At 33.4% G+C, this 461,373-nt stretch carries 385 protein-coding genes, 3 tRNA genes and 1 riboswitch; of the genes, 205 read left to right on the top strand and 183 right to left on the bottom strand.

Annotation, left to right across the window (positions count from 1 at the left end; all coding sequences use genetic code 11):
• Positions 1-171: 171 nt before the first annotated feature.
• Complete coding sequence (locus tag Q1A73_RS09530; RefSeq protein WP_299604694.1) at positions 172-1,017, bottom strand: NmrA family NAD(P)-binding protein; 846 nt, start codon at positions 1,015-1,017, stop codon at positions 172-174.
• Between the two features lie 124 nt (positions 1,018-1,141).
• On the opposite strand from Q1A73_RS09530, the gene Q1A73_RS09535 reads away from it, so the two are divergent.
• The 3 genes from Q1A73_RS09535 to Q1A73_RS09545 all read left to right on the top strand — a co-directional run bounded on the left by Q1A73_RS09535 (position 1,142) and on the right by Q1A73_RS09545 (position 2,830).
• Complete coding sequence (locus Q1A73_RS09535) at positions 1,142-1,492, top strand: helix-turn-helix domain-containing protein (protein WP_299604697.1); 351 nt, start codon at positions 1,142-1,144, stop codon at positions 1,490-1,492.
• 71 nt (positions 1,493-1,563) lie between these two features.
• Positions 1,564-2,019, top strand: coding sequence for a 6-carboxytetrahydropterin synthase (locus Q1A73_RS09540; RefSeq protein WP_299604700.1), 456 nt, complete (start codon positions 1,564-1,566; stop codon positions 2,017-2,019).
• A gap of 46 nt (positions 2,020-2,065) precedes the next feature.
• Complete coding sequence (locus Q1A73_RS09545; protein WP_299606329.1) at positions 2,066-2,830, top strand: UDP-2,3-diacylglucosamine diphosphatase; 765 nt, start codon at positions 2,066-2,068, stop codon at positions 2,828-2,830.
• An 81-nt stretch (positions 2,831-2,911) separates the two neighbouring features.
• Here the strand turns inward: Q1A73_RS09545 and Q1A73_RS09550 are convergent, their stop codons facing one another.
• The 4 genes from Q1A73_RS09550 to Q1A73_RS09565 all read right to left on the bottom strand — a co-directional run bounded on the left by Q1A73_RS09550 (position 2,912) and on the right by Q1A73_RS09565 (position 8,564).
• A complete protein-coding gene (locus Q1A73_RS09550; protein ID WP_299604702.1) occupies positions 2,912-4,429 on the bottom strand; it encodes an Ig-like domain-containing protein in 1,518 nt (505 codons plus the stop codon).
• Positions 4,430-4,599: 170 nt separating this feature from the next.
• Positions 4,600-5,574 (bottom strand): ABC transporter ATP-binding protein, encoded by a 975-nt coding sequence (locus Q1A73_RS09555; RefSeq protein WP_299604705.1) that lies wholly within the window; start codon positions 5,572-5,574, stop codon positions 4,600-4,602.
• A 180-nt stretch (positions 5,575-5,754) separates the two neighbouring features.
• On the bottom strand, positions 5,755-7,923 hold the full coding sequence (locus tag Q1A73_RS09560; protein WP_299604708.1) for a prolyl oligopeptidase family serine peptidase: 2,169 nt from the start codon (positions 7,921-7,923) through the stop codon (positions 5,755-5,757).
• Positions 7,924-8,192: 269 nt separating this feature from the next.
• Complete coding sequence (locus tag Q1A73_RS09565) at positions 8,193-8,564, bottom strand: DoxX family protein (protein ID WP_299604710.1); 372 nt, start codon at positions 8,562-8,564, stop codon at positions 8,193-8,195.
• Between the two features lie 143 nt (positions 8,565-8,707).
• Here Q1A73_RS09565 and Q1A73_RS09570 point away from each other — a divergent pair, with 143 nt between their 5' ends.
• Complete coding sequence (locus Q1A73_RS09570; RefSeq protein ID WP_299604713.1) at positions 8,708-11,254, top strand: M14 metallopeptidase family protein; 2,547 nt, start codon at positions 8,708-8,710, stop codon at positions 11,252-11,254.
• A 77-nt stretch (positions 11,255-11,331) separates the two neighbouring features.
• On the opposite strand, the gene Q1A73_RS09575 is transcribed toward Q1A73_RS09570, so the two are convergent.
• The 4 genes from Q1A73_RS09575 to Q1A73_RS09590 form a co-directional block, all read right to left on the bottom strand.
• Entirely contained in the window at positions 11,332-12,324 is a 993-nt protein-coding gene (locus Q1A73_RS09575) for an aspartate-semialdehyde dehydrogenase (RefSeq protein ID WP_299604716.1), read from the bottom strand.
• A gap of 230 nt (positions 12,325-12,554) precedes the next feature.
• The gene (gene mscL, locus Q1A73_RS09580) at positions 12,555-12,971 is read right to left on the bottom strand and encodes a large conductance mechanosensitive channel protein MscL (RefSeq protein WP_299604719.1); all 417 of its coding nucleotides are present in this window, start codon (positions 12,969-12,971) and stop codon (positions 12,555-12,557) included.
• 100 nt (positions 12,972-13,071) lie between these two features.
• Positions 13,072-14,184 (bottom strand): alanine racemase, encoded by a 1,113-nt coding sequence (gene alr / locus Q1A73_RS09585; protein WP_299604722.1) that lies wholly within the window; start codon positions 14,182-14,184, stop codon positions 13,072-13,074.
• On the bottom strand, positions 14,177-14,824 hold the full coding sequence (locus Q1A73_RS09590) for a thymidine kinase (protein ID WP_299604725.1): 648 nt from the start codon (positions 14,822-14,824) through the stop codon (positions 14,177-14,179). Before Q1A73_RS09590 ends, alr begins: the two co-directional genes overlap by 8 nt.
• A 172-nt stretch (positions 14,825-14,996) precedes the next feature.
• Between Q1A73_RS09590 and Q1A73_RS09595 the strand changes: the two genes are divergently transcribed.
• The 4 genes from Q1A73_RS09595 to Q1A73_RS09610 are packed head-to-tail and all read left to right on the top strand — an operon-like array spanning position 14,997 to position 17,226.
• On the top strand, positions 14,997-15,797 hold the full coding sequence (locus Q1A73_RS09595; protein ID WP_299604727.1) for a hypothetical protein: 801 nt from the start codon (positions 14,997-14,999) through the stop codon (positions 15,795-15,797).
• Positions 15,798-15,851: 54 nt separating this feature from the next.
• A complete protein-coding gene (locus Q1A73_RS09600; protein ID WP_299604730.1) occupies positions 15,852-16,199 on the top strand; it encodes a DoxX family protein in 348 nt (115 codons plus the stop codon).
• A gap of 7 nt (positions 16,200-16,206) precedes the next feature.
• Entirely contained in the window at positions 16,207-16,878 is a 672-nt protein-coding gene (gene rsmI / locus Q1A73_RS09605) for a 16S rRNA (cytidine(1402)-2'-O)-methyltransferase (RefSeq protein ID WP_299604732.1), read from the top strand.
• Positions 16,879-16,881: 3 nt separating this feature from the next.
• Positions 16,882-17,226, top strand: a complete 345-nt coding sequence (locus Q1A73_RS09610; RefSeq protein ID WP_299604734.1) for a HopJ type III effector protein — start codon at positions 16,882-16,884, stop codon at positions 17,224-17,226.
• A gap of 9 nt (positions 17,227-17,235) precedes the next feature.
• Here the strand turns inward: Q1A73_RS09610 and Q1A73_RS09615 are convergent, their stop codons facing one another.
• Complete coding sequence (locus tag Q1A73_RS09615; RefSeq protein ID WP_299604736.1) at positions 17,236-17,562, bottom strand: hypothetical protein; 327 nt, start codon at positions 17,560-17,562, stop codon at positions 17,236-17,238.
• Between the two features lie 149 nt (positions 17,563-17,711).
• Here Q1A73_RS09615 and Q1A73_RS09620 point away from each other — a divergent pair, with 149 nt between their 5' ends.
• The gene (locus Q1A73_RS09620) at positions 17,712-18,371 is read left to right on the top strand and encodes a M50 family metallopeptidase (RefSeq protein ID WP_299606331.1); all 660 of its coding nucleotides are present in this window, start codon (positions 17,712-17,714) and stop codon (positions 18,369-18,371) included.
• Between the two features lie 89 nt (positions 18,372-18,460).
• On the opposite strand, the gene Q1A73_RS09625 is transcribed toward Q1A73_RS09620, so the two are convergent.
• Complete coding sequence (locus Q1A73_RS09625) at positions 18,461-19,051, bottom strand: carboxymuconolactone decarboxylase family protein (protein WP_219011594.1); 591 nt, start codon at positions 19,049-19,051, stop codon at positions 18,461-18,463.
• Between the two features lie 127 nt (positions 19,052-19,178).
• Between Q1A73_RS09625 and recJ the strand changes: the two genes are divergently transcribed.
• Together recJ and Q1A73_RS09635 are read left to right on the top strand one after the other, a co-directional pair.
• Positions 19,179-20,864 (top strand): single-stranded-DNA-specific exonuclease RecJ, encoded by a 1,686-nt coding sequence (gene recJ, locus Q1A73_RS09630; protein ID WP_299604743.1) that lies wholly within the window; start codon positions 19,179-19,181, stop codon positions 20,862-20,864.
• 60 nt (positions 20,865-20,924) lie between these two features.
• Complete coding sequence (locus Q1A73_RS09635) at positions 20,925-21,278, top strand: hypothetical protein (protein ID WP_299604746.1); 354 nt, start codon at positions 20,925-20,927, stop codon at positions 21,276-21,278.
• Here Q1A73_RS09635 and Q1A73_RS09640 read toward each other — a convergent pair whose 3' ends face one another.
• The 12 genes from Q1A73_RS09640 to pdxA all read right to left on the bottom strand — a co-directional run bounded on the left by Q1A73_RS09640 (position 21,279) and on the right by pdxA (position 31,188).
• Positions 21,279-22,211: an alpha/beta hydrolase gene (locus tag Q1A73_RS09640; protein WP_299604748.1), complete on the bottom strand. Its 933-nt coding sequence runs from the start codon at positions 22,209-22,211 to the stop codon at positions 21,279-21,281.
• 123 nt (positions 22,212-22,334) lie between these two features.
• Complete coding sequence (locus Q1A73_RS09645; RefSeq protein WP_299604750.1) at positions 22,335-22,787, bottom strand: 3-oxoacyl-ACP synthase; 453 nt, start codon at positions 22,785-22,787, stop codon at positions 22,335-22,337.
• A gap of 86 nt (positions 22,788-22,873) precedes the next feature.
• Positions 22,874-23,431: a hypothetical protein gene (locus Q1A73_RS09650; protein WP_299604753.1), complete on the bottom strand. Its 558-nt coding sequence runs from the start codon at positions 23,429-23,431 to the stop codon at positions 22,874-22,876.
• Between the two features lie 180 nt (positions 23,432-23,611).
• Positions 23,612-23,992, bottom strand: a complete 381-nt coding sequence (locus Q1A73_RS09655) for a hypothetical protein (protein WP_299604756.1) — start codon at positions 23,990-23,992, stop codon at positions 23,612-23,614.
• Between the two features lie 107 nt (positions 23,993-24,099).
• Positions 24,100-24,777 carry a monofunctional biosynthetic peptidoglycan transglycosylase gene (mtgA, locus tag Q1A73_RS09660; RefSeq protein WP_299604759.1) on the bottom strand — a complete coding sequence of 226 codons (678 nt, stop codon included), beginning with the start codon at positions 24,775-24,777 and terminating at the stop codon, positions 24,100-24,102.
• A 14-nt stretch (positions 24,778-24,791) separates the two neighbouring features.
• Positions 24,792-25,904 carry an FAD-dependent oxidoreductase gene (locus Q1A73_RS09665; RefSeq protein ID WP_299604761.1) on the bottom strand — a complete coding sequence of 371 codons (1,113 nt, stop codon included), beginning with the start codon at positions 25,902-25,904 and terminating at the stop codon, positions 24,792-24,794.
• A 43-nt stretch (positions 25,905-25,947) separates the two neighbouring features.
• A complete protein-coding gene (gene accC / locus Q1A73_RS09670) occupies positions 25,948-27,300 on the bottom strand; it encodes an acetyl-CoA carboxylase biotin carboxylase subunit (protein ID WP_299604763.1) in 1,353 nt (450 codons plus the stop codon).
• 89 nt (positions 27,301-27,389) lie between these two features.
• Entirely contained in the window at positions 27,390-27,884 is a 495-nt protein-coding gene (gene accB / locus Q1A73_RS09675) for an acetyl-CoA carboxylase biotin carboxyl carrier protein (RefSeq protein ID WP_299604765.1), read from the bottom strand.
• Positions 27,885-27,912: 28 nt separating this feature from the next.
• Positions 27,913-28,908 (bottom strand): beta-ketoacyl-ACP synthase III, encoded by a 996-nt coding sequence (locus Q1A73_RS09680; RefSeq protein WP_299604768.1) that lies wholly within the window; start codon positions 28,906-28,908, stop codon positions 27,913-27,915.
• Positions 28,909-29,180: 272 nt separating this feature from the next.
• Positions 29,181-29,378 (bottom strand): 50S ribosomal protein L32, encoded by a 198-nt coding sequence (rpmF, locus tag Q1A73_RS09685; protein WP_027394691.1) that lies wholly within the window; start codon positions 29,376-29,378, stop codon positions 29,181-29,183.
• Between the two features lie 10 nt (positions 29,379-29,388).
• Positions 29,389-29,928 (bottom strand): DUF177 domain-containing protein, encoded by a 540-nt coding sequence (locus tag Q1A73_RS09690; protein ID WP_299604772.1) that lies wholly within the window; start codon positions 29,926-29,928, stop codon positions 29,389-29,391.
• Positions 29,929-30,126: 198 nt separating this feature from the next.
• The gene (gene pdxA / locus Q1A73_RS09695; RefSeq protein ID WP_299604774.1) at positions 30,127-31,188 is read right to left on the bottom strand and encodes a 4-hydroxythreonine-4-phosphate dehydrogenase PdxA; all 1,062 of its coding nucleotides are present in this window, start codon (positions 31,186-31,188) and stop codon (positions 30,127-30,129) included.
• 85 nt (positions 31,189-31,273) lie between these two features.
• Between pdxA and Q1A73_RS09700 the strand changes: the two genes are divergently transcribed.
• The gene (locus Q1A73_RS09700; RefSeq protein ID WP_299604776.1) at positions 31,274-31,861 is read left to right on the top strand and encodes a riboflavin synthase; all 588 of its coding nucleotides are present in this window, start codon (positions 31,274-31,276) and stop codon (positions 31,859-31,861) included.
• A gap of 17 nt (positions 31,862-31,878) precedes the next feature.
• On the opposite strand, the gene Q1A73_RS09705 is transcribed toward Q1A73_RS09700, so the two are convergent.
• Entirely contained in the window at positions 31,879-32,052 is a 174-nt protein-coding gene (locus Q1A73_RS09705; protein ID WP_299604778.1) for a hypothetical protein, read from the bottom strand.
• A gap of 378 nt (positions 32,053-32,430) precedes the next feature.
• Between Q1A73_RS09705 and Q1A73_RS09710 the strand changes: the two genes are divergently transcribed.
• Positions 32,431-35,418 carry a carboxypeptidase-like regulatory domain-containing protein gene (locus tag Q1A73_RS09710; RefSeq protein WP_299604780.1) on the top strand — a complete coding sequence of 996 codons (2,988 nt, stop codon included), beginning with the start codon at positions 32,431-32,433 and terminating at the stop codon, positions 35,416-35,418.
• Between the two features lie 785 nt (positions 35,419-36,203).
• Here the strand turns inward: Q1A73_RS09710 and Q1A73_RS09715 are convergent.
• Together Q1A73_RS09715 and mce are read right to left on the bottom strand one after the other, a co-directional pair.
• Positions 36,204-36,277, bottom strand: a tRNA-Ile gene (locus tag Q1A73_RS09715).
• 57 nt (positions 36,278-36,334) lie between these two features.
• On the bottom strand, positions 36,335-36,736 hold the full coding sequence (gene mce, locus Q1A73_RS09720) for a methylmalonyl-CoA epimerase (protein WP_299606334.1): 402 nt from the start codon (positions 36,734-36,736) through the stop codon (positions 36,335-36,337).
• 125 nt (positions 36,737-36,861) lie between these two features.
• On the opposite strand from mce, the gene rbfA reads away from it, so the two are divergent.
• Both rbfA and Q1A73_RS09730 read left to right on the top strand, forming a co-directional pair.
• Positions 36,862-37,254, top strand: a complete 393-nt coding sequence (rbfA, locus tag Q1A73_RS09725) for a 30S ribosome-binding factor RbfA (RefSeq protein ID WP_299604782.1) — start codon at positions 36,862-36,864, stop codon at positions 37,252-37,254.
• Positions 37,255-37,345: 91 nt separating this feature from the next.
• Positions 37,346-38,551, top strand: coding sequence for an FtsX-like permease family protein (locus Q1A73_RS09730; RefSeq protein WP_299604784.1), 1,206 nt, complete (start codon positions 37,346-37,348; stop codon positions 38,549-38,551).
• A 12-nt stretch (positions 38,552-38,563) separates the two neighbouring features.
• Here the strand turns inward: Q1A73_RS09730 and dusB are convergent, their stop codons facing one another.
• A complete protein-coding gene (dusB, locus tag Q1A73_RS09735; RefSeq protein WP_299604786.1) occupies positions 38,564-39,556 on the bottom strand; it encodes a tRNA dihydrouridine synthase DusB in 993 nt (330 codons plus the stop codon).
• A gap of 336 nt (positions 39,557-39,892) precedes the next feature.
• Here dusB and lepA point away from each other — a divergent pair, with 336 nt between their 5' ends.
• Positions 39,893-41,689 (top strand): translation elongation factor 4, encoded by a 1,797-nt coding sequence (gene lepA / locus Q1A73_RS09740; RefSeq protein ID WP_299604788.1) that lies wholly within the window; start codon positions 39,893-39,895, stop codon positions 41,687-41,689.
• A gap of 299 nt (positions 41,690-41,988) precedes the next feature.
• On the opposite strand, the gene Q1A73_RS09745 is transcribed toward lepA, so the two are convergent.
• The gene (locus tag Q1A73_RS09745; protein WP_299604791.1) at positions 41,989-42,795 is read right to left on the bottom strand and encodes an HAD family hydrolase; all 807 of its coding nucleotides are present in this window, start codon (positions 42,793-42,795) and stop codon (positions 41,989-41,991) included.
• A 99-nt stretch (positions 42,796-42,894) separates the two neighbouring features.
• Between Q1A73_RS09745 and Q1A73_RS09750 the strand changes: the two genes are divergently transcribed.
• Positions 42,895-43,317, top strand: a complete 423-nt coding sequence (locus Q1A73_RS09750; RefSeq protein WP_299604794.1) for a secondary thiamine-phosphate synthase enzyme YjbQ — start codon at positions 42,895-42,897, stop codon at positions 43,315-43,317.
• On the opposite strand, the gene Q1A73_RS09755 is transcribed toward Q1A73_RS09750, so the two are convergent.
• The 10 genes from Q1A73_RS09755 to uvrC all read right to left on the bottom strand — a co-directional run bounded on the left by Q1A73_RS09755 (position 43,314) and on the right by uvrC (position 59,014).
• Complete coding sequence (locus Q1A73_RS09755; protein WP_299604796.1) at positions 43,314-43,751, bottom strand: hypothetical protein; 438 nt, start codon at positions 43,749-43,751, stop codon at positions 43,314-43,316. The genes Q1A73_RS09750 and Q1A73_RS09755 overlap by 4 nt on opposite strands.
• A gap of 90 nt (positions 43,752-43,841) precedes the next feature.
• Positions 43,842-47,069: a TonB-dependent receptor gene (locus Q1A73_RS09760; RefSeq protein WP_299604798.1), complete on the bottom strand. Its 3,228-nt coding sequence runs from the start codon at positions 47,067-47,069 to the stop codon at positions 43,842-43,844.
• Positions 47,070-47,243: 174 nt separating this feature from the next.
• The gene (pgi, locus tag Q1A73_RS09765) at positions 47,244-48,881 is read right to left on the bottom strand and encodes a glucose-6-phosphate isomerase (RefSeq protein WP_299604801.1); all 1,638 of its coding nucleotides are present in this window, start codon (positions 48,879-48,881) and stop codon (positions 47,244-47,246) included.
• Positions 48,882-48,885: 4 nt separating this feature from the next.
• Entirely contained in the window at positions 48,886-50,142 is a 1,257-nt protein-coding gene (locus Q1A73_RS09770) for a peptidoglycan DD-metalloendopeptidase family protein (protein ID WP_299604803.1), read from the bottom strand.
• Between the two features lie 8 nt (positions 50,143-50,150).
• Positions 50,151-51,116, bottom strand: coding sequence for a tryptophan 2,3-dioxygenase family protein (locus Q1A73_RS09775; RefSeq protein ID WP_299604805.1), 966 nt, complete (start codon positions 51,114-51,116; stop codon positions 50,151-50,153).
• Positions 51,116-51,892 carry a DUF3108 domain-containing protein gene (locus Q1A73_RS09780; protein ID WP_299604807.1) on the bottom strand — a complete coding sequence of 259 codons (777 nt, stop codon included), beginning with the start codon at positions 51,890-51,892 and terminating at the stop codon, positions 51,116-51,118. Before Q1A73_RS09780 ends, Q1A73_RS09775 begins: the two co-directional genes overlap by 1 nt.
• 403 nt (positions 51,893-52,295) lie before the next feature.
• Positions 52,296-53,435: a 4-hydroxyphenylpyruvate dioxygenase gene (gene hppD / locus Q1A73_RS09785; RefSeq protein ID WP_299604809.1), complete on the bottom strand. Its 1,140-nt coding sequence runs from the start codon at positions 53,433-53,435 to the stop codon at positions 52,296-52,298.
• Positions 53,436-53,585: 150 nt separating this feature from the next.
• The gene (locus tag Q1A73_RS09790; RefSeq protein ID WP_299604811.1) at positions 53,586-54,743 is read right to left on the bottom strand and encodes a homogentisate 1,2-dioxygenase; all 1,158 of its coding nucleotides are present in this window, start codon (positions 54,741-54,743) and stop codon (positions 53,586-53,588) included.
• 178 nt (positions 54,744-54,921) lie between these two features.
• Complete coding sequence (locus Q1A73_RS09795) at positions 54,922-57,171, bottom strand: patatin-like phospholipase family protein (protein WP_299604814.1); 2,250 nt, start codon at positions 57,169-57,171, stop codon at positions 54,922-54,924.
• A gap of 43 nt (positions 57,172-57,214) precedes the next feature.
• Positions 57,215-59,014, bottom strand: coding sequence for an excinuclease ABC subunit UvrC (uvrC, locus tag Q1A73_RS09800; RefSeq protein WP_299604817.1), 1,800 nt, complete (start codon positions 59,012-59,014; stop codon positions 57,215-57,217).
• Positions 59,015-59,176: 162 nt separating this feature from the next.
• On the opposite strand from uvrC, the gene Q1A73_RS09805 reads away from it, so the two are divergent.
• From Q1A73_RS09805 to Q1A73_RS09820, 4 genes are read left to right on the top strand one after another with little or no spacing between them, the layout of a single operon-like run.
• Complete coding sequence (locus Q1A73_RS09805) at positions 59,177-59,608, top strand: RimK/LysX family protein (protein ID WP_299604819.1); 432 nt, start codon at positions 59,177-59,179, stop codon at positions 59,606-59,608.
• Positions 59,605-60,477, top strand: a complete 873-nt coding sequence (rimK, locus tag Q1A73_RS09810) for a 30S ribosomal protein S6--L-glutamate ligase (protein WP_299604822.1) — start codon at positions 59,605-59,607, stop codon at positions 60,475-60,477. The genes Q1A73_RS09805 and rimK overlap by 4 nt, the downstream gene beginning before the upstream one ends.
• Positions 60,478-60,483: 6 nt before the next feature.
• Positions 60,484-61,464 carry a succinylglutamate desuccinylase/aspartoacylase family protein gene (locus Q1A73_RS09815; RefSeq protein ID WP_299604825.1) on the top strand — a complete coding sequence of 327 codons (981 nt, stop codon included), beginning with the start codon at positions 60,484-60,486 and terminating at the stop codon, positions 61,462-61,464.
• Positions 61,465-61,469: 5 nt separating this feature from the next.
• Positions 61,470-62,042, top strand: a complete 573-nt coding sequence (locus tag Q1A73_RS09820; protein ID WP_299604827.1) for a 5-formyltetrahydrofolate cyclo-ligase — start codon at positions 61,470-61,472, stop codon at positions 62,040-62,042.
• A 42-nt stretch (positions 62,043-62,084) separates the two neighbouring features.
• Here the strand turns inward: Q1A73_RS09820 and Q1A73_RS09825 are convergent, their stop codons facing one another.
• The 8 genes from Q1A73_RS09825 to ileS form a co-directional block, all read right to left on the bottom strand.
• Positions 62,085-62,696 (bottom strand): lipoprotein signal peptidase, encoded by a 612-nt coding sequence (locus Q1A73_RS09825; RefSeq protein WP_299604829.1) that lies wholly within the window; start codon positions 62,694-62,696, stop codon positions 62,085-62,087.
• 43 nt (positions 62,697-62,739) lie between these two features.
• Positions 62,740-63,360 carry a hypothetical protein gene (locus Q1A73_RS09830; RefSeq protein ID WP_299604832.1) on the bottom strand — a complete coding sequence of 207 codons (621 nt, stop codon included), beginning with the start codon at positions 63,358-63,360 and terminating at the stop codon, positions 62,740-62,742.
• A 118-nt stretch (positions 63,361-63,478) separates the two neighbouring features.
• On the bottom strand, positions 63,479-64,180 hold the full coding sequence (locus Q1A73_RS09835) for a DUF4097 family beta strand repeat-containing protein (RefSeq protein ID WP_299604835.1): 702 nt from the start codon (positions 64,178-64,180) through the stop codon (positions 63,479-63,481).
• A gap of 33 nt (positions 64,181-64,213) precedes the next feature.
• Positions 64,214-64,972 carry a DUF4097 family beta strand repeat-containing protein gene (locus Q1A73_RS09840; protein WP_299604837.1) on the bottom strand — a complete coding sequence of 253 codons (759 nt, stop codon included), beginning with the start codon at positions 64,970-64,972 and terminating at the stop codon, positions 64,214-64,216.
• A 32-nt stretch (positions 64,973-65,004) separates the two neighbouring features.
• A complete protein-coding gene (locus Q1A73_RS09845; RefSeq protein ID WP_299604839.1) occupies positions 65,005-65,796 on the bottom strand; it encodes a HEAT repeat domain-containing protein in 792 nt (263 codons plus the stop codon).
• A 10-nt stretch (positions 65,797-65,806) separates the two neighbouring features.
• Entirely contained in the window at positions 65,807-66,340 is a 534-nt protein-coding gene (locus tag Q1A73_RS09850; protein ID WP_299604841.1) for an RNA polymerase sigma factor, read from the bottom strand.
• A 123-nt stretch (positions 66,341-66,463) separates the two neighbouring features.
• Complete coding sequence (locus Q1A73_RS09855) at positions 66,464-66,847, bottom strand: TraR/DksA C4-type zinc finger protein (protein ID WP_299604843.1); 384 nt, start codon at positions 66,845-66,847, stop codon at positions 66,464-66,466.
• A gap of 4 nt (positions 66,848-66,851) precedes the next feature.
• Positions 66,852-70,256 carry an isoleucine--tRNA ligase gene (ileS, locus tag Q1A73_RS09860; protein WP_299604845.1) on the bottom strand — a complete coding sequence of 1,135 codons (3,405 nt, stop codon included), beginning with the start codon at positions 70,254-70,256 and terminating at the stop codon, positions 66,852-66,854.
• A gap of 220 nt (positions 70,257-70,476) precedes the next feature.
• Here ileS and Q1A73_RS09865 point away from each other — a divergent pair, with 220 nt between their 5' ends.
• Positions 70,477-70,944, top strand: coding sequence for a hypothetical protein (locus Q1A73_RS09865; protein WP_299604847.1), 468 nt, complete (start codon positions 70,477-70,479; stop codon positions 70,942-70,944).
• Positions 70,945-70,988: 44 nt separating this feature from the next.
• Entirely contained in the window at positions 70,989-71,777 is a 789-nt protein-coding gene (locus Q1A73_RS09870) for an amidohydrolase (RefSeq protein WP_299604849.1), read from the top strand.
• On the opposite strand, the gene Q1A73_RS09875 is transcribed toward Q1A73_RS09870, so the two are convergent.
• Together Q1A73_RS09875 and Q1A73_RS09880 are read right to left on the bottom strand one after the other, a co-directional pair.
• A complete protein-coding gene (locus Q1A73_RS09875; protein WP_299604851.1) occupies positions 71,764-73,377 on the bottom strand; it encodes an Ig-like domain-containing protein in 1,614 nt (537 codons plus the stop codon). The genes Q1A73_RS09870 and Q1A73_RS09875 overlap by 14 nt on opposite strands.
• Before the next feature lie 58 nt (positions 73,378-73,435).
• The gene (locus tag Q1A73_RS09880) at positions 73,436-74,116 is read right to left on the bottom strand and encodes a phosphoribosyltransferase family protein (RefSeq protein ID WP_299604853.1); all 681 of its coding nucleotides are present in this window, start codon (positions 74,114-74,116) and stop codon (positions 73,436-73,438) included.
• 78 nt (positions 74,117-74,194) lie between these two features.
• Between Q1A73_RS09880 and Q1A73_RS09885 the strand changes: the two genes are divergently transcribed.
• The gene (locus Q1A73_RS09885) at positions 74,195-75,076 is read left to right on the top strand and encodes a hypothetical protein (RefSeq protein ID WP_299604856.1); all 882 of its coding nucleotides are present in this window, start codon (positions 74,195-74,197) and stop codon (positions 75,074-75,076) included.
• Between the two features lie 139 nt (positions 75,077-75,215).
• A complete protein-coding gene (locus tag Q1A73_RS09890) occupies positions 75,216-76,751 on the top strand; it encodes a glycine--tRNA ligase (RefSeq protein ID WP_299604858.1) in 1,536 nt (511 codons plus the stop codon).
• A gap of 112 nt (positions 76,752-76,863) precedes the next feature.
• On the opposite strand, the gene Q1A73_RS09895 is transcribed toward Q1A73_RS09890, so the two are convergent.
• On the bottom strand, positions 76,864-79,827 hold the full coding sequence (locus Q1A73_RS09895; RefSeq protein WP_299604860.1) for a proprotein convertase P-domain-containing protein: 2,964 nt from the start codon (positions 79,825-79,827) through the stop codon (positions 76,864-76,866).
• Between the two features lie 440 nt (positions 79,828-80,267).
• Here Q1A73_RS09895 and Q1A73_RS09900 point away from each other — a divergent pair, with 440 nt between their 5' ends.
• Positions 80,268-83,252, top strand: a complete 2,985-nt coding sequence (locus tag Q1A73_RS09900; RefSeq protein WP_299604862.1) for a GEVED domain-containing protein — start codon at positions 80,268-80,270, stop codon at positions 83,250-83,252.
• Here the strand turns inward: Q1A73_RS09900 and Q1A73_RS09905 are convergent.
• Both Q1A73_RS09905 and Q1A73_RS09910 read right to left on the bottom strand, forming a co-directional pair.
• The gene (locus tag Q1A73_RS09905) at positions 83,249-83,617 is read right to left on the bottom strand and encodes a hypothetical protein (RefSeq protein WP_299604865.1); all 369 of its coding nucleotides are present in this window, start codon (positions 83,615-83,617) and stop codon (positions 83,249-83,251) included. The two genes, Q1A73_RS09900 and Q1A73_RS09905, sit on opposite strands and share 4 nt — an antisense overlap.
• A 48-nt stretch (positions 83,618-83,665) precedes the next feature.
• The gene (locus Q1A73_RS09910) at positions 83,666-87,082 is read right to left on the bottom strand and encodes a hypothetical protein (protein WP_299604867.1); all 3,417 of its coding nucleotides are present in this window, start codon (positions 87,080-87,082) and stop codon (positions 83,666-83,668) included.
• A gap of 158 nt (positions 87,083-87,240) precedes the next feature.
• Here Q1A73_RS09910 and Q1A73_RS09915 point away from each other — a divergent pair, with 158 nt between their 5' ends.
• The 4 genes from Q1A73_RS09915 to Q1A73_RS09930 all read left to right on the top strand — a co-directional run bounded on the left by Q1A73_RS09915 (position 87,241) and on the right by Q1A73_RS09930 (position 92,989).
• Positions 87,241-87,669: a cytochrome c oxidase assembly factor Coa1 family protein gene (locus tag Q1A73_RS09915; protein ID WP_299604868.1), complete on the top strand. Its 429-nt coding sequence runs from the start codon at positions 87,241-87,243 to the stop codon at positions 87,667-87,669.
• 81 nt (positions 87,670-87,750) lie between these two features.
• The gene (locus Q1A73_RS09920; protein WP_299604870.1) at positions 87,751-91,128 is read left to right on the top strand and encodes a CHAT domain-containing protein; all 3,378 of its coding nucleotides are present in this window, start codon (positions 87,751-87,753) and stop codon (positions 91,126-91,128) included.
• Between the two features lie 22 nt (positions 91,129-91,150).
• On the top strand, positions 91,151-91,915 hold the full coding sequence (locus tag Q1A73_RS09925) for an exodeoxyribonuclease III (protein WP_299604871.1): 765 nt from the start codon (positions 91,151-91,153) through the stop codon (positions 91,913-91,915).
• A 114-nt stretch (positions 91,916-92,029) separates the two neighbouring features.
• Positions 92,030-92,989, top strand: a complete 960-nt coding sequence (locus tag Q1A73_RS09930) for an OmpA family protein (protein ID WP_299604873.1) — start codon at positions 92,030-92,032, stop codon at positions 92,987-92,989.
• A gap of 66 nt (positions 92,990-93,055) precedes the next feature.
• On the opposite strand, the gene Q1A73_RS09935 is transcribed toward Q1A73_RS09930, so the two are convergent.
• A complete protein-coding gene (locus tag Q1A73_RS09935) occupies positions 93,056-93,463 on the bottom strand; it encodes a hypothetical protein (RefSeq protein ID WP_299604875.1) in 408 nt (135 codons plus the stop codon).
• A gap of 331 nt (positions 93,464-93,794) precedes the next feature.
• On the opposite strand from Q1A73_RS09935, the gene Q1A73_RS09940 reads away from it, so the two are divergent.
• Complete coding sequence (locus tag Q1A73_RS09940) at positions 93,795-94,415, top strand: hypothetical protein (protein WP_299604877.1); 621 nt, start codon at positions 93,795-93,797, stop codon at positions 94,413-94,415.
• 135 nt (positions 94,416-94,550) lie between these two features.
• Entirely contained in the window at positions 94,551-94,847 is a 297-nt protein-coding gene (locus Q1A73_RS09945; protein WP_299604878.1) for a hypothetical protein, read from the top strand.
• 309 nt (positions 94,848-95,156) lie between these two features.
• Here Q1A73_RS09945 and Q1A73_RS09950 read toward each other — a convergent pair whose 3' ends face one another.
• Entirely contained in the window at positions 95,157-95,375 is a 219-nt protein-coding gene (locus Q1A73_RS09950) for a hypothetical protein (protein WP_299604879.1), read from the bottom strand.
• Positions 95,376-95,850: 475 nt separating this feature from the next.
• Here Q1A73_RS09950 and Q1A73_RS09955 point away from each other — a divergent pair, with 475 nt between their 5' ends.
• On the top strand, positions 95,851-96,882 hold the full coding sequence (locus Q1A73_RS09955) for an aldo/keto reductase (RefSeq protein WP_299604880.1): 1,032 nt from the start codon (positions 95,851-95,853) through the stop codon (positions 96,880-96,882).
• Positions 96,883-97,000: 118 nt separating this feature from the next.
• Positions 97,001-98,434 carry a hypothetical protein gene (locus Q1A73_RS09960; RefSeq protein ID WP_299604881.1) on the top strand — a complete coding sequence of 478 codons (1,434 nt, stop codon included), beginning with the start codon at positions 97,001-97,003 and terminating at the stop codon, positions 98,432-98,434.
• Here the strand turns inward: Q1A73_RS09960 and radA are convergent, their stop codons facing one another.
• The 5 genes from radA to panC all read right to left on the bottom strand — a co-directional run bounded on the left by radA (position 98,435) and on the right by panC (position 103,383).
• Positions 98,435-99,802 (bottom strand): DNA repair protein RadA, encoded by a 1,368-nt coding sequence (gene radA, locus Q1A73_RS09965; RefSeq protein WP_299604882.1) that lies wholly within the window; start codon positions 99,800-99,802, stop codon positions 98,435-98,437.
• A 120-nt stretch (positions 99,803-99,922) separates the two neighbouring features.
• Complete coding sequence (locus Q1A73_RS09970; protein WP_299604883.1) at positions 99,923-101,071, bottom strand: alpha/beta hydrolase-fold protein; 1,149 nt, start codon at positions 101,069-101,071, stop codon at positions 99,923-99,925.
• 108 nt (positions 101,072-101,179) lie between these two features.
• Entirely contained in the window at positions 101,180-102,157 is a 978-nt protein-coding gene (locus Q1A73_RS09975; RefSeq protein ID WP_299604884.1) for a lysylphosphatidylglycerol synthase transmembrane domain-containing protein, read from the bottom strand.
• A 4-nt stretch (positions 102,158-102,161) separates the two neighbouring features.
• Positions 102,162-102,512, bottom strand: a complete 351-nt coding sequence (gene panD / locus Q1A73_RS09980) for an aspartate 1-decarboxylase (RefSeq protein WP_299604885.1) — start codon at positions 102,510-102,512, stop codon at positions 102,162-102,164.
• A 19-nt stretch (positions 102,513-102,531) separates the two neighbouring features.
• Positions 102,532-103,383, bottom strand: a complete 852-nt coding sequence (panC, locus tag Q1A73_RS09985) for a pantoate--beta-alanine ligase (RefSeq protein ID WP_299604886.1) — start codon at positions 103,381-103,383, stop codon at positions 102,532-102,534.
• 108 nt (positions 103,384-103,491) lie between these two features.
• Between panC and Q1A73_RS09990 the strand changes: the two genes are divergently transcribed.
• The 10 genes from Q1A73_RS09990 to Q1A73_RS10035 all read left to right on the top strand — a co-directional run bounded on the left by Q1A73_RS09990 (position 103,492) and on the right by Q1A73_RS10035 (position 120,287).
• On the top strand, positions 103,492-104,301 hold the full coding sequence (locus Q1A73_RS09990; RefSeq protein WP_299606336.1) for a glycogen/starch synthase: 810 nt from the start codon (positions 103,492-103,494) through the stop codon (positions 104,299-104,301).
• 13 nt (positions 104,302-104,314) lie between these two features.
• Positions 104,315-106,024, top strand: a complete 1,710-nt coding sequence (locus Q1A73_RS09995) for a DUF4270 domain-containing protein (protein ID WP_299604887.1) — start codon at positions 104,315-104,317, stop codon at positions 106,022-106,024.
• 18 nt (positions 106,025-106,042) lie between these two features.
• The gene (gene glmS, locus Q1A73_RS10000; protein WP_299604888.1) at positions 106,043-107,890 is read left to right on the top strand and encodes a glutamine--fructose-6-phosphate transaminase (isomerizing); all 1,848 of its coding nucleotides are present in this window, start codon (positions 106,043-106,045) and stop codon (positions 107,888-107,890) included.
• Between the two features lie 199 nt (positions 107,891-108,089).
• Positions 108,090-110,765: a TonB-dependent receptor gene (locus Q1A73_RS10005; protein WP_299604889.1), complete on the top strand. Its 2,676-nt coding sequence runs from the start codon at positions 108,090-108,092 to the stop codon at positions 110,763-110,765.
• A 294-nt stretch (positions 110,766-111,059) separates the two neighbouring features.
• Positions 111,060-113,825: a TonB-dependent receptor gene (locus Q1A73_RS10010; protein WP_299604890.1), complete on the top strand. Its 2,766-nt coding sequence runs from the start codon at positions 111,060-111,062 to the stop codon at positions 113,823-113,825.
• Positions 113,826-113,847: 22 nt separating this feature from the next.
• On the top strand, positions 113,848-115,320 hold the full coding sequence (locus Q1A73_RS10015; RefSeq protein WP_299604891.1) for a G-D-S-L family lipolytic protein: 1,473 nt from the start codon (positions 113,848-113,850) through the stop codon (positions 115,318-115,320).
• Positions 115,321-115,676: 356 nt separating this feature from the next.
• Complete coding sequence (gene atpD / locus Q1A73_RS10020; protein ID WP_299604892.1) at positions 115,677-117,185, top strand: F0F1 ATP synthase subunit beta; 1,509 nt, start codon at positions 115,677-115,679, stop codon at positions 117,183-117,185.
• An 83-nt stretch (positions 117,186-117,268) separates the two neighbouring features.
• On the top strand, positions 117,269-117,544 hold the full coding sequence (locus Q1A73_RS10025; protein WP_219010889.1) for a F0F1 ATP synthase subunit epsilon: 276 nt from the start codon (positions 117,269-117,271) through the stop codon (positions 117,542-117,544).
• Between the two features lie 426 nt (positions 117,545-117,970).
• A complete protein-coding gene (locus Q1A73_RS10030; protein ID WP_299604897.1) occupies positions 117,971-118,690 on the top strand; it encodes a phosphatase PAP2 family protein in 720 nt (239 codons plus the stop codon).
• An 82-nt stretch (positions 118,691-118,772) separates the two neighbouring features.
• On the top strand, positions 118,773-120,287 hold the full coding sequence (locus Q1A73_RS10035; RefSeq protein WP_299604899.1) for a glycosyltransferase family 39 protein: 1,515 nt from the start codon (positions 118,773-118,775) through the stop codon (positions 120,285-120,287).
• Positions 120,288-120,297: 10 nt separating this feature from the next.
• Here Q1A73_RS10035 and Q1A73_RS10040 read toward each other — a convergent pair whose 3' ends face one another.
• The 3 genes from Q1A73_RS10040 to Q1A73_RS10050 are packed head-to-tail and all read right to left on the bottom strand — an operon-like array spanning position 120,298 to position 123,635.
• Positions 120,298-121,770: a glycosyltransferase family 39 protein gene (locus Q1A73_RS10040; protein WP_299604900.1), complete on the bottom strand. Its 1,473-nt coding sequence runs from the start codon at positions 121,768-121,770 to the stop codon at positions 120,298-120,300.
• A gap of 49 nt (positions 121,771-121,819) precedes the next feature.
• Positions 121,820-122,701 carry a lysylphosphatidylglycerol synthase transmembrane domain-containing protein gene (locus Q1A73_RS10045; RefSeq protein WP_299604903.1) on the bottom strand — a complete coding sequence of 294 codons (882 nt, stop codon included), beginning with the start codon at positions 122,699-122,701 and terminating at the stop codon, positions 121,820-121,822.
• On the bottom strand, positions 122,661-123,635 hold the full coding sequence (locus Q1A73_RS10050) for a glycosyltransferase family 2 protein (protein ID WP_299604905.1): 975 nt from the start codon (positions 123,633-123,635) through the stop codon (positions 122,661-122,663). The genes Q1A73_RS10045 and Q1A73_RS10050 overlap by 41 nt, the downstream gene beginning before the upstream one ends.
• A gap of 195 nt (positions 123,636-123,830) precedes the next feature.
• Here Q1A73_RS10050 and Q1A73_RS10055 point away from each other — a divergent pair, with 195 nt between their 5' ends.
• Entirely contained in the window at positions 123,831-125,504 is a 1,674-nt protein-coding gene (locus Q1A73_RS10055) for a glycosyltransferase family 39 protein (protein WP_299604906.1), read from the top strand.
• Positions 125,505-125,526: 22 nt separating this feature from the next.
• Here the strand turns inward: Q1A73_RS10055 and Q1A73_RS10060 are convergent, their stop codons facing one another.
• Both Q1A73_RS10060 and Q1A73_RS10065 read right to left on the bottom strand, forming a co-directional pair.
• Complete coding sequence (locus Q1A73_RS10060) at positions 125,527-126,579, bottom strand: NAD-dependent epimerase (RefSeq protein WP_299604908.1); 1,053 nt, start codon at positions 126,577-126,579, stop codon at positions 125,527-125,529.
• A gap of 31 nt (positions 126,580-126,610) precedes the next feature.
• Positions 126,611-127,225 (bottom strand): dual specificity protein phosphatase family protein, encoded by a 615-nt coding sequence (locus Q1A73_RS10065; protein WP_299604910.1) that lies wholly within the window; start codon positions 127,223-127,225, stop codon positions 126,611-126,613.
• A 311-nt stretch (positions 127,226-127,536) separates the two neighbouring features.
• Between Q1A73_RS10065 and Q1A73_RS10070 the strand changes: the two genes are divergently transcribed.
• A complete protein-coding gene (locus tag Q1A73_RS10070; RefSeq protein ID WP_299604912.1) occupies positions 127,537-128,538 on the top strand; it encodes a hypothetical protein in 1,002 nt (333 codons plus the stop codon).
• Positions 128,539-128,651: 113 nt separating this feature from the next.
• Here the strand turns inward: Q1A73_RS10070 and Q1A73_RS10075 are convergent, their stop codons facing one another.
• From Q1A73_RS10075 to Q1A73_RS10095, 5 genes are all read right to left on the bottom strand, one after another.
• Positions 128,652-129,194: a GNAT family N-acetyltransferase gene (locus Q1A73_RS10075; protein ID WP_299604914.1), complete on the bottom strand. Its 543-nt coding sequence runs from the start codon at positions 129,192-129,194 to the stop codon at positions 128,652-128,654.
• 48 nt (positions 129,195-129,242) lie between these two features.
• Positions 129,243-130,556 (bottom strand): metallophosphoesterase, encoded by a 1,314-nt coding sequence (locus Q1A73_RS10080; RefSeq protein WP_299604916.1) that lies wholly within the window; start codon positions 130,554-130,556, stop codon positions 129,243-129,245.
• A 124-nt stretch (positions 130,557-130,680) separates the two neighbouring features.
• Positions 130,681-130,887: a helix-turn-helix transcriptional regulator gene (locus tag Q1A73_RS10085; protein WP_219010780.1), complete on the bottom strand. Its 207-nt coding sequence runs from the start codon at positions 130,885-130,887 to the stop codon at positions 130,681-130,683.
• 2 nt (positions 130,888-130,889) lie between these two features.
• Positions 130,890-131,408 (bottom strand): DUF2975 domain-containing protein, encoded by a 519-nt coding sequence (locus Q1A73_RS10090; protein WP_299604920.1) that lies wholly within the window; start codon positions 131,406-131,408, stop codon positions 130,890-130,892.
• 2 nt (positions 131,409-131,410) lie between these two features.
• The gene (locus tag Q1A73_RS10095) at positions 131,411-131,932 is read right to left on the bottom strand and encodes a DUF2975 domain-containing protein (RefSeq protein WP_299604922.1); all 522 of its coding nucleotides are present in this window, start codon (positions 131,930-131,932) and stop codon (positions 131,411-131,413) included.
• 149 nt (positions 131,933-132,081) lie between these two features.
• Between Q1A73_RS10095 and Q1A73_RS10100 the strand changes: the two genes are divergently transcribed.
• From Q1A73_RS10100 to bioA, 3 genes are read left to right on the top strand one after another with little or no spacing between them, the layout of a single operon-like run.
• Complete coding sequence (locus Q1A73_RS10100) at positions 132,082-133,236, top strand: 8-amino-7-oxononanoate synthase (protein ID WP_299604924.1); 1,155 nt, start codon at positions 132,082-132,084, stop codon at positions 133,234-133,236.
• A 24-nt stretch (positions 133,237-133,260) separates the two neighbouring features.
• Positions 133,261-133,893, top strand: a complete 633-nt coding sequence (gene bioD, locus Q1A73_RS10105; protein ID WP_299604926.1) for a dethiobiotin synthase — start codon at positions 133,261-133,263, stop codon at positions 133,891-133,893.
• A complete protein-coding gene (gene bioA, locus Q1A73_RS10110; RefSeq protein WP_299604928.1) occupies positions 133,890-135,155 on the top strand; it encodes an adenosylmethionine--8-amino-7-oxononanoate transaminase in 1,266 nt (421 codons plus the stop codon). The genes bioD and bioA overlap by 4 nt, the downstream gene beginning before the upstream one ends.
• Here the strand turns inward: bioA and Q1A73_RS10115 are convergent.
• The 3 genes from Q1A73_RS10115 to Q1A73_RS10125 all read right to left on the bottom strand — a co-directional run bounded on the left by Q1A73_RS10115 (position 135,148) and on the right by Q1A73_RS10125 (position 137,646).
• Positions 135,148-136,170 carry a hypothetical protein gene (locus Q1A73_RS10115; protein ID WP_299604930.1) on the bottom strand — a complete coding sequence of 341 codons (1,023 nt, stop codon included), beginning with the start codon at positions 136,168-136,170 and terminating at the stop codon, positions 135,148-135,150. The genes bioA and Q1A73_RS10115 overlap by 8 nt on opposite strands.
• 16 nt (positions 136,171-136,186) lie before the next feature.
• Positions 136,187-136,624, bottom strand: a complete 438-nt coding sequence (locus tag Q1A73_RS10120; RefSeq protein ID WP_299604932.1) for a cytochrome c oxidase assembly factor Coa1 family protein — start codon at positions 136,622-136,624, stop codon at positions 136,187-136,189.
• 62 nt (positions 136,625-136,686) lie between these two features.
• Positions 136,687-137,646, bottom strand: coding sequence for a hypothetical protein (locus Q1A73_RS10125; RefSeq protein WP_299604934.1), 960 nt, complete (start codon positions 137,644-137,646; stop codon positions 136,687-136,689).
• A 207-nt stretch (positions 137,647-137,853) separates the two neighbouring features.
• Here Q1A73_RS10125 and Q1A73_RS10130 point away from each other — a divergent pair, with 207 nt between their 5' ends.
• The 8 genes from Q1A73_RS10130 to Q1A73_RS10165 all read left to right on the top strand — a co-directional run bounded on the left by Q1A73_RS10130 (position 137,854) and on the right by Q1A73_RS10165 (position 145,062).
• Entirely contained in the window at positions 137,854-138,933 is a 1,080-nt protein-coding gene (locus Q1A73_RS10130; protein ID WP_299604936.1) for a histidine kinase, read from the top strand.
• Positions 138,930-139,643: a LytTR family DNA-binding domain-containing protein gene (locus Q1A73_RS10135; RefSeq protein ID WP_299604938.1), complete on the top strand. Its 714-nt coding sequence runs from the start codon at positions 138,930-138,932 to the stop codon at positions 139,641-139,643. The genes Q1A73_RS10130 and Q1A73_RS10135 overlap by 4 nt, the downstream gene beginning before the upstream one ends.
• Positions 139,644-139,725: 82 nt before the next feature.
• Positions 139,726-140,889 carry a beta-ketoacyl synthase N-terminal-like domain-containing protein gene (locus tag Q1A73_RS10140; protein WP_299606338.1) on the top strand — a complete coding sequence of 388 codons (1,164 nt, stop codon included), beginning with the start codon at positions 139,726-139,728 and terminating at the stop codon, positions 140,887-140,889.
• 111 nt (positions 140,890-141,000) lie between these two features.
• Positions 141,001-142,104, top strand: coding sequence for a biotin synthase BioB (bioB, locus tag Q1A73_RS10145; RefSeq protein WP_299604940.1), 1,104 nt, complete (start codon positions 141,001-141,003; stop codon positions 142,102-142,104).
• Positions 142,105-142,158: 54 nt separating this feature from the next.
• Positions 142,159-143,022: a cupin-like domain-containing protein gene (locus tag Q1A73_RS10150; RefSeq protein ID WP_299604942.1), complete on the top strand. Its 864-nt coding sequence runs from the start codon at positions 142,159-142,161 to the stop codon at positions 143,020-143,022.
• Positions 143,023-143,209: 187 nt separating this feature from the next.
• Complete coding sequence (locus Q1A73_RS10155; protein WP_299604944.1) at positions 143,210-143,878, top strand: hypothetical protein; 669 nt, start codon at positions 143,210-143,212, stop codon at positions 143,876-143,878.
• 161 nt (positions 143,879-144,039) lie between these two features.
• Entirely contained in the window at positions 144,040-144,222 is a 183-nt protein-coding gene (locus Q1A73_RS10160) for a hypothetical protein (protein ID WP_299604959.1), read from the top strand.
• Between the two features lie 129 nt (positions 144,223-144,351).
• A complete protein-coding gene (locus tag Q1A73_RS10165) occupies positions 144,352-145,062 on the top strand; it encodes a GLPGLI family protein (protein ID WP_299604961.1) in 711 nt (236 codons plus the stop codon).
• A 27-nt stretch (positions 145,063-145,089) separates the two neighbouring features.
• Here Q1A73_RS10165 and Q1A73_RS10170 read toward each other — a convergent pair whose 3' ends face one another.
• From Q1A73_RS10170 to Q1A73_RS10240, 15 genes are all read right to left on the bottom strand, one after another.
• The gene (locus Q1A73_RS10170) at positions 145,090-145,521 is read right to left on the bottom strand and encodes a regulatory protein RecX (RefSeq protein WP_299604963.1); all 432 of its coding nucleotides are present in this window, start codon (positions 145,519-145,521) and stop codon (positions 145,090-145,092) included.
• 76 nt (positions 145,522-145,597) lie between these two features.
• A complete protein-coding gene (locus Q1A73_RS10175) occupies positions 145,598-146,053 on the bottom strand; it encodes a hypothetical protein (RefSeq protein ID WP_299604965.1) in 456 nt (151 codons plus the stop codon).
• Between the two features lie 122 nt (positions 146,054-146,175).
• On the bottom strand, positions 146,176-146,379 hold the full coding sequence (locus Q1A73_RS10180; protein WP_299604967.1) for a hypothetical protein: 204 nt from the start codon (positions 146,377-146,379) through the stop codon (positions 146,176-146,178).
• Positions 146,380-146,413: 34 nt separating this feature from the next.
• A complete protein-coding gene (locus Q1A73_RS10185) occupies positions 146,414-146,623 on the bottom strand; it encodes a hypothetical protein (protein WP_299604968.1) in 210 nt (69 codons plus the stop codon).
• Positions 146,624-146,911: 288 nt separating this feature from the next.
• The gene (locus tag Q1A73_RS10190) at positions 146,912-147,130 is read right to left on the bottom strand and encodes a hypothetical protein (protein WP_299604969.1); all 219 of its coding nucleotides are present in this window, start codon (positions 147,128-147,130) and stop codon (positions 146,912-146,914) included.
• A gap of 160 nt (positions 147,131-147,290) precedes the next feature.
• Positions 147,291-147,515 (bottom strand): hypothetical protein, encoded by a 225-nt coding sequence (locus Q1A73_RS10195; protein WP_299604970.1) that lies wholly within the window; start codon positions 147,513-147,515, stop codon positions 147,291-147,293.
• Between the two features lie 71 nt (positions 147,516-147,586).
• Positions 147,587-147,763 (bottom strand): hypothetical protein, encoded by a 177-nt coding sequence (locus tag Q1A73_RS10200; RefSeq protein WP_299604971.1) that lies wholly within the window; start codon positions 147,761-147,763, stop codon positions 147,587-147,589.
• Positions 147,764-147,923: 160 nt separating this feature from the next.
• A complete protein-coding gene (locus Q1A73_RS24585; protein ID WP_366141449.1) occupies positions 147,924-148,229 on the bottom strand; it encodes a CPBP family glutamic-type intramembrane protease in 306 nt (101 codons plus the stop codon).
• A 357-nt stretch (positions 148,230-148,586) separates the two neighbouring features.
• Complete coding sequence (locus Q1A73_RS10210; protein WP_299604972.1) at positions 148,587-148,754, bottom strand: hypothetical protein; 168 nt, start codon at positions 148,752-148,754, stop codon at positions 148,587-148,589.
• A 77-nt stretch (positions 148,755-148,831) separates the two neighbouring features.
• Positions 148,832-149,017, bottom strand: a complete 186-nt coding sequence (locus Q1A73_RS10215) for a bacteriocin (protein WP_299604973.1) — start codon at positions 149,015-149,017, stop codon at positions 148,832-148,834.
• 44 nt (positions 149,018-149,061) lie between these two features.
• On the bottom strand, positions 149,062-149,253 hold the full coding sequence (locus Q1A73_RS10220; protein WP_299604974.1) for a hypothetical protein: 192 nt from the start codon (positions 149,251-149,253) through the stop codon (positions 149,062-149,064).
• 882 nt (positions 149,254-150,135) lie between these two features.
• Entirely contained in the window at positions 150,136-150,288 is a 153-nt protein-coding gene (locus tag Q1A73_RS10225) for a hypothetical protein (protein WP_299604975.1), read from the bottom strand.
• 16 nt (positions 150,289-150,304) lie between these two features.
• On the bottom strand, positions 150,305-150,637 hold the full coding sequence (locus tag Q1A73_RS10230) for a hypothetical protein (RefSeq protein ID WP_299604976.1): 333 nt from the start codon (positions 150,635-150,637) through the stop codon (positions 150,305-150,307).
• A 45-nt stretch (positions 150,638-150,682) separates the two neighbouring features.
• Complete coding sequence (locus Q1A73_RS10235; RefSeq protein WP_299604977.1) at positions 150,683-152,866, bottom strand: peptidase domain-containing ABC transporter; 2,184 nt, start codon at positions 152,864-152,866, stop codon at positions 150,683-150,685.
• Positions 152,867-152,877: 11 nt separating this feature from the next.
• Complete coding sequence (locus tag Q1A73_RS10240; RefSeq protein WP_299604978.1) at positions 152,878-154,047, bottom strand: HlyD family efflux transporter periplasmic adaptor subunit; 1,170 nt, start codon at positions 154,045-154,047, stop codon at positions 152,878-152,880.
• 470 nt (positions 154,048-154,517) lie between these two features.
• Between Q1A73_RS10240 and Q1A73_RS10245 the strand changes: the two genes are divergently transcribed.
• The 3 genes from Q1A73_RS10245 (at position 154,518) to Q1A73_RS10255 (ending at position 158,354) form a co-directional block, all read left to right on the top strand.
• Positions 154,518-156,290 carry a helix-turn-helix domain-containing protein gene (locus Q1A73_RS10245; protein WP_299604980.1) on the top strand — a complete coding sequence of 591 codons (1,773 nt, stop codon included), beginning with the start codon at positions 154,518-154,520 and terminating at the stop codon, positions 156,288-156,290.
• A 149-nt stretch (positions 156,291-156,439) separates the two neighbouring features.
• Positions 156,440-156,652, top strand: a complete 213-nt coding sequence (locus tag Q1A73_RS10250) for a class I lanthipeptide (RefSeq protein WP_299604982.1) — start codon at positions 156,440-156,442, stop codon at positions 156,650-156,652.
• A 124-nt stretch (positions 156,653-156,776) separates the two neighbouring features.
• The gene (locus Q1A73_RS10255) at positions 156,777-158,354 is read left to right on the top strand and encodes a S8 family serine peptidase (RefSeq protein WP_299604984.1); all 1,578 of its coding nucleotides are present in this window, start codon (positions 156,777-156,779) and stop codon (positions 158,352-158,354) included.
• Between the two features lie 204 nt (positions 158,355-158,558).
• Here Q1A73_RS10255 and Q1A73_RS10260 read toward each other — a convergent pair whose 3' ends face one another.
• The 3 genes from Q1A73_RS10260 to Q1A73_RS10270 form a co-directional block, all read right to left on the bottom strand.
• Positions 158,559-158,966: a hypothetical protein gene (locus tag Q1A73_RS10260; protein ID WP_299604986.1), complete on the bottom strand. Its 408-nt coding sequence runs from the start codon at positions 158,964-158,966 to the stop codon at positions 158,559-158,561.
• A gap of 171 nt (positions 158,967-159,137) precedes the next feature.
• A complete protein-coding gene (locus Q1A73_RS10265) occupies positions 159,138-160,676 on the bottom strand; it encodes an Rne/Rng family ribonuclease (protein WP_299604988.1) in 1,539 nt (512 codons plus the stop codon).
• Positions 160,677-160,962: 286 nt separating this feature from the next.
• Positions 160,963-161,253, bottom strand: a complete 291-nt coding sequence (locus Q1A73_RS10270) for an HU family DNA-binding protein (protein ID WP_024768281.1) — start codon at positions 161,251-161,253, stop codon at positions 160,963-160,965.
• A 131-nt stretch (positions 161,254-161,384) separates the two neighbouring features.
• Between Q1A73_RS10270 and mutY the strand changes: the two genes are divergently transcribed.
• The 5 genes from mutY to Q1A73_RS10295 all read left to right on the top strand — a co-directional run bounded on the left by mutY (position 161,385) and on the right by Q1A73_RS10295 (position 165,828).
• Positions 161,385-162,443, top strand: coding sequence for an A/G-specific adenine glycosylase (mutY, locus tag Q1A73_RS10275; protein ID WP_299604990.1), 1,059 nt, complete (start codon positions 161,385-161,387; stop codon positions 162,441-162,443).
• Between the two features lie 40 nt (positions 162,444-162,483).
• The gene (ssb, locus tag Q1A73_RS10280; protein ID WP_299604992.1) at positions 162,484-162,948 is read left to right on the top strand and encodes a single-stranded DNA-binding protein; all 465 of its coding nucleotides are present in this window, start codon (positions 162,484-162,486) and stop codon (positions 162,946-162,948) included.
• A 24-nt stretch (positions 162,949-162,972) separates the two neighbouring features.
• A complete protein-coding gene (gldE, locus tag Q1A73_RS10285) occupies positions 162,973-164,310 on the top strand; it encodes a gliding motility-associated protein GldE (protein WP_299604994.1) in 1,338 nt (445 codons plus the stop codon).
• Positions 164,297-164,872, top strand: a complete 576-nt coding sequence (gene gldD, locus Q1A73_RS10290) for a gliding motility lipoprotein GldD (RefSeq protein ID WP_299604996.1) — start codon at positions 164,297-164,299, stop codon at positions 164,870-164,872. The genes gldE and gldD overlap by 14 nt, the downstream gene beginning before the upstream one ends.
• 80 nt (positions 164,873-164,952) lie before the next feature.
• The gene (locus Q1A73_RS10295; RefSeq protein ID WP_299604998.1) at positions 164,953-165,828 is read left to right on the top strand and encodes an EamA family transporter; all 876 of its coding nucleotides are present in this window, start codon (positions 164,953-164,955) and stop codon (positions 165,826-165,828) included.
• 49 nt (positions 165,829-165,877) lie between these two features.
• Here Q1A73_RS10295 and Q1A73_RS10300 read toward each other — a convergent pair whose 3' ends face one another.
• Together Q1A73_RS10300 and Q1A73_RS10305 are read right to left on the bottom strand one after the other, a co-directional pair.
• Entirely contained in the window at positions 165,878-167,944 is a 2,067-nt protein-coding gene (locus Q1A73_RS10300) for a pitrilysin family protein (protein ID WP_299604999.1), read from the bottom strand.
• 17 nt (positions 167,945-167,961) lie between these two features.
• A complete protein-coding gene (locus tag Q1A73_RS10305; protein ID WP_299605001.1) occupies positions 167,962-169,287 on the bottom strand; it encodes a pitrilysin family protein in 1,326 nt (441 codons plus the stop codon).
• Positions 169,288-169,458: 171 nt separating this feature from the next.
• Here Q1A73_RS10305 and Q1A73_RS10310 point away from each other — a divergent pair, with 171 nt between their 5' ends.
• From Q1A73_RS10310 to Q1A73_RS10325, 4 genes are all read left to right on the top strand, one after another.
• Positions 169,459-169,932: a DUF4199 domain-containing protein gene (locus Q1A73_RS10310; protein WP_299605003.1), complete on the top strand. Its 474-nt coding sequence runs from the start codon at positions 169,459-169,461 to the stop codon at positions 169,930-169,932.
• A 96-nt stretch (positions 169,933-170,028) separates the two neighbouring features.
• Positions 170,029-170,694, top strand: coding sequence for a 50S ribosomal protein L21 (rplU, locus tag Q1A73_RS10315; protein WP_299605005.1), 666 nt, complete (start codon positions 170,029-170,031; stop codon positions 170,692-170,694).
• A 45-nt stretch (positions 170,695-170,739) separates the two neighbouring features.
• Positions 170,740-171,000 carry a 50S ribosomal protein L27 gene (rpmA, locus tag Q1A73_RS10320; RefSeq protein WP_211073876.1) on the top strand — a complete coding sequence of 87 codons (261 nt, stop codon included), beginning with the start codon at positions 170,740-170,742 and terminating at the stop codon, positions 170,998-171,000.
• Between the two features lie 94 nt (positions 171,001-171,094).
• Positions 171,095-171,433, top strand: a complete 339-nt coding sequence (locus Q1A73_RS10325) for a hypothetical protein (protein WP_299605009.1) — start codon at positions 171,095-171,097, stop codon at positions 171,431-171,433.
• Between the two features lie 129 nt (positions 171,434-171,562).
• Here Q1A73_RS10325 and ahcY read toward each other — a convergent pair whose 3' ends face one another.
• A complete protein-coding gene (gene ahcY, locus Q1A73_RS10330) occupies positions 171,563-172,879 on the bottom strand; it encodes an adenosylhomocysteinase (RefSeq protein ID WP_299605012.1) in 1,317 nt (438 codons plus the stop codon).
• Between the two features lie 137 nt (positions 172,880-173,016).
• Here ahcY and Q1A73_RS10335 point away from each other — a divergent pair, with 137 nt between their 5' ends.
• The 5 genes from Q1A73_RS10335 (at position 173,017) to Q1A73_RS10355 (ending at position 177,838) form a co-directional block, all read left to right on the top strand.
• A complete protein-coding gene (locus Q1A73_RS10335; protein WP_299605013.1) occupies positions 173,017-173,646 on the top strand; it encodes a 4'-phosphopantetheinyl transferase superfamily protein in 630 nt (209 codons plus the stop codon).
• Between the two features lie 167 nt (positions 173,647-173,813).
• Positions 173,814-175,379 carry a DUF4301 family protein gene (locus tag Q1A73_RS10340; RefSeq protein WP_299605015.1) on the top strand — a complete coding sequence of 522 codons (1,566 nt, stop codon included), beginning with the start codon at positions 173,814-173,816 and terminating at the stop codon, positions 175,377-175,379.
• Complete coding sequence (gene arfB / locus Q1A73_RS10345) at positions 175,376-175,777, top strand: alternative ribosome rescue aminoacyl-tRNA hydrolase ArfB (RefSeq protein ID WP_299605017.1); 402 nt, start codon at positions 175,376-175,378, stop codon at positions 175,775-175,777. The genes Q1A73_RS10340 and arfB overlap by 4 nt, the downstream gene beginning before the upstream one ends.
• A 199-nt stretch (positions 175,778-175,976) precedes the next feature.
• The gene (locus Q1A73_RS10350) at positions 175,977-176,306 is read left to right on the top strand and encodes a hypothetical protein (RefSeq protein WP_299605019.1); all 330 of its coding nucleotides are present in this window, start codon (positions 175,977-175,979) and stop codon (positions 176,304-176,306) included.
• 182 nt (positions 176,307-176,488) lie between these two features.
• A complete protein-coding gene (locus Q1A73_RS10355; protein WP_299605021.1) occupies positions 176,489-177,838 on the top strand; it encodes a sigma-54 dependent transcriptional regulator in 1,350 nt (449 codons plus the stop codon).
• Here the strand turns inward: Q1A73_RS10355 and Q1A73_RS10360 are convergent.
• Positions 177,835-180,279: an ATP-binding protein gene (locus Q1A73_RS10360; protein ID WP_299605023.1), complete on the bottom strand. Its 2,445-nt coding sequence runs from the start codon at positions 180,277-180,279 to the stop codon at positions 177,835-177,837. The two genes, Q1A73_RS10355 and Q1A73_RS10360, sit on opposite strands and share 4 nt — an antisense overlap.
• A 319-nt stretch (positions 180,280-180,598) precedes the next feature.
• Positions 180,599-180,695, top strand: a riboswitch (TPP riboswitch).
• Positions 180,696-180,763: 68 nt separating this feature from the next.
• Here Q1A73_RS10360 and thiS point away from each other — a divergent pair.
• The 8 genes from thiS to moeB are packed head-to-tail and all read left to right on the top strand — an operon-like array spanning position 180,764 to position 188,003.
• On the top strand, positions 180,764-180,964 hold the full coding sequence (gene thiS / locus Q1A73_RS10365; protein WP_299605025.1) for a sulfur carrier protein ThiS: 201 nt from the start codon (positions 180,764-180,766) through the stop codon (positions 180,962-180,964).
• Positions 180,965-181,009: 45 nt separating this feature from the next.
• The gene (gene thiC, locus Q1A73_RS10370; RefSeq protein ID WP_299605027.1) at positions 181,010-182,869 is read left to right on the top strand and encodes a phosphomethylpyrimidine synthase ThiC; all 1,860 of its coding nucleotides are present in this window, start codon (positions 181,010-181,012) and stop codon (positions 182,867-182,869) included.
• A 53-nt stretch (positions 182,870-182,922) separates the two neighbouring features.
• Complete coding sequence (locus Q1A73_RS10375) at positions 182,923-183,558, top strand: thiamine phosphate synthase (RefSeq protein ID WP_299605029.1); 636 nt, start codon at positions 182,923-182,925, stop codon at positions 183,556-183,558.
• 6 nt (positions 183,559-183,564) lie between these two features.
• On the top strand, positions 183,565-184,347 hold the full coding sequence (locus tag Q1A73_RS10380; RefSeq protein WP_299605031.1) for a hydroxymethylpyrimidine/phosphomethylpyrimidine kinase: 783 nt from the start codon (positions 183,565-183,567) through the stop codon (positions 184,345-184,347).
• Positions 184,348-184,383: 36 nt separating this feature from the next.
• Positions 184,384-185,013: a thiamine phosphate synthase gene (locus Q1A73_RS10385; RefSeq protein ID WP_299605033.1), complete on the top strand. Its 630-nt coding sequence runs from the start codon at positions 184,384-184,386 to the stop codon at positions 185,011-185,013.
• 26 nt (positions 185,014-185,039) lie between these two features.
• Complete coding sequence (locus Q1A73_RS10390) at positions 185,040-185,810, top strand: thiazole synthase (protein WP_299605035.1); 771 nt, start codon at positions 185,040-185,042, stop codon at positions 185,808-185,810.
• Positions 185,803-186,915: a 2-iminoacetate synthase ThiH gene (gene thiH, locus Q1A73_RS10395; RefSeq protein WP_299605037.1), complete on the top strand. Its 1,113-nt coding sequence runs from the start codon at positions 185,803-185,805 to the stop codon at positions 186,913-186,915. The genes Q1A73_RS10390 and thiH overlap by 8 nt, the downstream gene beginning before the upstream one ends.
• Before the next feature lie 26 nt (positions 186,916-186,941).
• A complete protein-coding gene (gene moeB / locus Q1A73_RS10400; protein WP_299605039.1) occupies positions 186,942-188,003 on the top strand; it encodes a molybdopterin-synthase adenylyltransferase MoeB in 1,062 nt (353 codons plus the stop codon).
• Here moeB and Q1A73_RS10405 read toward each other — a convergent pair.
• The gene (locus tag Q1A73_RS10405; protein ID WP_299605041.1) at positions 188,000-188,434 is read right to left on the bottom strand and encodes a hypothetical protein; all 435 of its coding nucleotides are present in this window, start codon (positions 188,432-188,434) and stop codon (positions 188,000-188,002) included. The genes moeB and Q1A73_RS10405 overlap by 4 nt on opposite strands.
• A gap of 166 nt (positions 188,435-188,600) precedes the next feature.
• Between Q1A73_RS10405 and greA the strand changes: the two genes are divergently transcribed.
• From greA to Q1A73_RS10420, 3 genes are all read left to right on the top strand, one after another.
• A complete protein-coding gene (gene greA / locus Q1A73_RS10410; protein WP_299605043.1) occupies positions 188,601-189,077 on the top strand; it encodes a transcription elongation factor GreA in 477 nt (158 codons plus the stop codon).
• Positions 189,078-189,198: 121 nt separating this feature from the next.
• Positions 189,199-189,588 carry an HIT domain-containing protein gene (locus Q1A73_RS10415; RefSeq protein ID WP_299605044.1) on the top strand — a complete coding sequence of 130 codons (390 nt, stop codon included), beginning with the start codon at positions 189,199-189,201 and terminating at the stop codon, positions 189,586-189,588.
• Complete coding sequence (locus Q1A73_RS10420) at positions 189,589-190,005, top strand: acyl-CoA thioesterase (RefSeq protein WP_299605045.1); 417 nt, start codon at positions 189,589-189,591, stop codon at positions 190,003-190,005. It abuts the gene before it with no gap.
• Here the strand turns inward: Q1A73_RS10420 and Q1A73_RS10425 are convergent.
• Together Q1A73_RS10425 and Q1A73_RS10430 are read right to left on the bottom strand one after the other, a co-directional pair.
• Positions 190,002-190,370, bottom strand: a complete 369-nt coding sequence (locus Q1A73_RS10425; protein WP_299605047.1) for a hypothetical protein — start codon at positions 190,368-190,370, stop codon at positions 190,002-190,004. The genes Q1A73_RS10420 and Q1A73_RS10425 overlap by 4 nt on opposite strands.
• 37 nt (positions 190,371-190,407) lie before the next feature.
• Entirely contained in the window at positions 190,408-191,622 is a 1,215-nt protein-coding gene (locus tag Q1A73_RS10430; protein ID WP_299605049.1) for a HAMP domain-containing sensor histidine kinase, read from the bottom strand.
• Positions 191,623-191,756: 134 nt separating this feature from the next.
• On the opposite strand from Q1A73_RS10430, the gene Q1A73_RS10435 reads away from it, so the two are divergent.
• The 4 genes from Q1A73_RS10435 (at position 191,757) to upp (ending at position 194,567) form a co-directional block, all read left to right on the top strand.
• Complete coding sequence (locus tag Q1A73_RS10435) at positions 191,757-192,632, top strand: flavin reductase family protein (RefSeq protein ID WP_299605051.1); 876 nt, start codon at positions 191,757-191,759, stop codon at positions 192,630-192,632.
• Positions 192,633-192,640: 8 nt separating this feature from the next.
• A complete protein-coding gene (locus Q1A73_RS10440) occupies positions 192,641-193,015 on the top strand; it encodes a DUF3127 domain-containing protein (protein ID WP_299605052.1) in 375 nt (124 codons plus the stop codon).
• A 234-nt stretch (positions 193,016-193,249) separates the two neighbouring features.
• Positions 193,250-193,888, top strand: coding sequence for a leucyl/phenylalanyl-tRNA--protein transferase (aat, locus tag Q1A73_RS10445; RefSeq protein WP_299606342.1), 639 nt, complete (start codon positions 193,250-193,252; stop codon positions 193,886-193,888).
• A 25-nt stretch (positions 193,889-193,913) separates the two neighbouring features.
• Positions 193,914-194,567: a uracil phosphoribosyltransferase gene (gene upp, locus Q1A73_RS10450; RefSeq protein WP_299605054.1), complete on the top strand. Its 654-nt coding sequence runs from the start codon at positions 193,914-193,916 to the stop codon at positions 194,565-194,567.
• Position 194,568: 1 nt separating this feature from the next.
• Here upp and Q1A73_RS10455 read toward each other — a convergent pair whose 3' ends face one another.
• The gene (locus Q1A73_RS10455) at positions 194,569-195,132 is read right to left on the bottom strand and encodes a DNA-3-methyladenine glycosylase I (protein ID WP_299605056.1); all 564 of its coding nucleotides are present in this window, start codon (positions 195,130-195,132) and stop codon (positions 194,569-194,571) included.
• A 171-nt stretch (positions 195,133-195,303) separates the two neighbouring features.
• Between Q1A73_RS10455 and Q1A73_RS10460 the strand changes: the two genes are divergently transcribed.
• Entirely contained in the window at positions 195,304-195,912 is a 609-nt protein-coding gene (locus Q1A73_RS10460; protein ID WP_299605059.1) for a thioredoxin family protein, read from the top strand.
• Between the two features lies 1 nt (position 195,913).
• Here Q1A73_RS10460 and Q1A73_RS10465 read toward each other — a convergent pair whose 3' ends face one another.
• From Q1A73_RS10465 to Q1A73_RS10490, 6 genes are all read right to left on the bottom strand, one after another.
• Complete coding sequence (locus Q1A73_RS10465; RefSeq protein ID WP_299605060.1) at positions 195,914-196,624, bottom strand: hypothetical protein; 711 nt, start codon at positions 196,622-196,624, stop codon at positions 195,914-195,916.
• A 33-nt stretch (positions 196,625-196,657) separates the two neighbouring features.
• The gene (gene truB / locus Q1A73_RS10470) at positions 196,658-197,365 is read right to left on the bottom strand and encodes a tRNA pseudouridine(55) synthase TruB (protein WP_299605062.1); all 708 of its coding nucleotides are present in this window, start codon (positions 197,363-197,365) and stop codon (positions 196,658-196,660) included.
• Between the two features lie 9 nt (positions 197,366-197,374).
• Positions 197,375-198,169: an undecaprenyl-diphosphate phosphatase gene (locus tag Q1A73_RS10475; protein ID WP_299605064.1), complete on the bottom strand. Its 795-nt coding sequence runs from the start codon at positions 198,167-198,169 to the stop codon at positions 197,375-197,377.
• A gap of 59 nt (positions 198,170-198,228) precedes the next feature.
• The gene (locus tag Q1A73_RS10480; protein WP_299605067.1) at positions 198,229-198,495 is read right to left on the bottom strand and encodes a DUF3098 domain-containing protein; all 267 of its coding nucleotides are present in this window, start codon (positions 198,493-198,495) and stop codon (positions 198,229-198,231) included.
• A gap of 75 nt (positions 198,496-198,570) precedes the next feature.
• The gene (locus Q1A73_RS10485) at positions 198,571-198,960 is read right to left on the bottom strand and encodes a hypothetical protein (RefSeq protein ID WP_299605069.1); all 390 of its coding nucleotides are present in this window, start codon (positions 198,958-198,960) and stop codon (positions 198,571-198,573) included.
• Between the two features lie 15 nt (positions 198,961-198,975).
• The gene (locus Q1A73_RS10490) at positions 198,976-199,854 is read right to left on the bottom strand and encodes a permease-like cell division protein FtsX (protein WP_299605071.1); all 879 of its coding nucleotides are present in this window, start codon (positions 199,852-199,854) and stop codon (positions 198,976-198,978) included.
• Between the two features lie 184 nt (positions 199,855-200,038).
• Here Q1A73_RS10490 and Q1A73_RS10495 point away from each other — a divergent pair, with 184 nt between their 5' ends.
• The 6 genes from Q1A73_RS10495 to Q1A73_RS10520 all read left to right on the top strand — a co-directional run bounded on the left by Q1A73_RS10495 (position 200,039) and on the right by Q1A73_RS10520 (position 207,998).
• Complete coding sequence (locus tag Q1A73_RS10495) at positions 200,039-200,968, top strand: 2-dehydropantoate 2-reductase (protein ID WP_299605073.1); 930 nt, start codon at positions 200,039-200,041, stop codon at positions 200,966-200,968.
• Between the two features lie 285 nt (positions 200,969-201,253).
• Positions 201,254-204,073 (top strand): leucine--tRNA ligase, encoded by a 2,820-nt coding sequence (gene leuS, locus Q1A73_RS10500; protein ID WP_299605075.1) that lies wholly within the window; start codon positions 201,254-201,256, stop codon positions 204,071-204,073.
• Positions 204,074-204,191: 118 nt separating this feature from the next.
• Positions 204,192-204,452, top strand: a complete 261-nt coding sequence (locus Q1A73_RS10505; protein ID WP_299605078.1) for a SemiSWEET transporter — start codon at positions 204,192-204,194, stop codon at positions 204,450-204,452.
• A 132-nt stretch (positions 204,453-204,584) separates the two neighbouring features.
• Entirely contained in the window at positions 204,585-205,700 is a 1,116-nt protein-coding gene (gene ald / locus Q1A73_RS10510) for an alanine dehydrogenase (RefSeq protein WP_299605080.1), read from the top strand.
• A gap of 104 nt (positions 205,701-205,804) precedes the next feature.
• On the top strand, positions 205,805-206,497 hold the full coding sequence (locus tag Q1A73_RS10515) for a zinc metallopeptidase (RefSeq protein WP_299605083.1): 693 nt from the start codon (positions 205,805-205,807) through the stop codon (positions 206,495-206,497).
• A gap of 79 nt (positions 206,498-206,576) precedes the next feature.
• Positions 206,577-207,998: an FAD-dependent oxidoreductase gene (locus Q1A73_RS10520; RefSeq protein ID WP_299605085.1), complete on the top strand. Its 1,422-nt coding sequence runs from the start codon at positions 206,577-206,579 to the stop codon at positions 207,996-207,998.
• Here Q1A73_RS10520 and Q1A73_RS10525 read toward each other — a convergent pair.
• The 3 genes from Q1A73_RS10525 to Q1A73_RS10535 all read right to left on the bottom strand — a co-directional run bounded on the left by Q1A73_RS10525 (position 207,976) and on the right by Q1A73_RS10535 (position 211,246).
• Positions 207,976-209,220 carry a hypothetical protein gene (locus tag Q1A73_RS10525; RefSeq protein WP_299605087.1) on the bottom strand — a complete coding sequence of 415 codons (1,245 nt, stop codon included), beginning with the start codon at positions 209,218-209,220 and terminating at the stop codon, positions 207,976-207,978. The genes Q1A73_RS10520 and Q1A73_RS10525 overlap by 23 nt on opposite strands.
• A 117-nt stretch (positions 209,221-209,337) precedes the next feature.
• Entirely contained in the window at positions 209,338-209,808 is a 471-nt protein-coding gene (locus Q1A73_RS10530) for an Lrp/AsnC ligand binding domain-containing protein (protein WP_299605089.1), read from the bottom strand.
• A 67-nt stretch (positions 209,809-209,875) separates the two neighbouring features.
• On the bottom strand, positions 209,876-211,246 hold the full coding sequence (locus tag Q1A73_RS10535; RefSeq protein WP_299605091.1) for a saccharopine dehydrogenase C-terminal domain-containing protein: 1,371 nt from the start codon (positions 211,244-211,246) through the stop codon (positions 209,876-209,878).
• Positions 211,247-211,399: 153 nt separating this feature from the next.
• Between Q1A73_RS10535 and Q1A73_RS10540 the strand changes: the two genes are divergently transcribed.
• Together Q1A73_RS10540 and pckA are read left to right on the top strand one after the other, a co-directional pair.
• Complete coding sequence (locus tag Q1A73_RS10540) at positions 211,400-211,783, top strand: DUF423 domain-containing protein (protein WP_299605094.1); 384 nt, start codon at positions 211,400-211,402, stop codon at positions 211,781-211,783.
• A 67-nt stretch (positions 211,784-211,850) separates the two neighbouring features.
• Positions 211,851-213,467: a phosphoenolpyruvate carboxykinase (ATP) gene (gene pckA, locus Q1A73_RS10545; protein WP_299605097.1), complete on the top strand. Its 1,617-nt coding sequence runs from the start codon at positions 211,851-211,853 to the stop codon at positions 213,465-213,467.
• Positions 213,468-213,550: 83 nt separating this feature from the next.
• Here the strand turns inward: pckA and Q1A73_RS10550 are convergent, their stop codons facing one another.
• Entirely contained in the window at positions 213,551-214,297 is a 747-nt protein-coding gene (locus Q1A73_RS10550; RefSeq protein WP_299605100.1) for a uroporphyrinogen-III synthase, read from the bottom strand.
• 32 nt (positions 214,298-214,329) lie between these two features.
• Complete coding sequence (locus Q1A73_RS24590; protein ID WP_366141450.1) at positions 214,330-214,983, bottom strand: DUF4271 domain-containing protein; 654 nt, start codon at positions 214,981-214,983, stop codon at positions 214,330-214,332.
• A gap of 172 nt (positions 214,984-215,155) precedes the next feature.
• Between Q1A73_RS24590 and Q1A73_RS10555 the strand changes: the two genes are divergently transcribed.
• From Q1A73_RS10555 to Q1A73_RS10565, 3 genes are all read left to right on the top strand, one after another.
• The gene (locus Q1A73_RS10555) at positions 215,156-215,887 is read left to right on the top strand and encodes a polyprenol monophosphomannose synthase (protein WP_299605103.1); all 732 of its coding nucleotides are present in this window, start codon (positions 215,156-215,158) and stop codon (positions 215,885-215,887) included.
• Between the two features lie 2 nt (positions 215,888-215,889).
• The gene (locus Q1A73_RS10560) at positions 215,890-217,230 is read left to right on the top strand and encodes a dihydroorotase (protein ID WP_299605105.1); all 1,341 of its coding nucleotides are present in this window, start codon (positions 215,890-215,892) and stop codon (positions 217,228-217,230) included.
• Positions 217,231-217,339: 109 nt separating this feature from the next.
• Positions 217,340-217,882 carry a DUF4296 domain-containing protein gene (locus Q1A73_RS10565; protein WP_299605107.1) on the top strand — a complete coding sequence of 181 codons (543 nt, stop codon included), beginning with the start codon at positions 217,340-217,342 and terminating at the stop codon, positions 217,880-217,882.
• Here the strand turns inward: Q1A73_RS10565 and Q1A73_RS10570 are convergent.
• Positions 217,845-218,861: an NAD-dependent epimerase/dehydratase family protein gene (locus Q1A73_RS10570; RefSeq protein WP_299605109.1), complete on the bottom strand. Its 1,017-nt coding sequence runs from the start codon at positions 218,859-218,861 to the stop codon at positions 217,845-217,847. The two genes, Q1A73_RS10565 and Q1A73_RS10570, sit on opposite strands and share 38 nt — an antisense overlap.
• A gap of 31 nt (positions 218,862-218,892) precedes the next feature.
• Entirely contained in the window at positions 218,893-221,826 is a 2,934-nt protein-coding gene (locus tag Q1A73_RS10575; RefSeq protein WP_299605111.1) for a CHAT domain-containing tetratricopeptide repeat protein, read from the bottom strand.
• Between the two features lie 250 nt (positions 221,827-222,076).
• Here Q1A73_RS10575 and Q1A73_RS10580 point away from each other — a divergent pair, with 250 nt between their 5' ends.
• The 3 genes from Q1A73_RS10580 (at position 222,077) to tyrS (ending at position 224,798) form a co-directional block, all read left to right on the top strand.
• Positions 222,077-222,664: a sigma-70 family RNA polymerase sigma factor gene (locus tag Q1A73_RS10580; RefSeq protein WP_299605113.1), complete on the top strand. Its 588-nt coding sequence runs from the start codon at positions 222,077-222,079 to the stop codon at positions 222,662-222,664.
• 4 nt (positions 222,665-222,668) lie between these two features.
• A complete protein-coding gene (locus Q1A73_RS10585) occupies positions 222,669-223,409 on the top strand; it encodes a hypothetical protein (protein WP_299605115.1) in 741 nt (246 codons plus the stop codon).
• 93 nt (positions 223,410-223,502) lie between these two features.
• Positions 223,503-224,798 (top strand): tyrosine--tRNA ligase, encoded by a 1,296-nt coding sequence (gene tyrS, locus Q1A73_RS10590; protein WP_299605116.1) that lies wholly within the window; start codon positions 223,503-223,505, stop codon positions 224,796-224,798.
• Between the two features lie 125 nt (positions 224,799-224,923).
• Here the strand turns inward: tyrS and Q1A73_RS10595 are convergent, their stop codons facing one another.
• From Q1A73_RS10595 to Q1A73_RS10605, 3 genes are all read right to left on the bottom strand, one after another.
• Entirely contained in the window at positions 224,924-225,373 is a 450-nt protein-coding gene (locus tag Q1A73_RS10595) for a YHS domain-containing (seleno)protein (RefSeq protein WP_299605119.1), read from the bottom strand.
• A 223-nt stretch (positions 225,374-225,596) separates the two neighbouring features.
• A complete protein-coding gene (locus tag Q1A73_RS10600) occupies positions 225,597-226,577 on the bottom strand; it encodes an acyl transferase (protein WP_299605121.1) in 981 nt (326 codons plus the stop codon).
• A 132-nt stretch (positions 226,578-226,709) separates the two neighbouring features.
• Positions 226,710-227,039, bottom strand: a complete 330-nt coding sequence (locus tag Q1A73_RS10605; RefSeq protein ID WP_299605123.1) for a T9SS type A sorting domain-containing protein — start codon at positions 227,037-227,039, stop codon at positions 226,710-226,712.
• A 305-nt stretch (positions 227,040-227,344) separates the two neighbouring features.
• Here Q1A73_RS10605 and Q1A73_RS10610 point away from each other — a divergent pair, with 305 nt between their 5' ends.
• On the top strand, positions 227,345-228,751 hold the full coding sequence (locus tag Q1A73_RS10610; RefSeq protein ID WP_299605125.1) for an MATE family efflux transporter: 1,407 nt from the start codon (positions 227,345-227,347) through the stop codon (positions 228,749-228,751).
• Between the two features lie 162 nt (positions 228,752-228,913).
• On the opposite strand, the gene Q1A73_RS10615 is transcribed toward Q1A73_RS10610, so the two are convergent.
• On the bottom strand, positions 228,914-231,787 hold the full coding sequence (locus tag Q1A73_RS10615) for a CHAT domain-containing tetratricopeptide repeat protein (RefSeq protein WP_299605127.1): 2,874 nt from the start codon (positions 231,785-231,787) through the stop codon (positions 228,914-228,916).
• A gap of 126 nt (positions 231,788-231,913) precedes the next feature.
• Here Q1A73_RS10615 and Q1A73_RS10620 point away from each other — a divergent pair, with 126 nt between their 5' ends.
• Positions 231,914-232,489 (top strand): sigma-70 family RNA polymerase sigma factor, encoded by a 576-nt coding sequence (locus tag Q1A73_RS10620; RefSeq protein ID WP_299605129.1) that lies wholly within the window; start codon positions 231,914-231,916, stop codon positions 232,487-232,489.
• Positions 232,486-233,232: a hypothetical protein gene (locus Q1A73_RS10625; protein ID WP_299605132.1), complete on the top strand. Its 747-nt coding sequence runs from the start codon at positions 232,486-232,488 to the stop codon at positions 233,230-233,232. The genes Q1A73_RS10620 and Q1A73_RS10625 overlap by 4 nt, the downstream gene beginning before the upstream one ends.
• Before the next feature lie 74 nt (positions 233,233-233,306).
• Here the strand turns inward: Q1A73_RS10625 and Q1A73_RS10630 are convergent, their stop codons facing one another.
• The 7 genes from Q1A73_RS10630 to Q1A73_RS10660 all read right to left on the bottom strand — a co-directional run bounded on the left by Q1A73_RS10630 (position 233,307) and on the right by Q1A73_RS10660 (position 245,795).
• Entirely contained in the window at positions 233,307-233,930 is a 624-nt protein-coding gene (locus Q1A73_RS10630) for a T9SS type A sorting domain-containing protein (RefSeq protein ID WP_299606344.1), read from the bottom strand.
• A gap of 628 nt (positions 233,931-234,558) precedes the next feature.
• Complete coding sequence (locus Q1A73_RS10635; RefSeq protein WP_299605134.1) at positions 234,559-235,740, bottom strand: T9SS type A sorting domain-containing protein; 1,182 nt, start codon at positions 235,738-235,740, stop codon at positions 234,559-234,561.
• Between the two features lie 311 nt (positions 235,741-236,051).
• On the bottom strand, positions 236,052-237,254 hold the full coding sequence (locus tag Q1A73_RS10640) for a hypothetical protein (protein WP_299605136.1): 1,203 nt from the start codon (positions 237,252-237,254) through the stop codon (positions 236,052-236,054).
• Between the two features lie 123 nt (positions 237,255-237,377).
• A complete protein-coding gene (locus tag Q1A73_RS10645; RefSeq protein WP_299605138.1) occupies positions 237,378-240,134 on the bottom strand; it encodes a TonB-dependent receptor in 2,757 nt (918 codons plus the stop codon).
• Between the two features lie 854 nt (positions 240,135-240,988).
• A complete protein-coding gene (locus Q1A73_RS10650; protein ID WP_299605141.1) occupies positions 240,989-242,152 on the bottom strand; it encodes a multidrug transporter in 1,164 nt (387 codons plus the stop codon).
• A 44-nt stretch (positions 242,153-242,196) separates the two neighbouring features.
• Positions 242,197-245,052, bottom strand: a complete 2,856-nt coding sequence (locus Q1A73_RS10655) for a TonB-dependent receptor (RefSeq protein ID WP_299605144.1) — start codon at positions 245,050-245,052, stop codon at positions 242,197-242,199.
• A 383-nt stretch (positions 245,053-245,435) separates the two neighbouring features.
• Positions 245,436-245,795: a nicotinic acid mononucleotide adenyltransferase gene (locus Q1A73_RS10660; RefSeq protein WP_299605147.1), complete on the bottom strand. Its 360-nt coding sequence runs from the start codon at positions 245,793-245,795 to the stop codon at positions 245,436-245,438.
• A gap of 539 nt (positions 245,796-246,334) precedes the next feature.
• Here Q1A73_RS10660 and Q1A73_RS10665 point away from each other — a divergent pair.
• The 3 genes from Q1A73_RS10665 to Q1A73_RS10675 all read left to right on the top strand — a co-directional run bounded on the left by Q1A73_RS10665 (position 246,335) and on the right by Q1A73_RS10675 (position 250,630).
• The gene (locus Q1A73_RS10665; protein ID WP_299605150.1) at positions 246,335-248,722 is read left to right on the top strand and encodes an inorganic phosphate transporter; all 2,388 of its coding nucleotides are present in this window, start codon (positions 246,335-246,337) and stop codon (positions 248,720-248,722) included.
• Positions 248,723-248,867: 145 nt separating this feature from the next.
• Positions 248,868-249,551, top strand: coding sequence for a response regulator transcription factor (locus tag Q1A73_RS10670; RefSeq protein ID WP_299605152.1), 684 nt, complete (start codon positions 248,868-248,870; stop codon positions 249,549-249,551).
• Positions 249,551-250,630 carry an ATP-binding protein gene (locus Q1A73_RS10675; protein ID WP_299605155.1) on the top strand — a complete coding sequence of 360 codons (1,080 nt, stop codon included), beginning with the start codon at positions 249,551-249,553 and terminating at the stop codon, positions 250,628-250,630. The genes Q1A73_RS10670 and Q1A73_RS10675 overlap by 1 nt, the downstream gene beginning before the upstream one ends.
• Here the strand turns inward: Q1A73_RS10675 and Q1A73_RS10680 are convergent.
• Complete coding sequence (locus Q1A73_RS10680) at positions 250,568-251,623, bottom strand: glycosyltransferase (protein ID WP_299605157.1); 1,056 nt, start codon at positions 251,621-251,623, stop codon at positions 250,568-250,570. The two genes, Q1A73_RS10675 and Q1A73_RS10680, sit on opposite strands and share 63 nt — an antisense overlap.
• Positions 251,624-252,042: 419 nt before the next feature.
• Between Q1A73_RS10680 and trmB the strand changes: the two genes are divergently transcribed.
• From trmB to Q1A73_RS10695, 3 genes are read left to right on the top strand one after another with little or no spacing between them, the layout of a single operon-like run.
• The gene (trmB, locus tag Q1A73_RS10685; RefSeq protein WP_299605158.1) at positions 252,043-252,717 is read left to right on the top strand and encodes a tRNA (guanosine(46)-N7)-methyltransferase TrmB; all 675 of its coding nucleotides are present in this window, start codon (positions 252,043-252,045) and stop codon (positions 252,715-252,717) included.
• A 14-nt stretch (positions 252,718-252,731) separates the two neighbouring features.
• Positions 252,732-253,367, top strand: coding sequence for a LysE family transporter (locus Q1A73_RS10690; RefSeq protein ID WP_299605159.1), 636 nt, complete (start codon positions 252,732-252,734; stop codon positions 253,365-253,367).
• A gap of 10 nt (positions 253,368-253,377) precedes the next feature.
• Positions 253,378-253,713: an MGMT family protein gene (locus Q1A73_RS10695; RefSeq protein WP_299605161.1), complete on the top strand. Its 336-nt coding sequence runs from the start codon at positions 253,378-253,380 to the stop codon at positions 253,711-253,713.
• A gap of 26 nt (positions 253,714-253,739) precedes the next feature.
• Here the strand turns inward: Q1A73_RS10695 and Q1A73_RS10700 are convergent, their stop codons facing one another.
• Positions 253,740-254,570 (bottom strand): hypothetical protein, encoded by an 831-nt coding sequence (locus Q1A73_RS10700; protein ID WP_299605164.1) that lies wholly within the window; start codon positions 254,568-254,570, stop codon positions 253,740-253,742.
• A gap of 176 nt (positions 254,571-254,746) precedes the next feature.
• Between Q1A73_RS10700 and Q1A73_RS10705 the strand changes: the two genes are divergently transcribed.
• Both Q1A73_RS10705 and Q1A73_RS10710 read left to right on the top strand, forming a co-directional pair.
• Positions 254,747-255,889 carry an Mrp/NBP35 family ATP-binding protein gene (locus tag Q1A73_RS10705; RefSeq protein ID WP_299606346.1) on the top strand — a complete coding sequence of 381 codons (1,143 nt, stop codon included), beginning with the start codon at positions 254,747-254,749 and terminating at the stop codon, positions 255,887-255,889.
• 3 nt (positions 255,890-255,892) lie between these two features.
• Complete coding sequence (locus Q1A73_RS10710) at positions 255,893-256,132, top strand: NifU family protein (protein WP_027394883.1); 240 nt, start codon at positions 255,893-255,895, stop codon at positions 256,130-256,132.
• A 43-nt stretch (positions 256,133-256,175) separates the two neighbouring features.
• Here the strand turns inward: Q1A73_RS10710 and Q1A73_RS10715 are convergent, their stop codons facing one another.
• The 10 genes from Q1A73_RS10715 to Q1A73_RS10760 all read right to left on the bottom strand — a co-directional run bounded on the left by Q1A73_RS10715 (position 256,176) and on the right by Q1A73_RS10760 (position 269,014).
• Positions 256,176-257,312: an acyltransferase family protein gene (locus Q1A73_RS10715; RefSeq protein WP_299605167.1), complete on the bottom strand. Its 1,137-nt coding sequence runs from the start codon at positions 257,310-257,312 to the stop codon at positions 256,176-256,178.
• 109 nt (positions 257,313-257,421) lie between these two features.
• Entirely contained in the window at positions 257,422-258,600 is a 1,179-nt protein-coding gene (locus Q1A73_RS10720) for a helix-turn-helix domain-containing protein (protein WP_299605170.1), read from the bottom strand.
• A 12-nt stretch (positions 258,601-258,612) separates the two neighbouring features.
• A complete protein-coding gene (locus Q1A73_RS10725) occupies positions 258,613-259,509 on the bottom strand; it encodes a metallophosphoesterase (RefSeq protein ID WP_299605173.1) in 897 nt (298 codons plus the stop codon).
• 66 nt (positions 259,510-259,575) lie between these two features.
• On the bottom strand, positions 259,576-260,010 hold the full coding sequence (locus tag Q1A73_RS10730; protein WP_299605175.1) for a hypothetical protein: 435 nt from the start codon (positions 260,008-260,010) through the stop codon (positions 259,576-259,578).
• A 95-nt stretch (positions 260,011-260,105) separates the two neighbouring features.
• Positions 260,106-261,728, bottom strand: a complete 1,623-nt coding sequence (locus tag Q1A73_RS10735; RefSeq protein WP_299605177.1) for a hypothetical protein — start codon at positions 261,726-261,728, stop codon at positions 260,106-260,108.
• Positions 261,729-261,744: 16 nt separating this feature from the next.
• A complete protein-coding gene (locus tag Q1A73_RS10740; RefSeq protein ID WP_299605179.1) occupies positions 261,745-262,890 on the bottom strand; it encodes an NAD(P)/FAD-dependent oxidoreductase in 1,146 nt (381 codons plus the stop codon).
• Complete coding sequence (locus Q1A73_RS10745) at positions 262,887-263,333, bottom strand: hypothetical protein (protein WP_299605181.1); 447 nt, start codon at positions 263,331-263,333, stop codon at positions 262,887-262,889. The genes Q1A73_RS10740 and Q1A73_RS10745 overlap by 4 nt, the downstream gene beginning before the upstream one ends.
• 6 nt (positions 263,334-263,339) lie before the next feature.
• Positions 263,340-265,550 (bottom strand): LodA/GoxA family CTQ-dependent oxidase, encoded by a 2,211-nt coding sequence (locus Q1A73_RS10750; RefSeq protein WP_299605183.1) that lies wholly within the window; start codon positions 265,548-265,550, stop codon positions 263,340-263,342.
• A gap of 15 nt (positions 265,551-265,565) precedes the next feature.
• The gene (locus tag Q1A73_RS10755) at positions 265,566-267,821 is read right to left on the bottom strand and encodes a tyrosinase family protein (protein ID WP_299605185.1); all 2,256 of its coding nucleotides are present in this window, start codon (positions 267,819-267,821) and stop codon (positions 265,566-265,568) included.
• A gap of 275 nt (positions 267,822-268,096) precedes the next feature.
• Positions 268,097-269,014: a LysR family transcriptional regulator gene (locus Q1A73_RS10760; protein ID WP_299605188.1), complete on the bottom strand. Its 918-nt coding sequence runs from the start codon at positions 269,012-269,014 to the stop codon at positions 268,097-268,099.
• A 160-nt stretch (positions 269,015-269,174) separates the two neighbouring features.
• Between Q1A73_RS10760 and Q1A73_RS10765 the strand changes: the two genes are divergently transcribed.
• The 31 genes from Q1A73_RS10765 (at position 269,175) to corA (ending at position 311,963) form a co-directional block, all read left to right on the top strand.
• Positions 269,175-269,396 carry a hypothetical protein gene (locus tag Q1A73_RS10765; protein ID WP_299605190.1) on the top strand — a complete coding sequence of 74 codons (222 nt, stop codon included), beginning with the start codon at positions 269,175-269,177 and terminating at the stop codon, positions 269,394-269,396.
• 483 nt (positions 269,397-269,879) lie between these two features.
• A complete protein-coding gene (locus Q1A73_RS10770; RefSeq protein ID WP_299605193.1) occupies positions 269,880-270,461 on the top strand; it encodes a DUF4255 domain-containing protein in 582 nt (193 codons plus the stop codon).
• A 56-nt stretch (positions 270,462-270,517) separates the two neighbouring features.
• Complete coding sequence (locus tag Q1A73_RS10775) at positions 270,518-271,291, top strand: hypothetical protein (RefSeq protein WP_299605196.1); 774 nt, start codon at positions 270,518-270,520, stop codon at positions 271,289-271,291.
• 70 nt (positions 271,292-271,361) lie between these two features.
• Positions 271,362-272,993 carry a phage tail sheath C-terminal domain-containing protein gene (locus Q1A73_RS10780; protein ID WP_299605199.1) on the top strand — a complete coding sequence of 544 codons (1,632 nt, stop codon included), beginning with the start codon at positions 271,362-271,364 and terminating at the stop codon, positions 272,991-272,993.
• Positions 272,994-273,033: 40 nt separating this feature from the next.
• Complete coding sequence (locus Q1A73_RS10785; protein WP_108805100.1) at positions 273,034-273,507, top strand: phage tail protein; 474 nt, start codon at positions 273,034-273,036, stop codon at positions 273,505-273,507.
• 83 nt (positions 273,508-273,590) lie between these two features.
• Positions 273,591-274,034: a phage tail protein gene (locus tag Q1A73_RS10790; protein ID WP_027395214.1), complete on the top strand. Its 444-nt coding sequence runs from the start codon at positions 273,591-273,593 to the stop codon at positions 274,032-274,034.
• Positions 274,035-274,045: 11 nt separating this feature from the next.
• Positions 274,046-274,579: a phage tail protein gene (locus Q1A73_RS10795; protein WP_299605205.1), complete on the top strand. Its 534-nt coding sequence runs from the start codon at positions 274,046-274,048 to the stop codon at positions 274,577-274,579.
• 2 nt (positions 274,580-274,581) lie between these two features.
• Positions 274,582-274,746 carry a DUF5908 family protein gene (locus Q1A73_RS10800; protein WP_299605208.1) on the top strand — a complete coding sequence of 55 codons (165 nt, stop codon included), beginning with the start codon at positions 274,582-274,584 and terminating at the stop codon, positions 274,744-274,746.
• Positions 274,747-274,749: 3 nt separating this feature from the next.
• Positions 274,750-275,466, top strand: a complete 717-nt coding sequence (locus tag Q1A73_RS10805) for a hypothetical protein (protein ID WP_299605211.1) — start codon at positions 274,750-274,752, stop codon at positions 275,464-275,466.
• Between the two features lie 3 nt (positions 275,467-275,469).
• A complete protein-coding gene (locus Q1A73_RS10810) occupies positions 275,470-277,152 on the top strand; it encodes a phage baseplate assembly protein V (protein ID WP_299605214.1) in 1,683 nt (560 codons plus the stop codon).
• A gap of 5 nt (positions 277,153-277,157) precedes the next feature.
• On the top strand, positions 277,158-277,574 hold the full coding sequence (locus Q1A73_RS10815; protein ID WP_299605217.1) for a GPW/gp25 family protein: 417 nt from the start codon (positions 277,158-277,160) through the stop codon (positions 277,572-277,574).
• Between the two features lie 32 nt (positions 277,575-277,606).
• Positions 277,607-278,029: a hypothetical protein gene (locus tag Q1A73_RS10820; protein WP_299605219.1), complete on the top strand. Its 423-nt coding sequence runs from the start codon at positions 277,607-277,609 to the stop codon at positions 278,027-278,029.
• A gap of 31 nt (positions 278,030-278,060) precedes the next feature.
• Complete coding sequence (locus tag Q1A73_RS10825; RefSeq protein WP_299605221.1) at positions 278,061-282,260, top strand: baseplate J/gp47 family protein; 4,200 nt, start codon at positions 278,061-278,063, stop codon at positions 282,258-282,260.
• A gap of 33 nt (positions 282,261-282,293) precedes the next feature.
• Positions 282,294-283,478, top strand: a complete 1,185-nt coding sequence (locus tag Q1A73_RS10830) for a hypothetical protein (RefSeq protein ID WP_299605224.1) — start codon at positions 282,294-282,296, stop codon at positions 283,476-283,478.
• Positions 283,479-283,539: 61 nt separating this feature from the next.
• Complete coding sequence (locus Q1A73_RS10835; protein ID WP_299605227.1) at positions 283,540-284,646, top strand: hypothetical protein; 1,107 nt, start codon at positions 283,540-283,542, stop codon at positions 284,644-284,646.
• 69 nt (positions 284,647-284,715) lie between these two features.
• Complete coding sequence (locus Q1A73_RS10840; RefSeq protein WP_299605230.1) at positions 284,716-287,160, top strand: hypothetical protein; 2,445 nt, start codon at positions 284,716-284,718, stop codon at positions 287,158-287,160.
• A gap of 11 nt (positions 287,161-287,171) precedes the next feature.
• On the top strand, positions 287,172-288,773 hold the full coding sequence (locus Q1A73_RS10845) for a contractile injection system tape measure protein (RefSeq protein ID WP_299605233.1): 1,602 nt from the start codon (positions 287,172-287,174) through the stop codon (positions 288,771-288,773).
• 230 nt (positions 288,774-289,003) lie between these two features.
• Positions 289,004-290,401, top strand: coding sequence for an ATP-binding protein (locus Q1A73_RS10850; RefSeq protein WP_299605235.1), 1,398 nt, complete (start codon positions 289,004-289,006; stop codon positions 290,399-290,401).
• Positions 290,402-290,691: 290 nt separating this feature from the next.
• Positions 290,692-292,068 (top strand): hypothetical protein, encoded by a 1,377-nt coding sequence (locus tag Q1A73_RS10855; RefSeq protein ID WP_299605237.1) that lies wholly within the window; start codon positions 290,692-290,694, stop codon positions 292,066-292,068.
• Positions 292,069-292,158: 90 nt separating this feature from the next.
• Complete coding sequence (locus tag Q1A73_RS10860; protein ID WP_299605240.1) at positions 292,159-293,553, top strand: DUF4157 domain-containing protein; 1,395 nt, start codon at positions 292,159-292,161, stop codon at positions 293,551-293,553.
• 628 nt (positions 293,554-294,181) lie between these two features.
• Positions 294,182-294,886 carry a hypothetical protein gene (locus tag Q1A73_RS10865; protein WP_299605242.1) on the top strand — a complete coding sequence of 235 codons (705 nt, stop codon included), beginning with the start codon at positions 294,182-294,184 and terminating at the stop codon, positions 294,884-294,886.
• 250 nt (positions 294,887-295,136) lie between these two features.
• Complete coding sequence (locus tag Q1A73_RS10870) at positions 295,137-295,904, top strand: N-acetylmuramoyl-L-alanine amidase (RefSeq protein WP_299605244.1); 768 nt, start codon at positions 295,137-295,139, stop codon at positions 295,902-295,904.
• A gap of 120 nt (positions 295,905-296,024) precedes the next feature.
• Positions 296,025-296,696, top strand: a complete 672-nt coding sequence (locus tag Q1A73_RS10875) for a hypothetical protein (protein WP_299605247.1) — start codon at positions 296,025-296,027, stop codon at positions 296,694-296,696.
• A 6-nt stretch (positions 296,697-296,702) separates the two neighbouring features.
• Positions 296,703-297,317: a hypothetical protein gene (locus tag Q1A73_RS10880; RefSeq protein WP_299605250.1), complete on the top strand. Its 615-nt coding sequence runs from the start codon at positions 296,703-296,705 to the stop codon at positions 297,315-297,317.
• A 327-nt stretch (positions 297,318-297,644) separates the two neighbouring features.
• Positions 297,645-301,943 (top strand): HYR domain-containing protein, encoded by a 4,299-nt coding sequence (locus Q1A73_RS10885; RefSeq protein WP_299605254.1) that lies wholly within the window; start codon positions 297,645-297,647, stop codon positions 301,941-301,943.
• 707 nt (positions 301,944-302,650) lie between these two features.
• Positions 302,651-303,037: a hypothetical protein gene (locus Q1A73_RS10890; RefSeq protein WP_299605257.1), complete on the top strand. Its 387-nt coding sequence runs from the start codon at positions 302,651-302,653 to the stop codon at positions 303,035-303,037.
• 28 nt (positions 303,038-303,065) lie between these two features.
• A complete protein-coding gene (locus Q1A73_RS10895; protein WP_299605260.1) occupies positions 303,066-303,611 on the top strand; it encodes a hypothetical protein in 546 nt (181 codons plus the stop codon).
• 183 nt (positions 303,612-303,794) lie between these two features.
• Positions 303,795-305,528 carry a tetratricopeptide repeat protein gene (locus tag Q1A73_RS10900; RefSeq protein ID WP_299605263.1) on the top strand — a complete coding sequence of 578 codons (1,734 nt, stop codon included), beginning with the start codon at positions 303,795-303,797 and terminating at the stop codon, positions 305,526-305,528.
• 221 nt (positions 305,529-305,749) lie between these two features.
• Complete coding sequence (locus Q1A73_RS10905; protein WP_299605265.1) at positions 305,750-307,414, top strand: alpha/beta fold hydrolase; 1,665 nt, start codon at positions 305,750-305,752, stop codon at positions 307,412-307,414.
• 232 nt (positions 307,415-307,646) lie between these two features.
• The gene (locus Q1A73_RS10910) at positions 307,647-310,742 is read left to right on the top strand and encodes an FG-GAP-like repeat-containing protein (protein ID WP_299605267.1); all 3,096 of its coding nucleotides are present in this window, start codon (positions 307,647-307,649) and stop codon (positions 310,740-310,742) included.
• Between the two features lie 153 nt (positions 310,743-310,895).
• Complete coding sequence (gene corA, locus Q1A73_RS10915; RefSeq protein ID WP_299605270.1) at positions 310,896-311,963, top strand: magnesium/cobalt transporter CorA; 1,068 nt, start codon at positions 310,896-310,898, stop codon at positions 311,961-311,963.
• 14 nt (positions 311,964-311,977) lie between these two features.
• Here corA and Q1A73_RS10920 read toward each other — a convergent pair whose 3' ends face one another.
• Positions 311,978-313,147, bottom strand: a complete 1,170-nt coding sequence (locus Q1A73_RS10920) for a cation:proton antiporter (protein ID WP_299605272.1) — start codon at positions 313,145-313,147, stop codon at positions 311,978-311,980.
• Between the two features lie 208 nt (positions 313,148-313,355).
• On the opposite strand from Q1A73_RS10920, the gene Q1A73_RS10925 reads away from it, so the two are divergent.
• Positions 313,356-313,865, top strand: a complete 510-nt coding sequence (locus Q1A73_RS10925; RefSeq protein ID WP_299605274.1) for a mechanosensitive ion channel domain-containing protein — start codon at positions 313,356-313,358, stop codon at positions 313,863-313,865.
• Positions 313,866-313,929: 64 nt separating this feature from the next.
• Here Q1A73_RS10925 and Q1A73_RS10930 read toward each other — a convergent pair whose 3' ends face one another.
• Positions 313,930-314,451 (bottom strand): DUF3124 domain-containing protein, encoded by a 522-nt coding sequence (locus Q1A73_RS10930; RefSeq protein ID WP_299605277.1) that lies wholly within the window; start codon positions 314,449-314,451, stop codon positions 313,930-313,932.
• A gap of 558 nt (positions 314,452-315,009) precedes the next feature.
• Here Q1A73_RS10930 and Q1A73_RS10935 point away from each other — a divergent pair.
• The 6 genes from Q1A73_RS10935 to Q1A73_RS10960 all read left to right on the top strand — a co-directional run bounded on the left by Q1A73_RS10935 (position 315,010) and on the right by Q1A73_RS10960 (position 319,067).
• Positions 315,010-315,492, top strand: coding sequence for a ferritin-like domain-containing protein (locus Q1A73_RS10935; protein WP_299605279.1), 483 nt, complete (start codon positions 315,010-315,012; stop codon positions 315,490-315,492).
• Positions 315,493-315,497: 5 nt separating this feature from the next.
• A complete protein-coding gene (locus Q1A73_RS10940) occupies positions 315,498-316,409 on the top strand; it encodes a mechanosensitive ion channel family protein (protein WP_299605281.1) in 912 nt (303 codons plus the stop codon).
• Between the two features lie 44 nt (positions 316,410-316,453).
• Positions 316,454-317,008: a hypothetical protein gene (locus tag Q1A73_RS10945; protein ID WP_299605283.1), complete on the top strand. Its 555-nt coding sequence runs from the start codon at positions 316,454-316,456 to the stop codon at positions 317,006-317,008.
• Positions 317,009-317,372: 364 nt separating this feature from the next.
• Complete coding sequence (locus Q1A73_RS10950; RefSeq protein ID WP_299605285.1) at positions 317,373-317,729, top strand: hypothetical protein; 357 nt, start codon at positions 317,373-317,375, stop codon at positions 317,727-317,729.
• Between the two features lie 31 nt (positions 317,730-317,760).
• Entirely contained in the window at positions 317,761-317,895 is a 135-nt protein-coding gene (locus Q1A73_RS10955) for a hypothetical protein (RefSeq protein WP_299605287.1), read from the top strand.
• A 158-nt stretch (positions 317,896-318,053) separates the two neighbouring features.
• Complete coding sequence (locus tag Q1A73_RS10960) at positions 318,054-319,067, top strand: DUF6588 family protein (protein ID WP_299605289.1); 1,014 nt, start codon at positions 318,054-318,056, stop codon at positions 319,065-319,067.
• A 47-nt stretch (positions 319,068-319,114) separates the two neighbouring features.
• On the opposite strand, the gene Q1A73_RS10965 is transcribed toward Q1A73_RS10960, so the two are convergent.
• The 9 genes from Q1A73_RS10965 to Q1A73_RS11005 form a co-directional block, all read right to left on the bottom strand.
• The gene (locus tag Q1A73_RS10965; protein ID WP_299605291.1) at positions 319,115-319,780 is read right to left on the bottom strand and encodes a bifunctional 4-hydroxy-2-oxoglutarate aldolase/2-dehydro-3-deoxy-phosphogluconate aldolase; all 666 of its coding nucleotides are present in this window, start codon (positions 319,778-319,780) and stop codon (positions 319,115-319,117) included.
• 2 nt (positions 319,781-319,782) lie between these two features.
• Positions 319,783-320,787, bottom strand: coding sequence for a sugar kinase (locus Q1A73_RS10970; protein WP_299605293.1), 1,005 nt, complete (start codon positions 320,785-320,787; stop codon positions 319,783-319,785).
• A gap of 210 nt (positions 320,788-320,997) precedes the next feature.
• Positions 320,998-323,592: a carbohydrate-binding protein gene (locus Q1A73_RS10975; RefSeq protein ID WP_299605295.1), complete on the bottom strand. Its 2,595-nt coding sequence runs from the start codon at positions 323,590-323,592 to the stop codon at positions 320,998-321,000.
• Between the two features lie 493 nt (positions 323,593-324,085).
• Positions 324,086-327,958 carry a carbohydrate-binding protein gene (locus Q1A73_RS10980; protein ID WP_299605297.1) on the bottom strand — a complete coding sequence of 1,291 codons (3,873 nt, stop codon included), beginning with the start codon at positions 327,956-327,958 and terminating at the stop codon, positions 324,086-324,088.
• A 1,167-nt stretch (positions 327,959-329,125) separates the two neighbouring features.
• Positions 329,126-330,997, bottom strand: a complete 1,872-nt coding sequence (locus tag Q1A73_RS10985; RefSeq protein WP_299605299.1) for an alkaline phosphatase D family protein — start codon at positions 330,995-330,997, stop codon at positions 329,126-329,128.
• A gap of 36 nt (positions 330,998-331,033) precedes the next feature.
• Positions 331,034-332,179, bottom strand: coding sequence for a family 16 glycosylhydrolase (locus Q1A73_RS10990; protein WP_299605302.1), 1,146 nt, complete (start codon positions 332,177-332,179; stop codon positions 331,034-331,036).
• 180 nt (positions 332,180-332,359) lie between these two features.
• Positions 332,360-333,907, bottom strand: a complete 1,548-nt coding sequence (locus tag Q1A73_RS10995; protein ID WP_299605306.1) for a hypothetical protein — start codon at positions 333,905-333,907, stop codon at positions 332,360-332,362.
• A 12-nt stretch (positions 333,908-333,919) separates the two neighbouring features.
• On the bottom strand, positions 333,920-335,638 hold the full coding sequence (locus tag Q1A73_RS11000) for a RagB/SusD family nutrient uptake outer membrane protein (protein WP_299605309.1): 1,719 nt from the start codon (positions 335,636-335,638) through the stop codon (positions 333,920-333,922).
• 19 nt (positions 335,639-335,657) lie between these two features.
• The gene (locus tag Q1A73_RS11005) at positions 335,658-338,798 is read right to left on the bottom strand and encodes a TonB-dependent receptor (RefSeq protein ID WP_299605311.1); all 3,141 of its coding nucleotides are present in this window, start codon (positions 338,796-338,798) and stop codon (positions 335,658-335,660) included.
• A gap of 566 nt (positions 338,799-339,364) precedes the next feature.
• Between Q1A73_RS11005 and Q1A73_RS11010 the strand changes: the two genes are divergently transcribed.
• The 4 genes from Q1A73_RS11010 (at position 339,365) to Q1A73_RS11025 (ending at position 344,317) form a co-directional block, all read left to right on the top strand.
• Positions 339,365-340,012 (top strand): T9SS type A sorting domain-containing protein, encoded by a 648-nt coding sequence (locus Q1A73_RS11010; RefSeq protein ID WP_299605313.1) that lies wholly within the window; start codon positions 339,365-339,367, stop codon positions 340,010-340,012.
• A 223-nt stretch (positions 340,013-340,235) separates the two neighbouring features.
• Positions 340,236-341,513 (top strand): Ig-like domain-containing protein, encoded by a 1,278-nt coding sequence (locus Q1A73_RS11015; RefSeq protein ID WP_299605316.1) that lies wholly within the window; start codon positions 340,236-340,238, stop codon positions 341,511-341,513.
• Positions 341,514-341,593: 80 nt separating this feature from the next.
• Positions 341,594-342,778 carry a family 16 glycosylhydrolase gene (locus Q1A73_RS11020; RefSeq protein ID WP_299605319.1) on the top strand — a complete coding sequence of 395 codons (1,185 nt, stop codon included), beginning with the start codon at positions 341,594-341,596 and terminating at the stop codon, positions 342,776-342,778.
• A 138-nt stretch (positions 342,779-342,916) separates the two neighbouring features.
• The gene (locus Q1A73_RS11025; RefSeq protein ID WP_299605322.1) at positions 342,917-344,317 is read left to right on the top strand and encodes a sulfatase; all 1,401 of its coding nucleotides are present in this window, start codon (positions 342,917-342,919) and stop codon (positions 344,315-344,317) included.
• 38 nt (positions 344,318-344,355) lie between these two features.
• On the opposite strand, the gene Q1A73_RS11030 is transcribed toward Q1A73_RS11025, so the two are convergent.
• Complete coding sequence (locus tag Q1A73_RS11030; RefSeq protein WP_299605325.1) at positions 344,356-345,057, bottom strand: NUDIX domain-containing protein; 702 nt, start codon at positions 345,055-345,057, stop codon at positions 344,356-344,358.
• Positions 345,058-345,129: 72 nt separating this feature from the next.
• On the opposite strand from Q1A73_RS11030, the gene galK reads away from it, so the two are divergent.
• Genes galK through Q1A73_RS11045 form a run of 3 tightly spaced genes read left to right on the top strand, consistent with a single transcriptional unit; the run spans position 345,130 to position 348,390 of the window.
• Positions 345,130-346,278 (top strand): galactokinase, encoded by a 1,149-nt coding sequence (gene galK, locus Q1A73_RS11035; RefSeq protein WP_299605328.1) that lies wholly within the window; start codon positions 345,130-345,132, stop codon positions 346,276-346,278.
• 20 nt (positions 346,279-346,298) lie between these two features.
• A complete protein-coding gene (locus Q1A73_RS11040; protein WP_299605330.1) occupies positions 346,299-347,330 on the top strand; it encodes a UDP-glucose--hexose-1-phosphate uridylyltransferase in 1,032 nt (343 codons plus the stop codon).
• Between the two features lie 31 nt (positions 347,331-347,361).
• A complete protein-coding gene (locus Q1A73_RS11045; RefSeq protein ID WP_299605333.1) occupies positions 347,362-348,390 on the top strand; it encodes a LacI family DNA-binding transcriptional regulator in 1,029 nt (342 codons plus the stop codon).
• A 9-nt stretch (positions 348,391-348,399) separates the two neighbouring features.
• Here Q1A73_RS11045 and Q1A73_RS11050 read toward each other — a convergent pair whose 3' ends face one another.
• Positions 348,400-350,025: an alkaline phosphatase D family protein gene (locus Q1A73_RS11050; RefSeq protein WP_299605336.1), complete on the bottom strand. Its 1,626-nt coding sequence runs from the start codon at positions 350,023-350,025 to the stop codon at positions 348,400-348,402.
• Positions 350,026-350,467: 442 nt separating this feature from the next.
• Here Q1A73_RS11050 and Q1A73_RS11055 point away from each other — a divergent pair, with 442 nt between their 5' ends.
• The 4 genes from Q1A73_RS11055 to Q1A73_RS11070 all read left to right on the top strand — a co-directional run bounded on the left by Q1A73_RS11055 (position 350,468) and on the right by Q1A73_RS11070 (position 357,756).
• Positions 350,468-353,671: a DUF1553 domain-containing protein gene (locus Q1A73_RS11055; RefSeq protein ID WP_299605339.1), complete on the top strand. Its 3,204-nt coding sequence runs from the start codon at positions 350,468-350,470 to the stop codon at positions 353,669-353,671.
• Between the two features lie 7 nt (positions 353,672-353,678).
• Positions 353,679-355,184: a DUF1501 domain-containing protein gene (locus tag Q1A73_RS11060; protein WP_299605341.1), complete on the top strand. Its 1,506-nt coding sequence runs from the start codon at positions 353,679-353,681 to the stop codon at positions 355,182-355,184.
• An 11-nt stretch (positions 355,185-355,195) separates the two neighbouring features.
• The gene (locus Q1A73_RS11065) at positions 355,196-356,314 is read left to right on the top strand and encodes a 6-bladed beta-propeller (RefSeq protein WP_299605343.1); all 1,119 of its coding nucleotides are present in this window, start codon (positions 355,196-355,198) and stop codon (positions 356,312-356,314) included.
• A gap of 77 nt (positions 356,315-356,391) precedes the next feature.
• The gene (locus Q1A73_RS11070) at positions 356,392-357,756 is read left to right on the top strand and encodes a c-type cytochrome domain-containing protein (protein WP_299605346.1); all 1,365 of its coding nucleotides are present in this window, start codon (positions 356,392-356,394) and stop codon (positions 357,754-357,756) included.
• Between the two features lie 44 nt (positions 357,757-357,800).
• Here the strand turns inward: Q1A73_RS11070 and Q1A73_RS11075 are convergent, their stop codons facing one another.
• Positions 357,801-360,098 (bottom strand): FdhF/YdeP family oxidoreductase, encoded by a 2,298-nt coding sequence (locus tag Q1A73_RS11075; protein WP_299605348.1) that lies wholly within the window; start codon positions 360,096-360,098, stop codon positions 357,801-357,803.
• A 166-nt stretch (positions 360,099-360,264) separates the two neighbouring features.
• Here Q1A73_RS11075 and Q1A73_RS11080 point away from each other — a divergent pair, with 166 nt between their 5' ends.
• Positions 360,265-361,155, top strand: coding sequence for an AraC family transcriptional regulator (locus Q1A73_RS11080; RefSeq protein ID WP_299605350.1), 891 nt, complete (start codon positions 360,265-360,267; stop codon positions 361,153-361,155).
• A gap of 10 nt (positions 361,156-361,165) precedes the next feature.
• Here the strand turns inward: Q1A73_RS11080 and Q1A73_RS11085 are convergent, their stop codons facing one another.
• From Q1A73_RS11085 to Q1A73_RS11110, 6 genes are all read right to left on the bottom strand, one after another.
• Positions 361,166-362,425 carry an FAD/NAD(P)-binding oxidoreductase gene (locus Q1A73_RS11085; protein ID WP_299605352.1) on the bottom strand — a complete coding sequence of 420 codons (1,260 nt, stop codon included), beginning with the start codon at positions 362,423-362,425 and terminating at the stop codon, positions 361,166-361,168.
• A 42-nt stretch (positions 362,426-362,467) separates the two neighbouring features.
• The gene (locus tag Q1A73_RS11090; RefSeq protein WP_299605355.1) at positions 362,468-362,776 is read right to left on the bottom strand and encodes a 2Fe-2S iron-sulfur cluster-binding protein; all 309 of its coding nucleotides are present in this window, start codon (positions 362,774-362,776) and stop codon (positions 362,468-362,470) included.
• 36 nt (positions 362,777-362,812) lie between these two features.
• The gene (locus tag Q1A73_RS11095; RefSeq protein WP_299605358.1) at positions 362,813-363,970 is read right to left on the bottom strand and encodes a cytochrome P450; all 1,158 of its coding nucleotides are present in this window, start codon (positions 363,968-363,970) and stop codon (positions 362,813-362,815) included.
• A gap of 81 nt (positions 363,971-364,051) precedes the next feature.
• Positions 364,052-364,873: an alpha/beta hydrolase-fold protein gene (locus Q1A73_RS11100; protein WP_299605360.1), complete on the bottom strand. Its 822-nt coding sequence runs from the start codon at positions 364,871-364,873 to the stop codon at positions 364,052-364,054.
• 32 nt (positions 364,874-364,905) lie between these two features.
• Positions 364,906-366,030, bottom strand: a complete 1,125-nt coding sequence (locus Q1A73_RS11105) for a Zn-dependent alcohol dehydrogenase (protein ID WP_299605363.1) — start codon at positions 366,028-366,030, stop codon at positions 364,906-364,908.
• Between the two features lie 92 nt (positions 366,031-366,122).
• A complete protein-coding gene (locus Q1A73_RS11110; RefSeq protein WP_299605365.1) occupies positions 366,123-367,733 on the bottom strand; it encodes a hypothetical protein in 1,611 nt (536 codons plus the stop codon).
• Between the two features lie 295 nt (positions 367,734-368,028).
• On the opposite strand from Q1A73_RS11110, the gene Q1A73_RS11115 reads away from it, so the two are divergent.
• From Q1A73_RS11115 to Q1A73_RS11245, 28 genes are all read left to right on the top strand, one after another.
• The gene (locus tag Q1A73_RS11115) at positions 368,029-370,569 is read left to right on the top strand and encodes a glycoside hydrolase family 2 TIM barrel-domain containing protein (RefSeq protein WP_299605367.1); all 2,541 of its coding nucleotides are present in this window, start codon (positions 368,029-368,031) and stop codon (positions 370,567-370,569) included.
• 40 nt (positions 370,570-370,609) lie between these two features.
• Entirely contained in the window at positions 370,610-371,890 is a 1,281-nt protein-coding gene (locus tag Q1A73_RS11120; RefSeq protein WP_299605369.1) for a glycosyl hydrolase, read from the top strand.
• Positions 371,891-371,903: 13 nt separating this feature from the next.
• Positions 371,904-372,920, top strand: a complete 1,017-nt coding sequence (locus Q1A73_RS11125; protein ID WP_299605371.1) for a zinc-binding dehydrogenase — start codon at positions 371,904-371,906, stop codon at positions 372,918-372,920.
• A gap of 25 nt (positions 372,921-372,945) precedes the next feature.
• Positions 372,946-373,710: an SDR family oxidoreductase gene (locus Q1A73_RS11130; protein WP_299606349.1), complete on the top strand. Its 765-nt coding sequence runs from the start codon at positions 372,946-372,948 to the stop codon at positions 373,708-373,710.
• 31 nt (positions 373,711-373,741) lie between these two features.
• On the top strand, positions 373,742-375,193 hold the full coding sequence (aldA, locus tag Q1A73_RS11135; protein ID WP_299605374.1) for an aldehyde dehydrogenase: 1,452 nt from the start codon (positions 373,742-373,744) through the stop codon (positions 375,191-375,193).
• 43 nt (positions 375,194-375,236) lie between these two features.
• Entirely contained in the window at positions 375,237-377,426 is a 2,190-nt protein-coding gene (locus Q1A73_RS11140; RefSeq protein WP_299605376.1) for a glycoside hydrolase family 3 C-terminal domain-containing protein, read from the top strand.
• 23 nt (positions 377,427-377,449) lie between these two features.
• A complete protein-coding gene (locus Q1A73_RS11145; RefSeq protein WP_299605378.1) occupies positions 377,450-378,544 on the top strand; it encodes a mandelate racemase/muconate lactonizing enzyme family protein in 1,095 nt (364 codons plus the stop codon).
• A gap of 47 nt (positions 378,545-378,591) precedes the next feature.
• A complete protein-coding gene (locus tag Q1A73_RS11150; RefSeq protein WP_299605380.1) occupies positions 378,592-379,644 on the top strand; it encodes an aldose epimerase family protein in 1,053 nt (350 codons plus the stop codon).
• A gap of 55 nt (positions 379,645-379,699) precedes the next feature.
• Entirely contained in the window at positions 379,700-380,719 is a 1,020-nt protein-coding gene (locus Q1A73_RS11155; protein ID WP_299605382.1) for an L-rhamnose/proton symporter RhaT, read from the top strand.
• Between the two features lie 59 nt (positions 380,720-380,778).
• Complete coding sequence (locus tag Q1A73_RS11160) at positions 380,779-382,359, top strand: solute:sodium symporter family transporter (RefSeq protein ID WP_299605384.1); 1,581 nt, start codon at positions 380,779-380,781, stop codon at positions 382,357-382,359.
• Between the two features lie 449 nt (positions 382,360-382,808).
• A complete protein-coding gene (locus Q1A73_RS11165; protein ID WP_299605387.1) occupies positions 382,809-384,422 on the top strand; it encodes a glycosyl hydrolase family 18 protein in 1,614 nt (537 codons plus the stop codon).
• Positions 384,419-384,748 carry a hypothetical protein gene (locus tag Q1A73_RS11170; protein WP_299605389.1) on the top strand — a complete coding sequence of 110 codons (330 nt, stop codon included), beginning with the start codon at positions 384,419-384,421 and terminating at the stop codon, positions 384,746-384,748. The genes Q1A73_RS11165 and Q1A73_RS11170 overlap by 4 nt, the downstream gene beginning before the upstream one ends.
• Positions 384,749-385,327 (top strand): DUF4255 domain-containing protein, encoded by a 579-nt coding sequence (locus tag Q1A73_RS11175; RefSeq protein WP_299605392.1) that lies wholly within the window; start codon positions 384,749-384,751, stop codon positions 385,325-385,327.
• A gap of 10 nt (positions 385,328-385,337) precedes the next feature.
• Positions 385,338-386,366, top strand: coding sequence for a hypothetical protein (locus Q1A73_RS11180; RefSeq protein ID WP_299605395.1), 1,029 nt, complete (start codon positions 385,338-385,340; stop codon positions 386,364-386,366).
• A gap of 18 nt (positions 386,367-386,384) precedes the next feature.
• Positions 386,385-388,055 carry a phage tail sheath C-terminal domain-containing protein gene (locus Q1A73_RS11185; protein WP_299605398.1) on the top strand — a complete coding sequence of 557 codons (1,671 nt, stop codon included), beginning with the start codon at positions 386,385-386,387 and terminating at the stop codon, positions 388,053-388,055.
• 74 nt (positions 388,056-388,129) lie between these two features.
• Positions 388,130-388,591: a phage tail protein gene (locus tag Q1A73_RS11190; protein ID WP_299605401.1), complete on the top strand. Its 462-nt coding sequence runs from the start codon at positions 388,130-388,132 to the stop codon at positions 388,589-388,591.
• 2 nt (positions 388,592-388,593) lie between these two features.
• On the top strand, positions 388,594-389,040 hold the full coding sequence (locus tag Q1A73_RS11195; protein ID WP_299605403.1) for a phage tail protein: 447 nt from the start codon (positions 388,594-388,596) through the stop codon (positions 389,038-389,040).
• A gap of 1 nt (position 389,041) precedes the next feature.
• Positions 389,042-389,200, top strand: a complete 159-nt coding sequence (locus Q1A73_RS24595; RefSeq protein ID WP_366141451.1) for a DUF5908 family protein — start codon at positions 389,042-389,044, stop codon at positions 389,198-389,200.
• Positions 389,201-389,872: a LysM peptidoglycan-binding domain-containing protein gene (locus tag Q1A73_RS11200; protein ID WP_299605405.1), complete on the top strand. Its 672-nt coding sequence runs from the start codon at positions 389,201-389,203 to the stop codon at positions 389,870-389,872.
• 8 nt (positions 389,873-389,880) lie between these two features.
• On the top strand, positions 389,881-391,662 hold the full coding sequence (gene vgrG, locus Q1A73_RS11205; RefSeq protein WP_299605408.1) for a type VI secretion system tip protein VgrG: 1,782 nt from the start codon (positions 389,881-389,883) through the stop codon (positions 391,660-391,662).
• A gap of 18 nt (positions 391,663-391,680) precedes the next feature.
• Entirely contained in the window at positions 391,681-392,160 is a 480-nt protein-coding gene (locus Q1A73_RS11210; protein WP_299605411.1) for a GPW/gp25 family protein, read from the top strand.
• A gap of 32 nt (positions 392,161-392,192) precedes the next feature.
• Entirely contained in the window at positions 392,193-395,849 is a 3,657-nt protein-coding gene (locus tag Q1A73_RS11215; protein ID WP_299605414.1) for a hypothetical protein, read from the top strand.
• A 140-nt stretch (positions 395,850-395,989) separates the two neighbouring features.
• Positions 395,990-396,742 (top strand): hypothetical protein, encoded by a 753-nt coding sequence (locus tag Q1A73_RS11220; protein ID WP_299605417.1) that lies wholly within the window; start codon positions 395,990-395,992, stop codon positions 396,740-396,742.
• Positions 396,743-396,761: 19 nt separating this feature from the next.
• Entirely contained in the window at positions 396,762-399,629 is a 2,868-nt protein-coding gene (locus Q1A73_RS11225) for a hypothetical protein (protein WP_299605420.1), read from the top strand.
• Positions 399,626-403,423 (top strand): contractile injection system tape measure protein, encoded by a 3,798-nt coding sequence (locus Q1A73_RS11230; protein ID WP_299605423.1) that lies wholly within the window; start codon positions 399,626-399,628, stop codon positions 403,421-403,423. The genes Q1A73_RS11225 and Q1A73_RS11230 overlap by 4 nt, the downstream gene beginning before the upstream one ends.
• Positions 403,408-404,760: an ATP-binding protein gene (locus tag Q1A73_RS11235; protein WP_299605426.1), complete on the top strand. Its 1,353-nt coding sequence runs from the start codon at positions 403,408-403,410 to the stop codon at positions 404,758-404,760. Before Q1A73_RS11230 ends, Q1A73_RS11235 begins: the two co-directional genes overlap by 16 nt.
• 10 nt (positions 404,761-404,770) lie before the next feature.
• A complete protein-coding gene (locus Q1A73_RS11240) occupies positions 404,771-405,160 on the top strand; it encodes a DUF4280 domain-containing protein (protein ID WP_299605428.1) in 390 nt (129 codons plus the stop codon).
• Positions 405,157-405,408 (top strand): hypothetical protein, encoded by a 252-nt coding sequence (locus tag Q1A73_RS11245; RefSeq protein ID WP_299605430.1) that lies wholly within the window; start codon positions 405,157-405,159, stop codon positions 405,406-405,408. The genes Q1A73_RS11240 and Q1A73_RS11245 overlap by 4 nt, the downstream gene beginning before the upstream one ends.
• 1 nt (position 405,409) lies before the next feature.
• Here Q1A73_RS11245 and Q1A73_RS11250 read toward each other — a convergent pair whose 3' ends face one another.
• The 4 genes from Q1A73_RS11250 to Q1A73_RS11265 all read right to left on the bottom strand — a co-directional run bounded on the left by Q1A73_RS11250 (position 405,410) and on the right by Q1A73_RS11265 (position 419,290).
• Positions 405,410-406,666 (bottom strand): DUF4157 domain-containing protein, encoded by a 1,257-nt coding sequence (locus Q1A73_RS11250; RefSeq protein ID WP_299605432.1) that lies wholly within the window; start codon positions 406,664-406,666, stop codon positions 405,410-405,412.
• 465 nt (positions 406,667-407,131) lie between these two features.
• Complete coding sequence (locus Q1A73_RS11255; RefSeq protein WP_299605434.1) at positions 407,132-410,368, bottom strand: immunoglobulin-like domain-containing protein; 3,237 nt, start codon at positions 410,366-410,368, stop codon at positions 407,132-407,134.
• Between the two features lie 145 nt (positions 410,369-410,513).
• Entirely contained in the window at positions 410,514-411,401 is an 888-nt protein-coding gene (locus Q1A73_RS11260; RefSeq protein WP_299605436.1) for a T9SS type A sorting domain-containing protein, read from the bottom strand.
• 197 nt (positions 411,402-411,598) lie between these two features.
• A complete protein-coding gene (locus Q1A73_RS11265; protein WP_299605439.1) occupies positions 411,599-419,290 on the bottom strand; it encodes a hypothetical protein in 7,692 nt (2,563 codons plus the stop codon).
• Between the two features lie 591 nt (positions 419,291-419,881).
• On the opposite strand from Q1A73_RS11265, the gene Q1A73_RS11270 reads away from it, so the two are divergent.
• The 6 genes from Q1A73_RS11270 (at position 419,882) to Q1A73_RS11295 (ending at position 430,782) form a co-directional block, all read left to right on the top strand.
• Positions 419,882-421,558 carry a hypothetical protein gene (locus Q1A73_RS11270; RefSeq protein ID WP_299605442.1) on the top strand — a complete coding sequence of 559 codons (1,677 nt, stop codon included), beginning with the start codon at positions 419,882-419,884 and terminating at the stop codon, positions 421,556-421,558.
• Positions 421,559-421,604: 46 nt separating this feature from the next.
• A complete protein-coding gene (locus tag Q1A73_RS11275) occupies positions 421,605-423,260 on the top strand; it encodes a 7TM diverse intracellular signaling domain-containing protein (RefSeq protein WP_299605444.1) in 1,656 nt (551 codons plus the stop codon).
• A gap of 322 nt (positions 423,261-423,582) precedes the next feature.
• Positions 423,583-425,946 (top strand): hypothetical protein, encoded by a 2,364-nt coding sequence (locus Q1A73_RS11280; RefSeq protein WP_299605447.1) that lies wholly within the window; start codon positions 423,583-423,585, stop codon positions 425,944-425,946.
• A 12-nt stretch (positions 425,947-425,958) separates the two neighbouring features.
• Positions 425,959-426,825, top strand: coding sequence for a hypothetical protein (locus Q1A73_RS11285; protein ID WP_299605450.1), 867 nt, complete (start codon positions 425,959-425,961; stop codon positions 426,823-426,825).
• A 443-nt stretch (positions 426,826-427,268) separates the two neighbouring features.
• Positions 427,269-428,873 carry a phosphatase gene (locus Q1A73_RS11290; RefSeq protein ID WP_299605453.1) on the top strand — a complete coding sequence of 535 codons (1,605 nt, stop codon included), beginning with the start codon at positions 427,269-427,271 and terminating at the stop codon, positions 428,871-428,873.
• Positions 428,874-428,952: 79 nt separating this feature from the next.
• Positions 428,953-430,782 carry a cytochrome c peroxidase gene (locus Q1A73_RS11295; RefSeq protein ID WP_299605456.1) on the top strand — a complete coding sequence of 610 codons (1,830 nt, stop codon included), beginning with the start codon at positions 428,953-428,955 and terminating at the stop codon, positions 430,780-430,782.
• Between the two features lie 70 nt (positions 430,783-430,852).
• On the opposite strand, the gene Q1A73_RS11300 is transcribed toward Q1A73_RS11295, so the two are convergent.
• Positions 430,853-430,934, bottom strand: a tRNA-Leu gene (locus tag Q1A73_RS11300).
• 153 nt (positions 430,935-431,087) lie between these two features.
• Here Q1A73_RS11300 and Q1A73_RS11305 point away from each other — a divergent pair.
• The 4 genes from Q1A73_RS11305 (at position 431,088) to Q1A73_RS11320 (ending at position 436,559) form a co-directional block, all read left to right on the top strand.
• Positions 431,088-432,476, top strand: coding sequence for a dipeptidase (locus Q1A73_RS11305; protein ID WP_299605458.1), 1,389 nt, complete (start codon positions 431,088-431,090; stop codon positions 432,474-432,476).
• A gap of 127 nt (positions 432,477-432,603) precedes the next feature.
• Positions 432,604-432,975 carry a BlaI/MecI/CopY family transcriptional regulator gene (locus Q1A73_RS11310; RefSeq protein WP_299605460.1) on the top strand — a complete coding sequence of 124 codons (372 nt, stop codon included), beginning with the start codon at positions 432,604-432,606 and terminating at the stop codon, positions 432,973-432,975.
• The gene (locus Q1A73_RS11315) at positions 432,972-435,332 is read left to right on the top strand and encodes a M56 family metallopeptidase (RefSeq protein WP_299605462.1); all 2,361 of its coding nucleotides are present in this window, start codon (positions 432,972-432,974) and stop codon (positions 435,330-435,332) included. The genes Q1A73_RS11310 and Q1A73_RS11315 overlap by 4 nt, the downstream gene beginning before the upstream one ends.
• Before the next feature lie 126 nt (positions 435,333-435,458).
• Entirely contained in the window at positions 435,459-436,559 is a 1,101-nt protein-coding gene (locus Q1A73_RS11320) for a DUF4407 domain-containing protein (RefSeq protein ID WP_299605464.1), read from the top strand.
• A 76-nt stretch (positions 436,560-436,635) separates the two neighbouring features.
• Here the strand turns inward: Q1A73_RS11320 and Q1A73_RS11325 are convergent, their stop codons facing one another.
• From Q1A73_RS11325 to Q1A73_RS11355, 7 genes are all read right to left on the bottom strand, one after another.
• Complete coding sequence (locus Q1A73_RS11325; RefSeq protein ID WP_299605466.1) at positions 436,636-437,034, bottom strand: hypothetical protein; 399 nt, start codon at positions 437,032-437,034, stop codon at positions 436,636-436,638.
• Positions 437,035-437,072: 38 nt separating this feature from the next.
• Positions 437,073-438,248: a T9SS type A sorting domain-containing protein gene (locus Q1A73_RS11330; RefSeq protein WP_299605468.1), complete on the bottom strand. Its 1,176-nt coding sequence runs from the start codon at positions 438,246-438,248 to the stop codon at positions 437,073-437,075.
• 36 nt (positions 438,249-438,284) lie between these two features.
• Positions 438,285-439,529, bottom strand: coding sequence for an FAD-dependent oxidoreductase (locus Q1A73_RS11335; protein WP_299605470.1), 1,245 nt, complete (start codon positions 439,527-439,529; stop codon positions 438,285-438,287).
• A gap of 49 nt (positions 439,530-439,578) precedes the next feature.
• On the bottom strand, positions 439,579-439,941 hold the full coding sequence (locus Q1A73_RS11340) for a four helix bundle protein (protein ID WP_299605472.1): 363 nt from the start codon (positions 439,939-439,941) through the stop codon (positions 439,579-439,581).
• An 88-nt stretch (positions 439,942-440,029) separates the two neighbouring features.
• Positions 440,030-441,040: a 4-hydroxyproline epimerase gene (locus tag Q1A73_RS11345; RefSeq protein WP_299605475.1), complete on the bottom strand. Its 1,011-nt coding sequence runs from the start codon at positions 441,038-441,040 to the stop codon at positions 440,030-440,032.
• A gap of 2 nt (positions 441,041-441,042) precedes the next feature.
• The gene (locus tag Q1A73_RS11350; RefSeq protein WP_299605477.1) at positions 441,043-442,626 is read right to left on the bottom strand and encodes an aldehyde dehydrogenase (NADP(+)); all 1,584 of its coding nucleotides are present in this window, start codon (positions 442,624-442,626) and stop codon (positions 441,043-441,045) included.
• Positions 442,627-442,683: 57 nt separating this feature from the next.
• Positions 442,684-443,607, bottom strand: a complete 924-nt coding sequence (locus tag Q1A73_RS11355) for a dihydrodipicolinate synthase family protein (RefSeq protein WP_299605479.1) — start codon at positions 443,605-443,607, stop codon at positions 442,684-442,686.
• Between the two features lie 136 nt (positions 443,608-443,743).
• On the opposite strand from Q1A73_RS11355, the gene Q1A73_RS11360 reads away from it, so the two are divergent.
• A complete protein-coding gene (locus Q1A73_RS11360) occupies positions 443,744-444,607 on the top strand; it encodes a helix-turn-helix transcriptional regulator (protein WP_299605480.1) in 864 nt (287 codons plus the stop codon).
• On the opposite strand, the gene Q1A73_RS11365 is transcribed toward Q1A73_RS11360, so the two are convergent.
• From Q1A73_RS11365 to Q1A73_RS11435, 15 genes are all read right to left on the bottom strand, one after another.
• Complete coding sequence (locus Q1A73_RS11365; protein WP_299605481.1) at positions 444,581-446,350, bottom strand: DNA mismatch repair protein MutS; 1,770 nt, start codon at positions 446,348-446,350, stop codon at positions 444,581-444,583. The genes Q1A73_RS11360 and Q1A73_RS11365 overlap by 27 nt on opposite strands.
• Before the next feature lie 64 nt (positions 446,351-446,414).
• On the bottom strand, positions 446,415-446,771 hold the full coding sequence (locus tag Q1A73_RS11370; RefSeq protein WP_299605483.1) for an MmcQ/YjbR family DNA-binding protein: 357 nt from the start codon (positions 446,769-446,771) through the stop codon (positions 446,415-446,417).
• Complete coding sequence (locus Q1A73_RS11375; protein ID WP_299605484.1) at positions 446,762-447,163, bottom strand: GNAT family N-acetyltransferase; 402 nt, start codon at positions 447,161-447,163, stop codon at positions 446,762-446,764. The genes Q1A73_RS11370 and Q1A73_RS11375 overlap by 10 nt, the downstream gene beginning before the upstream one ends.
• A gap of 6 nt (positions 447,164-447,169) precedes the next feature.
• Entirely contained in the window at positions 447,170-447,784 is a 615-nt protein-coding gene (locus tag Q1A73_RS11380; protein ID WP_299605486.1) for a DUF4230 domain-containing protein, read from the bottom strand.
• 1 nt (position 447,785) lies between these two features.
• Positions 447,786-448,142, bottom strand: coding sequence for a DUF4260 domain-containing protein (locus Q1A73_RS11385; protein WP_299606352.1), 357 nt, complete (start codon positions 448,140-448,142; stop codon positions 447,786-447,788).
• Positions 448,142-448,891 carry a cyclase family protein gene (locus Q1A73_RS11390; RefSeq protein ID WP_299605488.1) on the bottom strand — a complete coding sequence of 250 codons (750 nt, stop codon included), beginning with the start codon at positions 448,889-448,891 and terminating at the stop codon, positions 448,142-448,144. The genes Q1A73_RS11385 and Q1A73_RS11390 overlap by 1 nt, the downstream gene beginning before the upstream one ends.
• Positions 448,892-448,917: 26 nt before the next feature.
• Entirely contained in the window at positions 448,918-450,054 is a 1,137-nt protein-coding gene (gene hemW / locus Q1A73_RS11395; protein ID WP_299605490.1) for a radical SAM family heme chaperone HemW, read from the bottom strand.
• A 5-nt stretch (positions 450,055-450,059) separates the two neighbouring features.
• Complete coding sequence (locus tag Q1A73_RS11400; protein ID WP_299605493.1) at positions 450,060-450,947, bottom strand: hypothetical protein; 888 nt, start codon at positions 450,945-450,947, stop codon at positions 450,060-450,062.
• An 80-nt stretch (positions 450,948-451,027) separates the two neighbouring features.
• Positions 451,028-451,585 (bottom strand): crossover junction endodeoxyribonuclease RuvC, encoded by a 558-nt coding sequence (gene ruvC / locus Q1A73_RS11405; RefSeq protein WP_299605495.1) that lies wholly within the window; start codon positions 451,583-451,585, stop codon positions 451,028-451,030.
• A 36-nt stretch (positions 451,586-451,621) separates the two neighbouring features.
• On the bottom strand, positions 451,622-452,098 hold the full coding sequence (locus tag Q1A73_RS11410; RefSeq protein ID WP_299605498.1) for a hypothetical protein: 477 nt from the start codon (positions 452,096-452,098) through the stop codon (positions 451,622-451,624).
• A 125-nt stretch (positions 452,099-452,223) separates the two neighbouring features.
• Positions 452,224-453,408: a tetratricopeptide repeat protein gene (locus Q1A73_RS11415; protein ID WP_299605501.1), complete on the bottom strand. Its 1,185-nt coding sequence runs from the start codon at positions 453,406-453,408 to the stop codon at positions 452,224-452,226.
• Positions 453,395-453,766 carry a BlaI/MecI/CopY family transcriptional regulator gene (locus Q1A73_RS11420; RefSeq protein WP_299605503.1) on the bottom strand — a complete coding sequence of 124 codons (372 nt, stop codon included), beginning with the start codon at positions 453,764-453,766 and terminating at the stop codon, positions 453,395-453,397. The genes Q1A73_RS11415 and Q1A73_RS11420 overlap by 14 nt, the downstream gene beginning before the upstream one ends.
• Positions 453,767-453,802: 36 nt before the next feature.
• The gene (locus Q1A73_RS11425) at positions 453,803-455,929 is read right to left on the bottom strand and encodes a peptidylprolyl isomerase (protein ID WP_299605505.1); all 2,127 of its coding nucleotides are present in this window, start codon (positions 455,927-455,929) and stop codon (positions 453,803-453,805) included.
• Between the two features lie 39 nt (positions 455,930-455,968).
• Positions 455,969-457,849: a M56 family metallopeptidase gene (locus Q1A73_RS11430; RefSeq protein ID WP_299605509.1), complete on the bottom strand. Its 1,881-nt coding sequence runs from the start codon at positions 457,847-457,849 to the stop codon at positions 455,969-455,971.
• Positions 457,850-458,137: 288 nt separating this feature from the next.
• A complete protein-coding gene (locus Q1A73_RS11435; RefSeq protein ID WP_299605511.1) occupies positions 458,138-458,413 on the bottom strand; it encodes a hypothetical protein in 276 nt (91 codons plus the stop codon).
• 297 nt (positions 458,414-458,710) lie between these two features.
• Here Q1A73_RS11435 and Q1A73_RS11440 point away from each other — a divergent pair, with 297 nt between their 5' ends.
• A complete protein-coding gene (locus tag Q1A73_RS11440; protein ID WP_299605513.1) occupies positions 458,711-459,211 on the top strand; it encodes a DUF456 domain-containing protein in 501 nt (166 codons plus the stop codon).
• 527 nt (positions 459,212-459,738) lie between these two features.
• Here the strand turns inward: Q1A73_RS11440 and Q1A73_RS11445 are convergent.
• From Q1A73_RS11445 to trxA, 3 genes are all read right to left on the bottom strand, one after another.
• Positions 459,739-459,812, bottom strand: a tRNA-Asp gene (locus Q1A73_RS11445).
• 86 nt (positions 459,813-459,898) lie between these two features.
• A complete protein-coding gene (locus Q1A73_RS11450; protein WP_299605515.1) occupies positions 459,899-460,828 on the bottom strand; it encodes a DUF58 domain-containing protein in 930 nt (309 codons plus the stop codon).
• Positions 460,829-460,950: 122 nt separating this feature from the next.
• A complete protein-coding gene (gene trxA, locus Q1A73_RS11455; RefSeq protein WP_299605517.1) occupies positions 460,951-461,268 on the bottom strand; it encodes a thioredoxin in 318 nt (105 codons plus the stop codon).
• Positions 461,269-461,373: the final 105 nt, after the last annotated feature.

Below are 461,373 nucleotides of genomic sequence, written 5' to 3' on the forward strand. Positions count from 1 at the left end.
CCTTGTCATAGGTTACTTTTGTTTCCTTTCTCTTTCATAAATATCTAAAAAACAAATCTAAAGGAGCTTGTCGAAGTTTTTAATCAGTTGATTTTCAATTTGTCTTCGACAGGCTCAGACTGACAATACGTGTTTTCAATACTTTTTAGACAGCCTGATATATCCGGTTATTTATAAGAAATCTCTTTTTAAAACTTCTTCTAAACTTTCCGGTTCTTGCCCTGTGAGATCCTTTATAGCTGTTGTTACTTCGCTTACTTTTCCCTGTTTAATCATTCCATAAACAGGAATCATATAATCTGCAATAAAATCTGGAGCACCAGATTCTTTTAATACCTGTTTATAGGTGTTTTCATCTGGATTAGGATAGGTAATTTCTCTTCCCAGTAGATTACTTAGCATAGAGGCCACATCAAAATGAGAGTATGCTTTTGCTCCAGTAAGGACATGAGTTTCTTTAACCCTATTCTGATCTGTTAGTAATTCGGCAATAGCATTTCCTACATCTTTCGAAGAAACAAAGGATGATTTTCCTTCTCCAGCAGGAGAAAAGATAATGTTACGATCTTGTATATTCTCTCGCTCATAATTACCGAAATTCTGCATAAAAAATCCAGGACGTACGATATTCCACTGTAAAGAAGAGTTTCTTAATTTTTCTTCCATTTTTTTGTGAAAAGGTAATTCTTCAAGATTTTCCATACCGTTTCCCGATAAGTATATGAGTCTTCCTTTATAATTTTCTTGTAAATAATCCACAAAAGGTTCTAGTAATTCATAAAGCCCAGGATTTAATGGAGGACCTAATAAGAAGATTCCATCTGACTGTAAAACTTCTTGATAGGATGTTTTATCCTCGTAATCAAAGTATACTCCGGTAACCGAATTTTCAAAAACGTCTTGGACTTTTTGAGTATTTCGTGTACCTGCAATTACCTGTTCCTTTTTAGTAAGTAGGTTGTTTACTACTTCTCTTCCTATAGTACCTGTAGCACCGGTAATAAAATAAGTTGACATAATGATGATCTTTTTTGTAACAAGGTAAATACATTAGTATCTTAGTGCAAGTAGGTACATAAAAGTGCAGTAGTTTCTTTTTATATACTAATATTGATTATCAGTATTTTCAAAATAAAATTTTATGAGTTTTTTATCAGAAAAAGAATGCGAAGGTCCAATTAAATGTCCGGTAATGACAACACTTAGCGTTATTGGAGGTAAATGGAAGCCTGGTATTTTATGGGAATTACAAAACAACGAAATATTGCGTTTTGGTCAATTAAAGAAAAGATTGGGAACGATTACTCAGAAAATGTTGACCCAGCAATTACGAGAGTTGGAAACGGATGGTATAATTATACGGAAAATATATCCCGAAGTTCCTCCACGTGTAGAGTATCGTTTATCTGATTATGGTAAAAGTTTATCTCCTGTACTCAATGAAATGGCAAATTGGGGTACAGGACATTTACAAACAATAACCAATGAATAAGCGTTATTTACTTTTTAAAATAAAATAGAAGATAATCTTCACTAACTTTGCAAAAAGTTAGATCACCGCAAATGAGTAAAATTAGAATCACAAAACAATTTTCTTTTGAAACAGGTCATGCACTTTATGGATATGACGGTAAGTGCAAAAACGTTCACGGGCATAGCTACAAGCTCAGTGTAACCGTTATAGGAGAACCTATTACAGATACATCTCATGTGAAACTAGGGATGGTAATAGATTTTGGAGACTTAAAAAAAATTGTAAAAGAAGATATCGAAGATGTGTTTGATCATGCCACAGTTTTTAATAAAAACACACCTCATGTAGAATTAGCAAAAGAGTTGGAAAAACGAGGGCATAATGTCATTTTGGTAGATTACCAGCCTACCAGTGAGAACATGGTGATTGATTTCGCGAAAAAAATAAGAGCTAAACTTCCTGAAAATATTGAGTTACACTCCTTAAAACTTCAAGAAACTGAAACTTCTTTTGCAGAATGGTTTGCCTCAGATAATGATCAATAGTAATTGTTTTTTCACTTTATAGTATCCCACAGATCCAATGAAAAACATATATTTAGCGGAAGGTAAGAAAATATATTTTGCATCAGATAACCATTTGGGAGCTCCTACAAAGGAGAAAAGCTTTCCAAGAGAGCAGAATTTTGTAAAATGGTTAGATGAGGTAAAGCAAGATGCCGCTGCTATATTTTTATTAGGGGATCTTTTCGATTTTTGGTTCGAATATAAAACAGTAATACCTAAAGGATTTACCAGAACTTTAGGTAAGCTCGCCGAGATTACCGATGCAGGAATTCCGATGTACTATTTTGTAGGTAATCATGATCTATGGATGAATGGATATTTCGAAGAAGAACTAAATATTCCCGTATATCATCAGCCACAAGAATTTAGCTTTAACGACACTACTTTTTTAATCGGTCATGGCGATGGACTTGGTCCTGGCGATAAAGGATACAAGCGAATGAAAAAAGTGTTTACAAATCCTGTCGCCAAGTGGTTCTTTAGATGGTTGCATCCTGATTTGGGGGTGCGATTAGCACAATATCTTTCGGTAAAAAATAAATTAATTTCTGGAGATGATGACGTTACTTTTCTAGGAGAAGACAATGAATGGTTAGTACAGTATTGTAAGCGAAAGTTGGAAACAAAACATACAGATCATTTTGTTTTTGGTCATAGACATCTTCCTATGGAGATTGATCTTAAAGACAATTCCAGATATACCAATTTAGGGGATTGGATTATACATTATACCTATGCTGTTTTTGATGGTAATGAAATGAAGTTGGAAAAGTATCCCTTACCCGAGTAGTCTGCAAAACTTAGAGGCAATAAAAAAGCGAATAATCATAAAGTGACTATCCGCTTTATAGGGTAGAAGTTCAAGGAAATACTATTGCCTTGCTATTTTTTTAGTAATTACAGTATTATCTAGTCGTACTTTTAATATATACAATCCTGTTGATAATTTGGATGTATTAAGGTCGTTCATCTGTATCGATTTTGTTCCAGAAGCTATACTTCCCAGATTTTTTGAAGCAATGCGATTTCCTTTAAGGTCTATAATTTCTGCGCTAGCATTACTTACTTTTTTAGATAACGAGATGTTAAGTGTTATATTATCAGATTGTATAGGAAGTGGATAAATATCCACCGAATAACTAGCTTCACTATTTTTGGTGATTTCTCGTATTCTAGAAGCACTTACTCCTTCTATAACAAATCGTTCCCAGGGACCTACGGCATTTCTATTGCAATTCATAGCTTTATTACCATTTTCATGGCTTACATATTTTCCATTATTTCCTTTAATGGCATATACATTTCCTCCCAAGGATTCCAAAGTAAATCGTTCCCAAGATCCCACGGCATTTCTATTACAGTTCATGGGTTTACCACCATTTTCAGAACTAACATATTTTCCATTATTTCCTTTAAAACTTACAGTTCCATTTGCTGCTGGTTCCATAATGAATTGCTCTAAAGTTCCTACAGAGTTTCTATTACAATTCATGGAAGCACTACCATTCTCTGAACTTACATATTTATTAATGGTTTGCCCTAAAATGGAAACAACGTCATCATTAGATCCACCACCATTGTCATCACCAACGGTAAAGGTTAGCGTTTCGGTAGTTTTTGCACCTTTAGCATCTGTTGCCTCTGCTTTTAATGTATACGTTCCTGCCGATAAATTCTTAAGCGCATTATCTTGGTTGTTATTATTCCAAGTATAAGGACTTACGTTTTCTTGTCTTATAAAAGAGTTATTTAAGTACAGGCGTACATTACTTACTCCATCACTATCTGTAGCTACTACAATTACTTGTAAGGTAGCTGGAGCTGTAAAAGAAGCATTGCTTGCAGGAGTACTAAAAGAAACACTTGGACCAGTATTGTCTCCGTCTCCACCACCACCAAATCTAGGTCTGGAACTTAACCATTCCATATCAAATTTTGGGCCTTTACATTGGCAACCTTGGCTCCCTTGATCTACACGACCAGGACATACTTTTTCATCTTTAATTCTCTTACCTTGTATAGTAATGGCATCATCATGCCCTGGTTCATTACCACATTGTATGGTATTATATCTAGGATCTCCATTGGCTAGATCTCTATAAAAAGGATGTTTCTTAAGCTCATCACAGATATCTTTGATATTTCTACCTTGTCCATTAATAGTAATTTTAAAATTACCTACGCCATGATCAAAGGAAGATTTACAGAAGCAAAAGCCATTTGCCTGATAACTATCCTTCCATGAATTTGCATTAGGAACTATTCTTACTCCTTGATCATAGGTGTCCTGACCAGTACAACCGGTATCTGGTACATTTTGCTGAGCATTGGTAATATTAGCAACAAATAGGAATGCTAATATTTTTAAAATTAATAGTTTACGTTTCATAGTTATTGGTTTTAAAAGTATAGGTTGTTATAAGGTAACAATAATTATTCGGAAGAAATATAAATTCGACCAATTCTAAAGATACTGTAACCTTGTGAATCTAAGATGCGAAAAATAGAATCCGTAAAGGATGAATTAGTGGGTGTTGCTTATAGGAGTTTATAGGCTATTTACTTTTGAAGTCTGGCATCCACAATTTCTGCTGAAATTTGTATCCCAATTTGTTTAGAGTTTTCTATAAAGTTAGGATGTTCAATAAAAATGATGCTGTTGTTAAAAACAGCTTCGATTAGATAATGGTTTCCGTTAAAATATGACTTTTTTACTTTTGCTGTTAAAGTAGCGTTATCTACAATCTGTAATTCATGAGGATAGAAAAGTAAGGTACCTGAGTCTTGTTTTTCTGGAAGTACACTTTGGATAGGTAATTCATTTACCTCGCCAAAAAGTGATGCGATATAGTAGTTTTTAGGATTGTTATAGATATTTAGTGTATTTCCTTTTTCAATGATTTCACCATTATGAATTACGATGGTTTCTTCTGCAAAGGAAAGGATATCGGTTTTGTCATGGGTAGCAGTGATACTAGTAATTTTATTTCTTTTTAGATAGGCAAAAAGATTTCTTCTTAGCGAACTACGTCTAAAATTATCAATATTTCCAAAAGGTTCATCTAGTAATAATACTTCCGGTCTATTGGCAAGCGCCTTAGCTAGTGCGACTCTTTGTTTTTGACCACCACTTAGGTTTTCTACTTTTGTATTGGCAAAAGAAGTCATCTCTACAATTTCTAACAGTTCATTTACTCGTCCTCGTTTTAATTCAGGTTCGAAATTAGATAAATATTGACCGATATTTTCTTCAACGGTTCTAAAGGCTTGTAATTCGAAACCTTGAGAAAGAAATTTCATATTTTCTTGTCCTGGAACTAAATTATAAGCTGGACCTAAAATTTGCTGATCATCCCAAAAAAGAGTACCCTCATCCACATCCATAAGACCATAGATAATTTTTAATAAAGTACTTTTTCCACAACCACTAGCACCGATAAGAGCAATATGCTGTCCTTTTTGGATAGTAAAACTTATATTTTTTAGCACTGGAATGGTATCGTAAGCAAAGGATAGGTTTTCAACTGTTAGCATATTTCATCTGTTTTATATGTGTTGTTTTTTGGTTGTCAGATGGAATCACCAAAAAATCGCTCAAGGTATGTTTTGCCATAATTTTTACGGCTTATTTCAAATATAAATAACTTCAATAAAAAAATCCGTTTCTTTTTAGAAAACGGATTCTTTATTTTTATAGAGAATAATTAATAGGTTTTATCCTTTTACTTCTTCATTTACTTGTTCTGGTAAAACTTCATATCCCATATTAAAAAGCGTAAAGCTAAAAATATCAGCATATTGTTCTATGGTCTTTTTTACAGGTGTTCCTGCTCCATGACCTGCATTGGTTTCAATTCTGATCAAGGTAGGATTCGAACCCTTTTGTTTAGCCTGTAGTTCTGCAGCAAACTTAAAAGAATGTGCAGGTACTACACGGTCATCATGATCTCCAGTGGTAACCATTGTTGCTGGATAGGATACACCTTCTTTTACATTGTGTACAGGAGAGTATCCTTTTAGGTATTCAAACATTTGTTTGTCGTCTTCTGCGGTTCCATAATCATACGCCCAACCAGCACCAGCAGTAAAGGTATGATAGCGTAACATGTCTAGAACTCCCACAGCAGGTAAAGCTACTTTCATTAAATCTGGGCGTTGTGTCATTGTTGCTCCTACTAATAATCCACCATTAGAACCTCCTCGTATCGCTAGATAATCACTAGAAGTATATTTGTTTTCGATTAAATATTCTGCAGCCGCAATAAAGTCATCAAATACATTTTGTTTCTGCATTTTAGTTCCAGCTACATGCCATTTTTTACCGTATTCACCACCACCTCTTAGATTTGCTACCGCATAGATACCGCCTTGCTCCATCCATACTGCATTAGCGATGCTAAAGGAAGGAGTAAGAGAGATATTAAAACCACCATATCCATATAAAATGGTTGGATTTTTTCCTGTAAGTTCTGTTCCTTTTTTATAGGTAATAATCATAGGAACTTTAGTACCATCTTTAGAATTATAAAATACTTGTTTACTTTCGTAATCGTCTGGATTAAAATCTATTTTAGGTTTACGGTATAACTCAGAAGTACCTTCAGCAATATTATATTTATAGATGCTTCCTGGAGTTTTATAATTCGTAAAAGAATAATATAGTTCTTTTTCTTCTTTTTTAGCTCCGAAACCTCCAACGCTTCCTACACCTGGTAGCTCAACATCGCGAACTAATTTGCCTTCATAATCATATTGTAAAACTTTGGATACTGCATCTACCATATATTCTGCAAAGAAATATCCACCACCTTTACTAGGGCTCAATACATTTTCTGTCTCAGGAATAAAGTCTTTCCAGTTTTCTGGAGTAGGATTAGCAGCGTCAACAGTTACGATTCTTCTATTCGGTGCATTTAAATTGGTTACTAAGAAAAGTTTAGATCCAACATTTTCTATGATATAGGTATCACTTTCTGTATTATCTAAAATAGTAACTAATTTACTATTAGGTTTCGTAAGGTCTTTTATAAAAAGCTTGTTTCCAGACGTAGATGTACTTGCAGAAATAATCAGGTAACGATTATCTTTAGTAACATTTCCGCCAATATAGCGGTGTTTTTCTTCTGGTGTTCCACCAAATATGAGTTGATCTTCTTTTTGTGGAGTTCCTAGTTTGTGATAGTAAACTTTATGTTGATCTGTTTTAGCTGATAACTCACTTCCCTCAGGCTTATCATAGCTAGAATAATAAAAACCTTCATTTCCTTTCCATGACATTCCGGAGAATTTGACATCTACAAGAGTGTCTTCTACAATTTCTTTGGTTTCTACATCTTTAACAATGACTTTTCTCCAGTCACTACCACCTTCAGAAATAGAATAGGCCAGTAATTTCCCGTTTTCAGAAAAACTAATACCTCCTAAAGAAGTAGTTCCATCTTTGCTAAAAGTATTTGGATCTAAAAAAACTTCAGGTGTATCACCTTCTTCTTTAAATCTATAAATTACATATTGATTTTGTAAACCATCGTTTTTATAAAAATAACTATAATCACCTTCCTTAAATGGAGCTCCTACTTTTTCGTAATTCCATAAACTAGAAAGACGTTTTTTTAGTTGATCTCTGAAAGGAATATTATCTAAATATCCAAAAGTAACCTTGTTTTGTGCACTAACCCAATCTTCGGTTTCTTTACTTCTATCATCTTCTAACCATCGGTAAGGGTCTTTAACTTCTGTTTCGAAATAGGTGTTTACTGTATCGACTTTTTTAGTTTCTGGATAATTCAATGCAATCGTGGTTTTGGTAGTTTCTTCTTTTGTTTCGTTTTTGCATCCAATTAAAGATACAATCGAACAAACTAATAAGAAAGTTTTTTTCATGATGAGCTAATTTATAAATTCATACTATAATAGTACTTAAACAAAAGGGTAGGCAGGTCACAAAACTATTAAAACTTATTCCCGAAAAGTGCTAAATAAAATATAAAAAAACTGCTCTAACGACGATCATATAGTGATTACACATTTAAAGCGTTGCTTTGGGGTTTAGCAACTCGGTTGATCATTGTAGTAGAGCAGTCGGAAAATTCCGTCCTCTAAGAAACGAAAAAAATTACTTTTATACTAGTAAAAAGTTTATAAGTAGTTGATTAGAACATACTTTTGTAAGCATTCCAATTCTTATATATTAAAAAAGCATTCGCAAGAAAAACAAATGCTCCAGGGCCTATATTTGCTGGATCCAAAGTAGCATGAAATAATATAATATTTACAGAGATTGGAGCCATTAGTACCAAAGCAAATGGCACTGCTTTTTTGCTTACTAATAAAAGACCAACTAGGATTTCTATGAGTCCAACAGTTTTAAGAATATAACTATTGGCTAATGCTCCAAAAAGAACACCAGCTTCTGGATTTGCAAATTCAAAATCTGGTAAAAAGCCTATAAATTTATTACTTCCAAAAATGATCAATAAGGCTCCTAATAATATTCTTAAGGCTAAAATTATTTTAGTATTCATTGTTGTATTTATTTATGATTAAGTTGAGGTATTAGAAGGAGAAATGTTAAAAACCTTACAAATGTTGTTGTAAACCGGAGCTAAAAAAATATCTTACACTTTCTGAAAAAGAACTAATTAACTTAATTTTTAATATTACTATAATGAAGCTCACACAACTTCTAGTACTCACTTCTTTGATCTATTTTTTAATGTTATTTCCCACATTTGGGCAAGACTATTTTTTGAAAGATAAAGCGCCTTTTTTATCTGAAATTCCTACACCCGAAGAGTTTTTGGGATACCCAGTAGGAGATCAGCATACCAGACATGATCAAATTGTAGCCTATTTTACCAAATTGGCAGAATTATCGGATCGGGCATCTATACAAACCTATGGGAAAACTTATGAGAATAGAAAATTGATCATACTCACTATTTCTAAACCAAAAAACTTAAATAACCTAGAGGATCTTAAAAAAAAGCATTTAGCTTTTACAAAACCTGCAAACAATCCTACTAATTATGATGAGGTGCCAGTTTTTATACAATTGGGATATAATGTTCATGGTAATGAGCCCTCTGGAGGCGAAGCAGCATTATTAACAGCATATACATTAGTGGCATCTAATAGCCCAGAAGTACAAACGTATTTAGAGAATGCAGTTGTATTTATTGATCCGACTATAAATCCGGATGGACGTGATCGACATACGCAATGGGCAAACCAGTTTAAAGGGTCACCGCTGGTAAGTGATCCTTTTGATGCAGAGCATAATGAAACTTGGCCTCGTGGAAGAACTAATCATTATTGGTTTGATCTTAATAGAGATTGGTTATTAGGAATTCATCCAGAAAGTCGTGGAAAATTAACTTGGTATCACGAATGGTATCCTAATGTAGTAACTGATTTCCATGAGATGGGAACAAATAGCACCTATTTTTTCGAACCCATGAAGCCAATTGGTTCTTTGGATCCCATAATGCCTAAAGAAAATTATGAAGATTTAAATAATCTATTTGCACCTTATTTTTCGAGTGCTTTGGATCGAATAGGATCTTTTTATTTTACCAAAGAAGCATTCGATGGAACATATCCTGGTTATGGATCTTCATATCCGGATTTGCAAGGTGCTTTAGCTTTGCTATTTGAACAGGCAAGTTCCAGAGGTCATTTGCAGAAAACCCAATATGGCACCATTTCCTTTCCTTTCACGATTCGTAATCAGTACGTTTCTAGCATGGCAACAATAAAAGCTGCGGTAGAGAATAAAGCAACCTTGCGTAAATATCAGCAAGATTTTTTTATATCTTCGGAAGCAGGTACTTCTAAAAATGGTTTTGCAGGATATGAATTTGGAGACCTTTATGATCAAAATAGAAACAAAGCTTTTATAGATAAATTATTACTTCATAAAATCAAGGTATATAAGAGCGGTGATCGATATGTTGTTCCTGTAAAACAACCTCAAAAGAGAATGGTGCAAACTGTTTTTGAAACTTATAATAAATATAGAGATAGTGTTTTTTATGATGCCTCTGCTTGGAGTTTGGCTAATTTTTACAATATGAAATACAAAGGAGTAAAGTCCTTACGTACCGGAGCTGAAGTAACGAGTACCGATGGAATTGTAAAAACTTCGAATTTTTCAAAATCCAACTATGCCTATATTTTAGATTGGGACGATTATAATGCCTCAGCAGCTTTATATTATATGCAGTCTAAAGGATTGCTTGTGGCATCAGCTTTTAAACCTTTTACCATCAAAACTTCTGAAGGAAATAGGAGTTTTAATTATGGAAGTATTCTTATTCCTGTAAGCAAACAGAAAAAGAATAAAGATGAAGTGTTTCGTATTTTAAAAAATGCTCAGGAAAAATTTAATGTACCAATCTATAGTACGGAAACCGGATTTAGTACTTCAGGAATTGATTTAGGAAGTGGTAATTTTAGAAAATTGGATACACCAAAGGCCTTATTGCTAATAGGAGATGGTGTATACTCTTATGAAGCAGGTGAAGTATGGCATCTATTGGACACAAGAGTTCATATGCCTATTACTAAGCTAAAATTAAATATGTTTAATTCAGTGCCATTAAAGGACTATAATACATTAGTAATGGTCTCTGGAAGATATCATCAATTAGATTCTCTTCAGCAGAAAAGGATAAAAGAGTGGGTTTCTTATGGAAACACCTTGGTTACTATTGGTAATGCTTCTAAATGGGCTATTGATAAGAAAGTGGTGAATGAAGTGCTTACTACAAAAGCAAAAGATAGTACTAAACAAAAAATCACAAAACGATTACCATATGTAGACGCAGGTGAAAATATTGGTAGAGAGCGTGTAGGAGGAGCTATTTTTGAAGTTGATTTGGATATAACGCATCCATTAGGTTTTGGTTATAGGAATAAATCAGTTCCTGTTTATAAGAATAATTCGGTTTTTATTACTCCTAGTAAGAACCCTTATGCTACAGTAGCCAAATACACGGAAAATGCACATATCGATGGGTATATCTCTAGCAATAATTATGAGAATTATTTAAAACCTTCTGCCTCTATTGTGGTAAGTAGTATAGGAAGTGGTAGAGTAATTTTATTCGCGGATAATCCTAACTTCAGAGGTTCATGGTATGGAACAGATCGTTTATTCCTGAATGCTTTATTTTTTGGGAAACATATTTATGTTCCGAATGTAAGAGAATAAGAGATTTATATTATTATAAGGAGAAAACCCTTGTTATAGAATCATAACAAGGGTTTTTTATAAAAATAGTTGGTTACTTAACCTATTAATTTATTTTCTACCAGATATTCTCCAATTTGAACAGCATTAGTAGCAGCTCCTTTTCGAAGGTTATCAGCTACAATCCACATGTTTAAAGCATTTTCTCTGGAGTGATCTCTTCTAATTCTTCCAACAAAAACATCATTTTTTCCTTCTGCATAAATCGGCATTGGGTACGTATTCGTATCTGGATTATCTTGTACTGTTACGCCAGAAGTATCACTTAAAATTTTACGAATATCACTTTCTTGAAATTCATTTTCAAACTCAAGGTTTACACTTTCGCTATGTCCTCCAACCACTGGGATACGAATAGCAGTTGCGGTTACAGCAATGGTTCTGTCATCAAGAATTTTTTGAGTCTCATTCACGAGCTTCATCTCTTCTTTAGTATATCCATTTTCCTGGAACACATCACAATGTGGAATTGCGTTTCGATGTATTGGATAGGGATACGCCATTTCTCCTTTTTCGCCAGCATATTCATTTTCTAATTGTTGCACAGCTTTTACTCCAGTACCAGTGATAGACTGATACGTAGATATAATAGCACGCTTGATTCCATATTTTGAGTGTAATGGACCAAGTGCCATTACTAATTGTATGGTAGAACAATTAGGATTAGCAATAATCTTATCGTCTTTAGTTAAATCTTTTGCATTAATTTCTGGTACCACTAATTTTTTAGTAGGATCCATTCTCCAAGCAGAAGAATTATCGATTACAGTAATTCCTGCTTCAGCAAATTTAGGAGCCCATTCTAAAGAAGTACTTCCTCCAGCAGAAAATAAAGCCACATCAGGTTTCATTTCTACAGCAGTGGCAAGACCAACAACCGTATATTCTTGATCTTTATAAGATATTTTTTTTCCTACAGATCTTTCTGAGGCAACAGGAATTAATTCTGATACAGGAAAATTACGTTCTTCTAATACTTTTAACATTACGGTACCTACTAAACCTGTGGCACCTACAACAGCTACTTTCATCAGCTTTATTTATTAATGACTTTTAGAGACACAAAAATCGGTCTTTTTTTAATTCCAGCAAAGGTGTAGATTATTTATAATAGAATTATAGTTTTTACTGAAATAATATTGATTTAAACAATTTGTTATATAATATACAAACTGTAAAAAGAACCGCTCCTTTAGAGAGCGGTTTAGTTAGAATATGTAGTATAGCGGTAGCTATAGATAATTCAAATTTAGAGTATGATTTATTTTTTAAGTAAATCTCTGATTTCAGCAAGTAATTCTTCCTGAGTAGGACCTGCTGGTGCCGGTGCTGCTTCTTCCTCTTTTTTCTTGCTTTTTTCGTAAGCTTTAAGAACGATAAAGATAAAAAGACCCACTATAATGAAATTTATAATCGCTTGGATTAAATTCCCATAGGTCATTACAGCTGCTCCAGCTTCTTTAGCTGCTGCTAGATTAGCATACTCTCCGCCATCTAACGCGATGAATTTTTGTGTAAAATCAGTTCCTCCTGTTATAATACCAACAATTGGCATAATGATATCGGCAACGGCAGAACCTACAATTTTATTAAATGCTCCTCCAATTACTACAGCAGTAGCTAATGATACGATATCTCCTTTTAGTAAGAAAGATTTAAAATCCTTAAAAAATCCCATTTTATTTAGTTTAGATAATTAGTATGCTACTAATTTAACAAAAATTAAGAAACAAATTTGGTATTAATTATAGTCTGTAAAGGCTTTTTTTCGACGAAGATCAATTATTGTCGATAACAACACGTTTTACTCTTGGAGAGATAGCTGTAAGTAACTCATAAGAGATGGTTCCAGCATTTTCGGCAATAGATGCTGCTGTATCTGTATGATCAAAGATGATCACTTCATCTCCTTCTTTGCAATCTATACCCGTAACGTCTATCATAATCATATCCATACATACATTACCCACTATATATGCTTTTTGCCCATTTACGGTGAAAAACCCATTTTTGTTTCCATAATGTCTGCCAATACCATCTGCATGTCCTAAGGGAATGGTAGCAGTTTTAGTATATCCTTCAGACGTATAGGCTCTGTTATATCCTAGTGTTTCTCCTGGTTCTAACGTATGAATTTGTGAAATAACAGATTTTAAGGAAGCTACTGGTTTGAGATGGCGATCATAAATATCTTCATTTCCGTAGCCGTATAAACCAATTCCTGTACGAACCATAGTAAAATGAGCTTCGGGATAGTTTAATATTCCCGAAGTATTACATTGGTGTACTATGGGTTTATAGCCAAGTCTTTTAATAATTTCCGAAGATGTTTTCTTAAAAGAATTAATTTGAGTGATGGTAAACTCTTTTTCGTTATGATCTTCACTAGCAGCAAGGTGGGATAATATTGATTGTATTTTAATAGATTCTGTTGCTTCTAGCGTATCCATAATATAGTCTACATCATTTTCCCAAAAGCCTAATCTATTTAATCCAGTATTAAATTTTAGGTGTACTGGATATCCTTTTTGATTTTCTGATTCAGCTACTATAATAAATTCTTTTAAAATTCGAGGGCTATATATATTTGGTTCAAGATTGTATTTTATTGCTGAAGCGAAATTTACGGGTTGAGGATGTAATACCAAAATTGGTGTTTTTATTCCAGCTTCGCGCAAAGCAATACCTTCCGAAACATAGGCAACAGCGAAATAATCAACTCCAATTTTTTCGAGATGTCGCGCTATTATCACAGCATCACTTCCGTAACCAGCAGCTTTTACAACAGCTAATAATTTAACCTCTGGCTGTAGCTTACTTTTTAGATAGTTGTAATTATGAGTAAGATGAACCAGATTAATTTCAAGAACGGTTTCTTTTACCTTACTCATCTGGTTTTTCTGAGTTTTTATTTAATTCTTTCGGGTCTGTTACCTCTATCCCTTTCACTTTTTCTTTTAGAGAAGCTTTATAATATGCTGCACGACTTAAAGGTTCATACTCATCTGTTTCTCCTAGCAGTACAAGATCATCCTTTTTGGATTTTCTGTAACTGTACTGTGCTAGATTTCCCGTACGTGTGCAAACGGCGTGTACTTTTGTTACATACTCTGCAGTTGCCATAAGAGCAGGCATTGGTCCGAAAGGATTTCCTTTAAAATCCATATCTAATCCAGCTACAATTACTCGAATACCTTTATTAGCAAGATCATTACAAACGCTTACTATTTCATCATCAAAAAATTGAGCTTCGTCTATACCAACCACATCACAGGTGTCTGCTAGAATTCTGATGTTCGCCGCAGCGGGAACAGGAGTAGATCGAATTTCATTAGCATCATGAGATACTACCATTTCGTCATCATAACGCACATCTATTGCAGGTTTAAAAATTTCTACTTTTTGTTTTGCAAATTGTGCGCGTTTTAGTCTACGGATCAATTCTTCGGTCTTACCCGAAAACATCGAACCACAGATCACCTCTATCCAACCAAATTGCTCTTTATGATTTACTGTATTTTCGAGAAACATTTTGTATTTTTCACCATCGTTTAAAAGAAACCCTACTCCTTAACAAAACCTAATTAATTCGGAAATGAATCTAATTTTTATATTCATTTTTGATTTTAATGAAGGTATTGTTCTTAAGATGAGGTAAATTTATTAAAAAACAACTAGTATAGCCCAAACGAATAAGAAAGTTATGAAGAAGAAGTTGGAAGCAGAACTCATAAGTATTGCTCATAGGATATTACAGCTTAAAGATAGATCAACCTTGCCGCAATTGCAGGAAGAGGCTAGACAGTTATATGAAAAATTGAGTATTTTAAATTTTGCAGAATCTCATTTTGCTGGGACACAACCGACCATAGGTCAGATAACAAGCGCTTTAGAGGACGAAAAAGTGTCAGAGCCTAAAGAAGAAATTGTAGAGGAAGTTAAACCCAAACCTATTATAAGTTTGGACGATAATAAGGAAGTGGAAGAACCTTCTGAGACGATGTTTAATCTGGGTAATCAAACGTTCGAAGCTCCTAAGGAGGAAGTAGAAGAGCAAAAACCGGAGATTATTATCGAGAAGATTAATGAAAAAGTAACTGAAGACCTTTTTGTTCCGGCGCCTAAGTTTACAGAAGAGAATGTTTCTTTATCAGAACCGGTTTATGAAAAAAATGATAAAGAAGATATAGGATCAGTGCCGCAAAGTATGCCAATTTTGGATAACTTGAATACTAAAGATGACAAACCTAAATCATTAAATGACCAACTTAAAAGAGGAATTCATATCGGATTAAATGATCGCTTAGCTTTTATAAAACATTTGTTTGATGGAAGTTCTACAGATTATAATCGTGTTCTTTCTCAATTAAATACATTAAATAGTAAAAGTGGGGCAACTCAGTTTATAAAGAATATGGTGAAACCAGATTATAACAATTGGGAAGGAAAAAGCGAATACGAAGAACGATTTATGGAAATTGTTACGAATAAATATGAATTTTAAGTAAGGCATATCGTTTTTTTGTAACTAAGCTTCTTCATCGTTAAAAGAGTTTATATGAAAATCATTTATTGGATAGCTACTGTGGCCATGTGTGGAATTATGTTATTTTCTGCACAGATGTATTTTAGGGAAACAGAGATGGTGAGAGGTTTTTTCGAAAATTTGGATTATCCAACATATTTAGTAATTCCATTAGCAATTGCCAAAATAGGCGGGATTGTCGTTATTCTTACTAATAAAATTAAGTGGTTAAAAGAATGGGCGTATGCTGGATTCTTTTTCGATATGACTTTAGCGTTTACTGCTCATTATATGAAAGATGATGGTCAGGGCCTGTTTGCTACTTTAGGATTAATTTTTCTGGTAATATCATATGCTACCGGTAAAAAAGTAAGACCATAACATTCATATGTCTAAATTATTTATAGTTCCCACACCCATTGGTAATCTCGAGGATATGACTTTTAGAGCTATCAAAGTGCTCAAAGAAGTTGATCTCATTCTTGCCGAAGATACGCGTACCAGTGGTAAACTACTGAAGCATTATGAGATAGTGACACCTATGCAAAGTCACCATATGCATAATGAACATAAAACGGTAGACAGTATTGTAAGAAGATTGCAAAGTGGGGATTCCATTGCTTTAATCAGTGATGCAGGAACACCTGCGATTAGTGATCCTGGATTTTTGCTCACAAGAGCTTGTGTAGAAAATGCAATTCCAGTAGAATGTTTGCCAGGAGCGACAGCATTTGTGCCTGCTTTGGTAAATAGTGGATTACCTAATGATAAGTTTGTGTTTGAAGGATTTCTTCCAGTTAAGAAAGGAAGACAAACTCGATTACAGCTGCTTGCAGAAGAGAGTAGAACTATGATATTTTATGAATCACCTCATAAGCTCATAAAAACTTTAGGAAACTTTGTAACCTATTTTGGCGAGGACCGCATGGTTTCGGTATCCAGAGAACTAAGTAAACTTCATGAAGAAACAGTAAGAGGAACGGCAAAGGAAGTATTGTCGCATTTCGAGATAAAACCACCTAAAGGAGAAATTGTTATTGTAATTGCTGGAAAAAAATAAAACATGACCACTACAGAATTTATAGATAAACTACGTGAAACCCCAGAATCGATTGTATTCGAAAAAACGATGAATGTTATCGATACCAATTATAACTTCACACCTGTTTCATTTACTAATGGTGAAATAGTTAATGAAGCAGGACAAAATTCTGGATCCTGTAAATTGTTTTCATTCGCAAAATTGCAAAAACTCACTCAACAAGAAACCTTGTACTGTTTTGGGGAACATTATAAAAATGTACTTGATCATCCAGATGGTGATAACCATCAAAATATTCGTAATTTTATGAAAACTGGATGGGAGCAACTATCATTTAACGATCAGGCATTAACCGAAAAAATATAGTAGCACACTCTATTTTCCTTTTTTTAAATGCTGCTTGATTTCTTCCACAGTCTTCATGTCAGCAAAGGAAAATTTTGATTCTGATTTAAAATCTAAAGAAAGATAAGGTTTAAAAATTGGCATTACCTTAGGTGTATCGTCTATCAAAGAATGTTTTATCTGATCATCTAATTCATAATTAGGATTATGCATAGGCATTTTTGAATATTTGTCAGCTTTTTTAGCTGTAAATTCAGGAAAATCTGGAGTCTCTGTAACTTTTTCTTGTCCATAGATACCAATAGATAGCATGCAAGCTAAGATGAAAATCGAATATTTGTGTAAAGAAGAATTCATTAGTAGTATTGTTTTAAGAAATATAAAAGTACATATTTTGGTTTGTAATACCAGTTCTTATAAGAAATGGTATAATCTAAAGACTTTAAAATAATTTAAAAATTACAACTATCTCTAAACGTTTTGATTATACTATAATTATTGTTGCCATAGTAGTTATCGTACTGTGGAAATTGCCATATTTTGGATGGTTTCAATATCCCTTTATATTATTAGGAACATGGTTTCATGAGATGGGTCATGGTTTAACAGCTGTAATTTTGGGTGGTAGTTTTCAGCATTTGGAAATCTATGAAAACGGAGGAGGTGTTGCTTATTATCATTTAGGAGGAAGTTATTTATCTCCATCTCTAGGAAATGCCTTAGTAGCTGCGGGAGGATTATTAGGTCCGGCAGTAGTAGGAGCACTATTAATTGCCTCTGCAAAATCGCATAAAAGTTCCATGATTGCGCTAAGGATTCTGATAGGATTGATCATACTCTCTTTATTGTTGTGGATCAGATCTGTTTGGGGTATTGCGGTGATGAGCGGATTTGCAGTATTTTTTTTCATTATCACACTATTCAAAAACAGAAAATTAGAAGTAATAACAATATTATTTTTGGGGTTGCAATCTGTATTAGGAACATATTTGCAATTGGATTATCTGTTTACCAAACAGTTCGAGAGAAATGGTGCTATTCAGATATCCGACACTCAAGCCATAGCAGAAAATACAGTTGGTACGTATTGGATATGGGCAATCTTAATTATTGTCATAAGCATATATCTTCTTTGGAAAAGTTTCCAGTATTATTTTAAGAAATAAGCTCAATTCTAGTTTAAGGAACAAATAAAAAGACCTGTCACCTTTTTAAAAGCTAACAAGTCTTCATATGTTATAGATTGGATAAAAGCCTATAAGTGCTTTCCTTTTTCCCAACCGTGTTTACCCAAATATTTTTCTCCAGATTCGATTGCTCCTTCTTCTACAGTAGTACCCATAGAGTCATTCCAGCGATTTAGATAACCGAATAGAGAAATAACCCCAAGCATTTCTACAATTTCTCCTTCGTCCCAATATTTGTATAATTCTTCTTTAATACTTTCATCTACATTATTTGGAACCAATGAAGCAGCTAACGAAAAATCAAGGGCTGCACGCTCAGCATCACTAAAAGCAGGATGAGTTTTATACTCCCAGATATTATCTAATTGTTCTTGTTCTGCACCATATCGTTCTGCAGCTCTTATGGCATGTGCCTGACAATATCTGCAACCAGTAGCATTGCTGCTTACCCAAGCGATCATACGTTTTAGAGCTGAAGTTACTCTACCCTCATTTGCCATAACAGCTTTATTAAGGTTTATAAAAGCTTTGGAGATGGCTGGTCTTCTTTGCATAGTTAATACAGAATTAGGACAAAACCCTAAGGTTTCATTGAAGAATTCTGCAAGTTCTTTTGTTTCTAAATCATGATCTGCAGATAGAGGTGTTACTAATGGCATGGGTATATATATTTTTTGAATTAATTGAAATTTAGCAAAGCAAAATACAAAACTCAAGTCAAACAAGAAGGAGTAAAGATGTTTTTTGTACTTTGGATTTTTAAATTATTTAGGAAGGATATTGCCAATGAGATGGACCCTAAGACCAAAATCTTCGAGTACAGTTACCACTAACTTAGCCAAAGCTCTAAATGTTGATGAAATTATTGCTTCTTTATTAGTTCAACGAGGGATTGAAACTTTTGAAGATGCTAAGCGTTTTTTCAGACCTTCTTTAGAGGATTTACATGATCCTTTTTTAATGAAGGATATGGATAAAGCAGTTGCTAGAATTGAAAAAGCAGTTGTGCATCAGGAAAATATTTTGGTGTATGGAGATTATGATGTAGATGGGACCACATCTGTGGCATTAATGTCTTCTTATTTGGAAACGATTACTCCCCAAGTGACAACGTATATCCCTGATCGATATGCCGAAGGTTATGGAGTGTCTTTTCAAGGGATTGACTATGCTTCTGATAATGATATTTCGCTGATTATAGCATTGGACTGTGGTATCAAAGCAATTGAAAAAGTCGTATATGCTAAATCCAAAGGTATTGACTTTATTATATGTGATCATCATAGACCTGGTGATGCTATTCCTGAAGCTGTAGCGGTTTTAGATCCTAAAAGAGTGGACTGCGCTTATCCTTATAAAGAATTATGTGGTTGCGGTGTAGGATTTAAGTTGATTCAGGCAATCGCTAGTAAGAAGGGGCAAACTGCCTATGATCTAACGTCTTATTTAGATCTTGTAGCAACTGCAATAGGAGCAGATATTGTTCCGATTACTGGAGAAAATAGAGTACTAGCATATTATGGATTAAGAACAATTAATCAAAATCCAAGAGTTGGTTTTAAGGCTATGTTAGCACAGGTAAAAAAGGAAACTTTTACCATAACCGATGTAGTATTTATTCTTGCGCCTAGAATTAATGCTGCCGGCAGAATGAAACACGGATTGCATGCTGTAAACTTATTAAAAGAAGATAATATTGAACTCGCTCTAGCATATGCGGCTGAGATAGAAAGTTATAATAGTGAGCGGAAAGATACGGATAAGAGTATTACCAAAGCGGCTTTAGAACAGATTGTTGATAATGATGAAGAACATAGGTTTACTACTGTGGTTTATAATGAAAGTTGGCATAAAGGAGTTATAGGAATTGTAGCTTCTAGATTGACAGAAACCTATTATCGACCCACATTAGTTTTTACCAAAAGCGGTGAAAAGTTAGCAGCATCTGCTAGATCTGTAAAAGGATTTGATGTGTATAATGCATTGGATAACTGTTCGGAACATATAGAACAATTTGGAGGACATAAATATGCAGCAGGCTTAACATTAAAAGAAGAACAATATGAGCTTTTTAAACAAAAATTTGAAGAAGTAGTAGCCAATTCAATTGATAAAAAGCTTTTGACTCCAGAAATTACCATAGATACTGAGCTAGAGTTCCATGAAATAACACCGAAGTTCTTTAGAATTCTAAAACAGTTTGCTCCTTTTGGCCCTGGAAATATGACACCTGTTTTTATGACAGAAGGTGTTAAGGATACGGGATATGCAAGGTGTGTTGGTACAGATGAAAAGCATTTGAAATGTAAAGTGCAAAAAAATGGATTGGCTATAGATGCCATAGGTTTTAATTTGGGTCCAAAAAAGGAATTAATCACAAGTAGTCATCATGCGAAGATTGCCTATACGGTTGATGAAAATGAATGGAATGGTACCGTGTCATTACAATTAAAACTAAAAGATATAATTTAACTTGTTTTTATTTAGATTAATTATAAATAATTAATATTTTTGAATCAAATATGATTCGAAATGAGTGCTATAGATAAAATTTACAGTAATAAAGTTGGGATATCTTTTTTTTGGAAAAAACAACAACCTAAAGAGAAACCAAAAATACAATTGGTATTTAGAGATATTGGGTTTTTGCTTACGCTCAATGAATTAAAAGATTTTTCAGATGCATGTAGTATTACAGAACAATCGCAATGTTGTAGTCAATGTGCGAGTCACCATAATTGTAGATCTCTTCTTCTAAGAACACCTTCTGATAAGATTGATTTGGCAGTTAGTAAAGAGGAACTGGAGCAAATTCAGGAATTGATAAATGGAACTATTTTTAGAATAGAATTACAACAATGGGTAACTACTACTGGGCTGAATTAATTATTTAAGAAAATCCAGGATTTTATAAGCTACTTCTTCTGCTTTAGTTTCCTGAATAAAGTGTTTTTCATCAATAAAATGAATGTCTGCTTCATCAACTTTAAGCGCATTGGTTACTTTGGTTTGTTGAGGCGTCCATTGAAGCATTGTATCATGAATTCCCCAAATCACTGCTACAGGAATATCGATGCTTTCAAAAACCAAGGAGTAATCAGGAAAATAGTTACAGGTTCTAGTAAAGAAATAATACATCCCATTGGTTTTTCCTTCTAGTAGTGGGGTTTTATATCCCTCTACATCGAGTTCATTTAGGTTGTTCTCTTTTAAACCTTCTTTAAAAAGTGATTTAAGTAACGTATTCGTAGTAACACCATTGCGATAAGACCACATTGCTGCTTTGGCAGCTGGACCAGGACTAAACCGTATCGGAGGATAAAAACCTTCTTCGTATAATAGTGTATTGAGAACAATAAGTTCTTCGATTCTATTAGGTGCTTGGTTAAATAGTTCCCATGTCCATACACCTCCAACATCATGCATAACATGAGACCAGTATTCGATTCCTAAACCATCCATAAGATCTAACAATCTTTTTGCGTGTTCTTTTTCGCTATAAATTTTATATCCTTCAGGGGAATCGCTAGAGCCATATCCTAGCATATCTGGAACAATTACTCTATACCCACCAGCTACAAGAGGATCGATCATTTTACGATATAGCCAACCCGAAGTTGGTACTCCATGAAGTAGCACAATTACAGGGCCATTTCCTCTATCAATATACTTTATGATACCATTCTTAGTTGGAAAAGATCGTTGTTCAGCTCTGAACTCCGAATATGTCATTTGACCTTTTCTAATTTTGGTGTTTTGATAAGGTTTACACCCAAAAGCAATGATAACAATAAGAAGTAATAGAGAAAGTTTTTTCATCCAGACTGATAATTTGTGAAGTAGCAATTTACTTAAAATGATTTTTTTAAACCATTACATTTAACAAATTTATTGTAGGTTTTAAGGTTTTTATAAGAATTGAGAATTGTTTTAATGTATTGATTAATCGATATGTTCTATCACTACATTTTTTCCATTAAAAAGAAAACGAGCTCCTACTGTTTTTCCTAGCAGCATTTTACCTATTGGTGTATTGATGCCAATGGCAAAATATGCTACTTTATCAATAATAATTTCGCCAACGGAAATACTTAAGAAATAATTTCCAGTACTAGTTGTTACCAGACTTCCCAAATGAGCAACACTAGAGTTGGAAGAGATATCAACTTTGGATAAAATTTCGTTTAATTTTTTGGCTTCTGATAATTGTACTCCGGTTTTTTCTCTTTCTAGCTGAAGCATAGCTCTTCCAGTTTCGTGCTTATCACCAGCAGTACTTTTTGTTTCTGATGTTAATGATTCTTGAAGACTATTCATCCTATCATGAATACGACTAAGTCGTTCTTCTACAAACTGCCGACAATGATCGTATAATATCTCTTTAATACTTTTCAAAAAAATAGAATTTAGGAAATTCAAGATAGAATAACCTTAGGTATTGAACAAATATTATTACTTCATTAAACGAGAAAAAGGGTTTTTTAAATCTTTGGTAAAAAGATATCTACTGTTCCTTCTAAAATTCCTGTTTGGTCAAATGAAAAATCTATGATTCTACAATGCTCAGCGATCATGGCCGTTTCATCAATTAAAATTCTAGGATCATCTTTAAAGTAAATTTGAGTTTGTAAGGTGCGATAGCCTTTTGCCGAGATTTTATAATGAAAATGTCTTGCTCTATATCCATGTACTCCAGGACGAATCGTTTTTACCGAATAGATTCCATTTTTATTAGTTCTTAGAGAACCTGATAATGTTCTTGGAGAAGCGAAGTGAAAATTATTTTCATTTTGAAAAGCATTGGTATCAGTACTATGCCAAATTTCAATTTTCGCGTTCGACACTGCTTCTTGGTTTTTAGAATATATTCTTCCTGAAATTACCAAAGGAATTCCAGGAAGACTAGTTGGATTAAGATCGATTACCTTAGAATATTCTGAATAATTCGATAATCGATTTTTATAATTATTATTTAAATAAAAAGGAATGATCAAGTTATTTTTTTCAAATACAGGAGTATGTCTGTGGGTGTTTTCCATAGTACTAGGGCTTTAACGGGTTTTATTTTCTAATATATCTATCCTTACAGGACAAAGTAATCCTATGCTTTTCCACTTGTTCCTGTATTATTTATCTACTAGTAAGTTTTTATTGAGTTCTAACTTTTTCATTCCTTGATCTAACGATGTGATTTAGGTAGTATTCACATAATGTTGTAATTACAGGGTTTTGGAAATCTCAAGTTCAAAATCCACATCAACATTTGCAGTCGAAGATTTGCTATCGTCAAAAGAAATCCCTTCTCCTTCTGCAGATGCTGTAATCTCAACACTTCCATTGATAGTTCCTGTGGTTTTTAGAAATAAATTATATCCACTAGTTACATTGAGTGACTTTTCCCAGGTGCCTACAGTTAGGGTTTCAGATTTTAAATCCCCAGAAGCATCTCTATATTGGATTACTGGTGAGTTATTAAGAGCTCCGCTTACAACAGCTTTTAATGTTACGGTAACAGGTATAGCTTCAGGAGTAGCATCATCATCATTACTACAAGAAGTCAGTACTGCTAAAGAAATTAAGATTAGTGCAAGTTTTTTCATTTTTTAGTTTGTTTTAATTGTTAATTTATGTGGTTTTAAAGTTTTACTACTCTAAAACAGAAGACTTGCGATTTACCCTACCTGATTTGAATTATTTTTTAAATTTTTTATTCGGAGATCGAAAAGGGACCAAAATTGCGCATCTGTAGAAGAATCCACTTTTTTCTATGTTGTATGTATGAGGAAGGAGGATACGCAAGGTATTTTCTTGGGTTTGGAAGAATTGCTGCTATGGCAGCTGCTTCATCGGTATTTAGATTTTGAGAAGTTTTGTTAAACCAAAATTCGGCTGCAGCTTCAGCACCATAAATGTGATCACCCATTTCGATACTATTCAGATAGATTTCCAGAATACGTTCTTTGCTCCAAAGGAGTTCTATTAAAAATGTAAAATAACTTTCTAACCCTTTACGAATCCAGCTACGTTGTGGCCATAGAAATACATTTTTTGCTGTTTGCTGCGAGATGGTGCTTGCTCCTCTGAGTTTTTTGCCGTTTTTATGATCGTCAATTGCTTTTTGTATGGCTACGGTATCAAATCCACTATGTTCTAAAAAATGTTGATCCTCACTACAGATAACGGCAAGTTGAAGGTTCTTAGAAATCTTGGAAATAGGAACCCATTGATGTCTAGTTGTAACTTGTTCTGTAGATTGTAACTTTCGGATGATCATTAAAGGAGTTGCAGGAACGTTTATCCACTTATACGCAAGTACCCATAATACACTAATAAGCACGAAAGCTAAGATGCTTTTATATATAAAACGAAATACTTTTTTAAACATTATAATATAGGTTCTTATAAAAGATCAGCTAATTCTTTACCAACCAAACTGCCTATAGCTACTCCCATGCCGCCTAATCTTACACCACAAAAGATGTTATTGGATATAGCTTTTACAATAGACTTTTTTTGATTTCCAACTCCCATAATTCCACTCCAACGATGATCGATTTCAAAATTAGTATTGGGTAAAATAGTCTCCTGTAAAATTTGTTCTAATGTTTTTTGTACCAATTCCGTTTGTCCGAATACAAAAGTTTCTTCAGTTTTAAAATCTAGATTTCTACCACCTCCAAATAATATTCTATCATTGATATTTCTAAAATAATAATATCCTTTATCTAGATGAAAGGTTCCTTTGATATGTAAATTTTTGATTGGTTTGGTAATGAGGACTTGTGCACGAGCTGGTTGTACTTCTTCAATTCCTAATTGAGATGCAAAACCATTGGTGGCAATCAATACTTTATTAGTAGTAAACGAAAATTGTTCTGTTTTTATTTCAACATGGGCATTTAGATCTTCTATAGCATTTACGGTGCAATTATTTAATATTAGAATTCCAGATTTTCGGGCTTTATGTAATAATGCTTGCATCATATTTCCTGTATCAATTTGCCCTTCAAATTGATTTACGATGTAAGCAGGCTGTATTTTTTCGAAATCAAAAATGTTTGTTTCGGTTGCGAAAACATTGTCTTTAAAAATGGGTTTCAAGAGATGGTTGATATCGTCAATTTTTGAAAGACAGATTTCAAATAAGTCGTGATCCTCATTTGTAAAAAGTTCGTATCCTCCATTGGGTTGATAGTCGATTACAGTATCTCCTAGATTTTCTCGTAATAATTGGAGTCCGTTATATCTTTTTTGAATTAACTCTAAAACTTCTTCTTCAGAATGGGAATGCAAATCGTCAAGAATTTCAGACAGACTTCCAAAACAAGCAAATCCAGCATTTTTAGTACTTGCGCCATTAGGTAACATTCCCTTTTCGAGTATAAGAACTCTAGCTTTCGGAAATTTTTTGTGAAGCTCAATCGCACAATTAAGCCCTACAATTCCACTACCGATAATGGTAAAATCTACATTAGACAACCAAGTCTTATATTCCCAATAGCTAAAGCTCATATTTTTATATAAAAAAAGCCTCATTTCTGAGGCCCTAAGTTAGTTAGTTATCTGTTGGTTCTTTCATTTCAAAATCCTCCATAAACTTGGTAGTATAATTTCCAGCTACATAATCTGGATGATCCATTAACTGTCTATGGAATGGAACCGTAGTTTTTATTCCTTCTACTACAAATTCATCAAGTGCTCTTTTCATTTTATTGATCGCTTCTTCACGAGTTTGAGCGGTGGTAATTAACTTCGCAATCATAGAATCATAATTCGGTGGAATGATATAACCACTATATACATGTGTATCTATACGTACTCCATGACCACCAGGAAGGTGTAAGTTTGTAATCTTTCCAGGTGATGGGCGGAAGTCTTTATAAGGGTCTTCTGCATTAATTCTACATTCTATAGAGTGTAATTGCGGGTAATAATTCTTACCAGAAATTGGCACTCCTTCAGCTACTAATATTTGTTCTCTAATAAGATCGTAATCTACTACTTGCTCTGTAATAGGATGCTCTACCTGGATACGAGTATTCATTTCCATAAAGTAGAAATTACGATGCTTGTCTACTAAGAACTCAACTGTTCCTGCACCTTCATATTTGATATATTCTGCAGCTTTGATTGCTGCCAGACCCATTTCATCTCTCAATTCATCAGTCATGAATGGAGAAGGTGTTTCTTCGGTTAGTTTTTGGTGTCTTCTTTGTACAGAGCAGTCTCTTTCTGATAAGTGACAAGCTCTACCATTGCTATCACCAACTACCTGAATTTCGATATGTCTCGGCTCTTCAATAAGCTTTTCCATATACATATCATCATTACCAAAGGCAGCTTTACTTTCTTGTCTAGCAGATTCCCAAGCAGGTAATAAATCTTCTTCTTTCCATACAGCACGCATTCCTTTACCACCACCACCAGCACTAGCTTTTAGCATAACTGGGTATCCGGTTTCTTTGGCAACTTTTAGGCAAGTATCAAAATCAGGAATTACACCTTCACTTCCAGGAACACATGGCACACCAGCTTCAATCATCGTTGATTTTGCAGTGGCTTTATCTCCCATTTTCTCAATCATTTCTGCACTAGCTCCGATAAATTTAATATCGTGCTCTTCGCAAATTTTTGAGAATTTAGCATTTTCTGATAAAAATCCATATCCCGGATGTATCGCATCTGCATTTGTTATTTCTGCAGCAGCGATGATATTGGACATTTTAAGATACGATTCTGTACTTGGAGCAGGTCCTATACATACAGCTTCATCGGCAAAGCGAACGTGCAAACTATCTGCATCTGCAGTAGAATAGACCGCTACAGTCTTAATACCCATTTCTTTACAGGTTCTGATTACACGCATTGCAATCTCACCTCTATTGGCAATTAGAATTTTTTTAAACATAACGTTCTAAATTTAAAAACCTCAAATTCCTAATCCCAGCTTCGATAAATGAATCTAGAGATTTGTTTTATTGGAATTTTAAAATTGGGTTATGATGGGTCTACTAAGAATAAAGGCTGATCAAATTCTACAGGAGAATTATCATCCACTAATACTTTTACAACTTTACCAGAAACTTCACTTTCAATCTCATTGAAAAGCTTCATTGCTTCGATAATACAAAGTACATCTCCTTCTTTTACACTGTCACCAACTTCAACAAAGGTAGGTTTGTCTGGTGATGGCTTTCTATAAAAAGTTCCAATGATTGGTGACTTTATTGTAACGTATTTAGAATCGTCATCTTCTTTGCTACTTGCAGCAGGAGTTTCTGTTACTGCTGGAGCAGTAGCTTGTACTTGAGTAACTGGTTGAGCAGCAGGGACTGCACTACCCATTGGTATCTGTTGTACAATTGTTGTTTCTTTACTGTCGTCTGAAGTTGTTCTGATCGTAATCTTCACATCTTCCATTTCTAATTTTACTTCGCTAGCCCCAGATTTGGCCACGAATTTAATTAAATTCTGAATTTCTTTTAAATCCATAATGTTGGGTATTGTGTGTTTTAGTTGTTTAGGAATTATAGGCCCATTTTAAGTAAATAGAACCCCAAGTAAATCCTCCTCCGAAAGAGGCAAATACTATATTATCTCCTTTTTTGAGTTGTTTTTCGTAATCGCTTAATAATAATGGTAAAGTTGCTGAGGTAGTATTACCATATCTATGTATATTCATCAGAACTTTACTCTCATCTAGATTCATTCGATTGGCAGTAGCATCAATAATACGCTTATTGGCTTGGTGTGCAACTAACCAATCTACGTCATCACCAGTAATGTTGTTACGTTCCATAATCTTGGTACTTGCATCAGCCATATTGGATACTGCATATTTAAATACAGATTTCCCATCTTGTTGAACGAAATGTTGTCTTTTTGCAACTGTTTCTTCTGAAGGAGGTAAAATAGAACCACCTGCTTCAATCTTTAAAAACTGACGTCCCACACCATCGGTTCTTAGGTACTCATCTTGTAAGCCTAAACCTTCGTCATTTGGCTCAAAAAGTGCTGCACCACCACCATCTCCAAAAATGATACAAGTAGTACGATCTGTATAATCAATAATAGAAGACATCTTATCAGCTCCTATTAATAACACTTTTTTATACCTTCCAGATTCTATATAACTAGCTGCAGTCGACATTCCATATAAAAAACTAGAACATGCAGCTTGTAGGTCATATGAAAAAGCATTGATTGCTCCTATTTCTGTAGCAACATATGCTGCGGTTGCAGCTACGGGAAGATCTGGAGTAGCAGTCGCAAAAATTACCATATCAATCTCTTTGGGATCGAGATTTTTTTTAGCAATTAAATCTTCTGCTGCTTTGATACCTAAGAAAGAACTTCCTTTACCTTCTTCCTTTAGTATTCTGCGTTCTTTAATACCAGTACGAGTGGTGATCCATTCATCGTTTGTTTCGACCATGGTTGCTAACATCTCATTAGATAACACATGATCCGGCACATAAGCGCCTACAGCTGTTATAGCGGCTGTGGTTTTACTCATATCTTTATTTTAGTCATCTGCTGTTTTATAATGATAAAACTTCAGATAGAATTTGCTAATCTCCTTTAGGCATGCTTGCTTTAAAAAAATTAGCATCAATAAATTGATTAGATCATTTTCTTACTTCTCACACAACACGTGCAAAAAAGTGGTTGAAAATACTAAATTACTTGCAAATATGGCGCAAAATAACTGGATTTTGACAGATTTTCAACTAAAAACAAAAAAACTCTCACTTTTGTGAGAGTTCTTCTATAATTTTAACAGTATGCTTATGCTACTTCTTCTTCAGTATTGTCAATAATTACCTGACCACGGTAATATAATTTACCTTCGAACCAATGAGCTCTGTGATATAAATGTGCTTCTCCTGTTGTAGGATCTGTAGCTATTTGTGGTACAGTAGCTTTATAATGTGTTCTTCTCTTATCTCTTCTAGTTTTGGAGATTTTTCTCTTAGGATGTGCCATTGCTTAGCTATTATTTATCGTTTAATAAGTTTTTTAATTTATCCCAACGAGGATCAATCTCCTCGTTATCATTCTCTAATGTTTTTTCTTTTGGACTTAATTCTTCCAGTTTATCAAGTATGTCCGATTTTAACGTTCCATCTTCGACACCAGGGTGCACTCTTTTCGAAGGTACCCCAAGTACAATAAGCTCATATATATATTGCTGCACATTGATTTCATATTCTCCATGCGGGATAATGAGAATTTCTTCGTTCTCATTATTATACTCTTCACCAAACTTAACTACCAGAAAAAACTCGTTTTCCATTGGTAGATCAAAAGGTTCATTAGTAACATCACAATTTACATTTACTGTACCCTTAGCAGTAAACCGAAGTTCTAACATTGTTGTTTTCTTGTTAAACTCCAGATCTACTTTTATAGCAGATGTATTAAATTCATCATACTCAAAATGTTCGAAGAACGTATCGCCAATCTCATACTCAAAACTATGTAATCCTAGCTTCAATCCAACAAAAGGAATAGTATACTCTTTTAGTGGTTTCATTTCATCATCAGTTTCAAGTCTTTACCAATTTGGTAAAAGGCGGGTGCAAAGATAACAAAAAATCGTTATGATTGCATTTTTGTAAATAAAATTATATCAGAAAGTTAGAATTTGCTTCGTTAGGTTTTAGTATTTGAACAAATAAGTATCGTTTTTTTCAATTTAGTTATCTCCAATACTTTACCAAACTATGAATTCTTAATTCCCTTTGAACTGAGGTTTTCTTGGTTGTTTTTTTAATGGGTTTTTAGTCAGTTCTTTATATTCTTCTCTGTGTTTATAAATCTTTAAAGCAGCGAATACTGCTTCTTTAAAGGATCCATTATCTGCCTTGTTTTTTCCTGCTATTTCAAATGCAGTTCCATGATCTGGCGAGGTTCGTACTTTGTTTAATCCAGCGGTATAATTTACACCTTTTCCAAAAGATAACGTCTTAAAAGGAATTAGTCCTTGATCATGATAAGAGGCTACAATGGCATCAAATGATTTATAACTATTAGATCCAAAAAAGCTATCAGCAGCATAAGGTCCATAAACAAGTTTGCCAGATTCGTTGATTTTTTTAATCGTTGGTTTTAGTACTTCGTCATCCTCTTTTCCTATGACACCATTATCTCCGCTATGTGGGTTGATACCTAACACTGCAATTTTAGGTTTACTAATTCCAAAATCTTGTTGCAAAGCGTTATGAATAGTGTCTACTTTTTGTTCAATAAGTTCCGGAGTAATTGTATTAGCAATGTCTTTAACGGCTACATGGTCTGTGAGTAATCCAACTTTTAAAGTATCAGTAATCATGAACATAAGACTATTTCCCTGAAGCTCTTGGTCTAAATAATCGGTATGTCCGGGAAAATTAAAATCTTCGGATTGGATGCTATGTTTGTTAATGGGTGCAGTTACAAGTACATCGATCTCGTCATTTTTTAGAGCTTGCGTTGATGCTTTCAATGATTTTATGGCGTAAGCACCAACCTTTTCGTCTTCTTTACCGAAATTTATATCAACTCCTTCTTTCCATACATTAAGCACATTGATTTTTCCATCTAAAATTTGAGAAGTTTTGTCAATACCATGGAGGTTTGTATTGATTTTATATTGCTTTTTAAGAAAAGAAAGAATTTTAACCGAAGCAAAAATTACGGGAGTGCAAAAGTCTAACATTCGATTATCCTCGAAAGTTTTTAGAATAACCTCGCTTCCAATACCGTTTAAATCGCCAATAGAAATTCCTAATCTTATTTTTTGTTCTTTCTTCATTATATAAACTACTTTATAAGTATTTTTGAAGTGTCAAAAGGACTTCAAATTTTAGGACACAAATTTAATTAAATAATTCGCATTTATGTTTACAGGAATCATCGAAGAATTAGGAACGGTTGCTAATCTTAAAACTGATCAGGAAAATTTAGATATTACTATTCGTGCGAATTTTACATCTGAGTTAAAAATTGACCAAAGTGTTGCTCATAATGGGGTTTGTCTTACAGTTGTGTCTATAGAGAACGATCAGTATACGGTTACAGCGATTAAAGAAACTTTGGATAAAACGAATTTAAATGATCTTAAAGTTGGAAGTATTGTGAACCTAGAAAGAGGTATGAAACTAGGAGCACGGTTGGATGGTCACATTGTTCAAGGACATGTGGATCAGATTGCAACGTGTACACAAATTAAGGAAGCGGACGGGAGTTGGTATTTCACTTTTGAATACGATCCTGCTCTTAGTAATATTACCATAGAAAAAGGTTCTGTTACCGTAAATGGTGTGAGTTTAACGGTTGTAAACTCTCAAAAAAATGCGTTTAGCGTAGCGATTATACCTTTTACATATGAACATACTAATTTCAATACCTTTAAAGTGGGTACTGTCGTAAACTTAGAATTTGATGTTATCGGTAAATATGTAAAAAGAATAACAGAGCTATCATAGATTTCTACAAATCTTCGCTAGCTTGCTAGAATAGTATCAATTTTTTCTACTTCACTAAAACGAAATAAAGAGAAAGAATTTTCATCTATTTTTAAAATTACTCCTCCCAAATCTTTGGAATTTGCGCAAGATTCGAAATCTAATACTTTTCCAAAATGCTGGCTTTTAGTATCAATTACTTTATACTGCATAATCACAAGTTTTCATTTGTATTCCCTAAATCATTATGATTGTTCTTTCCCCAAAAAACATACCATAACGCAGTGATCTTTGGATGTAAATTTAGAGTAGACATTCGAATTGAAAAAATTATTTTATCAGGTTTTATTAACAATAATCGTTCAATGAGTTGATTTTCAGTATAAATATGCTCAAAATGATGCAACAATAGTTAGGGTTTGGTTAATTTTTTAAATCTAAGCCTTCTTTGTTTTATCTTGGTATTAAAGTTGTGGGATAAAATACGATCTATAAGAATTTGAATGTTACTGTAGATTGAAAAACGAAAGGCTAACATTGAATCTTCAATGTGATTTTACTTAAAAAACTGCTTTATTAATCTTGGAAATATGAATACGCGCAAATTATTTTTTATTGTTTTTGGGTTTCTTCCTATACTGGTATTTTCGCAATATAATATTAGGATAGAGGCTTATGTAATTGATCAGCAAACAAATCAACCAATTCCGTATGTAAATATTGGATTTGTAGATAGTGGAATAGGAACGGTGAGTAGAGAAGATGGTTGGTTTCAGTTATTATATGACGAAGCCAGAATTCCTAAAACAGCAACCATACAGATTTCCAGTATTGGATACAAAACATTGAGTTTCTCGGCAAATAGATTTTATAATTTATTAACTAAAGACAATAAAATTTATTTAAAACCAGATGTACAAGCTCTTGAGGAAGCAGTAGTGGTCGCTGATAAAAGTATCAAAGATTCTTTAGGGTATTACTCATACAACTCCAATTTAATGGCTTACTGGAAGGACAAACAAGCACTTGGTGGAGAAATAGGTTCGTTTATCAAACTTGGGAAAAAGAGAAGTACAAAAATCCATAAATTAAAATTCAATATCTTAGAGAATACTGCTGATAGTTTATTGGTGCGGGTAAATGTTTATGATGAAAAAAGAGGGAAACCAAACAACAATTTACTTCGCAATAATATTTATCATACAATTTCTAAGAAAAATGGAGAAGAAATCATCGATTTGTCAGCTTACAACATCAGAGTAGATGATGATTTCGTAATGTCATTAGAGCTTATAAAAGTATATGGTGATGATATTCAATTTGCAATAACAGCCAGTGAATATGGTAAAGCGTATTTACGATACGTAAGTCAAGATGCGTGGAAAAAATTGTATAAGAAAGGAATCGCGTTTAAGGTAGAAACCTCTTATTTAGAATCACAAAAAGAAACAAAAGAAAGACAGAAACCACAGCATATTACGATGTATTGGGATGCTTCGTTATCTATGAGGAATAGAGATTTAGAAGCCGAAAAGAAAATCTTGGAAAAATATTTAGCTAATTTAGAAGAGGTAAGAGTAGACTTAATTCCGTTTACAAATCGTCTTCATGGTAAACAGACTTTTGATATTAGAAAGGGTAAGAGCAAAGACTTAATTAGGGCTATTGGAAATATCACGTATAATGGGGCTAGTAATTTTTCGGAATTATTTCCTGAAAATTTAGATACAGATCAATATCTGGTTTTTACTGATGGATTGGCAACTTATGGAGAACATCAAACTAAATATGAAGTTCCCATTTTTTATATCAATAGTAAAGATAAAGGGAATCATATAGCACTTCAGGAAGCAAGTCAATATAGTGAAGGTTATTATTTACATCTTCCTAAAATGAGCACGACTCAGGTTCTTACGTACCTATTAAAAGACAGTATTGATGTTTCTGTCTATAACAAACAAAGCACAGAAGATTTTGTTTCTGGAGAGGTGTTTTCTGATCAAAGTCCTGTTCAGGGTTGTACCGTTAGAGTAAGAGGTTCTCTAATAGAAGCTGAAACCGATGCTGATGGAAAGTTTTTAATTGATGCTAAGAGTGGAGATGTTTTGGTTTTTGAACATTTTGGTATGGTTAAAAAAGACATAACACTTTCTGAAGCGAAAGATGTAAAAGTAGATTTAGTCTCTAAATATGATAGATTGGATGAAGTAAACTTACAATCTAAGAAGTCAAGTGGTGGAGAAGAAATTGTAAATAGAGGAGACCAAAAAGTAAATAAAAGGAGATTAGGAAGTGCTAATTATGTTTTAGAACAAGAAGATTTTCCGAAGTCGGCGATTTTTTTATCTGATATTATTAGAGGTAGATTTCCAGGTGTTCAGGTGATTGGAGATGGAGACCGAGTGGTATATCGAATACGTGGTAGAAGATCTATTAATTTAGAAATTCCGCCATTATTTGTGGTAGATGGGGTTCAGTATACAAGACCTCCAGAGTTTTTACAACCTTTTATTATTAAAAGTATCTCTGTGATTAGTGGTATATCCGGTACAGTAAGGTATGGTGCTCTGGGAGCTGGAGGTGTTTTTATCGTAGAAACCAAACTAAATTCTCCTGATTTTGGTCCTGATAATGAAGCAAATTCTTTATTAGTAAAAGGAAATGATTACGATGAATCGGTGCTTTTGTTGGATGAGAATAAGAATAAGCCGGCATATCTGAACGATTTATGGAATAGTGCTACGTACAACGAAGCGCTAGATTCTTATTATGAATTAAGAGATACTTATTTCACGGATATTTCATTTTATCTTCAGGCGGCAGAATACTTCACTATGTGGGATGAAGACTTTTCTAAAGAAGTGTTGTCTAATATAGCTGAGATAGGTGGCCATAATTATAAAGCAATGCGTGCATTAGCGTTTAAGTTAGAAGAAACAAAACAGATAGATAAAGCGCTGTTAGTATATGAAAAATTGCGTGAACTAAAGCCCAATTCTGCGCAATCATATTTAGATCTGGCAAGGATTTATACAGAAAATGCAAAGTATGTAGAGGCTTTTGATCTATATAAAGAGATGTTGGCGAATAAGAATGATAATGTAAAGTTTGATGGTGTTTGGAAGCAATTAACTTCGCAGCTGCAGAGTTTTATGAATAATCATAGAGCTCAAGTATCTTACACCGATATTCCTGAAGCGTATCTGAGAGTTAAAAGTTCTCCAGCTCGAATTGTTTTTGATTGGAATGATCCTAATGCGGCTTTCGAACTTCAGTTTGTAAATCCTGAAAACAAATATTTTAAATGGTCTCATTATTATGAAAACCAACCAGAAGAATTATTAAAGGAACTGGAACAAGGAATTACCTCTAAAGAGTTTGTGCTAGATAAAAAATTTCAAGGAGAGTGGATAGTAAATATTAAATATTTAGGAGAAGTCACGTCATCTTTAAATCCTGTGGTAATGAAGTATACAATATATCATAATTATGGGCTACCAGATGAACGCAAAGAAGTGAAGTTTATCAAATTATATGATCAAAAAGAGAAAGTTAGTTTGGATAAGTTTGAAATTTAATCAAAGTATACATTAACATTTAGAATAATTTTAAAAAGCCCTGGCATACGTTAGGGCTTTTTTAGTTGGATTTTTATTGTTTAGTAAATACGTTTATTTTTATTACTAAGGACCTGTAAGTATTATTATGATGGTATTTACAAGAAAAGGGTTGTCAAAAAAATGACAACCCCCTAGTTTGTGCTAATTTTTAGAAGGCACGGATTATATTCCCGGGAATATAATATCGACTTGCCATATTGGTTAAATTGTATTTTGTTTAACTAATTAGGTCATTCTCCTGGTAAAACACCTATTAAAGATAAACAAAACTGACTAAAAAAGCACTTTAAAATGTTGTTTTAAGAACATATTAAATTCTACTAATACTTGTTGTCAAGAAAATGATATTTGCAAGGCTAATAATCTATCGTAAAACTTACTTTAAGAAGGTAATATTTTCCCTATTTATAATACTTCCCTATACCAATCATTTATTATAAAACACAAATCGCAAAACCATGCAAAAACTCACTGGTTATTCAGTAATAATAATGGTTATATTTATACAAACTATATTTGCCCAACAACAAACCGAAACTTATATCAATGTATTGATAGGATTGGCATTAGGACGGAATAATAATTTTGATGTGGGTTTATCTTATTACTTCTATCCTTTTTTTAGAACAGTTTAATGGTGCTTTTACGTTGAGCGTTTCATTTCCGTTAAATAAATAATTACTCATTACGTAAGTCTAAATATAAAAACTAAAAAAGCCCTAGTTTTCACTAAGGCTTTTGGGTGGTCCCACTTGGGCTCGAACCAAGGACCCCCTGATTATGAGTCAGGTGCTCTAACCAGCTGAGCTATGGGACCTAAAACGGAGGGCAAATTTAAGTAATTGATATAAACACGCCAAACATTTTTTGTAATTTAATTAATCTCTTGACAAAGCTCTACCAAAACACCATTTGTTGTTTTAGGATGTATAAAGGCAACTAGCTTGTTGTCAGCACCTTTTTTAGGGGTTTTATTGATCAATTGAAATCCTTCTTTTTCGAGTCTTTCTAATTCTTTTTCAATATCATCTACATCAAAAGCAATATGATGAATGCCTTCGCCTTTTTTGGTAATAAATTTTCCAATAGGGCCATCTTCACTGGTGCTTGCCAAAAGCTCGATCTTGTTTTCGCCAACTTTAAAGAAAGAAGTAATCACCGCTTCACTTTCTACTGTTTCTTCTTTATATGGAGCAACTCCTAGTAATTGTTCGTAAAGTGTATTGGCTTTATCAATATCTTTTACAGCAATACCGATATGTTCAATTTTGTTGATATGATTCACAAGTGTAAATTTTATTAATTATTAGATAATGAGGATAAAAGTACAAAATAGCTATGCGAAAAGGATTTTCTATTAAAAGAAAATCAACACATCACATAAATAGCTATTTTTGTACCATGGAAACAAACAGACAGAAAAAAATAGGAGGCGTATTGCAACGTGATGTGGCAGATGTAATACAGCTTGCTTTGCGTGAAGCTGGAGTACAAGGGATTTTGGTTTCTGTTACTAAGGTAAGTGTTACTACAGATCTATCCATTGCTAAAGTATATATGAGTGTATTCCCTCATAATGAAGGAGAAAAAGTATTACAAGAAGTAAATGCGGTAAAATCTCAAATTAAACATCAGGTGGCGCAGCGTACAAAAAATCAATTACGTCGTATGCCCGAGTTATCCTATTTTATTGATGATTCATTGGAGTATATAGATAATATCGAGAAAGCAATTAAGGGAGAAGACAATCCTTTAGAGAATCCTGATTTATTGCCAAAACGCAAGAAAAAGTAATTATTTAAGTTAATTTAAATAAAATCGGTCATAACAACATATTCTATTATCTTTATTAAAAAATAGTTGATTAAGATTTTGTACTAAAAATTTGAAGTTTCCTTTTTACATAGCAAAACGTTATTTGTTTTCTCCTGGTAGTAGTAATGCAATTAATATTATTACTGGGATTGCAGCAGCGGGTGTGGTTATAGGAGCTATGTCGTTGTTTCTGGTATTGTGCGGCTTTGCTGGGCTTAAGGATTTTAGCTTGCAATTTTCTTCTTATTTTGATCCAGATTTGAAGTTGTTTCCTTCTAATGGAAAGACATTTACATTTACAGAAGATCACAAAAAGAAATTATCTGATCTAGAAGGTGTTCTAAGTTTTTCGGAAGTTATAGAAGAGCGTGTTCTCTTAGAATTTAAAGACAAACAAAAAACAGGTTTTATAAAAGGTGTAGATGCTAATTATAAAGAAGTCATTGCGACAGATAGTATTATGGCATACGGCGAATGGTTAAGTGGAAACGATGCTCAAGTAGTTTCAGGCTATGGAATAGGAAAAGAGCTAGGAATGGGAGTGGAGCAGATTTATACAAACTTTCTAAACATATATGTTCCTAAACCGGGAAAAGGTATTCCGAAAGATCCTTCTAAAGCGTTTAGAAAAAAAGCTGTAGTAAATACTGGAATTTATACGGTAAATGAAGACCTCGATAAGAAGTATGTTTTTGCTACTATTGGTCTAACAAGAGAGTTGCTAAACTTGCCAAAAGATCGAGTGACTAATATAGAATTGAAATTATCTCCGGAAGCTGATGAAGATACCGTTCGGGAACAAATGATTGCACTTTTTGAAGATAAGGTTGTCGTAAAAAACCGGATTCAATTAAACGACACTTTATACAGAATGCTAAATACGGAGAATTTAGCGTCTTATTTAGTAATCACCTTAATAGCAATCATAGCTTTATTTAATGTAGCAGGAGCGATTATTATGATGATCATCGATAAGAAGATGAATATACAAACCTTATATAATTTAGGAGCAACTTTACCTAAAATCCGACAAGTATTTCTGTTTCAAGGTTCTTTAATGACAATTTTAGGAGCATTATTGGGTCTGCTTTTAGGCTATATCATTATTATTTGTCAACAGCAGTTTGGGTTATTGATGATTACTCCTTCTCTTCCGTATCCTACTAAAATTACAGTTATGAGCTTTATTATAGTCTTTCTTACCATTACTGTAATAGGTATAGTAGCATCGTTATTAGCTTCTAGTAGAATCAACCAACGTTTAGTGAGTTTCTAATAAGAATTTCATTTACGCAAACTGGAATCCTGCAAATTTTTCCTGTACTTCATCAAAAGCAGCAAATACATCTTTGGAATCATCGCTGGTTACCATTTTAGTGCGATATTCTTTGAAATGTGGAATGCCTTTAAAGTAATTGGTGTAATGTCTTCTTGTTTCAAAAACTCCAAGTTTTTCACCTTTCCAATCGATCGACATTTGCAAGTGTCTGCGTGCTGCAATTACACGTTCTTCTATAGTCGGAGGTGGCAGATGTTCTCCTGTTTTGAAGTAATGTTTTACTTCTTTGAAGAACCATGGATATCCGATACTGGCACGACCAATCATTGCGCCATCCAGTCCATATTGATCACGCATTTCTACTGCTCTTTCAGGGCTATCTACATCTCCATTTCCGAAAACAGGAATATGCATTCTAGGATTGTTCTTTACTTCGGCGATAGGTTTCCAATCTGCATTTCCTTTATACATCTGCGCTCTTGTACGTCCGTGAATGGAAATGGCCTTACAGCCTACGTCTTGCAAGCGTTCGGCTACTTCGACAATTTTTATCGAGTTATGATCCCAACCTAATCTCGTTTTTACGGTTACAGGCAGTTTGGTATGCTCAACCATGGCCTTGGTTAGAGAAACCATTAGATCGATATCTTTTAAGATACCAGCGCCAGCTCCTTTGCTTACCACTTTTTTTACAGGACATCCAAAGTTAATATCTATGATATCTGGTCCTGATGCTTCTACAATCTCAACGGATTTAAGCATAGAATCTAAGTTGGCTCCAAAAATTTGAATACCAACCGGACGTTCTTTTTCATATATATCCAACTTCATTACACTCTTTGCTGCATCTCGAATTAATCCTTCACTAGATATAAATTCGGTATATACAACATCTGCTCCTTGTTCTTTACATAACGCTCTAAATGGTGGATCACTCACGTCCTCCATCGGTGCTAATAGTAAAGGAAATTCTCCTACATCAATGTCTCCTATCTTTGCCAAAACCTTTGTTTGATAAATATTAAACGTAATTCTTTGCAAAAGTACGAATTCTAACGAATCTTCATTGTAAGATTGAATCTGAGGTTAGAATCATTTAAAAATCAAGTATTGATGACATAAACCTTCTAAAATCGATTATATTTGCAAACTCAATGATTTATTCACATTATGGAGTTTAATTTTCTGTAAATTGAACGGATATTGTACTTATAAAGCATTGAATGTATTCGGGCAGGGATAGAAGTGACATCCTTTTTTGTTTTGAAGAGAAATAAGTGATGGGAAACAAAAAAGATATAACGGATAGCCCGTTTTAGCCCGCCAAAAAAAAGAATGATGAAGAACATAAGAAATTTTTGCATTATTGCGCATATTGATCATGGTAAGAGTACGCTTGCTGATCGATTGTTGGATTATACAGGTTCTGTTACCGCTAGAGAAGCTCAGAATCAGTTGTTGGACAATATGGATTTGGAACGTGAGCGTGGAATTACGATTAAGAGTCATGCAATTCAGATGGAGTATACCTACAAAGGTGAACAGTATATTCTAAACCTCATTGATACTCCTGGACACGTAGATTTTTCTTATGAAGTTTCTAGGTCTATCGCGGCCTGCGAAGGTGCTTTGCTTATTGTAGATGCTGCGCAAAGTATACAAGCACAAACGATATCCAATTTGTACCTTGCACTGGATAATGATTTAGAAATTATTCCTGTTTTAAATAAAATTGATTTACCAAGTGCAAATCCAGAAGAAGTTACTGATGATATTGTAGATCTATTGGGTTGTGATCCTGAGGAGGTGATACCTGCCAGTGCTAAAACTGGAATTGGAATCGAAGAAATTCTAGAAGCCATTATCGAGCGTGTTCCAGCACCAGAAGGAAATCCAAATGAACCATTACAAGCATTGATTTTCGATTCTGTATATAATCCTTTTAGAGGAGTAGAAACATACTTTAGAGTAGTTAATGGTGAAATTAAGAAAGGGCAACAGATTAAGTTTGTAGCTACTAATAAAAACTATTTTGCTGACGAAATAGGAACTTTGAAATTAAATCAAGTTCCAAAACAAATTATTAAAACAGGAGATGTTGGATATCTGATCACAGGTATTAAAGATGCTCGTGAAGTGAAGGTAGGGGATACTGTTACGGATGCTAAAACTCCTACTCAGAATGCGATTGAAGGTTTTGAGGATGTAAAACCAATGGTATTTGCGGGTATTTATCCAGTAGACACAGAGGACTATGAAGAACTTCGTGCGTCTATGGAAAAATTACAGTTAAATGATGCTTCTTTGGTGTTTACACCAGAAAGTTCTGCTGCATTAGGTTTTGGATTTAGATGTGGATTCTTGGGAATGTTACATATGGAGATTATTCAGGAACGTTTGGAGAGAGAGTTTAATATGACTGTAATTACTACAGTACCTAACGTATCTTACCACGCGTTTACCAATAAAGAACCTGATGAGGTTATTATTGTAAATAATCCTTCGGATCTTCCTGATCCTTCAAAAATGAATAGGGTGGAAGAACCTTATATCAAAGCATCGATTATCACCAAAGCTGATTTTGTAGGACCTGTGATGTCTTTATGTATAGAAAAACGAGGTGAAATCACGAATCAAACCTATTTAACCACAGAGAGAGTAGAGCTTACTTTTGACATGCCGCTTGCTGAGATTGTATTTGATTTTTATGATCGATTAAAAACAGTGTCTAAAGGATATGCTTCTTTTGATTATGCACCTATTGGAATGCGAGCTTCTAAACTAGTAAAAGTAGATGTATTATTAAATGCGAATACGGTTGATGCTTTATCTGCTTTATTACATCAGGATAATGCATATGATATTGGTAAAAAGATGTGCGAGAAGTTAAAAGAATTAATACCGAGACAGCAATTTGATATACCAATTCAGGCTGCTATAGGTGCTAAAATTATTGCTAGAGAAACCGTAAAAGCCCTTCGTAAAGATGTAACAGCAAAATGTTATGGAGGTGATATTTCTCGTAAGCGTAAATTATTAGAAAAGCAGAAAAAAGGTAAGAAGCGTATGAGAGCTGTAGGTAACGTGGAAATACCGCAAGAAGCTTTTATGGCAGTTTTAAAACTGAACGATTAAATCAGGTGAAGTAAGAAAAAGACTTCTTTTTAAGAATAAAAAATATCGACAAAACGCATTTTTTTAAGTCAAAATGCGTTTTTTTGTTTTCTTTTTATATCTTTGTCGACGAATATGGATTACTAATATGTTTCTATATTCATTAAAACTTAATTAATATAACCCCTATTATTATGCAGAAGTTTTTAGCAAAACAACCGATATACGTCTACTTCTTTATTATATCTATTGTATTAGCTTGCATATCCTAAGATCGATTATACCAGATAATCTTATCAAAATCTATTTTGTAGTGTAGTTTATTTTTTAGCTTCTATCATTTTAGAGAGCATATATTCTACGCCGTTCTCATCGTTACTTTTAGTCATGTAATTCGCCACTTCCTTTACATTTGGATGAGCATTTTGCATAGCGAAACTATATTTGGCTCTAGACATCATTTCTAAGTCGTTATTGTAATCTCCAAAAACCATAGTTTCATCTGTAGAGATGTCTAAGCTTTTTTGAACATTCTTTAATGCGTGCCCCTTATTCGCGTCGTTATGGGATAAGTCCAGCCATACTTTACCAGATACTTTTACTTTTAATCTGTTTTCTAGATGTTTTAAAGCAGGATATAAATATTGTTCGGAACCTTTTTCATTACAAATGGCAATTTTTAAGTATTGATCATCAATAACTTCAGACAGATCTTTTACAATCTCATATTTACCGTAAAATTCATTGAGCATATTTTCAAAAGGTTTTCCATAATCTTCGATATAAGCTTTTTTACGACCACATAATATCACCTGTGATCCTTCTAGTTTTTGGGTGATTTCTAATAGTTCTAAATAGGTGTCTCTATCAATTTCGGTTGTTTGTAATTCCTGATCTCTATGCATTGTCAAAGCACCATTTTCTGCAATAACAATCATGTCATCTTTGATTGCGTTTAGTTTATGCAGAATACTATAATATTGTCTCCCGCTGGCAGCAACGAAGGTAACACCTAGTTCTTTTAATTCATCAAATAGATAAAAGAAAGATTGGCTTACTTCTCCTCTTGAGTTAAGAAGCGTACCATCCATATCTGTAGCTACTAATTTTATTTTAGATAAGTCCATACAAGATTTTTAAACTACGTAAAGGTATTAGAGTTTGCAATAAGGGGTTCGATTATTACTGTAAAATTTGTATTAAATTGCTTTTTTAATGATTAACCTATGAAATTCTTTCAAAAAGAAATTAGTCTGAAGCCTTATCCAAGAGGTTTTCATTTAATTACAGAAAAAGTGCTTTCGGAAATTCCTGAGATTCGTAAAATAGCTATTGGACAATTACAGGTTTTTATTAAACATACTTCTGCTAGTCTTACCATTAATGAAAATGCAGACCCAACAGTTCGACAGGATTTTGAAAGTCATATGAATAAAATGGTTCCAGAAAATGCACCCTACTATATACACACCTATGAGGGAGCAGATGATATGCCTGCACATATCAAAGCCTCGTTAATGGGAACTTCTGTACAGTTACCAATAACGGCAGGCAAACCAAATCTAGGAATATGGCAAGGAATCTACCTTTGCGAACACAGAGATTATGGTGGCTCCAGAAAATTAGTGCTTACCGCTTTTGGTTCTTAGAACCAATTTGCCCAAGGAATTCTTGATAGCATTAATATCCAGGCTATTGTGTAGAAAATAGCTAACATTTTAAGCTTTGGCGTAGAGGTTAGTTTCTTTTTATGTTTGGAATAACCAACCGTAATAAATACAACTGTTAAAATCATTACCGTAGGATGTTCTACATTATACAAACGAACCAAAGGGTCTTCCATAATATCTTTTACAGGAACATCTTTAAACCACATAATAGTAGGAGAAACAAAAAATATAACAATTCCTATTAATAACTGTATGTGTGTAACGATTAAAGCAAAAAGAGATATTCTAAAGTCTTTTGGTGCATATTCTCTTTTGGTAAAAAAACCAACTAAGGCATTAAAAGTTGCTAAGGTTACAACAAGAACGACTAGATAAGCCCAATAGGAGTGAACGATTTGTATTGCTTCGTACATAATGATATGTTTAGTTTATCCAAAGGTAAACATTATGTATAAAAAAACCTCGCTCAATTCGAGCGAGGTTTTTATTATGGTATTTAAAAATTAGTTAAAGATATATCTTAAACCAACTTGCATTTGCCATCTTGATGATTGTAATCCACTATCATCTAATTGTTCAATTCCATCTTCGAAAGAAGCAGGGTTGAAACTAAACTCAGGATTTGGTCCTGCTTGCTCAGTTTCGATCAATCCAATATTACTTGGAATGAATTTTCTTTGACCCCAATCTTTGTTAAGAAGATTTGTAAAATTGAAAATATCAAGAGAAAGCTGAAGCGTGTTCTTATGATCTCCAGTATTGATGTAAAAATCCTGTAAGAATTTTAAATCCACTGTGTGACTCCAAGGACCTCTATCTCCATTTCTTTCTGCATACTGTCCTCTTCTGCTTCTTAAGTAATCGTTTCCTTCGATAAAAGCATCTAAAGCATCCCACTGTTGCTGAGAGCTAAGTCCGTTTTCTCCATCAACTAATACAATTTCGCTTTGGTTTGCAGGAATATAAATTAATGCGTTGTCTCTAGAATCATCATTAAGAAGATCCGCTCCCTCTCTATATACGAAAGAGTGAGGAGCTCCTTGATTACCTTCGTAGAAAAGAGCAATAGTAGATTTCATAAATCCTAAATACTCTTTTTCATAGCTTACGTTAGCAGTAAAACGAGATCCCTGAGAGAAATCAGATCTTCCTAAAGGTATATCTGAATTTTTACCGTTTACTGTTTGTATATTTCTCCATTGAGAACTATTCTGAGAAGAGGTTCCGTCAAAAATTGATTCAGCTTCTCCATAAGAATAAGAAACACTTCCTTGGAAACCGTTAGAAAATGGCTTTCTTAAGGTAACAGAAGCATTATATGAAAAACCTTCACCTGTATTAGTTCCTAATGTAATTCTTCCGTAAGTGTTGTCAATAAGATCACCAAAGCTATCACTATAGAAAGGTCTGTTGTCAGCACCGTTTAAGAAACCTTCTGCTTCTGCAATGTTTAAGTTTTCATAATAGATATTAGTAATTACATCAGTATATAAGAAATCTGCACTTGCAATTAATCCCCAGAAAGGAAGTTTTTGGTCAATTGCAATGTTGTACTTCATGAACTGAGGTAATCGAAGATCTGGTGTAAAGATATCAATGTTACCAGCTAAACCACCAGTTCCGGGCTCAACAGCTACTGGTTGTTGATTAATATCAGGATTAAAAGTAATTGTAGAGGGATCTAAATTAAATCCAGCTGTAAAACCACCAGTAATACCATTATTGTTATAAGATCCTCCAGGCCATACTAATGGAATTCTTGAGGTAAACATTCCTAAACCACCACGTACTTGAGTAGACCTATTGTTTTTAACATCCCAGTTAAAACCAATTCTTGGAGATAGATGTGCTTTAGGATTAATCGCTTTACCAACTCTAGCACCTTGAAGATCTTTTCCTGCAGCTTCTAAGATTGGAATTGTTCTATTATTAAAGTCATCATTAACAGGTCCATCTTCGAAAATAGGAACATCTACTCTTAAACCAGCTGTGAATTTAAAGTTTTCAGCAATACTCACTTCATCTTGTATATATACACTTGGTTGGTATAATTTAAATTCTGAAGCTCCATCAGATTCATCACCTACAGCAGTACCACCTACTAGAGAGTAACCTCTTTGGTATTCATCAATAATTCCAGCATAGAAATCATTAACACTATTGAAAGTGTAATCTCCATAGTTAAATGCAAAAAATAGGTTCTTGATTTTAGAAAATTCATGTTGCGTACCAATCGTTATAGTGTGTTTACCACTATAGATTTCAAAATTGTCTGCAATATTTAAAATATCTTGATCTAATAAGTTTGCAGTAGAAAAAGGTTCTGCACCAAAAGTAATTGTACCGTTACCATCTCTAATATCTACAGAAGGAAATGGATCACCAGATGGATCTCTATCATCTCTTACTGTTTTATAACCTACTAAAAGGCTATTTGATGCCCAGCTACCAAAAGAAGAGTTAAGCTCTAAAGTCGTTTCGTTCTTTACACTTTCAAACAGCTCTGAACCATTGATAAAACCAATTCTAGTATTGCTACTATTTCTTGCTTCTAGATTATCCGCGCTAACATAATTATGTTTTACACTTAATTGGTTATTTTCATTAATATTCCAATCTAATCTTACAGTAAATTTGTTACTTTCTAATGTTCTTGTATTGTTGTCAAAGCCACCTGGATTAAATCCGTAAGTAGTTTGTAAGAAGTTCGAAAGATCTTGAATTTCAGTTAAATTAGAATCTCCTTGGTAATTACTAAAATTAAATGGTTGAGGAGTTTCAGTTTCTTCTCTTTCGTAATTTACAAAGTAAAATAATTTGTCTTTTACAATTGGACCACCAACTCTAACCCCATAGATATTAGATGAAAAATCTGCTAGTTTTTCTCTAGACTCTCCATCACCTACAAGACTAGGAGGAGTTTTTCCAGCTAGATCTTGATTTCGGAAATATGTGTAAGCCGATCCTTCAATCTTGTTTGTCCCTGATCTGGTAATAGCGTTAATTGCACCTCCCGCAAAACCAGATTGTCTTACATCAAAAGGAGCAATGTTAATCTGGAACGTTTCGATAGCATCGATAGAGAAAGGATTTACTCCTGTTTGTCCACCATCTGTACCAGAACCTGCTAAACCAAATACATCATTACTTACACCACCATCGATGTATAATGCATTATATCTGTTGTTTTGTCCAGCTAAAGAAACTGAGAATCCGTCATCTCCTTCAGAAATCTGTGCCTGTGGTGTAATTCTTACGAAATCTGCAACGGATCTTGAAACCGATGGTAAAGAGTTAATCTGTCTTTCTGTTACTGTAGTTTCGGTTCCCGTTTTTCCAGAATCAAATACACCGTTATTGGTAGCGGTAATTACAACTTCTTCAAGAGCATTAGCTTCTTCTTTCATTTGAGTGTTAATGCTTTTAGAATCTCCTAACTGAAGGTATACATCGTCTTTAACGAAACCTAGAAATCCTACATAAGAGATTGTTACTCTATAAGGACCTCCGGTTCTCATGTTAGCAATCCTGTAATAACCGTCGAAATCAGTAATTGCTCCATACTTTGTCCCCGATGGTGTATGAATTGCAACTACATTGGCACCCGGCAGTGGTGCCCCAGTATTATCTGTCACTTTTCCATTCATGGAAGATTTTGTAACCCCTTGTGCAAAAGTTTCTGCAACTGTTGCCAAAAGAATTACAACAAATAAAAATGTAATCTTTTTCATTATAATGAATTAAGTTAATTGTTGGCGCAAAAGAACGAATCTTTGTGCAATCTAAGTTTATCTAAACGTTAAAATTTTTACATAAAGTTTTAACGGTTTTAAGGTAACTCAAATTTTTACATCATTGGTTTTCAAGTGGTTGAAAATATTAAAAAGTTGTTAACCGGAAAATATCTAGCTTAGGTACTTTTTAATTAACATTTTCGTAGACGAATCATGGTCAGAAATCTGCGAATTATCGATTTCATCTAAAATTTTTGTAGCTAATTGCTTACCTAATTCTACACCCCATTGATCATAACTAAAAATATTCCAAACAACTCCCTGAACAAAAATTCGCTGTTCATACATAGAAATAAGAGCTCCCAAACTTTTTGGAGTAAGTTTGTCAATTAGAACTGTAGTTGTAGGTTTGTTCCCAGAGAAAACTTTGAATGGAACAAGTTGTCTTAATTTTTCTTCAGAAAGATTTTTAGATTGTAGCTCTTCTAAGACTTCTTCTTTACTTTTTCCGTTCATAAGAGCTTCTGTTTGAGCAAAGAAATTAGCCATTAATTTATCCTGATGACTTTTGTCACCAAACAGAGGGGTTTTAAACCCGATAAACTCAGCAGGAATCAATTTAGTACCTTGATGAATAAGTTGGAAAAATGCGTGTTGGGCATTGGTTCCGGGTTCTCCCCAAATAATAGTTCCTGTTTGGTAATTGATAGGGTTTCCTGCACGATCCACACTTTTACCATTACTTTCCATGATTCCTTGTTGCAGATACGCTGGTAATCTATGAAGATATTGAGAATAAGGGATTATTGCTTCGCTTTCTGCTTCAAAGAAATTGTTGTACCATATACTTAATAGTCCTAGAATAACAGGAATGTTTTCTTCGAAATTTGTTGTTCTGAAGTGTTCGTCCATTTGGTGAGCACCTTCTAGTAAGGAGTCGAAATTTTCATATCCTATGGATAAACTTATAGATAGTCCAACGGCACTCCATAAAGAGAAACGACCACCTACCCAATCCCAAAGAGGAAAAATGTTAGTTTCCTCTATTCCAAAATCTACGACTTTTTGCACATTACTAGAAACAGCAACAAAGTGCTTACCAACCGAAGATGAAGAAGCCTGGTTTATAAACCAGTTTCTTGCTGTAATTGCATTCGATAATGTTTCCTGCGTTCCAAAACTTTTAGATACTACAACAAACAAAGTAGTTTCTGGATCTAATCCTTTTAGTCTCTGATGTACATGATCACCATCTACATTAGATATAAAATGAAGGTTTAAATGGTTTTTATAGTATTCTAGAGACTCTGTAATCATAGCAGGGCCAAGATCGGATCCTCCAATACCTATATTAACAATATCTGTAAAAGGTTTATCGGTATATCCTTTTAGATCTCCGCTTATAACTTGATCACAAAATTCTTTGATTTTGTTCTTTACTTCTGATACTTCGTTTACAACGTTTTTGCCAGCTACTTCAACAACTTGATCAGAAGGAACGCGAAGTCCAGTATGTAGAACGGCTCTTTCTTCGGTTTCGTTAATAATTTCACCTCCAAAATAACTTTGTATAGCTTTGTCAAGCTGTACTTCTTTTGCAAGATCGATTAATAATTTTTTAGTTGTTTCATCGATTCGATTTTTAGAATAATCTATATAAAAATCGTTCCATTCTATCGAAAGCACATCAGCTCTATTAGGAGCTTTTTCAAAAAGATCTTTTAGATGAGTGTCTTTAATTGTCTCATAATGGTTTTTAAGTGCTTCCCAGGCTTTTGTGGTGGTGGGATTAATAGTTGGTAATGCCATGTGGTTACAATATTTCTTGTTTTGGTTTAAAAATGATACTATCTAATTTTGTTTTCATCGGTTCTATATGCTTAAAAAAAGCAGGTTTTAGACTGTCTTGTAGGGGTTTAGAAGCTGGTAGATCCTCTCTAAACGGATCTACTTCTCTACCATTTTTCCAGAAACGATAACATACGTGAGGACCACTGGTATTACCTGTCATACCTATAAACCCAATCACTTCTCCTTGTCGGACAAATTCACCTACTTTTACAGCTCTTTTGCTCATATGAAGGTATTGTGTTTCATAAGTAGCGTTATGTCTTATTTTTACATATTTACCATTTCCTCCTCTACGTTCAGATTTAGTAACAGTCCCATCAGCAGTGGCCAAAATCGGTGTTCCTATAGGCGCGGCAAAGTCGGTTCCTCTGTGTGGTCTAATCTTATTTCCGTAATATTTTATTCTACGCTTAAGGTTGTATCTAGAAGAGATTCTACTAAATTGAACAGGTGCTCTTAAAAAAGCTCTTCTTAAGTTATTAGCTTCCTGATCGAAATAATCCGATGAGTTATTGATGGTATCATCTTTAAATCGAAATGCATAAAGGGGTTTGCTTCGATGCTCAAAGTAAGAAGCTTTGATCTCTCCAATTCCTGCAGGGATGGTGTCATTGATATACTTTTCTGTATAGATAACTTTAAATCGATCTCCTGCTTGTAATCTGGTAAAATCTATGGTCCAGGCATAAATGTCAGCCATTTTATAGGCAACAAGAAAGCTTAAATCCATATCATCAAAAGTTTGAGAGAGGTTGCTCTCAATAGTCCCAGAGGCTATTCTTTCAACGATTTTAACAGGTTTGGCACTTTTTCTAGCAATAATACTATCTCTAAAATCTACAACCGTATAATCTATTAACCCATTTTGATACACAAATACTTGTGCTTGTTCTGCGGTATCTTTTGATTTTAGAACGGTATAGGCTTTACCTGCAGTAATTCTTGCAACGTTAAAAGTATCTTTTATTTTATTTGAAATTTCAAAAACCTTAGCTCTAGAAATTCCATGACTGTCTAAAATAGCTCCAAAACTATCTCCTGGGCGAACGGTATCTCTAACAACCGTAAAGTCGTTTAGATTATATCCAAATTCTTTGATGATAGGAGGTTCTACTATTTCTTTACTTGCTTCTGGAACAACAACTACGGGTTCTTTCTTTTCTTTTTGGCATGAAATAAATACTACCAAAATAAGTAGTATACAACCTAAATTCTTCAACTCTGACTTTATTTTGTGGTATTAAATTGATGGGTAACCCATTGCTGACCCCAATTTTCTTTTTCCTCTGTACTCCATAGATTAGGAAAAAACATAATTCTTTGAAAACTTGGGGGTAGAAACTTTTTCCAGTTAGTTCCTCCTGTAGCCAATACCTCACCTTTATCTCTGTTAAGATACCTGTAGGCGGCTCCCATATGCATCAATAACCAATTAATATTTACATTGGTGTCAAAAGTACGCAATGCATTAATAAGGTGCACATTATTTTGCTCTTTTTCTGGAAGTTCCAGATATCTATGATAAATTGTACTCTGTTTTACTTGATGCGCTATTCGCATCATTCTTGGAGTATAACGATATTCAAATTGTTTGAGCGTTAAGGTCTTTTCGCCTGTTTTTATGTCTGTTGCTCCGGATTTCCAATATAAATGTTCGTAAACATCTTCTAAGGGATCGTCTTCAGAAAATTGTGCTCTTTCTTTGGCATTTACAAGATTTACCAAAGGAGTTGCGTATATTTCAATCATTCTAAATTGAACCGACTGAAATCCACTAGCTGGTAATAAAGACATTCGGTACTTTAGGAATTGATCCTTATCCATTCCTTTAATCATCACATCAAAAGAGTCGATCAATACTCTAAAATACCTGTTGATTCGATCTAATTTTTTGGTAAAAAACTCAGCTGTTTGTAATTTGTCATCAATGATCTGTTTTAGTTCGTGTATAATCAACTTAAAATACAATTCAGTGATCTGATGATACATGATGAAGATTTCTTCATCAGGAAAGTGAGTTCGAGGTATTTGTAAACTTAGTAAGGTATCTAAATGGATATAATCCCAATACGTGAGGTATCGATCATGCAAAAGACCATCTAGATAAGATCCTAAATCTTGACCAGAGTTTTTAAATTTCTTTTCGAGTTGCTTTATTTTTTCAGCAATTTCTGGTTGTATGGATTCGTCCATTAATCTATAACAATTTTAAGAGGATGTTTCAATCCTTTATACGCTATCAAATCTGCATTAATAGATCCTACCAGAATGTCTGCTTTTATTCGAATTGGCATACGATTATCGTCATCACTTACCCATACCGTTAGACTTTCTTCTTCTTTAAAAACTCGTTCTGCCTGAACTATTGGACGAAATTTTAAACAGCGTATTTTGTTACCATTCATTTTTACTGTTTCTCTTCCTAAAAAGCGTAGCTTGAACAAGTAGTTTTCATTATCGAAAAACATATTTACAAATTGTTCATCGCCAACTTTAAGCGAAGATACGTCAATATTATTTCTTAAATAATAAAAGGAAGACATCATATCCTGTATGTTGTCTTTAATGGTAAACGTATTTTTGGTATTATACTTTTTGTTAAAAACTAGAGCCTTTTTGCTTTCGTGATCAAAGTCAATTTCTATGTCTTTGATATGTCCTCCCTCATTTATTTTACGAATAAAACGATAAGGTTTTACTTCATTTCTGTCTATATAAGTTTCATAGTAATCTTCTACTTTAAAAAACACACTTAAAAGTCCAGATGATTTTCCGGTACCAACAATATGATGTACTGGCTTTCCTTTAAACATTTCATTCTTTACTTCTAAGGTTGCATAGCTGGCTGTAAAGACTCCATATCTGATTTTAAATTTAAACCATTCTCCATCATCAAAAGACTTATGACTATCCTGAGCGTTTAAGATACATGTCGATAAGACAACCAATAAAAGAATATATCTTTTCATAACTAATTTTTGGGTGTTGTTTAATTGCATATAGGCACTACTAATGAGACTTTTACAATATCCGTTCCAAAAGTACTACATAATATAAACAGATAAAAGCAAGGAGTATTACTAAATATTGAAAAAAAAGTAATAAAAAAGAGAGCCACCACAGCTCTCTTTTACTTTTATTAACCAACTAAAAACTTAAATTATGAGAATAATTATTGTTTTTGGTATAAGCGGTAACCACTCCGCTTATGATACAAACATCCGCTTTTTTTGCATAATTATCAAACGAAAACGTTTTTTTATTATGATATTTAACAAAAATTTAGGCAGAAATCCATTATTTTTCAATAATCTCAATTTATTAACATAGCTTAACTAAAATGTTCAAAGGAAATTGACGAAAAATCTGAATTTATAAAGTACCTCTTTGTTCTTGCTCTCTTTCGATAGCCTCGAACAATGCTTTAAAGTTTCCTTTTCCAAAAGATTGAGCTCCTTTTCGTTGAATAATTTCGAAAAACATTGTTGGACGATCAAGAACAGGTTTGGTAAAAATCTGTAATAAATACCCTTCATCATCACGGTCTATTAAAATACCTAGTTCCTTTAAAGGTTCTAGATCTTCATCAATTTCGCCAACTCTATCCAAAACGGTCTCATAATAGGTAGCAGGTACTGTTAAAAACTCTACACCTCTATCCCGAAGAGAAGATACTGTTTCAATGATGTTATCAGTGGCCAAAGCCATATGTTGTACACCTGCACCGTTATAGAAATCGATATATTCTTCTATCTGAGATTTTTTTCTTCCTTCAGCGGGTTCGTTAATCGGAAATTTAATTCTTCCATTTCCATTACTCATTACCTTACTCATCAAAGCTGTGTATTCTGTAGAAATATCTTTATCATCAAAAGATACTAATTGTGCAAACCCCATAACTTTTGCATAAAACTCGCACCACTTATTCATTTCGTTCCATCCTACATTTCCAACCATATGGTCAATATATTTCAGACCAGTATCTTTGGTATTGTAAGGTTTGTCCCAAGCTTTATATCCTGGAAGAAAAGCTCCGTTGTAATTTTTGCGTTCCACAAATATGTGAACAGTTTCTCCATAAGTGTGTATACCAGAAAAGACAACAGTACCATCTTTATCTTCTTTAGTAGTAGGTTTCATGTAAGATTCTGCTCCTCTTTTGGTGGTTTCTTCGTAGCTTTTTGTAGCATCATCAACCCAAAGTGCAACTACTTTTACACCATCTCCATGAGCATTGATATGTTTGTTGATTTCTCCATCTGGTTGTAATGGTGAAGTGAGAACAAGGGTGATTTTATCTTGTCTTAGAACATATGAAACGCGATCCTTTAAACCTGTTTCCAATCCTGCATATGCAATAGGTTGAAAACCCCAAGCAGTTTGATAGTAATAAGCAGCTTGCTTGGCATTACCTACATAAAGCTCTACATAATCAGTACCTAAAAGTGGTAAGAAGTCTTCTGCGTCTGGGATTATTTTTTCTAAATTTTGTGAGGTTATATTTGTTGACATAATATTGTTTTAAATTTTAATTAGAAATTTTTGGGTGTACCTTCTTTGATTCAGATTTTTTGATTTCCAAATGCTTTTTACACTACCACATTGCCCTTAGATGGGCAGAAATATCTATTCTATAATTCAACATAAAGACCTAAACATAAATTATTCTAACCAAGATTTATGATAATCTTCGTCGGCTATTTTCATTGCTTCTTTAGTAACCATAAGAGGTTTAAAAGTGTCTACCATAACAGCTAGTTCATCTGTTTTGGTTTTTCCAATACTTCTTTCTACCGCTCCAGGATGTGGTCCGTGCGGAATTCCTGCAGGATGTAAAGAAATATGTCCTGCTGCAATATCGTTTCTACTCATAAAATCACCATCTACATAGTATAAAACTTCATCACTATCTATGTTGCTATGGTTATAGGGAGCAGGAATACTTTCTGGATGGTAATCGTACAATCTCGGAACAAACGAACACACTACAAAGGCATCTGTTTCGAACGTTTGGTGTACTGGTGGTGGTTGATGAATTCTTCCGGTAATTGGTTCGAAATCATGAATAGAAAATGCATACGGGAAATTAAATCCGTCATATCCTACGACATCAAAAGGATGTGTAGCATAAATCATATCAAAAATTTCGTCTTGCTTTTTTACTTTGATCAGAAAATCACCTTTTTCATCATTACTTTCTAGTTCATAAGGAGCACGAAGATCACGCTCGCAAAAAGGAGAATGTTCTAATAATTGCCCAAACCAATTTCTATATCTCTTTGGAGTGTAAATAGGTCTTCTGGATTCAACAATAAATAAACGATTGTCCGAGGTGTCAAAATCTAATTTGTAAATCGTTCCTCTCGGTATTAGGATATAATCTCCATACTTAAAATCAATATTTCCAAGATGACTTCTAAATTTACCAGTTCCTCTATGAACAAAAATTAATTCATCTGCATCCGTGTTTTTATAAAAGTACTCAGAGGTAGATTCTTGTGGAGAAGACAGAATGATACTTACATCGCTATTAGTAAGTACATTTTTTCTACTTTCTAAATAATCTTTTTCTGGATCTACTTTAAACCCGTGTAATCGATATGATTTGATGTTATTCCGAATAGCAATTTCGGGAGCTACGCTATAGCTTCCTTTAATTTCTTTTACTTGAGTAGGTCGATGATGATGATATAGATTGGTAGACATTCCATCGAATCCAATAGTTCCGAATAATTGTTCGTAATAAAGATTTCCATCTGGTTTTCTAAAGATGGTATGTCTTTTAGGTGGTATAGTACCCAAAGAGTGATAAAAAGGCATGATTTTTAAGATTATATTGTTAACTAATAAGTTTGAAAAAGTAATGCAATAGTAATCTGATACCTTATTCCGGATTACGTTTAATAAGGTAGTGTAAAAGCAATAATAAATCCTGCCAATACAAAGTCATAGTATTACAAATATCGTAAATATTTATTTTCTTTTATGGTAATTCTTATTAAAACCAGAAACCAATACTAAAATACCATTCTCCTTCTTTTTGTTCTGGAGAATATGAATATTTAACTTGGATAGGACCCGCAAAAGTTTCTAAGCCATAACCTAAGGCATATCCAGAATATTCTGGAGATTCAAACCAACCTCCATTGTCAAATAACCTTGTCCCCACATTGGCATAATTTGCTGCTATGTTGAGATGATTTTTTGGAAATATTTCATAATCTAGGGACATATTTGCTTTGATAAAGCTGTCGCCAACAATACTTAAGAAATCATAACCATAAAATGGGATATTATTGTTAATCATTCTTGCACCAAAACCTCCAACAAAAAAGTTAAGACTTCTGATGTTTTGTTCCTCCCAGCGATTACCAGCACTTAACCCAAGGTTAACCGAAGTTTTATTAAGAAGTTTAAAAGCATAACCAAAATCAGCTTTAGCAATTACAAAATTACTATCCTGACTATTTGGGTTATCATCAATCAAATAATAATTAATATTTCCATCAAAGAAAAAACCCGAAGAAGGAAAATACTTGTTGTCGTAACTGTCAAATTTTAAATAGGACAAAACACTCCAATAATTACTATTGTCAAAAACCACTCGTGGTAATTGATCTTCATCCTCTCCAATAGTTTCTGAAATAAGTCTAAACCTTCTGTATTCTGCACCAAGACCTAAAGAAAAGGTCTGGTTTAGAAGTGTTTCAGCATAAACTTGTGTTTTGAAATCTAAATAATCTAAGTTGATTTTATTTACTTCGATATCTGGTAAATTAAAATCTTCTCTTACCAATTCGTATGCTACGTTTCTATTAAACCTATTGAGACTGTTTTTGACACCAATACTCCAATAAAAACCTTTGTCTATATAATAATCTAGGTTGTATCTTATATTGTCTCCTAATGCAACATCTAATGAAAGAACATCATTGTTAAATAGTAGACTTTTTTTAGTAAAGTTTACCAAAGCTGCGGTTTGATATAAATCATCATAATGGAGTGCGAACCTCAATAGCATAGTGTTATCTGATTCTTTTACGTTAAGAACTAGTTCTTTACCGTCTTCTTTGTCTATTAAACGATGACTGACTCTATCAAAATTTCCTGTAGCGGATAGGTTATTGATGCCTTCATACAACTTTTGATAAGTGGTAAGTTTGGGGTTTTTTAGTTTTAGTTTAAGCTTCCCTTTTATATAGGATCTGGTATAGCGTTCGTTTCCATAAATTACCAAGCTATTTATAAGAAGTGTGTCTGAGTTTTTAGGAATTACAGTTCTGGGTTTTGATGATTTCTGCAGTCTTTTTATAGCTCTTAATTTTTCGTAATTCTCAAATGCCGCTTTTTCTCCATTGGCAATAATTTTATCGGCTTGGTCAAATGATATTAAGTTAAAATCCGTAATAGAAGGTTTTACATATACATCCGTTTCGGGTTTTTTAGTTTTCATGGCATTGATCGTCCTGAAATTGCTGATTTGTAACATGATGTTCGTAACCGAGGTAAGTTGATTACGTGGTATAAGACTATCCTGTACATCTATACCAATTACAATATCAGCTCCTTTTGCGCGGATTTCTTTAATAGGATAGTTGTTAGAAACCCCACCATCGGTCATTAAAATTCCATCTAATTCTATGGGGCTAAAAATAGAAGGTAATGCGCCACTTGCTGAAACTGCTTCGGGTAGATAACCTTTGTCTAATAAAATTTGCTCTCCAGTAGCAATATTTGTAGACATACAGAAAAAAGGAATAGGAAGTTTGTTAAAGTCATCTATTTCATGGACATGAGATGTTAATCGAGCAAATTCATTAAAAAAATTCTGTCCTTTGGATAACCCTTGCGGCAATCCAATTTTAAAATCATCAAATGGTAATGTTAATGCATATTTTTCAGAATCTTCGCGTTCATAGAAGGTTTTTGCTTTTCTTGGTAAATCATCCTGAATTAATACATTAAAATCAACTGTTTTAAAAATAGAGTCTAATTCTTTGGCATTATATCCAGAGGCGTATAAAGACCCTATAATGGCACCCATGCTTGTTCCTCCGATATAATCTATTCTTATTCCGGCTTCTTCGATTACTTTTAAAGCTCCGATATGAGCAAGTCCTTTGGCACCACCTCCACTTAGTACTAATCCAACTTTAACATCTTGATCTTCCTTAATATTAGAAACAATAGAATCATTTACTTCTTGCGAGGATATATTTTTGGAAGCAAAAAGTAGAGTAATCAGCAATGATATGTTTAGGATCTTATTTGAGGTACTCCAGATCAAAGGTTTATTCTTTTTTAGAAAGATAGTAATTATACACTTTGGTTGCGCGAGAATTACCAACTACTTCTACAAGTTCTTTTTTTGTGGCTTCGCGTATTCGTTTTACTGATCTAAAATGTTTCAGCAATTCTACAACAGTTTTTTCTCCAATTCCTGGGATGGTATCAAGTTCTGTGTCTAAAGCAGCTTTACTTCTTTTTTGTCTGTGAAAAGTAATTCCAAAACGGTGCGCCTCATTTCTGAGATGCTGAATAATTTTTAAAGATTCTGATTTCTTATCTAGATATAATGGTATCGAATCACCAGGATAATAGATCTCTTCTAATCTTTTAGCAATTCCAATAATGGTTATTTTTCCTCTTAGATCTAAACTTTCCAAAGCTTTTAATCCAGAAGACAATTGCCCTTTTCCACCATCTACAATCACAAGTTGTGGTAATGGTTGCTCTTCATCTAGCAGTCTTTTATATCTTCGGTAAACTACTTCTTCCATAGAAGCAAAATCATTAGGTCCTTCTACTGTTTTGATATTAAATTTTCGATATTCTTTTTTGCTAGGCTTCCCATTTTTAAAGACTACACAAGCTGCGACTGGATTGGTTCCTTGGATGTTAGAATTGTCAAAACATTCGATATGTCTTGGTTCTTCAGGTAGTCGAAGATCTTTTTTCATTTGAGCCATTAATCGTTTTACATGTCGATCTGGATCTATGATTTTAATTTGTTTAAATCGCTCCTGTCTATAATATTTTGCATTACGTAATGATAAGTCTACAATTTTCTTTTTATCTCCAAGCTGAGGAATTGTAATTTTCAGATCTTCGCCCAAATCCACATCAATGGGTACAAATATTTCTTTAGATCTCGAATTAAAACGTTGTCTTAATTCGATGATAGCAAGTTCTAGTAGTTCTTTATCAGTTTCTTCTAACTTCTTCTTAATTTCGGTAGTGTGAGATCTTATAATAGAACCATAGGATAATTGAAGAAAATTGACATAGCCGTAGGATTCGTCAGAAATAATAGAAAATACATCTACGTTGCTAATTTTTGGATTCACCACAGTAGATTTCGCTTGGTATTTTTCTAAAACTTCAATTTTTTCTTTTATCCGTTGTGCATCTTCAAATTCCATTTTTTCTGCATGCATCGCCATTTGTTTACGAAACCTATTGAGAGAATCTTTAAAATTACCTTTTACGATTTGTCTGATGGCCTCAATATTTTCATGATACTCTTTTTCATCTTGCAATCCTTCACAAGGTCCTTTACAATTTCCTAAATGATACTCGAGACATACTTTATATTTACCACTTTCAATTTTTTGCTGCGATAGATCGTAATTACAAGTTCTTAGCTGATATAGTCCTTTAATAAGATCTAATAAAGTATTAACAGTTTTAAAATTCGTGTAAGGGCCAAAATACTCAGAACCATCTTTAATAAGAGTTCGGGTAGGAAAAACTCTTGGAAAACGTTCTTTTTTAATACAAATCCAAGGATACGTTTTGTCATCCTTGAGCATTACATTAAAACGAGGTTGATGTTTTTTAATGAGATTGTTTTCTAACAGTAATGCATCGGTCTCCGTCTCTACAACAATATGACGTATAGTGCGGATCTTTTTTACTAATACCTTTGTCTTGTAATTATCGTGATTTTTGGTAAAGTATGAGGTAACTCTTTTTTTGAGGTTTTTTGCTTTTCCAACATATAATAACGTGTCATCTTTATCATAATATTGATAAACTCCTGGCCCTGTTGGTAAAGTTTTAAGTTGTATTTCTAATGAGGGTTGTTGCATATTCCAAATGTAAATTTAATGCTTTGTTAGCATTAATAAATACGGTTCATAATATTATTATGTTAAAAACGAGAAATGAATTTAAGTATTAAAAGTGTTATCCTATAAAATGAATCTGGTTTTTTATTACTTTAGTATTTATATTGTTTGAAAGGTACTTTTTTGAAAGATCAGAAAAAAATAATTGGAAGAACAGATAAGGTGGATTTTCCGCTTTTGGATTTGTGCGACATCGATGTAAAAGTCGATACTGGTGCGTACACTTCATCCATTCATTGTAAAGAGATTAAAGAAGTCGGTCAAATTTTAGAATGTCGCTTTTTGGATCCTACTCATCCAGAGTATAATGGTAAAAAATTCACTTTTAAGAATTATGACATTACTGCTGTAAAAAGTAGCAATGGAAAAGTAGAAGTGAGGTATGCTATTAGAACTAAAATCACATTATTTAATAATACAAACCCTATAACACTAACATTATCTTCTCGAGACGATATGCGTTTTCCAGTTTTAATTGGACGTAAATTTCTTAGTGGAAAATTTTTGGTAGATCCGCAATTAGAAGATCAGTCTTATAATCTAAAATCCAAATGAATATAAAAATTTTATCCCGCAGCGCTAGTTTGTATTCTACCGATGCATTAGTTCAGGCGGCGATTAAGCGAAAGCATAATGTACAAGTCATTGATCCTTTAAATTGTGATATCATCATAGAGAAGAAAAAGCCTGAGATTTATTATCGAGGTAAAAAACTGGATCATGTAGATGCGGTCATTCCACGAATTGGAGCTTCTATTACGTTTTATGGTACTGCAGTAGTTAGGCAATTCGAAATGATGAATGTTTTTACTACTGTACAATCACAAGCTCTGGTAAATTCCAGAGATAAATTACGAAGCCTTCAGATTCTATCTAAAGCTGGTTTGGGATTACCAAAAACCGTATTTACGAATTACTCCAAAGATGTTTCGGAAGTAATTTCCCATGTAGGAGGAGCACCGTTAATTATAAAATTGCTTGAGGGTACACAAGGTCTAGGGGTTGTTTTGGCAGAAACCAAAACGGCAGCAGAATCGGTACTGGAAGCTTTTAATGGTTTACAGGCTAGAGTAATTGTTCAGGAATATATCAAGGAAGCTAAAGGAGCAGATATTCGGGTATTGGTAGTAGATGGTCAGGTAGTAGGCGCGATGAAAAGACAAGGTAAAGAAGGTGAGTTCCGATCCAACCTTCATAGAGGAGGAAGTGCGAAGATTATTCAGTTATCCGATGAGGAAGAGAACGCAGCTATAAAAGCCGCGAAAGCCTTAAAACTAGGTGTAGCAGGAGTAGATATGCTTCAGAGTGAAAGAGGCCCTTTAATTTTAGAAGTGAATTCCTCTCCAGGACTAGAAGGAATCCAAACAGCTACTGGGAAAGATATCGCAAAATCAATTATTCGGTTTATAGAACGAAGTGTTTAGAATTATATGAAAACAAATGAAGAAAATGACATTCTAAGTATTTTAGGAGAAGACATTCCACTTGGCACTAGTAAGACAATTAACTTTAATATAGCTAATCTTTATACATCTACTAAAGTAGAAATACCGATAATAATAGAGCGTTCTAAATATTCAGGTCCTACCGTTTTGATTACAGCAGGAATTCATGGAGATGAAATTAATGGTGTAGAGATCGTAAGACAAATTATTTCTAAAAAAATCAATAAACCAGCAAAAGGGACTATTATTTGTATTCCTCTGCTTAATGTTTTTGGTTTTTTAAGTATGAATCGTTTTTTTCCAGATGGAAGGGATCTTAATCGAGTATTCCCTGGTACTAAGAATGGTTCTTTGGCAAGTCGTTTTGCATATCAGTTTGTCAACGAGATTTTACCAGTAGCAGATTTTTGTTTGGATTTTCATACTGGTGGTGGCAGTAGGTTTAACGCTCCCCATATAAGAGTAGATGGAAAAAATGAAAGATTAATGGACTTAGCAAAAGTCTTTAATGCACCTTTTACTCTATTATCCAAAAATTTGGAGGGATCGTATCGTGGAACTTGTGCAAAAAAAGGAGTTGATATTTTATTATTCGAAGGAGGGAAATCCCAAAATAGTAATAGGGATATTGCCAAAGAAGGGGTTTTAGGAGTGATTAGAATACTTAATCATTTAGAAATGTTGAAACCTTCTGTAGAACTGCCAGACCCTGATAAAAAGGATACAATTATTGTAGAAAAAAGTTCTTGGATGCGAGCAAAATATAGCGGATTACTACATATTAAAATACCTTATGGGAAATTAGTCGAAAAAGGAGAGCATCTTGCTACAATCACAGATCCTTATGGTAAAATGAGACATGTCGTTAAGGCGCCAAATCAAGGATATATTATTAATGTGAATGAAGCTCCTATTGTATATAAAGGAGATGCTATTTTTAGAATTACGACACAATTAGCTTCTTAGAAAGGATGAGTAAAAATGAATTGAGAGCAAAATACAAAGCGCTGAGGTCTAAGTTAGAAAATGATCAGATAGATGACCTTAGTTTAGATATTTCGAATCATTTACTACAGTTAGATATATGGGAAAAATCATTTTACCATATTTTTCTTTCCATTCAAAAACAGAAGGAACTTAATACAGAATTTATATTACATATTCTTCAGGGAAAGGATAAGAATATTGTGGTTTCTAAAAGTAATTTTAAGGATAATAGTTTGGAGCATATGTTGCTCACGGATAATACTGTTCTAAAAGTAAATGATTGGGGGATTCCAGAACCGGTAGATGGCATTCCTATTCCAGAATCTAAGATTGATGTAGTTTTTGTACCTCTTTTGGCTTTTGATCAGCTAGGAAATAGAGTTGGTTATGGTAAAGGGTTTTATGATAAGTTTTTATCTAAATGTAATCCTGAAACTATCAAAATAGGGCTTTCCTTTTTTTCTGCTGAAGAACTAATAGAAAATGTATTGCCAACTGACATAGCATTAGATTTTTGTGTTACACCACAAAAAATTTATGACTTCAATAAAAAATGAGAACGCTAATGCCTAATTGATGGAATGAAGCTAAAATGAATTTTAAGCTTCTTCTTTCTTTGGGAAAGCTTTCTTGTTAAAGACTAGTAATAAGAAAACACCGATACTAATTGCTGAATCTGCTATGTTAAAAACAGGATCGAAAAATGAAAAGTGCTTTCCTCCCCAAAAAGGAATCCATTCAGGTAGGATGTCGTCATAAAACGTAAATTGTATCATATCTACGACTTTACCATAAAAAACACTTTCATAACCACCACTTTCGGGCATGAATTGTGCTATTTGTGTGGTAGTACTTTCGTTAAAAATAATACCGTAAAATATAGAATCAATAATATTTCCGAATGCTCCTGCAAATATTAAGGCGATACAAAAGGTTAAAATTTTAGGGCTGTTCTTACGAACGGAGTCATAAAGCCAATATCCAATACCAGTTATTGCCACTAATCTAAATAAAGTAAGCACAAGCTTACCATAATTACCTGGAAGTTCAAACCCCCAAGCCATACCCTTATTTTCTACAAATACAATTCGAAACCAACTAAAAACAGGGACTTCTTCATGTAATGAAAAGTTAGTTTTGATATATATTTTGGAAATCTGATCAATTAGCAGAACCACGATAATGACTAAAATAGATTTCTTTAAAGACATAAATTTCTTTGATTTCGGAATAGTGACGGACAAAAATAGTGTTTTATTTTGTTTTGTAGACACTTATATTTCCTGTTATGGATTTTAGCTCAATTTGATGCTTTCCAGAAATTTTATCCGAGGAAATTATACCGGATTTTGTTACCGCTTTGACCTTTGCATTTTTAGTGTGGAGTTCGATATTACCTCCTAGCGTATTGATCACCGCATTTCCTATAAAATTTTGCACTAAACAGTCTCCAGAATTTAGTTCTACGAATAATGATTTTAAGGAACCATCTAGATCTAAAGAGGCGAGTTTTGAGGTAATAGTAGTGTCTAAATGACGAGGCAATTGTATTTTGACTTTTAAGGCTATTACCTTATGTGCACTTAATTTGTCATTGTGTTTTTCGGAAAATGGTTGTAGATCATCCTCTATAACCAAGGTGTTCTGTGTTTGTTTTACGTTGATTAGTACATTGTTTTGATATTCTCCTTCTGAAATGGCACTAATAATGACCTTGTTTTCGGAGGTATTAGTAACTTCTACCTGAAAAGTATTGTCTAAGACAATAAAGATTTCAGATATATCCGTTACATCAATTGTTTTATCAAAGGTGGATTGTGATAATCCAGGTATCCAAAATAATAGTAATACAAAAAAAGAAAAAAGCCGCCTCATACATTTCCAAGGTAGCTTTTTTCTTGATGCAATCAGTATTGCTAAACTTTAATTTTTGATGTTTTACTGTGTTGTTTTGTAAGTATCTTACAATCAGTGTTTTTGTAAAGAAGGTCGACTATTGTTTTCGTATAAAAATATCACCACTTACAGTTTTGAGTTCCAATTCACTTTTAATATCTCCAAAAGTTCCGGTTACTTTACTACCTACAACTCGACTTTTTCCTTGATCAAACTCTAAATCTTTATCTGAATAGATCATTCCTGTAACAGTTTCTGCTCTAAGTCTCGACTTGGCAATGTGCACATCGATAGTACCACTGATTGTTTTAAGAGTTAAATCTCCTTGATACTTTTTGATATCTATATTTCCGCTAATGATATCTATTTCAAGCTCACCTCTATAGTTTTCAGAAGCTACACTTCCTGAGATGCTTTTAACACGTAAACTCATATTCTCTGGGATATACAGAGTATAGTTGGCATCCATCTCTAAGTTATTGCAAGGTCCCCAATTACCTTTTTTATTTTTATTCCATTTTTTGAATAAATCACCATAACTAGATTCGATATTTAAAACAGAAGAGGAGTTGTCTATAGTAAGTTCGAAATAATCATTAAACTCTCCATCGTTAATGTCTACTTCTGCTTTTACATATACGTTGCTTTTATCCCAAGTTTTAATGACGATATCATCAGCGAACTTGAATTCTATACGAATTTGATCAGAAGACGTTGTTATTTCTTTTTCAATTACTTTTTGTGCATTTGTTTGAATAGCTATGAAACAAAATGCGATAAGGATTACTAAATTTTTCATGATTATTGATTTTTTGATTGATGTTTGACCTCTTTATTGTTTTCTTAGGTAAATATTTCCGGTGGAAGATCTAAGGCTAATTTCTACACCACCATTGTTAAGTTCAGTTTTTATTGTTCTTTTACCGCTAACTAGTTTCATATCGCTTTCTGGAACTGGAAATTTTATATCGAAATCTGTAAAAATTTCTCCCATAGTTGTTTTGAGTTCCAAATTTGCTGCTGTATTGGATGGAAGGCTAACATCAATGGCACCCGTAGCAGAAACTAATGAAATAGGAGAACTTTGGCTCACTTTGTCAAATACAATATTAATTTCTCCAGTGGCCGTTTTGGCTACGATAGGACCCGTTACATTTTTGAATGTAATGTTACCTACATTTGTTAAAGCTTCTATTTCCGAAGAAAATCCTTCTGCTACAATCCGTCCAAGATTGCTTTTTTCTATTTTAATATTGATACTTTTTGGAAGAAAGATTTCTAAAATACCAGTATAAGCACTTTTGAGATTTCTGATCACTAAGGTACCTCCTTCTTTTTGTACGTATACTCCGTACCCAGTATTATCACTTCCTCCAGCATAAACAGCTTTTAAGCCTCTAGCTTTTTCTGGCATCTTTCTTCCCTCTCCAACGATAATAAGTTCGTTTTTGTCGTGTGATTTGATGATCACACCTGATGCCGAACCAATAACAGCTGTTTTTACTCCTTGTAAAGATTGAGTATAGTTTTCTTGTGCTTTTAATTGTCCGATAGTAATAAAAAGTACTATTGCGATTGCTATATGTTTCATCTGTTCTTTTTTAATGTCTTTTGATTGAAATTTTAAATTAAATTAGGAAGACCAATGGTTACTTGATCTTTTACATAACCTGGTGTTTCTTCATTTTGAAGTAACTTTTCCATAGAAGGAACTGCGCGTTTTTCCTGAATGGAAACTAATATTTGAATTAATTCAATTTGCATGCCTGGATCTTTTTCAATCTCCAAAGCGTCTATAAATGATTTACGAACCATTTCTGAGTCTGAGAACTTAGCCAGTGCTTCTGCTGCAGCCAGTCGCACATTGATATGATCGTCATAAAACATTTTATTTATTAAAGCTTTTAATATGTCATTACTAGGTTTTTCGAATTCTTCAGCATAGTTAACAGCTTGTAAACGCTTACTCGCAGATTCATTTTCGATAAGTGATATAGTCACTTCTTGTTTTAGTTGTTTTTTTTCTTTTTGCAACACTGCCATTTCCTCATAAAATGATTCCTGATTTTGTTGCTTTCCGAAGAAGTATGCAGAAACTATTAATGCAATTGTAGCTGCAATTTGAATAACTGTTTTCCAATTCGATTTAGAAGGTTGATGTAATGAAACTACTTTTGGCTCTTGTAATAAAGCTTTTTCGGTAAGTAGCATTTCTTCAAAACTGGTTTTAAGGTTTTGATCAGGTATTTCTTCTTTTTCATTTTCAATTCCCTTAAAAATTTGTTCTAATTCATTTAGGGATTCTTGGCAGTCAGGGCAAGAAGAAAGATGTGCTGTAATGGTATCATACTCTTTTAGATCTAGATTCTTATCGATATAATCGATCAACTTTTCTTCTATTTGTTTACAGTCCATATTCATGGTGTTATATATTTTGTAGGTAATGATCTTTTAGTTTATGAATCGCACGATGTACTTTGGTTTTTACTGCTCCAGTTGTAGATCCTGTTATTTCTGCAATCTCTTGATACTTGATTCCTTGATAACGATTCATGATCACTAATTCTCTATCACTCTTATTTAATTTTTTTAAAGCCTGGTTTAGTTGTTCTTTAATTTCGTCTTTTTCGATTCCGTTAGATCCTTCTTGTTCTGTTTTATATTCAATTTCATCCAATCGTTGATCCTTATTCTTTTTACTTTGATAATGATCAGAAAAAATATTTCTGGCGATCGTATAAATCCAAGATGAAAACTTTCCTTTATTGTAAGACTTTCTATACTTGATTGCTTTATAAAAAACCTCTTGAGCAATATCCTGACTGGCATCTCTATCGTTCGTCATTTTTAGTAAAAAATTAAAGATTCTAATATGGTATCGTTCGAACAGGATACGCATCATATCCAAATTATCTTCAGATACCAGAATCATTAATTCTTCATCAGTTAAATTTTTCAAGATGTTACTCTTTTTGGTTAGCTTCTATTATTAATACCTGTCTTTTTTAAAAAGGTTACATTAGGACATAAAAAAAATGCTTTCCAATTTGGAAAGCATTTTAAATGTACAATATTTTGATATTTATTTCTGCATATTCTTAGCTTCTATACTAAGTGTAGCATGCGGAACAAGCTTTAATCTTTCTGGGTTGATTAACTTTCCTGTTACTCTACAAATACCATATGTTTTGTTTTCAATACGTAGTAATGCGTTTTTTAAATCACGCACAAATTTCTCTTGTCTAATAGCCAACTGCGTATTTGCTTCTTTAGACATAGTCTCGCTTCCTTCTTCAAAAGCCTTGAATGTTGGAGAGGTATCATCTGTACCATTGTTACCATCATTCTTGTAAGCGCTTCGAAGTAATTCCAAATCTTTCTTAGCTTTCTCCATCTTTTCCACAATGATTTCTTTAAACATTGCTAGATCGGAGTCACTGTACCTTACTTTTACATCTTCTGCCATACAATTACTGTTTTTTTATTACCAATTGGGTTGCAATGTCGTCAAACGCAATTTCTGTACCATTTATTACATCTGTTGCAAACTCAATTGTATCGGTTAAGGTTTCATTCTTGATGTAGGTCTCATTGGTCGCTACGGCTTCTTGTATAGATTTATTTTCCTTAATTACAATTTCTATACGATCAGTCACCTCTAATCCGCTATCCTTACGGATATTTTGAATTCTGTTTACAAGCTCTCTTGCGATTCCTTCTTTTTTAAGTTCTGGAGTAATGGTAATATCCAAAGCAACGGTAAGGGATCCAGAATTTGCAACCAACCAACCCTCAATATCCTGGGAACTGATTTCTACATCATCGGTACCTAAAGTAATAATTTTATCATTAATTTCTAAGTCAAAACTACCAGTTTGTTCAAGAATTTTAATGGCTTCCTGATCAAAAGACTGTATCTTGCTGGCTATCAACTTCATATATTTACCAAAACGGGGGCCTAAATTTTTGAAATTTGGCTTAATTTGTTTCACTAATATCCCTGAAGCATCGTCTAATAACTCTATCTCCTTTACATTTACCTCACTTTTAATCAAACCTGCAATGTCATTGATCTCAGCTTTATCCGCATCATTAAGAACAGGAATCATAATTCGCTGTAATGGTTGACGCACTTTTATTTTTTCTTTCTGACGTAACGAAAGAACCAAAGAGCAGATAGATTGTGCTTTTTGCATTTTATGTTCTAAAGCTTTGTCTACGTAGCTAGCATCAAATGTTGGGAAATTTGATAAATGTACACTCTCAAAAGATTCTTGTGCGCAATTAGCAACAAGGTCTTTATATAAGCGATCCATAAAAAATGGTGCTACTGGCGCTCCCAGTTTTGCAACTGTTAGCATACAAGTGTATAATGTTTGATATGCTGAGATTTTATCTTGTTCGTAATCACCTTTCCAATATCTCCTTCTACTTAAACGTACAAACCAGTTACTTAAATTTTCCTGAACAAAATCTGAAATAGCTCTTGTTGCTTTTGTAGGTTCGTAATCATTATAGTATTCATCGACACTTTGGATTAGTGTATGCAGTTCGCTCAAAATCCAGCGATCTATTTCTGGACGATCTGCTAATGGTATTTCTGGTTCGGAATAATTGAAATTATCAATATTTGCGTACAGTGTAAAGAACGAATAGGTATTATATAAGGTTCCGAAGAATTTTCTGCGCACTTCACCAATTCCTTCAGAATCAAATTTAAGATTATCCCAAGGATTTGCATTACTAATCATATACCATCTGGTAGCATCTGGACCATAGGTTTTCAATGTTTCGAAAGGATCAACAGCATTACCAAGTCTTTTGGACATTTTTTGTCCATTTTTATCCAATACTAAACCATTAGAAACAACATTTTTGTATGCGATATCATCAAAAATCATTGTTCCTATTGCATGTAGTGTATAGAACCATCCACGAGTTTGGTCCACACCTTCTGCAATGAAATCAGCTTTTCGCTCTCCAGCTTCTACTTTTTCCTTATTCTCAAAAGGATAGTGCCATTGCGCATATGGCATAGAACCTGAATCAAACCACACATCGATAAGATCGCTTTCTCGTTTCATTGGTTTTCCGGAAGGAGAGACTAAAATAATCTTGTCTACAACATTTTTGTGAAGATCTATTTTATCATAGTTTTCTTCACTCATATCACCCACAACAAAATCTTCGAAGATATCCGCTGCCATGAAACCAGCATTTACTGCTTTCTGCATCTCAGATTTTAATTCCTCAACAGATCCTATCACCATTTCTTCTTTGTGATCTTCTGTTCTCCATATTGGTAATGGAATACCCCAAAAACGAGATCTGGATAAGTTCCAGTCGTTTGCATTTGCTAACCAGTTCCCGAAACGTCCTTCTCCGGTAGCTTTTGGTTTCCAGTTAATTCCCAGATTTAGTTCATGCATGCGATCTTTAAAATCTGTTACTTTGATGAACCAAGAATCTAAAGGATAATATAAAATAGGTTTGTCAGTACGCCAGCAGTTTGGATAACTATGTACATACTTCTCTACTTTAAATGCTTTATTTTCTGTTTTTAATTTGATAGCAATTTCGACATCTACTGATTTTTCAGGAGCTTCGCCATCATTATAATATTCGTTCTTTACATATTTCCCACCTAGTTCACCCACATGTTTGGTAAACTTACCTTGTAAATCAACTAAAGGAACTAAATTATCGTTGTCATCCTTTACCAATAAAGGTGGAATTTCTGGAGTTGCTTGTTTAGATACTAAGGCATCATCTGCTCCAAATGTTGGTGCAGTATGTACAATACCCGTACCATCTTCGGTAGTTACGAAATCACCTGATATTACTCTAAAAGCATTTTCAGGATTGTTATACGGAAGAGCGTAATTCAACAATTGTTCATATCGGATTTCAACAAGGTCTGTTCCTTTGAATTCCTTTAATATGTAATAAGGGATTTTTTTATCTCCTTGTTTAAAGTTGTTTACTTCTTCTTGGTTTTCTGCTAGAACAAACTTTCCACTAAACTGCTTTCCTACCAGATTTTTGGCAAGGATCACATGGCTTGGCTCAAATGTATATTGATTGAATGTTTTTACTAAAACATAGTCAATTTTTGGCCCTACTGTTAATGCAGTATTAGACGGTAATGTCCAAGGTGTGGTTGTCCAGGCTAAGAAATAAATATCCTCTTCAATATCTGTTAAAAATGAAGGTAGTGTTTCTTTTTTAGCTTTAAACTGAGCTACTACAGTAGTATCCGTTACATCCTGATAGGTTCCAGGTTGATTTAATTCGTGAGAACTTAAACCTGTTCCTGCTTTTGGGGAATAAGGTTGTATGGTATATCCCTTATAAAGTAATCCTTTCTTATAGATTTCAGAAAGTAACCACCATACCGTTTCCATATATTTGGATTTGTAAGTGATATAAGGATCTTCCATGTCTACCCAATACCCTATTTTCTCTGTAAGATCATTCCAAATATCAGTATAACGCATTACAGCTTTTTTACAAGCTTCGTTATATTCTTCTACGGTGATCTTTTTACCAATGTCTTCTTTAGTAATTCCAAGTTCCTTTTCTACACCCAATTCTACAGGAAGTCCATGCGTATCCCATCCAGCTTTTCGTTGTACCTGAAAACCTTTTTGTGTTTTATAACGACAAAAAATATCCTTAATAGCACGTGCCATTACGTGATGAATTCCTGGTAATCCATTTGCAGATGGAGGTCCTTCAAAAAATACAAAAGGAGTCGCATCTTCACGCTCGGAAATACTCTTTTCAAAAATATTATTCTGCTGCCAGAATTCTAGTATATCGTCTGCCACTTTTGGCAAGTCAAGTCCTTTATATTCAGGAAACTTCGTGCTCATTTGATCGTTCTTTCTATTAAGTCTGCGAAAATAACGATTTTCTCGAAAAATGACGAGTGTAAATCGTTCAAATATTGTGTATTATTATTAGGTGAAATTTCGGTTATCAAAACTACAATAGCTTTTGTTTTGCACTTTTTTGATCATGAAGGCAAAAAGTAATTGTGATAGATGATCTATTCTCATATGAAAAGTTATTTTTGAAGTATAAATCACAACTATGAGTTTAAAACGTTCGATTCTGAAAGTGCAGGCGGCTCTTGGTAATATTAGAGCCATGGAGAAATTACATGTGGATACCCATACAGAAAATATAATTATACAGGTAAACGGAACCAAATTTGCACAATCTTCATCGAATGAGATTTATATGGATATTGTGGAATTAGCAGGGTATTATTATGTAAAAACGATTATTATTGGGAGTTTTCATATAAAAACCTGGAAAGGAGCTGAACTGTTAATTTTAGGAAAGAATTTTGAACTGAATTTAGCTTCTGATATGCAGGAAATAGAATCTGATTTTTCTAACGTATCCAACAAAAGTATTACTCAAGTAGATTTTATTATAGAAGAACAAGACATCCACAAAATTGATAGATCGGTAATCGAAAAGATTACAGTTTCTTCAAAAAAGAAGACTGCCCATTTTGAGATAATGGCATATGAAGAAGAAGAAGAAGAGTAAGGAAGTTGATGTTGTATATTTTTAAGTTTAATTGTCTTTAGGCTATGAGTGCTATTTTACAAATTGCGTTAATTCAATCTCATTTAGCATGGGAAAATCCAATCCAGAATAGAGCGGTATTTGAACAAAAAATCAAAGCCGTGAAACCCAAAACAGATCTAATTATCCTTCCGGAGATGTTTACCACAGGTTTTACAATGAATGCTGCTGAAGTTGCAGAAACTATGCATGGAGAAACGATAAAGTGGCTTCAGGAACTAGCTAAAGAAAAAGAATGTGCAATCGTTGGGAGTATTATCATACAAGATGATGGCGCTTATTACAATCGTTTTTTGTTTGTAGAACCCAATGGAACTATTCAGAAGTATGATAAACATCAATTATTCACTTTGGCAAAAGAAGATGAGGTGTTTACGGCTGGTAATGAAGAGGTGATTATAATGTATAAAAATTGGAAAATTAAACCACAGATTTGCTATGATCTTCGATTTCCTGTTTGGGCAAGAAACACGGTTGAATATGATTTACTGTTGTATGTAGCTAGTTGGCCCAAACCTCGCATAAATGCTTGGGATGTCCTTTTGCAAGCCAGAGCTATTGAAAATATGTCCTATTGTGTGGGTGTAAATCGTGTTGGTTTAGATGGAAAAGGCTATGAGTATAATGGTCATTCTGCGGTGTATGATGTGCTTGGCAATTCTGTTTTAGAAGAAAATCCTGTAGAAAAAGAAGCTGTTTTATATGCAACCTTGGATAAAGAGCAAATTGAAAAAACTCGTAAAAAACTACCTTTCTTGCAGGATGCAGATCCTTTTAGAATTATTCCAAAATAAACGTTTGTTTGAGTTCCCAGTTTGCCCGAACTTCTAGGACTTCTGGGAAGTAGATTACTTTTTCTGCTTGTAGGCCTTTTAGGAAATTACCAGTATCCCATTTCCCGTTTTTATTGTTATCAAGGATTACACGTAAATTGTATTTTCCTGGATCGAGATTATCAAAAACAGCAGTTTCTTGTTTTGTGACAATTTTTTCATCAATAAACTTTCCTTTTTCGTCAGTAGCTTGGATGATAACAGGATATTGTTTTACATTCTCTAAAGTAAAAAAGATGGTACCGTAATCTGCTAATTTTTTGGTTCTAAAATTAATACTAATACTATCATTCACATTTCCAATAAAATCGGTGACCGCTTCTGGTAACAGCTCTAGTTTGTATGCATTACTTTCAGTTCTTTCAAAAGTAAATTTAGCTTCATTTTTAGTTGTATTCAGTGCAACGGAAAAAGGAACTTCTAGTGTGTCTTTATCTACTAATTTAATAAGCTTGTCATCAATTTTCTCTAGTGGTGTATTAGAATAAAGTGTAAAATCTTCATCAAATGCCAAACTTCCTTTAGCATTACTGCTTAATTTGATAGAATCTTTATATTGGTCTTTGAACCTGGCAACTAACGTATCTCTAAAATTTTTAGTGTTTGCAACCTCAAAAATTAAGGAATCTGCTTCAAAGAAAGGTCTAAACCAATAATATAATGTGTCTTTTTCTCTATCCGGAAAGATGCGAGTTTCAAAGTTTTCTGGAGTATTGCTAAGTAACTTTATTTTCATTGAATCTAATGCTCCTTCATATCCGAAAACGAAAGAGTTTTTAGAAAGCTGTTTTGGTTTAAGTGCTTTGAAATCTAGTACTTCTTTGAATAAATTGATGGTAAATACCTTTGCAGTGTCTTCTGGTAGAGTTACTATTTCTTCGTAAAAACCAATTTTATCTTGCTTAGGCTGGTAGGTATAATTAGAAGAAGCGTCTTTTAGAGCAATAAGTTTATATTTTCCTTCTTTTAAATTGTCTAGGTCAAAATTAATACTATCCAGAGTGCTGGTAACATATCTTGGTACTTCATTAAAAACAAGAGAATCAGAATAATTTTCATTGATTTCATAAAGAGCAACGCTTATAAATGGATCCGGCTTTTTTTCAAGAGCATCTGCCACTGTACCTTGTATTCTTAAAGAATCTAACGAATCTCCCGTAGAAAAAACGTATCTAAAAAAAGGATTAGGATTTCCTTCATTATTGTCTACAATACTTTGTCCAAAATTTATACTGTATGTTGTATTTTCTAATAAAGTGTCTAAAAATTTAATCTTGATGTATTTATTGGCAGCACCTAATGGAGTAATTTCGGGTTTAGGATCCATCGGTGGAGATATAATAATCTGTTTTTGAGCGTCTTCTAGCTTCACATATTCATCAAAATAAATTCGAATTTCTTTTCTATTAAAATTTGTAGAATAATTAGGGGGAGTAGCTTTGACAAATTTTGGAGGAATTTCATCTTTTTCACCACCAGTTATTGTACCTTTTTTTGCACAACTGATAATTAATAATAAAGAGAAAATAGTAAATAGTACTGTATAGGATCTTTTATACATAGCTCCGTTACGATTTTTAAAGACACAAAGAAACGACTATTTATAACAAACAAAAAATCTATACGGTGATAGCCATAGTGGCAATACTTATTTTGATACCTGGTATGGATTTCAAAACTTTAATACAAGCTTCTAGTGTTGCTCCTGTAGTTACAATATCGTCTACAATTAATATATGTTTATCTATTAATAGAGACTCATTTTCGATTGTGAATGTTTCAGAAGTATTTGACCAACGAGAAAAACGATTTTTCTTTGATTGTTTCTCGTTGTAAGAATTTTTTTTCAAAACAAAATCGATATAATCCGCCTGTAATTGGGTGGCAATTTCTCTTCCAAATTTCTCCACCTGATTATAACCTCGCTCTCGTAATCTTTTAGGGTGCAAAGGCACCGGTATGATTGCGTTAATATTCTGATATGCATCTGATTGCAGTAGTTCGTGGCCTAGCCATATCCCTAGCTCTTTTCCAATTTCTTGTTGTCCTCGATACTTTAAATTATGCATAAGATTTTGCACCAAACTATCTTTTTCAAACACAAACAAAGAGGTCGCATTTTCTATTTTAGCACGCCCATAAAATACTTTTTCGATCTTTTTAGCGTTAACCTTATGGAAATTACCCAACGGAAGCTTGTGTCTGCAAGAGGAACATAAGACCTTTTCGTTTTTATATAATGGACTGTCGCAAGCAGCACAATATATAGGGAAAAATAAATAAGCTAAGTCGCTTAACATATTAGGTGAATTAACATTAATTATTATATTTAACTAAATTTACTATATAACGTAACCATCAAAAATTAGAAATTTATTATGACAACTCAAAACAATAACTTGACCCTTAAGATACTAATCGGTGTTCTGGGAGCTCTTTTATTAATTCTGGGGATCTTCACGTATAAGTTTTACAACGAAGAAAAGAGAGAAAAAGCAATTTTGCAACAAGAAAAAGATTTAATTGAAAGCGAATTAGGAGAATTAATAACAAAATATGATAATGCTATTGCTCTTAATGAAGTGATGGACGATCATTTATTAAAAGAAAAACAACGTGTTGTTGTTTTATTAGATAGCTTAAAAGATTATGAAGCTAATGTTGCATTAATCGCACGTTACAGAAGAGAAGTTAGTAAGTTGAAGAAAGAGCGCGAAAGATTATTCAAATTAGCGGATAGTTTAACGACTGCAAATGCTCAGCTAGCAACAGATCTTGATAGTACCTCTACAGCACTTTCTGAAAGAATCGTATTCTCAGATTCTCTTGCAAATCAGAATAGTAAACTTGCTGAAATCGTAGAAAGAGGTTCTGCATTACAAGCTTCTGGTATTAAAGCAGAAGGAGTAAGAGTTCGTAATAGCGGTAAAATTGTTACAACTTCTAGATCTAGTAGAGCAGAAAAAGTGAGAGTATGTTTTACATTATCACCTAACAAGTTAACAGAAAAAGGTGATAAAGAATTATTCGTTCAGGTAATTAATCCTGAAAACAATCTTATTGGAGATAAAATCTCAGTAAACTTTGATGATGCTGTATTAACATATAGTGGTCGTAATAAAGTGTTCTATGAGAATGATGCGCTAGACGTTTGTGTATTAGTGGATGCTGAAGAAGGAGAGTTGATGAAAGGAAATTATGTAGTGAATTTATTCTCTGGACCAAGAATGATTTCTAACACTCAATTTGAATTAAAGTAAATAGTTCTTATTACATATATAACCACCATATTTTGAGTAATATGGTGGTTTTTTTATGTTTTTGTGAGAAATTACTTTGTAAGTACATTAATTGAATAAATTCGTTTTCAATTGTGGTAAATTCAATTATTTTTGCGCCATGGCAAATCAAGAAGATAAATTTAAGAAGGTAATAGCCCATGCCAAGGAGTATGGGTATATTTTTGGTTCTAGTGAAATCTATGATGGATTGAGTGCTGTATATGATTACGGACAAAATGGGGCTGAACTGAAGAAAAATATTAGAGAATATTGGTGGAAGAGTATGGTGTATATGCATCAAAATATTGTCGGTTTAGATGCAGCAATATTTATGCACCCTACTACTTGGAAAGCATCAGGCCATGTAGATGCGTTTAATGATCCATTAATTGATAACAAAGACTCTAAAAAAAGATATAGAGCAGATGTATTGTTAGAAGATTATGCCGAAAAACAATATCAGAAAGCTCAGAAAGAAATCGCAAAAGCCAAAAAGCGTTTTGGAGATGCTTTTGATGAAGAGCAATTTGTTACTACAAATCCTAGAGTTGTAAAATATCTTTCAGAACAAAAAAGAGTACTTCAACGAATGGCGAAATCTTTGGAGAATGAAGATTTAGCTGATGTAAAAGCATTAATTGAAGAACTGGGTATCGCTGATCCAGAAACAGGCTCTAAAAATTGGACAGACGTTAGACAGTTTAATTTGATGTTTGGTACAAAACTGGGTGCTTCAGCAGAATCAGCTACTGATTTGTATTTGAGACCAGAGACGGCTCAGGGAATCTTTGTGAACTTTCTTAATGTTCAGAAAACAGGTAGAATGAAAATACCTTTTGGTATTGCACAAACGGGTAAAGCATTTAGAAACGAAATCGTAGCGAGACAGTTTATTTTCAGAATGCGTGAGTTTGAACAAATGGAGATGCAATTTTTTGTAAGACCAGGAGAAGAAATGAAGTGGTATGAATACTGGAAAGAAACCCGTTTGAACTGGCATTTATCATTAGGATTAGGGAAAGAAAACTATCGTTTTCATGATCACGATAAATTAGCACATTATGCCAATGCTGCGGCGGATATAGAGTTTAATTTCCCATTTGGATTTAAAGAATTAGAAGGGATTCATTCTAGAACAGATTTTGATCTTAAAGCGCATGAAGAATATTCTGGTAAGAAACTTCAATTCTTTGATCCAGAATTAAAAGAAAGCTATGTTCCTTATGTAGTAGAAACATCAGTAGGGTTAGATCGAATGTTCTTAGCGGTATTTTCTACGGCTTTACAGGATGAGGTATTAGAAGATGGTTCTAGTAGGGTAGTATTAAAACTTCCTGCGGTTGTAGCACCTGTAAAAGCTGCGATATTACCATTAGTGAAAAAAGATGGTTTGCCGGAAGTGGCTGAAAAGATTGTAGAAGATCTAAAATGGAAATTCAATGTAGCTTACGATGAGAAAGATGCAATCGGAAGACGTTATAGAAGACAAGATGCTGCAGGAACTCCAATCTGTATTACGGTAGATCACGATACGCTAACTGATCAAACGGTTACCATAAGAGATAGAGATACCATGGAACAAAAACGAGTTGCTATCTCTGAATTAAAGTCTATTATTTCAGAAAAAGTAGATGCAGAAAATTGGTTGAAATAAAAATTGTGATTTCGTACAAGATTTAAGGCAATTAATTTCTTATTTCAAATAAAATAAAATAAAACAAAAAGAGGTCTAAAAATTTAGACCTCTTTTTTTATGTAACATTTGTTTATCGAACAATAAATCTTTTGATTTTAGATTTATTCTGCTTGTCTTTGATTCGAACTAAATATACCCCAGCAGAGGCGTAAGACATATCAAGATTATAGACATAGCCAATATTATTTATTTTGTCTAATCTATAGCTTAATAGTCTTTGACCACTAAGGTTGAAAATATCCATATCTAATTGATCCGTAACAGTTTCAGATTCAAATCGAATTTCGAATTGATTATTTTCTCCATAAATAATTTGTAAATCTTTGTCTGGGTCAAGGTTTTCATTAACTCCTAATGTAACCTCTTCAACTTCACAGAATTCAATTGACCAATTTACTAATTGACCTCCATCTTGGTTAGCCCCATCTGATATAGTAAGTGTCCAAGTTCCTGCAGAAGATAATCCGTTGAAATCTGCTAGACTTCCTTCTGGTTGAAAAGTTCCAGTAAATGGTCCTGTTCCACCAGTAATTGGATTAGAGGCAGCATCATCAAAAATGGTATTAGTATAGTTGTCACTATTTCCTCCGTTTACACTTGTTAGCTCAACAATAGTGGTATTATCTGGTGCTGTTAACGTGATTGTTAGATCTTCATTCCAAGTATGTTCAATGTTAAGTAATACATTTAAGTCTAAAACAATCACATTCTCTGTAATTTCTATCTCAGATGTTATGGTAGGTGTACCATTTTCACTAATTGCAACTGGAGTAGTGTTTTCAGCAGTATTACAAGTCACATTTTCTACAGTCGTAATAAAACTATTATTACTTGCATTTGCATCATTTGATAAAAGTGTAGTTACCACAATTTCATAAGAACCTGATTGTGATAAATCTGCAGTCTGTGTAAATGTGTAATCTAAAGTACTGTTAGCAGCAAGCGGTCCAGTTACTGTTTCTGTAACTGCAGTTCCTCCATTGATACTATAAGAAACATTAAAGTTTGATTGTTCTTGTGTACCGAAATTTTCAATAGTTATGGTTATTACTTCATTTCCTAAACTATCATCAGTTACTGGAGAAGTAACCGCTACAACTCCTATGTCATTTGGAGCTAAATGAGTAACCATAGTAGAAATCTGATCATTTGTGTTCAGTTCATCATTGGTTAAATTTGTAGATGCTGTGATCGTATATGTTCGACCTTCTACAGATAAATCTGCTGTTTGTGTAAATGTATAAGAGGCAATGTTAGCAGATTCGATAGTGCCAGTAAATGTTTCTGTAATGAAAGCACCACCGTCTACCTGATAGCTTACTTCAAAATTAGATGCAGGAGCACTTCCGAAATTACGAATATCTATTGTAATATCTTCAGCATTAGTAAAAGCTCCTTCTTCTGGAAGATCAATTGAAATTACACCAATATCATTGGTATTGCTAGGAGCAATTTGAAATACACCTGCAACATTCGCTCTATTACCTCCAGTATTTACATATTCAGTGATATACCAGAATTTTTCTCCGTTTGAAGGATCAATGTCTATTTTACTGTAATCTCCATATCTTAATGAAGGGATGTCACCACCACCTGAGGCAATTAATGTTTCGTCTATGGTCATTGTTCCTAGAGGATCATTTGCAAACCTTCCTGTATAATATGAACTTACAAAAGTATCAGTAGTACCACCCATACCGGTGTACCCCATTCCTATATTTCCATTATCATCCATAATTAAACTGGCATTCCATGCATTTTTGCCATCTGGAGAAGTGTAAGTTCCTTCTTGATAAATTGTCCATGGTTGTCCGTCAGCAGATTGGCGTAATTCAATCCATCGTATTCCAGCTATCTCTCCAGGTCCACCATCAGTGTCTACCACAAAATTAAATAAGGCTGAGTTATGTGTAGAGAATTTTCGGAATTGCGCTTGATTCATGATTGTATTTTGTAAAGCATCAATATCTGGACCACCTCCTGGTTGTGCAAGATTTGAAAAAGAACCTCCGTCAAAAGCGCCAATAAAAGGAGTTGTGGTTAGTTCTGTAGGTTGAGAAATTGTAGAATTGCCTGGTGTTGTAAAATCCACATTAATCGTCCATATTTTGATATGATCTTCTGTAATTCCACTAAATGCGTCGTCTTGCATATATACAATAGGAGCATTTCCTATTGCTGGTAAGTTATCATTACTAACATTGAAAGCTTGTGGAGCGTAAAAACCGTCGGTAGCAATGCCTGGTAAAGGAAAAGCAATGATCTGAGCAGTTGCTGCTCCTGCTAACATAGCATCTCTTTCTAAAGCAAAAACCGCATCTGCAGTAGCTGCTGTGGCAGAGTTAACATTCGCAGTCATATAATACCCATCTGACCATACTGATACTTTTTGATAATCTTCAATATTTGCAAATGAATACACAGACCAAGCATCATTAATTGGATCAGGTCCTTGGGATACTGCAACTTCTACGTTACCATTAAAAAATAAAATAGACATAACCCATCTGTCGGCAGCATTGTCATATGAAACTGTTAGATCGCAACAAACATTTGCAGCTGTAAAAATATTATCAGAAGATAAATCACCAGTAAGGGCATTACCATCTTTTCCAAAAATGCGGTAACCCGTATTAAATACAGCAATTACATGATCTGGACCAACGGCTAAAGAAGGATCTGTAGGCTGGCTATTTTGTTCCGTAGTATCAAAAACAATTTCTGGATCTAATCCAGGAACACGTTTTGAATATGATTTTTGTGCTTTCGCCAAAATATCATCTCCTTTAGATCCTTTACCGATAATGATTTTACCTTTAGAGGATCTATTATCTTCTGAATATCTACCATCTCTTATTTCTTGATCCGAGCTTTTAGCTGGTATGAGTGTTTTTTTGGAACTAATAGGAGGTGCTACTCTCATCGAAGTAGACTTAGAGTAAAAGTTAGGTTTTGCACTGGGTTTTGTTTGTGCAAAAGTTCCCAAACTTACTAATAACAGTAATGGGATTAATAAAAGTGAATTTTTAAACATAATTATTGATTTGTTTGATTTGTTATTTAATAAACATACTAAGTGTTAATATCCCTACCCCTAATATGGAGTTTTTCTTAAAAATCTTACTGTTATTACTTTTTTAGAAGAAAGTTTTGTCAATTTCTTAAAAACTTAAGATACTCCTGTGAGAATGAATTTTGACATTTTACATATATTCAAATCCAATTAGTTCGTTTAGTAGGGTTTTATGGAGTTGACTTGTTTATTATTTAGAATAAACTTGATAAAACTATTTAAATAATTTTATCAAATTAACGTTACACTATAGTATAAGGAGATTTCATTTGTAAGAAATCTCCTTTGTTTTCTGTAGAAATGATAGATTAAGTGCTTAATTTTTACTATTTTTTGAAGTTTAATTGTATTTTAGACCAAAAAACGAAAACAAACTCATCTTAAAACTCTCTGATTAAGCTATGAAAAGGATTCTTTTCTTTTCTTTTATGTTGTATTGTATAGCTGGTTTTACTCAAAATAAAAAAACCAGTAATGCGACCTTGGTTACTTCTTCCAGCTATATGAAAGAGGTAGGTCCTTTAATAGGTAAAAAATTAATACCTGAAGAGCCTAGAGAGGGTGAAGTAAATCCAAAAAGAACAGATGCTAATAAAATAGTGCCTGGCAAAGGTTTACCAAGACAACAGGATGCGTTAATTGCACAACAAAAGAGAGCAGGAGCTTTTAGAAATAGTAAAACACCTTCTTTAGTATTTGAGACTAATTCTAGCACAGTTTCACCCTCGGACCCATCGGGTGCGATAGGACCTAATCACTTTGTAAGCGCCAAGAACTCGGCATTTGCTATTCATGATAGAAATGGGAATGTGCTTGTGCCATCAACTTCATTGGCTAATATTTTTCCAGGTGAAACCTTAGGAGATCCCATCGTTTTTTATGATAGTTTTGCAGATAGATTTGTGATTACTCAATTTAGCGATACTCCGAACGGGTTTTTAGTGGCTGTCTGTAGAGGTTCTGATCCAGTGAATGATGGATGGTTTACATATAGATTTAATACAGGTAGTTTTCCAGATTATACAAAATTCTCTATTTGGTCAGACGGTTATTATGTAACAGCCAATAAAGATCAAGGACAACAAATGACAAGTGAAGTTGTTTTTGTTATTGATAGAGAGCAAATGCTTGCTGGAGCCAATACTGCACAAATGATTGGTTTTCCATTACCAGGAGCAAGAATAGGTGGTTTTTATAGTCCAGCGTCTTTTAATGCGATAGGAAATACTTTACCGCCAGAAGGAGATGCTAAAATAATTTATTTTCAGGATGATGATTGGGAGGGAGTGAGTGAAGATGCCTTAAAATTGTGGACCATCAATGTGGATTGGGTGAATCCTGACCTGTCAACAATTACAGAGGCAGAAGAATTAACAGTTAGTAATGGAAATATTACCCCTTTTGATTCTACTTTTGATGGAGGTTCTTTTGCGAATTTACCTCAACCTGGAACTGGTGGTCAAGACATAGATGTTTTACAAGGAACAGTAATGTATGCCACCAATTATAGAAGATTTTGTGATTATAATTCGGTGGTACTTAATTTTCCTGTAGACATAGATACCCGGCAAAATTCTGATAATATTTCCGCTATAAGATGGTATGAACTTCGACAAAATGGAGATGGTCAATCATGGTCTGTTTATCAGGAAGGAACATATACTTCCCCAGATGGTAAAAGCGCATGGTGTGGTAGTATGGCAATGGATGTCTTTGGTAATATAGGAATGGGGTATACTACTATGGGTACAGTTGCAGATGGGGCAAATCAGGATAGTTTTGCTTCAATAAGGTATACTGGACGATTAGCAGATGATCCTTTAGGAACCATGACGTTTGTAGAAGAAACTATCGCTGTTGGTACAGATGTAGATCAAACGACTCGAAATCGTTACGGGGATTATGCTCAGATAACAGTAGACCCAAGAGATGATCAAACTTTTTGGCATATTGCTGAATATTTTGAGAATTCCGGTAATAATGCGAGAAATATTGTAGGGGTATTTAAAATTGCTGAAAATGTTAGTAATGATGTAGGAGTTATTCGCATTGACGCTCCAGAAGATGCAACGTTTACCACTTCTGAGACAATTACAGTAACCCTTAAGAATTTCGGCACTACTGCCCAAAGTAATATTCCTGTTAGCTATTCTATAAACGGAGGAGCTTCAGTAAATGAAATTTTTACAGGAACTATATCTCCAGGACAAACAGCATCGTTTACATTTAATGCTACCGCAGATCTAACTAGTGGAACAGTTTCTACTATTGAAGCGGAGACTAATTTAGTTGGGGATATAACTCCAGAAAATAATTGTGCGAATAGAGAAGCTAATAATTTATTTCTTAATGATGTTGGAGTGATTAGTTTAGTATCACCTGTTTCTGGAGGTGGAATTTCTTCGGCTGAAACAATTACCATACTCATTAGAAATTATGGAGGTTCTGTTCAATCTAATATTCCAGTATTTTATGCTATAGACGGAGGAGATGTGATTAGCGAAACTTTTACTGGATCTATTCCTGTTGGAGAGTCTGCAGAATATACTTTTACTGCTACAGCCGATTTATCTGCTTTTGACAGTTATAACTTTCAGATAGGTACTTCGTTAACTTCTGACCAAGATACAGCTAATGATGTTATTTCCAGAGTGGTTGTACATCAACTTTGTGCGCCAACATCCGATTGTTTGAGATTTGGAGATGGATTATCTTCCTTTGTACTTTCTAATATTTCAAATAGAGACATTCAATGTGGTAACGGTTATGAAGATTTTACAGATCTGGTAATTAATCTAGATAGATCTTTAGGTGTTTATTCGCTTACAGTTCAGGCTGGTTTTGCTGAAGGTGATGCAGAACAGCTTTCTTTGTGGATAGATCTGGATGATGATGCAGTTTTTGAAGATGAAGAGTTAATCATAAGTAATGAAGTAATATCTCAAGAGAATGTGGATCAAACATTTCTTTTCTCCTTGCCAAGCGATGCTCCGTTGGGCACACATATTTTAAGGGTAAGAGCAGGTGATACTAATACAAACAATGGAGCAAGGCTTAACGAGCCTTGTGGATCAATGCAATTTGGAACTACGCATGATTATACTGTAGAAATTGGAGAAAATACCAATCCAAATTCAGACCTTACAGTTTTGAGCCAACCGAATAACCAGTTTTTGATTACGATGAGCGATAGTAATGCAGATGATAGACTTAGGTTGAGTATTTACAGTATTACAGGTAAAACAATTGTTTCTAATTTTGTAGATAAAGATGCTAATAGCAGATTTACCTATTTATTAGATATGTCTTTTGCCAGCACAGGTATTTATTTTGTTAGATTAGGAAGCGGTAAAACTGGAAAGTCTGCAAAATTCTCAGTAAACTAATCTGTACGCTTACTAATTTCTATGATGGTTACAGGTCTAGCTTCTATACATCTGTTTCGCATTCTTAAATTACCATATTTTACCCATACTTTTTCTGGAACCTCGTTTTCAAAAAAGTCTAAAAGATTTATAGGATCTAATTGATCTTTAGCATCATCTACCGTAAGTATATATGGACAATCTTTCGATTTAGAAGTCTTTAAGGTTGCTTTTTTAAGTCCTTTTTCTAGCATATCTGTTGCGCTGATGTTTTGAGTACTTTCTTTTCCATTCTGGCCATCTTTTCCGTCTGCAGCTTTAGTAGTAATGCAGCTATAAAAAGAAATGAGGAGAATAAACAGGCAAATTTTTAAGGCATTTTTCATGGTAATTAAAGAATTAAGAGATTTGTATTTGTAAAGATGAGAAAAATATTAGAAATAGGCTCTTAGTTGAATACTTCCTGTATGAATGGTATCATTATTTTCACTATTTCTTCCTAAATAAGAGACGTTTAGATCTAAATATTTGGTTAGTTTTTTTTGGGCTAAAAGAGACCAGGTGTAATTATCTCCAGGCTGTAAACCACTTAGCAATTGATAACCTACTGGAGAAAATGTATTTCCAGTAAAATCATTTTTGAAATAGTTAAATTCTCCACTTATCGATATCTGTTGTTTATTGGCATACATAAAAGAAACTCCTAGTTTTTGTTGAGTCAGTATTTCTTCTCCAGATATGTTTTCCTGATCATTTAACAAATAAAATATACTAAACTGTGTTTGCGGTGATAGCAAATAAGAAAGTTTAGGTTCAATCTTATAACCTTCTAAGACATAATTTCTATTGGTAAAGTTTTCTGAAATACTTTCTGTTGTGATCAGTTCATTTTTTAGGTCAAAAAGCCATGTTTTGGCCATTTTATGAGCAAATGTTAGTTGATGGCTATCGATACTATTTTCCTGAAGTCCAGTTACCTGTAAGTTTGTGTTTGTGGAGGACAGAAATGTGTACGATGTGGTATAGCGTTGTTTTCCACGATTAAAAAATAATGTATTTCTAAAACTTAAATTTAGTGCCAGCTCATTCTCATCCTTACGGAATGGATTGATGTCAAAGGAATTATTATCTCTCAAATTTTTACGATCTACGATATAAGAAGTTTGATTGTAGAAATGAGATAATAGTTTTTTAGTTTTATTTTCAGATCCTGACCAGGAAAGAGGGTTTAGAGTAATAATCTGACTAAGTCGATTTTGATGTGTTTTTACAAAAACCTGATTAGGTAGTAAAACCCTAAGGTAGATAGCTTCATCTGTAAACTGAGCAATTTCGAATTCTTCTAGTTCTTGCACACCGTTACTATTATAATCATTCCAGGTATGAGTTCCTTGTCCTGGATCTACTTGGATATAAGTAAATTCCTGCTGTGGTAATGTTCCGCTATTGGTTTCTAAAACAGTGTTCCAATTGATTTTACTTCCAAAAAATCGCTGATTATACAGCAATCGAGAGTTTAGTGACTGCTCATCTTGTCGGTTTTGATCTTCATTATCTAAGGTTCTGTAATTAACAAATAACGAAAGTTGCGTGTTTTTTGTGTTCAATAAGTTGGACTTTAAAAAGTAGGTGTTAGAGGTGCTCACTTTGTCCAGTCTATTGTTTCTTACACTATCATTTATACGATGTCGATATCCTATTTCTGCATAAATTTTGGTACTATCACCTACTCCGCTGTATATTTCGTAGGATTTAAATCGTTGGGTATTTAAGGTAAATGTCTGATCTCCAACATTAATTTCTTTGTTCTCTTCAGTAGCCATTTTAGCACCTATCCAGTTTTTGGGAAAGCTATAGGTAATGTTGCTGTACATTCTAAAGAATCGTGAGTCTAAAGTCTCATTTTTACTATTTAACAAACTTGAAAACACTCCAATACCTAATTTGTTAAGTCGTAGCTCTGTGTTTAAAAGATGTCTGTTTCCGTTATAATTTTCGGAAAAATTTAGGTGTTGAAAAGAGTATCTTGTGTATCCTTTTTTGGGATGTAGTAGTTCTAAACCAGCGGTAAAAAATTGTTGATCCCCAAGAGGATTGTTCAAGTTCCAATCTCTATTAAACTCCACATTATAGATTCTTTCAATGCTTTTAAATTCTTTCTGGATGTAATCACCATTAGCAAAAGCATTCATGGTCCAGCTACTATCTCTGGAGAAAATATTTTGTTGTATCTGCAGTCTTCCAGCTACGCCATCATTATCATCATCATCAATATCCGAAAATAAGTTGAGGTCATTTTTACTTCCAGAAATTTCAAATGATACTGCTGTTTTTTTTGTGGGCACATAAGAACCTTGTACCACAGCAGTTTGTAGTTTGGTAGGCGCTACAAGTTGTACAACAGGTGCATAATTACCTTGCTGAATACCATTAACAGGTGGTACATATTCAAAAATTCGACTTATCGTATTTACATCACCAACGATATAGTCTCCTTGATTGTCACCTACCAACGAAAAACGTACATTAAATAATTCATCTTCTGGATTATTGGAAAATATAAATACTTCTTGTCCATTGATTGTTTCTCTTCTATAGAGGATTTTGTTTTCACTAAAAATATCAGGTACAGCTGATGGAGATATCATTTGAGTAGGATCATCACCAGCGTTGGATAGAATTTCTTTTTGAGGATCACTTAAGTTTTGTTGTAAAGGTTGATTTTTTGCATCATTTTCAGAATATACAAAAGCACCAATTTTTAGTTTGTCACTTGTGTGTTCTCCGCCACCATAGACTATTATTCTAGAATAATTTCGTTCTGTAGTTTGGTATTCTATAGATATCCGCATATCCGAAGTAATGGGATAAGTGGGATTAAAACGTACTTCTCCTGCATTATAATCGATAATATAGTCTTTGTTCTCTCCCCGTTCTAGTAATAAACCATTTACATATACGCGCTCGCTACCAGATACAATAAGAATAAATAGTTCACCATTAGGACCTGTTAATTTATATGGACCTTGATTACCTTCTTGTCCAGTAAATTGACTACGGGTAAAAACACCTCTGACCAATGCTCCAGATGCGAATAAATTCGTGTTTGATTCTAGATGGTTCAAAGTTCCGTTAATGGATATACCTTGCACATTTTTGGTAAATCTGTTAAAATAACTAGTATTGTTTTGTAGTTGTACATCGCCTGCTCTTACATTCCAGTTTTTACTGTAGAGTTCAATAAATACCTGATCAAATTCATCTAGATTTTGCGAATATCCACTTTGTTGTACTGGCACATTGGCATCCTGAATAGAAGCTCTAAGCGAAATGTTATCACTAATCTTACCTGAGATTTGTAAATCTAGTTCAGAGTTTAATACCGTATTTTGGTTGCTGCCTACAGTAACACCTCTAGAGATACTACCATTAGTGGTAAGCCCATCAAAAGGAGTGAATTCTTTTTTGTTATTAACTTCGGATAAGCTGTATAGCTTTTGTAGATTCCCATTTTCCTTTACAATTAGAGATGGATCAAACTCAAAATACTTTTTGGTTAGAAAATCGGGATAACGATAATATTGTAATGTAATCGAATCATTTTGTGCTTGAATCTCTGGAGATAAAATTACAGACGCATTTTCAAAATTCACCTTGTAAAAAGTACTGTCTATAGCATTTCCTTGTTTTGAAAGCAATTTAAATTTAAAAGGATTGATGCTCACAGAATCAATGCGTATGGTATCGGTAACGGGTACTTTTTTACTTCTGAAATTTCCAGAAATATCCTGCCCGTATATAGTATAGGTACTAAGAAGTAATAAAAAACCTAAAACCGTAAAAATACGCATCGATACAAAACTAAAGTTTTTCAGAAACAGAGGCACTCCAGGCCCTTAAATTACTATGATTTGTGCAACAATTATTGATTGGATAGGTTTTTATAATAGCGATAACGATAAATATAGTGGTATGTTTTGTGATTTCGCATTTATTTAAGCAAAAATTTATGACGGATTATTTAGAAAATAAAAGTTGGTGGCGCAAAAGTAGAAGTTGGATTCTAGGTTTTTTCGCATTGATAAGTGGATTTGTACTTACAATTTTGGTACTGCTTGGTAAGCCTATAGGCGATTTTACAAAAGCAATGGTAGATCCGACGGTATATACGACTGCTTTCGAAATGGTGGAAGATGATCAACGTGTGATAGCACTCTTAGGCGAAGTAAAGCCTATTAGCGTTTTTGAATTGCTGGAAGGTGAAGTTCGGTATGAGGAAAAGAGTAAGGCTATTATGACTGTCGGAATCAAAGGTTCTAAGCAAAAAGGGAAATTAGACATTATCGCCAATAAATGGAATAATACTTGGCATTATGAATTAGTACGAGTACGAACTAAAAAACCCAAAAAAATAATTGAAGTCTTGGGGAATGAATAGTGTTATCTATTTTGTTTGGATATAATTATCATAAGAAAGAATTTTAAAATATCTTAGTAATACCCTTATAAACCAAACCCCATGAAACTATTAAAAACCATCGTCATTTTTGTGTTTTCCACACACGTTATTTTTTCTCAAAATACAATTAGACAAGATACATTACTAGCGGCTCAATATTATAAAAAGGCGGATTCTTTATTAGAAGATAGAAAGTTAGATAGTGCTATCGTGTATTTTGAAAAGGCATTGCCGCTATACAAAGAAGCAAAAGTTTGGGAGCGAGTCGCAGGTTGTTATAATGGGATTTCCGAAAGTTATTTCGAATATTCAAAATATGAAGAGTCATTGAAATCTGCTAAGGTAGCATTAAATATTTGCAATATTTATTTAGATGAATATAGCCTTCAAAAAGCAAAATCTTGCGAAAATATAGGGCAATATCATTTAAAGAAAACTGATTTAAAAAGAGCAAAAAACTATTTTGAAAAAGCTCAAGAGATATTTGCTTCTAAAAATAATAGTTCAGGAATTATTAAATCATATAATAATCTAGGTCAAGTTTACTTGGCAGAGAATGATTTTACTTCAGCGGAAAAGGAATTTAAAAAAGCTATCCGTGTAGATAAAAGTGAAGACAATCCTTTTCTCGCGTTTTCATATAACAATCTAGCTAGGATTTATTATATAAAAGCAAAGTATGAGGTTTCTATAGAATTTATGAGTAAGGCAATATTGTTGGAAAAAAAGAGATTAGGAGAAGATCACCCACAAATTTCTAGATATTACAATAATATTGGAACCATTTATGAAAGATTAGGAGAAGATAATGAAGCTTTATCTAATTATAAAAAAGCCTTAACTATTCAATTGCAAGTTTCTGGAGAAAATCATGGCAGTGTAGCTTCTTTCTATAATAATATTGCTAATATTCTATATTACAAAGGAGATGTTGATAACGCTATAAAACATATAGAAAAGGCTATAAAAATTAATAATCAAATTTATGGAGAAAACAGTCTAAAACTTGTTAACTATTATAATAATATTTCTTCTCAATACGTCTATAAAGGTAAGTTTGAGAAGGCTCTTTTTTATACTAAGAAGGCTCTCGAAATTTCCCTTAAGTATAAAGAAACAAGCAGTATTGAAATTGCAAATTCCTATAAAAAAATGGCTGCTATTTATTTTGCTTTGAGTAATTACGAGAAGGTGTTATTTTACTCAAATAAGTCTATAAATATTCTGGAAAAGTTATTTGGAAAAGATCATCTTAGTACAGCTGAACCATATATGTTTTTGGCTGAGATCAGTTTCTTAAAAAATGATTTTGAACAAGCTCTGTTTTATTATAAGAAGTCAGAAAAAATAAGAGTTTTAACTCTCGGAAAAGATCATAAGGATCTTTATCTAAACTACATCAAAATTGGAGAGTTATATTTAAAAAGTAAACAATATGATTCAGCTTTGTACTATCACAAAAAAGCATTAAATATACGTAAAACTACAATGTCAGAAGAAGAATATTGGGCTGTAAGAATAAATAAAGGGATTGGTAAAATTTATAGGAAAAAGAAGGAATATAAAAAAGCAATTTCTTATTATCAAAAGGCTATGAATATCAATAATAATAGATCTTTATCAGAGTTAATTGAAAATACTAATTTTAGTCAATTACAAGGAATTTTGTTCGCTTACATGGGCAATGCAGGTGTTAATAAGGACCTGTATCTTCAGGAAAAGGATATTTTTTATCTTAATGAAAGTGTCAAGAATTATAAGGAAGCAAGTATTATGTTGACTACACTAAGTACATTTTTATTAAATTATGAGGAGAAGCTACTCATTTCTGATATAGGTAAAATGCTATACAAGGAAGCAATACAAGCTAATTTACTTTTATACCAAGTTAAAAAAGGTCCAAATTTATTACAAAATGCCTACCACTACTCTGAAAAAAGTAGATCGGGTGTTTTAAAAGATTTGTTACAAGATTCCAATGCTAAAGGTTTTTCCGGATTATCATCGGACGTTATTGAATTGGAAAAAAAATTAAAAATTGACGAAGCTTATTATCAATCTAAAGTAAATGATGAATTATCTAATAGGGAAATAGATTCTTCCAGACTTTCAAGGTATGAAAGTAAACTCTTTCATGTCTCTCATAAGCAGGATTCTTTAACAGAAATATTAGAAAAAAACTATCCTAAATACCATCAGCTTAAATATGATAATGAAGTAATTTCTGTAGCCGAGGTACAGCAGAGATTAGATGACAAAATGACTTTGTTAGAGTTTTTTACGGCTGATAGTACTACGTATGCTTTTACCATTTCAAAAAACAATATTGCCGTAAAAGAACTATCAACTCCAAAATTAGAAGAGCAGGTTAAAGAATTTCAAGGAGCTATTACCAAAGATTATGAAGCATATAAGGGTATTTCATATAATCTATATCAAACCCTAGTAGAACCGATTAACAAAGAATTAGTAGGTAATCAGTTAATTATTGTACCAGATGGTCCACTTTGGCATCTTAATTTTGATTTACTATTAACTCAAGAAGATCCTTCTAACAATCCTAAGAATTGGTCATATTTGCTTAAGGATTATGCTATATCCTATGCCAATTCTGCTACCTTATTATTTAGAGATAGTTTAGAGCAAGAATCTGAGACTAATCCTTTGCAAGAATGCTTGGCATTTTCTTTTTCAGGAGAAGAAAATACAGAGATAGCCTCTACCAAAGTACGTTTAAGAATTTTACGAAGTGTAGGTGTAGATTTACCAGGAACGCGAGAAGAAATCGGTGCGATAGCAAATATTGTAGATGGTCAATATTTCTATGGTTCAGAAGCAACAGAACAAAATTTTAAAGAACACGCAGGAGGGTATAATATTTTACACCTTGCTCTGCACGGAGATGTTGATAATGAACGACCAGAAAATTCAAAATTATATTTCACCAAAAGTAAGGATACCCTAGAAGATAATTATCTGTATAGTCATGAACTGTTTGCGTTAGATATTCCAGCAGAACTTACTGTTTTGAGTGCATGTAATACAGGAACTGGTAAAATTGCCAAAGGCGAAGGCATTATGAGCTTAGGAAATGCTTTTCAGTATGCTGGAACCAAAAGTTTACTATTAACCAACTGGGAAGTTTCTGATGAAACCACTCCTAAAATTATGGAGTATTTTTATCGAAACTTAAAAGACGGTAAAAACAAAGCAGAGGCACTACAGCAAGCAAAATTGCAATTTCTTAACACTACCAATGAAGAAACTAATCATCCCTATTATTGGGGTGGATTTTACCTATTAGGAGATACAGCTGTTATAGAGTTGAAAAATGACAGTTCAAAATATTGGTGGATTGGGTTTGGTGTTTTAGCACTGATCTTAGTAAGTTTGTTTTGGTACAGAAAAAAGAATGCTTTGATCAGTGGTCAGGCATAATCATGAATTAAAATAGAGATACGTGAAAATAATATCATATAATGTAAACGGAATTCGTGCAGCCTTAAAAAAAGGTTTTATAGAATGGTTACAACAAGCAGATCCTGATGTGATTTGCTTACAGGAAATCAAAGCCAATAAGGAACAGCTAGAACTCGATGTTTTTGCCGAAGCAGGATATTCCTATAATTATTGGTTTAGTGCACAGAAAAAAGGATATAGTGGTGTTGCTATCTTATCCAAAACAGAACCAAACCATATAGAATATGGCACTGGAATCGACTATATGGATCATGAAGGGCGTAACCTGCGAGCTGATTTTGATGGAGTATCTATCATGAGTATGTACCTGCCAAGTGGAACTAATTTAGATCGATTAGAACATAAATTAAAATATATGGCAGATCTACAAGAATATGTTGATGAACTTAAAAAAACGTATCCTAATTTGGTTATTCTAGGAGATTACAATATCTGTCATCAGGCAATTGATATTCATGATCCTGTTCGTAATAAAAATGTATCAGGATTTTTGCCGGTAGAAAGAGAATGGATCGGTAATTTTATAGAGAGTGGATTTATTGATTCTTTCAGGCATTTTAATTCAGAACCGCATAATTACTCTTGGTGGAGTTATAGAGCAAATGCCAGAGCTAATAATAAAGGTTGGCGATTGGATTATGGAATGGTAGCAGAACCTTTAAGAGATAAACTAGAACGAGCTATCATTTTATCCGAGGCAAAACATAGTGATCATTGCCCAATCATGGTAGAGTTAGACGTATAAAAAACTCAGAATTAACCTACCAAATTGTCACACTAAGCATGTCGAAGTGTTATATTAGTATAATGAGATCTTATCAGTCTTCGACTTGCTTAGACTAACAGAAAAAACAAAAATATGATACAAAGAATTTTAATAATCATTTTTATTGGAGCTTTTGCCACTTCTTGTGTTTCTTCTAAAGTACATAAAGAACTAGAAGGAAAATATGCACGATTAAAAAGAGAAAATCGTTCACTACAAGATAAATATAAGGCATTACAAAAGGAAAGTGATGCTGATAAATTAGCTCTGGATAAGTTAAATGAAGCATATGATAAAACAAAGACAGAGAGAGACGAGTTACGAACTAAATATGATGCGCTTTCTTCAAACTATGAAAACCTAAAGAATTCCTATGACGCCTTAGGAAAGAATAGTGCTGCGGCTTTGAATGCCAACAACAAGAGAAATCGAGAATTGTTATCTCAATTAGAAGAAAAGGAAAGAACCTTAGCAGCTGAGCGTAATCGATTAGAAAAACTACAGAGAGATTTGGATAGCCGTTCTAAACGTGTAGATGAATTAGAAGGATTAATTGCTGCTAAAGATGCTAAGATGCAAGCGTTAAAATCTGCTATTTCTAAAGCACTAAGAAATTTTGAAGGAAAAGGACTAACCGTAGAAGAAAGAAATGGAAAGGTGTATATCTCTATGGAAAATAAATTGTTGTTTGATTCTGGTAGTTGGGCTGTAGGTACCCAAGGAAGACAAGCAGTAAAACAGTTAGGATCTGTTCTTGGAGAAAATTCAGATATTGCTGTGTTGATAGAAGGACATACTGATAATGTGCCTTATACTGGTAATGGACAGTTAAAAGGAAACTGGGATCTTTCTACCAAAAGAGCGACAGCTATTGTAGATTTATTACTAAAAAATCCACAAATAGATGCGCAAAACCTTACCGCTGCTGGAAGAGGAGAATACTCACCAGTGGCATCTAACGAAACATCAACTGGTAAAGCTAAAAACAGAAGAATAGAAGTGATTCTAACACCTAAGCTAGATGAAATTTCTAAGTTATTAAATGATATATAATTTAATTTATCTCCATAAAAAAAGCGCTCGAATAGAGCGCTTTTTTTATTATGTTGAATTAATACTTTAGTTAAACAAAGAATCTAAAATATCTCCAACTTCTTTATCATGATTCTGTCTCATTTGTTCCTTTACATTTAAAAGTTTTCTGTGAAAACCTTCAATTACCTCTTCAGAGTTTTTTAAGTCTAAAGGAATCATTTTTCCAGCTGAAGTAAGTAAATTATATTTATAAGCCTTTAAATCTGCAGGCTTTGATTTGTCTAAAACTTGTTCAACAGATATAGTTCCTTTACCAGTTACAACTGAAACTACGCTTCCTTGTGCGGTAACCTTATCAGTTTCTTTATTTAAATCAGTAGCTAAACTGTACAATTGAGTAAACGATTCAGCTCTTTGAGCCCACGTATCCTGTTGTGCTTGAGTGGTTAATCCAGCGCCTACTAAGAATAAAAGTAGCATTAGTTTTTTCATAATATTTGGGTGTTATAAATTTAGTATCAAAACTACGTATTTGATTTCACGTATTCCTAACGGAATAATTATAATTTTATTATTAAAGTTATCTTAAAAACTTGGTTTAAAATAACCAATTTAATTTGAAGTTTCCAAAAAGTGTGCCACGAATTTAGCAAACAAAAAATAAAATTCTTAAATATGCATAGAAGTGCTGTAAATTTTCATAACAAATTGAAAAAGTTTACATTGCTTCCTATTATAAAAGCGTAAAATCCAGTAAAACAGATAACAAAACAGCTGTATCAGACGTTTATAATACCCAAATCAAATAAAAACTATGAATAAAATGAAGCAGTTACCTATTTTTATACTACTACTATTTTTTGTGTGTAAAGGAGTAAGTCAGGAAAGTGAGGAGGAGTACTATGAGGAAGAAGGAACAGAAAGTGATGAGTACTCGGAAGATGGAGAAGAGCAGAAAGAAGATCAAGGGAGTTACTTCGATTTTTATCAATATTTTGATTTTACTAATGATGAGTACTCTAACGTATTGGATAAAGTAAATGATATGGAATCCGAAGACGAAAACTTATTGTACAAGTTTATCGTGGAGGTGCAGCAAGATAGGGTACTCAAAGGGCGTTTATTTAATGAGTTGGTTACCAAGCCAAAGAAAAAAAGCCGTTATAAAGGAAAGGATAGTCCTGGTTTCCCTTGTATTTTAAGAGGACTTATAGAAAATAAATCGGTGTACGATGCCATCATGAAAGATGGTCGTACTTCTGAAAGTCATGCAAGAAACGCCGCAACACTTTCAGAAAGAATTGTTCGCAGAAAATGTGGGGTTACCAAAAAAGCGAATAAACGAAGAGATGAACAACAAGATAAACAGGATGATTATCAAGAGGATTATGATGATGAAGATGACTATGATGAAGAAAATGACTATGATGAAGATGATCAGTAGTTGTCCTGTCTAATCTCTATGACAGGAGAGCTTTAAAAAAATAGTTATATTTACAATGTACATGAGTACGAGTTCTTTGTAATATCCATACTCCATAGTTTTTGAATTATGTATTAATTTTTTAAAACTATGATTATGAATTGGAAAATTCAAAAACTATTGAATGGAGAGACGATTGTCTCCAAAGAACCAGGTAATTCTATGTTACCTATTTTACAATCTAAACAACCTGTTATTCTGGAACCTGTTAATTGGGAAGACTGCGAAGCAGGAGATATTGTTTTTTGTAAAGTAAGAGGAAACTGTTTTACACATTTAGTTAAAGGAAAAAATGTAAAACGAGGATTACTAATCGGTAATAACCGAGGTCGCATCAACGGATGGACCAAAAACGTATATGGCAAAGTGATAGAAATATTACCGATGTCGTAAATTTATGTAGCGCAATAAGCGCTTTTTTTGTTTTATACAATTTCTCTAGACCTACATATTTAGATTTTATCTTCTATTTTTTAAATACAAGTCATTAAGAAGGCATTGGTAATAGCTCCATAAGAAAATATATTATTTCCCTCACTCAGAATGCGGTTTCCCTCATTATCGGTTTCATAACAACCATTTAGATCATACTTTTATATCAATCTAAAAAGATAACATGGTTGGATGAGCGAGGAATTAATTTTTTAGGTTGGTTAGTTGTGAAACGGATGTAGTTATGGGGTAAAACTGCATCCGTTTTTTTTAGGTGGTCACCAAATATTCTTTATAAATTTCTCTTACAAGTCTATGATATGAGTTTTTATGAATCACTACTCTATTCTTCTGAATTTCAATAAGAGGATTATAACGATGTAAAACTCTTTCCACAATTTTTTCCGTAAAAGCGGTTTTGAATGCAATCCGTTGTACGGCTAGTTGTCTATTTTCTTTAGTTAGATTTTTGTAATACGTATTAAGCATATTTTTATATAAAAAAGTGAGTGAATTTCTTTTTAAAGATATAAAAATATATACAAAAAAAATCAAAACATATATTATTATATATAATTGTTTTGCAAAATAGTGTGTTGAATACAAAAAAGAGCTTCTTAAAAATAGAAGCTCTTTATCAGGTTATAAGAGTAGCGAGTTGAAAAAAGAAACAACTCTGTTTTTTTGGTTGGTATTATTATTAGTGCTTTTTGTTCATCATTGCTAATGTTCGAAATATGTATAGAAACAATAATACCAAAATACTAAAAATTTCATAAGCAACTGTTATTCAGTGTTTTGTTTTTGTTTGGATTTTGTTTCATTAGATGAAATTGTAGATTATTTGGTCAATATTGTAGAGAAGATCCTCAGTTCAGAGTTTAATTATGATAATTTTTAGAATATCTAATAAGAGACTTTTTAATTTTGAGTCTTTATATTTCCAAAAAATTAAGTCGATTATATGAAGTATACTACGTTACCGAATACAGATATAAAAGTTAGTAAAATATGTTTGGGATCTATGACTTGGGGAGAACAGAATTCTGAAGCAGAAGGTCATGAGCAAATTGATTATGCTATTGATAAAGGTGTAAATTTTATTGATACTGCCGAATTGTATTCCGTTCCTGCTAAAAAAGAAACTCAAGGAAGTACAGAGCGAATCATTGGTAGTTGGTTAAAGAAATCTGGTAAAAGAGATGATGTAGTAATCGCTTCTAAAATTGTAGGACCTGCAGAATTCTCCAAGCATATAAGAACAGGTGGATTTAGTAAATCAGAGTTAGAAGATGCGATTCATAAGAGTTTGGAAAGGTTACAAACGGATTATATCGATTTATATCAATTACATTGGCCAGAAAGACAGACTAATTATTTCGGGAAACTAGGATATACTCATGATGAAAATGATCCTTGGAAAGATAATTTTGCTGAGGTTTTAGGGTATCTAAATGATTTTGTAAAACAAGGTAAAATTAGACAGATCGGTGTCTCCAATGAATCTGCTTATGGTTTAATGCGCTATGTAGAAGAAGCAAGAAAAGGAGCTCCTAAAATGATCACGGTACAGAATCCTTATAACCTTTTGAACCGTAAGGATGAAATTGGGCTTGCTGAGATTCTACACAGAGAAGATATGGGGCACTTACCATATTCACCACTAGGTTTTGGTATGCTAACAGGAAAGTACCTGGATGAAATCCCTAAGAATTCTAGAGTTGATCTTTTTCCAAACTACAATCGATATATGAATGAAAATAGTTATAGAGCTACTCGATTGTACAATGAAATTGCAAAGAAGTATGATATGAGTTTAACCCAGATGTCATTGGCCTTTGTGAATCAACAACCGTTTGTTACCAGTAATATCATTGGAGCGACTTCGATACAGCAATTAGAAGAAAATATCAGTAGCATTGATTTGGCATTGTCTGATGAAATACTCAATGAAATTAATGGAGTTCATACGCAAATTCCTAATCCAGCTCCTTAAATGAGCAGTACTAAATAAAAATAAACTTTTACTCGTTATAAAGTATAGTTGGCTCAATCTAGATTTCGTAATATTTTAAGAAACTCTAGATTGTGCGTATTAACAATATACTTTTATCGTGAAACAAGTAGCTTTATTTTTTTTCTTGATGTGGACTTTTTTATCAACAGGCCAGTCAGAATTTAATGAATTTGAAAATGGACTAATTTATTCACCAGAAGCTATCTCCAGACTTCAGGAAATTGTGGGAAGTAAAAACGAAGCATTCCGTAATTGTGATCTTTCCAAAGAGTTTTATTCATTTCCTCAAGCAAAAGGTTTTTTTATTAAAATTGAGTCTAATACTGAAGAGCTTATAGAGGATTTACAGTCCAATATTTCGTTAGATGATTTTCTAAAGAAAAATAAAGTCGAAGAAGTTCCAAAGTTTCGTTTGATTGTAAAATCAGTATACAAGAATTATAATCAAGAAAAGGTGGTAGAGATTAAAGAAGAACCTCAAGGAAGATCTTTAAAGATTGATCTTGAGGATTTTACTAATTTTCAGGATAAAAAATGGATATTCAAAAAGTATAATGATAAAAGCTTAGGTGTTTTTTACTTGGAAAAACCTTTGTTTTCAAGGACTATGTCGAGATCCTATGCAAGAATGATACAGTATGCGGAGTGTTTAATTGATACAAATACTACCATACATTCGGATCAAGCAAAAAAAACCAGGAGAATATCAAAAATTAAAAACGAAGAATTAAAAAAAAGAACTGCTTTTTTCAATTATATAGACCAAAATTTTGACGAAAAAGAACCTGAGTATTCTAATTTTGATAAAGAGGATTATAAACTATATCATGAGAAACATAGATCATGGGATAGAAATAGGACAAGCTTTATAAAAGAAGATTTATCAAAAAAGTCAGAATTTAATGAATTATTAGTAGAAGCCTGTAATGAAGCCATTGTAAAGAAAATTAGCCACAATGAATTAGAGGGTTGTATAGCCGCATATTACTCTAAAGAAAAAGCACTAGAACTTAAAAGAGGAAGGATAGTATACGGGAGGTGTAGCCAGGATCAAGGACCAAGAATTCATGCTATGAATATCGCACAACTTTCTGCGGAGAGTTATAATTGGGATGTGTTTTTAAGAGCTCATCTTAATATAATGAATGATCGTTTTCACCGAAATTCTGATGGTAGCTATGCTTGGGCTAGAAGACAAACATATATTAAAGAGTTGGAAGTGTTAAATATTAATGTTTCTGATTTAATTTATGGAATAAGTTTTAGGGTTAAAAATCCAAGTAAGAATCATTATTATTCTAATATTAGAAGAGTAGGTAGGGCGTTAGCCGAGAGTGACCAAAAAGATAAAATAGCTTCAGATTTAGTGAAAATTATTAAAGACTCTGAATTGGATGATTTCAACAGGTTGATTATGTTTTATATATATCATAATTTTAGATATTATCAGAAAGATACTTATACTAAAAGTCATATTGAATATATTGCCAGTCTATTACCAGAACACGTAAGGCCTAAAGTAAAAACTTAATCACCCAAATAAATACTCAACAACATCTTCAATTTTACCAACAAGTTGAATATTTATACCGCTATCAGGATTCGAAATTTTATTGTATTTAGACACAAAAATGGTAGAGAAACCTAATTTTTCGGCCTCCTGAATTCGTTGTTCTACTTTTGTAATTGGTCTAATTTCTCCGGCAAGTCCAACTTCGGCTGCAAAACAAAAATCCTTGGCAATAGGGATATCTTCATTGGATGAGAGTATAGCCGCAACCACGGCTAAATCAATAGCCGGATCATCCACAGAAATACCTCCAGTAATATTAAGAAATACATCTTTAGCTCCCAATCTAAAACCAGCACGTTTTTCTAATACTGCCAAGAGCATGTTTAATCGTTTTAGATTATATCCAGTAGCGCTACGTTGTGGAGTTCCATACACTGCAGTACTCACTAATGCTTGAATTTCTATCATTAAAGGACGCATACCTTCAACTGTGGCAGCAATAGCAGTTCCGCTTAGTTCTTCTTCTTTTTTAGAGATTAGAATTTCACTCGGATTTGTAACCTCTCTAAGGCCACTTCCTAGCATCTCATATATTCCCAGTTCTGAAGTTGATCCAAAACGATTTTTTAATGCTCTAAGTATTCGATAGACATGATTTCGATCCCCTTCAAACTGAAGGACAGTATCTACCATATGCTCCAATATCTTTGGCCCTGCTATATTTCCATCTTTGGTGATATGACCAATAAGAATTACCGGAGTTGCAGTTTCTTTTGCAAACTTTATCAACTCCGTAGTACATTCTCTGATCTGAGAAATACTTCCAGCACTACTTTCTATATAATCACTATGAAGGGTTTGAATAGAATCGATAATTACAATATCAGGTTCTGTAGCTTCGATTTGTCTAAAGATATTTTGAGTTTTCGTTTCTGTAAGGATTAAACAATTATCTGTTTTAGACTGAATACGTTCCGCTCGCATTTTTATTTGTTTCTGGCTTTCCTCTCCAGATACATATAAAGTTTTATAAGGTAATTTTAGACTAATTTGTAATAGTAATGTACTTTTTCCAATACCAGGTTCGCCACCTAATAACGTAAGAGATCCTGGTACTAGCCCACCACCAAGAACTCGGTTTAATTCTGAATCATCGGTATTATATCTTGCTTCGTGACTCGTGTCAATTTCTGAAATTTTGAGTGGTTTCGAAACTCTACGCTCTTTAGTTGAAGTACTAGGATCTTTCCAATCATTTTTTGAAGCCTTTTGAACTAATTCTTCTGCAATGGTATTCCATTCTTTGCAAGAAGTACATTGTCCTTGCCATTTAGCATATTGTGCACCACAATTTTGGCAGAAAAAAATAGTTTTTGTTTTGGCCATATCTTATTAATTGAAGGTAAAAATACTACTATTTATATTGTCTTTTCAAAAAGTATAAAAAAGAAAAGACCCCAAAATAGGGATCTTTTTATTCTTTAGTTTTAAAAGTAGAGATTTCTACTAATAACCAAAATCTTCTTTGATTTTATTTACTTTTTCTAACATATAATCCTTGGTAAGAAATGCGATTTCGTTTAACAAGAATCCATTTTCATAAGCTCTCATTGCTTTTTTAGGTTCTCCAAGTTGTTCGTAACCTAAACCAAGATAATAGTATCCAAGCATAGTTTCAGGATGTTCTTTGATGGCTAATTTACCTAAAGGCTCTAGTTCTTCCCACAATTCTTTTTTCTCTATTGCCGTAGAAATTGCAATGAAATCATTAATTCTAATTTGTCGTTTGAATCCATATAATTTTTCGGTAGTATCATATATATCAACAAGATGGTCATATAAGGAAGTCTCTAAAGTAAGAATGTCTTCTTTGTATGTTTTCTTACTAATTGGGCGATACATCTCAAAAATGGTTTCTAAAGCTTTTGGAATCGCTCTACCTACCAAAGTGTAATGAGAAGATTCGTCGAAATTGTCGAAGAAATAATTAACCTCTGGATTCTCTATAGTGGATAGCTTTTCATCAACTTTTACTAGATTCTTTTTTATAACCTCTGCATCATTGGTTGCTGTAGCTAAATAGTACCACATATCCGATTTTGCACTACTTAACACATTAAAAATACGTTCTTCCATTGGTGGTGCTAACTCAGGACTAAGATTAATATATGCTTGAAAAATAGGATTGTCTTTAAAAAGAAAATAATTTATAAAATTAGCGGTATAGTCATGTCCAACGATCATTTTTAACTGAGCAGTTCTATAATTTTCGTCGATGTATGGCAAAAGTTCCTGGCCTATAAACTCAAAAAATGCAGCACCTTTTCCTTCAGGCAAATAACTTGCTAGATCATACCTACAATCATCTTCTCTTGTTTTTCTTTGTAACACACCTACCACAATAGATTCTGGCATATCTTCCCAATAAGAAAAATAATCTACATTACCAGCTACTGGTTCGAACAGATGATCACCATCTAGGACAATAATAACAGGGTAGATCTTATCTTCATTTTTTTCATAATTACGAGGTAATTGAATTTTTAAATCTCTATTCTGGTCTAATTTAAGTGATCTAAATGTTTCATATTTTACCTGACCGTTTGAGATAAACGTAAAGAAGGTGACGAGAATTAAAAATATACTTTTCTTCATAAGTAGTAAGATTAAGGTTAAGCGAGGACAAGATATAAATTATTTTAGACCTTTAAAATTAGTCTTCAAAATAATCAATGTATTGTTTGTAAGGGGTTTATAATTCTGTTATTTTGTTTTGCTTCTATTTAAAATTGGAAGGAATAAAAATGATAACGCTCCAACTACAATATTTATTGCGGTTTGAGAGCCCCAAAGAATCCAACCAAAAGCTTCTCCATCACTCTTTGCATAACCAAAGAAAACAAAAACTGCGCCAACTACAATCGGAAACGGTAAGATACCAATTCCTCCATTGGTGGTTGACATAGAAAAGGATCCTACTACAAAAGCTACGAGTATAGTTCCAATAGATGCATTGTGTAAATTAGGAACTGCAAATTTTATTACATAAAACATTAAAACATATAAAAACCAAATGAGTATGGTGTGAAATAGAAAAGCCCATTTTTGTTTCATGCTAAATATGCTTTTCATCCCATCTAAAAGCCCCATTCCAAAATCTTTGATTTTTACAATCCATTTATTGGATGACTTTTGCAGAAGTTTTAATCCTAAAAGACCAATAAAAATTAGCCCTAAAATTGCTCCTAACGTAAAAAGAGGGTTTATGTTTTTTTCTTCTAGAAAGTTTAATAAATACTCTGTTTGCAAGATACCTGCTGTAGAGGTAATGATGATAAGCATGATGAGATCTGTAATTCTCTCAGAAACAATAGTTCCAAATGCCTTTTCAAAGGGGATTTTCTCATAGGTAGATGTGGTTATTCCTCTGAGAACCTCACCTGATCTTGGAACGCCAAGATTAGCAAGGTATCCAATCATAATAGCCATAAAACTATTGTGAAACTTAATAGAGTGTCCAAGAGGATTTAGTAAAAATTTCCATCGATAGGCTCTAGAAAGATGGGAAATAATTCCTAAGATAAGAGAAGCAGTTATCCAAATAGGATCTGCATTTTTTATATTTTGTAATAATTGTGTTCTGTATTCTGGGGTTGCCGAACTAAGAAAATACCAAATTAAAAAAACTCCCAACAATAGTGGGAGTACAATTTTTAAAATTTTAATGAGTTTAGGATTCACTCTATTATTTTAGTAAATTATTTTCTTCATTAGGAAATAAAAGTGCTGGCTTAAATTTTTTAGCATCTTCTATATCCATCATCGCATAGGTAATAAGTATTAAAACATCACCTTTAGCTACTTTACGTGCTGCGGCTCCATTTAATGTTATTTCACCACTATTTCTTGGTCCTGGAATGGCATAAGTTTCCAATCTTTCCCCGTTATTATTGTTTACTATCTGAACTTTTTCTCCTTCTATAATATTAGCAGCGTCCATAAGATCTTGATCAATCGTAATACTACCAATGTAGTTAAGGTCTGCGCCAGTTACTTTAACGCGATGAATTTTTGATTTTACAACGTGTACAAACATGTTACAAATTTAGTTATTTTTAATTTAGGGCAATGTTATCAATAAGTCTTACTTCTCCTGCAAAAACCGCAATAAAAGCTCGATATTTAGTGTTCTTTTGTTTTCTTTGAATCGATTTCAAATCAGATACTTTAGCAATTTGGAAATACTCTAATTCGAGTGTTTCGTTGGCTTCGAATTGTTTTGATATCCATGCTGTTAATGATAGTACACTTTTTGTGCCAAAGTCATTTTTAACTTGTTGTAATGTTTTATAGATTAAAGGAGCTTCTTGAAGTTGTGTTTTATTAAGTCTTTTATTTCTTGAGCTTAGAGCTAATCCGCTTTCTTCTCGATAAATAGGACATCCTACTATTTCTACTGACATTTTTTCAATCTCTACCAATTTTTTGACAATTTGTAACTGCTGAAAATCTTTTTCTCCAAAATATGCCCTAGTAGGAGATACAATTGTAAAGAAATGTTTCAAAACCGTTCCTACACCATCAAAATGTCCTGGCCTAAATTTCCCTTCCATTTCATTTTCCAATCCTTCAAAGTCGTATGAAATGGAGTCCAAATTATTTCCATAAACTTCGATTGGGTCACTTGGCGCAAAAACAATAATATCTTTAGATAATTTGGAAAGTAATTTGATATCTGCATCCAGTGTTCTAGGATAATTAACAAGATCCGCAGAATTATTAAACTGATTGGGGTTTACAAATATACTTACAACAACAACCTGATTTTGATTAATTGCTCGTTGTACCAAAGCAAGATGGCCATCGTGTAAAGCTCCCATTGTAGGGACAAAACCTATTGTTTTATTTTGTTTTTGTAAGTCTGCAACATCCTTTTCAATGTCCAGTCTTTTCTCGTGTACCCGCATCTATCTAAAAGTTAAAGGCGTGCAAAAATAAGATATTACTGGCAGACTACATAAATTTTCGTAATTTTGCAAAAATTTATTCCGAAGGAGACGAGAAAAGTAGATCATATGAAAGATAAGAGGATATTGTACGTATCATCAGAAGTAATACCTTACCTACCAGAGACTGAGATTTCATCCATGTCTTTTGAAGCGCCAAGAATGGTAAATAGCAAGGGCGGGCAAATTAGAATTTTTATGCCAAGATATGGAAACATTAATGAGCGAAGACATCAATTACACGAAGTAATTCGTCTTTCTGGAATGAATCTGGTTATTAATGATTTAGATATGCCGCTAATTATTAAGGTAGCGTCGATTCCTAAAGAAAGGATGCAAGTTTATTTTATTGATAATGAAGACTATTTTAAAAGAAAGGCAACTTTAACGGATGAAGAAGGAAACTTGTTCCCAGATAATGATGAGAGAGCGATATTCTTTGCAAAAGGAGTAATTGAGACCGTTAAGAAATTGAATTGGTCGCCAGATGTGATTCATGTTCATGGTTGGTTAGCATCTATGTTACCATTGTATCTAAGAAATTATTATGCAAATGAGCCATTGTTTAATGATAGTAAGATTGTGACTTCAGTATATGATCATGGTTTTAAAGGTACTTTGGATAGTAATATGTTGGAAAAAGTAAAGTTTGATGGTATCGATGAAGAAAAAATTGCTGATTTAGCTAAGCCTACTTACGATAATGTAATGAAGGTTGCTATTGATAACTCTGATGCCATTATAGTTGGTTCAGAGGAAATACCTGAGGAACTTTCTAAACATTTAAAAACAATAGATCAACCTGTATTAGAATATAAAAAACCAGATGAATTTGCAGATGCCTATGAAGCCTTCTATCAAACAGAGGTGCTGGTGTAGCAAAAAAACTATTATGAATTTGAAGAAAGTTTTGATCAAAGTAACAGCTATGGTAGCTGTTGTCTTTTCCGTGGTGTCGTGCGATGATGATTTTAATTCTGTGGGAAGTGAAGTAATTGGAGGTGTTAATTTCCAAGATAACGAATACAATGCCACTCCAATAGCTTATAGTAAAAGGTTCGAGAGAGTACAAACAAGTGCGTTGCCTAATTATTTAATAGGTTTTTATAACGACCCTGTTTATGGTCAATCTACGTATAATGTTTTATCTCAAGTGTTGCCTGATAGATTTAGTCCTACTTTTGGAGATAACGCAGTTTTGGACAGTGTTGTCTTAAGAGTTCCATATTTTAGTGATCTTACTGAAACCGAGACGAACGATGATGGAGATGTGGTAAACACTTTTGAAATAGATTCTGTTTACGGTTCTTCTGCCATAAATCTCTCCGTTTATAAATCAGATTATTTTCTTAGAGATTTCGATGTAGATGAAGGTTCGGAAGTTAGACAAGTATATTTTTCTAATGATATAATCGAAAACTTTGGGCCTACTGTAGAAGATAGACTTCTATTTGAGGCTAGAAATTTTGTGGTGTCCGAAAATGAAATACGTTTGTTAACGGAGGATACGGATGTGGATGAAGATGATGACCCTCAAGTGTCCACTATTACACCTGGATTAAGGGTAGCGCTTCTTTCTGATATTGCTGCAGCTGAGGCTAATGTGTTAAATCCTGATCCTGATAATGTAAGAGTAGGTAATCAGGATTTGATTAACTACTTTACTTCAATGTTTTTGGATAAAGAAGGTAGTCTAGAATTAAGTAATGCCAATAATTTTCATAACTTTTTTAGAGGTATTTATTTTAAATCAGAAGCAATTACAACAGAAGGGACTCTTGTTTTTTTTGATATTGGCCAAGCGAATATAACACTACATTATTCATTTGATAAAGTGGATACGGCAGATGAGGATGAAGATGATGACACTACAGATTTTGTAAAAGACACGGGAGAGTTGGTATTAAATTTTTCAAATAACATTGTTAATAGTATTGAGACTAATTTTAATACGACAATCGAAGATGAATTAGCAAGTCAGGATGAGATTAATGGAGAAGAAAATTTATATTTAAAAGGAGGAGAGGGTTCATATGTTGTTGTGGATTTGTTTAATGGTGATGTCTTAAATGAAGATGGAGAGTTGGAAAATGAATTAGACTTTTTAAGAAGACAAAATTGGCTTATTAATGAAGCCAGTATGAAATTTTATATAAATCAGGATGCTGTTATTTCTGGAGATGCAGAACCAGAAAGAATTTATATTTTTAATGTTGATACAGGAGAAGTACTGGTAGATTATCAGGCTGATCCGACATCAAATGCAGCTAATCCTATCGTTTCTATTATTGAACATTTAGAGCCTATTGCTAGAGATAGTGATGATAATGGAGAGTTCTATAAAATTAAATTAACAAGGCATATTATTAACTTATTAAATGAAGATGAGGATAACATAAGGCTAGGTGTGTCTGTTTCTCAGAATGTTAACGTTATAAATACTGCTGAAGGATTTACCCCCACGAATACAGAAGACGAAATTATCCCCTTTTCGTCAGTAATTTCTCATGAAGGAACCATTCTTTATGGGAACGGAGCAAATGTTCCGGAAGAAAAGCGATTAAAGCTTGATATTTTTTATACAGAATCAACAACCAATTAATCAACAAAAAATTAAATTATGTGTGGAATAGTAGGGTATATAGGTCATAGGGAGGCCTATCCAATTGTATTAAAAGGACTTAAGAGGTTAGAGTATAGGGGTTACGACTCTGCAGGGATTGCTCTATATGATGGAAATGAGATAAAATTATCTAAAACCAAAGGTAAAGTGGCTGATCTGGAAGATAGGTTAGTTAAAGAAATTTCTACAAATGGAAGTGTAGGAATTGGTCATACCAGATGGGCAACGCATGGTGTGCCTAATGATGTCAATTCTCATCCTCATTATTCAAATTCAGGGGACTTAGTTATTATTCATAATGGAATTATTGAAAATTATGAATCTCTAAGAAAAGAGCTTATCAATAGAGGTTATACTTTTACTTCAGAAACTGATACAGAGGTTCTTGTGAATCTAATAGAAGATGTAAAAACCAAAGAAAATGTCAAGTTAGGTAAGGCTGTTCAGATAGCATTGAATCAAACAATTGGAGCATATGCTATCGCCGTTTTTGATAGGCGCAAACCTGATGAAATTGTAGTGGCTAGATTAGGAAGTCCTTTGGCAATAGGTGTTGGTGAGGACGAATTTTTTATAGCTTCTGATGCATCTCCTTTTATCGAGTATACGAATAACGCTATATATCTTGAAGATGGTGAAATGGCAATCGTTCGTAGAAAGAAAGGTATAAAGGTTCGTAAAATAAAGGATGATAGTTTAGTAGATCCCTATCTTCAGGAGTTACAAATAAATCTGGAACAAATTGAAAAAGGTGGTTATGATCACTTTATGTTGAAAGAAATTTATGAACAACCAAATGCTATTAGTGATACCTATAGAGGAAGAATAAGAGTAGCGGAGGGAATCATAAAGATGGCTGGGATCGATGATAATCTGGCAAAACTTCTTAATGCAAAACGTATTATCGTGATTGCTTGTGGTACCTCTTGGCATGCCGGTTTGGTAGCAGAATATATTTTTGAGGAACTTGTTAGAATTCCCGTAGAAGTAGAATATGCTTCTGAATTTAGATATCGAAATCCTGTAATTCATCAAGATGACGTTGTAATTGCGATCTCACAAAGTGGTGAAACAGCAGATACTATGGCGGCTATTAAATTAGCTAAGGAGAGAGGAGCATTTGTATTTGGAGTATGTAATGTTGTTGGTTCTTCGATTTCACGAGAAACACACGCTGGTGCATACACACACGCTGGTCCAGAAATTGGAGTAGCTTCTACCAAAGCCTTTACTACTCAGATAACAGTACTATCACTGATTGCATTGAAGCTAGCGGAGAGAAAGGGAACAATTTCTAATAGTGATTTCCATTACTATCTTCAAGAATTAGAACGTATTCCGGAAAAGGTAAAAGATGCATTAGAATCTAATGATCATATTAAATTGATCGCAGATACTTATAAGAGTGCAAGAAACTTTCTATACTTGGGACGAGGGTATAATTTTCCGGTAGCCCTAGAAGGAGCGTTAAAATTAAAGGAGATTTCTTATATACATGCAGAAGGATATCCTGCTGCAGAAATGAAACATGGACCGATTGCTTTAATTGATGAGCATATGCCTGTAGTTGTCATAGCTACTAAAAAAGGTCATTATGAAAAGGTAGTAAGTAATATTCAGGAAATTAAATCCAGAAAAGGAAAGATTATCGGAATTGTTACCGAAGGAGATGAAACAGTAAAAGCTTTAGCAGATCATGTTATTGAAATACCTGAAACTATAGAATTCTTAACGCCGCTTTTAACTACTATACCATTGCAGTTATTGTCATATCATATTGCGGTAATGCTTGGTAAAAATGTAGATCAACCAAGGAATTTAGCTAAATCAGTTACAGTAGAATAAGATTTACAATCGATAAAATACATCATTTTTATACAAAAAAGTACGATATATCGTACTTTTTTGTATTTTATCGATAAAAAATGAAAAAACATTATGCGTGAATAATATTTTTTTGTTAGTTTCGCGACCGAATCTGAACAGATTCATTTTCAATAATTTAAGTTCCCCAAATAAACTTAAAATTAAAATAACCTATTTTATGAAAAAAATTACATTCATTGTAGCTTTATTGATGTGCTTCATTAGTAATGCTCAAACTACAATTAATGGTAAGGTAGTTGATGATTTTAATCAGCCAATACCAGGAGCCAATATCTCCTTAAAAGGAGAATCTATTGGGACGGTTACCAATTTTGATGGAGTGTTTACACTGACAGTTACCAAAAAACCACCATTTACAATTACAGCAAGTAGTATTGGATATGAAGAAAGTTCTATAGAAGTGACTTCTGCGGCAGAAGAAGTGGTAATTGTGTTGACAGAAGGAAATGTATTAGACTTGATTGTAATCTCTGCTTCGAGAGCTCCAGAAAGATTATTCGAATCACCGGTAAGTATTGAACGATTTGGTGTGAAAGAAATTAAAAATACACCATCAGTTGATTTTTATGATGGTTTAGAAAACCTTAAAGGAGTTGATGTAAATACTAATAGTTTAACTTTTAAATCAATTAACACAAGAGGTTTTGCTTCATTTACCAATACTCGTTTCGTACAATTGATTGACGGAATGGATAATACGTCTCCATCCCTAAATTTTGCCTTGGGTAACCTTATTGGTATGAATGAATTGGATGTAGAGAATGTCGAGCTTCTTCCAGGAGCTTCTTCTGCGTTATATGGAGCAAATGCATTTAACGGTATATTATTTATGACGAGTAAAAGTCCTTTTGATAAGCAAGGAATTAGTGCTTATGCTAAAGGAGGATTTTCCTCTCAGGATGCAGCGGGGACTAATGATTTCTATGATGTTGGTGTTAGAGTGGCTCATGCTTTTACAGATAATATAGCAGCAAAAGTGAACTTCTCATATTTAACAGCAACTGATTGGTTTGCTGTAAGTGAAGAAAATATAGAAAACCCTGGAGAAAGCAGATTAACAGATCCTGCCTATAATGGATTAAATGTGTATGGAGATGAAGTAAGAGCTATTCTTCCTGGTGCAGGAGTTGTTACCAGAACAGGTTATAATGAATCAGATTTAACAGACTATAATGCAGAAAGTATTAAGTTTGATGGAGCTGTGCACTATAAGCCTTTCCATAATGACTTTGAAATTATATATGCCGGTAAATTAGGAAAAGGACAAACAATATTTCAGGATTCTAATAGATTCTCTCTAAATGATTTCTTTTTTCAACAACATAAATTAGAGGTAAAAAATGATAACTTCTTTGTAAGAGGTTATATCTCAGCAGAAGATGCTGGAGATACTTATGACTTACGTTTTACTGGAATCAATATTAACAGAAGATGGAAAAGTGATGAAGACTGGTTCAGTGATTATGCTACAGCTTTTGCTACAGCAGCTGGAACGGATCAACAAAGACATGAGGCAGCAAGAATAGCTGCTGATACAGGACGTTTTGTGCCTGGATCTACTGATTTCCAAAATGCATTTAACGAAGTTACTAACACTCCTGATTTCCAGACGGGATCTAGATTTAAATCCAAAACTGAGTTAAGACACGTAGATGCAAATTATAATCTTGGTCATATCACGAATAACTTTGCAGATATTCAGGTTGGAGGATCGTTTAGAGAATACTCTTTAAATTCTGCAGGGACTTTTTACACTGATTTTGATGGAGCAATTAATTATTCTGAATTAGGAGTTTATTCTCAAATTCAAAAGAAGTTATTAGATGATCGATTAAAGCTTACGGGATCTGTTCGTTACGATAAGTCTCAGCTTTTTGATGGTAATTTTTCACCTAGATTTTCTATTGGATATACTTTAGGTAAAAATAGAAATAGAAATCTACGTGCCTCAATACAAACTGGATTTCGAAATCCTACTACACAGGATTTATACTTAGGTCTTGATATCGGTGAAGGAGCAATTGTTGGTTCTGCTCCAGATAACTTAGATAGATATTCTAGAGATATTAATGGAACGACTGTAACTGGGCGTGCTGCTTACGAAAATTCATATACTGCAGAGTCCGTAGAAGCTTTTATCAGATCTGGTGGAACAGCTCCATTAGAAATTGCAAATCCTGATATTGTACAACCTGAAAAGGTTACAGCAATCGAAATTGGATATCGAGCTGACTTCGGTAAATTATTATTAGATCTTAGTGGATATTATAATATGTATCAAGATTTTATCTCTACTGTTGATGTAGTAAGTCCTCTTGATGGTTCTGTGGGTAGCGCAGAGGCTCAAGCTGCAATTGCAACTGGTAATTTTGCTGGTTTTCAGGCGATCACTAACTCTGATGTAGATATCAATTCATACGGTGCTGTTCTTGGAATTAGTGCTAAAGTATTTGGAGATTTTGATTTAGGAGCTAGTTATACGTATGCGAAGCAAGATTTTGATCAAGAAGAAGATCCAGGTTTTAGAACTAACTTTAATACACCAGAGCATAAGGTGAAAGCAAACTTTGGACATGATAACTTATTTACAAATTTTGGATTCAATACCGTAGTTAAATGGAGTGGAGATTATGTTTGGGAATCTGCTTTCGCTGTGGGAGAAGTGCCATCATTTACTGTTTTTGATGCGCAGCTTAATTATAGAATTCCTTCTCTTAAAACTACGCTTAAATTAGGTGGAACAAATATTGGAGGAGGTGAGTACTTTACTGCTGTAGGAACTGCTCCTATTGGTTCACAGTATTACCTAGGTCTTACGATTAATAATTTTTAATTTGAAATATTATTATATTACAATCTTCAGGTTGTAAAAATCAAAACAAATATAGAAAGCCTGTCCAATAAATTTGGACAGGCTTTTTTTATGAAAAAAGATGAATTTTCCCTGATTAATTTCGCTGCGTCATTAAGGTTGTAATTATATAAAAAGTAAGTATAGCTTTAATAAAAAGAATAATTGTCATAATAGAAGGCTTAAGATTAAGAAAAACACATGATTTTAACTTTTTTTTAAAGAATTGATAAAAAAACGTATATTGTTGTCATAACATAAAAACTAATTTAGGATATGAGGACAATTACGTTAGTAATAGTACTTTTAATAAGTATTATTTCTACTGCACAAACAACAATTAGTGGGAAAGTTGTTGATAATAACAATCAACCCATTCCTGGAGCAAATATAGCTTTGCAGGGGGCTTCTGTCGGGACTGTTACGGATTTTGATGGTCTATTCACACTTACTTTAGAGGAAACGCCACCATTTACGATTATCGTAAGTAGTATAGGTTTTGAATCTGCTACCGTAGATATTACATCGAGCACCTCTGACATTACGATCACATTAAAGGAAGGAACAGAATTAGATGAAGTAGTTATTTCAGCTTCTAGAACACCAGAACGGGTGTTTGAATCTCCCGTAAGTGTAGAACGTTTTGGAATCAAGAAAATAAAAACTACTCCTGCAGCAGATTTTTATGATGGTTTAGAGAATTTAAAAGGAGTTGATATCAATACCAATAGTTTAACCTTTAAATCAGTAAATACCAGAGGATTTGCGGATTTTGCTAATACCAGATTTGTACAGTTGGTTGACGGCATGGACAATGCAGCACCTGCTCTAAATTTTGTTTTAGGAAATCTGTTAGGAATGACAGAATTAGATGTAAATAGTATAGAGTTACTGCCAGGAGCTTCTTCTGCACTTTATGGAGCAAATGCTTTTAACGGAATTTTATTTATGACTAGCAAGAATCCTTTTGATCATCAAGGGATAAGTGCGTATTTTAAAGGTGGTATTACCTCTCAAGAAGTCGGAGGTGACAATGAATATTATGATTATGGAATTAGGATTGCTCATGCATTCTCTGATAAACTTGCTGCTAAAGTTAATTTTTCTTATCTCAGAGGTACAGATTGGTTTGCTACAAATGAAGTCAGTGTTTCTAATGATATTATTACTGGTACTAGATTAGACCCAAACTATGATGGACTGAATGTATATGGAGATGAAGTAAGTACTAATATTAGAGGAGTTGGAGTTGCATTGGTGAATGCTGGGTTGTTACCAGCTGGAGCAGAAAATATATTACCCAATCAAGAAGTTAGTAGAACAGGTTACTTAGAAAGTGATTTAAACAATTATAATGCAGAAAGTATAAAGTTTGATGCAGCACTTCATTATCGTCCTTTTGCAAACGATTTCGAAATTATTTATTTAGGGAAAGTTGGTCGTGGTACGACAATTTATCAAGGAGCAAATAGATATTCTATTCGAAATTTCTTTTTACAGCAGCATAAATTAGAAATTAAAAATGATAACTTTTTTGTAAGAGGATATATTACAGATGAAGATGCAGGAGACTCATACGATTCTAGATTTACAGGAATTAATATTAATAGGTTATGGAAAGATGACCAAACTTGGTTTGGAGAGTACGCAGGAGCCTTTGTACAGGCAAGTTTAGCAGGTCAATTACCGGAACAAGCGCATTTAATAGCAAGACAAACCGCAGATACAGGCAGATTTTTACCAGGAACACCAGAATTCGAGAATGCATTTAATACGGTTACTACAGATCCAGATCTTACAACCGGATCTAAATTTCAAGATGCTAGTCAATTAAGGCACGTAGATGTTAATTATAATTTTAGTCATATTACTAGTGATTTTGCAGATATCCAAGTGGGAGGGTCTTTTAGAGAATACAAATTAAATTCCTCGGGAACTATATTTACAGATTTTGACGGACCAATTCGTTATTCGGAGTTTGGGGTGTATACTCAAGTACAAAAGAAATTAATTGATGATCGATTAAAAATTACAGGTTCTATTAGATATGATAAATCGGAGTTATTTGATGGAAATATATCTCCTAGATTATCCCTTGGTTATACAGCGGGAGCAGATAGAAATCATAATATTCGTTTATCGGCTCAAACTGGTTTTAGAAATCCAACAACACAAGATTTGTTCATTGGTTTAGATGTGGGGAGGGCAATACTTGTAGGATCGGCTTCAGAGAATTTAGATCGAGATGTTAGAAACTTTGATCTAAGTGGAGATGGTCAGTTGTTAACAGGAAATAGTTCTGTAGATGTAGTAGGTAGACAAGCATATGAAAACTCTTTTTCGTTAAATTCTGTATTGAATGGTACTCCTACGGTTTCAAATGTTGATCTGGTTGAACCTGAAAAAGTTGTTGCAGTAGAACTTGGTTATCGTGCTAAAATCAAGAAGTTTGTAATTGATTTAAGTGGATATTATAATATATATACGGATTTCATATCTACAGAAAATGTTTTAGTGCCTCTTTATGGACAGGTTGGAGATGGTACCTTATCACTAGCAGCTTTGCAAAATGGAGATACAGAAGTGTACCAAGCATATACCAATTCTGATGTAGATATTAAATCATTTGGTGGTACTATTGGTGTAGATACTAAGATCCTAGGAAATTTTGATTTTGGAGTTAATTACACATTTACAAAACAAGATTTTGATGAAAATGAAGATCCGGATTTCAGAACAAATTTTAATACTCCAGAGCATAAAGTAAAAGCTTCTTTTGGTCATACAAGTTTGTTTAAGAACTTTGGGTTTAATACGAGTTGGACTTGGAGTGATGCATATTTTTGGGAAGCAGCATTCGGAGATGGAGATGTTCCTTCTTTTAATGTTCTTAATGGACAAATTAACTATACCATTCCTAAATTAAAAGCAACACTTAAAGCAGGAGCAACAAATATTCTAGGCGAAGAATATTTTACTGCCTTTGGTACAGGGTTTATAGGATCGCAATATTATATCGGTATATCTATAAACAACTTATAATTAATCTAAAAATATTTTAAATATGAATATTCAATATAAATGGCTATTGATTCTGTTAGTTTTTGGATTTATAGCTTGTGAATCTGATGATGATTCAACAACAACTGAGGAAGTTGTTCTTACAGCTGGAACAGCAGATTTTTCTAATTATGTAGCTTTAGGAAATTCTTTAACGGCTGGTTTTACCGATGGAGCTTTATTTATAGCTGGACAAGAAAATTCCATGCCAAACATCTTGTCCCAACAATTCGGATTAGTTGGAGGAGGTGCATTTTCACAACCGTTGATGAGTGATAATGTTGGAGGAGCATTACTTGGAGGGAATCAGATATTAGCTCCGAGATTCTTTTTTAATGGAGCTGGTCCTGCAGTATTGCCGGGAACACCAACAACTGAAATATCATCTATATTATCAGGGTCATTTAATAATATGGGAATACCAGGAGCGAAGAGTTTTCATCTTTTAGCCAATGGATATGGAAATATAGCAGGATTACCTACCCTTGCGAATCCTTATTATGTTAGAATAGCTTCAAGTCCAAATGCATCGGTAATAGAAGATGCGATGGCACAGAGTCCTACATTTTTCTCACTATGGATTGGTAATAACGATGTGTTAGGATATGCCCTTACAGGTGGTGATGGTACAGATCCAATTACAGATACCGCTACATTTAGTCAAGCTTACAATGCGTTAATCGCTACATTGACTTCTGGAGGAGCAAAGGGTGTAATTGCAAATATTCCTGATGTTACCTCTATTCCGCATTTTACAACAGTGCCTCATAACCCTGTTCCTTTAGATGCAGCTACAGCGGCCTTTTTAAATAGTGCTAGTGCTTATGGAGCATACAATGCTGGAATTGCACAAGCTTTTGCTGGTCTTGTAATGGCGGGAGCGATTTCTCAAGAAGACGCGGATGCAGAATTAGCTAGAAGGACAATAACTTTTTCGGAAGGAGAAGGAAATGCTGTGGTTATTTTAGACGAAGATTTAACAGATTTAACAGGTCTTAATCCGGCACTGATTAATATAAGACAGGCTACTTCAGAAGATTTATTGGTGTTAACCGCTGCATCATTTATCGGTACGGAAGCGGTTCCGGGAAATCCACAGACAGTGAATGGAGTGGCAATTCCATTAGCTGATAAATGGGTGTTAACTCCAGAAGAGCAGGCTGAAATAGCAACAGCAACAACCGCTTTTAATGCTACTATTGCAGCGGCTAGAGATCAAGCTGGTCTGGCTTTTGTAGATGCAAATGCTTTATTAGAGCAAGTGGCTTCTAATGGAGTAACATTTGATGAATTTCTTCTTCAGGAAGATTTAGTTTTTGGTGGAGCTTTCTCATTAGATGGAGTGCATCCAACTGCCAGAGGATATGCTTTATTAGCAAATGAAGCGCTTAAAGCAATTAATATGACTTACGAATCAAACTTACCAATGGTAAAGGCTGCGGATTACCCAACATTTTATTCGCCAACTTTACAATAGTAAGTATATTATTAAATTATAATAGCCAGTACTTCTTAGGTAGTACTGGCTTTTTTTGTTGTGATATTTAAGAAAATGCGAATTACATTTAAGTAAAAAAATGAATTGAAATAGTAAATTTTTGTCTATGAAAAATTAAAATGTAATAAGTTTAAACGAAATAATATAATCGAATAATCTATACTTTTTAATGGGTTTGACGCCTTTAAATTTGCACAAGAAAAAAACAAAATGAAACAGGCTATGTTATTCATTTTAAAAGCCTATATTTGCAGCCTGAAAAAAGGTCGTATTCTACATGTAAGAAAAATGGGTCTTTTTTAAATATTAAATACTAAACATTAAATAGTTATATAATGTCTCAAGTTACGGGTAAAGTATCACAAATTGTAGGTCCGGTTATAGACGTAGCATTCGCTGCCGGTACTGAATTACCAAAAATTTACGATTCGTTAGAAATTAATAAAGCAGACGGTACCAAAATAGTGTTAGAGATTCAGTCTCACATTGGTGAAGATACGGTACGTACAATTGCGATGGATTCCAGTGATGGATTAAGTAGAGGAATGGAAGCTGTTGGAACAGGAGCTCCTATTCAAATGCCGATTGGTGGAGATGTATATGGACGTCTATTTAATGTGATTGGAGATGCTATTGATGGATTAGGAGATCTTCCTAAAGCTGGAGAAAACGGTCTTCCAATTCACCGTCAAGCACCTAAGTTTGAGGATTTATCAACTTCTACAGAAGTTTTATTCACAGGAATCAAAGTAATCGATCTTATCGAGCCTTATGCAAAAGGAGGTAAAATTGGATTATTTGGAGGTGCAGGAGTTGGTAAAACGGTATTGATTCAGGAATTAATTAATAATATCGCGAAAGGTCACGGTGGACTTTCTGTATTCGCAGGAGTAGGAGAAAGAACACGTGAAGGAAATGATCTTCTTCGTGAGATGTTAGAGTCTGGAATTATCAAGTATGGTGATGATTTTATGCATTCTATGGAAGAAGGTGGATGGGATCTTTCTAAAGTAGATAAGGAAGCTATGAAAGATTCTAAAGCAACTTTCGTATTTGGTCAGATGAATGAGCCACCAGGAGCACGTGCTCGTGTTGCACTTTCTGGACTTACGATTGCAGAATATTTCCGTGATGGAGCTGGAGATGGACAAGGAAAAGATGTACTTTTCTTCGTAGATAACATTTTCCGTTTTACACAAGCAGGTTCTGAGGTATCAGCACTTCTAGGTCGTATGCCATCTGCGGTAGGATATCAGCCTACATTAGCAACCGAAATGGGTGTGATGCAGGAACGTATTACTTCTACTAAGAAAGGATCTATTACTTCTGTACAGGCAGTTTATGTACCTGCGGATGATTTAACAGATCCGGCACCAGCAACAACGTTTGCTCACTTAGATGCAACAACAGTATTATCTCGTAAAATTGCAGAGCTTGGTATTTATCCAGCAGTGGATCCATTAGATTCTACATCTAGAATTCTTACTGCCGATATCTTAGGAGATGATCACTATAACTGTGCACAAAGAGTAAAAGAGTTGTTACAGAGATATAAAGAATTACAAGATATTATTGCAATTCTTGGTATGGAAGAATTATCTGAAGATGATAAGTTAGCCGTAGGACGTGCTCGTCGTGTTCAGCGTTTCTTATCTCAGCCATTCCACGTAGCTGAGCAGTTTACTGGTATACCTGGTGTTCTTGTAGATATTAAGGATACAATCAAAGGATTTAATATGATTATGGATGGTGAGTTAGATCACTTGCCAGAAGCAGCATTTAACCTTAAAGGAACTATCGAAGAAGCTGTTGAAGCTGGTGAGAAAATGTTAGCTGAAGCATAATCTAGTTAATTGTTGGTAGTTGATAGTATCTTATTGAACTAAGTACACAATCAACCGACAACTAACAATAAACAACTATAAATATGTATTTAGAAATAGTAACTCCAGAAGCAGTATTGTTTAGCGGCGAAGTAACTTCGGTTGCTGTTCCAGGTGTGAATGGAGAGTTTCAGATGTTGGATAATCACGCGCCAATCGTTTCTTTATTAGGAAAAGGAAATGTGAAAGTGTACGGTGATATGAATTTGGAAGAAGAAGTAGTAGAAAAATTTACGAAAGAAAATGGTGTTACACTTCTAGCGATAAATTCAGGTACAATTGAAATGAAAGATAATAAAGTGATTGTACTTGCAGATTAAGTAGTATTTACAATCTAGATCATTATATTAAATCCCTATTATTATATGTAATGGGGATTTTTTATTTTTTATAAAGTTTACTAGTATACTATTTAATACCAGTGAAGATGTAAAAAAAGAAATATAAGAGTTATAGCAACGATGATTTTTTTTTTTAAATCATAACCTAAAAAAACTAATTTCAATGGGGACTCTTATGTGGAAAATATAACCTCACTGTTATTCAGAGTTTTGGGAAATTCAAGGAAAACATATTGCTATACAGTTTGATTATGGAGGAAGATTATATATAGAAATTTAGGGATCTAGTAAAGTGATTTATAAGTAACAATTAGTTAAGAAATGGGGTGTTTTTTAACTTCTTAGATTACGAACGATAACATATGGATAAAGGGGTGATTTTGACTATGTGATATCTTCGTATCTATGAAAGCTAAACGATATCAATCTATTATTCCTTTTATAGTTATATTGGTAATACTTAGCCCTTTTTTATGTGTTCCTAAAGAACAAAGTTTACTTTTTATAAATAGATTTAATTCTCCTCTTAGAGACGGATTTTTTAAGAATCTTACTTGGTTTGGGGAAGGTTTTATGGTTGTCTGTGCAGCTTTAACACTTTTGTTTCTTAGAGTACGTTGGATTTTTGTTTTTGTAACAGGGCTTTTTTTGCATGTTTTCTTCATTCAGTTTAATAAGCAAATTCTTTTCAATGACATTTATAGACCGTCTGTTTATATGAGTTGGATTTGTCAAGATCATTTACTTCATTTTGCCGAAGGAATAAGAATAAGACGAGAGGTAAGCTTCCCTTCTGGTCATACAACGGGGGCAGCTTTTGCCGCATCGTTTATTGCGTTAATTTTTAATTCTAATCGCTCTTCGATTACACTTGCTCTATTAGCAATAAGTGTTGGGTTTTCTCGAGTGTATTTAGCTCAGCATTTTCTAATCGATGTATATTTTGGATTTCTGTTTGGAACCTTATCTTCGATAATAGCATTTACTTTGATTGAAAAAATTGCGTCCAAATATTTTTGGATGAATAAATATCTGATACCTGTTACGTCTAGAAAGCTAAAAGTAAGACTTGTGTTTTTAAGGCAGTTATTTATTAGAAGAATAAGATCATATCCAAAGTATTAATTTTTTGCTACTCATTTTGATTACCAAGTTATATAATCATCAAAACTTTCTAATTATTTTTTCTATTAGTCTTTTTCTTTGTTTGATAGGATCATGGGCATATCCAATTTATATTCTAGATGAAGCGAAAAATGCAGAAGCTGCAAGAGAGATGTTAGTTCATTCTGAGTTTATTGTTCCAAAATTTAATCGGTTACTAAGAGCAGATAAGCCTCCTCTACATTATTATTTTATGATTTTGGGATATAAGCTTTTTGGAGTGAATGCATTCGGTGCTCGTTTTTTTTCTGGAATATTCGGAGCATTAGCAATTAGTATATCGTATTACTATATAAATAAATTTTCTCAGAGAAATATTGCTTGGATTTTTGTCTTGGTATGCTGGTCATCTATCTTCTTTATTCAGGAATTTCATTTGGCTGTTCCAGATCCTTATTTAATCTTTTTTATAAGTATTGGGCTTTGGATGTTTTATGACTTTTATGCGACCAGTTCTAAGTTTTCATTATGGATAATGTATGTGCTTTTTGGTTTGGGAACACTTACCAAAGGTCCTGTAGCAATTGCTTTACCAGGTTTGATTTGCATCATATTTTTAATTAGTACTAAAAATTTCAGTATCCAAACGATTCTTAAATTTAAACCTTTTTTAGGGTTAATTGTTTTTCTTTTAGTAGCAACACCGTGGTATATTTTAGTACATTTCGAAACCGAAGGGACTTGGACAAAAGGCTTTTTTCTGGATCATAATGTAAATAGATTTGGAAGTAAAATGGAAGGTCATGGAGGTATATTTCTAATTACATGGGTGTTTGTTTTATTGGGTTTAATGCCATTTTCTTTTTTTCTTTTAAAAGCATTTAAAAACTCATATATCAACAAATCTAAAGACTCATTACTCTTATTTTCTACTATTGTATCGGTTGTATTTATTGTGTTTTTCAGTATTTCAGGAACTAAATTGCCTAACTATACGATGCCATGTTATCCTTTTTTGGCATTGGTGCTAGCAGTGACTTTTTGGGAGTTTTACAGAGGAAAGGATAAAGGTATCCACAATACTATTGCTGTAGGATTAATTGGACTACTGGCTATAGGCTTGCCAATAGCAGGAAAGTTAGTATTATTACAAGAAAAGGAATTAGGTGATCTAAGTGATATAGCCTATTGGCTAATACCAACGTCAACAGCTACTTTAGTTGGCTTGGTTTTTTATTTCAAAGGATATTTACAAAAGGCTTTTATCACCATTGCTTTGGGTTGGGTTATCATTACACCAATTTTATTTCTTGGAATTTATCCTAGATTAACTTCGCGAAACCCTGTAGAGCAAGCAAAGTCAATATTAAAACAAAATGATACAGTTAAAGTATATAAAAGTTTTGATGCGGCTTTCCCAATTAATTTTCAAAGGACCTTCACGATTATTCATAAGGAAGCTGAGATAGAGGAGTATTTTGAAAAACACCCGGAAGGATTTTTAATGACGAATACACGTGAGGTAGATGTTTTAGAAAACAGAACGGATATCGTAAAGATCATGGAAGTAAAAGCGCTATTTGAATCGCATACTACCCGAATTTATAAAAAGAAATGATAATTAAATATTAGTTACATATAGTAATAAAGGTGTAATAAAAGGTGTAGGTATTTTTATTGCTATAGTTATAAAAAAAGGTTTTGCTTGAGGATTCTATTATAGATAGATTACTAACTTTTGACTTAATGCTGTCAACTAATTTTTGATTGTTTTCTGATGTTCCAAGTAAGAGAATTGTCTTGTTATTATACTGATCAATAGCAGTGTAAAAAAGATCATTTTTAGCCGTAAAGGTATCATAAAAATGATTAGGCATGAGCATTTTCATAGTGCCTGTAAAATCAATTGCATCACAGATAATGAGATTTGATTTCTCTAGTGGTGATGAGTGGTTTTGTAATAGGAATTTTGCAAATTTGAAGTAAGGCCGATTGATTCGCTCTGTAAAACCTAAAGATGGTCCTAAACCAATACTCAGTGGCTTGTATACGAGTGTTAGAGCTGCCATAATTATTAAAATATTTTTAAAAATCGTATATCTCTTTATTGATTTTTCATGCTCATCAATACAACAGAACACGTAAATCGGGGTAATAATAAGCAATGGTTGAATCCATCTTTCATGAGCGTTTGTTGCTTTGGTAAATATTAAAATGATAGCGAAGATCAATACTGAAAGAGTCAAAAACCTACCTAAAAAATTAACAAACCTATTTTTTTGTGTTTTGAAAATAGACTTGATTTTCCCTTTAAAGAGTAATAACATAGAGACAAAAAACAAACCTGCAAATGATAAAATCCCTTTACTAATAGCCCAGATACTTGGGGTTATAGTTGATATATATGAAAGGTTTTGTGTTGCCAGATCATTAATGGTTTCTTCACTGGTAGTTGTCATGTTTTTATACAGCCAAATAAAATGAGGTGTAATCAGTACTAAAAAAACAAGTATCGATAGACTAATCTTTTTATTCAGGATTATTTTTCTGTATTCTATATCTGATATAACAGCTAATAAAAATGCTAATAAGGAGATTACAAAATTGTATTTTGATAGGATTCCTAATGTAATAGTAATACCCAATATGATATAATTAAGATGCGATGGATTACGAATAAGTCTTGTAAAAGACCAGATCATGAAGACAACAGAAAAGGTAATAAGTACTGTATGGGTTTGTCTAAAACTTTCAACCGATAACTGAAGAAATAATAATAAGCTTAAAGTTGAAATATTTGCATCTAAAAAGGAGTCTTGATACTGTTTTGATATTGTAAAAACAAGTGTAAAAATACCAATCAATAATACCGTTCTAAATAGTATGATACTCAGTAAACTATATCCAAATAGTTTTGTGATAAAAATAATTATCCACGTATATAAAGGTGGTTGTTGATTATAACCAAGTAAAAGCTTTTGGCTTAAAAACACTTGCTCTGCTTCATCTACTTCTAACGAATTTGTAAGTAATAGTCGAAAAAAAAGATGTGTCAGAAAATAAGTAATGATTAAAAGAAAAAAAGATCTGTGGTTCTTCATGGAGCCTATTTGTTTTAGGAAATGTAACTGACGGCTCATGCTCTATTCGTTATTGTAACGGATCTCTAAGTTTTAAATATGAATTTGCTTTTTTGAAATGAAATATAATTCCAAATAAAGATACAAGAGCAGTTATAGCAGAAAATAAAACCCCAATAGATACAGCAGTTACAGTATCGAATTGCAACATAGAAGAAGCTTGGTAAAAAATCATTTCTCTAACACCTATTCCTGAAAATGAAAAAATGGATAAAACCGAAGAAATTAAAAACACAAAAATATATAATGAATAGGATTCAACTTTTGTTATAGATGCTAGCAACGATAGAATACAAATGCATTGTAACAACTGAATAGCAATAGATTGTACTAAGGTTTTTACATAGTCAGACAAAAAAGCTGGAAATAACCTTTGTATAAATATATAGGAAGCTGTTATACCTAAGACTAATAATAGAATGATTCCTGCAATTATATTTGTCTCTTCAAATATGGGTATTATAAGAGCATAAATAAGTATTAAAATTCCAATAGCCGTCAATCCCATAAATCTATCTACAAATAAAGATGCTGTAAGTTTTTTGGTAGACCATTTAAAAGTCTTGTGAAGTAAAAATACTTTATAAGCATCTCCACCAATTCCTCCAGGAATAAAAAAATTATAAAACATTCCTATTAGATACAGTTTATAGTTGCTTTTTGGACTTATATAAAAACTTGAAGATGTAAACAATACTAGAAGTCGATCAGCAGAAATCCATTGGGATAAAATAAAACAGACTATCCCAATTAAAAGATAAAAAGTATTTACACGTTTTAATGTTTCCCAAATTTCTGTGAATGGAATTTTTGCAAAAACTAGGTATAGTAATAATACGGTTATTCCAATTTTAAGAAACGTGTAAAACAGGTTCTTTCTTTTTTGTTTCAAAAGTTGTAATTTTTCTAATGTTATAAGGAGTTTTATTTTGAGATTCGTAGTAAGTTCTCATTAATAAATCGGTGACAATCCCTATAGTAAAAAATTGAATTCCTACTAGTATTAATAACACACCTAATAATAGTAATGGCCGTGTTCCAATATCATTCCCCATCAATTTTAAAATGATTAGGTATACATTAATCAACAAGCCAACTCCAAAAAATAACATTCCCATATTTCCAAATAAATATAGAGGCTTTTGCAGGTATTTACGCTGGAAAATGATCAATAAAAGGTCATTCATCACTTTAAATGTTCTTCCTAATCCATATTTTGAAACACCAAATTTTCTTGCGTGATGTTTTACAGGAATTTCTGTGATACGTGCACCATCTATATGAGCGTTTAATGCAATGAATCTATGTAGTTCTCCATATAAAGGAATCGCTTTAGCTGTTTCTGAAGTCATTACTTTCAGGGCACATCCAGCATCCGTGATATGAAGATTTGTAGCTTTACGAATAATGTAATTTGCTATTTTAGAAGGCAAGGTTCTAATAAAATTATCCTTTCTCTTTTGTCGTATGCCGGTAACAAGATCCCAATCCTCATCGATGGCTAATTCTAACATTCTAGGAATATCTGCAGGATCATTTTGCATATCACCATCCATTGTAATAATATATTCACCTCTTGCATAGTCAATACCAGCTGCTAAAGCAGAGCTTTGCCCATAATTTCTTTTTAATTCTACAAGAACAACATTAGGATTGTTTAGTGATTTTATTTCTTCTCGGGTATTATCAGAAGAGAAATCATCTACATAAATAATCTCATATCGATATCCTTTTAATCCATTTTCTATGGCTTCTGTTAGCAAGCTCGTATTTCCTTCTTCATTGTATACAGGAATTACCACTGATAATAATCTTATACTCTGCATATGGAATCTTCTTAAATCATCAAAGTTATAGTCGGAACATCAATTTAATATTGGGTAATTGATAATAAATTAATAAGGAATTCCGGTCGAGTTATATAATTGTTAAGTAGTTCGCTAGAGGTTGTTTTTAGAAACGTACTTACACTACTTTTGGTCGAATTAGATACTATTAATTAAGATCTTATTGCTTTTTAGATGACAGATTTTCTTTTCAAAAAAGATTATATAATACTATACATATTATTGCTTATAGTATATATATCTGGATTATGGATTCCCTTAATGGAGAATGATTCCGCACAACATGCAACAATGGCAATGCGGATGTATCTGGAAAATGACTTCCTTAATATTTATAAAGCAGGAAAAGATTATCTAGATAAGCCACATATGCATTTTTGGCTTGCAGCTTTATCATTTAAAATATTTGGAATATCAGATTGGGCGTATAGAATTCCTGCTTTGTTATTTACGGGAATAGGAGCAATCTCTTGTTATGGATTGGCTAAAGAGTTTTATGGGAAACAAGCAAGACACATTGCTTCATTAGTTTTTTTATCTGCTCAAGCAATTGTTCTTTCTAATCATGATGTAAGAACAGATGCTGTTCTTACAGGTGCTACTATTTTTGGAATATGGCAACTAGTATTATATATAAATCATGAAAAAGTTATTCATGCTATTTTAGGAGCAATTGGAGTAGCCATAGCTTTTTCTACGAAAGGTCAATTAGGAGTCTTTGTTGCAGGAATCTGCATACTAACATATGTGTCATATAACCGAAGATGGTACGTGATTTGGTCTTGGAAAACTTTAATCGGTATGTTATCATTCATTATCTCAATATTGCCAGTTTTATATGCGTATTACGTTCAATTCGATTTACATCCCGAAAAAATTATACATGGCCAGTCGAATGTTTCTGGAATTAGATTTATTCTTTGGGATCAAAGTTTTAATAGATTAACGGCCTCTGGTTTTGAAGAAACTAGTCCTGATTATTTTTTCTTTTTTCATACCCTTTTATGGGCGTTTTTACCATGGTCAATTATAGCATACTTAGCTTTATTTAATAGATGTAAAGAACTATGGATAAACAAATTTATTTTTAAACCTAAACTAGAAACATTAACCTCTTTAGGTGTTTTCATAGTTTTGATAGTTATTAGTTTTTCAAAGTTTAAATTGCCGCATTATTTAAATAGCGTATTACCAATATTATCTGTTTTAGTAGCAGGTTATTTAACAGAATTGTACAACAAGAATAAAAAACGTACTTCTCAGGTATTTTTAGTGCTACAGTATGTTATACTAACCATTGGTAGTATTTTAGTATTGTTTCTTATATTTTGGGCTTTTCCGATGCCACACGTTGGTATTATTTTGTGTTATTTACTGTTGTTAGTAGGATTAAGTTATGTAATAACTACAAAAATGAAAACGATAAGAAAATTGATCATTCTATCGGTATCGTATATGATTTTGATCAATTTTTGTTTAAATACTCAATTTTACCCAAAACTATTATCATATCAGGCAGGTAACAATGCTGCAAGAGTAATTAATTCGGAGGATATTAATAAAACTGATGTCCTGATGTTAAATGGAAGACCTAGCTGGTCACTCGACTTTTACACCAAAAGAATTACCCCTACAGTTCATATTTCAGAAGTATCAAGTACAGTGAAAAGTGGTCAATGGTTATTTCTATATGGTAATAAGTTGGAGTCGTTGAAAGCTATGAATATAAGCTGGTCAAGAGAATATGAGATATATCACCATAGGATTACCAGGTTATCTTTAGAGTTTTTGAATCCTAATACAAGAGATGCTATCTTAGAAAAAGCATATCTAATCCAAGTTGAATAATTATTTGTGTAATGAAACTTGGTTATACTAAGGTTTTTGATTTATTGGTTCTTTGTTTTCGAATGAAATAAGAAATATACCATTCTGTAAAACGCTTCACTCCTTCTTGTAAATTGGTTTGTGGAGCGTATCCAACAGCTTCTGTTAGACTAGATATATCCGCATATGTTTTTTGAACATCACCTGGTTGCATTGGCATAAAGTTCTTCTTTGCCTTAGTATTCAAATTTTTCTCGATTGAATCAATAAAGTCCATAAGCTTAATTGGATTGCTATTTCCGATATTATGAAGCACATATGGAATGTGTCCTTTTTCGGCATCTGGGATATCAAATATTACTTTTACAATTCCTTCTACGATATCATCTATATAAGTAAAATCTCGCTCCATATTACCGTTATTAAAGACTTGTATTGGTCTATTGTTTATAATAGCTTCAGCAAATAGCGATGGTGCCATATCTGGTCGTCCCCAAGGACCATAAACTGTAAAAAAACGCAAGCCAGTTGTTGGAATTTTGAATAAATGGCTATAGGTATAAGCCATAAGTTCATTGCTTTTTTTTGTAGCTGCGTATAAACTAATAGGATGATCTACACAATCATCTACAGAAAATGGTGTTTTTTTGGTGTTACCATATACTGAAGAACTGGATGCATATGCAAGATGTTTAACAGGATAGTGTCTACACGCTTCTAAAATATTCAAAAAACCTTCTACATTACTTTTAATATATACGTCTGGATTTTCTAAGCTATAACGTACACCTGCTTGAGCAGCCAGATGTATGATAGCGTCAAAACGTTCATATCGAAATAAATCCATTAATGCGGCTTTCTGAGTCAATTCCATTTTAATAAATCGATACTGCGAATGAATACTCGACTGAACATATTTTTTTTCGACAATCAAGTTCTTGGGTATACCCACCTCTTTAAGCCTGTCATATTTTAGCTGAGGATCATAATATGAATTTATATTGTCAAAACCAATGACTTCGTGTCCCATGGTCAAAAGTCTACGGGTTACATGAAAACCAATAAATCCAGCTGCTCCTGTTACTAAAATTTTCATTTGATTATAGATTAGGTTAGTTAAGAATCAATTATTGAGATGAATTGTTTTCCGATACAACTTCTGATGATGCATATTCATTCGTTCTTCTTATTTCATAGGCTTTTAACCACTCTCCTTTAGGTGTCCCATTATCAAAGGAACTTAGAAGTACTGGGAAGACAGTTTTTTTTCTAGCTTCTTCATTAGAAAAGCCTTCATATTCAATACGGTACAAAGCTGTGTATAAAACCGCTCTACCAGTTCCATGATGACAATGAATCAATATTGGATAGGATATATCCTTATCTAAAACATCAAAAAACTGTTCTAAATTTTCCTTACTAGGTATTTGGTGAGATGGAATATTAATATGTGTTACATTATCTATGGTTTCTATAATGTCATGCTCTCTAGTAATATCATTGGTAAGACTAGGATTTAGAGGATCTATAACAGCTCCAATTCTTAAGTCAATAACAGTTCTTATACCATATTTGTTTAGATAACTCTCAATTTTATCAGCAGGAATCGCCGCAGATCTATATACCTTTCCAGATGTTACCTCTGTAAACCTATAATTAAAGTGTACATGATAAACATACAGAGTGGTAAATACAATAGCAATAGATAACAAAGAAAAAATAAACTTTTTGGTTGTTTTCATTACTGTGTTTTTTAAATTTCATTTACGAAGTTAAAGAATCAAAAGACCTAAAAATAGGAATAAAGACAACCCTAATAATTTAATAATGATTCATAAACAATTGCCTAAAAATTGATTTTTTATGATAACTTTTTAATAACAAAATTTGATTTAAATAATTGGTTGTTAGTGTTTTGTAATTTTAAAACCAATCAATAAGTGTTTTTGTAGGGAAGAACAGTTTAGTTAAAAATTAATTAATCTACAGGTAATAAAAAGCGTTGAGGAAAACTATAATTTTAGATGCTTAACTAACTTATAAATCATTTAAAATGAAAAAAATTATTACACTTTTTATTATAGTACTCACATTATGTGCATGCGAATCAAATGAGGATATTTATGTTTTTGAGGAGGATGTGTCTGAGAATAAAAATTCTAGTTTCTATTTAGATTTAGCTTATCAACATGCACCTGTACACTATCAAGATGTAGATAGAACGGGTTCTCATGGTTTAAGCGGAAAAGCGGATTACATCACTGCTTATGATTTTGATGGTGATCTAAATGCAAAAAATAATTGGGACAACATTGCCAATTCCTCTAGAAAAGGAAATGCAGTTGGATATTATTCCGTTGTAGAGACAAGTACGCACTATTTTATTACCTATGCATTTTTTCATCCAAGGGACTGGACAGATATTTGGTTTTTGTATCATTTTGATGAGCATGAAAATGATCTTGAAGGTGTTCTTACAGTTGTAAAAAAAGACAACTCTACCTACGGTACAGCAATTGGTGCTGTAACCATATTTCATTCTGATTTTTATTCTTATAAAGCTTCAAACTCTGGATTAACCAATGGGAGTGAAGATATAGATGGTACTTTAACTACTCAAAATCATAATGGAATTACTAGATTTAAAACTTCTGCAGAGGCAAAGGGTCATGGTATCAAAGCACATGCTAAACAACAACCTGGAGGGAGTGATTATGTAGTATATTTTCCTAGTAAAACCACTAGCGAACATCCATCTGATATTTATGATAGGAATGTAAAATATAAATTGGTGAATATATTTGAAAACGGTGGTATGTGGGATCAACGTTTTAATACAAACCTTTTTAGTAATGCCAAATCATTTCAAAAATCATACGGTAGTGGATCTGCCAATGCACCCTGGAACTGGGATGATAAAGATGATGGAGGTAATCAGGGACTATTAGCAGGAGGTATTGCATATTACCCTGCTCATTTAGTTGATGAGTATTTTAATGGATTAGGAAACTTTAGTAAAACTTATATTTACAATCCGTATCTCGGGATAGAGTAATTTTCTTAAAAGACCTATAAAAAGAGGAGTTATACCATGTGTTTAACTCCTTTTTTGTATTTAAAATTAAGATGGTTTTAAAAAGTTCAATCAGTTTTATTATGTAAGGAAAATCATGTCCAGTCCCAACTGATGATATGCCACTGCATAGTATCAGCCTGATAAACGATTAAATCCTTAAAACCAATTGCACGATGTGCTTCTAATGATCTGTGATTGTTCGAAGCAACTTCAGTTATTAGCAAGGAATATTTTTCTTGTAAGGAGGATTTCATTTTTTGATAAAGACCTCGGAATATTCCTTGTCTTCTATATGCTTTGTCAACACATACTTGTCCCATGACAATGTAGTTAATTCTTGGCTCAATCAAAGTATCGATTTTTGTAAACATGGGTTTGAGAACTTCAATATCATTACCAAAATCTTTGGTCATGCATAATGCATATCCAACAACCTGATCATTGTGTTTGGCAATGATATGCGGTTGTTGGAGGTTCATTTTTTTAAGAATATCAAAATCATGTCTTACAGTGACAAAACCCTCATTTTGTTTTTCGTCTAGAGTAATAGATTCAGATAAATTACTTTGCTGAAGTAAAAGAATTTGTTCTAATTCTATGTCGCTGGAAGAAGTTGTATATCGTATATTTTTCATTATATGAAGATACGCTTATTCTGATCTTTTTTTGTTCATAATTTAAATTTAATAGGGGTGAGGAATCATCGAAAGTTTTATGATACTATGTATAGTTAAAGCGATCATTTTTAGATCATTTGCTTTTGATAATGAAAAATCTCTATGATATGTTTTATAGGTTTTCTCTTCTTTTACTAGACCAATATTAATGACTTTAGGTTCGCTATTCTCTAATAGTAATGCTTGAGGAGAGGTTTCTATTGCATTAATATCGTATACTTTACCTTTAAATAAAGGGGTGATGGAATCAACATTTGTATGTCCTACGATTACTCTAGAAGCGTCATAATATTCAAGAACCTGTTGTACCTGATTCTTTGATGCTTTTTTAACTTCATCATTGGCTCTAATGTATCCTCTATATTGTGTAACTCCGGTTTTTCCCAAAATGATTTCCTTTAGGTCCTCATCTATAGATTTTTCATTCCAGTAGTCCCACATGGCTTGGTTTATTTGTTGAACTGTGTATTTTTTCACTACAGTTTCAGGGCTTACTCCACCATGTGTAACGAGTGTATTTCCAATTTTAAGTAATACTGGTCTTGTTCGTAGCCATTTTCCTAAATAAGTTTTATTTGAATACGCTTTTGAAAAAGGCATCATTTGCTGAGTAGCATATAAGTTTTTTGGGTGTACCCTACTAAAATTCCCTTTAAGGATATATTGCTCATGGTTTCCAATAATATAATGTACCATTCCTCCTGCTTGTTTAGCTTGTTCAGAAAGTAATACAATTTTCCAAAGTACTTGATCTACCGAAGTTCCTCGATCTACCATATCTCCAGCTATAACCAGATGATTAGTATCAAAATTCCAGTTACCTAACGAATCGATTACATTCAAGTTAAATAATACATTATTCATGTATTCGAAATCACCATGAACATCGCTTATAAATGCTACTTTGTTAGGCGTGGTTTGTATTACTGTTGGAGGAGTATCGATTTCTGGTAAGATAAAATCATGTTTCTCATCTTCAGTATGAATAGAAAAACTCTTAATGTTAGCGTCATAAATTTTTTCATGATTTTTCCCTGCGTTATACCATGCTACCTGAAGGGTTTCGTTATTAGTATAACTCACAATAGGGCCTTGTATAAAATCGGATTCAAATTTTAGTTGATCTGCCGCTCCAGCAAGATTTACATTAATATCTATAAACTTATTCTTAATAGGTATATGTAGGGTTTTATAAATTCCATTTTCGGTTAACGTAACGGTGCTTTGATTCAATTTGTACCCAATAATTAGTAACATTATGGTACAAATTGTAAGTATTGGATATAGAAGATATAACTTCCATTTTTTCTTTTTTTTCATTTGATGATTGATTAAAATTAGACAATAAAATATCAGTGCAGTGATGTATATCATTGCAAAATTGAGTGCTGTATCCATGAATTACAGCTAAGAAATTAAGGTGATGAGCCTAGCTAAATGTTTTTTAATTTTCTACATATTCCAGAATATCTGCTGGTTGACAATCCAGTTCTTTACAAATCGCTTCAAGTGTAGAAAATCGGATAGCTTTTGCTTTACCTGATTTCAAAATAGAGAGATTTGCAGTGGTAATACCTATTTTTTCTGCCAATTCCTTACTCTTCATTTTTCGCTTGGCAAGCATGACATCAAGATTAATGATTATTGGCATAGTTATATTGTTAATTCGTTTTCTTCTTGTAAAATAAAGCCTTGTTTAAATATGGTAGCGATAAATGTTGCAAAGATTCCTAGTCCAATATGTAATAGTGCAGGAGTAACATCATCTAGTGTGATAGTATTATTTATTAAAAATCCTATTATCACATATGCTAAAGGTATGATTAGATTTATTATGGTAAACCACTTTAAATATTTTATAGCTTCTTGTGTAAAAAGTTTCTCAGCACTAAATGTTTTAAAAATGAAAGATAATACCAAGAAAAAAGAAGCGTAGAAAATAAGGAAACAGAAAACACCAATGAATGTGAACGGATCAAAGGCTCCTTTAATCATAGAACCTGTAAAAGGAATATGAATCTGAAGCTCATTAGTTTCAGTGATAACAAAATTATTGCTTACCAAAGATATGATGATCAATAACAAAAATATTCCATATCCGAACATGATTAATCGAGTACTATAAAATAATATAGTAGATAACGATTTTTTTCCAAACATTTTTATACTCATAGCTATATCGTTAAATCGTTTTCTAATTGAATTTGTACACCTCTTTTGAATATGAAAGCTATAATGAATATAATTCCCGCCATGAATAGAAATTCTGAATTCCCCCAATCTAAACTAAATACGGCTCCTTTCTTTAATAACCATTTACAATAACCATTTGCTAAATAAGCTATCAAACCTGCCCATAACGCAACATAGCTAATTGATGAAATTATAGATGCTATAGTTTTGGTAAAGGGTTGATCAAAATCAATTTTCATAAAAATTTTGATTACTAGATAGAATAAGTATGCTTTCAATGAGGTTACCGTTATGAGTAGAGATAAAACATGTAAGTAATATTTTTTGGAAAATTCATAGAGTTCTGATAGATCTAAACCTAAATAAAGATTATTTGATGCTTCCGGATTTCCGAAAAGGCTTATGATTCCAGAAAGAAGAATTGCTCCAAGTTGTATGCATAGTCCAATAAATATGACCCAAGAAGCAATTTTAATCAATGTAATAATTTGTTTCGTCTTCATAAAATTATCGTTTAACGATAACAAATATACAAAAATTATTGTTTTTCAATAATTTTTTATCAAAAAAGAATATTTAATTGTTGTTTTTGAAATCATGATTATAACTTTTGACTGCTGTTGTAAGTTCCATTTTGTTGTATTTTAGCGGTATGCAAGGAATACCAAAAAAACTTCATAAAAAGCTTCAGGAAAGAGAAGAGAAAGATGCTTTACGTGTATTAGGTTTTAAGAATAATTTAGTTGATTTTTCATCTAATGATTATATAGGTTTTTCTTCTTCCAAGGTTATTTTTGATCATGCTCATCAGTTATTAGTTGAGCGTGATATACATGAGAATGGAGCAACAGGTTCACGTTTGCTTTCGGGAAATCATACTTTATATAACGAAACTGAAGAAATACTAGCTAATTTTCATAATGCACCGTCTGCTTTGATTTTTAATTCAGGATACGATGCAAATATTGGTTTTTTCTCTTCGATTCCACAACGAGGTGATATAATTTTATATGATGAGCTCATTCATGCTTCTATCCGAGACGGAATTATAATGAGTAATGCGAAATCGTATAAATTTAAGCATAATGATTACATTGATCTAGAAAAAAGGATCACATCAATAAGATCTTTATCTAATGAAAGTCAGGAAATATATGTAGTAACAGAATCGGTTTTTTCTATGGATGGAGATGTTCCAGATTTAGAAGCTTTTTCTCAATTATGTGAAACCAATGATTGTTATTTTGTTGTAGATGAAGCTCATGCAACAGGTGTGTTTGGAAATAATGGTGCAGGTTTAATTCAGGAGTTAAAACTCGAAGAAAAAGTCTTTGCACGTATTCATACCTTTGGTAAAGCAATAGGTTGTCATGGAGCGGTTATTTTAGGATCTTTAGCATTGAGACAATATCTGGTAAACTTTGCTAGGAGTTTTATTTATACCACGGGTTTGCCGCCGCATTCAATTGCCACTATTCAGTCTTCATACAAAGAACTAGGCGCAACAACTAAAATCAAGAAACTTCGTAGGATCATTCAGTTTTTTAATGAGCAGCTAGAATCGATAGGATTAGAAAAATATTTTATTAAAAGTGATTCTGCCATACATTGTTGTATCATTTCTGAAAATGAAAAAGTAAAAGCTATAGCCTCGAAAATACATAACCAAGGTTTTGATGTAAAACCTATTTTATCTCCAACAGTTCCTGAAGGAAAAGAACGATTACGATTTTGTTTACACAGTTATAATACGCAAGAAGAAATAGCAGAAGTTTTACAACTGTTAGCTACCTTTGTCAAAAATTAAAAAAGGACAAATTAAGGGTCTGGTATGAAGGAGAAAAAACGAGAAAAAATATTTATTACAGGAATAGGAACAGATGTAGGTAAAACTGTGGTATCTGCTATTGTAGTAGAAGCATTACAAGCAGATTATTTTAAACCGGTTCAGGCAGGAGATTTATCATATTCTGATACCGATAAAGTAAAAGAACTAGTTTCAAATTCTAAATCAACTTTTCATAAAAATAGCTATGCATTAAACACGCCAATGAGTCCTCATGCAGCTGCAGAAATTGATGGTGTAACTATAGATATAGAACATATTAACATTCCTGACACTGAAAACGATATCATTATCGAAGGAGCAGGAGGTCTATTGGTTCCATTAAATGAGCAAGCTACAATCTTGGATATTATTGATCCTGATTGTAAGGTTGTCGTAGTGTCTAGACATTATTTGGGGAGTATCAATCACACTTTGTTAACTATTAAATTACTTCAGGAGAAAGGATTTGATCCTGTAATTATTTTTAGCGGAGATGAGCATGTAACTACCGAAAGTATTATCCAAAAAATGACAGGAGCTAAAGTTATCGGTAGAATTGATAATGAACCTTATTTTGATAAAATGGTAGTGAAGGAGTATGCATCCTTATTTAAAGATCAATTAGAAGCTTTATGAACTTAAAACAAAGAGATAAAAAACATCTTTGGCATCCGCTTACACAGCATAAAATCCATCCAGATGCGCTTCCTATTGTAAAAGCAGAAGGTGCTTTGTTGTATGACGATAATGGTAATGAATATATAGATGGAATTGCCTCGTGGTATACGGCGATGTATGGTCATTGTAATTCTTTTATTTTGGAAAGAGTCAACAAACAGATGCATACATTAGATCAAATAGTTTTTGCAGGTTTTACCCATGAACCAGCCATAGAACTATCTGAAAAGTTAATACAAATATTACCAGATAATCAGGAAAAAATATTTTTCTCCGATAATGGATCTACTGCTAATGAAGTAGGTATTAAAATGGCATTGCAATATCATTTTAATAAAGGAGAAAAACGTAATATTATTATCGCTTTTGAAGATGGATTTCATGGCGATACCTTTGGAGCAATGTCTGCTTCGGGCTTATCAGTTTATAATGGTCCTTTTGAGGATTTCTTTATTGATGTTCGAAGAATCCCTACTCCTACTAAAGATAATTTTGATAGAGTCATAAAAACACTACGTCAAATTATTGATGACAATGCAGTTGCTGCTTTTATTTATGAGCCATTGGTTCAAGGGGCAAATGCAATGCATATGTTCGAAGAAAAATACTTAGATCCGATTCTTAAAATTTGCAAAGAGAACAAGATTATTACCATTGCAGACGAAGTAATGACTGGTTTTGGAAAAACAGGAAAAAACTTTGCATCAGAATATATGGAGACAAAACCAGATATCATTTCTATGTCCAAAGCGTTAACAGCTGGTTTTGTGCCTATGGCGGTAACAAGTTGTACCCAAGAGATATATAATGCATTTCTGGATGATTCTATTGGCAAAGCATTTTTTCATGCGCATACGTATTCTGCTAACCCAATTGCATGCTCCGTTGCAATTGCTGGAATTGATCTGCTAAGTACAAAAGATATTCAGGAAAATATTGCTAGAATCATTAAGTCCCATCAAGAATTTAATGATCTTATAAAAAATCATCCAAAAATAAAAAGCACACGACAAAAAGGAGTTATTTATGCTTTGGATTTAAACATTGAAATGGATCGATATGGTAAAAAGAGATATGAAATCTTTGATCATTTTATGCAAAACGGAGTGTGCTTACGACCGTTAGGAAAAACGATTTATATCTTACCACCTTACGTGATTTCGGAGCAACAGTTAGGCAAAATTTATAAAACGATTACCGAACTATTGGAGACTATTTAGACAGCATCAATTGTTCTAGATCATCTTTAAATTGGTTCTTTTGATCAACATGGAATGCTATAGCTTTAAAGTTACGTTTTATTCCATAGAGTCCTATTTTAGTTCCTGTTGATTGCTTTTTTAATCTAATAAGCATATTATGAGGATCTAGTTCTCCCAAAGGAGATAATCTTCTGGTTTCTTTATCAAAAACAGTTGAAGAAGAAGAAAATTCAATGGTGTCAATATCAGATATGGGAATAATTACTTCACTCATTATTCCATATCGGATATGTAGTATTTCTCCATCTATAGTTATAGGTCTTTTGGTTATTGATTTAACAAAACCAAATATCTGAACAAAAGAATAAACACTCATTATTCCTACTATCCATGCAATAGAAGGATTCGATTTTAATATCATTTTATGTAAAACAAAAGTCTCTATAATGACGATCATAAGAATACCTATGAAAATACTAATAGAGTTACCATCTTTATGATAAGTGTATTCATTTTCTCTTGGAGTTTTCTTTTTCCAGGAAATGAATCCGTAATAAAACACAGCAATTTCCATTGCTAATACCTCTGATATTTTTTTAGGAAAAACATCTGAACAAGTCTTTTTAAGGATTGTAAAAAAATCTGGTGAACTATTTTTAGTGAGCCTATACACCTGAATGGTTTTTCGAATTTTGAGGAGAATAGCAGTAACGATTCCCAACTCGATAAAAGGTAATATCCAATTCTTGATAAAGGAGATATAGGATTGATTTTCTTCTGGAATAACAAAAGAAGCAATAAGGATACCTATTACGAAAAAAGAAAGCACCGAAAACTTAGAAATATCTTTTTTCCGAATTAAGACCCAATGAATAAAGGGAATAGTAATTATCAAGTCTAATGTAATACTCTTAGAAATAAGAGAATTAGATAATGCTATATCTGAACTGGCAAATAATGCTAAAGAAACTAATATACATAAGGGTAGTCCAAATACTAGTAAGGTTTCTTTTAAACTAAGATTGCCAGTCATAATGATACGTTTTTAGTTAATTTTCATTATTCTCTTTTCCCCATAGCAAGTCAACTTGCTCATTGGTTTCATCTAGGATGACATATAATTCGGAATATGTCCAAGTATCATCTTTTTTGGTTCCTACGATATACACTCTTGCTTCTCCATCTGGACCTTTTATAGGTATAGAAATATCGACCGAACCCTCATCGTTTTCAAACTTTAAGCTTCCGTTCATAATACCATTAGTTTCTATAGGTTCTCCAAGCATTTCGACAATATAATCGTCTTCTTGAGCTTTGGCAAGTGCATCCTTGTAGGGACCAGAATTTGTAAATGCTTGAGAAACACCGAAAATTACAGAGCCTAAAAAGACAAAAAATATGACGATGATCGTTAGGCATCCTCCTACAGGAACAACCCATGGCCAATTTCTACTAAACCAACTTTTTTTTGCTGTCTGAATTTCCATTATATAGTGTATTTTAAGATCACTATATAAGTATCAATTCCAAAGGTTTTGTTACAAGAAATTTACTCGTATAAATAAATTCCTGCTGCATTTCCCATTTTTCTCATATGGTGGCCAACATTTGGAATCACTTTTAGAGTCCAGTTAAATTTGCAATTCATTTTGGTAGCTTGGGTTTTAGCAGTTTTGTAAAAATAACGCGCTCTGGCAAGTCTATGTAACCCTTGCTTGTCTACTGTTTTAGAACGTAAAAGAATTCCTCCTTTTTCATTTTCATTATCTAGCTCACCCACAAAAATCGTTAGTTGTTGTGCAAAGGATTTTTTGAGATTTTCAATAGATAGGTTAAGGTCTTCAATACCGAAGGGAAATTTTGTTTCAAAATCGGGTAAGGTGTAGCTTCCAGCATTGGCAGCAATGATTCTTTTTGCTTTAGAATTGGTATGAAGAATTGCAAATCGGTGTAAAATTTGTCCACCAGCAGAATGACCAAATATATCATAACCTCTTTGTGATCCATTTAATGCTTTTATAGCAGACTCAAATATTCTGTCAAAATCTTCATATATCCAGCTAGCGTTGTCTAAATTTAGTTGTATTGAAGTCTTTTCTTCGTCTAGAAAAACTTGGTTAGTATTTTTTATAAATGTGATACTCTCTCGAGTATTAACATCTGCCACTACTCCACCCAAATGATAATCTTCATAAGGATATGCTGTTTCTGGATAACTTGGTGAGAGGATAAGTATATTATATTTTTCGGATTCTTCTATCCAACTATCTCTGTAGCTATCTCCATTTCTTCCCGATCCTGGAATAACGAGCAAGACTTCAGAAGAAGCATTAAATCCTTTAGGTTTATAATAATGAATAGTAATTTTTTTATGCTCATTTCCTTTGCCTCCATGCAATGTAAATGCTCCAGAACCTTCATTGATAATAATGTTGCTTTCTTGATTGTAAGCTTGGATAGTAAATAGGAATAAAACCATTAAAACCAGTATGTATGTGACTTGTTTCATTTTGATATAAATTTTTGTTTTGTCAAAAATTGAAAATAAAGAGGTTCTTAATTTAGCATGTCGATAGATACATTTGTAAAGCATGTGTTTATGCTTTTTTAATGGATAAAAAACATTTGTCATTTAAATCTGAAAATTCATCTGTTTTTAACTATAGTTTGTCGACTATGAATCGTAGATATCCTTACATTAGTTATTTTAGAGGATATGTTGATAGATAAGATTTGGATCGAAGAAATTGTATTTCAAGTACAAAAAAAGAAATGGGTTAAGCATTTGATTTTTTGGAGTGTTATCGTTTTTGCATTTACGACCAGAGATAGGGTATTGGATCTCTATTCTTTATATACTTCTTTTGTTAGACAATTATGTTATTTGATCCCACAAATGATTGCTTCTTACTTTTTAGGATATTATTTGATCCCAAAATATGCTCTTTCCAACAGAAAGTTTGTTTACATCTTATTATTTGTTGTTAGTGTATATTTTACTAGTGTTTTGGGAAGAATTCTTATCGTATACCTGTCAGAAGGTTTAACAAGAACGCCGCCTTTTCCGCAAGAATCCATATGGCAGATTATGACACAATGGAAGCATCTCGTTTTAAAGTATGTTCCTCATATTTATAGTGTTGTTTTTGGTTTCCTTTTTTTGAAGTTTTTCCTGCATTACACGAACACCAAGCAAATAGCATTAAAAGCGGATAAAGAAAAGGTAGCAACCGAATTAAAGCTGCTAAAGGCACAATTAAACCCTCACTTTTTATTCAACACTTTGAATAATATTTATGTTCTGGCATTGGAAAAGTCTGATAAAACTGCGTATTCGATAGAAAAACTGTCAGAGATTTTGGATTATATTTTGTATCGATGCACAGAAAGATACACTTCGTTGGTATCAGAGGTTACGATGTTAGAGAATTATATTGCATTAGAAAAGCTGAGATATGATGATCGATTAGAAGTTACATTTGATAAACATATTGAAGAAGATATTAAAATAGCACCACTTATTCTGCTTTCGCTTGTGGAAAATGCTTTTAAACATGGAGCTGGAGAGGATAGTGGTTCTCCACGAATTGAAATATTTGTGGCATATGAAAAGAGATTATTTATATTTAATATTTCTAATACCGTAGGAACGATTCCAACAGAAGATAGACAAACCAAAATAGGACTAGCAAATATTACAAAACAACTGGATTTATTGTATACGGATCAATATGATCTGAACATAATAAATAATAAAGATGGTTTATTTTCGGTAGCGCTAAAAATAAAAATATGATGAAGATTAGGTGTTTACTCGTGGATGATGAACCTTTAGCAATACGCTTACTCGAGAATCATATTGCTAAAATAGATTCTTTGGAAGTTGTTGCTGCTTGTAATAATGCAATAAAGGCAATGGAAATATTAAAACAACAGCAAATCGATTTGTTGTTTTTAGATATAAAGATGCCAAATATCACAGGTTTAGAATTTTTAAAAACGCTAAAAACGCCACATAAGACCATCATTACTACGGCTTATAGAGAATATGCGCTAGAGGGATATGATCTCGATATTCTAGACTATTTGCTCAAACCCATTACCTTTCAGAGATTTTTTAGAGCGGTAGAACGTTATTTTAGAAGCGAGCACAAAGAGCCTTTGTCATTGAGAGATAAAACTATTACCTCAGAAGAACCTTTAGTAATTAAATCAGGGAGTAAGTATCATAAAATTAAATTAGATGAAATTACGTATATCGAGAGTTTGAGAGATTATGTTAAAATTCATATTGGTGAAAAAGAAATACAAACAAAATATAAGATCAGTGATTTTGAAGAAAAATTACAAAATAACCCATTCTTGAGAGTTCATAGATCCTTTATAATTAATACAAACAAAATTACCGCCTATACCCAAAATGATATAGATTTAGGCGTGATCGAAATTCCAATTGGGGTTAGCTATAAGGAAAAGGTGTATTCTTATCTAAAAATAAAGAAATAGTATGCTATCTGATAATTATCAATTATAATTTTACTATTGAACATACCAGAACAAACCCCTACATTTGCCCAAAAATTACGAATTGCAAAATCCAGTATCCATAACCGGAATTTCATCTATTTCTCCTTTAGGTATCTCCTCGAAAGAAATATGGAAGTTATATAAGGAATCTTCTCATTGTATTACTTTTGAAGATATGGAGGGAAATCTGGCACCAATTGCCAGATTAGATGTAGCATCCAGAGCAGCAATAGAAACACTTAGGAAGGAAAATTCTAGCTATGCATCGTTGGATGATTCTGTATTATTTGCATTATTCGCTTCTAGAAACGCTATAAAAGAGGCTGGCTGGAAAGATGATGCTAATTTTGGAGTAAATGTAGGTTCCTCTAGAGGAGCAACGGGTCTTTTTGAAAAATATCATGAAGAATTTTTAAGAAGTAATCAGTCTTCTACGCTAAGTTCTCCAACTACTACTTTAGGCAATATATCTTCCTGGATTGTACAGGATTTAGGTGCTACAGGTCCAGATATCAGTCATTCGATAACCTGTTCTACCGCCTTACATTCTATATTAAATGGAATCGCATGGTTGCAATCTGGGCTGAGTGATAAGTTTTTGGTAGGAGGAAGTGAAGCGCCGTTAACACCATTTACCATTGCTCAGATGAAAGCACTGAAGATTTATGCGGCTGCGGATACAGTAGCGTATCCTTGTCAGGCAATGAATTGGGATAAATCCAGAAATTCGATGTTTTTAGGAGAAGGAGCTGGTATTGCTTGTTTAGAAAAAGGACGTACTAAAAATGCACAAGCGTTAATTACTGGAATTGGGTATGCTACCGAGACCTTAACTCATAACATATCTATATCTACAGATGCAGATTGTTTTCAAAAATCTATGAAAATGGCATTAGGAAATACCGATGTAAAAGAAGTAGATGCTATTGTATTGCATGCTCCTGGAACTATAAAAGGAGATCAAGCAGAATTCAATGCGATTAAGCAAGTATTTGGGAAACATATTCCAGCAATGACCACAAACAAATGGAAAATAGGTCACACTTTTGGAGCTAGTGGGATTCTAAGTTTGGAATTGGCTATGCTGATGATGAAACATCAGGAATTTATTCCAGTCCCTTTTGTAAAGAATATAGGAATTCCTCAAAAATTGAATAAGATTATTGTGAATGCTGTAGGATTTGGAGGAAATGCAGTAAGTATTTTAGTAGAACTTCCATCATAAAAGAACAATAATCAACAATAGATTGTTATTAAAACTCTCGAATTTGATAAAGCTAATTTGTGTTTTTTGATTTTAAACAATTACTTTTGAAAATTCACATACCATTGATTTATGAGCGTTATTAGACACGATTGGACATCAGAAGAAATTCTAGAAATATATAATAAGCCACTAATGGAACTGCTTTATGAGGCAGCTTCTGTACATAGAGAATATCATGATCCTAATACGGTTCAGGTTTCTACCTTGTTATCTATTAAAACTGGTGGATGTCCAGAGGATTGCGGGTACTGTCCACAGGCGGCTAGATACCATACCGATATTGAGGGGAATGATTTAATGAGTGTGCAACAAGTAAAAGCACAAGCATTGCGTGCTAAAGCTTCAGGAAGTTCCAGAGTTTGTATGGGCGCAGCTTGGAGAAATGTGAAAGATGGTCCAGAATTTGATAATGTTCTCGAAATGGTTAGAACTATTAATAAACTGGAGATGGAAGTTTGTTGTACGCTTGGTATGATTACAGAAAATCAGGCACAACGATTAGCAGAAGCTGGTTTGTACGCGTACAATCATAACTTAGATACTTCAGAAGAGTATTATAAGGAAGTAATTTCTACCAGAGGTTATGAGGACCGTTTGCAAACTATTGATAATGTTCGTAAAACTAACGTTACGGTTTGTAGTGGAGGAATTATAGGAATGGGAGAAAAGACTGAAGATCGTGCCGGAATGCTGGTAGCTTTGGCAAAGTTAAATCCACAACCAGAGTCTGTGCCGATTAATGCATTGGTAGCCGTTGATGGAACTCCTATGGAAGATCAAAAACCAGTAGAGATTTGGGATATGATTAGAATGGTAGCTACTACCAGAATTGTAATGCCACAAACACAAGTAAGACTTTCTGCAGGAAGGACAGAAATGAGTAGAGAAGGACAGGCTATGTGCTTTTTTGCAGGAGCAAACTCGATATTTGCAGGCGATAAGTTGCTTACGACTCCAAATCCAGATGTTAATGAAGATATGGAGATGTTTAAGAAGTTAGGTTTAAACCCACAAAAACCTTTTGTAAAAAAGGCACAACCAGAAACTGTAGAAGCCGAAGATTCTAAATTTGAAGCTAAAGGTGAAAAACCTAAATGGTCTAGACCTGATCATGTTATAGAAAAAAATGAACTAGCGAAGCAAAAAGGAAAAGAAGCGCTACTCAATAAATAATTTGTAAAGTTGATTAACTTTGAAAATCAAGAAATTAGAATTATTTCTTAGTTAATGGGGTTAAATTTAGAGGAAATATCAAGGGTAAAAACGATTACGAAAGAAGAGTTTTTGAGAGATTATTTTATACCTCAGAAACCTGTGGTAATTGAACGTTTAATCGAAGACTGGCCTGCTTTTCAGAAATGGAATTTAGATTATATAAATGAAGTTGCTGGAGATAAAGAGGTGCCACTTTTTGATGATAGACCTATCAATTCTGAGTTTAAATTTAATGAACCTCATGCTAGCATGAAAATGAGTGCTTATGTAGATTTATTAAAGAAAAAGCCTACCAACTATAGAATTTTCCTATACAATTTATTAAAAGAAGTACCTGCGCTTCAGAAGGATTTTAAATATCCAAAGATTGGATTAAAATTCCTGAAAAAGATGCCTTTCTTATTTTTTGGAGGAGGAGGCTCTAAAGTGTTTATGCATTATGATATCGACCTTGCCAATATATTCCACTTTCATTTTCATGGAGAAAAACAATGTATTTTGTTTCCTCCTTCCGAAACGAAATATATGTATAAGGTACCACATGCATTGATATCTCATCAAGAAATTGATTTTTCGAATCCAGATTTTGAAAAATGGCCTGCTCTTAAGAAGGCGAAAGGATATATTACATACTTAAGTCATGGAGAAACACTATACATGCCAGAAGGTTATTGGCATCATATGACATATCTGACTCCTGGTTTTTCTATGAGTATTCGCTCTGTGCCTAAAAAGCTAAGTAATTTTATGCAAGCTACTTATAATGTGTTTTTTATGCGCCATTTTGATAATTTTATGCGAAGCAGAAAAGGTCAAAAATGGATGGATTATAAAAATAATAAAGCAATCAGTAGAACAAATTCGTTGTTGAAATAAACTCTTTTACATACTTTCCTTTTTTTAAATAAGGTATTTCCGTAATATCTGATTATCAGCTCATAACACTACGTTAAAATATTTTTTTCCGACCTTTTTTTTAATAGTTTTAAGAGGGAAAATACCTCTTTTATTTCCTTGATTGACCTGTTCTACCAAAACTTTAAAATTTAAGATAGGTTATATTATGGGCAAACAAATTTTGGAAGTGTTGATTATTGATAGTAATCAAATATTAGTGGAGGGATATAAAAGTATTCTAGCTAATTCCTCTAAATCGTCTTATTCTTTCTCCGTTCAGGTTATTGAAGAAATAAATGATAGCTGGTTTAAAAAAGCTTCAAATATGAATCGTTGGGATGTTGTTTTGATAGAATTTAATCTTACTAGCAAAATAACGATAGCCAATAGTTTGATCGAAAATTTTCTTCTTAAAATTAAAAAAATCTCACATCGAACTAAGGTTTTAATTGTAACTAAAACTACCGACCGATATAAAATCTACAATTATATTAAGAAGATAAATCCCGAAGGTTTTTTATTAAAATCAGAAGTAGATCCAGATATTCTTTTTCAAGCAATACATAATATCATAAATGGTAATAAATACTATAGTTCTTCTATCATACAAATTTTACAACTTCAGTTACAGTTACGCCTTGATATAGACGATATAGACCGTAGTATTCTTCATAACCTATCCAAAGGTGTTAAAACAAAAGATCTGGTAAAAATAGTTCCATTATCTCTGGCTGGAATCGAAAAACGAAAGAGAAGATTAAGAGATTTACTTAAGGTGGAAGCGAAAAATCAAAAACTATTAATTGAAAAAGCCTCAGATTTAGGAATCATATAGGAGTTGCTAACCTTCCTTTTTTTATCGCAGAACCTTACTTTTTGTAAAGGAAAATGTATGCAAATTAAATATCCTCTATTGTAGCTTAGTCTAAGATTTGTGCAAATCATCTTAACTCTGATTTTTTTCAGATAATATTAACTTTTAAAACTTTTAAAATCATGAAAAACTTATTTTTCGCATTTGCATTCTTGTTTTCTACCTTTTTTATGACAACTGCTGCTACTGAGCTTAATGCCATTGAAAATGAAACTTATGTAGAACAAACAGTTGAGGAAGAAGATATCTGTATCTTAATTATAGAAACTGATACCGAGGTTCTGATAGCAGTTTTTGAATGCTAGTTTAAATTCTTTTGACATGTTTTAAGACTACTTATAGGTATTGTAAGTAGTCTTATAGCTTTATATAAATTCCACAAACCTTCTAACAACTTAGCAGATAGGTTTGATAATTATAAAAAAATTATACAAATGAAAATCATACATAATTTAAGTTTCATTTTTATATTTTTCATAACTTCTACTATAACAAGTCAGACATACGAGGTGACCTATATAGAAAGTAAGAATATTGAAAGCAAGCTTAAAAAAATTAAAGATCCATTATTAAAAGCTAAAATTAAATCTCAACTGAAAGCTTCTGGAAAATTTGTATTGACTGCATATAATAAGCAGTCCCTTTATGAAGCTACTGAACAAATGGCTACTGCTGAGGTTCAGAATAATATCAAAGTTATTTCCATACGATCAAAGAAAAGTAAGGTATTCAAGAATTTAAAGAGTAATACTTATTTAGAAGAAACAAGTATTTTGGAAGATGAATATTTAATATCAGATGTACTTCCTGAAATTCAATGGGAATTGACAAACGATCGTAAAAAAGTGGGTGGATATAATTGTAAAAAAGCTTTAGGTCAGTTTCATGGAAGATCTATAGAGGCTTGGTATACAGTAGAAATTCCCATCTCGGATGGTCCTTACATATATCAAGGTTTACCAGGTTTAATATTAGAGTTGCATACACCATACAAATCATTTACTACCGAAAATATAGAAATTGGTAGCACTCCTGTAAAATTTCAAAAGTTATCAATTGGAAAAAAAGTGACTCGTAATGATTTTGCCGTAGTAGAAAAGAAGAAAATTAAGGAAATGACATTACATGCAACAACCAAAATGTAAAGATTAAGTCATTTATAATACCTATGGTTATTGATTCAATAATTCCGTTACCTTATCAAAAACTAGTTGATTTTCCCAACCGCGATAGAGAAGATAATCAATTAGTTTTTTTCTTTTTTTGTAGTTATCTGTTACGGTGATGGATTCGAATTTTTTTTCTGCAATGTTATGAAATGTTTCCAGGTATTCATTTTCTGGAATTTCTTGTAGTGCTTTTTTGATGCAGTATTCAGAGATTTGCCTGAACTTTAATTCTCTAGTAATACGCTGCTTCCCCCATTTTTTGATTCTAAATTTTCCTCTGGCAAAACTCTTTGCAAATCGCTCTTCATTTAGAAAATTGTGTTCTATAAGATGAAGGATAATTTTTTCTTTTGCTTCGGGAATTAATTTCATGGTTGATAATTTCTCCGAAATATCTTTATGGCAACGATCTTGATAAGCGCAATAGTGTTCCATCTTTTTGATGGCTTCAGTAACGGTAATAGATTCAGGTGTTTTTTGATACATCGCCGTAAAAATACATAATCAAGAATTATATATTAAGTAATAACATTTTATTTGTAACCAGATCTTTTTTAGACGCTTTGTGTTTTAGTAAAAAGGTTTTGATTTTCTTCTGATAGGGTTTCCCTTCAAAACTTTGTAATAAATTTCTTCTACTTAACTTTTGAAGGTCTAATGGCAAGTGTTTTGCTTTGAAGTAATAGGTGTTAAAGATGTGCCAGTCAGGTAAAAATCTATTTATCTCCTTATAAATATGGATGATTCCATTACTTCCAATGAATTCACAAAATTTTCCATTAGGTAAAATACTAAAATAAAAAGGATCAATTTCTTCACTTTGTACTTCCGAAGTGATAATTTTTTTTACCTCATTGAGATTCAATGGACCATTTGTATAATAGAGTAAAACTTCGATTTTATGAATAAGACTGAAACTATCTATTTTAGACATTCCTTCAAAATTTTTAAGTATGTCATATAGCATTTTTTGGTGTTTATTTTCCATAGAGTATAGGCAGTTAGAATTTAAATAAACAGGGAATAGCAATTCCTTCTATCATGTGATAGAAGGAATTTTAGTTAAAGCAGAATGTCAGCTGCTATCTACTATCCGAAGATAGTATCTGGATCAGGGAATGTTGGTCCTGTAGATGGTCCGATAACGATAATTGGATCAGGAAAACCAGGAATCTGAGTACATCCTCCTCCATTACCATCATCCATTACTCCTGGATTGTGAGTTCCACCATTGATCGTATTAATTTCTAAAGCTGTTAATGTTACCATTTTTTGATTTTTTAAATTTTTCATCGGATATGTATTTTAGTATGTAATTATTAATGGATTAAAAGTTAAATCCTGTAGTATTTGCTGTTTCGAAATCAGAAGTAGTATTTTCTGTAATTAAATCGTCAAAACGATTTATTGGATCTCCAAAAGGTACAATTTCTATTTCTGCTACTGTAGCATTAGATCCGGTTTGTAGTGAAATAGCTCCTCCGTTGTAATTTTCTAATTCTTGTGTACTTAATAAAGTAATGTTTAAATTTTCCATGATGTGCTGTTTTAATTTATTTTAATAAATGATACTGTGCAATTGCTTTTACAGTACAATAATATAAGCTTGTAGTCTCATTATTTGAGACCCTTGATTTTTTGTTTGTTTTTTTAAAGAATTTCTTCTTAGGTATTTAAAAAAATATGATAAATACAAAAGGTGAACTTTACTCACTAAGTTCACCTTTTGTTTATTGATGTTGCGCCCATACGGACTTGCCAGGTTCGACAAAATACTCAACAAATATGCCTGGCTATATTTTCTAAAAAGATAGGTTTGTCTCTACTATCCGAAGATAGAATCCCACGCGCTTTCTAATCCATCTATAATAGTTTCAGCGGCATCGGTTAATGCATCAACAGCTATTTCTACTACTTCTCCGAAATCTACAGATGATCCACTTGATCCGCCACTTCCCCATAAATAACCATGGTTTCCGCCATCTGTTGTAGTTACTTCTTTATAATTCAATTCTACTACGCCTAAATTTTTTAAATTTTTCATTGCTATTATTTTAATTATAAGGTAAAAGTATTGTTTGCGAGCCTTATTATTTGAGCTCTTTTGATGATTGATATTGCATCCTTACGGACTTGCCAGTTTCGACAAAATACTCAACAAGATATTTCAGCTCTATTTTTCTAAAAAGATAGGTTTGTCTCTACTATCCGAAGATAGAATTCCAAGTATCTTTAATAACTTCGGTAGCTTCCGTAAATAATTCTACAGTAATTTCTATATTCATTTGTACTGATTCTGCGAAACCTATGGAAGATCCACCAGATGATTCACTATTAATTGCCCATAAGTAACCGTTATTTCCACCATCTATTGTTTCTATTTCTATGTTATTCAGTTCTACTATCCTTAAGTTTTCTAAATTTTTCATTGCTGTTATTTTAATTATAAGGTAAAAGTATTGTTAACGAGTCTCAATTTTCGAGGCTGATAAAAAGATTTTTATCCTTCTCTATAACGAGTAATATCATCTATTACTTCATCGATAACTTCTTGGATCTTATCTACTACCAAATCTTCAAGGGCATCTAAAGCGTCTGTAAACCAGTTGCCTCCTTGGATCGTAATGATTTCTGTTCGGGTTAATTCTTCCATGTTACTGTTTTCTAAATTTTTCATTGATTTCTTTATTTTTAAAATTGTTTGTTTGTATGGTGGCGTATGTATGTAAGTATACCTTCTCTTCATAAAAGTGTATATTTTACTATTAGATGATTGATATAGATAATATCCCTGTGTTTAGAGGTATTCTCTTTTTGATTTGATGATCAGGGAGATATTAATGAAGCACCCAGCGCATAACGCCTAAGTATATAAAAGGAATAAAATTATTAATAGTATGCATCATATAGGATTTACCGATTCCATATTTATATGCTATATATCCTAGATACAGTCCTCCCGTAAGTCTAGGGACGAGTTTTAGATAGGTCTCTAGATCTCGAGTATCGTAATTAGTGATGTGAATAACAGCAAATATGATAGCCGATAGCACAATTAGTAATACCGTATGATTCTCTATTATAAAATGTATTTTGTGTCTTGCTGTTGTACTAATTAGATAGACGGTTCCAATTGTTATCATACTACATATGAGTATATAACTTTTTATATCAAATTTCATGAATATACAGATAAACAGGATAATACTGATAAGTGTTGGGTAGATATAAAAATTTGATTTCGGTAACATAAATATACCTCTAAAACAGAATTCTTCAAGGATTGGAATCACAAAGACAAAGCTGATAAAGGTGCCTATATTAAAATAGGAAAGTTCACTTTCATCAAAAATGGGTTTATCGAAAATATAGTATTTTACTAATAAAAATGCTACATTAAAACCCATTACGATAATAAATAAGTACACAAAGTCAAAAGTTTCTTTTTTATGTGTAAGTGATATCCATCCCATATCTATTTCTCTATTGTATATATAAAACTATCCTTCACAGCTGCATTCGCCGTATGAATTCCATCCATCTACCAATCGGTCTACAAAATCATCAAAAGCATCTGCAATTCCAAGTGGATCCATATCTCCTATAAGATCATCAAATATACTACCTCCAATAATTACGTATATTTCTTCTAGTTTTAGTTCCTGCATAATGATATGTTTTGTGAAAGTTATTATATAAACCTTCCCTATAAAAGGGAAGGTTTATAACTTGATGGAATGATCAATTAGTCAAACCAGCTCATTACTTCGTCATAAGCAGCTTCAGCTTTCTCAGCTACCCAGTTTGCAGCTGTACATACACCGTCAACTACTGCATGAGCTGCGTATCCTATATCTTCTACAAGACCTCCACCGTTAATTTCGATTAATTCTTTTTCGCTTAAACCTTTGAATGAATTTAAATTTTCCATGTTTTTTATATTTATTTTATTTGTTATTAATAATTATGATTTTTTTATTCTCCTCCACAAGAACACTCTCCGTAAGAATCCCATCCATCAGCTAGTCTTTCTTTAAATCTATCCCATCCTGCGTCGATTCTCTCTAAAGCATCAAGGATATCAGTGAAGATCCCGTCTCCTCCGTCAATTTGAGTAGTTTCTAATACGCTTAATTCCTGAACTCCGTAAGTTTCTAAATTTGTCATTTTATTTATTTTTATAATTAATATTTGTATGTTGTGTCAAACTCGTTTGGTGCACCTGTTTCGCTTTGACAATGTAAAAGTAGGTTTAGGGAGTCTCATTAATTGAGAGTGTCTTTTTAAAAATGTTAAATTTTGTTAATATGATTCTTTTTGTGCGAAAATTGAAAGCTGTTTTCTTCTTCAATAAAGTGAATCAATTAAAGAAGCTTTTTTGTCTAGAAAATAAAATGAATTCCAAACACTACTTTTTTGCTAAGTCTGAACCCTATCTTTTACAAACATTTCTTCTTTGTATTATATTATTTCTTTTGGATCATTTTTATTTATTTTAAAAAATTATCAAACTTTATAATTAAACCATATTGATGTTGGTATTTGCAGATATAAAATCGAAAAAATATAATACCTTAGAAGAAATTGGTGATTTCCCTATAATTGGAACAATTTTTATTTTATTATTCAGTACATTCCCTAGTTTTATTTTACTTTTTTTCGATCTTCCTAAAGAATATGAGACTCCTATCTTTTACTATATATCTTCTCTGTGGTGTTTTATTCTTTATAGGTTAGAAATTTACATTAAGCTTTTTTTTGTTCCGGCTTGGGTTCTATTCTTTGTTTTGGGTGTCATAATAGGATACTCTAATTACTATGGTTAAGCACAGAATAAAGATCTAGAACTGTTTTCACTAATAAACTGAAGAATTAAAACCGCAGATACATATTCTTACTATGGGATTTGCTTTGTAACTAAAAAGATAGAAGATGGTATATTATTAGACGCTTGCTTATATGTATTTTGTAATTTTTCATATTGTTAGAAATAAAAAAAGGAGCTGTATACATACAAACTCCCCTTTTACGAATCAAACTCAACAATTTTTAAAACCAGTCTGGTATATCTTCTTCTAAAGGTATGTGATAATCCTCTGAGTATACCATTACATCTGAAATGATGGATTGTAATTCTGGATCATTTATATTTTCAAACCTATACTTCTTTTTAGTGCTATTTTCTTTTGTGTACTTTTTCATTAGTAATAAGATTAGGTTATACAATTTGTAAATATGGATAGTTAAAAGCAGGTTCTACCAAAACTCTCTGAAAGCTACCTCCACTAATTTCTAATACTTCTTCTCCTTGCAGATCTCTTGTATAGAATCCGAATCTAAAGCTTACTTGTTCTTCATACACATAACTTTGTAAACCAATATCAAATATGATAGGAGCATTCAATCGTTTCATTACTTCAAATATTCTAAATAATGAAGCCTTAGAAATGTCTAATCTTCTCGCCAGCTGTTGTGGGTTACCAGTAGCTTGCATTCGGATAAGGCGATCTAATCGTTCTATTAATTCTATTTGTCTTTCAATTTTTGTCATGATTCGAGTGTTTTTTGATTAAAATTTTATGTATACTAACAGTTGCTAGGCAACAGCTTCAATTTTATTGATATAATCTAGTGCTGGCATCTGCTGTTGCCATAGTTGATAATATTTTTCTTTACGGCCATAAAGTTCCTGATGATTTCCTTCTTCTAATACTTCACCTTTTTCTAAAACCACAATTTTATCAGCATCAATAACTGTACTCAGTCGATGCGCAATCACAATAATTGTTTTGTTTTCTGCACGTAAGTTTTGTATAGTTTTTTGGATGTAATTTTCTGAGGCGCTATCCAGAGAAGAAGTAGCTTCGTCCAATACCAGTATTTCAGGTTTTTTGTATAAGGCTCTGGCAATAGCAATACGTTGTTTTTGCCCGCCAGATAATGACGCACCATTTTCGCCTAAATAAGTATTAAATCCATTGGGTAGTGCTTCGATAAACTCCAGAATCCCTATATCTTTACAGATAGTAATGATCTCATCCATATTAGGATTGTATTCTCCTATAGCAATATTTTCGATAACATTACCAGCAAATAGATCTATTTTTTGTGGTACTACACTAACAATGTTTCTAAGACTATCGTTAGTAATATATCTTAGATCTTTATCTCCAATACTAATAATACCATTGCGAATTGGATAGATGTTTTGTAATAATGACATTAATGTAGATTTTCCAGATCCACTCTCACCCACAATTGCAGTCAATTCTCCCTGACGAATAGTAAGATTAAACTTTTTGAAAACTTCTTTTCTACTTCCGTATCTAAAGGCAACATCGGTAAAAGAAATATCGCCCACCGATTCTTTACGAAGTGCCATTTTATTTTCAGATTCTTCACGCTCTAGATCCATGATTTCAAAAAGACGATCGGCAGCAATCAATGCGTTCTGTATCTGTTTATTTGCCCCTACCAAGCTAGCAACTGGCCCTGTAAAATACCCAACAATTGCGTAAAAAGACATTAATTCTCCAGCGGTAATCTCTCTATCGATAACAAAGAAAGAGCCAGACCATAATAAGATAATGACGAATAATTGTGCTACAATACCAGTAGAAGTTCCTGAGAATACAGAGTTAAGAGCAGATTTATATCCACTTTGTAACAAGCTCACAAATCGAGTTTCTGTTTTGATATTGGCAAAGTCTTCTAATCCAAATCGTTTGATGGTGCCTACAGAGTTTAAGGATTCTACTAACTGACTTTGTAGGTCAGCACCTTTTTCCATCACTTTACGTTCTGCTTTTTTATTCAGCTTGTTCATGATGAAATAGATACCTGCATACAAAGGAATCACACAAAGCATAATTAATGCAAGTTTCCAGTAATAGAAGAACATCAACCCAAAAGAGAAGAATAAGATCATTACATTTACAGTAAGTGATAATGCTACGCCATTGATAAAGCTTCTGATTTTTACAGCATCTCCAATTCTAGATGTAATTTCACCTACTCTCATGGTGTCAAAAAACTGTTGAGGTAGTTTTAATAAGTGTTTGTAATATCCTAATATTAATCGGGTATCGATTTGCTGACCCGTTTTGATCAAAAACACATCTTTATAAACTCCAATCACAAACTTTAGAGCTAATAATCCAATCATAATCACTCCAAGTAAGTTAAGCAGTTTCGTATTTCCACCGACCAATACATAATCCGTGATTTTCTGAATAAAAATAGAAGTAGAAAATCCTAGTAAGGTATATACAATGGCTCCAACTAGTGCTTGTAATACAACCAAACGATGTGGTTTTAATAGGAACCAAAAGCGTTTATAGGAAGAGATTTTTTCATTTCCTTGTTCGAAACTTTCATTTGGCGCTAGTAATACCAATACTCCAGTCCATTCTTTCTTAAACTCTTCGTATGATTTTTTATGCATTTTACCATCGCCAGGATCCATAATTGTAATGTGATTTTTGGTCACCTCATAGATGACTACAAAATGTTGTAGTTTCCCTCTCACGATCACATGGGCAATTGATGGTTTTGGAATTTTGGATAAGCTATCAAAATCTCCACGAACACCTTTAGCTGTAAAACCAATTTTTTGTGCAGCTTCCATCAATCCTAAGATATTGGTGCCTTTTTTATCGGTGCTGGCATATTGACGTATCCTAGCAATAGGTAGTTTTAATTTATAATGCGCAGAAATAGATGCCAAGCAAGCAGCACCACAGTCTGTAATGTCATGTTGTTTTATTTTTATTTTAGCCATGATACGCTTTTTTATGGTTGAACTTGAGCAATAGTTGGAGTTGATGGATTTAACCAGTCATCTACTTTGTCATACAATAGATCAAAAAGGGTGCGTTCTGTTAACTGAAATCGAGCGCTAAGTGTCATCCCTTTATTAAAATTTCCTTTAAAGCCGTTTTTTAACTCCAGATGTGTTTGATCAATAGCACAACGAACTTTAAAAACAGGTTCGTTATTTACGACGTCTACATCTTTACTAATATCTAGGATTTTTCCTGTCGCTAATCCCCATTGGTTATAGTTAAAGGCATCGACCTGAAAGCTTACTTTTTTCTCTTTGCTTACCAATCCTATATCAGAAGGAGATAAATAGCATTCTACAATGAGTCCAGTATCTGGTGATATTTCGGCTATTGGAGATCCGCTAATGATCATGCTTCCTGGTTCTATTCCTTTTACACTTTTCAGAATCCCATCTATCGGAGCAGTAATAATGTAATCTTTTTGATTTTGTTGTATCTGGGATACATTGCTTTGCAGTTCTCGTAATGCTACAGAGTAATCAGTTAGCTGGGTTTGCCAAGTGTTTTTTTGCTGTTTTCTGAATTGATGTAATGTGTTTATGGATAATTGATGCTCGAACTCGCTGTTTTCGAATTCTATTTTGGCAATCACTCCTTTTCCGTACAGTTTTTGATCTCTTTCGAAATCTATAAGTGTTTTGTCGAATCGGGTTTGTAGCTCTCCAATTTTTTGAGTGTAGTATAAAAATTCTTTTTGATAACGTGCTGATACCAGTTTCTCAAAACGTGGATGCGTAGCATTGATTAGATATTTGCAATCTGTAATGAATTGTTGCGTTTCTGAGATTTTGGAGGAAGAAAGTTCTATTTTTTCATCGAGAATTTCTTTATTGGTCATGAGAAGTGTATCTCCTTTTCGAACTTGCTGATTGTCTAGTAAATCTGCAAAAACTACCTTTCCTGATTGCAAAGGAGTAATGGTAATTCTTTCTTTACTGGGTTTTAGCATACCACGAGCCGTGGTATAAATGTCTATTTTTATAAAAGGTAAAAGGATAAACGCAATACAAATAGCAATTAGAATGATACCGTAAATCACTTTACTGCTATTGCGATGTTTAAACTGATGTACCTCTACAGTATTTTCGATAATCTCTTTTGGAAATAATTGTTTCATAAGATCCGTTTTTTGTGAGTTAAAAAATGAAATGATATATCGATATCATGACGTCTTCTAGATGAGTGATAATTTTTATGAGTACAGTAACCATCTGGTGTAAATTATTGATGGTTCAAATATAGTTTGGGTAATGACCTTATTACAAGGAGACTACATCGGGATTCTGGGAAATCAGACTCTGTATTCGCGGAATTCAGACATTGTTTTGTAGCGATAAAAAGCTGGTTGATTGCGACTTAAAAAAATAAGGATATCATTTTTAAAAAAAATGAAAGTGGTATATTTGCACCCTATTATTTAGGTAGACTATAGCCCCAAGACACTAAAATTTCACCACTATTGCAACGATTATTTTGTAGTATGGTTTATATAGATAATAAAAAATAGTCTATATAGATAAGGCATACTTATTGTGAATGGCTATGTATTAAAAATTTAATATTAGGTAGGTACATACCATGTATGAGATGATAAAACGTTACACCAATTACATTGCAGTTTGCATTATTTTCTTTTTACTCCACCAAATATCTGCACAGCAAGATCTAATTGCAGTGGATTCTTTAGACATAAAGAGTTATGAGCAACAGTTGATACAACTTCCTGTACCAGATTCTATAAGTAAAAAAAACTATTCATTTCGTGATTTATATGGACTTTATTATAAGTCCTTTGCTAAAAAAAAGGAAATCGCGGCATTATATGCTAATACTTATATTAAAAAAGCTAAGAGTAACAAGGATAGTATTAATCTAGCCTACGGGTATTATAATTTAGCTTATTTACTTAGAAGTAGTCTTGCAAACAACTATATGGATAGTATTATTTCAATCACGAAGGACAGAGATGGTAAAACATTCCCCAGTTCTGCTTATTTTAGTAAAGGTTCTTTTTTCTACAAAAAAAGAGCTTTTAAGAAAGCCTTAGATAATTATATTCTTGCAAATGAATATGCTCGTAAAAATTACAACCCGGATTTAATTTTTAAAATCAATCATGACATTGGGTTATTAAAAGATCGCATAGGAGAATATGAAGAGGCATTAAAATTACATAAAGAGAATTACGATTATTTAAAGAATAATAATGGCAAAGAAACTAGAAATAGGGAATATTTAAATAATCTATTTTCTATAACTACTTCTTTTTATCGATTACGGGAATTAGATTCGGCTACTTATTATAATAATATAGGTATTAATGAAGCATTAATATCTAAAAATGAAGAGCTACATAATTATTTTTTGATTAATAAAGGAATTATAAATTATTTTAAAGATAATAATGAGGAAGCAATCGAAAATATTGCAAAATCAGTTGCTTATTTTGAAAAGACCAATAATAAACCTAATCTAGCCGTTGGTTATTACTATCTAGGAAAGATTAATTATAAGGCAGAAAATAAGGAAAAAGGAGTTCTTTATTTTAAAAAATTAGATACCATTTTTCAACAACAAAAGGATATTTTACCCGAAACTCGAGATGGTTATGAAGTGTTAATTGATCACTACAAAAGTAATGATAACCCAAAACAGCAATTAGTTTATATAGAAAAACTAATAAAGGTCGATAGTGTATTGAATAGTAATTATAGGTATTTACAAAAGAAGATCACTCAAAACTATGATACTCCATTATTAATTCAGGAAAAAGATAAAATCATTGGTTCTTTGGAAAACGAACAAGTAATGTCTCGGTTTGGAATCATAGGGCTAACCATTATTAGTATCATAACAGGGGTGTTTTTATTTCTTAATTATACTAAAAAGAAGAAATATCAAAAAAGATTTGAAAGTCTTCTTACTAAAAAAGAAGTTCCAAAAGAAACATCTATTGTAAAAGAGTCTAAGAAAAAAGAGGCTGAGGATATTGGGATTTCAGAAACCATTGTACAACATATTTTGGCTTCTTTAGATGATTTTGAGGGCAAAAAAGAATATTTGACTCCAAATATTACCACAGCTGGATTAGCAAAACAATTTGATACCAATGCGAAGTATCTTTCTAAAGTGATTAATTTTTATAAGCAAAAAAGTTTTATTGCCTATATCAATGACTTAAGAGTAGACTATGTAGTAGAAAAATTACAGACCGATCAGAAATTAAGAAATTATACGATTAAGGCAATTGCACGAGAGATCGGTTTCAATACAACCGAAGCTTTTTCGAAATCTTTCCTTAAAAAAACAGGAATTTATCCGTCTTACTTTATAAAACAGCTAGAAAAGAAGAAAGTTTAGGTAAAAACATAAAAAACTTGTTTTCAGCGGTTTAAAGGTCGGAATTCCTGAATACAGAGATCTACCGTAGAATAATTGGTATAATTACAAGCAGATTTGATTAGTTTTGACCCAGACAAATAAATACTCACAAAAACTTTTACTCTAAGATGAAAAAGAAAAAAATCGAAAAAAAATTAAATCTGAATAAATTAAAAATTGCACAATTAAGTAGACCAGATTTAGTTCAAGGAGGATCTCTAAATGCACAAGTTTTTTTAGATGATGATGGGTCGGATGGTCAAGGATCTGCACAACCAACACCACCACCACCGCCACCATGTACGTTAACATCCTTGTTTCCAGTGGATCAATTAGGATAAGATATTCATTAAACAGCCTTATAGTGATAAAACTATAAGGTTGTTCTTTTAGTAATTCAATATGTTGTATTGTAAGTTGCAGAAGCTTAGTTTATTTATTATTTGCTATGCTTGTATATTTCAGATGTTTGGTCAAAGTAAATATGATCAAGAAATTGACGCTAATTGGTTTCAGTTAGATTTGATAAATGATTCTATCCCAGGAATTAGTTTAATAAAAGCTTATGACGAAATTCTTAAAGAAGAAATAAAAGAAAGCATTGTTGTAGCGGTGATAGATATGTCTACTGATATAAATCATGAAGATTTAAAAGATCAGATATGGACTAACATAGATGAAATACCTGATAACAATATAGATGATGATAAAAATGGATATATAGATGATATCCATGGCTGGAATTTCTTAGGAAATGCAAAAGGTGAGAACGTACTTTTTGCTAATTATGAGTATACCCGAATCATTAGAAAATACGATAGTGTTTTTAAGGATAAAGGAATTAATGATATTTCCAACGATGTGAAGGATGATTTTTTACTATATCGTAGAGCTAAAAAGAAGTATGAAGAGCGATTAACATATGCTAAAAATGATAAAGCTTATATCGATTACTATGACACAGGATATATAGCTGCCTCCAAAGCATTGAAAAATTATTTTCCCAAGAAAAAGTACACTAAGAAGAAGTTAGATAGTCTGAAAAATCGTTATAAAGATGATAAGTTTTTAAATGTACATTTAGATTATATGTTGGTGTATGTGCAATATAAGTTGACCCCAAAGTGGATACAAGATTATAAGCAAAAAGCTTATGAACGATTAGGCAAGCTTTTAAATTTAGATTACGATGAGCGTTTGACGGTTATTGGAGACAATCCACAGGATATTACTAATATTGGATACGGAAATAATCAAGTTGATAATAATCTCAAGTTATCAATGCATGGTACTAAAATGGCAGGGGTTATTGCTGCGACTAGAGATAATGGAAAGGGTATTGATGGTATTCTTAATAATGTTGAAATTATTCCATTATTAATTTCTCCATTTGGGAACGAGCATGATAAAGATATGGCACTTGCTATACGTTATGCTGTAGATAATGGAGCAAAAGTGATTAATATAAGTTCTAGTAAAGAATTTTCATTGTATCGTAAATGGGTTTCAGATGCTATAAAATATGCTGAAAAAAAGGATGTTTTAATTGTAACTTCTGCAGGTAATAATGGTTATGATTTGGAAGATCCTTCATTGTTCAATTATCCAGAGGATTCCGATAATGGTAATAACGAGATTGTTTCTAATTTTATTAAAGTAGGAGCTTCTTCTTATCATTTAAATAAAGGCATTTTAAATTCTGTTAGTAACTATGGGAAAACTCAAGTAGATCTATTCGCTCCTAGTGAGAAAACGTTAACTCTTGTGCCTTATGATGGATACGAAAGAGAAGGTGGTACATCAATATCCTGTGCGATAGTTTCGGGAGTAGCGGCTTTAATAAGATCGCACTATCCAGGATTATCTGCTAGCCAAGTAAAAGAAATTCTTATGAAATCCGGAACCTCTTATGACATAGAGGTAGAGGTGGAACAAGGCGATAAAACCAAAAAAATGATACCTTTTTCAGAGCTTTCTAAATCTGGAAAAATAGTAAATGCATATAATGCTTTACAAATGGCAAAACAGTTTTCTTTGGAATAATTGGTTGCTTGTTTTTTGAAAGATAAGTTCGAAAGATTACGTATTATTATTTTTAGTTCGATATAACAAGAACATAAAGTCTAAAAGCTATATTATAAAGAACCAGCTACAAATCAATGTAACTGGTTTTTTACTTTAATTACTTACTATTTCTTAACACGCGATGACGGCACCCGAAAGGATTCGAGTGAACTAGAGTTGGAACTAATTTTTTATATTGTAAGTGTCATTTTCTGAAATTCTACTGGATGGTAGAATATGCATATCTAATTTATCCGAATAAAGTACCATTCCTTTAGATATTTTGAAATCAAATTCAGACATAACTTTTTCCAAATAAATATTTTTAAATAATTTAATATATTTCTTATGTGTTTTATTATTTTCATGCTTCAATACTTGTATTGTATTATATTGTTTTAAAAGTATAGTTAGTTCTTCTTTGTTAAAATCTTCTCCAGTTTCCATTTTAGAATAATACTGGGATATTTGCTCATTAAATTTATCTTTAAATCTATTGTTAGTAAAAGTGATATTTTTAGGTGGAGTTAAATTACAACCCTGTAAAATAAAGATTAATGATATTAAGTATATTTTACTAATTACCCTCATTATTATTTGCTCGTTAAGTATTACAAAAATTACTGATAATTAATAAAGATGTTGCAAAGTAGATTGTGTTTCCATTACCATGAATCTAACTAAAGCCTAGTAGGAGAACTCTACATTAATAATCATAAACAAAAAAACCCAGCCTACAATGGTAAGCTGGGTTTTTGATTATTATTGTATCACTTCTCCATCTTTATCATGGAAGTGATATTCTAAATACGTGTAAGCGTCTCTAGGTATAACTTTTACCCATCTCTTATGGTCAAAAAACCACTTAGATCGGGCGGATGGAAATCCTTTGGTTAAAAAAGCTGCAATAAAAGGATGCGCGCTTAGCGTCAACTTTTTATGATCCTTTTTAATTAATTTTTCTAAATCGACCTTTATTTTATCTACTAAAACTATGGGCGCCTCAACTTCGCCATTTCCTCCGTTTGGATTGTCCTCACGGGTTTTGATATTCATTTCTGGTCGAACGCGTTGTCGCGTAATCTGAATCAAACCAAACTTACTTGGTGGTAAAATTTTGTGCTTCGCCCTGTCGTCTTTCATCTCTTCTCGTAAGTGGTTGAAGAGTGTTCTACGATTATCAGCATTATTCATGTCTATAAAATCGACTACGATAATACCTCCCATATCTCTTAGACGTAGTTGGCGGGCAACTTCGGTTGCACTGATTAGGTTGACTTCTAGTGCAGTGTCTTCTTGGTTCTTGGCTTTGTTAGATCGGTTACCACTGTTTACGTCAATGACATGCATTGCTTCAGTGTGTTCAATTACCAAATAGGCTCCCTTACTCATGGATACCGTTTTGCCAAAACTGGTTTTAATTTGTCTTTCAATACCGTATTTCTCAAATACCGGTACTTTAGACGTGTGTAACTTTACAATTGATTCTTTTTTTGGTGCAATTTCTTGCAGATACTCTTTAATTTGGTTGTAGAGATCTTGTTCATCTACAACAATAGAGGTGAAGGTATCATTAAAAACATCTCTTAATATCGAAGATGCTCTGTTCATTTCACCCAAAATTTTTGATGGATGGTGTGCTTTGTATAATTTTTTACACATAGACTCCCATCGGTCCATCAAGTTTTGCAAATCTCTATCTAGCTCTGCTACTTTTTTGCCTTCTGCTACTGTACGTACAATAATTCCAAAACCTTTTGGTTTGATACTTTTTACGAGCCTTTTTAGACGTTCTTTTTCTTCTGAAGATTCTATTTTTTGCGAAATAGAAACTCTACTAGAAAAAGGTACCAAAACAATATATCTACCAGCAATCGAAAGTTCAGAACTAATTCGAGGGCCTTTTGTAGAAATAGGTTCTTTTACTATTTGTACTAATAGCGATTGATTTGATTTTAACACGTCGGTAATAACGCCATGTTTATCAATATCGTTCTCAAAAGAAAAATTCTTAAGAGAGTAATCTTTTACTTTACCTGTGCTTACACGTTTAATGAATTTAAGTAAAGAAGATACTTGAGGACCCAGATCATGATAATGCAAAAACGCATCTTTTTCATACCCTACATTTACAAATGCAGCGTTTAAACCTGGAACAGCTTTTCGAATTTTGGCAATAAATATATCACCAACCGAAAAATTGCTGTCGTCTTCTTCCTTATGCAATTCAATTAGTTTTCCATCCTTTAATAAGGCAAAATCTGTAGAGGAACCAGATCTAATGATCAATTCTTTGTTCACTCTGATTAGATTTTTATTCCGAATGATATCGGAATGGATTAAACAAATTTTTTCACAGGAATTTTTAATAATTCCGTTGAAACAAAGTCTTATAAAGGTAGTGATATAAGAACTCTATTTCGATTTCAAAGAACATTCTTAAATACCAGAAAAAGTAGTTAGAAAACTACTTTTTCTTATGGCGATTAGCTCTTCTTCTTTTTTTACGCTTGTGCGTAGCTACCTTGTGTCTTTTACGTTTCTTACCACTTGGCATAGTGCGTCTTATTTATTGATTATTAATTTTTTACTTAACTTCTACGTTAGTTTTTACACCTTCAACAAACACTTTCGCTGGCTTAAAAGCAGGAATATTGTGTGCAGGTATTTTGATTGTAGTGTTTTTAGAAATGTTACGCCCAGTTTTTTCCGCTCTCGTCTTGATGATGAAGCTTCCAAATCCTCTTAAGTATACATTGTCTCCACTCTCTAAAGAACTTTTTACTTCTTCCATGAATGTTTCAACAGTTGCCTGAACATCTCCTTTTTCAATTCCTAGTTTTTCTGAAATTTTTGCTACAATATCTGCTTTAGTCATTATATTACCTATTTAGGGGTTTTTAAATTTTCAAGGGGGCAAATATAGCAATTTAAAATCCAAAATATCAATACTTAAGATGAAATTATCATCTTTTAATGGTTTAATTTTACAAAACTTAAGAATTCCTTATGATTTTCTCTAAAAAACTCATTTCGTGGTACTTACAAAACAAAAGATCGATGCCTTGGCGAGAAACTACCGATCCCTACCGTATTTGGTTAAGCGAAATTATCTTGCAACAGACTCGAGTTGCACAAGGATTGCCTTATTATTTAGCTTTTACAGAGCAGTATCCAACAGTTTTCGATTTGGCGAATGCAGAAGAGGAACAAGTACTAAAATTATGGCAAGGTTTAGGGTATTATTCGAGAGCTAGAAATCTACACACTACTGCAAAATATGTTGCCAATGATCTTCATGGTGTTTTTCCCGCTTCATATAAAGAGTTATTAAAGCTAAAAGGAGTAGGAGACTATACTGCTAGTGCTATTGCATCTATTTGTTATGATGAGGTAGTACCTGTGGTAGATGGAAATGTATACAGAGTGTTATCTAGATATTTTAATATTAGCACTCCTATTAATAGTACAGAGGGAATAAAGGAATTTAAAAAAGTGGCGATAGAGGTTATGGAGCAAGAGGAACCTGCTACGTACAATCAGGCAATCATGGAATTTGGAGCTTTACAATGTAAACCACAAAATCCTTATTGTATAGTATGTCCTCTAAATGATAGTTGTGAGTCTTTGCAAAAAGGCACAGTAGCGTCATTGCCGGTAAAATTGAAAAAATTAAAAGTTAAAAAACGATATTTTAATTATTTGATCTTTTTAGTGGACGATAAGCATACGGTGATTCGTCAGAGAACAGGAAAAGGAATATGGCAGAATCTATATGAATTTCCATTAATCGAAAGCGATAAAGATGTGAATTTGGAATATGTAGAAAAGCATGAAATACTAAAGGAAAGTATGTCAACCTCTTCCTATAATATAACCGTGTATGAAGAAGAGTTTAAAATTCATAAACTTTCGCATCAGCACCTGTACACACGGTTCTATATTATAAGGACAGATAATTCTCCTAAGTTTAATGATTCTTATCAGTTAATACCTATTGATAAAATCAAAGAATATCCTGTTCCTATATTATTAGGTAATTTTATAGATTCCTTTTTTAAGGTATGATGCTTTTTTATTACATTTACTATAATTAATAATAAAGAATATGTCTGGAACGTTGAATAAAGTAATGCTTATTGGCCATACGGGTGATGAGGTAAAGATGCATTATTTTGAAGGAGGAAACTGTATTGGTAGATTTCCACTGGCAACTAATGATTCTTATGTAAACAAAACCACAGGAGAAAGAGTTACTTCTACCGAGTGGCATAATATAGTAGTACGTAATAAAGCTGCAGAGATCTGCGAAAAGTATTTAAAAAAAGGAGATAAGGTATATATCGAGGGTCGTCTAAAAACTAGAAAATGGCAAGACGAACAAGGAAAAGATCGATATAGTACCGAAATACAGTGTACTGATTTTACATTTTTAACACCTAAAACTGAAGGTCAGCACTCTGAAATAGTTCCAGAAAAACAACCAACTATGGGTAATACTCCATCGGTTAGTACACCACAATCGGTTACATCTTCGCCAACAGAAATGGAAGAAGATGATCTTCCGTTTTAATTTGTTTAACTAAAGAGCTATAATTTGGACCCTGATCCTGAACCGTTATTTATTGTTTTAACAACTTTTGATTCGATGCAGGCAATCAATCTGATTGTCCTTGTTATACTATTGATCTGTTCGGCATTGATCTCCGGCAGCGAAGTGTCTCTATTTTCGCTTACGCCTTCTGATCTAAAAATAGAAGGAGAAGAAGAAACAATTCATCAAAAAATAATCTCAAAACTACTAAGCAAGCCAAAAAAGCTATTGGCTACGATTTTGGTAGCTAATAACTTCATCAATATTGCTATTGTATTGCTTTTTAATACTCTAGGAGAGGTGTTTTTTAAAGATCTTGATGATTTAGTAATTCCTTGGGCCACCTGGATTGATGTGCGATTTGTAGTAGAAGTAATCTTGGTGGCTTTTCTAATTTTATTATTCGGAGAAATACTACCAAAGATATATGCGAGTAGAAATAAGGTAAAGTTTGCAAGTTTTATGGCGCGTCCTTTGCAGTTTCTAGATTGGATCATTACTCCAATTAGTTTACCTATGCGTAGTGTTACCTTGTTAATTCACAATAGATTAGGAAAACAAAAATCCAATATTAGTGTAGATCAACTATCACAGGCATTGGAGTTAACATCAGATACTGATACTACTTCCGAAGAAAAGAAAATATTAGAAGGGATTGTATCTTTTGGAAATACAGATACCAAGCAGGTGATGAAGCCTAGGATTGATATTTTTGCGTTAAATAAAGAAAAGAAATATGCAGAGGTACTTCCGGAGATAATAAAACAAGGATATTCGCGTATTCCTGTATATGAAGATAGTATTGATAAAGTGGTAGGGATTTTATATGTAAAGGATCTTTTACCATACATTAATCATAAAGACTTTGATTGGGTTGGTTTAGTTAGGGATCCTTATTTTGTTCCTGAAAACAAAAAACTAGATGATTTGCTAAATGATTTTAAAGATAAAAAGAATCATTTGGCTATTGTTGTAGATGAGTATGGAGGTACAAGCGGACTAATTTCTTTAGAAGATATTATCGAGGAGATTGTAGGAGATATTAGTGATGAATTTGATGATGTAGATTTGGTGTTTTCTAAATTAGATGATCAAAATTATGTATTCGAAGGAAGAACATCACTAAAAGATTTTTACAAAGTACTAAAACTAGAGGATCATTCTATTTTTGAAAATAAGAAAGGAGATGCAGAAACGATTGCTGGTTTGTTGCTGGAAATGTCAGGAAGTTTTCCTAAAATAAATGATACAATAACGCTGGAACAGTACGTTTTTAAAATAGAATCCTTAGATAATAAGCGTATTAAGAGGATAAAACTAACAATTAATGAGGAAGAGTAGGCTATACATATTTTTGACTTCTATCATAATAGGAGTATTGTATTCATGCGGAGGTGAGACCTTGCCAAAACCAAAAGCAATGTTGCGTTTATCGTATCCATCTCCAAAATATGAAAAAGCCTTGCTAGATTGTTCGTATTCGTTTGAAAAAAATAGCTTAGCTTCTTTTCAGAAAGCAAGAAATAAAAAGGCCTGTTGGTATAATCTAGAATATCCACAGCTAAAAGCTACTATCTATTTGTCGTACTATGACATTGATAAAAATTTAGATTCTTTATTACGTGATGCTCAAAATCTAACTCAGGAGCATTTTATAAAAGCTGATGCGATACAGCCTAAGGATTTTGTATATCCAGAGAAAAAGGTCTATGGAAGAATATATGAAGTTAGTGGAAATGCAGCTTCTTCTTGTCAGTTTTATCTAACGGATAGTGTACAACATTTTGTCTCTGGTTCGGTTTATTTTAAAGTGAAACCTAACTACGATTCGATTCTTCCTGCTGCAAAATATCTAAGAAATGATGTAATCCATTTTATGGAAACAGTGCAGTGGAAAGAATAACGCTAAACGTTCGTTAATTTTTCTACATTACGAATTGTAGCTTATTTATTTTATTCATTTTTGCAGCTTATTAATTATCAATGCAACAGACTAAGCTCAAATGGATATACCTTGCGATATTGTCGTTAGTATGGGGTAGCTCATTTATTTTGATCAAAAAATCTTTGATCGGACTTACACCAATGCAGTTAGGTGCATTGAGAACCTTGTTTGCTGCGGCATTTTTATTTTTGATAGGCTTTCGTAGTATGAAAACTATTAAAAAGGAAGAATGGAAATGGGTGATAATTTCGGGTTTTTTAGGAACTTTTATTCCAGCATTTCTTTTTGCTTTTGCAGAAACCGAAATAGATAGTGGCGTGGTATCGGTACTTAATTCGACTACTCCTTTAGTTACATTGATATTAGGAGTTGTGTTGTTTTCTATAAACTTTAGCAGAAATCAGCTTATTGGAGTCATCGTTGGTTTAATAGGTTGTTTGGCACTTATATTAGAAGGAGCTTCTGTAAATCCAAATCAAAACTATTGGTATGCTGGTTTAGTTCTTTGTGCTTCAGTTTGTTATGCTACCAACGTGAATATTATCAAAAGGTATATGCAACAGATTTCTCCAATTGCCATTGCTAATGGTAATTTTATCGTGTTGGTAATTCCTTCGCTTATTGTTTTGTATTATTCAGATTTTTTTGAAGCTGAAGTTGTTCAAAGTCCAGAAGTACATACCAGTTTGATGTATATATCCATACTTGCGGTTGTAGGTACTGGTATCGCAAAAATATTATTCAATAAATTAGTGCAGATTAGCAGTCCCGTTTTTGCTACTTCTGTAACATACACCATACCTATCGTGGCATTGATGTGGGGATTATTGGATGGAGAGGAATTTTCTTTTTATCAGGTATTGGCAGCAGGGGTAATTATTCTTGGGGTGTATATTGCTAACAGAAAAAAATAAAGGTCCGTATTACTACGAACCTTTATCATCTTTTTTCTTGAATTAGATTTTATTTAAAATCTTCATCACTTACTCCTTCGTTCACTTTAATTTCTGAAACATTAAAATCGAATTTCTGAGGACCAGCAGCAATAGAGATGGTGTGTGGGAACTTAATTCCATTTACCTCTTTGTAGTTGCTATATCCAACGGTAGAAGGAATCTTTTGTCCTCCTTGTTCTTGGATAACAATATCCTTTATTTTAAGTCCTGTTTCCGTATCAAAGAATGAAGTTTTCTTATCACTTACTTTTACCTTGTATGCTTTTCCGTTTTCGTATGGTTCTATTCCTTCTAGCGTAGCATCTGTATTCTTTAATTCAGAAAATGGATGTGAATCCTTTTTAGCATCAGCAATCTGGGCTTCTGTATAGTCAATTTTCTGGCCTTGCGCCATAACATACCCTTTAGTTCCATCAAAAACATTTTTGTTTACCGAATTTCCGCCAAATAAGATATTAGAAAGTGTTTGGCTTTTAGAGGTCACTTTAAGGATCATGTCTAAGGTAGCTCCTCCCATAGATGCTTGAGCTGTTGTAAATGTAGAAGTAACTGCTTCTAATTTATCTTTTCCTCCAATAGCTTTAAAATAAGCGTCAAAAACAGATTGAGCCGTAACTCCTTCTGGTAATGCAGCGTTATAATCTGGTTTTTCGGTTTTATTTCCGAATTTATCAAAATATAGGATAGGGATTTTCTTTCCTTCGAATTGGATTTTTTCAAGGTTTTCAAGAACATCACTTCCTTTACCAACTAATACAATTCTTGCTTTATCTAAATTAAAATATTTATTAGCAATTCTTTTGATATCTGCTTTACTAACAGCATTAATTTTAGCAATAAAAGTTTCATAGAAATCTTTTGGAAGATTCTGAGTTTTGATATCAATACTTCTAGAAGCAATTGTTCTATCGTTTTCAGAAGCTAGGATAAAGTTCCCTAAGAATTTTGCTTTTGCATTTTTTAATACTTCATCATCAACATCTTCCGTTCTGATTCTTTTGATTTCTTTTAATGTTTCTACAACAGCGCTATCGGTTACCATGTTTCTTACTTTGGCAGTAACTCGAAATGCAGTCTTGAAATTTTTATTTCTAGGCATTGTAGATCTCGCACCGTATGTGTATCCGTGCTCTTCTCTTAAATTCATATTTACATAACTACCAAAAGATCCTCCTAGGATATAATTAGTAACCAACGCAGCATGATGGTCTTCATCTGCCATTTTAAGATCAGAAATATTCATAATTGCCATTTCTGTTTGTACAGCGTTAGGCATATCGATAAAGTTGATCTGTCTGTATTGAGCATCTTTTACATCAGGAATACCAAAAGAAGGTGCTTTTCCAGAGGTCCAAGAAGTGAAATGCTTTTCTACAAGATCTTTGGCCTTATCGTTATTGATATCACCGCTAATTACCATATAGGCATTTGCAGGAACAAAGTTCTTTCTATAATATTTCTCTACATCTGCTAATGTAATATTGCTTACAGTTTTTTCCGTTATGTATTCTCCTGCAGGATGGTTTTTCCCATAAGCTAATACACTTCGTACTCTACTTGCAACAGCTTCAGCACTGTTTTCTCCAGATTTAATTCCTTCAATAAGTTTCTTTTTTTCTAGATCTAATTCTTCTTGTGTGAAATTTGGATTTAAAGAAGCATCTGCGAATAGTTCAATGATTCGGTCAGAGTATTTTGATAATGACTGTGCAAAACCGCCAGATGCACCAACATTTACAAACGCCCCAAGAAAATCAACTTCTTCATTAAAAGCGTCTTTACTAATGCTTTTAGTTCCTTTTCCCATCATTTCTGAAGCGATTGCTTCAATACCGGCTTTTTCTCCTTCTGCATTTGGAGGATTGTCTAAGGACAAGCTTACTGTGATTCTTGGTAGCTTTTTATTTTCTACCACAAGTACCGTTAAACCATTACCCATTTTAAAGGTATAAGGTTCTCCTAAATTAATTACAGGTGTAGGTCCTGATTTTGGCATTTTAGATCGATCTATTTGCGCCTGAGCACTAACAGCAACCAATACAAATGCTATGATAAAGATTATATGTTTTTTCATCGTAATATTCTTTTTTATTATTTGCTCGACTCAGGTAAGTAGTCAAGATTAAGACGTTGGTTTTTATTTAAGTATTTTTTTGCAACGTTCTGAATGTCTTCTCTTGTAATAGATCTGTAAATGTCAATTTCTTTATTGATCAAACTAGTATCATTATATAGCATTTGGTATCTAGCTAATGAATTAGCGATCCCTTCTATACTAGAATTGGAATTCACAAAGTTATTTTCAAATTGATTTTGAAGTTTCTTAAACTCTCTCTCAGAAATCAATTCGTTTTGTAATTTTTCGATTTCAGCATCCATTTCTGCTTGTAGTTTATCCAGGCTTACATTTCCGAGAGGCAAGGCACCCATAATATAAGTTCCGTAGTCTTCTTGAGCATCTGTAAAAGCTAGTACCTGCAATGCCATTTTTTTGTCTTCTACCATATTCTTGTACATTCTAGAGCTATTACCTCCAGTAAGAATTGTAGATATGTAGTTTAATACATAAGCATCTTTATCTGTCTGTTTTGGTGTTCTGTAAACCAGTACTTTTGCAGGAATCTGAATGTTGGCATCCTTCTCTGTTGCTTTGATCTCTGTAGTAATAGGATCTTCTTTGATTACGGTTCTGGTTATTTTATCACCTGTATTTTTTATAGAGCCAAAATAATCAGCAATCATCTTCTTGGTGTCTTCAATCTGAATATCTCCTGCTACGACTAAAGTTGCATTATTTGGATTATAGAATTTTTTGTTGAAAGCAATAAATTCATCAAGTTTAGCAGCGTCTAAATCTTCCATACTTCCGATCACAGATTGTCCGTAAGGATGCTTTTTGAAGATGTATTTATTAATTCCAGTTCTGTAGATAATCTTTCCATAAGGAGCGTTATCTATACGTTGTCTTTTCTCTTCTTTTACTACTTCGTTTTGAGTATCTACACCTATCTTATTAATCACTGGGTGTAACATACGTTCTGATTCCATCCATAATCCTAGCTCTAGATTGTTAGATGGCAAAGTCTCGTAGTAGTAAGTTCTATCTTGAGTGGTATTTGCATTATTTCTTCCTCCATTGGCAGAAACGATATCAAACCACTTTCCTCTTTCTATATTTTTAGTACCCTCAAATAATAGGTGTTCGAAAAAATGGGCAAACCCTGTTCTTCCTGTTTCTTCATCTTTAGCGCCTACGTGATACATCACACCTACCGTTACCACAGGTGCTTTGTTTTCTTGATGTAGAATTACATGTAGACCATTATCCAGGTCATACTCTGTGTATTCTACTTCTTGCGCATTTCCTGATACTGCCATCAGGAATCCACAAGCAATTGTGTAAAGTTTAGTTTTCATTTATAACAATTTTGTTTATTGAATTTGTATGCAAAGATCGGATTTTGTTACAATTTAAACGAAAAAGAATTTTAACGTTGTAAATAGCTAGTTACTAATAAATTAACAGTTCTTTAAGGGTGAAAGCCGTTTATTATCGATAAATTACTATAAAAACTAAACAAGAAAATTATGAAAAAGTCTACTATTCCTGTTAAATATGGTGTTTTGATTGCAATTGGATTGATTGCTTATTTTTTACTTTTATCATTAGTTGGAGCACAAACCAACCCAGCTTTTAGTTTAGGTAATGGTTTTATTGTTGCTTATGGTCTCTACAGAGCAATGAGGGATTATAAGTTAGAAAAAGGAAGTCAATTTGAATATCAAAAAGGATTTATGGCAGGTTTATTTACTGGATTTAATGCTACTTTAATCTTTACTATTTTCTTTGCTATATACGTTACCAATATCAATACAAACTTTCTTCCAGAAATGCTTGCAAATTGGAGTTCACATTATCATGTAGGAGTTGGTATTGTGGTATTTGTAGCTGCCATAATGGGATTTGCTACAACTTTTGTGCTTACCTTATCCTTTATGCAATTATTTAAAGAAAGTTGGAATATTAAGAAAAAGCATCATTCTCATCCTATAAAGGCGTAAAATATTTGTCAGTTAATTAATTAGCAGTATATTTGCATCCGCTTATTTAATAGGCGGTTGTTCTTTAAATATAAAAAATTAATTAAACGTTACGCTATGTACGCAATTGTAGAGATAGCAGGGCAGCAATTTAAAGTTGCGAAAGACCAAAAAGTTTTTGTTCATCGTTTAGCAGGAGAAGAGGGAGATACAGTTTCTTTCGATAAAGTTCTTCTTACTGCAGATGGAGATAATGTTACTTTAGGCGCCCCGGCTATAGATGGAGCTCAAGTAGGAGCGAAAATCACAAGACACCTAAGAGGTGATAAAGTTATTGTTTTCAAGAAAAAGAGACGTAAAGGTTACCGTGTAAAAAATGGTCACCGTCAATCTCTTACTGAAATCGTAATTGAAAGTATTGTTGCTTCTGGAGCTAAGAAAGCTGCTCCTAAGAAAGAAACTAAGAAGGCTGAGCCAAAAGCAAAAGCTGAGAAAAAAGTAGAAGCACCAAAGAAATCTGCTCCTAAAAAGGAAGCGAAAGCAGATGATCTTAAAAAGATTGAAGGTATTGGACCAAAAATCGCATCTACATTAGTAGAAGCAGGAATCGCCACTTTTGCTGATTTAGCAAAGACTGATGCTGCTAAGATTTCAGAAATCATCGCTGAAGTACGTGGTAACCACGTAACAGACACTTGGCCTGCACAAGCAAAATTAGCTGCTGAAGGTAAGTGGGACGAATTAAAGAAATGGCAAGACGAATTGGATGGTGGTAAAGCTTAATTGCTTCATTCAATTTTAAGTTTAACATAATAAAACCTAGAAATTATGGCTCATAAAAAAGGAGTTGGTAGTTCGAAGAATGGTAGAGAATCAGAATCGAAACGATTAGGTGTTAAGATTTTTGGTGGACAAGCTGCCGTAGCTGGAAACATCATTGTAAGACAAAGAGGTACAGCACATAAGCCAGGTGAAAACGTTTACGCTGGTAAAGATCACACACTACACGCTAAAGTAGATGGTGTAGTAAAATTCACTAAGAAAAAAGATAATAAATCTTATGTTTCTATAGTTCCTTTTGAAGCATAAGAATATTTTCCTTTGTAATAAAGACGAAGCCCTTTTCAAATAAACTTGAAAAGGGCTTTTTATTCGAATTAAACTTCTTTTAAACCTAAATTTTATGAAATTGCGACTAAACCAAATTGTGCTTTGCTTTGTTTTTCTTTTGATCGTAAGCACTGTAGTCTCGCAGGAAATACCAAAATATGATTATTTAGAAATCATAGTTGTCCAAAAAACTAATAATAGTGGAAGTATTAAAAGAATAAAGGTGGAAGAACAGGAGTCTTTAAAAGGTAAAGCGATTTCGATTAAAGAAATTGAAGATCTCGATGGTACTTCAGATTTGTTGAATTATATGAATGCAGCCAATTGGGAGTTTGTAGACCGTCAATCTGTAGTTTCTGAAGAAAATGATCCGGTATGGATGAGTTATATTTTCCGGAAACGGAAATATTAACTTAAATATGGTATACTAGTATTGTAGATTAGGTTTGCAAATTTTTATAGCTTAAACCAATAAAAAAACTCCTTGTTTAATAAACAAGGAGTTTTTTGTAAATATATACGTTTTAAGATATTATCCTAATTAATATCTGTAGTGTTCTGGTTTAAATGGTCCTTCTACCGTAACACCAATATAATCAGCTTGATCTTTTCGTAATTCTGTTAATTCTACTCCGATTTTAGCTAAGTGAAGTTTAGCTACCTTTTCATCTAAGTGCTTTGGTAACATATATACTTCATTTTTATAGTTTTCGCTATGTTTCCAAAGCTCTATTTGTGCTAAAGTTTGATTGGTAAAAGAATTACTCATTACAAAACTTGGGTGACCTGTTGCACATCCTAAATTCACCAAACGACCTTCTGCAAGAATGATCACATCATTACCATTGATATTATATTTATCTACTTGTGGTTTGATGGTGTCTTTTGTATTTCCGTAGTTTTTATTTAACCACGCCATATCGATTTCGTTATCGAAATGTCCAATATTACAAACAATTGCTTTGTCTTTAAGGGCTTCGAAATGATGTCCTTGTACAATGTCTTTGTTACCTGTAGTAGTAATTACAATATCCGCATTTCCGATTACAGTTTCTAGTTTTTTAACTTCGAAACCGTCCATTGCAGCTTGTAAAGCACAGATCGGATCTATTTCGGTAACCGTAACAATAGAACCAGCACCTCTAAATGATGCAGCTGTTCCTTTACCAACATCTCCGTATCCACAAACAATTACACGTTTACCAGCTAACATTACATCTGTTGCTCTTCTGATAGCGTCAACTGCACTCTCTTTACAACCGTATTTGTTGTCAAATTTAGATTTAGTAACAGAATCATTTACGTTAATTGCTGGCATAGGCAACGTACCGTTTTTCATTCTTTCGTATAAACGGTGAACCCCAGTAGTGGTTTCTTCAGAAAGTCCTTTAATACCATCCACTAGTTCTGGATATTTATCCAATACCATGTTTGTTAAATCTCCACCATCATCTAGAATCATATTTAATGGCTTACGATCTTCTCCAAAAAACAGTGTTTGCTCTATACACCAATCAAATTCTTCTTCATTCATTCCTTTCCATGCGTATACCGGTATTCCAGCATCTGCAATTGCTGCTGCTGCCTGATCTTGAGTAGAAAAAATATTACATGAACTCCAAGTAACCTCTGCTCCAAGAGCTTGTAATGTTTCGATTAGTACTGCGGTTTGGATAGTCATATGTAGACAACCTGCAATACGAGCCCCTTTAAGAGGTTGTTCGTCTTTATATTCTTCTCTTAAGGACATAAGACCTGGCATTTCTGCTTCTGCTAGTTCAATTTCTTTTCTCCCCCAAGCAGCTAATGAAATGTCTTTAACTTTGTAAGGAACATAAGGTACTGTTTTGGTACTCATAGTATCTGTTTTATAGTTATCAAGTGCAATAATTTTAGTATTTCGCACCAAATTATTCTAAATTCGTTTCCCGAAAATTAAGGTCTTCACTCCTAATTTTCAGTTTGCAAAGGTACATAATAACTTTAAGAATTCGCATGCCTCTTTACAAAACTATAACAGTAGATGAAACCACTAATATATTGATTTGGAAGATAGAAGAGTCTTTTGAAGATCTGTCTGATGGAATTGAACTTACGGACCATTGTCAAAATAGAGTTGACAATATGAAATCTGATCTGCATAGAAGGGGATTTATGAGTGTTCGTCATTTATTAGCCTTTTTTGGATATACAGATCATGATTTATATTATGATGATTTTGGGAAACCACATTTAAAAGATGGGAAACAAATTTCTATTACACATTCTTATGAATTTGCTGGTGTTATAATTAGTGATAAATTAGTGGGAATTGATATCGAAAAGCAACGAGATAAGATTGTTAGGATTGCTCATAAATTTGTGGAATCAGAACAGGAATTTGTCGAGCAATTTCAAGAAGAAAAGGTTAGGGTTCTGACGGTTATTTGGGGGGCCAAAGAGTCTTTGTACAAATTATATGGGACGGCAGGTCTTAGTTTTGAGCAAAATATTCATGTAACACCATTTAATCTCGGAATTCCTTTTACAACGGCAAGTTTACATTATAAAAACAAAATCAGCTATTATGATATTACTTTTTTAGAGTTTGAAGGTTTTACCTGTGTATATGCTTTACCAATATAAATCATTTTTTAAAATAGAAATAACTAGGTTTTACACGTTTTTGTTTTATATTGATAAACCGAATAATAAACATCAAATAGGCTTTCGAAGCGGAAACTAACTGTTAAAATTGAAAACAAGATTGAATACTGTGTTTTTGTTTCTGACTAATAAAAGAATTTACAAAAGTGAATATTACAGATAAAGATATTAAGCTAATAACATCAAAAGGATTAACTGTAGAACGGGTATTATCCCAGATAGAAACTTTTAAAAACGAAATTCCCTTTGTTGCATTAAGGAGTGCGGCAAGTTTAGAGAATGGTATTTTGAAGTTTTCAGACCATTATCAAACCGAATTAACTAAGTTATATGAATCTAAGTCCGCGGATTTAGATACGATTAAGTTTGTTCCTGCATCTGGTGCAGCAACTAGAATGTTCAAAGACCTATTTAAGTTTTTGGATAATTACGAATATAAAAAAGAGAGTTTGAATTCTTATACGAATCACGAAAAAGCAACTGCTATACGTTTATTCCTGATTGGCTTAGAAAAGTTTCCTTTTTATGAAACTGTAATGCAAGATGTGAAGAATTCGTATCCTAATTTTGAGTCTCTTTCTGAAGGACGTCAGTTATATATATTTATTGAGATGATGTTAAAAGAAAAAGGGTTGAATTTTGGTTCATATCCAAAGGGTTTATTACCATTTCATAAATATCCAAATAGTATAGCTACTTCTTTCGAGGAACATTTATACGAAGCTGCAGGGTATAATAAAAGCGTTAATGGAGATTCTAAACTGCATTTTACTATTTCAAAAGATCACTTGGATGCATTTAAAGATGAGTTTGAGAGAATTAAGAAAAAGGTAGAGGAGAAAACAGATACTAACTTTATTATTACTTATTCTTTTCAGAAATCAGAAACAGATACTATTGCAGTAGATGAAAATAACGAACCTTTTAGAACGGAAAAAGGTTCCTTGTTTTTTAGACCTGGAGGGCACGGAGCATTGATCGAAAATTTAAACGAACTGGATTCTGATATTATCTACATAAAGAATATTGATAATGTGGTCGTTCGAAAATATCAGGATGAGGTTTCTGGATATAAAAAGATACTGGCCGGTAAGTTGATAGAAATTCAGGAAGAAGCTTTTAGAATATTACATGCTATTGACAAAAAACCCCCAACTGAAGCAGAGCTAACTGACATAAAGAAGTTCTTGGTAGAGCAACTTAATGTTCGTTTGCCTTTAGACTTTGACAAATTTTCTGAGAAGTATAAAATCGAATTTTTACAGGAATCTTTAAATAGACCGATCCGAGTTTGTGGGATGGTAATTAATGAAGGAGAACCTGGAGGAGGACCTTTTTGGGTTAAGAAAGATAATGGAAGGCTAGTGTTACAGATTATAGAAACTCCTCAGATTAATACACAGGATCATAGACAACGTGAAATATTGGAAAGCGCTACTCATTTTAATCCAGTAGATCTGGTTTGTGGAGTTAGAGACTATAAAGGAAATAAATTTGACCTAACGCAATATATTGATCCAAATGCTGGATTCATAACTACTAAATCATTAAATGGAAAAGTTTTGAAAGCGCTAGAACTTCCAGGATTGTGGAATGGTGCTATGGCAAATTGGATTAGTGTTTTTGTGGAGGTTCCTCTTACTACTTTTAATCCCGTAAAAACTGTAAATGATTTGCTTAAATCTGCTCATCAAGTAAAACTTTTTTCGTGAATACTTCTGTTCTTCTCAGCGAATTGAAATTTAAATCTGTACGAAGTTCTGGAGCTGGTGGTCAACATGTAAATAAGGTGTCCACTAAAGTAGAGCTTAGTTTTCATATACAAGATTCAAAAGGGATTACAGAAGAAGAAAAAGTAAAGATTTATAATAAGCTTGCTTCTAGAATAACAAAATCTGGTCATTTGATCTTACAATGTGGTGATACAAGAAGTCAGCACAGAAATAAGGAACTTGTGATTACTAGATTTTTAGATGTTCTAAAAGCGAGCTTACAGGTGAAAAAGTCCAGAAAACCATCAAAGCCTACAAAAGCATCTGTCAAAAAAAGGTTAGAGAATAAAAAACAACACTCCTTAAAAAAATCAAATCGTAAAAAACCACTTTTTTGATTTGCTGCATTTGTCAAAAAGTGTGTAAAATTTCTACACTTTTATGTGGATTTTACGAGTTTCCACAGTTTTTTGATTTTTCATTTAATTTTTAATCTACTGTCTTACAGTATTTTGTAATTTTTTCTGTATTACTTATTTTTTGGAACAATTATTCCTTTCTATATAATCGTAAAACAAGTTTTTACATATTAACAAAATGAAAAATTTACAAATGATCATCGCGATAGTAGTAAGTATTATTTCAGCACAAGGAGTGATAGCACAGGATGAGTTAGCTGAAAATGATGGATGGGAGTTTATGGATTACGAATATGAGCTGCAAGAATATACTGAAATCGAAATTGTAGAATTACCTATGATGGTTCAAGATGCAGCTGCTAAAGATTTTGAAAACTTACGTATTTATAGAGCTTATATATCAAAGGATAATACCTATAAGATTGTCCTTAAAGGTAAAGATAACTATACTAAAGTTGTATTTGCAAGCGCTAATGGCGAATGGATTAAGCCAGACGACAAATCTTAAATCTAGGGGTAGAAAAGGATATCGTTTTGCAACCAAAAGACGATATAAAGTTGTTTAGTGCTAAAAAGAGACCCAATCCCAAGGGTCTCTTTTTTATTTTTTACGTTTCTTTGAAGAAGAGAATTATTAAATGTTTTTAATATTTAATTTTATATAATACATTTAGAATTAAATGATATCATATGTCCAAATTACTGATTGTTGAAGATGATGTGGCTTTTTGCACAATGCTTAAGACTTTTTTACAAAAAAAAGGATATGAAGTATCAACCTCATTTTCTGGTAGTGAAGCTGTTTTACAAATTCAAGAACATACATTTGATATAGTCCTTACAGATGTTAGACTGCCAGATAGAGATGGAATTACTTTATTAGATGATATTAGAGCAAAAAATCCAAAAACTCAAGTCGTTATTATGACTGGTTATGCCGAAATTAATATGGCAGTTAGTGCTATTAAACAAGGGGCTTTTGATTATGTTTCTAAACCATTTAATCCAGATAAAATACTACAAATTTTAGAAAATGCCTTAAAGGTAAAGGATGTTTCTCAACCCGTAAAAAAAGAATCTTCTAAAAAAGAAGAGGTAGTAGTGTCTCAGAATAATTCCTTTGTCAAAGGAGTTAGTGATGCATCCAAAAAACTAAATGAATATGTAGCTTTAGTGGCTCCTACCAGAATGTCTGTTTTGGTAATTGGTGATAGTGGTACAGGAAAAGAATATGTAGCTAGTAGTATTCATAAAGCAAGTAAGAGAGCTGATAAACCTTTTGTTCCCGTAGATTGTGGAGCAATTCCTAAAGAAATTGCTTCCAGTGAATTTTTTGGACATATAAAAGGTTCTTTTACGGGTGCTGTTAATGATAAGGTAGGTCATTTTGAAGCAGCGAATGGAGGAACTCTATTTTTAGATGAAATTGGAAACCTAAGTTATGAATTACAGGTACAGTTGCTAAGAGCATTGCAAGAAAGAAAGATTAAGCCTGTAGGAAGTAATAAGGAGATAGAGGTAGATATTCGAGTGATTGCAGCTACCAATGAGGATTTAAGTAATGCTGTAAAAGAAGGAGAATTTAGAGAGGATTTGTATCACAGACTCAATGAATTTTCAATAAAAGTTCCACCTTTAAAGGATAGAATTGAGGACTTAATGTTGTTCGCAAATTATTTTCTCGAAGAGTCTAATATAGAGCTAGATAAGCACGTTGTAGGTTTTGCAGATGAGGTTCTCGATACATTTAAGAAATATGATTGGCCTGGAAATCTAAGGGAATTAAAAAATATCGTAAAAAGATCTGTGTTACTTTCGCAAAATGATATGATTACCCTAGATGTATTACCAAATGATGTGGCATATGCTTCACATAATGCGAAACAAACCTATGGGTTGTTTAAAAACCAAAATGAACAAGAATTGATTTTGGATGCCTTAGAAAAAGCTAATGGTAATAAAGCAAAAGCTGCGCGCATGCTTGATATAGATAGGAAGACACTTTACAATAAATTAAAGCAATACGATATAAGTCTTTAGTGTTTTACTTTAAGCTTATCAATTAGGTTTTCTATCTTTTGTATCCCTTCTTTAGTGAGAGAAAGAACTTCTTCAGAGTTTAGTTCGTAGTCATCCAGATGTTCAAGTGTATCTAATATAGGTACGATTTCCTTGGCTTTTATTTGTTTAAACATAGGTAGCATTTTATGCGCTAACCTTTTAATTTGTTCTAGATCGCCATCATTAGTTGATACTGCTGTTTTTAATTCTTTTATATGGTCTGTAGTACTATCGCAAAAGGTTTCTAAAATAGCATAAAGAGATTCAGAATCTCCGTGTGCAAAAAGCATCAGATCACTTAAAGAATAATCGGATTCTTCTTCCTGATCAGTAATTGGGTTTTCGTATTCAATATCAGGCGCATCAATTTTTAATACGGATGCTACCAGATCTATAAGTGACTGAGGTGCGTATGGTTTTCGCAAGCTACTAGAAAAACCTGCTACTTCATATTCCGATGCTGTAGTATCGGTTCTACCTGAAAGTGCGATAATTGGAGTATCCACATATTTTGAGTCTTCTTTTACATTTTTCAAAAGTTCGAAACCATCCATTTTGGGCATTTGAATATCTGTAAGAATAAGGTCATAGCTGTTTTTTTTGAGAAGTTCAAGAGCATCTAAACCATTTTCACAGATATCATAAGATAATCCCATAAGTGAAACAACTTCACTAGTTAGATCTAATTGACTTAAATCATCATCTACAATGAGTGCTCTTTTGTTTGTGAAGTGTTCTATTTTTGCTACTTCATGTTCTTCTTCAGGGATTTGATTTTTAGCAAGTTTAATAGGTATGCAAAACGTAAAATTACTTCCTTTATTAGGTTCACTTTCTAAGCGGATTTTACCATTAAGTAGTTTGATTATTTTCTTTGTGATAGCCAGGCCTAAACCAAATCCACCATACTTTTTTTCAGTGTCATCATCGCCTTGAGAAAATTCTTCGAAGATATATTTTTGTTGCTCTTTTGTAATACCAATTCCTGTATCCTTAACAGAGATTTTAAGTTCTTTTTCTGCTAGCCCGTTTTCCGTAATTTCTGCATCAATCGTAATGGAGCCTACGTCTGTAAATTTATACGCATTATTAAGCAAGTTAGTAAGTACCTGCTTGATACGGAAAGGATCTCCTAAATATTGTTTTTTTAGTTCATTTTTGGTATTGATAAAAATATCAAGGTTTTTAGCATCATTTACTGGTATTACGCTTGTAATGGTATTTATTATTAATTTTTTTGGAGAAAAAGGTAATTCTTCGATCACCATTCTACCAGCCTCTAATTTTGATAAATCAAGCAAGTCATTCACTAAATGTAGAATGTAATCCGATGATTTTTTGAGATGACCTAGATAATGTTTTTGCTTATTGTTTAATCCTGTTTTTTCTAATAAATCGGAATATCCAATCACTGTGTTTAGAGGAGAACGTAGGTCATGAGTAACCGTGTTGATTAAAGATTCTCGGGTTTTTAATAAAGACTCTGTGTATGTTTTTTCATTCTCCAATTCATTTCTGAATTTCTGACTTTTAGAAATATCACCAGTAATTAATACAATAAAAATAATAGCAATGACAAGACTTATTGCAGAGATAATAATGATAAACGTAAAGGTTTTATCCATGACCTCACTTGAAGCTTGGAATCTCTTTTTAAATTCATTTCTCTCGTTTTGTTCAATATGAGCTAAAATATCTCTTAATTTTTGAGTAATAACCTGATCGTTTTTTAAGAGTTTATTTTCTTTATACCAAATCTCATATCTATACCTCCTGTCTTTTGCTTCTAATTCTGCAAGTACTTCCTTTACTGTATTAGTAAGAGATTCTACTGTTTCGTTGGTTAATCTTTTTTCATTGTCCTTTTTTAATAATTCTATCACATTAGAAAAAAGTTTTCTCTTATCAGGGGATTTGTCTTTAAAACGTTTTTCATAATTGGTATCGTAATCTTCGAAGTTAGAATTGGTCTTTTTCAACTCATCTATGGCTGTTTGATAAGTGCCTTTTCGATTACGTTGTTTATAAATGTCTATTAACTCTGCAAAGTTTTTATTTTTATTATCTACTAAAATTTTGATACTATCTATTTTTCTTATCTGAACACTATCAGAGGAAACATAAGCAAGTTGATCGATCGTATTAATAATAGAATCTACTTTTGCAGTGTAGTTTTGAAATTTCTTGTTCTTATTAGAAGTTTGAATGATATTTCTTGTAAGGCTTTCCGCTTCATATAGTCTGGTAATAGCTTCTCCGACAAGAACTAATTTTTCATTATTTTCATTTTTAATTTTAGTGCTTTCTGTGTAGTTATTTAATTGACTATAGATTATCCAAAAAGAAAGAACGGCCAAAACGGTCGCAAGACTATAGCTAATAATTACCTTTGATGTTATGGCACGTTTGGTATTTTTCATTGGTTTATGTGTATTGAGTTTCCAATTTTAAAAGAGGAATCTCTAATAATCAATTTAATTAGATTTAAATTGATAGTAATGACTTATTTCTTAGTATACTAACTTCAAAAAAGGAGAAGCATTGTTTAACCGATTTATAAATTTACAATAAATCATTGGAACCACCTTGTTTATTGATGATACAACTCACATATGGCATTTCGTTTTGAACAAGGATTACCCTTGCCTTTCTATAGTATCTAAACTTTAGATTTTCATAAAAAGTTTATAAATAGGAAAGTAGATACTGTATTTGTTTTTAGATTCCTTACCTTTACCAAATAAACTTTAGGGGTGTCTCCGAAAAAGGAGTCTGAGAAATACCCTTCGAACCTGATGCAGTTAATACTGATGAAGGGAAAAGTTAATGTCACTGCACTATTGTCTGTGATTTTTCTTCTTGTTATAGGTGTGTACCTAAAGTTTATGGATTTAAGATTTAAGAATGACCATAAACGTTAATAATCAAGAAAAAACTATTTCCGAAAATAGTTCCTTAACATCTTTGTTAGAGCAGTTATCCATTGCTAAAGATGGGATTGCAATAGCAATCAATAATGAAGTTGTTACCAAAAAAGAATGGGGCCAGACTTTAATTAAAGTAAGCGATAATATTACTATAATTCAAGCTACTCAAGGAGGATAAATACATTACAGATAAATGATTACCAGAAGCTAAAACGACATATTTATGAAGAAAAAAGATACCGCACCACAGCAAGAAAAAATTACTACAACACCTTTTCCAAACTCTAAAAAAGTATATGTAAAGGGAAGTATCCACCCACAGATCAATGTGGCGATGCGAGAAATAGAATTGAGTGATACAGTAGATTCGATGACTCGTAAAAAAACAGCAAATGAACCTGTAGTAGTATATGATACAAGTGGGCCCTATACAGATCCTAGTAAAGAAATTAATGTTCATAATGGAATTGAACGTATAAGAGAGCAATGGATATTAGATCGTGGTGATGTCGAAGAGCTAGATGGTTTTTCTTCTGAATACTGTAATCAAAGGCTAAATGACCCAAGTTTAGATCACCTAAGATTCAACCATCTTAGAAAACCAAAAAGGGCAAAAGCTGGTAAGAATGTTTCTCAAATGTATTATGCAAAGCAAGGAATCATTACCCCAGAAATGGAATATGTTGCCATTAGAGAAAATCAAAAAATAGAGGAAGCAACTAGAATTGCCAAACAGCATCCAGGTCAGGATTTTGGGGCGAGTATTCCTAAGAAAATTACTGCAGAGTTTGTAAGAGAGGAAGTAGCAAGAGGTAGAGCAGTAATTCCTTCTAATATTAATCATCCAGAAGCAGAGCCAATGATTTTAGGGCGTAACTTTTTGGTAAAAATTAATGCTAATATTGGTAATTCGGCAACTACTTCCAGTATCGAAGAAGAGGTAGAAAAAGCTGTATGGGCGTGCCGTTGGGGAGCGGATAATATTATGGACCTTTCTACAGGTCAGAATATTCACGAAACCAGAGAGTGGATTGTTCGTAACTCTCCTGTACCAATAGGAACAGTACCAATTTATCAAGCGTTGGAAAAAGTAAACGGTAAGGCAGAAGATCTTACCTGGGAAATTTTTAGAGATACTTTAATTGAGCAAGCAGAGCAAGGAGTAGATTACTTTACCATTCATGCAGGTGTACGTTTAGCATATGTGCCAATGACTGCTAAAAGAGTTACAGGAATTGTATCTAGGGGAGGATCGATCATGGCAAAATGGTGCTTAGCGCACCATAAAGAGAGTTTCTTATATACTCATTTCGAGGAGATTTGCGAAATCATGAAGTCTTATGATGTTGCATTTTCATTAGGAGACGGTTTGCGTCCAGGAAGTATTGCAGATGCTAATGATGAAGCCCAGTTTGCAGAATTAGAAACACTAGGTGAATTAACAAAAATTGCCTGGAAGCATGACGTACAAACTTTTATTGAAGGACCAGGTCATGTACCCATGCATATGATTAAGCAGAACATGGATAAGCAGTTAGAAGCTTGTGGAGAAGCTCCCTTTTATACATTAGGGCCTTTAACTACAGATATTGCGCCAGGATATGATCATATTACTTCAGGAATTGGAGCGGCAATGATAGGATGGTATGGTACTGCAATGTTATGTTACGTAACTCCAAAAGAGCATTTAGGATTGCCTAATAAGGAAGATGTTAGAACAGGAGTGATTACTTACAAGTTGGCAGCACATGCCGCGGATTTGGCAAAAGGACATCCAGGAGCACAGCATAGAGATGATGCTTTGAGTAAAGCACGATTTGAGTTCAGATGGGAAGATCAATTTAATCTTGCCTTAGATCCAGAAAGAGCAAGAGAATATCATGACGAGACCTTGCCCGCAGAAGGAGCAAAAATCGCTCATTTCTGTAGTATGTGTGGTCCAAAATTCTGCTCAATGAAAATATCTCAAGAAGTACGAGATTATGCCGCTAAAAAGGAAATTGATGATCAGAAAGCGCTAGAACAAGGAATGCAAGAAAAAGCAGAAGAGTTTAAAGAAAAAGGAAGCGAAGTTTATCTATAAGTATCAAGGTATTTGGAGTTGGGTATCGGACATCGAATCTTGTACCCGATTCCATGTCTAATAGAATAGCAAGCAGAAAAATGATCATCGTACTTACATCAGAAAGAGCTTTGCCAAATGAGGCAGAACAAATTAATCAATTGTTTAAAGAAGGCTTAGAAATATTGCATCTACGTAAACCTACATTTACGATGGATGGATATCGCTCACTTTTGGACCAGATAGACAGAAAGTATCATAATAGAATTATGACACATCAATTTCCTGAGTTAACACAACAGTATAATCTAAGAGGGATTCACCTGCAAGAACAAGCAAGAATTGATCTGGAAGATGCGTTAGAAGTAACTATTCAAGTCTATAAAAACAAAGGTTTTTCTGTAACGAGTTCTTTCCATTCTAAAGAAGATATTAGGGACTGTAAAGCTGCTTTTGAATATGTGCTATTAAGTCCTGTTTTTGGTTCTATATCTAAAGCTGGATATGAAGGTAAAGGTTTCGATGTAACTGATATGGATCATACTATAATTGGTATGGGTGGTATCAATGAAAGCACACTACAAAAAACCTATGATTTAGGATTTAAAGGGGTTGGAATTTTAGGAGGTGTTTGGAATTCAGAAGATCCAATAAAAAGTTTTATTAAGATTAAAGATGTTCATGATGCTGTTGTTAAGATTATGAATTGAGAGTGTATGAAAAAGCGTCCTAATGTATTAACAATTGCAGGTTTTGATCCTTCATCGGGAGCTGGATTAACGGCTGATATTAAAACGATGGAGGCTTTAAAGTGTTACGGATTTGCTGTATGTACCGCCAATACGATACAAAATGATACTGATTTTGAAGCATGTATATGGAATGATATTGAGTTGATAAAAAATCAAATTGCGATTCTTTTTAAAAAGTTTAGCATTGACTTCGTGAAGATCGGTATTGTTCAGAATTGGAAAGTACTAAATGAAATTATCGATTTTTTATTGAAAAATAATAGTAAGATAAAAATCATTTTGGATCCAGTATTGAGATCTAGCTCTTCCTATGATTTTCATTCCGAAAGTGAAAAACTAGATCATGAAGATAGTAAAGATGATAAAAAGTACTTCGAAGAAGTCTTGCAAAAGATATATCTAATTACTCCTAATTACGAAGAGATCGAAAAACTGTATAATGATAAGAACATAAAAGAAACTATAAATCATATTTCTGGCTATACGAATCTGCTTCTAAAAGGAGGGCATCGCAAAGAAATGGTTGGTAAGGATGAATTGTATACTAAAAAAGGTAATTGTTTTACATTAAACCCAAAGCGCAATAGAATCACAGAAAAACATGGTAGTGGTTGTGTATTATCATCTGCTGTTGCTGCATATTTGGCTTTAGGTTTTCCTTTATTGAAAGCATGTTTTAGAGGAAAAAGATATACAGAAAATGTATTAAGGTCTAATAAGACATTATTGGGCTATCATAAGTTTTAGTGGTTAAGTAGTTGAAGAAGTTAAGAATGTATTAATATGATAAACTTACAATATATATCACAAGGAAATTCTCCACAAGAGCATTTGCAGCATATAGGAGAAGTTTGTGAAGCAGGTGTAAGATGGGTGCAATTACGTCTAAAAAATGAAGATCCAGCTACCATTTTAAATACTGCTCTAAAATGTAGAGAAATCTGTGATCAGTACGGAGCGATTATGATCGTAAACGATAGCGTGAGTATCGCGCAGGCATCGCAGGCAGATGGAGTGCATTTAGGATTAAATGATATGAACCCTAAAGAAGCCAGAAATATTTTAGGTCCTAATTTTATTATTGGAGGTACTGCAAATACACTGCAGGACTGTATACAACATAAGAATGATGGAGTAGATTATATTGGCCTTGGTCCTTTTAGATATACTACAACCAAAGAAAAATTAAGTCCTATTCTTGGAATTGAGGGATATCGATCTGTTATTTCAGAATTAGGAGTTCAGGAAATAGAAATTCCAATTGTAGCGATTGGTGGTATTGTTGAAGAAGATATTGCTGGTATTATGGAAACTGGTGTATCTGGAATTGCTGTTTCTGGAATGTTGACCAACAAAGAGCAATTAGAAGAAAGAGTACAAAACTTAAAAGACCTTATAATGGTCAAGAGCTGATGCATATTGAATGAATTAAAAGAAACATGGATACATTAAAAATTGCAGATAAAGAGTTTTCATCTAGATTATTTACAGGTACAGGAAAGTTTAGTTCCTCTGATCTAATGAGAAAATCGTTATTAGCATCAGAAAGCGAATTGATAACAGTTGCTCTAAAAAGGGTGGATGTCGAAGATAATAATGATGATATATTAGGGCATTTAGATCATCCCAGAATTAATTTATTACCAAATACGTCGGGAGTTAGAGATGCCAAAGAAGCTATTTTTGCTGCCCAGTTGGCAAGAGAAGCTTTAGAAACGAATTGGATCAAATTAGAGATTCATCCCGATCCAAAATATTTGTTACCAGATCCTATAGAGACTTTAAAAGCGGCAGAAGAGCTTGTAAAATTAGGATTTGTAGTAATGCCTTATATTCATGCTGATCCTGTTTTGTGCAAAAGACTCGAAGAGGTAGGGACGCAATGTGTTATGCCTTTAGGAGCGCCAATAGGAAGTAATAAAGGTTTAAAGACATTTGATTTTTTAGAGATAATCATTGATCAAAGTAACGTCCCTGTAATTGTAGATGCAGGTATCGGTAGTCCATCACATGCTGCTTTTGCTATGGAAATTGGAGCAGATGCTGTATTGGTAAATACGGCGATTGCAGTTTCTCAGGAGCCTATTGCTATGGCAGAGGCTTTTAGAATGGCTGTTAAAGCAGGTAGGCTAGCTTATAATGCAAAATTAGCGCCTGTTAAAAAACACGCAGAAGCAAGTAGCCCATTAACAAGTTTTTTGAATGAGTAGTTTCAAAGACATATTCGATAAGTTTGATTGGAACGATGTGCTTTCCGATATTTTACAAAAAAATGAACAAGATGTTCAGCAAGCTTTATATACTTCGAAAAGAACTATTGAGGATTTTAAAGCGTTAATTTCTCCAGCCGCAAAACCGTATTTGGAGCAAATGGCACAATTAAGTTATCAACTTACTAAGAAACGATTTGGGAATACCATACAGATGTATGCACCCATGTATCTTAGTAATGAATGTCAAAACATTTGTACATATTGCGGTTTTAGTATGACTAATAAAATTCCTCGAAGGACTTTGACCGATGAGGAAATACTAGCAGAAGTAGCATATTTAAAGTCAAAAGGATATGATCATATTTTATTGGTTACTGGAGAGGCAAATAAAACTGTAGGTGTTTCATATATCAACAACGCGATACGGTTAATTCAGTCAAAATTTGCAAATATCACTATAGAAGTACAACCATTAGATCAACCGGATTATGAGTTGCTTATAGAAAGTGGTTTGTATGCAGTGTTGGTGTATCAGGAAACTTACCATAAAGAAGAGTATAAGAAGCATCACCCAAAAGGGAGAAAGTCTAATTTTAACTACAGGTTAGAAACTCCAGATCGATTAGGACGCGCAGGAATTCATAAAATAGGGTTAGGAGCTTTGTTTGGGTTGGAAGATTGGAGAGCAGATAGTTTTTTTACTGCGTTGCATTTACAATATCTTCAAAAAACGTATTGGAAAACTAAATACTCTATATCATTTCCGAGGTTACGACCGCATAGTGGAGGATTAGAGCCTAAAGTAGAAATGACAGATTCGGATTTAGTACAATTAATATGCGCATTTCGATTATTAGATGAAGATGTGGAGTTATCTATGTCTACTCGTGAGAGTGAAGTTTTTAGAGAAAATATTGTCAATCTAGGTATTACTTCTATAAGTGCAGAATCTAAAACAAATCCTGGAGGATATGCTGTAGAACCTCAATCTTTGGAACAGTTCGAAATTTCTGATGAGCGTTCTACCGAAGAAGTGGTCACTATGCTAAAATCTAAAGGTTTAGAAGTAGTTTGGAAAGATTGGGCACATAATTGGCAATAATAACTAAGGATAAGTCAGTGCTGCATATGTTAAACAAAGAAGAAAACATTCAATATAGTCGCCATATTTTACTCGGTGAGATAGGTGTCGAAGGGCAAGAAAAATTAAAATCTGCCAAAGTTTTAGTTATCGGTGCAGGTGGTTTAGGATGTCCAATTTTACAATATCTTACTGCCGCAGGAGTTGGAACGATCGGTATTATTGATAATGATGTAGTTGATCAAACTAACTTACAAAGACAAATTTTATACACGATTAATGATATAGGAAAGTCAAAAGCTAGAGTAGCTTCAGAAAGGTTAGCTGCAATAAATCCTTTTGTTTTTTTTAAGGTATATGAAGAATTACTAGATAATGATAATGCTGTAGAACTATTTTCAGCCTATGATATTATAGTGGATGGAAGCGATAATTTTCCAACGAGATACCTAGTAAATGATGCTTGTGTACTAGCTGATAAACCACTAGTTTTTGGATCTATTTTTAAATTTCAAGGACAAGTTTCTGTCTTAAATTATAAGGATGGACCAACATATCGTTGTTTATTTCCTTCTCCTCCGTCTCCAGGAGCTGTTCCTAATTGTTCTGACATAGGCGTTTTGGGGGTGTTGCCAGGTATTATTGGAAGTCTTCAAGCCAATGAAGTAATCAAAATGGTTACAGGAATTGGAGAAGTATTGCGAGGAAAGCTTTTTTATTTTGATACGCTAACGATGCAACAGCAGGTCATTGCATTCAAGAAAAATCATGATATTGAAATAGACCAACTAGAAGAGGATTACGATTTTTTCTGCGGAATAAGTTCTTATGGTTTTGAAGAAATCAATGCAGTAGAACTGAAAAAACATATAGAAGATTATCAAATTTTAGATGTCAGATCTTTCGAAGAGTTTAATCATTTTAACATAGGCGGTACGCATATTCCTTTAGAAAGTATTTCGGATCATATAATGGAATTGAATGGGAACAAACCAATTGTGGTTTGTTGTCAATCAGGAATTCGCAGTAAAAGAGCAATAGAACTTATTAGAGAAAAAAGAAATGATCTTCATCTCATTAATTTAAGTAATGGATTGTCTGCTTTTTAATTAGAAATTACTAAAATGTTTCCTTCTCTTCTAATCTGATATCTCAATAAAGGAAAACCACCTTCTCCTTCTAATTGCTGCCCATTTATAATTTCATAAGCATTATCATTGCCACAATTAGATTCGGCTCTAATACCAGTTACATTTAGAGCTGAACAGTCACTTGGAGTAATATTAGGATCGCTAAGTTCAAAAGCAGAATATAATGTGTTGTCAACATTGTAGATAATCACACCTTTGATACCAACTCCTTCAATTCCTATTACTTCAGAGTTTCCAGGAAATTTAAGATCATTAAATTGTGGAAGATCTAAATTTACCGTATGGTTAAAACTGATTGACGGAAGGTTAGGGTTATTAGAACGATTATCATCACTACTACAAGAAATGATACATAGCGAAATGGATAGTATAAATAGTATTTTTTTCATTTGTTTACTCTTAAAAAAAGAAAGATATTCTTTATTTACAAAAACAGGGATTTTTTAAACGACCAAATTAGTCAAAAATGTGATTCGGTATTATTTTTTCTTATATTTGTTTTAGATAAAGTCCCATAGCTATGGGATTTTTTGTATTTATATAAACGATGAAGTTATGAGCAAAGTATCCTATTACACTGCAGAAGGGCTAAAAAAATTAAGAGACGAGTTAAATAACCTTAAAGATATAGAAAGACCTAAAGCATCACAAGCAATTGCAGAAGCACGTGATAAAGGAGATTTAAGTGAAAATGCCGAATATGATGCGGCAAAAGAAGCACAAGGACTTTTAGAAATGAGAATTTCTAAATTAGAAGAGACTTTGGCTGGAGCTCGTCTTATTGATGAATCTCAGTTAGATACTTCAAAAGTGTTAATACATTCTACGGTAAAGATAAAAAACCAAACCAATGGTGCTCAAATGACGTATAAACTAGTAGCACAAAGTGAGGCAGATCTTAAAACTGGAAAAATATCGGTAGATTCTCCAATCGGCAAAGGTCTTCTAGGTAAAAGCGTTGGAGAGGTAGCAGAGATTCAAGTTCCTAACGGAATTATGAAGTTTGATGTAGTAGAAATAACAAGAGAATAGCATAAATAACATAGAATACGAAAACCTTTCTTAAAAAAATGAGAAAGGTTTTTTTATGATTATTATTTTCCTAGAAATGTTCTATATTTCGTAACAATAAACCAACCAAAATTTATAACAAATGTCTACCCTTTTTACGAAAATAGTTGCTGGTGAAATACCCTCATATAAAGTTGCAGAAGATGAGCACTTTTATGCTTTCTTAGATATTAACCCTAATGCCAAAGGGCATACGCTATGCATTCCAAAGAAGGAAGAAGATAAAATCTTTGATCTAGACGAAGAAACTTATATAGAACTGATGCGTTTTTCTCGTAAAGTAGCAAAGGCAATTGAAAAATCTGTACCCTGTCTAAGAGTTGGGGTTGCTGTAGTAGGTCTAGAAGTACCTCATGTTCATGTGCATTTAATTCCACTTAATGATATGAGAGAGATGACATTTCAGCATAAAGTATCAATGAGTAAAGAAGAGTTTGAAACATTAGCCGAAAAGATTCAATCTAATTTGTAAATGAGTACCTCTTCAGAATTTAAACTTTCACTACAGCTTAGGATTGATTGGAGTGAAATGGATACCTATCAGCACGTAAATAATGTTAACTTCATGAAATACATGCAGAGTGCGCGTGTTCAATTTTGGGAGGTGTCTGGTTTGGCAAAATTATATGCAACAACCAAAAAAGGACCTATGTTGGTTTCTACCAAATGTGATTTCAAAAATCCTTTATTTTTTCCTGGAAATGTATTGATAAAAACAAAAGTAGCCTATATCAAAAATTCAAGTTTTGGTTTGTATCACGAACTTTACAATGATGATGGTACTTTATGTGCTGTTGGTAACGATGTAGCTGTTTGTTTTGACTTTAATATTGATAAAACATTTGTTATTCCTGAGGATCTTAGAGCTGTAATGAATGAATATGCTTAGAGTTTATCAGCAAAAAGATCGGGGAAAAATAGAAATGCTCCAATAGCACAAGAAACTATCAGAATAAGTAAAAAGAGTATTGTGTAAAATAGTTTAGTAAATCTGATTCCAGAAGACGCTACGGATATTGTTTTCTTATGATATTCATAAACTCTTTCGATATCATCGGTCCATCGACCAGGGTAGATAGTGGTGTCACATTTTTGGCAATCCATACTCTCTATAACATCCTTTTCTGTTTTAATGTATAATTTAGAAAGAACCTTTTTTTGTTTAAAAGAAAGTTGTAGGCTTTTTGTAGCGTAACATTCAGGACAATTATTATTTAGAATGGCGTTTTTTAAAATGATATACTCAGTTTTCACGTAACATTTATTTTAAAAGATAACGTGCGTAAAAACATTATGTTATGCTAGAAGCATCATATTTACTTAAAGTAATCTGAAATGTAGTACCCTTTCCTATTTCCGATCTTAGTACTCGAATTTTACCAGAATGGTATTCTTCAATGATTCTCTTAGCCAACGAGAGCCCAAGTCCCCAACCTCTGGTTTTAGAGGTGTAACCAGGTTCGAAAATCTTAGTAAATTTACTTTTTGGGATTCCTTTTCCCGTATCGGTAATCCTAATGTAAACACGTTTACTATCCTGAGATAAATCAATATTAAGATCTCCTTTTCCTCTCATAGCATCTATCGCATTCTTAACCAAATTTTCTATGGTCCAACTATAAAGCTGAGAGTTTAGAAGTACCACAATAGACTCATCGGGAATGTTTATTGAGAAATTAATTAATTTAGAACTTCTACTTTGTAAATACGTGTATGCTTCACTCGTTTCTTTTACAATATCTGATTCTTCCAAGTTCGGTATCGAGCCAATTTTAGAAAATCGTTCTGTAATTACTTTCAATCTAGAAATGTCTTTTTCGATTTCTACAATGTATTCTGGATTTACTTGTTCTGCTTTTAAAATTTCGTTCCAGCCAACTAATGAAGAAAGTGGTGTTCCGATCTGGTGCGCTGTTTCTTTAGCCATACCAGCCCACAATTTATTTTGTTCACTCGCTTTAGAAGTAGTAAAAAAGAAATAAATAACACCAATAAGCAAAAAAATGATCAATGCAATGGCTATAGGGTAGTATTTTAATTTATTAAGAATAGAAGAATTGCCATAATAGACGTATTGTACGGTATCTTTAAGATCTAAAACAATAGGTTCATTTTCTGATTTCATATTGTCCAGATGATCCCTTAATTCAGTTTCGGAAATGTCTTCTGGAAGGTTTAACGTGGTGCCCTGAATGTCAATTCTTCCTTTGGAGTCTTTGATCAAATCTCCTTCTGCATTTGTAATAATGGTAGGTATTGTATTGTTAGTACGATTGATTAGGTTTGATAATTCTAAATAATCATCAAGACTAAGTTCATCCGAACCGTCTATACCAGAACTACTCAGCGCTTTAAAAGATTGAGCCCAAACTTGCATTTTGATACTTTCATCTTTCTTTAAGCGTTGCAAAAACAAAGAGGTGTTCCATAATACAAGACCTGTAATTACAAGAACGGCAAATATTATAAAGTAACTAGCTAAATTACGTTCGTCAGAAAAGTTCATAAAAAGTGTATTGCAAGTCCTAAATATAAACGTTTTTATACGATTTTATTGTTTTATACCAAGGTAAGTAAAACCAAACAAATGAATGTTAATCGGGTTAAAGTTTAATTATCTTTGTCTTATTAGATTTTTATATGATACGAATTGATCCTTTAGAAGTTTCCACTGGAAAATTACACGGAATGATGCTTGGAGCAATAGGCCCAAGACCTATAGCCTTTGCCAGTACAGTGGATAAGGAAGGGAGTCCAAACCTTTCTCCTTTTAGTTTTTTTAATGTATTTAGTGCTAATCCACCTATTCTTATTTTTTCTCCTGCCCGAAGAGTGAGAGATAATTCTACCAAACATACTTTAGAGAATGTTATAGCTACGGATGAGGTAGTAATTAATATTGTTAATTATGATATTGTTCAGCAAATGTCCTTGTCTAGTACAGAATATCCAGAGGGTGTTAATGAGTTTGAGAAAGCTGGATTGACCATGTTGCCTTCAGAAAAGATAAAATCTTTTAGAGTAGCTGAAGCTCCAGTTCAGTTTGAGTGCAAGGTAAACGAGGTTGTTTCATTGGGTGATAATGGTGGTGCTGGTAACTTGGTTATTTGCGAGGTGTTATTGATGCACGTAAAAGAAGATATATTAGATGCTGATGGCAAGATCGACCAACACAAAATTGATCAGGTAGCTCGTATGGGTGGAAATTGGTATTCTAGAGCAAATATGGGAATGTTCGAAGTGCCAAAACCTTTAAGCACTATAGGAATTGGAATTGATGTACTACCAGATCGTATTAAGAATAGTAGTGTTTTTACTGGTAATGATTTAGGTAAATTAGGAAATGTTGAAAGTATCCCTGAAATAAACAAAGCCAAAGATTTTGTTAATAACAATAGTGATATTAAGGATAAAATTCAGGGTGCTAACCTAATAGAAATTCATAAATTTGCACAGCAGTATTTGGATAAAGATGATATTCAAACTGCCTGGAATATTTTAGCAGCAATACAATAATTAAACACATGGAAGTACAAGGTAAAGTAAAGATGTTAGGTGAAACGCAGACGTTTGGAAGCAATGGGTTCAGAAAACGTGAGATAGTGGTGACTACAGATGAGCAATATCCACAGCATATAATGGTTGAGTTTATTCAGGATAAATGTGATTTATTAAATAACTTTCAGATAGGTCAGGATGTAAAAATAAGTATTAATTTGCGTGGTCGCGAATGGGTAAATCCTCAGGGAGAAACAAAATATTTTAATTCTATTCAAGGTTGGAGAATCGAAAACTTACAACAAGCAGCTCCTTCGGCTCCAGCAGCAATGCCTCCTGCTGATGCATTTGAACCTGCTACCGATTTTAAAGAAGAAGATCACGACGATCTACCATTTTAAGTTCAACATGTTGCAAAAATTTTAAGCAACATGATCAATTACAAGGCAAAAAGTCCGATACATATGTGTCGGACTTTTCATATTGTGGTTTTAGGTTAACCTTTTAATAAAACTCAAAAAAGCAATGATGAACAAAATTTATCTTAAAAGGTCTTAACAAATATTGCGATTTTTTTGGTCAATTCAAACAACTAATTGATATTTAACGTTGTAGAAACGTTAGCGAATTTAGATTTGTACATACTTAATAATTCTATTGCTTTTCCACCAGTATCCGAGGCCAATAACGACGGATTATTAGCAATTGGTGGAGACCTTTCAGTGCCTAGATTGTTAGAGGCATATCATCATGGTATTTTTCCATGGTATGATGAAGATCAGCCAATTTTGTGGTTCAGTCCTGATCCTAGAATGATACTTTTTCCGAATGAACTAAAGATTAGTAAAAGTATGAAGCAGCTGTTACGAAGAAATACGTTTTCTGTAACTTTTAATAAGGATTTTGAAAATGTAATTGACAATTGTGCTTCGATTGATCGAGTAGATCAATTAGGAACTTGGATAACGCCAGATATGAAAAAAGCTTATACTACACTTCACAAAATGGGATATGCAACTTCAGTAGAAGTTTGGAAAGATTCGGAATTGGTTGGAGGTTTGTATGGAGTATGGCTAAAAGACAAGAATGTCTTTTGTGGCGAAAGTATGTTTTCTAAAGTAAGTAATGCTTCTAAATATGGGTTTATTAAACTTGTAGAGTTTTTAAAGGAAAATGAAGTGAAGTTAATAGATTGTCAGGTACATACAAATCATTTAGAAAGTTTGGGTGCAAAAGAAATTCCAAGAGATGATTTTATGAATTTTTTGAAGTAGATTTATATAAGAAAATCAAACCTTTATGATCATACATAATCTTGAAACCGAAAATTCTATTTTAAATCAATTTATAGCAGAAATTAGAGATACAGCTATCCAAAAAGATGCTATGCGTTTTAGGCGTAATATAGAGCGTATAGGAGAGGTTTTGGGATATGAACTTAGTAAAACTTTGACGTATGCTGAGGAAATGACTCAGACGCCTCTTGGAGCTAAAGAAATCTCGGTTCCACAAAAAGATCTTGTATTGTGTGCTATTTTAAGAGCAGGTTTGCCTTTGCATCAAGGACTTCTTAATTATTTTGATCAAGCAGAAAATGCTTTTATATCAGCTTATAGAGATCATAAGGGAAATAGTGATGAATTTGATGTGGTGGTAAGTTATTTGGCATCTCCTTCCATAGAAAATAAGGTGTTAGTATTAATAGATCCAATGTTAGCTACCGGAAAAACATTAGAAAATACCATGAAAGCTTTAAAAAGTCATGGGACACCTAAGCAAATTCATATAGTTTCAGTTATTGGATCCAACAAAGGAGTGGAGTATGTAGAAAAAATATTTCCAGAAAATACACATCTTTGGATAGCTGCTATTGATCAAGAGCTAAATTCCAAAGGATATATAATTCCTGGATTAGGAGATGCTGGAGACCTTTCTTACGGATCCAAATTGTAATTTACACCTCATTGTACCTGTAACAGTCTACGATATGGTCATTTACGATTCCAATTGCTTGCATAAAAGCATACACTACAGTAGATCCAACAAACTTAAAACCTCGTTTCTTTAAATCTTTACTGATTTTATCCGAAAGCGGTGTGTTTGCAGGACATTCTTTATGGTCTTTCCAAGCATTTTTAATAGGTTTTCCATCTACAAATCCCCAGATATACGCATCAAAACTTCCAAATTCTTCCTGGATCTTGATAAAGTTCTGAGCATTCGTAATTGCAGAATTTACTTTTAGTTTGTTCCGGATAATACCTGGATTTTGTAGTAATTCTTCTTTTTTATTATCATCATATCGTGCTACAAGCTGGTAATCAAAATTGTCAAAAGCAACTCTAAAATTATCTCGTTTTCTAAGAATTGTAATCCAGCTTAATCCTGCCTGAAAGGTTTCTAGAACCAAGAATTCAAATAATAATTGTTCATCGTGCAATGGAACACCCCATTCATTATCATGATAAGATTCATACAAAGGGTCGCCAATACACCATCCGCATCGAGTTTTTCCCATAAAGTATTTTTTAAAAATTATTGTCTAAAATAAAGTATTCCTATTGATATTTTTGAAGTACTGAGTAAATGTTTTTTATCGAAATGGTATTTTTGACACCGTAGAAGGGTTTACATGATTTGTAAGTTTTGAAACTCGGTCTCGTCTTAGTTCGTAAGACAGATAACAACTATGGAAACAACAATGACAATACATAATTTAATAGAAAAAGGAATCGATAATTCATATTCCTATCAGGAATATAGAAGTTTAGTAAGTGACCTATTAGCAGAAGGTAAGTCTACAGGTCATGAACAGTCTGATGCATTAACTAATTACAGTATGCTGAATGATCGCAGAATGAAAAGATTGGACAAAACTTTAAAAATAGATGATCAAGTAAAGGATGCGTTTACGAATGCTAAAACAGATATTACCTGGTTGGTGTTAACCGAAGGTTGGTGTGGTGATGCTGCACAATCCTTACCAGTAATTAATAAGCTTGCAGAAATGAACGACGGAATTAAGCTAAGAATTATTTCTAGAGATGATAATGACGAACTAATGAATAACTTTCTTACTAACGGTGGCAAGTCAATTCCTAAGTTGATCGCTTACAATAAAGAAACTAAAGAAGTAGTAGATAGTTGGGGGCCAAGACCATCAGTAGCTACTAAAATGGTAAATGATTATAAGGAGTTACACGGAAGTCTGGATCCTCAGTTTAAGCAAGATTTGCAGGTTTGGTATAACAAGGACAAAGGGAATAACATCGCAGAAGATTTAGTAAAGCTTCTGTAAGCTATCCTCCGTAATTAAAATAATACGTGATAAAACCTTTTTGTTCTTCTATTTCGGAAGAGGAGAATAAAGCATCTCGCGCATAATTAATTGCGTTCTCAAAAAGACATTCATTTCGTGTGGTAGATCTTTTTTTGTCAACTTTGGCATCGGTAACATAACCGTTCTGGTTTACCTCGATTTTAATAACGACTTTCCCACTCCCATTACAAGTATAAATAGGATTGGGGATGTCTTTTTTTTGTCTTCCTTTTAGTGTAAAAGTAACCGAACTGTTTCTATTGTTAACTTCTTCAGAAATTGGTTTTTCATCTTTTTTAAATTCCTCAACCTTTTCCTCAATGATTTCTTCGTTCACTATTTCCTCTCCTTCTACCATCTCTTCATTATCAGAAGTTTGTTCTGTCGCTTCTGCTGTTTCGGTAAGAGATTTTAAACGTTGTTCGAAATCCTCAGAATCCTCGAAATCTTCGTTAAACGCATCATGAGTTCTTTTAGAGGCAATTAGTTCTCTGTTTTCTTCAGGAGCTATTTCTTCTTCTGGTTCTTCTTGTTTTGCAAGTTCTTCCATTAACTCTTCTGGGATTTCCATAAGAATTTCTGACTGCTCTTTCTTTTTATTCACCATATTAATATTGTAGAGCGTCAACACAAAAATACCCATCAACATAGATGTGATAATTAATGCTTTATGTTTTTCTATAAATTGCATAGGTATCTATAACTCCTTTTCTTCTACAATATTTTATAAGATTTCGATTTCTGCACGTAGCTGATTTTCAAATATTTCAGGGCTTATTGCGTCCGTAACATCAAAAGATCCGATTTTAGTTCTTCTCAATGCGCTCAGATGGCCACCACTTTGCAATGCTTTTCCAAAATCATGTGCTAGTGATCGTATATAGGTTCCTTTTCCGCAAACTACTCTAAAATCTACTTCTGGTAATTCTATTCTTGTTATTTCAAATTCAGAAATCGTAATTTTTCTTGCTGATACGACTACTTCTTCTCCTTCGCGAGCATACTCATATAATCTTTTTCCATCCTTTTTTAAGGCTGAAAAAACCGGAGGATATTGTTCAATTTCTCCAACAAACCCTTTTGTGGCTTGTTGTATATTTTCTGCTGAAATATGATCTACAGGAAAAGTCTGATCTACTTCAGTCTCTAAATCATAAGAAGGTGTCGTTGCTCCTAAGGTAATGGTTCCAGTGTATTCTTTAGTTTGTCCCATGAATTCCTGAATTCGTTTTGTAAACTTACCAGTGCAAATGATTAGTAATCCAGAAGCCAGTGGGTCTAACGTACCAGCATGACCAACTTTAATTTTTTTAATCCCGAAAGTTTTACGAATACGCCAACGTACTTTGTTAACAACCTGAAAGGAAGTCCATTGAAGTGGTTTGTCGATCAGAACGATCTGACCGTCTTTATAATCTTGTTCGGTTAGCATTACTGGGGACTATTTAATAAAACCAAAGATGATGGCTATTACACCAACAACAATACAATATAAGGCAAAATATGATAATTTACTCTTTTTTACCAAAGAAATCATCCATGTACAGGCAAAAAGTCCAGAAATGAAAGCTGCTAAAAACCCAAGAATTAAAGGGAAACTACTCTCTGAAGAGATGTTTAAATCCCCACTTAATAGGTCTTTGGCAATCTTTCCGAAAATTAGAGGAATTACCATAAGAAATGAGAATCTTGCTGCTTTTGTTTTATCATTACCTAGCAGTACAGATGTAGAAATGGTAGCTCCACTTCTAGAAATACCTGGTAACATGGCAATCGCTTGAGCAATACCTATAACAAAAGCATTAGACGTGCTTACGATCTTATTAGTGTCTTTGGCCTTATCTGCTAACCATAAAAGAATCGCCGTGATCAATAACATAAAACCAACGAACATAATATTCCCACCAAAAAGCTGCTCTAATTGTTCTTCAAAAAATAGACCTATAAGCACTGCCGGAATCATAGAAACTATAATTCGTAGAGAAAACATAGTTTCTTCATTCTTTTTAAATTGAAAAAGACCTTTTAAGATCTGTAGAATGTCTTTTCGAAATACAACAATGGTACTAAGTGCTGTCGCAAAATGCAAAACAACTGTAAAAAGCAGGGATTCTTCGGGTACACTCTTATCACCTAGAATAGCTTTTCCTAATTCTAAATGACCACTGGAAGAGACTGGAAGAAATTCAGTTAGTCCCTGAATTACACCCAAAATGATAGCATCAATAATTTCCATAAGGAACGTTTTGTAAAATTCGATGCAAATATATAACTACGAGGAGATAAATCGTTTGTTTAAGCAGTTTTCTTCTTGTCTGGATTTAGTAAAATGGCATAAACTTCAATTCCAAATCCAATTAATACAATCATAGGAGCTAATCGAATTCTTCTGAAATTGTAAATCTCAGGATTAAAAACATTAGGATCGTCACTTCCACCTCCTGCCATTAGGATAAAACCTAAGGCAATTACAGCAATACCAATTGCCATTACTACATAGTTTTTCTTCCCAAAAACGAAATCTGGTTTGTGCACTGTGCTATTGTTGGATTGTTTGCTCATGAATGTCGTTATTTATGTTGTTGTTCTATCTAAATAAGTCAGGAAGATAGAATTCCAATGTTTATATTTTTATAACTATTGTTCTTCTTGAATTTCATTAAAAATTACACGATCATCTACTACCAATTTAGAGATGTGTCCCATAATTTTGTCACGTGTAAATATAGTCCATCTATGAATAGAATACAAAGTAACTTTTTTGCCTATTAATTCTTCTTGTAACTGTTGGATAGTCAATCCTTGTTCTAATCCTCGATTGATATAATAGTAATGATCATCATTTTCTAAAGTAATGGCGATATCGAAACCGCTTTTCTCTTCTACTTTGGTAACAACGCCAGTAATTTCTATAACGTCATCAGGTTGTACATCTCGTATTGGTTTAAACGTTTGAATGGCAACCCACATAAAAATGATGAACAATACCGATGATATGGAAAAGAAAATTCTTCCGGTTTTTTTCATGATAGCTTCAGATAATTAATAGTATAATTCATCAGTTCTAAGATTCAGAAAACGCTGAGTAGCGAAGAAAGTACTAAGCCATGTGATGAAAACACCTATTCCAAAAACTCCTCCAAATAAACCAATGAGTAAGATTTTGTCATTCAATAAACCTAGTTCAGGAAAAGCCTGATCCAAATAATATAATACAACTCCTACTCCTATTAATGCAACAATTGCTCCAATCATACCTAGACGAATACTCTTCCAAACAAAGGGTCTACGGATGAATTTTTTGGTAGCACCTACCATTTGCATCGTTTTAATAATAAAACGTTTTGAGTATACAGACAATCGTATGGAACTATTGATAAGTAACACCGCAATAAATGTGAAAATCCCACTAATAAGTAATACCCAAAAACTTATTTTTTTGATATTGTCATTTAGTAGCGAGATTAAAGGTTTGTCATAAATTACTTCGTCTACAAAATCTTTCTTAGTAATGCTTGTGGTTATTTCATCAATTTTTACTTGATCTACAAAATCGGCTTTAAGAAATACATCTATAGAATTTTGTAAAGGATTGTATCCTAAAAAATCCATAAAGTTTTCTCCAATATCCTTGCTATGCTCTTCTGCCGCTTCATCTTTAGAAATATAAGTAGTAGACTTGGTGTATTCTGCCAACGCTAGACTTTTTTCCATTTGTTTAATTTCTACCTCTTTGGCAGTATCTTTTAAATAAATGGTCAAAGCAATTTTTTCTTTAAAATGATCGGCTACCTTTTTGGTATTCAACACCAAAAGACCTAATAATCCCAATAAAAAAAGTACCAGAGAAATACTAATCACCACAGAGAAATAAGAAGATATAAGTCTGCGTTTCTGATATTTTTCAAAGGATGAGCTCATAAAGATTTATTTTGCAGGTAAAAATAATAAAGTTAATAGACTTTTGATGCTAAATACATCTCATTTCAGAATTAGTTGCACTAATAATTAAGATCAATTTATAATAATCTTTTACCTAATTTTAGTTTCTTTATCAGATAACGTAAACTTACAAACATTGTTATTTTTAATATAGCCAAATCATATGCATACAGTAATAATTGGTATAGGAGGAGTAGGAGGATATTTTGGAGGTAAGATTGCTTTTTCGGGTCAGAAAGTTTCTATGCTGGCCAGAGGAGCACATCTCGAAGCGATACTCCAAGATGGATTGCAAGTAAAGAGTATTGAAGGAGATTTTATTACAGCACCTTTTTTGGTCACACATGATATACATCAAATTGATAAAGCCGATTTAATATTGATTTGTACAAAATCATGGCAAGTTAAAGACGCTGCTGAAATCATAAAACCATTACTTAAAGATACTACTGTTGTAATTCCGTTACAAAATGGAGCTGATAATGCAGAAAAGATCATTTCCGTGATTGATAAGAAATATGTATTAGGAGGTTTATGCAAAATCTATAGCAAGATCGAATCACCAGGAATAATTTCACATTTTGGACACCCACCAGAGATTATTTTTGGAGAATTGGATAAGAGTAAATCAGATCGACTACTTCGTATAAAAGAAGTATTTGATAAAGCAGGTTTTAAAAACAAAATTTCAGAAGATATTCAGGTAGATATTTGGAGTAAATTTATGTTTATTGCCACAGTAAGTGGATTGGGAGCGTTAACCAGAGCTACGATTGGAGAGATGTATGCGCATCCAGAGCTTAATAGTATATTGAAAGCTACAGCTTCCGAAATTTATCAAGTTGCTATTGCGAAAAAAATAGCAATGCCTCCGACCATTGTAGAAGGTATCATGAATTTTATCAAAAATCAGCCTTATGATGCCACAGCATCTACCCAAAGAGATATTATGGAAGGTAGGCCTTCAGAGCTAGAAAATTTTAATGGTTTTATTGTAAATGAAGGTAAAAAACTAGGTATAGATACACCTACAAATACCTTTATTTATAGTTGCTTACAACCAATGGAAGCAAAAGCGAGATTAAATTCTTAGCATTTTGTTATCCTTTTACAAAGAATAGATATTAAAAAGCTTCGAAATTCAGGAGATGAGGTACGAGTCGACGCGAAGTTTTGAGTATGGTTTTATGAGATTTATCGAATAAAAATTCCTTGTAAAAGGTGTCTTTTTCTTTGTTTCGTTTCTTTTGGACAAGCAAAAGAAATGAAAAGGATTATGTTTATGTTTCAAATTTAAAGCTCAAATTATAAAGAACTTAAAAGTGATCTGTTATTAAACTCACATAAAATCGTAAATTTGCGGTCTTAATTTCAGATCATGAGTTACGACTTTAATACGATTGAAGCCAAATGGCAGGCTTATTGGGCAGAGAATGGAACATTCAAAGCTGAAAATAATAGCGATAAACCAAAATATTATGTATTGGATATGTTTCCTTATCCTTCTGGAGCGGGATTACACGTTGGGCATCCATTAGGTTATATTGCCAGTGATATCTATGCGCGATACAAGCGTCACAAAGGTTTTAACGTATTACATCCTCAAGGATATGACTCTTTTGGATTGCCGGCTGAACAATACGCGATTCAGACTGGACAACATCCTGCAATTACCACCAAAGAGAATATTGCCCGTTACAGAGAGCAGTTAGATAAAATAGGGTTCTCTTTTGATTGGAGTAGAGAGGTGAAAACTAGTGATCCAAAATTCTATAAATGGACGCAGTGGATTTTTATCCAACTTTTTGATTCCTGGTATGATAATGATGCTGATAAAGCAAGAGCTATAAATGAACTGGAAGAAGTTTTTTCTAAAGAAGGAAATACAACTATAAATGCTGTTTGTGATGAAGACGTGGTTGTTTTCACTGCTGAGGAGTGGAATGCGTTTTCGTCCGTAGAAAAACAAGAAGTCCTTCTAAAATATAGATTGACATATTTAGCAGAAACCGAAGTGAATTGGTGTCCAAAACTAGGTACTGTTTTGGCAAATGATGAAATTGTAAATGGAGTTTCTGAACGTGGTGGTCATCCGGTAATTCGTAAAAAAATGACTCAGTGGAGTATGCGAATTTCTGCATACGCACAACGATTGTTGGATGGATTAACAACGATAGATTGGCCACAACCATTAAAAGATTCTCAGACTAATTGGATTGGTCGCTCACAAGGAGCGAGTGTGACTTTTAACGTAAAAGATCATGATGAGGTAATTAAGGTATTTACGACTCGACCTGATACTATTTTCGGAGTAAGTTTTATGACATTAGCACCAGAACATGAATTGGTAGCTAAAATTACTACTCCAGAACAAAAAGCAGAGATCGAAGCATATATTGAAGCTACGGCAAAACGAAGTGAACGTGATCGTATGGCAGATGTAAAAACCATTAGTGGAGTGTTTACAGGAGCTTATGCAGAACATCCTTTTACCAAAGAACCTGTGCCGATTTGGATTGGAGATTATGTATTAGCAGGTTATGGTACTGGAGCAGTGATGGCGGTTCCTTGTGGAGATCAACGTGATTATGACTTTGCAAAACATTTTGGGATTGAGATTCCTAACATTTTTGATGGAGTAGACATCAGCGAAGAAGCTTTTGCAGATAAAGAAAAAACAATCATCGCGAATTCAGACTTTTTAGATAGTCTTAATTATAAAAAAGCAATGAAAAGAGCGATTTACGAATTAGAGGAAATCGGTCAAGGAAAAGGCAAAATTAATTACCGATTACGAGATGCGGTATTTAGCCGTCAGCGATATTGGGGAGAACCCTTTCCAGTATATTATGTAGATGGAATGCCGCAGATGATAGATCTGCAACATCTGCCTATTGAGTTGCCAGAAGTAGAAAAATATTTGCCAACTGAAACTGGAGAACCACCTTTAGGTCGTGCTGATGTTTGGGCTTGGTGTACAGAAACCAATAAAGTGGTTAGTAATGAAAAAATAGATAACACTAGCGTTTTTCCATTAGAGTTAAATACAATGCCTGGGTGGGCTGGAAGTTCGTATTACTTTAATAGGTATATGGATCCGAATAATGATGAGGTAGTATTTTCTAAAGAAGCAATCAACTATTGGAAAGAGGTGGATCTATATATAGGGGGAAGCGAACATGCAACAGGACATTTATTATATGCGCGTTTTTGGCAGAAGTTCTTATTTGATCGTGAAATCGTTCCTGTAGATGAATTTGCAAAAAAACTGATCAATCAAGGAATGATTTTGGGAACAAGTGCTATTGTGTATAGGATAAGTGGTACGAATACATATGTTTCTAAAGGACTTAAGGATCAGTATAAGAATCAGATTGAAGAACTTCGCGTAGATGTAAATATGATTAATGCTTCAGATGAGTTGGATCCAAACGATTTAAGAAATTGGCAACCACAATTTGAAGATGCTGAATTTGAACTAGAAGATGGGAAATATATTGTTGGGCGTGAGGTCGAAAAAATGTCTAAAAGATGGTTTAATGTTGTAAACCCAGATGGAGTTTGTGAGCAGTATGGAGCGGATAGTTTACGCTTGTATGAAATGTTTTTAGGACCACTGGAGCAAGCAAAGCCTTGGAATACTGCGGGTATTACAGGAGTACATGGATTTTTGAAGAAGCTTTGGAAACTATACCACAATGGAGAAGAGTTTGGAGTGACCGATGCGGAACCTTCTAAGGAGAACTTAAAGACCTTACATAAAACAATTAAAAAAGTAGAAGAAGATATAGAGAACTTCTCTTTTAATACTTCTGTAAGTACATTTATGATTGCCGTAAATGAATTAACTGCTCAAAAATGTAATGCTAGAGCAATTTTAGAACCACTACTAGTACTGGTATCTCCATATGCACCGCATATTGCAGAAGAATTATGGAGTAAATTAGGTCATAAAGATTCCATTGCTACAGCAGCATTTCCAATATTTGATGAGAAATATTTGGTGGAAAGCTCAAAACAATATCCGATATCTTTTAATGGAAAAATGCGTTTTACCATGGAACTTCCGTTAGATATGAGTAAAGAGGATATTGAAGCAGCAGTAATGGCTCACGAAAAGACACAGCAACAACTCGCAGGACGAGAACCGAAAAAAGTGATCGTTGTACCTGGTAAAATTGTGAACATTGTTGGGTAATTTTTAGAAAGAAATTTATGTCCGTCTGAGCCTGTCGAAGACTTTTTTTGTTTGGTATTATAACACTTCGACAAGCTTAGTGTGACTACGATAGGCTTACAGTTTTTTATCAACAGATATGATCGATTCCATAGAAATATTAGGATTAATAGCCGCTGTATTAACTACAGTGGCTTTTTTGCCTCAAGTATACAAGACCTGGAAAACAAAATCTGCAGAAAGTTTATCGATGACGATGTTATTGGTTTTTGAAAGTGGCGTTCTTTGTTGGTTGGTTTACGGTTTTTTGATCGATAGCTTTCCTGTAATTTTGGCAAATGCGATTACTGCAGTATCAGGAATTTTTCTACTTTATTTTAAATTTAGTTATAAAAACTAAATAAAATTAACGACTCTCTTGTTTTTTAACAACTTTCAATATGTTTTCCTAAATTACGGATAAGATATTTTTTAAAGGTATTTTATTGTTTTATTTCAAGAAAACATCTATTTTCGACCCAAAATTAAGAATATGATAATTGGTGTTCCTAAGGAAATCAAAAATAACGAGAACAGAGTAGGTGTAACACCTGCCGGAACAATGGCACTCGTTAAAAATGGTCACACTGTTTTCATTCAGCAAAATGCTGGTCTTCAGAGTGGTTTTAGTGATGAAGAATATATAGAAGCTGGAGCTAAAATATTACCTACAATAGAAGAGGTTTATGCTACTGCTGAAATGATTATTAAGGTTAAGGAACCTATTGAACCAGAATATAAATTGATTAAAAAGGATCAATTATTATTCACATATTTTCACTTTGCTTCTAGCGAGCCTTTAACAAAGGCTATGATCGAAAGTGGATCCGTTTGTATTTCTTATGAAACTGTAGAAGATCCAGATCGTAGTTTGCCTTTACTGACTCCGATGAGTGAAGTAGCTGGTAGAATGTCGATACAGCAAGGTGCTAAGTATCTAGAGAAACCATTAAAGGGAAGAGGAATTCTTTTAGGTGGTGTTCCGGGAGTTGCTCCTGCCAAAGTTTTAATCTTGGGTGGAGGTGTTGTAGGAACGCAAGCTGCTAAAATGGCAGCAGGAATGGGTGCTGATGTTACGATCCTAGATATTAGTATGAAAAGATTACGTTACTTAGACGATGTAATGCCAGCAAACGTAAATACTGAATTCTCTAACGAATATACTATTCGTAAACATGTAAAAACTTCTGATTTAATCATTGGAGGAGTATTAATTCCTGGGGCTAAAGCTCCAAAGTTAATCACACGCGATATGCTTAAGGATATGCGTACGGGTACTGTATTGGTTGATGTTGCTGTTGATCAAGGTGGTTGTTTCGAAACTACAAAACCTACTACACATCAGGATCCTGTTTATATTATTGATGATGTAGTACATTATTCTGTGGCAAATATGCCAGGAGCGGTACCATATACATCTACTTTGGCATTAACCAATGTAACTTTGTCATATGCAATTCAATTGGCAAATAAAGGTTGGAAAGCCGCTTGTGCAGATAACGAACCACTTAGAAAAGGATTGAATGTGATTAATGGAGATGTGGTGTATCCTGCTATTTCAGAAGCATTTAACCTTCCTTTGGAAGATGTAAATAACTATTTAAGTTAAACTCGACTTATTGGCTAACTCAAGTTTATTTAACTGAAAACCTCGTCTTTATGGCGAGGTTTTTGCTTTTATTATCGTAACTTTAATCTTAAAAGTATTTAATTATGATGGGATATTATATCATAGCGGGTGTTATCTTTTTGGTGAGCTCCTATGTAAGCAATAAATTAAAAAGTAAGTTCAAACATTATTCAAGGGTGCAATTGCGTAATGGAATGAGTGGAGCAGAGATCGCTCAAAAAATGTTAGATGATAATGGAATCAGGGACGTACAAGTTATATCTACACCTGGTATGCTAACGGATCATTATAACCCTAGAAATAAAACAGTAAATCTTAGTGAGGGAGTATATAATCAACGAAATGCGGCCGCTGCAGCAGTAGCAGCTCATGAGGTTGGCCATGCAGTACAGCATGCTACAGCATATAGCTGGTTAACGATGAGGTCTAAAATTGTTCCTGCAGTTGGAATAGCTAGTAAGTTTTCTAACATTGTAATTATGGTAGGTCTAGCTTTGTCTGTAGGTGGTAGCGTATTCGGAAATCTTGTATTTCTACTTGGTATTATATTGTTCGCTGTTACTACTTTATTTACATTTATTACGCTACCTGTAGAGTATGATGCCAGTAATCGAGCACTTGCTTGGCTAGAAGATGCTAATATGGTTACCAATGAAGAATATGATGGTGCCAAAGATGCTTTAAAATGGGCGGCAAGAACGTATTTAGTAGCAGCTTTAGGATCATTAGCTACGTTACTTTATTTTATTTCAATGTTTTTAGGAAGAAGAGATTAGTAATTGCGAAAACTCGTAGTTTTTCTTATTCAAAGATCAAATATGTGTATCTTTTGCCTTTAATTTTGATAGACTAACAATGTCGAATAAAAAGGTGATTGTTATTGGAGCTGGACCAGCTGGTTTAGCGGCAGCTTACCAATTGATGAAGAATAATGTGCAAGTGGTGGTTTTTGAAGCTTCTCCCTTCGTTGGAGGGATGTCTAGGAGCTTTGATCTTTGGGGTCAACGAGTAGATCTAGGACCTCATAGATTTTTTTCTAAAGACCCTAGGATTAATGCTTTTTTTGATGAATTGATTAAGGAAGATTTTACCCAAGTAGAGAGGTTAACAAGAATCTTTTACAACAAGAACTTTTTTGATTACCCGCTAAAAATTTTTAATGTATTGGGTAATCTTAGTCTTATAACTATCACAGGCATTCTCTATTATTATGCAAAACAACGGGTTTTTCCTATAAAGAATCCAGATACTTTCGAAAAATGGGTGACAAATCGCTTTGGTAATAAGCTCTACACCATTTTTTTTAAATATTATACCGAAAAGCTTTGGGGCATTCCATGCTCCAAAATAGATGCAGATTGGGCGGCACAACGGATCAAAGGATTGTCTCTTTTTGAAGCTGTTTGGAGCGCTTTTAAGGGAAATCGAGGGAATAAACATAAAACGTTGGTTGATGAGTTTTCTTATCCCAAAAATGGAACAGGAACATTGTATGAACGTGCGGCTGAATATGTAATAGAAAAAGGTGGAGTTATCCATAAAAATACTCCAATTCAAAACATTGTTATTGAAGATGGTGTGTGTACAGGAGTCATTACAAAAGATGGAGAACAATATTCTGCTGATCATGTGATATCTTCTATGCCTCTTACCTATCTATTGCATGGTATGAATGATGTTCCTGAAGAAGTTTTGAAGTCAGTGGACAGATTATATTTTCGAAATACTATTCTAGTATATCTAGAAATAGATAGGAAAGATTTGTTTGAAGATAATTGGATTTATGTGCATTCTCCAGAAGTCAAACATGGAAGAATTACCAATTTTAGGAATTGGTGTCCAAGTTTGAATAGAGGAAAGAAGACTACGATTTTATGTTTAGAATTTTGGGCTTTTGATTCGGACCCTATTTGGAAAGAGACGGATCAATATCTTGGTGATTTAGCAATCAAGGAGCTTAAGGCTTTGAAATTAATAGAAGAAACAGAAGTAGTAGAAAATACGAAGATTGTAAGAGTTCCAAAATGCTATCCTGTGTATGAAATTGGATATAGATCTCATTTAGACATTATTGAAAATTATTTGATGGGGATCAATAAATTAACTCCAATAGGTAGATATGGAGCATTTAAATATAATAATCAAGATCATTCTATTTTAATGGGCATTCTTGCTGCTGAGAATATTGTAAACAATACTCATGTAGATTTGTGGAAAATTAATACAGATACAGAATATCAGGAAGATGGAGAGGTTAAAGATGTTTTGATACAGTAAGATTTGATATTTTTATGAAAGAATTTATGCCGTAAATGGCAAAGAAAAAATAAAGAGGGTATATAGGTATTGTGAATCTAGCAGCTGACACTGGTCCTGAAATTCCAGCTAGGAATAAGATAAAAAACAACATTACGTAAAATATTAAATTTACGTTTTTGGCATTCTTAAGCCAAAACCAAATAAATCCAAGGAATTTTACAATGTTGAGTATCAAAATTATTACTAAAGAAATAATAAGAGGAGTTGGTTGAGTTTTTAAAAACTTAAACACCCCGAGAAATCCATCTTTATTAAAGTGGCTTAAAAAACCAACTTCCGAAATTTTGTTGGAATTCGGGTAAAAAAACATGAATAAATCATATCTGCCAGGATCAATAAAAAATTTTATAGAACCTCTTAGATGAAAGAAAATATACGGTATTAATTCCTTGCTTAAATGATCTATGGATTGAGTTTTAATAAATTCTATTTTTTTCGGATACCCCGAGATCTCACGGGATTTTACCGTTATGTCATGATTGACCTTATTGGCATATTCTTCTCCATATTTGTTCAGATGAAAATATTTCAAATTATAATCTTTTAAGTTAACATGTTGAATACTTGAAAAATCATAAGAACCAGTTCGTTCAAAATTCCAATGACAATATAAGAGTACGATTACTATAGGAATAATAGAAGTAAGTGAAGTTAGCGTAGGTTTTAGAAATACTCTTTTGCAAAATATGAATGTTATTATGATGTTAGGAATTACTAAAAGATAAAAAACGGGTTTTGTTAGTAATAAAAGAGTAATCAATGATTGGTAAATAAGAAGATGTTTTGTTGACTTATATTTTAGAATAAGATTGGCTACATAGATAGTCAAAACAATTAAAAACTGCACAAAAATTTCACTCATTAGCATATTAGCATAGATGAATTGACTTAAAGAAAATATCGTAAAAAGATATAATATGATCTTATTGATTTGCCCAAATTGATCTTCAAAAAAATTTTTCGTTACTAGAATACTGGAAATGGATAATAAACTTTGTACGATTATAATTGTAGCTTTAGATGTAAAAAATAAAGATGTAACTAGTAAAAAGATAGAATATAAAGGAGGTCTTCTTGTGTAATATCCGTAATCAATATTCTTAGAAAGGTCTCCACAATAAAATTCGAAATAATGACCAATATTTTTACTTAATTCTAGGTACTCTAGAGAATCAAGCATAGTAAGATAATTATCATTTACTATTTGATATATAATAAAAATAAGATGAATAAAGACTAAGAATTTCAAGAAAGCATTTCTTTTGAAATAATTAAATAGAGACATTCTTTTTGTTTATTAGATCTTTATTTGTCGACTAATTTGTTGATCTAAGGAAATAAAGGTTTCTGTTCGTGAAACACCTTCTATTGCCTGAATTTCTTTATTAAGAACGTTCATTAAATGTTCATTGTCTTTACAAAGAATTTTAATAAAAATAGACCAATTTCCGGTGGTGTAATGACATTCTATTACTTCTGGGATGTCTTTAAGTTGTTTTACCGCTTTAGGGTTGCTTACAGCTTTATCCAAATAAACACCAACAAATGCCATGGTTTTATATCCAAGTATCTTTGGGTCAATGATAAATTTGGATCCAGTAATAAGTCCTGATGCTTCTAGTTTTCTTAGTCTTTGATGAATAGCAGCACCTGATATGCCAATTTTTCTTGCGATTTCTAGGATGGGTCTTCGAGCATCTTCCATAAGATTGCGAAGAATCTCTTTGTCTATACCATCAATTTTTAAGTTGCCGTATTGCCCTTTCATAAAAAAGAAGTTTCAAATCTTAACCAAAAATAAGGCATTCGATATAAAATTGAAACTCTTGTAGGGATTATCCTTTTACACCATCAGGATTATAGCCCAGGTATTCTCGATCAATTTCTTTGAATATAATTCCGTATTCTTCTAGTTCTTTAAGAATTGGTGTGTATACTTCTTCCTGAATTGGTATTTGAACTCCTGGAGTTGTGATTTCTTTATTCAGGATTTTTAATGTAGCTATTGCAACAGGAAGTCCAACGGTTTTTGCCATAGCAGTATACTTTTGATCTTCTCCGATACTTACCATTGTGGCATCTATTTGTTTGCGCTCTCCATTTATTTCATAACCAAATTTATGATACATAACGATCATATCCTTATCTCCATGATCTAAAGTCCATTTATCCATTAGTATTTTTTGCAGAATTTGCGCTGGTGTAGCATTTGGAATTCCAACTTTTTTATTGGTATTGAAAATATCTAACTCTAGTAATTTATCCCATATGATATCGTCCTGATCAATTTTTAGATAATGACGCAGTTTTAATTCCACAGAATCTGTAGGGGAATATGCAAGGAAAGAGTTCGTGAAATCTCGATAACTCATGTGTTCCGAGTTTTCTAATGTATAATCATCGGCAGTCATACCTAACTGCACAAAAATATTCCAGGCTTTAGAAAAACCAACTCTTCTAATAGTTCCTCTATATAGGGTTAAAATATCATCTAAACCATAAATACTTTGGTATTTTAGAGAATTTCGATTGGCATAGGCTTCAAATCTACCATATTCTTCTACTTCCAAAAACTCAGTTCTTCTAAACAGTTTGTGATATGGGATGTATTTATAAGTTCCTTCTTGCAAGAACTCAGCAGCTCCTCCTTGTCCAGCAACAACTACATTTCTTGGATTCCATGTGAATTTATAATTCCAAAGATTAGTGTCACTTTCTGGTGCTACAAGGCCACCAGTGAAAGATTCAAATAATATTATTTTTCCGCCCTGATTTCTAATTCGGTCGATCACTTGCATAGCACTCATGTGATCGATGCCTGGATCTACACCAATCTCGTTCATGAAAACAAGGCCTTTATTAGTTGCTTCCTGATCTAGAGCTTTCATTTCATCACTTACATAAGAAGCTGTAACCATTGATTTTTCAAATCGAAGACAATCTTTAGCAACTTCTATATGAAATCTAGCAGGAAGCATAGAAACTATAATATCGGCTGATTTTATGGCATCTTCCCTCGATTTTTGATCAAAAACATCTAGAGCAATTGCATTGGTATTAGGATGATTTGCAGCAAGTTCTTCTGCATTAGTTAGGGAGATATCTCCGATAGTAATGTGTAAATTTTCAGAAGAAGATTTGTCTTGAAAATACTTGATTAAAACAGCAGTTGATTTACCTGCACCAATGACCAATATCTTTCTCATAACTAATGATTATTTTGATAACTTTGATACGAAAGTAATGAATACATCAAAAAGTAAGATCTTGATTTTGTAGTATTCGTTATGTTTTTCTCTAAAATATGTCTAAAAATCATTTTTTAAACCAAAAAATGATCAATTGTTGCAAAAAAAAGAATGAATAAAACAATTTTGATTACTAGTGCTATATTAGCTTTATTAGCTGTTTTGTTAGGTGCATTTGGAGCACATGGATTGGAAAAATTAGTGGATGCCAAGAATATCAATTCTTTTCAAACTGGGGTTCGGTATCAAATGTATCATGCAATTGGTTGTCTTATCTTAGGAAATATGAATATGCTACAACAGCTTCATAGAAGACGTGTTTTTTATTTATTCCTAATAGGAATTATTCTTTTTTCGGGATCGATCTATTTATTAGTGCTAGATGAAGTACTGGGAATTTCTCTGGAAAGCATTGGTTTTATTACACCTTTAGGAGGTTCTGTTTTAATTTTGGGATGGATTTTCTTTATAATTTATCTCAGTAAGATTAAGTGATTTTTTTGACGGTTGGTGTACTTTTTATTTATAATTTTGCCACACATAACAAACACAACATATTTTTATGGAACCACTGTATCCAATTACGAAAACGATTTCGTTAAAGCATTACGGTATTGAAAATGCGACAATACGTTACCAATTATCTCCTGATGAACTTCAGGAAGAAACGGTACAAAAAAAACAAGGAAGAATTACAAAATCAGGCACACTTGCTGTTAATACAGGTGAGTTTACAGGTCGCTCTCCAATGGATCGTTTTATTGTAAAAGACCAAATTACTGAAGAAAAGATTTGGTGGGGTGATATTAACATTCCTTTTGAGCCAGATGCATTTGATGCTTTATATGATAAAGTGATTGCTTATCTTTCTGGGAAAGAAATATTTGTTAGAGATAGTTATGCGTGTGCAGACCCTGATTACAAATTAAACATTAGGGTGATTAATGAATATCCTTGGTCAAATATGTTTGCTTATAATATGTTTTTAAGACCAACGGAAGAGGAGTTAAAAGATTTTGATCCTGAGTGGACGGTGATTAATGCTCCTGGTTTTATGGCAGATGCTGCCGTGGATGGAACACGTCAGCATAATTTTGCTATTCTAAATTTTACTAGAAAAATAGCACTTATAGGAGGAACAGGTTATACAGGTGAAATTAAAAAGGGAATTTTCTCTGCTTTGAATTTTATCTTGCCAGTATATAAAAATACCTTGCCAATGCACTGCTCTGCTAATGTTGGTGAAAAAGGAGATACGGCGATATTTTTTGGATTATCAGGTACAGGAAAAACAACCTTATCTACAGATCCCGATAGAAAGCTTATCGGTGATGATGAGCATGGATGGACAAAGGAAAATACTATTTTTAATTTTGAAGGAGGATGTTATGCAAAAGTGATTGATCTGTCCGCTGAGAAAGAACCTGAGATATATGGAGCGATTAAAAAAGGAGCTATTTTAGAGAACGTTATTATAGATGATAACGGAGAGGTAGATTATTCAGATACTTCAATTACACAAAATACAAGAGTAAGTTACCCAATACATCATATTGAAAATATTCAGGATTCTTCTATTGGAAAAAACCCAAAAAACATTTTCTTTTTAACGGCAGATGCGTTTGGAGTAATTCCTCCTATTTCTAAGTTAACGCCTAGTCAAGCAGCATACCACTTTATCTCAGGATATACAGCAAAAGTTGCGGGTACAGAAGCAGGAGTTGTAGAGCCTACTCCGTCATTCTCCGCTTGCTTTGGTGCTCCATTTATGCCTTTACATCCAGCGAAATATGCAGAAATGCTTATTGACAAAATGAAAGATACTGGAGTAAATGTTTGGTTGGTAAACACTGGATGGACAGGTGGTCCTTATGGTGTAGGTACCAGAATAAAACTGAAATATACGCGAGCAATGATTCAGGCAGTACTGAACGGAGATTTAGGTCTGTATTCTTATGATAACTATCATATTCATTCGGTATTTGGGGTAGCACAACCAAGAGAATGTCCAGGAGTTCCTACTAGTGTGCTTAGTCCTAGAGCAACGTGGAATGATGATGAAGCTTATTATAAGACAGCATTTAAACTAACAAATGCATTTAGAGAGAATTTTAAAAAGTTTGAATCTTATGCGAATGAAGAAATTCGTAGAGGTGGACCACAACGATATGCTTTTTAAATAAATAAAAAGTAACACATATTAAAAAGCCTGAAATTTAAATTTCAGGCTTTTTAGTTTTATATCGAAATAAAAAAAATGTCTTATTTTTTATTAGCTTCTTTAATATATTTCTGAAGCGCCATGGTCATAGAAGGAGTTTCAGGCGTAGGAGCTTGAATATTCACTACTAAATCATGTTCTTCGGCTGCTTTTACAGTAGAATTACCGAAAACTGCTATACGCGTATTATTTTGCTTAAAATCTGGAAAGTTTTCAAATAATGACTTAATTCCAGAAGGGCTAAAGAATACTAAAATATCATAAAATACATCGCGTAAATCAGAAAGATCACTCACTACTGTTCTGTAAAAAATAGCTTGTTTCCAGTCTACTTTCAATGAATTTAAAGTGTCTGGAATTAAAGGTTTTAATTGATCGGAAGAAGGAAGTAAGAACTTTTCATTTTTGTACTTTTTAATCAAAGGTGTTAGTTCTTGGAATGTACGTTTTCCTACATAAATCTTTCTCTTTCTATAAACTACATATTTCTGAAGATAATATGCTACAGCTTCACTCTGGCAGAAATATTTAAGAGTATCAGGTACTTTAAAACGCATTTCCTCCGCGATTCTAAAAAAGTGGTCAACAGAATTTCTACTAGTAAGTATAATTGCTGTGTATTGAGATAAATCTACCTTTTGTTGTCTCACTTCTTTCGCATCTACTCCCTCAACGTGAATAAACGGTATAAAGTCAATTTTTACCTTTTCCTTTTCTTCAAGATCGAAATAAGGCGAATTCTCTACTTTAGGCTCTGGCTGAGACACCAAAATCGTTTTCACTTTCATATATAATCTTTATTAGTACACGTATTCCTAAATTATACCATTAGTTTGTAAAGCATAAAATAGGGCGCGATTTCAAGTGCGCAAAGATACAAAATAAAATAAAACAAGTTCTTTAAAATAATGTTTTCATTTCGTTTATAGGCAGAAAAGAGAGTGATTAAGTTAAGTAGTACCAAAGATCCTATAATAATTAGAAGAACAATTTTTGAAGGTTTTGCAGTATAAATGAAGAATAAATTAAGAGGTAATAAAATTACGCCTAAAAAATTACGATATGATATTTTATAGAATAAATAATCGTCTATCAAGGATTCTATAGAAAAAACAATAGAAACAATTTTTTCGATTAAAATTTTGCATAGAAATACGAATAAATACAGTAAAGTGATCTTGAAATAGAATAACATATTTAATTCGTTTACTTTCCATTGAAAAGTTTCAACGCATAGATATGCAAATAAAGACACAGACAGTATTTGCACTAATATTAGTATTGCATTAAATGCATTAGAGAGTTTATTCCCCTTATGATTTAATACCACATATTTATTTGTGTTAAAAAGCATTGTAAATTCATGAAACAATACTGAGTTCATGAGTTTTGCAGTAGCTAACAATATAAAACATACCAGAAATATAATGGTAATCCAGTCGCTTGTTATAATTTCTCTTGTAATAACTTCCATAATTGATGCTCCAAAATTAAATCATAGTTGCTACATAAGAAAATGAAAATAAAGTAAATAAAGATGCAACACTAATTTCTTCTGGTAGTTATATTATTAAACTATATTTTTACTGAAAAAAACTGGAAATAATCTAGTGATTATTTAGTTATATTTGCCTGAAAATACCCAGATGGTAGACGCCTTAGTAATTATACCTACCTATAATGAAATTGAAAATGTAGAGCGTATTATTAAAAATGTGCTTGCATTACAGCGTGATTTCGATATACTGATTGTAGATGATAACTCTCCTGACGGAACTGCGGCAAAAGTTAAAGAGCTGCAAGAAATATATGGAGAACATTTGTTTTTATTAGAAAGAGAAGGTAAACTTGGTTTAGGAACAGCCTATATTACGGGCTTTAAATGGGCTTTGGAAAATTCGTATGAATATATCTTTGAAATGGATGCTGATTTTTCTCATAACCCTAATGATTTAATAAGGTTGTATAATGCTTGTGCCAAAGGATCATCTCATGTGGCCATAGGATCAAGATACGTAACTGGAGTGAATGTGGTCAATTGGCCAATGAGTAGAGTATTACTCTCTTGGTTAGCCTCAAAATATGTGCGTCTAATTACAGGTATGAATATCCATGACACAACAGCAGGTTTTGTATGTTATAAAAGAGAGGTTTTAGAAAAAATAAATCTTGATAAAATTAAATTTGTTGGGTATGCTTTTCAAATCGAAATGAAGTTTAAGGCTTATCTCCTTAAGTTTAAAATAAAAGAAGTCCCAGTAATTTTTACAGATAGAACACGTGGTGCTTCTAAGATGAGTAAAGGAATCATTTCAGAAGCCATTTTTGGAGTTTTGGGAATGAAATTAAAGAGTTTGTTTAATAGTTATGATATATAATTATGAATAGTGTATTGATTAAAAACGCGAACATTGTTAATGAAGGAAAAATTTTCAATGGAGACGTATATATAGAAAATGGGTTTTTCAAAGAAATTGCAGCACAGATAAGTGCAAAATCTCCAGATGTTCAGGTTTTTGATGCAGAAGGGAAGTACCTATTTCCTGGGGTAATCGATGATCAGGTTCATTTTAGAGAGCCAGGATTAACACACAAAGCAACTATCGAAACTGAGTCTAAAGCTGCTGTTGCAGGAGGAATAACTTCTTTTATAGAAATGCCTAATACAAATCCTCAGACAACAACGGTAGAAAAACTTGAAGAAAAGTTTGATATCGCAGCTAAAACTAGTTATGCGAATTATTCTTTTATGTTTGGAGGAACCAACGATAACTTAGAAGAGATAATAAAGTTAGATCCATCTAAAGTGGCAGGGCTTAAATTATTCCTTGGGTCTTCTACAGGAAATATGTTAGTGGATAATCCAGAAGTATTAGAAAAGATTTTTTCATCGACGGATTTAGTAATATCGGTTCATTGTGAGGATGAAGAGACGATTAGAAATAATACAGCAAAATATAAAGAACAATATGGGGATGACATTCCTATCGAAATGCATCCGGTAATAAGAAGTGAAGAAGCTTGTTACTTATCTTCTTCTAGTGCTGTAGCATTAGCTAAAAAAACTGGAGCTAGATTACATGTATTTCATCTTTCTACAGCAAAAGAACTGGAACTTTTTACCAATAAAATTCCTCTGAAAGAGAAAAAAATAACTGCAGAAGTTTGTATACATCATCTTTGGTTTTCGGATGAAGATTATAAGCAAAAAGGAACTCTTATTAAATGGAATCCCGCAGTGAAAACTGCTAAAGATCGAGATGCATTATTTGAAGCATTATTGGCAGATAAATTAGATGTAATTGCTACGGATCATGCGCCACATACAAAAGAAGAGAAGAGTAATGTATACACCAAAGCACCATCAGGTGGTCCTTTAGTGCAACATGCCTTGCCAGCGATGTTAGAGTTTTATCACAGAGGTAAAATTTCATTAGAAAAAATCGCCGAAAAAATGTGTCATAATCCAGCAATTCTTTTTCAAGTATCAAAAAGAGGGTATATTAAAGAAGGATATTGTGCAGATGCTGTTTTGGTAGATTTGAATGCGCCTTGGACTGTAAATTCAGATAATATTGCGTACAAATGTGGGTGGTCTCCTTTTGAGGGTACAACTTTTAAATCTAGAATTACGCATACTTTTATTAATGGAAGTTTGGTGTATAAGAACTTTAAGTTCTATGATGTTAAAAATGCACAAAGATTAACTTTTGATCGTTAAGAAAAGCTTCAATTTTATATTGGTAAAACTTTTGAATTAGACAATAAAGTTGATGTGTGTAGTTCTCGGTTTTATGTTTAGTTCTTGATAATCATTAAAATTAAAATATGTGAAAAAAAGTTTTGTTTATAGTGCTTTATTATTGATACTCGTAGGGTTCTCTTGTCAAAATCTGGATAAGATTGATAAACCCGAAAACTTTATCGAGGAAGATAAGATGATTGAGATACTTACGGATATAGCTTTTGTGAAAGCTGCTAAAGGAAGTTATAAAAAGGTTTTTGATATCGAAAAAATAAATCCAGAGTTATATATATTAGAAAAGCATGGTGTAGATAGTTTAGTGTTTGCAGAAAACAATAGATGGTACATGAGTCAGCTGGATGATTATGAAGAAGTTTTTGAAAAAGTAAAAAAAAATATAGAGGTATCAAAAATCAAATTCGAAAAACTTAAGAAGGAAGAAGATTCGTTAAAAAAGATAGAAGACTCTATTAGAAGATTAAAAAAAGGTCTTAAAAATATAGATGAGTTATCAAGTGATATGGAGGAACTCGAATCTATTAAGGAAGAATTAATGAATATCGAAATGGAAGATGCTGTTAAAAAAAGAACTAAACCTTCTCCTCCTTCAGGAAAAAAGAAGCAGTAGTTTCTATAGCATTTTCTATTGGTAAGAAATCATAGGATAATTCCTTTTTGATTTTATCATTCTCATAGAAAGAATTTGTAAACGCACTTTTTATAGAAGACTTAAATAGAATTTTTTTAGTTCTAAAAAGGAAATGACTAAATTCTTGAATATAATATGCTATTTTCATCGTTAACGGAGAAACCTTCTTTTTGGGAATTGATTTTTGTAAAGCTTTTGCAATAAGAGTAAACGCATTTTTAAAGCTCAAATTTTCGGCAACTACCACATAACGTTGATTTTTAATAGCGCTATTTGTGAGACGATACATGATTTCTATTACATCCTCCACAGCAACATAGCCAGTAGTTCCATTGGTGTAATAAGGCATTCCCTTGTGTATTTTTTTAAATAAAAAACCACTTCCAGAATTGTAAAAACCACGACCTATAATTATTCCAGGATTTACAATAACTGCATCTAATCCTTCCTGAGTACCTCTCCATACTTCCATTTCTGCTCCATATTTCGTGATGGCATAAACAGAATCGGAAATTTCAGGATTCCATTCTGAGTTTTCATTAATAGGATTTTGTAATGCGTTTTCACTTAATGTTGCAATAGAGCTTACATAACATAGTTTTTGAACATTGTTTAATAAAGATAGATTTACAATGTTTGCAGTTCCTTCAATATTTGTTTTTCTTAATTTTTTGAAATGTGAAGGATTAAAAGAAATCATGGCAGCACAATGATAAACATGAGTGATGTCTACAAAGGCTTTAGTTAATTCAGGAATGTCATTCAGATCAGTTTTAATCCATTCAATAGTATCAAATGCTTCTCGATCTTCCGGATTACAGCACTTTAAATAGATGCTTTTTGCATAATCTTTTTTTGTTGCTGTTCTGTATGTGGCTCGTATCTGATGTTTTTCTTTTAATAGTTTGATCAGTAAATGAGTGCCCACTAAACCTGTTGCTCCGGTAACTAAAATCATTCTTCTTCTTCTGGAATACTAATGTAAACAATTAGCTATAAATATCTTTGCTCACTGTTCCTATTTTTTTGTTTCTGTACCATAACCAACCTAAAAAGATTATGATAATACTTGTAACTCCTATTGCTATCCAATACCAAAAAGGATTCGTCCCGAATTGGACAGGATCAGAATCTCCTAAAAGATAAAAACCTCCCCAATAGAAAGGGTGGATACGATTGATATTCGCATTTTTAAGATACTCTAATTTTGCCTGTTGCAGAGCATGTGATTTACTCATGCCATTTTTTAGGTTGATATAAAAATAGGTCATTAGATCTGGAGTAGTCTGATCCGAAACATCCCAACTACTAAGCAATAAGCTCTTAGCTCCTGCATACTGAAACGCAGTTCCTAAACTCATAATCCCTTCTCCTTTCGCAATTTTTCCTGTACCTGTATTACAGGCGCTTAGAACTGTTAGTTCTGCTGGGATGTCCAATGCAAATAGTTCATGGCTATAGAGTAAATTATCCTCGATAGAGTCATTACTCTTTGTAAAAAATAGCTTTGAATTTTCTGGTCGCTCATTATCCACTTCACCATGTAATGCTAAATGTAAGATACTATAATTACTCACATTCTTTTTAAAATTAGTTTCAATAGCCTCTGATCCATAAAAATAATTTCCATTAATAATATTGGCAATGGCCTTAATTTCTTTGCGAGTTCCTGGCAAATCATTTGTATACTGAGTAAGATCTGATAAACTTATGGTATTTGAACTTTGTTTATCAATTTTATTAGAAAAAGAAAAGGCTAGACATTCTTCTTGTGTGTTTTTAAAATTAAATAAGCTTTTATCTCTATCCGAAAATAATAAGTTTGCGGAGTTGGCATAAGAAACAGTATAATCTTTTAGTAAATAGGATAGGTCTTTAGGGTTATTAGTAATGTCGTCTTTACTTAGTAGTAAATCAAAATTAAGATGCCATAAAGCACCATCTGGAACAATGATAAGTTCTTTGCCTCTAAGCTCATTTTTAATTGGAGCTATAAGGTCTTTATACAATAGATGAGCTATTTTCTTATATGTCTTTGTATTTCTATCGGTTATCGTCATTCTGAATTCCGAAACTTTTTCATTTAGATCAAATATCTTTAATTCTTTAACTGCAATTTTATTTTTGGTAATGATAAATGTGTATACAATATCATTGGCTATAAAAAATTCTAAAAGCGTAGATGTCGGGTGTAGCATTTCTTGGATATCATCTACTAATATTATGGAGTTTTGGTATTTTAATTTGTGGTATTTGGGATAATTTGTTTTTAATACAAAGGCTAGAGAGTCTTCTATAAGACTTAACTTATGTAATTTGTTTTCGTATTCCTGAATTTTAGACCCATCGATGTTTGCTTTGGATGTTTCTTCAACTATTCTAGATTGATAAAAAGCTCTATTAATCCTTTGGTTTTTTTCGAGTTCTAATAATTCAGGAGATAAGCCAGCAAACTCTTTAGTCTTTGATTCGTTGATTAAGTCCTTAAGTGTATTTGCTTTGCTTTTTTCTATCAGGTAAATTATTTTTTCAAGAGTATGCTTAGCTCCTATTTCCTTGTAAAACTGAAATTGTGCTTTGATAGCATCCGCATAAATAATTCTAGCACTTTCTGCGAATAAAATTTTCTCTTGATAATCTTGATAGGATTTTCGGATATAATTAATCAAAACATCAGCTTGATCATAGATCTCTAAACTTTTACATAGATCTTCAATATTCTCGTACTCTTCATATTTCGATAGAAGTGTAGTAGCTTTCCCCCTGAGTACGGTTAATAGTAGTTTTAAATCATAATATTCGCTAGGATCAAAAACGTTTGTTCTTCGGGTATCATATTTTGATTTTCTATTAGCTTTTACGGCTTTATCATAGTAAGATATTGCTGTAGAAAAGTCTTTTTTCTTATCATATACTTTCGCTATGTTATAGTAGAAATCCGAAGTTAGTATATGTTTATTACCATAGGTTTTTTGAAATGTAATTAGCCCTTTTTCATAGTATTGTAGGGCGTCTTCATATTTCTGTTTCTGAATATAAATATTTGCAATTCTTAGATTTAAGTTCACAATTTTTGGATCATTTTCATCTAAAACAGTTGAGTAGGCGTTAAGAGATTTTTGGTAATAAGATAATGAGATGTCATACTCTTTTCTATAGTCGTAGATGTCTCCAATATTAGCGTATAATTCGGCTACATTAATATTGTTTTCTCCATAAGCTTGTATGTGTATTCTTAAGCTTTCTAGATAGTTTGTAAGTGATTTTTCATACTTTTTTTGATCCCTGTAGAGGTTACCAATATTCTGATAACTCTTTCCGTTTTCGATATAGTTTTCTCCAAACAGCTTAGTTCCTATAAGAATACTCATGTTGTAATACTCTATTGCCTTTTCGTGTGCGCCGTTTTTAATGTAAACATCTCCGATATTGTCATAAGTAAAAGCGATCATATCCCTTTTTCTAGAATACTGGAAAATAAGCAGTGATTTCTCGTAGTTTTCTAGTGCTAAATCATATCGTAAAAGGTTTTTGTAGGTAACTCCAATATATAGAAATCCAGTTCCGGTATAAAAATGATACCAACCATATTTCTTAATCGATAGTCTTACAAAAGTTTTAAAATAATCAAGTGCAATTTCATGTTCACCCAAGTTTTTATAAATAAGGCCTATTCTATTGTAATGAATAATTATTTTTTCATGATTCTGACCATATATTTTAGATTCTACATCCAAAGCTTTTTTATAGTATTCTACAGAACGTTCAAGTTTCTTTTGTTCAAATAGAGATTCAGCTTTTTGTAGATATTGTGAGGCTAGTATCGTGTCCTTAGATGACTGTGCTAAAATTTGGCATAATGGAAGAAAAAGAATAGTAATATATACAATCTTAAGAGTAAAAAAATATTCCAGTCGTTCCATTGATGACAATATAAACATCCTTAATGTTAGATTGTTTAATTTTTATCTAAAACCTATCTTAAATCATGCATAGACAATAGGTGTTCTCAGATAAGCTTGTTATTTTAGATAGTTGGTTATGTACTTTTAAAATCAAAAATAGATAACCATTTATATTTATTTATAGTATAGCACATAAAAATGTTACTTTTACAGATAAATAAAAATTAAACTAATAAGGTAACAGATTGCTGTTTTAGGACATTAACCTATGAGTATTAATGATGATCGCAAAATTTTAGAAGGAATTCTAGCTGGTGATGCCAAAGCAATTAAGGCTTTTTACAAGAAAAACTTTAGTTACATAAAAGGTTTTGTTTTAAAAAATTCGGGAGACGAAGAAGATGCTGAGGATATTTTTCAGGATGCATTAATAGTTATTTATGAAAAATTAAAAGCAGGTACTTTGGATATACATTCCAACGTTACAGTTAGAACCTATCTTTATGCGATATGTAAGAACATGTGGAGGAGTCGATTGAGAAAGAAAAAGAAAATGATTGTAGATAATGAGGTGCTGGAAGAAAATGAAAGAATAGAAAAGTCAATAAGTGAAGAGATCGAATACAAAGAGCGGGAGCATTTGTATAGGAAGTATTTTCTTGCTTTAAGTGATTCTTGTAAAGAAATCCTGAATCTTGTTTTTGATGGTAATAACATGAAAGAAATTGCAAGTATAACAGGATATTCAGACGGATACACCAGAAAGAAAAAGTTTGAATGTAAGAAAGCGTTGTTAGAAAAATTAGAGAAAGACCCTATGTTTCAGGAATTAAAAATAACTTCTGTAAAAGATTAATGTGATGGAAAGAACTCAGGAATTATTTGAAAAAATAGAGCTTTATTTATCAAAAGAGTTACCTGCTCAAGAGGTTATCGCTTTTGAAAAGGAAATCTCTATGGATTCTGAGCTAGAACTCGAAGTGGAAAAGCATCGCGAACTGCAACGAGTGTTAAGTGATACGGATACGCTTCTATTTAAAGAAAAGTTACATAAAATCAGTACAGAGATCAAACAAGAAAGTTCAGAAGAAAGTACTATTTCTTATTCATTATTCTGGAAAATAGCAGCTTCGATAGTAATTGTTTTTGGAGTTGGTACTTTATTATGGAATACGTTAAATACTTCAGGTGATTTTTCTGATTTATACGCTGCGTATTATGAAATATATCCTGTAGAAGATGTTATCAGAGGAAGTACTCAGGTAGAAAAAGATGTTATTATGAAAAGTTATGCAGAAGGTGATTACCAAAAGGTGATAGCTATACTTTCTGATAATACTTCATTTCCATTAACGGAACAATTTAGATTGTATTTAGGGAATAGTTATCTAAATTTAGGAAAAGAGCAAGAAGCTTTGGAGCAATTTCAGCAGATAGGTGATGATAGTAAATATTCTGAAAATGCTAATTGGTATCAGGCCTTAACTTATTTAAAGCTAAAAGATGCTGAAAAATCTTCAGCCTTATTAAAAGACATTGTTGATTTTGATGGTGTTTACAAAGAAAAAGCACAAGAGCTATTAGCTAAATTAGAAGATTAATTTTTTCAATCAGCTGATACTAATTTCTACAGTATTCATAGGGCTATATAATCCATATTTTTATCTTTGCGCCATAATTTGAACACTACAAAAATGGCTGTAAATTTTATAGAAGAACTTCGTTGGCGTGGAATGTTGCATGATGCAATGCCTGGTACAGAAGAGTATTTATTAGAGCAGATGCGTGCGGCGTATGTAGGATTTGATCCAACAGCAGATTCTTTACATATTGGTAATCTAGTACCAATTATGTTACTGGCGCACTATCAGCGTGCTGGTCATAAACCTTTTGCTCTAGTTGGTGGTGCTACTGGAATGATAGGTGACCCTTCTGGTAAATCTGCAGAGCGTAATCTTTTGGATGAAAATACACTTCGCCATAACCAGGAAGCTATAAAACTACAATTATCACAGTTTTTGGATTTTGAAAGCGATGAGCCTAACGCTGCCGTTTTAGTAAATAATTATGATTGGATGAAAGAATTTTCATTCCTTGATTTTATTAGAGATGTAGGTAAGCATATTACTGTAAATTATATGATGGCCAAAGATTCTGTAAAGAACAGGATTTCTTCAGAATCTTCTGATGGGATGTCATTTACAGAATTCACTTACCAATTAGTACAAGGATATGATTTCTTGCATTTGTATAAAGAGCATGATTGTACATTGCAAATGGGGGGTAGTGATCAGTGGGGTAATATTACCACTGGTACAGAATTGATCAGACGAATTGGAGGCGGTAAAGGCTATGCCCTTACGTGCCCATTGATTACAAAATCTGATGGTTCTAAGTTTGGTAAATCTGAAGGTGGTAATGTTTGGTTAGATGCGAAAAGAACTTCTCCTTATAAATTTTATCAGTATTGGTTAAACACAAGTGATCAAGATGCTGAAAAGTATATCAAGATTTTTACTTTTCTAACGAAAGAAGAGATTGAAAACCTAATTGCCGCTCATAATGAAGCTCCACATCAAAGAATTCTTCAAAAGAAGTTAGCAGATGAGATTACTATTATGGTGCATTCTCAAGAAGATTTGGATAATGCGATCAAAGCTTCTAATATATTGTTTGGTAAATCTACATCAGAAGATTTAAAAGGGTTGGATGAAGCTACTTTCTTAGATGTATTTGATGGTGTGCCGCAAGCAGAAATATCTAAAGATAGCATCAACAATGGTATAGATATTATTGGAGCATTAGCAGAGCATACAGAATTTTTAAAATCAAATGGAGAAGCAAGACGTGCATTGAAAGAAAACTCTATTTCTGTGAATAAAGAAAAAGTAAAAGAAGGGTATTCTATCACTTCTGATGATTTAATCAACGATCAGTTTGTGCTCTTACAAAGAGGAAAGAAAAACTATTTTGTGATTAGAGCAGTATAAAGAAACAACAAAACACATAAAAAAACAAAGCCTGCAAGAATCTCTTCTTAGCAGGCTTTGTCAACTAACCAATCAATTATTGAAAAAAACTTAACGTTCTATATGTTTATCGAGAATTTGCTCGATTATTTTTTTGCTTTTATTTTTTGCCAATTCTCATCGGCTTTATTTTTTAAGGCTTCTGCACCTTCATCATTCCATTTGGTCAATGTGTTTATTCCCCAGGAATTATAGAATAAGTACAGTTTACCATCTCTTATTTCATAGGTTTCAGGATCAATATCTACCTTTTCTGCTTTCGCTCCAATTGCGTAGGCACAGTAACCTCCATATTGCGGGACAAATTTTTCTGGATTCTTTTTAAATGCATCCAAATTTGCCTGACTTGCGAATTTATATTTCACATTGTCATGAGTAGTAGTGTATTTACTTTCTCCCTTCACAGCTTTATTATTAAAGTATTCTGTTACATCGTATCCTTCTGCGACAAAACCTTTTTTTAGATTGTAATCAATCTTCTGTGCTGTTAAGTTAGCGGCTAATCCTAAAAACAGTAAGATTAAGAACTTTTTCATTCTGAGTAATGTTTTTTTGTTGTTACACCCATTCAGTCGTAAAAAAAACAAGACATTACAATTTTAACATAATTATAAGTTTTTAATATGTGTTAATATCCAATTTGATATGCGCTGTATACTAAAACCTATACATTTATAAATACGTGTGAACACTTTCTATGTTGCATAAAAAGATCATAAAAGAATCTTAATTGTATAGAATAAAATGAGAAAAGTGAGATTACAATACCATTAGGTTACATCCTCTAATATCACTATTGTCGAATCTGCCAAGAATTTCGAAACTTCCATCTACGTAAGTTTTACCCAGATCTTGTGTGGCAATAAAGGAACAAGAATTAATATTTGCTAAGTCTATAATATTAATTCCACCCGTTTTGTTGTGTTTTAATAAAGTGAGGGCATCTTCTGGATCCCGAGTATATATTTTCATCCAAGGAGGACAATTAAAAAGACCATTGCCTCTAGAGTAGGCTTGTGATAATAATTCGGTCATTCCATATTCGCTATGAATTTTAGAAACACCAAACCCTTTTTTTAATACTTCATGTAATTCTTCTCGGACTATTTCTTTACGCCTACCTTTCATTCCTCCTGTTTCCATGATTACAATATTATCATTTAAATGGAGGGAGTGTTGCTCTGCAATATCTAAAAGTGCAAAAGAAACACCAATTACTAATACTTTCTCTTGTTTTTCTGCTAGCTGATTGATGGTTTGAATCAGTGTATCTATTTCATTAAGATAAAAGCCACTATTAGGTTTGTTACTTGCTTTTATCAATTGATCAGCCATATATACTAAGGAAGAGCCTTCTCTTTCTAAGTATGAAGGTAATAAAGCCAAAACTGTATAATCTGAAATGTCTCCGTAAAAAGAATGAAATGCCTTTCTGAAGCTGTTTTCATAAATCTTTAAATTCGTAATGTAGTGCTTGCTGGTAATACTTCCAGTGGTACCACTACTAGTAAAAATCTGTTGCACATCTGCTGGAGAACTTACAATAGTTTCTTTTTTGAAAAATTCTATCGGAAGAAAAGGTATTTGTGTAGTTCGGGTTACTGAGTTTTTTGTTATTCCTAATAAGTTGCAAAAACGTTGGTATACTTTGCAATGAATGTATTGATGATGAAAAACTCTTATGGCTATCTCTTCAAATTCTGAGTCATTTTCAATTTCAAAAATTCTGTCGGATAGCATAAATTTTTTGGTGTATTTTTGAAACAAAGGTATAAAAAAACACCCTTTATAAATAGGGTGTTTTTTAAGTATTATGGGTTATAATATGCGTTCTCTCGATATCACAAAATATAGTCTATACAGATGGTGTAATTATTGTCTAATTAATTTTTTAGAAAAAATCTCCTTACCAGATTTAATCTTCAATACATATACACCTGGTGGTAGCGCAGAAATATCCAATTGTTCTCTTGTGGTAATTACTTTAAATAAAACCGTTTTTCCTAATACATTAAAAACTCTACACGTTATTGATTTTCCAGATTTGGAAGTGATGTTTAAAACATCTCCTGTAACCGGATTTGGAAATATACTAATTTCTTCTTGATCCTTTATTTCAATGGATGATTGCGCCTGAACTCCCGTAGAAGAGGAGAGGACAAAAATGCCGATAAATATGAGTAGTAAGTAGATTTTCTTCATAAAACTTTATTTTGGGACTATAAAAGTACAATATTTTATTAAAAATAGAGTTAGGGCAACCATTTTTAAATGTTAAATATGTACAAAATAACAAATTTATTTTCACATTTATGGTATATCCTTTTCATAATTAAGGTTTTTCTTTTTTGTTGTCTCGGGAAAAAGTCTCATCTTTGTTTATTATGAAGTTATAAGGATTTATGTATACATTTATGGAAATATCGGATTCGGTATTATTAGGCTAAAAAATCTTCATTTAGTCTTATTTCCATTTTTCTCTTTTTTTTAAACATAATCCATTTTTCATGGCACACAATAAAATAACCTTAACCAAATTATTTTCTTATTTTAAAATAGCTGTAACAGGCAAAGAAAAAGAATTTTCAACCGGCAGTATTCGCAAGGCGGTATTCATGCTGGCCATTCCTATGATTCTAGAAATGATGATGGAATCTATTTTTGCATTGGTAGATGCATATTGGGTTTCTAGTTTGGGAGCAAATGCAATAGCAACCGTTGGCATCACAGAATCTGTAATTACACTTATTTATGCGGTAGCGATTGGACTGAGTATGGGCGTAACTGCTATTGTAGCAAGAAGAGTTGGCGAAAAAGATATCGAAGGCGCTTCTCAAGCAGCGGTACAGTCTATATTTCTTGGAATTGCAGTAGCAATATTTATTAGTATCGTTGGGATACTGTTTCCGAAAGAAATTTTAGCACTCATGGGGGCAGAAGCGGATCTCATAGCCGAAGGATATGGCTACACTCAGGTTTTATTAGGAGGGAATATTACCATCATGCTTTTGTTTTTGATCAATGCAGTTTTTAGAGGTGCAGGTGATGCTTCGGTAGCTATGATTGTCTTGATTGTTTCTAACGTTCTTAATATTATTTTGGACCCACTATTTATTTTTGGTTTTGGACCTATTCCAGAATTTGGAGTACAAGGCGCAGCTATCGCCACAACCATTGGTAGAGGAACTGCTGTGGTACTACAATTAATGATTTTATTCTTTGGCTGGAGCAAAATTAAAGTAACATTAAAGGATATTGTACTGCGATCTAAAGTGATGCTTAATCTGATAAAAGTTTCTCTTGGTGGAATTGGACAGTTTATTATCGGAACTTCTAGTTGGGTGTTTTTAATGCGTATTATGGCAGAGTTTGGTAGCGAAGTATTAGCAGGATATACGATTGCAATTCGGGTTTTGATGTTTACCTTAATGCCATCTTGGGGTATGAGTAATGCTGCTGCGACTTTGGTAGGACAAAACTTGGGAGCTGGCAAACCTGAGCGAGCAGAACAATCGGTATGGAAAACAGGTAAGTATAATGCAATCTTTATGGTGTTCGTTTCTTTTGTATACTTAATATTGGCCGAATATATTATCGGGTTTTTTAGTGAGGAACCAAAAGTAATTACTTATGGCGCGTTAAGTCTTCGTGTGATTGCTGCAGGGTATGTGTTTTATGCGTATGGTATGGTCATCATTCAATCATTTAATGGAGCAGGTGATACCAAAACACCAACAATTATCAATTTCTTTTGTTTTTGGGTGTTTCAATTACCGTTTGCATATATGGCTGCTATACTCTTTGATTGGGGAGCGATGGGAGTTTTTCTTGCCATTACTTTTGCAGAAGTACTCATTGCTGTAATTAGTATCATATGGTTTAGAAAAGGGAACTGGAAATCGGTGAAGGTGTGAAGGGAAATAAGCTGTTTAAAAAGTACTAAAAAGTTGTATTTATCGCTCTGAGCCGTTCGACAGGCTCAAAACAGGATCTGTTGAAGATTGACTGACAATCAAATGATTAGAAACTTCTGCGCCTATCTGCTTATAGAGGAAGCATAGTTTGACAATTATATATTACTTTTTAGATAGCTTTTTTCTTCTTTTTAGTATAAAATAGGTTAAACATAAAACTAGTATAAGTAAAACAAACCAAGTTATTGTTTTAGATATATCAGACGGAGTTTGAAGATCTATAGCTTTATTGTCTCCAAGTATATAAAAACTTCCCCAATAAAAGGGATGTGATCTTGTAATATCGGCATTTTTTAAATAGTTTAATTTAGCTTGTTGCAGCGCTTTTGATTTACTCATTTTAGATGATAAATGCGTATAGAAATTGCGCATAATCTCAGGAGTATTTTGATCAGGAACTTCCCAGTTTGTTAGTAATAAGCTTTTAGAACCAGCATATTGAAAAGCATTTCCTAGACTCATAATTCCTTCGCCTTCTGCGATTTTACCCGTTCCAGTATTGCAGGCACTTAAAACTACTAACTCGGCAGGAATATCTAAAGCAAATAACTCATGACTATATAACAAATCATCCTCAATTGAGTCATTACTTTTCGTAAAGTATAACTTAGAGTTTTCAGGATGTTCATTATCAACTTCTCCGTGTAATGCTAAATGCAGTATATTATATTGATGAGCTGTCTTTTTAAAGTTTTTTTCTATCGCCTGAGCGCCATAATAATACTGCCCATTTACAATTTCGGAAATGGCACTAATCTCTTCTCTAGTGCCAGGAAGATCTGCATCTGCGTTTCTTAGCATATTAAATGATAAGGATTCAGAATCTGTAATTTGTGTACTATCCGAAAAAGAAAAGGCCAAACATTCTTGCAATAGTTTTGAGTTTTTGTTGGAATGGTTTTTTGAAAAAAGAACATTTACAGAATTAGCATAGGATATAGCATAATCACGAAGCATATAGGGCAATTGCTTTGGATCTTTGCTAGTACTTTCTTTAGTTAATAGTAAATCAAAATTTAGATGCCATAAAGGACCATCTGGAACTATAATCAATTCATCTCCTTTTAGTTGGTGAACTATGGGTTTGATAAGTGTTGTATATAAACTTTCTGCATTATTCTTGTAATCAATAATATTTTTGGAAGTAATATGTTCTCTAAAATGCTGTATTTTCTGTGCAATATTGGGAGTGGCTATTTTAGAAACGTTGATGTCATTTTTATTTAGCGTAAAAGCATACGTAACACTATCAGCAGTAAAAAATTCAAGAATTGTAGTGTTGTTAGATAATCTTTCCTGAATTTCGGGTACTGTAAGAAATGTGTTTTTGTATTTAAGACGATAGTAGTTCGGATGATTTTGTTCTAAGAAATTGGTTAAAGAATCTTGTTTTCTTGTTATATCAAATATTTTATTTTCATAGAATCTAATTTTTGCAGTATCAGGATTTTTCGTCTGTAATTGATTAGTAATGTTTGAAGTGTAAAATGCCAGATTGGTTTTTAGGTGCTGTTCTAATAAGAGCGTTTCTTTAGACAAACCAGCGAAGTTTTTGGCTCTAGTAGTTGTAAGCAAATTTTTAAGAGTATTGGCTTTGCTTTTTTCGCTGTACTCGAAAGCTTCGAATAATAATAAAGAATCTTGTTTTATAGAATACGATAATAATTGATTTTCAATAGCGGTTGAATAAATTTCATGAATGGTATTAGAAAACAAAATTTTGTCCTTACGGTTTGGAATTGTTGGTTTAATATGTTTTATCATAGAATCAGCTGTTTTGATAGTTCTAACACAGCGAATAAGATTGCTAATTCTAGTTTTGTCTTCGGATTTTAAAAGAAGTGTTTTTGCTTTGTTATTCAGGATGGATATTGTTAACAAAGGATCATAGTTTTTCTTCTTTTTGTTGTAAGAATATGTACTTCTATCTTGAGCCTTATCAAAAAATGTTATAGACTTTTCTGTTAACCCCATTTTTTTATACAAACTAGCAATTTTATATAAAGTATATGAGGAAATATAACTGTTCTTTCCAAATGAATTTTCGATAGCCTTTAGACCTTTATTATAATATTCTAGGGCTTTTTTAAATTTATTTAAATTTGAATATGCATTTGCTATATTTAAGTATATGTCTAGTATCTCATAATTGTCGTTTTTATAAAATGATTTTATAATTTTTGATGATTTAAATAGGTAGTGTAATGCATCTTCATTTTTGTTTTTTTTAATTAATAAGGAACCTATGTTATTATAAGAATTAGCAATTGATAATTGGTTTTCTGGAAATAATTTAGTCTTTAAGTTGATAATGTCATTTTGAATTTTTTGAGCATCATCAAATTTGTTATAATTCGCATAAGAAAGAGCAAGGTTGTTACCTAAACCAATTATGAATCTGAAGTTCTTTTCTTGCATATTCTCAAGAAGGGTTAAACCATTTTTGTGATATTGTATAGATTCAGTATAAAATCCCTTTGTCTTGTAGATATTTCCAATATTTGTGTAGGTTAAGGCAATTTTTAAAGTATCTCGATTTTCAATATATATTGGAAGTGCTTTTTTGTAGTTATCAAGGGCTTTGTCGTGCATAAGTAACATTCTGTATACAACACCTTCGGATCTATAACTATTTGCTACCTTTATGCTTTTTTTACCAAATTTTTCAGTTGATAGTTTTCTGGACTTTTCGTAGTATTCTATTGCTTTTTGGTATTGAATATCCCGAAAATAAATAGAACCAATTGCATCGTAAATATTTATAATTTTATTGGAAGAATCAGTTAGATTTTGATAAATATTTAATGCCCTTTTGTAATAATACAAAGAACTATCTAATTTTTTTTGTGAAGACAGATTTTCAGCTTTTTCAAAATGTTGAACTGCAAGTGTTGAATCTTTTTTAGTTTGTGACTTAATTAATTGGAAAGAGAATAGAAATATGATTGTGATTTTTATAAGAAAAGAAGAATTCATTCGTTACCAATTTTATTGTAAAAGATGGCAAATAAATTAAATAATGACATGATTTAAGATGGACTTCGTTTATTTAATGATTTAATAATATGCTAACTGAATTTAGTTAAGGTAGAGTGAGTGTCCATGGATGACTTTAAAATATTAAAAGGAATAGTAGAAAATGATCGGGTAATTATTAAAGCTTTTTACCGAGATAATTTAAAATATATTAGAAAATATATCATACAAAATTCTGGAAATAAAGAAGATGTAGAAGATGTGTTTCAGGATGCTATGGTAGTGTTGTACGAAAAATTGTTATCCGATAATCTGGAGCTTACCGTTAGACTTAAAACTTATTTTTTTGGGATATGTAAAAACCTTTGGAAACAAAGACTAGCGAAGAAGCGTAAAATTTTTCTTACTAATACCCCTCAAGAAGGTGAAATGCAAGATACCACTATAGAAGATCTAACAAATCAAGAAAGGGGGAATTTGTATCGTAAATATTTTGTCTCGTTATCTCTGGCATGTCAGCAACTATTGGAGTTGGTTTTTGAAGATAAAAGTATGCGAGAAATTGCTGAAATCACAGGTTATTCCGAATTGTACTGTAGAAGAAAGAAATATAAATGCAAAAAATCTTTAATGGAACAAATAGAGAATGATCCATTATATGATGAGGTAAAATATGAAGATTTCATAAAATCAAGCTTATGAAACGAACAGAAGAATTATTTGATACCATAGAAAGATTTCTTTCGGATACTTTATCAGCGTCTGAAAGAGCGGATTTTGAGAAAGAATTGGATGCTAATCCTAAATTACAATTAGAAGTAGCCAGACATAAAACCCTTAAAACCGTTTTGCAAGAAAAAAAACTAGTGTCCTTTAAAAAGGAACTTACCACTATAGGTAAGGAAATTGAAGAAGAAAACAAAAATGCGAAACAAAATAACTATAGATATATCGGTATTGCTTCTGCAATTGCCGTCATCATCGGTGTAGGAGTTTTGTTATACACAAATTTAAATTATTCTAATCCAGCGGATGCATTGTATAGTGAGTATTTTAGTCCGTTTCCAGTAAATAATGAAGTTCGGTCAGGAGTATCAAAATCTTTGGAAAATATTAAGATTGCGTACAGTAAAAAATTGTATGATCAAGTGATTCTAGAATCATCCGAGATGTCAGATACCTTATTTACAGACGAAATGAAGGTATATCTTGGGAATAGCTATCTACTCGTTGATCAGGAAAAAAAGGCAATTGCCTTTTTTGAAGAAATACCTTATAAGAGTGGTTATTACGAGGATGCGCAATGGTACTTGTCTCTTACGTTTTTAAAATTAGGTGATTTACAAAGAGCTGTATCTTATGTAAAGAATCTTATCGAATATGACGGTCGTTATCGAAAAAAAGCAATTCAGCTTCTTGAGGAAATCCTAGAGCTGAAAAATTAAAAACCAGAAATCTTAATATCTTATGAAGTAGGAAGATTTCTGGTTTTAATAGCTTAAAATACTTGGAAGTTTTATTATTTCGCTACTTTGTAAGTTTTGTCTCCATTTTTAATGATATAAAAGCCTTTAGGTAGACTTTGAATTAATAATGTTTCATCTTCTTTTGTATAAATGTTTTTTTGAGTTACAGGCATTCCTTGAATATTGTAAACATTTATAATAGACATTTCTTTATTATTTGATGTAAATCTATTTAATGGAAATATACCAATACTATTTCTTTGCCTATTGAGTATGATAGGTAAAGCAATTAGGTTATTACTCAAATCACTTTCTCCTTGATCAATAATTCTTAAAAGAATATATCCAGAAGATCCTTGTTGAATAATACTAGTATTGTTAACATCAAACCATGTTATATTAACAATGCTTCCTTGATATTCAGCATTTGGATTTCTAGAAGGGATGTTTATCTCATTAATTTCACTATCATTCCTTGATTCATAGGTTTTATTCTCGGATATGTAGAATTTTAGTTTTGTAGCACTTGAAGAAGCATTTCCAATATTTTTCACTACAGGCCTCATAGATATTTCTCTACCTTGAAACGGTAGAGAATGGAATTCCCCATTATCCAAGGAATCTTCAAAATTACTATCGCAATTACCGTCATTTACACATTGGCTAGAGATAGTCATTTTCGATGTTACAAATGCGAGATCTGGTTTAGTTGGGCATCCATTATTGGATGCAGGACCAGCTTCATTAGGACAGTTGTCATCATCATTTGGAATGCCATCTCCATCACTATCACAAAATATGTTTTGAAATGTTAATTGACTTTCTCTAAATGAATCTCGATCTCCGAAAGGTTCACTTCTCAGGCTTGAAATGAAAAGATATCTTACACGGTCATCATCATCAATAAATTTATAAAGTTTTCCTATAGACAAGTTGTTGGAGGATGAAAACACTACGTTTAATCGATATCGAGATCCGCTACTGGAAGCATTTCCTGAGCACAAAATTTCTTTAGCATTGTCAAAATTAGAACCTAGGTTTCTGGTTTCGTATCCTTTTTCGATAATCTGTGAGAATGATACTGAGGATAAAAATAATGCAATAATGGTTAATAAAAATAAGTTTTTGTTTTTCATCATAAAATGGTTTTAAAATTAGATATATGTTTTTACTATCGTTAATCCATTTTATGAGAACATTGTGACCGTTAAAAAACAACTTTTTTTTAAATTTTTAGAATAAAAAACCCACTTCAAATTTTGAAGCGGGTTTTACTGTTATTAGGATAAGGTTATTTAAGTTTAATTACTTTCCTACTTTATAAGTTCTTTGATTATTTTTAATGATGTAGAATCCTTTAGGTAGTTCTTCAATTAACTTTTGTTCTTCTTGCTCATCGTTAACTGTTTTTTGTTTTACCAAAATTCCCTGAAGATTAAAAATAGCTACATTATAATACTCATTTGGCATACTACTTTTTGAGTCAAAATCAGAATCAATCGGTACAATAATTCCAATACCTCCTGATGATTTGTCTTTTATATATTTAAAGGCATATCTATTGATGTTATTACTGAATGCGGAAGGAGGCTCATTAGTTACTTCTCTCCAATCAATATGGAAAAACATATAGTAAGTAACTTCATCATATAAAGGGATTGAGCCCATATAATCAAACATGCTCTCGGTGAATTTAAATGTTTTTTCTTCTCCACTTTCTAAAACAGGAACTGTAAAATCTCTATAAACATAAGGTTGTGCTTCACCTGGATCCCAAACTGGATACGAATTTTTATTCGCAGCAATAACTACGTGTAATTCACAAGATCTATTGGTTTTACCTGCTCCTTTATTTTTAACCTTCACAGAGAATTCTGCCGATTTATTGTAATATAAAGAAGGGGTATAGGTAATATGGTCATAATTATATGTGATAGAACCGCCCGTAGATGTTTTCGTTTTGATCGTTAAATTAGCGGTTATAAGATCAGGAGGTAGAGGGCATCCGTTATTTGAAGCTGGTCCTGCTTCATTTGGGCATTCATCTTGCGTGTTAGTAACACCATCACCATCGTTATCACCGTCGGGTATTGTATAGGTATAGGTTCGTGAATTTCCTTGATACTCTGCGACTAAATAGAATTTTTTTGTGGGGTTAGTGTTGAAGCTTCTGCCATTCCAATTGTTAGCAATACTTACCCACATAGATTTTGTAGTATAAGAGCTAAATGATAGGTTGTCATCGCCTTCACGATTCCATCTGATTAAACCAATGAGGTTATTAGATGTTACAGATTCAGCATAGACTTTCAACTTAATTTCGTTATAACCATAATTTCCTCGAATGTCAAATTTGTATTTAAAACGTTGACCATTGTTCCAAGTAAAAGTTTCATTAGTAGGAGAGGTTACTTTAAAGTTTTGAATATCGACTTGCGCTTGCATCATCGACGTTAATAGAATGAATAATACATAGATTTTTTTCATTAGTAAAGTTTTAAAAGGTTTATACCATAGAGTGTCATTTGTACTACTAATGTTACGTGCTAAAAAACTCAATTAATGATTTGTTCACTTTGTGGGATTTTATTAATGTTTCCCTAAGAAAGAAATCACTTTTACTTTTCTTATAATCATGAAATAGCCTTTGATTAAAATATGTTATTAATGAACAAGAATGTATAAGATGATAATCATATGACTTTGGTTGGTGTCTAACGAATTTATATTTGTTGATTTGGGGTATAAAAAAACACCCTCTCGGAGGGTGTTTTTAATAATTATTAATTCCTGTCTTATTATAATCCAGTAGTCCAACCAGCAGTCCAAGAAGGTGCATCTGCTCCTGCTCCTGCTCCTGTTGCAGTAGCACTTTCAGTAATAGTTGCCATAGCGTAAGCTGCTTGAGCATCTGCTATAGTAATATAATCAATTCCGCTACCTGTAGTACCGTCTCCATTGTCGAAGTCAGCGTCATAAATATCAAATGCTTTAGCCGTTGTTGCGAATCTAACATTAGAAAAAGTTAATGAACCATCTAATAAGTTTGCTTCAGTTTGAGCATCATCAATTTCAATACCTTCATCTCTTCCCTCGATATAGATATTTGTAAAGTCTCCTTTAGTTCCTCTTCGGATTTTGAAACCATCATCTTCAGTTCCATCTCCATTACCAACTATAGAAACATTTGAAATAGTAGGATCAGAGTAAGGAGTAGCAGTATTATTATCTTCTAAATTGTCTGCCTCGATTCCTCTATGACCACGTCCATTGTCCATAAGAGCATACCAGTTAGTACCAGTTCCAACCCATCCTTCGGTCCAATCAAATGCGTCGTCAGTTGGATTAATTACTACAAGGTTACTAGCATTTACAGTTCCTCCGAAAAATTCGAATCCATCGTCGTCGGCATTAACTGATTGGATGAATTCTACTGTAGTTCCAGAACCAACTCCAAAGAAAGAAACTCCATTAAATTCTTTTTGACCGTTAAATACCGCTCCAGAATATTCAACTCTTAAATATCTTATACTTCCGGAATTATCATTAGCAATAGTACCTCCGTAAGTTAAATCAGAAACTTCTGCAGTTGCAGTTGCTGCTTTGTTGATAGGAGCTCTACCACATAAAACTAACCCTCCCCAATCACCTGGAGATGGGCTAGCAGCTCTAGATGTCATTATAACAGGGTTAGAAGCAGTTCCGTTAACAAAGATTTGACCACCTTGAGCAATGGCTATGTATGCACTAGTACCACCTGATGCTTCAATTCTAGTTCCTGCAGGAATTGTTAATGTAACACCATCATTTATTACAACTGGTCCTGTTAAGTTATAGGTTTCAGAAGCGTCTAAAGTGATTGCTCCTGTAGTAAAGTTTCCAGTAAAATTTGCTGGATCAATAGTCGGTCCTGTTGGAATAACAGGTCCATCATCATCGCTTGAACAACTAGCTACAAATAATCCTGCAATCGCTAGCATTGATAAAAATACTTTTTTCATTTTTTTGAGTTTAAAATTTAATTCGACATAAAACAACAACATCAGTTTTTCAATAAGTTTAACTAGATATTATGGTTGTGTTAATTATAAAATATTTGATAATTAGATATTTATATTCGTTTTTTATAGTTTGTATGTAAGAGAAAAACTAGTGTTTAATCCTTTTTTGTAAGATAGAATTAAAGGTTCGTTTGTAGGATTTTCTTGAACTCTTTCAATTTTTGGATTTAGGATGTTTTTAATCGATAATCCAAAACTTAAATTTTCAGTTAAATTAGATCTGAGAATAAAATCAAGTGTTCCTACTGCTTTGTCAACAATATTACCTCTTCCATTAGTTCCTAAAGAATAAATACGATCAGAGAAATAGTTATAGGAAACAGTTGCTAATATGTTTGCATTTGACGTGAAATCTTTAGCATAACTTAAATCCGCATTGATTAATAAATCTGATGCACCCGTTAATCCATCATCACTATTTGTGAAATTCACATTAAGATTTGTTTCTTCAACTACTTTTTCTGTGCTAAGATCTTGATCGGTTTTCATGTAAGATATGTTAAGACCTGCAGATAATTTATTGGTGAGATCTTGATCTAATTTGAATATGTTTTTTCTAATCTCTAATTCAGCTCCGAATATTGTAGCTTGATCTCCAGTATTAACATAAGAAATATCATTCGTGGAAGATGCTACGGTAATATCATTAATTGGATCTTGGATAATTTTACCAAAACCAGTTACTGAAACTAATTCATCACTATTAGGAAATAATTCCCATTTAAGATCTGCATTATAGTTTGTAGATGGATTTAAGTCTGGATTACCGAAATAAATTTGAGTTACATCTTCATATTGAAAAGGGGCTCTTTCTTTAAATTGCGGTAGGGTATATGTTTTACTCGCTGCAAATTTTAAATTTTGTTTCCCATTTAAAATATACTTTAATGATATGTTTGGTAGTATTTCTAATCTATCAAAATCATTTTCGTCTCCAATTGGTTGTAATTGAGTTTTCCATTCAATAAATTGGTAAATCTGTTCTGCTCTTACGCCAAGTATTCCAGTTAATCTTTCCGAAAGATTATATTCAACACTTGCAAAACCTGCATTTATGATTTGTTCTCCACTATAGGTTTGTGGCTCAAGTGGATTCTCAACATTTCCTCTAAAAGTACCAATATCAAAAACACCATTTGTGAAGTTTTGTTGATTAAAATAAGTATCCAAATTAAAAGGATCAACGTTCTGCTGTTGGATAATTTCAAAATTAAATTGAGTCGCTTCAAAATCTAAGAATTTAAATCTTCCACTATATCCTAAGGAGATTTTTCCTTTAAAATTATCATCTTCATCTTTCCCAAAATTATAATCAAATGTTAAGTTTCCTGTATACTCGTCTTCAGTAAGTTCTTGGAAGTATCGATGATTTTCGGAGTCTGCATTAGTACTAAAAATAAATGGAGAATTAGGATTGGTTGGATCATCTGGCTCTAAAATATTTTGCATACGATCTGGAATTATATTCTTAACATTGTTATAGGCTATACCCCAATTCAGCCCAATCTTTTCACTGAAATCGTGCTTTCCAAGTACTTGATTAATAATTAATGTAGTTCTGTTAAAAATAGAACGCCTTATAAATCCACCTCCATCATCTGCAACATCAACAATAAGGCCATTGAACTCACGATGCCTTTGTGTTGAACCATTAATTAATAAGAAGTTATATTTAATAGAATTGTTTTGGTTTAGTTTAAGACCTAGATTTGTAAGGAAAGTGGTATTTGTGTTATAGGTATAAGAATCAAAGCTTAAATCCCTAGTCGGAATAGCTTGTGCATTAACGGCTCTTTCGATTCCTTCATTGAATTCATAATCATTATTAAATGAAAGTGTAGAGAAAAAGTTCAATCTAGAATTGTTTTCTTCGTTCAAAGTGAAAGATTTTCCTCCTCTTATTGCAAAACTTCCTCCCGTTGGGCCTCTACCTTCACGATTCCAGCTGGTATCAAAATTGTAACTATTTAATGGGTTATCTGGGATATCGTTGTTACTAAATCCAGTAAAATTAGGACCATCTTGTAGGTAAAATTTATCTTCGGATATTGCATTGGTATTTGCGTTAATTCCTAATCCTACTTCTAAAAAACCTTGTCCCTTATAATTTTTTGATACAATGTCGACATTTCCTCCAGAGAAATCTCCAAATACGGTGTTATTGTACGTTTTACTTATCCCTACATTCTGTACTATGTCGGTAGAAAATATATCTAATGCTATATTTTTATTATCTGGATTGTCAGATGGGATGGGTAGTCCATTAAGCGTGGTTGAATTATAACGATCTCCTAAACCTCTTACATATATATTACCTGATCCTTCTTGTTTGGTTATTCCAGTGGTTTTAGTTACTGCTCCAGCAACATCGCTGACACCTTTTCTAGCTAACTCCTGAGCTCCGATGGCCTGTTTTATTTCTACAGCATTTTTTTGTTCTAATAATAATGCTTCTTCTCTTTCTCTACTGGTTTGTACCTTTATTACTACTTCTTCTAGTGCTGCAGCGGTAGCTCCCAGCGCAGTGTCGATTACTGTAACTTTATCCGGTTCGATAACCACATCCGGAATACGTAAGGTTTCATAACCCGTAAAACTAAATTCTAAGGTGTACGTCCCAGCGGGTACATTTGGGATTTCGTACTTTCCGTCAAAATCAGAAGAGGTTCCAAGAGTAGTTCCTAATACGACGATGTTAGCAAAGGGTAGTGGTTGGTTGTTTACTTCTTTGTCTAGAAGTGTTCCGGCGATGGTTCCGGTTTCTTGTGCAAAATTTAATCCAAGAATAAACAGTGCGATAACTGTGCAAAATTTTCTCATTTCGTGTTCTTAATAAATCTGGTACAAATAAATACGGTTTTCCAGTAAAGAATTTTACCCTACTATTATCCTTAGTTTAAGGGATTGTAATTTGTAGAACACGAGAATGAAAGTAGATTTGTGTAGCTATTTTTGGCTTTTAGTTAGAAATCTTTCAGGCTATTTAAATCGTTAAAAATCAATTATATGAAAATAATTTTGTTTCAATATAGGATCAGAAAAGATGAATTTTAATTTTGAAAAAAACTATCTTTTTATGGTTTTTTAGTTTTTTGAAAAGATTACATAAACATTATGATAATGTTAAACAGAGTATTTTAAAGATCTTTGTGTTAACAATCGCATAAAGTGAATTCATCAATACTCAATATATTTTTGTATTTTTTTGAGAATGAAGTAAGATTTTCTGTACAACGATGTGTCTCTTCTAAAGAAAATATTAAAAAATTCATTTATAGAAGATTATAAAAAATGAGAAGGCTGAAGAGAACCATTATTGTTGTTGGATAATAATGACCTTCCAGCCTTCTACGAACACGTATCGTAGTATGCTATTTAAAGAAAATAGTTTTCCCTATCGTATGTATGTATAAGAAGTTGTTTGTTGAAATTCTGAGATGTCTGATACACCAGAAAACTCGTTCTGAATTAATCGATACAAATAAAAATACTTTGTTTTAGTTACACTTTACTGGAGTATTATACTTGTATTATGAGAATGTAATCTTAGTGCTAAGAATGAAAAGAAAAGGTTAAGAAAGTAGTTTTCTTCACGACAAAAGCCGTTTAAAAATTTTAGATCATTTTTAAACGGCTTTCTTTTTATAAAATAACATCCGTAGGGATGTGGTAGTTTAGTTACGAGTCCAACCAGAGTTCCATGAATTGTAGTCTGCTCCAGTTCCGTTACCTACTCCAGAGATTACATCAGCTTCTCCAAAAGTAGCTCCTGTATCATTTTTAAGGTTTAAGGTAATATCATCAAAAGTAATATCAGTGATAGAGGTTTCGTCATTGATAACACCATTTCCAGTTTCAGTATCATCTAAATCAAAACCTTCAGCAAAACCTTCTAACAATACATTAGTAAAAGTAGCTCTTGTACCAGCACGTAATCTGATCGCTTCATTTTCATTAGAAGAACCAAGACCGTTAATTGTAAGATTTGTTACTGTTGGTGCAGACCAAAATACTGGATTAGAGTTGTTTCCGATATCTGTATTAAATCCATCTCCTTCGATTCCTTTGTCATGAGATTGTCTATGCTCGATATATACATTAGTTAATGTTCCTGTGTATCCTTCTGTCCAGTCTACAGAGTCATCTTGTGCCCCTACAACAGAGATAAAAGAAGCATTTACAGTTCCTCCAAAAAATTCTACTCCGTCATCTGCTCCTTCAAAAGCCTGGATAAATTCGATAGTGGTTCCATTTCCTACTGCATAAAAAGAGAATCCGTTATTTTCTGAAGCTGCATCTGCTGCTCCTCCAGAATATTCGATACGAACATATCTAAGGATACCAGAATTATCATCTACTACACTACCACCATATGGTAATCCTCCAATTTCTGAAGTAGAAGTTGCGTCTCCACCAACAACAGAATTTATAGGTGCTCTACCTAATAAGATAAGACCTCCCCAATCTCCAGGATTTGGAGTAGAAGTAGCAGAGGTAAATACGATTGGATTAGAAGCAGTTCCTTCGGCATTGATCACTCCTCCTTGTAATACTGCGATATATACATCAGATCCAGTTGCTGCTCTTACTACCACACCAGGTTCTACAGTAAGCGTAATACCTTCTGGTACAATTAATGCACTAGTTAGAGAGTACTCTGTACCCAACTCTAGTGTAAGATCTGATGATAGTGTTCCTCCGATTACATTATCTGTTGGATTTACCGGAGAGCCATTACCATCTATATTGATAGTAATATCCGAAGTATCATCACTTGCGCAAGCTGCAAAAAGCATAGCAATGGCAACGATTTTTAAAAGAAATATATTTGCTTTCATGGTTTTTGTTTTAATAAATTTTATTCGTGTTCGTTTTATGTATGTTAAAATGTATATTTAAATTGTAATCCAATGTTTACACCTCGTTTATAACTAGATAGAGCAAACTCTTCTATTGGATTAATTTCGTTATTAGCGTTTCTGCTGAATGGAATTCCTAATGTTGTAAGAACATCTTCTGATATGGTAGCGTTTTCACGTACTCTTTCGATTGTTGGGTTCAACAAGTTTTTAACACTTAGGTTGATTTCAAAGTTGTCACGTACCTTGTTTTTCCATACAAAATCTAATGTTGGTACTCCTTTTTCTACAATATTTCCTAATTGTCCAGCTCCTAAAGCATCAATACGATCAGAGAAATAAGAGAACACTAGGTTTGCTACAGGTTTGTAATCGCCAAAAGTTGGTGTATAGCTTACATCGGCATTGATTAAGAATGGTGATGCACCTTGTAATTGATCAGAGTCTCTGTTAAAATTGGTGTTGAATGTACCAGAAACTGTTTTTAAATCTTGTCTGGTAGAAGTGTAGGTAATATTTACACCAGCAGAAAGAAGGTTTTCTTCTTCAGAAGTTTTTAATAATGCCTTACGTGCTTCTAGTTCTATACCAAATACCTCTGCTTTGTCTCCTGTTCTAAAGAAACGTTGTGTTCCGGTAGCATCATTTGCAGATACTAAGTTTACAGGGTCATTGATCTGCTTTGCAAAAGCTGCGACAGAGAATATCTGACCTTGATCGAAGAACCATTCGTATTTTAAATCTAAATTAATGATCGAAGAGAATGCAGGATCGTTTAATAGATCTGGGTTACCTCCAATACGATCGGTTACATTTTCATATACAAATGGAGCAACTTCTTTAAACTCTGGGTTAGAAACTGTTCTACTTACCGAAAAACGTAAGTTTTGATCTTCATTTAAAGCATATTTCACGTTTAAACTTGGTAATAAAAAGGTTTCAGTAGCTTCATTACGTCCAGGATTGTTAAATGCAAGATTGATTACATCATATTCGATACTCTGGTTAAAAGATTCTACACGTAACCCAGGAACAAATGTCCACTTGTCACCATATTTATAGATAGCATTTGCATACAGTGCATGAATATCTAAGTTTCCAGTATAGGTGTTTTCTGCAAGTCCTGGAAGGTTAGTGTCTCCTAATCCGATAGAAGGATCTAATGGATTTATCACCACTGTATTATACGTAACGCCTAAGTTGTCGATACTAAAGATTGAATTGAAATCATTAACATCTGTAACTTCAGTTCTTGGTTCTATAATACTTAGTCCAAAACGTTGGTTATCAAAATCACGTTGCTTGATTCTTCCGTTGTACCCAAAATTAAAGGATAAATTTTCTTTATGCTCATACGCTACATTTACACGACCGTTCCATTCTTCGTCTTCAATGTTTTGGAAATAACGTTGGTTGTCGAAATCTACGTTACGGAAAAGAACTGGGTTTGTAGTAGGATCATTATCCAATGCCAAGTCGAATTGTTCTAGAGCGATACGCTTTCTGTCTGGTTGGCGAGCTAGTACACTGTTAAAACCAATTCCGTAGTCAACTTTTATTTTTTCGTTAATGTTACTTTTTCCAGAAAGTTGGTTTACATAGATCATGTCTTGTTCGAATTGTACATTTTGTGTAAAGAACCCAAAATCATCAATATCGGCGATGGTGTTACGGTTAAATCCGTTTCCATCGATTCCAAAACGTCCTACTTCATCTGTAGCATCATTAATGAATAAAGAGGTGAATTTTAAGCTATGATCTGAATTGATACGATATACAATATTTGTCATTGCAGTAGTAGTTCTGCTATATTCAAAAATTTCAGTATCTCTAAATATTTGGTTTTCTGCTGCAGTTACATTGGCTGCTTCCCCTCTTAGGTATTCGTAACTGTTTCCAAAAGATGCAGTTCCAAATATACTTAGCTTAGATTCTTCGCCAATATCCCAAGATTTTCCTGCTGTAATAGATCCAGAAAGCCCAACAGGTCCTTCTGATGAGACAGGATCTACTCCATGAGATAGTACGACAGCAAAAGGATCATTTTTATATCTATTATAGAACCCAAAGAATCCTGTACCTTCACTTTTTACAAATCTCTCGCCAATAGCATTGGTATTTATACTATTCCCTAAATCAGCATTTATATAAGCTTTTCCTACATGTTCTTTAGCAATTATATCTACATTACCAGCAGCGAAGTCTCCATAAAAATTAGCAGCATAGGTTTTGCTTACTCCAATATTTTGGATCACATCTGAAGCGAACAACCCAAGATCAATATTTTTCTTGTCTACATTGTTTGCAGGTAGCGATAATCCATTAAACGTGGTGTTTAGATATCGATCCCCTAGACCTCTAACGTATACATTACCACCACCTTCTTGTTTTGAGATTCCTGAAATTTTAGTAACTGCAGCTGCGGCGTTACTTACTCCTTTGTTAGAAAGCTCTTGTGCACCAATACTTTGTTTTTGTACTACGGCTCCTTTTTGATCCAAAAGAAGTGCTTGCACACTTTCTTTTTTTCTACTAGTGGTTTTAATAACAACTTCATCTAAGGCAGCTGCACTTGCACCGATAGTAGCATTTACTGTGGTAGTCTCATTGGCTTTTACAACAACTTCTTTTTCTAAAGTTTCATAACCAACGAAGCTAAATTCTAAGGTGTAGGTTCCTGGAGTTACATTTTCGATAGTGTATAAACCATCAAAATCTGTGGTAGTACCTTTGCTCGTGCCTTTTATAAGTACGTTAGCAAAAGGTAACGGTTGATTGTTTGCTTCTTTATCAAGCAAAGTACCGGCTATAGAGCCAGTTTCCTGCGCACTAACTATTCCAACAACGAATAGTGCACAGAGAATGACAATTTTTCTCATAACGTGTTCTAAATTCGGTGCAAATAACGTTAGCTATTGTTACCTGTGCGTTACTGAAAAATTAAATAAGAGTGATTATAGTGTTACGTAATTGTTATCTGAATGGAGTGTTTTTCATAACTTCTTTTCTGAAAATTGAAGCTATTTAATATTTAAAAACCTAATAATCAGTTTTTTGAAATATTTTTTTCAGGTGGTTATCTAAATGTTAACAATACATTTTTTCTGATTTATTGTAAAAATATATTTAATAATTGTTTTTATAAAAAAGTCAAATTTGTACATCTACAGGATTGATTTTTACTCTAAAAACAGCATATAAAAAAAACGCTCGAAATATTTTCCGAGCGTTTTCACATTATAAATTATTGTAGCAAATTTTACTATTGTTTGTAATTTACAACTACGTCACTTTTATTAGACCATGTTGTTACAGAAGCAACAGAATTGTCTGAATAGTTTACTTCTGATAATTTTTCACCTTCCCAGAAGAACCATTTTCCAGTTTTTACACCATTTTCATACTGTCCCATTGAGATTTTCTTTCCTGTCTCATCATAAGACTTCCATTCTCCGTGAAGTTTTCCTTCTTTATTGTAAAACCCTTGTTGACGAATTTCACCATTGTCATAATAATACGTTCCTTTTATAGTATTTCCTTCTTTTTCGAAAGTAGGTTTCACGTCTTGTGCCATAATTGCACCAGAAAAAAGAACTGCTAATGTTAATACTAAACTTTTCATACTATATTTTTTATTGGGGTGTTCTTAATGATTACATTACAAATGTAACATTAATTTTACTTTTAAACAACATTTAGGTAACATTAAATTAACATTAAACCTGTAAATAATTATAAATCAGTGTTTTGTTTTGTAAACAAAAAGGTTTGTTATGATTTTTTGTAAGGTTTAACAGTTGTATGTAAGATACAATTTGACCGTTTGCAGTGAAAAAAAAACAAGTAAAATCACTTTACAAAGTAACTGAATCATAGGTTTTATTGTTTTTTATTTACTTTCATGCTTTTGAGATTGCCAGAAAATAAAGGCTATATGAGATTGCTTATTAATTCATCAAGGGATTGATATGTTTTTTATTTTGAAATATATTTATCACAATCAATTTCAAACCCTTGTATATTCATTGTAAATCAATTGTTGTTTTTAAAGAATGCAAACTGCTTTTCGATTATGAAATAGTGTAAAAAAGATAACATTTCAATAACATACGGCAAGATTTTTAGTAACACTTTTGTGGTTTATAAGATTGTGAAGAAAATATGAACGATATTTATATTTTGATGATTGTTGCTTTAGCTTTTTTGGCTATTGCTGATTTGGTTGTTGGTGTTAGTAATGATGCCGTTAATTTTTTGAATTCTGCGATAGGTTCTAAAGCCATTTCATTTAGAACTATTATGATAGTTGCTAGTGTCGGTATTGCAGCTGGAGCTATTTTTTCTAGCGGGTTAATGGAAGTTGCCCGTAAGGGGATTTTTGTACCAGGAGAGTTCTATTTTGATGAAATCATGATCATTTTTATGGCAGTGATGATTACCGACATATTGCTGTTGGATTTCTTCAACACTCTGGGGATGCCAACTTCAACAACGGTATCTATTGTATTTGAATTATTAGGAGCAGCTGTTTGTGTAGCCTTACTTAAAATTGCTGCAGATGCGGATCTTTCTGTTGCCGATTTAGGTAACTATATAAATACGAAGAAAGCTGGTGAAATCATCGCGGGGATTTTATTGTCTGTAGTGGTAGCTTTTTCTGTAGGGGCTTTCGTCCAATATATATCTAGGCTTTTACTGTCTTTTAATTTTGAAAAGAAAGCTAAATGGGTAGGATCTTTATTTGGAGGTATTGCCTTAACAGCAATTTTATACTTCATATTTATTAAAGGTATTAAAGGAACCAATTATGCAAAACTAATTGTAGACACTGTTTCTAATGATACACGCTTAGGATTTTTAGAATGGGCAAATGCTTATTTCGAAACCTCATATGAAACGCTAAAAGAAATGGCAAAAGCTAAAAAAGATCTTTTTAAGATCGATGCGGAGGCTGGAACCATCTCTACAACCTTAAGAGGATTTTTGGAAACGAATGTATTTACCATAGTTGTCTCTGGGTTTACATTACTCTCATTGATTTCTTTTGTAGTAATGAACTTTTTAAAGGTTAATATTTATAAGCTTATAATAATAGTAGGAACTTTTGCTTTAGCACTTGCTTTTGCAGGAAATGACTTAGTGAATTTTATAGGAGTTCCTATTGCGGCATATGAAGGGTATGAAATGTGGAGTGCATCTAATATACCTGCGAATGAATTTTTAATGAGTTCTTTGAGTGGAAAAGCAGAAACCCCGACATTATTTTTATTAGGAGCAGGATTAATTATGGTACTCACACTTTGGTTTTCTACAAAAGCCAGAAATGTAGTAAAAACCTCCATAGATTTATCTCGCCAAGGAGAAGGTGATGAAAAGTTTCGACCTAATTTTCTGTCCAGAGGTGTTGTTAGAGGTACCGTTTTTATTTCGGAAGTAATTTCTTCGATTACTCCAGCAGCTTTTAAAGATTTTTCCGAAAAGCAGTTTGAGGAAGTTCCAGTTGCGGCTACGACTAGAAAGGAAGATCTTCCTGCTTTTGATATGGTAAGAGCTGCAGTAAATCTTATGGTAGCAGGCGTGTTAATTTCCATCGCTACTTCTATGAAACTTCCACTTTCTACTACCTATGTTACTTTTATGGTAGCAATGGGTACCTCTTTAGCAGATAGAGCTTGGGGAACAGAAAGTGCTGTATATCGTGTGGCAGGAGTATTAAATGTAATCGGAGGATGGTTTTTTACAGCGATTAGTGCATTTTTGGCAGCAGCTTTAATTGCTTTCTTGATTAATTTTAATCAGCCAATTATGACTGGAGTGTTACTTCTAGTAGCAGTCTTTTTATTGGTTAGAAATACCATTAGATATCGAAATAAAACAAGAGCGGATAAAGCAGAAGATAGTCTAAAAAAATCTGAAAGTAGCTCTATACAAGGAGTGATAGAAGAGAGTGCTGACAATATCAAATCTTTTGTAAATCGAGGGAATAAAATCTATGGAAGTACCATTGATAGTTTAGCTAAATATGATCTTGCATCCTTAAAAAAGAGTAGAAAAGGGATCGCTAAATTGGAAACGGAAGTAGAAGAATTGAGAGATAGTATCTTTTACTTTATCAAAAACCTTGATGAATCCAGTGTTGGAGCCAGTAGTTTTTATATTTCTATTTTAGGGCATTTAGAAGATATTACACAATCCTTGGAATATATATCTAAAAATAGTCACAAACACGTAAATAATAATCATAAGAAACTTAGATTTAATCAAATCAAGGATCTAAAAGAAATTGAGGACCAACTACAGGAGTTTTTTGGGAGTATCAAAGATGTTTTTGATACCAGAGAATTTGGAAAGTTGAATGCTATCATCGAAGAAAAACAAAATCTCTTTACCTTAGTTACAGATAAAATTAATAAACAAGTAGAACGAACAAGAACAGAAGAAAGTAGCCCTAAAAATACAACTCTTTACTTTGGGTTGTTGATGGAAACTAAAGATCTTGTAACAGCTACTATGAATTTATTAACTACCTACAGAGATCATCAGGATTAGATGATTATAGAATATCTCATAATGTTAGCTTAATGTTAAGGTTATGAAATATTTATGTTAGTTTATTGTTTATAGGTTCTATAATTAGCGATACTTCATTTTAAGCTAGTATATTTACCACTACTGAAGTAATTCAATTAGAAAAATGAATAAAAAAGACATCACCATTTTACTTGTAGACGACGAACCTGATATTTTGGAAATTGTAGGATATAATCTAACTACCGAAGGTTACAATGTCTTAACAGCAGAAAATGGAAACGAAGCTGTAAAAATTGCAAAAAAGAAAAAACCACATTTGATTATTTTAGATGTAATGATGCCAGAAATGGACGGAATCGAAGCTTGCGAACAGATTCGTAAAATACCAGATTTGCAAAATACCATCATTACCTTTCTAACTGCGCGTGGAGAAGACTATTCTCAGGTAGCAGGATTCGATGCTGGAGCAGATGATTATATCACAAAACCTATTAGACCAAAAGTTTTAGTAAGTAAAGTAAAAGCATTACTTCGTAGACTTAAAGAAAATGATGCTTCCGAAAATGTAGTGAAGATCGGTAATCTTGTTATTAATAGAGATGAATACAAGATTGTAAAGGATAAAAATGAAATTATATTGCCAAGAAAAGAATTCGAATTATTATCTTTATTAGCCTCAAAACCTGGTAAAGTCTTCAAAAGAGAAGATATATTAGACAAAGTTTGGGGTAATGAAGTGATCGTTGGAGGACGTACTATAGATGTTCATATCCGAAAGCTTAGAGAAAAACTAGGTGACGATAGTTTTAAAACCATAAAAGGGGTAGGCTATAAGTTTGTGATATAATGGCAGAAAATTTTAAAAGATCGTACAGGTTTGCATACCTGTCATCTTTATACATAACAATACTACTAACGCTCATAGTGAGCGTTTTTTTATATGTTCAGAATCAATTTAATATTCTGTTTGTATTAGGCTTTATCATTATATGTTATGGAGTTGCTTTTCTAATTATTCAGTATCGAGTTCAGAAATTTATTTACCGCAGAGTTCGAAAAATTTATGATGATATAGAAATGTTGGATGTAGATACCAGAGGCGAAAGTCCGGTTACTACCGATATGAGGACCTTGATAAAAGAGGTAGAAAAATTTGCGCAAAAACGTAAAACAGAAATAGAAACATTAAAAATCAGAGAAGATTATCGTAAAGAATTTATGGGTAATGTTTCTCATGAGCTCAAAACCCCTTTATTTACAGTTCAAGGGTATATACTAACGCTGTTGGATGGAGCTATGAATGATCCAGCGATTTTAGATAAATACCTTAACAGAGCCAATAAAGGAGTGGAAAGGCTGATTTATATCGTAAAGGATTTAGATATGATCACAAAGCTCGAAGTTGGTGATCTTAACTTAAATTATACCAATTTTGATATTGTAGAATTAGTGCAAAGTGTTTTTGATCTTTTTGAGATGAAAGCCGCTAAGAAAAATATTGCTTTGACTTTTGATATGAACTATCAAACCCCGATCATCGTTCATGCCGATAAAGAACGTATTCAGCAGGTATTATCTAATCTTATTGTAAATTCTATTAAGTACGGAAAAGAAGATGGTACTACAGAAGTTAGCATTGAAAATTTAATACGCAATAAAGTAATTATTAGAGTTACGGATAATGGGGAAGGTATTGCGGAGGCACATATACCTAGACTTTTTGAACGTTTTTATCGTGTGGATAAAAGTGGTTCTAGAAAAGAAGGAGGTTCTGGTCTAGGACTGGCAATTGTAAAGCATATTATCGAAGCGCATCACGAACGTATATATGTAGAAAGCGACTATCGAATTGGAAGTGAGTTTTCATTTACTTTGGAAAAAGTGAAAAAGTTCCCTGTAGTCGATGTCAGTACTAAAACTGCTTAGTCCTTTATACATATTAAGGTCATATAATTTTTTTAAGGTAAACTCATTTTGTTTACAACTTGGAACCAACTTATTATTCGTTAGACGCTGAGCAAGATATTCTTGTTCAAATTGACCAGGAGTAGGTATAAAGAATGCTTTTTTCTTAAGTTTTGCAAGATCCATTACTGTAGTGTATCCGGATCTGGATATGATAATATTACTACTGTTAATGGTATTTTGAAGTGCAATGCCTGTTAGGTAATTATGAACGGTAATATTATTCTTAACATAGGTTTCGTGTTGATCTTCGATGACACCTCTTACAAAAACGATTTTTTTGTCACTACGTTCAAATTCTTGAAATAATTTCTTCTCCAATAAAGTGCGCTGAGGTTCTGGTCCAGAAAGCAATACCATAATATCATATTTCTTTGGCAAATTCTGGTAATTGAACCTGCTTAAAGGTCCTAGATAGGTAACCGGAATATTGCTTCGTTTAGGATGTCCTAATTCTCCACTTAAACTTGGATCGTCGGCCATGTCTGGTACCCAGCAAACATCAAATTTTTTGATATACTTATTATGAATTTTTGTACTTATAGAAGTTGTACTTCCACTTAATACCGTTAGCTGATGTGTAATAAAAACTGATGGGAGGCTTTTATGTCTAACACCCATTCTATTATCCGATATAATGCCATAGTAATCATCAGATTCTATAATTTTTTTAGTAGCCTTTTTTTCAGCTGTAATAGCATGAGCAATTTTTGGACTGTTTAAGAGCATCTTTAATTTAAAGTTACTAGCCTTTTTGGAATACTCTATATTATAGGAAGGAATTTCTTTAGCAGTTAAGTTTGGAAACTCCTTTTTAAGCAATGCAAGAGCTACTCCATCAGAAGCAATAACAGGTTCAAAACCTTCATCGATTAATGCGTTTATTATAGGAATACAGCGAGTAGCGTGACCTAATCCCCAATTTAGCGGTGCAACAAGAACTTTTTTACTCAAAATCAGTTGTTTTGTAAATTAATCATATAAAAAAAGACATCGTCTAATTTTAAAATTAATAGTATTCTCGTAAGTATATATTTCCTTAATTTTACCAAAAAATTATGTTTAGGTTAGTGAAGCTTTACATTCAAAAGCGAAGTGCATTGCATGTATTAGCTGAACTAATCCCGTTGAAGAATGGGATCCATTAGATTATGTGTTTACATTCAAAAGCGAAGCGCATTGCATGTATTAGCTGAACTAATCCCGTTGAAGAACGGGATCCGTTAGATTGTAATTTACATTTGAAAGAGAATCTAATATGAGTATATCATCTTAGTTGTTTGATCTTTTTTAGAAGTAAAATAAATAATTGAGATCTGAGCGTAACATAATCGGCATTAAACAGTCAAATACATATAAGAAGAATAAAATCAGTGGGAAGTAAAAACAAATTAAAGCGTTTTAACGAAAACAAAACTTTTCAGAATGTGGTAGAGCCAACCAGGGAGGAAGTGTTGAACAATGCTCTCGGTTATAAAGGGAAATGGGGTGAGAAATTTTTTAAAAACCAAAATCCGATTGTATTAGAATTAGGATGTGGTAAAGGAGAATATACTGTAGGACTAGCAGAAAAATATCCAGATAAGAATTTTATAGGTATCGATATTAAAGGTGCTCGATTTTGGCGTGGTGCAAAGACAGCCATCGAAAACGAAATGAAAAATGTTGGTTTCATTAGAACACAAATCGAGCTGGTGGAGTATATTTTCGATGCTAATGAGATCGATGAAATTTGGATCACCTTTCCAGACCCTCAGATAAAATATAAGCGTACAAAACATAGAATGACTAACCATCAGTTTTTACAGCGATATAAAAATATCTTAAAGCCAAATGGTATTATGCATCTTAAAACAGATAGTGAGTTTATGCATGGATATACCTTAGGATTGTTACATGGAGAAGGCCATGAAGTACTTTATTCGAACCATAATGTATATCATCAGGAGGGTTCGCCAGAAGAGGTAACTTCTATTCAAACTTTTTATGAAAAACAATACCTAGAACAAAATAAACCTATAACTTACATCCAGTTTAAAATTACCTAAATTGCGTCATCGATTTGGAAACTACTAAACTCTTTTTAGTTACTTTTTTTGCTTCTCTAGTTGGAGTAATTCCTCCAGGATTGATCAATATGACGGTAGCTAAAACGTGCTTAGAAAGGGGGAAGAAAAATGGCATTTTGGTAGCCATTGGAGCATCTTCCATAGTTTTTGTACAGGCATTATTCGCAATATTACTAGCAAAATATATCTTCTTTAATCCGTATGTAAAGAATATGCTACTTAGAACAGGAGCAGTGATATTTTTTTTAATGGCAATTTATTTTTTTGTGAAGGCAAAACAAAGAAGAACTAAAATGAAGGTATACAAGCATGCAGGTTCTCGCAGTTTTTTTAAAGGAGTAATGATGTCTCTGGTAAATGTATTACCGATACCTTATTTCTGTACTATAGCAGCTGCCATGAGTGTAAGTGGTAAGATAGAATACGATGCGCTTCGAATTTTTATATTTGGAATTGCAGCAGGAGCAGGAACTTTTGTAACGCTCTATTTTTATGTATTATCGTTTTTAAAGATTGAAAAGAAAACTGCTTCTATTACCAAGTATTCTAATTATTTTATGGGAATATTGATGCTTATTTTAGTAATGCTTACCGTTGCAAGGATAATTTATACCTGGAATGAAGGATAATAGGAACACTATGAGTACTAATACAGACAATAATTTCTTTGATAGGGTATATGAGGTGGCTAGATTGATTCCGTACGGAAGAGTGACATCTTACGGAGCTATCGCTAAATATCTTGGAGCTGCAAGAAGTGCGAGAATGGTTGGTTGGGCTATGAATGCATCTGGAAAACAAGAAGATGTACCTGCACACCGAGTAGTAAATCGCAAAGGTGTATTAACTGGCAAACATCATTTTGAGGGTACTAACTTAATGCAGCAGTTATTAGAAAGCGAAGGTGTAGAGGTGATTGAAAATCAAATTCAAAATTTTGAAAAATTATTCTGGGATCCCATGAAGGAGCTATAATCATAGTGAATTAAGAACACTAGTTTTTAAATAAAAAGACCTAACCCAACCGAAATAGTAGAGAAATTAAATCCACCAATTCTCAAGTATTCATACCCTCCAATTATTTTATATTGATTGATATGATAATTCAATAAGCTGTTTAGTCTATTTGAAGAAAAAGAGTTGATAAAAGATTGGTTGTAATTGATTTCAATACTCAAAGGATTTATAAAGAAATATTCTGCACCAATACCGTAGGTAAAACCAAATTCTTCTACCTCGCCAGCAATATATGTAGCTCCTACACCCCAATAAGCATTAAATTTTTCTGTTCGGATTCTGTTATATTTAGCAAGAATGGTATAGGTAGCCAGAGAACTATTGCTATAGAAAGATTCATGTTCCCAGAGCTGTAGATAATTAGCTTCTAAACTCATTCTTTTTAAAAATCGAAAATCTATATGAGCAGTATTGCCATATAATTGGTCTGTATCTTTTAGGAATCTATTAGCGGCTGTAATTCTGTATAGATTCGTGTCTGCTCCCCAATTATATGAGTAATTACCTTTATTGGAGATAAAATAAGGGTGTTTGGTAATAAATGCTTTACGCCCTTTATGTTTTCTTTCCATCGGGCTTTCTATTAATCCATAGTACGTGGCATACAAACCAATCTCCACAAAAACTTTGGTAATTCTTCCTAAATTACGATCATTTTGAGATAAAAGATTATCCGAGCTATTAGGATTAGTTCGAAATATATCAGCGTTATTTTCCTTGGATAATCGCTGTTGTGCAGTTTCTAGTGAACCTTGACCAGAAGCTGTTAGTGCAAAAAATAACAAAAGGCAAATCATGCCGATAATTCTTTTCATTGGGGCTACAGATTTTAAATCTTAATAGCCAAAAACACAAACTGTACCATTTTGGAAAATTTCATTATCAGCATTGCCAATATTATGATAATTCATTTCAATTTATAGGTTTTAGAATCTTAACTTTTAGAGCTATCTTTGCAGTTAAATTTGCTTTAGGAAAAGAATTATTACAAATGAAGTTAGAAAAATCAGAGATCATAAAGGCTTTAGAGACTATCACAGTTGCAGGAGAAGGTAAAAATATGGTAGAAAGCGGAGCTGTGAAAAACGTAATTACTTTTGGTGATGAGGTGATTGTAGATTTAGAACTGTCTACACCAGCGCTACACATCAAAAAAAGAGCTGAAGTTGATGTGATGAAGGCTATCCACGCTAACGTCTATGAAAAAGCTAAGGTAAAAGTAAACATTAAGGTAAATGCTCCAGCACCGAAACCTCAGGAACCTAATGTAATCAAAGGGAAACCAATACCAGGAATTAAAAATATTATTGCTGTTGCCTCTGGTAAAGGAGGTGTTGGTAAATCTACAGTAACTTCTAATTTAGCAGTTACCTTATCCAAAATGGGATTTAGTGTAGGACTTTTAGACGCTGATATTTATGGGCCTTCGGCGCCTATTATGTTTGATGTAGAAAGAGAAAGACCCTTATCAGTAAAGGTAGGTGATAAATCTAAAATGAAGCCTATAGAAAGCTATGGAGTAAAAATATTATCGATAGGATTTTTTACACAACCTAATCAGGCAGTAGTTTGGAGAGGACCCATGGCGGCAAAGGCATTGAACCAAATGATTTTTGACGCTGCTTGGGGAGAGTTAGATTTCCTTTTATTGGATTTACCACCAGGTACAGGAGATATCCATTTATCGATTATGCAATCTTTACCTATTACTGGTGCGGTGGTAGTAAGTACTCCGCAAAATGTAGCATTAGCAGATGCTAGAAAAGGGGTTGCTATGTTCCAACAAGATAGTATTAAAGTTCCAGTTTTAGGAATTGTAGAAAATATGGCTTATTTTACTCCAGAAGAGCTTCCTAACAATAAATATTATATCTTTGGAAAAGAAGGAGCCAAAAATCTTGCAGACGATATTAATGTGCCATTTTTAGGAGAGATACCTTTGGTACAGAGTATTCGCGAAGCGGGAGATGTAGGTCGCCCAGCGGCATTGCAAACAGCTACTTCTATAGAGAAGGCTTTTGAAGAATTGACAAGAAATGTGGTACAGGAAGTTGTGAATAGAAATGAAAATTTACCACCTACAGAAGCAATTAAAATAACAACAATGGCAGGATGCTCTGCAGTAAAAAAATAGAAAATGACATCTGAAGAATTAAAGATTAATGTAGAGAAAGCACTCGATGAGATCCGTCCGTTTTTAGAAAGTGATGGAGGTAATATCTCATTAGTAGGTATTGAAGATGATAAGAGAGTCAAAGTTCAGTTAGAAGGAGCTTGTGTAGGTTGTAGCGTAAATCAGATGACATTAAAATCTGGAGTAGAGATGACCATTAAAAAATATGCTCCTCAGATCGAAGAAGTTGTAAATATAGAATAATCTATATTTCGTTAATACAAACAAAAGCATATGCTCAAGAGGATTATTTCTCTTGAGCATATGTTTTTTTAAGACCAAATAATGGTTGTAAAAACGGGATTTTTAGAATGATAAAATGGTAGATAATCCAGCTAATTAAAAAAGTTCCTAATACCATAATGATAAATTTCAGAGTGATATTCCATTCTAAATTCATCAGATAATATCCTATACCTACAGTAATAGTTTGATGTAGAATATAAAAAGGATATACGGCTCTATTACAATATGCAAGGATGTTACTTCTTCTATTTAAATACTTAGCCGCATAACCAAATAGTACTAATATCCATGACCATAGATTAACTACTTTTACCATACCTTCTGAGAAGTGAATAATTATGCTGTCTTTACCGATTACCCAGATGATAGTTTGTATGATGAATGCAATAATTCCAATCCACAATGCTTTTTGTTTAAATAATTGAATTCGTTCCCAAAAAATAGATTCGCAAGAGATTAACAAGAATCCATAAAAAAATAGTACCATAAAATTGATAAATGTAAACCAGTCATCTATTAGTGCGTGGGTTACTGGGAAAAATGGTTCTATTAATGTTTCTATGAGATATAAAGGAATGATGAAAATATAAAACCCAAAAGGTTTTGTTAGTTGCCTTGAAAGCCATTGTATTATTTTAGTATGTCTGTTTTTCAGGAATACCAGAATGGGATATAGTAACAATGAGTATAGAAATAAGTATGGTAAAAACCACAAATGGTGCCAGCTGACATTACCTTCTGGATAGACTCCTGTATACGCTTCTGTAGTTAGATATGAAAAATAAGACCCTACAAATTCGTTTGTGGCTAATCTTTCAAAATAAATTTGTGGAGGTACAATTAATAGCATACCAAAGGCTAAAGGAATACCCAACCGTAAGAAACGTTCTAGATTAAATTGCCATAAACTTCTTTTGGATAAAGCGTAATAAGTTCCCATTCCCGAGATTACGAATAAAATAGGAAGCCGCCATTGATTAAGGAATAACATAGGCCACCGCATTCCTTCTGAGATGTCATTGTTTTTAATATGCCATCCCCAAGGAACGAAAAACATTCCTACATGATAAAAAATAAGCAATGCAAATACGATTACTCGTAACCAATCTAAGTCGTATCGACGAATTTTTTGATCCATAACTTTTGAAAATTTGTTTCTCCAAAAGTGAAATAAATCTCTTTTTATTAAAGCAAAAAAGTGTCTAAATACGTCCTATATTGTAATACTACACTTTTTTTAAATGGTGTTAAGATGTATTTTGTAAGGTTACAAAAGCTTTCGGAGACAATGCTACATGTTTTTTGAAAGCATTGTAAAAAGCTGATTTTGAATTAAATCCTACCGAGTTGCCAATAGCTTCAATAGTAAGATGAGCATATTCTGGATCTGTTAGTCTTTTTTTAGATAGTTCGATTCTATATTGATTAATAAAATCATTAAAATTTAAACCAGTAGAGGTGTTGATGATTTGTGATATGTAATTAGCACTCGAATTTAATTCCTCAGATAATCTTTTTAAAGAAGCTGTATTGATTAAATAAAACTCTTTACTTTCTACGAAGTTTTTTATCTCGTCTATAGAAATTTCTTGTCCCTTATAACTAGAAGTTTCATATTTATCTGCAATCCAGGAGTTTTCGAAAAATCTCGATTCTGATAACAAAACAATACCTGTTATAGTAACTATTATAGTATGAAAGATAAAAATATAATGATCCCCTCCATCATCATCATAGTTTAAATACACTATAAAAATCAGTAAGAAAAATGCAAGTAATCCTATAGACGTATTCTTAGAAAAATCGAATTTGTCAATCCTAGTATGTTCCGAATTTATCTTTGCTCTTTTGGCTTTATGTATGATGATAAGACGAATAGAAAGTACTATGTAAAAAACAAAACTAAATAAAACTAACCATCGGAACTCATCCTTTATCAATTGATACGTGTAATCTGTGTTTTCTGGAACTACAGCTCTTTTTACATTAGGATAGTAAGCTCCTAAATATGCATTTACTTTTACCGAAATAGGTTCTAAATAATACTGTATTTGTGTAAAAAAGTATAGAATAGCTGGTAAGAAATGTACACTATGCTTTTTTATTGTAATAGGTTTTCTAACCAGAAGAGAGTATACAAATAAGTAAATAGATGGCGCTAAAAGTAAAACTAAAGGTTCTGTACTGTCATTAAAATGGAGTACATATTTTATCAAACCTGTATAACATAAAAAAACATCTGTAGCTATAATGGATTGTATAAGTAATGACCACCCATAAATTCTAAATGCTTTACTTTTTTTAGAAGTTCTTAGAAGAATTACCAAACTGATTAGTAATCCTATAAATATACCAAGACTAATAAAATAGGAAGCAAAATTATGTCGTATAGGAATTTGATCTATGATCTGCTGTACTTGTTCCATAGCAGCAATGGTTTATTCTGTAATAAAATCTGTTAACTTCTGAGGTCCTTCTAACGGGACTCTAATTATTTTTAATGTACCACCATCTGTTGTAGCAATTTGCCATTTGATTAGCGTGATACAACCATTTTCAATTTCAATTCCAGTAATTGATCTGGGATGTACACAGCTTCCATCATTAAAAAGTGCTAATTCACCTGCTTCTGGAAAACGAGGGCGATGCGTATGCCCTATGATTGTAAACTGATTTTTGTGATTCGAAATCCATTTTTTTATTCGCTTCTCTACTTTTTTAGTCTCTCTATAGTTTTTAGCAGGGCTTGTAGGATCTGCAATACCCACTACCTGCAAAGGTTTCCACAACACGCGAACCAAAAATCGATTGATTCTCCACCCAACATAGTTCATAAAGTCTGCCTGATGGCCGTGTAATAAAAAAATGTCTTGTTTAGTATTTGTATGTCTTAGAATAATTGCTTCATGATATTCAATATTTGGAAAAAGAGGAACATCATCATCAATCTTTCGATCATAAAAAGAACTTAGATACTTTTTTACATATTTTGGATCTCTATATACCATATCATGATTACCCCAAATCATTGCTAATCTATCATTAAAATAGAATTTCTGGAGTAATTCATACACATTTTTATGTGCTCTTAGAATAGTTTCAAAATGTATATTTTCCCATAGTTCATCTCCATCTCCTAATTCGCAATAGGTAAATCCTTCGCTAAAGTAATGTTGTAAAGCATGGAAATAAATATTACGATTATTCGCAAAATCATCGGCAAAACTGTTATCACCTCTATGGCAATCACTAAAAAGAATAAACTTAGAACTGTCATCAAAAGGGATAACTTTTGCGTTTTCATAAGCGCGATCCAAACGGGATTGAGATGACATAGAAGGTACTTTTTGTATAAATATACAATACTCTATGTTTTTTAAAAGCGTAGTACTTGATAAATATTATGAATGACTAAGAGTTCGATTTTTTCTTAAATGGAAATTACTTAAAATCATTAAAAAAGCTACAATATATAACCACCATGTTTGATTGTAGTTTAGATAATAGGCAATAAGTAAAATGAATAATCCAACGGTGTATACTATAATATTGATCCAGGATTTATTTTTATAATGCTTCCACATTAAAATAATACTTCCCAAGAGGAATAGAGCAAGTATTACATATTTCCATTTAGAATTATATTCTAATTGATCGAAACCGATGTAACTAAAAAATGAAGCATAAGCAGCCCAACAAAATGCACATTTAGGAAATAAAAAAAACACAACAGCGGATAGTATATTTAGAACACTCATCCTTTTTGTAGAGCTACCTGATAGTTTATTAGCATTTTTGGTAGTACAAGAGCAAGGTTTATTTTTAAATGTATACATATTGCTGTTGCGTTTGGTTATGAAACTTGACTCGATAATTGAGATTACATAATACTTACGTAGTTTTATCGAAAATTAATTTTAAGCGAAACCGTCTATTTTGAGGGTTTTTTAGGCACACCTTTTTCCCATTGTGCTTTGCCTAATAACCAGCTAAAATCACCACTGAGCTGATCTCCAGAAGTTAGCTTTCCGTTCTTGTACAGATAGATGCCAGCACTAGAGTGACATCCCATACAGCTTTCTGTACCAAAAATAGTAATATCACTTACTGGATTTGCTTCCATTAAATTTGAGGCAGATTGATTCCCTCCCTGAAAAAAGGTCTCCATTGTGATATTGGTAAGTAATGCAAGATTTGGATTTCCACCAGGTTTGTTAACTACAGATTCTGGTACTTTATAACCACTTTCTGTGTGATTGCCAGGAGGGACATTCTGATCTAACGGATATTGAGTATCGATTAATCGATAGTATTGCCAAACACTTTTTTGTTGTTTAAAATAGGTCTGCATTTTTTCATTAATTCGCTGTACTCTTACGGGTATATCTACCATTCGTTTTGCCTGAGTTTTCATAACATCACTGTTGGCAAAATATTTATCCGTACTACTACTAGAAATTGTCCAGAAATCTCCATGAACTCCTTTATTATGAGTATATGTCGTTCCGTTTTTTGTAACATCTATGTTTACAGGGCAAATTTCGCAGTTAGGGTCTGTAAGTGATGGAGGAATCACTGTAGTTTTTCCGTCTTTTTCAATTACATTTTGATCTAAATTATCAATATGCTCAAAAGTGGACCATACCCATTGTTTGCCTGTTGGTGTTTTTTGACTAATATGAAAACCAATCATTCCTAAATCTTTTTTAACTAGTGAAGTGCCATCTGGCCCGATAATATATCCTTCTTCCGTATAATATCGATCTTTATAATCCTTGTCAGTAAGTATTTTCCATGCAAATTTGATTTCTACAGCTCCTAATTTATTCTCCTCATAATTCCCTTTAGGAAAATTAGCAATTCCAGTTTCTGAGAACTTAGTCTGACCATTAATATTATAAAGTTTATTAGAAACGATATAATCGAACTCCTCTTTATTCATGAGTACTTCATATACAACTACATTTCCGTTTTGATCAAAAAGTTTTCCGGCGAATGCCTGATCTACTTCATCTGCGATATCAAAGTTTTTACTGCTTGTAGGTGTGTTTTTAGAAAGCACTACACGTGCATCGTTATTAGATAAAATAGCATCTGATAAACCTAATCCCGAGGCAGTTCTTGGGCTTCCCCAAGGAGCTGGAGTTTTTCCGTCTGCTCTGTACACCTGAAATGCTTCTTTCCATCCTAACCAGGTAGGTTCTCCTTTATCTGTAAATTTTTCTGTTGGCTTTCCTTTTTCATCTCTTGGCCACATAATTGCAATAAAAGCTTGCCAACTGTATTCATTGAACTTTTGATTTAGTCCGAAAATGTCTTTTTTGTCTTTGAATTTTTGCTGAATTACTGGATTTACATCTACTGGAATATCGGGAGAAAATGTTACAGGAGCTGGAATTTTTTTGTAATCATTAGTATTTACAGTAACTTCTGCAGTATCGATCTGCTCTTTAACGGTAACCTTGTCTTTACAAGAAAAGAATAACATCGAGATACATGGGATTACCCAAAGCTTATTAAAATAGGTGTATAAAAGTTGTTCTGTGCGTTTCATAATATATAATTTTAGGTTAATTAGTTATTGTTTGTAATCGCTGTCTTCTTTCCCAAAATGAAGAATTAGGGTAACGTCGTTCTTGTGCGTAGTATTCTTGCCTTTTTTTTAAGTACCCTTTATAATCTTGCGTAATAATGTATTGGTACTTTGGTAACGCTAAGGGATCTCCTTTTAAAAAATCAACAGTAGCATAAGCTGCAAATTGACTCATTGTTAGAGATTTGAAAATTCCTAAAGAAGAAATAGGATCGTAGCTGGATGCAGCATCTCCAACAGCCAGCCAGGAATTACCGACAGATGAGCTTAGAAATTGGGTATGTGCAGCAACGATTTGTGGTTCTATGAGACTTGCTGAGTTTTCTGTTCTCGAATTTGTATGGTTTGTTTTAAATAGGTGCTTGTCAAAAATATCGGTTCTGCGAATTTGCATTTTATTTGCAATATCTGCATCTGTCATGTATGCAATTACCAGTTTTTCATTAGGTAGTGCAGCGCTATACCACCATCCATATGTATCGGTTTCTACAAAGGTGCCAGTACCTAAATCTGTTTTATTAGAATTGGCAATATTATAAAAGCGGTAAATACCTACCATTCGATCTTCTTTTATTTTAGTTACTTGTTGAAGACATGAAAAAGCAGCTTTTTTTCCTGTAGCATCAATAACAAAACGGGATTTGATAATTGTTTGTTTCTGATTTGAATTGGTCTTTAAATACCAGAATTCGGATTTTTTTTCGGAGGATAAGACACTAGTTTTAAATTGTATAGATACTCCCTTTTTTTTGGCTTCTTTTATCATAAACTGATCAAAAGTCAGTCTATCCAGATGCCAGCCATATCCATAAGTAGAATACATATATTCATTATGATACAATTCAGAAGAACCCCATGAAGCAGAGGTACCATAAGACTGTTGGAAATTACACTTTACGAAAGAATCCCAAATTCCTAATTGTTGTAATTGCTGAGATGCTTGTGGAGGAATGGTTTCTCCAATTCTTGGTAAAGAAGCATCATTGGGTAGCATATTGCTTGCTCGTTCTAAGATCGCAACAGATAAAAATGGCGCTTTATTTTTTAAGGCTATTGCTGTTGCGCATCCTGCAACTCCTCCACCTATAATACAAACATCATATGTCAGTTTTTTGCTGGTCATGAACTAGAATCTTGTTTTACGGCGATCCATTGAGCAACCACTCCAGCTGGAGCTGTAGATTTACTATTAGGCCCTGTAGGATGAGGAATTGCTCTAACGATAGATCCCACAATTGCAGGGCGTTGGTCAACGCCATTCATCCAGTTTGGTATGAAATATCCTAAATAATTATAGATCCATTCGGCTCCTCCAACAATACCTTTTCCTTGGAATTGTAACGTGAAAGGATTGCCGTAGCCAATTGATCCTTTTAGTTTTAATTCCCATCCAGGACCATAAATCAAACCATCTAATGTTTGAAATGGAGCTTCATTTATTTTTATGTTTCCCCTTCCAAATTCTAAAGAGTCAAAGTCTGCATCCAGATCAGGATTACTTAGAAAACTTCGATAGGTCCATATGCCGGTTAGAATTTCCGGTACAGAGTTAATAGCTGTATTCATAATTTTTTAATTTGAATTATTTTCTTTGTTAGATTCCCCAGAACTTTGACCTAAAACACGATTACCTGGTTGTACAGGGTCTCCTAATGCTTCATTATTACGTTCTACCTGATAGAATTGTCGTGTGATTCCTTCTCCTTCGGATATCAAAAATCCAAGATCTTTCCAAGCCTCTACCATTTGAAGATCTCCTGCATTGTTGTTAGGTATTCCAGATGCCCAATACACTTGAGAACCATTCAAAGATTCAGGAACTACAATAGGTCTATGTGCTGGCCACCAAGGAATATTATATGCTATTTGCTGTTCTACAGGATCACCAATGGATTCTGGATAAATATTGTTCCATTTTTCGTAGGTAGTATTGATGTTTTGAAAAGTACATTCATGAAAATCTGCTTGCCATGGAATTCCAATATACTTTGTAAGATCTCCAGGTTCCATTCCAGCAGCGATATTAGGTGCAGTACTTCCATCCTTGTTTGCAATAGGTTGCGGAATGCTAAGTCCTCCAGCGATATAAGTAGCATGTTTTATTCTATAAGGTTCGCTATAGATTGCAGGATTGTCTACAATCCATGAGAGTTCTCCTCCGGGACAAAAAGCACCACCCAATACATTACTTAATACGCCTCTATCAATTCCAATCCCTGTTGTTGGGGGGGTTGCCCAAGGATTTGTGCAGGATGAGTTACTTTCTCCCCATTCATCGCATTCATTTACAAACTTTCCATTTGCCCATTGTTTTAAGAAAAACAGTTGGGTTTCTGTCATAGAAAGAAATTTTTGAGGAGCGGTATTGGTTAATGGATTATCTCCACAAAGTAGTGGCATCAATCTTGGCTTATTAGAAGTTAGGTTGTAATTGCCTTCTACTTCATACGCATTGAGTTGATCCGTTTTCCTCATGATTCCATAAACAAATTGTCGTAACCTGTAATAAGGGTCTTTTCCGTTTTTTGGTGGAATAGAAAGTGTTTTATAATCTAGATTACCTCCTGTTCCTCTATTATGAGGATCACCACCGCCAAAGAAGTCAAAGACAAAAGTGTACTTAAAATCATCTGGTCTTCGTAGTTGTGGCCATAATTCTTTATAAAATTTTGGATAATAATCTGGATTGTAATGTGCTTCATTTCTCCAGATATCAAATTCTTCGGGTGTTTTTGGACTATTAGTTTCTTTGGTAAAAGGAGGAACTCCAAATACCTGTGGATCATAGGCCATTTTACGTACAAAAAGATCATACATCTTTTCATCCATGGTAATCATATCTTCCATTTCTGGCACATATCTTGGATACCCGACGACTACCCATGCTGGGACTTGTACGTCCATCATTCCTGTAGTTTTTACCTTTTTTTCTTTATCACCATCATAAACGGTATCCATAAATGTGTATTCGATCTTGGCGGTTACGGGGCCATCGGAAATATCATCAAACCACCCATCATTATTTACAAAACTTTCGATAACTGGAGTTTTGGTAGATCCTGAATTTCCGTTTCCGCCTAATACGATCAATCGGATGTTTTTTTCTTGTTCATTTACTAATAAACTGCCTAAGGTTTCAATAGTATTTGGTTGAATATCCGAAGGAGGAAATGTTTGTGGATAGGATACCTTTTTGTATTTGCTGGTATCGGTTTTTTTACTTTCTGAACCAAATTTTGCAAAAGATCCTCTATTGTTTTTTAGGTTTACGGTTAATGGTCCAGGATCGATAATCAGCTGTCTTCGAAGATCAGGTTGTGTTACTTCTGGATTGCGAAGTGGATGATCAGGAGCATACCCTTGTTGTCCGTTGGTTTCCTGAAATTCATACCAGGAAGCTTTTTTATTGGCTAGATGAACCGTCCAATCAATGTCTGTAACTTTTCCTTTTACAATTCTTGGGGCAGTAACTGCAGTCTCATATACAAAATTGTAACTGCCTCCTACTTTAATTTCTTCTCCTTTAGTGTCTCCATTTTCATAGGAGAAAATCCTGAATCTTGCTGCTTGTTTTTTGATTTTAGATAAATCATTACTGTCTTTAAAAGAACTAACCCTTATAGGGTTTCCTTTAGAGTCTTTTTGTTCTCTTCCCATTTCATCACAAGCAATTGGTAAGGTCCCAGGTTGTTCTGGAGTTAGATAAAAATCGTCATCTGTATTACCAAGCCTTGCGATTCCAATACTTGGGTGAATTTTAAAAGTGGTATATGTATTGTCCATTATGTGTTGCTTTAATTAGTCCATGAAGTTTAATGATACACCATCGATATAGATAGCATTGTCTATGGGTTTGCCATCGATACCTGCAATAACTAGTTGTACGGTAATATTCTTAGCACCATTGTTTAATATCCTTTGTACAGCATCTGTAGCATTGATTTTATAGTTTCTAGGTTCATGATGATGTAATTGCCTGTAGTCAAAATTTCTTGTTTTGTCTAGTGGTAAATTGCAATGTCCTGGTCCACCATAGCAGCTTCCATGAAATGTGGAGATTTCTTCTACAAAGTGATCATTTCCATTGGTTGGAGTATCTATTGTAGCATCTGGACTGTTTAGAAACACTCTGATATGTGCATTTGGTAAATTACCACGTTGTACACGATGGATTTTTATTTCGGCTTTTCTGTGTGTATCTAATGTATTGGTCGAAATGGTAGCTGGTGCACTATTAAATTTTACCAAGCCTACTTTGCTAGAGACATCATAGAATACAGAATCTCTCATGTAGGTGTACCCGAGTTTCTGAATGCTCATAGTATCTTTAACGGTCATAGACCATGGAGCCAAAACAGCATTCATCTCCTGAGGAGTTCCGTTGTGTAATTCTTGCCATCGTGCCCATAAACGATCTACGTTAGAATGATGTGCCCAAAACAGTGGATCGAAAGCAGTGATTCGATTATCTGTCATCCAGCCGTAAATAGGATTTTCTTGGTTCTGAGGATCTATAGTAAGGCCTAAATCAGCATAAATTTTTTGCCACTTGGTATTTCCTTTATAAGGATAATTGGGATTCGTACCACCAGAGAAGTTATGCATTCCGTTATGTACTTTTTCCAAAGAACCATAATGATGGTCATAGGATGGTCCGCCACCGAAATCACCAAAATTGTCTAGAGAAAGTAATACATCAATGTCATCTTTGGTTGGATAATGAGAAAGAGGTCCCATAGATCCAGGCCATCGATTTGGAAACCAAAGTGGATTTATTTCTTTAAGGGTATTATAGATGGCTCGGATTTTATCAGACCATACAGCAACATTATTTACATTGATAATTTCATAAGGTATTCCAGCTGCTTTTAAAAAACGTAATCCAGAGTTATAAATAGTTCCTTTTTTTACAATTTTTTCTAAGGCAGCAATTTCTTTTTTAGTAAGTATAGATTTTCCTTCGCTTGTTTTTTGATTCTTTAATTGATCTAATCCTTTTTGAGTAAGGAAACAGCCATAAGCCTCAGGAAGTACTCCTAAGTCATATTCTTTGTTATTAAAAGTGTTTTTGTTTTGATCTGCGTAATCTGACCAAGACCAATAGGGTAGCGCAATATCTTGATCATAATCCTTTAATTTTTGTTCGAAAAAATAAAGATAGAGTCTATGCCATGTTGTAAATTGTTCCCACCCATGTTGACAGGAATTAGTATGAATTCTTGCCCAGTAGTCAAAGCTTCTCTCATCTTGCCAATAATCTGTGTATTGAAACATGCAATTCAAAGCTTCTCTAAATGTTCCTAGTTCTTCTGGAGATAAGGAACTTACTTCTTTTCTAATGGTTAATCCTTTATTATCTCTATGATCCTGATTTGTGGTATTAGTAGATACAGGGTGAAGCAATTCTCCGTTCGCTAGAGCAAGATGATTATTGCTGGTAGTTAGGTGTACTTCTTTTTTAGAATTTTCTTCTTCTAGCGTCAGAGGACAATCGGCATCAATCCAATTTGCTATTATTTGAATTTGATCTGCTGAAGCTGTTGCAGTAGCATCCCACAGTAATTTTGGAAAAATACTACCATCAAAAGGATACAATCCTTTTAAGCCTTTAATAATTGCAGACTGATCACTCCTTTTATATGCAGGAGGATGGGTTCCTCCTCCACCTCCTTGCCCTCCTGAAGGCCAACAATCTCCAATAGATGTATGTATTGGTGGTTGTTGTACCGAAGATACTGCTGGCTGTTGAGATGCAGTATCTGAGGATTTTTGTTGCGATCCACAACACCCATCGCTTTTTTTTGTGGGTTGTGAAGCAGGAATATTCATGTGAGAATCATCTTTAGACCCGCAACATCCCTTTGTTTCACTTGAAGTGTTATTTGCCTTTGGTGCAATAAGACGTTGTCCATATAAGGAAGCAGTTATGAAAACTTCCGGATCTAACCAAAAAGCATGCAATCCTTGATAACTAGGAACCGTTTTTCCCTGTAATGAATTTAGAATCTCTTTTACGCTTTCGTATTGAGATATTTTTCTCTTTTTACCGGACATAATTGTGAGTTATAATTTTAATAAAGCAGTGCTTCTCAAAGTTATAATCGAAAGGGAATTTTTGGTATGGGTATAAACCCCTGTTTTATTGATTTTAAGGGTTTTTTAATTATTAACACGTTGATTTTGTGTGAAAAAGAAAGAACTCTGTTTGCTTTGTTTTGGGGTAAAAGCAGCGCTTAAAAGAACTTAGTAAGTTTGTAATTTATAGTGAAAAAAGGTACCTATTGTAGATTAAAATACTGATTATAGGTTACGAGATTTGTAGGAGGAGATCAATTTAGAATATGGAATTTATTTTTAATAATTTCATCCTTTTTATCTTCAACATAGTTTAAAAAAGCCTCTGCTACTGGAGAAAACTTTTTGTTTTTTAACCATATTAGATTCCATATAGTTTTAATTGGAAATCCTTTCACTGGAATAATTTGTAAACGTCCAGCTTCTAAATCATTTCTAATACCAATAAGAGGCATGATCGAATAACCAAGACCAGCAATTACAGCCTGTTTTACTGCTTCATTAGAAGTAAGTTCCATTTTTTTTCGAACTGGTAGATCGTTACGTTCGATATAGGCTTCCATGGTATGTCGAGTTCCTGATCCTGGTTCTCGATAAATTAATGGAAGTTCGGTAAAAATAGATTTGTTATAATTTTTTTTATGAAACTGTTCAGAAGTATTTCCTACCAAAAATAATTGGTTTTCCATCAATTTAGTTTTCTCGATTTTTAAATGCGTTGGTAGTACTGAAACAAGTGAAAAATCAACAGTGTTTTCTTCTAAACTTTTTATTACTTTTTGCTTATTGGTTACATCTAGTACAAGATCCACACCTTCATGTTGTTTCATAAAATCTGACAGAAAATATGGGATAATGTATTTACCAGTAGAAACAACCGATATTTTTAAAATACCAGATAGCTGTCCTTGATAAGCATTAGTCTTGTAACTTATTTGGTTTACCTCATCGATTATTTTTTTTGCAGCAATAGCGATTTCTTTACCAAAATCAGTAACATAAAGTTTTCTTCCAATTACCTCGGTTAGTGGAATTGGAAACTGATCTTGAAAATTTTTAAGCTGAATAGAAACTGCAGGTTGGGTTAGATGCAGCTCTTCCGATGCTTTCGTAATACTTTGTTTTTCTGCGATTTTTAGAAAAATCTGTAATTGATGCAAAGTATAATTCATAAATATAATTAATGATTGTAATTACAAATATAAATGAAAATATATGAAAAATATCCTGTAAATTAGAGATTATAAAAATAAAGTCATTGATTAACAAATATTTATAAATATTGTTTTGAATCCATAATGAAATAAAGTGTTTCATTTAAAATTTAGATATATGGAGTTATTGAAAAATGCAAAGGACTTCCTAAAAAGAAGTATGAGTAATATGAGTACCAGTGACCGCGTATCTGCTTCTAGAGAAGCTAAATTACTAGTATTAAGTATAAATGAAATATATAAGAAAAGTAAAGACCCAAAACTTATGGATGTTATGAAGCTAATTACTCTGAAAAAAAGAAAAATAGATAAAAGATTGAAAGGACTTATTACTACGTAAACTAAATAATTATTCTAGTCTTTAATTTCAATTAATATGATGTCTATTGTAAAACACAAACTTGAAAAAGAAAAATTAGCTTATACTAAAATTTGAATTAGTTAAAGAACTATATAACGCCCTATATAGTTCTTTATTTGTGATGCTTTCATTATCAATTATTACCTAAGTAGCTGCTTTCAAGGGCAGCTACTTCTTTTTTGGATGTCTATGTGATTTATAGAATAGAGAAATATCTCTAATTTTCTTCTTTTTAGTAATGTACTAAAAACAACATCCTTACTGGACGAACTTTCCCTAGTGTAAAAATATTAGAATCCTTTTGGAACAAGGTTTAATTAAGTGTCGTAAAAGTGATATTGCGTCTATTTACGACATTTTTTTGTCGGAAATTTCTAATCATTTGACGGACAAGTGCTAGCCTTTGCGCTGCTTAGTCAAGTACCTTTGAAACATCAAAAATCAATAAACTTAGTCTAAATCATGGTCGATGTTGTATTAACAGTTTTAAAGGATAAGCTCAATGAGTATTTTAAAAATGTAGTAGGTACTACAGAATCTAATATTATAGACTTTATAAGTACAAATAATAACGATCCTGTTTCTTTTACTAATGATAAAATAACTCCTTTTCTCATTAATATTTCAGAGGATAGAAAATTTAGAAATGCAGATCAATATGCTGGCGTAATCCGAAATGGCATAAAAACCCAAGCAAATCCTGAAATAAGAATTGAGTTATTGATTTTGTTCGTATCCAAATTCAATAAATATGATCAGGCACTTAAGTTTTTATCACATGTTATTAAGTTTTTTCAGGTCAACCGAATCTTTGATCCTCTGAATTCACCGCAATTATCAGATGAAAATATAGAGAAGTTGATCGTAGAATTAATATCACTTCCATTAGAAGAACAAAATCAAGTATGGCATTCTTTAAACACATCATACCTGCCCTCAGTATTATATAAAGTACGTCTGCTATCTTTTATAGACGATCAAAGTATGGAGTTTGTGGGAGAACCAATATCCAAAACGAATCTTAATCTTCATCAAAAAGTATAAGCTTTTAACAAATAGATCTATAAACAAGTCCAATATCGAATCAAATAAAGTATAACATGGAATATCGCGAAATTTTTGACATAGAGGTTTTTCACCCTGTTTTATTAGAATCTAATGCTGTAGTTCTTGTACCTAAAAATGAAACGAGAAAACACTTAAGTAACCTTGGATTTGTAATAAAGAAAACAGAAAAAGGAATAAAGGTTTTAGCTCCTATATCTCAGGGAAATATCGGTTTCCAGCCTTTGAGCGAAGATGACAACTTTACTTTTTATATATATCCAACTTCAGATACTACTCAGGAGATTACAGATTTTTCTAAGATAGATGAAGGTCATATGATCTCATTTTCTAATCAAGATCTTTCAGAAAATAGTCAGGAATTAGTAAGTAGCCAAGTAGCAAAGGAAGGAGTTTTTGGAGGATATCCTGCATTAGGAAGTATTCATATTATAGGTCATAAAATTAATCTTACATCTTTAGAAGAACCAATAATTTTTAAAGCTGTATTTGGAGCAAAGTCGGTAAAGTGGAAATACTATTTTGTTTCTAATACCGAAGATACGGATATCAGCTTAGAGTCTAGAGATAATCAAATTAGTTTCAATGAAGTGATAGTAGATGAAAACACCACGGATCAGATTATAAATTCCATTCAATTAAATTTTCAGAATACCCAAGTTAAGATTTTCGAATCTAAAGATTTGGTTCCCTACAGTAACAAACCCATTAAGAATATCAAACTACTTCAAAACGGTGATATTCTTATCAATCATTTACCCAACCCTCGAGCAGAACAACAAGGAATTCAAATAATTAAAATTAAATAAGAAAGGCGGATCTGGAAAAACGTATTGGTTTTTAGAAAAGCCTAGTATAAACATGTAAAACTATTAGAATATGTCTAGATTTTTAACACCAGATGTGTATACAGAGGAAGTACCTCTATTACCACAATCTGTAGCAGAGGTTTCTACTGCGGTACCAGCTTTTATTGGATATACGGAAAAAGCGGTAAAAAATGGGAAAGATATTACAAACAAAGCCATTAGAGTATCTACTTTATTGGAGTTTAAAGAGGCTTTTGGAGGTGCACAATCAGCATCTTTTAAGGTAAGCATTTCGGATGATGATGCTGTAGAAAATATAGAAGTAGAAGCTCCGAAGCATACTTTATATCATGCCATCGATTTATACTTTAAAAATGGTGGAGGTGATTGTTATATTATATCCATAGGAAGTCATAATGATGATCATGATAAGGAATCATTCTTAAATGGCTTAGAAGCTTTGAGTAAGGAAGATGAACCTACCTTGATTATGCTTGGCGAAGCAACAAAATTAGATGCGCCTGATTATCACGAAGTATGTCAAAGTGCCTTAGCTCAATGTCAAGAGTTAAAAGATAGATTTTGCATTTTTGATATTAAAAAAGATGATGAAGATGGAACATCTTTTAGAAATGGAATAGGTACAAATAATCTAAAATATGGTGCTGCTTATACTCCGTATTTACAAACATCACTTACCTATAGTTACGAAGAAGATCTTGTGGAAGTATCAGGTTCTTCGGCAACTGAAACCTTACAATTAGAAATAGCCGGTGCGATTAGAGTTGAATACAATGGATCTTCGCAAGATGCTCCTAAAGTTAAGATCAACAAAGGATCGGGAAGTATACCTTCTTTTAGTATTGCTGATGCTGTATTAACCATGAATGTTGGAGATGGAACTCCCGCTAGTGAAATTATAAATGAATGGAATACATTTTCAAACAAAGGCGATTTTGATATTATTTTATTAGATGGAGCTGCCGTTGTAGAGTCTTCTACAGGAACCACCGACCTTATTACTACTGGTGGTGATAATGCATCTGTTAGTTTGTCAACTTTCAAGGAGTCTCGTTCTGAGTTATATAGCAGAATTATCAGTGAGGTATCTAAACAACGCATCACGTTACCACCAAGTGCAGCAGTAGCTGGTGCATATGCTACTACAGATAGAGAAAGAGGTGTATGGAAAGCACCAGCAAATGTGAGCTTAAATGCTGTTATCGGTCCTATCGCGAAAATTACTTCTAAAGATCAGGAAAAACTAAATGTTGATGCTACAAGTGGTAAATCTATTAATGCTATCCGAAGTTTTGTTGGAAAAGGAACCATGATTTGGGGAGCTCGTACACTAGCTGGAAATGACAATGAATGGCGATATATACCAGTACGAAGGTTATTCAATATGATAGAAGAATCTACCAAAAAAGCATCTCAGTTTGCAGTTTTTGAATCTAATGATGCCGTGACTTGGTTGAAGATGAAGGCTATGATCGAAAGTTTTTTATATGGCGTTTGGCAACAAGGTGGACTAGCTGGATCGACTGAAGAACAAGCATATTTTGTAAATATCGGATTGGGAAAAACCATGACGCAACAAGATATTTTAGAAGGAAAGATGATTGTAGAAATTGGACTAGCAGCTGTACGTCCTGCAGAATTTATCATATTGAAATTCTCTCATAAACTACAAGAAGCATAATTAGCGCAGAAAATTTAATGAACAAGTAAAAAGTAAAACAATGGCTTTAACTAAAGAACAAATAAAGACAGATTACCCTTTAGTAACCTATAATTATAGGGTAGATATCAACGGAGTATCTATAAGTTTTTCGGAGGTTTCAGGTTTAGAATTATCCTTCGAAACAACAACATATAAAGAAAGCTTTGCTACAGGAGGAAAAGTAGGCCCGAATATTATGTATATGCCAGGACAGATCCAACCAGTAAATATATCTATGAAAAAAGGATTGGTAAAAGGAAAGAGCATTCCTGTCTTTTATGATTGGATCAATGATATACAATTGAATCAGGTAGATAAACGAGATATCGTAGTGCATCTTTTAGATGAAACAGGTAGTACTGTAGTGAGCTGGAAAGTTATTGATGCCTTTCCAACCAAATTAACTGCGCCTTCTTTTGATGCAAGTTCTAATGATGTAGCTATAGAATCTATGGATTTAATGGCGTTCAGAGTAACTATGGAAGAGGCATAGTAGATAAGTAAATTAAACAAGTTCTATTCTAGGAAATAAAACCAGAATGATAAGTCAATATAAATTTTAAAAACCAAAGTATTGTGGCAATTGATAAACAGAAAATTAGCGAAACCTATCCGTTACCGGTATACAATTATCAGGTAACGATTAACGGAGTTGAAATCATGTCGTTCTCAGAGATTTCAGGTTTAGAAATTGACCATGATCATGTGTTGTATCGACATGGTTTTAGTTGGGCAGTTGGAGATCATTTGATCCGTGGCCAAAGAAAACCGATTAATATTTCTTTAAAAAGAGGGTTGATCAAACGTAGGAGTGATTTATATGACTGGATTAAATCTGGCGAAAAGAAAGACATTAGAATAGAGCTTTGTGATGAAGCTGGGATGGGCATCGTAGTTTGGGAGGTTTCCCGAGCATTACCTTTCAAATTAGATGCTCCATCGTTTAGCGCTAGCGCCAGTGAAGTAGCAATAGAGAGTCTCGATTTAATAGCTCATGACTTACGAGTAAAATACAATTAAAGAGTTACCATATGTTAGATGTTTTAAGAGCAATCAATTTTGCAGATAAAGAGCCTTCATTATCACATAGATTTGGAGTATTCTTTCTATCAGGCGGCGTTATTCCTAATCCGATAGATATTAGGTTTCAGAAAGTAAGCGGTATTAGCACTGAAGTACAACTGGATACGATAAATGAAGGTGGACAAAACCTACACGCACATCGTGTACCTAAAAAGATGAATTATAACAATTTGGTACTGGAGCGAGGTTTTGTGGCCAGTAGTTTAGCTGATGGTTTAGATAGCCTTAGTCTACCAGGTTTTGGTCAGATGCGTTCTCCGCTGATTTCTGAATTCAATGCGACATTTTCATTTTTTAAGTTTAATCCTTCTAATGTACTAGTCACATTATTTAACGAAAATGGTATTCCGATTGGTGGCTGGTTATTTCTAAAAGCATATCCAGTAAAATGGTCCGTATCTGATTTGGATGCACAATCCAATTCCGTGGCCATCGATACAATGGAGTTAGCATATACACGATTTCAAATTTTAAGATTATAAAAATGGCAGTAGAGATTAAAGAAATTGTCATTCGAGCCATCATATCAGATGCTTCACAGACAGATAAAGGTAGCCCAACGTTGGATACCGGAAAAGAGCAATGTGATGTAGTACAAGAATGCGTGCATCAAGTACTAAAAATATTGAAAAAGAAAAACCTTAGATAGATCATGGCATTATTAAGTGAATTAAGTTTTAAACTACAAAAGCTTACCATTATTTCTTTTGATAATGAAGAAAGAACCACTGGTAAGAAGGAATTAGAAGTGATGTTTAATCCCGAATCCGTTAGGCGAAGTTTTGTGAATAACTTTACCACTAAACCCAGTAATCCTCAGAACGAGAGTACTACCAAGTTTACGTATAGTGGGTCATCTACCGTGAGTATGAGTCTAATTTTTGATGGAACCAATGTAGATCAATATGGAGCAGAAATAGCGCTTAGATTGTTAAGAGGAACTCAAAAAAGTGTTGCAGAAAGAATAGATGATTTTCGAAAAGACATTACAGAAATAAAAGGTAAAATTCATGAGCCGCGCTATTTAGTTCTTAGTTGGGGCAAAACATTAAAGTTTAATTGTAGACTTTCTAGCTTAGATATTAATTACACCTTGTTTGAAAGAAATGGAGATCCTTTGCGAGCCGAGCTCAACGTTTCTTTCATTGGAGATGATACGCCCAAAGCACAATTAGCCAAGTTGAATTTACAATCTCCTGATCTTACGCATTATCGTATGATAAAAGCAGGTGATCAATTACCATTAATGTGTCAGGAAATATATGGCTCTCCTATGTATTATCCATTGGTAGCAAGTGTAAATAAACTAACGGATTTTAGAAATCTAACACCAGGTCAAGAAATTTATTTCCCACCAATAGAAAAATAAGAGATGTCATCAACTGTAGTAACAAGTACGATTAAAAGTAACGGTAAGATCCTGCCATTAGGATCGTATGAATTATTGTCGATAGATACGAGCAAAGAGTTTAACAAAATACCTTTAGCTGAACTTAAGCTATCTGATGGTTGTGTTGCAAATCAAAAGTTTATCACCTTAGAAAGTAATGCTTTTATACCAGGCGCTGCAATTGAAATCTTTTTGCGGTACGAAGGAAATAATACAAACGAGACGAAGGTTTTTGAAGGTATTGTGATCAATCAGGAAATCGAACGCTCGCAATATCAATCAGTACTTACGATAGAGCTTTGCGATCCTTCTATAAAAATGACCAGTTTACGAAAAAACAAAGTATTTCGAAATAAAACGGATAACAAACTTATAAAAGACATTATCAGTACCTACAGAGATGTAAAAGCTAAGAATATAGAAAATACTTCTTTGGCACATCCACAGATGGTGCAGTACTATGTTTCGGATTGGGATTTTATAGTATCAAGAGCAGAAGCGAATGGGCAACTTGTACAAGTTGATAATGGAGAGGTTTCTGTTTTTACGCCACAAATTGGTAGTACCGATCATACCCTAACCTTTGGGATAGATCTGGCTCATTTTGATCTAAAAATTAGTAGTCGTCATCAATATGAGAAAGTGCATTCATTTGGTTTGGATACAAAAAAGGATGAATTAGCACTTAGTATTCCCAAAAAAGGTAAAGAGCAATTATTAACTAGTATTGATTACAAAACTTCACAATTGTCAGATGCAGTTGGAGCTAAAGAAACAAACTTGGTTCATGCTGTACCTACAGATCCATTAGAATTGCAATCTTGGTCAGATGCACAACTTGTAAAGTCAAGACTGTCTCTGGTACAAGGAACCATTAGGATTAATGGAAATGGAAAAGTAAAAGTAGGTCAGACGCTAAAAATTGAAAATGTAAGTCGATTTAATGGAGAACATATCATTACTGGAGTTCGACATGGATTTGTAATGGGTTCTGGATGGTATACCTACCTACAAATAGGAATGGATGCCAATTGGTTTAGTTCGCAATCTGATATTGTAGATACAAAAGCTGCTGGTTTATTACCAGGTGTAAATGGGTTACAAGTGGGAACAGTGTTGGAACATGTAGAAGATTCGAAACACGGATTTCTAATAAAAGTTCATATACCAGCTTTTGATCAAGAAGCTAAAGCTACCGAAGTATTGGCCATGTATACGACATTAGATGCTGGAGTAGATCATGGAATTTTCTTTCCTCCAGAAAAAGGAGACCGCGTAGTGATTGGTTTTTTAAATGATGATCCGAGACAAGCAGTTGTTTTAGGAGCAATGCACAGCCACAAAGCACCACATACCGAAAAGAAAAAAAATAAATACAAAGGGATTTTTACCAAGTCTAATTATCAATTGCTTTTTGATGAGGAAAAAGAAGTAATAACATTATCTACAGCGGATAAAGACCAGTCCAATGAGCAGCAATTAGCTATCAATCAGAAGGAGAAAACAATCACATTAGAAGATGCTCATGGTAATAGTATTCTAATGGGTAAAGATGGTATTAAAATAATTAGTGCTAAAGATTTTTCAATAGAAGCTGCAGGAGACCTTGACATCAATGCTAAAGGAAAAGTAAAAGTAAAAGGAAAAAAAGTGGATTTAATATAAGAGCTATGAATAATAAATTTTTAGGAAACGGATGGTCATTTCCTCCTGCTTTTGGAATTGGAGGCGCTGAGGTTAAACTTACTTCAGGAGAAGAAGATATCAAGCAAAGTCTTCAGATTTTGTTATCCACATCGCTAAAGGAACGAATCATGCACCCAGATTTCGGGTGTGATCTTACGCAATTTTTGTTTGAAGAATTGGATGAGAAATTTGCCAATGAGTTAAGTGATATGGTATCTCGTGCCGTGCTATTATACGAACCAAGAATTGAGGTGAATAATGTTACTATAACAGATATAGATCCCAAAAATGGCGTAGTACATATCGATATAGATTATATGGTAAGATCAACAAATAATCGATTTAATCTTATCTATCCATTCTATATCAATGAAGCCTCTAGCGTGGCATTTGATTTATAATAAAATCGATACTTATTAAAACTAAATGAAAAATGGATCTAATAGTGATAGATGGAGATACAGTTAATTTTTTACCAGCTTTTGGAAGTGCGGTTGTTAGTGTACAATCAGGTAAGATAACAGCTTCAGGAAAAACGACTGTAAAAGGTAAAAAAGTATGTGTGGCAGGAGACGAATCTAAAGTGGAAGTTAAAAACTGTTCGTATGTAGCACCTCCATTTGTGATTCCTGGTCAGGGTACATTAACCATTAAAAAATTAGGTCCAGATCAATTAACAACCAAAAGTAAAAGTGGAAACAAAAGCATAATCATAAAGGGGAGCATTTTTATAGCGGAGTTTAAGGTTACTTCTCCAGCAAAACAGCCACCTCCAGCAAATACACCAGATCCTTTACCCATGTATCCTGGACAAGGAAAACTAGTTCCCTCAAATGCAAAAATTAAAGCTACTTAAAATCTAAATAACCTAAAAGTTGTAAAAAGAGATGAATACGATTCAAAATATAGATAACATACTTCTTAGAGATGGAACCAGTCAGAACGATCGCAATTCGGATGCTCTGAGCACTGATTATGTAGCTATCGAAGGACGTAGTTTAGAAGAATTGATTACAGAAGCACAGCGGTTAGCCAAAGAGCTTCAGTTTTTTGATGAACAAAATAGACCTACAGGTACTTGGGAATCATTTCTTATAGATGATCCCAATATATTTAATCAAAACTCTCTGGAAGGGAGAAAAATACAACAAAAACACTGGGCGAAAGAACTAGCAGCATATGTAGAAAACCCAGAGCTGTTTTATAATAACACCGAAAAGAAGGCAAAATTATCAAAACCTCATGTAGTGTTGTTTATCACCTTTCTTAAGTTAATGAATCATGTAAAGTCTAAAATAAATGGACTTACCGAAAAGCATCTCGATTTTTACTACAGAAAGTATCTACAATTAGATCCAAAACAGGCAGTTCCAGATGTAGTGAATGTACTTTTAGAATTAGAAGAGAATACTCAATATCTCGAAGTAGAAAAAGGAACCATCTTACAGGCGGGAGAAGATGCTGAAGGAAACGAATTACAGTATGTCACCAATGAAGATACGGTGATTAGCAAAGCCCAAATTACGCAATTAAAAAGTGTTTTTGTATCCAAGGAAATACGAACTATCCGAAATGTACATCAGGAGCGAAGAAAAACAAAGGATACGGCATTTGTAGACATGATGGAAATGGCATTAGGGCATCCAAATCCTGGTGATGCACTACCAGATTTTCCAGAAGCATTACAAATAGAAGATCTTTTTCAGTTAGAAGAAGCTGTAAAAAATGAGAATGCTGAGGCACTTACTTATGTAAAAGAAGCATTGTTTTTAGAAAGAGATGAATTTGATCGTATTTTTTTAAAGCATCGACAAGACAAAGAAGGTATTCCTATAGATTGGGAACCTGAGTACGAGTTATTAGAAAAGGCGTACGAAAGAAAAATTATTCACCAGAGACAACTAGATTTAAAAGAATTACACAATACCAATGGATTTAATGCCATGCTAAAGAAAGTGTATGGTAATCCAAATCCAGGAGATTCTTTGCCTTTATACAATGGAGAAACAACATCTTTAGAAAAAGTACTTCAAGATTTACAGGCCTCAAATGAGAACTCTGAACAAGCATTAGAATATGTGGAAGTAGAATTATTGTTGAGAAAACAAGATTTTATTCATGTTATGCAAACTAATAGTGATAGTACTATTTCCGAAGAAGATAAAAATAAAGTATACCGTATTTTAGAATTTTCTGAACGTCAGCTGCGTTCTGTGGTAATTCCTTCTCCAGAAACAGAACAATTATCTGATATTTATGATACTGCGAGCGTTAAGGATTTTCTTTTTAGTCAATATGATGAGGAAGAAGAAAGTAAAAGGTTCAAAACTTTTGGGGATAGACTAACCGCTATTGCAGATAATTCCTTAAAACCATCAGAGATTGGATTTGCAATTAGTTCTCCCACTTTATTACTCAAAGACGGAAAACGTATTATTGAAGTATTTCTAGATTTAAATCTTAGCAGCCAAAAAATAAAAGATTTACGAGCTGTTTTTGATAGAAAAGATCCTTTTCGAACCTATTTAAGTAGTTCAGAACAATGGTTTATGCCAGATGCGGTTCAGTATTCTTTAGGGAATTATGTGGGCAGTTCATCAGAAAATAATCTAAACGTTGAAATAAAGGATCAAACCATTACCCGATTAGATACGACTAATTTTACTGTAACCGATATAGGCGATTACATCGTGGATGCCTCTCAAAAAATTTATGAGATTGTAGACTTTAAGGATGTGAAAATTGTAGAAATTAAAGAGGTTGGAGTATTAGAAACACCTATAGAAAACACGCAAAAATACAGCAAGGATCAAGTATACCTAAATGCTCTGAGAATCCGAATTAAGCTTCAGGATAATGATTTGCCTATCATTTCATTTCCATCTTCTTCTGCTTTTATAGCATCGGATTATCCTGTTATGGTGTGTGTCTTGCAATCTTCAATAGAAGAGGAAGATGATCAAAACAGGATACGAAGTAGCTATCAACATTTAGTAGATGTGGCATTACAAAAAGCCCATATTCGAGTAGATGTTCAGGAGATGCAGCATAGTATCGTAGAGAATGATGAAGGAACAATTGATACCAACAAACCATTTGAACCTTTTGGCTTTCAACCTGAAATAGGAACTAGTTTTTACATCGCCAATGACGAAATATCACAGAAACGATTGCAAGATGTACAGTTACATTTAGAATGGATAAAACAGCCAACATCTTTTGTGGATTATTACAAAAATTATTGGCTTATTCAGGCAGATCATACCGAGGAAGAACTCGCTGCACTAAATGATGAACAATTGGCCGAACTTATGGATCAAAAGTTAGGTTTTGATGCTGCTATCATTGAGAATGAACATGATTTTAAGGCTGATGTGTTTTTACATGATCGCAATGCAGAGCTGTTACTTTCTACCAAGGTTGAAGATGAACAAGGTAATGAGGTAACAGAAGGTTATCCTCTTTTTAATAAAGAAAAAAAAATATCTATCAATGATATTCCTGCAAGGATAAAAAATACAAGTCCTGATTATCAATATAAAGAACGTTTTGGAATACAGACAGATGATGAAGAAGCATTGCTTTGGGATCGCTATTTTAGAATAGAATTGACTCCAATAAACTTTCAGCATTCGGTATTTAATACCTTGTCTGTCAAACAAGCAATATCCGATAAGGCAGAAATAAAAAATCTAAAGATCAATCCGCCATATCAGCCTAAGCTTAAAAAACTAGGAATTTCATATACGTCTTGTGATACTATTCTAGCAAATACAGCAACGCATAGCACTAACAATAGGATATTTCATATACATCCTTTTGGATATGATGATATAATTCCTGGAGCAACAAGTACATTAATACCTGCGTATAAGGACGAAGGTTCACTATATCTTGGAATTGAAGAGGTAAATACACCTCAGGTACTTTCAATTTTATTTCAAATGGCAGAAGGGAGTGCGGATCCTGAAATAGAAAAACCAGTAGTACAATGGAGTTATCTGCGAAATAATGAATGGATAACATTGGCACCTTCTAATCTGTTACAGGATGGTACCAATGGATTACTAAATACAGGAATTGTAAAAATTAGAATACCCGAAGATGCTACCCAAGGTGGTACGTTAATGCCATCTGATTTACATTGGATGAAGATAAGTGCGTTTAAAAATATTGAAGGAGTATCTGATACTATTGATATTCGGAGTCAGGTGATTAGTGCTACACTTGCTAGTGAAACAGTAGCACCAGTGCATTTCGAAAATCCATTGCCAGTAGATACAATTACTGAAGAACTCAATCAAATACCTGAAATAGCAAAAATATCACAACCTTTTACATCTAGTAAAGGGAAACCGGTAGAAAAAGGAGATGCTTTATATAAGCGGATCAGTGAACGTTTACGGCACAAGAATAGAGCGCTTACGATGTGGGATTATGAACATATGATATTACATAAGTTTCCTGAAATTTATAAGACGAAATGTCTTCCAGCTTTGGATCGTATTGGAGGAGTAGATGTGATTGTAGTTCCAGATATTAAAGGGAAATTACCATTTAATCCTTTTGCCCCAAAAGTAGCAGCAGATACACTTTTTAAGATCAATTCTTATTTAGAAAATCTGGCTCCAACCTATGCCGAGATATCCGTTTCGAATCCTTCTTATTTACAAGTTTCTACAGAATGTGTTGTGAAATTTTATCCTGGATATGATGAGGTTTTTTATAAAGAAAAGTTAATAGAAGAAATCAAAAGATTCATGTCTCCATGGGCATATGGTGAGGATAGTGAAATTCAAATCGGAGGATCGCTTCATGCTAGTATGATTATCAACTTTATCGCAGAACGTCCTTATATCGATTATGTAGCAAACCTAAAATTATTCCAAAGCGAAGACGGAAAGACATTTACCGATGTACGAAGTCTGAATGATGGTAAATCTATCGTAACGCCTTCACAACCTAATATGATTATGGTAGCTGCCCAAATACACGAAGTCTATGTAGTTAACGAAAGTGGATTCGAAGAAGATAGCTTTGAAGGAATTAATTATATGGAAATCAGCAAAGACTTTATTGTGAAATAAATTCTTAAAACCAAAGTAATAAAATACAGTCTTATGGAAATCAATAAAAGAAACAGAACAGAACTCAAGGAATATTTTAAGATTAATGATAAACCTACTCAAGAAGAGTTTTCAGATTTTATAGAAGCTAGCATTAATCAAGCTGAAGATGGGATTGCGAAAGTTCAAGGGAATCCCTTGTCTATACAAGCCGAAGGAGAGCGAATAGGTACACAAGAGATTGTAGATCTCTATGAAAATTTCACAGATGATAATCCGCAATGGTCTATAAACTTAAACCCAAGAGTAAACGCTGAAGAACCATCAAGCAATCAATCTGGATTTAATATCAAAGACGCAACAGGACAAAGTCGTTTGTTTATCAAATCTGGAGAAGGTAATGTTGGGATTGGTACCATCGAACCTGTGGCTCCTCTTACGGTTAAAGGAAGTACAACTTCTGATAAACCAGTTGGGGCAATGCAAATTTCTGAAGATACAATCCTATTTGGAGGCAATAATACGAATGAGCATAAAGATTCTGCAAAGATTGAAGTAGGAACTACTACTTTAAAATTATTTGGAAAATCAACGAATAGTGATCCTGCCACCAGAAAGCTAGAGATTCTGGCAGATGGAGGAACTCATATTAAAGGAGCAGTATCAGTGCAAGGAGATATGACGGTAAAAAAATTTAAGGCAGAGAATATTTCTACGAGTACAGATTTAGATAAAGAAGGTGCTAGCCATGATAGAATTCCTACCCAAATGGCAGTAAAAAGCTATGTAGATACAAGGATGCCAAAAGGAGTGATTGTCATGTGGTCCGGAAATATTAGTAGTATTCCTGTGGGATGGGCATTGTGTGATGGACAGCAAGGTACTCCAAACTTATCTGGGAGATTTATTGTAGGATTTGACAAAGGAAATTCACAATATCAGATAGGAAAAACAGGAGGAAAAGAAGAAGTTACTCTAACAACAGGCCAATTACCATCACATAGTCATTCAGGAACTACTGGAGAAGCTGGCGAACACGCACATAATTTTACGGGGGCAGCTAAACGAGGAGATGGATCCGGTACAGGAAGTTCTAATGATTATTACAAGGCATTCACCAGAACTACCCAACCTGCGGGTAAGCATAGACATTCCTTTAATACCAATAAGACTGGAAGCAATCAACCTCATGAAAACCGTCCACCGTATTTCGCATTGGCATATATCATGAAATTATAAATCAAAAAGAAAAGATTGTAGTAATTACAGAAGATTTAACATCCTAAAAAAATTAGAAGAAGTGGAAATCAATAAAAAAAATAGAACGGAACTTAAAGGTTTTTTTAAGATTAATGACAAGCCTACACAAGATGAGTTTGCAGATTTTATAGAAGCTGTGTTGAACCAAGCAGAAGATGGTGTCGCAAAAGTACAAGGAAACCCATTATCCGTGCAAGCAGAAGGAGAGCGAGTGGGTACGCAAGAAGTGTTGGATTTATATGAGAGTTTTTCTGATGATAATCCGCAATGGTCTATTAACCTAAATCCCAGAGTAAATTCTGACACACCCAATAGCAATCAACCTGGTTTTAATATCAAAGATACTACTGGACAAAGTAGATTATTTATTAAGTCAGGAGAAGGAAATGTTGGTGTAGGCACTATAGAACCGACAGCCAAACTTACAGTTGAAGGTAAAGATACAGCTCCATTAATTTCTATAACTGATACCACCAATACCCCCACTACTATTTTTAAGGTTTCCAAAAAAGAAGGAGTTGCTATAAAAGGAACATTGCAAGTAGAAGGAAACCTGAAGGCATCTAATATTTCGGATAACGAAGAATTGGATAATACTACAACTTCTCATGATAAACTTGCGACACAGAAAGCGGTAAAAACATATGTGGATACACGTTTGCCTAAAGGATTGATTTCTATGTGGTCCGGACAGGATATTCCCAAAGGTTGGGTGTTGTGTGATGGAACCAACAATACGCCAGATTTATCAGGAAGATTTATCGTAGGAATGGAAAAGAATAATCCAGAATACCAAGTTGGGGAAAAAGGAGGCGCAAAAGAAGTAACGCTTACTGAAGCACAAATGCCAAGTCATACTCATTTAGATAAAGGGCATAAACATAATATAACGGATCCTGGTCATAATCATAATCATGGAAGTTTTAATGGGTTGGTTAGGTTTACTGGGAAGGATACTACTGATACAATGGATAATAATCCTGGTGCTGGTAAAGAGTTTGCCTTAAATAATTTTGGAACAATTCAGAAGAATAAAACAGATATTTCTATTAATACTGCCAAAGCAGATTTAAAATCAACAGGAGGCAATAAAGCCCATGAAAACCGTCCACCATATTTTGTATTAGCATACATCATGAAATTATAATCATTTCAAAAACTACGGCAAGATATATATATCAATTTGGAGAAATACGAACAATAATTACCTTTTACCATGACAGATACAATCACCATACCTAGAGAAGTACCACAAGACAACGCGTTGAGCTATGAATTCCTAAGAGCAGAAGGAATGCAATTGATCCAAAAAATGGCGGCAGATACCTGGACAGATCATAATATCCATGATCCTGGTATTACAATTTTAGAACAAGTATGTTACGCTGTTACAGACCTTGCCTATCGTATGGAATATGATATCCAGGATTTGATAGGGAATAACCACAAGAGTTTGTACAGTCCAGCAACCATTTTGACTACAAATCCGGTGACTCTTATGGATATTCGTAAGATGGTGATTGATATAGAAGGAGTTAAGAATGCATGGGTAGAAAAAGTAGTTCCTAAAAGTGCCAATGAACTTGTACCTAGTATTCCCAAAGGACTGTTTCGTGTGTTTATAGAAAAAGATGGATTATTTGATATTCCTGGTAGTAAAATCATAACAGTCGTTCGAGAAAAACTATATAGCTGTCGTTCTATTTGTGAAGATTTTGAAGAAATTAAACTATTGGATACGCAAGGAGTACGATTACAAGGTGTAATCGAAATTGCTGATAACGTAGACGATATCCATGAGCTTATTGCAAATATGTTACATCGTGTTGGCACCCATTTTTCGCCACGTATTCCTTTTTACACCTTGCAACAACAACTAGAAAAAGGTAAAACAACGGATGAAATTTTTGATGGCCCTCGATTACATCATGGCTTTATGGAAGATCAAGATATCGCCAAAGCCTATCGGAAAGAGGAAATTCAAACCTCGGATGTGATTAAAGAAATTATGGATCAACCGGGTATTTTGGTGATCGATAAACTGGCACTTGCTACAGGAACCAATACCGTAAAAAATTGGCTCTTACCATTAGATACTTCCAAAACACCTATTCTAGATGTTGATGGTACCTTATCGCAATTATCTTTTACTTCTAAAGGGCTTACCGTAAGTGTTGACACAGAACGAATCAAACAACTATATAATCAAAAAAGAACAGAGGAAGTCTCTAGATTAGGATCGTTGATAGAAAAAGACATCGTTCTACCTACATCCGATGCACCATTATTAGATCAATACTATTCGATTCAGAATCAATTTCCGATGAATTATGGTATCGGAGAAATAGGATTACAAGATGCTGCTTCTGCTACCAGAAAAGCACAAGCAAAACAATTGAGTGGATATTTACTGTTTTTTGAGCAAACCCTTGCTAATTATTTTTCTCAGTTAGCAAATTTCAAAAAACTAATGAGTTTTGATGGGGACGATACCAGTACATATTTTAATCAAAATTTGTTGAATTGTGTTCCTGGAATTTCAGAGTTACTAGACAATCCAGAGAGTTATACTTCGTATCTAGAGGAAATGACTGCTGATACCAATACAGAACTGTTAAGAAAAAATAAATTCTTGAATCATTTGTTAGCCCGATTTGCCGAGAAGTTTACTTCTTACGGAATGGTATTAAAAGATACTACTGATGATCAGGATACTTCGGATAAAAAATTGATTAAAGACAAAGCACGATTTTTAAAAGAATATCCTGCGGTTAGTGGTTGCAAAGCAAAAGGATATGATATTAAAAGTGATCTTTGGGACACCAAAAATGTCTCTGGATTAGAAAAAAGAATCGCTTTAAAGATAGGGATCGAAGATTATAGTCGTAGAAATCTCGGGAATGGGGAAACCGCAGGTTTACATATGGTAGAACATATTTTGTTGCGATCTAGAAAATCCTATCCCTATCCTTTTGTAGCGGGTTACGGCGCATCACCAATTACAACGTTTGAGGCCGCTATCACAGAAGAGTTTACACGATGCATCATCGGTAATCATGATGTGCTACCTGGAGAAGAAGTAGAAATTACCAACAATGACAGTTATAATGGTATCTATACTGTATTAGCTGTTGGAGATGATTTTTTTGAGATTAAAGCACCTTTTCAAGCATCAGAATCAGGAGCGGTTTGGAAGCGTACGCACGATATACGATATTACTTACGCTCGGCTGTTGTTCATAGTTTTAAGGCATCTACAAATACAAACCATACTTTTTGTCACATAGGATCACATTCTTTACAAGTTGGTGACCTTGTAGAGATTACTAAAACCACTCACTATAATGGAACGCATACCGTTATTTCGATATCCAATAATGGTTTTGAAATTGATGTGCCTTTTACTGAGGAGGAGGAGGAAACGGGAAGATGGATGTCCAATAATACTCCACAAGATCCGTATTCTTTGCAGCTCACGTTTATGCTTCCTTCATGGATAGAAAGATATCAGGATGAGGACTTCAAAAAATTCATTGCTTTAACCATTAGAGAAGAAACACCTGTGCATATCAGAACCAATATTCAATGGTTGGATCAGGAAGAGATGCAAGAATTTGACCACGCGTATCATCGTTTTCTTACTGAAATTCAAAACGGATAAAAGACCGGATTATGCTACAGCAAAAACACATAGTTAATAAACAGATTTTAGAAATTCATGTACCGAAACATTCGGATACATCGAAGATACAGCATGAATTGAGTTCGTTGTGTAGAAATCAATTGACGGCTGTGCTGGATCGTGTGCTTAGCCAAGCGAATGTATCAGAATCATCACTTCAGATTGATCGACTAACATTGGATTTGGGGAATGTGTCTTTGCAAAATTTCGAAACTGCTTTTACCGAAAAATTACAAGAAGAACTCATAGCATATCAACGAGCAAATGTAGTTTTAGAAAAACAAAATAGTGATAATACTCATGAAGAAACACCATTAAGAGCTATCATTTATTATCTAAAGACAGGTGTATTACCTTGGTGGGCAAAACAAGGAAACAAAAATGATTTTCAGGAACAATTGTCACTATTGTTGCAACAGCCAAGTAGCATATTTATTAGATTGTTAAAAGAGTTACCATGGAATCCTACCTACCTACAACGCTTTGTATATGCAAGTGTAGAAGATCAATTATTAGCTTCTTTTAGGCTTGTTACTGATCTTTCATCTGCTCAGATACTGAGGATGCAAAACAGTATTCTTGATAACATTCAGAAGAAATATACTCTAGAAAGGAAGAAAATAATCAATAGCTTTTGGAAAACAGCTTTCTTAAAATATTCTGTAGCTACTATCGATTTCGCATTCCTAAAAGAATGCACAAAAGAGGTACTTCTAGATCTGGATATTAATGATAAAGAAGATCTTATAACATATAATAGTCAGTATGCACATCAAATCAAAAGAATAGTAGATTCTTGTAGTGCCTTGTATGCACAAAATGCAATAGGAAAGGAATTTTTTAAGCAAGTATCATCTTTGGTAAATCATCCTTTTTTTGATCGGCTATCGACAAAGATATTGAAAGAGACGAAATCATTACTTACCGATGTAAGCAATACTTCTAAGGGAACTATAGAAGAACTAGATGCCAATAATTTATTGAAGCCTTTAGCATTGCATTTACAAGGATTACAAAAGGAATTGAAACATTTAGGATCAAAGCCAAAATCTATCGCAGCAGAACAGTTGTCTTCACCATTTGATGATACGGATTTTATATCCATACAAAATGCAGGATTAGTATTGTTCTGGCCATTTTTAGAACGCTTTTTTGAAAATATAGGAGTTATGAAGGATAAGAATTTCATAGATGAAGTAGCTCGTAACAAAGCAATTTGTGTATTACAGTATTTATGTGAAACCAAAGAAGAAGAATTGTTTGAAGGTGATTTAGTACTGAATAAAATTGTATGCGGTCTAGATATCGATACGGTAGTATCGCCAATTGAATTATCCGTTGAAGAAAAAGAAATAGCCGAAGGTTTGGTAACTGCTGTAATAGCAAAAGGACCTAAATGGAAAAATCTATCTTCTGATGGATTTAGAGCTTCTTATTTGTGTAGACAAGGTTCTTTGAGAACTAGAGATGGGCATTGGTTATTGCAAGTAAAAAGAGAAACTCATGATATTACATTAGAAAAAATACCATGGGGATTTCATACCATAAAGTTACCATGGATGCAAGAAATTCTGGTGGTAGAATGGTTGTGATGTAGAGGTATTAGATGTTGGGTTTGAGGTTTGAGGTTTGTCGTCACACTGAGCTGTCACACTGAGCTGTCACACTGAGCCTGTCGAAGTGCTGTCGAAGTGCTGTCGAAGTGTAGGGCAATGCAAAAAAGAAGGTACATAATGATAATAGAAATACGAAAACGAGTGCTGAGGTTCTCGAAGTCCGATTTACGAGGAAGAACTTTAGTACAGTATAAAAAAATAGAGATATGGAAAAATCAACAATCATAGAAACAAAAAATCATCATAAAACTATTACAAACGTAAATAGTAGTAATGCCCAAGTTTTGCAAGCTGAACTTGCATGGTTAAGTTTAGTATTACAAACCCGCTTAGAACTACATTTCCAACAGGAAACACTATATGAATCCATCGAAGAATTAACTCCTCCAGATATAATGGGTAAGGAAGCAAGTTATACCAACTTTATCCAAGAACACAAACTCAACTTTGCAGAAAGACTACTACTAATTCTGGCATTAGTACCACATCTAAAACCCGAAGTATTAGATATTCTACTCACTAAAAATAAGGATTATGACAGACGGTATAGTGAGTTTGGAGGAGTATTATTAGAAGGGCATTTGGGATTAATACCTACCGCAGAAACCGCGATGTTTTTATTGGCAGGAGATGACCTTCAGAAACGACTACAATATCATTCATTACTTACTCAGCATTTTATAGCTATACAACAAGGAATGATTCGTATATCACAAACTAAAGGAAATAGTCCTTTACTAAGCAGTATATGGATGGTATCTAATGAATATGTAGCCTCCATACTAACGGGAATACCCTATCAAGCAGTATATAGCCCTGATTTTCCTGCACAACAGTTGCATACTAAGTTATCGTGGCATGATCTCATCGTCTCTAGATCTACAGCACGGAGCTTGCAGGAAATCAGGGATTGGGTAACCCATGGGCAAACAGTTTTAGAAACTCTAGAACTCGGCAAGCGATTAAAACCTGGCTACAAAAGTTTGTTTTATGGACCGCCAGGAACTGGCAAAAGTATGGCTGCCGCATTATTAGGAAAAAGTACAGGAAAACAGGTGTATAAAATAGATCTGAGTATGACGGTTTCTAAATACATAGGAGAAACCGAAAAAAATCTAGCCAAAGTATTTGATCAAGCACAACAACACGATTGGATCTTATTTTTTGATGAAGCTGATTCTCTGTTTGGGCAGCGTACACAGGTAAGCAGTGCTAATGATCGATACGGAAATCAGGAGATTGGATATTTACTACAGCGTATAGAAGATTTTCCAGGAGTGGTTATTCTTGCTAGTAATTTGAAAGATAACATAGATGAGGCATTTACTAGAAGATTTCAATCCATGATTGAATTTACAATGCCTGGTGTTGACGAACGTTATCAATTATGGCAACAATCTTTTGCAGATAAATTACCATTAGACACTAATGCAGACTTATGGAAAATTGCAGAACACTATGATATTTCTGGTGGGTTGATGATGAACGTGATACGTAAATGTACACTGCAAGCAGTAACTAATGAAAAAGCAACCATCTCTCAACAAAGTTTAGAGATGGCAATACGACAAGAGTTACAGAAAGAGGGAGTGATTATAAGTTAAAAAACGTCAGTTCGAGTGATCACCTGAAGTGTAATGGAAAGTGATTGTATCGAGAACTTATTAAAGCAACTAGTATTGATTGCATCTCGATATCCTCCAAAGGCGGACAGGCAATTTTATCAACCGCTCTTGCTTATGATAAAACCACTCGATGTGATGAAAAAAGACCAATATAAGTAGCAACCATGAAAACCGTCAATTCGAGTGTTTCGACATAGGAGAAACGTATCGAGAATAGGTTTTTGTTAAGCTGAAGTAGATAGTAAAATCTAGACACAAAACACAATACTATGAAAACACAAACAGATAAAACTCAAGAACCGCAGCACTCGATTACCCCGAGAGTTGCTAGTGAATCTAGCAACGGAGGTACGGCGCAACTTATGGATAACCGTACCTCTTCTATTAGTCAAAAAAAACTAAGATCTGGAATGGATAGCTCCGATACCAATAAGAGCCCTATTCAACGAAAAGCTAAAGGTTCTACTCGTTTTCAGAAAATAGCCTCGGTTATGGGGGCAAAATATGGCGTAGATACCTCAAATCTTAATGCTAGGCATAATTCAACTTTTCCTATCAAACTTAATGCAGAAGCAACTATACAAGGGAGTAACATCCATTTTGCTCCTGGTAAAGACACTGACTATAATATAAAGCACGAAGTAGCCCATGCTATAGATAACACTCTACACGGTACTCCAAAAGGAAATAAAATCATAAATGGTCAAAGTATAGATACAACTAGGGAGAAGGTCGTAGATAATATAGCTAGAAATACCTTGGCTCAGAGCAAATCCTCATCTATACTTCAAATGAAAAAAGAATCGAATAGTACAACTTCTGTCACTATACAACTATCAGGGTTTAGCGATGAGCATATGGGTGCTCTCAATCAAATAGAACAAGGTTATCATGATCAAAATCAACGAACTAGATGGGGCAAAAAAAGTTTAGGAGGTACAGATGATGATAGGGATGTTTGGTTATTTGATGAACAAGGAAATAATACCACTAATCAAGATATTGCTCGATACTGGATAGATGCAAGTAATAGAGGTGGTAGATTTGATTCGAGAGGAAGTGAATATCTGGCTTATGAGAGGGCTCGACAAGAAGGATTAAATGCCCCTTTTACTAAAGTAATATCTAGAACAAGCAAAGTTATCTATCAATTTATTAATTCCAAATATTCTTTTGATGTAAAGCATGATGCAAATATACCTCAAGCCGTTTCAGATCAATTACGTCAAGATTTGCAGAATATTAGCGGACAACAAACTTTAAAATTTATGTTCGGAGGATTTTGGTGGAACAAAGGTTTTTGGAGAAATTTCAGAGATGATGTAGCTCAGCTTATCGAAGTAGGGTTTTATGTTCGTGATTTCCAATTTTTAGTGGATACATCAGGTCACTTAATACTTATTGATTTGGAGCAGAGACCAAGTTATGAACACGACCTGAGTAATCATTGGTTGACAGATCTTAAGAACTATCTTGATGGAGTACTTCGGAAATGGACCTTTAATAAAGCACGAGCAGTAAGTCGGCCACCAAATTATCCCGCTGGGTATGATCAAGGAGAAATGCCACCTCGTAGACAAAGACGCCAAGGACAACCACAGTTAAATATTCCTGCAACCAATGGAGTTGTCCCACAAGATTTTTAGAGCAAGATCGATTTTTATAAAATTAGATTCATGAATGAATGGGTACATGAGCTAAATAATTGAATTATAAACGTATAAGTGAAAGGTAACATGAAGGAACCACAAGAAAATACTCAAGAACCACAACAAGAAACTGTACAACGAGTACAACAAGAACTCAGTACAGGTGGCGAAGCTAAGATTGTCGACAACCGACCAGCTGTAGCAATACAACGGAAGCTGAGGTCTGCTATAGGAGGTGTTGATAATGGTGATAATCCTATCCAAAGAAAAGCTAATAGGACAGGCTTACCAGATAACCTAAAGTCTGGTATCGAAAACCTCTCTGGCTATAGTATGGATGACGTAAAAGTACATTATAACTCCAGCAAGCCAGCCCAATTACAAGCGCATGCCTATGCACAAGGCACCGATATCCACTTAGCACCTGGACAAGAAAAACACTTACCCCATGAAGCTTGGCATGTGGTGCAACAAAAACAAGAACGCGTACGACCCACCAGACAATTAAAAAGTAAGGTAAATATTAATGATGATGTGGGGTTAGAAAAAGAAGCGGATGTGATGGGAGCAAAGGCATTAAAATTTTATGAAAAAAAAGAACATAATGGATCTTTAGTATTATCTCCAAATGTAAATAAACCAATCATTCAAAAACGTTGTTATAAGAGAAAAAGCATATCTTATTTTTTAGAAGATGTAAGAAGGCAGAATGAGTATTTTCAATATTTTGACAATAAAACTGAATTTAAAAATGCATTAATCTTAATTTTTGATGATGTTTTTGAAAACGATGAAGCTAAAATGAGTTTATTACAGCAGACCTTTTTAGCAGAAGAATTATGGAAAAATTATGGAGATTCAGATGAAAAAAATATTGATTTGGTTTTACTAAAACAAATATGTAGAGATTTTAAAAAAGCGCACGAAAATTTAATCAATACTCGACACTTTAAAAAAGACTATCATATTAACCTTTTTAAATTTATTAATGAAGGATTAGATGTTCAACATTACGAAAAAAGATCTAAAAACAATAATATTGGGAAAAATGCTCAAGACTATATCGAGAAAGTAGGGTTTTACGAAGGTCATCAAAATGATTCAGTTCAAAATCCTGATAGTGATACTTTAGTACTTGGAAAATATATAACTGAGAATAATGTGCCTACGGATGAATGCTATTTGAAAATTGCTCAGGACAATAATTCAATGTACTTTGATATGGGAAATACTTGGGGAGATTTGGTAAGCGATAGAAGTTTGGATTTAAATGATGAAAGATTGTTTGACCTTTTTAACACAAGAGTTCTAGATAAAGCTGTAGAAAACGAAGCGGATATATTCTTTAGTCATGACCCTCTTAAATATCCTAATAGCGCTTTAGCTAAAGAATGGAGATACCTAGAATTCGTACACGGTTATATAGGGCTTATTAAATGGCATAATAAACGTTTATTATTTCAAGCAGTAAAAAGAACTTAAAATTAGGGAAGGATATGATTATTTTCACCGCTAGCTTATGAGTAGTGGTAATATGATGTAAATCGATTTTTAGTATTAATGTAAAAAAATATCAACTTTTTTAGGACCAGATTAAGGAAATAGTCTAAGAGCACAGTAAGATTTCCACTAAAGGGGCGCTAGAAGTAGCATATATACATAACACTACTATCCAAATAATTCCAAGCATCAAAACAATACTTCCAACAATCACTTTAATGGTTCGAAGAGATAGAGCAAGGGTGATGATCCCAAAAAGAAGCACTTTTAAGAATCAATGTAATTCTTAGATGAGATAGGTTTAGGGTTTTAGGGCTTCATCTTAGGGCATCAATGCCTAAAAGAACTACTTCGAAGTATTAAAATAATCCTTCGAAGTAGTTCTTTATCCTTTCGAAACTGTTTGTAATGGGGTAACAACTGATAAAATTACCCAAGTATGGATTATAGTAATCTATGTTTGTACTTCTTTATAGACTGTAAGCCTTATAAGCATGCCGATAGTAGGATCATTGTAAGATTGTCGCAAAATTCCCTTTATTTACCGTTTTTGTGATAGCCGTTAGCTGTCTTGTGATACTACTTTTGGAGAAACATAAATAAGTATATCATGGAACATAAAACATCATTGTATTCACTAAGAAAAACCATTGGGATTTTAGGATTGGCGTTGCCATTATTACTTTTAGCGGCACATCAGGATTTACTTTCTAGTATGAGTCATTATTATTATACCGCTGGAAGCGTATTTTTTATATTAATCTTATCGGCTTTTGGATTGATATTAATCAATTATAAAGGCTATCCCAAAAAAGAAGGAGAGTTGTTGAGCGATCGGTTTGTTACCACTGCTGCTGGTGTTTGTATTTTAATTACGGTATTAATACCGACAAAGTCAGAAAACCCTTTGGGTCAACTATATTTCACAGGATCTCCATATTTGTTTGGGCATGAGTCTAATGGATTTCTAGGGGCTATCCATTTGTTAAGTGCAGCCTTATTCTTCATTTTATTGGGCTATATGAGTTTTTTTAAATTTGTGTTAAACCACAATGCGTCAGCATCCAGAAATCGACTGTTTAAACGATGTGGTATTATCGTTTGGGCATCTGTAGGAGCATTGGTTGCTATTTTTGCACTAGAAGCCATTTTAGAAATTAATTTCGATACTATTATTCCTGCGTATACTTTTTGGATCGAGTGGGTAGCAGTATATGCATTTGCAGTAGCTTGGTTGGTAAAAGGAAGAATCCATCTGGATGTCGAAAAAATTATGAAGACGTTTAGTCAAGAAAAAAGTTTGGAGAAGCATTAGGACGTTGTAAGAACTTTTTTTATTTGCAAAAACATCTCGTTAAATCCCTCTTTCATTTCGACAAGCTTCATGACCTGAGGGACTTTTTGTTTCCTTACTTAATACCTAGGGTTCGGCTGAATGTTTTTAAGCTTATACAAGTTCATACAGAATCTGTCGCAATTTTCCCTCTATTTACCGTTTTTGTAATAGTGATTGTATAGAACTGCCAGTAATTTTGAGGTATTAATAATTATAAATTCGATGAGGTATGAAAGCTACCAGTATTGCCAAGCATGAGAAAAGTTTTTTTGATACCGGAAGAGATACTGCCGGTAAGGAATTTATTTTAACACCAAATTCAGTTTCTATTAAAGGAAGTCATGAAAAGATGCCATACGTACAATGTCGTACAAAAAATGGAGACACTTCTTTTTATGTAAAAGAAAAACATACCAAAAATCAGATTGTACTACATTATACTGCAGGTTATCTAAAAGGAGATGTAGCCGCCTTGTCTAGACCCAATCATAGAGTATCTGTACCATTTATTATAGCCAGAAATGGAACGATTCTTAATATGTGGTCTTCGGCTTTTTGGGCTTATCATTTAGGCTCTAGAGCGGTAGGTGGAAATACAAACGGAGGTAGAAGAACCATCGCCATCGAAATGTCTAACATTGGATTTTTGAAAAGAATCGGAGACAATTTAGTAACTGTATATAATGATAATGATGTGTATTGTCATATCAGCGATACACAGTTCTATACCCAATTAGATATTCCATTTAGAGGAGAACAATACTTTGCGACACATACGGCTAAACAATATAAAAGCTTGGCTTTGTTACTTAAATATTTAACGGCAGAGTATAACATTCCTGCATCGTTTTTACCTGAAGATAAGCGATATGGTATAGTAGCAGAAGAAGAGTTAGTTAATTTCAGAGGAATTACATCTCATGTTAATTACAGATCTTCGGGTAAATGGGATATAGGTCCTGCTTTTGATTGGGATCAAGTTATCCAAGCTTTGTAATCTCAATATCAAAAGTCGGAAAATTACTTCAATTTGCCGTTTTTGTGATATAGAATAAGGGGTAATTCCCTGTAATTTTGAATCAAAATAATCCCTTAGATTCATTAAAATTCCCTTAAAATGAGACAAATTCAAACACAAATTATACTGTTGTTAATAACAGTGATGCTGTCGGGCTGTGCCAGTTACGGACCCAAAAACAAAGACCTTACGGTAGTATTGTCAAACACCCAACGAAACCTGACAAGTCTACAAGAAAAAATTACAGCTTCTAGTGAACCAAAAGAGAAAGAGGCTTTTGAAAAATTAGTAATAAAAAGTAAAGAGTTATTTCCGGTATTAGAAAATTGTAATGATAAGTATGCACTGACTCCAGAATATGTAGCTACGCTTAAAGAAACAGAAAGAATTGTGGGTGATCTGGCTAGAAATTATGAAACTATTTCTGATAAGAAATATATCATCAATGCAATCTATCAGGATTATGATGCCAAATTACAGACCATTAATAATACTGCGAAAAATGACGCAACGACAAAAATTAAAGTAATTGTAAATTCAAATGAAGAAGAAGGATTTTTTGTGTTCGGAAAATTGTCCTTTGAGCAGGGACAGGATATTAAAAGATTTCGGTTTAACCAACCTACTCAAAATGCTGTTCAGGATTTTGTGCCTGGGTATTATTTATTTTGGTTAGAAAAAGATGGCCGAGTAGGAGCGCCAGAACTACATCTGATTATGAGTAATGGTGGCGAGGAAGAGAAAACATTGGTATTACAAACCCCAAAATAAGATATCATGTTAGTAGCAAAACTAAAAGAAGTTTGGAAAGAAATTACATTGCTAAGTACTTGGATAGCTTCAGTAGCAGGAGCGTTTATCATCCCATTACCATCTTGGCATGCATCGGATGATAATACCGTGTTTTTGATGAAATTTGGAGTTTTCATCGCTACGGCACTGGCAGGTTTTCTGATTTTGTATTCTTTAAAAAATAAAATGATTCAAACATGGATGCGATTATCCATTAACTTCATTGTTATTTTAATAGGAACCTATGCTGCTTATCATTTTACCAGAGAAGCAAAAACATTACCCTATTTAGAAAAAGACATTGTGATTGGTAATGAATTTAAGAATAGCAATCCTTTTGAAGCGTTCGAAGCTTCTCATGGATTTTTACCAGCTCGAAATGAACAGATGATGATCTTATTAGGAGATCCTGAGAAGGCATGGACCAAAGAAAGTATTGCATCAAACAGGATACAATTAATCGTACTCTTGTTTTTATGCTATATGTTTTCTGCCGGATTTATCATTTCGTTTTGTAATCTTATGATTTTGTATAAAGAGAAATATACAATCAAGGTAGAAGAAAAGAGTAGCGGCGAAACTCTAAAAGAAACAGTCTGAGTAAGGATTTTTATTTTGAAGCTATGATATCTCATAAGATTGGAATACAAGAGATCATAGGATGATTTATAAAAAGCGTTTCGGGCTATCTGATTGACTTTCTGTTTTTTGTAAATCTGTTTATACGACTTACCATCAAATACTTTATATAACTATCATTTTACATGTCGGAATATTACAAGTCTTTTGCGGGTTTGTTATATCAAGTTTTTTTGAACAGATCTAGTTTTGACCTTCATATAAATATACAGATAATAAACCCTAATTCATCGATTAGGGTTGATAGTCCGTAAAATTTAGAATTAAACGTAAACAAAAAAGTAAGACATGAAAAAAAATTACAAAACCACCAGAAAGAATTATTATACCCTATTGATATTCCTATTGATATCTGTTTGGAATTATGGTCAAAATGCAGATCCAATTGCCGTATGCCAAGACGTTACGGTACAATTAGATGAAACAGGGAATATGGTGGTAGATGCCGCATCGTTGGATAACGGAAGTTCTGATCCAGATGGAGATCCTATTACATTTTCCTTAGTAGGATCACAAACTGTTTTTGCTCAGGTAAATGAGCGACAAGACCTAACTATTACACTACCTGAAGGTGCGGTAGTTGATGCTGTAGAATTTGCTAGTTATGGGACACCAACAGGATCAAATGGGGATTTTGCTATTGGTAATTGTCATGCAGCCGATTCGCAAGCCATTGTAGAAGGGTTTGCATTAGGAAACAATACCTTTACGATTCCTGCAACCAACGCTATTTTTGGGGATCCTTGTTCAGGAGTGGTAAAAAGGCTGGCAGTTGTAGTATCTTACATCGGAAATGTGGAACAAATAACATTAGATTGTAATGCTATTGGAATAAATGATATTACATTTACTGTTAATGATGATCAAGGTAATTCTGCTACTTGTACGGCAGTAGTAACTGTAGAAGACACTATAGTGCCAATCATTACGTGTCAGGATATTACTGTGGCACTTGGTCCCGATGGAAGTGTAATTGCCGATGTATTAAATGATGGTTCTATCCTAAATCTTAACGATAATTGTGATCAAACACCTTCCGTAGTAATTACTGGACCTGCCGTGTATACTTGTGATGATTTAGGAACTTTTAGTCGTGATATCATTGTTACAGATGCAAGTGGAAATGAGGGCTCTTGTACGGCTCAGGTCACAGTTGTGGATCAATTATCTCCAATAACAGTTTGTAATGATATCATAGTTCAATTAGATGAAAACGGACAGACAAGCATTTCAGCTGCTGATATAGATGCGGGTAGTACGGATAATTGTACTATTGACACCATGAGTCTTAACCAAGATACCTTTGGTAATGCTGATCTAGGAGAAAATGAGGTAACCTTAACGGTTACTGATCAAAGCGGAAATTCATCTAGTTGTACAGCAATCGTCACCGTTATAGCTAATGATTTTCCTGTGGTGCGATGTCAGGATATTACCGTACAATTAAATGAAGGTGGGACAGTCTCAATAAATGCTACACAGGTGGATGCTGGTTCTACCGATACCGAGGGTATTGCGGCTTTTTCTGTTACGCCTAGTAGTTTTGATTGTTCTAATATAGGAGTTAATGAAGTAACGCTAACAGTAACGAATACCCGTGGAAACTCATCGACTTGTAGAGCTATGGTTACAGTAGAAGATATCACTGCGCCAATTATTGCCTGTCCAGAAAATATAACACTGGATTGTCCAGATGTAGTTATCTATGAAGTAGCAGTTTCAGATTGCGATTTTGCAGAAGTACCTACTACTCTGGATGGTTTTACCTTATTAGGATCTCTTGGAACGAGTACTTATTTTATATCTGATCAAGAAATGACCGCTTCAGAGGCTTTCCAAAAAGCGCAAGAAGAAAGATTGGATATCATTACCATTAATACTATAGAAGAAAATGAGTTTATACAAACGTTTTTAACGGATAATACGATTGATGGCGTTTTAATTGGATTGAATGATCAAGTTGAAGAAGATACCTTTATATGGCAGAGTGGTCAACCTGCTACTTTTAGAAATTTTAACTCTGGTGAGCCGAATAATGTAGGGAATGAAGATTTTGTAAGGATGATAGCGTCCTCTGGTCTTTGGAATGATATTACAGGAGTTATATCCACGAGACTGATTGTAGAATTTCATGATTATACTACAGGTCCTATTTTGATTAGTGGAGAAGAATCTGGTAATTTTTTCTTAGCTGAATCTACGACCAATACATTTTTTGCAAAAGATAATAGTGGTAATATCGCAAGCTGTTCTTTTGATGTTACTATTGCAGATGATACAGCACCCACTATTACTTGTGCACCAGACATCTCAGTTGCGACTGATCCTAACTCCAATGAAGCATCAATTACAATAGCTACACCAGCTTTTGGAGATAATTGTGGAGATCAAGTCATACCAGATACTTTTAATGTATTCTATCGTTTCAATGATTCAGGAGATCTTATCGATACTCCGACTATTTTATCTGGACTCAGCACAACTAATACCGATGTTACTTTAGAAATAACGTTTAATGGAGATCATAATGATGTTGACAATGAGAAGTTTGTATTAACAGGGCCAGATGATCAAATATTGCTGGAAGAAAATAATAGCGGTTGTTCTATTGTAAAGCAATTCGTAGTTGTAGAACAGGAAACATGGAATACATGGATCAATACGTTTGGAGATGCTATTACGTTTACATTGTTGGAAAATAATTTTGTGGACGATAATCAATGTGGAAGTATAGACAATAACTTTTTTAGACTGCGATTACCACAGTTTGGTAACGTTTCAATTGTAAATGATTATACCAATACTTCAGATGCATCAGGTGTATATCCTGTAGGAACCATTGTAGTAAATTGGACAATAGAGGATAATCAAGGTAATAGCACAAGCTGTGAACAACGTATTACGGTAAACGATACAGAGGCTCCAGTAGTTACTTGTGTAGATGATATTGTAATTGATTTAGATGAAACTAGTTGTAGTACGGTAGTAAATTTCGATCTTCCAAGTGCCAGCGATAACTTTGCTGTATTTGATAATACCTTAGATGATATTTTGTTACTTTTTAATCGAAAAAACTCTTTGGTTTCATCACTAATTCCAAATCCATTTGATTTTCAGTTAGACGAGGGACTTAATGCGTCATCTATTGATGATGGAGGAGATGATATGTACGATGATGGAAACTTTATCAGTACAGATCTTTCTACAGGAACGATTTCCTATTCAGATAATGTGGTTGTACCTCTTGCTGACTTTGGTACAAATGGTGCATACTTTACCAGAAAAGTAGAAAATTTATGGTTATTAGCAGCCGATTTAGATGGTGTTACTGATTTTGATATTACGGGTGAGTTAGGAGCTGATGGAGATGGCTTAGCAGATGGATTTACAGCAACTATTACCGTAAACACGATCAACTATAACATATTTGTAAAACGAGTAAGAGAAGAGTTAGATGGTAGTTCTAGTGACCCTTCTGTTAACCATTTGATTATTATCCCAGAAAATGTAGAAGCTTCTCAGAATTTTGCGGATGATACCGATGATGATCAGCATCAGGTAACGGGTCTTATAAATACCAATCGATTGTATTATTTATTGTTTGCTAGCATAGATAGTGGATTGGTAGATGATACTACCATGCAGCTTATAGCAACTAGCTTCATAGATAACATCACCACCGCAACGGGAACAATTACGCAAACTGCAGGATTAGCTAGTGGAAGTGAGTTCCCCGCGGGAGAAACTGTAAATACTTTTGAGGTTGTTGATGAATTTGGAAATACAACAAGCTGTTCTTTTACCGTAAATGTAAATGAAACTACAGCTCCTACTGCTGTATGCCAGGATATAACGGTTCAATTAGATGAAGATGGTCGGGTAAGTATTACTGCGGCAGATATTGATGGCGGATCATCTGATAATTGTGGTATTGCCGAGATGAGTATAGATGTGACTACTTTTGATTGTGGATCGATAGGCGATAATACAGTAACATTAACGGTAGTAGATAATAATGGTAATACAGATAGTTGTACTGCTATTGTAACGGTAGAAAATCCTTCAGAACCACAAATTAGTTGTCCTGCTGATCAGACTGTAGGATCAGATGAAGGAAATGACACCTATCAACTACCAGATTACTTTGCTCTTGGAGAAGCAATAGCAATAGGAACTTGCGCTAATCCGTTAGTCACTTTTACACAGAATCCTGCCCCAGGAACACTATTGTCAAATGGTACTACAATCGTTACACTTTGTGCAGCAGATGAAAGTGGAACGGAGATTTGCTGTAGTTTTGAGCTTACTGTAGATCCAACGCTGAGTACAAATGAATTCGAACTTTTTGCTGGAGTATCCATATATCCAAACCCGGTAATTGATATATTACATATTACGAACTCAAATAAAACTACGCTAAACAAAATAGAGATATATGATATCAATGGTAGATTGGTACTAACATCTTCTAAGAGTGAATCGAATGATGACATAGAAATGAATGTTTCGAATTTAGAAAGTGGGTCTTATTTTGTTCGTATTCAGGGTATAGGAGGAAGTGTTATCAAACAATTAATAAAGAAATAAGAGGTACTAAAATTTACAAAGTAAATTTTCGTTAATACTTTGTAGAAAAGGTCCTGCGTATCCATTCACAGGACCTTTTAATAACCTTTTTATACCAGTTCTTATATGAAATTACTGAAATACGAAATTGAGCTATTTTGAATTTAGACAAGGAAGAAAATTTATGGATAGCCTTAGCTATCGATACATTTTGTGACGAAGCATCAAGTCAAAAGAGACAATTTTATACGGTTATTTCATATGAGAAAAGGTATTTACAGAGTAATAAAAATATATAGTATACCGATATGGAAAAAATGATAAATAAATATAGATTGGAATTAGTACTAGTTATTTTCTATGCACTTATATGGTTCATCGGATATGTTGTTTTTAGTTGATATTTACTATTATACAGAAAAAATACCCACCCCAAAAAAGCTAGATCATATCATTTAGTAGTACTGTGATATGTGTGCAAAAGCACTTTATTAATAACATAATTCTAGATTTCTTACATCTATCGTACTCGCCTTCTTAAGATTTCACGTTTGAACCATTATTTTTCGTCGGAAATTTACACAGATTATCCGTTTTTGTCCTAGATTCGTCAAAAATGTATTTATACTTTTGAAGAGTAAATGCAAAGCACCGTAGGTGTCTAAAAAGCATTGGCGCTAGATAATGTAGCTGTAATAGTAAAAGGAAGTTTAATAAACTTAAGATAGATGAAATCCATAAATATTAGTACTGTACTTCAAATAGTAGCATTGATCTTTTTGATCATTATTGGTTACATGACTTTTAATAGTAGTGAAAATTGGAAAGTAATTACTTCAGAGTTAGAGAAAGCAAATAAAGAGTTGAAAATATCAAAAGATACCCTGACTATTACAAAAGATCTTTTAAAAAATTCTAGAATAGAATTTAAACAGATGAAGGCACAAAAAGATTTACTGATTCATCAGCGAGATTCTATATTATTTGCTTTTAAAAAGAAAAACGCAAAGGATTGGAATGAATTACAAAACATCAAAGATTCTATTCAGCAAACGAATAATCAGTTGACAAAAGATCGTGTGCTATTAGAAGGATTATTCGGATTAAATCAATAACAAAAGCTTCTTATAAAATTAATATATCATGAATAAATTAATCGTACTCATTTTCATTTTTGTAATACCAAAAGCTTTCAGTCAGGTGGTAGATTCTTTGCAGGTTATCAAGATTCCGGCTGCTTATGCAGATCATTCTGGAGAACCATTGACCGTTAAAAAAGATAGTTTGTATAGGTTTGAAACCGCTGATATTTTCTTAGTAAATAAAAAGTCTTTTTTGGCTATTAAGAACGTATATCAGAGTACGATTGATCAGGATAGAATGACTAAAGAGTTGGTGGAAAAGTATACCCAAACCTTGCGAAGAAATATGGATTTAGAGCGACGATTAGGTTTCAACTTTGCGAAGACTGATAGCTTAGATTTGTTAGTATATCAAAAAACACAAAACACTTTGGATCATACGCAAAAAGCATTGGAGTATACGATTAATAGTTTGGATAAAGCAAGTACCAGTTTAGAATTGGTAGAAAAGGCAGCAAAACGACAACGAAGAAAGAGTGTTTTTGAGAAAATATTAATTGGGATCGCTGGAGTAGGTGCAGGAGTATTGATCGGAGTTTCATTGTAAAACGAGGAGGATATTTTAGAACCAAAGATGTGTTTTTCATAAATTAAATAGGAATTTAGTGAGATGTTGTCAAAATCTGTTTAGAAGGACAGGTTTTAACAATTCTTAGCGATAGGATTAAGAAAATGATAAGTAGCTTTGTTTTTTACTGTAAACCAATTATTCCTGTAACTCTGATTTTTGATGAGATTCTTTGAGGTACTATCTTATATACCCAAGTACGATGTTATTGGCAAAAACCATAGCTTTTTTATTGTTCTAAGCTTTTTCCTCTGCATCAATCTCACTTTTGCTACACAAAAATCGAAAAAAATTGATAGCCTTCGGAATTTAGCGGAGGCCTATACAGATGAAGATACCATAAAGGTAAACCTTCTCAACACCATAGGATATGAATATTGGATTATGGATGCTAATGAGTCCATAAATTTTGGTTCTGAAGCATTAAAACTGGCAGAAAAATTATCCTATCCAAAAGGAATAGCAAGGGCTAATCGAGTAGTAGGAGTAGCCTATTGGGCACAAGGGAATCTTACGCAAGCTTTACTATTTCTAAACAATGCTTATAAAGCCTATGAAAGTATACAAGATAAAGAAGGTATAGCCAATTCTACACTTAATATTGGAATGGTGTATGCCGATCTTAAAGAATACAAAAAGGCTCAACAATATTATGAGCGAGCTATTAATGAGTTTACTGCTTTAGGATTAAAAGGAAGAATAGCGACCACCTTTACCAAAATAGGAACCATGTTGGTAGAGCAACGAAAATATGAAGAAGCCTTAAAATATCTTACCGATGCATTAAAAATGCATACTGATACCAACTTTACTTATGGTATCGCGGAAGCTCATAACAAACTAGGAATTCTCTATCTCTATAAAAATGAAATTGAACAAGCGTATTACCATATTAACAGATCCAAAGATTTAGGCAGTAAGGTAAGTGATACAGATGGATTAACGAATAACCTAATTCTCCATGGTAAAATCTTAAGACTATCAGGTAAATTAGATGAGGCAGTAAAAGAAATTAGTATGGGATTGAGGTTAGCCAAAGAGAACAACCTTAAAAAATATGAACTGTTTGCTTATGAGGAATTAAAGGAGATTAAAAAGCTACAGTCTAAACCCGAAGAAGCGTATTATTTCTATGACAAGTATATTGTGCTACGAGATTCGCTCTTCAACTTAGAAAAATCTAAACAGATAGCGTATATAGAATTTGCGAATGAATTAGAAAAAAAAGATAAGGAATTAGTGTCTTTTAAAGCACAGGAGAAGAAAGATGATATTATCCAGCTTATTTTGGTGCTTAGTGTAATTATCATAACTATTAGTGGTTGTTTTATTTATATCATTTCTGTACAACGTGCAAAAAAGAGTAGCCAATTAGCCGTAAACAAGAAAGAACTATTAAAAAAGGAGTTGGAAAACTCAGAGCTAAAACAAAAAGAATTAAAACAACAATTAGAGTTTAAAAATAAAGAGTTGAGTACCTATACTTTAAACTTTATTAAGAAAAACGAAATTGTACAAAATATTCAGCAAACTATACAGAAAATTAAAAAATCTCCTTCAATAGAAAAAACAAAATTAATTGCTGATCTAAATAAGATCGTTCGAAAGAATATAAGTATTGATAAGGACTGGGAAGATTTTAGTCGATTTTTTGAAGATGCCCATCAAGGTTTCTATGTTTCATTAAAATCAAAACATCCAGACCTAAGCACCAACGATCTAAAAATATGTTCTTTAATTCGGTTAAATCTTAATGTAAAAGAAATGGCTGGTATTTTGGGCATCTCTCCAGATAGTGCAAGAACGGCAAGATATCGACTTCGAAAAAAGCTACAACTAGCTCCAGAACAAGAAATTTTCTCCTATTTGGTACAGCTAGAAAAGGAAAACACCTAAGTATCGTTGTTCACTGAAGTTTTATTGATGTTAACATTTAAATAACTGATATTCAAATAATTAAACATTTGTTGTCTACATAATGTATACGCTTTTTTAACAGTTTCATACAGGTCGTATACACTTTGTACTTACTGTTATTGTGGGTTTCGTGTTGTTGTTTTATAGTTTTACAGAAGTAGATTTTTCTACAGTTTATTAACCTTCTTAAAACGATCACAATGACAAAACCAAAGACAGCTTATGCAAAGAGTGGAGATGTAAATATCGCTTACCAGGTATTCGGTTCGGGACCCGTAGACCTAGTATACATACCAGGATGGGTTTCTAATATAGATCTGATGTGGTCTTGTCCAGAATTGGTTAGTTTTTTCGAAGAATTAGGGAAATTTGCCAGAGTGATTCTTTTCGACAAAAGAGGAACAGGTTTATCCGATAGAGTGGTAGAATTTGCAACATTAGAAGAACGAATGGAAGATATTACTGCTGTTATGGATGCAGCAGGATCCGAAAAAGCTATATTATTTGGACATTCAGAAGGAGGAAGTGTTTCGGCATTGTTTAGTGCTACGTATCCAGATCGTGTTATTTCATTAATTGCTTTTGGAATTTTTGCAAAGAGAAGATATTCAGATGACTATCCTTGGGCGCCAACCGATCAAGAACGTCAGGAAGTGTATGACATGATCGAAAACAATTGGGGAAGCGGTGCTATGAATCTAGAATCGTTGGCACCATCAAAAGCTAAAGATAAGGTGTTTATGGAGTGGTTGGCAAACTACTTTAGATCTGGAGCCAGTCCTAGAGCTGCTATGATATTGACCAAAATGAATACCCAAGTAGACATTGTTAATATTTTAGGTTCCATAAAAGTACCAACATTATTGCTTCAAAGAGTCGGTGATATTGATGTAAAAATAGAAGAAGGAAGATTTATTGCAGATCGAATTCCAGATTCGAGATTGGTGGAGCTAGAAGGAGATGACCATTTGTTTTGGGCAGGAAATACGTTTGAAGTTTTAGAAGAGATAAAGTCTTTTGTTGATAGCATTAAAGGAACTTCCGAACCAGTATATGAAAGAAAGTTGTACACCTTTATGGTTGGACATTTAAAAGCTGCAGAAGCATATCAATATTCGGTGAGAAATTTGGTTAAGAAATTGGCAAATACGTATAAAGGAAATTTGGTAATCGATACTAAAAACTCTTTTACCATTACTTTTGAAGGACCTAGCAAGGCAGTACATTGTAGTACTGAGCTAGTAGAAGCAGTGCAAAGTTTTAATGCTCAGATTTCGATAGGAATTGACATTAGAGAATGTTCTGTAGTAGATTGTATTTGTGAAGAAACTGAAGATTTTGTTGCCCTTGTAGCGAATCAAGCAATCCCAAATCAAATCATATTAACAGAAACCGTAAAGAATCTACTTATCGGTGTAAATATTGATATCACTCCGCAAAAGGCAGTCTTTAAAACCGACTTAGGTACTTCTATACTTTTATATACGGCCTCGAAAAAGCAGAAGTCTGAAAAAATTGTCTCTCATATTCCTAAAGTTAAAGACCCATACAAGGATTCATTTTTACAACGGGTTATTCAAAATATTAATAATCACTTAAGCAATGATTTTTACGGAGTTACAATACTGTGTAGAGAGATAGGAGTAAGTGAACGACAACTACAAAGAAAGCTCAAAGCCATTACCAATAAGTCTCCAAATCAATTGATATCTTCTATTCGATTGCATAAAGCCAAAGAATTATTAATGAGTAAACAGAGTACGATTGCAGAAATAGCTTTTCAGACAGGTTTTTCGAGTCCTTCTTATTTCTCGAAATGCTTTAAAAAAGAATTTGAAATCAGTCCTTCTGATTTTATAAACTAAAAAATAGGAAGGATATATTTATAAATTTCCTATCAAAAGTGTCCGCAAAAGGTTTTCCCATATTTCTTTCAAATTAATACCATAATCTGTGTTGGCACACGATTAAAAATGGGTGAAAAATGAGTTTCTGTCTAGTTTTTGTGCAGTAAAAACATAGTGCTGAGATACGAATTATAACTAAATTCGGTAGCGTTTTTTAAAAATTAGACTAACTCAACTTAACTCATATTTCATGAAAAACAGCGCTAAACACAGACAACTAAAACTATTTGTTTTATTATCTATCATTGTTATTAATGGTGTTTTATCTCAAATCAATAATCCCACCTTTGTAAATCAGTTATCTCCCTTAAATTTGAACTATACTGTTTCTGGTTCATTAGAAAAAAAAGTAACCATTAACGTGTCTACTACTTTTAATTATGCAAATCTTAGTATTTTGGCTGATGGCAAGGTTATTTTGGATAACATTGATATCATTTCTAGTGGGACCCATTCGCTAAATGCTATCGTGCGATTTCCCCAAAGTGGACAAATAACGCTCACTATTGCAACCCGATCAGGTAATGTTACTATTAACCAATTGAATTTTCAGGATCTATCTATTCAATATCCATTATTTACAGATGTAACCGAATCTGCTGGAATTACTACAGGTCCTGCTTTGAAATATGCGGGTCCTACCATAGCGGATATGGATAATGATGGAGATTATGATATGATTTTTAATAATCATAATGACCCTAATAATCCGAGCAAGTTAGTTTGGAACAATGGGAATGGAGTTTTTGATCGCTCTTTTAATTTGGCAAGATGGCGATTACAGGATTTGCACGGATCTTCTGCAGCAGATTTTGATAATGATGGAGATTTAGATTTGGTAGCAACACGTGGAGGAGGAAATGGAACTAGTCCAAATACACCAGATTTTTATATTAACAATAACGGAACGCTAACTTTGGGAAATGATCAGGTAGGCATCACTGAAGGCGCTAGAGGAAGATCAGCAGTCTGGGGAGATTTTGATTCGGATAATGATTTGGATTTAGTTTTGTTGAATGCACAATGGAATAATCCTAATGGAGGAAAACATGTGATCTATAGAAATAATGGAAATGGACGTTTTGAAACTATACGGGTTCCAAATTTTGAAAATGCGGCTGGAGATCGATTTTTGCTTACAGATATTGATGGTGATCATATTGATGATTTTATTGTTTTCTTTCCAATATCTGTATGGAAAGGGAATGGAGATTTTACATTCACAAATGTAACCTCTCAATGGATACCAGCAGGAGTACAAGGACTTCCTAGCATGCTCGCAATGGCTGACTTTGATATGGATAATGATGGAGATTTGGATATTTATATCTCTCGCGGAAAAACTTATACGCAAGTAGCAGATAAGGCAATTGACTATAATCCGGTCACTCAGATTATGCACGTCAAAGACCGAGGAGATGAAGGGAGATCTCTGATTGATTTTACAGCAGTAGGAGATTTTACCTTAAAAGGTTTTGAAGCTGTTTTTAGAAGTACTTATAATGGAGATTATCCAATATTCTTAGGTAGTGCAAAAACACCAGTTGATCTAACGCAAATTACAGGAGAACGTATTATCAAGCAAAACCAAGCACAAGGTTGGCCAGCAGCAAGAAATCAAAATGGGATATATATTGGTCATACAGGTAATGGAAACTGGAAACTAGAATCCGTTCGAACAGGTGTACTGTACTGGTCGATATCATGGACTCTTGAAGGTATTAGCTCGGCAACTCCAGGTTTTACACCTAACAACAAAAATGTCTATGATATTCTGTTAAAAAATGAAGGAAACAAATTTGTAAATGTTGCTAATGATTGGAATGTTCCTTTAGGAGGAAATAGTTGGGGTGTTACAACTGGTGATTTTAATAATGATGGGTTTGCAGATTTATTTGTGAATCGATATCCACTATTGAACGAAAGAGTTGCTGATTATATGCTATTAAATACTGGTAATGGTAAATTTGAAGTGACTACTTCTCATGGAGCTGATGACGCAGGCGAAAGCAGTCATGGAGATCAAAGTCAGGCTTTTGATTACGATCTTGATGGAGATGTAGATATTTTGGACGGAAGTGATGAACGAGGGACTTGGCATTTGTATTCAAACCAAAGAACAGATGCTAATAATTACGTGATAGTAAACGTAGGGTATTCTCCTAATTCGAATATTGATCCAATTTCGGCTGAAATAAGAGTAAAAACCAATACAAAAACATTGTTTAAGCGGGTAGGTTCTTCAGGCTCCGCACACTCTCAAAGTTTACTCAATATGGTTCATTTTGGTTTGGGTAATGATGCTCAAATTCAAGAAGTAACAGTAAGGTGGCGCAATGGTGAAACTAAAACATTCACAAATGAATCAGTTAATCAAGTTTTGAGCACAGATGGTAATATAACAGAAGAAGAAAAAGCAACATGTGATTTGATACCGAGTATGATTCCTGCAAAACAATCCATTGTAGTTCCGGTGCGATATACGGCAAATCAAACTAGAGATATTGTGGTTTTAGCTTATGTTAATAATACTTGGGCAGGTACAGGTAAAGTTACAGTTAGCAAAGGCTCTGGAGTTGCTAATGTAGTGATGAATTTTTCAAGTACTCCAGTAGCAGGTACAACATACGAATTTAGAACTTCTATTCGACCTGTTGATGCTCCTTGGCAACAAAGTATAACATTATGTACAAATGAAAATATTGCTGTTGCCAACGGAACTGAACTTGTGGATTGTTCTGTGTTACCTGTTAAAATCAACTCGAATACAAGTATTACGGTTCCGATTTACTACGCTGCAAACACTAATCGAGACGTAATCGTTGCTTTATGGAATACCAATTGGCTTGGAGTAGGAAAAACTACCGTGTCTGCAGGATCTGGTATTGCAAATGTTACGATTACCGTACCAAATGCTCCTGTTTCAGGAACAACATATTCTTTACGAGGAGCTATAAGACCAGAAGGAACAGGATGGCAACAAAACATTTCAACTTGTATTCAGGATAATGTGACTGTGCCAAATGGTTCGAAATCAAAAATTGATACTACAAAATATGAGCAACCATTCAGTATTTCACCGAATCCTTCTTATGAAGAAATTCAACTTTTAGGGGTGAAATCTGGAAAGCATAAAGTACTGATTTTTGATTTTACGGGTAAACTTGTTAAAGATACACTTATTAAAAGTGAGAATCATACAATTGATATCAGAGATCTAAGTAGAGGAACCTATTTTGTAAAAATTGACGATAGTTTAGAAGGAGTTCAGTTTGTGAAGAAATAAAGTGTTTTACAGTAGATCGTGGTTGGGTTTATTAAATCATTATGATGTTTGTATATTCTATTAGTTCGCTTAATTAAGAGATTACTTTCTATATTTTACAATGTTTTGAGGAGACAAAAAAATGTGATAATTTGTACTTCTTAATTAAAAAGAATGCAAGAGATACAACAGTCTTCCTTTAAGAAATCATTAGGCTTAGTTCCTGGTACCGTAGTTTATGTAGGAAAAAAAAATACTACAGATGTTAGTATAGAACTCTTTGATTATGATGAGAGTTTTATGGAAGAACATGAATTGCATAGCATTGATGATGCCTATCAATATATAGATTCTAAACCGATCACTTGGTTAAATATTAATGGTCTTGGTCATACCCAGACTATCGAAAAACTTGGAGCTTATTGCAATCTTCATCCATTAATAATGGAAGATATTGTAAATACGCATCAACGACCCAAGATTGATGAATATGATAATTATCTTTTTGTGGTATTGAAGATGTTGTATTTCAATGAAGAGCATGAGTTATGTATAGAACATGTTAGTTTAGTTTTAGGTGATGGTTATGTCTTGTCTTTTCAAGAATCTGATGGAGATGTTTTTGATTCCATTCGAAATCGAATACGAAATAATAAAGGTAGGATTCGGACAATGGGAGCAGATTACCTGTTGTATACGCTAATGGATGCTATTGTAGACAATTATTTCAATTTAATAGAAGTGGTTGGAGATAAGATTGAAGAATTAGAGGATATGTTATTCGAAAATACATCTACCGACGCCATTACGTTCGAAATACAAGGTCTTAAGCGAGAAATCCTAAAAATAAGAAGAGCCGTATTTCCATTAAGAGAAGTAGTAAATAAACTAGAAAAAAATGAACATAAACTCGTGATTAAAAAAACGCGTTTATATCTCAGAGATTTATACGATCATATCATACAAGTTTCTGAAAATGTAGAAATCTACAGGGAGATGACTTGGAGTTTAATGGATATGTATATGACAACGATCAGTAACAAAATGAATGAGGTCATGAAAGTGCTCACGATTATTGCTACGATTTTTATTCCATTAACGTTTTTAGCGGGAATTTACGGGATGAATTTTGAAAACATTCCTGAACTTAAATTCAAATATGGATACTATGTTTTTTGGGTAGTTCTTTTACTAATTTTTATAGGTTTACTGATGTATTTTAAACGTAAAAAATGGTTGTAACGATCGTGTGAAAATCACTTTTTTCCTGTAAGCTTTTCTGTAATACCTATCCAAAAAGGACTGATAACCAGAGTTAATGAAATAAGGCTAATGGTAAAGTTATAACCAAAGTCTTCTATAATATTTAAGCTAAATGCTGTTGAACTTAATAAAAAGCTCAGTTCACCGATTTGTGCAAGAAGAGCACCGCCTAACAATGCTTCTTTCCAATTACAAGAAAAAAACCGTAGAATAACTGAATTTAGAAAATGATTGGTTAAGTAGACAACTAAAATTGCAATAGATATAGACCACAAATTTTTATAGATAAATGAAAGGTCTAATTGCAGTCCTACGCTAATAAAAAAGAAAGAGACAAATAGTATTCGGAACGAATGGAGCGTATCATGAATCCAATCGGTTTCTTTTGCCGAGTTCATTATAATTCCTCCAATAAAAGCTCCTAAAGCAGCCGACAACCCAAACACCAAGGTGAATAGCGCTCCTCCAAAGCATAAAAATATGGCCATAAAAACTTGTAACTCATGGTCACGTTCTATTTTTTTGGAGAAAAAGGGCAGTGTAATGGTTTTCTTTATATAAATATAAACCAAAATGCCAACGATAAGGATTGCTCCTAAGATCATAAGAAGTATGTGTTCTATGGATTCTGATTTGCCTCCTAATTGAGAAATAATTAGAAGCAAAGGAACCAAAGCAACATCCTGAGCTAATAGAATGCTGAGGACATTTTTGCCAACTTTAGTATCTATTAATTTCTTATCCTGAAGTAACTTGATCACAACTGCAGAACTACTTAATGCAATAACAAATCCAAGTACAACTGATCTGGCAAAACTCCAATCATAATAATATCCTATCAGCAATACCATGGCTACACTAAGTCCAATCTGCGAAATAGTACCTATTACAGCAAGTTTCCACTGTTTTATGAAATCAATAAGGTTGATTTCCATACCTATAAAAAACAATAATAAAATGATACCTAGTTCTCCGAGAAGGTGAATCGATTCTTTATCCTGAACTAAGTTCATTCCGTGCTCTCCTAAAATAACGCCTACAAGAATGTAACCTATGATATAGGTTTGGTTTAATTTTTTGAGGATGATACTGATACCAATAATTAAAATAGCAAAAATTGCAATTAGTATAATTATCGGATCTAAGGAAGCTATAAACAACATATGCTTTTAGTAAACAGGATTTCTTTCAAATATACTTTTAAAATGTTTTTAAAATATGAAATCAATCAGATAAATCATTAAAAACAATTTAACTTTGTATGAAGTTTAAAAGTCAGTTTTTTCAAGTTTTAAGCTCATGCATTTTTTGGGTTTTTAGAAAATTGATGTATCAAGATTACACTGTTTAATCTGTAAAAATAGTAGTCACATGTTTAATCATCAGAAAGAAATTCTTTTTACAGTCATATTAGTTATAACCATGACTGGGATAATCATATTAACTAAGAGGGCTCTCAGAAGATTTAGTTTTATCCGATCTATCGAAATCAACCGTAGAAAAATCATCTTAAATCTTAGTTATCTCTTTATTTATGGTATAGCTATTTCGATACTTGCTATAATTTGGGGTGTAGACTACAGACAGTTCATAGTTTTTATTTCTTCGGTACTTGCGGTATTAGGTATTGGTTTTTTTGCTCAGTGGTCTTTACTTTCCAGTTTAACTGCCAGTGTTATTTTGTTTTTTAGTCATCCGGTTAGAATTGGTGATAAGATTCGGGTTTTAGATAAAGATTTTGATTGGACAGGCGAGCTAGTAGATATTACTGGGTTTTATTTGTTCATAAGAACTGATGATGGTAAAAATATTACACTTCCTAATTCTCTGGTAATTCAAAAAGGGATTGAAATTGTTGAAAGAAAAAAAGACAAAGAATAAAAGTAGTTCTTGGGTTGATTGTCTTAATTTTTAATCATTCGGTATGTTCTGGAAAATAAAGCTTCTATTCAGAAACGGTAATACCTTCAGTGGTAAAACTGAAACCCTGTTGACCAGAGACACCTACCATCACTCCTTGAAATAATGGTTTAACATTTGTGTTAGAACCCCAGGTAATTAGAAAGTTTGCACCACTACCTCCAGTAGTATCCTCTTCTTCTATCACATATTCTATAGATTCTAGTGGTTTCAGAAAAATGGGTTGTTGTATATAACCTCTAACAAAATCTCCCGAAGTGTTATAATAGTCAACATTTTTAATAAACACAGAATCTCTCGGACTTGTATTTCTTATGCTTAAAGTAGCAGTTAGCTGAAATCTAAAGTCTTTGGTCTTATTATAAATATCAGAGTAAATAGGGACATATACTTCCTTTTTAATAGGATAATTAAAACCGTCTTCTGATAAGGGCATTTTGTTTTCTTTCAAAATTCCTTGCTCTACTTCTTTATTGGGATTTTTTTCCACACAAGACCATAAAACAATACATATTAAAAAATACATCAAACGCTGTAAATACCTCATGATTCTGATTTATAAAGATTATACAAATAGATCATAACTATTTGCGTAAGCAATATCCGAAATTATATTGGAGGTTGTATACAAAATAGCTGAGTTTTTCTAGTGACTTCAAATATGTTGAAAAATGATAGTTATGATTTTTTTAACAAAAAACATGATGTTTTTATTGTATTTCATTTTTTTAAAAAAGTTGAATTTTTGATTGAAAAATGATAGTTTTTGATTAAAAAATAATGGTTTTTGCTATTTTTTATCCTTTTTTTGGGTAAAAACATATTTTTTAGTGTTACTTAATTAAGTTTTTATTAACATATAAAGGGTAATTTTAGAAATACTTATGTTAAAGATTCTTAACTGAAGTTAAAGCCCGTTAAATGCCTTGACAAAATTCTACTGAGCCATATATTACAAGTGTATTGTTTTATAATCAGCATCCCGATTAAAAAAACATTTTCTTTTCTGTTACTTTCTGTAACTAGTTTTTAACTGTTGATGCAATACATACCATTTACGAAATCAAAAACTTAAAAAATGAATCATTTAATTATAAATAATAATTTGAGAATTTCTACTATATGGGAGTGTAACGCACTGCTTGCTGATTATCAAATGTATTATCAGAAAATAAGAGATTTTCATCGATATATAGGTAGCATTAAGCAAAATGACTTACATGATAGATTTGAACAATTATATACCAATGCTAAGACTAACATTGATAGTTTGGCGGAAAGAATAACTGATATACAAGACGAGCCTATTTCTGGATATAGAGAATTAAAGAAAATTACTTCGATAGAAAGAGGCTTACTTCCTCAAACAGATGAGGAAATGATAAAAGAGATTATAAGAGATCATGCTGTCTTACTGGATCGGATGAAAAGTATCAGAGATAATACGACAATAACAGGAGATGAAGAAACCAAGGACTTGATCCAATCATATATAAATGAAATAAAAAAATCTAGCGTAACTCTAGCAACCTGGAGTAAGAGACCAAAAATGCACTTGGAAACAGTTTCACTAAATTTTAATAAGTAATAATTATGTTCTTATTACAAAATGAAGTTCCGGAATCATTAGAAACTGTTACAGAAAAATTACATAGTTGGTGGGAAACGTTGTTAGCAAACCTTCCTAATATCGGGGTTGCGATAGTGGTCTTAATAGCCTCCTATTTAGTTTCTAGATTAATTTATAACGTAACGCTAAAGTTAATTTATAAAAGAGTAAGACAAACATCTATAACAAAACTTATTGCCAGAGGAGCTTCAATTATAGTTGTTTTAGGAGGATTGTTTCTAGCATTAGCAGCTTTAAATCTAGGGCAAGTATTAACAAGTCTATTAGCAGGTGCTGGAGTTTCAGGTTTAGTGATTGGACTAGCATTACAAGGCACATTGTCTAATACTATATCCGGAATTGTTTTGTCTTTTAGAAATAATATTCAGGTTGGTAATTGGATCGAAACTAATGGTTTTTCTGGCGAAGTATTAGATATTAATTTAAACTATTTTGTTTTAAAGGAGGTAGATAACAATACAGTTGTCATTCCTAATAAACAAATTATTGAGAATCCGTTTAAAAACTTCTCATTAACCAAGGAAATGAGAATTTCTTTAGAATGCGGTATTGATTACAAATCTGATTTGGAAGCCGTTCAAAAGCTTACTATCGAAACAATTTCGAACTTATTTGACCAAGAAAAAATTAATAAACAGATAGAATTCTATTACACAGGATTTGAGGACAGTTCTATTAATTTCTTATGTAGGTTTTGGATTGAAGGAATGAGTGGTTTAGACAGATTAAGGGCAAAAAGTAAGGCGATTATTCAGCTTAAAAAAGCTTTTGATAAGAATGGGGTAAATATTCCATTTCCTATCCGAACACTACATGTAAATGAGAAGCACCTAACCAGTGAATTAAAACAATTAGAAACCCTTGGAATAAATTAAGAATACGAATTGAAAAAATAATTACAAATACAAAATTGAGACATATGAAAACAAATAATAAAGAAAACAAAATATATATCATACTAACCTTGACCTCAGTATTTCTATTCACATTTGCTTTAATCAGTGCATTCGCTCAGGAGAATAAAAATGTATTGATAGAGACTATAAAAAAAGAGAACAAAGTGATTAAAGATGGGCAAGAAATTACTTTTAAGCAATTCGAGACAGAGTCTGCAGAGCAACCTATTGTTTTGGATCAAGAAGATAAATATAAACTAAATCAGGATAGATCGGATATACCACATAAGGTTACAAAAGTAATTATGTTGGATAACGATAGCGATGAATCTTATGATAAAATGATCTCATTATTTTATAGACGAGGAGAAAAAGAATTATATGATTTTGATCTTACCAGTAAAGGGTTGGCTGTATCGGCAGATGATGAAGAAAATAGCATAAAAGGGATTGATAAAATCGAAAATGGAAAAATGCTTGATACTGATTTATTGAACGATGAAGGGTTATACGAACTCACCTTTGCAAATGGAGATAGACATTTAATAAGTGTAGAAACTTATGACGAATTAAAATAAGCCAGATCTAAAATAATATACACTGGAGAGAAGTTGAGAAATCGACTTCTTTACCAGTTTCAAAAATATAATCACATTAAAGAAAATACTATGACAATATATTACAGATACTTAAGAATATTAATGAATAACGTGATGAAGTTTGTGAAAGAATTACCCGCTGCCAGCAGCAATGCTATTCATCGATAATGAATTGAAACTAACAATAATACTCATTTAATTTTTGAACTATGAAACATAAAGACCAAATACAAAGACCTGGGCTGAGAAAAAAATATTTCGGAAGCAAAGGTTTTTTAAGAAAACTCCAAAATAAAATAAAACATAATATGAAACCTAAAAAAGCTATATATAGCTAAACGATATGAGAAAAGACAAATATTTGAAAAAAGCATTATCCTGGGTAGAAAAACGATCAACAGTATCTGTAAATTCTATAGCAGAAGATTATGAAGATCCAAAAGCTTTTATTAGTAAATCTTCAAAGGAAAAAATCAGAGCAGATATATCTTTTGTAACGCATGGAGGCGCTAAACACTTTATAGAAATAGCATTAAAAAATATGGATACTAAAAAGCAAGTTGTAAAATGGAAAGTACTAAGTTTTATCGCAGGTGTAAAAAGAGGAAAATTACATTTGTTAGCTCCCAAAGGACATAAAGCACATGCAGAAAGATTAATAAAAAGATATAACATCAACGCGATGGTATATTCACTATAATAAAAACCACATAAACAAAACCATTTATATTTTGGAAAAAACAGAAAACTCAAAAAAAATAAAAACAGCTATCGACTATTGGAAAAAACAAAATGAAAAAAGAAAGTGTACGGATTTCTCAGAAATGTCTTACTGGGAAGTTGTAAGCACAAACTCAGCTTTATAAGGAAACAAGAGTTTTCTAATCATAAAAAAACGATTTCTGCAAATAAATTGCAGGGACGTTTTTTTTTGGTTTAAATAAAGATGATGCAAAAAATCGAATTTGTTTTAATAAAAAGTTATCTTGTAGTAGATAAAAAATTCCCTAAAAACCAAAGTCTTATGAAAAAATTACTACTTCTTATCCTAGTGTTTAATCTCTCTTACACTTTTGGACAACAGAATATTGATGATTTATTGGCTGCAGGAGTAAATGATGCCCAACGTTTTGCAACAGATTACTTACGCCCAGCTTCAGATGGATTAATTTATAGTATGAATCAAGGTTGGTTTAATAGCGCAAAATCCAAAAAGAAATTTAGATTTGAAATATCTCTTATTGCTAATGCTTCTTTCGTAGGGAGTGATAATAAGTCTTTTATTCTTGATACCTCGCAGTATGAAAATCTTCAGTTTAGAGATGGGAGTATGCAACAAGAAGTAGCAACCGCTTTTGGAGATATTGAAGGAGTTGTTGTTTTTGTTGAAGGAGAAAGTACTATACCAGGATTACCTCCACAAGATGCTGAATTTGAATTACCAACTGGTTTGGGAGAGTCTAATATCAATTTTGTACCGACGGCATTTTTACAAGCAAGTTTTAGCCCGTTAAAAGGAACCGAAATAAAAGCACGCTTTTTTCCGCAAATTAATACAAGTGATGCAAAGGTTGGATTTTATGGAATAGGTTTACAACATGAATTTACTTCGTGGTTGCCAGCTGAGAAATTATTTCCAGTTGCAATTGCTGGGTTAATAGCCTACACGCACTTAGACGGGAGTTATGATTTTACGGATACGAGTATTGTAGATGGTGAAAATCAACGTTTCGAAAATGATACCAATACGCTATTATTTCAGTTGATTGGATCAACAAAATTACCTGTTTTTAATGTCTATGGCGGAATTGGTTATATCTCGGGAACTTCTAATACTGATTTAAAAGGGGTCTACAGAGTACAATCCGGTGTTATATCATCCGAAGAGATTACAGATCCTTTTTCTATAGAGAGTAAAGTATCTGGTGTAAGAGGTACGATAGGAGCAAAGGTCTCTCTTGGATTTTTTAAAGCAAATCTAGAGTATAATATAGCCGAATATAGTGGAGCATCTCTAGGACTCAATTTTGGATTCTAATTGCAGAGATCATCATATAAATTGTTTTACGATTATCAAGAAATCTATTAAAACTTAGAAGCTATAGCAATAGATTTTTTTGTGGTGGTTGTGATTGATTTATAGTCGAAATCACCAGCATCGTTTTTAAATATTAATTTAGAACCTAATCCCACACAATAAGCACCAGAAGAAAACCATTTTTTTAAGTTATCTTCTTCTGGAGTAACACCACCGCTAGGCATGATAAGTGTCCAAGGACAAGGTGCTTTCACCGATTTTATAAAATCAGGACCACCAATTTGACCAGCTGGAAATATTTTTACAATTTCGGCCCCTAATTCTTCTGCATAATTAATTTCACTCAACGTTCCACATCCAGGTAACCAAGCAACTTTTCTTCTATTACATACTTTAGCCATATCAGGATTTAGTACAGGAGAAACGATAAAATTAGCACCGTTTTGGATAAAAATAGAAGCTGTACCTGCATCCACCACAGATCCTATTCCTAATATCATACCAGGTAATTCTTGGTTTACCCATTTTACTAATTCGGAAAAAACTTCATGAGCATGATCACCTCTGTTGGTAAATTCAAATACTCTAGCACCACCATCATAACAAGCTTTTAATACTTTTTTTGCTATCGTAATATCTTCGTGATAAAATAAAGGAACAATCTTAGTGCTTCCCATTGTTTGTGCAACTTCTATTCTAGTATATTTTGCCATGTTTATCTTTTTATTCTCCCTGTTAAATTTCCTTCTATTACCGATACTATTTCTTCTTCGTTTACCAAGTTAGCATCACCTTCAATGGTATGTTTTAACGCGCAGGATGCATTGGCAAATTGTAATGCTTTCTGATCATCATAATGTAATAGTCCATGAATCAACCCGGAGGCAAAGGCATCTCCAGTTCCTATTCGGTCAACAATATGAGTGATTTCTAATTCGCTTGTTTCATAAAAACTATTTCCATCCCACATACGAGATTTTATCCTATGCCAATTGGCGTTTAACGATACTCTGGTTTTATCAAAAACTTTTTCTATATAAGGAAACTTCTCCTGTAAATACTTACAACTTTCAATAAAGTCATCTGTATCATTAGTAAATTCTGTATTTAATACCTCATTGATTTCATTCGGACCACCAATAAAAATAGTTGATAGACCTGATAATTCGGATAGTGCTTCTTTGGCATCAATACCATAATTCCAAAGGTTTTTCCTGTATGCAGGATCTGCAGAAACAGGAATGTTTTTATTCTTAGCAACTAAAAGCGCATTTTTTAATCCTATATAAGCTTCTTCCGATAATGCTGGTGTTATTCCTGTCCAATGGAACCAGTTACAGTGCTCTAAAATTTGTTCCCAGTCGAGATCTGAAGAATTGATTTTAGAAAATGCAGAATGTGATCTATGATAACTTATAGTACTTGGTCGCATAACAGCACCTACTTCAAGAAAATATAAACCTAAAGGAGCTTCTGAGGTCTGCACAAATTTAGTATCAACTCCATAAGTATTCAAATAACTTGTGGCTGCTTTTCCGAGAAAGTCATTAGTGACTGCGGAAACATGATCTACTTCATTTCCTAATTGCGAAAGGGATATGGCTACATTTACCTCTGTTCCACCAAAATAATATTCCAATTGATTCGATTGGATGAGTTTTTTATTGCCAGGAGGTGAAATCCTCATAATGATCTCACCGAAGGTTACAACTTTTTTCATCTGCAAGGTTTTGTTGTTCTCAATGTAATTTTATAATAAAATAATACGGTATTTAAGAACAAAATGTTGACTTACTTTTAATGATTTCAAAATTACATTTTTTAAATGTAAAAAATACATTTATTTTAAAATAAAAACCCGTTTCGATGTTGTTATACAACTTTATCATCGAAACGGGATTGAGGCAAATTTTGGTATATTAGAAGTTAATTAGTTTCTAATCAATCTTAGTGTTTTAGTCTCTTTTCTAGGATGTTTTATAGATAAGAAATAGATTCCTTTAGATAAATTCTCAATATTAATAGTATGATTTTGATTCAAAGGCGTATTCATATGTGTGGTTCCTTTGATATCATATATACGAATGTGATATTCTAATTCAGCATCTAAACCATCTAGAAATACTTCTCCCGATGATGGGTTTGGATACATTTCAAGCCTATCAAATTCTTTGGTTAGTTCTTCATCATTGCTTCTATTAACATCTCTAGTAAGTATGATTTTGTCTAAATTCCATTGCCAAGGAGTATTGCTTGACGCTAATATTCTTATAGTGTGTTGTCCTGCTGTAAGATTTACAACACCACCATTTAATGATTCATAGCTTTCCCAAGATCCATTGTTAGGAACATTAGTGGTAGATGCCAGAACATTATCTGCCAATAACTGAATTTGTGCTCCGTTGGATGGTGTGGAAATCAGATATTCAATATTGTAGAATCCTGTAGTAGGAATAGTAACGGCATACTCTGCCCAATCACCATTATTAACATAATTGATGGTAGTAGCTCTTCTATTAACTCCTAATCCTGGACCACCTACAGAAGTATCGTCATAGGTTCCACCAGTACCAGTAAAATCTTCTGCTTCTATGATTAAATTACTAGTGCCACCACCAGTAGCTGTAAAATTCATGGATCCTAAATTAAAACGTCCACGGTCCATAAATACTCTCATTATCTGTTGACCGGCAGGAAGAGATACATTTGATATTGTTTTGTTTACAAAAGAGCCCCAATTTCCAGTTGAACCTACAGATTGTAGTCCAGTAACATCATTACCATTAAATTCTATATGAAAGGCTCCATTATTATTTATAGAAGCTACTTGAGCATCAATAGTGTAAGTTCCTGCGGTAGCTACATTAACAGTATATTCTAACCATTCTCCATTAGAAATCCATCCGATATTACCAGCAGGAGTTCTAAACTCGGTATCTACATCGGTATTCTGTCTTGGTCCGGTTCCGTTATTACCAGATCCTGAATCATTATATGCTATTCCTTGACCTCCATTGTCAAAATCAACGGAGTTGATAGTTCCTGGTATAGGATGAGGGCTACCGCCAAATGGTGTTTGTCCATCTCCGGTAGAACCTTCTGTTACAGTTATGGTAGCAGTATCTGTAAAATTACCATCTGTTGTATTTACAGTAATGGTTGCCATACCAGCGGAAACTGCTGTAACAACACCGCTTTGTGTTACCGTTGCCACAGACGTATTACTAGAGGTAAATGTCATGGTTTTAGTAGTTGCATTTGCAGGGGTTACTGCTCCAGTTAAATTTCCTGTAGTTCCAGCTACCAGCGTAAGATTGGCAGGTGTTACATTTACTCCAGTTACAGGTACATTTGTACCTCCTCCAACGGGTTTATATACGCGTATCCAATCTACTTTCATGGTGTTTTTAGCAGGGTCACTTAGATCTGCATCAGTAGGTGTACGATTGGCTAATACATGCCAGTCTTGGGATTCTACATTGATAATAATATCCATTTCTTTGGTAAATCCATTACCTCCTTGAAAATTAAATGGGTCAATAATACTTACAGAAGATGTATTACTGGCTTGTTGTAGAGTTTGAAAAGAATAAGAAGTTCCTGTTGCAAATTCCGTCATTTGTTGGAAGCCTGTAGCATCAAAATCCAGCTGGCCATTTGTCATCGTTGGGTATGCATATGTCCAGGTGCCATTTCTATTAGTAGCAACTGCTTTATCATATAGTACACGTACTAGGTTACCGTCTATATAATACTCAAAATGAAATGGACTTATCCAATTCACACCAATGCGAACATATCTTCTGTTTCCATTATTCCAGTGGTGCTCTCCCCAAACAGAAACATCTGATTGACTCCACCAACTATTAAAGTCTCTTGGTTGATAATCTGTAAATGGATTTCGAATAAACGAATGATGACTTAGATGAATAAATTCGGAGAAGAATTCATTTCCTTGCTCATCACCTCCGTAGCATTCGATGATATCGATTTCCTGTGTATCATCAGGGCTTAAAAGCCAAACATCAGATGCTAGTACAATATCGGCAACACTTACACTTGCTTCTACAAAAACTGGAAATTTAACACGTGTATTACCCGTGATACATCCTGAACTTACTCCGTCATTAGGGCGTCCCATTTTATCAGGAAGCCCTGTAATAGGAAGGTCACCGCCAGTGCGATTCCAACGAGATGCCCTTAGTATTAAATCATTACCATCCACGGATACATGATTATATTTCCAGTAGGTGGTACCTGGACCATCCCAGCCATTATGATAAAAGTTATACCATTTGTTATTCCCGAAGTTAGATAATTGATTGGTTTCGTTAAAGGTATAATTAAAATCATCTGATGGAGCTGGCTGAAGCTCCCAAACATTTCCTTGTCCTGCATTGGCAGGTACAGGTATCCCATTCCAATCCTGTGCGATGGAAGAAATAGTACATAAAAAGAATAAAAATAATAGTTGAGTTTGATTTTTTACAAATGAGTTATTTGTAAAGTGTGTTAGAAAGTTCATGGTTTACAATAAATTACTGTTTAGTTAATAGGTTTTAAATGATATTTAGGTTCGTAGAAATCTTTTTGAAATAAACTTTAGAGGATTTGGTTAAAACGTACCACAATCCAGCTTGGAATTTATCCAAAATTTGGTTCTACATTAATATTTGTGATTTATAATTACCTAAAAGTGGGTGGGAAAGTGTAGGAAAAAAATCACTGACTTGCTAGATAATTTATAGCTATCCCTATCATTGAAAATTTAATTTTAACAAAGGGTTTTTTCAGTATAAAATATCACTACAAGAATAAAAGAAACCCTTGTCAATCCATGTTAAAAGAGATAGACAAAAACTGAACAAAATCCGTTAGAAACTAAATAAAACTAGATATAAAATGGTCATTCTTGTATTTGTAAAATCACCTTGTAATTTTCTTATGTACGAAGCAAAAAATATCATTTAAAACTACTGATTGAAATAGTATTTACATTTCAATCGGTAGTTTGGATTTTACTTTTTAATCAGTTTTAGGGTTCTGTTTCCATCTTTAGGATTTACTATGGTTAAGAAATAAATACCTTGAGGTAAACTTTGTATGTCTATGATATGATTTTCGTTTAATTTTTGGTCTACATAAGTAGCTCCTTTGATATCATAAATTCTGATGTTGTGTTGTTTTTCCTGAGATAATCCTTGGATAAATACACTACCAGTAGCGGGGTTAGGGAATAGGTATACCTTTGGTGCTATGGGCTTGGTTGTAGTATCAGGATTAATGCGATTAGCATTATCAGTAGATAATATAATTTTATCCAGATTCCACTGCCATGTTGTATTACTTGATGCTTGTATTCTAATGGTATGTGTTCCTGTTGCTAAAGTTACTGTTCCATCCACAAGAGAAGTAAAGTTATCCCAGGCTCCATTGGAAGGTACATTTGATGTAGCGGCAAGAGTTCCATCTACTAATAATTGAATTTGTGCTCCACTGGAAGGCGTGGAGATCAAATATTCGATATTATACGTTGCAGCTGTTGTAACGTTAATGGTATATTCTGCCCAGTCACCGTTATTTACATAATTAATATTAGAAGAGGTTCTGTTCACTCCTAAACCTGGTCCTCCAGCAAAAGCATCATCAAAAGTACCCCCAGTAGCGATAAAATCTTCAGCTTCTATGATCAAGGATGAGTTAGGAGGTGTTACTGAGTTTCTGATCACTTCCATACTGTTAGAAAGGTCGAAGTTTCCAGAAAGTCCAGATAGATTAGCTCCAGCACTTAATCCATTAATTCCATTTTCATAGCTTAGGTGATAGATAAAACAAGATCCATCTCCAGCTTCATCGAAGTTTACAGCTTCAGGAGTAGGAGGTAGTCCTAATATATTTTGTTGGTCATCGGTTACCACCCATTGTGAATTAGTTCCTGAATTTCCTGTAAGTGTAATTCCAGATACATTATCCTCAATTCCGTCGCCTACAGTAAATACAAAAGGACCACCCGTTATGGTTCCTCCATCTACTTGTATGTTTCCTGTTATTCTAGTCAGTGTAATTCTATCTAAGTTCCATTGCCACGGATTCGATCCAGATGCTACCACACGAACTGTATGTACACCAGCGGTTAGATTAGAGATCGTACTAGATGATACTAATGCGTTGTAATCATCCCATTGTCCATTGTTAGGTACATTATCTGTAGCTACTACCGTTCCATCAATAAGCAATTGTATTTGTGCATTATCAGAAGGTGTAGATATTTGATAATCGATTCTGTAAGCACCAGGATTTCCAACGTTGATATTATATTCTGCATAATCTCCACTATTTACGTAGTTGATATTATTAGTAGTAGCATTTACTCCAAGTCCAGGTCCACCAGCAGATGCATCATTAAAGGTGCCACCAGTGGTGATAAAGTCTTCAGCTTCAATAATGATTTGATCTCCAGAAGGAGGAATAGAGGTGTCATTAATAGTGATAGTACTAGTAGCAGTAAAACTACCATCTACTGTAGTTGCTGTTATAATTGCAGAACCCATTGCTAAGGCTGTTACTAAGCCATTGCTAGAAACGGAAGCAACAGAAGGATTACTAGAAGACCAAGTAACTGTTTTATCGGTAGCATTAGTAGGAGTTACTGTTGCTGTAAGTGTTGTAGTATTACCTTGATCTAAGGTTATAGATGTTGGTGAAACAGCAACACCAGTTACTGCTATAGGATCAGGACTTCCTGGTCCTTCATCTGACCTTCCAGGTTTTTTGGTAAATTCCCATGTTACTAGGTTCACAACACAAACCTCTCCTACATGACGAAAATCTAATGTAATAGTATTGTTTTGTTGGATTAAATTGGCTGGAACTGGAATTTCAAGAGTTCCAAACCATCTGCTTCTATTTTGGTTTCCTCCTCTCCAGTCAATTGGAGTTTCGACTTCAACGCCATTAAAAACGAATTTATCGATACTTAAAAAGCTGGCAGGATCATTATCATCGTCATTAAAAAGATTGGCAGTAACTTTTAACATTGCTTCTGCTTGATCTGGATTTTGTGGAACAGAGACACCATTTACAAAGAAATTATTATCACCTGGTTGTATCTGGATTCGTTCATTATTACTAACGGCAGCTCCATAAAATTTTCTTTCTATAGAGTCTTCATTTATATTGATGTTACTTGAATAAGTATATTTTAATATCATAGTTCCATCAGCAGCCAACTGTATCGTGTTGGGAGCAACATTATCCGAACTACTATCCAATCGTATATCTCTTACACCAGATAAGTATAAATGTTTTGTGGTTACATTTTGAAGGTTAGGTGCGTTTCCAAAGAAATTAAGATTTATACTCTTGGCCACAGGTTCTAGATTATTTAGAATTAAGTAGACATCATCACCATCTATATATGCATCTACTTGAATGTCTGGATCAGTCGACTTTGTATCTACTCTAGTTCCTTTTACTTCAGACCAAAGTTCGAACCACTTGATATAATCACTCCATTCCCAATTTCCATCACGGTCATCATCTCTAAGCATTTTATATTGATAAAAATATTCTGGAATACCATCTCCGTTTGAATCCGTATCTCCCCACTGCGCTTTGATCGGAGTGAACGGCATGGATAGTTCTACATAATCAGGCCTTTCTAAGAACTGCATCAACATGGAACTGAAAGGTTTCATAATTTCCCAGTCGTATCTTGTATCATGAGGTTTAAAATCCCATGCATTATTTACACCTCCATACTCTGATATAACTACTGGTTTTCTATTGTTAACCCCGTTTTTTGATACATCATACCATTCCAACATTTCTAATGTGGCTTCTACATGACCACCTCTTCGAGTGGTTCCGCCAGTAGCATCGTACGTAGGCCAATCATATAAGTGTACAGCGTAAAAATCCATATTATCTCCTGCCGTATCCATAAAGCCTTTCCATAGCACATCCCACTGAAACCAAGGTTGATTTCTATCAATATAAAAAGAAGGTTTGTCTACTTGGCTTCTGGCATAGGCTTTTGCTATTTCATCAGCTGGAGTATTGCCGTAAAAACCATTTACATAATCAACAGTTTGAAAACGTGAAAAACCATCACCATTGAACAGGTCATGAAGTCCCCATGTCATACCACCTATTTTTGGAGCTCTGCTTCCCAGTTTTTCCTTCACACCTTTGGCAACGAGATTATGATACTCAAAGATGTCTTCCCAACTAGACATCATAAATTGTCCAGTATTTAGTACAAAATCAGGTTCATTAACGACTTCCCAATATTTAGGCATCGGCATCTCATTACCTGCATTTTGGGTAAAAAATTCATCCATATACTGTACTACCCATTCGGCTGAAGTTTCGATATCCTGAGGAATCCAAATCGATCCGTTTTCTCTACCCCAAACAGAACCGCTAGGATGACCATAGGATAGTGTAGGATACGTAGGATGAGGATTAGTTCCCATAATCATACTTTGGATTTTATCTTTAAATTGAACACGATTTTCATCTACCAATCGATCTTCAAAGAAGCCTCTCCAAAATTCTAACATATTGGTTAAGCTATCTCTATCGTGTTTGTTAGGTCTTTCTGTATCGGCAGGTGAAAATCCAAATAGGAAGGATGAGGTTCCGTTGTCTCTGCCAAAATAGACATCCAGATCATCGATTAGGTATTTTGCTTTATCCAGTTCTCCATTCCAGTCACCTTCATATAAATTTGAATGGATGGTAATGTGTCTTTCTCTACCGAAATCGGAGACCCCGTTTACAGAGTGTTTAATGTCTACATTGACATCTACTTCGACGTTTTGAGCCCTGTTTGCTATAGGAAATAGCATAAAAAGGCTCATTACAATAATGAAATTGATTTTTTTCATGATTAATAAAATTTAGTTTAAAAATATATGTGTGTGGTTCGGAGTTTTTCTAATTAGGTTTTAAATTTTGACAATAGATCTCCCTGTTAAAAGTGTATATACTTTTAAAAAAGATGAGATATATTGAATCAAGAACTAATCGATTGAAATACTTTGTTCTTATGTGTTGAGTTTTGTTATGTTTCAATAATCACATCAAATTGTACATGTTCAAAGTTTTGGTGATGAACATAATTGTGATCGGTAAATCTAATGTCAATTGCTTTTCATCAAGCAATTAAAAGTGTACTTCTATAAAGTATAAGGTTCGTAGAAAATAGGTTTTAAGTATTAATTGAAAAGAGTAATGTTGGTTGAGTTTGTGTTTTAGTTTACATAAGGTAATAGTGATTAATTAGACAAAACAATTCGAGTGGCATTATTATAAGAGTTAAAAGTTTCTTGACTAGCAGAATATGTTAGCACTCACATATTTTATATCCAATATTCCATAGAATTTTTTAGTTTAACCATTCTAGAAAATTGATTCTTTAATCGATAATTATCGATTATAAAAACTTTGGTAGAAAAAACCTAAGCGAGGATAATTCATATGAAATTTATCCCTAATCCATGCTTTGTAAAAACAATACTAAAATTATAAGTTCTTAGCGATAAAAGGCTTAAAAAAAGCGTAGACAAAAACTGTACAAAACGATAATATTCCTTAATTGAACTGGATTAATATTCGACAAAATGAAGAATTAATGAATAAACGAATGTGAATACAATATTTTTTTAACTTTTTTAAAGAATAATTAATATTAAAACATCGTAAAAAATGTTGTTATTATATGAAAATTTAAAAAGAGTAATTCGAATGCTTTTTTCATAAAAATTTAATAATACGGACTGTGTATTACAAATTTTATAAGGTTTTTATTTCTAATTTATTACTTGAAATTTTATTGATAAAGAGGGGTGTTACAAAGTAATCCTATGGATGTTAATTTAATATATCGAAAGAATATCTATTAAAGCTTAAACAAGAGCAAGTAGTAAGTAAGAAGAAATCTACTTTTGTAAAACAAAAGCATAATACTTTCGCATATATAAAAAAGCGTGATAATATACTTTTTCTTAATTTTTTACATCTTCATACTACTAAGATTACTCTGAATTTTCATTTTATTTAACTTGTAGTTTTTCTTTATTCTTTTTTCTAGATAAAATCTTGTAAATGATCTTTTTTAGGTTGCCTTCACCTATCTCAACGTCATATTCACCTTTTTTCAAAACTTTTGGTTGATACGTTTCACCTTTTACTCTAATTGAGGAAATTAATTCCTTAGTGTAGCTGTCTCTGATGGAAACAACTTGATTTTCTTTATTGAGTAATAGTGTTGGAAGTTCAAAGCCATTTTTAATCTTAAAGTTATCAGTTTGAGAAATGGTTATAGGCCATCCAAAATATTGTTTGCTATTTGGGTCTGTAATATCCACATTTCTCTCCCAACATTCAAATGTGATTGTTCTATTTGGTTTATTGAATTTTACAATTCCTATACCTGCAGCTCTAGTAGATAATAGTTTACCTTTATTAATTTCATCTTCTGTAGGATTGGCAACAGCCATGACGGTCATTTTATTTCCAAAACCATCCAGAAATTTACCTGTATAGCTAGGAGAGTTATCGATAACTTTATCAATTCTAGCTTGTTCCGAAGGTTTCCACCAACGTAACCATAGATTTGCTATTGCTGGAGTAGCAAAAGAGAAGCCAGCATCTCCCCAATCATCAATACCGTGTTGTACAAAAGAAGCTAAGTGTTGGTCTCCTGCTATCATGGGAGAAAAGCTTTTTCGAATAACAGACAATGCCTTATTTCTAGGTGATTGAGGCCAAGCATTACTATCAAAATCTTGAGTAACTTCATTCGTAGATTTACCAGTATAGTTGCTTACTTGAGCAAATATCGTTTGAGAAAGGACAGCTTTCATTTCACTGTCTTTCCAATCAGTAGTCCAATTTTCTAAAAACTCCAATTGTCTTTTTCCTAATAAAGTGGCACCATGGACATCTAATTTTTTAACATTAATATCTTTTCGAAATAAGGTTTCGGCTGGACCATTTTTAAAGATATCTGGATTTTGATTGGTTACCTCGGTTAAGCCAGATTTGAATTTACGATCTTCTAAAATTGCAAAACTTATTCCTCCCCATTTTAAATCCGTGTAATACACACCAATTCCTCTATCGATAGGAGTTGGATCATAAGGATCTGGCAAGTGGCTTGTTTGTGCTCGCTCTACTTCTTTTATATATTCTATAGGCATATAATAACCTCCGTGAACACCTCTTCTAGAATCAGATTTGATACCTCCTTGTCCCCAAATATTACCTTGGCCGATATCATGATCGTCTGTTATACAGATAGTCGGAGTGTTTCGGATAATATCTCCAAAATCTCGGCCGAACTTCAACCAATGAACAAGATGTTCGCTATGTTCATATACTTGATCACCAGCAAAAAACAATAAATCTGGTTTAATCTTTTTAAAATTCTCTACAATGTCATTTCGAGAAATGTCACCCCCATGATTAGCAAATGAAGAATTACATGAAAGTACTCCCATTACAAATTCGTCTTTATCAATAGGGTTTTTTCTTATAATACCTTCATAAGTTGCTTTTTCATTGTAAACAACACGATATGGAATCTCTCTAGAGTCATCCCAGTTTTCTATACTAAACGGAGCTGTATATCCTGGATAAATTATGTCTGTTTTGGCTATTTCTAACCATTCACCATTTTTTTTTATTTCTAAAGAAGCTTCAAAAGGCTCATAGTTTTTTATAGGATAAAACTGTGCGGTTAGTTTGAGCTTATTTTCATGAACGGTGTACATTGCAAAACAAATTCTATCTTTTAATTTGTTGTATGCTATGTAAGAATAAAGATCCTTTGATTGTGCTTGTATTGTAAAAAAGGGAATTAAAAATAGTATTAAAAATAAAGTTGTTTGTAATTTGATGTAGGTTCGATTCTTTATTTTCATTGGTTTTTCGGGTATAGATTTTTAATAAATTAGGTGTTAATTACAAGTTTGCTTATTCAATTGACCATTTGGTGTATAGACTCTGATCCAATCCACCATCATTTTAGTATTAGGGCCAGATTTTATGTCATTACTGTTCCAAAAGGCATCAACACTTCCATATCGCCACGGTTGTGAAGCCTGACTTATCAGCATATGCATCTCTCTAGTAAGACCATCTCCACAAGTAGTATATCCTCTTGGATCTATAGCATCTTCTTCTCTCAAACCATTCACAGTTTTTACTTTTTTTCCATCTATAAAGTAGACTAATTTAGTAGGACTTTCCCATTTAACTCCAAAAATATGAAACTGCTCACTCCAAACTACATCATTATCTCTAGAGCAATCGTTATTATCTTTTTTTCTAGACATCCAAGTATGTTTTTGTGGTTGATAATCAAACCTTTCAGTCTCAGTTTGTCTAAATGTGTGGTGACTAAGATGTATTCTATCCGCGAAGTATGGTCGATCACATTCCTGACCATCTATTCTTATTCGCGGTCCATATGCCTCTACGTTATCGATCTCTTCTATTTGTGTTTCCTTACTGATCATCCAAACAGCATTAGCTAATTGAGAGTTGCTTATTTTTACTTTTGCTTCTTGATAGAGCGGATAGGTACTTGTTTCTTTTGATGAAATCATACCACAACGTAGTCTTTTTTCATTTCCTGTCTCATCAATTATAGCCTGTAAAATTAGTATTCGATTTCCTGGATTGGCAGTGTCGTCTTCAAATGATACTTGATCACCAGTCCATATGGTTGGTAAAGGTTGAAAATTGTTTACATATCCCAGACGCCATTTGCTCTGAAATTCTGGAGATTGTTTCCCTCCTATATAATCAAATTCATCAGATAATACTTCTACCTTTTGCCAGTTTTCCATTCCATTATCAACTAAAGAAGTTTCTTCTACAGCATTATGTACTGGAGTGTCAAATAAATTGGTATCTCCGAATAAGCAATCAGATAAAACAGCTATTGAACCTAATTCCTCTTCTTCTTCTTCAACTTCCTCGTCAGGATCATCTGAATTGTTTTCTGGAAGAATGTTATCATCGTTACTACAAGCAAGGATACAACAAAGAAAAAATATGATCAATCCCGAAAGGTTACGTAAACTTATTTTTCTGTTCATTTTCGATAAAACTTTAAATTAAATGGCAATTATAGTAGACAAAAGGAAAATGTTAAAAAAAGAGAAAGAGGCCTAAACTGTTTATAACTAAAAACAACTGTTTAGAATAACCCTGCGCTCTTTCTCTCTTATTTCAGATATTACTTTGGTAATAAATGAAAATAAAAATTGGCTAATATATTATGGTCTAAGTTCAACCTCGCTTACAAATAAATCATCCATATAAATTTTAATAGGCATATTGTTAAACTCATTGTCTCCTCTTATCAGTAATTCCTTTTCTTCCGATGCATTTCCAGTTACTAAAATGGAGCTATATACCCATTCTCCTGTTGTGAACGAAGCACTAAATTCTGGATTTGGACCTGTTCCGAAGTCAGGTGAAGGTCTTAAATAAATTCTGAGATCAGGATTGTTAGATCCAGCTGGAGTATTTCCAACATTTTCTACAAATACCCAAACACCAATTTCATATGTTTTACCAGATTCTATTGGTAATTTTCCAGCTGTATGTGCAATGATCATACCTCCATTTGCCTGCATATCAACAACTCCACTTCTTGTACCTGTTCGCGCTCTGGAAAAATCAATTGAGAAATCATACAATTCCCATTTTCCACCCCAGAATTGATAGGGCCAATTTGCATCATCAGCAGAATTTTCAAAACTATAGTCAATTGTTGTGGATTCTAATAAGTTTTCTCCTTGTTCAAAAGAATCCATTGGTACATCCATAAAACTATCTGCCTGAACTCCATCTGTAGTGAATAATGATCCTGCAGTATAGGAAACAGATACTGTGTCATCAATGTAGATTTGGTCTCCGCTTAAAGAAACTAATAAAATATTTCTTTCTGCAGGGTTCACTTGAACACTTTGTATGGTTGCGGAGATCGGAGTTCCATTATTTTCTACGTTGATAGAGAATTGATCACTTACAACGGTAGCTTCATCCATTTCTCTACTAAATTCTAATGCCAAGGTTCCATCTCTTTTTCCTTGAACTCCATCCAAAGTAACAGGATCTGTAGAAGGTATAACTTTTACTAAGTTCGAAAAAGCAGCTATAGCTTGCCCTGCCGGTCTATTGGTATTTGCATCTACATTAATTCCATAAGTTCCTAAACGTTTATAGATAACATCTACTTGATTAGTTCCAGTAGCTGTTTCTGGATCTCCGCCGTCTATTGTCCAATCGATGTTTAAAGGTTCTCCTACAAGGTCAAAAGTATAACGAACAGCCCTACTAGCAATCACCTCATTTTCGGCATTATCGCTTATCGTTAGTGCAGCTCCCAGAGTACCATCAGGATTAATATAATTAGCCTTTAGATCTATAGCAATTGGTTCTATTACGGTTACCACAATAGTAGTATCTAATTCACGCCCTCTCAGCTCACCATCAACAAAAGCATCTTCTTCAAAAACTTGATTTAAAGTAACGTTGTGTTCTCCAACTTGCGTAAATGTTGCTTTTACAACATCACTATTTGATTGGGTAACATTAGCCACACCTTCTGGAAAGGTCCAGGTTCTTGAAACTACGCCAGTAGAGACATCACCAAATGTTAGATCTGTATTTACTCTAATTTGATTCGCCTGACTTTGCTCTGAAGTAAAAATTACTCGTTGGCTTGGAACATCAGTATCAACATCATCATTTTGGCAGCTAATAATGGTAATCAAACCGATTATCAGTACTGTTATAAATTTTAATAACTTCTTCATATTTGCAGAATTTTAATTACCAATTTCATCATTTGTTTGTAATTCGGCAGCTGGAATAGGGAAATAATCGTGAACAGCCGAGTTATAATTTTGGCTTGCTATACCAAAATCGCGTCTTAGTTTTTCTCTAATAAATAGTGGAGCTACACCAACACCGCCAATATCTAGAGCATCAAAATTTGCTTCTCTCCACAATTCATCTTGTACTAATTCATTCAGGACATCTCCTGCAATACCCCATCTTACTAGATCTTTCCATCTATGTCCTTCAAAACATAGTTCCAAAGGTCTTTCTACACGTCTTATGTGCGTCATTACAGTGGTTACAGAAGCCGATACAAAAGGTTGTACACCGTTTACTTGTTCACTAATATGGAATTGAGGAAATCCTCCATTATCGTTTATATATTGACTTAAGGTAATGACTCCAGCTCTTCTTCTTACTCGGTCAATAAATTCTATTGCTGTGTCAACATCACCGTTTGCTTCAAGAACAGCTTCAGCATACATCAAATACACATCTGCTAAGCGAATATGTCTAAAATTGATTTCGGAACGACTATTTCCATCTTCACTTTCTAAATGATACCAGTTAGAATATTTTTTCGCATAAGAACTTTGTCCAAATACCCAGCCAGGTTTATCATTAATAGGTAACCCATAATACAGACCATCTCCGTCTACGGGAACGATACTAGCTCCCATTCTTTTGGACTGCATATTTCCATCATTAACAGGATTGTTTGGATCGATTTCATCTCGTACAAAAAGCTCATGAAGATAATAGGTAGGAAGCACAACATTAAATGCTCCAAACTGTAATTGTCCCATTGATCTTGCGATACCACTAGCTTCTGCTCCGGTTTCGAAGGTGTTGTCATCTACAACATTCCCATTTGCACCTGGATTAAATTCTACCGAATAAGGGGTTTCTAAAATGGATTCAGAGTTGAATTCCGTTAAATGAGAAAAATTGTCAAGATTGTTAGGAGCTAAGCTATAAAGATTAGAATCTATCACTTCTCTAAATTCGTTAGCAGCTTGTTCCCATTGTTGACCATATAAATATGTTTTTCCTAATAAAGCTGTAGCTGCTCCCCAAGTAACTCTACCCAAGTCGTTGGAAGGCCAAGTTTCTGGTAAATTAGCTTTAGCAAAAATAAGGTCTGGGATGATTACTTGATTAGTTACTTCTTCAATTGAACTAAAAGGAGCTGCTATTTCTTCTGAAGTTCTTGCAACAGAGGTTCTAATAACTGCACCACCATAAGAATGTGCTATCTGGAAATGATAAAATGCTCTTAAGAATCGTGCTTGAGCTTCAATAGATATTGCTTCTTCCGGATCATCAAATACATTAAGGTTTAGTGGAAGTTGCTCCAGTACTTGATTAGCTCTGAAGATACCAATATATAGTTCGTTCCATTTATCTACTACTTGCTCACTTGCATCACCAAAATTTAAAGAAGCAAATTCAATTTGTCTATAAAAGTTTTCGGTACCTGCTTCATCTCCTAAAAGCATCTCAAATGCTAATCCAGATCCACTGATACCTTGAAACTGAAGCGCACCATACACAGTTGTGAGGGCTGCATCAAAATCATTTGGAGTACTCCAAAAAGTTTCTTCAGTTACAGCATTTGGATTATCTACGTCTAATTCGCAACTGGATATCACAATAAAACCTAAAATTAGTGCGATGTACGTGTTTAGTTTATGTTTAATTTTCATAATAAATTATATTGTAAGTTTAAAAACCAAGTTGAACACCAAATAAAATTCTTCTGGATACTGGATAGGTTAATTGGTCAACTCCTCTGGTAAAAATTCCGTCTCCTCCAATTTCAGGATCAAAACCTGTGTATTCGGTAAACGTAAACGGGTTTTGAGAAGTAGCATATATTCTAAAACTGGAGAAGAAATTTGGTAAAGCATCCTTAGGGATCGAATAGCCCAATGTGATATTTCGTATTCTCCAATAGGATCCATCTTCTAGAAAAAAGTCGGATCTTGCTCTAGTACTCGCAGTAGATACATTTCCTGCCCTTCTTGCTGGAATATTAGAGGATGGGTTTTGTGGTGTCCATTGATTGAATTGTTCTTCATGTCTTCCATTGATATAAGCGGAAAGACGTGCTCCGTTATACACTTCTGCACCATAAGAAAAGTAATTTTGTATGAAAAAATCAAAACCTTTATACTCTAGATTTAAACTTAGACCAGCTTCAAAATCAGCTTGTCCAGAACCTGCGTAGACTCTATCATCGTCATTAATAGTTCCATCAGCAGTATCAGGAATTCCATCACCATTAGTGTCTACAGTAAGTTGATCAATATAAGCTATATCACCTATTCTTGCATCAGGAACTATTTGTTGATAGGCTTGTAACTCTTCTTCTGTTTGGATTACTCCTTCATTTTGAAGTAGAAAAAATGCACCTGCTTCAAATCCTTCTGCTAAAAATGTAGTATTATCAACATTACCTACAGTAAATACGGGAGTTCCTCCAGAAAAACCTCTGCTTGTACCGTTAAGATCTGTTACTTCATTGACATTTCGTGTAAAAGTACCCGCAATGTTCCATTTTAATCCATAAGAAGTCTGGTCTTTATAAGATAATGCTATTTCAATTCCCTGATTTGTTAAATTTCCAGCATTGACAACTCGACTTCTAAAACTTTGATCTCTTGGTGCACTGGTTCCTGTTGATGGCGGAAGTCTTTCTTCTAATAGAAGATCTTTTCTGTCATTTAGGTAATAGTCAGCTGTAAAATTAAGTTTATTACTAAACATGGATAAATCAACACCTACGTTTCTGGAGATTTTAGTTTCCCATTGTATATCAGGATCTACCAAACGTCTTCCGATTTGACCAAATGCCAAATTTTCAGCTTCTCCAAAAATAAAATTCACTCCTGATTCTATTGTCGGTATAAATGGAGTCGGATTAGTACCTGCTATGGTTTGATTTCCTACTTCGGCGATACTTCCTCTAAATTTAAGGTTGTTAATGAAGTCGAGATTTGCATTTTTGAAAAATGGCTCCTCGCTAACATTCCAACCTGCAGAAATTCCATAAAAGACCTTAAATCTATTAGAAGTAGGGAAATTAGAAGAACCATCTCTTCTTATACTTGCGGATAAAAGGTATCTATCATCAAAATTATATTGAACTCTTCCTAATAAACCACTTAACTTATTGGTTATGTCAAACCCAGTTGGATTTATTGGTTCTTGTCCTTGACCTAAAACAGGTGTATTATTACTAGCAAGACCAATAACACCAGTACTTAAATTTTTGGAATCAAATTGTTCATAAGATGTCAATGCAAGAAGCTTAAGATTATGATTTCCAAAATCAACATTATAGCTTAAAGAGTTTTCTATAGTATTTCTTTGTGTAAAAATAAAACTCTCTTGTAGGATTGCATCTTCACGTGATGCACCAGGTACGAAATCTCCTTGTACATTGAAAAGAAGATATTGTGGGCGTAAAAAGTTTCTCCTAAAATTCCAATTATTCCTACCTAAATTCACTTTATAGGTTAACCCTTTAAGAATTTCATAATCTAAACTAAAAGCGATGTTAGAACTCCTTATGCGTCTTTCATCTTCATCATTCAAAAGTCTCGTTAAAAAACTCAACAACTCTGGTTGTCCAGTTCCCACTCCTAATTGTACCACACCATTCACGGGTTGTATATTTGAAATCGGAGGTTGAAAAGGTCTTTGGGCAACTGCTTGCTCTAATAGAGCAAATGGTTCCTGAACTCTCAGTTCATCCGTAATACCAATACTTGTAAAGATTTTTAACCTTTCCTTGGTATACTGCCCTGTAATTCTAGTGGTTAATCGATTAAAACCAGAATTGATAAGTACCCCTTCTTGATCAAAATAAGAACCATTAATATTTAAAGAGAGATCACCAACTCCTCCAGATATATTTAAATTATGGTTTTGTATTAAAGCATTGTCATTTTGAACATCACCCACAAAGTCACTATCAAAATCCAGAGCATTCGGATTTAAAAAGAATGTATTGTTTACTGTTCCATCAGCATCATTTACTGCTTGATCAGAAAAAAGTTGTTGATTCGTATTCATTAAAGGAACACCTGATGTAATATTTTGAACAGCTAAGTAAGTTGAATAATCTACTTTTAATTGTCCTTGTTTCCCTTTTTTTGTGGTTATGAGGATAACTCCATTAGCGGCTCTAACTCCATAAACAGCGGCAGAAGCACCATCTTTAAGAATATCAATAGATTCTATTTGTTCTGGTGCTATATTAGGATTTCCTTGAAAAGGTATTCCGTCTACGACAAAAAGAGGACCTAATGATCCTGGGCTTAATGAACCAACTCCTCTAATTTGTATGTTTGCCTCTTCACCAGGTCTACCATTACTCGCTTGGATGTTAACACCAGCAATTTGTCCTTGGAGTGATTCTGCAACATCAGATACAGGTGCTTTAGAAATAATTTCGGCACTTACGCTATTTACTGCTCCCGTAACTTCAATTTTTCGTTGCGTTCCATATCCAATAACGACTACTTGTTCTAGTTCTTGACTGTCCTGCGCGAGAACAACATTGATTGTAGTATTATTGCTTATGGTTATGGATTGTGTAGTGAAACCAAGAGATGAAAATACTAAGACCTCTCCTTTAGAAGCTTTTATTTCATAATTTCCATCAAAATCAGAAACGGCTCCTCTTTTGGTTCCCTCTACTAAAACGTTTACTCCTAATAAGGGCATGCCGGTTTCATCTATAATTTGTCCGGTAATATTCATTTTATCTTGCGCTTTCGTACTGACGAAACATAACATCAGTAGACAGATCAATAACCAATGATACTTTTTGGTCATAGTTGTTTTGTTATTTTTCATAAATGATAATAGAAACTTAGTAAAATTTAATACTTATTAATGATTTCTCATTTTTTTAAACTCAATTCACTGAAATGATCAAAACAAACATATAAATCTTAAGGTTTTATTAAAAAAAAAGAAACTAGACAAAAAATAGACGAATGAGTTTTTGTAAAAAAAAGTGTTAAAAATTTGCTTAGATAAGGTAGAGGTAGTATTAACAATTTGCAATTTAATAAAGACATATATTTATTAATGCTAATTCTTCTTTTTGATAAGAAAAACAAATTCAAAAGCCCAATTATCATTGGATTTCAAGGTTTTTTTGTTCTTAACGTATTAGAAACAATAAGATAACAAATTGTTTAAAAAAAAGTATCGCTTTTTGGATTGTATCTTTACAAAAGTTTACTTTTTTTAAAATTATTTGAAAAAACTGTGAACCTCCTGCTTGATAAAGTTTAGAAGATATCATTTTATCATAATTTTTCTAAACCATACAATTTAGTTCAGTTTTAGTCTAGTTGCTTATTTATCTTATCGTTTTATTAAATATTAATTTTAGATCTTTAAAAATTAAGATCATGAAAAAAGTTACGTTAATTTATTTCCTTTTTATTATTTCTTTAGGTTTTTCTCAAAGTATTACATGGAACAATCCAATTAGTGCAGTCGTTCCTGGTGAAACTATTAATATGGATGTTTCCTATGATGCAGGCTCAGAAGACTTTTTCTATGTTAGTATCATATTAAGAGAGGTTGATGCTGCCTTTAATATTGTAAACGATTACAATCAGATATTTCCTATAGATGAAAATGCTGGTCAACAACCAAATGCTCAAAACAATGTGACCTTTGACTATACTATTGATGCTAATGCTCCAAATTCAAGTAGTTTGTCATCCGGAAACCAATACTTATTGATCATATTCATGTCCTATAATAATGACGGAGGGTTTGTTAATGATAATACCGCTATAACGGTAGACTCAACACTATCTATTGGCTCATTTGATAATGAAAAAAGTATAAGTGGTTTTTATCCAAACCCAGTAAAGGATGTTTTATACTTTAATGATGAATCGATTTCCGATCAATACACTATTATTGATTTTACAGGAAGGACTGTAAAATCTGTAAAAGGAGCGACCTCATTAAATGTCGAGGAATTAACTGCAGGCACCTATTTTATACAAACTGAAAAAGGAACTGGAAAATTTGTAAAAATCTAATTTAGAGTTATTAGTTTTTATTGTTTCGTATGATTGGGCGTTTTTTAATGCCTAATCATACTTATTTATACAATACTCCTAAACGAATTATTTTGGATCGTAAAATTATGTCTAAACATTTAATTATGGATGACTTGTGTCATTAGATCCTATCACATTAGAAGTTTATGATATGAAGTCAAGCCGGGATAAAAAAGTTGAATTAATTAAAAAGAAAAAGAAAATGTTTAAAAAATTGTATTCGCAAATACACTTAAGAATTGTACCAATAGTTGCTTTCGCAATGGTAATGTCTAATTGTTCTAATGAAGAATCAAAACCAGATACGAATTCTATGGATAGCGAACCGGTAGCTGTTAATGATACCTTAACAGTAGAGGAAGATAGTAGTTCTGGTGAGGCAAATAGAATCAATGTTTCTGCAAACGATATTATTGGAGAAAATGGTGGAGATGGAGATGATTATAGTATATCTACCGAACCTTCGAATGGTACACTTACTGAAATTAGTGATGGTGTATTCGAATATATTCCTAATTACAATTATGACGGAACAGACCGATTTACATATATCATAACAGATGCAGATGGAGATGAAGCAACAGCAAGCGTAAACATAACTGTAAATCCATTTGTGCCTACAGCAGATGATTTTAATAACATAAATCCTGATCTACCATCTTTTGTTTCTATAGATGATACCACACCTCTTGACAAAAAGTGGGTGAAAATGGAAGCAATGTCAGATGAATTTGATGTCTGGGATGCTAATAAGTGGTTTAAATCTACTTGGAACTATGGAGTACCTGTTTTTATGTCTAATTCCAATGAAAATTCGGGCGTTGCTAATGGTAATTTATGGATAAAGGCTACTCTTAATGAATCTAACCCAGAACAAAGGTGGTTTCAAACGGCAAGAATCCATTCCAGGGAGAAAACAAGCTATCCTATGTATACGGAAGCTAGGATAAAAACGGCTCATATATCTGCGTATAATACCTATTGGTTAAACAATGGAGATATTTCTGATAGAGATGAAATTGACATTATAGAAAACAATTCTAAACCTTCTTGTAATTGTCAACCAGACTTTCCAACAACTATGAACTCTCAATATTTTCATGCCGATTCAAATTTGACACCAGTTACTATAAGAAATAAAGGAAATTATAGTAATAATAATCTATCAGACGCAAACCCATTAAAAGGAGTGCAATGGAATGAGGAATATCATATCGTAGGAGTATGGTGGAAGGATAATAAAAATATTCAGTTTTACCTAGATGGAGAACCTGCAGGAAGTGTAGTAGTTGGGAACCATGAAACGGGAGATAATTTTCCAAGTCGTGTTTTTACTAGAGATTTAGAGATAATTTTTGATTTATGGACTAATGAAGCAGATTGGTTAGGAGGACTTCCACCAAAGTCCGATTTAGGAGATGATACCATTAACACGATGAGAGTTGATTGGGTGAGAACCTGGAAATTAGAAGATAAGTAAGCCGTAGAGAACATTTAAAATATTTAAAAAAGCTTTTAAAACCCTGTAAATTTTAGAGAAAAAAGCTCAACGTTATGAAAATGAAAATATCAATCTTATTACTTTTTAGCGTATTTATATCATTAAAATCCTGTTCTAATGGAGATGATATCGCAAATCCTGTAACCATTACTGATCCTGATCCCGATGTGGTTGTCACAGATCCGGATGATCAAGGATTTGATTGGGAAGGAATAGATATTCCTGCAGAAGCAGGAGAAGGCAAGTTTTGGAAATTAAATCAGGAAGCTTCGGATGATTTTAATTACAATTTTACTGCTACGCCAAGTGCAGCGACATTTGGAGGAAAATGGACTAATTTTTATCACAATAACTGGGAAGGACCAGGTCCTACTAAGTGGGTTAGAGAAAATGTTTCTGTTGGAGATGGAGATCTTCAAATCAAGGCTACCAGAGTCCCGGGAGAGACTAAATCTTTTGATGTAGATTGTGATGTAGATGGTGTGGCAGAAACTTGGACTTTACCTACTACTAGAGCAGGTTGTATTACTTCTACGACAAGAGTAAAGTATCCTGTATATGTAGAAGCAAGAGTAAGAGTTGCGGATGCAGTTACGGCTTCTGATGTCTGGCTATTAAGCCCTGATGATACTCAGGAAATAGATATTATAGAGGCCTATGGTGGAACTGGAGAAGATGATAGAAATTTATGGCTAGCAGAGCGTATACACCTTAGTCATCATACTTTTATTAGAAATCCTTTTCAGGATTACCAACCAAGAGACGCAGGAAGTTGGTGGAGAAAAAATGGAGTCAATCAATGGGGTGGTCAATGGGTACGAATTGGAGTGTATTGGAGAGATCCAAAACATTTGGAATATTACATTGATGGTGAAAAAGTAAGAATACTTTCGGATAACGCATTTGCAAGTAGAGATGTTAATGGTAATTGGTTGTATACCTATCCACAACCTGTTAGTAATGGTTCCTTGCCAACTGCGGCCAATGGATTCCAAGCAGTTAATCAAGCGAGTAGCTTAGAACAGGCCCAAAGCAACTCTTCTACCAGTGTTATAGATCCTCTTAATTATCTTAATAATGGGATGAATTTGGATAAAGAAATGGATATTATCATTAATGTCGAGGATCAAAATTGGAACGCTTGTAATGGGCGAACTCCGTCGAACTCTGAGATTCAAAATGAAGATAATCATACCTTTAAGGTAGACTGGATACGTATATATGAACCTAAAGAAGTTAATTGATTTAGATTAGATTTTTGTTTAAAGTAAGTGAGAAAAGATATAAGCTTAGTAAGACTCGTTACTTTTAGTTATAAACTAAGCTTTTCTTTTCAAGCTTACTGAAGATTATGATATTAATTACAATTTCTAAAATTATTGATGGTTACAAAATATAAAGGATTCATACTGCTAATAATTTCAGCCCTTACAATTCAAATAGTATCTTCTCAAGAACGTCCAAATATTATTTTGATTATTGCTGATGATGCAGGATATGCAGACTTTGGTTTTCAAGGGAGTAATGTGATGAAGACTCCTAATTTGGATCAGTTTGCCAAAGAAGGAATGAGGTTTAAACAGGCATATGTTACTGCGGCAGTTTGCGGGCCATCTCGAGCTGGAATATTGACAGGAAAGTATCAGCAAAAATTTGGTTTCGAAGAGAACAATGTACCAGGATATATGAGCAATTATTATATCGATGATGATGAAATGGGGTTGCCTCTAGATGAAAAAACAATTGCTGAATATCTAAAAGATTTAGGATATCAAACTGGCCTTTTTGGGAAATGGCATCAAGGAAATGCAGATCGTTTTCATCCTACCAAAAGAGGTTTTGATGAATTCTATGGTTTTCGAGGAGGAGCACGTAGTTATTTCGAATATGATGAGAATAATCCAACATCAAGAGTGGAGGATTTATTAGAAACAGGTTTTCGAAAATTTGGTGAGACAGAAGAATATTTAACCTATGCTTTTGCAAAAGCTACAATCAATTTTATAGAGGATAATAAAGATACCCCGTTTTTTGCCATGTTAGCCTTTAATTCTGTGCATACACCTATGGAAGCAACTAAAGAAGACCTACAAAAGTTTCCAGAGTTAAAAGGTAAAAGAAAACAACTTGCTGCTATGACTTTCGCTATGGATAAGGCCTGTAAACTAGTTTTTGATAAAGTAAAAGAACTGGGGTTAGAAGAAAATACCTTAATTGTATTTACTAATGATAATGGAGGACCTACGGATACAAATGCTTCAGACAACATACCTCTAAGCGGCACCAAAGCCAATCATCTAGAAGGAGGAATCAGAGTTCCATATGTTATGAAATGGAAAGGAGTAATACCAAGTGGCAAAGAGTATGAATTTCCAGTTAGTACATTTGATTTATTACCTACGTTTTACTCATTAGGAGGTGGGAGTATGGAAGATTTAAAAGATATTGATGGGGTAAACTTATTTCCATTTATTTTACAAAAAGATAAAAATCGACCGCACGAAACACTCTTCTGGAAGAAAGAGAATAGAGGTGTTGTTCGGCAAGGTGATTGGAAACTACTTAGATATCCTGATAGACCGGCAGAACTGTATTATCTCGCTGATGATATCTCGGAAAAAAACAATTTAGCCTTTCAATATCCTGAAAAAGTAAAAGAATTATACAAACTTTTATTTCAATGGGAATTAACACTAGAAAGACCTAGATGGCAGTTAAAACGGAAATATGAAGGTAAAGCGATGAAAAGAATGGATCAGTACAGGATTCGTAAAAAGAACTAATAATTGGTATCATAGGAATGACTTCTTAAAATCACTTATTATCCTTTAAATATAAAGTTTTGATCTGTTTCCTTTTCATAATCAAACTCGTATAAGTAAGCTCCTTTTTTGGAACTGGATTTATCTTTAATTTCTGTTTTTTTAAGAAAATTAAGTGATAGTAACTTTTTTCTAAAGTTTCGAGAATCCAATCTTTTCTGAAAGATTTGCTCGTATAAGGTTTGAATTTGGGGTAAAGTAAAATACTTCGGAAGTAATTCAAATCCAATTGGAGAAAATCTAGCCTTTTCTCGTAGTCTATCCAAAGCATCTTTTACCATTTGATTATGGTCTAATACCAATTCTGGTAACTCATCTAGGGAAAACCAAAAGCCACCATGTTTATTCACTAGTTCTTTATTATTCTCATCGATTCGGATTAGCGCATATTGGCCAATAGAAATACAGCGTGCTCCGGGATCTCTATCAACTGCCGAGTAGGTCTTTAGCTCTTCCATAAAAATGTTTTCCAGACCCGTAATATCTTTTAAGATCCTTAAACCAGCTTGATTAGCATTTTCATTTTGTCTGATAAAACTTCCAATCAAAGACCACGAACCTTTAAGAGGTTGTATTTCTCGCTTAAAAACAAGAAGTTTTAAAGTTTCATTGTCAAATCCAAAGATGATACAGTCTACAGCAACTAATACCTGCTCTTTATTTTCATACCAACTATTTTGCTGATTTTTGGCAAACTCCATAAAATATTCTTTAAAAAATAATAAATGTAATTATTACATTTATTATTTTTGTTATAAATAAAGGTTTTAATAATGAACAAAGAAAATACATTTATCCCAGAGCTCATAGTATCTTCTCCAGGGAGAATAAATTTTATGGGTGGTCATACGGATTATAATAATGGTTTTGTACTTCCTACTGCTATTGATAAAAAAATACGTTTTGAGTTTAAAAAAAATGGAACAGCGGATACTTGTAATTTCTACAGTAGAAATTATGATAAATCCTTAAGAGTAGATCTAAATAATATTTCACCTAGCACAGAAAATTGGGAGAATTATATTTTGGGTGTACTACATCAGCTATCAAAAAGATCAGATAAGATCCGAGGTTTTGATTGTTTCTTTTCTAGCGAGTTAGCAATTGGTTCTGGATTAAGTTCGTCTGCTGCTCTAGAGTGCGGTCTTGCATACGGTGTAAATTCACTATTCGAGTTAGGGCTTTCTAAAAAAGACATTACTGTATTAAGTAGAGATGCTGAACATGAATATGTTGGTACTAAATGTGGTATAATGGATCAGTATGCTTCCGTTTTTAGTGAAACAAACAAAATTCTTTTTCTTGATTGTAAATCTCTCGAACATAGCTTAATTCCAATTGATTTGGTGGATTATAAAATACTAATTCTAAATACCAATGTAGAACATAATCTGGCTACTAGCGAGTATAATGTTAGAAGACAGCAATGTGAGGAAGGGGTAGCTTTTATTAAAAAAAGACATCCAAATATCTCGTCTCTTAGAGATGTTGGTTTAGATATGCTAGAAGAGGTAAAAGATGAAGTAAGTCAAACTGTTTTTCGAAGATGTCAATATATTATCCAAGAAAATAAAAGAGTTTTAGCGGCTGCGGAGTTTCTAAAAAATAACGGGCTAAATGAGTTTGGAGATCTATTATATCAATGTCACGATGGAATTCGACATAAGTACGAAGTTAGTTGTGATGAATTAGATTTTTTGGTGGATTTCTCCAAAGAAAAAGAATATGTAATTGGATCGAGAATGATGGGTGGAGGTTTTGGTGGATGTACAGTAAATATTGTGCATAAAGATTACATCAATGCATATACAGAAGAAGTGAGTATAGCATATAAAGAACGATTTAATATCGATTTAGATGCTTTTCAGGTAATGCCAAGCAAAGGAACAAGTATCGAATTTACAAAGTCTAAAGTATCATAGTAAGTTAAAAAAGATATCATATGATTAACGAAAATCCTCATAGGAGATATAATATACTAACAGGAGAATGGGTTTTAGTATCTCCTCATCGTACTAAACGGCCATGGCAAGGAAAAGAAGAAAAACAATCCATTGCCAAGAGACCTTCCTATGACCCTAATTGCTATCTGTGTCCAGGAAATACTAGAGCAAGTGGAGCTACAAATCCTCAATATGATGGGCCTTACAGTTTTGTAAATGACTTTTCTGCCTTATTGTCTGAAACTCCAAAAGAGGTTTTTTCCGAAGGATTGCTAAAGGGAGTGTCTGAAAGAGGGATCTGTAAAGTAGTTTGCTTTTCTCCTGATCATTCTTTGACATTGCCTATAATGAAGGTAGAAGAGATTCAGAATGTCGTTAAACTATGGAAAAGAGAATATGAGGAATTAAGTGAGGTGTCGTATATCAACCATATTCAGATATTTGAAAATAAAGGAGATGTCATGGGGTGCAGTAATCCTCATCCTCATGGTCAAATATGGGCTCAAGAGTCTATTCCGCTAGAAGTTTCTAAGAAAACAGCGCAAATGAATAAATATTGGCTTGATACGAATCAAAGTTTATTACAAGCCTACTTAAAACAGGAATTGGAGACAAGAGAAAGAATAATTTTAGAAAATGATCACTTCGTTTCTCTGGTGCCATATTGGGCAATTTGGCCTTATGAAACTATTATATTACCAAAAGAACATAAACCAAGTATTAAAGAGCTAAATGAAAAGGAGATAGCCTCGTTTGCGCAAATAATAAAGGATTTAACCATTAGATATGATAATTTATTCAATTGCAGTTTTCCATATTCTGCAGGGATTCATCAAGCTCCAACAGATGGAGACCCTCATGATGAATGGCATTTTCATATGTCCTTTTATCCTCCATTATTAAGGTCAGCAACCGTAAAAAAGTTTATGGTAGGTTATGAGATGTTTGCAGATCCACAGCGTGATATTACGGCAGAACAAGCAGCAGAAACTTTAAAATCCTTATCAACAGCACATTATACTACAGGATAATTTTCTTTAAGCGGTGGATAAAAAGTGAGATATGAGTAATCAAATGATGACATTAAAAAAACTTGCAGAGCTATCTAATTTTTCGGTTTCTACCGTGTCAAAAGCATTAGCTGATAACCCTGAGATTAGTATAAAGACCAAAAATAAAATCAAAAAGCTGGCAGAATTTTACAACTATAAACCAAACATAACTGCCAAAAACCTAAAGGAGAGAAAAACAAGGGCCATAGGAGTGATCATTCCTAATATTTTGGCTCATTTTTTCGCTAAAGTTTTATCTGGTATTGAAAAAGAAGCAACAGAAAAAGGATATAATATTATTACCTGTATCTCGGATGAATCTTTTGAAAAAGAAGTAAAAAGTATAGAAATGCTGGCAAATGGAAGTGTTGATGGATTTATCATATCGATATCTAAAGAGACTTTTGTTAAAGAAAATTATAAGCATTTACAAGGAGCTATAGATAAAGGATTACCTATATCCATGTTTGATAGGGTGACTGATAAAGTCTATTGCGATAAAGTTGTTATTAACGATTTTCAATCTTCTTATACCGCTACAGAAAAGCTAATCAAATCGGGTTGTAAAAATGTTGTTTTTGTAACGCCAATTCATCATACAAGTGTAGGATTAGATAGGGTAAGTGGATATGAAAAAGCATTAAAGGACATATTAAAAAGTAAAGGGAAGCCTAAGGTTTTGGTAATTGAAGATTACCAAAAGTTTACAGATAGCTTTACAACGTTTCTAAATGATAATAAAGTAGATGGTGTTGTTGCGGCTGATGAACTCTCTGGGATTTATACCATGAATTTGTTAATTGGTGCGGGTCTTAGAGTTCCCGAAGATGTTTCTGTTATTGGTTTTACTGATGGAATTCTTGCGGGTAATAGTAATCCTCCATTGACAACTATAGATCAAAGAGCTGTAGAACTTGGAAAAGTAGCTGCTAATAATATAATTAGTAGGTTAGAAGACAACCAAAAGGAAGCTATTACCTATGAAACTACAGTACTGGAAACTTATCTAATAGAAAGAGGTTCTACAAAATTTAAGTAGTAAATCAATCTATTCTATTTCTATGGTTATTGGCCAGCCAATAAATTGTTTAGCCTCTTTTTTTCGAACATCTTCAAACCTTGGCCAACACTCAAAAGTGACAGTTTTTTCTTTTTTTCGAAATCTAATCATACCATAACCAGCTCCATTCGAAGGGCTATCAGGATTGGCATAAGCATGCATCGTAACCTTGTTATGAAAGCCATCAAGATATTTGCCGATCCAAGGAAGCTTATCAGAAGATGTAGCTGGTTTTGCATCTTCTGGCCACCACCATCTACTATAAAAATTGTTCACAATTGCTGGGACAACAAAAGCCCAAGGGCCATCATCATATGACTCAATTCCATGTTGTATTACGGTTGCTAAGTGTTGATCGCCGGCAATGTGTATTGCATTGGCATTTTTTATAGCTTTTAAAGCTCTGTTCCTTCCCTTTTGTGGCCATCCGTTAGAGTCCATATCTGCATGTAATCTATTATCCATGGAACCATGTAAATGTGCTCCTCCACAAAATCCAGTTTGTGATAAAACTACTTTAAAATCGGTTGTTTGTTGATCGCTACCCCAAGATTTTAAGAATTCAATTTGCCGATTTCCTAATAATTCTAATCCCTCTAGATCCACGGTATTAGGGTCATAATTAGGATCTCTAATATGATCAGGTCTTGGGCCAATTTGAGGAATCTTACCTTTTGGGCCTGATTTAAATTTTCTATCCTCAATAATAGCGAAATCAACACCTCCCCAAATCAAATTGGTGTAATAAACGCCAATATCTTGCTGTATTGGTGTTGGATCGTACGGATCTGGAAGATGTGAGGTTTGACATCTTTCAACCATTTTTACATATTCAGGATGGTAAAAATAACCACCATCATCTCCGGCCATAGTAGTGGCTTTCTTACCATATTCACCCCATAAATTTCCTTGTCCTATATCATGATCATCAGGTATCGTAATACAAGGTCTGGTTCTAAAAACTTCTCTAAACTGCAATCCAAATTTCAACCAAGCAGCAGTATGCTCCTGATGATCGTATGATTGATCCCCAGCAAAAAAGACTAAATCAGGATCCTGAAAATTTATGTTTCGTATATAATTATCTCTATCACCTCTATCTTTGTTGCTATTACAAGAAAGAGCAGCCAAAGTAATTTCGTCTTTATCCGTAGGATCTCTTCTAATAATACCTTCATACCTAGCTTCAGTGCTATGTAAAATTCGATAAGATATATTTTCTTTATAGCTCCAATTGTTGATTCTAAAAGTAGCTGACCATCCAAGTTCATTTACTGTTTTTTTCTGAATTTCCGTCCATTTGTCATTTTTCTTGATTTCTAACCGAACTTCTCTAGTTTCATCTGGATACAGCGGGAATAGTTGTGCTGTTAATTTAAGAGTTTCATTACTAACTGTATAAATCCCGAATGCAATAACTTCTCCTCTTGGAACCTTTACATCAATGATGGTGTTAGACTTTCTATTCCACCAATCATTTGTGGCAATGGTATCGATACCTGTAAAAGGTGATTCTATATATGTAGGGTCAGATGCTGTTTCTTTTTGTGTTTTTTTATTGGAACATCCTAGAAGCAAGGTAGATAAAATAAGGAAATAGCAGGCTTTTTTCATGGTCGGAAATATGGATATAAAAGTTGTGGTTGTGTTATTTATTAGAAATTGAAAATTACAAAGTTCTCTAGTTTGTTAAAAAAAATAGACTGGACAAAAACTAAACAAGAAGAAAATGTGAAGAATCACTACTAAAAAATTATTTACAATTTCTTCTTAGTAGTAAAGGCCTTTTGTTTTGTTTTTCAATACTTCTAGCTAAAAAATTCTGATCAAAAACTAGATACTATAAACATCTTGTCTTATTCGATTTTTCTTACAAATTGATGAGATTTTTACTGATTTATTCATATCGGTTTAGTTTTAAAACAGTGATTGTATAGTTTTTGTTCAGTCGATGTAGTCAACTTAAAATTGATGATATAGTAGTTTTGGTCCAATAATGTTGTGGAATAATTAATAAAAAATGAAAAAAGGTTATTTTTTGACAATACTGTTTCTTTTGAATATCTGTATAGGTTGTAAGCCTTCATTACCAGAGAAAGTAGCTGATGCATATGAGAAACTTCCTAAAACTATAGATTATAATACGCATGTAAAACCAATTCTATCTGATAAATGTTTTGCATGTCATGGTCCTGATAAAGCAAAGATCTCTGCGGGTTTACAATTACATTCCGAGGAAACTGCTTTTCTGGAATTACCAGAATCACCTGGTAAATTTGCTATAGATCCGGGAAATTTAAAAAAATCGGAAGTTTTTCATAGAATTTTGTCCGAAGATCCTAAACTGGTGATGCCCACTCCAGAATCCTATCTAAAACTCTCTTCTGAAGAAAAAGCAATTTTGATTAGATGGATAGAAGAAGGCGCAGAATATAAAGATCATTGGGCTTTTATTACTCCAAGCAAACCAGAGATACCACGTATAGAAAATAGAACTTTAGAAAAAAATCCGATTGACAATTTTGTAATCAAAAAACTATCTGAAAACAATTTAAATCTATCAAAAAAAGCTAGTAAAGAGTTGTTATTAAGAAGAGTCTCCCTTGATCTTACTGGTTTGCCACCAACCAAGGAGGAATTGCTTGATTTTTTGAATGATGCAAGCTCCAATGCCTATGAAAAGCAGGTTGATAGACTTTTGGCTTCAAAACATTATGGAGAAAAGATGGCAATCGATTGGTTGGATGTCGCAAGATATGCAGATACGCACGGATATTTTGTAGATCGCTATCGTGATATGAGCCCTTGGAGAGATTGGGTAATTAACTCTTTTAATGAAAACATGCCTTATGATCAATTCATAACTTGGCAGTTAGCCGGTGATTTATTAGAAAACCCTACTAAAGACCAAATCTTGGCCACTGGATTTAACAGACTACACCCCCAGAATTTAGAAGGTGGTATTATCGATGAAGAATTTAGAGTAGAGTATGTTTCTGATAGAACCAATGTGGTAGGACAAGGTATCATGGGATTAACCGTTGCCTGTGCTAAATGTCATGATCATAAATATGATCCGATTTCCCAAAAAAATTATTTTGAATTATTCAGTTTTTTTAATCAGGTAAATGAATCTGGTCAAATTCCGTGGGACTGGTCAATGCCTGTTCCTACGATGTTACTTCCGACCAAAGAAGAAGAACAAATGATGGCCTACATTGATGATCTTGTAAATAATTCTCAGCGTAAAATAGAACGTGTCACGGAAAGTGAAAAGGAAAAAGTAAATCAGTGGATTGCTAAAGAAAAATATCGAAGAGATTCATTTACAGATTCTAAACATTTGGTAGCATATTATGACTTCGAGAATTCTTCTTTGCGAAACAATTTAAATTATTTAGATAAAGGGGAAATGAAAACCCAGTTTGCTGGAAATCAAAAAATTATTCTCAAAGAAGGATACAAAGGAAAGGGACTTCAGTTTGATGGTGATGCGTGGTTAGATTTAGATAAAGTGGGAGTGTTCCAGAGAAGTGAGAATTTCAGTATTGGAATACATGTTTTTATTCCGAAGGATCTCAAAGAAGGAGTAATTTTTCATAAAGCACAAGGGACAAGATTACATAGTTATCGTGGATATCATCTGTCGATTACAGAAGACAACACTTTTGAGTTACTGCTAGCGCACGTTTGGCCAGATAATGCGATCGTAGAGACCACGATTAAAGAAGTGCCGAGAGAAGAATGGGTTCAACTAACAATGACTTATGATGGATCTAGCAAAGCTAGTGGATTAAAGTTGTACGTGAATGGAGAGCATATGCAAACTAATGTAGTAATTGACAACCTATATAAAGATATTATATTTCATGATTTAGAGGATTATATTTATCCAGAACCCATAGAACCTGGTTTACAAATCGGGGCAAGATGGCGTGGTAAAGGGATTGCAGGAGCAATTGTAGATGACTTAAAAGTATTTAGCAAGGAGCTAACTCCTTTGGAAGTCTTAAAACTTTCTGATACTAAGCTTTTGAAACCTTTGATTTCAAAAACGTCCAAAGAACTCTCAGATACCGATAAAAAACTGCTTACCGACTACTATTTGTCAGCGAAATCCATTCCAACGCGAGAAGCCATTTCGTCGCTTCAAGAAGTTCGAACGATCCAAGCAGATAGCGCAGATAACATTAAGGAGATAATGGTAATGAAAGATTCTCCAGGACTCAGGAAAACATATTTATTAGAAAGAGGACAATATGATGCTCATGGAGAAGAAGTTTTCTCAAATACGCCAAGCAGTTTACCAGCAATGTCAGAAGATTTACCAAAAAACAGATTAGGATTAGCTAAGTGGCTAACAGATCCTAAACATCCATTAACGGCAAGAGTAGCTGTAAATAGGTATTGGCAGAATTTCTTCGGAAAAGGAATCGTAGAAACCTCTGAAGATTTTGGTAATCAAGGAAGCTTACCAACGCATCCTGAGTTACTGGATTGGTTAGCAACTAATTTTATAGAGTCTGGATGGGATCTAAAAGCATTAAATAAACAGATTGTGATGTCTCAAACCTATCAGCAAGATTCTAATGTTTCTGAGGAATTAAGAGAGATAGACCCTGATAATTTATTATTGGCTCGAGGACCATCTAAACGGTTGTCTGGGGAAATGCTTCGTGACAATGCATTAGTAGCAAGTGGATTGTTAAACACTAAAATAGGAGGCGAAAGTGTAAAACCATATCAACCAAAAGGACTTTGGAAGATGACACACTTACCCTACAAAAGAGATGCTGGAGATAAGTTATACAGAAGAAGTTTATACACTATCTGGAAAAGAACAGCTCCCAATCCTACCATTGCAACATTTGATGCTTCGACTAGAGAAATATGTATGACACGAAGACAAGAAACGAATACTCCTTTGCAAGCTTTAGTGTTGCTAAATGATCCTACATACATTGAAGCTTCTAAAGTAATGGGTAAAAATATGATAGCTTTTGCTTCTGTAGAAGAAGGTATTAAAGATATCTATATCCGATTAACGGGGAGGCAGATATCTCAAAAGGAGTTACAGTTATTAGTTGCTCTTCAACAGGAAGAATATGATAGGTTTAATAGTAATATTTCAAAAGCAAAAGGCTGGTTGGCATCAGGAGATTTTGCTTTTGATCCAGATGATAACCTATCGATGATCGCAGCAAATGCGATAGTTGCCAGCACCATTATGAATTCTGATGCCACCATAACTAAAAGATAATACGTCTATGTGCAATCACCACGATACCTTACGGTCTGATAATAAAGACCTACAACAAGTAGAAAAAATGATGGATAGGAGAGCTTTTCTAACCAAAACGTCTTTAGGTTTTGGTGCTTTGGCTTTAGGTTCTCTTCTAAATACAGAAAAAGCTTGGAGTGCTGTTAAAAATAATGTACAGCCTGATTTAGGAATGTTTAGCAGAAATGATTTAGGATTACCACATCATGTTCCGAAAGCAAAGAGAGCTATCTATTTGTTTCAGAGTGGCGGTCCTTCTCAAATTGAACTTTTCGATTATAAACCGAAGCTAAAAGATTTATTTGGTCAGGAATTACCAGATTCCGTAAGAAAAGGACAACGTCTTACAGGTATGAGTGCTGATCAAACGTCATTACCTATTGCTCCATCTATTATCGACTTTAAACAATACGGAGAATCCAGAGCTTGGGTGAGTAGTGCTATGCCTTATTTATCAGAAGTCGTAGATGATATCTGTTTTATAAAATCGATGCAAACTGATGCGATTAATCATGATCCTGCAATCACCTTTTTTCAGACAGGTAGTCAGCAACCAGGAAGACCTTCTATAGGTTCTTGGATTAGTTATGGTTTGGGTTCTGATAATGAAAACTTACCCACATTTATCACCTTAATTTCTAAAAACGGTGGAGGGCAACCTTTATATGCTCGACTTTGGGGAAATGGTTTTCTACCTACAGAACATCAGGGAGTACAATTTAGAAGCGGAAAAGATCCCGTATTGTATCTCACAGATCCTGAAAACTATGATGGTCATAATAGGAGAAATATGTTAGATTATCTAGGAAAATTGAATGATGTACAACATAGTTTCTACGGAGATCCCGAAATTAATGCCCGAATGTCTCAATACGAGATGGCTTTCCGTATGCAAACATCGATACCTGAAGTAACTGATATGAGTGATGAACCGGAGTATATTTTTGATATGTATGGAAAAGATAGTCGCGATCCTGGCACGTATGCTGCAAATTGTCTGTTAGGAAGAAAATTGCTAGAAAAAGGAGTCAAATTTGTGCAGTTATATCATCAAGGTTGGGATCAGCATATCGGATGTCCAAAAGGAGTTTTAGGAAATGCCCGAAAAACAGATCAAGCAAATGCTGCTTTGATTAAGGATTTAAAACAACGAGGCATGTTCGAAGATACATTATTGATTTGGGGAGGAGAATTTGGCCGTACAGTATACTCGCAAGGAAAACTTACGGCTACAGATTATGGGCGTGATCATCATCCTAAAGCCTTTACCATGTTTATGGCGGGAGCAGGTGTAAAACCTGGAATTACCTATGGAGAGACAGATGATTTTAGTTATAATGTAATTAAAGATCCTGTGCATACACACGACTTCCAAGCTACATTACTTCATCTTTTCGGGATTGATCATGAACGATTAACCTACAAGCATCAAGGAAGAAGATTCAGATTGACAGATGTACACGGACATATAGTAAAAGATATACTAAGCTAATTTTTCTTCCCATGAATAAAGAAAATTCAAGACGAGAGTTTATTAAGAATACAGCCTTATTAAGTGCAGGTGCAGCAATCGTGCCTTCTTTCGGATTTCATATTCTTAAAAACAATACTGTGAACAAAGAAAATATAATAGGTCACGGAGATTATCGATACAAAATTGTAAGAGATTGGGCAGATGTCAGTACGGTAAGAAATCCTATTCTTAACTGTCATGAGATGCAAATGGATAGCAAGGGCAGATTAATAATGATGGGAGATCATACGGATAATAACATTTTGATTTTTGATAAATCGGGAAAGCTTTTGGATTATTGGGGTACTGCATATCCAGGAGGACACGGTCTTACGTTGTTTGATGAAGGAGGAGAAGATGTTTTGTTTCTCACAGATTCTGGATGGTTTCTAGATAAAAATGGGAAATGGATACATCATAATGGGAGAGTGACAAAAACTACTACTGATGGAAAAGTTATTTTTGATATTGGACATCCTCAAACGATTGGAATTTACAATGCTGGAGATCATTTTTGTCCCACCGAAACTGCCATAGCACCTAATGGAGATATTTACGTAGCAGATGGATATGGAATGGATTATATCATTCAATACGATGCTAACGGAAAGTATATAAGACATTGGGGTGGTAAACAAAATGAGGATCCCAATTATAGATTAGATAATGCGCATGGAGTGGCTATCGATTATCGTGATAAAGAGAATCCATTAGTAGTATGTACGTCTAGAAATGAAGAATGTTTTAAATGGTTCACATTAGAAGGGAAATATGTGAAAACGTTGCATTTGCCAAATATGCAAGTCTGTAGGCCTGTTTTCGATGATCAGAATTTATATGCAGGTGTTTGTTGGTCGAAACCTGAAGTCGGACGAACTACTTGGAAAGATCATACAGGTTTTGTAACCATTTTAGAAGATGATAAAGTTGTATCTAATCCTGGTGGGACAAAACCTTCATATATAAATGGAGAATTACAAAAATCATATCAGCTTAAGCATAAGCCAATTTTACATGGTCATGATGTGTGTATTGACGAGGATAAGAACCTATATGTCTGTCAATGGAATGCCAATGGAACGCCTCCATTAAAATTAGAAAGAGTTTAAGAAAAGTAAAGTAATATTCTCAAACTATGAAGTTGGATGTTTGGGAGCTATGGTAATAAAAATATATAAGAATATTCATGAGCGAAGTATCTGATTTTGTTTTGTTTTTGGGAAGATTTCATCCACTAGTTGTACACTTACCAATTGGGTTTTTGTTTTTTGCATTTATACTAGAAATAGCAGCAAAATATCAGAAAAAAGAGCTATTGAAAGAAGCTGTGCCATTAGCCTTGTTTTTAGGAGGATTCAGTGCTATTATTGCTTGTGTGTTGGGATATATGTTGTCATTAAGCGGCGATTATGAAGGTGAAGCTTTGGATAAACATTTTTGGTTTGGTATAGCAACTACAGTTATTACTATACTAGCCTGGTTGTTGAAAACGAAAAGAATTAAACACGTTATAAAAGAATCTGTAAGATTGAATATTGCTACACTTACTTTTATTGTTTTGTTATTAAGTATTACAGGACACTACGGAGGTAATCTAACTCATGGATCAGATTATTTAACAGCCTATTTACCTTTTACTACGAAAGAAAAAAAAGAAGTGCCCAAAATAAATACTATTGAAGAAGCAAAACTATTTGCTCATGTTGTTCATCCTATTTTGGATAACAAATGCTTCAGTTGTCATAATAATTCTAAGAAAAAAGGAGGCCTTTCGTTAGCAGATGAGGTTTCAATTCTAAAAGGAGGAAAAAGTGGTGTTGCTTTAATTGCTGGTAATAGTAAACAATCAGAGTTGATTAAAAGAGTTCATCTAGATCCTGATGACAAAGAATTCATGCCACCAGAAGGAAAGACTCCTTTAACGGAAGAAGAGATAAAAATAATTGAGTATTGGATAGATCATGGTCAGGCGGATTTTACAGCAACAGTTGGAACATTAAATACTCCAGAAGAAATTAAAAAACTATTGACAGAACAACTTCAACTAGGCGATGATCATTCTTCTGGGGCAATGATGAGTGCTGTTTCACCAGTATCAGAGGAAATTATAGTAAGCTTACTACAAAAAGGTGTGAACATGAGAGAAATCGTGTCAGAATCAAACCGATATGATGTTTCTATGTTACCTAAAAATAGCAAAGAATTTGATGTGAAAATTGTAAAAGAAATTCTGGAAGAACTCTCAAAAATTAAGGATAATATTGTTTGGCTGTCAATACCTTCGCAAGGAATAACAGATACCCATCTAGAAATAATTGGTAGTTTTAAAGGTTTACAAAAGTTGGCTTTGCAGAAAAATAATATCTCTGATGCAGGTATTCAACATTTAACTAGTTTAGAGCGATTAGAAAGCTTAAATCTTCATAGTAATTCTTCAATAACGAATAAAAGTATCAAACAACTTTCTAAATTTAAAAAGCTGGAAAAAATATACTTGTGGAACACTTCTGTTAAAAAAGAAGATAGCACAAATAAGAAAGTAATTTTATAGAAACGAAGTATTACTTAATTTGGACAAATTAGATCATATCTCGATTATTCTTTCTTCAATATTTTAACCACTACCGACTTACTAATGGGAGTATTACTTTTATCTGCGTAATGGTTATAGGGAACTAGGATATTAGTCTCTGGAAAATACGTAGCAATATTTCCTTGTGGGATATTATAGGAGATTATCTTAAAGTTTTCTGCTTTCCTTAAGGTGTTGTCATAGTTGCTAGTAAGATCAACAATTTCTAAAGCAGCTAGATCAAACTTCTCAATGTCCTTAGGATTCATTAAAACCACTCTTCTTTCATTAAAAATACCTCGATAACGATCATTCATACCGTAGATGGTGGTATTAAATTGGTCATGAGAGCGAATAGTCATCATTAAAAATTCATCTTCTTGTAAATGATGATCTGGTACAGAACAATTACTAAATTGAGCTTTACCATTTGGTAATTTGCTAAAATCTAATTCACGAACATTATTAGGAAGATAAAAGCCTGATCCTTTGGATTTTTCTTCTAGTCCTTTAAAACCAGCAATAACTTCTTGTAATTTTGCTCTAATAGCCGTATAATCTTCGCTTAATGGTAGCCAATCTACGGGATGATTTCCTTTAAAATAAGCATCCGCAATGCCACCGATGATTTCGGGTTCGCTTTTAAGATTATCAGAAGCAGGAGATAGCATTCCTTTTGATCTGTGTACCTTTCCCATACTATTTTCCACGGTGAAAAATCGTGGTTTCCCATCTTTTAGGTCAAATTCAGATCTTCCTAATGTGGGTAATATTAATGCTGTTTTCCCCGCAGTAGTATGTGTCCGGTTTAGTTTGGTGCTTACTTGTACGGTTAACTCACAGTTTTGTAAAGCATCAGCGGCATACTGTGTATCTGAAACAGCAGATACAAAATTCCCACCTAGTGCAAAGAATACTTTCGCCTTTCCTTCATGCATTGCTTTTATAGAATGTACAGTATCAAGACCTGCTTTAGTAGGAGGTGTAAAACCAAAGACATTTTCTACAGCACTATTAAATGCTGGAGATGCATGATGTACAATTCCAACAGATCGATCTCCTTGCACATTACTGTGTCCTCTTACAGGACATGTTCCTGCACCAGGTTTGCCTAAACTTCCTTTCAATAATAATAGATTTACACATTCTTTAATGTTTTCTACGCCATTTTTGTGCTGAGTAAGTCCCATAGCCCAACAAATAATAATCTTATTTTTATGAGCGAGTAGTTCCACTACTTGGTCGATTAAAGAAGATAATACTCCTGATTGTTTGATCAATTCTTGGGCATCAAAATTTTGCAGATGTTCCAAAAGTGATTCATACCCTTGCGTGTAAGTTTGAATAAATTCATGATCAAACACTTCTTTTGTTTGTTTATCTAATGCAGCAAGTTTGATAAGAATAGCTTTTAATAATGCTACATCCTGATTGATTTTTACTTGCAAATGAATATCAGTAAGCGCTTCTCCTCCTGCAATAAGACCTTTTACTTCCTGAGGATTTTTAAATCTGATAAGTCCTGCTTCTTCAAGAGGATTGATACTGATTACTTTTCCGCCTTGTTCTTTGCATTTTTGTAATGCCGATAACATACGAGGATGATTTGTTCCTGGATTTTGTCCTATAACTAAAATAACTTCTGCTTTTTCGAAATCATCTAGTGTAACGGAACCTTTGCCAATACCTAGCGTTTCACTAAGCGCCACACCACTAGATTCATGACACATGTTGGAGCAATCTGGCATATTGTTAGTGCCAAAAGCACGTATAAAAAGTCCATATAAAAAAGCAGCTTCATTACTGGATCTTCCTGAGGTATAAAAGATAGCTTCATCAGGATCTTTAAGTTGATGTAAGTGTTCGGCAACAAGTTCGTAAGCTTTCACCCAACTAATCGGCTCATAATGTATGCTACCTGGATATAAAACCATGGGTTCCGTAATTCTACCACTTTTCCCAATTTGATAATCTGTCCATTGTGAAATTTCTTCTACCGAGTATTTTTTAAAAAAAGCAGCATCTACTTTTTTATTGGTGGCTTCTTCTGCCAATGCTTTTGCTCCATTTTCACAATATTCCGCAACTTTTGAAGGTGTATCAGGATCTGGCCATGCGCAACCAGGACAATCAAAACCTTCTTTTTGATTCATTTGAGCAAGTCCTTTTAATGATTTTACAACACCCATTTCTTTAAAAGCATGTTGTAAGGCTACTTTTACAGCCTTAGTTCCAGCAGCATAGGTAGAAGGATCTTTTACTAGTAAATCAGAAAACTCAGTAGATCCAGTGATAGAAATATTTCTTTTGGAATTAGCCATTTTTGTGAAATGAAGAAATTAATGAAATGGAAGATACAATTATCGGTATAATAAATAATCTATTTATAAAAATAAATAGTTCTGGTATATCGATTTCACGAAGATAGAATGTTGTTGAGAATAGTAATTGTACTATTTTTGCAATAAGTTAATTTTTATTGTCGTATTGAAACCAGTTTCAGAACATCCTAAAATAGAAGTTTCATTGGAAAAAATAGAAACTTCACAACACGCTTCTTTTCATACAGGAGTGTATAAGCAACCTTATTTTAGTGGTAACTGGCATTATCATCCCGAATTTGAATTATTATTGATTGTTAACGGGCAAGGCAGAAGATTAGTAGCGGATCATGGTGAAGATTTTGAAGTAGGAGATTTGGTTTTGCTTGGTGGATATTTACCTCATGCTTGGATTCCGGATGCCCGATTTCTGGAGGAGAGTTCTGAAGAGTACTGTGAGTCTATTTATGTGCAATTTAGAAAAGATATTTTTGGATCTCATTTTGTAGATGTACCCGAACTGAAAGGAGTTCGTAAAGTGCTACAGGCATCTGAAAGAGGTATAAAAATTATAGGAAAACATCGAACTCATATCGCTGAGTTACTTCAGGAAATCCCTAAGCTTTCTCCTTTAGATCAATTGCTAAAACTAATTAAAATACTGGACCTTATTAATCTTTCAGGATATCAGGTATTAGCATCAGAAAATTATTTGAAAAATAGTTTCTATTTTAAATCAAATCGGATTTTAAAAGTGCACGAATTTATAATGGAGCATTATAAACAAGATGTCTCTTTAGAAAAGTGTGCCGAAATGGTAAACATGACGGTATCCGCTTTTTGTAGATATTTTAAAAGTGAAACTAGCTTTACCTTTACCAATTACTTAAATAAAATACGAATAGATTTTGCTAAAAAATTATTGATTAATACAGACATGCCAATCAAAGAAATTGCTTTCGAATGTGGATACAATTCTGTTCCTTATTTTAATAGACAGTTTAAAAAAATAGAAAATGTTTCGCCTTATACCCTGCGAAAATCTGCTAAAGATTGATAGTGGTTTTTTAGTTTTTCAAGATTAGATTTGCAAGGTTTAGCTTTAAAGAAGAATCTCGAAGATTAGATTTATTGAGTTTTAAGTGTTCTTTAATGGATTTAGTACCTAACACATATGCTTTCGCATTATTGATAGCATCTACCGCCAATAATTTATCATTATCAAAATACCAAATAGAAAACTTATAGGTAGTTTCTTCTTCATTTCTAATAATTGCTTCGTTGTAATCAAAAGGCAAGCCTACCATTTGTAGCTTAATTTCATATTGATCCGACCAAAACCATGGGACTGCATTATAAACAACTTCTTTTCCACAGATTGAAGCGGCTGCAATCTTTGCTTGATCCACGGCATTTTGTACAGACTCTAGACGTACAAAACGATTATAATGAAGGTTATGATGAAACGTACAATCTCCAATGGCATAAATATCTTTGTCGTTTGTTTGACAAGCCTGATTTACTTTTATACCATTTTCAATTTCTATTCCTGCATCTTTTGCTAGCTCAGTATTTACAATAACTCCAGTGCCTAATATAATTAATTCGGCTTCATATGTGGTACCATCATCACAAGTGATCGTATTTGTATAATTTATGGATGTGACTGAAGAAACATTTTTGTTGGTATGAATTTGAACTCCATTTAAGGTATGTACATCATAAAAAAATTGACTCATTTCTGGAGATGTCACTCTCGCTAGTATTCTGGATTCGCGTTCTAAAAGAGTAACAGAAGTTCCAAGTTTTCTTAGGGAAGCTGCAATTTCTAATCCTATATATCCTCCCCCAATAATGAGCACTCTTTTGTTGGTATCCTCTTTAATTTTTTGACGAATCGTAGTTGCATCATGTGCTGTTCTAAGCGTATATACTTCAGTTGCTTTGTCTAAGCCTTTAATAGGTGGAATTAGAGGTCTCGCACCAGTAGCAATTACAAGTTTATCATATTGTTGTATAGAACCATCTTCTGTAATGACAGTTTTATGAATACGGTCAATTCTCTTTATCGAAACACCAAGTTGTAATGTAATATTTTCTTTTTCATAACTTTCTAATGACTTCAGTAAGTTATTATTTGTCTCTTCTGCTGAGGTTAAATAAGACTTCGACAATGGAGGACGGTGATAAGGAGTCTCTGGATCCTTGTCAAATATAATTATAGAACCAGTCCACCCTTGTTTTCTAAGAGAAAATGCAAAATTAACTCCTGCATGACTTGCTCCAATAACCAAACATATTGGAACTTTTGTGTTTTCGTTTAGCATAGTAATAATTGAGGTAATTAGACTGGACTGGTTATCATAAATTTATTGAGCAACTGTGACGATCAAGCCATCCAAACTATCACTAATTTCTAATTGACAACACAATCGGCTATATTCGGTTACATTGTCGTCTAGTTCTAGCATATCTTTTTCTATTTCTCCTGGAGCACCTGTTTTTTCGAAATGATCTGGATGAACAAAAACATGACAGGTAGCACATGAACATACACCACCACAATCTCCGTCAATTCCTTTGATATCATTATCTACAGCTAGCTGCATTACAGATCCTGAAGTGCCTTCTACCGAAATGGTTTCGTTTTCACTAGTGATAAAAGTTATTTTAGGCATACTTATATTGTTTTTAATTATTTTTTGAAAAGAGCGTTATTTGTTAAACTTCACGCGTAAGCTATCAAAACCTACTTTTCTTTTAAATTCTCCAAGCTCCTCGATATTTTCTTGAGCGTCAATAATATCTATAGAAGCTACTTTTTTAGTTAAGACTTGTAAGAGTTTTTTCATTATTTGACGAGCATGTGTAGCTCCTAAACATTTGTGATGACTAAACCCAAAACTTACATGAGGATTAATTTTCCTATCTAACATAACTTCGTTTGGATTTTCGAATACAGTTTCATCTCTATTAGCAGATGCCCAACATAATGAAATACGAGTATCTTTTTTTATCGCATGCTTGCAAACTGCTGTATCTTGAGTAGTTACTCTTCCCATTTGTGTTAATGGCGCAAAATATCGTATGAGCTCTTCTACAGCTTTGCTAATGATCTCAGGATTATCTTTCAGTAACTGTAAAGACTCTTTATGTTCAGCAAAATAGGCAATCGTATTTGTGATAGAATTAATTACGGTATCTCTTCCTCCGGCAAAGGTTAGAATCATAATTCCCTTTACTTCTTCTCTTGTGAGTTTCCTATCTTCAATGTTTGTGTTTAATAAAACGGAGTATAAGTCTTTACCTGGGTTTTTTACTGCGTTTTCAATTTGAGCATCTATATAATCATATAGGATATTTGCTTTGCTACCATCTAATGTATTGTCTTCACTTCTAAATACATGAGTTCCCCAAGAGATCCAAGTTTCAGATTCTTCATACGGAATATTTAGTAATAAAGTTAGGGCTCTTGATTGTATGCGTAACGCAAATTCTTCTACAATTTCTACAGCACCATTTTTTGTAGCAGCTTCATCAACTATATCTTCAATGATGTTAACCAAGTCAGCTTGATACTCTGGAAGTAGTGGTCTTTTAAACCAATCTTCAATAAGATCTCTGTAGGTTTTGTGCATTGGCGGGTCTACCTCAAATGGGATTTGTCGCGTATCTCGTATTTGAACTTCTGATGGAATTACAATTCTTCCTGGAGCTGCTCCAGATTGATATGTTTTCCAATTATGGGCGCACTTTCTAACATCTTTAAGACGTAACACCATAGTAACAGGATCATCCTGATCATTCATTTCACCGTATCCTTTTTCTTGTCGAGCTTTGTCAAAAGGATCAGAAAACTTACTATTCTTCATAAAATGGATTATTTAGTATAACAAAGTAAGTGAGACGTGTTTAATGAAAATTGACTCATTTTGATAAATAATTGAACTATTTTAACTCGTTTTGTTGTTGTTTTGTAAGACATTATTGAAAAAAAGTATAGTGTCTTTTATATGAGTTTCCCAATAACTCCATTCGTGTTTTCCTGGATTTTCCTGATAAGTATGTGCTATATTTAATTCTTTTAATTGATGATGCAATTTTCGATTACCTTCAATTAGAAGGTCATCTACACCACAATCAAATCGTAGTTTAGGAAGATGTTCTTTATAGGTTAAGATGGTTTGATAGATAGATTCATTTTCTTTCTCTTCTTGTGAATAGTCGTTCAAAGATTCTTCTACAAAAAGTTTCATTTCTTCTAGTATCGTTATAGAGGATAATCCAGATATGGCCTCAAACTTTTGATGGTTTTTGATTCCCAATCGTAAAGCACCAAATCCACCCATAGATAGTCCGGCAATACATATTTTGGAGTTGGTACTAGCTTGTGGGATCAATTCGATAACAGCATTTATAACATCTTCGGTAATCCATTTCTCATAATCAGCATGTGTATGCGGAAGATAACCACTACCATCGCCCCATAATCCATCAGATGGCATAGCGATAATCATAGGCTCAATTTCACTGTTTTGAATCCAAGATTCCATTTTTAGATGTATGCCAGTTTTCTGTGACCAAATCCAGTGACTGCCATAAACACCATGTAGTAAAATAGTGATCGGTAGATCTTTCAGATTTTTAACAGAAGGAACATATGCGGTAATATCACCTCTTTGTTTGAGATGGCCACTTTTTACTGTAATGTGCCGTAAGTGATTGGCTTCAAAACGAGGGTCTGAAATTTCTGTTGTCCTGAATTTTGATGTCATAGGGATGCTTTTTTTTGATTTTTAATGCCTCATTAAGGTTCAAAAACAATGACTCCTTTCGCATTTTTTCCAGCTAGCATATCATCAAAAGCTTGTTGTAATTCTTCGAATTTGTAGGTTGAGGTTACCATTTCATCTAATAGTAAATCGCCTTTGTCATAGAGCTCTAAAATCTTAGGGAAGTCGATATGAGGTCGACATTTACCATATAATGGATTGATATAAATTTTATCCCATTCGAATAATTGCATATCAATGGTTACTTCTTGTTCAATACCACTTACCTGAACTGCTGTACCTGCGTTACGAATCATTCCTAAAGGTGAAGCACCTAATTCTGGTATGGCAGTACATTCAAATGCAAAATCGGCACCTCTTTTGCCTACGATTTCTTTAACTTTTGTCGTAGCTTCTTTTAAACCTTTATCAGATTTTTGCGCTAGTACAAAATGGGTCGCACCAAATTGCTTGGCCATTTCTAATCTTGACTCATTAATGTCTATGGCTACAATTTTAGCTGCGCCCGATATTTTAGCTCCCTGAATTACATTAAGACCTACACCACCAGTTCCAATAACCGCTACAGTAGATCCTGGAGTTACTTTTGCTGTATTTACAGCAGAGCCGTATCCAGTCATTACTCCACAACTAACAATAGATGCGGAACTGAAAGGAATTTCAGTTTGATATTTTACTACAGCTTGTTCTCTTACAACAGTATGGGTAGATAAGGTGCCAATATTAAAAGAGCGTTCTATACCTTTATCATTAAAAGTAGTGCTTTCTAATCTAGCATGTCCTGCTGAAACTTCTCCATCTGGTAAAGCGTCTCCCGCAACTACAGGAGAGTTGTTTTCACAAATGTGTTGATTTTGTTCTTGACATTGAAAACAAGTTCCACAAGGAATGGCCCAATTGAGAATTACATGATCTCCTGGTAAAACAGAGGTGACATCGGGACCAATATCTGTTACAATTCCGGCGCCTTCGTGTCCCAATATTACAGGTCTTCCCCAATGCAAAGAATCATAATCAGTATGACATAATCCTGCTGCCATTATTTTTACGACAACTTCGTCTCCTTTTGGTTCGCTTATCGTTATATCCTCAATGGAAAAATCGCCATTTCCATCAGTAATTGCTGCTTTTGCTAACATCTATAAAAGTATAATTGTTAGCTGCAAATTACTATTTAGTAAATGCTAATTATTAAACTGTTTTAGCAATTGATTGTATTATATATTCCCAACTAATAATTAGATATAAACTCTACTAAGTTGTCATTTCTTTCGAGTTGCAATTTTTTACGTAATCTATATCTCGAAGTATGTACACTTTCTACTGAAATTCCTAGTAATGAAGCCATATCTTTACTGGAAAAATTCAGTTTTATCAAGGCACATATTTTTAGATCCGTTTGGGTTAGCGTTGGAAAGTTAGATTTTAAGTTTTTATAAAAACCTTGGTTTATATTGATAAACCTAGCTTCGAACTCTTTCCAGTTACTTCCCATTCCAGATTGGATGGATTTAATGATTTTATTTACGGAGTTTAAATTTAAATTGTCTTTATTTTCTGCTAGTGAATTTTTTAAGCCAACAATAAACTCATCTTTTTCGATAAGCTGAAGAGCCGATTTCGCCAATTCTTTATTTTTTAGCTCTATAGCTTTTTTACTTTCATTTAGCTTTAAGCGTTGTTTTTGTTTTAACAACCGTTGTTCTCTTTTGTGTTTTCTTTTTAGATTTTTAAAGGTCATTATACCCACAATAATTAAAAAAAAGAGGGTAACAAACAATAATGTGGCGCTAAGAAGAGATATTTTTTGTTTACTCTCTAGCTCTGATAAACGTTGTTCTTTAAGGAGTTTTTCTTGTTTTTCTTTTTGTAATCGATATTGATCTTTAATTTCAAATAGGTACTCATTGTTTTTACTATTAATACCAAATATTTTGTTTTCCAGATCAATGGCTTCCTTGATATGAGAAAATGCACGTTGGTAATCTTTAGAGTCATAGTATAATTGGGATACTTCTTTGTGATTAATAATTTGATAGTTCATATGACTATTATGTACATAAGATACTTCAAGTGATTTGTTATAATGAAATTTACTTTGCTTATAGTCCTTTTTTAGCTGATATAGTCTAGCAAGAAAGTAGTGTATAATTACTAAATAGGATTCGTTATTTTCTTTGAAATATTCTTGTGATTTTAGAAGTATTTCTTCTGCCTTTTCAAATTTTCCTTCATTTGCTAAAAGAAATCCTCTTTCAGATTCTAAAAAATAGTTTCGAACTCCTTCTTTCTTTGACCTGAAATATAGATAACAACTATCCAAATAAGTCCTTGCGGTCTCATAATCCTTATTATATCTATAAAAATTCGCTATAGAAAAATAGTCGCTAATAGTGTAATCGATACTAAAACCATTTTTAGAAGAAAGATCTTTGCTAATAGTAAGAGCATTACCAAAATTTTCTAATGCTTTAGTGTTGCGATTATAAAAACTGTATAGCCATCCTAGAGATTGATAGACTCTGGATTTAGAGAATGAATCATCACTTTTTTCAGCAAGAAATAATGCTTTCCAGTATCCATCATAGGCTTTTCCATAATTAAGATTGTGACCATACAATTCAGAGAGTTCGTTAATACTATTAATTAAATTGAAAGTGTCTTTTTTGAATGTAAAAAACTCAATACTCTTTTCGTAGTTATGTATAGCTTTTTCAAAGTTTACAAACTTATTTTCTCTAGCTTTTTCAAGATATTGATTTGTTTTATATAGTTGTTGCGACCATGAGATACTAATGCAAAATGCTATAAAAACTATCGAAATTGGGGTTCTTTTAAACATAACTTTTTCTTCGAGTAAGCCTAAGGCGTTTTTGGGTTATAATTGAAATATTGTTTTATTTCTTCTTTGTTTGCTGATATATTCTTTGTTAAAACCTGAATACTTTGCGTAATTCATATAAAGTAACAAAAATAAAGAAGCATTAAGGTTGTGTTTCAAGAGGTCTAGGCAAAAATAGTGTTTTTGTCTAGTACTTTTCAACCCAAAATACCACATGTTCAGTTTATGTCTAGTATGATTTAAATCAAGATTCTTAAGTAAATGTGATCTTTGTCGAACCTTAATTTTTAAAATTATGAAGATTGCTTTAAGATCTATTCTTAAAATTAGCGTTATTCTTGTTTTTTTCTCATTGAATGCTCAAAATTATTCAGAAATCGGTAATCACGATTTTAACCAGCATTGGGAATTTAAATTAGTAGAAAATACTGGAATATACGATACTGAACAATATGATGATTGGACAAAAATCAGCATTCCGCATGATTGGAGTGTGGATTTTCCTTTCGATGCTGATAAAGGAGAAGGAGCAACTGGATATTTGCCTGGCGGAAAGGGTACGTATAGGAAGGAATTTATGATAAGTGATAAAAAAGAGACCACTACTTATCTATTATTTGATGGAGTTTATAATAATAGTAAGTTTTATCTGAATGATAAATTATTAGGTTTTCATCCTTACGGGTATTCTCCTTTTTATTTCGATATCACGGATGATTTAAATAAGACTACAGGAAAAAACCAACTTAAAGTTGATGTCAATCGTAAGAAATATGTAGACAGTAGATGGTATACTGGTTCTGGTATATATAGAAATGTAAAACTAATTAGAAAGAACAATTTGCATATTCCGGTTTGGGGAGTCTTTATAACTACTCCAGAGATTACGACAGAAAAAGCAACTGTAAATATCAAATCTTCTCTAAAAAATAAGTTTCCGGAAAACCAAAATTTTGAGATACAGATCAAGATTTATGATGATCAAGGAGAAGTGGTTTCCCAGACTAGTCAATCTAAAAGTATTGAAGCAAAGAGTGACTTAGAGATTGAAAGTACTGTAGAAATATCCAATCCATATTTGTGGAAACTAGATTCCCCAAGACTGTACAAAGCTGTTGTTTCCATAGTTCAGAATAACAATATTATAGATGAGAATACTATAAAATTTGGTGCTCGCGAGATTGAATTTGATGCCGATAAAGGTTTCTTTTTAAATAAAGAGCATACCAAAATAAAAGGGGTTTGTTTACATCATGATGGGGGTATTGTTGGAGCTGCTGTACCGAAGGATGTTTGGAGAAGAAGATTGCAGAAATTAAAAGATGCTGGTTGTAATGCGATAAGAATTTCACATAATCCAGGTTCTGATGAGTTTTTAGATTTATGTGATGAAATGGGGTTTTTAGTACAAGACGAATTTTTTGACGAATGGGACAATCCTAAGGATAAAAGATTTAACATGAATGAAAGAAGTGTGGATGATATCACTCGTGGTTATACAGAATACTTTCAGGAGTGGGCAGAAAAAGATCTTAAAAACACCATATTGGCACATAGAAATCACCCTTCAATTTTTCAATGGAGTATTGGTAATGAAATTGAATGGACATACCCTAGGAATGCCGATGCAACTGGCTTTTTTAATAATATGGATTGGAGCGGAAACTATTTTTGGGAGGAACCCCCGCATTCTACAGCACAGATTAAAGAAAAATTGGCAACACTTCCACGTGGAAAATATGATATTGGAAAAACAGCTAAGAAACTAGCAGCGTGGACTAGAGAATTAGATACTACAAGATATATAACAGCTAATTGTATTTTACCTTCTGCTAGTCATCTTTCTGGTTATGCGGATGAACTTGATGTCGTAGGGTATAGTTATAGAAGAGTACTGTATGACTATGGACATGAAAACTATCCTGATAAACCAATTATGGGAACCGAAAATTTAGTGCAATGGCATGAATGGAAGGCAGTTAAAGAACGTCCATTTATTTCAGGAACATTTTTGTGGACAGGAATTGATTATATGGGAGAATCTAATGGGCAATGGCCAAGAAAAGCAACGCCAAGCGGAATGTTAGATGTTGCGGGATTCGAAAAACCATCTTATCATATGATGAAAACTCTTTGGAATGACGATCCTCATCTCTATGTAGCAACTCAAAAACTTGAAAAATCAATCTTTAAAGAAGATGAAAATACTGGAGAACCCGTAGAGAGAAAAAAAGGTGCTTGGAAAAAAGCGTTATGGGTATGGCACGACGTAAATGAACATTGGAATTATAAGGATCAGGAAAAAATAGTCATAGAAGTATATTCCAATTATGATGAGGTAGAGTTATGCGTGAACGAACAAAGCTATAAGACAAAAAAACTAGAAGATTTCGAAGATAGAATCTATAAATGGATCATTCCTTTCCAGAAAGGAGAACTAAAAATCATTGGAAAAAAGGATGGTGAGATTGAAGAAATCAAGACAATAAAGACTACTAGTGAACCTAAAAATATTAAACTAACAAGCGATAAAACGGTAATGCAAGCTGATGAATATAGTGTAGCTCATATCATTGCACAATTGGAAGATGCTGATGGAAATCCCGTGAAAAACATAGAGGATAAGATAACATTTTCTGTGGATGGAAATGTTAGCATATTAGGCGTGGATAATGGATCTGCTTTTAGTGTTCAGGATTATAAATCAAATTCAGTTCAAACCAATAACGGAAAATGTTTATTTCTTATTCAGTCCCAAAAAGATAAAGGAGATATCACAATATCTGCTACATCAGAGAAACTAACCAGTAATCAGTTAACCATAAATATTAAGTAGATTCTTGTACTTTACAGTATCTAATCATAGCATATATCATATGAAGCTAAATCATAAAATCGTATTTCATTTATTAGCAACTATTCTTATTGTCGGTTGCAATCAACCTAGTAAACAAGAAATTGTGGAAGAGGAAAAGGAAAAACCTTGTGAAACGGTACTAGATGTATCTCCAGAGAAATTAGATCGCTTTGGAATAACGAATAAAGAATACCTAAGTGCAGCTTCAAAAAGAGCACTTCAGTGGAAGTATGTGGAGAACGATTGGTATCGAGTTTTTAATCCAATGAAACCATTGAAAGGAGATTTAGCTTATGAAGAAGGTGTTGTTCGTAGAGATCCTTCTGCAGTAATCAAAGTAGATGGATTATATCATGTTTGGTATTCAAAAAGTGTAGGTGCAACAGATGGATTTGGTGGTGATATTGAAAACGATAAAGTTTTTCCTTGGGATCGTTGTACCGTATGGCATGCAACATCGGAAGATGGATGGACTTGGAAAGAAGATAAAGAAGCAGCAGTTCCTTTAGGAGAGAAAGGATCTTATGACGATAGATCCATATTTACTGTAGAAATTATGGAATGGAATGGGATGTACTATCTATGCTATCAAACTATTAAGTCACCATATGATGTTCGTACCAAAAACGAAGTTGGTTTAGCATGGTCATCATCTCCTTTTGGTCCTTGGGAAAAAAGCAAAGAACCTATTCTAAAACCAGCTGATAATGGTATTTGGAAAGGAGAAGAACAAAATCGTTTTATGGTAGAAAAGAAAGGAGATTTTGATTCACATAAAGTACATGATCCTTGTATTCTTCCTTACAAAGGAAAGTTCTACTTGTATTATAAAGGAGAACAAATGGGGGAAGAAATTTTATATGGCGGGCGTCAGATTCGACATGGAGTTGCAGTAGCCGATAACCCGAAAGGACCTTATGTGAAATCCAAGTATAATCCTATTTCCAATTCAGGACATGAAATCTGCGTATGGCCAATAGATGGAGGGATTGCTTCTCTGATTACTACTGATGGACCTGAACGAAATACCTTCCAATGGTCACCAGATGGGATCAATTTTGAGATTCGTGGTGCTGTAAAAGGTGCAAATATGCCTCATGCGATAGGACTAAACAGAACAATTGAAGCAACAACAGACAATCCAACAGCAATTTTTGATTGGGGATTATCACACGTGTATAATAGTTGGAACTACCAGAGTATTATGCGTTTTGATTCTTACCGCAAAACATCTCACGTAGCACAAGGAGCTAAAGCGCCAGACGGGGAAAAGAAAAAAGATAAGCAAAAAGATAATTAATAAGTAGACAAAATTGAAAGCAACGATATATAAAGGTAATAAAACCTTTAGTGTAATTGATAAGGAGATTGCCGAACCTAAAGAAGGAGAAGTTCGTATCAAAGTGGCATATTCTGGAGTATGTGGAACCGATGTGCATATCTATCATGGGATGATGGATAAAAGAGTAAATATTCCAGAAACCATAGGTCATGAAATGTCGGGTACTATTGATGCTATTGGCGAAGGAGTAACAGGGTACGAATTAGGTGATAAGATTGTAGTAAGACCATTAGATGATCGTGCAGTAAAACCTTCGGATAAAGGCTTCAATCATATCTGTGAAGAGCTAAAGTTTATTGGGATTGATAGTCCTGGTTCTATGCAACAATTTTGGAACGTACCCGCTTTTACATTACATAAATTAAAAGAAGAAACAGATCTAAAATTAGCGGCATTGATCGAACCATTATCGGTAGCAGTGCATGATGTTCGTTTGAGTGAGCTAAAAGAAGGAGAAACTGCTGTAGTTTTAGGAGGAGGACCTATTGGATTGTTAGTAGCAATGGTAGCCAAAGATACAGGTGCAAATGTTGTTATTTCGGAAGTAAATCCAGTTAGAATAACGAAGGCAAAAGAACTAGGTTTTGAAACAGTGAATCCTGCAGAAGTAGACTTGGTAGCTTATGTACGAAAAAATACAGAAGGTAGATTAGCAGACGTAGTATTTGAAGTAGCAGGTGTTCAGCCAGCGTTGGACGTAATGACCGAGGTGGCAGGTATAAGAGGAAGAATAGTGATGGTAGCTATCCACGGAGAACCTAAACCGGTGAATTTATTTAAGTTTTTTTGGAAAGAACTAAAACTCATAGGAGCAAGGGTGTATGAGAAGGAAGATTACGAAAAAGCAATACAATTGATAACCACTAATGAACTTCCTTTTGAAGAGCTAATTACGGATGTTCAACCCTTAACTAAAATCCAAGAAGTTTTTGAAAATATAGATAACAATCCAGACGGCTTAAAAGTATTAATGGATTGCCAACAATAAAACTAACCACGTACAATTAATGAGTATTTTAAATAAATTCAGTTTAGAAGGTAAAACAGCTTTAGTAACAGGCTGTAAAAGAGGTCTTGGAAAAGCTATGGCTATTGGCTTAGCTGAAGCTGGAGCTAATATTATTGGTGTTTCTGCAAGTCTTGAAAAGGAAGGAAGTGATGTAGAAAACGCTGTTAAGAAATTAGGAAAAGACTTTAAAGCATATCAATGTGATTTTTCAGATAGAAAGTCATTATATCAATTTATCAAAGAAGTAAAATCAGATTTTCCAATAATTGATATACTTGTTAATAATGCAGGTACAATTTTAAGAGCACCAGCAGTAGAACATCCAGATGAATATTGGGATGAAGTGATAGAAGTAAATCAAAGTGCTCAGTTCATTCTTACCAGAGAAATAGGGAAAGATATGGTAGATCGTGGCAATGGAAAGATTGTATTTACAGCTTCTCTGCTAACTTTTCAAGGAGGAATTACAGTTCCAGGATATGCTGCTAGTAAAGGTGCAATAGGACAGATGACTATGGCATTTGCGAATGAATGGGCATCGAAAGGAATTAATGTAAATGCCATTGCTCCTGGATATATAGCAACCGATAATACAGAAGCGCTTAGAAACGATCCTAATCGAGCAAACTCAATTTTAGCAAGAATTCCTACTAACAGATGGGGCGATCCCGAAGACTTTGCAGGACCAGTAGTATTTCTGTCTTCAGAAGCAGCGAGTTATATGAATGGATCCATTATGGTTGTTGATGGCGGATGGATGGGTAGATAATTAAATTAAAAACACCTCAAAAAAAGAAAAGATGAAAGCAAAAGAATATCAACTTTTTATTAATGGAGAATGGGCTAACGCCACATCTGGAAAAACTGCTGATATTACCAGTCCAATAGATGAAAGTGTTGTCGGAACCGTGCAAATGGGTGTAGAAGAAGATGCAAAAATTGCCCTGGAAGCAGCCGAAAAAGCACAAAAAGAATGGAGAAAAGTTCCTCCTAGAAAGCGTGCAGAACTTATGCGAAAGTTTGCTGCCGAAATAAGAGCAAATAAGCCATATCTAGCAGAATTATTAACCAGAGAACAAGGTAAAATTATTTCCTTGGCGGAAATCGAAGTAGAAGTTACGGCAACTTTTATAGAATATGCTTGTGATTGGGCTCGACATATAGAAGGTGATATTATGCCTTCTGATAATGAAAATGAACATATTTACATACATAAAATTCCAAGAGGAGTTGTTGTAGCAATTACTGCCTGGAACTTTCCTCTAGCCTTAGCTGGTAGAAAAATAGGTCCAGCTTTGGTAGCCGGAAATGCAATTGTAGTAAAACCAACACAAGAAACTCCTTTAGCAACTTTAGAATTAGGTTTTATTGCCGAAAAAGTAGGTTTACCTAAAGGATTATTAAATGTGGTAACTGGATCAGGAAGAGTACTTGGGAATGCATTAGTGGAAAATCCAATTACCAAAATGGTTACCATGACAGGTAGTACTCCAGCAGGTCAGCAGATTTTTAAAGCAGCAGCTCAAAACCTTACTCATGTTCAGTTAGAACTTGGAGGAAAAGCACCAGCTATAGTATTTGCAGATGCAGACTTAGATCAGGCTGCTGAAGCAGCACTCCACTCCAGATTTGATAATTGTGGACAGGTATGTACTTGTAATGAACGTATGTATGTGCATGAAGATGTATACGATGCGTTTATGGAGAAATTTATGGAGCATTTAAAGACTTACAAGGTTGGAAATCCTTTAGATAGAAGTGTATCGATGGGACCTAAAGTGAATGCCTCAGAATTGAAAAACATGCAACATTTAGTGGAGGTAAGTATAAAAGAGGGAGCCACTGTTGCAACGGGTGGAAAAAGACCAGAAGGAGCTGAATTTGAAAAAGGGCATTGGTTCGAACCTACAGTACTTACAAATGTAACTCAAGAAATGACTATCGTACACGAAGAATCATTTGGGCCGATATTACCTGTAATTAAATTTTCTGAGTTTGATCAGGTGATTAGATATGCTAATGATTGCGAATATGGACTGGCAGCCATGATTTTTACCAAAGATATGGCAACCATATTACGTTGTAATGATGAATTAGAATTTGGTGAAATCTATGTGAATAGAGGTCATGGAGAGCAGCATCAAGGATTCCATAATGGATATAAGCTTTCAGGAAGCGGAGGAGAAGACGGAAAGTATGGATTCGAGCAGTACCTAGAAAAGAAAACCTTTTATATGAATTATAAATCCTAAAAGGGAGAACAAACAAAACTTTTTAAATTTTGTAATAACATCAATGAGGTATCATTTTATCATATCGTTTATTGTTCTTTCTACTATTTCTATAAGTGAAATAATAGGTCAAACTCAATTTAAGTGGTTTGATGAATCTCTATCTTTCGAGAAAAGAATCTCTTTGTTAATTCAAGAGATGACACTTGATGAGAAATGTAAACAACTATTGAACAATACACCTGCAATTCCTAGATTAGGAATACCCAAGTATGATTGGTGGAATGAAGCGCTTCATGGTGTTGCTCGTAATGGAAAAGCAACTATTTTTCCTCAAGCTATTGGTATGGCAGCTACTTTTGATCCTAAGTTGATTAAAACCGTTGCTTCTACAATAGCTGATGAAGGCAGAGCTAAGTTTAAAATTGCGAAATCAATAGGTAATAGAGAAAAATATAGTGGTTTAACCTACTGGACACCTAATGTAAATATTTTTAGAGATCCTAGGTGGGGACGTGGACAAGAAACTTATGGAGAAGATCCTTATCTCACATCGCAAATAGGAACTGCATTTGTTCAAGGGTTACAAGGAAATCATCCAAAGTATTTAAAATCTGTTGCATGTGCCAAACATTACGCGGTACATTCTGGTCCAGAAGCCTTGAGGCACTCTTTTAATGTTAACCCATCTAAGTTAGATCTTTACGAAACCTATTTGCCAGCATTTGAGACATTAGTTAAAGAAGCAAATGTAAAAGGAATAATGGGAGCTTATAATGCTGTATATGAAGATCCTTCTTGTTCGAGTGATTTACTTCTTAACCAATTGCTTAAAAAACAGTGGGGTTTTGATGGATACGTAGTATCGGATTGTGGTGCTTTGGGAGATATTTTCAAAGGTCACAAAGTGGCTAAAAGTGAACAAGAAGCTGCAGCAATGGCTTTGAAAGCAGGGGTAAATCTTAACTGTGGTTGGATCTATTCTAAACTTCCAGAGGCTGTAAAAGAGGGTTTAATCGAAGAAGCGTTAATTGATGAGCGTTTAAAGGATTTATTACTAATACGTTTTAAGCTAGGCTTTTTTGATAAGGAAGAAAGTAACCCTTTTAATCTAGTCAAATCAGATATCATCAATTCTGAAGAAAATCAAAAATTAGCAAAAACAGTCGCTCAAAAATCAATTGTTTTACTTAAAAATGATCATCAAGTATTGCCTTTGCGGAAAGACATTAGTTCTTTATACGTAACAGGACCTTTTGCCGCTTCAAATAATATTTTGATTGGTAATTACTATGGGATGTCCTCTAATTTAGTCACCGTTTTAGAAGGAGTGGCAGAAAAAGTTTCTTTAGGCACTTCATTAAACTATAGACAAGGTGTTCTTCCATTTCAAAAAAACCTTAATCCATTAAATTGGGCACCTCAAGTAGCTAAAACAATTGACGCTACAATAATGGTGGTAGGGATTTCTAACGAAGTAGAGGGAGAAGAAGTTGATGCAATAGCATCTACAGATAAGGGAGACAGAAAGGATCTACAATTACCTCAAAGTCAAATTGACTACATAAAAGAAATTAGCGAAGTAAAAAAAGGACCATTAATTCTTGTTGTTGGTGCTGGTAGTCCAGTTTCATTAGATAAAATAGAACCTTTAGTAGATGCAATTTTGTTGATGTGGTATCCAGGTGAACAAGGTGGAAATGCGTTAGCCGATATCATTTTTGGTGATGTAGCTCCTTCAGGTCATTTGCCAGTAACATTTCCCAAAAATGTTGGGCAATTACCTCCTTTCGAAGACTATTCAATGAAAGGAAGAACATATAAATATATGACCAAAGAACCGATGTATCCATTTGGCTATGGATTGTCTTATAGTTCGGCAGCATTTACAAATCTTAATCTTAGTAAGACTAAGATCAAGAAAAATGAGGAACTAGAAATTTCTGTTACTATTCAAAACACGAACAACTCAAATTATGAAGAGGTAGTGCAGCTATATCTTATTCCAGAAGATAAAAAAGGTTTTCTGCCATTCTACGCATTAAAAAGATTCAAAAGAGTGCTAGTCTCTAATAAGCCTCAAAATGTAAAGTTTGTTTTAAACGAAAAAGATTTTGTTCAAACGAATTTAAATGGAGAAAAGGAGTGGATCAAAGGAAAGTATAGAATTAGCATCTCCAATGCATTACCCTCTGAAAGAAGTGTCCAGTTAGGAGCTTCAAAACCAATAAGCCAAATAGTAGAATTGTTATAGTATACTTTCAATGTACCTAAATTATGAACACCCAAATTAAAGATATAGAAGTTAGATTATTCGAAGTACCTCTGCCAGAAGTACTTTCTGATGCCAAACATGGAGATCATTATCATTTTGAGTTAGTTACTACCACCATTACCTTAAATGATGGAAGTCAAGGTACAGGATATACCTATACCGGTGGTAAAGGTGGTAGAGCTATAAAAGCAATGATAGCATATGATTTTAAAGAAGCTCTAATCGGAAAAGATGGTGCTGATATTGAAGGAATCTATGATTTTTTAGAATGGCATATCCACTATGTAGGAAGAGGAGGAATTGCTTCTTTTGCCATTTCTACTGTAGATATAGCTTTGTGGGATATACACTGTAAAAGGCTAGGACAACCTCTTTGGAAAGTCGCTGGAGGAGCAAATAATACGTGCAAAGCGTATTGTGGAGGAATTGATTTACAATTTCCATTGCCAAAGTTGCTACAGAACATGGATACCTATCTATCCAATGGTTTTAATGCGGTCAAAATTAAGATTGGTAGAGAAAATTTAGATGAAGATATTGAGCGCATAAAGGCAGTAAGAGAGCATATTGGCCCTGATGTTACTTTTATGGTAGATGCCAATTATTCTATGAGTATTGATAAAGCTACTGAAGCGATCAATAGATTTAAAGAATATGATATTACTTGGTTTGAAGAACCTATAATTCCAGATCATTATAAGGGATATGGTGAAATAGTAGAAAGAACAGGCTTTCCTCTAGCTATGGGAGAAAATCTGCATACAATTCACGAATTTGAATATGCATTCGAGCAATCAAAATTATCCTTTGTACAACCAGATGCTTCTAATTGTGGAGGTATTACGGGATGGTTACGTGTTGCCAAACTAGCAAAACAACATAACATTCCTGTATGTTCTCATGGCATGCAAGAATTGCATGTAAGTTTGGTGTCTTCGCAAGAAAATGCAGGATGGTTAGAGGTGCATAGTTTTCCTATTGATGAATATACATTGAGACCATTAATCGTAGAAAACTACAGAGCAGTAGCACCTGATATTGCTGGTATTGGTGTTGTTTTCAATTGGGGAAAATTAGAGCCTTTTGAACAGCACTAATAACGATTCACATAAATTATTTAATAACCCACACATTTTAATAGTCAATGAAAGTAGAAAAAACAAATTTTGGTAATATAGAAAGCGATCAGGTTTTCCTATATGAATTGTCTAATGATAATGGTGTGGTAGTAAAAGTATCGAATTACGGAGCAACGATTACGGCTATTCTTACACCAGATAATCAAGGTAACTCCAGAGAGATTACCTGTGGTTTTGAGAATATTGATGGTTATTTTTCAGAAGAGTATAAGAATAACGCTCCGTATTTCGGTGGAACAGTAGGAAGATGTGCTTCTCGTATTCATGAAGGAAAATTTACCTTAGAAGGTAAAGAATATTCCTTGGTTGGTAATGATAGAGGAAACCATTTACATGGAGGAACTCAAGGATTTGATAGAAGAATATGGACAGTAGAGGGTTATGATAATATGAAAGATGAAGTTACTGTCATCATGAGTTTACAAAGCCCCGATATGGAAGAAGGATATCCAGGAAATGTAAATGTTAAGGTTCGTTTTACCCTTACCAATGAAAACGAACTAATCATTTCTTATAAAGCTAATACAGATAAAGCGACTCCAATTTCATTAACCAATCATTCTTATTTTAATTTATCTGGTTTCGAAGAAACTGTTCACAATCATAAAGTAACCATTCATTCAGATGCTTTTTTAGAAGGTGATGACAAAGGAGTAGCTCAAGGAGGAGTAATAGAGGTGGATGGAAGACCAGAAGATTTTAGGAATGGAAAGTTTTTTAAAGAAGCTTTAGATCATATGGAAACTGGTTTTGATCATTATTTTTTGTTCCCAAAAGATTTTGAGTTAAGGAAAGTAGCCTCTTTTGAGCATGCAGGAACCGGAAGAACCATGGAAGTTTCAACCACAGAACCAGGTATGTTATTCTATTCAGGGTATTTTACTTCTGATGCACTAAAAAGAGAAACAGGAGATCAGTATGGACAATACAAGGCATTTTGTTGCGAAACCCATCGATATCCGAATGGAGTAAATTTAGAAGATGCTCCTAAAACGGTTACCTATCCCGAAGAACCATTTACAAGTACTACGATATTCAAATTTTCTACAATTAAGTAGTCAAGAAGATATATAAAATTAATAGCACAATACTCAACTTTTAAAATTAATAATTATGACTATAGGAATATTATTTGCAGTCCTAGCAGGCTTAATGCTTGGACTATATGCATTGCCCGAAAAATATACCAAAGGATACGAGTTTGAAAACACTTGGGGTATGATGTTTTTCATCAATATGCTCATTATTCCAATCGCAGCAGGTTTTTTATTAGTAAAAGATTTTGATGTTATTATCGCGAATATCCCAACTGATATCCTTTGGAAAATGGGAGTAGCCAGTATTCTTTGGGGTATTGGTGTTATGATGTGGGGAAAAGCAATTAATTACATTGGCTTGTCCTTAGGTTTTTCGATTTTTATTGGTACCGTTATTCTTGTAGGATCTTTATTACCGTTCTTAGTGGATGGATTACCTTCCAATAATGTGTTTATGGTAATCCTTTTAGGAATTTTAATAGTGCTATTTGGGGTGTCTTTTAATGGGAAAGCAGGAATGCTGAGACAAGCAGAAGATCAAAAAAATAGTAGAGAAAAATTAGACGGAAAAACATCTTCGATGACTATTGGAATCGTTATCGCTGTTATCGGAGGTTTGCTAGCTACTGGATTTAGTTATGCGAATGCGTATGGAAGACCATATCTACATCAAGCTTGTCAAGAAGCTGGAAATCCTGAGTGGATTACGGCAGTTATGGTAATGGTTATTATCTATGTTTCAGGAGCTATTTTTGTGATTCCTTATTTCATATACCAATTAAGCGCTAAAAATTTGTGGGGCAAATTCAATTCTTCACATACATCGAAAAACTTGTTTTATACGTTTATCATGGCACTTTTAAACTTTGCTGCTTCAGGAACTTTTGCCTTTGCAGCTTATAAATTAGGATCTTCTGGGAATACGGTTGGATATGCCATATTTAATACGGTATGTGTTGCTGTAGCCATAATTACTGGAATACTTACTGGTGAGTGGAGTAGCACGAGTGCTAAACCGAGAAAAATTCTTTATCTAGGATTAACTGCAATGATATTAGGAGTAATCGTAATTGCTTCAGGAAACGCAATGGGTTAAAATCCTGTAAAAGGAAGAATACTGTTGTTTTCAATTTTAAATAATTCTATCAAAATCTTATGGGTATTATCACTTTTCTTGGCTTTACCTTTCTGGTAGCTTTGATTTCATATTTAGCAACAAAAAAAACGGATGAGAAATCATATACAGGTTATTTTTTGGCTGGTAGAAGCTTAACAGCTCCAGTGATTGCAGGTTCATTATTACTTACTAATTTATCTACAGAACAGATTGTAGGGTTAAATGGGCAGGCTTTTTCTGAAGGAATTTTGGTAATGGCTTGGGAAACCTTAGCCGCAATCGCCATGGTAGTAACTGCCTTATATCTATTACCACGATATCTTAAAGAAGGATTAACAACAGTTCCTCAGTTTTTAGAAAGAAGATATGATGTTGGCACTAAAACGATTACTTCGGGATTGTTTCTTACAGGATATGTGGTAGTGCTTTTACCCATTGTTTTATATTCTGGAGCTCTAGCCATTAGTACCATTTTTGATATTCCAATATTACTCAATGTAGATAAAACAACCGCATTATGGATTACAGTATTTTCCATTGGAATTATTGGTTCTGTCTATGCAATTTTTGGAGGTCTTAAAGCGGTAGCGGTTTCAGATACAATCAATGCAGTTGGATTATTGATAGGAGGTTCGATTATTCCTGTTTTAGGTTTGATGTTAGTGGGTAATGGTAACATGATAGAAGGTTTTACGGAGATATGGGCGGCAAATCCTGATAAATTTAAATCAATGGGTAGCGAAGATTCTTCTATACCTATCAGTACTATTTTTACGGGAATGATGCTGGTTCAATTATTTTATTGGGGAACAAATCAGGCTATTATTCAACGAGCATTAGGTGCAAAAAACCTTAAAGAAGGACAAAAAGGAATCCTTTTAGCGTCTTTTATTAAAATATTAGGTCCAGTATTAGTAGTATTACCAGGAATTATTGCGTTTCATTTATACGGCGATAGTATTACCAATCCAGATGAAGCATATCCTACCTTAGTGCGCAAAGTTTTACCTACTTCATTGATTGGCTTTTTCGCTGCTGTACTTTTTGGTGCTATATTAAGTTCATTCAATAGTGCTTTAAATAGTTCTGTTACTCTTTTTGGAGTAGATATATATAAAGGCTATATCAATAAAAATGCTTCTGAAAAACAGATTGTAAAAACCGGAAAGGTATTCGGAATCATTCTCGCAGTATTATCTATGTTTATTGCACCATTAATTGCAAATGCACCTGCTGGTTTGTTTGGGTATTTACAACAAGTTAATGGATGCTATACAATCCCTATTTTAACAATCATAATTATGGGATACTTAACAAAGCGGATTCCAGCTGTTGCGGCCAAAGTAGCTATCATTTTAGGAGCAGTGGTGTACTTAATTTATGTTATTTTAGATAATACAGTGATGAAGGGTACATTTCCTCATTTTTTACACGTGCAAGGGGTGCTATTTGCCATTAACATTTTAATAATGATTATAATTGGTAAAATGTATCCACGAAAAGAAGCTTTTAAAATTGAATACACTAATGAAGTAAATATCATACCTTGGAAATATACCATTCCAGTAGGAATAGCTATTTGTGTAATTGTGATTTTGATTTACTTGACTTTTAGATAGTATTTTACCCAATTTCAGCCCGAAAAAGTGCTGATTTTACTGCTTTCCATTTTTTATGTTTTTGCTTTATAAATACTGCGGTTTTTGCGCATTAAAATATCGGAAATTTTCACTCAATTTGTAAAAGCAGTTTAATCCTATTTATATATTCTAGAGCCTATACTATAAAATTACTATTTGCACTAATAAACCTTTTAGCACTTTACCATAAACAGGTAGTTTTACTTATTTATAAGCACAGATTATATAGCTAGCTTTGATTTGCAGTGGACTGAGAACATTTTTATTAAAAAATGTTTGGCTACCCTTAAAGATCACACAAATCATAAATGAATATAAAGAGGGCTTTTATATTGGTGCTTTTTTTTCTCTTTTTTCAAAGTTATGCTTATTCGAAAAGCGTTACTTTGACTAAGGAATATTCCCTATACCAGGACACTACTAAGGTTTTGAAAAAGGCAAAGGGAAAATTAGGTTTTATTAAAAAGCTTTTTCACCATAGTGATTCCACCAAATTAGCACGAAAATTTATTCATCAACATCATAAAGAATTAAAAGAGAAACAATCTCCCACCTTTGTTACTGATACGGATACTGTAAAACTCAAGGATATTGTTTTTAAAACTAAAAAGAACTTCCAATTAGGATACGAAGTTTTTGGTTGGTATCCCTATTGGGAAAAAGATTATTACAAGTATCTTAATTACAATTTACTATCCACAATAGCCTATTTCTCCTACGAGGTAGATCCAAAAACAGGAAACGCTATTACCACACATGATTGGGATACAACGCCAATAGTAGATTCTATAAAAGCATATCCCGATAAGAAAATATTACTGACAGTAAGTAATTTTGGTGAAAAAAATAACAGAAAGTTCCTTAAAAATACCGAAGCGGTAAATCAATTAATAGAAAACTTGATCCAGCTGTTAGAGAAGAGAAAGGGAAATGGTGTATGTATTGATTTTGAAGGCGTGGCCAAGAGTCAAAAGGAAGAATATACTAGTTTTTTGCTCACTTTGTCCAACAAACTTAAAAAGGCTAATAAAGATTATTTAGTGTATATAACACTACCAAGTGTCAATTGGAGTGAGGCATTAGATTTTAACTCCATCAATCAAACTGTAGACAAGTTTGTAATTATGGGATATGACTATTACGGTAAAACCAGTTCTGTAGCAGGTCCTGTATCTCCTCTAAATAGCGATAAAACCTGGGAACCTTATAACTTAACCACTTCCGTTGATTATTATTTAGAGAATAAGATACCAAACAATAAACTTTTATTGGCATTACCGACTTATGGAAGTCTGTGGGAAACAAAAACCCAAAGTTTACAATCTAAAGTAAAGAACTATATAGGTAGCAGAACTTTTAGTTACATAAAGAAAAATATTGAAGGCAATGAACAGATTTACATAGAACCTATTAGTAAAAGTGCTTATAGTTCCTTTAGTATTAAAGGAGATAAAAACCAGTTTAGGCAATGTTGGTTCGAAAATGATTCCAGTTTTGTGTATAAAACAAAGCTGATTAAAGAGAAAAAACTAGCAGGTCTCGGAATATGGGCTCTTGGATATGATAAAGGATATGATGATATATGGAATGTCATTAGTGTCGAAATGGCTGTGGAATCAGAAAATTCAGATGAAAAGGAGCAAGATTCTGTAAAAAATGCCAGTTCTATATTCTCGAAAATTGTAAATACATTAGGATTAAAAGATCCTAAGAGTAAAATCAATACAGTAGAAGAGAAACTTGTATCTATCACAGACTACAAGAATGTATTACTATACACCATGTCTTTTGTTTTGTTTTTTGCCTGTGTAGGCTTTATTTGGGCTATGTTCTCTCCAAACACGAGAGCCGGTTTTTTTAATAACACTTCACTAAAAGGATATTACATCGGATTGATGTTATTGTTAGCAATTGTCATTTTTAGAATACTCGATGCTATTGATGATTTTATTGTCATGTTGATCATAGGTTTTCTTTTAGGGGTTTTGGCATTTTACATCGCCAATGGAATTGTAGAACGTAAGAAAAAAGAATTACCATGAGCACTAGTGTAATAGCAACCGATGAAAAGAAGCTAAAAGCCGAAGAAGGGAAACTGAAGAAAGTATTTTCTATGGTTAAGAAAATGTTTTCTAAAGAGTTGCTGTGGTTACTTTTTATAGCATTAATCTCAATTCCTATTGCCTTGATCATTTCTTACGTAATGTATCGATATGGATCCAAAGAAGTTCTAGATGTGTTTGAAGCACTAGCTGGCGATCAGCCAACATTTATGGTAGTATATATTATGTGTGCAGTTGGAATTTATTTTTCTAGAATAGTAGCCAATGCCATTAAGGTGCAATTAAAAAGTGCAAAAAAAGAATAGATGTTAGATAAAGCTTTATTATTTATAACGGATTATCTGAATCAAAACCTGAAGTTGACTTTTGGTTTAAACGAAGATGTTGTTGTATTATCCAGTCTGGTGAATTTGGATGGTAGTGTTACCAAGAATATTGAAAATAAGGTAATTCTTTCTATCATCAATTTAGAGCATGAAAAGACCGTCAAAAATATGGGAGGATATATTCCCGATTCGCGAGGTTCTTTTAGTAAAGTAGATCCTCCTGTATACATCAACGTGTTTTTATTGGTATCTGCAAATTACAATTCTGAAAACTATATAGAATCCTTAAAAATGCTTTCTGCAGTGATAGGAATTTTTCAATCCCCGATCATTTTTACTAGAGATACGCATCCAGATCTCGATGAATCATTAGGGAGATTGTCTTTTGAAATTTTCAATACTCCCATTCAGGAGTTGAGTCATATATGGAGTGGTATAGGAGCTAAATATGTCCCTTCCATGATTTATAAAGTAAGAATGATAGCATTCCAGAAAGAGCGAGTAAAAGAAGAAGTTTCTGGAGTAAGCGGATTGGATACAAACATTAAGAAAAATTAATCTCGGTCATATGAGTGTACAACTTCAACAATGGTTTAGTTTGGAAATTATGCATGAATATTTTCATGAGCAGAAGTGTACTGTTTTTGCATTAGTTCCTTTACTCAGAACTAAACAGTTAATGAAGAATTATGGAATACATATTAGACAAATAGAGAATACCTATACAGGATATGTTGGTGTAAAGAATGAGAGTAAAATATGGGAAGAATTAAGCATGGAGGAAGATCTTTATTTTCAGATGATATGTATAGATAGTAATTTTAATAACTATACCAATACATCATCTTCTTTAAAGGAAGATACATTATTGTATATCTCAAATTTTCAGGTTGCTAATAGATTACATGCTGAAGAATCTATAAATCCTGAAAAATATTTACCTGTACAATCATTGAGATTTAATGTTTCTGTTCCTGTTGATAAGCAAGTTACTATTGATGTTAAAGATAGTAAGGGAAATAAAATATACTCAAAAGACTCTATAAGTAATGAATCCATTGTTTACGTAGATATAGAAGTTTTTGGAAGTGGAATGTATGAAATTTGGATAGACAATCAATTACAGAGTTCTTTTTTAGGAATCTCAGAAAGAATTGATGATCACTGCTATGGTATATTTCATATACGAATGAAATCCATTCTAGAATCCTTAAAAGAAAATACTATCCCTGCGATACAGGTAAATTTCAAATCCAGAGAAACATTTTGGCAATACTTGGTAGTCATACCAGAGGATAGAAAGATAATCATTCGAGAACTAGCCATAGAAGGAGAGGATCAAATTTCTTATATGGGACCAGAAGAAAAGGAGATTGTAGGAGGAGAAAAATCCAAAGTATTCACTTCTCCTAAAACCATTAAACTACAACAAAAAATAAGAGATCATCCTCTCCTGAAAATGAAATATAGTAACAGTTTTTCGGATACTATTCTGGAATTAGATATGAAAATGCCTTTGCCCAATGTATCAAAGATTGTTTCGGCAAAAGAAAACAATGAGAATATCTATTATTCTCCCACCATAATTTATGTATAACTCTTAAAGTCAATAAGAATGGCAGTAACAGCAATGAAAACACCAGGGGTTTATATCCAGGAATTGGATGCCTTTGGAAATGCGGTTGTTCCCGTACCCACAGCGATTCCAGCTTTTATCGGATTTACGGCACAAACCAATTATAATGGTAAAGATTTAGTAAATAAGGCGGTTAAAATAACTTCATTAGCAGAGTTTAATGCGGTTTTTGGAAGTAAACCTCCGCAAATTCAATTTAGTGTTTCAGCAATTGCTGAGACTCCGTCAAAACCTGCTGCAGATGCTAAAGCAGATGCTAAAGCAGATCCAAAAAAGAAATCAACGGATGCCGGAACTGCGGCGCCTGCAGCAGCTGCATCCACACCTGATTTCCTTATCGGAAGTAATGGATATGCATTAAATACAACTACTGTAAATTACAGATTGTATAGTGCTGTACGTTTCTTCTATGAAAATGGAGGCGGAACATGTTATATCGTTTCTACAGGAGGATATGATTATACACTTACTGGACTGGCTTCTACCAAACCTTTTGAAGATGCATTACAAGTGTTATCTAAGGAAACAGAGCCAACAATGATCGTGATTCCAGATGCAGTAGAACTAAAAGATACTACAGAAACAGATCTTGCAAAAAAATACGCATTATGCTATACTTTACAAGGAGAACTGATTAATCACTGTGGTGAATTAGCAAGTCGAGTAGCGATATTAGATATTCCAGGCGGATATAGTGAGCCTTTGGTAGGAACTACGAGTGTCGAAGGTTTTAGAAATGCTGTAGAACCTACCATAGCAAAATTCAATAGTTATGCAGCAGCATATTATCCTTGGTTGCACACTACGGTAAATCAATTAACGGATATATCTTATAAAAATATAGCGGTAGCTAGTTATAATGTAGTAAAAACAATGCTACAGGCCGAGTTTCCTGCTATTACAGACCCGAAAACAAAAGCATCAACACCTAATCCTATTAACAAATACATTAATGCTTTGTTTGCAGCAAAACCTGCAGCAGATGGCATAACACAAGAAAAGGCTGATGGAGTATTAAAAAACTTAAGTGCTTCTTATAAGTTGTTGTTAAAACACATGTTAGAGAAATTAAACTTGATGCCACCAAGTGCAGCAATCGCTGGTATATATACAACTGTCGATAACAATGAAGGTGTGTGGATCGCTCCTGCAAATGTTGGCGTACAAGGAGTAATAGCTCCAGCGGTAAAAGTGGATCACCAAGCTCAGGAGGATCTAAATATGCCATTAGATGGTAAATCTGTTTGTGCAATTAGAGCTTTTCCTGGTAAAGGAGTGTTGGTTTGGGGAGCAAGAACCTTAGACGGTAATTCTAATGATTGGCGCTATATCAACGTAAGAAGAACTTTAATATATATCGAACAGTCGGTAAAAGAAGCAGCAAGTGCTTACGTGTTTGCACCTAATGATGCAGTAACATGGGTAGCTGTAAAAAGTATGATCAGTAATTTCTTAACAGGATTATGGAATCAAGGTGGTCTGGTAGGACCGAAACCTGCAGACGCCTTTTCTGTATCTGTTGGATTAGGAAGCACTATGACTGGAGATGATATTCTGAACGGAAAAATGATTGTCGCTGTAAAAGTAGCAGTTTCGCATCCAGCTGAATTCATAGAAATTACGTTCCAACAAGAAATGCAAAAAGGATAGATAATTTCGAAACAAGTATCCCCTAATGATCAGGGAATTTAATTAATAAAAATTAACTCTTAAAATATACAATTATGGCAGATGATGGATCAGCACAAGGTGCAATTTGGCCGTTAACTAAGTTTTATTTCACCGTAAATTTAGGTTCACAAGATAGTACGGCCTCTTTTCAGGAAGTTTCAGGATTAGAGACAGAAACACAAGTAGTAGAATACAGACATGGAGATAGTAAGACATTTAGTACTATTAAAATGCCAGGTATCGCAAAAGCGGGTAATGTTACTCTAAAGAAAGGGGTTTTTGTAAAAGACAATAATTTCTGGAAATGGTATGATTCTATAAAAATGAATACTATCAAAAGAGAAACGGTAGTAATTCAGTTGTTAGATCAAACAGGTGCGCCAACAATGACTTGGACGCTTACAAATGCTTGGCCTACAAAAATTACAGCTACAGATCTTAAATCTGATGCTAGCGAAGTGGCTGTAGAAACTTTGGAATTAGCCCATGAGGGATTAACGATTGCTAATGGATAATTATGAGTGATTATCCAATTACTGGTTTTTATTTCAGACTCACATTTCCGTTAGAATTCGGAGTATTAGATACCTCTTTTAAAGAGGTGTCTGGTATGAGTATGGAAATGGGAGTCGAAGAAATTGCAGAAGGTGGAGAAAACCGCTTTAAACATAGGGTTCCCACTGGAGCAAAATATCAAAACCTGGTACTTAAACGTGGATTGACCACCAGCGTTTCTGCACTATCATTATGGTGCGAAGCAATACTAGCTGGTGGTTTGTCTACTACCATTATCAAACAAACAGTAATCGTAAGTCTTATGAATGAAAACTCAACACCTGTTAAGAATTGGAGTTTTGTGAATGCATGGCCTGTAAAATGGGAATTTTCACCATTAAACTCTATGAATAACGAGATTGTGATTGAGACGTTGGAACTTACATATGATTATTCTTTAGTTATATAATATGCCAATAGAGATTAGAGAATTAGTAATTAAAGTCAAAGTTGAAGAAGCCACAAATAAATCTTCTGACAACTTGGATATGAATGAGATCCGTAAATCGATCACCTCGATTTGTAAAAAAGAAATTAAAAAACAACTGGAAAAAAATAAGGAGCGATAGATGTCAAAGGATTTGATGGAAATAATAGCATATTCTGATAATGAATATTCTGGATCGGGAATTTCTAATTGTACGGTTCAGATAAATCCTGCATCCTATACTCATGAACATAGTATTTCATATAACAATACAGTGTCGCAAGGAGCACCAGGGACTACTTTAAAATTTAAAGGAACAGCTCCCGAAAAAATATCATTTGATATTTATTTTGATGCTACTGGAGCTGTAAGTACTGAAAATTTATTAGACTCACAGGTGCCTGTCGATGATCAAATTCAAACTTTTAAAGATGTTTGTTTTACGTACAATGGAGATATTCATGAGCCTAATTATCTCATTGTTTCCTGGGGTACCTTAGTTTTTAAGTGCAAACTTACTTCTTTGAGTATTTCGTATACTTTTTTCCAAAGCGATGGTACGCCACTTAGAGCAAAGTTAAGTGTGTCTTTTGAAGAAGCTGTGGATGCAGAACTTATTTCTAAAGAAGCAAATAATCAATCTCCTGATCTAACACACTTGATAGAGGTGAAAGATGGAGATACACTACCACTTATTTGTTTTAGAACATATGGTGATAGCAGCTATTATCTTGATGTAGCAAAGTATAACAATATTCTTAATTTTCGAGACATCACACCAGGAACAAAAATATACTTACCACCAATTAAATAAATACCCCTATGGCTAGTTCACCAATAGTAGAAGGAAATCATTTGGTAACCTTTACCATTACTTCAGGAGGTTCGGATATTCCCGATACATATCAGATATTAGATATTAAAACAACTCAAGAAGTTAATAAAATTGCAGAAGCTGAGATCACCATTTTAGATGGAAATACAGCTACCCAAGATTTTGAAATAACCAGTGCGGATACTTTTGCGCCAGGTGCCGAAATTGAAATTAGTTTAGGGTATGAATCCACAAATACGAGTGTTTTTAAAGGAATTGTAACAAAACAGAGTATAAAAGTCGATGGTTCGGGATCACAATTGTTGGTTACTTGTAAGGATGCGGTAATTACATCCACAGTAGGTCGAAAAAATGCGGTGTTTTTAGATAGTACTGATAGTGACATTATTGAGCAAATTGCAGGAAATTATAGTTTTAGTAACGCTGTAACAGCGTCTACGGCAATCCATGAAGAAGTAGTACAATTCTATGCAACTGATTGGGATTTTATAGTCAGTAGAGCAGAAGTCAATGGAATGATCGTATACACGGATAGTGGAACCTTAACTGTAGACACTCCCGATGTGAGTAGTGATCCAGAGTTAAGCCTACAGTTTGGATATGATATCATAGAATTAGATGCGCAGATTGATGCCGTAAGTCAGTATTCTTCTGTTGAAGGGAATTCATGGGATATGGATAATCAAGCATTAACCAATGTTACCGCGAGTGAACCAAAAGTTAATGAGCAAGGAAATCTTTCTGGATCAACCTTAGGCGATGTGTTATCAGTAACTAATGTTTTGAATACATCCGTACCAATAACTTCTGATTCTGTACAAGCTTGGGCAGATGCAGCATTATTAAAATCTAGATTATCACGATTTAGTGGTACGATTGTATTTCAGGGGTCAGCTTTGGCAAAAGTGAATAGTTTGATTCAATTACAAGGTCTTGGAGATCGCTTTAATGGAAATGCCTTTATTTCTGGGGTAACACATACTATAGAAGATGGACAATGGCATACCGAAGTGAAAATAGGATTGTCGGTTGATTGGTTCACTCAAAAAAATACCACCACAGCTCCCGAAGCTTCAGGTTTGTTACAAGGAGTTAGAGGATTGCAAACCGGTATTGTAAAACAAATTTATGAGGATGAAGGAGGAGAATATAGAGTAGAGGTTCAAATCCCATTATTGGATGATGACACGGCTACAGCTTGGGCAAGAATGTCTACATTTTATGCAAGTAATGGAATTGGGGCTTTCTTTTATCCAGAAGTTGGAGATGAAGTAATTCTTGGTTTTATGAATAACGATCCTCGATTTCCAATTATCCTAGGAAGTGTATATAGCACAGCATTACCACCACCCGTAGACATTGCAGATGCTAATAATTATATCAAAATGCTGATGACAAAAAGCCAACTTCAGATACAGTTTGATGATGAAAATATTGTCATGACAATGGTAACACCCAATAATAATACCATAGTAATTAGTGATCAGGATGAGGGAATTACCATTACGGATCAAAATAGCAATCAAATTCAGATGAATGGAGATGGAATTACTGTAGAAAGTCAATCTAGCATGACCATAAAAGCAGCCGACGATCTTACGATACAAGGATCATCCATAACCATAAGTGCAGATAATGATGTGTCGGTAAGTGGAGGATCTATTTCTATCTCGGCAGATCAATCCGTTTCTATGAGTGGTAATAGTGGATGTGATATTAGTAGCAGTGCAGAAACGAATATCAGTGGCTCAATGGTGAACTTAAATTAATGACTAAAATGTAAACACATGAAATACAAAACATCATTTTTAGGAACAGGATGGAGTTTTCCACCAACATTTCATAAAGAAAAAGAGTTGGGAGTAGATATGGTATCTTATGAAAAAGATATCGAACAGTCATTACATATTTTACTAAATACTTCCATTGGAGAGAGAATGATGCTCCCCAAATATGGTACTGATATCTATAGCTATTTGTTTGAATCAATTTCAAATTCTAGAGTTCATTTGATCAAAGAAATGCTAAGAACTGCTATTATAAAATTTGAGCCTAGAATCAAACTTATTAGGATCAATCTTGATGAATCTGATTATCTGGATGGAGTTGTTAAAATACATCTGGATTATATGATTCCATTGACAAATACCAGATTTAATATGGTGTTTCCGTATTATAAAATTGAAGGAACTGATATACCTCGATTGTATAAAAGGAAAGCTTCAAATCCAGAAGATTTATCAAAATCTATTGATGACCATTCTTAATGTATAGAACCATTTATAAGTATTAAAAATTAATGATCGAAAGACGAAAGGGAACCCTACAACATCAGAGAAGAAATGAACAACTGATTCGTCAGGATTTTAAAATAGATAACCGGTACTTTGAAGACCTGCTAGGATATCTTACGTCTTATTTGGAACATATAAATTATTACAATACAGAAAACCAAATAGATGGTAATTGGAAAGCACTGGTAGAAGCAGACCCTATCATTTATATGGTAACTATGATTCAAGAACCAATAAATAATCTAAAGGTTCAAGGGGATGATACCAAAACCTTACAACTTATCTTTAAATGGTATGCAAAGATCCAGCAATGGAAAAGTAATTTGATCGATTTCAATGAGGAGCGATTAGCCAATAAAATCGGTAATATACTTACCGATGTGTTAGATTATCAAAAAAGGGATGCATCAGAATATCAAAAGAACATGGAAGAGGAACATCTAGAACCGGAGTCTTTTTCAGAAGCTGTAGCGATGTATTCAAAGCCGCCACCTCCTAAAAAAAAGCATATTGACCTTGCTGAAATTGTAGAAACATTCAAAAAAACTGTTTACCATATTCAAAACTTTACTCAAAAATATTTACGAAAATCTGTTTTCAAACGAGATAATCACCTGCCGAATAATGCAATGTACATCACGTTTATTATTTTATATAGAAAGTTACAAAATCACCTTAATGGATTATCTAAGCGACACCTTGATTTTTATTATAAAGAGATCCTTCAGCAAACAGTTAGTAAAGCAATTCCAACCAAGACAGTGGTTTGTTTTGAGATTGCTCCACAGGCAAGCACTATTTTAATTCCAGAGGGTACCAAGTTATCAGCTGGTAAATTATTTGAAAGTAAAAAAGAAGTACTTTTTGAAACCGATAAAACATTGTTGCTTGATCCTATCAGAATTCATTCTTTAGAAACGCTTTTTTTCAATAAAAGCTCTTTTATAAAATCAGGGACAGATGCTCCTATGATTTCTGGTGTGATTAAAAACCAATTGATTGAGCAAGGCAAAAAGAATATGGCCGCAGATAGTTGGGCTTTGTTTGGTGGTGATCAGGATACCTTAGTAAATTCTAAAATAGCATCCAAAACAATAACTAATATAGGATTTATGATTGGTTCTCCTGTGCTATTTTTAGAAGAAGGACATAGAGAGATAACGCTTACCTGTACTCTAGAAAAAAATGCTGCAGAAGCAATTTTTTGGAAGTTATTGGATCAAATGGTCATAAATAAAGGATTACCCATAGATATCATTTTTAATAGAATTTTTGAAACAGCATTTACCATTTCGTATACCTCCGTAAAAGGATGGGAGCAAGTTTCTTTATATGATGCTTCTTATGAAAGAGCTTCGAATTCTTTTCGATTACATTTTACACTACGCAATACGGCTCCTCCAATCACAGCCTTACCTTTAGAAAAAGAGCACTCCGTTTGGCCGATGATTAAGGTCGAATTAGATGAGTATGCTCCTATATATGCATATTCTTTTTTTAAAAGTGTAGTCTTAGAAGATGTTCGTCTAGAAGTTGAGGTCAAGGAGATTAAAAACCTTTCGATTTATAATAATATAGGCAAGATGCCTTTAACTAAATCATTTGATCTTTTCGGGCCACTTCCTGGACAAGGAGGCTATATAATGATTGGGAAAAGTGAACTTTTTAAAAAAGAACTTACACAATTAAATATTCATATAGATTGGGAAACAGTCCCACAGGATTATGGTGGTTTTGAAACCTATTATCAGGAATATGAAGAAGAGTTTACGAATGATTCTTTCGAAGTAACGATACAAGCATTATCCAATGGATATTGGTTTCCGAGAGAAGGAGATGTCGAACAAAAAGAAAAACTGTTTACTACTGAAGATTGCAGAACTCCCGAAGGATACGAAAGTACCCTATTAGATTCTTCGAGAACATTCTCTTTAGAAAACCTTGGTCCTTTTGAGTTCTCAAGAGATTATCGTTTGCAGAATCCTTTGAAGTTTACTGTACACTCCCAAAGTGGATTTATTAAATTAACCCTATCATCTCCGAACTATGCTTTTGGGCAAGAATTGTATCAAAAAAACTATACGAGAATTGCAGCATATAATGCTATTAATCAAACGATGTTACCATTGCCAAATAAGCCGTTTGTACCCAAGGTAAAAGCAATATCCCTAGACTATAAGGCTAAGGATATAATCTATTTTAATAATTCTTTTTCTGACAATGATAATGCTGAGGCAGTAGCAGGGGACTTTTTACATATTACACCTTTTGGTGTTCAAAAAGTGGTGAGCGATAGTAAGGTATATAAGAATACCTTATTTGCTGATTATAAAAATGAAGGATATTTCTATATCGGATTAACCGGATTGAGCAGAGGAGAAAGTTTTTCTATGTTTTTTGATTTACAAAATCAAACTTCAGCTTCTGTATCTGAACACAATAATATTTTATTTCAATTTGAAGAAACTGGAAATTGTGTAACACTTGCTAAAAAATATATTATCTCGGATAGTACAAATCAACTGACAAAATCTGGGATCATTGAATTGAGGATCCCGGAACATCTGGATATTAAAAAAGATCAAGTTTTTACAATTCGTTTTGTCGCTAGAACTAAAGCCTATACATATCCAAAGTTAAATGGAGTGTATACAAATGCGGTGACTGCTACTTGCATCTCTAAAAGCTTGGGTATTGCAGGAAAGCAAATCCCAGCTTTTTCAATAGCGAAAACCACTACTAAAATACCTAGTCTTAAACAAGTTCTTCAACCTGCACCATCTTATGGAGGAAAGTTACCAGGAACAGAAGATATGCTATATTCTGAAGTAAGTGAACGGATACGCCATAAAGATAGAGCAGTGACACTTTGGGATTACGAACGATTGACCTTGCAATATTTTCATGAGGTAATTGCCGTAAAGTGTACCAATCTGGATGATAACTTTAGACCCAAAGCCGGTTGCGTAAGATTGATTGTTCTGAGCTCCAAATGGCAAAAAGAAAGTCATCATTATTTTAATGGAAATGAATTGTTTCAAATCGCTCAGTTATTACAGAAAAAGTCCAATTCCTTTGTACAAATTAACGTTCAAAATCCTGAAGTAGAATGGTTATTGGTCAATTGCAGTGTCTCCTTTTATGAAGATGATAATGGTGGCTACTATATTCATCAACTAAACGAAACGATTAGCGATTATTTATGTCCTTTACCAACTCAAAATAGCAATATCGAGGGAATTGGAGATGCTGTAGAACCTAGAATGCTGGTGAGTTACATTGAGAATTTACCGTATATACAAGAAGTTGAATATCTAAATATAGAACACATTATTAAAGAAGACATGAATGATTTTACCTTAAAAGTATATGAGCCAGGAGAAATCATTCGCTCTACAAAGCCTTCTTCGATTTTAGCGCCTGTAGCGAAACATCATATCAACTCTAACGCAGATATCGAAGAAAGTGATCAGGAACCATCAGATAGAGAACAATTAAACCTGCAGGTTGGAATTGATTATATCATAGAAGGAGATAATTCAGAAAAAAAAGAAATTTCCAGTGAAAACAAACCAGTTGAAAAGATAGAAGTGACTAAAGAAAATATGGTTAAAAAACCTTTAGAGAAAGATATAGATACCGTACTGACATTTAAGATATGAACACTGTTAAAATAGTACTGAAAAGATATAAAGAAGTTATAATAAGATTGAAGTGAAACAAGCCATAACAAAACTTTTGATATACAGCAAAATGATTAATGGTGAATTCCATGTGACCTCTAAAAGAATAGTATAAACACATGAAAATAAAATTATTAAACAGAAAAAGCCTGAAGGCACTATTTAGTGCAGGCGCCAGACCGAAAGAAAGTAATTTTGCCAGTCTTATTGATTCTATGATTAATAAGATAGATGATGGAATTTCTAAAAGTGTGGAAGACGGACTCATATTAGCGCCCCAAGGAAAAGAATCAGATAGTGTTATTAGTTTTTATGAGAATGTTGAAGATGAGTTACCGCAATGGAGTATAGATTTAAACCAGGAAGGAGACAAAGGACTGTCATTTGTTACTCCAATATCAGATAAAGAAGTTACAAACGCGCTCCATTTTAAGAAAACAGGTTCTATAGGAGTACAAACTACAGAACCGAGAACCACTTTCGAAGTAAATGGAACATTAGGAATGAAATCCAGAATAGGAACTCATATTATTGATAGTGTTCCTGCGGATGGAGAATGGCATGATATTGTTAAAGGCTTAGATGGTTTAGTAGCTTTTGAAATTGTAGCACAAGTAGGGAAAGAAAAAGCAGGAAAATATGCTCTGTTGCATGCAATTGCGATCAGTACTTTTGGGAGATCGAAGCATAAAATTCGAAAAACACAAGCACATTATGGATGGTTCTGGAATAAAATCGCCATCCGTTTTACGGGAAGTACCTATAACTACAAACTTCAACTCAAAACAAAATCCAATTACGGAACTGGTAAAAAAATTAAGTTTCATGTTTCCAAATTATGGGATACATCGATGTTAGAACTTTTTGATTAAGAAATTAGATTTCTAAATAGTGAATAAGAAAGGATACATAGATAAAAAGAAAAAGGGAACGGGTGTTTATGAAGAATTACATCTCGAAGGATTAGAAATTCTTCAAAAACTCAGTGGATCTATATGGACTGATTATAACGAACATGATCCAGGTGTTACTATCTTAGAAAATATCTCTTATGCACTTACAGAATTATTGCATAAAACAGAATTTCCAATACAAGATCTTTTGCTTCAAAAAGAAGATCAGGAACTACAATCGGGCGATAATGGATTATTTGTAGCATCGGATATTTTAACCACAGATCCTATTACATTTAATGATTACCGAAAATTATGGATAGATCAGATTGAGAATGTAAAAAACATATGGATACATCCTATGAATACAGGTTTTTCGAGCGACAATTCATTAAAGGGGTTGCTTTATGTATATGTTGAAAAATATACATATCAGCAAGAACCAGCAGAAGAATTGGAGGAAAACCAAAGGATTATTAAAGAAGTAACAGCGCTCTATCATCAACATCGTAATCTATGCGAAAGCCTTTATAAAGTAGAGGTATATGAACCGCTGTTTTTGCAAATGGAATTGCAAGTATCACTTATAGAAGATACAGACGGAGAAGAAGTATTAGCTACTATATTAAATGAGGTTAATGATTATCTTACTCCAGAAGTTAATTATTACCCTTTATGGCAGCTTCAGGAAAAAGGTATGGACGTAAATGAAATATTTAATGGTCCAAGCTTAGAAAATGGGTTCATATTAGATAAGGATTTAAAAGAACCGCTGGATGAGATCTTGATTTCAGATATTATTAAAATTATATCAAAAATTAAAGGAATACAAGGAATCCAAAATTTTAGGTTGGTATATGAGGATAAAAATAAAAAGAAGATTCCTATAAAAAATCGATTTAAAGTTTCTGCAAATACTGCCCCAGTAGTTTTATTTCCCGAAACAAATGAAAACTTAATCTTTGAAAATTCGGGAGTATATTTTAAACCAGATCTTGATGAAACCAAAAAACAACTTTCATTTATTGAAGCCTTAGATTTTGGAAGTTTTAAAGCAGCTTCCAATTCATTAAATGATCTTCCAATTCCCAAAGGGACATATCAAGAAATAGACACATATTATCCTATTAGGAAACAATTTCCTTTACTGTACGGAATTGGAGATATGGGAATCAGTAATAGGGCAACATCACTACGAAAAGCTCAGGTAAAACAGCTACAATCCTATTTGATGCCACTAGATCAATTGATGATAAATTTTTTAAGTCAATTAAGGAATATATATACGCTCTATAATGTGCAAGGCAAAGCAGGAGCATCCTACTTTACAAAAGAATTACCAGATGTAGAGGAACTTTGGGATTTGATTACTCCTCAAAAATCTACCAATGAAAATATAGATGTAACCTCGTATTGGAAATCTTTTCTTGAAAATATAAATACAAATTTTGATACCGATGCTATTGGTAGATATGATCAAATTGCAGATTCTTTATTAGCTAGATATAGCGAAGAATTTAAAACATATTCTTTGCGAAAAATTAATAGTAATAGTTATGGAGAAGCATTGACTTCAGAACATTTCGAAAAAAAAGCACTTGCTTTAAAGAGGAATTTCATTGCTTCGTACGACCAAATAGGATATACTAGAGCCAGATCATTTAATTATTTAGAACTTTCGGAGAACAAGTTTGATGCAACTAATGAGCAATTTATTCCTGGTTTATTTCGAAAAATTGCAATGCTTATGGGAATTAGTGAGTATCGTATACGTTCTTTAACTAAAGTAATTAAGGATTTTGAAATTGGGATCCATCCAAAAGAAATAGAGGTAAGTGTTATTCTGAAGGAAATCGATATTCATACACCCTTTCGGGATATTACTATTGAAATTGTTGAAAATATTGAGATCAAAGAAGTTCATGAAGATCTACATAAGGTGATGCATTTCGTGGGAAGTGAACGAAGCATTCTTACTGAAGTTTTGAAGAAAGGAGTTTTACAGCAGAATTATTCAATAAAAAAGGATAAGAAGCAAAAGGATAAATACTATGTTTTTTATCATAGAAATACAGAGAAATCTAACATAGCTCATATTTCCGATTCTAAGAGTGAAGCGGAAAGTGTAATAAAAAAAACAATAGAACATCTAGTTACGATAAATACCAAAAGTGAAGGTTTCTTTGCTGTAGAACATTTATTACTATTACCGCCATATCATCAAGATCATTTTGGTTTTATGGCTGATCTAACTTCATTTATAGGAGTTTCACTAAGAATTCAACATGTAAAACTAACTTCTTGTTACCATAGAAATCAAACCATAACCAAACTAGTACAAGGGATAACTTCTGATGAGCTATCCTATAAAATGGAAGAGTTTGAAGGCTGTTATCGATTGAAGATTTTTAGCAAGGATGGCGAGCTATTAGCTATATCTCAAGACCTTTTTGATACTGTCGAAGAATACCAGAAAACTATCGAAAAGTTAAAAAGTAATGGGATCACTATATCGAAGGAGGAATTATCAGATGTTATAAAATGTTATGTGTATTATGAAGAAAATCCGGTATCAGAAGATTTCTTTTCTTTTAAGCAGAGCATCCTATTACCAAACTGGCCCGTAAGATTTCAAAACGAAAGTTTTAAGATGATGTTCGAGAATACTGTTTATGAGCAAAGTCCAATTCACTTAGGAACCGAAGTACATTGGTTGGATTACGAAACAATGGATCTCTTTGAAGTGTACTACTTTAAATGGCTAGAGACATTAAATGATTTTAAAACAAATAAAAATGCAATATACCAGGCATATCAATTAGTTACCATGTTGCAAGAGCTGGAACAGCAACGAAATGAATTTTGAAAAAGATACAATCACATATCATAAAGCGTCAATGTTATGAGATCATATTAGATGACGAATCCGATGCATACGCATATCAGAATAAGATCAGTTATGTGCAAGGATATCAAGTCAATTTCGTATTGCAGAAGGTGATGGACCAATATAGTAAAGAAGAATATTTAGATCAATTTGATGAGGTTTTACTGGATCTAGGAACCATTTCTCCCAACAATTTTGAGAAAGAAATTGTTTACAAGGTAGAAGAAGCACTTTCCACTTTTCTTAAAAATAATGTTTTTGAGAATGGAACATTAAAAACAGGAAAGCGGATTCAGTTATACGACAAAAAGATAGAACAGCTAGAATTCTTTTTAAAAAATGGGTATGTAAATTGGAATGCAAGTGCTTCTCAAAAGCCAGAAGAACTTGTAAAAGAACTCTTAAGTAATCACAGAGATCAAACCATACAGTTATTAAAAACAGTAGGAAAAAAAGAAGCTATCCGTAAGCGTCTGATTACGCAGATGGAAGATACATTTCTCGAAGAGATTGTGATTGGGGTTACAGGACATGAAGGAGAATATATTAAAAAGTACCGGCAAAACCTTATTGAAAAGCAGAAACAAGAACAATTGGTAGAAACAGGCGCTGTGAATTTTAGAAGTGCTATTTGGGAAATTACGTTGGCGTATATTTTTGTAGAATCCAGTGGTTTCTATAATAGGAAAAACTTTTTAAAACTTCTTATTTATAAGATTGCTCAAAAGTATAGAGTAACCTATCAAAAATTGTTACATACTTTGATTCATGGAGTTCAGAATCAAGAAAAGCAGCGTTCTTGGGTTCCCGAATTCGAAAAATTACTCACAGCACTTCAAAAAGAAGAAAAACAAAAAGAACCTGTTGTACATAAAAATGTAAAAGAAGGATTCTTAGAAAATAGATATCAGAATTTTACAGAATTACTTAAATATTATATTACGTACAATTCATTGCCTGCTGAAGTTCCTATAGATTCTATTGAACAATTTCATAAAATACTGGCGAAATACATTACTCAACATTCGTCAGAATTTCAGGATTTTTTGGATTCCTTTATCCAAAATAAATCCAATGCAAATCTGCTCATACAGCGATTCTCTAATGAGGTGTTGTACACTATGATGCAACAATCAAAAAATGATGTAATTGGCAAACTTATCGACATCAATGAGCTTATTCTTAAAACGGCCAAAACCATTTCGAATACTTCCTTTGTATTGGATATTCTAAAAAAAAATAAAGGAAATATTGTTTTAAGAACATACATCAGTTTACAAAGTAATCCAGGAATTTTATGGGAAGAATTTTTGTTTCAAACAGTAAAATTAGGAGCTGTCGACAATGAATTTATTGCGGTTTTAGAATATGTGCAAAACGATGTAAATCAGGTAGCAAAAGAAGGTATTAATCGATGGATGTCTGAAATAGTATTACCTGGGATATCAGTAGTAGATGCACAAGAAATAATTGGCGATCTAAAGGGTAAGGAGAAAGATGTTGTAGAAAAGATATATTTAAAATTCAATAATAAGAAAGAAAATAATCTGCAGCAGTATTTCTTATTTCTTAAAAAGAACATTCATCAGGAAGATGCTATTAAGTTAACAGCGAATATACTTGAGCTATGCGAAAAAAGTAGGAACTATACCGTTAAAGAAATTACCAAATGGACTGTCGATAGACTCAATGAGTTATCTAAAAAGCAGCAAAATATAAAAGAAATCATAGTACAAACGCTCAAAATTATAGCGTGGTTAGGGATTCAAAATAATATATATAATGGTGTAGCCGAAGCACAGATACAACTAGGCAGTCTCAAAGACAACTTGATTACTGACAAGGGTGATCAAGAGACTCCAAAATATAATATTCCTGAAACGGTGTATAAGAAGATGATCAAGCAGTTAAATACACTTTTATATAGCCCAGAAAGACAAGATATCACAGCAGCGTTAAGAAAAGTATTTGAGGATTTTTCCAAAATGCATAAGGTAACAACTGCCGAGTTGAAAGAAGGACTAAGAAAGCATATTGTAAACCGAAATGATGTAAAATTTATCAAAAACATAGTAGAAGAAGATAGCTGGAATGAGCATGATGGGAAAAATACTAAAACAGAAGAGAGTATTACATATCGAAGAGATTTGATACAGCACTATGTGACAACAGGAAGAATACCTTGGTGGAGCAAAGACATTAGTTTAATACAAATAAAACAATATGTAAGAGAGATGGTAGAAAGGCTGCCAGCTCAATTCGTAAGTTGGTTGAAGAAAGCAAAAAATCTATTAAACATTTTGCAATTAATGGAAGAACCAACATACATGAATTTACTTTCGTATGTGAATTCGAATGCAACAAATCAATATTTCAAAATCATTAAAATCACTAATAAGATATTAGATTATGAAGTTTCTTCACTTGGTTTTGTAACTCAAAAAACTAGAGCTGAGTTGCGAAGCTCCATTTTAGCATATATCGAACAAAATCAGTCTAACAATAGGATTGATTTTATGAAATATATGCTGCAAAAGATCGAACATGTTTTCTCTATTCCGCTAGAAAACACAAAGATTTGGATATGGGAACAAATGAGAGAAGATGAGTCCTTGAAAGAACCGTTGGTTTTCGACTTTTTGGAAAAAGAAATAAAGAAATTAGATAGCTCCCAAAGTGATACAAAAAATATGGTAACTTCCCTAGATGAAGTAAAAGATTGGGATACTGCAATAAGCTTACAACCCAAAGGGGATATCATACCTAGACTAATTGAGATATATAAGAGATCACCAGATGAAATTCGATTCAATTTAAAGCGTACTCAATTTAGAAAACGGCTTTTACATACATTAAATCAAAAAGAACAGATCACCTTAATTAAAGAGCTAACGAAAGATAGATTACAAGATTCTTGGAGTAAAATGATTGTAGAGCTAGAAAAAATTAAGAAGCATATAACAACATCCCAATATCAAAAAATTTGGAAAAATTTCACAGATAAAATCCTCCTCTATCTATTTGTTAATCAGGATAAAATTTGGTCTATTGATGATTGGAGTGCCTTATGGATACAATCTGTTTATGAAGAAAATAAAGAGTTTATATCTGATGTAATCCCTAAATGGAGTAAAGATTTAGATGAGAACCTACAGCAATCAATAAATAAGAAACAAGAGGAAATCGAAAAAGCCAAAAACGAAATAATTCCCGAAGAAGAAAAAACATCAACTGATGGGCAAAAACTAGAAGAAGAGCAAGTAGGTGAAGTTATTTATGTAGAAAATTCTGGAATCATCATTTTGGGGCCCTATATCGCATTGCTTTTTGAACGATTAGGACTTGTCGAAAATCAAGAGTTTAAAAGTGAAGAAGCAGCGCAGAAAGGAATACATATTTTACAATACGCCATTACCGGAAAGGAGTATGAGGAGGAACAATTACTGATACTCAATAAAATTGTTTGTGGTGTAGATATTCATACACCAATCGCAAAAGAAGTAATACTGTTACCAGAAGACAAAGAGTTGGTAAATAGTTTATTAAAAGCAATTATTAGTAGTTGGAGTGTTTTGAAAAATACTACTGTAGAAGGACTAAGAGAAACCTTTTTATGCAGAGGCGGTAGATTGACTATTGAAGAAGATAGTTATGTACTTACTGTAGAGCAAAAAACGTTTGATATGCTGTTGGATCAGATTCCTTGGAGTATCACCAAACTTAAATTAACCTGGATGAAAAAAATGCTAGAAGTATTATGGAGACCATCATAAAAGATACCATCGCGACAAAATTAGAGCAGGAAATTCAATGGCTTGAAACTATTATAGATACAGCGTTGACCTTGTATTTTAAGAATGAAAGTAACTATACTTCAGTCAGAGAGATTCCACCACCTGATATCTATGATTTGGATAATGAGTATTTTAGGTTGGTTCATAAATATGAGATGAGTTTTGAAGAAAGAGTAGTGCTCATTCTTACATTACTGCCCTACATAAAACCACAAGCATTAGATGTTTTTTTAATTAAGAATAAAAACATCGATGCAGAATTCTCAGAGTTTGGAGGGAGTAAAGATGAAAAACGCTATGGATTTATCCCAACACTAGAAACAGCTTGTTTTATTGTAGGTGGTGCCGATGATATAGAACTCCGATTGAACTTTATGAAAAAAATCAATAAAGATCATTTCTTCTATCGTGATCGTATTTTACACGCAGATAGTTATCCTATTAGGTTGCAAGAAAAGTTACAATTTTCAGATGAAGTTTTGTTTTCTATTATTTCTGACAAAAAATATATGCCAACCTATAGCTCTAAATTTCCGGCGCAATTAATTACCAGTAAATTGAATTGGGAAGATTTGATCGTAGAACCGAGAATCATGAATCAATTATTAGAAATACAACAATGGTTACGTCATAGTGAATTGATTTTAGACGAATGGAATCTAAATACATTATTGAAACCTGGTTATCGAGCATTATTTTATGGAGCTCCTGGAACAGGTAAAACGTTAGCGACCACTTTACTGGGAAAAACTACGAATAAATCAGTTTATAGAATAGACCTGTCTATGATCGTTTCGAAATACATTGGTGAAACCGAAAAAAATCTAGGTAACCTTTTTGATGAGGCATCTTCCAAAGATTGGATTTTATTTTTTGATGAAGCGGATGCCTTATTTAGTAAGCGTACACAAACCAATACATCTAATGATCGACATGCCAATCAGGAAGTTGCTTATTTATTGCAAAGAATAGAAGATTTTGATGGCTTGGTGATATTAGCTACGAATTTGCAAAGCAATATTGATGAAGCATTTTTAAGACGTTTTCAAATGGCTATTGATTTTCCAAAGCCTAAGTATAAAGAGCGAAAACAATTATGGGAGCAAATGATAGGCAAGCATTTTCAAATAGAAGAAGGAGCTGAGGTATTGGATAAAATTGCAAAAGATTATGAATTATCAGGTGGAGAAATGATCAATGTAGTTCGGTATTGTGCAGTAAAAGCTGCAGAAAATAAGGAAAAAAGAGTACATTTAAGTAACATTATGACTGGGATAAAAAGAGAATATTTAAAAAGTAACAAAACCTTTAACTAAAACTAAAATTATGGCAAATCAAGTATGTAGCGGAGCTATTATTTCCTGCCCATTTGGATCTGCACCATCCACACTTACGGTACTTCCTACCAGTACGGTAAATACTAGTAATATGCCTGCGGCAACTATTATGGATTATACTCCTTTAGTAAATATTATGTCGTTCGGTACTTGCTCATCTCCGTCTAATCCTACTGTTGCTGCTGCTACTAGTGCCGCGATGGGTGTATTAACACCAATGCCATGTGTGCCAGCGACAGTATCGCCTTGGTCTCCAGGAGTTTCGGATGTATGTATTGGTAAGTTAACAGCTTTAGATGATAGTAGTACGTGTAATTGTATGTGGGGAGGTTCGATTTCTATTACTTTTGCAGGACAAGTACAAACAACGGCATCATGATTCATAAAATAATGCAGATCGTCACTAGGATTGTAGAAAATTCTTATGTGAATATGATCATAGCTGTTGGCTTAATTATTATTGGTTTCGAACAATTATATAAGCAAGATACTGCCAATTTGGTATTACATTGGAAGCATGGGATGAGTCTTTATGGGTTATTAATGCTTTTTCAATCTTTGTTTAAAATTTTAAAGGGAAGCACTAAAGCCTATCAACATAGCGTAGGTAAAAAGAAAAAGTTATAGGTTAAAAACTAAATTCTAATCCTGGATAATCGGGATTAAATTCTGATTTGTCCTTTGTACTGCTATAACCCATAGGACTTGCTAATTCTACTTCCGAAGAAGATTCACTAGCCATTTCTTTTTTGATTTCTTCTATACCTGCGACTGCCTCTTCATAAGCTATTTTACCTTCGTTGGCATTAAATTTATTTGCTTTAATCATATTGCTAGTAATTGCCTTTCTTGATTTGGCAACATTTGCAATTGTATCAGCTCCTTTTAAATCAGGTTTTGCTACATGTCGGACCTGCATGGTAGAGGCTCCGCTTAGAAGAATTGCAGCATTCTTTGTATGATGACTATCTAATAAAATTAGCTTTCCTGCTTGTGGATTTGCAGCAGTGGCAGTTCCAGTACTAAATGCTACAGGTGGCGGAGATACATTTACTTTACCTTTAGCAATTTCTGCAGCTCTTTTAATAACCTTATCTGCCTTGATACCTTGAAGAATTCCTCCCTTGTTATATTTTCTTGGTATCATTTTTGCCATACCTTTTTCTTTAGTGCCCATCCAAGCTTGCTGATTGTATACTTTGTTTACTGGAACCGTATAGATTTTTTGATCCATTCCTGTAAGTGTTTCTTGTGCAGTTCCTTCACTTTCAGTAGTCCAAGCACATTGTATAACTTTTTGGTATCTCTGTATGGGTTTTGATTTCACAGGATTGATTTCAAGATTGTTAAATGAAGGTGAATTGGTAGTTTTCATTTGTAAGGCTTTGGCTCCCATCACATCAGCTTCTCTTTCTAATCCTGCATCATTATTAATGTTAACATTTCCTTTCATCTGCATCGTCGGTTGTACACGTCCTTGTTTTTGTTGTACCACATGCCATGCTTCATGAGGGAGATGTTTTTCTTGTCCTGGAGCTACATGAATTTGGTTGCCCTGCGCATAGGCATGAGCTTGCAATTGTGCGGGTTTTGAAGAATTATAATGTACTCTGGTATCACTCATATCCATACCAGAAAGGCTTTCAATTCCAGATTTTAATTTATCAGGTAATCCAGTGTTGTTTTCCTTTTTTTGTATAGGTTTTTGTAGGGAATCCATCTTTTTTCTTTGTGCTGTCACTCTAGGACTTTGCTCCAAAGAGGAACTTATAGTATTTTGATGTTCTCCTTCAGGTCTAAGATCTTTGAACTGTATAGCAGTTGCTTTAGACTTTGAATTCTTTACCGAAGATGTGCTGTCTTGTTTCTTATCTCTTGCGTACATTATTAAGCTGGCTTATAATTATATTAAAGATACATAAAAAAGCAGTTATAAAATCGGGGAAAAATACCTGTTTTTTAACTTGGGTGACTCATAAAGTGTGTGTATAGAAGTTTTAGCTTTGTTATACAATAAAAAACTGCCTGAATTTTATTTCAGGCAGTTTTGGTTATGAATTGCTAATTGTAATTGATATAAAGCCCCTTAATTCTCTATACAATAATTAGCAATTTTTTTGATTATCAAATCAAGCAAAAGATAATCGTAGTATGATGTAAAACATCAATCCGTAAAATACTAGCAAGGTCATGGTCAACCTATCTGTTATAATCTTTTTTATGTTCATATGTATATCGTTTAAATCAGTTTTTATCTACGGAGATTTTTAATTTCTGGTTTCCCATGTTTATTGCGTAGGTACTACATCTCTTTTTCATAAGTAATAGGCACAGGTAATTGTATGCTATATTACCTTTTCATAACTCGTTTTACCGAATTTCCTTTGTTTGTGAAAATATGCACTAAGTAGACTCCTGATCTATATGATGACATTTCAATACTATTGTTATTAGTTTCTAAGATTTTTTGTCCAGTAATCGTGTAGATAATTACTTTTTCAACTTCTCTGGAAATGAACAATGTATCTGAGGTTGGATTTGGATATATTTTTAAATTTTCAATTTCATTCTCTTCAACATTAAGAAGGGCAGATACATTTACTGTTCTAGTTACTTCTGCTGCAGTATTTCCTGCTGCATCCATTACATTGTAAGTAATCGTATAAGTTCCTTCTAAAGAGGTGTCTACTGGATTTACAGTAACAATATCTGCTGTAATATCACCATCCAAAGAGTCAAAAGCTGTTGCACCTGGATCTATATAGATTTCTCCTTGTGCTACTTCTATTGGATTATCTCCGATCAAAGCAATTATTGGTAAGGTAGTGTCTACCACAGTAACTTCTCTACTGACTTCTGTGGCTGAATTTCCAGCAGAATTCGTTACGTTATAGGTAATGGTATACACTCCAGGAACAGTGGTGTCCACTGGATTTACGGTAACAATCGCTGCTGTGATGTCTCCATCAGTAGCATCATTCGCTGTTGCTCCAGCATCTGTATAGGTGGTTCCTGCTTCTACAGTTACATTTGCATCGCCTATAAGTGCTATAACAGGTAATGCTGTATTTACTACGGTTACTTCTCTAGTTACTTCTACAGCATTATTTCCTGCGGTATCACTTACGTTATAAGTAATTGTATATACTCCTGGAATAGCGGTGTTAACTGGATTTACAGTAACAATTTTTGCGGTAATATCACCATCCAAAGAATCAAAAGCAGTAGCTCCTGCATCAGAATATGTTGTTCCTATCTCTACGGTTACTGTTGTTGCTCCTAATCGAGTAATAACTGGTATGGTTGTATCTACTACTGTAACTTCTCTAGTAACTTCTACAGCATTATTTCCAGTAACGTCACTTACGTTATAAGTAATTGTATACACTCCTGGAATAGCGGTGTTCACTGGATTTACGGTTACAATAGCCGCTGTAATATCACCATCAAATGAATCAAAAGCAGTAGCTCCCGTATCAGAATATGTAGTTCCTGCTTCTACGGTCATAGCTGCATCTCCTGTTAAACTAATCATTGGGATTGTTGTATCAGATATGGTTACTTCTCTGGTTACTTGTATTGCATTATTTCCAGCTGCATCGCTTACGTTATAGGTTACTGTATACACTCCTGGAATAGTAGTGTTCACTGGATTTACAGTAACAATATCTGCTGTAATATCACCATCCAAAGAGTCAAAAGCCGTTGCACCAGCATCGGAGTACGTAGTTCCTGCTTCTACAGTTATAGTTGCACCTCCTGTTAAACTAATCATTGGGATTGTTGTATCAGATACGGTTACTTCTCTGGTTACTTGTATTGCATTATTTCCAGCGGCATCATTTACGTTATACGTAATTGTATACACTCCTGGAATATTAGTGTTTACTGGATTAACGCCAACAATTTTTGCGGTAATATCACCATCCAAAGAATCAAAAGCAGTAGCTCCTGCATCAGAATACGTAGTTCCTGCTTCTACGGTCATAGCTGCATCTCCAGTTAACATAATGATTGGGATCGTTGTATCAGATACAGTTACTTCTCTAGTAACTTCTACGGCATCATTTCCAGCAGCATCACTTACATTATAGGTAACAGTATACACTCCTGGAATAGCAGTATTCACTGGATTTATAGTTATAATATCTGCCGTGATATCGCCATCAAAAGAATCAGAAGCAGTAGCTCCCGAATCGGAATACGTAGTTCCCGCTTCTACGGTCATAGCTGTATCTCCAGTTATTGTAATGACCGGGATCGTTGTATCAGATACCGTTACTTCTCTGGTAACTTCTACAGCATTATTTCCAGCTGTATCGCTTACATTATAAGTTATCGTGTATACTCCTGGCACGGCAGTATTCACTGGATTTACAGTTACAATGTCTGCGGTGATATCGCCATCAAAAGAATCAAAAGCAGTAGCCCCTGCATCAGAATACGTAGTTCCTGCTTCTACGGTCATAGCTGCATCTCCTGTTAAACTAATCACTGGGATCGTTGTATCAGATACGGTTACTTCTCTAGTAACTTCTACAGCATCATTTCCAGCTGCATCACTTACATTATAGGTTACTGTATATATTCCCGGTACAGATGTATCTACGGGGTTTACTATAACAATATCTGCAGTGATGTCTCCATCCAAAGAGTCGCTTGCTGTAGCTTCCGCATCAGTATAGGTGCTTCCTGCTTCAACAGTTACCGTAGTATCTCCTGCTAAACTAATTACAGGAACGGTAGTATCTACTACAGTAACTTCTCTAGTTACTTCCACTGCATCGTTTCCAGCCGCATCACTTACATTGTATGTCACGGTGTATACTCCAGGAATAGCAGTGTCTACTGGGTTTACTGTAACAATATCAGCTGTAATATCTGCATCTCTATCATCTAATGCAGTAGCTCCTGCATCAGAATAGGTAGTTGCAGCCTCTACTGTAACAGCAATGTCGCCGTTTAAAGAAATTACCGGTGCGGTAGTATCAGGAGTAGCTTCAGAAGAATCGAAGGTATCATTGTTGATTTGTACACCTGGGTTGTTTGTACAATCAGGCAAACCAAAAGTAGCAGGGCCACAAGCGGTAAAGAACTGATCTAAAAATACAGCACCAGTTTCGAAAGCAACTGTTGGTTCTTCATTGGTATCTTCATACTTAATTTTTATGCTGAATAGATGTTTTGGGGTACTGGTAACATTATTTGCAGTAATAGTACCACTACTTAATCCTTGTTGAAAAGAAGCGGATACTCTAGAATTTGTATTATCATTAGCAATAAAAGACGAGTAAGCAGGAAAACCACTATAGGTTTCTGCTAAAATGGAACCGTCAGGTTGTAAGTATTCAAAATTTCCGCTACCATCTATATTTTCACCAAAAGCAGCGGTATTGTAGGTGAAATAAATTTGTCCTGATCCTAGCTTAAAATCAGTAGAAGATTCAATATAAATATCAGCTTCATAAAAATCATCTGTTCCATCATTGGTGTTTCTGGCATTCTGAAACGTAAATGTTATGTCCTGCGCACCAACCATAGCGGTAAGAAGGAAACATATAATCAAAAAGGTAATTTTTTTCATCATTTTATAGGTTTAATATGTTCTAGCTATTTTGAAAATTGCTTAAAATTTGGGCAAACAGATCCCTATTAGCTGCGCTATGGGGAAAGGGTAAAGCGGAGTACTGCAGCTAATAAAAGGATACTATGTTGCCTGCGTTATCTCTTAGTTATTCTTTGATTAACTTGTAACTTTTCTGGGAGTTTTGAGTGTCTATTTTTACAAAGTATACACCGGTTTGTAGTTGTGAAATATTAATGGTGTTCTGTAGTGGATGGCTAGGTAGCATTTGTACCAATTTGCCATTGATATCTGTAATATGAATATCGGTTTCGATATTGCCTAATCCTTGTATTAAGAAATATTGTTGCGCTGGATTGGGATACAAACTAGCTGCTGTAATACCTTGCTCTTCTACACTTAAGGTTTGCAAGGAAGCACCGCTAGAATCATACGTGTCATTAATCAATTGTACACCAGGTAGGTTCGCACAATCAGGAAATCCTGCCTTGGTACCTGTTTTAAGCATACTTCCGCATGCAGTAAAGAACTGATCCTGAAATACTGATCCTTCTTCAAAAGCAACTATTGGATCTTTGGTAACATCTATATACTTTAATTTTACATGTAATAGAGGTTGAGCAGTAGTGGTAACATTTTCTTTGGTAATGGATTCAGCACTAACTCCTTGTTGAAATGTAAACGATATACGATTATCTGTGTTATCGTTTTGAACAAAACCTCTATATGCAGGAAGCACATAATTTTCACCTAAGATGTAACCAGATTCAGATGTATATGCTATTCGATTGTTTTTAGAAATATTAGTTCCAAAAGCTTCAGGATTGTAGGTTAGATAAATTTGTCCAGATCCTAATTTGAAAGCTTCAGTACTTTCGATCATGATATCGGCTTCATAATAATATTCACCATTATCAATGGTGTTTTGAGCATTCGCAAAAGTAAAGTGAATATCTTGAGCACTAGTGACCAAGATGGCGAAAACAGATAGTATCATCGTAATCTGTTTTGTATATGGGTTATTCGTTAATTTCATAGATTTATCTATTAAGGGGTTTATAAAGTATTTATATGTTTTTTATGTTCATATAAACTTCAATGCAATAGTACATATGATGTTTTTACAAACCAATAAAACAAGGGGTGCATATTGGGGTGCAAGGCTGTATTTCCTTGTTTTACAGGTGATTTTGTTAACATGTGTACTGTATAAGTTATAGATTTAGTATATGGTTAAAACTGTTCACCTTTTCCTACATTAGGATTCATCAGGTTGTTGACGTCAATATTTTGGATTTGACCATTCATATCTATATCAGCATTGTGATAACCAGAACCTCCCAATAATTGAATTACCGAATTGATATCAGAATTTTGGATCTGGCCATTTTCATCAAAATCTCCAGAAATCATCGCAACAATCCCGTTATTCATATCAACAACAGCATTTGCTCCTCCGGCAATATTAGTGCTAGAAGTGAAATCTACACTCGCTGTAGTACTTGATAAACTGATAGCGGATGAGGACATAATATTTAAATGATTTCTATGTTTCACCACTATATAGTAATTACCAGGATTAACACTAAAAGCTAGTGGAGTACTTCGATCATCGGTAGTTGCTACAATATCTCCATCACGTTGTAAAATTCCTGACTGTTGAGCCACAATTATACTTGTATCATTAGCATCTCTTAATTCTATCCAAACCCAATCCACCGTAGCATCTGATCCAGCATCATCTAATTTTATAGCGTCTGAAATAGTAGCATTATCACCATAAGGGCTTACCGTTGGAAGTATTGTACTAACACGTAAATCATCACGCATCAGGCTTTCTTCTCCAGAATTTGGATTGGTAAACGCTCCTTGAAGAAAAACAGTAATATCAACATATAGATCACAAGAAACTTCGTTAAAACTAGTATGATCATCAGTATTTGTCCAATTGGTAGTGCTGTAGGCTGCATCATCCACCAAAACACAACTTAATGATGAATTACCAGTCATGTAAATAATTAGAATATTAGTGTTATTCCCATTTTGAAGATTCAAATAACTCAGTTCGTTATTTGAAACATTCAATTCTGTTAATGCTGTATTCTTTGATAAATCGACACTTGTCAGGTCGTTATTAGACATTCTCAATTCATATAGCAGTGTATTATTGGTTAGATCTATACTAGTAAGACTGTTATTTCCTATATGTGCTGTTTCTAGTAACGTATTGTTAGATATATCGATTGTTGTCATTCCTGAATTAAAAGAGCAACGTAGATCAACTAGTGCGGTATTTTTAGAGAGATCTATTGATGTTAACGACATGGCATCTAGTCTAACAAATTCTAATAAAACTAGATTTGCTATATCAATACTTCCAGCGCTGTTATTTCCAACATCTAAATAGGTTAATCCAACAAAATCTTCGATCCCTGTAAAATCAGTTATTGATTCACCATTTGCAGTTAATGAAGTAATACTTTCAATTAATACAGTAGGTACTTGTCCATCACCAGAAATATCGTCATACCCTAAAGACTCTAATCGAGCTTCAAAATTTGCATCTGGAATGGTAGTGTAACGACAGTAGTTATTTGTGAAATTAGCAGTATCATCAACTCCAAGCCAATTAGTGGTGCTATAGGTTGCATCATCAACAGAAATACATGTTAAATTACTGTTTTCAGTAGCTACAAAATTGGTCACATTTGTATTATTTCCATTTCTAACGTTCAAAGATGTTAGCTCATTATCATTTACAATAATCGAAACCAATCCTGTTTGATTCGTAAAGTCTAATTCAGTAATCGTATTACCTTGACACCAAATTGAAGTTAATAAGATGTTATTTGAAACATTTAAAGATGTTAAACTGTTATCTCCACAACGTAGATCTAGTAGTGCTGTATTTGAATTAATATTTAAACTACTTAGATTATTATTGTTACACTCTAAATACGTTAATGCTGTGTTATTTGAAACATCTAAAGTTGATAAATCATTAAATGAACATACTAAGGTATCTAAGTTTGGACTGTTACTAATATTTAATGCCGTAAGAGGCGTAAACTTTGTAATAACCGATATAAGTTCTGTATTATTGGAAAGATCTAAAGTTGTAAATGTATTACTCGCACAGTTCAACGTTTTTAATGCAGTAAAATCTTCGATACCTGATAAATTAGCAATGGATTTCCCTACAATTATTAGGTCTTCCACCACTTCGATCAATTCAGTAGGCACTTGTCCGTCTCCAGAGATATCATCATAACCTAACGCATATAATTCAGCTTCAAAATTTACATCTGGAATGGCTGTGTAATCACAATGATTTGTATCAGTAAAACTAGTAGTATCGTCAATGTTTGTCCAGTTGGTAGTGCTCCAAGCAGCATCGTCAACGATAACACAACTTAGATTACTATTATTCGAAATATTGAATACAGTTACATTGGTATTATTACCATTCTTCATATTAAGATAGCTAATATTAGTATCGTAACATTGTAAATTTGTCAATGCCTTCAACGTAGATAGATCTAAGGAAGTTATTGGTGTATCATGGATACGAATCGTTTCTAAACCAATATTAGCTGCTACATCTAAGTTTGAAAGATTTGTATTGTCAGCTCTTAGATTGAATAGGTTGGTATTATTTCCAAGTGTAAGACTACTTAAATTGTTATTACCATGACATTGTAATTGCTCGAGTAATGTATTTGCAGAAAGATCTAGTGAACTCACATCATTTCCACCCAAGTAAAGTAATCTTAAGTCTAGGTTTGAACTTACATCAAGATTAGTAACACTATTATTACGAAGACGTAACTGTTGCAGTGCTGCAAAATCTTCAATACCGGTTAAGTCAGTAATTCCTAAATTGTCTACAGTTAATATTAATAGACTTTCTATCAAAGTGGTTGGTACTTGCCCATCTCCTGAAATGTCATCAAAGCCTAAACGTTCTAACTCAGCTTCAAAAATTGGATCAGGGATAGCTGTATAATTGCAATAGGTATCACTAAAGCTTGTTGTAGCATCTATAAGTCTCCAGTTGGTAGTACTGTAAGCGGCATCATCAACCAAAACACAGGCTAAATCAGGGTTGTTAGTTACATTAAATGCAAATAGCTGAACATTCATATTGTTCCCATTTTGAATGTTTAAAGAACTTAAATTTCCATCGTTAGCTACCAACACGGTTAAAGCTGCTTGATTGCTTAGATCTAAGCTTTGTATACCTGTATCGTTTATACGAAGCTCTGTTAGGCTTATATTACTGGATAGGTCTAGTACGGTAATATTCGTAGTGAACAAGCGTAATAATTCTAGCGCTGTATTCGTTGATAGATCTAAAGATGATAAAGGCGAGTCATTAGCTTCTAGATTTCTTAACAGCGTATTATTTGTGGTATTTAATGCCGTAATGTTGGTTTCTGAACAATCTATTTCTTCCAAAAGGATATTATTACTAATATCAAAGTTTGGTAGATTCGTATTTCTTTGAATATACAACTGCTTCAATGCAGTATTATTGGATAGGTCAATAGCACTTAAATCATTAGAAAACAGGTATAGGCTTTCTAGTAAGGTATTATTGGATAGATCTACAGTTGTTAAATTATTCTGAGCCGCATTGAAATATGTTAGTTGTATATTTTTAGTAATATCAATTGTAGTCAGATTATTCCCATTACAGTTTAGGTAGGTCAAAGCGACAAAATCCTCAATACCTGTTAAATCACTAATATTCTTACCATCTACATCCAGGCTTGATAATACTTCGATCAAAGGTGTAGGAACTTGTCCATCACCTGAAATGTCATCATAACCTAAAGCTTCTAACGCAGCTTCAAAATTCGAATCTGGAATAGCAGTATAACGACAAAAGGTATTCGTGAAAGTTGCAGTACCATCAATATTCGTCCAGTTGGTAGCACTCCAGGTAGCATCATCAACGATAATACACGATAATGAAGGGTTTCCTGTAACTTTAAAATCTGTATTTGGCATATTAATATTATTCCCATTTTTAAGATTTAAATAGGTAAGATCATTATTTTCACATTCTAAGCGTACTAAAGCTGGATTATTAGATACGTCAAGATGTGTAAAACTATTATCAGCAATTCTTAACTGCTTCAAATTAGATAGCTTAGATACATCAATAGTATTGAAATTTACACGTTCAATAACGATAACTTCTAATAAAAGATTTTGGGAAACATCTAAACCAGTCAAGACTGTATCTTGAAAATATAAGAACTTAACATTAGGGTTACCACTGATATCTATACTTGTTAAATTAGTACAACCTCTTAGGTTGATAGTTTCCAACAATGGATTGTTTGATACATCTATTGTGGTAAATAAATTGTCTCTAAGATTTATAAATGTTAGATCAGAATTTTGACTTAAATCAATCGTTGTTAATTGGTTGTAACGCCCTTCGATAGAGGTCAAATTTGAAATTGTTCCTAAATTTAAATTGGCAATACTATTATTATCAAAGTTCAACGTTTGAAGATTTGTATTGCTACTAAGATCTAAGCTGGTTAACACATTAGTGTCCAGATTTAGATACGTAAGTGCGGCGAAGTCCTGAATTCCCGTTAGATCTGCAATATTTTGATTTATAAGATCCAATGTAGTTATTGGTGCTACTAAAGCGGTTGGTACTTGTCCATCATTAGCTATATCATCATAGCCTAAAGTGTATAATGCAGCTTCAAAATTGGCATCTGGAATCGCGGTGTAGTTACAATAGGTATCACTAAAACTCATTGTACCGTCAATATTTGTCCAGTTTGTATTACTGTAGGATGCATCATCGACCAAAACGCAGTTTAGATTTGGTGTATTATCAGCATGAAACTGTGTAAAGTTTGTATTATTTCCATTCTGGACATTTAGAAAATTGATAGGTGAATTATTTACATAAACGTGTATTAGACTGCTTTGATTAGATAAATCAAGAGTATTTATATTCGATTGATTTACTCTAATAATTCTTAAGTTCAGATTATTACTTACATCTAAATTTGTAATCCCAGTATTATCTAAGCGCAATTGATCTAACTGTGTTAGGTTTGAAACATCTAATGTTGTTAAGGAGTTATTATTATATAACTGAACATTTCGTAAAAGTGGATTATTGCTAAAATCATAATTCACGACATCTGTATTGTATGCTATTAGAGTTTCCAAGTCTGGATTATTACTGGTATCTAGCACAGTAATATCATTGTATAAAATGTCTAATCGCTTAAGTAAGTTGTTATTGGAAATGTCAATTGAGGTTAAGTCATTCGCTCCAATAATTAAAGTTTCTAATAAGGTGTTTTTAGATATATCAATATTTGTAATATCGTTGGCGTTAGCTGTTAATTCCATTAATGCTGTATTTGCAGAAATGTTCAAGGCTGTAAGGTTATTAGATTGACATTCCAAAACCTGTAATGGTTTAAAATCTTCAATTCCCGACAAATCAGCTATGTTTTTATTAGCTACATCTAATGTTGTTACTGCTTCTATTAAAGCAGTAGGTACTTGCCCATCACCAAGGATGTCATCATAGCCTAAATTATTAAGTGCAACCTCAAAATTAGCATCAGGAATTTGTGTATAGATACAATACCCTGAATCTCTAAAAGTTGTCACAGGTTCTATAGCTGTCCAATTATTTGTACTATAAGTTGCATCATCAACCTTAACACAAGGTACTGGTGTTCCTACAGTTTCAAAAGCAGCAATATTTGTATTTGTACCATTTTGAATGTTTAAACCTGTAAGCGTCGCAATATTTTCTGCATATAAAAACCTTAAGCCAATATTTTTTGACAAGTCTAACTCAACCAAACTAGTACCATCAATTTCTAAACCAGTTAAATTAATATTTGTACTTAAATCTAATGTTGTAATATCAGAATTCTCTAAATCTAAAGAAGTTAAATTTGTATTGGTACTTGTGTTGAGTGAAGTAAGACTACAATCTGTACACATAAATTCTATTAACGCAGTATTATTAGAGATGTCTAATGAAGTACCTGAATATTGTATTCTAAAATCTTCAAGTGCTATATTGTTACTAACATCTATGGAAGAAAAATTATTATTTCCACTTCTAATCCAAAGTACTTTTAAAGCCGTATTATTAGTTAGATTAATAGCTGTTAAATCATTACCATTGGCTTTTAATTCCTCTAGCGCAAGAAAATCTTCAATTCCGGTTAAATCTGTTATTCCTTTATTACTAATGTTTAAAATAGTAAGCGATTCAATTAAGAATGTTGGTACTTGTCCGTCACCAGTAATATCATCATAACCAAGAGCCTCTAAAGCGGCTTCAAAATTTGCATCTGGTATAGCTGTGTAAGCTGCTTGATTTATGGTAACTGTTCCTAAATCTAAAATGCACGAACCCCCATTATATCTTGCTTTTAAATCATACGAGCCTACTCCAAGATTAGTTATTGTACCAGTTAAGGCGTCGTCATTAAATGTATATGGAAAGGTTGTTCCTCCATCAATACTAAACTGGATTTCAGTTCGTGTAGCTTCATCACTAAAGTTGAGGGTTATCTTGGCATTATTTTGACCAATAAAAGCCTCTGTAACTTCTGTAACCGAAGCGGTTGGAGTTATGGTACTTGCTAAAGGTACAAAATGAATTGCTCCAGAATTTGAAGGTGAATCGTCTTCATTTTGTCCTATCAGTAAATAGGGATAGGAAACTGCTACGGCTCTGTTTGAAAATTCATTCCAACCACTACCAGAAGTAATTTTACTTAATTGCGACCAATTATTGGTACCATCATCTTTAAAAATATATACAGCATCTGTATTACTTGAACCATTTCCATAAGTCCCAACATATAAAAAATCATTTTCTATGACAACATCTGCTCCAAAACGTTGATCGTTATAACTGTCTTTATCGTTATTTTGAATCATAACACGATTAGTTTCTAAATAATCGCCGTTACTGTCTGCTTTATAAACATAAACTCTTCCTTGGTCTGCTTCTGGTGTTGAAGATGCTTCATAATTATACGCACCTATAGCTAAATAATCACCTAAAACACTTATCGAACTACCGAAAGACTCCGAAGATTCGGTACCTCTTAATCGGTGTGTTCGTGACCACGAACCATCATTTGCTTGATCCCATATTTGAACAGAACCCGCAAAGGCATTCCCTACCGCTGAATAATCCCGTAGACCACTTACATAAGCACGACCATCTTTAATCAAGACATCATAACCAAAACGCGCTCCAGAATAATTAGACTGTACTTGAGGTTCTAATTTAGTTTCTGAATAGGTAAAGGTATTGGTGCCGTCATTTTCGTATACATAAGCACATCCACCCATACAACCATCTCTAGATCCAATTAAAATTAAATTTCCTTCTATAGAAGCCGATACTCCAAAACGATCACCAGAACTTCCATCACTTGGTTCAAATATGGCAACCTCTGTCCAAGCACCAACACCATCATATTCAAATAAATATGCTGCTCCAGTATCTACAGCTGAAGAATTTGTTTGAAAGCTAGCTCCAACAACCAAGTAATTACCCTGTAAAGCTATGCTAGATCCAAAATTATCGCCTGCAAAACCATCACTTGCTGTAAGCGTGGTTTGCTGTGTCCAGTTACCAGCGCCATCATTAATAAACAAATAGACTTTACCTACAGCAGCACCATTACTACGTGATACTGTTACAGCTATATTACCATCTATTGCAACACGTTCTCCAAATCTATAGTTTGAAGTAGCATCGCTTGCCTTTATTTTTGTTCCTCCAACTTCTGCAGTGGTAAATGTTCCTGTAAATTTAGTTTCGTCTAAGGAACAATCTGTTTGTGCATTCGTATGTATTGTCGTAAGAAAAAGTAATAGTAGGAGTAATTTTAACTTCATACCATATAGATTTTGGGGTTAATATTTTTTATTTTTTACTAGGCGTTTTATTTGTTTTTCGAGATCTACATACATCTTTAAAATGTTGCTAACTTTCAAATAGTAGCGTACCATCATCAATTGTCTTTGATGAAAGAAGTATGTTGTTAGTTTTAGTTTTTTTTGTTTATCCCGTATTAAAAACAAATAAGGCTAGCGCTCTTATTGCTATTGCCAAAATTATGAGAGAAACCATATTTATTCCAAAAAACGATAGGGTGCAAATCGGGGTGCAAAAATCTAAGTAATTGATATTCAATTATTTAAATTGATTTATCTGTAATGCCTAGGACGTGAATTATTGTTCAAATTTTAATCAAAAAAAGGTAAGTTTCACGAACTCAATATGTGTATTTTTTGGACAATTCGTCTTTTTTTAATCGCATCTGAGACGAATTAGTAAGCAAATTTTGACATCATTTTTGACCAGTTCTAGATAAGTCTTTTAGCTTTTTAATAAACTTGAAATTGAATTGTCTGATAAGTATTAATCCAGTTTTTTATTTTAGCAATAATATCGTTAATTTCATAGTATCAATTCTTTTCTAAGTAATGAAAAAACTAATTTGTCTTTTTCTAATTCTTGCCTCTTGGTTTTCTTTCTCTCAAGAAGAAGATCCTAAATTACTTGAACTCAAAGAAGCTATACAAAATGCGGACAACGATTCTCTCAAAATAGTTAATTATTTAAGGCTAAATAAATATTATCATTTTCGTGATTTAAATAAAGCAGATTCTCTTTTGAGTAAGATTTTAGTAATGTTAGATACTGTCAATTATGATTCTCGAATACATCGTGGACAAATATTTGATAGAAGAGGAGTTATTTCGCGTATAAGAAGTAATTATCCAGAATCATTGCTCAATTATAATAAAGCAAAAGATATTTATGAGGAAATAAAGGATACCAATAAATTAATCAATGTGAACACCAATATTGGTAATTTATATGATTATCAATATGATTATGTAAATGGTGCTAAATATTTTAAAAAATCTATTGAGATTAATACAATCCCTTTCAAGGAACAACTAGGCGTAAGCTATAGATTACTTGCGGGTAATTATAATCACAGGGAGATGCGGGATTCAGCTTTTTACTATTTAAAGAAAGCTAGAAGAATTTTTAAAGAGACAAAAGCTGATGTTGAATATTTTGCTTCTAATATTCAGTTTGTTAGGTATTCGTTGGAGGATTTGGATGAAAATGATTCTTACGATGATTTGATTAAAATGACTAAACAAACTATAAGTTTTTTTAAAACTAAAGGGCACAAACATTATCTAAGTGAAAGTTATCGTGATTTAGCAGATATAAACTTTCGATTGAAGAACTATACCTTAGCAAAAAAATACACTGATACTACTATTGCTATAGCGAACCAAATAGAAAAAAAACACCTCGAGTCTAGGGCATATAAATTAAGAAGTCGCGCTAATGAAAGGCTGGGTAAATTCAAAAATGCTTTAAAAGATTTTAAAGTATATGAAAAAACTCAAAATGAAATTTATACAGAGAAGAAATCTAAAGAAATAATCCGGATAGAGGTTGCTAATGAATTTGCAAAGAAGAAAATGAAAGACAGTATTCTTTTTGTTAAACAGAAAGAGATATTAGTTTTAGAAAAAGATAAGGCCTTAGCTCAAAATAAATTTATCGGCTTGTTAAGTTTTATTGGTCTAGTAATAACATTCTTTATGATTAGAGGTCTTCGAAAAAAATGGTTAAAGGAACGTAGGCAAGGAAAACAGTTTGAAAGGAAGTTAAAACAAAGTGATGAAAAAATTTCTATATTAAACTCTGAAGTAGCTACTAAAAAAGAAGAGGTAAATCAACTCTTAACAGAAACTGTAATTCATTTAAATACGAAGGAAAAGCTTGCCGAAAATTTGGCAAAATTATCAAAAGAAGAAGGAGATGTCACGCTCAAAGGTATTATTGCAGATTTAAAAGCGGACAAATTAGAAGATGCAAAAATCTTAATGCTGAAAAAGAATATCGAAACATTGAACTATGATTTTTTGAAAAGCTTAAAAAGTTCGCATCCTAATTTGACCAAAACTGATATTGAGGTTTGTTCTTTTATAAAAATTGGTCTTTCTCGAAAAGAAATTTCCAACTTAAGAAATACAAGTTTGGATGCTATCAAATCTACTCGTTTTAGACTTAAAAAGAAGCTTCAGTTATCTGCAGATCAGTCTCTCGATGACTACATAAAATCCTTATAGTTGTTTTTTAAAAGAAGTATTTTGTATTTTTAAAAGAAAAGTCCCTTTGATTGCTAAAATTCTACTAAACACTCTTCTTGTTGTAGGTGTTATTTCCCCGATTTTCTGTCAGGAAAATCAAAACCCTGATCACATCATAGAAGTAACAACGATTGGTTCAGATGATTTATTAGGAACATATTTATATTATAGTAAAGATGTACCGCCTGAGTATGAGATAGAGCAAGCGCAAAAATTAACATATCAACTTTCTTCCAAAGATATTTTGAATCTGGGTTTTAGCGATGCATCCGTTTGGCATCGATTTAAAGTGAATAATGCCTCCGATACCATTGTAAAACGTATGTTACGAATCGAAAAACCTCTGCAGGATTCTTTGCAACTTTATTATAAAAAGAACGATCGGTGGGTGGTTTCAAATACTGGGTATATGGTGCATACCAAGGACAAAGATTTTAATGGAGCCTCCTTATATTTTTCTTTAAAATTTGAACCTAATTCAGAACAGACCTTTTATTTGAGAACCAAAAGTAAATATGGTCGATCCTATTCCATGAAACTTTTAGAGGAAGAAGATTTTAGAAGAATGGAACGTAATGAACTTATGCTGGTATGCCTTTTAATAGGGATATTAGTAACGATCGTTTTTTACAACTTGATTTTAGGATGGGGATTGAAGGATTCTATTTATTTTCTATATGGAGGTACTGTTATTGGAGGCCTTTTGACCCAAATCTCAGTTAGAGGTTTTTTTAAGCAGTTTTTAGTGGATGAAAACCTGTTTATACAAGAGTGGTGTGCTCCATTTTTTATTGCCTTTGGTACTGTGGTAACAGCACAATTCTGTGTTAAATTTTTAGAAACTGCTACATATGATAAATTATCCCATAGATTATTGAAAGGAATCATTTGGTTTCAGGTAATTGCCTTTATTTATGAGATCATACGATTTGAGGTATTTGGGTATTATACTACCAACAAATTGGTTGCTGTGGGATTGATGATTTTTGGTTTTCTTGCGTTGTTTTCTGGTATTAGAGTGTATATGGCGGGAAATCAATTTGCAAAATATCTTGTAGCAGCCTGGACAAGTTATTGTATAACCATTGTGATGTATGTGTGTACACTTTTGGTGATTATTCCTATCAATGGAGTTACAGTGAATGCCTACGTAATTGGTTCTGTTCTGGAAGCTATATTATTATCGTTAGCGGTTGCAGATCGTTACCGAACTTTACAGAGTGAAAAATTGGAATTAGCAACCGAAATAATTTCTAAAGAGCAAGATATTTCGGTGAAGTCCAAAGAGATCATAAAATTGCAAATGGAAACCGTACAACAGTTACGATCCAAAATAGAGATTGCTGATAATCTTAAAAAATTAGACAAAGATGAAGGTGGCGTGACCTTAAAAAATATACTTGCAGATGTACGAAGTACCAAGTTCGAAGATCAAAAAGCACTATTACTTAAGAAAGAATTAGCTGAATATCATACGGAGTTTATAAATAAACTAAGCTCTCAATTTCCTAATCTTACAAAAACAGATATCGAAATTTGTTCTTTTATAAAAATAGGTCTTTCCCGAAAGGAAATTTCCAACTTAAGAAATACAAGTTTGGATGCTGTTAAATCGAGTAGATTTAGACTCAAAAAGAAGCTAAATCTATCTCAAAACGATTCCTTAGACGAGTATATTTGATCTTTATAAACGTACATTTTAGCACATTTTTTTCATCTGGGAACCCTATTAAGCGTTTATTGAAAATATCTGAAAAGTATTGCAAAATAAGGGTTTTCGGATGTTGCACCCTCATTTGCACCCTCAATTTTTTTTAATTTATAAAGTTTCCATTGTTATTTAGCGGTGTGAAAATGGAATCCTCACACTATAGTGTTTTAAGAAGTTTCTTATATATAAGATCTACGTATCTACACTATGATAAAAAAACAATTTACAGTGTTATTTGGATGACAACTTTTACCCCAAAAAAAGAAGTAAGAAATTAAAAAATTAATTGATAATGAGAATACAATTACAATGTACATTATGGATCCTTTTGATAAGTATACTAGGATATTCGCAAACACCACAAGGATTTAATTACCAATCGGTCGTGAGAGATGCTGCAGGAGATATATTAGCGAATACTACTATAGGAGTAGAATTTAAATTACATCAAACTACCACAGATGGTACTGTGGTGTATACAGAAACCCATACTCCCACTACAAATGCCTATGGGGTTTTTGATTTAATTGTAGGGCAAGGTACGACTACAAATGATTTTTCAACTATTACTTGGTCTTCAGATTCTTATTTTTTAGAAGTCAGTGTAGATACAGCTGGTGGTACTAGCTATACAAGTATGGGAACCACACAGCTATTAAGTGTTCCTTATGCGTTGCAAGCAGCACATGCAACAATTGCTGAAAATGTTTCAGGACTTGAAGCCATAGATGAAGGAAACGGGAAAGGTTGGCGATTAATAGGTTCCAATGCTGATAATTATGGTGATATAGGTGAAAATGCAATTGATTTAAGTGTATCATCCAACGCAAGTACAACTAATGGAGCACTTGGTTTTAGCAGTTTTGCATTAGGATATAATGCTAGTGCTCAAAATTCATATGACACGTCTATAGGAAATTTTGCCATTTCCTCAGGAGCTAGTTCAACTGCAATAGGAGCTAATGCTTCAGCAACAGGAGGTAATAGTTTAGCTTTAGGGCATTTAGCAAACGCATCTGGTAATGATTCAAGAGCTTTTGGATCAAATGCAACCGCGCAAGGCTTTGGTTCTTTTGCATCAGGTTCTGTTTCAAATGCAATTGGTACACATTCTGTTGCATTTGGAAATGTCGTAACATCCAATGGTGATTACAGTTACAGTTTAGGTAATAACACAATATCAGATGCTTACAGTAGTTTTGTGGTAGGTCGCTATAATGTAGGAGGCGGAACAACCGACAGTTGGGTAGAAACAGAAGCTTTATTAGAAGTAGGAAACGGAACAAGTAGTACGAGTAAATCAAACGCCTTAACCATTTTAAAGAACGGTACCATTATCGCTCCATCTTTTGATTTAGCTGAAATTACAGACGATAAAGCTTTAATAACAAAAGAATATGCAGATGCAAATTATGCTGGGAATTATTCAGCCACAGAAAATATTAGAACTAATGGATATTGGATTTCTAATGATGGTGGTGATGAAGGACTTCTAGTAAATTCAGGAGGAAGAGTTACTACATCCAATAAGTTATATCTAGGAAGCAATATTAACCTAGCTACTCATTGGATTAATGGTGATGGAACGAGCAATAATGGAATTCAATTTGATGCTAGTGGAAATGTGATCACATCAGCAAAAGTTTCTTTAGGTGGAAATGTGCAGTTAAATAACAACTGGTTATCAAATGATGGTGATAGCGAAGGGATACGTATTACGGATGATGGAGTTGTAGTTTTAGGAGGAAACGTAAGATTAAATAATAAATGGTTTTCTAATGATGGAGGTGATGAAGGTATCGCAATTGACAATACAGGAAATGTAACACTTTCTGGAGAATTAGCTGTAGACGGAAATATTAAGCTAAATAATAACTGGATTTCTAATGATGGGGGTGATGAAGGCTTACAAATTGATAATAATGGGAATATAACTACTTCTGGGGATGTAACATTAGGAGGAAATTTTGAGCTTAATGGAATATTAACATCACCATCTGAAAACCAAATTTTTGGAACATATGATGATACCAGTAATCTTTCAAATCTTGAAAGAAGAAATGTGGTTATTGGATATCAAGCCGCTGAGGGTGCTCAATCAGGTGACAGTAATGTTGTTATCGGATACTTTGCAGGATATAATTTAAATGGAGACTCTAATGTATTGATTGGAACGGCAGCAGGAGCAGGAGGTACGTTTTCTAATCAGTTGCATATTAGAGATTTAATCTATGGGGAATTTGATAATGACTTATTGCAAGTTAAAGGAGAATTAAAAGTTGATGAAAACATTGCAACTGATGGAAATGTAATCATCGACCAAGATGGTGATGATCTTAGAGCTGCAGGTGCAGCTAATAATGTAGAAATGATCGCTGTAATAGTGAATGAAGATGGTAGTTTAAACTCTAATGTTACCAGTTCATCTGGAATCACAGCATCATTAAGTGGTCATGTATATACTGTTAATTATAATAATCATTTTTCAAGTATTCCTGCTGTGACCATCACCTGTATTGCGGCTAATGATACATCCAATAGAGTAGCTCAAATAACAAGTTTAGGACAAGGGAAAGTTGAATATACTGTAGAAAATCATAATGGAGATTCAATAACTAATGCTAAAACAGTATTAACAATCATTGGTAAAAGATAAAAAATGAAGATTATGAAACCATGTATATTCATTGTAGCCTTGCTTTTTTTTAGTGCTTTGTCTTCTCAAACAATAGAACGAACTGTAATTGGATCCAGTGGAACAACCTTGAGCAATGCCAGTGTAAGCCTAGATTTTACAGTTGGAGAATTAATGGTGACAACTTTGTCGAATGGAACCACAACACTAAACCAAGGATTTCATCAAGAATTGATCATCTTGCAATTGAAACTTTCTCCAGTTATTTTTCTGCAAGGGCCTTTGATAACTTCTGGAACTGTTATCATGGATGATAGTTTACGAAGTAATGGTTTACTTCCCACTACGAGTCCATATGCAGATAGTGTAACCTGTGAAGCAACGGTTTTTGATATCACAGGAAATAATGCTATTGTCGATTGGGTTTGGGTAAGCTTACTTGATAAAAATGATCCAACTGTAGTACTCGCCAGTCAATCTGCATTCGTACAAGCGGATGGAGATATAGTGAGTGTTGATGGAACATCAGCTTTAGCATTTGATTCGCCTTCAGATAGCTATTATATAGCGATAAACCATAGAAATCATATAGCAGTGATGAGTGCCAATACAGTTGCTCTAAACACATCTACAGCAACTACTGTTAATCTTAGTGATACTACAGCCTCTGTATTCGGAGACTCAAATTCGGTAGTGGATATGGGAAATGGAATTTTTGCGATGATTGCCGGAGACTTTGATGAAAATGGACAAATTCAAAACACGGATACGAATGCGGTGATACAGTTACTTGGTATTTCTGGTTACAGTAAAGCAGATATGGATATGAATGGTCAGGTACAGAACTCGGATATAAATGGTATTTTAAATACAAATATTGGTAAAGGAGTACAGTTTTAAATAAATGAATCCCAAAGTCTATATAACATAAAATTAATACTACCCCTTGGAAATTTTCTTTCCTTACTTTTTTTGTTTTTTAAGATTTGGGCTATTACCCCAAACAAGAAAGCCGAATCAACTGATTTGGCTTTTTCTCTGTTGTATGGTCGGGTAGAGATTTATCAAAATTTTTTGATGGAGGATGGGAAGTTTCATATTTGCGTGCAGTTCTCATAATAAATTGTTGTAGTATAAACTTATGTAGTTCAACAAAAATCTCGCTTATTTAGATCGGATCTTATTAATAACATTCTCTTTAAAAAGGTAACGTTTTTTTTAATTTTTCTTCAAGTATAGAACACGTTCAGTTAACGGGTTTACAAAAATCAAGAATTAGTTTTGACCTCAATACAAGTATAGTCAGAATTAAGAATAAACGTAAACTTAAACTAACACAAATTATGAAACTTAGAAAGTTAATATTAGGGATTTTAATGATTTCGGTGGTGAACATCGGATTTTATAGCTGTGAGGATGGTCGTGATGGAATTGACGGAATCGACGGGGTCGATGGTCAAGATGGAGCTGACGGTCAAGATGGTGTAGATGGTATGGATTTAACACTTGAAGAGTCTGAACCTTTAGAAAGCTCAGTTGTATCTAACGACGTTTTTGAGCTTAAAGGTAGTTTCGCTTCTTCTGCCGATTTAGAAATGATATTAACATCAGCAGATATACTTCCTTCTGACTCCACTTTCGTTTATGGTTCTTTTATGGATGGAGCGGCTCTTTATCCTGCTGGTAATGACATGTACGCATTTATCAATAACCTAGAGTCTGACTTTTCTATCGCTAGAATTATGATGAATTCAGATTTACAACCTTTACAAGGTGATTACATTGTAAATGCTACTGCAACAGCTTTTACGGCACAATGTTCAGGTTCTTCTATTACTACAGAGGAGCACGGTTTTGGACCGCTTTACCTTTCTGGTGGTGAGTGGGGTGGAAATGCCAAGGGTGTTTACCGAGTGAATCCATTCCGTTCTACAGATGATAGAGTAGAGGCGGATAGATTGCCTGCACTTGGTGAATGGTCAACAGAAAACGCAGTAGTTATTGGTAAAGATGCATATCCTTCGCAAACAGTAGTTTTTATGGGTGATGATGATAGTAGCAATGATTATCCAGAAGCTCACTTTGCTATGTATGTTGGTGCTAGAGGAGATTTAAACGGAGGAAGCTTATATGTTTTAAGAGGAACAAACCCTACTGAAACAGCTCCTGGTGCTGGTGGTCAACTTTTCGAAATGGGTATGGCAGAAGGTACATCGTATGATGTGGAATGGGTAGAAGTTACCGAGAGAACTTTAAATGAATTAAACCAAGAAGCAATAGACTCTTTAGCTATCGGTTTTCAGAGAATTGAGGATATCGACTGGAGAAGAGGTTCTGCAGATGCTAACAGAGAGGTATATTTTAACGCTACTGGAAGATACAGAAGTGACAATCCTGATTTAGCAAACAGAGGTACAACTTTTGGGCGTGTTTATAAATTAGTAATGAATCCAGACGATCCTACTGGACCTGCTACCTTAGAAGTAGTTATGGATGGAGACCTTGAGGGTGGTAAAGCTGATGGTATGCATTCTCCTGATAACATATTAGTGACTGAAAATTATGCTTACATTCAAGAAGATCCTAATGGTTACGCAGATTTGAACGCTGATATTACAGGTTATGCTAAATTATGGCAATTGGATTTGAATACTGGAGCTGTAACCGAAGTAATGGAATGTAATCAAGTTGCAGCAGCCGGAATGGGTATTGGAAATACAGATAGCTATTGGGAAATAACTGGTTTAATTGATGTTACCGATATTATAGGTGCTACAGAGTCTACTTTCATTGGTGGGGCACAAGTACATGGATGGAATTACAGTAGTCAACCTGAATCAGCTGTACGTGCTGATGGTGCTAAATTCTACGATCCTACTGCAATCGATGAGTCTTCTGCTAGACTTGAAGGTTCATTCTTGTTTAAGATCACTGGATTACCAAGATAGATATAAGATAACAAACTTAAACAAAAAGTTCCCTAAGTATTAGGGAGCTTTTTGTGTATTTAAAATTATTTCTTCCGCTATGAAAAATATGTATTGTTTTTTTACAACGTTTGTCTTACTTCTTACCATTTCTTGTAAAAAAGAAGAAAAGCTATTGGCAGTATCAACTTCATCAAAAGCTGAATCGATGTTCAACGACGTTATTAGAAATCACTATTTTAAAACTTTAGATAGTGCTGCTTTTTATATTAAGAAGATAGATACGTTGAAGACATTAGAAGAAAATAAAAATAATTTTCTAGAAAGCAGAAAATGGTACAAACGTGCAGAGCCTATGCTCATAGCTTATGACTATGAGAATTACCTTTCAATGAATGCTCCGAATTTGCTGAAAATCGAAATGGAGGATTATCAAGATATTAAAAAATCAAAGCCCAAAAGTTACCAGGTTCTAGAAGAATTATTATATGCTGAAGAAAACCCTGAAAATAAAGAGATATTTAGGGTTGCGCAGTATCTACAGGTTCGTATCCCTTACATTAGGAAGAATCATATTATTATAAAACAACGTGATAGGCATCATTTAAAAATGTTGCGTGATGCGATCGTGAATATTGCTACAAAAGGCATTACAGGTTTTGATTCGCCCATGTTAGCAAATTCTCTAAATGAAGCCATTTATAATTACGAAACCATTAATGAAGTTCTTGGTATGTATAAAGAAGCTTTCGCTTCGAAGGAGTTATATCAATCTTGGGTAAAAGAGATAGAAAATACGATTTCAGAATTAAAATCAGGAAACTTTGATACGTTTGATCGATATACATTTATCAAAAACCATACGAACAAACAGTTAGAGCTTATTAATTTAACATCAAAAGATTGGAAGGTAACTTTAAACACTTCTCGCGCTCTCAATCCATCATCGACCAATCTTTTTGATAAAGACTTTTTTAATATGGCGCAATTCTCAACGCCACGCTCACCGGAAATTACTGATGAGCGAGTTGCTTTAGGAAAGATGCTCTTTAATGATGAATCCTTATCGGGTACAGGTACCATTAGTTGCGCTACATGTCATCATAAAGACAAAGCCTTTACAGACGGACTTAAAAAAGCAAAAGGAATTGACAATATTGAATTACTCCGCAATACACCGACATTATCTTACGCAGTTTTTCAACGTACGTTCTTTTACGACGGTAGAGCTGCTAGTTTAGAAGATCAAATTGTAAAGGTAGTTAATGATCAAAATGAATTTCATTTAGATCTAAACACTATAGAGCAACGTATTCGTTCGAATCCGACTTATGTAAAGCAATTCGATTCTTTATATGATGGAAATATCTCAAATCGTAATGCACGCCATGCCATAGCTACATATATCAGAAGTTTATCTCCTTTTGATTCGAAGTTTGACAGAAACATGCAAGGTCTTGAAAATACGCTTACTAATGAAGAAATTACAGGTTTCAACTTATTTATGGGAAAAGCTGCTTGTGCAACTTGTCATTTTCCACCAACATTTAATGGTACGGTTCCTCCTAAATACTTGGAAACTGAATTTGAAAATCTTGGAGTTCCTAAAAATGCAAGTTTTGAACACCCAATATTAGATGAAGATCCAGGCCAATATTATCCGTATGAAGTAGAAGAAAAACGAAACTTCTTTAAGACATCGACTGTTCGAAATGCGGAATTAACCGCACCTTATATGCACAATGGAGTATATGACAGTTTGGAGGAAGTTATTAAATTTTATAACGTAGGGGGTGGACAAGGAATGGGACTGAATGTGCCTTATCAAACACTACCAGCTGATTCACTGAATTTAGCTGATAATGAATTTAAAGCTTTAATTGCATTTATAAAAACGTTGAACGATAAACAGTTTGAGAAAGGAGATTAAACTTTTGTAAAACTCAAAGAATTTGTAAAATAAAAAAGCTGAATCAAATGATTCAGCTTTTCTTTTACTGTGCGGGCGGGGAGACTCGAACTCCCACGCCGTGAAGCACTAGATCCTAAGTCTAGCGTGTCTACCAATTCCACCACGCCCGCATTTTTACTATTTTGTACCACTTAGGACTTAGTACAAAATGACCCACTATTGTTAGTAAGCGGGTGCAAATATAAACAATACTTTTAAAATAAAAACAACCTTCTTAAAAAATATAAACTTTTATTACATTTAACGAAAATTAACTCATACGAATGCGAAATATTAAATCTTACGTTCAGGAACATAAAGATCGTTTTATCAACGAACTTTTAGAACTACTCAAAATACCGTCGATCAGTGCAGATTCTGCCTATAAAAATGATGTGATTAAAACTGCTGATGAGATTAAAAAGAGTCTCGAGAAAGCAGGGTGTGACATGGTTGAAATTTGTTTAACTCCAGGATATCCAATTGTATATGGTGAAAAAATTATCGATCCAGATTTGCCAACAGTGTTGGTATATGGCCATTATGATGTACAACCACCAGATCCTATAGATCTTTGGGACAGTCCTCCGTTTGAACCTGTTATTAAGGCAACAGAGTTACATCCTGAAGGAGCAATCTTTGCAAGAGGAGCTTGTGACGACAAGGGACAGATGTATATGCATGTAAAAGCCTTGGAATTAATGACGAAGACTAACCAGCTTCCTTGCAATGTAAAATTTATGATAGAAGGAGAGGAAGAGGTAGGAAGTAGTAGCTTGAGTTGGTTCGTAGAAAATAATCAAGAGAAGTTAGCAAACGATGTAATACTGATTAGTGATACTGGTATGATTGCAAAAGATGTTCCTTCTATTACTACTGGTTTACGAGGTTTGAGTTATGTAGAAGTGGAAGTTACTGGTCCTAACAGAGATTTACATAGTGGATTGTATGGAGGTGCAGTAGCAAATCCAATTAATGTTCTGACAAAAATGATCGCCTCACTTCATGATGAAAACAACCATATTACCATTCCAGGATTTTATGATAAAGTAGAAGAGCTTTCTAAAGAAGAGCGCGCAGAAATGGCAAAAGCTCCATTTTCTTTGGAGGATTACCAAAAATCATTAGATATCAAAGCGGTATATGGCGAAGAAGGCTATACTACTAATGAGCGTAATTCTATTAGACCAACTTTAGACGTTAATGGAATTTGGGGAGGCTACACAGGAGAAGGTGCAAAAACTGTGATTGCTAGTAAAGCATACGCTAAAATATCCATGAGATTAGTTCCTAATCAGGATTGGGAAGAAATCACAGAGTTGTTTGCAAAACATTTTGAAGCAATTGCCCCAGAAGCGGTAACAGTAAAAGTCACTCCGCATCATGGAGGACAAGGATATGTTACCCCAATCGATAGTGTTGGATATCAAGCAGCGAGTAAAGCCTATGAAGATACTTTTGGTAAAACTCCAATCCCACAACGAAGCGGAGGTAGTATTCCAATTGTTTCTTTGTTCGAAAAAGAACTGAAAAGTAAAACTATTCTTATGGGATTTGGACTAGATAGCGATGCGATTCATTCCCCTAATGAACATTTTGGAGTTTGGAATTATTTAAAAGGAATAGAAACTATTCCGTTATTTTATAAATATTTTACCGAATTGTTTAAATAAGTTTTTCTTATAAAACTAATGATATACCGCTCTAAATGAGCGGTTTTTTTATTTTTTAGAATAAGGATGTTTGGAAATATAAATTTTTATTCTACATTTGTAGAGTTAATTCTAATAATGTAGAAGAATGCAATTATCAAAAGCCGAAGAACAATTAATGAAGTATCTCTGGAAATTAGAGAAAGCTTTTATGAAAGATTTACTCGATGCCTTTCCAGAACCAAAGCCTGCTACAACTACAGTGGCAACTTTGTTAAAAAGAATGAAAGACAAGGGTTTTGTAGACTACAAATTATATGGTAAATCGAGAGAATATTATCCGTTGGTAAAAAAGACAGATTATTTCTCCAAGCATGTGAATGGCTTAATAAAGAATTTCTTCAATGATTCTGCTTCACAGTTTGCTTCGTTTTTTACTTCCGAAACAAATTTGTCTACTTCCGAGTTAGAGGAGCTTAAAAAAATAGTGGATCAAGAACTTTTAAAGAAACAAAAATGATAGCCTATATCCTTAAATCTTCTTTGTGTTTGATGCTCTTATGGGGTTTCTACAAGTTGTTTTTAGAAAAGGAGAATATCCATTTTTTAAAGAGATTCTATCTTCTTTTTAGTTTAGTGTTTGCCTTTAGCGTACCTCTTATTACACTTACTTATGAGGTAGAAGTTGCTCCGCAACCAGAAATAGTGGTAGATGGGACAGCTCCATTGATGATGAATGTATCTGAACTAAGTGACGTAAAAGAACCACTTGATTATACATCAATTATCATATGGAGTATATACGGTATCGGCGTGTTGATTTTTGGCATTCGTTTCAGTAAGAATCTTATCGATATTGGCAAAAAAGTGAGAAGAAATGAACGTTTAAAGGAGACATCTCATGTAAACGTTTTGGTGGGAAACTCCATTGTTCCGCATACGTTTCTTGACTTTATTTTTGTTTCCAAAAAAGAGTTTCAACAAAACGCTATTCCAGAACAAATCCTTCTTCATGAGAAAACACATGTGCTTCAGAAGCATACCTTAGATATACTGTTTGTAGAATTATTGCAAGTAATTTTTTGGTTTAATCCAGTATTTATTTTTATCAAAAAATCAATCAGATTAAATCATGAGTTCTTAGCAGATCAGAATGTATTAAAACAACAATTTTCAATACAGAGTTATTTTGACTTACTCCTTAATTACAAAAACAGCTCTAATCAGGCTGAATTATCGAGTCCTATTAATTATTCATTAACAAAAAAACGATTACAGATGATGACTAAAAATTTTTCCCGCAAGAGGGCAATCTTAAAGATGCTAGCCGTATTACCCTTACTAGCAATTGGTTTACTGTCATTTAATAATGATATTGTAGCAAAGGAAATTATCAAAGAAGTGCCAGAACTGTTAGTTGCAGATGATTTTGAATTAACAATTGACGCCGATAACAATCTTTATCATGAAGAAAAGAAAATTAGTATTGATAAAGTAAGAGATTTAGCAAAAGAATATGTAAAAAATAATGCTTCAGAAAAAGATGCGAATGCTAATATAACTTTTCATGAAGAAGCTAATAAGGATTTGTTTATACTTCCATTATTAGATGCGCTTAAAGACCTTGGCATGGATGATATTAAGTTTAAAAATGAAGGTTATGTAGAAGGATCTCAATCTTTTGAACCATCATCAACTAAAAATACTTCTGAGAAAAGAACTATGACCATTTCCAAAAATTGGAAAGAGAAAGACGTTCAGGATGGAGTAACTGAAGAAATGGTAAAAGAATATAATATCTGGGCAAAGGATTTAAATTCCAAGATCAAAGGGAATAAACCAGTTAGCGTAAAGCAGAGTGAGATTTATCGTATGATAAATATTTATACAAAGATGAATCCGGATCAACGAAAAAGGTCGGAGCAGTTTCCTGATATACCGCCTCCACCACCAGCGCCAGAAGCTCCGAAAGTAAAGAAAGGTGAGAAAAGTGATGTTCCTCCACCTCCGCCACCACCTGCTCCAGAAGCTCCTTCAAAAGTGAATGGAAATTATGTGGAGGTAATGTTTGCAGAAGATTCTGACTTGACTCAAGAAGAAAAAGAAGCTTATGTCAAAAGAGTGGAGGCTCAGATTGCGAAACAAAAAGCGGAACAAGAAAGAGCATTAGAGGAGATAAAAGCAGAAGAAATGGAAGTGTTAGCTGAATCTCAGCGATTAATTGCAGAAGCAGAAAGAGTAGAGCAGGAAAATAGAAGAGATGCAATTGCTGGAATTGAAGAAGCTGAAGTAAAACGAGCTATCGCAATGGAGCAAATGCAGAAGTTAATAGGAGCTGCAGAACGAGCCAGAGCTGAAGCAGCTGAACAAGCAGAGAAACAAAGAGCAGAGGTATTAGAACAACGACAAAGATTGAGAGAATTGTCGGCAAAAGATATGAGAAAAGCTAAAATAGAAGCTCGAAAGGCTGAGAAGGCAATGCGAAAAGAAGAAACGAAAGCCAGAAGGTTAGCTCTAGAGGCTGAAAGAAAAGCCCAAAAAGAGCAAGTAAAAGCTGAATTTGAAGCCTATAAAGCAGAACTGGATGCGAAAAAAGCAATACGTGAAGCTGAAATGCAAGCTCGAAAAGCAGAACAACAAGCAAGACAAGAAATGCGCAAGGCAGAAATGAATGCTAGAAAAGCAGAACAACGAGCTAAACGCCAGACTCCTGCTAAATTAATAGAAAACATGGCAAAAAACGACGCGGAATTCTATTATAACGGAAAGAAAATCTCCGCTAAAAAAGCACTCAAATTAGTAGAGGATTCGGGTAATCCGCTATCCATTGATGCTTCTACTAATAACGGTAAATCTAAAGTGATTATCAAAGATTAATTATTTAGATATCATTCATCAATACATAAAAACGCATTAAAACCTCACTTTGGTGGGGTTTTTGTGCAACATTTGATTAGTAATCAGCGTTATAAGTCTATTGTCAATCAAAATTACCCTTAGATTATGTTAAAACGATTTTTTATTCTGTGCTCTGGCACAGATGCCGATATTTTGGCCAATTGCTCCAACGGAGAACAAAATAAGTATGCCGGTATTGGCGCAACCGTATTTTTTACAGCATTAATGGCTTTTTTAGCTGCTAGCTATGCGTTATACACAGTTTTTGATAATTATTTTACAGCAGTGTTTTTCGGAATTGTCTGGGGGCTGTTAATTTTTAATCTGGATAGGTTTATCGTTTCTACCATAAAGAAAAAGGATAGTTTTTTGGATGAACTTTTGCAGGCTTCTCCTAGAATTATCTTGGCAGTCATCATAGCAGTAGTGATATCTAAACCTTTAGAATTAAAGATTTTTGAAAAAGAAATTGATCAAGTGCTTTTAGAGCAAAAAAATGATCTTACGTTGGCAAATCAGGAACAGATAGCTACGCAATATATACCTGTTGTAGAAGGGATTGATACTGAAATTGAAGCACTAAAAAAAGAAGTGACTACCAAAGAAGCGGAAGTCAATGAATTGTATGAAACATATATTGCCGAAGCAGAAGGGAGAAAGGGAACAGAGCTCGTGGGTAAAGGTCCTGTGTATAAGGAAAAAAGAGAAAAGCATGATGCGCAATTAGCAGAATTAGTGGAGTTAAAGAAAACGAATGCTGAAAAAATTGCAAATCTAGAAACACAAAAAGGTGAACTTGCACAAGCATATGAAAAACAGGTAGAAGATTCTCAGCCAATTATTGACAATTTTGATGGATTAATGGCAAGGGTAAATGCGTTGGGCGAATTACCTTGGTTACCTTCTTTCTTTATCTTTCTGTTGTTTTTAGCGATCGAAACCTCTCCGATTTTTGCAAAATTATTATCTCCCAAAGGGGAATATGATTTTAAAATAGAAGATTTAGAAGGTGAAGTCAAAACATGGACGGCTCAGAAAGCAGATCAACGCAAAGCATTGTTAGAAACCGATCATACGGTAAATGATAGAGTTTACAATGATATCGCTGAAGAAGATGAGTTGTATCAGTACAAAAAGAAAATCGCTAGAGAATTAATGCAAAAACAACAAGACGCCTTTTATAAAAGACAAACAGACATTCTGTAAAGGAATATTGTGTGTTTAGCAATTTGTATAACCACTAATTTTTTAATTGTGGTTACACATTATTGTGGTTCATTTTTTAATAATTTCCTCCTCCAGAATCAATAATTTTCCCATGTTCAGAAAATTTGATAGTTAAATATTCCATTGGAGAACCTTCGGGGAGGTTATAAAGTAAATCAAAATCTTTATTGATATAAAAATCTATATGATTGACTTTTATTTCTTCAAGCTCTCTTTTAGTTGGATTATATAGTTCTTTTAGTTTGTCCTTTGCATTACTATCAAAACTTGTAATTTGGTTCAAAATTAGATGTATATACTTATGGAGATTTTTGGCTTGATTTTCATCATTGGAATTAATTCCTATAGTTATTGAATACTCTTTAATTTTAAATTCCTTTAAGCTACTGTAACAATTCAGATTGCTTAAAAGCTCCATTTTTCCTATTTCATCTATTTCGTAGAAATTATTCATAAATTTTATCATTAATCGCCACTAAAAAATATACCTAATTACTCCGTTTTCAATATTTTATAGGAACTATTTTTAATAGTTAAAAAATAGATACCAGAGGATAAGCTAGTTATATTGATTTTTTGATCAACAGTGTCTATTTCTCCAGTAGATACTACATTTCCTGATACAGAATACAACCTGTACGGTACAGGTTCAGAAAAAATTGTGTTTATGGTAAGATAATTACTGGTTGGATTTGGATAAATGTTCACAGTTAAGTCACCTTCATTAAATTCGTCTACGGAGAGTTGCTCCGCACCGTCAATATCGTATTTAGAAAAGAACTTCCAAATTTCCTCAGACGCGTCTATATCTTTATTGGTAACAGGACCAATTTCAAAAGCACTTCCAGGCCATGTATGACCTCCATTGATTATTTTGAAGTGTTCTATTTGGACTCCGTTATCACCATTGGGATATACATAATATTCTACCGTAGAGTTATCGTTGGGATTAATATCGTCAATATTTGTGATTGTAGGTGTAGAATCCGTATTTACAGCATTTACCCAAAAATTAAGCACGTTTTCAACAGATTCAAAACCACCATTTCCGTTGTAGGGAACTGTTGAGTCATTCGTTCCGTGTATTTCCATGATAGGTACTGGGTGTGAAGTTGTACAATTATTCTGTTGGCCCACAGTCATGGTTCCTGTAACAGAAGCAACAGCAGCAATTTTTTCACTGAGTTCGCAAGCTAATCTATAGCTCATAAATCCGCCGTTAGACATACCAGTACTGTAAATGCGTTTTTGATTAACACTATAGTTTGATGATATTTCATCGATTAGCGCTGCAGTAAATCCTACATCGTCAACGGTACTAGTTCCCCAGCCTACATTAAAATGAGTATTTCCATTATTATCAACGGTTCCTAACGGATGTACTATTAAAAAACCTTCCCTATTTGCAATAGATCTAAAATCCCCATAGTTCATTTGTTGGGTATGATTTGAACCATATCCGTGAAAATTAAAAACCAATGGAACCTCTACATTACCAGAATAACTGGCAGGGATATATAAAATATATTCTCTTTGTATTCCATCATGCATTAGCGTATTGGTTAATGTTTGCTGAGCATTTAATGAAAATGAAAAGAAGTTATATATTAAAACAATTAAAGTTGTTTTTTGGATAAGCGAAAGTAGGTCGTAATTAGATGCAGTCATGAGATTTGAGTTTGTGTAAAGTGATCCTAAAGATACTTAAAACCTTCGATCTGGATGGTACACTTCTATCTCTAATGATGTTTTTTTATCCGAAACAATTTCTGAAACGAGTTTTCCCGTAGATGTTCCCATACTCCAACCAAGCATTGCGTGTCCTGTAGCTATTGTTAGGTTTTTGCATTTTCCAGATTTTCCAATATAAGGCATTCCATCTGGTGTTACGGGTCTTAAGCCACAAGCAGCATCATTCTTTTCGGAGTTGGATATAGTGATGTCTGGATAATAGTTGTTAGCTGCTTTGGCAATAGCATCTACTCTAACTGTATTAATATGATGATTAATTCCGGCTATTTCCATAGTTCCAGCAAATCGGGTAAAACCATCCATTGGAGTTACTGCTACTTTTGCTTCGGCTAATATAGCAGGCATAGTAATACCAAGGTCTCTAGTACAGTTAATTCGATATCCTTTGCCTGCTTCTAAAAGAAGTTTGATGCCTAGTTTTTTACAAAGTAATTTTGACCAGGATCCTGCGGCTACTACAAATTCATCTGCTTTATAGGTGCTGGAATCACTCGTTACTGAAATTATTTTGTCTCCCTCATTTTGTACACTTAGTATTTTTTCGTTTTTAAGAATAGTAACACCAGCTTTACTCAGGTACGCTTTCATTTCTTCCATAAAAGTAGTTGGAGTAGTATGGGCATCACACTCAAATAAAACAGCACCTTTAGCGTCAATTTGCACATTTGGTTCTATTTGCTGTAATTCTTTTAAGGATAATTCTCTTGCTGCAAGTCCTTCTTTTTTTGCTAAATCCACGACCTTTAATTCCTCGTCTAGCATTTTGTGAGTTTGACAAATCATTAAAAGTCCCTTTTTTTCTAGTTGGAACTTGAAATTTTCTTCTTTTTTTATTTCCGAATATAATTGCTGACCTAGTAGGGTAATATCTTTAATAGGCTGTATACTTCTAGTTACATTTTTGACAGAACAAGAAGTGTTAAATGCCCATGCCCATTGCAAAAAATCTGATTTTAGACGTGGCTTAATAAATAATGGACTTCCAGGATTAAACATCCATTTTAATCCTTTTTTCATCACTCCAGGAGCTGCTAACGGAATAATATGGCTTGGGCTTAGGTATCCTGCATTCACATAAGAAGCTCCAAAGTCCATAGAGGATTGGTCAATAATAGTAACCTTATGTCCAGCTTTCTGTAAGTAATATGCGGATGATAATCCGATAATACCTCCTCCGATAATAATACAATTTTTCAATGTATGAATGGTTTAGTGAAACAATGATCTAATTAATGGTATAAATAATTTAATTAAATGTGGTGTTTTTTCTAGCTTTTGATACTACTTTTAGAATTTCTTCTGCTTCGTTTAAGAGTGGATTAATTAATTTTTCAGATGCTAATCCCGAATCTTTTAAAACTTCTAACCAAAATACGGTTTCATCTGCCTCTTCAGTTGTAATTGAAATTTTAGAATAAAATTCTTTTTTGGATCTAGCAATACACGAAGCTCGATAGTTCGCTGCTGTCGAGGTTGCACTTTTTATAATTTGATAACCAATAACCTTAGTGGCTTCTGATTTATTCAAATTATTATACATCAGAATTATGTCTACAGATAATTTTTTAGTTCGATCCTTAAATTTTTCAATGAATTCTACCTTTTCCATATGTTAGTTTAACCTCTTTTTGATTATTTTCTAAAATCATAAATTACTTTATTATATCATTTTTTCATTGATTTATTAATACATCTTATCAAATTACCTGAAACCCATGCGCATATGGATCATCTTCCTCGTCAATAATAATGGTATTATATCCGTATATTTTCGCCCATCCTTGTATGCTTGGAATAATGGCCTTTTTACCATTTAATGTTGTTTCTTCTTCAATTCTTCCAATAAATTTAGAACCTATATAACTTTCATGAATAAATTCTTCTCCTTTTTTTAGTTTTCCCTTTGCGTATAATTGAGCCATTTTTGCTGAGGTTCCTGTTCCGCAAGGGGAGCGATCGATTGCTTTATCACCATAAAAAACAGCATTTCTACCCGAAGATTTAACATCTAAAGGAGTTCCTGTCCATAACACATGACTTACATCTCGAATCGTTGGATTTTCTGGATGTATAAATTGATTAGGATATTTCTTATTAATACTTTCTCTTAGTATTTGCGAAAACTGGATCAATTTAGAGGCAGTAAAATCTTGTATACCACTAAAATTCTTTTGCGGATCAATGATCGCATAATAATTACCCCCATAGGCGACATCAAAAGTAATTTCTCCTAGCTCTGGACATTTGATCGTGAGGCCTTCATTAGCTAGATATGATTTTACATTTTTCAACTTTACCCAATCCACCTTATTTGAGGTTTGTTGATAACTGATTTCTACCAAACCTGCTGGCGCTTCCATTTTTATGATTCCTGGATTTTTTGGTTGTACAAGTCCTTCTTCAATAGCAATAGTAATAGTACCAATAGTTCCATGACCGCACATTGGCAAACAGCCAGAGGTTTCGATAAATAAGATGGCAAAATCATTTTCAGGATTTTGAGGTTCGAATAAAAAACTACCACTCATCATATCATGACCACGAGGCTCGAACATCAATCCTTTTCTGATCCAATCATATTCTTGAAGGAAATGCTGTCTTTTTTCACTCATCGAATTCCCTTGTAGATCAGGATGTCCTGTGGTGACTACTCTTACTGGATTTCCGCAGGTATGTGCGTCGATACATTTAAAAACAGTTCTAGACATGATTAGATGGGATCACTAGTTGACGAGCCATTTACCAGACGAGACAAACCTAAAGGGTTTTCATTTTTTAATTCATCTGGTAAAAGATGATTGGGCCAACTTTGATAACTAAATGGTCGAACCCATCTTTTTATAGAGTGAATTCCTACTGCGGTAAATCTACTGTCGGTAGAAGCAGGGTAAGGTCCACCATGAAGCATAGAAGGGCAAACCTCCACGCCTGTTGGCACTCCGTTAAAAATAATTCTACCTACTCTGTCTTGCAAGGCATCGACGATAAAGGGATATGAGTTTAATTCATCATTTTCTGCTAAAATAGTTCCTGTTAATTGCCCTTCTAAATTAGAGATTACTGCAGTTAATTCTTCTATATCTTCACATTGTACTACCATAGAAAATGGTCCAAAAACCTCTTGATGTAATGTAGTGTTTTCTAAAAAGGTTTTACCTTCTACTGTAGTTATGGTTTGCCTTGCATGATTAACTGCGACGTCATCATGATAATCTGCCGTAGTTATTAATCCATTCTGTTCTAATGCGCGGTTTTTATTTCTTTCGTAATTGTCTACGATGTTAGGATGTAGCATACAAGAAGGATCTATTGTTAAGATTTCATCGGATAAGGATTCGATGAATTTATCTAATGAAGATCCTTTAACACCTATTATTAATCCCGGATTTGTACAAAATTGTCCTGTTCCTAGAGTTATTGATTGTGCATAGGTTTTGGCAAGTTCTTTACCTCTAGATTCTGTAGCTTTTGGTAGTAAAATGACAGGATTAATACTTCCCATTTCTGCAAAAACGGGAATAGGCTCTGGTCTCTGTGATGCTAAATCAAACAGCGCTCTTCCTCCTTTAATACTTCCTGTAAAACCAACGGCTTTAACTTTTGGATGTTGTACCAATTGCGTGCCGACTTCAATTCCCGAACTATTAAGGTTTGAAAAAACTCCATTTGGCATTCCCGTTTTTTCAACTGCTTTTGTAATTGCACTAGCAACCAATTCCCCAGTTCCTGCATGCATAGGATGTGATTTTACAATAACCGGACATCCTGCTGCAAATGCAGCGGCTGTATCTCCACCAGCTGTAGAATAAGCCAAAGGAAAGTTACTGGCACCAAAAACTACAACGGGTCCTAATGGAACCAGCATTTTTCGAATGTCTTGTTTTGGTATTGGATTTCTATCTGGATCCGCTGTATCAATAGTAGCCTCTACCCAAGATCCATTTAATACCAATTCGGCAAACATTCGTAATTGTCCAATAGTTCTTCCACGTTCCCCTTTTGCTCTTCCTTCCGGCAGGCCTGTTTCAGACATATACGTCTCGATAAGAGCTTGGTCTAATGCCAAAATTTCATCAGCAATAGCATTCAGAAATTCAGCTTTTTTTGCTCCTGAAATCTTTTTAAAGATTTCAAAGGCGTTTGAAGCTAAAGAAACCGCCTTTTCTATTTCTTCTGATGAAGCTTCATGAAAAAGAGGGGTGTTCTCAATATTTAACTTGGGGTTAATGGTCTTATATGTTTTTGATCCTTCAGATGAAAGTTGATTTCCTATGTAGTTTTTGCCCGTTATCATAAATGATACATTAATGAGTGTAAAAATTTTATTGTCCTTTTGGAGTAGCTTTAAAAATTAGCTACTTGCTAATAATTTATAATCTGGTAAAACAGGTCTTGTTTTGATTCCATTTTCTATAATCTGCAAAACCATTTTTCGTTCGTCTCCTATTAACGGAAGTCTAGGAGCACGAACATTTTCGGTTCCAATACCTGTAGCAACTTCTGCTAGTTTGATATTCTGTACTAATTTAGGATTTATATCTAATTCTAACAATGGTAAAAACCAACGATAAATTTCTAGGGCTTCCTTAATTCTGCCTGCTTTTTGTAGTTCATAAATAGCAACGGTTTCTTTAGGAAATGCACATACCAATCCAGCCACCCAACCTTGAGCACCCATAAGTAAACTTTCTAAGGCAAGTGTGTCTACACCGCATAGAATCTTTAGTCGATCATTAAACCTATTTTTGATGCGAGTAATATTAGAAATATCTCTTGTTGATTCTTTTACTGCCTGAATGTTCTCCATTTCCAGAAGTTCCTCAAACATGTCCAGTGTAACCTCGATTTTGTAATCTACAGGATTGTTATAAATCATAATGGGTAAGTCAGTATTTTTAGCTACTTTTTTGAAGTATACTACCGTTTCTCGATCTCCTGCTTTGTATCGCATTGGAGGTAACATCATTAGTCCATTCGCGCCATCTTCCTGAGCTTTCTTAGCAGCGTTTATAGCACCTTTTGTACTTTGCTCAGCGATATTGATAATCACTGGAACTTTATTATCAACGATGTCTACAGTAGTTTTTACCAAAGTGCTTTTTTCCGCGTCAGTAAGTGTACTGGCTTCTCCTAAAGTGCCACCCAATATAATACCATGAACGCCAGCTTCTAACTGAGCTTCGATATTTGTTGTAAACATCTGTAAGTCTAAAGTGTCCTGATCTGTAAATTTTGTAGTTACTGCAGGCATCACACCTTCCCATTTTATATTCATTGTTGTTTTTTTATTCAAAGATATTGTCAAATTACAGCTTAGGATATGGTGAAATTATCTAAAACTAATACTATATTATCTTATATTATTGAAATTTACATGAATATGATTAATATTAGAATATATTTGTTTGTAAATGAAAGCCCTACCTTTTAAAATACCTAAATCTTCTACAGATACGTTGCTTATTCAGGAAGATAGGGGAATTGTGCTATATGATAAGCTGCATCAGCATGAAGAGATACAAATATCTATTATCATATCAGGGGAAGGTAGCTTAATTGTAGGAGATGCTATTACAGATTATAAGCCAAATGATATTTTGGTTTTTGGTAGTAATGTACCACATGTGCTAAAAAGCGCTTCTTCGGATGAAGAATCGTATATGATTTCGCTTTTTTTTACTAGAGAATCTTTTGGTAAATCTTTTTTTGAACTCCCAGAGTTTGAAGATCTTTCGGATTTTTTTAGAAGTTCGGCATACGGAATTAGAGTACTTTCTAAAAAGCAGAAGCTTAAAAAACAGTTTCTGAGAATTTTAGAAAAAGAGAATCGTTTTGATCGTTTCGTAGTGTTTTTAAAGATATTACAGTTATTAAAAACAGCTCATACTCAAACGATATCCTCATTTATTTCTAAAAGGGTGTATACTGATAATGAAGGAAAACGGATGGCAAAAGTTTTTAAAGCTGTGATGGATGAGTTTAGTAAAGACTTTTCCTTGAAAGAAGCAGCGGATCTTGCTAATATGACTCCCAATGCATTTTGTAGATATTTTAAAACCAGAACGAACAAAACGTTCTTTCAATTCTTGATAGAAGTTAGAATTGAAAATGTTTGTAAATTATTATCCAAAGAAAAAGAGATTACGATATCCCAAGCCTCTTATAGCAGTGGCTTTAAAAACTTATCCAATTTTAATAGAAAGTTTAAAGAAATTAAAGGTATTACTCCTTCTGCCTACAAAAGAAGACTAAACGATCCCCATTTTGTTCAATAGAAAGGAAGCATTCATATTTTGACAAATCCCATCTTTGAATTTATAGTCGAAAAATAACTCATCATTAATAATTTGGGCATCGAAAAACCTGTTTTTAACAGAGTTCAATTCGGAAGCTATCTCACATAAACTTAAATCATGAGTAGCGATAATACCCGTGGCATTTGCTTTTACCAATCGTTCTACAAATTTTCTGGATCCCGCAGCTTTATCTTTACTGTTAGTACCTTTTAGGATTTCGTCTAAAATGATAAAATACTCGTCTTTGTGTAAGGCATCTACAATTCTTTTAAGTTGCGTTAATTCTGAAAAGAAATAAGAAGCATCATCACTTAACGAATCAGAAGTTCGCATACTTGTGATCAATTTAATTGGTCTATAGGTACAAGATTTTGCGCATATGGGAAGACCTATGTTAGACATCACAATCTGTAGTGCTACAGTTCTTAAAAAAGTACTTTTACCAGCCATATTAGCACCAGTGATAATGAAAAACTCTTCTTTATTAATAGTGATGTCATTATCAACTCGTTTGGAGGTTTTTAGCATTGGATGCCCTAATGCTTTAGCTTCGATGATGTTTCCTTCTTTTATCAATTCTGGATATACATAATTAGGATTATTAAAAGCAAAATTTCCTAATGAGTTATAAGCATCAAAAAATGCGATCACTTCAAACCATTGGTCTACTTTATGATGATGAGCACCTATCCATTTTTCAATTCGATAGCATTGTATGATATCCCAAAGAAAAAGACCATTTGCAAAAATTCCGAACATCATATTATTTCGTTGATCAAAGGCATTTAGTATACTGGCAAACTGTTTTAAGATTAATGAAGCTCTTTCTTTTTTATTGATAACATTTTGCTGTTTTATCTGCAATAATTCCGATTCGAATTCACTTTTTTCAATAAGATCAACTAGTTTGTAATACTGTTCGAAGGTATCTTTTGCCTTGTTAGCATCGTTATACAAATTGTTTATTTTTTTTAGCTGAGATCCTGTGATTCCCAAGCCAATAAAAAACCAAATGAGAAACATTTGAAATGTAATAATCTCTATAAAAAGTAACACCAGTAATGTAACAGAGATTGTAGAAACAATAGCAGGAAGTACTTTCATTATTTTTGGAACAAAGGGTGTATACTTTTGTAGCCAAGACTGAATTTTGGATATGGATATAGAGACTTCTACCAAAGAGGCAATAGCTGTAAACTCTTGTCGCCAGGAAGCTAATTTGGAGAGATTTTTAATAGCATCTTGCTTGTCTTTTATTTCTTTTATGTTATTACTTTTTAGTAACTCAGTAAGCATTTTTTTACCAGCTATGGTAGCAGTTCTATTGGTGAATTGAAAGAAAGACCGTTCTCCGAATAGATCAATGTCATGACTATACTCATGAGTAGCATCGATAAATTCTTTTCCTGTAGGGAGTTTGCTATAGTCGTTATTAAAAACGTCTAACTCTAGTTGATTCAGATCGATTAATTTTTGGAGTTTATTTTTGGTATAGGATAGGTTAGTATGACGATTGACCATAACAATAAAAATCACAATACCTACAATAATACTTCCCAGAATGATCTGCGTATTAGGATATCCAAAGTAGATTCCGGCTATAATTCCAATAAAAACAAGAAGCCTAATGGTGCTAGAAATGGTTAATTGTTTTTTTATCTTACTTAAAGAGTTGTTATGACTTTTTATTTGCGAGTCATAAAATTCGTGCGGTTTGTTCATTGTATGTGTAAAAAGAAAATGTTGTAAGCCGAAAAGACTATAATATGGATTTTCTTTCTTTGTTTTAAAGGTTTTCTAATTCTTGTTTTGCTTTTTTGGTCAGTCCATTAACAACTAAGTCATAAGAGTGATCAATTAATTCGCATAACATATGAGTAGCTAAACTGCCCGAAAAGTTAACAGTATTCCAATGTTTTTTACTCATATGGTATCCAGGTTCGATTTCTGGATGATATTCTCGGAGTTCTAAAGATTTGTCGGGATCGCATTTTAGGTTTACGCTAAAGGGAAGTCTTTCCAATCCCGTTAAGGCAAACATCTTTCCCATTACCTTAAAAACCAGTGTAGTTTCATCAAAAGGAAATTCTTCTGTAACACCTTTTTTTGATAAGCAATATGCTCTAAAAGCTTCTATGTCCATTTTGTCATCATCAAATTAGGATCTGGTAATTCTTCAAATCCAAATTGTTTATATAATCCGTGCGCATCTTTAGTAGCAAGCATCCACCGATGTACTTTTTGGAGTTCAGAATGTTCTACGATCATCTTAATTAATTGCTTGGAATATCCATTACCTCTATGCTTTTCAATAATAAATACATCCATAAGGTATGCAAAAACTGTATAATCCGTTAACAACCGAGCGAAACCAATCTGCTCTCCATTTAGATAAACGCCAAAATTAAGACAATGTTCTATACTGGTTTGAACTTCTTCTTTGGTTCTTCCTTTTGACCAATATGCATTCGTTAAAAATTGATGGATAAAATCAATATTTAGTTTTGAGTTATCCGTAGAGATTGTAATATCCATTATTTTCTAGTTAAGAAGCTTTTGATCCAATTCATTATTGAGTTCTAAAGCAGAATAATCTAATTTCCAACCTATAGACTCCGCAACGGTTTCCATAAGAGATATTACGGTTAATAATTCTTTTCCAGCAGCTTCTATCAACCCACTTTGAGGAATTTTATCTATAATAAATTGTTTTGCTTCCTGGTTAATATCGGTAAGATCATTAGAAGTCATAGGATTTAACCAACCTTCTTTCTTATCATAATATTTAAAATCCGTTTCAATAGTAAGCAATTTGGCTTGTGGAAATTGGGTTAAAATAATTTTTTTGTTTTTGGTATCGCTTTCTAGTTTTATTTTGGAAAGGTCAAAGCCTACATGTGCTTTTGCATCAATTAGGATTAATGCCTTTTTCTTGCCTCTTATGATATTAAAGAATTTCTCTTTTACACTTTCGTAGTGATATATTTCTGCAAAATCACCTTCTACAGTAACAAGCTTGCAAACACTTCTTATCTTTTCCATAAGAATGGTGGATTGTGTTTGTACAGTAGCTCTTTTTTTAACAGCACTAAATCTGGCAAAAATAAAATACGCCAAAATAGCACCTATTAATAATCCAATAAATAATAATTCCATATTAATTCTTTTTCCCAATCTCACCTAGATGGGTAAATTTAAACCCTTTTTCATATTTAAGGCCGTATCCTAGAATCCTGTCAAAGGCGGAATGCGAGAATAAGATAATTCCGCATAACAATAAGTATTCATTGGACAGATATACGCCAATCAGATAGATTACAATAGCTATGCCTTTATGATGAAATATATTGTATGAAAAAGTTCCTATTTTAGTATTGATAATATACCCTAACATTCCGATATCAGGTACCAAAAATAAAGCCAAAAATAACCACCAAGAAAATGAGAGTAAACTAAAAAGGTATATGCCTAAAACAAGCATAGCCAACTCTTCTAATTGCAAAGTGGTTTTCATCATGATTGTATTATTTTATATAAAACAGGTTTACTAGGAGAAGCATCATTTTCAAAAGATGCTATCTGAAGGTTAAGCATGTATGGTCCGTCTTTTATTTTATCTTTTACAAAAACCATTTCTGTAATAGTTGCATCCAATCGGGTATCTTGAGGATAATTCCAAAAAGCTTTGTGCGCCAATAATTTTCCATCATCCTTTTCTTTATCTACGGATGGTAAATCAATCAAAAGATGTTTTATTCCTTGTTCTCTTATAAATTGTGCTGCTTCTTCTAATAAATACGCCCAATTAGTGTGAGAATACTGTTTGTTGCATTTATCTGGATGATTAGGGGTTGTTCGTATAATGAGTGCTTCTGGTTTTGAACGCAATGCTTTTTTGATTTGTTCTTTTGTTATTACAAAATCATCGTCTTTAATTTCGGGGTCAATCGTAATTAGTGCAGCCGTAAAAAAGAATTGTGTTAAAGTTTGATTGATGCTATGAAATTCTGGAGTGATATGTCCAACACATTCTGTATGTGTTCCATGTCCATGAGGATTAAAGTAGATATTATTAAAGTTAGTTGAAGCTCCTTCAGAAACTTTTCCAACCCAATCACCATCTTTTACGGGTTCTATTTTTGGAGCAGGGATGTACCAGGCATTTACGTTATCTTCCGTAGCTCTCAATGAGATGGAGATATCCAATGGTTTAGATAAATCAATTTGATAAGAAGTCTTCTGGTATTGTATGGTTGTAATCATGAAAATGTGTTCCTCTATCTTCTGAGTTAGCCTAAATTTAATAAGAAAAGATCACTTGCAATCCCATCGCTTAAAAACTTTCCTTTTTTAGTAACTGATAGCGTGTCATTATCCAAAAACAATAAATGTTCTTCTAGATGTTTTTTAGCTTGTTTTAGTAAGTATTCTTTAAAGGTAATTCCAAAAGTATTTTCCACTTTTTCAAGAGAAACACCCCAAATTGTACGTAATCCTGTCATTACGTATTCATTGTACTTGTCGGTAGTGGTTAGCTTTTCTACTTCTCTAGGAAGCTCATTTTCTTGCAGTGCTTTGATGTATTTTGTGTTGTTATTAATATTCCAACTTCGTTCATTACCATTATACGAATGCGCTGATGGACCGATGCCTAGGTAGTGCTTTCCTTGCCAATATGCGGTGTTGTTTTTACTAAAATATCCTGGTTTTCCAAAATTAGAAAATTCATAATATTCAAATCCTGCTTGCTCCATAGTATCTACTAAGATGTCAAAGTGCTCTTGAGCAAGTTCATCTTCTACGGGAGCAATAATGCCTTTTTCTACGAATGATGCCAAGGCTGTCTTAGGTTCTACTGTTAGCGCATAACTAGAAATATGTGGTGCTTCGGTGTCTAACGCTATTTTCAGGTTTTCTTTCCATCTATCCGCTGACATTCCTGGTATTCCATAAATTAAATCAATAGAAAAGTTATCAAAATATTCCTTAGTTAGGGATATACACTTACTAGCTTCATTAGCATTGTGCGCTCGATTCATAAGTTTTAAATCCTCATCAAAAAAAGATTGGATACCGATACTTAGTCGATTTACTTCTGTGCTCGCAAGGGATTTTATGTATGATTCTGTAAGATCATCTGGATTTGCTTCTACGGTTATTTCTACATTATCTGATACTAGATAATTTTCGTAGATAGTATCTATGATAAATTTCAAAGCAGGAACAGTAAGAATACTTGGTGTTCCTCCTCCAAAATATATCGTTTCAATAACTTGGTGATCGTCAATTTCTGATCTTCTTAGTTTAATCTCGTTGCACAAAGCAAATACCATTTGGTCCTTCTTTTTAGTAGAAGTTGAGAAATGGAAATCGCAATAATGGCAAGCTTGTTTGCAAAAAGGAATATGGATGTATATACCAGACAATTGTTTTAGAAAAATGTAAAATTAAACCTTCCTTCTGTAATATTTACGGTTTGACCATTAGCTGTTGCGGTACATTCAAATGAACCCTTAAGAAGCCCCAAAGAAGTTGGTGTGCTTGGAGTGTACACTTCAATAATTAATGTTCCAGATGTTTCATAATCGATAAACTCTCCAAACTCTTCTGTAAAAGGATCAAATGTACTATAACTTACACTTGTAGCTTGATCATTAGAAGTGAAATTATATGTTCCTGCTGTTGTAGTTACTTTGTCAAAATTAATATTTATAGATGCTATACCATCACTATCACCGCTATATGAGATTAAGTTACTATCGATACCAGTAGATGTAGCATGTTTCATACTTTGAAATAGTTCTCCATTAATTTTTGCATCGATGAATGTATCTTGATCTGGCGATATGGCCGTTGGGTTTTCAACAAACTTAATATTAATTGATGATTGAGTAATCTCGACAGTAGAAGAAGGAGAAAACACATCTAAATCATTTTCGTATAGAGTGCCTTCAAAAGAGATATTTATAATTTTATTATTTTCATCTATAGATATGTTCTGAACGATAAATGTCTCTGAAGGATTGTAATAGGAAGAAGAAAAATCTAAACCATTATCGAAGTCATCATAATCTACTCTATCTAGAACTCCATTTTCATTAATTCGCATGTAAAAACTTTTTCCGTCATCTGCATCTCCTAAGATTTCGATATTGTCGAAAGTTCTTAAAGCTTGCCAAGTCGTTATAGGTATAGTTTCTGAATCTACAGTTAAATTAAATGATTCTGTTAAAGATAAAGTAGCGTCGGAATCATCAGATCCACAACTCATAAAAGATAATAAGACTATTATCAATGTTACATGTAAAATTCTTTTCATAATTAGATTTAGGTTTTTAAAATTTTGATTTACAAATATATATAGTAGTGCAGGATATTTTGTAATGAAAAAGGGGAAAATTACTTTTTAACTCGCTTTTCGTTCTGTTTCACAAAAGCAGCCCAACCACTATAACTTTTCCCTACGATATCTGCTCTTCCCATATTATAAAAATGACAAACAGCAGCTGCCAATCCATCGGTAGAGTCTAAATTTTTAGGCAGTGTTTTGATTTTTAGAAGGTTTTGAAGCATTTTAGCTACTTGTTCTTTACTGGCATTACCATTACCAGTAATTGCCATTTTTATTTTTTTTGGGGAGTATTCGGTTATAGGTACCTCTCTACTTAATCCAGCTGCCATAGCGACTCCTTGTGCACGTCCTAGTTTTAGCATAGACTGTACATTTTTCCCAAAAAATGGAGCTTCGATGGCTATTTCGTCGGGATGATATGTATCAATAAGCTCTACTGTTCTTTCAAAAATAAGTTTCAACTTTAAATAATGGTCATCATATTTACCAAGCTGTAGCTCATTTAATTGTAAAAAGGACATTTTTTTATTGATAATTTTTATCAATCCAAATCCCATAATGGTAGTTCCAGGATCAATACCTAGTATGATTTTTTCGTTTTCCAAGAAATTCTCGTTTCTACAAAACTAAGCAATAGCTTATTAATTCATATGAATAACTAGTGGTAATTTGTATCTAGAGGTAACAGGAGTACTTCGAACAATAGCGGGGTCTGCTTTTGGCAACGTTTTGATGCTTTTTATAAGAATTTCTTTAAAGTTAGGAATCTGCTCAGTTATTAATTCTGGTATAGTAAATTCCTCTAAATTGATTTTTCCTCTTTTATCCACTAGTAATGGTATCCATATAGTATCATTTATGGATGTTGTTACCGAAATTTTAGTGTCAGCTATTTCGGACTTTATATGATTGATAATAGTTTGGTGAAAACAATCATCTATTTCTTCAGGTTCATTAATACAGGTTTCAAAAAGTGGAGGTTTATCTACTTGATTTTCATCAATTTCACTCCATTTTTCTCTAAAAACGTCCTCTTGGTTTTGTTTTTTTACCAATAATTTATCACAGGAAAATGATAGGAAGATGAAAACATATATGTAATATACCCTTTTAATCATTCGTTAATTTTATGAGGTGTAAAAATACAAGATGTGTATATAAAGCCCCTAAAATTAAAGTTTTTTATTAAAAGACCCTTGCTGAAGGGTTTCTATCGTCTGAAAATGAATAGACGAGATGATGTTTATTTTTCCACTACAGCTTTTTCAGAAGTTTGAATTTCTTTCTCGAGTTGAGTAATTCTTTTATTGACCATAAATCCATAAAAGTTTTTGGCATCTTTAGTTTCTCCAAATTTTTTCATAAATACATTATAGTATTCCAGTTTCACTTTTGGGTCTTTGTAATAAGCATCTGCAAATACGGCTAGCTGATATTGGGCTCTTAAGAATTCTGGATTTTCTTTAAGGGCTAGTTTTACATATTTAATCGCTTCTTCCCAATTTTCTAAATGACGATGACTCATCGCAACATTGAAAAATTCTTGTTCTACAGGAAGATTTTTTAAAAGTAGTGCTTTTGTATTATTAGCTAATGCTTCGTTATACATATTTAATCTGGTGTAGGCTTCAGCCATTCGGGTATATCTAAGAGGCACTTGATCATTATATTTCAGAGCTTCCTGATATTGGATTATCGCTAGCTTATAGTCATAATTTTTATGATAGCATAGCGCTAACGAGGCATGTACATACTCATTACCATGATTTAATGAGATTAGTTTCTTAAAATATGGGATAGCTTCAGAATAATACTTCCTTAAAAGATAATTTTGTCCTAATATATTGATCAATTCAGGATTCTCTGAATAAGAGGATAATCCTTTATTAGCAATATCTTCGACTTTATTATAATTTCTCTTTTTAAGAAAGTGTTTTGCTACTTCGAAACAGCTTTTTTGGTGTGTACTATCTAATTTAAAAGCTTCTTTAAAATAAACAATTGCTGTACTATCTTTTTGTTTTTTCTTTACAGAACCTAATTGGTAATAAAAATTTGGGTTATCAGGATATTGGGATACTAAACCAGTGTATACACTATCTGCTTTTTTATACTTTCTGGTAGTGGTTAATAGTTTAGCATATTCCAGTTTTGCTGATAATAATTCAGTATCTAATTGAAGTACTTTTTCATAATAAGATAAAGCATCATTATAGGTTCCTTTTGCTTTATGTGCTTTAGCAATTTTTAGTAAGATGTAATCATCTTTTGGATCTAAATTCTGATATATTTTTATAGCTTCGGTATAATTACCAATTGCATATAAACTATCCGCTTCTTTTAATGATGCCTTTTGAGCTTTAACAAATGTAAAGGTGAATAGTGTAACAATAAAGATGTAATATTTAATATCTTTACGAAGCGTCATGATCTTCTTTGTTGATTTCTTTTAGAATGGTTTCTAGATCTTTGATATTCATATCATTCTTTTTAACAAAAAATGACACCATATTTCTAAAAGAACCATTAAAGTAATTGTTCATCAATTTGTTTAATGATTGATTACTATATTCTTCTTTTTTTACCAAAGGGAAATAGATATATCCTTTTCCTTCTTTTCGATGAGATACAAATTCTTTGTTTTCTAAAATTCTAATAATAGTGGAAATTGTATTGTAGGCTGGCTTTGGTTCTGGCATGCATTCGATAATGGCCGCTACATTTCCTTCTCCAAGTTGCCATAAAAGCTGCATTACTTCTTCCTCTGCTTTTGTTAATTGTTTCATCTGTCTTTTATAAGGGTATTGTGTTTTGTTAATTTATTATTGAATTTTTAGGATATATAAATCGCCTTCGTATTTTCCGTCATAATCGGAATGTAACATTACTTTGGCTTCATCGAGCGTATCATATCTATCTAGATATACATATAGATAAGTATCCTTAGGGTTTTTAAACCATTTTGGGTCAAGCCCCATCTTTTTAAGTTTTGCCATTCCTTTTTCAAAATAAGGTTTACGCTTAAAAATTCCCGTTACTAAATAATATCCTTTTTCTACTTCATTGTTTTCGTCATTAGAAAGATTTTCGGTTAGGACAGTATCTTCGTTGATATTGTTTTTAATTATCGCTTTTTTTTTATCCTTTTGATCAACCTCGTTTCCAATTTGAAATACGATAGGTAAGGAGTATAACACATTTACTTTTTCACCTTTATGTTCTCCAGGAATCATTTTAGGTAAAGAGCTAATCACTCTATTCGCTTCTTCTTCTACTTCGATAGCTGGACCTCTAGATTCTACTTCTACGACATTTCCTGAAGTATCTATTTTAAATCTAACATAAACTCGATTTACACCCTTTAAACCAAGATTTTGTGGGATGTTCATATCGAAGTGCTTGTTTACATATTTTTTGATTTCGTCGGATACACATTTCTTTATTTCTTCATTACTGGCCAAGTCCTTGCAATTTTGAGTAGCGGGTACTTTTTCTACTACTGCAAAAGGAATGTTTTGTTCTCTGATAATTAAAATATGTCTAACATCTACACCATCAGTTTTAATTTTTTCTACAGTAAGGAGATGCCAACCAAAAGGAGTTCTAAAAGGTTCCGAAATTTCACCTTCTTGTAGACTAAATGCTACTTGTTTAAAGCTTTCATGAAATGGAGTGTCTTTTTGTACAAAATAGAACCCGCCATTTCCTTTGGATCCTGGATCCTGTGAGTATAATACTGCTCTACTAGCGAAACTTTTGTTATGAATCGTTATATCCTCTTTGATTTCTAAAAGTCGGTTCACAATTTTTTGATCTACCTCCGACAAAGAATCCTTAGCGATAGTTGCAGTAGCTTTTTTTGCTTTTGTTTCTTCTTTATTAATTACAGGAAGTGTTTTAGATTCTTCCTCTATTTTAGGGGCTTCGGTTTCAGAAGGCACAATAATTTCTTTTACAGGAACTTCATTGGCGATTTGGACTTCGTCTGTAGTATCTGTATTAGAAAATGAGTTAGTGATTTCCTGAATTTCATCGGTAATTTTTTCTGAAGAAATATTTGCTAAGGCAACAGCTTTTTGTGAAAAAGCAGTAAAAGTAAGCATTACCACCAGTAATGGTAATATAGCCAAATACTTGAATTTAGCTTTTGATTTTGATTTCGTTTTTTGAAGCATGATGATTCTTTTTTTAAGTAATGTATGATTGAAGAAATTATTTGCAAATTGTACGTTTTTCGTTTCAAAATTTGCATTGAGCAACTGCTCATAATATTGTCTTTTTCCTAGTAATTTAATCGCAGAAGCATCAGAGATATACTCGTGTAAAGTGATAATTCGAGAATGATAGATGTATAATAAAGGATTAAACCAGAAAATGATTTTAATTATCTCAAACCAAAGAAGGTCTAAGGTGTGTTTTTGTTTTAGATGAACAATTTCATGAATTAAGATCTGATCTTTTTCATTTTTCGATAATTCGCTACCGATATAGATAGTATTCCAGAATGTAAATGCATCTTTGCTATTGGGCAATATCCTAATAGGAAAGGTATTAAATGTTCCCTTGGTTGATTTTTTATTTAAAGAATATATAATGAAAATTTTTCTGATAAATAAAAACAAGGTGATTGCAATTCCTATAATGTAAATAACCAACCACCAGTTGATATTCAGCGGAGCAATAGCAACGGTATTTGTTGTTTCTACAACTGTATTTTTAATAGGTTGCGCTCCACCGATAAACACAGTCGGTAAATTCACAACATAATCATCGGGTATGGTTTCCTGAATACTTTTTACCTTAATAAAAGGAAGCATTAAGGAAAGAAGCGAAGACACTAAAAGATATACTCGATTAACTGTGAAAAAGGTGTCTTTTTTATGAAATAAATCATACGCTATTAAAAATATTAATTGAAATAATATAGTTTGAATAATGTATTGTAACATATCTTTTAAGTTTAATTCTTTCCAGTTATTCTAAGATATTTATTTTATTTGGTCTAAGACATCTAATGTAATAGCATAAGAAGGAACATTAATACCACTTGGAGATTTAACAATGTTGAAATCTAATTTTTCTTTCCCACTTTCTTCTACTATTTTATTATCAAAAGAAAGTTTACAATTTCCGTCTGTATTAGTTTTTTTAAGATCAGTACCATAAACAATTTCCAAATTATAGGTAGCCTCTGGAATATTGCGAACATAATGCTGAGCATCTTTAGGTAGATGTATTGTTCTTACACTTTCTAAAGTTTCTAGATTAACAATATCTACAATGACCTCAGAATTTTTTCCATTTGTTATTTTTAAATAATTATCTAGTTTCATGTTAAATTTAGAGGCATCACTATTAGCACAGTTAGGCTCTGCCTTTTCTTTCGAAATTCGGGTAGGAATAGCAATGTCATTTTTTTCTGCAGTTTTTTCCTTCGCCATTTTTTGAGCTATATCCATTGCTTTTTTTTGTGCAGCCTCTTGTTTAGCACTAGCGATTTCGTCAGATGTACTGTGATCATGGTTTTTTCTTAATTCTTCTGGGAGTAAATCCAAGGATAATGAATATGATGGTACATTTTTGCCTTGGTCTGTTATAATGGTGGCGAAATCTAATATATCTTCTCCAGTTTCAAATAAGATCTCTTTTTGAAAACTACCATTGCAGATTCCATCGGTTTGTTTTTCTATGTAATTTTCTCCATAAGTAACATCTAATCTATATATACCTTCAGGAATGTTTCTTACATAGTGTGTTTGATTTTTGTAGATTACAGCAGTCCTAACAATCTCATTTGTTTCTAATAAGATAAGTTTAGTAATAATATCCGCATTTTTACCATTTTCAATTTTTAAGTAATTATCTAATTTATAGTCATATTTAGATCCTTTATTAAGGCAAGCAGGTTGATTGCTAACAGCTTTTTTATCATTATTAAAGGAAACCTCTGTTACTGGAATAGTCTTCGGTTCGTTTGACTCATTAATAGAAGAGCCATCCTTACAAGAGGTGTAGGTAAGTATCCCTGTTAGTACAGGGATTAAAAGCAGGTACTTAAATTTGGCAATAGATTTTGATTGGGACTTTTGTAACATAAATATTCGTTTTTTGATTAATGATTGATTGAAAAACTGATTAATGAATGTGATTTTCTCTGTTTGAAAAGCAGAATTTAATAATTGTTCTATATAGTTTTTTTGGTTTACTTTATGAATGGTAATGGCATCTGCAATGTATTCATGTAACAGTGTAATTCTTGCCTGATAGATATATACCAAAGGATTCCACCATAATAAGATTTTTAGGAGCTCGATTCCTATTTGATCAATAGTATGTTTGTGATTTACATGAACAAGTTCATGTGATATAATATGTTGTTTTTCTTCCTCGGTTAGAGAATCTCCAATGAAAATTGTATTCCAAAAAGAAAACGCGTGCATACTATTTGGAAGTATTACTATTTTCTGATTAAATGATTTGGATATGTGTGATACGTTTCTAAGGATATGAAGCTTGTGAAACTTCAATAGCAGATTTATAAAGCTTAGCAAAACTCCTGCTAAATATGTCACTATCCACCAATTTATTTGTATTCCATTTGTACCAGCATCTGTTCTGGTTACATTGGTATTAAAGATTATTTTTTCGGTAGGAACAATGATGGAACGCTCGATATTAGTAACAACAATTTCCGTAGAACTAGAAGTCAAAAAGTCTAGTTCTATAAATGGAAGTATTAATGATAAAAATGGAGTGACAATTAGGTATAAACGATTCCAATTAAAAAAGGTGTCCTTTTTATGAAAAACGTCATAAACCAAAAGGAATAATGATTGAAAAATAAGGATTTGAAGTAGGTAGTGGAGCATATTTTTTCTTTTACATAAACATTGTTATCGTGTCAATCCAGAGCCTACTACATTGTATTCCAAAAATAGTAGACTCAGGTCGACGTCCCCCAGTTGTTCTATAGATATCTATATCTATTCAACTAATCTATTAGTTGAATGACAAATATATACATTTTTTCTTTTTAACTAAATATTTAGTTTAAAAATTTAAAAAAATAGCCCTTTTACTGCTTCTTTACTTGTAAAAACAGCTCGTTTTGGAATGGAAACTATTATAAATGTATCAATAATAGGGTGTTAGTGTTACTAAAGATTTGTGATGGTATTTTTGATTTCGAACTGAATCATTATGGTATAAGAGTCATTTACATTAGTATTAGCTTCGGATATGGTATTTGCAGGAATAATATCCGGGAAGGATAGAAGTGTTCTTATAGCTTCTTTTTCGATTTCAGGAGAGAATCCTTTTACTTCAATATTTTCAATTTTCCCTTTATTAGAAATATTAAACCTTGTATAGATGCGATTAATTCCTGATTTAGCATATGAAGAAACAGCGAGGATGTCGTAATTTTTTTTCACGTATTGCTCAATATCCTTACAAATACAATGTTTTCGGACGCGTTCTATGGATTTGTTTTTACACTTAAGTGTTGTGGGCTTATTTTGTGAATAAGAATAGAAGCTGGATAAAGTAACCAATAAGGTTATATAGATATACTTTTTCATTTCGGGGATAGAATAGGTTTCTAAGGGTACTTCGTTTCCTACAAAATTATGATTTATTAGCTAATTTGATGTTACTACAGTTTTAAGTATTTTAGAAAAAAAATAATATTAGAGTAACAATATTCATTTTTGATAGTCTAATAATTTACTATGGATATAGCGTTAGTAATCATTGGTTTTATATTATGTTTGGTTGGTATCATTGGTAGTTTTCTTCCAGTGTTGCCGGGTCCTTTTACTTCATGGATTGGTTTGTTGATACTTCATTTTACAGATGTGATCCCACAGAACTGGACTTTTCTCGGAATTACTCTGGGAATTGCTATTGTCGTTTGGATATTAGATTATATCGTTCCTGCATGGGGAACAAAGCGTTTTGGCGGCACAAAATACGGAATGATAGGAAGTTCTATTGGATTGGTAATAGGATTACTTTTTTTAGGTGCATTTGGGATAATTATAGGACCTTTTGCTGGAGCTTTTATTGGAGAGCTTATAAAGGATAGCAAAGATTCATCAAAAGCGTTAAAAGCTGCATTTGGATCGTTTCTAGGTTTTCTTGCAGGTACTTTTGTGAAGTTCATCGTGTCTATCGCCTTTATCATTTTATATGTTAATAAAGTGTGGGAACATTGGGAAGCGATATTTTGATCGCTGTTGTCTTCTAATAAAATATATTAAAACAAAAAAAGAGTGCGTTTAACGCACTCTTTTTCTTCACACAAATCATCTTAATTTAGGGGCTTATTCTAAAATTAAAACTCACTTTTATAAAAACTTTCATCTTGGGGGGAACGAAAGCACTAACTCATTTTCACTTTGTAAAGATAGTGATTTTTTGGTTAGCTCCAAATTTTTTGTGTATTTTACCGTAAAAAAATGCAATTTTAACACAATTAATTTAAAAATTAAATATTTTAACAAGAAAAAACCTACATTTTCTGATTTGTATTTTAGATTGTTCAAGTAGTTAAAAAGATATAACCTACTAATGAAAAGAATGATTGATCGTGCTGTAAGTGGAAGTGGATACAAAAGAAATTAAAAAAAGCCTCTCCTTTTTCAGGAAAAGCTTCTCATTGGTTTACTAAACCACCCATGCAATTGGCATGGGACAACACAACATTGTACATTGCAAAAAAAAGCTTCAACCGTAATTGAAGCTTTTGCAATTGTTGCGGTCTGGACGGGACTCGAACCCGCGACCCCCTGCGTGACAGGCAGGTATTCTAACCAACTGAACTACCAGACCATTGCCTTATTGCGGATGCAAATATACACCTCATTTTAATACCCGCAAATGTTTTTTGAACTTTTTTTAAGTATTTTTTTGTGATTCTACGCAAATTTCTGCCTTTCAACAAGATAGGTGGTAAGAATTTTGTCGAAATTTTTTGTGATATCTGCTTCTACATACTTGATTTTATATTGAGAGCATTTTAATTTTAGTTCATAGAAATAAGAACTCACAGCTTTTTGATAATTTTCTTTGATATTGTCTGCATATAAATTTACAAATTCACCAGTTTCTACATCCACGAATCGAGTAGGTCTATTGCTAAAATCAAAATTTAATTCTTTAGTACTATCGAAGGTATGAAATAACACAACTTCGTGTTTATTATATTTTAGATGTCTTAAAGCCTCAAATAGTTTTTCTGGATTTGAAGTAGCCTGAAACATATCCGTAAATAAAAATATGAGAGATCTGCGATGAATTTTTTCTGCTATTTGATGTAAAAAAGTATAAGTGTCTGTGTTTTTAGTATCCTTTGGAGTAGTAATTATCTGACTTAACTTACTTAAAAGCATCTGATGATGTCGCTCACTACCTTTTTCTTGCGTATAGTAATCATAGGTATCACTATATATGCTTAGACCTACGGCATCACGCTGTTTTTTAAGAATGTTCATAAGACAAGCTGTTGCTAATACTGAAAAACTTATCTTATTTAGGGATTCTAAATGATGTTGTTTGATTTGGGGGTAATGCATAGAAGAAGAATTGTCAATAATGATATGACATCTTAGATTTGTTTCTTCTTCATACCTTTTAGTAAATAATTTATCAGTTTTAGCATACAATTTCCAATCTATATGCTTTGTACTCTCTCCATTATTATAAACTTTATGCTCGGCAAATTCAGCAGAAAATCCGTGAAAAGGGCTTTTATGCATACCAGAAATAAAACCTTCGACCACCTGTTTGGCTAAAAGCTCTAAGTTGGTAAAACCACTGGTGCTATTAATTTCATTTTGGATATTCATATTGCTTTGCGGGTTATGATATTAACGAATACTTTCGTGCTAACAATATACGGATACTAATCTGTTTTCAATAAAAAAGGGTTGACAATCCGTCAACCCTTTTTTATCTCTAAAATTATTCTCTAGATTAAAGAATCTAGTGCTTCAGCATATACATTTTTCGGAGAAACACCAACTTGGCGTCCAACTACCTCTCCGTTTTGGAAAACTAATACTGTAGGGATGTTACGTACACCATATTTTGCAGCAAATTCTTGATTTGCATCAACATCTACTTTACCTACAACAGCTTTACCTTCATATTCTTCACTGATCTGTTCAATTATTGGACCTACCATTCTACATGGACCACACCACGCTGCCCAAAAATCTACTAATACTGGTTTATCACTTTTAAGTACTACTTCATCAAAAGTAGCATCTGTTATTTCTAATGCCATAGTTTTATTTATTGTTTATTAATTCTTGTTATTTATTAATTTCACAAAATTAGTCAATATTTATCCCAAAGCTTACAATCAAAATATTTGTTTTGACTATAGGGC

The organism is uncultured Aquimarina sp. (assembly GCF_947492115.1).
Classification (GTDB): domain Bacteria; phylum Bacteroidota; class Bacteroidia; order Flavobacteriales; family Flavobacteriaceae; genus Aquimarina.

Bases quoted from the DNA above. Each gene is read 5' to 3' on its own strand.
- Q1A73_RS09560 (WP_299604708.1), bottom strand. From the start codon at position 7,923: ATGAAAAAAACTTTCTTATTAGTTTGTTCGATTGTATCTTTAATTGGA.
- Q1A73_RS10215 (WP_299604973.1), bottom strand. From the start codon at position 149,017: ATGGAAAATTTAAATTCATTCAAAGGTTTAAGCGAAAAAGAATTAATC.
- Q1A73_RS11155 (WP_299605382.1), top strand. From the start codon at position 379,700: ATGACTATAGGAATATTATTTGCAGTCCTAGCAGGCTTAATGCTTGGA.
- Q1A73_RS09895 (WP_299604860.1), bottom strand. From the start codon at position 79,827: ATGTTTAAAAATTCACTTTTATTAATCCCATTACTGTTATTAGTAAGT.
- Q1A73_RS10795 (WP_299605205.1), top strand. From the start codon at position 274,046: ATGTTAGATGTTTTAAGAGCAATCAATTTTGCAGATAAAGAGCCTTCA.
- Q1A73_RS10520 (WP_299605085.1), top strand. From the start codon at position 206,577: ATGTCGAATAAAAAGGTGATTGTTATTGGAGCTGGACCAGCTGGTTTA.
- Q1A73_RS24585 (WP_366141449.1), bottom strand. From the start codon at position 148,229: ATGATAACAATTGGAACCGTCTATCTAATTAGTACAACAGCAAGACAC.
- moeB (WP_299605039.1), top strand. From the start codon at position 186,942: ATGTTAAACAAAGAAGAAAACATTCAATATAGTCGCCATATTTTACTC.
- Q1A73_RS09755 (WP_299604796.1), bottom strand. From the start codon at position 43,751: ATGTACGAAGCAATACAAATCGTTCACTCCTATTGGGCTTATCTAGTC.
- Q1A73_RS09555 (WP_299604705.1), bottom strand. From the start codon at position 5,574: ATGCTAACAGTTGAAAACCTATCCTTTGCTTACGATACCATTCCAGTG.
- Q1A73_RS11000 (WP_299605309.1), bottom strand. From the start codon at position 335,638: ATGAAAATTAAACATAAACTAAACACGTACATCGCACTAATTTTAGGT.
- Q1A73_RS11310 (WP_299605460.1), top strand. From the start codon at position 432,604: ATGCAATTATCAAAAGCCGAAGAACAATTAATGAAGTATCTCTGGAAA.
- pckA (WP_299605097.1), top strand. From the start codon at position 211,851: ATGGAACCACTGTATCCAATTACGAAAACGATTTCGTTAAAGCATTAC.
- Q1A73_RS09655 (WP_299604756.1), bottom strand. From the start codon at position 23,992: ATGAAAAAACTTGCACTAATCTTAATTTCTTTAGCAGTACTGACTTCT.
- Q1A73_RS11250 (WP_299605432.1), bottom strand. From the start codon at position 406,666: ATGTACGCAAGAGATAAGAAACAAGACAGCACATCTTCGGTAAAGAAT.
- Q1A73_RS10895 (WP_299605260.1), top strand. From the start codon at position 303,066: ATGAATAAATTAATCGTACTCATTTTCATTTTTGTAATACCAAAAGCT.
- Q1A73_RS10010 (WP_299604890.1), top strand. From the start codon at position 111,060: ATGAGGACAATTACGTTAGTAATAGTACTTTTAATAAGTATTATTTCT.
- Q1A73_RS10055 (WP_299604906.1), top strand. From the start codon at position 123,831: ATGACAGATTTTCTTTTCAAAAAAGATTATATAATACTATACATATTA.
- Q1A73_RS09835 (WP_299604835.1), bottom strand. From the start codon at position 64,180: ATGAAAAATTTAGTAATCCTTATCGCATTTTGTTTCATAGCTATTCAA.
- Q1A73_RS10430 (WP_299605049.1), bottom strand. From the start codon at position 191,622: ATGAACTTTTCTGACGAACGTAATTTAGCTAGTTACTTTATAATATTT.
- Q1A73_RS11365 (WP_299605481.1), bottom strand. From the start codon at position 446,350: ATGAACAAACCGCACGAATTTTATGACTCGCAAATAAAAAGTCATAAC.
- bioB (WP_299604940.1), top strand. From the start codon at position 141,001: ATGAGCGTTATTAGACACGATTGGACATCAGAAGAAATTCTAGAAATA.
- Q1A73_RS09570 (WP_299604713.1), top strand. From the start codon at position 8,708: ATGAAGCTCACACAACTTCTAGTACTCACTTCTTTGATCTATTTTTTA.
- Q1A73_RS11185 (WP_299605398.1), top strand. From the start codon at position 386,385: ATGGCAGTAACAGCAATGAAAACACCAGGGGTTTATATCCAGGAATTG.
- Q1A73_RS09900 (WP_299604862.1), top strand. From the start codon at position 80,268: ATGAAAAGGATTCTTTTCTTTTCTTTTATGTTGTATTGTATAGCTGGT.
- Q1A73_RS10350 (WP_299605019.1), top strand. From the start codon at position 175,977: ATGAAAAATTTACAAATGATCATCGCGATAGTAGTAAGTATTATTTCA.
- Q1A73_RS11120 (WP_299605369.1), top strand. From the start codon at position 370,610: ATGAAGCTAAATCATAAAATCGTATTTCATTTATTAGCAACTATTCTT.
- Q1A73_RS10600 (WP_299605121.1), bottom strand. From the start codon at position 226,577: ATGCTATCCGACAGAATTTTTGAAATTGAAAATGACTCAGAATTTGAA.
- ileS (WP_299604845.1), bottom strand. From the start codon at position 70,256: ATGAGCACGAAGTTTCCTGAATATAAAGGACTTGACTTGCCAAAAGTG.
- Q1A73_RS10950 (WP_299605285.1), top strand. From the start codon at position 317,373: ATGAGAAAAGACAAATATTTGAAAAAAGCATTATCCTGGGTAGAAAAA.
- Q1A73_RS11105 (WP_299605363.1), bottom strand. From the start codon at position 366,030: ATGTTAGCAAAAGCAGCAATTACTGATGGAAATGGCGATTTTTCCATT.
- Q1A73_RS09945 (WP_299604878.1), top strand. From the start codon at position 94,551: ATGAATTGGAAAATTCAAAAACTATTGAATGGAGAGACGATTGTCTCC.
- Q1A73_RS10185 (WP_299604968.1), bottom strand. From the start codon at position 146,623: ATGGAAAATTTAAACATTACTTTATTAAGTACACAAGAATTAGAAAAT.
- Q1A73_RS10800 (WP_299605208.1), top strand. From the start codon at position 274,582: ATGGCAGTAGAGATTAAAGAAATTGTCATTCGAGCCATCATATCAGAT.
- Q1A73_RS10040 (WP_299604900.1), bottom strand. From the start codon at position 121,770: ATGAAGAACCACAGATCTTTTTTTCTTTTAATCATTACTTATTTTCTG.
- Q1A73_RS10015 (WP_299604891.1), top strand. From the start codon at position 113,848: ATGAATATTCAATATAAATGGCTATTGATTCTGTTAGTTTTTGGATTT.
- Q1A73_RS10785 (WP_108805100.1), top strand. From the start codon at position 273,034: ATGGCTTTAACTAAAGAACAAATAAAGACAGATTACCCTTTAGTAACC.
- Q1A73_RS09790 (WP_299604811.1), bottom strand. From the start codon at position 54,743: ATGCCTTTTTATCACTCTTTGGGTACTATACCACCTAAAAGACATACC.
- Q1A73_RS10225 (WP_299604975.1), bottom strand. From the start codon at position 150,288: ATGAAAAAGTACACAAAAGAAAATAGCACTAAAAAGAAGTATAGGTTT.
- Q1A73_RS10745 (WP_299605181.1), bottom strand. From the start codon at position 263,333: ATGAATACAGCTATTAACTCTGTACCGGAAATTCTAACCGGCATATGG.
- Q1A73_RS11325 (WP_299605466.1), bottom strand. From the start codon at position 437,034: ATGAATAATTTCTACGAAATAGATGAAATAGGAAAAATGGAGCTTTTA.
- Q1A73_RS10570 (WP_299605109.1), bottom strand. From the start codon at position 218,861: ATGATTTTAGTTACCGGAGCAACAGGTTTAGTGGGCACTCATTTACTG.
- Q1A73_RS10925 (WP_299605274.1), top strand. From the start codon at position 313,356: ATGTTTAATCATCAGAAAGAAATTCTTTTTACAGTCATATTAGTTATA.
- Q1A73_RS10840 (WP_299605230.1), top strand. From the start codon at position 284,716: ATGACAGATACAATCACCATACCTAGAGAAGTACCACAAGACAACGCG.
- Q1A73_RS11315 (WP_299605462.1), top strand. From the start codon at position 432,972: ATGATAGCCTATATCCTTAAATCTTCTTTGTGTTTGATGCTCTTATGG.
- Q1A73_RS10060 (WP_299604908.1), bottom strand. From the start codon at position 126,579: ATGAAAATTTTAGTAACAGGAGCAGCTGGATTTATTGGTTTTCATGTA.
- Q1A73_RS09650 (WP_299604753.1), bottom strand. From the start codon at position 23,431: ATGGAAAACACCCACAGACATACTCCTGTATTTGAAAAAAATAACTTG.
- Q1A73_RS24595 (WP_366141451.1), top strand. From the start codon at position 389,042: ATGCCAATAGAGATTAGAGAATTAGTAATTAAAGTCAAAGTTGAAGAA.
- Q1A73_RS09845 (WP_299604839.1), bottom strand. From the start codon at position 65,796: ATGGACTGTAAACAAATAGAAGAAAAGTTGATCGATTATATCGATAAG.
- trxA (WP_299605517.1), bottom strand. From the start codon at position 461,268: ATGGCATTAGAAATAACAGATGCTACTTTTGATGAAGTAGTACTTAAA.
- Q1A73_RS10170 (WP_299604963.1), bottom strand. From the start codon at position 145,521: ATGGAACACTATTGCGCTTATCAAGATCGTTGCCATAAAGATATTTCG.
- Q1A73_RS11110 (WP_299605365.1), bottom strand. From the start codon at position 367,733: ATGTTTAAAAGAACCCCAATTTCGATAGTTTTTATAGCATTTTGCATT.
- Q1A73_RS09885 (WP_299604856.1), top strand. From the start codon at position 74,195: ATGACAACTCAAAACAATAACTTGACCCTTAAGATACTAATCGGTGTT.
- Q1A73_RS09680 (WP_299604768.1), bottom strand. From the start codon at position 28,908: ATGAGTAAAACCACAGCCGCTATAACAGCTGTAGGCGCTTATGTGCCG.
- Q1A73_RS10515 (WP_299605083.1), top strand. From the start codon at position 205,805: ATGATGGGATATTATATCATAGCGGGTGTTATCTTTTTGGTGAGCTCC.
- Q1A73_RS09910 (WP_299604867.1), bottom strand. From the start codon at position 87,082: ATGCGTATTTTTACGGTTTTAGGTTTTTTATTACTTCTTAGTACCTAT.
- Q1A73_RS10940 (WP_299605281.1), top strand. From the start codon at position 315,498: ATGTTCTTATTACAAAATGAAGTTCCGGAATCATTAGAAACTGTTACA.
- Q1A73_RS10695 (WP_299605161.1), top strand. From the start codon at position 253,378: ATGAGTACTAATACAGACAATAATTTCTTTGATAGGGTATATGAGGTG.
- Q1A73_RS10405 (WP_299605041.1), bottom strand. From the start codon at position 188,434: ATGAAAAAAATACTATTTATACTATCCATTTCGCTATGTATCATTTCT.
- Q1A73_RS10810 (WP_299605214.1), top strand. From the start codon at position 275,470: ATGTCATCAACTGTAGTAACAAGTACGATTAAAAGTAACGGTAAGATC.
- mtgA (WP_299604759.1), bottom strand. From the start codon at position 24,777: ATGTTTAAAAAAGTATTTCGTTTTATATATAAAAGCATCTTAGCTTTC.
- Q1A73_RS10080 (WP_299604916.1), bottom strand. From the start codon at position 130,556: ATGAAAAAAAAGAAAAAATGGAAGTTATATCTTCTATATCCAATACTT.
- Q1A73_RS09745 (WP_299604791.1), bottom strand. From the start codon at position 42,795: ATGGACTTATCTAAAATAAAATTAGTAGCTACAGATATGGATGGTACG.
- Q1A73_RS11415 (WP_299605501.1), bottom strand. From the start codon at position 453,408: ATGACGCTTCGTAAAGATATTAAATATTACATCTTTATTGTTACACTA.
- Q1A73_RS11145 (WP_299605378.1), top strand. From the start codon at position 377,450: ATGAACACCCAAATTAAAGATATAGAAGTTAGATTATTCGAAGTACCT.
- Q1A73_RS11065 (WP_299605343.1), top strand. From the start codon at position 355,196: ATGAATAAAGAAAATTCAAGACGAGAGTTTATTAAGAATACAGCCTTA.
- Q1A73_RS10870 (WP_299605244.1), top strand. From the start codon at position 295,137: ATGAAAGCTACCAGTATTGCCAAGCATGAGAAAAGTTTTTTTGATACC.
- Q1A73_RS11175 (WP_299605392.1), top strand. From the start codon at position 384,749: ATGTTAGATAAAGCTTTATTATTTATAACGGATTATCTGAATCAAAAC.
- atpD (WP_299604892.1), top strand. From the start codon at position 115,677: ATGTCTCAAGTTACGGGTAAAGTATCACAAATTGTAGGTCCGGTTATA.
- alr (WP_299604722.1), bottom strand. From the start codon at position 14,184: ATGAGTAAGGTAAAAGAAACCGTTCTTGAAATTAATCTGGTTCATCTT.
- Q1A73_RS09930 (WP_299604873.1), top strand. From the start codon at position 92,030: ATGATACAAAGAATTTTAATAATCATTTTTATTGGAGCTTTTGCCACT.
- thiS (WP_299605025.1), top strand. From the start codon at position 180,764: ATGACCATAAACGTTAATAATCAAGAAAAAACTATTTCCGAAAATAGT.
- Q1A73_RS09640 (WP_299604748.1), bottom strand. From the start codon at position 22,211: ATGAAAAAACTTTCTCTATTACTTCTTATTGTTATCATTGCTTTTGGG.
- bioA (WP_299604928.1), top strand. From the start codon at position 133,890: ATGAACTTAAAACAAAGAGATAAAAAACATCTTTGGCATCCGCTTACA.
- truB (WP_299605062.1), bottom strand. From the start codon at position 197,365: ATGCTAACCGAACAAGATTATAAAGACGGTCAGATCGTTCTGATCGAC.
- Q1A73_RS11450 (WP_299605515.1), bottom strand. From the start codon at position 460,828: ATGAATATCCAAAATGAAATTAATAGCACCAGTGGTTTTACCAACTTA.
- Q1A73_RS10005 (WP_299604889.1), top strand. From the start codon at position 108,090: ATGAAAAAAATTACATTCATTGTAGCTTTATTGATGTGCTTCATTAGT.
- Q1A73_RS11040 (WP_299605330.1), top strand. From the start codon at position 346,299: ATGATTAACGAAAATCCTCATAGGAGATATAATATACTAACAGGAGAA.
- Q1A73_RS09830 (WP_299604832.1), bottom strand. From the start codon at position 63,360: ATGAGGCGGCTTTTTTCTTTTTTTGTATTACTATTATTTTGGATACCT.
- Q1A73_RS10735 (WP_299605177.1), bottom strand. From the start codon at position 261,728: ATGAAACGCACAGAACAACTTTTATACACCTATTTTAATAAGCTTTGG.
- mscL (WP_299604719.1), bottom strand. From the start codon at position 12,971: ATGGGATTTTTTAAGGATTTTAAATCTTTCTTACTAAAAGGAGATATC.
- Q1A73_RS11440 (WP_299605513.1), top strand. From the start codon at position 458,711: ATGGATATAGCGTTAGTAATCATTGGTTTTATATTATGTTTGGTTGGT.
- Q1A73_RS10325 (WP_299605009.1), top strand. From the start codon at position 171,095: ATGAAATTGCGACTAAACCAAATTGTGCTTTGCTTTGTTTTTCTTTTG.
- Q1A73_RS10485 (WP_299605069.1), bottom strand. From the start codon at position 198,960: ATGAAAAAAACCGGAAGAATTTTCTTTTCCATATCATCGGTATTGTTC.
- Q1A73_RS09575 (WP_299604716.1), bottom strand. From the start codon at position 12,324: ATGAAAGTAGCTGTTGTAGGTGCCACAGGTTTAGTAGGTACCGTAATG.
- Q1A73_RS09550 (WP_299604702.1), bottom strand. From the start codon at position 4,429: ATGAAACGTAAACTATTAATTTTAAAAATATTAGCATTCCTATTTGTT.
- Q1A73_RS10910 (WP_299605267.1), top strand. From the start codon at position 307,647: ATGAAAAACAGCGCTAAACACAGACAACTAAAACTATTTGTTTTATTA.
- Q1A73_RS10750 (WP_299605183.1), bottom strand. From the start codon at position 265,550: ATGGACAATACATATACCACTTTTAAAATTCACCCAAGTATTGGAATC.
- vgrG (WP_299605408.1), top strand. From the start codon at position 389,881: ATGGCTAGTTCACCAATAGTAGAAGGAAATCATTTGGTAACCTTTACC.
- Q1A73_RS10920 (WP_299605272.1), bottom strand. From the start codon at position 313,147: ATGTTGTTTATAGCTTCCTTAGATCCGATAATTATACTAATTGCAATT.
- Q1A73_RS09950 (WP_299604879.1), bottom strand. From the start codon at position 95,375: ATGCTTAATACGTATTACAAAAATCTAACTAAAGAAAATAGACAACTA.
- Q1A73_RS09840 (WP_299604837.1), bottom strand. From the start codon at position 64,972: ATGAAACATATAGCAATCGCAATAGTACTTTTTATTACTATCGGACAA.
- accB (WP_299604765.1), bottom strand. From the start codon at position 27,884: ATGGATTTAAAAGAAATTCAGAATTTAATTAAATTCGTGGCCAAATCT.
- Q1A73_RS10675 (WP_299605155.1), top strand. From the start codon at position 249,551: ATGGCAGAAAATTTTAAAAGATCGTACAGGTTTGCATACCTGTCATCT.
- Q1A73_RS09635 (WP_299604746.1), top strand. From the start codon at position 20,925: ATGAGTGCTATAGATAAAATTTACAGTAATAAAGTTGGGATATCTTTT.
- Q1A73_RS10535 (WP_299605091.1), bottom strand. From the start codon at position 211,246: ATGAGAAAGATATTGGTCATTGGTGCAGGTAAATCAACTGCTGTTTTA.
- Q1A73_RS10605 (WP_299605123.1), bottom strand. From the start codon at position 227,039: ATGAAGAAAATCTACTTACTACTCATATTTATCGGCATTTTTGTCCTC.
- Q1A73_RS10615 (WP_299605127.1), bottom strand. From the start codon at position 231,787: ATGAATTCTTCTTTTCTTATAAAAATCACAATCATATTTCTATTCTCT.
- Q1A73_RS11400 (WP_299605493.1), bottom strand. From the start codon at position 450,947: ATGAAAAGAATTTTACATGTAACATTGATAATAGTCTTATTATCTTTT.
- Q1A73_RS10075 (WP_299604914.1), bottom strand. From the start codon at position 129,194: ATGAAAAATATACGATATACAACTTCTTCCAGCGACATAGAATTAGAA.
- Q1A73_RS10175 (WP_299604965.1), bottom strand. From the start codon at position 146,053: ATGCTATATGACATACTTAAAAATTTTGAAGGAATGTCTAAAATAGAT.
- Q1A73_RS10030 (WP_299604897.1), top strand. From the start codon at position 117,971: ATGAAAGCTAAACGATATCAATCTATTATTCCTTTTATAGTTATATTG.
- Q1A73_RS11115 (WP_299605367.1), top strand. From the start codon at position 368,029: ATGAAGATTGCTTTAAGATCTATTCTTAAAATTAGCGTTATTCTTGTT.
- Q1A73_RS10855 (WP_299605237.1), top strand. From the start codon at position 290,692: ATGAAAACACAAACAGATAAAACTCAAGAACCGCAGCACTCGATTACC.
- Q1A73_RS11360 (WP_299605480.1), top strand. From the start codon at position 443,744: ATGAAAGCCCTACCTTTTAAAATACCTAAATCTTCTACAGATACGTTG.
- Q1A73_RS10260 (WP_299604986.1), bottom strand. From the start codon at position 158,966: ATGAGGGTAATTAGTAAAATATACTTAATATCATTAATCTTTATTTTA.
- Q1A73_RS10640 (WP_299605136.1), bottom strand. From the start codon at position 237,254: ATGAAAAAAGTATTTTTATCAATGCTAGCGATTGCAGGATTATTTGTA.
- Q1A73_RS09955 (WP_299604880.1), top strand. From the start codon at position 95,851: ATGAAGTATACTACGTTACCGAATACAGATATAAAAGTTAGTAAAATA.
- Q1A73_RS10610 (WP_299605125.1), top strand. From the start codon at position 227,345: ATGGCACACAATAAAATAACCTTAACCAAATTATTTTCTTATTTTAAA.
- Q1A73_RS11420 (WP_299605503.1), bottom strand. From the start codon at position 453,766: ATGAAACAATTAACAAAAGCAGAGGAAGAAGTAATGCAGCTTTTATGG.
- Q1A73_RS09875 (WP_299604851.1), bottom strand. From the start codon at position 73,377: ATGTATAAAAGATCCTATACAGTACTATTTACTATTTTCTCTTTATTA.
- leuS (WP_299605075.1), top strand. From the start codon at position 201,254: ATGAGTTACGACTTTAATACGATTGAAGCCAAATGGCAGGCTTATTGG.
- Q1A73_RS09540 (WP_299604700.1), top strand. From the start codon at position 1,564: ATGAGTAAAATTAGAATCACAAAACAATTTTCTTTTGAAACAGGTCAT.
- aldA (WP_299605374.1), top strand. From the start codon at position 373,742: ATGAAAGCAAAAGAATATCAACTTTTTATTAATGGAGAATGGGCTAAC.
- Q1A73_RS10270 (WP_024768281.1), bottom strand. From the start codon at position 161,253: ATGACTAAAGCAGATATTGTAGCAAAAATTTCAGAAAAACTAGGAATT.
- Q1A73_RS09565 (WP_299604710.1), bottom strand. From the start codon at position 8,564: ATGAATACTAAAATAATTTTAGCCTTAAGAATATTATTAGGAGCCTTA.
- Q1A73_RS10155 (WP_299604944.1), top strand. From the start codon at position 143,210: ATGGGCAAACAAATTTTGGAAGTGTTGATTATTGATAGTAATCAAATA.
- Q1A73_RS10100 (WP_299604924.1), top strand. From the start codon at position 132,082: ATGCAAGGAATACCAAAAAAACTTCATAAAAAGCTTCAGGAAAGAGAA.
- Q1A73_RS10995 (WP_299605306.1), bottom strand. From the start codon at position 333,907: ATGAAGAAGTTATTAAAATTTATAACAGTACTGATAATCGGTTTGATT.
- Q1A73_RS10550 (WP_299605100.1), bottom strand. From the start codon at position 214,297: ATGAAAGTGAAAACGATTTTGGTGTCTCAGCCAGAGCCTAAAGTAGAG.
- Q1A73_RS11160 (WP_299605384.1), top strand. From the start codon at position 380,779: ATGGGTATTATCACTTTTCTTGGCTTTACCTTTCTGGTAGCTTTGATT.
- Q1A73_RS11390 (WP_299605488.1), bottom strand. From the start codon at position 448,891: ATGATTACAACCATACAATACCAGAAGACTTCTTATCAAATTGATTTA.
- Q1A73_RS11090 (WP_299605355.1), bottom strand. From the start codon at position 362,776: ATGCCTAAAATAACTTTTATCACTAGTGAAAACGAAACCATTTCGGTA.
- Q1A73_RS10715 (WP_299605167.1), bottom strand. From the start codon at position 257,312: ATGGATCAAAAAATTCGTCGATACGACTTAGATTGGTTACGAGTAATC.
- rsmI (WP_299604732.1), top strand. From the start codon at position 16,207: ATGTCTAAATTATTTATAGTTCCCACACCCATTGGTAATCTCGAGGAT.
- Q1A73_RS09705 (WP_299604778.1), bottom strand. From the start codon at position 32,052: ATGCAGTATAAAGTAATTGATACTAAAAGCCAGCATTTTGGAAAAGTA.
- tyrS (WP_299605116.1), top strand. From the start codon at position 223,503: ATGGCTGTAAATTTTATAGAAGAACTTCGTTGGCGTGGAATGTTGCAT.
- Q1A73_RS09615 (WP_299604736.1), bottom strand. From the start codon at position 17,562: ATGAATTCTTCTTTACACAAATATTCGATTTTCATCTTAGCTTGCATG.
- Q1A73_RS10650 (WP_299605141.1), bottom strand. From the start codon at position 242,152: ATGAAAGCAAATATATTTCTTTTAAAAATCGTTGCCATTGCTATGCTT.
- Q1A73_RS10135 (WP_299604938.1), top strand. From the start codon at position 138,930: ATGATGAAGATTAGGTGTTTACTCGTGGATGATGAACCTTTAGCAATA.
- Q1A73_RS09935 (WP_299604875.1), bottom strand. From the start codon at position 93,463: ATGAAAAAACTAATGCTACTTTTATTCTTAGTAGGCGCTGGATTAACC.
- Q1A73_RS10120 (WP_299604932.1), bottom strand. From the start codon at position 136,624: ATGGAAATTCAGACAGCAAAAAAAAGTTGGTTTAGTAGAAATTGGCCA.
- Q1A73_RS10760 (WP_299605188.1), bottom strand. From the start codon at position 269,014: ATGAATTATACTTTGCATCAATTACAGATTTTTCTAAAAATCGCAGAA.
- thiH (WP_299605037.1), top strand. From the start codon at position 185,803: ATGAGTAGTTTCAAAGACATATTCGATAAGTTTGATTGGAACGATGTG.
- Q1A73_RS09915 (WP_299604868.1), top strand. From the start codon at position 87,241: ATGACGGATTATTTAGAAAATAAAAGTTGGTGGCGCAAAAGTAGAAGT.
- Q1A73_RS10085 (WP_219010780.1), bottom strand. From the start codon at position 130,887: ATGCCAATAATCATTAATCTTGATGTCATGCTTGCCAAGCGAAAAATG.
- radA (WP_299604882.1), bottom strand. From the start codon at position 99,802: ATGGCCAAAACAAAAACTATTTTTTTCTGCCAAAATTGTGGTGCACAA.
- Q1A73_RS09590 (WP_299604725.1), bottom strand. From the start codon at position 14,824: ATGTTTCTCGAAAATACAGTAAATCATAAAGAGCAATTTGGTTGGATA.
- Q1A73_RS10475 (WP_299605064.1), bottom strand. From the start codon at position 198,169: ATGGAAATTATTGATGCTATCATTTTGGGTGTAATTCAGGGACTAACT.
- rplU (WP_299605005.1), top strand. From the start codon at position 170,029: ATGTACGCAATTGTAGAGATAGCAGGGCAGCAATTTAAAGTTGCGAAA.
- Q1A73_RS10990 (WP_299605302.1), bottom strand. From the start codon at position 332,179: ATGAACAGAAAAATAAGTTTACGTAACCTTTCGGGATTGATCATATTT.
- Q1A73_RS11385 (WP_299606352.1), bottom strand. From the start codon at position 448,142: ATGAAAACCACTTTGCAATTAGAAGAGTTGGCTATGCTTGTTTTAGGC.
- Q1A73_RS11075 (WP_299605348.1), bottom strand. From the start codon at position 360,098: ATGGCTAATTCCAAAAGAAATATTTCTATCACTGGATCTACTGAGTTT.
- Q1A73_RS10240 (WP_299604978.1), bottom strand. From the start codon at position 154,047: ATGAAACAATTATTTCCAAAAGAGATTATCGAAAATACTGTAGAGGTA.
- Q1A73_RS11180 (WP_299605395.1), top strand. From the start codon at position 385,338: ATGAGTGTACAACTTCAACAATGGTTTAGTTTGGAAATTATGCATGAA.
- Q1A73_RS11100 (WP_299605360.1), bottom strand. From the start codon at position 364,873: ATGACATCAAAATTCAGGACAACAGAAATTTCAGACCCTCGTTTTGAA.
- Q1A73_RS11220 (WP_299605417.1), top strand. From the start codon at position 395,990: ATGAAAATAAAATTATTAAACAGAAAAAGCCTGAAGGCACTATTTAGT.
- Q1A73_RS10480 (WP_299605067.1), bottom strand. From the start codon at position 198,495: ATGAGCAAACAATCCAACAATAGCACAGTGCACAAACCAGATTTCGTT.
- Q1A73_RS11305 (WP_299605458.1), top strand. From the start codon at position 431,088: ATGCGAAATATTAAATCTTACGTTCAGGAACATAAAGATCGTTTTATC.
- Q1A73_RS11060 (WP_299605341.1), top strand. From the start codon at position 353,679: ATGTGCAATCACCACGATACCTTACGGTCTGATAATAAAGACCTACAA.
- Q1A73_RS09815 (WP_299604825.1), top strand. From the start codon at position 60,484: ATGAAAACAAATGAAGAAAATGACATTCTAAGTATTTTAGGAGAAGAC.
- Q1A73_RS11150 (WP_299605380.1), top strand. From the start codon at position 378,592: ATGAAAGTAGAAAAAACAAATTTTGGTAATATAGAAAGCGATCAGGTT.
- Q1A73_RS11140 (WP_299605376.1), top strand. From the start codon at position 375,237: ATGAGGTATCATTTTATCATATCGTTTATTGTTCTTTCTACTATTTCT.
- Q1A73_RS09880 (WP_299604853.1), bottom strand. From the start codon at position 74,116: ATGTTAAGCGACTTAGCTTATTTATTTTTCCCTATATATTGTGCTGCT.
- Q1A73_RS10580 (WP_299605113.1), top strand. From the start codon at position 222,077: ATGAGTATTAATGATGATCGCAAAATTTTAGAAGGAATTCTAGCTGGT.
- Q1A73_RS09780 (WP_299604807.1), bottom strand. From the start codon at position 51,892: ATGAAAAGATATATTCTTTTATTGGTTGTCTTATCGACATGTATCTTA.
- Q1A73_RS11215 (WP_299605414.1), top strand. From the start codon at position 392,193: ATGATCGAAAGACGAAAGGGAACCCTACAACATCAGAGAAGAAATGAA.
- Q1A73_RS10235 (WP_299604977.1), bottom strand. From the start codon at position 152,866: ATGGCTAAAATAAAAATAAAACAACATGACATTACAGACTGTGGTGCT.
- Q1A73_RS10725 (WP_299605173.1), bottom strand. From the start codon at position 259,509: ATGTCATCTCAATCCCGTTTGGATCGCGCTTATGAAAACGCAAAAGTT.
- Q1A73_RS11320 (WP_299605464.1), top strand. From the start codon at position 435,459: ATGTTAAAACGATTTTTTATTCTGTGCTCTGGCACAGATGCCGATATT.
- Q1A73_RS10310 (WP_299605003.1), top strand. From the start codon at position 169,459: ATGAAAAAGTCTACTATTCCTGTTAAATATGGTGTTTTGATTGCAATT.
- Q1A73_RS10825 (WP_299605221.1), top strand. From the start codon at position 278,061: ATGAATACGATTCAAAATATAGATAACATACTTCTTAGAGATGGAACC.
- Q1A73_RS11430 (WP_299605509.1), bottom strand. From the start codon at position 457,849: ATGCTCCACTACCTACTTCAAATCCTTATTTTTCAATCATTATTCCTT.
- Q1A73_RS11290 (WP_299605453.1), top strand. From the start codon at position 427,269: ATGAAACTTAGAAAGTTAATATTAGGGATTTTAATGATTTCGGTGGTG.
- Q1A73_RS09820 (WP_299604827.1), top strand. From the start codon at position 61,470: ATGAGTAAAAATGAATTGAGAGCAAAATACAAAGCGCTGAGGTCTAAG.
- Q1A73_RS09920 (WP_299604870.1), top strand. From the start codon at position 87,751: ATGAAACTATTAAAAACCATCGTCATTTTTGTGTTTTCCACACACGTT.
- Q1A73_RS10245 (WP_299604980.1), top strand. From the start codon at position 154,518: ATGATAAAACGTTACACCAATTACATTGCAGTTTGCATTATTTTCTTT.
- Q1A73_RS09990 (WP_299606336.1), top strand. From the start codon at position 103,492: ATGAAAGATAAGAGGATATTGTACGTATCATCAGAAGTAATACCTTAC.
- Q1A73_RS09775 (WP_299604805.1), bottom strand. From the start codon at position 51,116: ATGGACGAATCCATACAACCAGAAATTGCTGAAAAAATAAAGCAACTC.
- Q1A73_RS11280 (WP_299605447.1), top strand. From the start codon at position 423,583: ATGAGAATACAATTACAATGTACATTATGGATCCTTTTGATAAGTATA.
- Q1A73_RS10965 (WP_299605291.1), bottom strand. From the start codon at position 319,780: ATGGCAAAATATACTAGAATAGAAGTTGCACAAACAATGGGAAGCACT.
- Q1A73_RS10805 (WP_299605211.1), top strand. From the start codon at position 274,750: ATGGCATTATTAAGTGAATTAAGTTTTAAACTACAAAAGCTTACCATT.
- Q1A73_RS10740 (WP_299605179.1), bottom strand. From the start codon at position 262,890: ATGACCAGCAAAAAACTGACATATGATGTTTGTATTATAGGTGGAGGA.
- Q1A73_RS09870 (WP_299604849.1), top strand. From the start codon at position 70,989: ATGAGTGCTATTTTACAAATTGCGTTAATTCAATCTCATTTAGCATGG.
- Q1A73_RS09595 (WP_299604727.1), top strand. From the start codon at position 14,997: ATGAAGAAGAAGTTGGAAGCAGAACTCATAAGTATTGCTCATAGGATA.
- Q1A73_RS11380 (WP_299605486.1), bottom strand. From the start codon at position 447,784: ATGGAATTATTATTTATTGGATTATTAATAGGTGCTATTTTGGCGTAT.
- Q1A73_RS10670 (WP_299605152.1), top strand. From the start codon at position 248,868: ATGAATAAAAAAGACATCACCATTTTACTTGTAGACGACGAACCTGAT.
- Q1A73_RS10460 (WP_299605059.1), top strand. From the start codon at position 195,304: ATGGAAACAACAATGACAATACATAATTTAATAGAAAAAGGAATCGAT.
- pdxA (WP_299604774.1), bottom strand. From the start codon at position 31,188: ATGAAGAAAGAACAAAAAATAAGATTAGGAATTTCTATTGGCGATTTA.
- Q1A73_RS10435 (WP_299605051.1), top strand. From the start codon at position 191,757: ATGATACGAATTGATCCTTTAGAAGTTTCCACTGGAAAATTACACGGA.
- Q1A73_RS10250 (WP_299604982.1), top strand. From the start codon at position 156,440: ATGAAAAAGAAAAAAATCGAAAAAAAATTAAATCTGAATAAATTAAAA.
- Q1A73_RS11200 (WP_299605405.1), top strand. From the start codon at position 389,201: ATGTCAAAGGATTTGATGGAAATAATAGCATATTCTGATAATGAATAT.
- Q1A73_RS10960 (WP_299605289.1), top strand. From the start codon at position 318,054: ATGAAAAAATTACTACTTCTTATCCTAGTGTTTAATCTCTCTTACACT.
- Q1A73_RS10770 (WP_299605193.1), top strand. From the start codon at position 269,880: ATGGTCGATGTTGTATTAACAGTTTTAAAGGATAAGCTCAATGAGTAT.
- Q1A73_RS11050 (WP_299605336.1), bottom strand. From the start codon at position 350,025: ATGAAAAAAGCCTGCTATTTCCTTATTTTATCTACCTTGCTTCTAGGA.
- galK (WP_299605328.1), top strand. From the start codon at position 345,130: ATGAACAAAGAAAATACATTTATCCCAGAGCTCATAGTATCTTCTCCA.
- Q1A73_RS09750 (WP_299604794.1), top strand. From the start codon at position 42,895: ATGAAATTCTTTCAAAAAGAAATTAGTCTGAAGCCTTATCCAAGAGGT.
- Q1A73_RS10065 (WP_299604910.1), bottom strand. From the start codon at position 127,225: ATGAAAACAACCAAAAAGTTTATTTTTTCTTTGTTATCTATTGCTATT.
- Q1A73_RS10775 (WP_299605196.1), top strand. From the start codon at position 270,518: ATGGAATATCGCGAAATTTTTGACATAGAGGTTTTTCACCCTGTTTTA.
- Q1A73_RS09710 (WP_299604780.1), top strand. From the start codon at position 32,431: ATGAATACGCGCAAATTATTTTTTATTGTTTTTGGGTTTCTTCCTATA.
- Q1A73_RS10195 (WP_299604970.1), bottom strand. From the start codon at position 147,515: ATGAAAAATTTAGAAAACTTAAGGATAGTAGAACTGAATAACATAGAA.
- Q1A73_RS11345 (WP_299605475.1), bottom strand. From the start codon at position 441,040: ATGTCTAGAACTGTTTTTAAATGTATCGACGCACATACCTGCGGAAAT.
- Q1A73_RS10630 (WP_299606344.1), bottom strand. From the start codon at position 233,930: ATGACTATCTCTAGCCAATGTGTAAATGACGGTAATTGCGATAGTAAT.
- Q1A73_RS09690 (WP_299604772.1), bottom strand. From the start codon at position 29,928: ATGAAACCACTAAAAGAGTATACTATTCCTTTTGTTGGATTGAAGCTA.
- Q1A73_RS10730 (WP_299605175.1), bottom strand. From the start codon at position 260,010: ATGTATACATTTAAAAATAAACCTTGCTCTTGTACTACCAAAAATGCT.
- Q1A73_RS10765 (WP_299605190.1), top strand. From the start codon at position 269,175: ATGGAGTTATTGAAAAATGCAAAGGACTTCCTAAAAAGAAGTATGAGT.
- rpmA (WP_211073876.1), top strand. From the start codon at position 170,740: ATGGCTCATAAAAAAGGAGTTGGTAGTTCGAAGAATGGTAGAGAATCA.
- Q1A73_RS11030 (WP_299605325.1), bottom strand. From the start codon at position 345,057: ATGGAGTTTGCCAAAAATCAGCAAAATAGTTGGTATGAAAATAAAGAG.
- Q1A73_RS10455 (WP_299605056.1), bottom strand. From the start codon at position 195,132: ATGGGAAAAACTCGATGCGGATGGTGTATTGGCGACCCTTTGTATGAA.
- Q1A73_RS10220 (WP_299604974.1), bottom strand. From the start codon at position 149,253: ATGACAAATTTAGAAACTTACGGAGTTCAGGAATTAAGCGTATTAGAA.
- Q1A73_RS11245 (WP_299605430.1), top strand. From the start codon at position 405,157: ATGATTCATAAAATAATGCAGATCGTCACTAGGATTGTAGAAAATTCT.
- Q1A73_RS11330 (WP_299605468.1), bottom strand. From the start codon at position 438,248: ATGACTGCATCTAATTACGACCTACTTTCGCTTATCCAAAAAACAACT.
- Q1A73_RS11015 (WP_299605316.1), top strand. From the start codon at position 340,236: ATGTTTAAAAAATTGTATTCGCAAATACACTTAAGAATTGTACCAATA.
- Q1A73_RS09530 (WP_299604694.1), bottom strand. From the start codon at position 1,017: ATGTCAACTTATTTTATTACCGGTGCTACAGGTACTATAGGAAGAGAA.
- Q1A73_RS09940 (WP_299604877.1), top strand. From the start codon at position 93,795: ATGAAGCAGTTACCTATTTTTATACTACTACTATTTTTTGTGTGTAAA.
- upp (WP_299605054.1), top strand. From the start codon at position 193,914: ATGATCATACATAATCTTGAAACCGAAAATTCTATTTTAAATCAATTT.
- Q1A73_RS10880 (WP_299605250.1), top strand. From the start codon at position 296,703: ATGTTAGTAGCAAAACTAAAAGAAGTTTGGAAAGAAATTACATTGCTA.
- Q1A73_RS10860 (WP_299605240.1), top strand. From the start codon at position 292,159: ATGAAGGAACCACAAGAAAATACTCAAGAACCACAACAAGAAACTGTA.
- rbfA (WP_299604782.1), top strand. From the start codon at position 36,862: ATGGAAACAAACAGACAGAAAAAAATAGGAGGCGTATTGCAACGTGAT.
- Q1A73_RS09970 (WP_299604883.1), bottom strand. From the start codon at position 101,071: ATGAAGAAAAGTATATTTTTAATTCTCGTCACCTTCTTTACGTTTATC.
- Q1A73_RS11285 (WP_299605450.1), top strand. From the start codon at position 425,959: ATGAAACCATGTATATTCATTGTAGCCTTGCTTTTTTTTAGTGCTTTG.
- Q1A73_RS10390 (WP_299605035.1), top strand. From the start codon at position 185,040: ATGGATACATTAAAAATTGCAGATAAAGAGTTTTCATCTAGATTATTT.
- Q1A73_RS11045 (WP_299605333.1), top strand. From the start codon at position 347,362: ATGAGTAATCAAATGATGACATTAAAAAAACTTGCAGAGCTATCTAAT.
- Q1A73_RS10165 (WP_299604961.1), top strand. From the start codon at position 144,352: ATGAAAATCATACATAATTTAAGTTTCATTTTTATATTTTTCATAACT.
- Q1A73_RS10700 (WP_299605164.1), bottom strand. From the start codon at position 254,570: ATGAAAAGAATTATCGGCATGATTTGCCTTTTGTTATTTTTTGCACTA.
- Q1A73_RS10755 (WP_299605185.1), bottom strand. From the start codon at position 267,821: ATGTCCGGTAAAAAGAGAAAAATATCTCAATACGAAAGCGTAAAAGAG.
- Q1A73_RS10625 (WP_299605132.1), top strand. From the start codon at position 232,486: ATGAAACGAACAGAAGAATTATTTGATACCATAGAAAGATTTCTTTCG.
- Q1A73_RS10720 (WP_299605170.1), bottom strand. From the start codon at position 258,600: ATGGAACAAGTACAGCAGATCATAGATCAAATTCCTATACGACATAAT.
- Q1A73_RS10385 (WP_299605033.1), top strand. From the start codon at position 184,384: ATGATAAACTTACAATATATATCACAAGGAAATTCTCCACAAGAGCAT.
- Q1A73_RS10505 (WP_299605078.1), top strand. From the start codon at position 204,192: ATGATCGATTCCATAGAAATATTAGGATTAATAGCCGCTGTATTAACT.
- ssb (WP_299604992.1), top strand. From the start codon at position 162,484: ATGTCTGGAACGTTGAATAAAGTAATGCTTATTGGCCATACGGGTGAT.
- Q1A73_RS09865 (WP_299604847.1), top strand. From the start codon at position 70,477: ATGAGTTTAAAACGTTCGATTCTGAAAGTGCAGGCGGCTCTTGGTAAT.
- Q1A73_RS10360 (WP_299605023.1), bottom strand. From the start codon at position 180,279: ATGAAAAATACCAAACGTGCCATAACATCAAAGGTAATTATTAGCTAT.
- Q1A73_RS11095 (WP_299605358.1), bottom strand. From the start codon at position 363,970: ATGAAGAATAGTAAGTTTTCTGATCCTTTTGACAAAGCTCGACAAGAA.
- mutY (WP_299604990.1), top strand. From the start codon at position 161,385: ATGATTTTCTCTAAAAAACTCATTTCGTGGTACTTACAAAACAAAAGA.
- Q1A73_RS11255 (WP_299605434.1), bottom strand. From the start codon at position 410,368: ATGATGAAAAAAATTACCTTTTTGATTATATGTTTCCTTCTTACCGCT.
- Q1A73_RS11210 (WP_299605411.1), top strand. From the start codon at position 391,681: ATGAAATACAAAACATCATTTTTAGGAACAGGATGGAGTTTTCCACCA.
- panC (WP_299604886.1), bottom strand. From the start codon at position 103,383: ATGCGGGTACACGAGAAAAGACTGGACATTGAAAAGGATGTTGCAGAC.
- Q1A73_RS10305 (WP_299605001.1), bottom strand. From the start codon at position 169,287: ATGAAAACTAAACTTTACACAATTGCTTGTGGATTCCTGATGGCAGTA.
- Q1A73_RS10415 (WP_299605044.1), top strand. From the start codon at position 189,199: ATGTCTACCCTTTTTACGAAAATAGTTGCTGGTGAAATACCCTCATAT.
- Q1A73_RS10945 (WP_299605283.1), top strand. From the start codon at position 316,454: ATGAAAACAAATAATAAAGAAAACAAAATATATATCATACTAACCTTG.
- ald (WP_299605080.1), top strand. From the start codon at position 204,585: ATGATAATTGGTGTTCCTAAGGAAATCAAAAATAACGAGAACAGAGTA.
- Q1A73_RS10970 (WP_299605293.1), bottom strand. From the start codon at position 320,787: ATGAAAAAAGTTGTAACCTTCGGTGAGATCATTATGAGGATTTCACCT.
- Q1A73_RS10885 (WP_299605254.1), top strand. From the start codon at position 297,645: ATGAAAAAAAATTACAAAACCACCAGAAAGAATTATTATACCCTATTG.
- Q1A73_RS10495 (WP_299605073.1), top strand. From the start codon at position 200,039: ATGCATACAGTAATAATTGGTATAGGAGGAGTAGGAGGATATTTTGGA.
- Q1A73_RS10200 (WP_299604971.1), bottom strand. From the start codon at position 147,763: ATGAAAAATTTAGAAAACAGTAACATGGAAGAATTAACCCGAACAGAA.
- Q1A73_RS11085 (WP_299605352.1), bottom strand. From the start codon at position 362,425: ATGCTAAACGAAAACACAAAAGTTCCAATATGTTTGGTTATTGGAGCA.
- Q1A73_RS09855 (WP_299604843.1), bottom strand. From the start codon at position 66,847: ATGGCAGAAGATGTAAAAGTAAGGTACAGTGACTCCGATCTAGCAATG.
- Q1A73_RS10380 (WP_299605031.1), top strand. From the start codon at position 183,565: ATGAAAAAGCGTCCTAATGTATTAACAATTGCAGGTTTTGATCCTTCA.
- Q1A73_RS10555 (WP_299605103.1), top strand. From the start codon at position 215,156: ATGGTAGACGCCTTAGTAATTATACCTACCTATAATGAAATTGAAAAT.
- Q1A73_RS10585 (WP_299605115.1), top strand. From the start codon at position 222,669: ATGGAAAGAACTCAGGAATTATTTGAAAAAATAGAGCTTTATTTATCA.
- Q1A73_RS10125 (WP_299604934.1), bottom strand. From the start codon at position 137,646: ATGAAACAAGTCACATACATACTGGTTTTAATGGTTTTATTCCTATTT.
- Q1A73_RS11270 (WP_299605442.1), top strand. From the start codon at position 419,882: ATGAAAAAACTAATTTGTCTTTTTCTAATTCTTGCCTCTTGGTTTTCT.
- Q1A73_RS11240 (WP_299605428.1), top strand. From the start codon at position 404,771: ATGGCAAATCAAGTATGTAGCGGAGCTATTATTTCCTGCCCATTTGGA.
- Q1A73_RS10160 (WP_299604959.1), top strand. From the start codon at position 144,040: ATGAAAAACTTATTTTTCGCATTTGCATTCTTGTTTTCTACCTTTTTT.
- Q1A73_RS10930 (WP_299605277.1), bottom strand. From the start codon at position 314,451: ATGAGGTATTTACAGCGTTTGATGTATTTTTTAATATGTATTGTTTTA.
- Q1A73_RS09825 (WP_299604829.1), bottom strand. From the start codon at position 62,696: ATGTCTTTAAAGAAATCTATTTTAGTCATTATCGTGGTTCTGCTAATT.
- Q1A73_RS09600 (WP_299604730.1), top strand. From the start codon at position 15,852: ATGAAAATCATTTATTGGATAGCTACTGTGGCCATGTGTGGAATTATG.
- Q1A73_RS10130 (WP_299604936.1), top strand. From the start codon at position 137,854: ATGTTGATAGATAAGATTTGGATCGAAGAAATTGTATTTCAAGTACAA.
- Q1A73_RS09665 (WP_299604761.1), bottom strand. From the start codon at position 25,904: ATGAGCTTTAGCTATTGGGAATATAAGACTTGGTTGTCTAATGTAGAT.
- Q1A73_RS10780 (WP_299605199.1), top strand. From the start codon at position 271,362: ATGTCTAGATTTTTAACACCAGATGTGTATACAGAGGAAGTACCTCTA.
- Q1A73_RS10865 (WP_299605242.1), top strand. From the start codon at position 294,182: ATGGAACATAAAACATCATTGTATTCACTAAGAAAAACCATTGGGATT.
- Q1A73_RS10845 (WP_299605233.1), top strand. From the start codon at position 287,172: ATGCTACAGCAAAAACACATAGTTAATAAACAGATTTTAGAAATTCAT.
- Q1A73_RS10295 (WP_299604998.1), top strand. From the start codon at position 164,953: ATGCAACAGACTAAGCTCAAATGGATATACCTTGCGATATTGTCGTTA.
- Q1A73_RS10560 (WP_299605105.1), top strand. From the start codon at position 215,890: ATGAATAGTGTATTGATTAAAAACGCGAACATTGTTAATGAAGGAAAA.
- Q1A73_RS11355 (WP_299605479.1), bottom strand. From the start codon at position 443,607: ATGAATATAAAATGGGAAGGTGTGATGCCTGCAGTAACTACAAAATTT.
- Q1A73_RS24590 (WP_366141450.1), bottom strand. From the start codon at position 214,983: ATGGAAGTTATTACAAGAGAAATTATAACAAGCGACTGGATTACCATT.
- Q1A73_RS10655 (WP_299605144.1), bottom strand. From the start codon at position 245,052: ATGAGAAAAATTGTCATTCTCTGTGCACTATTCGTTGTTGGAATAGTT.
- Q1A73_RS09625 (WP_219011594.1), bottom strand. From the start codon at position 19,051: ATGCCATTAGTAACACCTCTATCTGCAGATCATGATTTAGAAACAAAA.
- panD (WP_299604885.1), bottom strand. From the start codon at position 102,512: ATGTTTGTACACGTTGTAAAATCAAAAATTCATCGCGTTAAAGTAACT.
- Q1A73_RS10355 (WP_299605021.1), top strand. From the start codon at position 176,489: ATGTCCAAATTACTGATTGTTGAAGATGATGTGGCTTTTTGCACAATG.
- Q1A73_RS10620 (WP_299605129.1), top strand. From the start codon at position 231,914: ATGGATGACTTTAAAATATTAAAAGGAATAGTAGAAAATGATCGGGTA.
- hppD (WP_299604809.1), bottom strand. From the start codon at position 53,435: ATGTCAACAAATATAACCTCACAAAATTTAGAAAAAATAATCCCAGAC.
- Q1A73_RS09890 (WP_299604858.1), top strand. From the start codon at position 75,216: ATGGCAAATCAAGAAGATAAATTTAAGAAGGTAATAGCCCATGCCAAG.
- Q1A73_RS11170 (WP_299605389.1), top strand. From the start codon at position 384,419: ATGAGCACTAGTGTAATAGCAACCGATGAAAAGAAGCTAAAAGCCGAA.
- Q1A73_RS11350 (WP_299605477.1), bottom strand. From the start codon at position 442,626: ATGATAACGGGCAAAAACTACATAGGAAATCAACTTTCATCTGAAGGA.
- Q1A73_RS10830 (WP_299605224.1), top strand. From the start codon at position 282,294: ATGGAAATCAATAAAAGAAACAGAACAGAACTCAAGGAATATTTTAAG.
- Q1A73_RS10230 (WP_299604976.1), bottom strand. From the start codon at position 150,637: ATGACAAAAATTGAAAGACAAATAGAATTAATAGAACGATTAGATCGC.
- Q1A73_RS11190 (WP_299605401.1), top strand. From the start codon at position 388,130: ATGGCAGATGATGGATCAGCACAAGGTGCAATTTGGCCGTTAACTAAG.
- Q1A73_RS10420 (WP_299605045.1), top strand. From the start codon at position 189,589: ATGAGTACCTCTTCAGAATTTAAACTTTCACTACAGCTTAGGATTGAT.
- Q1A73_RS11265 (WP_299605439.1), bottom strand. From the start codon at position 419,290: ATGAAGTTAAAATTACTCCTACTATTACTTTTTCTTACGACAATACAT.
- Q1A73_RS11070 (WP_299605346.1), top strand. From the start codon at position 356,392: ATGAGCGAAGTATCTGATTTTGTTTTGTTTTTGGGAAGATTTCATCCA.
- Q1A73_RS10815 (WP_299605217.1), top strand. From the start codon at position 277,158: ATGAATAATAAATTTTTAGGAAACGGATGGTCATTTCCTCCTGCTTTT.
- Q1A73_RS11410 (WP_299605498.1), bottom strand. From the start codon at position 452,098: ATGATTAAAAGGGTATATTACATATATGTTTTCATCTTCCTATCATTT.
- lepA (WP_299604788.1), top strand. From the start codon at position 39,893: ATGAAGAACATAAGAAATTTTTGCATTATTGCGCATATTGATCATGGT.
- Q1A73_RS10975 (WP_299605295.1), bottom strand. From the start codon at position 323,592: ATGAACTTTCTAACACACTTTACAAATAACTCATTTGTAAAAAATCAA.
- accC (WP_299604763.1), bottom strand. From the start codon at position 27,300: ATGTTTAAAAAAATTCTAATTGCCAATAGAGGTGAGATTGCAATGCGT.
- Q1A73_RS10705 (WP_299606346.1), top strand. From the start codon at position 254,747: ATGAAGTTAGAAAAATCAGAGATCATAAAGGCTTTAGAGACTATCACA.
- Q1A73_RS11005 (WP_299605311.1), bottom strand. From the start codon at position 338,798: ATGAAAAATAACAAAACAACTATGACCAAAAAGTATCATTGGTTATTG.
- Q1A73_RS10465 (WP_299605060.1), bottom strand. From the start codon at position 196,624: ATGCAATTTATAGAAAAACATAAAGCATTAATTATCACATCTATGTTG.
- Q1A73_RS11020 (WP_299605319.1), top strand. From the start codon at position 341,594: ATGAAAATATCAATCTTATTACTTTTTAGCGTATTTATATCATTAAAA.
- Q1A73_RS10875 (WP_299605247.1), top strand. From the start codon at position 296,025: ATGAGACAAATTCAAACACAAATTATACTGTTGTTAATAACAGTGATG.
- Q1A73_RS10905 (WP_299605265.1), top strand. From the start codon at position 305,750: ATGACAAAACCAAAGACAGCTTATGCAAAGAGTGGAGATGTAAATATC.
- Q1A73_RS10440 (WP_299605052.1), top strand. From the start codon at position 192,641: ATGGAAGTACAAGGTAAAGTAAAGATGTTAGGTGAAACGCAGACGTTT.
- Q1A73_RS10115 (WP_299604930.1), bottom strand. From the start codon at position 136,170: ATGACTGGCAATCTTAGTTTAAAAGAAACCTTACTAGTATTTGGACTA.
- pgi (WP_299604801.1), bottom strand. From the start codon at position 48,881: ATGGCATTACCAACTATTAATCCCACCACCACAAAAGCCTGGGAAGCA.
- Q1A73_RS09700 (WP_299604776.1), top strand. From the start codon at position 31,274: ATGTTTACAGGAATCATCGAAGAATTAGGAACGGTTGCTAATCTTAAA.
- Q1A73_RS11195 (WP_299605403.1), top strand. From the start codon at position 388,594: ATGAGTGATTATCCAATTACTGGTTTTTATTTCAGACTCACATTTCCG.
- Q1A73_RS10375 (WP_299605029.1), top strand. From the start codon at position 182,923: ATGTCTAATAGAATAGCAAGCAGAAAAATGATCATCGTACTTACATCA.
- Q1A73_RS10335 (WP_299605013.1), top strand. From the start codon at position 173,017: ATGCCTCTTTACAAAACTATAACAGTAGATGAAACCACTAATATATTG.
- Q1A73_RS10300 (WP_299604999.1), bottom strand. From the start codon at position 167,944: ATGAAAAAACATATAATCTTTATCATAGCATTTGTATTGGTTGCTGTT.
- Q1A73_RS10090 (WP_299604920.1), bottom strand. From the start codon at position 131,408: ATGAGTATAAAAATGTTTGGAAAAAAATCGTTATCTACTATATTATTT.
- Q1A73_RS09995 (WP_299604887.1), top strand. From the start codon at position 104,315: ATGAATTTGAAGAAAGTTTTGATCAAAGTAACAGCTATGGTAGCTGTT.
- Q1A73_RS11235 (WP_299605426.1), top strand. From the start codon at position 403,408: ATGGAGACCATCATAAAAGATACCATCGCGACAAAATTAGAGCAGGAA.
- Q1A73_RS11375 (WP_299605484.1), bottom strand. From the start codon at position 447,163: ATGGATATTACAATCTCTACGGATAACTCAAAACTAAATATTGATTTT.
- Q1A73_RS10190 (WP_299604969.1), bottom strand. From the start codon at position 147,130: ATGAAAAATTTAAAAAATTTAGGCGTAGTAGAATTGAATTATAAAGAA.
- Q1A73_RS10980 (WP_299605297.1), bottom strand. From the start codon at position 327,958: ATGAAAAAAATCAATTTCATTATTGTAATGAGCCTTTTTATGCTATTT.
- Q1A73_RS10095 (WP_299604922.1), bottom strand. From the start codon at position 131,932: ATGAAGACGAAACAAATTATTACATTGATTAAAATTGCTTCTTGGGTC.
- corA (WP_299605270.1), top strand. From the start codon at position 310,896: ATGCAAGAGATACAACAGTCTTCCTTTAAGAAATCATTAGGCTTAGTT.
- Q1A73_RS11010 (WP_299605313.1), top strand. From the start codon at position 339,365: ATGAAAAAAGTTACGTTAATTTATTTCCTTTTTATTATTTCTTTAGGT.
- gldD (WP_299604996.1), top strand. From the start codon at position 164,297: ATGAGGAAGAGTAGGCTATACATATTTTTGACTTCTATCATAATAGGA.
- rimK (WP_299604822.1), top strand. From the start codon at position 59,605: ATGAATATAAAAATTTTATCCCGCAGCGCTAGTTTGTATTCTACCGAT.
- Q1A73_RS10180 (WP_299604967.1), bottom strand. From the start codon at position 146,379: ATGAAAAATTTAAAAAATCAAAAAATGGTAACATTAACAGCTTTAGAA.
- bioD (WP_299604926.1), top strand. From the start codon at position 133,261: ATGAAGGAGAAAAAACGAGAAAAAATATTTATTACAGGAATAGGAACA.
- Q1A73_RS11425 (WP_299605505.1), bottom strand. From the start codon at position 455,929: ATGTTACAATACATTATTCAAACTATATTATTTCAATTAATATTTTTA.
- Q1A73_RS11370 (WP_299605483.1), bottom strand. From the start codon at position 446,771: ATGGACATAGAAGCTTTTAGAGCATATTGCTTATCAAAAAAAGGTGTT.
- Q1A73_RS10900 (WP_299605263.1), top strand. From the start codon at position 303,795: ATGAGATTCTTTGAGGTACTATCTTATATACCCAAGTACGATGTTATT.
- uvrC (WP_299604817.1), bottom strand. From the start codon at position 59,014: ATGCAACAACCCTCATTAGAAATACAACTTAAAACTTTACCAACAGGG.
- Q1A73_RS10820 (WP_299605219.1), top strand. From the start codon at position 277,607: ATGGATCTAATAGTGATAGATGGAGATACAGTTAATTTTTTACCAGCT.
- Q1A73_RS10575 (WP_299605111.1), bottom strand. From the start codon at position 221,826: ATGGAACGACTGGAATATTTTTTTACTCTTAAGATTGTATATATTACT.
- Q1A73_RS10985 (WP_299605299.1), bottom strand. From the start codon at position 330,997: ATGAAAATAAAGAATCGAACCTACATCAAATTACAAACAACTTTATTT.
- Q1A73_RS10050 (WP_299604905.1), bottom strand. From the start codon at position 123,635: ATGCAGAGTATAAGATTATTATCAGTGGTAATTCCTGTATACAATGAA.
- glmS (WP_299604888.1), top strand. From the start codon at position 106,043: ATGTGTGGAATAGTAGGGTATATAGGTCATAGGGAGGCCTATCCAATT.
- Q1A73_RS10255 (WP_299604984.1), top strand. From the start codon at position 156,777: ATGTTTGGTCAAAGTAAATATGATCAAGAAATTGACGCTAATTGGTTT.
- Q1A73_RS09760 (WP_299604798.1), bottom strand. From the start codon at position 47,069: ATGAAAAAGATTACATTTTTATTTGTTGTAATTCTTTTGGCAACAGTT.
- thiC (WP_299605027.1), top strand. From the start codon at position 181,010: ATGAAGAAAAAAGATACCGCACCACAGCAAGAAAAAATTACTACAACA.
- Q1A73_RS10595 (WP_299605119.1), bottom strand. From the start codon at position 225,373: ATGAAAAAGTTCTTAATCTTACTGTTTTTAGGATTAGCCGCTAACTTA.
- Q1A73_RS10025 (WP_219010889.1), top strand. From the start codon at position 117,269: ATGTATTTAGAAATAGTAACTCCAGAAGCAGTATTGTTTAGCGGCGAA.
- Q1A73_RS10665 (WP_299605150.1), top strand. From the start codon at position 246,335: ATGAACGATATTTATATTTTGATGATTGTTGCTTTAGCTTTTTTGGCT.
- Q1A73_RS10525 (WP_299605087.1), bottom strand. From the start codon at position 209,220: ATGCTTGATTCTCTAGAGTACCTAGAATTAAGTAAAAATATTGGTCAT.
- greA (WP_299605043.1), top strand. From the start codon at position 188,601: ATGAGCAAAGTATCCTATTACACTGCAGAAGGGCTAAAAAAATTAAGA.
- Q1A73_RS10660 (WP_299605147.1), bottom strand. From the start codon at position 245,795: ATGAAAAGTTTAGTATTAACATTAGCAGTTCTTTTTTCTGGTGCAATT.
- Q1A73_RS10710 (WP_027394883.1), top strand. From the start codon at position 255,893: ATGACATCTGAAGAATTAAAGATTAATGTAGAGAAAGCACTCGATGAG.
- Q1A73_RS10635 (WP_299605134.1), bottom strand. From the start codon at position 235,740: ATGAAAAAAATCTATGTATTATTCATTCTATTAACGTCGATGATGCAA.
- Q1A73_RS10490 (WP_299605071.1), bottom strand. From the start codon at position 199,854: ATGAGCTCATCCTTTGAAAAATATCAGAAACGCAGACTTATATCTTCT.
- ahcY (WP_299605012.1), bottom strand. From the start codon at position 172,879: ATGAGTACCAAAACAGTACCTTATGTTCCTTACAAAGTTAAAGACATT.
- Q1A73_RS10210 (WP_299604972.1), bottom strand. From the start codon at position 148,754: ATGCAGGAACTAAAACTAGAAGAAATATACGTAATTATTGGAGGTAGT.
- Q1A73_RS11025 (WP_299605322.1), top strand. From the start codon at position 342,917: ATGGTTACAAAATATAAAGGATTCATACTGCTAATAATTTCAGCCCTT.
- Q1A73_RS10070 (WP_299604912.1), top strand. From the start codon at position 127,537: ATGAAAAAAATTATTACACTTTTTATTATAGTACTCACATTATGTGCA.
- Q1A73_RS11340 (WP_299605472.1), bottom strand. From the start codon at position 439,941: ATGGAAAAGGTAGAATTCATTGAAAAATTTAAGGATCGAACTAAAAAA.
- Q1A73_RS10540 (WP_299605094.1), top strand. From the start codon at position 211,400: ATGAATAAAACAATTTTGATTACTAGTGCTATATTAGCTTTATTAGCT.
- Q1A73_RS09610 (WP_299604734.1), top strand. From the start codon at position 16,882: ATGACCACTACAGAATTTATAGATAAACTACGTGAAACCCCAGAATCG.
- Q1A73_RS10890 (WP_299605257.1), top strand. From the start codon at position 302,651: ATGAAATCCATAAATATTAGTACTGTACTTCAAATAGTAGCATTGATC.
- Q1A73_RS11260 (WP_299605436.1), bottom strand. From the start codon at position 411,401: ATGAAATTAACGAATAACCCATATACAAAACAGATTACGATGATACTA.
- Q1A73_RS10530 (WP_299605089.1), bottom strand. From the start codon at position 209,808: ATGAAAGGGCAATACGGCAACTTAAAAATTGATGGTATAGACAAAGAG.
- Q1A73_RS10645 (WP_299605138.1), bottom strand. From the start codon at position 240,134: ATGAGAAAATTTTGCACAGTTATCGCACTGTTTATTCTTGGATTAAAT.
- rpmF (WP_027394691.1), bottom strand. From the start codon at position 29,378: ATGGCACATCCTAAGAGAAAAATCTCCAAAACTAGAAGAGATAAGAGA.
- Q1A73_RS09535 (WP_299604697.1), top strand. From the start codon at position 1,142: ATGAGTTTTTTATCAGAAAAAGAATGCGAAGGTCCAATTAAATGTCCG.
- Q1A73_RS09905 (WP_299604865.1), bottom strand. From the start codon at position 83,617: ATGAAAAATGCCTTAAAAATTTGCCTGTTTATTCTCCTCATTTCTTTT.
- recJ (WP_299604743.1), top strand. From the start codon at position 19,179: ATGAGATGGACCCTAAGACCAAAATCTTCGAGTACAGTTACCACTAAC.
- Q1A73_RS10150 (WP_299604942.1), top strand. From the start codon at position 142,159: ATGGGGTTAAATTTAGAGGAAATATCAAGGGTAAAAACGATTACGAAA.
- Q1A73_RS10850 (WP_299605235.1), top strand. From the start codon at position 289,004: ATGGAAAAATCAACAATCATAGAAACAAAAAATCATCATAAAACTATT.
- Q1A73_RS11295 (WP_299605456.1), top strand. From the start codon at position 428,953: ATGAAAAATATGTATTGTTTTTTTACAACGTTTGTCTTACTTCTTACC.